This window comes from Luteipulveratus halotolerans (assembly GCF_001247745.1).
Taxonomy (GTDB): Bacteria; Actinomycetota; Actinomycetes; order Actinomycetales; family Dermatophilaceae; genus Luteipulveratus; species Luteipulveratus halotolerans.
Genome location: NZ_LAIR01000002.1, coordinates 1869314 through 2322672, shown reverse-complemented (window position 1 = coordinate 2322672; position 453359 = coordinate 1869314). Strand labels below are relative to the sequence as shown.

The 453359-nt window shown below is 70.3% G+C and carries 440 protein-coding genes, 6 tRNA genes, 3 rRNA genes, 1 other RNA gene, 8 pseudogenes, 1 riboswitch and 1 other annotated feature (2 of these 460 running past the window's edge); of the genes and pseudogenes, 289 read left to right on the top strand and 169 right to left on the bottom strand.

What is annotated here, in order from left to right:
• Positions 1 to 1689, bottom strand: the 5' portion of a protein-coding gene (locus tag VV01_RS11730) for an AMP-binding protein (RefSeq protein WP_050670042.1). The gene continues 912 nt to the left of window position 1, outside the view; the window shows 1689 of its 2601 coding nt (coding positions 1-1689); it begins with the start codon at positions 1687 to 1689; its stop codon lies beyond the left edge, outside the window.
• Between the two features lie 67 nt (positions 1690 to 1756).
• On the opposite strand from VV01_RS11730, the gene VV01_RS11725 reads away from it, so the two are divergent.
• Positions 1757 to 2320 (top strand): 4'-phosphopantetheinyl transferase family protein, encoded by a 564-nt coding sequence (locus VV01_RS11725; protein ID WP_050670041.1) that lies wholly within the window; start codon positions 1757 to 1759, stop codon positions 2318 to 2320.
• Between the two features lie 83 nt (positions 2321 to 2403).
• Here the strand turns inward: VV01_RS11725 and VV01_RS11720 are convergent, their stop codons facing one another.
• From VV01_RS11720 to VV01_RS11695, 6 genes are read right to left on the bottom strand one after another with little or no spacing between them, the layout of a single operon-like run.
• Positions 2404 to 3063, bottom strand: a complete 660-nt coding sequence (locus tag VV01_RS11720; protein ID WP_050670040.1) for a GntR family transcriptional regulator — start codon at positions 3061 to 3063, stop codon at positions 2404 to 2406.
• On the bottom strand, positions 3060 to 3806 hold the full coding sequence (locus VV01_RS11715; RefSeq protein ID WP_050670039.1) for a maleate cis-trans isomerase family protein: 747 nt from the start codon (positions 3804 to 3806) through the stop codon (positions 3060 to 3062). Before VV01_RS11715 ends, VV01_RS11720 begins: the two co-directional genes overlap by 4 nt.
• Before the next feature lie 14 nt (positions 3807 to 3820).
• Positions 3821 to 5038, bottom strand: a complete 1218-nt coding sequence (locus VV01_RS11710; RefSeq protein ID WP_050670038.1) for a M20 family metallopeptidase — start codon at positions 5036 to 5038, stop codon at positions 3821 to 3823.
• On the bottom strand, positions 5035 to 6240 hold the full coding sequence (locus VV01_RS11705) for an aminotransferase-like domain-containing protein (protein WP_050670037.1): 1206 nt from the start codon (positions 6238 to 6240) through the stop codon (positions 5035 to 5037). The genes VV01_RS11710 and VV01_RS11705 overlap by 4 nt, the downstream gene beginning before the upstream one ends.
• Before the next feature lie 54 nt (positions 6241 to 6294).
• Positions 6295 to 7566, bottom strand: coding sequence for a M24 family metallopeptidase (locus VV01_RS11700; protein ID WP_082220943.1), 1272 nt, complete (start codon positions 7564 to 7566; stop codon positions 6295 to 6297).
• Entirely contained in the window at positions 7563 to 8387 is an 825-nt protein-coding gene (locus VV01_RS11695; RefSeq protein ID WP_197275029.1) for a maleate cis-trans isomerase family protein, read from the bottom strand. Before VV01_RS11695 ends, VV01_RS11700 begins: the two co-directional genes overlap by 4 nt.
• Positions 8388 to 8436: 49 nt before the next feature.
• Here VV01_RS11695 and VV01_RS11690 point away from each other — a divergent pair, with 49 nt between their 5' ends.
• The 3 genes from VV01_RS11690 (at position 8437) to VV01_RS11680 (ending at position 11457) form a co-directional block, all read left to right on the top strand.
• Complete coding sequence (locus VV01_RS11690) at positions 8437 to 9420, top strand: D-2-hydroxyacid dehydrogenase (protein WP_050670036.1); 984 nt, start codon at positions 8437 to 8439, stop codon at positions 9418 to 9420.
• The gene (locus tag VV01_RS11685) at positions 9417 to 10826 is read left to right on the top strand and encodes an amidase (protein ID WP_157508815.1); all 1410 of its coding nucleotides are present in this window, start codon (positions 9417 to 9419) and stop codon (positions 10824 to 10826) included. Before VV01_RS11690 ends, VV01_RS11685 begins: the two co-directional genes overlap by 4 nt.
• A gap of 130 nt (positions 10827 to 10956) precedes the next feature.
• Entirely contained in the window at positions 10957 to 11457 is a 501-nt protein-coding gene (locus VV01_RS11680) for a DUF3830 family protein (protein ID WP_050670035.1), read from the top strand.
• A gap of 256 nt (positions 11458 to 11713) precedes the next feature.
• Here the strand turns inward: VV01_RS11680 and VV01_RS11675 are convergent, their stop codons facing one another.
• The 5 genes from VV01_RS11675 to VV01_RS11655 all read right to left on the bottom strand — a co-directional run bounded on the left by VV01_RS11675 (position 11714) and on the right by VV01_RS11655 (position 15229).
• A complete protein-coding gene (locus tag VV01_RS11675; protein ID WP_050670034.1) occupies positions 11714 to 13276 on the bottom strand; it encodes an HNH endonuclease signature motif containing protein in 1563 nt (520 codons plus the stop codon).
• Positions 13277 to 13432: 156 nt separating this feature from the next.
• A complete protein-coding gene (locus VV01_RS11670; RefSeq protein WP_050670033.1) occupies positions 13433 to 13951 on the bottom strand; it encodes a GNAT family N-acetyltransferase in 519 nt (172 codons plus the stop codon).
• Positions 13948 to 14217 (bottom strand): type II toxin-antitoxin system TacA family antitoxin, encoded by a 270-nt coding sequence (locus VV01_RS11665; protein ID WP_050671887.1) that lies wholly within the window; start codon positions 14215 to 14217, stop codon positions 13948 to 13950. Before VV01_RS11665 ends, VV01_RS11670 begins: the two co-directional genes overlap by 4 nt.
• A 48-nt stretch (positions 14218 to 14265) precedes the next feature.
• Positions 14266 to 14547, bottom strand: coding sequence for a DUF4873 domain-containing protein (locus tag VV01_RS11660; RefSeq protein WP_050670032.1), 282 nt, complete (start codon positions 14545 to 14547; stop codon positions 14266 to 14268).
• Positions 14537 to 15229 carry a TetR family transcriptional regulator gene (locus VV01_RS11655; RefSeq protein ID WP_197275028.1) on the bottom strand — a complete coding sequence of 231 codons (693 nt, stop codon included), beginning with the start codon at positions 15227 to 15229 and terminating at the stop codon, positions 14537 to 14539. Before VV01_RS11655 ends, VV01_RS11660 begins: the two co-directional genes overlap by 11 nt.
• A gap of 72 nt (positions 15230 to 15301) precedes the next feature.
• Between VV01_RS11655 and VV01_RS11650 the strand changes: the two genes are divergently transcribed.
• The 3 genes from VV01_RS11650 to VV01_RS11640 are packed head-to-tail and all read left to right on the top strand — an operon-like array spanning position 15302 to position 17753.
• Entirely contained in the window at positions 15302 to 16204 is a 903-nt protein-coding gene (locus VV01_RS11650) for an AurF N-oxygenase family protein (protein ID WP_050670030.1), read from the top strand.
• A 50-nt stretch (positions 16205 to 16254) separates the two neighbouring features.
• Positions 16255 to 17202, top strand: coding sequence for an RDD family protein (locus VV01_RS11645; protein ID WP_050670029.1), 948 nt, complete (start codon positions 16255 to 16257; stop codon positions 17200 to 17202).
• Positions 17199 to 17753, top strand: coding sequence for an LOG family protein (locus VV01_RS11640; protein ID WP_050670028.1), 555 nt, complete (start codon positions 17199 to 17201; stop codon positions 17751 to 17753). The genes VV01_RS11645 and VV01_RS11640 overlap by 4 nt, the downstream gene beginning before the upstream one ends.
• Here VV01_RS11640 and VV01_RS11635 read toward each other — a convergent pair.
• The gene (locus VV01_RS11635; protein ID WP_050670027.1) at positions 17725 to 18219 is read right to left on the bottom strand and encodes a VOC family protein; all 495 of its coding nucleotides are present in this window, start codon (positions 18217 to 18219) and stop codon (positions 17725 to 17727) included. The two genes, VV01_RS11640 and VV01_RS11635, sit on opposite strands and share 29 nt — an antisense overlap.
• Positions 18220 to 18246: 27 nt before the next feature.
• Between VV01_RS11635 and VV01_RS11630 the strand changes: the two genes are divergently transcribed.
• The 3 genes from VV01_RS11630 to VV01_RS11620 all read left to right on the top strand — a co-directional run bounded on the left by VV01_RS11630 (position 18247) and on the right by VV01_RS11620 (position 21427).
• Positions 18247 to 19152 (top strand): AraC family transcriptional regulator, encoded by a 906-nt coding sequence (locus tag VV01_RS11630; protein ID WP_050670026.1) that lies wholly within the window; start codon positions 18247 to 18249, stop codon positions 19150 to 19152.
• 34 nt (positions 19153 to 19186) lie between these two features.
• Positions 19187 to 20077 (top strand): polyphosphate kinase 2, encoded by an 891-nt coding sequence (gene ppk2 / locus VV01_RS11625; protein WP_050670025.1) that lies wholly within the window; start codon positions 19187 to 19189, stop codon positions 20075 to 20077.
• Positions 20078 to 20140: 63 nt separating this feature from the next.
• Positions 20141 to 21427 (top strand): MFS transporter, encoded by a 1287-nt coding sequence (locus VV01_RS11620; protein WP_050671886.1) that lies wholly within the window; start codon positions 20141 to 20143, stop codon positions 21425 to 21427.
• Positions 21428 to 21617: 190 nt separating this feature from the next.
• On the opposite strand, the gene fahA is transcribed toward VV01_RS11620, so the two are convergent.
• Together fahA and VV01_RS11610 are read right to left on the bottom strand one after the other, a co-directional pair.
• Positions 21618 to 22844, bottom strand: coding sequence for a fumarylacetoacetase (fahA, locus tag VV01_RS11615; protein ID WP_157508814.1), 1227 nt, complete (start codon positions 22842 to 22844; stop codon positions 21618 to 21620).
• Complete coding sequence (locus tag VV01_RS11610) at positions 22835 to 23683, bottom strand: hypothetical protein (RefSeq protein WP_050670023.1); 849 nt, start codon at positions 23681 to 23683, stop codon at positions 22835 to 22837. The genes fahA and VV01_RS11610 overlap by 10 nt, the downstream gene beginning before the upstream one ends.
• Before the next feature lie 91 nt (positions 23684 to 23774).
• On the opposite strand from VV01_RS11610, the gene VV01_RS11605 reads away from it, so the two are divergent.
• Together VV01_RS11605 and VV01_RS11600 are read left to right on the top strand one after the other, a co-directional pair.
• Positions 23775 to 25049, top strand: a complete 1275-nt coding sequence (locus tag VV01_RS11605) for a homogentisate 1,2-dioxygenase (protein ID WP_050670022.1) — start codon at positions 23775 to 23777, stop codon at positions 25047 to 25049.
• 82 nt (positions 25050 to 25131) lie between these two features.
• Entirely contained in the window at positions 25132 to 26958 is a 1827-nt protein-coding gene (locus tag VV01_RS11600; RefSeq protein ID WP_050670021.1) for a bifunctional metallophosphatase/5'-nucleotidase, read from the top strand.
• Here the strand turns inward: VV01_RS11600 and VV01_RS11595 are convergent.
• The 3 genes from VV01_RS11595 to VV01_RS11585 all read right to left on the bottom strand — a co-directional run bounded on the left by VV01_RS11595 (position 26948) and on the right by VV01_RS11585 (position 29290).
• The gene (locus VV01_RS11595; RefSeq protein ID WP_050670020.1) at positions 26948 to 28210 is read right to left on the bottom strand and encodes an RNA polymerase sigma factor; all 1263 of its coding nucleotides are present in this window, start codon (positions 28208 to 28210) and stop codon (positions 26948 to 26950) included. The genes VV01_RS11600 and VV01_RS11595 overlap by 11 nt on opposite strands.
• Entirely contained in the window at positions 28207 to 28578 is a 372-nt protein-coding gene (locus VV01_RS11590) for a YciI family protein (RefSeq protein WP_050670019.1), read from the bottom strand. The genes VV01_RS11595 and VV01_RS11590 overlap by 4 nt, the downstream gene beginning before the upstream one ends.
• Before the next feature lie 103 nt (positions 28579 to 28681).
• On the bottom strand, positions 28682 to 29290 hold the full coding sequence (locus VV01_RS11585) for an isochorismatase family protein (RefSeq protein ID WP_050670018.1): 609 nt from the start codon (positions 29288 to 29290) through the stop codon (positions 28682 to 28684).
• Between the two features lie 68 nt (positions 29291 to 29358).
• On the opposite strand from VV01_RS11585, the gene VV01_RS11580 reads away from it, so the two are divergent.
• From VV01_RS11580 to VV01_RS11560, 5 genes are all read left to right on the top strand, one after another.
• Positions 29359 to 30486, top strand: coding sequence for a sensor histidine kinase (locus tag VV01_RS11580; RefSeq protein ID WP_157508813.1), 1128 nt, complete (start codon positions 29359 to 29361; stop codon positions 30484 to 30486).
• A complete protein-coding gene (locus VV01_RS11575) occupies positions 30471 to 31190 on the top strand; it encodes a response regulator transcription factor (RefSeq protein ID WP_050670016.1) in 720 nt (239 codons plus the stop codon). The genes VV01_RS11580 and VV01_RS11575 overlap by 16 nt, the downstream gene beginning before the upstream one ends.
• Before the next feature lie 129 nt (positions 31191 to 31319).
• On the top strand, positions 31320 to 32252 hold the full coding sequence (locus tag VV01_RS11570) for an ABC transporter ATP-binding protein (protein WP_050670015.1): 933 nt from the start codon (positions 31320 to 31322) through the stop codon (positions 32250 to 32252).
• A complete protein-coding gene (locus VV01_RS11565) occupies positions 32249 to 33085 on the top strand; it encodes a hypothetical protein (protein ID WP_050670014.1) in 837 nt (278 codons plus the stop codon). Before VV01_RS11570 ends, VV01_RS11565 begins: the two co-directional genes overlap by 4 nt.
• 242 nt (positions 33086 to 33327) lie before the next feature.
• A complete protein-coding gene (locus VV01_RS11560) occupies positions 33328 to 35472 on the top strand; it encodes a HelD family protein (protein WP_231635219.1) in 2145 nt (714 codons plus the stop codon).
• A gap of 131 nt (positions 35473 to 35603) precedes the next feature.
• On the opposite strand, the gene VV01_RS11555 is transcribed toward VV01_RS11560, so the two are convergent.
• The gene (locus VV01_RS11555; RefSeq protein ID WP_071606360.1) at positions 35604 to 36932 is read right to left on the bottom strand and encodes a nicotinate phosphoribosyltransferase; all 1329 of its coding nucleotides are present in this window, start codon (positions 36930 to 36932) and stop codon (positions 35604 to 35606) included.
• A 23-nt stretch (positions 36933 to 36955) separates the two neighbouring features.
• On the opposite strand from VV01_RS11555, the gene clpS reads away from it, so the two are divergent.
• From clpS to VV01_RS11525, 6 genes are all read left to right on the top strand, one after another.
• The gene (gene clpS, locus VV01_RS11550; protein WP_050670012.1) at positions 36956 to 37270 is read left to right on the top strand and encodes an ATP-dependent Clp protease adapter ClpS; all 315 of its coding nucleotides are present in this window, start codon (positions 36956 to 36958) and stop codon (positions 37268 to 37270) included.
• Positions 37271 to 37276: 6 nt separating this feature from the next.
• Positions 37277 to 37891 (top strand): DUF2017 domain-containing protein, encoded by a 615-nt coding sequence (locus VV01_RS11545; protein WP_050670011.1) that lies wholly within the window; start codon positions 37277 to 37279, stop codon positions 37889 to 37891.
• Between the two features lie 84 nt (positions 37892 to 37975).
• The gene (locus tag VV01_RS11540; RefSeq protein WP_331456474.1) at positions 37976 to 39193 is read left to right on the top strand and encodes an MFS transporter; all 1218 of its coding nucleotides are present in this window, start codon (positions 37976 to 37978) and stop codon (positions 39191 to 39193) included.
• Entirely contained in the window at positions 39190 to 40710 is a 1521-nt protein-coding gene (gltX, locus tag VV01_RS11535) for a glutamate--tRNA ligase (protein ID WP_071606359.1), read from the top strand. Before VV01_RS11540 ends, gltX begins: the two co-directional genes overlap by 4 nt.
• 190 nt (positions 40711 to 40900) lie before the next feature.
• Positions 40901 to 40972 (top strand) — tRNA-Gln (locus VV01_RS11530).
• Between the two features lie 108 nt (positions 40973 to 41080).
• A tRNA-Glu gene (locus tag VV01_RS11525) sits at positions 41081 to 41153 on the top strand.
• 122 nt (positions 41154 to 41275) lie between these two features.
• On the opposite strand, the gene VV01_RS11520 is transcribed toward VV01_RS11525, so the two are convergent.
• Positions 41276 to 41530 (bottom strand): hypothetical protein, encoded by a 255-nt coding sequence (locus VV01_RS11520; RefSeq protein ID WP_050670009.1) that lies wholly within the window; start codon positions 41528 to 41530, stop codon positions 41276 to 41278.
• Positions 41531 to 41586: 56 nt separating this feature from the next.
• On the opposite strand from VV01_RS11520, the gene VV01_RS11515 reads away from it, so the two are divergent.
• Positions 41587 to 42225: a hypothetical protein gene (locus VV01_RS11515; protein WP_050670008.1), complete on the top strand. Its 639-nt coding sequence runs from the start codon at positions 41587 to 41589 to the stop codon at positions 42223 to 42225.
• 12 nt (positions 42226 to 42237) lie between these two features.
• Here VV01_RS11515 and VV01_RS11510 read toward each other — a convergent pair whose 3' ends face one another.
• On the bottom strand, positions 42238 to 42849 hold the full coding sequence (locus tag VV01_RS11510; protein ID WP_050670007.1) for a MerR family transcriptional regulator: 612 nt from the start codon (positions 42847 to 42849) through the stop codon (positions 42238 to 42240).
• Positions 42850 to 42921: 72 nt separating this feature from the next.
• On the opposite strand from VV01_RS11510, the gene VV01_RS11505 reads away from it, so the two are divergent.
• Positions 42922 to 43443 carry a DUF4188 domain-containing protein gene (locus VV01_RS11505; protein ID WP_050670006.1) on the top strand — a complete coding sequence of 174 codons (522 nt, stop codon included), beginning with the start codon at positions 42922 to 42924 and terminating at the stop codon, positions 43441 to 43443.
• A 16-nt stretch (positions 43444 to 43459) separates the two neighbouring features.
• On the opposite strand, the gene VV01_RS11500 is transcribed toward VV01_RS11505, so the two are convergent.
• Positions 43460 to 44206, bottom strand: coding sequence for an IclR family transcriptional regulator (locus tag VV01_RS11500; protein ID WP_050670005.1), 747 nt, complete (start codon positions 44204 to 44206; stop codon positions 43460 to 43462).
• Positions 44207 to 44369: 163 nt separating this feature from the next.
• Between VV01_RS11500 and leuC the strand changes: the two genes are divergently transcribed.
• From leuC to VV01_RS11485, 3 genes are all read left to right on the top strand, one after another.
• Positions 44370 to 45767 (top strand): 3-isopropylmalate dehydratase large subunit, encoded by a 1398-nt coding sequence (leuC, locus tag VV01_RS11495; protein ID WP_050670004.1) that lies wholly within the window; start codon positions 44370 to 44372, stop codon positions 45765 to 45767.
• 13 nt (positions 45768 to 45780) lie between these two features.
• Entirely contained in the window at positions 45781 to 46377 is a 597-nt protein-coding gene (gene leuD, locus VV01_RS11490; RefSeq protein WP_050670003.1) for a 3-isopropylmalate dehydratase small subunit, read from the top strand.
• 343 nt (positions 46378 to 46720) lie between these two features.
• Positions 46721 to 47473 carry an HU family DNA-binding protein gene (locus tag VV01_RS11485; RefSeq protein WP_050670002.1) on the top strand — a complete coding sequence of 251 codons (753 nt, stop codon included), beginning with the start codon at positions 46721 to 46723 and terminating at the stop codon, positions 47471 to 47473.
• Positions 47474 to 47549: 76 nt separating this feature from the next.
• Here the strand turns inward: VV01_RS11485 and VV01_RS11480 are convergent, their stop codons facing one another.
• Both VV01_RS11480 and cofC read right to left on the bottom strand, forming a co-directional pair.
• On the bottom strand, positions 47550 to 47762 hold the full coding sequence (locus VV01_RS11480) for a cold-shock protein (protein ID WP_050670001.1): 213 nt from the start codon (positions 47760 to 47762) through the stop codon (positions 47550 to 47552).
• A 1-nt stretch (position 47763) separates the two neighbouring features.
• Complete coding sequence (gene cofC, locus VV01_RS11475; protein WP_157508812.1) at positions 47764 to 48408, bottom strand: 2-phospho-L-lactate guanylyltransferase; 645 nt, start codon at positions 48406 to 48408, stop codon at positions 47764 to 47766.
• A 108-nt stretch (positions 48409 to 48516) separates the two neighbouring features.
• Between cofC and VV01_RS11470 the strand changes: the two genes are divergently transcribed.
• The 3 genes from VV01_RS11470 (at position 48517) to VV01_RS11460 (ending at position 50760) form a co-directional block, all read left to right on the top strand.
• On the top strand, positions 48517 to 49272 hold the full coding sequence (locus VV01_RS11470; RefSeq protein WP_231635218.1) for a lysophospholipid acyltransferase family protein: 756 nt from the start codon (positions 48517 to 48519) through the stop codon (positions 49270 to 49272).
• The gene (locus VV01_RS11465; RefSeq protein ID WP_050669998.1) at positions 49269 to 50270 is read left to right on the top strand and encodes an NAD(P)H-dependent glycerol-3-phosphate dehydrogenase; all 1002 of its coding nucleotides are present in this window, start codon (positions 49269 to 49271) and stop codon (positions 50268 to 50270) included. Before VV01_RS11470 ends, VV01_RS11465 begins: the two co-directional genes overlap by 4 nt.
• A gap of 70 nt (positions 50271 to 50340) precedes the next feature.
• Complete coding sequence (locus VV01_RS11460) at positions 50341 to 50760, top strand: HNH endonuclease signature motif containing protein (RefSeq protein WP_050669997.1); 420 nt, start codon at positions 50341 to 50343, stop codon at positions 50758 to 50760.
• A gap of 364 nt (positions 50761 to 51124) precedes the next feature.
• On the opposite strand, the gene VV01_RS11455 is transcribed toward VV01_RS11460, so the two are convergent.
• Positions 51125 to 52198 (bottom strand): trans-sulfuration enzyme family protein, encoded by a 1074-nt coding sequence (locus tag VV01_RS11455; protein WP_050669996.1) that lies wholly within the window; start codon positions 52196 to 52198, stop codon positions 51125 to 51127.
• A 72-nt stretch (positions 52199 to 52270) separates the two neighbouring features.
• Here VV01_RS11455 and VV01_RS11450 point away from each other — a divergent pair, with 72 nt between their 5' ends.
• Positions 52271 to 53392, top strand: a complete 1122-nt coding sequence (locus tag VV01_RS11450; RefSeq protein WP_050669995.1) for a D-alanine--D-alanine ligase family protein — start codon at positions 52271 to 52273, stop codon at positions 53390 to 53392.
• Position 53393: 1 nt separating this feature from the next.
• Here VV01_RS11450 and VV01_RS11445 read toward each other — a convergent pair whose 3' ends face one another.
• Positions 53394 to 53852 carry a DUF3515 family protein gene (locus tag VV01_RS11445; protein WP_231635217.1) on the bottom strand — a complete coding sequence of 153 codons (459 nt, stop codon included), beginning with the start codon at positions 53850 to 53852 and terminating at the stop codon, positions 53394 to 53396.
• Complete coding sequence (locus tag VV01_RS11440) at positions 53831 to 54064, bottom strand: Lrp/AsnC family transcriptional regulator (protein WP_050669994.1); 234 nt, start codon at positions 54062 to 54064, stop codon at positions 53831 to 53833. The genes VV01_RS11445 and VV01_RS11440 overlap by 22 nt, the downstream gene beginning before the upstream one ends.
• Positions 54065 to 54173: 109 nt before the next feature.
• Here VV01_RS11440 and VV01_RS11435 point away from each other — a divergent pair, with 109 nt between their 5' ends.
• The 4 genes from VV01_RS11435 (at position 54174) to VV01_RS11420 (ending at position 58136) form a co-directional block, all read left to right on the top strand.
• Positions 54174 to 55178 carry a thiamine-phosphate kinase gene (locus tag VV01_RS11435; protein WP_050669993.1) on the top strand — a complete coding sequence of 335 codons (1005 nt, stop codon included), beginning with the start codon at positions 54174 to 54176 and terminating at the stop codon, positions 55176 to 55178.
• Positions 55179 to 55226: 48 nt separating this feature from the next.
• The gene (locus VV01_RS11430; protein ID WP_050669992.1) at positions 55227 to 56927 is read left to right on the top strand and encodes a sodium:solute symporter family protein; all 1701 of its coding nucleotides are present in this window, start codon (positions 55227 to 55229) and stop codon (positions 56925 to 56927) included.
• An 18-nt stretch (positions 56928 to 56945) separates the two neighbouring features.
• On the top strand, positions 56946 to 57302 hold the full coding sequence (locus VV01_RS22825) for a hypothetical protein (RefSeq protein ID WP_071606358.1): 357 nt from the start codon (positions 56946 to 56948) through the stop codon (positions 57300 to 57302).
• A 141-nt stretch (positions 57303 to 57443) separates the two neighbouring features.
• Complete coding sequence (locus tag VV01_RS11420) at positions 57444 to 58136, top strand: snapalysin family zinc-dependent metalloprotease (protein ID WP_050669991.1); 693 nt, start codon at positions 57444 to 57446, stop codon at positions 58134 to 58136.
• A gap of 73 nt (positions 58137 to 58209) precedes the next feature.
• Here VV01_RS11420 and VV01_RS11415 read toward each other — a convergent pair whose 3' ends face one another.
• Together VV01_RS11415 and rpmB are read right to left on the bottom strand one after the other, a co-directional pair.
• Positions 58210 to 59013, bottom strand: a complete 804-nt coding sequence (locus VV01_RS11415) for a class I SAM-dependent methyltransferase (RefSeq protein ID WP_231635216.1) — start codon at positions 59011 to 59013, stop codon at positions 58210 to 58212.
• A 96-nt stretch (positions 59014 to 59109) separates the two neighbouring features.
• Positions 59110 to 59304: a 50S ribosomal protein L28 gene (gene rpmB, locus VV01_RS11410; protein ID WP_050669989.1), complete on the bottom strand. Its 195-nt coding sequence runs from the start codon at positions 59302 to 59304 to the stop codon at positions 59110 to 59112.
• Between the two features lie 232 nt (positions 59305 to 59536).
• On the opposite strand from rpmB, the gene VV01_RS11405 reads away from it, so the two are divergent.
• From VV01_RS11405 to coaD, 5 genes are read left to right on the top strand one after another with little or no spacing between them, the layout of a single operon-like run.
• Entirely contained in the window at positions 59537 to 61036 is a 1500-nt protein-coding gene (locus VV01_RS11405) for a DAK2 domain-containing protein (RefSeq protein WP_050669988.1), read from the top strand.
• Positions 61033 to 63240: an ATP-dependent DNA helicase RecG gene (locus VV01_RS11400; RefSeq protein WP_050669987.1), complete on the top strand. Its 2208-nt coding sequence runs from the start codon at positions 61033 to 61035 to the stop codon at positions 63238 to 63240. Before VV01_RS11405 ends, VV01_RS11400 begins: the two co-directional genes overlap by 4 nt.
• Positions 63240 to 63812 carry a 16S rRNA (guanine(966)-N(2))-methyltransferase RsmD gene (rsmD, locus tag VV01_RS11395; RefSeq protein WP_050669986.1) on the top strand — a complete coding sequence of 191 codons (573 nt, stop codon included), beginning with the start codon at positions 63240 to 63242 and terminating at the stop codon, positions 63810 to 63812. The genes VV01_RS11400 and rsmD overlap by 1 nt, the downstream gene beginning before the upstream one ends.
• A gap of 23 nt (positions 63813 to 63835) precedes the next feature.
• Entirely contained in the window at positions 63836 to 64663 is an 828-nt protein-coding gene (locus VV01_RS11390) for a PhzF family phenazine biosynthesis protein (RefSeq protein WP_050669985.1), read from the top strand.
• Between the two features lie 36 nt (positions 64664 to 64699).
• Entirely contained in the window at positions 64700 to 65191 is a 492-nt protein-coding gene (coaD, locus tag VV01_RS11385; RefSeq protein WP_071606357.1) for a pantetheine-phosphate adenylyltransferase, read from the top strand.
• Between the two features lie 6 nt (positions 65192 to 65197).
• Here the strand turns inward: coaD and VV01_RS11380 are convergent, their stop codons facing one another.
• Entirely contained in the window at positions 65198 to 66121 is a 924-nt protein-coding gene (locus VV01_RS11380) for a diacylglycerol kinase (protein WP_050669984.1), read from the bottom strand.
• 141 nt (positions 66122 to 66262) lie between these two features.
• On the opposite strand from VV01_RS11380, the gene VV01_RS11375 reads away from it, so the two are divergent.
• Genes VV01_RS11375 through VV01_RS11355 form a run of 5 tightly spaced genes read left to right on the top strand, consistent with a single transcriptional unit; the run spans position 66263 to position 70674 of the window.
• Positions 66263 to 66844: a YceD family protein gene (locus VV01_RS11375; RefSeq protein WP_050669983.1), complete on the top strand. Its 582-nt coding sequence runs from the start codon at positions 66263 to 66265 to the stop codon at positions 66842 to 66844.
• Position 66845: 1 nt separating this feature from the next.
• On the top strand, positions 66846 to 67040 hold the full coding sequence (gene rpmF / locus VV01_RS11370) for a 50S ribosomal protein L32 (RefSeq protein WP_050669982.1): 195 nt from the start codon (positions 66846 to 66848) through the stop codon (positions 67038 to 67040).
• 16 nt (positions 67041 to 67056) lie between these two features.
• Positions 67057 to 67836 (top strand): ribonuclease III, encoded by a 780-nt coding sequence (rnc, locus tag VV01_RS11365; RefSeq protein WP_050669981.1) that lies wholly within the window; start codon positions 67057 to 67059, stop codon positions 67834 to 67836.
• Positions 67829 to 68716, top strand: coding sequence for a bifunctional DNA-formamidopyrimidine glycosylase/DNA-(apurinic or apyrimidinic site) lyase (gene mutM, locus VV01_RS11360; protein ID WP_050669980.1), 888 nt, complete (start codon positions 67829 to 67831; stop codon positions 68714 to 68716). The genes rnc and mutM overlap by 8 nt, the downstream gene beginning before the upstream one ends.
• 41 nt (positions 68717 to 68757) lie before the next feature.
• Positions 68758 to 70674 (top strand): M3 family metallopeptidase, encoded by a 1917-nt coding sequence (locus VV01_RS11355; RefSeq protein ID WP_050669979.1) that lies wholly within the window; start codon positions 68758 to 68760, stop codon positions 70672 to 70674.
• A 3-nt stretch (positions 70675 to 70677) separates the two neighbouring features.
• Here the strand turns inward: VV01_RS11355 and VV01_RS11350 are convergent, their stop codons facing one another.
• Together VV01_RS11350 and VV01_RS11345 are read right to left on the bottom strand one after the other, a co-directional pair.
• Entirely contained in the window at positions 70678 to 72276 is a 1599-nt protein-coding gene (locus tag VV01_RS11350; RefSeq protein ID WP_197275026.1) for a multicopper oxidase family protein, read from the bottom strand.
• Entirely contained in the window at positions 72192 to 72683 is a 492-nt protein-coding gene (locus VV01_RS11345) for a hypothetical protein (RefSeq protein WP_050669978.1), read from the bottom strand. The genes VV01_RS11350 and VV01_RS11345 overlap by 85 nt, the downstream gene beginning before the upstream one ends.
• Positions 72684 to 72765: 82 nt before the next feature.
• On the opposite strand from VV01_RS11345, the gene map (VV01_RS11340) reads away from it, so the two are divergent.
• Entirely contained in the window at positions 72766 to 73533 is a 768-nt protein-coding gene (gene map / locus VV01_RS11340) for a type I methionyl aminopeptidase (protein WP_050669977.1), read from the top strand.
• A gap of 340 nt (positions 73534 to 73873) precedes the next feature.
• Here map (VV01_RS11340) and VV01_RS11335 read toward each other — a convergent pair whose 3' ends face one another.
• Genes VV01_RS11335 through VV01_RS11320 form a run of 3 tightly spaced genes read right to left on the bottom strand, consistent with a single transcriptional unit; the run spans position 73874 to position 76080 of the window.
• Positions 73874 to 74599 carry a hypothetical protein gene (locus VV01_RS11335; RefSeq protein ID WP_157508811.1) on the bottom strand — a complete coding sequence of 242 codons (726 nt, stop codon included), beginning with the start codon at positions 74597 to 74599 and terminating at the stop codon, positions 73874 to 73876.
• A gap of 56 nt (positions 74600 to 74655) precedes the next feature.
• Positions 74656 to 75531, bottom strand: coding sequence for an amidohydrolase family protein (locus tag VV01_RS11325; protein WP_231635215.1), 876 nt, complete (start codon positions 75529 to 75531; stop codon positions 74656 to 74658).
• 30 nt (positions 75532 to 75561) lie between these two features.
• Positions 75562 to 76080, bottom strand: a complete 519-nt coding sequence (locus VV01_RS11320; RefSeq protein WP_050669973.1) for a MarR family winged helix-turn-helix transcriptional regulator — start codon at positions 76078 to 76080, stop codon at positions 75562 to 75564.
• Between the two features lie 67 nt (positions 76081 to 76147).
• Here VV01_RS11320 and VV01_RS11315 point away from each other — a divergent pair, with 67 nt between their 5' ends.
• From VV01_RS11315 to ftsY, 4 genes are all read left to right on the top strand, one after another.
• Positions 76148 to 77431 carry an MFS transporter gene (locus tag VV01_RS11315; protein WP_050669972.1) on the top strand — a complete coding sequence of 428 codons (1284 nt, stop codon included), beginning with the start codon at positions 76148 to 76150 and terminating at the stop codon, positions 77429 to 77431.
• A gap of 63 nt (positions 77432 to 77494) precedes the next feature.
• Positions 77495 to 81130 carry a chromosome segregation protein SMC gene (smc, locus tag VV01_RS11310; RefSeq protein ID WP_050669971.1) on the top strand — a complete coding sequence of 1212 codons (3636 nt, stop codon included), beginning with the start codon at positions 77495 to 77497 and terminating at the stop codon, positions 81128 to 81130.
• A gap of 122 nt (positions 81131 to 81252) precedes the next feature.
• Positions 81253 to 81501: a hypothetical protein gene (locus VV01_RS11305; protein ID WP_050669970.1), complete on the top strand. Its 249-nt coding sequence runs from the start codon at positions 81253 to 81255 to the stop codon at positions 81499 to 81501.
• Positions 81502 to 81596: 95 nt separating this feature from the next.
• Positions 81597 to 82868, top strand: a complete 1272-nt coding sequence (gene ftsY / locus VV01_RS11300) for a signal recognition particle-docking protein FtsY (RefSeq protein WP_050671880.1) — start codon at positions 81597 to 81599, stop codon at positions 82866 to 82868.
• 30 nt (positions 82869 to 82898) lie between these two features.
• Here ftsY and VV01_RS11295 read toward each other — a convergent pair whose 3' ends face one another.
• Complete coding sequence (locus tag VV01_RS11295) at positions 82899 to 83489, bottom strand: hypothetical protein (protein WP_157508810.1); 591 nt, start codon at positions 83487 to 83489, stop codon at positions 82899 to 82901.
• Positions 83490 to 83628: 139 nt separating this feature from the next.
• Here VV01_RS11295 and VV01_RS11290 point away from each other — a divergent pair, with 139 nt between their 5' ends.
• On the top strand, positions 83629 to 84417 hold the full coding sequence (locus tag VV01_RS11290; protein ID WP_157508809.1) for a hypothetical protein: 789 nt from the start codon (positions 83629 to 83631) through the stop codon (positions 84415 to 84417).
• Here VV01_RS11290 and VV01_RS11285 read toward each other — a convergent pair.
• On the bottom strand, positions 84412 to 85332 hold the full coding sequence (locus tag VV01_RS11285; protein WP_231635214.1) for an oxygenase MpaB family protein: 921 nt from the start codon (positions 85330 to 85332) through the stop codon (positions 84412 to 84414). The genes VV01_RS11290 and VV01_RS11285 overlap by 6 nt on opposite strands.
• Before the next feature lie 149 nt (positions 85333 to 85481).
• Here VV01_RS11285 and VV01_RS11280 point away from each other — a divergent pair, with 149 nt between their 5' ends.
• The 5 genes from VV01_RS11280 (at position 85482) to VV01_RS11260 (ending at position 92121) form a co-directional block, all read left to right on the top strand.
• On the top strand, positions 85482 to 86861 hold the full coding sequence (locus VV01_RS11280; protein WP_050669967.1) for an ammonium transporter: 1380 nt from the start codon (positions 85482 to 85484) through the stop codon (positions 86859 to 86861).
• Positions 86858 to 87196 carry a P-II family nitrogen regulator gene (locus tag VV01_RS11275; RefSeq protein WP_050669966.1) on the top strand — a complete coding sequence of 113 codons (339 nt, stop codon included), beginning with the start codon at positions 86858 to 86860 and terminating at the stop codon, positions 87194 to 87196. Before VV01_RS11280 ends, VV01_RS11275 begins: the two co-directional genes overlap by 4 nt.
• Positions 87197 to 87272: 76 nt before the next feature.
• Positions 87273 to 89645, top strand: a complete 2373-nt coding sequence (locus VV01_RS11270; protein ID WP_050669965.1) for a [protein-PII] uridylyltransferase — start codon at positions 87273 to 87275, stop codon at positions 89643 to 89645.
• Between the two features lie 61 nt (positions 89646 to 89706).
• Positions 89707 to 91311: a signal recognition particle protein gene (gene ffh / locus VV01_RS11265; RefSeq protein WP_050669964.1), complete on the top strand. Its 1605-nt coding sequence runs from the start codon at positions 89707 to 89709 to the stop codon at positions 91309 to 91311.
• A 156-nt stretch (positions 91312 to 91467) separates the two neighbouring features.
• The gene (locus VV01_RS11260; RefSeq protein ID WP_050669963.1) at positions 91468 to 92121 is read left to right on the top strand and encodes a DUF5937 family protein; all 654 of its coding nucleotides are present in this window, start codon (positions 91468 to 91470) and stop codon (positions 92119 to 92121) included.
• Here VV01_RS11260 and VV01_RS22330 read toward each other — a convergent pair.
• The 3 genes and pseudogenes from VV01_RS22330 to VV01_RS23325 form a co-directional block, all read right to left on the bottom strand.
• Positions 92107 to 92379: pseudogene (locus tag VV01_RS22330) on the bottom strand (IS5/IS1182 family transposase); the annotation flags it as partial. The gene VV01_RS11260 and the pseudogene VV01_RS22330 sit on opposite strands and share 15 nt — an antisense overlap.
• 10 nt (positions 92380 to 92389) lie before the next feature.
• Positions 92390 to 93633 (bottom strand): IS3 family transposase gene (locus VV01_RS11255; RefSeq protein WP_157508689.1). Its coding sequence is split into 2 segments (ribosomal slippage): positions 92390 to 93345 and positions 93345 to 93633, totalling 1245 coding nucleotides; the frame shifts between segments, so codons are not numbered across the junction.
• Positions 93218 to 93346, bottom strand: a sequence feature (AL1L pseudoknot). It overlaps the preceding gene by 129 nt.
• A gap of 48 nt (positions 93634 to 93681) precedes the next feature.
• Positions 93682 to 94336 (bottom strand): annotated as a pseudogene (locus VV01_RS23325) (IS5 family transposase); the annotation flags it as partial.
• 79 nt (positions 94337 to 94415) lie between these two features.
• Here VV01_RS23325 and VV01_RS23865 point away from each other — a divergent pair.
• From VV01_RS23865 to VV01_RS11220, 5 genes are all read left to right on the top strand, one after another.
• Complete coding sequence (locus VV01_RS23865; protein ID WP_050669962.1) at positions 94416 to 94640, top strand: ArsR/SmtB family transcription factor; 225 nt, start codon at positions 94416 to 94418, stop codon at positions 94638 to 94640.
• Positions 94641 to 94783: 143 nt separating this feature from the next.
• Positions 94784 to 95944, top strand: a complete 1161-nt coding sequence (locus VV01_RS11235; RefSeq protein ID WP_050669961.1) for an NlpC/P60 family protein — start codon at positions 94784 to 94786, stop codon at positions 95942 to 95944.
• A 66-nt stretch (positions 95945 to 96010) separates the two neighbouring features.
• Positions 96011 to 97096, top strand: coding sequence for an amidohydrolase family protein (locus tag VV01_RS11230; RefSeq protein ID WP_050669960.1), 1086 nt, complete (start codon positions 96011 to 96013; stop codon positions 97094 to 97096).
• Positions 97086 to 98141 (top strand): GNAT family N-acetyltransferase, encoded by a 1056-nt coding sequence (locus VV01_RS22320; RefSeq protein ID WP_071606356.1) that lies wholly within the window; start codon positions 97086 to 97088, stop codon positions 98139 to 98141. Before VV01_RS11230 ends, VV01_RS22320 begins: the two co-directional genes overlap by 11 nt.
• Before the next feature lie 108 nt (positions 98142 to 98249).
• Complete coding sequence (locus VV01_RS11220; RefSeq protein ID WP_050669959.1) at positions 98250 to 98774, top strand: RICIN domain-containing protein; 525 nt, start codon at positions 98250 to 98252, stop codon at positions 98772 to 98774.
• Positions 98775 to 98843: 69 nt separating this feature from the next.
• On the opposite strand, the gene VV01_RS11215 is transcribed toward VV01_RS11220, so the two are convergent.
• On the bottom strand, positions 98844 to 99725 hold the full coding sequence (locus VV01_RS11215; RefSeq protein ID WP_157508807.1) for a hypothetical protein: 882 nt from the start codon (positions 99723 to 99725) through the stop codon (positions 98844 to 98846).
• A 158-nt stretch (positions 99726 to 99883) separates the two neighbouring features.
• Between VV01_RS11215 and VV01_RS11210 the strand changes: the two genes are divergently transcribed.
• Entirely contained in the window at positions 99884 to 100606 is a 723-nt protein-coding gene (locus VV01_RS11210; protein WP_197275025.1) for an alpha/beta fold hydrolase, read from the top strand.
• Positions 100607 to 100646: 40 nt separating this feature from the next.
• Here VV01_RS11210 and aceB (VV01_RS11205) read toward each other — a convergent pair whose 3' ends face one another.
• Positions 100647 to 102326, bottom strand: coding sequence for a malate synthase A (aceB, locus tag VV01_RS11205; protein WP_050669956.1), 1680 nt, complete (start codon positions 102324 to 102326; stop codon positions 100647 to 100649).
• Positions 102327 to 102465: 139 nt separating this feature from the next.
• Entirely contained in the window at positions 102466 to 103788 is a 1323-nt protein-coding gene (gene aceA / locus VV01_RS11200; protein WP_082220938.1) for an isocitrate lyase, read from the bottom strand.
• A gap of 213 nt (positions 103789 to 104001) precedes the next feature.
• On the opposite strand from aceA, the gene VV01_RS11195 reads away from it, so the two are divergent.
• The gene (locus VV01_RS11195) at positions 104002 to 105522 is read left to right on the top strand and encodes a helix-turn-helix domain-containing protein (protein WP_157508806.1); all 1521 of its coding nucleotides are present in this window, start codon (positions 104002 to 104004) and stop codon (positions 105520 to 105522) included.
• A gap of 23 nt (positions 105523 to 105545) precedes the next feature.
• Here the strand turns inward: VV01_RS11195 and VV01_RS23315 are convergent, their stop codons facing one another.
• From VV01_RS23315 to VV01_RS11180, 4 genes are all read right to left on the bottom strand, one after another.
• Positions 105546 to 105914, bottom strand: a complete 369-nt coding sequence (locus VV01_RS23315) for a hypothetical protein (protein WP_157508805.1) — start codon at positions 105912 to 105914, stop codon at positions 105546 to 105548.
• 442 nt (positions 105915 to 106356) lie between these two features.
• Complete coding sequence (locus VV01_RS11190) at positions 106357 to 107403, bottom strand: IS481 family transposase (protein WP_050669954.1); 1047 nt, start codon at positions 107401 to 107403, stop codon at positions 106357 to 106359.
• Between the two features lie 105 nt (positions 107404 to 107508).
• Positions 107509 to 108435: a DUF262 domain-containing protein gene (locus VV01_RS22315; protein WP_071606355.1), complete on the bottom strand. Its 927-nt coding sequence runs from the start codon at positions 108433 to 108435 to the stop codon at positions 107509 to 107511.
• A gap of 211 nt (positions 108436 to 108646) precedes the next feature.
• Positions 108647 to 109129 carry a DUF4395 domain-containing protein gene (locus VV01_RS11180; RefSeq protein ID WP_050669952.1) on the bottom strand — a complete coding sequence of 161 codons (483 nt, stop codon included), beginning with the start codon at positions 109127 to 109129 and terminating at the stop codon, positions 108647 to 108649.
• Positions 109130 to 109439: 310 nt separating this feature from the next.
• Between VV01_RS11180 and rpsP the strand changes: the two are divergent.
• From rpsP to VV01_RS11105, 16 genes and pseudogenes are all read left to right on the top strand, one after another.
• Positions 109440 to 109892 (top strand): annotated as a pseudogene (rpsP, locus tag VV01_RS11175) (30S ribosomal protein S16); the annotation flags it as partial.
• A gap of 111 nt (positions 109893 to 110003) precedes the next feature.
• Positions 110004 to 110147 (top strand): annotated as a pseudogene (locus tag VV01_RS25020) (sunset domain-containing protein); the annotation flags it as partial.
• A gap of 3 nt (positions 110148 to 110150) precedes the next feature.
• Positions 110151 to 110393: an RNA-binding protein gene (locus VV01_RS11170; protein ID WP_050669951.1), complete on the top strand. Its 243-nt coding sequence runs from the start codon at positions 110151 to 110153 to the stop codon at positions 110391 to 110393.
• 128 nt (positions 110394 to 110521) lie between these two features.
• Positions 110522 to 111034, top strand: coding sequence for a ribosome maturation factor RimM (rimM, locus tag VV01_RS11165; RefSeq protein ID WP_050669950.1), 513 nt, complete (start codon positions 110522 to 110524; stop codon positions 111032 to 111034).
• Positions 111034 to 112206: a tRNA (guanosine(37)-N1)-methyltransferase TrmD gene (trmD, locus tag VV01_RS11160; RefSeq protein ID WP_050669949.1), complete on the top strand. Its 1173-nt coding sequence runs from the start codon at positions 111034 to 111036 to the stop codon at positions 112204 to 112206. Before rimM ends, trmD begins: the two co-directional genes overlap by 1 nt.
• A gap of 182 nt (positions 112207 to 112388) precedes the next feature.
• The gene (gene rplS, locus VV01_RS11155; RefSeq protein ID WP_050669948.1) at positions 112389 to 112751 is read left to right on the top strand and encodes a 50S ribosomal protein L19; all 363 of its coding nucleotides are present in this window, start codon (positions 112389 to 112391) and stop codon (positions 112749 to 112751) included.
• A 44-nt stretch (positions 112752 to 112795) separates the two neighbouring features.
• Positions 112796 to 113506 (top strand): signal peptidase I, encoded by a 711-nt coding sequence (gene lepB, locus VV01_RS11150; protein ID WP_082220936.1) that lies wholly within the window; start codon positions 112796 to 112798, stop codon positions 113504 to 113506.
• A gap of 202 nt (positions 113507 to 113708) precedes the next feature.
• Positions 113709 to 114737 carry a signal peptidase I gene (lepB, locus tag VV01_RS24770; protein ID WP_331456437.1) on the top strand — a complete coding sequence of 343 codons (1029 nt, stop codon included), beginning with the start codon at positions 113709 to 113711 and terminating at the stop codon, positions 114735 to 114737.
• A complete protein-coding gene (gene lepB, locus VV01_RS11140; RefSeq protein ID WP_050669947.1) occupies positions 114734 to 115612 on the top strand; it encodes a signal peptidase I in 879 nt (292 codons plus the stop codon). Before lepB (VV01_RS24770) ends, lepB (VV01_RS11140) begins: the two co-directional genes overlap by 4 nt.
• Positions 115609 to 116343, top strand: a complete 735-nt coding sequence (locus tag VV01_RS11135) for a ribonuclease HII (RefSeq protein WP_071606354.1) — start codon at positions 115609 to 115611, stop codon at positions 116341 to 116343. Before lepB (VV01_RS11140) ends, VV01_RS11135 begins: the two co-directional genes overlap by 4 nt.
• Positions 116340 to 116663 (top strand): DUF2469 domain-containing protein, encoded by a 324-nt coding sequence (locus VV01_RS11130; RefSeq protein WP_050669946.1) that lies wholly within the window; start codon positions 116340 to 116342, stop codon positions 116661 to 116663. The genes VV01_RS11135 and VV01_RS11130 overlap by 4 nt, the downstream gene beginning before the upstream one ends.
• A gap of 112 nt (positions 116664 to 116775) precedes the next feature.
• On the top strand, positions 116776 to 117162 hold the full coding sequence (locus VV01_RS11125) for a YraN family protein (RefSeq protein ID WP_050669945.1): 387 nt from the start codon (positions 116776 to 116778) through the stop codon (positions 117160 to 117162).
• A complete protein-coding gene (locus tag VV01_RS11120) occupies positions 117159 to 118694 on the top strand; it encodes a YifB family Mg chelatase-like AAA ATPase (RefSeq protein WP_050669944.1) in 1536 nt (511 codons plus the stop codon). The genes VV01_RS11125 and VV01_RS11120 overlap by 4 nt, the downstream gene beginning before the upstream one ends.
• Positions 118691 to 119818 carry a DNA-processing protein DprA gene (gene dprA / locus VV01_RS11115; protein WP_050669943.1) on the top strand — a complete coding sequence of 376 codons (1128 nt, stop codon included), beginning with the start codon at positions 118691 to 118693 and terminating at the stop codon, positions 119816 to 119818. The genes VV01_RS11120 and dprA overlap by 4 nt, the downstream gene beginning before the upstream one ends.
• Before the next feature lie 45 nt (positions 119819 to 119863).
• On the top strand, positions 119864 to 120763 hold the full coding sequence (locus VV01_RS11110) for a tyrosine recombinase XerC (RefSeq protein ID WP_050669942.1): 900 nt from the start codon (positions 119864 to 119866) through the stop codon (positions 120761 to 120763).
• 21 nt (positions 120764 to 120784) lie between these two features.
• A complete protein-coding gene (locus VV01_RS11105; protein ID WP_050669941.1) occupies positions 120785 to 122911 on the top strand; it encodes a DUF3152 domain-containing protein in 2127 nt (708 codons plus the stop codon).
• A 1-nt stretch (position 122912) separates the two neighbouring features.
• Here the strand turns inward: VV01_RS11105 and VV01_RS11100 are convergent, their stop codons facing one another.
• Positions 122913 to 123407 (bottom strand): M23 family metallopeptidase, encoded by a 495-nt coding sequence (locus VV01_RS11100; protein WP_050669940.1) that lies wholly within the window; start codon positions 123405 to 123407, stop codon positions 122913 to 122915.
• 157 nt (positions 123408 to 123564) lie between these two features.
• Between VV01_RS11100 and VV01_RS11095 the strand changes: the two genes are divergently transcribed.
• Positions 123565 to 124407: a DUF3152 domain-containing protein gene (locus tag VV01_RS11095; RefSeq protein ID WP_082220934.1), complete on the top strand. Its 843-nt coding sequence runs from the start codon at positions 123565 to 123567 to the stop codon at positions 124405 to 124407.
• 1 nt (position 124408) lies between these two features.
• Here VV01_RS11095 and VV01_RS11090 read toward each other — a convergent pair whose 3' ends face one another.
• Positions 124409 to 125581, bottom strand: a complete 1173-nt coding sequence (locus VV01_RS11090) for a pyridoxal phosphate-dependent aminotransferase (protein WP_071606353.1) — start codon at positions 125579 to 125581, stop codon at positions 124409 to 124411.
• A 270-nt stretch (positions 125582 to 125851) separates the two neighbouring features.
• Here VV01_RS11090 and rpsB point away from each other — a divergent pair, with 270 nt between their 5' ends.
• Positions 125852 to 126778 (top strand): 30S ribosomal protein S2, encoded by a 927-nt coding sequence (rpsB, locus tag VV01_RS11085; protein ID WP_050669938.1) that lies wholly within the window; start codon positions 125852 to 125854, stop codon positions 126776 to 126778.
• Between the two features lie 48 nt (positions 126779 to 126826).
• The gene (tsf, locus tag VV01_RS11080; RefSeq protein ID WP_050669937.1) at positions 126827 to 127654 is read left to right on the top strand and encodes a translation elongation factor Ts; all 828 of its coding nucleotides are present in this window, start codon (positions 126827 to 126829) and stop codon (positions 127652 to 127654) included.
• A gap of 78 nt (positions 127655 to 127732) precedes the next feature.
• Here the strand turns inward: tsf and VV01_RS11075 are convergent, their stop codons facing one another.
• Positions 127733 to 128761 (bottom strand): alpha/beta hydrolase, encoded by a 1029-nt coding sequence (locus VV01_RS11075; protein WP_050669936.1) that lies wholly within the window; start codon positions 128759 to 128761, stop codon positions 127733 to 127735.
• An 18-nt stretch (positions 128762 to 128779) separates the two neighbouring features.
• Entirely contained in the window at positions 128780 to 130066 is a 1287-nt protein-coding gene (locus VV01_RS11070) for a low temperature requirement protein A (RefSeq protein WP_050669935.1), read from the bottom strand.
• A gap of 132 nt (positions 130067 to 130198) precedes the next feature.
• Between VV01_RS11070 and pyrH the strand changes: the two genes are divergently transcribed.
• From pyrH to VV01_RS11040, 6 genes are all read left to right on the top strand, one after another.
• Positions 130199 to 130930, top strand: coding sequence for a UMP kinase (pyrH, locus tag VV01_RS11065; RefSeq protein WP_050671875.1), 732 nt, complete (start codon positions 130199 to 130201; stop codon positions 130928 to 130930).
• 63 nt (positions 130931 to 130993) lie between these two features.
• A complete protein-coding gene (gene frr, locus VV01_RS11060; RefSeq protein ID WP_050669934.1) occupies positions 130994 to 131560 on the top strand; it encodes a ribosome recycling factor in 567 nt (188 codons plus the stop codon).
• A 21-nt stretch (positions 131561 to 131581) separates the two neighbouring features.
• Complete coding sequence (locus VV01_RS11055) at positions 131582 to 132478, top strand: phosphatidate cytidylyltransferase (RefSeq protein WP_071606352.1); 897 nt, start codon at positions 131582 to 131584, stop codon at positions 132476 to 132478.
• A 17-nt stretch (positions 132479 to 132495) separates the two neighbouring features.
• Positions 132496 to 133659 carry a 23S rRNA (adenine(2503)-C(2))-methyltransferase RlmN gene (rlmN, locus tag VV01_RS11050; protein WP_050669933.1) on the top strand — a complete coding sequence of 388 codons (1164 nt, stop codon included), beginning with the start codon at positions 132496 to 132498 and terminating at the stop codon, positions 133657 to 133659.
• A 42-nt stretch (positions 133660 to 133701) separates the two neighbouring features.
• Complete coding sequence (locus tag VV01_RS11045) at positions 133702 to 134343, top strand: LysE family translocator (RefSeq protein ID WP_050669932.1); 642 nt, start codon at positions 133702 to 133704, stop codon at positions 134341 to 134343.
• Between the two features lie 10 nt (positions 134344 to 134353).
• Entirely contained in the window at positions 134354 to 136732 is a 2379-nt protein-coding gene (locus VV01_RS11040) for an ATP-binding cassette domain-containing protein (RefSeq protein WP_050669931.1), read from the top strand.
• Here the strand turns inward: VV01_RS11040 and VV01_RS11035 are convergent.
• Positions 136715 to 137830, bottom strand: coding sequence for an LOG family protein (locus tag VV01_RS11035; RefSeq protein WP_050669930.1), 1116 nt, complete (start codon positions 137828 to 137830; stop codon positions 136715 to 136717). The two genes, VV01_RS11040 and VV01_RS11035, sit on opposite strands and share 18 nt — an antisense overlap.
• 162 nt (positions 137831 to 137992) lie before the next feature.
• On the opposite strand from VV01_RS11035, the gene VV01_RS11030 reads away from it, so the two are divergent.
• Positions 137993 to 138460: a hypothetical protein gene (locus VV01_RS11030; protein WP_050669929.1), complete on the top strand. Its 468-nt coding sequence runs from the start codon at positions 137993 to 137995 to the stop codon at positions 138458 to 138460.
• A gap of 29 nt (positions 138461 to 138489) precedes the next feature.
• Positions 138490 to 139686, top strand: a complete 1197-nt coding sequence (locus tag VV01_RS11025; RefSeq protein ID WP_050669928.1) for an AAA family ATPase — start codon at positions 138490 to 138492, stop codon at positions 139684 to 139686.
• A 6-nt stretch (positions 139687 to 139692) separates the two neighbouring features.
• Here the strand turns inward: VV01_RS11025 and VV01_RS11020 are convergent, their stop codons facing one another.
• From VV01_RS11020 to VV01_RS11005, 4 genes are read right to left on the bottom strand one after another with little or no spacing between them, the layout of a single operon-like run.
• On the bottom strand, positions 139693 to 141636 hold the full coding sequence (locus tag VV01_RS11020) for an amino acid permease (protein WP_050669927.1): 1944 nt from the start codon (positions 141634 to 141636) through the stop codon (positions 139693 to 139695).
• Positions 141637 to 141661: 25 nt separating this feature from the next.
• On the bottom strand, positions 141662 to 143017 hold the full coding sequence (locus VV01_RS11015) for a hypothetical protein (RefSeq protein WP_050669926.1): 1356 nt from the start codon (positions 143015 to 143017) through the stop codon (positions 141662 to 141664).
• Positions 143018 to 143056: 39 nt separating this feature from the next.
• Positions 143057 to 144124 (bottom strand): winged helix DNA-binding domain-containing protein, encoded by a 1068-nt coding sequence (locus tag VV01_RS11010; RefSeq protein ID WP_050669925.1) that lies wholly within the window; start codon positions 144122 to 144124, stop codon positions 143057 to 143059.
• A gap of 45 nt (positions 144125 to 144169) precedes the next feature.
• A complete protein-coding gene (locus tag VV01_RS11005; RefSeq protein ID WP_050669924.1) occupies positions 144170 to 145426 on the bottom strand; it encodes a saccharopine dehydrogenase family protein in 1257 nt (418 codons plus the stop codon).
• A gap of 63 nt (positions 145427 to 145489) precedes the next feature.
• Here VV01_RS11005 and VV01_RS11000 point away from each other — a divergent pair, with 63 nt between their 5' ends.
• Positions 145490 to 146713 (top strand): NAD(P)/FAD-dependent oxidoreductase, encoded by a 1224-nt coding sequence (locus VV01_RS11000; RefSeq protein ID WP_050669923.1) that lies wholly within the window; start codon positions 145490 to 145492, stop codon positions 146711 to 146713.
• 34 nt (positions 146714 to 146747) lie between these two features.
• Here VV01_RS11000 and VV01_RS10995 read toward each other — a convergent pair whose 3' ends face one another.
• Both VV01_RS10995 and VV01_RS10990 read right to left on the bottom strand, forming a co-directional pair.
• Positions 146748 to 147245 (bottom strand): GNAT family N-acetyltransferase, encoded by a 498-nt coding sequence (locus tag VV01_RS10995; protein ID WP_050671873.1) that lies wholly within the window; start codon positions 147243 to 147245, stop codon positions 146748 to 146750.
• Between the two features lie 76 nt (positions 147246 to 147321).
• The gene (locus VV01_RS10990) at positions 147322 to 149094 is read right to left on the bottom strand and encodes an HNH endonuclease signature motif containing protein (RefSeq protein WP_050669922.1); all 1773 of its coding nucleotides are present in this window, start codon (positions 149092 to 149094) and stop codon (positions 147322 to 147324) included.
• Positions 149095 to 149208: 114 nt separating this feature from the next.
• Here VV01_RS10990 and VV01_RS10985 point away from each other — a divergent pair, with 114 nt between their 5' ends.
• Entirely contained in the window at positions 149209 to 149982 is a 774-nt protein-coding gene (locus VV01_RS10985) for a class I SAM-dependent methyltransferase (protein ID WP_050669921.1), read from the top strand.
• Positions 149983 to 150146: 164 nt separating this feature from the next.
• Here VV01_RS10985 and VV01_RS10980 read toward each other — a convergent pair whose 3' ends face one another.
• Both VV01_RS10980 and VV01_RS10975 read right to left on the bottom strand, forming a co-directional pair.
• Positions 150147 to 151592, bottom strand: coding sequence for an aspartate aminotransferase family protein (locus VV01_RS10980; protein ID WP_050669920.1), 1446 nt, complete (start codon positions 151590 to 151592; stop codon positions 150147 to 150149).
• The gene (locus VV01_RS10975) at positions 151589 to 152065 is read right to left on the bottom strand and encodes an Lrp/AsnC family transcriptional regulator (protein ID WP_050669919.1); all 477 of its coding nucleotides are present in this window, start codon (positions 152063 to 152065) and stop codon (positions 151589 to 151591) included. Before VV01_RS10975 ends, VV01_RS10980 begins: the two co-directional genes overlap by 4 nt.
• A 144-nt stretch (positions 152066 to 152209) precedes the next feature.
• Between VV01_RS10975 and VV01_RS10970 the strand changes: the two genes are divergently transcribed.
• The 3 genes from VV01_RS10970 to VV01_RS10960 all read left to right on the top strand — a co-directional run bounded on the left by VV01_RS10970 (position 152210) and on the right by VV01_RS10960 (position 156610).
• Entirely contained in the window at positions 152210 to 153583 is a 1374-nt protein-coding gene (locus VV01_RS10970; RefSeq protein ID WP_050669918.1) for an L-serine ammonia-lyase, read from the top strand.
• A gap of 42 nt (positions 153584 to 153625) precedes the next feature.
• On the top strand, positions 153626 to 155071 hold the full coding sequence (locus VV01_RS10965; protein WP_050669917.1) for a gamma-aminobutyraldehyde dehydrogenase: 1446 nt from the start codon (positions 153626 to 153628) through the stop codon (positions 155069 to 155071).
• Between the two features lie 264 nt (positions 155072 to 155335).
• The gene (locus VV01_RS10960; protein ID WP_197275024.1) at positions 155336 to 156610 is read left to right on the top strand and encodes a M81 family metallopeptidase; all 1275 of its coding nucleotides are present in this window, start codon (positions 155336 to 155338) and stop codon (positions 156608 to 156610) included.
• Here the strand turns inward: VV01_RS10960 and VV01_RS10955 are convergent.
• The 3 genes from VV01_RS10955 to VV01_RS10945 all read right to left on the bottom strand — a co-directional run bounded on the left by VV01_RS10955 (position 156597) and on the right by VV01_RS10945 (position 158477).
• Entirely contained in the window at positions 156597 to 157298 is a 702-nt protein-coding gene (locus tag VV01_RS10955; protein WP_050669915.1) for a copper homeostasis protein CutC, read from the bottom strand. The genes VV01_RS10960 and VV01_RS10955 overlap by 14 nt on opposite strands.
• Positions 157299 to 157314: 16 nt before the next feature.
• Positions 157315 to 157935 (bottom strand): peptidoglycan-binding domain-containing protein, encoded by a 621-nt coding sequence (locus tag VV01_RS10950; RefSeq protein ID WP_050669914.1) that lies wholly within the window; start codon positions 157933 to 157935, stop codon positions 157315 to 157317.
• A gap of 62 nt (positions 157936 to 157997) precedes the next feature.
• Positions 157998 to 158477, bottom strand: a complete 480-nt coding sequence (locus tag VV01_RS10945) for a hypothetical protein (protein WP_050669913.1) — start codon at positions 158475 to 158477, stop codon at positions 157998 to 158000.
• A gap of 144 nt (positions 158478 to 158621) precedes the next feature.
• Between VV01_RS10945 and VV01_RS10940 the strand changes: the two genes are divergently transcribed.
• From VV01_RS10940 to ispG, 9 genes are all read left to right on the top strand, one after another.
• A complete protein-coding gene (locus VV01_RS10940; protein WP_050669912.1) occupies positions 158622 to 161375 on the top strand; it encodes an AfsR/SARP family transcriptional regulator in 2754 nt (917 codons plus the stop codon).
• A 23-nt stretch (positions 161376 to 161398) separates the two neighbouring features.
• Positions 161399 to 162859, top strand: coding sequence for an NAD-dependent succinate-semialdehyde dehydrogenase (locus tag VV01_RS10935; protein ID WP_050669911.1), 1461 nt, complete (start codon positions 161399 to 161401; stop codon positions 162857 to 162859).
• A gap of 88 nt (positions 162860 to 162947) precedes the next feature.
• Positions 162948 to 163238, top strand: a complete 291-nt coding sequence (locus VV01_RS10930) for a hypothetical protein (RefSeq protein ID WP_050669910.1) — start codon at positions 162948 to 162950, stop codon at positions 163236 to 163238.
• Positions 163235 to 164593, top strand: coding sequence for a hypothetical protein (locus VV01_RS10925; RefSeq protein ID WP_050669909.1), 1359 nt, complete (start codon positions 163235 to 163237; stop codon positions 164591 to 164593). The genes VV01_RS10930 and VV01_RS10925 overlap by 4 nt, the downstream gene beginning before the upstream one ends.
• Complete coding sequence (locus tag VV01_RS10920) at positions 164590 to 165384, top strand: hypothetical protein (protein WP_050669908.1); 795 nt, start codon at positions 164590 to 164592, stop codon at positions 165382 to 165384. The genes VV01_RS10925 and VV01_RS10920 overlap by 4 nt, the downstream gene beginning before the upstream one ends.
• A gap of 24 nt (positions 165385 to 165408) precedes the next feature.
• Positions 165409 to 166593, top strand: a complete 1185-nt coding sequence (gene dxr / locus VV01_RS10915) for a 1-deoxy-D-xylulose-5-phosphate reductoisomerase (protein WP_050669907.1) — start codon at positions 165409 to 165411, stop codon at positions 166591 to 166593.
• Positions 166594 to 166647: 54 nt separating this feature from the next.
• Positions 166648 to 167982: a M50 family metallopeptidase gene (locus VV01_RS10910; protein ID WP_050669906.1), complete on the top strand. Its 1335-nt coding sequence runs from the start codon at positions 166648 to 166650 to the stop codon at positions 167980 to 167982.
• Positions 167982 to 168914 (top strand): S66 peptidase family protein, encoded by a 933-nt coding sequence (locus VV01_RS10905; RefSeq protein ID WP_050669905.1) that lies wholly within the window; start codon positions 167982 to 167984, stop codon positions 168912 to 168914. Before VV01_RS10910 ends, VV01_RS10905 begins: the two co-directional genes overlap by 1 nt.
• Before the next feature lie 47 nt (positions 168915 to 168961).
• The gene (ispG, locus tag VV01_RS10900) at positions 168962 to 170122 is read left to right on the top strand and encodes a flavodoxin-dependent (E)-4-hydroxy-3-methylbut-2-enyl-diphosphate synthase (protein WP_050669904.1); all 1161 of its coding nucleotides are present in this window, start codon (positions 168962 to 168964) and stop codon (positions 170120 to 170122) included.
• Here the strand turns inward: ispG and VV01_RS23860 are convergent.
• On the bottom strand, positions 170119 to 170694 hold the full coding sequence (locus tag VV01_RS23860) for a DUF402 domain-containing protein (RefSeq protein ID WP_050669903.1): 576 nt from the start codon (positions 170692 to 170694) through the stop codon (positions 170119 to 170121). The two genes, ispG and VV01_RS23860, sit on opposite strands and share 4 nt — an antisense overlap.
• Positions 170695 to 170780: 86 nt before the next feature.
• On the opposite strand from VV01_RS23860, the gene VV01_RS10890 reads away from it, so the two are divergent.
• Together VV01_RS10890 and VV01_RS10885 are read left to right on the top strand one after the other, a co-directional pair.
• Positions 170781 to 171623 (top strand): GNAT family N-acetyltransferase, encoded by an 843-nt coding sequence (locus tag VV01_RS10890; protein WP_231635213.1) that lies wholly within the window; start codon positions 170781 to 170783, stop codon positions 171621 to 171623.
• Entirely contained in the window at positions 171620 to 172024 is a 405-nt protein-coding gene (locus VV01_RS10885) for a DoxX family protein (protein ID WP_231635212.1), read from the top strand. Before VV01_RS10890 ends, VV01_RS10885 begins: the two co-directional genes overlap by 4 nt.
• Before the next feature lie 34 nt (positions 172025 to 172058).
• Here the strand turns inward: VV01_RS10885 and VV01_RS10880 are convergent, their stop codons facing one another.
• The 4 genes from VV01_RS10880 to VV01_RS10865 all read right to left on the bottom strand — a co-directional run bounded on the left by VV01_RS10880 (position 172059) and on the right by VV01_RS10865 (position 175470).
• Positions 172059 to 172718, bottom strand: coding sequence for an MSMEG_1061 family FMN-dependent PPOX-type flavoprotein (locus tag VV01_RS10880; RefSeq protein ID WP_050669902.1), 660 nt, complete (start codon positions 172716 to 172718; stop codon positions 172059 to 172061).
• Positions 172715 to 173647, bottom strand: a complete 933-nt coding sequence (gene folP / locus VV01_RS10875) for a dihydropteroate synthase (RefSeq protein WP_231635211.1) — start codon at positions 173645 to 173647, stop codon at positions 172715 to 172717. The genes VV01_RS10880 and folP overlap by 4 nt, the downstream gene beginning before the upstream one ends.
• A gap of 28 nt (positions 173648 to 173675) precedes the next feature.
• Positions 173676 to 174443: a maleylpyruvate isomerase family mycothiol-dependent enzyme gene (locus tag VV01_RS10870; RefSeq protein WP_050669900.1), complete on the bottom strand. Its 768-nt coding sequence runs from the start codon at positions 174441 to 174443 to the stop codon at positions 173676 to 173678.
• A gap of 70 nt (positions 174444 to 174513) precedes the next feature.
• A complete protein-coding gene (locus tag VV01_RS10865) occupies positions 174514 to 175470 on the bottom strand; it encodes an SDR family NAD(P)-dependent oxidoreductase (protein WP_050669899.1) in 957 nt (318 codons plus the stop codon).
• Between the two features lie 117 nt (positions 175471 to 175587).
• Between VV01_RS10865 and VV01_RS10860 the strand changes: the two genes are divergently transcribed.
• Together VV01_RS10860 and VV01_RS10855 are read left to right on the top strand one after the other, a co-directional pair.
• A complete protein-coding gene (locus VV01_RS10860) occupies positions 175588 to 177354 on the top strand; it encodes a proline--tRNA ligase (RefSeq protein WP_050669898.1) in 1767 nt (588 codons plus the stop codon).
• Positions 177351 to 178076 (top strand): HAD family hydrolase, encoded by a 726-nt coding sequence (locus tag VV01_RS10855; protein ID WP_050669897.1) that lies wholly within the window; start codon positions 177351 to 177353, stop codon positions 178074 to 178076. The genes VV01_RS10860 and VV01_RS10855 overlap by 4 nt, the downstream gene beginning before the upstream one ends.
• Position 178077: 1 nt before the next feature.
• On the opposite strand, the gene VV01_RS10850 is transcribed toward VV01_RS10855, so the two are convergent.
• Positions 178078 to 178596 (bottom strand): CGNR zinc finger domain-containing protein, encoded by a 519-nt coding sequence (locus VV01_RS10850; RefSeq protein WP_050669896.1) that lies wholly within the window; start codon positions 178594 to 178596, stop codon positions 178078 to 178080.
• Positions 178597 to 178652: 56 nt separating this feature from the next.
• On the opposite strand from VV01_RS10850, the gene VV01_RS10845 reads away from it, so the two are divergent.
• The 3 genes from VV01_RS10845 to VV01_RS10835 all read left to right on the top strand — a co-directional run bounded on the left by VV01_RS10845 (position 178653) and on the right by VV01_RS10835 (position 180892).
• Positions 178653 to 179435 (top strand): TSUP family transporter, encoded by a 783-nt coding sequence (locus VV01_RS10845; protein ID WP_050669895.1) that lies wholly within the window; start codon positions 178653 to 178655, stop codon positions 179433 to 179435.
• A gap of 49 nt (positions 179436 to 179484) precedes the next feature.
• The gene (locus tag VV01_RS10840) at positions 179485 to 180051 is read left to right on the top strand and encodes a GNAT family N-acetyltransferase (protein WP_050669894.1); all 567 of its coding nucleotides are present in this window, start codon (positions 179485 to 179487) and stop codon (positions 180049 to 180051) included.
• A gap of 115 nt (positions 180052 to 180166) precedes the next feature.
• Complete coding sequence (locus VV01_RS10835; protein WP_050669893.1) at positions 180167 to 180892, top strand: SDR family NAD(P)-dependent oxidoreductase; 726 nt, start codon at positions 180167 to 180169, stop codon at positions 180890 to 180892.
• 4 nt (positions 180893 to 180896) lie between these two features.
• On the opposite strand, the gene VV01_RS10830 is transcribed toward VV01_RS10835, so the two are convergent.
• From VV01_RS10830 to VV01_RS10815, 4 genes are read right to left on the bottom strand one after another with little or no spacing between them, the layout of a single operon-like run.
• Positions 180897 to 181382 carry an NUDIX domain-containing protein gene (locus VV01_RS10830; protein ID WP_050669892.1) on the bottom strand — a complete coding sequence of 162 codons (486 nt, stop codon included), beginning with the start codon at positions 181380 to 181382 and terminating at the stop codon, positions 180897 to 180899.
• The gene (locus VV01_RS10825; RefSeq protein ID WP_050669891.1) at positions 181379 to 182545 is read right to left on the bottom strand and encodes a CapA family protein; all 1167 of its coding nucleotides are present in this window, start codon (positions 182543 to 182545) and stop codon (positions 181379 to 181381) included. Before VV01_RS10825 ends, VV01_RS10830 begins: the two co-directional genes overlap by 4 nt.
• Before the next feature lie 3 nt (positions 182546 to 182548).
• Positions 182549 to 183736: a CapA family protein gene (locus VV01_RS10820; RefSeq protein ID WP_050669890.1), complete on the bottom strand. Its 1188-nt coding sequence runs from the start codon at positions 183734 to 183736 to the stop codon at positions 182549 to 182551.
• A gap of 9 nt (positions 183737 to 183745) precedes the next feature.
• Entirely contained in the window at positions 183746 to 185737 is a 1992-nt protein-coding gene (locus tag VV01_RS10815; RefSeq protein ID WP_050671870.1) for a thioredoxin domain-containing protein, read from the bottom strand.
• A gap of 107 nt (positions 185738 to 185844) precedes the next feature.
• Between VV01_RS10815 and VV01_RS10810 the strand changes: the two genes are divergently transcribed.
• Entirely contained in the window at positions 185845 to 186498 is a 654-nt protein-coding gene (locus VV01_RS10810; protein ID WP_050669889.1) for a DJ-1/PfpI family protein, read from the top strand.
• A gap of 6 nt (positions 186499 to 186504) precedes the next feature.
• Here VV01_RS10810 and VV01_RS10805 read toward each other — a convergent pair whose 3' ends face one another.
• Positions 186505 to 187227, bottom strand: a complete 723-nt coding sequence (locus VV01_RS10805; RefSeq protein WP_050669888.1) for a transporter substrate-binding domain-containing protein — start codon at positions 187225 to 187227, stop codon at positions 186505 to 186507.
• A 24-nt stretch (positions 187228 to 187251) separates the two neighbouring features.
• On the opposite strand from VV01_RS10805, the gene VV01_RS10800 reads away from it, so the two are divergent.
• The 3 genes from VV01_RS10800 to VV01_RS10790 are packed head-to-tail and all read left to right on the top strand — an operon-like array spanning position 187252 to position 188495.
• Positions 187252 to 187719, top strand: coding sequence for an HIT family protein (locus VV01_RS10800; protein WP_050669887.1), 468 nt, complete (start codon positions 187252 to 187254; stop codon positions 187717 to 187719).
• Between the two features lie 39 nt (positions 187720 to 187758).
• A complete protein-coding gene (locus tag VV01_RS10795) occupies positions 187759 to 188184 on the top strand; it encodes a hypothetical protein (protein ID WP_157508803.1) in 426 nt (141 codons plus the stop codon).
• Between the two features lie 38 nt (positions 188185 to 188222).
• Positions 188223 to 188495 (top strand): acylphosphatase, encoded by a 273-nt coding sequence (locus VV01_RS10790; RefSeq protein WP_050669885.1) that lies wholly within the window; start codon positions 188223 to 188225, stop codon positions 188493 to 188495.
• Positions 188496 to 188501: 6 nt separating this feature from the next.
• On the opposite strand, the gene VV01_RS10785 is transcribed toward VV01_RS10790, so the two are convergent.
• Both VV01_RS10785 and VV01_RS10780 read right to left on the bottom strand, forming a co-directional pair.
• Positions 188502 to 189437, bottom strand: coding sequence for an aminoglycoside phosphotransferase family protein (locus tag VV01_RS10785; RefSeq protein ID WP_231635210.1), 936 nt, complete (start codon positions 189435 to 189437; stop codon positions 188502 to 188504).
• Complete coding sequence (locus tag VV01_RS10780; protein WP_050669884.1) at positions 189434 to 190351, bottom strand: DUF4439 domain-containing protein; 918 nt, start codon at positions 190349 to 190351, stop codon at positions 189434 to 189436. Before VV01_RS10780 ends, VV01_RS10785 begins: the two co-directional genes overlap by 4 nt.
• Positions 190352 to 190481: 130 nt before the next feature.
• Between VV01_RS10780 and VV01_RS10775 the strand changes: the two genes are divergently transcribed.
• From VV01_RS10775 to egtD, 14 genes are all read left to right on the top strand, one after another.
• Positions 190482 to 192155, top strand: a complete 1674-nt coding sequence (locus VV01_RS10775) for a nitrite/sulfite reductase (RefSeq protein ID WP_050671868.1) — start codon at positions 190482 to 190484, stop codon at positions 192153 to 192155.
• Positions 192152 to 192844, top strand: coding sequence for a phosphoadenylyl-sulfate reductase (locus tag VV01_RS10770; RefSeq protein ID WP_050669883.1), 693 nt, complete (start codon positions 192152 to 192154; stop codon positions 192842 to 192844). Before VV01_RS10775 ends, VV01_RS10770 begins: the two co-directional genes overlap by 4 nt.
• A complete protein-coding gene (gene cysC, locus VV01_RS10765) occupies positions 192841 to 193416 on the top strand; it encodes an adenylyl-sulfate kinase (RefSeq protein WP_050669882.1) in 576 nt (191 codons plus the stop codon). Before VV01_RS10770 ends, cysC begins: the two co-directional genes overlap by 4 nt.
• Positions 193413 to 194339 (top strand): sulfate adenylyltransferase subunit CysD, encoded by a 927-nt coding sequence (gene cysD, locus VV01_RS10760; RefSeq protein WP_050669881.1) that lies wholly within the window; start codon positions 193413 to 193415, stop codon positions 194337 to 194339. Before cysC ends, cysD begins: the two co-directional genes overlap by 4 nt.
• 1 nt (position 194340) lies before the next feature.
• Positions 194341 to 195663: a sulfate adenylyltransferase subunit 1 gene (locus VV01_RS10755; RefSeq protein WP_050669880.1), complete on the top strand. Its 1323-nt coding sequence runs from the start codon at positions 194341 to 194343 to the stop codon at positions 195661 to 195663.
• A 109-nt stretch (positions 195664 to 195772) separates the two neighbouring features.
• The gene (rimP, locus tag VV01_RS10750; protein ID WP_050669879.1) at positions 195773 to 196327 is read left to right on the top strand and encodes a ribosome maturation factor RimP; all 555 of its coding nucleotides are present in this window, start codon (positions 195773 to 195775) and stop codon (positions 196325 to 196327) included.
• A complete protein-coding gene (gene nusA / locus VV01_RS10745) occupies positions 196327 to 197364 on the top strand; it encodes a transcription termination factor NusA (RefSeq protein WP_050669878.1) in 1038 nt (345 codons plus the stop codon). Before rimP ends, nusA begins: the two co-directional genes overlap by 1 nt.
• A complete protein-coding gene (locus VV01_RS22310) occupies positions 197339 to 197683 on the top strand; it encodes a YlxR family protein (RefSeq protein ID WP_331456434.1) in 345 nt (114 codons plus the stop codon). The genes nusA and VV01_RS22310 overlap by 26 nt, the downstream gene beginning before the upstream one ends.
• A gap of 175 nt (positions 197684 to 197858) precedes the next feature.
• Entirely contained in the window at positions 197859 to 200789 is a 2931-nt protein-coding gene (infB, locus tag VV01_RS10735) for a translation initiation factor IF-2 (protein WP_050669876.1), read from the top strand.
• A gap of 120 nt (positions 200790 to 200909) precedes the next feature.
• On the top strand, positions 200910 to 201992 hold the full coding sequence (locus VV01_RS10730) for an aminotransferase class V-fold PLP-dependent enzyme (RefSeq protein WP_050669875.1): 1083 nt from the start codon (positions 200910 to 200912) through the stop codon (positions 201990 to 201992).
• A gap of 142 nt (positions 201993 to 202134) precedes the next feature.
• On the top strand, positions 202135 to 203391 hold the full coding sequence (egtA, locus tag VV01_RS24360; protein ID WP_050669874.1) for an ergothioneine biosynthesis glutamate--cysteine ligase EgtA: 1257 nt from the start codon (positions 202135 to 202137) through the stop codon (positions 203389 to 203391).
• Complete coding sequence (egtB, locus tag VV01_RS10720; protein ID WP_050669873.1) at positions 203384 to 204649, top strand: ergothioneine biosynthesis protein EgtB; 1266 nt, start codon at positions 203384 to 203386, stop codon at positions 204647 to 204649. Before egtA ends, egtB begins: the two co-directional genes overlap by 8 nt.
• 1 nt (position 204650) lies before the next feature.
• The gene (gene egtC / locus VV01_RS10715) at positions 204651 to 205343 is read left to right on the top strand and encodes an ergothioneine biosynthesis protein EgtC (RefSeq protein ID WP_050669872.1); all 693 of its coding nucleotides are present in this window, start codon (positions 204651 to 204653) and stop codon (positions 205341 to 205343) included.
• On the top strand, positions 205344 to 206318 hold the full coding sequence (egtD, locus tag VV01_RS10710) for an L-histidine N(alpha)-methyltransferase (protein WP_050669871.1): 975 nt from the start codon (positions 205344 to 205346) through the stop codon (positions 206316 to 206318).
• A 4-nt stretch (positions 206319 to 206322) separates the two neighbouring features.
• On the opposite strand, the gene VV01_RS10705 is transcribed toward egtD, so the two are convergent.
• Both VV01_RS10705 and VV01_RS10700 read right to left on the bottom strand, forming a co-directional pair.
• A complete protein-coding gene (locus VV01_RS10705; RefSeq protein ID WP_050669870.1) occupies positions 206323 to 206808 on the bottom strand; it encodes a DUF1203 domain-containing protein in 486 nt (161 codons plus the stop codon).
• A 55-nt stretch (positions 206809 to 206863) separates the two neighbouring features.
• Positions 206864 to 208255, bottom strand: coding sequence for a DHA2 family efflux MFS transporter permease subunit (locus tag VV01_RS10700; protein ID WP_071606349.1), 1392 nt, complete (start codon positions 208253 to 208255; stop codon positions 206864 to 206866).
• A 55-nt stretch (positions 208256 to 208310) separates the two neighbouring features.
• Between VV01_RS10700 and VV01_RS10695 the strand changes: the two genes are divergently transcribed.
• From VV01_RS10695 to VV01_RS10660, 8 genes are all read left to right on the top strand, one after another.
• Positions 208311 to 208940, top strand: a complete 630-nt coding sequence (locus tag VV01_RS10695; protein WP_050669869.1) for a TetR/AcrR family transcriptional regulator — start codon at positions 208311 to 208313, stop codon at positions 208938 to 208940.
• 21 nt (positions 208941 to 208961) lie between these two features.
• Positions 208962 to 210008 (top strand): TRM11 family SAM-dependent methyltransferase, encoded by a 1047-nt coding sequence (locus VV01_RS10690; RefSeq protein ID WP_050669868.1) that lies wholly within the window; start codon positions 208962 to 208964, stop codon positions 210006 to 210008.
• A 57-nt stretch (positions 210009 to 210065) separates the two neighbouring features.
• Positions 210066 to 210515 (top strand): 30S ribosome-binding factor RbfA, encoded by a 450-nt coding sequence (gene rbfA, locus VV01_RS10685; RefSeq protein WP_050669867.1) that lies wholly within the window; start codon positions 210066 to 210068, stop codon positions 210513 to 210515.
• Positions 210512 to 211417 (top strand): tRNA pseudouridine(55) synthase TruB, encoded by a 906-nt coding sequence (truB, locus tag VV01_RS10680; RefSeq protein ID WP_050669866.1) that lies wholly within the window; start codon positions 210512 to 210514, stop codon positions 211415 to 211417. The genes rbfA and truB overlap by 4 nt, the downstream gene beginning before the upstream one ends.
• A gap of 56 nt (positions 211418 to 211473) precedes the next feature.
• Positions 211474 to 212424, top strand: coding sequence for a bifunctional riboflavin kinase/FAD synthetase (locus tag VV01_RS10675; protein WP_050669865.1), 951 nt, complete (start codon positions 211474 to 211476; stop codon positions 212422 to 212424).
• 81 nt (positions 212425 to 212505) lie between these two features.
• Positions 212506 to 214347 (top strand): AMP-dependent synthetase/ligase, encoded by a 1842-nt coding sequence (locus tag VV01_RS10670; protein WP_050669864.1) that lies wholly within the window; start codon positions 212506 to 212508, stop codon positions 214345 to 214347.
• Positions 214348 to 214411: 64 nt separating this feature from the next.
• Positions 214412 to 215029, top strand: coding sequence for a LysE family translocator (locus VV01_RS10665; RefSeq protein ID WP_050669863.1), 618 nt, complete (start codon positions 214412 to 214414; stop codon positions 215027 to 215029).
• 46 nt (positions 215030 to 215075) lie between these two features.
• The gene (locus VV01_RS10660; protein WP_050669862.1) at positions 215076 to 217031 is read left to right on the top strand and encodes a TIGR03960 family B12-binding radical SAM protein; all 1956 of its coding nucleotides are present in this window, start codon (positions 215076 to 215078) and stop codon (positions 217029 to 217031) included.
• Here VV01_RS10660 and VV01_RS10655 read toward each other — a convergent pair whose 3' ends face one another.
• Positions 217032 to 218342 (bottom strand): MFS transporter, encoded by a 1311-nt coding sequence (locus VV01_RS10655; protein WP_231635209.1) that lies wholly within the window; start codon positions 218340 to 218342, stop codon positions 217032 to 217034. It lies immediately after the preceding gene.
• Between the two features lie 72 nt (positions 218343 to 218414).
• On the opposite strand from VV01_RS10655, the gene VV01_RS10650 reads away from it, so the two are divergent.
• From VV01_RS10650 to VV01_RS10605, 10 genes are all read left to right on the top strand, one after another.
• Positions 218415 to 219419, top strand: coding sequence for a GlxA family transcriptional regulator (locus tag VV01_RS10650; protein WP_050669860.1), 1005 nt, complete (start codon positions 218415 to 218417; stop codon positions 219417 to 219419).
• 35 nt (positions 219420 to 219454) lie between these two features.
• Complete coding sequence (locus VV01_RS10645; RefSeq protein ID WP_050669859.1) at positions 219455 to 220177, top strand: TIGR03936 family radical SAM-associated protein; 723 nt, start codon at positions 219455 to 219457, stop codon at positions 220175 to 220177.
• A 326-nt stretch (positions 220178 to 220503) separates the two neighbouring features.
• On the top strand, positions 220504 to 222945 hold the full coding sequence (locus VV01_RS10640) for an Rne/Rng family ribonuclease (protein WP_050669858.1): 2442 nt from the start codon (positions 220504 to 220506) through the stop codon (positions 222943 to 222945).
• A gap of 172 nt (positions 222946 to 223117) precedes the next feature.
• Positions 223118 to 223426, top strand: a complete 309-nt coding sequence (gene rplU / locus VV01_RS10635; RefSeq protein ID WP_050669857.1) for a 50S ribosomal protein L21 — start codon at positions 223118 to 223120, stop codon at positions 223424 to 223426.
• Between the two features lie 22 nt (positions 223427 to 223448).
• Positions 223449 to 223730 carry a 50S ribosomal protein L27 gene (gene rpmA, locus VV01_RS10630; protein ID WP_050669856.1) on the top strand — a complete coding sequence of 94 codons (282 nt, stop codon included), beginning with the start codon at positions 223449 to 223451 and terminating at the stop codon, positions 223728 to 223730.
• A 142-nt stretch (positions 223731 to 223872) separates the two neighbouring features.
• Entirely contained in the window at positions 223873 to 225399 is a 1527-nt protein-coding gene (gene obgE / locus VV01_RS10625; RefSeq protein ID WP_050669855.1) for a GTPase ObgE, read from the top strand.
• Between the two features lie 21 nt (positions 225400 to 225420).
• Positions 225421 to 226611, top strand: coding sequence for a glutamate 5-kinase (proB, locus tag VV01_RS10620; RefSeq protein WP_050669854.1), 1191 nt, complete (start codon positions 225421 to 225423; stop codon positions 226609 to 226611).
• Complete coding sequence (locus tag VV01_RS10615; protein ID WP_050669853.1) at positions 226608 to 227402, top strand: DedA family protein; 795 nt, start codon at positions 226608 to 226610, stop codon at positions 227400 to 227402. The genes proB and VV01_RS10615 overlap by 4 nt, the downstream gene beginning before the upstream one ends.
• A 54-nt stretch (positions 227403 to 227456) precedes the next feature.
• The gene (locus tag VV01_RS10610; protein ID WP_050669852.1) at positions 227457 to 228725 is read left to right on the top strand and encodes a glutamate-5-semialdehyde dehydrogenase; all 1269 of its coding nucleotides are present in this window, start codon (positions 227457 to 227459) and stop codon (positions 228723 to 228725) included.
• Positions 228726 to 228742: 17 nt separating this feature from the next.
• On the top strand, positions 228743 to 229435 hold the full coding sequence (locus tag VV01_RS10605) for a class I SAM-dependent methyltransferase (protein WP_050669851.1): 693 nt from the start codon (positions 228743 to 228745) through the stop codon (positions 229433 to 229435).
• Here VV01_RS10605 and VV01_RS10600 read toward each other — a convergent pair.
• Positions 229416 to 230420, bottom strand: a complete 1005-nt coding sequence (locus VV01_RS10600) for a glycosyltransferase family 2 protein (RefSeq protein WP_050669850.1) — start codon at positions 230418 to 230420, stop codon at positions 229416 to 229418. The two genes, VV01_RS10605 and VV01_RS10600, sit on opposite strands and share 20 nt — an antisense overlap.
• A gap of 63 nt (positions 230421 to 230483) precedes the next feature.
• On the opposite strand from VV01_RS10600, the gene VV01_RS10595 reads away from it, so the two are divergent.
• The 6 genes from VV01_RS10595 to VV01_RS10570 all read left to right on the top strand — a co-directional run bounded on the left by VV01_RS10595 (position 230484) and on the right by VV01_RS10570 (position 232969).
• Positions 230484 to 230678 (top strand): hypothetical protein, encoded by a 195-nt coding sequence (locus VV01_RS10595; RefSeq protein ID WP_050669849.1) that lies wholly within the window; start codon positions 230484 to 230486, stop codon positions 230676 to 230678.
• Positions 230675 to 231283, top strand: coding sequence for a nicotinate-nucleotide adenylyltransferase (gene nadD, locus VV01_RS10590; protein ID WP_269431147.1), 609 nt, complete (start codon positions 230675 to 230677; stop codon positions 231281 to 231283). The genes VV01_RS10595 and nadD overlap by 4 nt, the downstream gene beginning before the upstream one ends.
• Positions 231284 to 231643, top strand: a complete 360-nt coding sequence (gene rsfS, locus VV01_RS10585) for a ribosome silencing factor (RefSeq protein ID WP_050669847.1) — start codon at positions 231284 to 231286, stop codon at positions 231641 to 231643.
• On the top strand, positions 231640 to 232308 hold the full coding sequence (locus VV01_RS10580) for a histidine phosphatase family protein (RefSeq protein WP_082220927.1): 669 nt from the start codon (positions 231640 to 231642) through the stop codon (positions 232306 to 232308). Before rsfS ends, VV01_RS10580 begins: the two co-directional genes overlap by 4 nt.
• Positions 232305 to 232799: a DUF4442 domain-containing protein gene (locus tag VV01_RS10575; protein ID WP_050669846.1), complete on the top strand. Its 495-nt coding sequence runs from the start codon at positions 232305 to 232307 to the stop codon at positions 232797 to 232799. The genes VV01_RS10580 and VV01_RS10575 overlap by 4 nt, the downstream gene beginning before the upstream one ends.
• A 97-nt stretch (positions 232800 to 232896) precedes the next feature.
• Positions 232897 to 232969, top strand: a tRNA-Ala gene (locus VV01_RS10570).
• Positions 232970 to 233096: 127 nt separating this feature from the next.
• Here VV01_RS10570 and VV01_RS24920 read toward each other — a convergent pair.
• Positions 233097 to 233855: pseudogene (locus VV01_RS24920) on the bottom strand (zinc-binding dehydrogenase); the annotation flags it as partial.
• A gap of 183 nt (positions 233856 to 234038) precedes the next feature.
• A complete protein-coding gene (locus VV01_RS10560) occupies positions 234039 to 234404 on the bottom strand; it encodes a MerR family transcriptional regulator (protein WP_050669845.1) in 366 nt (121 codons plus the stop codon).
• A gap of 90 nt (positions 234405 to 234494) precedes the next feature.
• On the opposite strand from VV01_RS10560, the gene VV01_RS10555 reads away from it, so the two are divergent.
• Entirely contained in the window at positions 234495 to 235454 is a 960-nt protein-coding gene (locus VV01_RS10555) for a DUF3500 domain-containing protein (RefSeq protein WP_050669844.1), read from the top strand.
• 84 nt (positions 235455 to 235538) lie between these two features.
• Here the strand turns inward: VV01_RS10555 and VV01_RS24350 are convergent.
• From VV01_RS24350 to VV01_RS10460, 20 genes and pseudogenes are all read right to left on the bottom strand, one after another.
• Positions 235539 to 235970: pseudogene (locus VV01_RS24350) on the bottom strand (DUF6328 family protein); the annotation flags it as partial.
• Positions 235967 to 236185: a hypothetical protein gene (locus VV01_RS10545; protein WP_050669842.1), complete on the bottom strand. Its 219-nt coding sequence runs from the start codon at positions 236183 to 236185 to the stop codon at positions 235967 to 235969. The gene VV01_RS10545 and the pseudogene VV01_RS24350, both read right to left, overlap by 4 nt.
• Before the next feature lie 38 nt (positions 236186 to 236223).
• A complete protein-coding gene (locus VV01_RS10540; RefSeq protein WP_050671865.1) occupies positions 236224 to 236619 on the bottom strand; it encodes a rhodanese-like domain-containing protein in 396 nt (131 codons plus the stop codon).
• Positions 236616 to 237095, bottom strand: a complete 480-nt coding sequence (locus VV01_RS10535) for a cysteine dioxygenase (protein WP_050669841.1) — start codon at positions 237093 to 237095, stop codon at positions 236616 to 236618. The genes VV01_RS10540 and VV01_RS10535 overlap by 4 nt, the downstream gene beginning before the upstream one ends.
• 10 nt (positions 237096 to 237105) lie before the next feature.
• Positions 237106 to 238074 carry a GNAT family N-acetyltransferase gene (locus VV01_RS22810; RefSeq protein WP_197275022.1) on the bottom strand — a complete coding sequence of 323 codons (969 nt, stop codon included), beginning with the start codon at positions 238072 to 238074 and terminating at the stop codon, positions 237106 to 237108.
• A gap of 1 nt (position 238075) precedes the next feature.
• Complete coding sequence (locus VV01_RS10525) at positions 238076 to 239050, bottom strand: ABC transporter substrate-binding protein (protein WP_050669840.1); 975 nt, start codon at positions 239048 to 239050, stop codon at positions 238076 to 238078.
• Positions 239051 to 239149: 99 nt separating this feature from the next.
• A complete protein-coding gene (locus tag VV01_RS24915) occupies positions 239150 to 239236 on the bottom strand; it encodes a putative leader peptide (RefSeq protein WP_407942937.1) in 87 nt (28 codons plus the stop codon).
• A 27-nt stretch (positions 239237 to 239263) separates the two neighbouring features.
• A riboswitch (SAM riboswitch) is annotated at positions 239264 to 239378 on the bottom strand.
• Between the two features lie 91 nt (positions 239379 to 239469).
• The gene (locus VV01_RS10520) at positions 239470 to 240963 is read right to left on the bottom strand and encodes a glycoside hydrolase family 3 protein (RefSeq protein ID WP_197275021.1); all 1494 of its coding nucleotides are present in this window, start codon (positions 240961 to 240963) and stop codon (positions 239470 to 239472) included.
• A complete protein-coding gene (locus VV01_RS10515) occupies positions 240960 to 241787 on the bottom strand; it encodes a carbohydrate ABC transporter permease (RefSeq protein ID WP_050669839.1) in 828 nt (275 codons plus the stop codon). Before VV01_RS10515 ends, VV01_RS10520 begins: the two co-directional genes overlap by 4 nt.
• Complete coding sequence (locus VV01_RS10510; RefSeq protein WP_050669838.1) at positions 241784 to 242680, bottom strand: carbohydrate ABC transporter permease; 897 nt, start codon at positions 242678 to 242680, stop codon at positions 241784 to 241786. The genes VV01_RS10515 and VV01_RS10510 overlap by 4 nt, the downstream gene beginning before the upstream one ends.
• 4 nt (positions 242681 to 242684) lie before the next feature.
• Positions 242685 to 244010, bottom strand: a complete 1326-nt coding sequence (locus tag VV01_RS10505; RefSeq protein ID WP_050669837.1) for a sugar ABC transporter substrate-binding protein — start codon at positions 244008 to 244010, stop codon at positions 242685 to 242687.
• A 203-nt stretch (positions 244011 to 244213) separates the two neighbouring features.
• A complete protein-coding gene (locus tag VV01_RS10500) occupies positions 244214 to 245470 on the bottom strand; it encodes an acyl-CoA dehydrogenase family protein (RefSeq protein ID WP_050669836.1) in 1257 nt (418 codons plus the stop codon).
• 16 nt (positions 245471 to 245486) lie between these two features.
• Positions 245487 to 246818, bottom strand: coding sequence for an acyl-CoA dehydrogenase family protein (locus VV01_RS10495; RefSeq protein ID WP_050669835.1), 1332 nt, complete (start codon positions 246816 to 246818; stop codon positions 245487 to 245489).
• Positions 246819 to 246928: 110 nt separating this feature from the next.
• Positions 246929 to 247375 carry a type II toxin-antitoxin system PemK/MazF family toxin gene (locus VV01_RS10490; protein ID WP_050669834.1) on the bottom strand — a complete coding sequence of 149 codons (447 nt, stop codon included), beginning with the start codon at positions 247373 to 247375 and terminating at the stop codon, positions 246929 to 246931.
• A 28-nt stretch (positions 247376 to 247403) separates the two neighbouring features.
• Positions 247404 to 248159, bottom strand: coding sequence for an IclR family transcriptional regulator (locus VV01_RS10485; protein WP_050669833.1), 756 nt, complete (start codon positions 248157 to 248159; stop codon positions 247404 to 247406).
• A complete protein-coding gene (locus tag VV01_RS10480) occupies positions 248156 to 249502 on the bottom strand; it encodes a (Fe-S)-binding protein (protein WP_050669832.1) in 1347 nt (448 codons plus the stop codon). Before VV01_RS10480 ends, VV01_RS10485 begins: the two co-directional genes overlap by 4 nt.
• The gene (locus VV01_RS10475; protein WP_050669831.1) at positions 249502 to 250692 is read right to left on the bottom strand and encodes an FAD-binding oxidoreductase; all 1191 of its coding nucleotides are present in this window, start codon (positions 250690 to 250692) and stop codon (positions 249502 to 249504) included. The genes VV01_RS10480 and VV01_RS10475 overlap by 1 nt, the downstream gene beginning before the upstream one ends.
• Positions 250692 to 252161 carry an FAD-linked oxidase C-terminal domain-containing protein gene (locus VV01_RS10470; RefSeq protein WP_050669830.1) on the bottom strand — a complete coding sequence of 490 codons (1470 nt, stop codon included), beginning with the start codon at positions 252159 to 252161 and terminating at the stop codon, positions 250692 to 250694. The genes VV01_RS10475 and VV01_RS10470 overlap by 1 nt, the downstream gene beginning before the upstream one ends.
• A 4-nt stretch (positions 252162 to 252165) precedes the next feature.
• Positions 252166 to 253761, bottom strand: coding sequence for a malate synthase A (gene aceB, locus VV01_RS10465; protein ID WP_050669829.1), 1596 nt, complete (start codon positions 253759 to 253761; stop codon positions 252166 to 252168).
• 161 nt (positions 253762 to 253922) lie between these two features.
• Positions 253923 to 256139: a SulP family inorganic anion transporter gene (locus tag VV01_RS10460; protein ID WP_157508801.1), complete on the bottom strand. Its 2217-nt coding sequence runs from the start codon at positions 256137 to 256139 to the stop codon at positions 253923 to 253925.
• 218 nt (positions 256140 to 256357) lie between these two features.
• Here VV01_RS10460 and VV01_RS10455 point away from each other — a divergent pair, with 218 nt between their 5' ends.
• A complete protein-coding gene (locus tag VV01_RS10455; RefSeq protein WP_231635206.1) occupies positions 256358 to 257590 on the top strand; it encodes an MFS transporter in 1233 nt (410 codons plus the stop codon).
• A gap of 58 nt (positions 257591 to 257648) precedes the next feature.
• Here the strand turns inward: VV01_RS10455 and VV01_RS10450 are convergent, their stop codons facing one another.
• Positions 257649 to 258254 carry a hypothetical protein gene (locus tag VV01_RS10450; protein WP_157508800.1) on the bottom strand — a complete coding sequence of 202 codons (606 nt, stop codon included), beginning with the start codon at positions 258252 to 258254 and terminating at the stop codon, positions 257649 to 257651.
• 159 nt (positions 258255 to 258413) lie between these two features.
• Positions 258414 to 259040, bottom strand: a complete 627-nt coding sequence (locus VV01_RS10445) for a hypothetical protein (RefSeq protein WP_050669827.1) — start codon at positions 259038 to 259040, stop codon at positions 258414 to 258416.
• 195 nt (positions 259041 to 259235) lie between these two features.
• Here VV01_RS10445 and lepA point away from each other — a divergent pair, with 195 nt between their 5' ends.
• Positions 259236 to 261083, top strand: a complete 1848-nt coding sequence (lepA, locus tag VV01_RS10440; RefSeq protein ID WP_050669826.1) for a translation elongation factor 4 — start codon at positions 259236 to 259238, stop codon at positions 261081 to 261083.
• Between the two features lie 75 nt (positions 261084 to 261158).
• The gene (trmB, locus tag VV01_RS10435) at positions 261159 to 261866 is read left to right on the top strand and encodes a tRNA (guanosine(46)-N7)-methyltransferase TrmB (RefSeq protein WP_082221220.1); all 708 of its coding nucleotides are present in this window, start codon (positions 261159 to 261161) and stop codon (positions 261864 to 261866) included.
• A gap of 16 nt (positions 261867 to 261882) precedes the next feature.
• Here trmB and VV01_RS10430 read toward each other — a convergent pair whose 3' ends face one another.
• Positions 261883 to 263064, bottom strand: a complete 1182-nt coding sequence (locus VV01_RS10430; RefSeq protein ID WP_050669825.1) for a GNAT family N-acetyltransferase — start codon at positions 263062 to 263064, stop codon at positions 261883 to 261885.
• A gap of 43 nt (positions 263065 to 263107) precedes the next feature.
• Here VV01_RS10430 and VV01_RS10425 point away from each other — a divergent pair, with 43 nt between their 5' ends.
• Together VV01_RS10425 and VV01_RS10420 are read left to right on the top strand one after the other, a co-directional pair.
• On the top strand, positions 263108 to 263578 hold the full coding sequence (locus tag VV01_RS10425) for a hotdog fold domain-containing protein (protein WP_157508799.1): 471 nt from the start codon (positions 263108 to 263110) through the stop codon (positions 263576 to 263578).
• Between the two features lie 222 nt (positions 263579 to 263800).
• Positions 263801 to 264379, top strand: a complete 579-nt coding sequence (locus tag VV01_RS10420) for a TMEM165/GDT1 family protein (RefSeq protein WP_050669824.1) — start codon at positions 263801 to 263803, stop codon at positions 264377 to 264379.
• Between the two features lie 31 nt (positions 264380 to 264410).
• Here the strand turns inward: VV01_RS10420 and VV01_RS10415 are convergent, their stop codons facing one another.
• The gene (locus VV01_RS10415; RefSeq protein ID WP_050669823.1) at positions 264411 to 265301 is read right to left on the bottom strand and encodes a LysR family transcriptional regulator; all 891 of its coding nucleotides are present in this window, start codon (positions 265299 to 265301) and stop codon (positions 264411 to 264413) included.
• Between the two features lie 72 nt (positions 265302 to 265373).
• On the opposite strand from VV01_RS10415, the gene VV01_RS10410 reads away from it, so the two are divergent.
• On the top strand, positions 265374 to 266393 hold the full coding sequence (locus VV01_RS10410) for a YeiH family protein (RefSeq protein WP_197275020.1): 1020 nt from the start codon (positions 265374 to 265376) through the stop codon (positions 266391 to 266393).
• Here the strand turns inward: VV01_RS10410 and VV01_RS10405 are convergent, their stop codons facing one another.
• Positions 266394 to 267029 carry a DUF4232 domain-containing protein gene (locus VV01_RS10405; protein WP_197275019.1) on the bottom strand — a complete coding sequence of 212 codons (636 nt, stop codon included), beginning with the start codon at positions 267027 to 267029 and terminating at the stop codon, positions 266394 to 266396. It abuts the gene before it with no gap.
• Between the two features lie 39 nt (positions 267030 to 267068).
• On the opposite strand from VV01_RS10405, the gene hemW reads away from it, so the two are divergent.
• The gene (gene hemW / locus VV01_RS10400) at positions 267069 to 268304 is read left to right on the top strand and encodes a radical SAM family heme chaperone HemW (RefSeq protein WP_050669821.1); all 1236 of its coding nucleotides are present in this window, start codon (positions 267069 to 267071) and stop codon (positions 268302 to 268304) included.
• Here the strand turns inward: hemW and VV01_RS10395 are convergent, their stop codons facing one another.
• Positions 268305 to 268706, bottom strand: a complete 402-nt coding sequence (locus VV01_RS10395) for a DUF4870 domain-containing protein (RefSeq protein WP_050669820.1) — start codon at positions 268704 to 268706, stop codon at positions 268305 to 268307.
• Positions 268707 to 268897: 191 nt separating this feature from the next.
• On the opposite strand from VV01_RS10395, the gene VV01_RS10390 reads away from it, so the two are divergent.
• Both VV01_RS10390 and VV01_RS10385 read left to right on the top strand, forming a co-directional pair.
• Positions 268898 to 269926, top strand: a complete 1029-nt coding sequence (locus VV01_RS10390) for an NlpC/P60 family protein (RefSeq protein WP_050669819.1) — start codon at positions 268898 to 268900, stop codon at positions 269924 to 269926.
• A gap of 228 nt (positions 269927 to 270154) precedes the next feature.
• Positions 270155 to 270418: a hypothetical protein gene (locus VV01_RS10385; RefSeq protein ID WP_157508797.1), complete on the top strand. Its 264-nt coding sequence runs from the start codon at positions 270155 to 270157 to the stop codon at positions 270416 to 270418.
• Positions 270419 to 270421: 3 nt separating this feature from the next.
• On the opposite strand, the gene VV01_RS10380 is transcribed toward VV01_RS10385, so the two are convergent.
• Complete coding sequence (locus tag VV01_RS10380; RefSeq protein ID WP_050669817.1) at positions 270422 to 271303, bottom strand: DUF3097 domain-containing protein; 882 nt, start codon at positions 271301 to 271303, stop codon at positions 270422 to 270424.
• Positions 271304 to 271420: 117 nt separating this feature from the next.
• Between VV01_RS10380 and hrcA the strand changes: the two genes are divergently transcribed.
• Genes hrcA through VV01_RS10365 form a run of 3 tightly spaced genes read left to right on the top strand, consistent with a single transcriptional unit; the run spans position 271421 to position 274326 of the window.
• Positions 271421 to 272446 (top strand): heat-inducible transcriptional repressor HrcA, encoded by a 1026-nt coding sequence (gene hrcA / locus VV01_RS10375; protein WP_050669816.1) that lies wholly within the window; start codon positions 271421 to 271423, stop codon positions 272444 to 272446.
• On the top strand, positions 272443 to 273570 hold the full coding sequence (gene dnaJ, locus VV01_RS10370; RefSeq protein ID WP_050669815.1) for a molecular chaperone DnaJ: 1128 nt from the start codon (positions 272443 to 272445) through the stop codon (positions 273568 to 273570). The genes hrcA and dnaJ overlap by 4 nt, the downstream gene beginning before the upstream one ends.
• 15 nt (positions 273571 to 273585) lie before the next feature.
• On the top strand, positions 273586 to 274326 hold the full coding sequence (locus VV01_RS10365) for a 16S rRNA (uracil(1498)-N(3))-methyltransferase (protein ID WP_050669814.1): 741 nt from the start codon (positions 273586 to 273588) through the stop codon (positions 274324 to 274326).
• On the opposite strand, the gene VV01_RS10360 is transcribed toward VV01_RS10365, so the two are convergent.
• Complete coding sequence (locus VV01_RS10360; protein ID WP_050669813.1) at positions 274309 to 275097, bottom strand: ArsR/SmtB family transcription factor; 789 nt, start codon at positions 275095 to 275097, stop codon at positions 274309 to 274311. The genes VV01_RS10365 and VV01_RS10360 overlap by 18 nt on opposite strands.
• Before the next feature lie 164 nt (positions 275098 to 275261).
• On the opposite strand from VV01_RS10360, the gene VV01_RS10355 reads away from it, so the two are divergent.
• From VV01_RS10355 to VV01_RS10335, 5 genes are read left to right on the top strand one after another with little or no spacing between them, the layout of a single operon-like run.
• Positions 275262 to 276344 (top strand): PhoH family protein, encoded by a 1083-nt coding sequence (locus VV01_RS10355; RefSeq protein ID WP_050669812.1) that lies wholly within the window; start codon positions 275262 to 275264, stop codon positions 276342 to 276344.
• Complete coding sequence (ybeY, locus tag VV01_RS10350) at positions 276341 to 276835, top strand: rRNA maturation RNase YbeY (RefSeq protein WP_050669811.1); 495 nt, start codon at positions 276341 to 276343, stop codon at positions 276833 to 276835. Before VV01_RS10355 ends, ybeY begins: the two co-directional genes overlap by 4 nt.
• A gap of 4 nt (positions 276836 to 276839) precedes the next feature.
• Positions 276840 to 278159 (top strand): hemolysin family protein, encoded by a 1320-nt coding sequence (locus VV01_RS10345; RefSeq protein WP_050669810.1) that lies wholly within the window; start codon positions 276840 to 276842, stop codon positions 278157 to 278159.
• Positions 278156 to 279103 carry a GTPase Era gene (gene era / locus VV01_RS10340; protein WP_050669809.1) on the top strand — a complete coding sequence of 316 codons (948 nt, stop codon included), beginning with the start codon at positions 278156 to 278158 and terminating at the stop codon, positions 279101 to 279103. Before VV01_RS10345 ends, era begins: the two co-directional genes overlap by 4 nt.
• Positions 279104 to 279835, top strand: coding sequence for a class I SAM-dependent methyltransferase (locus VV01_RS10335; RefSeq protein ID WP_050669808.1), 732 nt, complete (start codon positions 279104 to 279106; stop codon positions 279833 to 279835).
• A gap of 11 nt (positions 279836 to 279846) precedes the next feature.
• Here the strand turns inward: VV01_RS10335 and VV01_RS10330 are convergent, their stop codons facing one another.
• From VV01_RS10330 to VV01_RS10315, 4 genes are read right to left on the bottom strand one after another with little or no spacing between them, the layout of a single operon-like run.
• Entirely contained in the window at positions 279847 to 280479 is a 633-nt protein-coding gene (locus VV01_RS10330) for a DUF1345 domain-containing protein (protein ID WP_050669807.1), read from the bottom strand.
• On the bottom strand, positions 280476 to 281276 hold the full coding sequence (locus VV01_RS10325) for a family 1 encapsulin nanocompartment shell protein (RefSeq protein ID WP_050669806.1): 801 nt from the start codon (positions 281274 to 281276) through the stop codon (positions 280476 to 280478). Before VV01_RS10325 ends, VV01_RS10330 begins: the two co-directional genes overlap by 4 nt.
• A complete protein-coding gene (locus VV01_RS10320) occupies positions 281273 to 282304 on the bottom strand; it encodes a Dyp-type peroxidase (protein WP_050669805.1) in 1032 nt (343 codons plus the stop codon). Before VV01_RS10320 ends, VV01_RS10325 begins: the two co-directional genes overlap by 4 nt.
• Positions 282305 to 282330: 26 nt before the next feature.
• Positions 282331 to 283488, bottom strand: coding sequence for a M4 family metallopeptidase (locus VV01_RS10315; protein ID WP_050671858.1), 1158 nt, complete (start codon positions 283486 to 283488; stop codon positions 282331 to 282333).
• Between the two features lie 241 nt (positions 283489 to 283729).
• Between VV01_RS10315 and VV01_RS10310 the strand changes: the two genes are divergently transcribed.
• From VV01_RS10310 to meaB, 5 genes are all read left to right on the top strand, one after another.
• Positions 283730 to 284152, top strand: a complete 423-nt coding sequence (locus VV01_RS10310; protein ID WP_050669804.1) for a hypothetical protein — start codon at positions 283730 to 283732, stop codon at positions 284150 to 284152.
• 271 nt (positions 284153 to 284423) lie between these two features.
• Positions 284424 to 286190 (top strand): 2-isopropylmalate synthase, encoded by a 1767-nt coding sequence (leuA, locus tag VV01_RS10305; RefSeq protein WP_050669803.1) that lies wholly within the window; start codon positions 284424 to 284426, stop codon positions 286188 to 286190.
• Between the two features lie 78 nt (positions 286191 to 286268).
• Complete coding sequence (locus VV01_RS10300; protein ID WP_050669802.1) at positions 286269 to 288038, top strand: methylmalonyl-CoA mutase family protein; 1770 nt, start codon at positions 286269 to 286271, stop codon at positions 288036 to 288038.
• The gene (gene scpA / locus VV01_RS10295) at positions 288035 to 290224 is read left to right on the top strand and encodes a methylmalonyl-CoA mutase (protein ID WP_050669801.1); all 2190 of its coding nucleotides are present in this window, start codon (positions 288035 to 288037) and stop codon (positions 290222 to 290224) included. The genes VV01_RS10300 and scpA overlap by 4 nt, the downstream gene beginning before the upstream one ends.
• The gene (meaB, locus tag VV01_RS10290) at positions 290221 to 291213 is read left to right on the top strand and encodes a methylmalonyl Co-A mutase-associated GTPase MeaB (protein ID WP_050669800.1); all 993 of its coding nucleotides are present in this window, start codon (positions 290221 to 290223) and stop codon (positions 291211 to 291213) included. Before scpA ends, meaB begins: the two co-directional genes overlap by 4 nt.
• A 3-nt stretch (positions 291214 to 291216) precedes the next feature.
• On the opposite strand, the gene VV01_RS10285 is transcribed toward meaB, so the two are convergent.
• The 3 genes from VV01_RS10285 to VV01_RS10275 all read right to left on the bottom strand — a co-directional run bounded on the left by VV01_RS10285 (position 291217) and on the right by VV01_RS10275 (position 294341).
• Positions 291217 to 292026, bottom strand: coding sequence for a maleylpyruvate isomerase family mycothiol-dependent enzyme (locus tag VV01_RS10285; protein ID WP_050669799.1), 810 nt, complete (start codon positions 292024 to 292026; stop codon positions 291217 to 291219).
• A 71-nt stretch (positions 292027 to 292097) separates the two neighbouring features.
• Entirely contained in the window at positions 292098 to 292745 is a 648-nt protein-coding gene (locus tag VV01_RS10280) for an alpha-ketoglutarate-dependent dioxygenase AlkB (protein ID WP_050669798.1), read from the bottom strand.
• 27 nt (positions 292746 to 292772) lie between these two features.
• On the bottom strand, positions 292773 to 294341 hold the full coding sequence (locus VV01_RS10275; protein ID WP_050669797.1) for a phytoene desaturase family protein: 1569 nt from the start codon (positions 294339 to 294341) through the stop codon (positions 292773 to 292775).
• A gap of 69 nt (positions 294342 to 294410) precedes the next feature.
• Between VV01_RS10275 and recO the strand changes: the two genes are divergently transcribed.
• Positions 294411 to 295172 (top strand): DNA repair protein RecO, encoded by a 762-nt coding sequence (gene recO, locus VV01_RS10270; RefSeq protein ID WP_050671857.1) that lies wholly within the window; start codon positions 294411 to 294413, stop codon positions 295170 to 295172.
• 35 nt (positions 295173 to 295207) lie between these two features.
• Entirely contained in the window at positions 295208 to 295981 is a 774-nt protein-coding gene (locus VV01_RS10265; protein ID WP_082221219.1) for an isoprenyl transferase, read from the top strand.
• A gap of 22 nt (positions 295982 to 296003) precedes the next feature.
• Here the strand turns inward: VV01_RS10265 and VV01_RS10260 are convergent, their stop codons facing one another.
• Together VV01_RS10260 and VV01_RS10255 are read right to left on the bottom strand one after the other, a co-directional pair.
• Positions 296004 to 296480 (bottom strand): nucleoside deaminase, encoded by a 477-nt coding sequence (locus VV01_RS10260; RefSeq protein ID WP_050669795.1) that lies wholly within the window; start codon positions 296478 to 296480, stop codon positions 296004 to 296006.
• 36 nt (positions 296481 to 296516) lie between these two features.
• Entirely contained in the window at positions 296517 to 297089 is a 573-nt protein-coding gene (locus VV01_RS10255; protein ID WP_050671856.1) for a GNAT family N-acetyltransferase, read from the bottom strand.
• 105 nt (positions 297090 to 297194) lie between these two features.
• Between VV01_RS10255 and VV01_RS10250 the strand changes: the two genes are divergently transcribed.
• The 3 genes from VV01_RS10250 to VV01_RS10240 all read left to right on the top strand — a co-directional run bounded on the left by VV01_RS10250 (position 297195) and on the right by VV01_RS10240 (position 298724).
• Positions 297195 to 297773 carry a dihydrofolate reductase family protein gene (locus VV01_RS10250; protein ID WP_050669794.1) on the top strand — a complete coding sequence of 193 codons (579 nt, stop codon included), beginning with the start codon at positions 297195 to 297197 and terminating at the stop codon, positions 297771 to 297773.
• A gap of 61 nt (positions 297774 to 297834) precedes the next feature.
• Positions 297835 to 298227 (top strand): tautomerase family protein, encoded by a 393-nt coding sequence (locus tag VV01_RS10245; RefSeq protein ID WP_050669793.1) that lies wholly within the window; start codon positions 297835 to 297837, stop codon positions 298225 to 298227.
• Between the two features lie 2 nt (positions 298228 to 298229).
• Complete coding sequence (locus tag VV01_RS10240; RefSeq protein WP_050669792.1) at positions 298230 to 298724, top strand: nucleoside/nucleotide kinase family protein; 495 nt, start codon at positions 298230 to 298232, stop codon at positions 298722 to 298724.
• A gap of 109 nt (positions 298725 to 298833) precedes the next feature.
• Here the strand turns inward: VV01_RS10240 and VV01_RS10235 are convergent, their stop codons facing one another.
• From VV01_RS10235 to VV01_RS10215, 5 genes are read right to left on the bottom strand one after another with little or no spacing between them, the layout of a single operon-like run.
• On the bottom strand, positions 298834 to 299247 hold the full coding sequence (locus VV01_RS10235; protein WP_050669791.1) for a Fur family transcriptional regulator: 414 nt from the start codon (positions 299245 to 299247) through the stop codon (positions 298834 to 298836).
• Complete coding sequence (locus VV01_RS10230) at positions 299244 to 300236, bottom strand: metal ABC transporter permease (protein WP_050669790.1); 993 nt, start codon at positions 300234 to 300236, stop codon at positions 299244 to 299246. The genes VV01_RS10235 and VV01_RS10230 overlap by 4 nt, the downstream gene beginning before the upstream one ends.
• Complete coding sequence (locus tag VV01_RS10225) at positions 300229 to 301059, bottom strand: metal ABC transporter ATP-binding protein (protein WP_050669789.1); 831 nt, start codon at positions 301057 to 301059, stop codon at positions 300229 to 300231. Before VV01_RS10225 ends, VV01_RS10230 begins: the two co-directional genes overlap by 8 nt.
• Positions 301056 to 302030: a metal ABC transporter substrate-binding protein gene (locus VV01_RS10220; protein ID WP_050669788.1), complete on the bottom strand. Its 975-nt coding sequence runs from the start codon at positions 302028 to 302030 to the stop codon at positions 301056 to 301058. The genes VV01_RS10225 and VV01_RS10220 overlap by 4 nt, the downstream gene beginning before the upstream one ends.
• Before the next feature lie 42 nt (positions 302031 to 302072).
• On the bottom strand, positions 302073 to 302405 hold the full coding sequence (locus VV01_RS10215) for a DUF6703 family protein (RefSeq protein WP_157508796.1): 333 nt from the start codon (positions 302403 to 302405) through the stop codon (positions 302073 to 302075).
• A gap of 157 nt (positions 302406 to 302562) precedes the next feature.
• Here VV01_RS10215 and VV01_RS10210 point away from each other — a divergent pair, with 157 nt between their 5' ends.
• The 7 genes from VV01_RS10210 (at position 302563) to VV01_RS23855 (ending at position 309810) form a co-directional block, all read left to right on the top strand.
• Entirely contained in the window at positions 302563 to 303732 is a 1170-nt protein-coding gene (locus VV01_RS10210) for a S1 family peptidase (protein WP_050669786.1), read from the top strand.
• Between the two features lie 173 nt (positions 303733 to 303905).
• The gene (locus tag VV01_RS10205; protein ID WP_050671855.1) at positions 303906 to 304859 is read left to right on the top strand and encodes an ABC transporter ATP-binding protein; all 954 of its coding nucleotides are present in this window, start codon (positions 303906 to 303908) and stop codon (positions 304857 to 304859) included.
• A 3-nt stretch (positions 304860 to 304862) separates the two neighbouring features.
• Entirely contained in the window at positions 304863 to 305660 is a 798-nt protein-coding gene (locus VV01_RS10200; protein ID WP_050669785.1) for an ABC transporter permease, read from the top strand.
• A 364-nt stretch (positions 305661 to 306024) separates the two neighbouring features.
• Positions 306025 to 306915 carry a sensor histidine kinase gene (locus tag VV01_RS10195; protein WP_050669784.1) on the top strand — a complete coding sequence of 297 codons (891 nt, stop codon included), beginning with the start codon at positions 306025 to 306027 and terminating at the stop codon, positions 306913 to 306915.
• Positions 306912 to 307520 (top strand): response regulator transcription factor, encoded by a 609-nt coding sequence (locus VV01_RS10190; RefSeq protein ID WP_050669783.1) that lies wholly within the window; start codon positions 306912 to 306914, stop codon positions 307518 to 307520. Before VV01_RS10195 ends, VV01_RS10190 begins: the two co-directional genes overlap by 4 nt.
• Positions 307521 to 307542: 22 nt before the next feature.
• Positions 307543 to 308751, top strand: coding sequence for a tRNA dihydrouridine synthase DusB (dusB, locus tag VV01_RS10185; RefSeq protein WP_050669782.1), 1209 nt, complete (start codon positions 307543 to 307545; stop codon positions 308749 to 308751).
• Positions 308752 to 309291: 540 nt separating this feature from the next.
• A complete protein-coding gene (locus tag VV01_RS23855; protein ID WP_050669781.1) occupies positions 309292 to 309810 on the top strand; it encodes a DUF559 domain-containing protein in 519 nt (172 codons plus the stop codon).
• A gap of 216 nt (positions 309811 to 310026) precedes the next feature.
• Here VV01_RS23855 and VV01_RS10175 read toward each other — a convergent pair whose 3' ends face one another.
• Positions 310027 to 310872: a sulfurtransferase gene (locus VV01_RS10175; protein ID WP_050669780.1), complete on the bottom strand. Its 846-nt coding sequence runs from the start codon at positions 310870 to 310872 to the stop codon at positions 310027 to 310029.
• 92 nt (positions 310873 to 310964) lie between these two features.
• On the opposite strand from VV01_RS10175, the gene VV01_RS10170 reads away from it, so the two are divergent.
• From VV01_RS10170 to VV01_RS10135, 8 genes are all read left to right on the top strand, one after another.
• Complete coding sequence (locus VV01_RS10170; RefSeq protein ID WP_050669779.1) at positions 310965 to 311240, top strand: DUF2277 domain-containing protein; 276 nt, start codon at positions 310965 to 310967, stop codon at positions 311238 to 311240.
• A 2-nt stretch (positions 311241 to 311242) separates the two neighbouring features.
• Positions 311243 to 311665, top strand: a complete 423-nt coding sequence (locus tag VV01_RS10165; protein ID WP_050669778.1) for a DUF3806 domain-containing protein — start codon at positions 311243 to 311245, stop codon at positions 311663 to 311665.
• Positions 311662 to 312150 carry a hypothetical protein gene (locus VV01_RS10160; protein ID WP_231635204.1) on the top strand — a complete coding sequence of 163 codons (489 nt, stop codon included), beginning with the start codon at positions 311662 to 311664 and terminating at the stop codon, positions 312148 to 312150. Before VV01_RS10165 ends, VV01_RS10160 begins: the two co-directional genes overlap by 4 nt.
• On the top strand, positions 312147 to 313388 hold the full coding sequence (locus tag VV01_RS10155; RefSeq protein ID WP_050669777.1) for a deoxyguanosinetriphosphate triphosphohydrolase: 1242 nt from the start codon (positions 312147 to 312149) through the stop codon (positions 313386 to 313388). The genes VV01_RS10160 and VV01_RS10155 overlap by 4 nt, the downstream gene beginning before the upstream one ends.
• Before the next feature lie 10 nt (positions 313389 to 313398).
• Positions 313399 to 314418, top strand: a complete 1020-nt coding sequence (locus VV01_RS10150) for an NAD(P)H-dependent flavin oxidoreductase (protein ID WP_231635203.1) — start codon at positions 313399 to 313401, stop codon at positions 314416 to 314418.
• A 106-nt stretch (positions 314419 to 314524) separates the two neighbouring features.
• Positions 314525 to 316429, top strand: a complete 1905-nt coding sequence (gene dnaG / locus VV01_RS10145) for a DNA primase (protein ID WP_050669776.1) — start codon at positions 314525 to 314527, stop codon at positions 316427 to 316429.
• A complete protein-coding gene (locus VV01_RS10140) occupies positions 316426 to 316950 on the top strand; it encodes a hypothetical protein (RefSeq protein ID WP_050669775.1) in 525 nt (174 codons plus the stop codon). Before dnaG ends, VV01_RS10140 begins: the two co-directional genes overlap by 4 nt.
• 89 nt (positions 316951 to 317039) lie before the next feature.
• A tRNA-Asn gene (locus tag VV01_RS10135) sits at positions 317040 to 317112 on the top strand.
• A gap of 56 nt (positions 317113 to 317168) precedes the next feature.
• On the opposite strand, the gene VV01_RS10130 is transcribed toward VV01_RS10135, so the two are convergent.
• Positions 317169 to 318317 carry a Fic family protein gene (locus tag VV01_RS10130; protein ID WP_050669774.1) on the bottom strand — a complete coding sequence of 383 codons (1149 nt, stop codon included), beginning with the start codon at positions 318315 to 318317 and terminating at the stop codon, positions 317169 to 317171.
• A 171-nt stretch (positions 318318 to 318488) separates the two neighbouring features.
• Here VV01_RS10130 and VV01_RS10125 point away from each other — a divergent pair, with 171 nt between their 5' ends.
• On the top strand, positions 318489 to 319154 hold the full coding sequence (locus VV01_RS10125) for an SH3 domain-containing protein (RefSeq protein ID WP_050669773.1): 666 nt from the start codon (positions 318489 to 318491) through the stop codon (positions 319152 to 319154).
• The gene (locus tag VV01_RS10120) at positions 319103 to 319411 is read left to right on the top strand and encodes a M15 family metallopeptidase (protein ID WP_050669772.1); all 309 of its coding nucleotides are present in this window, start codon (positions 319103 to 319105) and stop codon (positions 319409 to 319411) included. The genes VV01_RS10125 and VV01_RS10120 overlap by 52 nt, the downstream gene beginning before the upstream one ends.
• A 109-nt stretch (positions 319412 to 319520) precedes the next feature.
• On the opposite strand, the gene VV01_RS10115 is transcribed toward VV01_RS10120, so the two are convergent.
• The 4 genes from VV01_RS10115 to VV01_RS10100 form a co-directional block, all read right to left on the bottom strand.
• The gene (locus tag VV01_RS10115) at positions 319521 to 320420 is read right to left on the bottom strand and encodes an amino acid ABC transporter permease (RefSeq protein ID WP_050669771.1); all 900 of its coding nucleotides are present in this window, start codon (positions 320418 to 320420) and stop codon (positions 319521 to 319523) included.
• On the bottom strand, positions 320417 to 321082 hold the full coding sequence (locus VV01_RS10110; RefSeq protein ID WP_050669770.1) for an amino acid ABC transporter permease: 666 nt from the start codon (positions 321080 to 321082) through the stop codon (positions 320417 to 320419). The genes VV01_RS10115 and VV01_RS10110 overlap by 4 nt, the downstream gene beginning before the upstream one ends.
• Before the next feature lie 77 nt (positions 321083 to 321159).
• Positions 321160 to 321981: a glutamate ABC transporter substrate-binding protein gene (locus VV01_RS10105; RefSeq protein ID WP_050669769.1), complete on the bottom strand. Its 822-nt coding sequence runs from the start codon at positions 321979 to 321981 to the stop codon at positions 321160 to 321162.
• A gap of 25 nt (positions 321982 to 322006) precedes the next feature.
• Positions 322007 to 322810 (bottom strand): amino acid ABC transporter ATP-binding protein, encoded by an 804-nt coding sequence (locus VV01_RS10100; protein ID WP_050669768.1) that lies wholly within the window; start codon positions 322808 to 322810, stop codon positions 322007 to 322009.
• Positions 322811 to 322939: 129 nt separating this feature from the next.
• Between VV01_RS10100 and VV01_RS10095 the strand changes: the two genes are divergently transcribed.
• Positions 322940 to 323013 (top strand) — tRNA-Ile (locus VV01_RS10095).
• Positions 323014 to 323549: 536 nt separating this feature from the next.
• On the opposite strand, the gene VV01_RS10090 is transcribed toward VV01_RS10095, so the two are convergent.
• The 5 genes from VV01_RS10090 to VV01_RS10070 are packed head-to-tail and all read right to left on the bottom strand — an operon-like array spanning position 323550 to position 327887.
• Positions 323550 to 324347, bottom strand: coding sequence for an amino acid ABC transporter ATP-binding protein (locus VV01_RS10090; RefSeq protein ID WP_050669767.1), 798 nt, complete (start codon positions 324345 to 324347; stop codon positions 323550 to 323552).
• Positions 324344 to 325288 (bottom strand): amino acid ABC transporter permease, encoded by a 945-nt coding sequence (locus tag VV01_RS10085; protein ID WP_050669766.1) that lies wholly within the window; start codon positions 325286 to 325288, stop codon positions 324344 to 324346. Before VV01_RS10085 ends, VV01_RS10090 begins: the two co-directional genes overlap by 4 nt.
• 13 nt (positions 325289 to 325301) lie before the next feature.
• Positions 325302 to 325943: a transporter substrate-binding domain-containing protein gene (locus VV01_RS22300; RefSeq protein ID WP_197275173.1), complete on the bottom strand. Its 642-nt coding sequence runs from the start codon at positions 325941 to 325943 to the stop codon at positions 325302 to 325304.
• 12 nt (positions 325944 to 325955) lie between these two features.
• Complete coding sequence (locus VV01_RS23850) at positions 325956 to 326255, bottom strand: hypothetical protein (RefSeq protein WP_050669764.1); 300 nt, start codon at positions 326253 to 326255, stop codon at positions 325956 to 325958.
• Between the two features lie 30 nt (positions 326256 to 326285).
• On the bottom strand, positions 326286 to 327887 hold the full coding sequence (locus tag VV01_RS10070; protein ID WP_050669763.1) for an amidohydrolase: 1602 nt from the start codon (positions 327885 to 327887) through the stop codon (positions 326286 to 326288).
• A gap of 230 nt (positions 327888 to 328117) precedes the next feature.
• On the opposite strand from VV01_RS10070, the gene VV01_RS10065 reads away from it, so the two are divergent.
• Positions 328118 to 328633: a DUF3145 domain-containing protein gene (locus VV01_RS10065; protein WP_082220922.1), complete on the top strand. Its 516-nt coding sequence runs from the start codon at positions 328118 to 328120 to the stop codon at positions 328631 to 328633.
• A gap of 80 nt (positions 328634 to 328713) precedes the next feature.
• Here VV01_RS10065 and VV01_RS10060 read toward each other — a convergent pair whose 3' ends face one another.
• The 6 genes from VV01_RS10060 to VV01_RS10035 all read right to left on the bottom strand — a co-directional run bounded on the left by VV01_RS10060 (position 328714) and on the right by VV01_RS10035 (position 335460).
• The gene (locus VV01_RS10060) at positions 328714 to 330165 is read right to left on the bottom strand and encodes an acyl-CoA carboxylase subunit beta (protein WP_050669762.1); all 1452 of its coding nucleotides are present in this window, start codon (positions 330163 to 330165) and stop codon (positions 328714 to 328716) included.
• The gene (gene fabF, locus VV01_RS10055) at positions 330165 to 331409 is read right to left on the bottom strand and encodes a beta-ketoacyl-ACP synthase II (RefSeq protein ID WP_050669761.1); all 1245 of its coding nucleotides are present in this window, start codon (positions 331407 to 331409) and stop codon (positions 330165 to 330167) included. The genes VV01_RS10060 and fabF overlap by 1 nt, the downstream gene beginning before the upstream one ends.
• Positions 331410 to 331508: 99 nt before the next feature.
• Positions 331509 to 331757, bottom strand: coding sequence for an acyl carrier protein (locus VV01_RS10050; RefSeq protein WP_050669760.1), 249 nt, complete (start codon positions 331755 to 331757; stop codon positions 331509 to 331511).
• Between the two features lie 109 nt (positions 331758 to 331866).
• Positions 331867 to 332946 (bottom strand): beta-ketoacyl-ACP synthase III, encoded by a 1080-nt coding sequence (locus tag VV01_RS10045; RefSeq protein WP_050669759.1) that lies wholly within the window; start codon positions 332944 to 332946, stop codon positions 331867 to 331869.
• Between the two features lie 3 nt (positions 332947 to 332949).
• Complete coding sequence (locus VV01_RS10040; RefSeq protein WP_050669758.1) at positions 332950 to 334125, bottom strand: acyltransferase domain-containing protein; 1176 nt, start codon at positions 334123 to 334125, stop codon at positions 332950 to 332952.
• 78 nt (positions 334126 to 334203) lie between these two features.
• Positions 334204 to 335460, bottom strand: a complete 1257-nt coding sequence (locus tag VV01_RS10035; protein ID WP_071606347.1) for a PucR family transcriptional regulator — start codon at positions 335458 to 335460, stop codon at positions 334204 to 334206.
• A 157-nt stretch (positions 335461 to 335617) separates the two neighbouring features.
• Between VV01_RS10035 and VV01_RS10030 the strand changes: the two genes are divergently transcribed.
• A complete protein-coding gene (locus VV01_RS10030) occupies positions 335618 to 336727 on the top strand; it encodes a glycerophosphodiester phosphodiesterase (protein ID WP_050669757.1) in 1110 nt (369 codons plus the stop codon).
• Between the two features lie 62 nt (positions 336728 to 336789).
• Here VV01_RS10030 and VV01_RS10025 read toward each other — a convergent pair whose 3' ends face one another.
• Together VV01_RS10025 and aceE are read right to left on the bottom strand one after the other, a co-directional pair.
• Positions 336790 to 337506 carry a class I SAM-dependent methyltransferase gene (locus VV01_RS10025; protein WP_050669756.1) on the bottom strand — a complete coding sequence of 239 codons (717 nt, stop codon included), beginning with the start codon at positions 337504 to 337506 and terminating at the stop codon, positions 336790 to 336792.
• 88 nt (positions 337507 to 337594) lie between these two features.
• Positions 337595 to 340357 (bottom strand): pyruvate dehydrogenase (acetyl-transferring), homodimeric type, encoded by a 2763-nt coding sequence (gene aceE / locus VV01_RS10020; protein ID WP_050669755.1) that lies wholly within the window; start codon positions 340355 to 340357, stop codon positions 337595 to 337597.
• Between the two features lie 214 nt (positions 340358 to 340571).
• Between aceE and VV01_RS10015 the strand changes: the two genes are divergently transcribed.
• From VV01_RS10015 to VV01_RS09980, 8 genes are all read left to right on the top strand, one after another.
• Positions 340572 to 340991: a DUF3052 domain-containing protein gene (locus tag VV01_RS10015; RefSeq protein ID WP_050671851.1), complete on the top strand. Its 420-nt coding sequence runs from the start codon at positions 340572 to 340574 to the stop codon at positions 340989 to 340991.
• Entirely contained in the window at positions 340988 to 341458 is a 471-nt protein-coding gene (locus VV01_RS10010) for a peroxiredoxin (protein WP_050669754.1), read from the top strand. Before VV01_RS10015 ends, VV01_RS10010 begins: the two co-directional genes overlap by 4 nt.
• Before the next feature lie 35 nt (positions 341459 to 341493).
• Positions 341494 to 341566 (top strand) — tRNA-Val (locus tag VV01_RS10005).
• Between the two features lie 47 nt (positions 341567 to 341613).
• Positions 341614 to 342480: a Nif3-like dinuclear metal center hexameric protein gene (locus VV01_RS10000; protein ID WP_071606346.1), complete on the top strand. Its 867-nt coding sequence runs from the start codon at positions 341614 to 341616 to the stop codon at positions 342478 to 342480.
• Positions 342481 to 342506: 26 nt separating this feature from the next.
• A complete protein-coding gene (locus VV01_RS09995; protein ID WP_231635202.1) occupies positions 342507 to 343217 on the top strand; it encodes a zinc ribbon domain-containing protein in 711 nt (236 codons plus the stop codon).
• The gene (locus tag VV01_RS09990; protein WP_071606345.1) at positions 343214 to 344386 is read left to right on the top strand and encodes a bifunctional RNase H/acid phosphatase; all 1173 of its coding nucleotides are present in this window, start codon (positions 343214 to 343216) and stop codon (positions 344384 to 344386) included. Before VV01_RS09995 ends, VV01_RS09990 begins: the two co-directional genes overlap by 4 nt.
• A 61-nt stretch (positions 344387 to 344447) precedes the next feature.
• Positions 344448 to 344858, top strand: coding sequence for a rhodanese-like domain-containing protein (locus VV01_RS09985; protein WP_050671848.1), 411 nt, complete (start codon positions 344448 to 344450; stop codon positions 344856 to 344858).
• Positions 344855 to 346042, top strand: a complete 1188-nt coding sequence (locus VV01_RS09980; RefSeq protein ID WP_050669752.1) for an O-succinylhomoserine sulfhydrylase — start codon at positions 344855 to 344857, stop codon at positions 346040 to 346042. Before VV01_RS09985 ends, VV01_RS09980 begins: the two co-directional genes overlap by 4 nt.
• A 1-nt stretch (position 346043) precedes the next feature.
• Here VV01_RS09980 and VV01_RS09975 read toward each other — a convergent pair whose 3' ends face one another.
• From VV01_RS09975 to VV01_RS09960, 4 genes are all read right to left on the bottom strand, one after another.
• Complete coding sequence (locus tag VV01_RS09975) at positions 346044 to 347138, bottom strand: SLC13 family permease (protein WP_082220921.1); 1095 nt, start codon at positions 347136 to 347138, stop codon at positions 346044 to 346046.
• 4 nt (positions 347139 to 347142) lie between these two features.
• Positions 347143 to 347889: a YaaA family protein gene (locus VV01_RS09970; RefSeq protein WP_050669751.1), complete on the bottom strand. Its 747-nt coding sequence runs from the start codon at positions 347887 to 347889 to the stop codon at positions 347143 to 347145.
• Between the two features lie 63 nt (positions 347890 to 347952).
• Positions 347953 to 349188 carry an alpha/beta-hydrolase family protein gene (locus tag VV01_RS09965; protein WP_050669750.1) on the bottom strand — a complete coding sequence of 412 codons (1236 nt, stop codon included), beginning with the start codon at positions 349186 to 349188 and terminating at the stop codon, positions 347953 to 347955.
• The gene (locus tag VV01_RS09960; protein ID WP_050669749.1) at positions 349185 to 349859 is read right to left on the bottom strand and encodes a phospholipase A2; all 675 of its coding nucleotides are present in this window, start codon (positions 349857 to 349859) and stop codon (positions 349185 to 349187) included. The genes VV01_RS09965 and VV01_RS09960 overlap by 4 nt, the downstream gene beginning before the upstream one ends.
• Positions 349860 to 350024: 165 nt before the next feature.
• On the opposite strand from VV01_RS09960, the gene VV01_RS09955 reads away from it, so the two are divergent.
• From VV01_RS09955 to VV01_RS09945, 3 genes are read left to right on the top strand one after another with little or no spacing between them, the layout of a single operon-like run.
• Entirely contained in the window at positions 350025 to 351284 is a 1260-nt protein-coding gene (locus tag VV01_RS09955) for a sensor histidine kinase (RefSeq protein ID WP_157508793.1), read from the top strand.
• Positions 351285 to 351288: 4 nt separating this feature from the next.
• Complete coding sequence (locus tag VV01_RS09950; RefSeq protein WP_050669748.1) at positions 351289 to 351954, top strand: response regulator; 666 nt, start codon at positions 351289 to 351291, stop codon at positions 351952 to 351954.
• 58 nt (positions 351955 to 352012) lie between these two features.
• Complete coding sequence (locus VV01_RS09945; protein ID WP_050669747.1) at positions 352013 to 353449, top strand: RNB domain-containing ribonuclease; 1437 nt, start codon at positions 352013 to 352015, stop codon at positions 353447 to 353449.
• Between the two features lie 3 nt (positions 353450 to 353452).
• Here VV01_RS09945 and VV01_RS09940 read toward each other — a convergent pair whose 3' ends face one another.
• Together VV01_RS09940 and VV01_RS09935 are read right to left on the bottom strand one after the other, a co-directional pair.
• Positions 353453 to 354271, bottom strand: a complete 819-nt coding sequence (locus VV01_RS09940) for an alpha/beta fold hydrolase (RefSeq protein ID WP_050669746.1) — start codon at positions 354269 to 354271, stop codon at positions 353453 to 353455.
• Positions 354272 to 354505: 234 nt separating this feature from the next.
• Positions 354506 to 355578: pseudogene (locus VV01_RS09935) on the bottom strand (PLP-dependent cysteine synthase family protein).
• A 40-nt stretch (positions 355579 to 355618) separates the two neighbouring features.
• Here VV01_RS09935 and rnpB point away from each other — a divergent pair.
• Positions 355619 to 355999, top strand: an RNA gene (gene rnpB, locus VV01_RS21225) — RNase P RNA component class A.
• Here rnpB and VV01_RS09930 read toward each other — a convergent pair.
• Positions 355993 to 356556: a TetR/AcrR family transcriptional regulator gene (locus VV01_RS09930; protein ID WP_050669745.1), complete on the bottom strand. Its 564-nt coding sequence runs from the start codon at positions 356554 to 356556 to the stop codon at positions 355993 to 355995. The two genes, rnpB and VV01_RS09930, sit on opposite strands and share 7 nt — an antisense overlap.
• 135 nt (positions 356557 to 356691) lie before the next feature.
• On the opposite strand from VV01_RS09930, the gene VV01_RS09925 reads away from it, so the two are divergent.
• The 4 genes from VV01_RS09925 to VV01_RS09910 all read left to right on the top strand — a co-directional run bounded on the left by VV01_RS09925 (position 356692) and on the right by VV01_RS09910 (position 360088).
• Positions 356692 to 357897 (top strand): thiolase family protein, encoded by a 1206-nt coding sequence (locus VV01_RS09925; protein WP_050669744.1) that lies wholly within the window; start codon positions 356692 to 356694, stop codon positions 357895 to 357897.
• 73 nt (positions 357898 to 357970) lie between these two features.
• On the top strand, positions 357971 to 358360 hold the full coding sequence (locus VV01_RS24610; protein WP_082221218.1) for a helix-turn-helix domain-containing protein: 390 nt from the start codon (positions 357971 to 357973) through the stop codon (positions 358358 to 358360).
• Between the two features lie 83 nt (positions 358361 to 358443).
• Positions 358444 to 359307: a PI-PLC domain-containing protein gene (locus tag VV01_RS09915; RefSeq protein WP_050669743.1), complete on the top strand. Its 864-nt coding sequence runs from the start codon at positions 358444 to 358446 to the stop codon at positions 359305 to 359307.
• Between the two features lie 19 nt (positions 359308 to 359326).
• Entirely contained in the window at positions 359327 to 360088 is a 762-nt protein-coding gene (locus VV01_RS09910) for a PI-PLC domain-containing protein (protein WP_050669742.1), read from the top strand.
• Here VV01_RS09910 and VV01_RS09905 read toward each other — a convergent pair.
• On the bottom strand, positions 360052 to 361515 hold the full coding sequence (locus VV01_RS09905) for a GuaB1 family IMP dehydrogenase-related protein (protein WP_197275172.1): 1464 nt from the start codon (positions 361513 to 361515) through the stop codon (positions 360052 to 360054). The genes VV01_RS09910 and VV01_RS09905 overlap by 37 nt on opposite strands.
• Before the next feature lie 58 nt (positions 361516 to 361573).
• On the opposite strand from VV01_RS09905, the gene VV01_RS09900 reads away from it, so the two are divergent.
• On the top strand, positions 361574 to 362227 hold the full coding sequence (locus VV01_RS09900) for an MBL fold metallo-hydrolase (protein ID WP_050669741.1): 654 nt from the start codon (positions 361574 to 361576) through the stop codon (positions 362225 to 362227).
• Positions 362228 to 362230: 3 nt separating this feature from the next.
• Here VV01_RS09900 and VV01_RS09895 read toward each other — a convergent pair whose 3' ends face one another.
• Complete coding sequence (locus VV01_RS09895) at positions 362231 to 362719, bottom strand: SNARE-associated domain-containing protein (RefSeq protein ID WP_050669740.1); 489 nt, start codon at positions 362717 to 362719, stop codon at positions 362231 to 362233.
• A 94-nt stretch (positions 362720 to 362813) separates the two neighbouring features.
• Here VV01_RS09895 and VV01_RS23305 point away from each other — a divergent pair, with 94 nt between their 5' ends.
• Both VV01_RS23305 and VV01_RS09890 read left to right on the top strand, forming a co-directional pair.
• Positions 362814 to 362990 carry a hypothetical protein gene (locus VV01_RS23305; protein WP_157508792.1) on the top strand — a complete coding sequence of 59 codons (177 nt, stop codon included), beginning with the start codon at positions 362814 to 362816 and terminating at the stop codon, positions 362988 to 362990.
• A 42-nt stretch (positions 362991 to 363032) separates the two neighbouring features.
• Positions 363033 to 364181 (top strand): lipid II:glycine glycyltransferase FemX, encoded by a 1149-nt coding sequence (locus VV01_RS09890; protein WP_050669739.1) that lies wholly within the window; start codon positions 363033 to 363035, stop codon positions 364179 to 364181.
• Between the two features lie 18 nt (positions 364182 to 364199).
• On the opposite strand, the gene ppgK is transcribed toward VV01_RS09890, so the two are convergent.
• Together ppgK and map (VV01_RS09880) are read right to left on the bottom strand one after the other, a co-directional pair.
• Positions 364200 to 364967, bottom strand: coding sequence for a polyphosphate--glucose phosphotransferase (ppgK, locus tag VV01_RS09885; protein ID WP_050669738.1), 768 nt, complete (start codon positions 364965 to 364967; stop codon positions 364200 to 364202).
• A gap of 28 nt (positions 364968 to 364995) precedes the next feature.
• Positions 364996 to 365859, bottom strand: a complete 864-nt coding sequence (gene map / locus VV01_RS09880; RefSeq protein WP_050669737.1) for a type I methionyl aminopeptidase — start codon at positions 365857 to 365859, stop codon at positions 364996 to 364998.
• A 79-nt stretch (positions 365860 to 365938) separates the two neighbouring features.
• Between map (VV01_RS09880) and VV01_RS09875 the strand changes: the two genes are divergently transcribed.
• The 5 genes from VV01_RS09875 to VV01_RS09855 all read left to right on the top strand — a co-directional run bounded on the left by VV01_RS09875 (position 365939) and on the right by VV01_RS09855 (position 374288).
• On the top strand, positions 365939 to 366121 hold the full coding sequence (locus VV01_RS09875) for a hypothetical protein (protein ID WP_050669736.1): 183 nt from the start codon (positions 365939 to 365941) through the stop codon (positions 366119 to 366121).
• A gap of 82 nt (positions 366122 to 366203) precedes the next feature.
• On the top strand, positions 366204 to 367394 hold the full coding sequence (locus tag VV01_RS09870) for an MFS transporter (RefSeq protein WP_050669735.1): 1191 nt from the start codon (positions 366204 to 366206) through the stop codon (positions 367392 to 367394).
• A 112-nt stretch (positions 367395 to 367506) separates the two neighbouring features.
• A complete protein-coding gene (locus tag VV01_RS09865) occupies positions 367507 to 369891 on the top strand; it encodes an immune inhibitor A domain-containing protein (RefSeq protein WP_050669734.1) in 2385 nt (794 codons plus the stop codon).
• Between the two features lie 93 nt (positions 369892 to 369984).
• The gene (locus VV01_RS09860) at positions 369985 to 371319 is read left to right on the top strand and encodes a glutamine synthetase family protein (RefSeq protein ID WP_050669733.1); all 1335 of its coding nucleotides are present in this window, start codon (positions 369985 to 369987) and stop codon (positions 371317 to 371319) included.
• The gene (locus VV01_RS09855; protein WP_071606344.1) at positions 371316 to 374288 is read left to right on the top strand and encodes a bifunctional [glutamine synthetase] adenylyltransferase/[glutamine synthetase]-adenylyl-L-tyrosine phosphorylase; all 2973 of its coding nucleotides are present in this window, start codon (positions 371316 to 371318) and stop codon (positions 374286 to 374288) included. Before VV01_RS09860 ends, VV01_RS09855 begins: the two co-directional genes overlap by 4 nt.
• A gap of 1 nt (position 374289) precedes the next feature.
• On the opposite strand, the gene VV01_RS09850 is transcribed toward VV01_RS09855, so the two are convergent.
• Entirely contained in the window at positions 374290 to 375072 is a 783-nt protein-coding gene (locus tag VV01_RS09850) for an ABC transporter permease (RefSeq protein ID WP_082220918.1), read from the bottom strand.
• Between the two features lie 63 nt (positions 375073 to 375135).
• On the opposite strand from VV01_RS09850, the gene hisD reads away from it, so the two are divergent.
• From hisD to VV01_RS09815, 7 genes are read left to right on the top strand one after another with little or no spacing between them, the layout of a single operon-like run.
• Entirely contained in the window at positions 375136 to 376476 is a 1341-nt protein-coding gene (hisD, locus tag VV01_RS09845; protein WP_050669731.1) for a histidinol dehydrogenase, read from the top strand.
• Entirely contained in the window at positions 376473 to 377594 is a 1122-nt protein-coding gene (locus tag VV01_RS09840) for a histidinol-phosphate transaminase (RefSeq protein ID WP_050669730.1), read from the top strand. The genes hisD and VV01_RS09840 overlap by 4 nt, the downstream gene beginning before the upstream one ends.
• Positions 377595 to 378194: an imidazoleglycerol-phosphate dehydratase HisB gene (hisB, locus tag VV01_RS09835; RefSeq protein WP_050669729.1), complete on the top strand. Its 600-nt coding sequence runs from the start codon at positions 377595 to 377597 to the stop codon at positions 378192 to 378194.
• Between the two features lies 1 nt (position 378195).
• Positions 378196 to 378822 carry a hypothetical protein gene (locus VV01_RS09830; protein ID WP_050669728.1) on the top strand — a complete coding sequence of 209 codons (627 nt, stop codon included), beginning with the start codon at positions 378196 to 378198 and terminating at the stop codon, positions 378820 to 378822.
• On the top strand, positions 378819 to 379445 hold the full coding sequence (gene hisH, locus VV01_RS09825) for an imidazole glycerol phosphate synthase subunit HisH (RefSeq protein WP_050669727.1): 627 nt from the start codon (positions 378819 to 378821) through the stop codon (positions 379443 to 379445). Before VV01_RS09830 ends, hisH begins: the two co-directional genes overlap by 4 nt.
• A 27-nt stretch (positions 379446 to 379472) precedes the next feature.
• Positions 379473 to 380207 carry a bifunctional 1-(5-phosphoribosyl)-5-((5-phosphoribosylamino)methylideneamino)imidazole-4-carboxamide isomerase/phosphoribosylanthranilate isomerase PriA gene (priA, locus tag VV01_RS09820; protein ID WP_050669726.1) on the top strand — a complete coding sequence of 245 codons (735 nt, stop codon included), beginning with the start codon at positions 379473 to 379475 and terminating at the stop codon, positions 380205 to 380207.
• Positions 380204 to 380944 carry an SseB family protein gene (locus VV01_RS09815; RefSeq protein ID WP_050669725.1) on the top strand — a complete coding sequence of 247 codons (741 nt, stop codon included), beginning with the start codon at positions 380204 to 380206 and terminating at the stop codon, positions 380942 to 380944. The genes priA and VV01_RS09815 overlap by 4 nt, the downstream gene beginning before the upstream one ends.
• A 32-nt stretch (positions 380945 to 380976) precedes the next feature.
• Here VV01_RS09815 and VV01_RS09810 read toward each other — a convergent pair whose 3' ends face one another.
• Positions 380977 to 381168 carry an SHOCT domain-containing protein gene (locus tag VV01_RS09810; RefSeq protein WP_050669724.1) on the bottom strand — a complete coding sequence of 64 codons (192 nt, stop codon included), beginning with the start codon at positions 381166 to 381168 and terminating at the stop codon, positions 380977 to 380979.
• 141 nt (positions 381169 to 381309) lie between these two features.
• A complete protein-coding gene (locus VV01_RS09805) occupies positions 381310 to 381885 on the bottom strand; it encodes a helix-turn-helix domain-containing protein (protein WP_050669723.1) in 576 nt (191 codons plus the stop codon).
• 67 nt (positions 381886 to 381952) lie between these two features.
• Between VV01_RS09805 and VV01_RS09800 the strand changes: the two genes are divergently transcribed.
• Positions 381953 to 382885 carry an NAD(P)/FAD-dependent oxidoreductase gene (locus VV01_RS09800; protein WP_050669722.1) on the top strand — a complete coding sequence of 311 codons (933 nt, stop codon included), beginning with the start codon at positions 381953 to 381955 and terminating at the stop codon, positions 382883 to 382885.
• Between the two features lie 58 nt (positions 382886 to 382943).
• On the opposite strand, the gene lpdA is transcribed toward VV01_RS09800, so the two are convergent.
• The gene (gene lpdA / locus VV01_RS09795; RefSeq protein WP_050669721.1) at positions 382944 to 384344 is read right to left on the bottom strand and encodes a dihydrolipoyl dehydrogenase; all 1401 of its coding nucleotides are present in this window, start codon (positions 384342 to 384344) and stop codon (positions 382944 to 382946) included.
• A 93-nt stretch (positions 384345 to 384437) separates the two neighbouring features.
• Between lpdA and VV01_RS09790 the strand changes: the two genes are divergently transcribed.
• Entirely contained in the window at positions 384438 to 384938 is a 501-nt protein-coding gene (locus VV01_RS09790) for a pyridoxamine 5'-phosphate oxidase family protein (RefSeq protein ID WP_050669720.1), read from the top strand.
• Here the strand turns inward: VV01_RS09790 and VV01_RS09785 are convergent.
• The 7 genes from VV01_RS09785 to VV01_RS09760 form a co-directional block, all read right to left on the bottom strand.
• A complete protein-coding gene (locus VV01_RS09785; RefSeq protein WP_050669719.1) occupies positions 384935 to 385270 on the bottom strand; it encodes a DUF952 domain-containing protein in 336 nt (111 codons plus the stop codon). The genes VV01_RS09790 and VV01_RS09785 overlap by 4 nt on opposite strands.
• Before the next feature lie 50 nt (positions 385271 to 385320).
• Complete coding sequence (locus VV01_RS09780; protein WP_050669718.1) at positions 385321 to 385965, bottom strand: SDR family oxidoreductase; 645 nt, start codon at positions 385963 to 385965, stop codon at positions 385321 to 385323.
• A gap of 4 nt (positions 385966 to 385969) precedes the next feature.
• Positions 385970 to 386110: a hypothetical protein gene (locus tag VV01_RS23300; RefSeq protein WP_157508791.1), complete on the bottom strand. Its 141-nt coding sequence runs from the start codon at positions 386108 to 386110 to the stop codon at positions 385970 to 385972.
• A gap of 139 nt (positions 386111 to 386249) precedes the next feature.
• Positions 386250 to 386582 carry a hypothetical protein gene (locus tag VV01_RS09775; RefSeq protein ID WP_157508790.1) on the bottom strand — a complete coding sequence of 111 codons (333 nt, stop codon included), beginning with the start codon at positions 386580 to 386582 and terminating at the stop codon, positions 386250 to 386252.
• Positions 386583 to 386616: 34 nt separating this feature from the next.
• Positions 386617 to 387108: a hypothetical protein gene (locus tag VV01_RS09770; protein WP_157508789.1), complete on the bottom strand. Its 492-nt coding sequence runs from the start codon at positions 387106 to 387108 to the stop codon at positions 386617 to 386619.
• 188 nt (positions 387109 to 387296) lie between these two features.
• On the bottom strand, positions 387297 to 388820 hold the full coding sequence (locus tag VV01_RS09765; RefSeq protein WP_082221216.1) for a catalase: 1524 nt from the start codon (positions 388818 to 388820) through the stop codon (positions 387297 to 387299).
• Between the two features lie 30 nt (positions 388821 to 388850).
• Complete coding sequence (locus VV01_RS09760; RefSeq protein ID WP_050669715.1) at positions 388851 to 389276, bottom strand: Fur family transcriptional regulator; 426 nt, start codon at positions 389274 to 389276, stop codon at positions 388851 to 388853.
• Positions 389277 to 389393: 117 nt separating this feature from the next.
• On the opposite strand from VV01_RS09760, the gene VV01_RS09755 reads away from it, so the two are divergent.
• From VV01_RS09755 to VV01_RS09725, 7 genes are all read left to right on the top strand, one after another.
• On the top strand, positions 389394 to 390590 hold the full coding sequence (locus tag VV01_RS09755) for an MFS transporter (protein WP_050669714.1): 1197 nt from the start codon (positions 389394 to 389396) through the stop codon (positions 390588 to 390590).
• A gap of 481 nt (positions 390591 to 391071) precedes the next feature.
• Positions 391072 to 392244 (top strand): MFS transporter, encoded by a 1173-nt coding sequence (locus VV01_RS09750; protein ID WP_050671841.1) that lies wholly within the window; start codon positions 391072 to 391074, stop codon positions 392242 to 392244.
• Positions 392241 to 393245 carry an IS481 family transposase gene (locus tag VV01_RS09745; RefSeq protein WP_050669713.1) on the top strand — a complete coding sequence of 335 codons (1005 nt, stop codon included), beginning with the start codon at positions 392241 to 392243 and terminating at the stop codon, positions 393243 to 393245. The genes VV01_RS09750 and VV01_RS09745 overlap by 4 nt, the downstream gene beginning before the upstream one ends.
• Before the next feature lie 274 nt (positions 393246 to 393519).
• On the top strand, positions 393520 to 394122 hold the full coding sequence (gene infC / locus VV01_RS09740) for a translation initiation factor IF-3 (RefSeq protein WP_071606341.1): 603 nt from the start codon (positions 393520 to 393522) through the stop codon (positions 394120 to 394122).
• A gap of 135 nt (positions 394123 to 394257) precedes the next feature.
• Entirely contained in the window at positions 394258 to 394452 is a 195-nt protein-coding gene (rpmI, locus tag VV01_RS09735) for a 50S ribosomal protein L35 (RefSeq protein ID WP_050669711.1), read from the top strand.
• 76 nt (positions 394453 to 394528) lie between these two features.
• A complete protein-coding gene (gene rplT / locus VV01_RS09730) occupies positions 394529 to 394921 on the top strand; it encodes a 50S ribosomal protein L20 (protein WP_050669710.1) in 393 nt (130 codons plus the stop codon).
• Positions 394922 to 394954: 33 nt separating this feature from the next.
• Positions 394955 to 395752 carry a TrmH family RNA methyltransferase gene (locus VV01_RS09725; RefSeq protein WP_050669709.1) on the top strand — a complete coding sequence of 266 codons (798 nt, stop codon included), beginning with the start codon at positions 394955 to 394957 and terminating at the stop codon, positions 395750 to 395752.
• Here VV01_RS09725 and VV01_RS09720 read toward each other — a convergent pair.
• The gene (locus tag VV01_RS09720; protein ID WP_071606340.1) at positions 395733 to 397742 is read right to left on the bottom strand and encodes a molybdopterin-containing oxidoreductase family protein; all 2010 of its coding nucleotides are present in this window, start codon (positions 397740 to 397742) and stop codon (positions 395733 to 395735) included. The two genes, VV01_RS09725 and VV01_RS09720, sit on opposite strands and share 20 nt — an antisense overlap.
• Before the next feature lie 96 nt (positions 397743 to 397838).
• Between VV01_RS09720 and VV01_RS09715 the strand changes: the two genes are divergently transcribed.
• The 33 genes and pseudogenes from VV01_RS09715 (at position 397839) to VV01_RS09560 (ending at position 434047) form a co-directional block, all read left to right on the top strand.
• Entirely contained in the window at positions 397839 to 398963 is a 1125-nt protein-coding gene (locus tag VV01_RS09715; RefSeq protein ID WP_071606339.1) for a sensor histidine kinase, read from the top strand.
• Between the two features lie 95 nt (positions 398964 to 399058).
• Positions 399059 to 400153, top strand: a complete 1095-nt coding sequence (gene pheS, locus VV01_RS09710; protein ID WP_050669707.1) for a phenylalanine--tRNA ligase subunit alpha — start codon at positions 399059 to 399061, stop codon at positions 400151 to 400153.
• A complete protein-coding gene (gene pheT, locus VV01_RS09705) occupies positions 400153 to 402672 on the top strand; it encodes a phenylalanine--tRNA ligase subunit beta (protein WP_050669706.1) in 2520 nt (839 codons plus the stop codon). The genes pheS and pheT overlap by 1 nt, the downstream gene beginning before the upstream one ends.
• 46 nt (positions 402673 to 402718) lie before the next feature.
• Complete coding sequence (gene argC, locus VV01_RS09700) at positions 402719 to 403762, top strand: N-acetyl-gamma-glutamyl-phosphate reductase (RefSeq protein ID WP_050671839.1); 1044 nt, start codon at positions 402719 to 402721, stop codon at positions 403760 to 403762.
• On the top strand, positions 403759 to 404910 hold the full coding sequence (gene argJ / locus VV01_RS09695) for a bifunctional glutamate N-acetyltransferase/amino-acid acetyltransferase ArgJ (protein WP_050669705.1): 1152 nt from the start codon (positions 403759 to 403761) through the stop codon (positions 404908 to 404910). Before argC ends, argJ begins: the two co-directional genes overlap by 4 nt.
• A complete protein-coding gene (argB, locus tag VV01_RS09690) occupies positions 404907 to 405815 on the top strand; it encodes an acetylglutamate kinase (RefSeq protein ID WP_050669704.1) in 909 nt (302 codons plus the stop codon). Before argJ ends, argB begins: the two co-directional genes overlap by 4 nt.
• Entirely contained in the window at positions 405812 to 406996 is a 1185-nt protein-coding gene (locus tag VV01_RS09685) for an acetylornithine transaminase (protein WP_050669703.1), read from the top strand. Before argB ends, VV01_RS09685 begins: the two co-directional genes overlap by 4 nt.
• Positions 406993 to 407931 carry an ornithine carbamoyltransferase gene (argF, locus tag VV01_RS09680; RefSeq protein WP_050669702.1) on the top strand — a complete coding sequence of 313 codons (939 nt, stop codon included), beginning with the start codon at positions 406993 to 406995 and terminating at the stop codon, positions 407929 to 407931. Before VV01_RS09685 ends, argF begins: the two co-directional genes overlap by 4 nt.
• Complete coding sequence (locus VV01_RS09675; protein WP_050669701.1) at positions 407928 to 408431, top strand: arginine repressor; 504 nt, start codon at positions 407928 to 407930, stop codon at positions 408429 to 408431. The genes argF and VV01_RS09675 overlap by 4 nt, the downstream gene beginning before the upstream one ends.
• Entirely contained in the window at positions 408428 to 409921 is a 1494-nt protein-coding gene (gene argH, locus VV01_RS09670; protein ID WP_082220916.1) for an argininosuccinate lyase, read from the top strand. The genes VV01_RS09675 and argH overlap by 4 nt, the downstream gene beginning before the upstream one ends.
• A gap of 6 nt (positions 409922 to 409927) precedes the next feature.
• On the top strand, positions 409928 to 410554 hold the full coding sequence (locus VV01_RS09665; RefSeq protein WP_050669700.1) for a DNA-3-methyladenine glycosylase: 627 nt from the start codon (positions 409928 to 409930) through the stop codon (positions 410552 to 410554).
• Positions 410555 to 410617: 63 nt separating this feature from the next.
• Complete coding sequence (tyrS, locus tag VV01_RS09660) at positions 410618 to 411880, top strand: tyrosine--tRNA ligase (protein WP_050669699.1); 1263 nt, start codon at positions 410618 to 410620, stop codon at positions 411878 to 411880.
• Positions 411881 to 412315: 435 nt separating this feature from the next.
• Positions 412316 to 413836 (top strand): 16S ribosomal RNA (locus tag VV01_RS09655).
• A 335-nt stretch (positions 413837 to 414171) separates the two neighbouring features.
• A 23S ribosomal RNA gene (locus tag VV01_RS09650) occupies positions 414172 to 417280 on the top strand.
• Between the two features lie 156 nt (positions 417281 to 417436).
• Positions 417437 to 417554, top strand: a 5S ribosomal RNA gene (gene rrf, locus VV01_RS09645).
• Together the 16S, 23S and 5S rRNA genes form the textbook arrangement of a ribosomal RNA operon.
• A 248-nt stretch (positions 417555 to 417802) precedes the next feature.
• Entirely contained in the window at positions 417803 to 418333 is a 531-nt protein-coding gene (locus VV01_RS23845; protein ID WP_197275016.1) for a hypothetical protein, read from the top strand.
• Positions 418330 to 419058: a tetratricopeptide repeat protein gene (locus VV01_RS09635; RefSeq protein WP_050669697.1), complete on the top strand. Its 729-nt coding sequence runs from the start codon at positions 418330 to 418332 to the stop codon at positions 419056 to 419058. Before VV01_RS23845 ends, VV01_RS09635 begins: the two co-directional genes overlap by 4 nt.
• Positions 419059 to 419125: 67 nt before the next feature.
• Positions 419126 to 419503, top strand: coding sequence for a single-stranded DNA-binding protein (locus VV01_RS09630; RefSeq protein ID WP_050669696.1), 378 nt, complete (start codon positions 419126 to 419128; stop codon positions 419501 to 419503).
• 42 nt (positions 419504 to 419545) lie between these two features.
• Entirely contained in the window at positions 419546 to 420586 is a 1041-nt protein-coding gene (locus VV01_RS09625; protein ID WP_231635201.1) for an HAD-IIA family hydrolase, read from the top strand.
• 53 nt (positions 420587 to 420639) lie between these two features.
• Complete coding sequence (locus VV01_RS23295) at positions 420640 to 421593, top strand: hypothetical protein (protein WP_050669694.1); 954 nt, start codon at positions 420640 to 420642, stop codon at positions 421591 to 421593.
• Position 421594: 1 nt separating this feature from the next.
• A complete protein-coding gene (locus tag VV01_RS09615) occupies positions 421595 to 422038 on the top strand; it encodes a hypothetical protein (protein WP_050669693.1) in 444 nt (147 codons plus the stop codon).
• Positions 422039 to 422131: 93 nt separating this feature from the next.
• Positions 422132 to 422206, top strand: a pseudogene (locus VV01_RS24605) (S4 domain-containing protein); the annotation flags it as partial.
• A gap of 42 nt (positions 422207 to 422248) precedes the next feature.
• Positions 422249 to 422878 carry a TlyA family RNA methyltransferase gene (locus tag VV01_RS09610; RefSeq protein ID WP_269431146.1) on the top strand — a complete coding sequence of 210 codons (630 nt, stop codon included), beginning with the start codon at positions 422249 to 422251 and terminating at the stop codon, positions 422876 to 422878.
• Positions 422875 to 423774, top strand: coding sequence for an NAD kinase (locus VV01_RS09605; protein ID WP_050669692.1), 900 nt, complete (start codon positions 422875 to 422877; stop codon positions 423772 to 423774). The genes VV01_RS09610 and VV01_RS09605 overlap by 4 nt, the downstream gene beginning before the upstream one ends.
• Positions 423775 to 423812: 38 nt before the next feature.
• On the top strand, positions 423813 to 425540 hold the full coding sequence (recN, locus tag VV01_RS09600; RefSeq protein ID WP_050671837.1) for a DNA repair protein RecN: 1728 nt from the start codon (positions 423813 to 423815) through the stop codon (positions 425538 to 425540).
• 62 nt (positions 425541 to 425602) lie between these two features.
• Complete coding sequence (gene steA / locus VV01_RS09595) at positions 425603 to 426784, top strand: putative cytokinetic ring protein SteA (RefSeq protein ID WP_050669691.1); 1182 nt, start codon at positions 425603 to 425605, stop codon at positions 426782 to 426784.
• On the top strand, positions 426781 to 427728 hold the full coding sequence (locus VV01_RS09590; RefSeq protein ID WP_050669690.1) for a copper transporter: 948 nt from the start codon (positions 426781 to 426783) through the stop codon (positions 427726 to 427728). Before steA ends, VV01_RS09590 begins: the two co-directional genes overlap by 4 nt.
• Positions 427725 to 428507 carry a hypothetical protein gene (locus VV01_RS09585; protein WP_050669689.1) on the top strand — a complete coding sequence of 261 codons (783 nt, stop codon included), beginning with the start codon at positions 427725 to 427727 and terminating at the stop codon, positions 428505 to 428507. Before VV01_RS09590 ends, VV01_RS09585 begins: the two co-directional genes overlap by 4 nt.
• A gap of 13 nt (positions 428508 to 428520) precedes the next feature.
• Positions 428521 to 430161 carry a murein biosynthesis integral membrane protein MurJ gene (gene murJ, locus VV01_RS09580; protein WP_050669688.1) on the top strand — a complete coding sequence of 547 codons (1641 nt, stop codon included), beginning with the start codon at positions 428521 to 428523 and terminating at the stop codon, positions 430159 to 430161.
• Complete coding sequence (locus VV01_RS09575) at positions 430158 to 431246, top strand: glycosyltransferase family 4 protein (protein ID WP_050669687.1); 1089 nt, start codon at positions 430158 to 430160, stop codon at positions 431244 to 431246. Before murJ ends, VV01_RS09575 begins: the two co-directional genes overlap by 4 nt.
• Positions 431247 to 431288: 42 nt before the next feature.
• Positions 431289 to 432980, top strand: coding sequence for a CTP synthase (locus tag VV01_RS09570; protein ID WP_050669686.1), 1692 nt, complete (start codon positions 431289 to 431291; stop codon positions 432978 to 432980).
• Positions 432977 to 433621, top strand: coding sequence for an NUDIX domain-containing protein (locus VV01_RS09565; protein ID WP_050669685.1), 645 nt, complete (start codon positions 432977 to 432979; stop codon positions 433619 to 433621). The genes VV01_RS09570 and VV01_RS09565 overlap by 4 nt, the downstream gene beginning before the upstream one ends.
• A 63-nt stretch (positions 433622 to 433684) precedes the next feature.
• Positions 433685 to 434047, top strand: a complete 363-nt coding sequence (locus tag VV01_RS09560; protein ID WP_050669684.1) for a phosphotransferase-like protein — start codon at positions 433685 to 433687, stop codon at positions 434045 to 434047.
• A 70-nt stretch (positions 434048 to 434117) separates the two neighbouring features.
• Here VV01_RS09560 and argG read toward each other — a convergent pair whose 3' ends face one another.
• Complete coding sequence (gene argG, locus VV01_RS09555; protein ID WP_050669683.1) at positions 434118 to 435536, bottom strand: argininosuccinate synthase; 1419 nt, start codon at positions 435534 to 435536, stop codon at positions 434118 to 434120.
• Between the two features lie 81 nt (positions 435537 to 435617).
• On the opposite strand from argG, the gene VV01_RS09550 reads away from it, so the two are divergent.
• Both VV01_RS09550 and VV01_RS09545 read left to right on the top strand, forming a co-directional pair.
• Positions 435618 to 436160 (top strand): PadR family transcriptional regulator, encoded by a 543-nt coding sequence (locus VV01_RS09550; protein ID WP_071606336.1) that lies wholly within the window; start codon positions 435618 to 435620, stop codon positions 436158 to 436160.
• A gap of 67 nt (positions 436161 to 436227) precedes the next feature.
• On the top strand, positions 436228 to 437448 hold the full coding sequence (locus tag VV01_RS09545; RefSeq protein WP_197275015.1) for a DUF2306 domain-containing protein: 1221 nt from the start codon (positions 436228 to 436230) through the stop codon (positions 437446 to 437448).
• Positions 437449 to 437510: 62 nt separating this feature from the next.
• Here the strand turns inward: VV01_RS09545 and VV01_RS09540 are convergent, their stop codons facing one another.
• Entirely contained in the window at positions 437511 to 438593 is a 1083-nt protein-coding gene (locus tag VV01_RS09540; RefSeq protein WP_050669682.1) for a ScyD/ScyE family protein, read from the bottom strand.
• A 326-nt stretch (positions 438594 to 438919) separates the two neighbouring features.
• On the opposite strand from VV01_RS09540, the gene VV01_RS09535 reads away from it, so the two are divergent.
• The 3 genes from VV01_RS09535 (at position 438920) to VV01_RS09520 (ending at position 442069) form a co-directional block, all read left to right on the top strand.
• A complete protein-coding gene (locus VV01_RS09535) occupies positions 438920 to 439300 on the top strand; it encodes a YchJ family protein (protein ID WP_050669681.1) in 381 nt (126 codons plus the stop codon).
• 313 nt (positions 439301 to 439613) lie between these two features.
• On the top strand, positions 439614 to 441431 hold the full coding sequence (gene aspS, locus VV01_RS09525; RefSeq protein ID WP_050669679.1) for an aspartate--tRNA ligase: 1818 nt from the start codon (positions 439614 to 439616) through the stop codon (positions 441429 to 441431).
• 20 nt (positions 441432 to 441451) lie between these two features.
• Positions 441452 to 442069, top strand: a complete 618-nt coding sequence (locus VV01_RS09520; protein WP_231635199.1) for an HAD family hydrolase — start codon at positions 441452 to 441454, stop codon at positions 442067 to 442069.
• Here VV01_RS09520 and VV01_RS09515 read toward each other — a convergent pair.
• Positions 442066 to 442812, bottom strand: coding sequence for a GNAT family N-acetyltransferase (locus VV01_RS09515; protein ID WP_050669677.1), 747 nt, complete (start codon positions 442810 to 442812; stop codon positions 442066 to 442068). The two genes, VV01_RS09520 and VV01_RS09515, sit on opposite strands and share 4 nt — an antisense overlap.
• A 77-nt stretch (positions 442813 to 442889) precedes the next feature.
• Between VV01_RS09515 and VV01_RS09510 the strand changes: the two genes are divergently transcribed.
• The 9 genes from VV01_RS09510 to alaS form a co-directional block, all read left to right on the top strand.
• Complete coding sequence (locus tag VV01_RS09510) at positions 442890 to 443255, top strand: DUF2185 domain-containing protein (protein ID WP_050671834.1); 366 nt, start codon at positions 442890 to 442892, stop codon at positions 443253 to 443255.
• Between the two features lie 88 nt (positions 443256 to 443343).
• Positions 443344 to 444720 (top strand): replication-associated recombination protein A, encoded by a 1377-nt coding sequence (locus VV01_RS09505; RefSeq protein WP_050669676.1) that lies wholly within the window; start codon positions 443344 to 443346, stop codon positions 444718 to 444720.
• Between the two features lie 147 nt (positions 444721 to 444867).
• Positions 444868 to 446595 (top strand): ABC transporter substrate-binding protein, encoded by a 1728-nt coding sequence (locus VV01_RS09500; RefSeq protein ID WP_050669675.1) that lies wholly within the window; start codon positions 444868 to 444870, stop codon positions 446593 to 446595.
• 463 nt (positions 446596 to 447058) lie between these two features.
• Entirely contained in the window at positions 447059 to 448066 is a 1008-nt protein-coding gene (locus VV01_RS09495) for an ABC transporter permease (protein WP_082220912.1), read from the top strand.
• Positions 448067 to 448176: 110 nt separating this feature from the next.
• On the top strand, positions 448177 to 449943 hold the full coding sequence (locus VV01_RS09490) for an ABC transporter substrate-binding protein (RefSeq protein WP_050669674.1): 1767 nt from the start codon (positions 448177 to 448179) through the stop codon (positions 449941 to 449943).
• A gap of 92 nt (positions 449944 to 450035) precedes the next feature.
• Entirely contained in the window at positions 450036 to 451013 is a 978-nt protein-coding gene (locus VV01_RS09485) for an ABC transporter permease (RefSeq protein ID WP_050669673.1), read from the top strand.
• Positions 451010 to 452074 (top strand): ABC transporter ATP-binding protein, encoded by a 1065-nt coding sequence (locus VV01_RS09480; RefSeq protein WP_050669672.1) that lies wholly within the window; start codon positions 451010 to 451012, stop codon positions 452072 to 452074. The genes VV01_RS09485 and VV01_RS09480 overlap by 4 nt, the downstream gene beginning before the upstream one ends.
• A gap of 7 nt (positions 452075 to 452081) precedes the next feature.
• Positions 452082 to 452993, top strand: coding sequence for an ABC transporter ATP-binding protein (locus VV01_RS09475; protein ID WP_082220911.1), 912 nt, complete (start codon positions 452082 to 452084; stop codon positions 452991 to 452993).
• Positions 452994 to 453241: 248 nt separating this feature from the next.
• Positions 453242 to 453359, top strand: partial view of an alanine--tRNA ligase gene (alaS, locus tag VV01_RS09470; RefSeq protein WP_050669671.1) — the 5' portion only. The gene runs 2603 nt beyond the window's last position; the window shows 118 of its 2721 coding nt (coding positions 1-118); it begins with the start codon at positions 453242 to 453244; its stop codon lies off the right edge, out of view.

The window sequence follows — 453359 nt, the reverse complement described above, 5'->3', positions numbered from 1 at the left end:
CGTCTCGACCGTACGCCGGGTGGCCGGCGTCGTCGCGCCCGCGCGGCTGAGCGAGCCCAGGGGACGGTGGTGCCAGTCGTCGGGCAGCGGGCCGAGGAGGGTCTCCAACCGCGTCGCCGCCTGGACGTGGCTGAGCGAGTCGCCGCCCTGCTCGGCGAAGGAGTGCTCGAGGCTGACGTCCTCGCGGCCGAGCACGTCGCCGACGATCTTCGCGACCGCCGTGCTCGTGCTGGCGCCGTCGACGCGACGCCGGCGCTCGTCGCACCGCTCGAAGCTGAGGCCGCGCGCCAGGGCGTCGCAGCCCTGCCGGTCGAGCTTGCCGTTGTCGAGGCGGGCCAGCGGCACCTCGGCGACGTTGACGGCGGCGGGGCCGAGGCCGGTGAGGTCGGCGACGAGCGCACGCACCCGCGCGGCGCGGCCGACATCGGGGAGGGCCGCCGGCTCGACCGCGACTCGCAGCCCGTCGTCGTCGGCGGTCACGCAGACCTCGAGTCCCGTTGCTGCGACAGCGTTCTCGACGGCAGCGACGTCGATGCGCAGTCCCATGACCTTGGCGAACCCGGACCGTCGTCCGACGATGCGCAGTCGGCCGTCACCGTCGATGGTGGCGAGGTCGCCGGTCGCGTGCTCGGTGCACGACGGTCCGAGCGCGAGGTCGTCGGCATGCTCGGCGTAGCCCAGCATCACGCTGTCGCCGGACACGATCAGCTCGCCGGACGCGCCGTCGGACTCAGGCACGCTGCGATCGAGCCGCACCTGCAGCCCGGGCACCGGGTAGCCGACCGAGTCGGGGCTGCTCACGGCCTCCGCGGCCGGGAGCACGCTGATGCGGGCCGTGACCTCGGTCTGGCCGTACATCACGGCGAGCCCGAAAGCGCGTCGACGCCCGATCTCGGCGACCTGCTCGACGCGCTCGGGTGCGAGTCGGCCCCCGGCCTGTGTGATCAGTCGCAGCGACGTCGGGGCGTGCTGGAGACCGTGGCTGCGGTCGAGGAGGTCAAGGGTGTGGGGGACGGCGGCGAGCGTCGTGACGCCGTGCTCGGCGAGGTCGCCCCAGAAGCCCGGATCGGTCACGGACCCGTCGCGCAGGACCACGCCGCCGCCAGCGCGCAGGTGAGCGTGCAGGACGGACAAGCCGTAGCAGTAGTGCAGCGGCAGCGAGGTGACCCCCCGGTCGTCGGCCCGCAGACCCAGGGCCGTCGCGATCGCCTCGGCGTTGGCGTCGATCGCGGCGTGCGACAACCGCACCAGCTTGGCCGAGCCGGTCGTACCGGAGGTGCTCAGCAGCACCGCGAGGTCGGGGTGCAGCAGGTGGCGAGGAGGTTCGTCGGCCACGTCGAACGGTGCAGCAGGGTCACCCGTCGTCACCACATCCGGCGCGTAGCGCTCCAGGATGCGGGTCGTGCGATGTGGGTCGCAGGTCGTCACGAGGGCCACGTGGCCGGCGTACAGCACCGCGAGGTAGGAGATCACCGAGGTGAGGTCGGGGCGCAACGGCACGTGCGCGAGGAGACGGCCGGCCTGCGCGGAGGGCAGGCGCTCGGCGAGCGCGACGACCTCGGCGTGCAGCTCGGCGTGGCTCAGGCTCCGGTCGCCCTGGACGAGCGCCACGGTGTCGGGGGAGGGCTGAGCCGCGAGCGGCCAGACCGGACGCGCTCGCTCGCGTTGGGGGGCGACGCTGGACAGCACGGCGGTAAGGGTAACTTAACCTAACCTGGTCGGGTCCCCTGTTTCCGGCGCTGAGACGGAGTCGTAGATGACGGTCGACGTGCTGTGGGCGCCGCTGACCCTGGCGGACGACCGGCTGACCGCCGTGCTCGACAGCGACGAGCGTGATCGGATCGCACGACTGCGCGCACCCGCCGACCGTGCTCGTACTCTCCTGGGCGCCGTCGTGCTCCGCCTCGCGGTCGCCGCGCACACCGGAGCCGACCCGTCCGCACTGCGGGTCGAGCGCACCTGTACGACGTGTGGTCGCCCTCACGGACGCCCGTGGGTGGCCGGCAGCGGGGTGGAGGTGTCGGTGTCCCACTCGGGCGTGCTCGTGGCCGTCGCGGTCTCGTCGCACGCGCGCGTCGGCGTGGACGTGCAGCGCGCCGCCGATCTCGATGCCGGCCAGGACGTGGAGTCGTGGGTGCGCGACGAAGCGGTCCTCAAGGCGTGCTGGGGTCTGCGCCCGCAACCGCGGACGACCGTGGCGCCGCTGCGTCCACCGCAGCACGGCTACGCTGCGGCGCTCGCGGCGGTGAGTGCCACGGCACCGTCGATCACCGAGCGGGACGCCACGCCGTTGATCGGGGCGCACCTGGACACCCTCTGATCGGCGAGCGCGCCCAGCCCACCGGCAGACGTTGGTGGTGCGCACAGGTATGGGTGTGCGGCTCGCCGGCTTGTGCCGGTGGGTCAGTCGGCGCGCAGACGGGCGAGGGCGTCGCGCATGTGTGCCACGAGCAGCTTGTCGGTGAGGCGCGGCTTGCGGTCGACGAACGACTGCGCGATCGCCCGGTGCTCCTCGACCCGCGCCTCGTGACTGGCGTACGTCGCCTTGAGCGCGTTGAGGCACATGCGCGTCTCGGTCATGAGCGTGGCGTTCATCGCGGCCAGGCGCGGGCTCTCGGACAGCTCGACGAGGCGTTCGTGGAACTCCCGGTCGATGTCCGCCACGGCCTCGTCGTCGGAGCCGGCCGCCTCCATGCGGGCGATGACCTCGAGCAGCTCGGTGCCGGCTTCGACCGGTCCGCGCTGATGCACCTGCTCGGCGGCGGCGCGCTCGACAGCCTGGCGGGCGACGTACATGTCGCGCACGCGCTCGGCGGTCATCTCGATCACGAACAGGCCGCGGTTGCGGTACGACAGCAGCAGGCCCTCCTGCGTGAGCCGTTGCAGCCCCTCGCGCAGCGGACCACGGCTGACGCCGAGCTGGCGGGCGAGGTCGGCCTCGCCGAGCTGGGCCCCGGGCGGGATGTCACCGGTGGCGATGGCCTCGCGGACGCGGTCGGCGACCATGCTCGCGGTCGACTCCTGCAGCACGGGTTCGAGCGTGCTGCGCAGCTGAGTTGTCATGTTCTTGCTCCCTCTTCGGCGAACAGCCGACCCAGTCCCGCGACCGGTCGCACCGCGCCGACCAGGTCAAGACCTTTCCACACCGTCACCTGGTTGGCCGTGAGCACCGGTGTGCCCGTGGCAGATTCGAGCTCGTCGATCCAGTCGAGTGTGTGCATCGCGGTGTCGGGTACGAGCACGGCGTCCGGTGACGCACTGACGTCGGCTCCGCGGACGAGGCGTACGACGTCGTCGCGGCCCAGGGTGCCGACCTCGGCGGCGGTGATGATGTCGTTGCTGTCCAACGCGAGCACCTCGATGCCGGCGGCGGCCAGGAAGTCGACGAACGCGCGGGCCACGTCCTCGGGGTAGGACGCCACGACGCTCACCCGTCGAGCGCCGATCGCCCGGCACGCGTCGGCGAACGCCAGCGACGTCGACGACGTCGGCAGACCGGTGACCGCTGCGAGCTCGCGCACCTGGCGGTGTGCGCCCTCCCACCCGAACACGAACGACCCCGACGTGCAGGCCCACATGACGGCGTCCGGGGCGTGGGCGTCGACGAGCGTACGAGCGCCCTCGGCCAGCCGCGCGTCGGAGCCCAGGTCGAGCAGGGCGTCGACGCGGTGTGCGTCCTCCCCGACGGAGGTGTGCACGAGCGGCAGGTCCCACGGCGGGTCGACCGAACCGGCCAGCCGCGTCTCGAGCGCGGGGAAGTCGTCCTCGGCGCTGTGGCCGGGGTAGAGCAGTCCGATACGTGGCATGGCGTCTCCGGGACTCAGGTCAGCAGCCGCAGTGCGGCCAGGGCGTAGGTGCGCGCGGCGGTGACGAGCTCGTCGACGCCGACGGACTCATCGGGACGGTGGGCCTGCTCGTTGACCGAGCCCGGGCCGAGCACGATCGTCGGCACGCCCCAGTCGCGCGAGACGAACCCGCCGTCGCACGCGGCCGTCCAGCCACCGAGCGGCAGGCCCGGCCCGCCGACGCGGCCGAGGGCGTCGTCGACGGCCGCGACGAACGAATCTCCTTGCGGCGTCTCGAAACCCGGCATGTCCATCGGCATCGTGACCTCGACCGTGAGGCCGTCATCAGCGAGGCCGAGGGACTCCACGCGAGCCCGGATGTCGGCGAGCACCTCAGCGGGCGACTCGGACGGGAGCAGACGGCGATCGGCGTACACCGTGGCGTCGGCGGGGACGATCGACGCGCCGTGGCCACCGTCGATGCGGCCGACGTTCCATGTGGCCGGGCCGACGAGCCGGTGCGCGTCGGCCTTGAGCTCGTCATGCCACCGACGCAACGACTCGACGACCCGCGCGGCGCCGTAGATCGCGTTGCGGCCGTCGTCGGGTCGACCGGCGTGAGCGGCGACGCCGCGTACGGCGATCTCGACGTAGGCGTCACCCCGTGCGGCGATGATCGTCTGCAGGTCGGTGGGTTCGGCGGTGATGCAGCCGAGATAGGCACGCGGCTGTGGCTGCCCGACCAGGTGCCGTACGCCGATGCCGGTCGCCTCCTCGTCCACCGTGGCGGCCAGCTCGACCGGACCGGTGAGGCGTACGCCGGCGGCGCGGGTCGCGCGCTGCACGGCGCTCATCGCGACGGCCGACGCGGCGAGCCCGCCCTTCATGTCAGTGGTGCCGCGCCCGTGGATCCGTCCGTCGCGCAGCAGCCCGCCGAACGGTTCGACGGTCCATCCGTCGCCGAGCGGGACCACGTCGGTGTGCCCGAGCAGCATCAGCGCCGGCCCACCGTCGTGGTCGCGGGTGAGGGCGTGCAGGTTGTCACGGCCCTCGACGACGGTGCTGGTCGACACGTCGAGGTCGAGCTCGGCGCAGATCTCGGCGAGCACCGCGACGGTCGCGGCCTCCTCGCCGGGCGGGTTCTGACCCGGTGCCCGCACGAGGCGCTGTGTGCAGGACACCAGGGCGGCCTCGTCGATCAGGTCGAGAGCAGCGCTCTCAAGAGCCGAAAGCTGTTCAGTACCAACGCTCATGCGCTCACCTTGTCGACAGCCCGACGCAGGCGGCCGATACCTTCGCGGATGCGGTCCGGAGTGGTCGCGGCGAAGCAGACGCGCAGTGCGTTGGGGAAGTGCTTGCTCGGCGAGAACGCGTTGCCGGGGATGAACGCCACGCCCTCGGCGAGCGCCACCTCGAACAACGCCTCGGTGTCGACCTCGGAGCCGAACGTGACCCACAGGAAGAATCCGCCCTCGGGGTCGGTCCAGCGCGCCCCGCCGTCGAAGTGCTCGGTGAGCGCGTCCTGCATGGCGACCTTGCGCTCGCGGTAGACGGCCTGCTGGGTGGTGACGTGCTCGCGCAGGTGGCCGTCGGCGAGGAAGCCGCCCACGAGGCGCTGCATGGGCAGGTTGGTGCAGGTGTCCATGGCCTGCTTGGCGCTGATGAGCAGCTGCTGCAGCTCGGGTGCGGCGTCGACCCAGCCGACGCGCAGACCGGGCGCGATGATCTTGGAGAACGTGCGCACCGACAGCACGAGCGGGTTGCCGTCGGCGAGCTCGTGCAGGGACGGCATCGCGTCGCCGGCGAACCGCAGCATGCCGTAGGGGTCGTCGTCGATCACCAGACTGCCCCAGCGGTCGGCGAGGTCCAGGAGCCGTCGCCGTCGGTCGAGCGACATCGAGGCGCCGGACGGGTTCTGGAACGTCGGGATCGTGTAGATCACCTTGGGCTTGCGCCCGTCGCCCACCATCTCCTCCATGCGGTCGACCTGCAGGCCCTCGTGGTCGACGGGCACTTCCAGCAGCTCAGCCTGGTACGACAGCGCGGTCGCGGATCCGTTGGTGTACGTGGGGGATTCGACGACGACGAGGTCACCGGGGTCGGTGAAGATCTTGAACGTCAGGTCCAGTCCCTGCATCCCGCCCGAGGTGATGGTGAGGCGTTCGGGAGAGGTGGCGTCCGTCGTACCGTCGAGCTCGGCGAGCAGTGCGTCACGCAGGGCGGGGTCGCCCTCGGTCGCGGCGTAGTCGTACGCGCTCGCCTCGCCCGGCCCGAACACTCGGCGGCCGATCTCGGCGAGTGCCTCGGTCGGGACGGCTTCGGGTGCGGGACTGCCCATCGCGAACCGCACGATGTCGTGCGTCTGCTGGGCGAGCAACGAGGTGCTGGAGTCGATCATCGATCCGACGAGATCGGTGGCGCGGGTGGCCAAGGGCAAGGTGTGTGTCTGCTGCATCGTGCTCACCTCCGGTGGTGGGTCTGAACTACGTTGGTGTCAAAGGTCATTCGGTCACGTCCTCACCGCGAGCCCGCGGGGCACGTGGGTGAGCTGTTCGGCGCCGGCCGGTGTGACGAGCACCGACTCCGACGTCTCGTAACCCCACCCGTCCATCCACATCCCGAGGATCACGTGGAAGGCCATGCCGGCCTCGATCTCGGTCTCCTCCTCGGAGCGCAGGCTGATGGTGCGCTCGCCCCAGTCGGGCGGATAGCCGATGCCGATGGAGTAGCCGATGCGCGACTCCTTGTGCAGCCCGTAGCGGCCGACCGTCTCGGCGAACGCCCGGTGCACGTCGCGGCCGAGAGCGCCCGGCTTCATGGCCTCCAGCGCCGCCGCCATGCCCTCGCTGACGGCGTCCGAGCACGACTGCAGCCGACGAGGTGGCTCGCCGAGAACGACCGTGCGCGCAAGCGGTGCGTGGTAGCGGTGGTGGACGCCGGCGATCTCGATCGTGGTCGCCTCACCCTTGATGAGCGGCAGGTCCGACCAGGTGAGGTGCGGCGTACCGGCCGTCTCACCGGTGGGCAGCATCGGCACGATCGCGGGGTAGTCGCCGCCGAGCTTGTGCGCGCCGAGCGCCTGCGCGTGCTGGATCTCGGCGACCACGTCGCACTGGCGACGGCCGGTCTCGATCGCCTCGATCGCGATCTCCATGACGCGCTGGGCGATCTCGCCGGCGAGTCGCAGCTTGTCCTGCTCCAGCGGCGACTTGATGACGCGTACCCAGTTGACCAGCTCGTAGCTGTCGACGACGGACGCCTGGCGCAGCAGCGCGTGCATCGCGAAGAACGCTCTCGCGGTGAAGTAGTGCGAGTCGGTCTCGGCGCCGACGTACGAGCCGGGCTCGTCGGTGAGGACACCGATCTCCAGCGCCTGTGCGGTGATCCAGTCGAACGGGTGGGCGTCGGTGCGGTGGACGAGGTCCTCGGGATAGCCGTGGATCTGGTCCTTGGGCAGGTACGCCGTGTAGTGCGCGCCCTGGGCGTCCATGGCGCGCGCGAACAGGTGCGGCTCGCCCTCCACCGGCACCACGAGGCACTGCGGCATGTAGAACGACCAGGCGTTGTAGCCGGTGAGGTAGTAGATGTTGGCGGGGTCGACGACCAGGAGTGAGGACAGCGCGCGCTCGGCCATGCGTGTCTGCACGGCACCGAGGCGGGCTCGGTACTCCTCGTCGGGGAACGGCCGTGACCGCAGCTGCCCGTCGACGGCGGTGGTGTAGGGCTTGATCCCGTCGGGCGTCGGGTCGGCGGGGTCGAGCTCGAACTCGTACGTGCTCATGCGGCCTCCCCGGTGATGACGCGGTCCAGGAGGGACTGGCCGGGGCCGATCGCGTCGAGGCCGGCCATGTGCAGGGCCGCCCAGACGGTGACCTGGTTGGCGGTGATGACGGGGATGCCGAGCTCGCGCTCGAGGGGTGCGATGACGTCGTACGTCGGCAGGTTGGTGCACGAGATGAAGACGCCGTCGCACTCTCCGGCAGCGACGGCCTCGCGGGCGAGGTCGAGCGTGAGGGCGTACGGCACACGCCAGATGCGTCCGGCGAGGCCGAGCTTGGCCGAGCCGCTGACCTGTACGCCGACCTCGTCGAGGTAGCGCTCCAGAGCGGCGGTGATGTCGTCGTCGTACGGCGTGGCCACGGCGAGGCGTTCGATGCCGAGCTGCTGCAGGGCCATGACGAGGGCGCCTGAGGTGGACACCGCGGCGGGCGCTCCACCGGCGAACATCGCTGCGACCAGGGCGCGCTCGCCCTCGGCCCCGTGGATGAAGCTGCCGGAGGTGCAGGCATAGGCGATGACCTCGGGCTGCGTGGCGATCAGCTCGGTCGTGCACTCGGCGACGACGTCGGAGTCGCCGACGCGGGCGGCCATGTCGACCGAGACGGGCAGGGGGGAGTAGGGCGTACGGGTGACCAGGAGTGTGGCGCGGTCTGGTACCCAGCGCCACAGCTCGCGGTCGAGGGCGAAGTCGTACGGCGCGATCACGCCGATGCCGACGTCGCCGATCGGCGCGTCGTCGGGGACGCCCAGCGCGGTGGCCGTGGCGTCGGCGATGGCCTCGGGGTCGAGGCCCGGATGTGGCTCCATCTGCACATGGTGCATGCGCTGTAGATTGTTGACAATCACTCTGGCGGATTTCTACGTTGGCGTGGTGAGCCTCACCCTCCCTGCAGTCGCCGTCCTGTGCCCGACGGCCGATGACCGCCCCGCCCACCTGGAGCCCTTGCAGGGCCGGGTCGACCTCCGTTTCACCGATGCCGCAGGGCTCGGCGCGGCCCTCGACGGCGCGCGCGGTCTGTTCCTGTGGGACTTCTTCTCCCAGGCCGTCGAGGACGTCTGGGACCGTGCCGGCGACCTGGAGTGGATCCACGTCGCAGCGGCCGGGGTCGACAAGCTGCTCTTCCCGCGGCTGCGTGAGTCCGACGTCGTCGTCACCAACGCCCGCGGCGTGTTCGACCGGCCGATCGCCGAGTTCGTCCTCGCGTCCGTGCTCGCCCACGCCAAGCTGCTGTACGAGAGCGAGGCGCTGCGTCGGACGCGCACGTGGGACGAGCGTGCACCCCTGCGCATCGAGGGCGCACGGGCGCTGGTCATCGGCACGGGCGGCATCGGCCGGGCCACCGGGCGCCTCCTGTCCGCGGTCGGGATGAAGGTCAGCGGCGCCGGGCGTCGCGCGCGCACCGACGACCCCGATCTCGGTGAGGTGTACGAGAGCGCAGGGCTCGCGTCGTACGTCGGCGACTTCGACTACGTCGTCAACGCCGCGCCGCTCACGCCCGCGACGCGGGGTCTGATCGACGCGACCGTGCTCAAGGCGATGAAGCCGTCGGCGTACCTCGTCAACGTCGGCCGTGGTCAGTCCGTGGTCGAGGACGACCTCATCTCCGCGCTCCGCGACGGCACGATCGCGGGCGCCGCGCTCGACGTGTTCGAGACCGAGCCGCTGCCGGAGTCCTCGCCGCTGTGGACCATGCCGCAGGTCGCGGTGTCGGCGCACATGTCGGGCAACGTGGTCGGCTGGACCGACGACCTGGCTCACCAGTTCGTCGACCAGGCGCAGCGGTGGCTCGACGGTCGGCCGCTCGACAACGTCGTCGACAAGCAGCTCGGGTTCGTGTCCGGCGCGTCATCATGAGCGACCCGCTCAGCCTGCTGCCGGCGTCGGAGCTGGTCGCCGGATTCGCCTCTGGTGCTTACGATCCCGTCGATGCGTTCGACGCGTCGGTCGCCGCTGTGAAGGCGCTCGACGGCGAAGTCAACGCGATGGTGATGGTCGACGAGGCGGCCGGCGCGGCGTCGGCCCGCGAGTCGGCCGCACGATGGAAGGTGGGTTCGCCCCTCAGCCCGGTCGACGGCGTACCGGTGACGATCAAGGACATCATCCTGACGCGTGGCTGGCCGACGCTGCGCGGATCACGACTCGTCGACGAGGCAGGGCCGTGGCCGGACGACTCGCCGGCGACCGCACGGCTGCGCGAGTCGGGCGCGGTGATCTTCGGCAAGAACACCACGCCCGAGTTCGGCTGGAAGGGCGTGACCGACTCGCTGCGCCACGGCGTGACGCGCAACCCCTGGGACCCGTCGCGCACCACCGGCGGCTCCAGCGGCGGTGCGGCCGCGACGACCGCGCTCGGCATGGGCACCTGGTCCGTCGGTACCGACGGCGGCGGATCCGTCCGGATACCAGGCTCGTTCAGCGGCATCGTCGGACTCAAGCCGACCTACGGGCAGGTGCCGGTGTGGCCCGCCAGTGCGTACGGCACGCTCTCGCACATCGGACCCATGGCACGGACCGTCCGCGACTGCGCGCTGCTGCTCGACGTGCTCGCCCAGCCCGACCCGCGCGACTGGTCGTGCCTGCCGGCGCCGATCACCTCGTACGCCGACGGGCTCGACGGGGGAGTGCGCGGCTTACGGGTGGCGTTCTCGCCGGACCTCGGTTACGGCCGTAACGACCCGGAGGTCGAGGCAGCGGTCCGCAGCGCTGTTGACGTGCTCGCCTCGTCGGGCGCGGTCGTCGACGAGGTCGCGCTCGAGCTCGACGACCCGGCGGACGCGTTCCACACGTTGTGGTTCGCGGGTGCGGCGAAGGTGCTGCGAGCGTACGGCGACGACGCGCTCGAACGCGTGGATCCCGTTCTGGCACAGGCTGTTTCGAGCTTCGGTCTGTCCGCGACTGCAGCTGACTTCCTCGACGCGACGGCGGTGCGGATGGCGCTGGGGGAGCGGATGGGAGAGCTGCACCGCTCGTACGACGTGCTCATCACCCCGACGATGCCGATCACCGCGTTCGCGGCCGGCCAGGCTGCCCCGGACGGCTGGCCGTCGCAGCTGTGGCCGTCATGGACGCCTTATACCTATCCGTTCAACATGACCCAGCAGCCAGCGCTGACGCTGCCGTGCGGCTTCTCCGAGGACGGACTGCCGATCGGGTTGCAGGTCGTCGGACCGCGATTCGCCGATGCCCTTGTGCTGCGAGTCGGGCAGGCGTACGAGCAGGCGACCGACTGGCACACCCGACGTCCACCCCTGCTGGGCTGACGCCGGTCGAGTAGCCACAGTGCCCGCTGGTCGAGTAGCCGGAGCGCCCGCTGGTCGAGTAGCCGGAGCGCTAGCGGAGGCGTATCGAGACCAAGGGACACGATCCGAAACTCGTGGAAGGACAACGACATTGGCCCGGTTCATCACCATCACCCTTGACCTGCGCAAGGTGTCGTGCACGGCTCGACTGCTCGACGACGCCGCGCCGCGGACGTGCAACGCCGTGTGGGACGCGCTGCCGCTGACGGCGCCCGCGTTCCACGGCAAGTACGCCCGCAACGAGGTGTACGGGCTGCTCACCGACCTCGACGCGCCGGAGCCCGGACCGGAGAACACCACGATCACGCCGATCCCGCGTGACGTGTGCTGGTTCAGCTTCAGCGGCGACCAGCTCGGCAACCCGGCGTACGGCTACAAGGCGGAGAAGGAGAACCGCGCGGCGTCCCGGATCGTCGACCTCGCGATCTTCTACGGCCGCAACAACCTGCTCATCAACGGCGACCAGGGCTGGGTGCCGGGCAACGTGTTCGCAGAGATCACCGACGGGTACGACGACATGGTGACCGCGTGCCAGGACGTGTGGATGGGCGGCGCCAGGGGAGAGACGCTGACCTTCGACCGGGTCGACTGAGCGCTCGCCGAGCAGGCTCCCCGCGCACACCCTTTGAGCGCCCGGGGCGGGCTCCGCGTACACCTTCTGAGCGCGCCGGGCGGGCTCTCCGCGCACACCGTTTGAGCGCACGGACACGCGGCGCGGGCGGATGGCGACGTCATCCTGGAGGATGCCCCGGGCCGGCCGCCGTCGCTCACGACGCCGAGACGGTGGCGGCCCTGCCGAGGGCACGCCGCTGAGCCCGCCGGCCAAGGCGAGCTGCGGGGCGGAGGCGTCAGGGCGGGCCGGAGTCGTTGGTCGTCAGGGAGCCGCTGGTCGTCGCGGAGCCGGCGCGCCGATCGCCCATGACGGTGCGGGTCTTCGGGCTCGCACCCCTGGTCGACGCTCTGTCCGGGGCGCCATCGTGCCCACCCCCGGCGGCGCGATCGTGCCCACTGCTGGCCGCGTGATCGCTCTCGGCGTCGGCGGCGCGAGAGCCGACAACCCCCGGTTCGAGCAGCGCGCGGGTGCCGGAGCCGGGTGCCAGGTCCCAGACGACTCCGGTCTGCGTGACAGTCGCCGTCAGGTCATGGCGGTGGACCGTGGTGTGGTGGCGACCGCACAGCAGTGCTGCGTTGCTCAGGTCGGTGCGTCCGCCGTGGACCCAGTGTCGTACGTGATGGGCGTCGCACCACTGCGCGGGGATCGTGCACCCCGGAAAGGTGCACCCGCCATCGCGGCGCCACAGTGCCCTGCGCTGTCCGGGTGTGAACAGCCGCGACTCGACACCGACGTCGAGGACCTCGCCGCGCGAGCCGAGCACCATCGGGATGATGCCGGCGTCGCAGGCGTGCCGGCGTACTTCAGTGGGGGACAGCACCTCACCAGTGGCGGTCACGCCGGCACCCGCTCGTGACGGCGGTGCCTGGCAGCCAGTGGTCGCACCTTCGGGTGCTGTGCGCATCTGGGCGAGCAGCTCGGCCAGGGTCATCGTGACGATCACCTGCGCCTTGGATGTCTTGGGTGCTGCTCCGGGCGAGGAGACGCCTCGGCGCACGATCTCGACCAGCGCGTCCGCACGCCGTCGGGTCGCGGTGCGCGGGTCGGGTGTGCCGTCCGGGCTGGTCATGGGGGCTGACAGTCCGGCGACTGCGGCGTCGACGACAGCAGCGCCGTCGGGATCGAGCAGCACGCGGTACTCGCACAACCCGGCCGGGCCGGGCCGCCGGGTGAACGACCGGCCACGGGCGCGGGCGTCGTGCTCAGCCTCGAGGTCACGCTCGGGCTTGACCAACCGGCCCGCGACCCGGACGGCGGTCGCCAGCTCGCGCGGCGTCAGGCCCGTGCCGTCCTCGACGGAGTCGGTCGCCGCGGCAACGAGCTGGTCGACCGCGGACTCCACCGACTCGGCCGCGGCGACCGGCGACACCTCACGCTCGAACCGCGCCACCTGATCGGCCTTGCCCAAGCCCAGGTCACCCGAGACGAACGCCTGCCACACAGCCCGCCCCGAGGGCCGGTCCGCGCACGCCCCGACCCGCAGCACCCGCGCGACGTGCGCCGGGTCGGTCACCGCTGCTCCACCCGCGCGCTGCTGGCAGCGCCGCACCCAGTCGGTCGCGCCGTAACCGCCTGCGGTGTGCAACCCCCGCGTCAGCCCCTCACGGACCGCGGCGACCTCGACACGCTCCAGCACCGCCCGCAAGCGCGCGACGGAGGTGAGCAGGTCCGCCACTCCGTCGTCGGACAGCGACCACAAGCACGCGTCGACCCCGGACAGGACGCTGGAGGCGATGCGCAACGTCGTGCTCGCACCGCGCGCCACGCCCGGGGCCGCAGCCGTCGCCTGGATCGCCATGAGTCGAACATAAATTCGACCACCGACAGCGGGCTTCGACCTCACCGGTGACGGATTGGCCACGGCCTCAGAGCACGAGCTGAGGTCCGTTCTGCAGCTGGGCGAGGGTGAACGTGAGTCGCCGCGTCGCAGCAGGCGACGCCGGCGTCCTTGCCTCTACGGCGTACGTGATCGAGGAGCGAGGGCCGCGCGCGCGGTGGCGACCTTCATGTACATCCGCGTCGACTGCTCGACATGCCTGAAGTCGAACCGCTCGTAGAACGCTGCAGCTGTGTCGTCGATCGGATCGACCACGATGAGGCGGCCGCCGGCCCGGTCTGCCGCAGCGACGACGCGTTCGAGCGCATCGACGAGGAGCTGGGCACCGAGCCCTTGCCCGTGCAGGGACGTGTCGAGCGCCAGCCGGGCGAGGAGATAGCCAGGGACGTGGCTGTAGCCGCCGCCGAGTCCACGGCTGACGTCGCCACGAGAGACTTGCGTCGGCGCCAAGGAGAAGTAGGCGACGACGGCCGACGAACCGGCGGTGACCCACACGAACGTTCGGGCCGCGCCGGCCTGCTGCGCTCGCCAGGCGTCGACCTGCAACCAGCGATCGAGCGGGTCGACACCGCAGGCGAAGGTGTCGCTGACGTGTGACTCAGAGAGCGGGACGGACTGCCACGAGGGTGCAGTCACGCGCGGGTGAAGCGGCGCTTCGCCTGCGCGGCGTCTCGCAGTCGGGGCGCAGCATCGGGGACGTCGAGCGACTCCACCATGGCGTCGAACTGGAGAGCAGGCATCAAGGTGTGATCGGCGCGTGCGAGAACAGCCTCGGCACGATCAAGGCTTGCGCCGCGTACGAAGTCCGACAGCTTTTCGTCGAGGAGCTCGGCGGCCATGCTGATGCGCTCACGCGAGCCCGGATCGATGCGCAGCTCAAGGCGATCGCTCTTGGTGGACATGGCAGCTCCCTTCGCCGCCATCAGTGTACGTCAGTTGTCCGTACACGACTAGAACGGCGGCCGGCCGACGCCTGTGACCCGGAAGCGACCCCACGGGTCGACGTCACTCAACCGGCCTGCCGCCGAGCCGTGGGGCGTCGACAGCGTGACCGTCGTACCGCTCGAAAAACGTTCGGAGACAACGGAGTCCGACGCCAGCCGGCCGTACCAGTGGAACCGGCCGTCGATGGGCTGGAAGGCGCCGCGCAGGCGTACGCCGACCTCGGCCGTCGCGTCGGGTGAGCTGACCATCGCGACGCCGTCGTACGCCTCGCCGGGCTCATGCGTCATCGCGGACCTCCTGCAGGGGTACGACGGTCGGCGGGGTCGAGATGTGATCGAGGTCGGCGAGGCTGCCGCCGGACTCCTCGATGATGCCGGCGAACGCGTGCCAGATGAGCTGGGACAGGTAGCGGCCGACGGCGGTGCGCGACATCGAACGACGCTCGAGCCACCACTCGCCGGTGGACAGGCCGAGGCCGACGAGGCCGTGGGCCCAGGGCTCGGCGCCGGCCGCGTCGAGGTCGAGCCGTCGGAACGTGTCGCCCATCAGGACCGCGAGGGCTGCGGCGATGGAGTCCTTCTCGGTCGCGAGGATGTCGCCCTCGCCGCGGTGATGGATGAGCAGCTGGAAGACCTGCGGGTGCTCCTCGATGACGCGCAGGTAGGCATCGACGGCATCGGCCACCCGGTCGCGCATCGCACCCGGCCGGGTGAGGGCCGGGAGCATCTGGTCGGTGACGCGAGCGCTCGCCCAGGACGCGACGGCGGCGTGCAGCTCGTTCTTGTCGGCGAAGTAGCGGTAGAGCACCGGCTTGCTGGCCTTGGCCTCCTGGGCCATCTCGGCGATGCTCGCGTCGGGCCCGAGGCGGTCGATGGTGCGGACGGCGGCCTCGATGAGCTCGGTGCGGCGTTGCTCGCGGTGCTCGTCCCATCGGGTGGTGCGGCGATCGCTCTTGACTCGTGCTGACACGTCGGCCACAGTACCTCATTATCCGTTACCGTGGGTAACGCATAAGTCTGAGAGAGGGTCGAGGAGCCACCCATGAGCACGTCCACACCCGACCGCACCGAAGCCGTCGCCCAGCGGCTGCTCGCCTCGAGCGCGCGGCACTCCTACGACCCCGAGGTAGACCTCGACTGGGACGCGCCGTTCGTCGACGGTGCGTGGTTCATGCAGCCCGAGCGGATGTCGCTCTACGGCACACCCACCTGGGAACGCCTCTCCGAGCAGCAGCGCATCGAGCTGTCACGTCATGAGGTCGCGAGCATCATGTCGGTCGGGCTGTGGTTCGAGATCGTGCTGATGGAGGTCATGCTGCGCGGTGTCTACGACGCCGACCCGACCGACCGGCGTACCCACTACATGCTCACCGAGATCGCCGACGAGTGCCGGCACTCCACGATGTTCGGGCGCGCGATCGAGCGGCTCGACGTCCCGGCGTACGGGCCGCAGCCGCGCGTGCACACCTCCGGACGGGTGATGAAGCTGCTCGGCTCCGGTGTGAGTGCGTACGCCGGCACGCTCGTCGTCGAGGACATCCTCGACCGCTGGCAGCGCGAGCTCATCAAGGACGAGCGGGTGCAGCCGATGGCGCGCATGGTCTGCCGCATCCACGTGCTCGAGGAGGCGCGCCACATCACGTTCGCCAAGCAGGAGATCGAGCGTGAGCGACCTCGCCTCTCGCGCCTCGCGCTGGCGTACCACCAGGCGATGCTCGCGCAGTCGGTGTTCGCCGTGTCGCGCTCCCTGGTCAACCCGCGCGTGTACGCCGCCGTCGGCCTCGACCCTCGCACGGCCCGGCACGAGGCGCTCGGCAACCCGCACTACCAGCGCACGCTCGCGTGGATGGCGGAGAAGGTCGTGCCTTTCGTGGAGAGCCAGGGCCTGATCCCGCCGCGGCACCGCCGTACCTGGGAGCGCTCCTACCTCCTGCCGACCGGCTGACCTGGGCCGCGCTGGACGGCGGGCCCAGCACCCGGTGAGAGGATGCGCCCATGGCGCAACGTCCCTCCGGCTGGTACGACGACCCGGACGATCCCACTCAGCTCCGCTACTTCGACGGGATCCTGTGGACCGACCGCCGCACGCCCAAGGCGATGCCTGGTCTCGAACGGTCGACCATCGGTTCGCCGCAGCGCCCCGACGAGCACGACGACGCCGCTGAGCGGACCGGGCCCCCGTCGTACGACGACCGGTCGGCCAACCCCTGGCAGGCACCTCCGGCGAGCGGTGGGTCGAGCCCGGCGGGCGGTTCGTCTCCCGCGGGTGGACCGCCCGCCGGCGCGTACCCACCTCCGCAGCAGCCGCCGTACCCGCCCCACCCGCAGGGACAGCAGCCGTGGCAGGGGCAGCCGTACGGTGCGCCCGCGCCCAAACCCGTTCCGCTGACGGCGGACGGCCAGCGCATCAGCGGCTGGTGGCGCCGGTTCGGTGCCTACGTCATCGACGGCATCCTCGTGCTCTGCGTGAGCACAGCGCTGGCGTGGCCCTGGTCGCAGAGCTGGTTCGAGACGTACGCGAGCTATGCCGAGGACGTCATGGACGCCCAGCAGCGTGGCGTCACCGCGCCCTCCGCCCCCGAGGCGCTGAGCGAGATCCCGTGGCAGTGGGCGCTGATCTCGCTGCTGGTCTACGCGATCTACGAGATCACGCTCACCGCGTGGCACGGACGCACGCTCGGCAAGGTCGTCACGGGCATCTCGGTCCGTCAGCTCGAGCACCCCGGGCCGCCGTCGGTCAGTGACGCCGCGGTGCGCTTCCTCGTCAAGGGCATCACGGCCGTCGTCTTCCCGGTCCCGGCGATCAGCGGGCTCGGCACGCTCTTCACCTTCGTCGACGGTCTCTGGCCGCTCGGTGACAAGCAGCGCCAGGCGCTGCACGACAAGCTGCCCGCCACCGTCGTCGTGGTCGGCAAGGTTCATCGCCAGGAACCGCTGCAGTGAGGCGCGTCGCGCTCTTCACCGGTTCGTCACCCGGAGCCGACGCGCGGTGGTCACAGGCGGCGGTCGAGCTGACCCGGTCCTTCGCCCGACGGGGCGTCGGCATCGTCTACGGCGGCGCGTCCGTCGGTCTCATGGGCGCGGTTGCCGATGCTGCCCTCGAGGAGGGCGCCGAGGTGATCGGTGTCATCCCGCGCTCGGTGTTCTCCGCCGAGGTACCGCACCACGGGCTCACCGGGCTGCACGAGGTCGAGTCGATGCACGAGCGCAAGGCGCTCATGGCGTCGTACGCCGACGCGTTCGTCGCCCTCCCCGGTGGCATCGGCACGCTCGAGGAGATCTTCGAGGTCTGGACCTGGCAGCAGATCGGGCTGCACGACAAGCCGGTCGCGTTCTACGACGTGCACGGCTACTGGCAGCCGCTGCTCGCGGCGCTCGACCACATGGTCGAGGCCGGGTTCGTCCGGGCGTCGGCGCGTGACGGGCTCGTCGTGGCCGACAACCCGGACGGTCTGTGGGCGGCGCTCAGCCCTGCTGCTCCATCCACTCCTTGACCCGACGCTCGGCCTCCTCGTCCGAGACGTCCTCCACCCGGGTCATGATCGACCAGCGGACACCGAACGGGTCTCGTACTGAAGCGAATCGGTCGCCGGTCACGAACGTCGACGCCGGCTCTCGTACGGTCGCGCCCGCCTCCTGCGCCGCGGCGAGGGTCGCGTCGCAGTCGGGCACGTAGATCGCCAGCGAGAACGTCGTGGCGTCCGCGTCGGTCGGGGCCGCGAGGCCGTACGCCTCGACCGGGTCGCCCAGCTGGAAGCGACCCTGCTCCAGCTCGAGCTCGGCGTGGGCGATCGTGCCGTCCGGTCCGTCGGTCTTGGAGACCAGACGCGCCCCGAACACGGAGGTGTAGAAGTCGATCGCCTGCGCCGCGCCGTTCACGGAGAGGAACGGTGTCAGCGTCGTGTATCCAGTGGGGCGGTAGGCGGTCGCGGCCTGGTCGGTGCTGGTGCTCGTCGTCATGTCAGCGATCCTGCCTAGGCTGAACCGGTGACGTCTTGGACGAACGCGACAGCCGCCGAGCCGCGTCAGGTCGGCCCCCGTGGGCGTGCCGACGGGCTCGGCGAGATCGTCCACCCGCAGCGCACCGACCAGGTGATGGAGCGTGGCCTGCTCGAGGTCACCTCACCGGCGCTTGAGGCGTACGCCGACCGGTTCTGGTCGGTGCGCTGGCGCCGCCACGGTGCGCCGTTGGAGCTCAGCGAGGTCATCACCAACCCGATCTGCCACCTGACGTTCGAGGACGGTCGGCGTGAGGACGGCGGCCCGCTCGTGCGGCACGGCGTCGACATGCCTGCGGCCGTGCTGACCACCGTCTGGACCGACCGGTTCGTCGTCCGGCTCGAGGGAGAGGCGCGGGTCTTCGGCGTACGGTTCCGGCCGGGTGCGCTCGCCGCGATCGCCGGGCGCGAGCTCGCAACCGACCAGAGCCTCGCGGTCTCCGATGTGCTGTCCGGGGCAGCCGACGTGCTGCGTGACGTGCTCGCCGAGCCTCGTGACGAGGTGCGTCGCGAGATCGTGCAGGCCTGGTTGGAGCCGCAGCTGCCCGAGCCGTCGGCGGACTACCTCACCGCGGCCGGGCTCGTCGACGCCGTCCGTCTCGACGACTCGATCGTGCGGGTCGAGCAGATCGGGGCGGCTCGTGACGTGTCGGTGCGCACGGTCCAACGGCTGTTCCGGCGCTACATCGGTGCGACCCCGAAGTGGGTGCTCACGCGATGCCGGTTGCAGGACGCCGCAGCCGTGCTCGACTCCACGCCTGATGCAGACCTGGCCGAGGTGGCAGCCCGGCTCGGGTGGTACGACCAGTCCCACTTCGTCCGCGACTTCCGCCGCTTCCTCGGCGTGACTCCCGGCCAGTACGCCCGTGATGCGCGGCAGGGCTCCCACCCGTAACCGTCCGTTCATCGGACCCGCCTAGGTTCCGGCCATGCTCGAGAACGTCCGCGCGTACATCGACCGCCTGCACACCGAGGGTCACACCATCGGTGAGGACCACGACGACGACCCGGTGCTGCTCGGGCCCGACGGCAGCGCCGTCGACACCTGGCGGGAGAACTACCCGTACGACGAGCGCATCTCGCGTGAGGACTACGACGAGCAGAAATACCTCCTGCAGGTCGAGCTGCTGAAGTTCCAGCGGTGGAACACCGAGACGGGCGGCAAGCACGTGCTGCTGTTCGAGGGCCGCGACGCCGCCGGCAAGGGCGGCACGATCAAGCGGTTCATGGAGCACCTCAACCCGCGCTACGCCCGTACGGTCGCGCTCACCAAGCCGAGCGACCGCGAGCTGGGCCAGTGGTACTTCCAGCGCTACGTCCAGCACCTGCCGACGTCGGGCGAGATGGTGCTGTTCGACCGGTCCTGGTACAACCGCGCCGGCGTCGAGCGGGTCATGGGCTTCGCCGACGACGACCAGTACGAACGCTTCATGAAGCAGGTGCCGTTGTTCGAGCAGATGCTCGTCGACAGCGGCATCACGCTGACCAAGTTCTGGTTCTCGGTGACGCAGTCCGAGCAGCGCACCCGGTTCATCATCCGGCAGGTCGACCCGGTGCGGCAGTGGAAGCTCTCGCCCATGGACCTGGAGTCGCTCGACAAGTGGGGCTCCTACACCGACGCCAAGGAGGCGATGTTCCTGCGTACCGACACCGACATCGCGCCCTGGACGACCATCAAGAGCAACGACAAGAAGCGTGCGCGGCTGAACGCGATGCGCTTCTTCCTCGACCAGTTCGAGTACGACGGCAAGGACGCCTCCGTGGTCACCGCGCCCGACCCGCTGATCGTCAAGCGCGGGGTCGACGCCGTCGGCGACTGACCGGCCCGCGCCGGAGGCAAAATTGGTGGCTCGCTGTCAGAGGTGGCAGGCACAGTGGGGGCCGTGTCCACGACCGAACGCCCCGCGCTGACCGACTTCTGGCACGACCTGCCGCGTGAGGGCAAGTGGCTGCTCTCGACGATCATCTTCGACTTCATCGGCACGGGCCTGGTCCTGCCGTTCAGCGTGGTCTACCTGCACGAGGTGCGCGACATCCCGCTGTCGACGGTCGGTGTCCTGCTCGGCATCCCCGCCGTCGTGGGCCTGCTGCTGGTCGGTCCTGCCGGTGCGCTGATGGACCGGTTCGGTGCGCGACGCCTGCTCGTCGCAGCACTCAGCGTGCAGATCCTCGCCGAGGTGCTGCTCTCGCAGGCTCGCGGTCCGGTCTCGGCGGCCCTCGCGCTGACCCTGCTCGGCGTGGCCGGCTCGGCGATCTGGCCGGGCATCAGCACGATGGTCGCCGCGATCATGCCCTCGCACATCCGGCAGCGCTACTTCGGCGTGAGCTTCACCATGCTCAACCTGGGCATCGGCATCGGCGGCATCGCGGGCGGCCTGTTCGTCGACGTCGACCGGCCCGGCACGTTCGTCGCGATCTACCTGCTCAACGCGCTCAGCTTCGTCGCGCCGCTCCTGGTGCTCCTCGGTCCGCTGCGCCACATCACCGGCACGCCGCAGCACACCGACGACGACGCCGACACCACGTCGTACGCCGTCGTCCTGCGTGACCGTCAGCTGCGGCCGGTCCTGGTGCTGGCGTTCGTCGCCGGCTTCGTCGGTTATGCCCAGCTCAACTCCGGGATGCCTGCCTACGCGCGCGCCGAGGGCGGCATCTCGACGCAGGCGCTCGGCTGGGCCTATGCGCTCAACACGGTCGTCATCGTCGTGCTCCAGCTGCTGGTGCTGCAGCGCATCGAGGGCCGGCGCCGCACCCGAGTGCTCGTCGTGATGGCGGTGGTGTGGGCGCTCGCCTGGGCCAGCCTGGGCGGTGCGGGCCTGGTCGGCAGCGCACTCATGGCCGCCGTGCTGGTGGCGACGTGTGCGGCGGTGTTCGGGCTGGGCGAGACGTTCTACCAGCCGACCGTGCCGGCCATGGTCAACGACCTGGCACCCGCTCGTTCCACGGGTCGCTACAACGCAGCCCTCACCGGCACGTTCCAGCTGTCGGGCCTCGTCGGGCCGGCCGTGTCGGGCGTGCTGATCGGCCACGGTCTCGGCGCGGTCTACATCGGTGTGCTGGTCGCAGGCTGTGGCGTCGTCGCGGCGCTCGCGCTCCACGTCGAACGACGGATCTCGCCGGCTGCCAACGGAGTTCGGCCGGCCGTCGAGGAGGTCGTCCTCAGCGCCTAGGACGTTCGCTGGTTGAGCCGTGCGAGCGCGTTTGCTGGTTGAGCCGGGCGAGCGCCCAGCGCGAGCCCGTGTCGAAACCGGGTGACCGCGAGGGCTGAGTCTCCCTGCGCGGCACCGGGTTTCGACACGGGCCTCGGCTAGCGCCTCGGCCCGGCTCAACCAGCGGTCTGGCCGGCTCAGCCAGCGGCGCTCAGTGCGCCGGGCGGATCGTGCCGGTGACCTCACCGAGACCGATGCGTACGCCCTCCGGCCCGGGGGCCGTCGCCGTGATCGTCACCGTGTCGCCGTCCTCGAGGAAGGCGCGAGTCTGACCGTCCTGCAACGTGATCGGCTCCTGGCCCGACCACGTCAGCTCGAGCAGCGAGCCGCGCTCGGCCTTCGCGTCACCCGAGACCGTGCCCGACGCGAACAGGTCGCCGGGGCGCAGGCTCGCGCCGTTGACGGTCATGTGCGCGAGCATCTGCGTGGGGGACCAGTACATCCCGCGGTAGGGCGGGCGTGAGACGACCGTGCCGTTGATCGAGACCTCCATCTCGATGTCGAGCCCGTAGAGCGCGTCACCACGCAGGTAGTCCAGAGGCCGGGGGTCCTGAGCCGGGAGGTCGACCCGCGCCGCGCTCAGCGCCTCCATCGGGGTCACCCAGGCGGCCAACGACGACGCGAACGACTTGCCGAGGAACGGTCCGAGCGGGACGTACTCCCAGGCCTGGATGTCGCGCGCCGACCAGTCGTTGAACAGCGCGACACCGAAGAGGTGCTCGTCGGCCGCGTCGACACCGACGCGTGACCCGATCTCGCTAGTGCCGCCCACCACGAACCCGAGCTCGGCCTCGATGTCGAGTCGGATCGACGGTCCGAAGACGGGTTCGGAGTCAGCAGGTGTCTTGCGCTGACCGGTGGGGCGTACGACATCGGTGCCGCTCACGACGACCGTGCCGGACCGCCCGTGGTAGCCGATCGGCAGGTGCTTCCAGTTGGGCGTCAGTGCGTCGCCGTCGGGCCGGAAGATCGAGCCGACGTTGGTCGCGTGCTGCTCACTGGCGTAGAAGTCGACGTAGTCGGCGACCTCGATCGGCAGGTGCAGGGTCACCTCGCCGAGGGCGTACAGGTGAGGCTCCACGCAGTCGCGTCGCGCGTCGTTGGAGAGCATCTCGACGATCCACGCGCGACCCGATGCCCACGCCGAACGGCCTTGTGCGAGAAAGGCGTTCAGGCTCGGCGTCTGCCAGACCGATGCGGACTCCATGCCGGCCGCCTCAGCGCACGCGCCGAGGTCGAGCACCCGGTCGCCGATGCGTACGCCGACGCGGGCCTCGCCGTCGGCGGGCGCGAACACGCCGTACGGCAGGTGGGCGATGCCGTACGGGTGGTCGGCGGCGATGTCGAGCCAGGTGGCGGTGGCTGTCGTCACAGGGATGTCTCCTCGATGAGTCGGAGGTCGGCCAGTGCGCGGATCGGGTCGAGCACCTCGCAGCAGCCGTAGGAGTGGAAGTGGTCACGCACGGTTCGCGCGGTGTCGTCGTCGAACGCGCGGATGTCGTCAATCACCGTCCGCGAATCGCGTTGGGACAGAACGGCGCTCACGTCAGCTGCAGTCGCACCGTCGAGTGCGCGCGCGGTGGCGAGCAGCACGTTGAGGAAGCCGTGCTGCTCTTCTGCACCGGACGAGGTGATCGCCGTGTGGGCGATCGGGTGGTGCAGGCCTCCCGTGAGCTTGAACGCCACGTCGTGCTGGACCGTGGCCACGATGAAGGCTGCGACCTGCGCGGGCGTGGGCACGGCGTTCTGGTCGGTGGACCCGGTGCGCAGCTTGGCGAGCACGTGCTGGCCGTCAGCCTCACCGGCGAGGTCGCTCAGCGCCTCCAGCCCGGCCGGGTCAGCGCTCACCTCGACCGCGACGGGCACGGCCGGTTCGAGGGCGTCGCGCCACTCGGGCGAGTGGCCGAGCTCGATGCCGGCGAGCGAGTGGCCCTGGGCGTCGGCGAGCAGCCGCGCCGCGGTGAGGACCGGCGCGAGCGCGGCGCCGAGCCGTACGACGACCGACACGGTGAGCGGTGAGGTGCCGGCGACCGCCTCGGTCACCAGCGTCGGCGGGAGCAGCAGCGGCCCCACCAGATCGGTGGAGGAGGTGTGGCGTCGCTGGTCGCGACGGGCGACGGTCTCCTCGAGGGTCGCGCTGCCGGGAGGGAAGACCGCGGCATCGTCGATCAGGCCGGTGAACAGCGCGCGCGGGGGCAGCGTCGGCGGCGTTGACATGGCCGTCACGCTACTGCATCCTCACACCGCCAACGAGACGAAGACGTCCGGTAATCGGACGCCTCGAGCGAGCTCATGCGGAGGCATCACGATGGCGTTCTACCGGTCCCAGGGCAGCATCCCGCCCAAGCGGCACACCCAGCACCGCACGCCCGACGGCGGTCTCTACTACGAAGAGCTCATGGGTGAGGAAGGCTTCTCGTCCGACTCCTCTTTGCTCTACCACCGCGGCATCCCGTCGGCCATCGCCGACGCCCACGTCTGGGAGCTCGGCGACTCTTTGGCGACGACGCCCAACCACCCGCTCGTGCCGCGCCACCTCAAGCTCCACGACCTGTTCGGCGACGACGACCGAGGTGTCGACGTCGTCACCGGCCGACGGCTCGTGCTCGGCAACGGCGACGTGCGGATCTCCTACGTCGTGGCCGACGCACCGAGCCCGTGGTACCGCAACGGCATCGGTGACGAGTGTGTCTACATCGAACGCGGAAATGCCCACGTACAAACGGTGTTCGGCTCGTTCGACCTGCGCCAGGGCGACTACCTGATCATCCCGAGGGCGACCACGCATCGATGGCTCCCGGTCGTCCAGGGCGACGAAGGCTACGTCGAGCCGCTGCGGGCGTACGCCATCGAGGGCAACTCGCACATCGCACCGCCCAAGCGCTACCTGAGCCGCTACGGACAGCTGCTGGAGCACGCGCCGTACTGCGAGCGCGACCTGCGCGGGCCGGACGGGCCCCTGCTCGCCGAGGACATCGGGGCCACAGCGGACGAGCCGACCGAGGTCTACATCAAGCACCGGGGGAGCGGCCCGCAGGCGAGCGGCGGCATCGTCGGCACGATCTACACCTACCCGCACCACCCGCTCGACGTGGTCGGCTGGGACGGCTGCCTGTACCCGTACGCGTTCAACGTCGAGGACTACATGCCGATCACCGGCAAGGTGCACCAGCCGCCGCCCGTGCACCAGGTGTTCGAGGGCTACAACTTCGTGATCTGCAACTTCGTGCCGCGCAAGGTCGACTACCACGAGCTGTCGATCCCGGTGCCGTACTACCACTCCAACGTCGACAGCGACGAGATCATGTTCTACGTCGAGGGCGACTACGAGGCGCGCAAGGGCTCGGGCATCGACAAGGGCTCGGTCTCGGTGCACCCGGGCGGTCACGCGCACGGCCCGCAGCCGGGGGCGTACGAGAAGTCGGTCGGCGTGCACTACTTCGACGAGCTGGCCGTCATGGTCGACACGTTCCGACCGCTCGAGCTCGGTGAAGGGGGCCGCGCGGTCGACGACGGGAAGTACGCCTGGACCTGGGTCGGTGGCAAGCCGGCTGATGACCGGGAGCCGCCGACCATCGGGTGAACGCCCGACGACATCGTCCCGCCGGGCTGCCCGCAGGAGTAGCGTCACCGCGGTCCCACCGGACGCTCACCCGAGGAGAACGATGTCGTACCCCAGCAGCACCGTGTCCCGTCGCAACCTGCTCTCCATGGCCGTCGTCGGCGGCGCCGGCCTGGCCTTCGCGCAGGGCGCACCCGCCAAGGCCGCCGGCCGCGGCAACGACCTCACGCTCACGGTGCTCGGCACCACCGACCTGCACGGCAACGTCCTCAACTGGGACTACTTCAAGAACGTCGAGTACGACGACGCGGCGCACAACGACATCGGTGCGGCCAAGGCCGCCAGCCTGATCAAGGCCATGCGTGACGAGCGTGGCGCCGACAGCTGCCTGACCCTCGACGCGGGCGACACCATCCAGGGCACACCGCCGGCGTACTACTACGCCAAGATCGACCCGATCACCCAGGGCTCGACGCACCCGATGGCGGCTGCGATGAACGAGATCGGTTACACCGCAGCGGCTCTCGGCAACCACGAGTTCAACTACGGCCTGCCGCTGCTGCGTGAGTTCGAGCGTCAGCTGGACCACCCGCTGCTCGGTGCCAACGCCCTCGACGCCACCACGGGCGAGCCGGCGTTCACGCCGTACATCCTCAAGCGCGTCAAGGTCGAGGGCCACAAGCCTGTCACGGTCGGCATCCTCGGGCTCGTCACGCCCGGCGTCGCGATCTGGGACAAGGCCAACGTCGAGGGCAGGCTCACGTTCGACGGCATCGTCGAGCAGGCCAAGGTTCAGGTACCCCGTATGAAGGCCGCAGGCGCCGACGTCGTCATCGTGTCCTGCCACTCCGGCGCTGACACGTCCTCGTCGTACGGCGACGCACTCCCGTACCCCGAGAACGCGAGCACCCTTCTGGCGCAACAGGTTCCGGGTATCGACGCGATCCTCGTCGGCCACGCTCACAAGGAGATCCCGCAGCGGTTCGTCGTCAACGAGCAGACCGGCCGACAGGTGCTGCTGAGCGAGCCGTACTACTGGGGCATGCGGGTCACCGTCATGGACCTGCACCTCACGCAGGTGCGCGGCCAGTGGCAGGTGGCGAGCTCGTCGGCGACGCTGCTCAACGCCAGCACGGCGCCGGAGGACCCCGCGGTCGCCGCGCTCATCCGCCCGGCTCACCAGAAAGTCCTCGCCTACGTCAACGGTGTCATCGGCACGAGCACGGTCGCGATGTCGGCGGCGACATCGAGGTACGAGGACACGCCCGCGATCGACTTCGTCAACCACGTGCAGGCCGATGCGGTGAAGACCGCGCTGGCGGGGACGGCCGACGCAGACATCCCTGTGCTGTCGATCGCCGCACCGTTCAACAAGGCCGCCGCGATCCCCGCGGGTGAGGTGACCGTGCGTGACGTCGCCGGCCTCTACATCTACGACAACACGTTGATGGCCATCCGGTTCACGGGCGCCCAGGTCAAGGCCTACCTCGAGAAGTCGGTCGAGTACTTCAAGCAGGTCTCCGGCACCGGCCCGTTCACGCCCGACCAGCTGACCAACGCGGTCACGCCGACGGCGCCGAACGGCACGCCCGACTACAACTACGACGTCATGGGCGGCCTCGACGCGGCGCTGACCTACGACATCGACGTCGCGGTCGCGCCCGGCAGCCGGATCACCAACCTCGCGTACGACGGCTCGCCCGTGGGTGACGCCGATCCGTTCGTGATCGCCATCAACAACTACCGCCAGTCCGGCGGCGGCGGGTTCCCCGGCGTCACGTCGGCCGAGGTCGTCTACAACCGGCAGGTCGAGATCCGGCAGCTGCTGATCGACTGGGTCACGGCGGAGAAGGTCATCGACCCGGCGACGTTCGCGACGCAGGACTGGCGCCTGGTCTCCGGCTCCACCCCGATCCAGATCACCGACTGACGCGTCGGTGCTCCAGACGTGACTGGAGCAGCCGGCGTTCGGCGGCGTTGTCGGTGAGGTCGAGGGCGCGCTCGAGCTGGTGCACAGACTCGGCATCACGGCCGAGTCGGTGCAGCAGCTCGGCCCGGATGCTCGGCAGCAGGTGGTACGACGCGAGCCGACCGTCCGCATCGAGGGCGTCGACCAGCTCGAGCGCACGAGCAGGACCCTCGAGCTCGGCCACCGCGACGGCACGGTGCAGTGCCACGACAGGGCTCGGGTCGATCGCCGCCAGCTGGTCGTAGAGCGCGACCACCTGCCACCACGCGGTGTCGTCCGCGTGAGAGGCATCGGAGTGCACGGCCTGGATCGCCGCCTGCAGCTGGAACGGTCCGGGCCGACCGCGGCGCAGGCACTGGCGTACGAGGTCGTGACCCTCGGCGATCAGCGAGGTGTCCCACTGGCTGCGGTCCTGGTCGGGCAGGGGCACGAGTACGCCGTCCGCGTCGGCCCGTGCGCGGCGGCGCGACTCGGCGAGCAGCATCAGTGCGAGGAGGCCGCGGGGCTCGGGCTCGTCGGGCATCAGCTCGACGAGCACCCGCCCGAGACGGATCGCCTCCGCTGACAGGTCGGCGCGGGTCAGGTCGGCACCGGACGTCGCGGCGTAGCCCTCGTTGAAGATCAGGTAGATCACGGCGAGTACACCGTCGAGGCGCTCCGGCAGATCGGCGTCCCGCGGGAGGCGATAGGGGATGCGAGCGGTGCGAATCTTGTTCTTGGCCCTCACGACCCGCTGCGCGAGGGTGGCCTCGGGGACGACGAACGCCCTCGCGATCTCGGGTGTCGTGGGGCCGCCGAGCAGCCTCAGGGTGAGCGCGACCTGCGCGTCCTGGCGCAGCGCCGGGTGACAGCAGGTGAACAGCAGGCGCAGACGTTCGTCGCGCACGGCACCCACCTCCGCGGGTTCGTCAGCGGCGTGCAGGACGGACGCCTGCACGTGGCGCTCGTGCCGGGTCGACTCGCGGCGGTGCCGGTCGATCGCCTTGCGACGAGCGGTGGTGATGATCCAGCCGGCGGGGCTGGGCGGTGCGCCGTCCTGGGGCCACCGGCGTACGGCCTCGGCGAACGCCTCCTGCACGGCCTCCTCGGCGAGGTCGATGTCGCCGAGAGCTCCGACGAGCACGGACACCGCCCGGCCGTACTCCGCGCGGAACGCCGCCTCCACCTCGGCGACCGGGTCGCGGTCACCGAGGCGGGAGGCGTCGTCGCTCACCGCGGCGCCGTGTCGTCGTCCGCGGCCTTGACCGGCCGGACCTCGACCGGCAGCCCGATGATCTGCTGCATGCGCCGCGCCCAGTCGAGGGCGGCGTCCAGGTCGTCGACGTCGATGACCGTGAACCCGCCGAAGTGCTCCTTGCCCTCGACATAGGGGCCGTCGGTGATCGTCTGCGGGCCACCCGGATGCGCTGAGCGGATGACGGTGGACGCCGACGGGTCGTGCAGCCCGGCGGCGAACACCCAGGCGCCCTGCTGCTCCATCTCCTGGTTGAGCCTGCCCAGCTGCTCCATGACCGGGCCGAGGACCTCGGGCGGCGGCACGGGGCCGACGGGCTGGTGCATGGCGATCAGGTACTGCGACATGGTGAGACCTCCTGTGCGAGAGCCGGCCGGGTGCCTGCCCTTCACCGCCTACACGAACCGCGGACGCCGCGATCGACACCTGCGCGGCAGGAACTTTCTCGGATCAGCCTCCGACGACCGGCTCGCCCACCAGCTCGACGTCGGCGGCGCGCATCTGCTCCAGAGCCTTGTCCGTGGTCTCGGGCGCGACGCCGGCGGTCAGGTCGAGCAGCACGCGGGTGCCGAAGCCCTCACGGGCCGCGTCGAGTGCGGTCGCCCGGACGCAGTGGTCGGTCGCGATCCCGACGACGTCGACGCGCTCGACGCCGTGACCGCGCAGCCAGTCCGCGAGCGACTGACCGCTCTCGCTCGTACCCTCGAACCCGCTGTACGCCGCCGCGAACCGGCCCTTGCGGAACACCTCATCGACCTGCTCGAACGCCGGCTGCACGTCGGGGTGGAAGTCCGACCCCGGCGTCCCGATCTGGCAGTGCACCGGCCAGGTGTCGACGAAGTCGGGGTTGCTCGACCAGTGCTCGCCCGGGTCCTCGTGCCAGTCGGCGGTGGCGACGACGTGCTCGTAGGAGTCGCCCTCGGTCTCGACGTACGTCGCGATGGCGCCGGCGACGGCTGCGCCCCCGGAGACGGCGAGGGAGCCGCCTTCGCAGAAGTCGTTCTGGACGTCGACCAGGACGAGCGCTCGGGCGGGCGTGGACACGGCATCGGTGCTCATGGTGTCGAGCCTAGATCTCAACACCTGTATGACTCAGCGGGTCGGCCGCTCTCCCTACAGTGACCGGCATGAGAGAACGATCGTGGTGGGAGTCGGTGCCGGCGGCCGTGCTGGCGACCCTCTTCATCACGGTCGGGGTGCTCGGCTCGGCCGACCACATCCCCGCAGGTGAGGGCGGACGTGAGATCGACAGTGTCGCGATCACGCTCGGCCTGACCGCCGCGTGGGCGCTGCTGCTGCGCTGGGTGCAGCCCTACCTGATGGTCGCCGTCAGCTGTCTCGCCGTCGCGACCTACGCCTACCTGGGCTACCCGGGCGGGCCGGCGTACCTGCCCGGGCCGCTCGCCGTGCTGACGTTCGGCTTGGTGCGGCCCCGGCGCGAGCTGTACGCCGTCGCGGCCGCCTACCTGCTGCTGATGTCGGGCGCGACCGTACTCGCGGGCGACTGGGACGACTACTCCGCCTTCATCGGGTTCCTCGGCTGGACGGGTGCAGCCGTGCTCGTGGCCGAGCTGTTGCGCGTACGCCGCGAGCGCGCCGCCGCTCACCGCGAGACGCAGCGCCGCCAGCAGCAGCAGACGCTCGTCGAGCAGCAGCTCGGCCTCGCGCGCGACCTGCACGACAGCGTCGCCCACGCCCTGACGGCCATCAACGTGCAGGCGTCGATCGCCGAGCGGATGGCACGACGTGACCCGGACGCCGCGGTCACAGCGGCCGCAGCGATCCGTGAGACCAGCCGCAGTTCCCTGCTCGACCTCACCGAGATCGTGAAGTCTCTGCGCGCCACGGACGACACCCCCACGACCCCTGACCGCGGGCTCGGCGACATCGACGCCCTCGTCGAGCAGGCGCGTGGGGGAGGCCTGCGGGTCGAGGTCGATCGGCTCGGTGCACGTACGCCGGTCGGTCCCGAGGCCGGCACCGCGGCGTACCGGCTGGTGCAGGAGGCGCTGACCAATGCGACCCGCTACGCGCCCGGCTCGCGCGTGCGCGTCGGCATCGACCAGCGCGAGGGCCTGGTCGTGAGCGTCCGCGACGACGGCGGCGACCCGCAGCGCGCCGACGAGAAGGTGCAGGGCTCCGGCCACGGGCTGCTCGGCATGCGCGAGCGGGTCGTCGCGTCCGGTGGCACACTGCATCACGGACCTGCGCAACCCCAAGGATTCGAGGTCGTCGGACGATGGACCAGCCCGTGACCGAAGCCGGCGCGCCGGAGCGCAGCGGCCCGATCCGCGTGGTCGTGGCCGACGACCAGGCTTTGGTACGAAGGGGATTCGCGACCCTCATCGCGATCGAGGACGACATCGAGGTCGTCGGTGAGGCCACCGACGGTGCCCAAGCGGTGGAGGCCGCGCGGTCGCTGCTCCCGGACGTGATCCTCATGGACATCCGGATGCCGGGGCTCGACGGTCTGGAAGCCACCCGGCAGATCACGACCGACCCCGCCCTGGAGTCGGTGCGGGTGCTGGTGCTGACGACCTTCGACCTCGACGAGTACGTCTTCGAGGCGTTGCGACTCGGGGCGAGCGGGTTCCTGGTCAAGCACACCGACCCCGACGAGCTGGTGCGTGCCGTGCGCGTGGTGGCCGGAGGAGAAGCGCTCCTGTCGCCCGGTGTCACGAAGCGCCTGATCCACCAGTTCGCCTCTGGCCCCACGGTTTCGGGTGCCGGCGCTGCGCCGCCGTCCGAGATCGCCAAGCACCTCACCGACCGCGAGCGTGAGGTCGTCGCGCTCGTCGCTCAGGGGCTGTCCAACGAGGAGATCGCCGAGCAGTGGTTCGTCAGCCAGGCGACCGTGCGCACGCACGTGAGCAGGGCGATGACCAAGATGTACGCCCGCGACCGGGCCCAGCTGGTCGTGCTCGCCTACCAGCACGGCCTGGCGACTCCACCCGCCTGACCCGGCCACGCGTCGTACGCCGCCCGTCCGTCCGCGGCCCGGCGCAGTCCCGGGCTCAACACCTGACGTACGGCCAAGGTCGACACCAGGCCGACGTGCGCGACCACCGGCCGGCGCGACAGTCGTGGCATGAGCAACTCACGACACACCGATGCGGTGGCGGTGACGGGCCTGACCAAGCGTTACGGCCGTCGTACCGTCGTCGACGACATCTCACTGCGGATCCCACGCGGGTCCGTCACCGGTCTGATCGGCCCGAACGGCGCCGGTAAGACCACGATCATGTCCATGCTCCTCGGGCTGGTGCGGCCGAGCGCCGGCCACGGCGAGGTCCTCGGCCACGACCTGCACCACCCCAAGGCCTACCTGGGCCAGGTCGGTGCGCTGATCGAGGGGCCGGCGTTCCACTCCTCGATGAGTGGCCGCGCCAACCTGCGCAACCTGTGCCGTCTCGGCCGTCACGACGCGGCCCAGGTCGACGAGCTGCTCGACCTCGTCGGGCTCGGCGAGCGCGGGGAGGACCTGTACGGCGCGTACTCGCTCGGGATGAAGCAGCGGCTCGGCATCGCCGCCGCGCTGCTCGGTGATCCCGAGCTGGTCATCCTCGACGAGCCGACCAACGGCGTCGACCCGCAGGGCATGCGCGACATCCGCAACCTCGTCCGCCGGATCGCCGAGGGCGGGCGCACGGTGCTCGTCTCCTCGCACCTGCTGGCCGAGCTCGAGCACGTGTGCGATCACCTGGTCGTCATCGACAAGGGTGGCCTGCGATACGAGGGACCGATGGAGGAGCTGCCGACCGGTCGGCCCGAGGTGCTGCGCGTCTCGGCGAACGGTTCGAGCGAGCGCCTGCACGCCCTGCTCGTGGCGGAGGGCTACACCGCGACCAGCGCGGGAGGGGCATCCGTCGTCGAGATCGGCGAGGTCGACCCGACCCGCCTCGCGGCCCGCATCAACGAGACCGCTCACGCAGCCGGCATCACCGTGACCGAGCTGCACCACCAGCGTCAGACGCTCGAGGACCGTGTCCTGGAGCTCGTCGGAACAGGGAGCCAGTCATGAGCACCACCCAGATCACCTCGACCACGGCTGAGGTCACACCTCGTGCCGGACACCTGCGCGGGGGAGCCTTCCTCGCCGAGTGGAGCCGGTTCGGGCAGCGCCGGGTGTGGCTGCCGGCCCTGGTCACCACCGTCCTGTATGCCGCCGGCGTCACCTTCGCGCTGATCGCCACGGCCCAGGACCGCGGGCCGTTCAGCATCCAGTCGCTCTCGCAGGCCGGAGGCGGGACCGCCGCACCCGCTCGGGCGGCGTCGTTCTCATCGGTGCTGCTGCTCGCGCTGTTCGTCGGCATGGCGGCCAACGCGTTCGCCAAGGGCACCTGGCGCGCCGCGCTGCTGCACCACCCGGGCCGGTTCTCGCTCGCGGTCGGCACGTTCGCCGCTCGCGTCGCCGGGCTGGCGGTCATCGTGGCCGTGCTGTTCGGGGTCGGCTGGCTGACCGCCACGCTGGTCGCGTCCGGTCAGGGCGTCGACACCTCGGCCTGGATGTCGGGCGAGTCGTGGCGGATCGCCGGCGAGGACTTCCTGCGGGTGCTCGGCTTCGGCATCGGCTGGGCGCTGCTCGGCACTGCCATCGGCATGGCCACCCGTTCGGTGCCGGTGGGCCTCGCGGCGGCCGTCCTGTGGGCCGGTCCCATCGAGAACCTGCTGGGCGACTCGTTCGAGTTCGGGCAGCGCTGGTTCCCGGGGCTGCTGCTGCGCTACGTCGTGGCGCCCGACTCGCTGACCATCAAGCTCAGCGACGTCGAGCTGTACGGCACGCTCGCGGCGTACGGCGCGGTCCTGCTGGGCGTGATCGCCTTCCTGGTGGGTCGCCGCGACGTCTCGAGCTGACCGCCCGCCCATCCCCAACTGGCCGACAGTGCAAGCCTTGTCGTTCTGATCGCTCTCAGAACGACAAGGCTTGCACTGTCGGCGCGTCAAAATCGGTGTGGGGGAGCGGGAACAACCGGGCGGCGGACGGCGTTCGAGGTCGGCGGAAGCGTTTTCCGTACGTTGTACGACATGGACCCAGGGGTGGCATGAGCGCAGCAGGGCGACCGGACGGCATCACACGTGAGATCGAACGAGAGCAGGTGCAACTGGACGACCTGTTCGCACGCAGGGACGAGCTGATCGAGCAGGTCGGGGCCGAGCGTCGGGCCGCGGCCGAGGGAGACGGCGACGGCACGTACGCCGAGGCCAGGGTCTCCGCCCTCGCGCGGCGACAGCACGAGCTCGACAAGGCCGACCGCGGCCTGTGCTTCGGCCGCATGGACCGTGCCGACGGAGCGTCCTGGTACGTCGGCCGCATCGGTCTCCCCAGCCGTCACGACGACGCCGACCCGCTGCTGATCGACTGGCGTGCTCCGGCGGCCCGGGCGTTCTACACCGCGACGGCGGCGCGGCCAGACGGGCTGCGCCGGCGACGGCACATCCGCACCGACGAGCGGCGCGTGATCGGCGTGGACGACGAGCTGCTCGACGCCGAGAACGCCGACGCCGCAACGGATCTCGTCGGCGAGGCCGCGCTGATGGAGGCGCTCGACGCGCGGCGTACGGGCTCGATGAACGACATCGTCTCCACGCTCCAGGCCGAGCAGGACGACATCATCCGGGCGCCGCACCAGGGCTGCCTCGTGGTGCAGGGCGGGCCGGGCACGGGCAAGACGGCGGTCGCGCTGCACCGGGCGGCGTACCTGCTCTTCACCCACCAGCACCTCGTCGAGCGGGGCGTGCTCGTGGTCGGCCCGTCGCGGGCGTTCCTGGACTACATCGAGCAGGTGCTGCCCTCGCTCGGAGAGACGCAGGTGGTGGCGACGACCGTCGACCGACTCCTGCCCGGTACGACGGCCGCACGCCACGACTCCGACGCCGTCGCCGAGATCAAGGGCCGCGGCCTGTGGGCGGACGTCCTGCAGCGGGTGATCGACGAGCGGCAGCCGGTCGCGCGCCCGGTCACGGTCGTCCACGAGGGCGAGCCCATCACGCTCGACACCGAGGAGGTCGCCGAGATCCTGGCCCAGGCGCGCGCCGGACGGGTGTCGCACCACGAGGCGCGGGGCAGGTTCCGGACGCGCACTCTCGACGCGCTCGCCGAGGCCGTCGCCCGGCACGCCCAGGAGCTCATCGCCTCGATGGAGGAGGGGTTCGAGGACATCCTCGCGCGCATCGACGCGAGCATGCGTGCCCAGGCGCAGAACCTCGGCACGCAGTCGAGCTCACGCGGCGTCGAGGTCGACGGGGTCGCGACCGCCGAGGACGTCGCCGTGATCCGCTCCGGTCTGCGCGAGTCGGCGACCGTCTCTGCGGCGCTCGACGACGTCTGGCCGGCACTGGACCCGCAGACCGTCCTGACCGACCTGCTGCGCGACGTCGACGAGCTGGCTCGCCTCGCGCCGGAGCTGACGGCCGACGAGCGAGCGCTCGTCGTGCGCGAGCGTGGCGCCGATTGGAGCACGGCTGACGTCGCTCTCCTGGACGAGCTGGCCGAGCTGGTCGGCGCACCGACCGAGACGACGCGTGTCCCGGTCGACGGCCAGAGCCTGGCGGCGCGGGCGGGCGCCGACCGCACCTGGGCGTACGGCCACGTCATCGTCGACGAGGCCCAGGAGCTCACCGCGATGCAGTGGCGGATGCTGCTGCGCCGTTGCCCGACGCGGTCGTTCACGGTCGTCGGCGACATCAACCAGGCCGACTCGCCCGGCTCGGCACGCTCGTGGGAGTCGGCGCTCGAGCCGTCGTTCGGCACGCGGTGGAGGCGCACCGAGCTCACCGTCTGCTACCGCACACCGCACGAGGTCATGGCCTGCACGGCGGGTGTGCTCGAAGCCGCCGGCAGCACGGTCCTGCCGCCGCGAGCAGTGCGCTCCAGCGGTCGCCCGCCCGGTCACGTCATCACCGACGACCGACGCATCGTCGACGAGATCGCCTCTGCTGCAACGACTCTCGCCGACCGGTACGCCGGTGGTCGGGTCGCGGTGATCGCCGTCGCCGGCCGCGCCGAGCAGCTGCGATCTCACACGGCTCTGGTGCGACCGGACGTCGTCGTGATCACGCCCGAGGAGTCCAAGGGCCTGGAGTTCGACGCGGTTGTCGTCGTCGATCCGCACGCGATCGTCGAGCAGCGGCGTGGCTGGAACGGGCTCTACGTCGCCCTGACGCGGTGCACCCAGGAGCTCACCGTCGTCGCCCTCGCCGACGGACCGGCCGGCCTCGACCTCGGCACACCCGCTGGTTGAGCCGGACGGAGCGCTAGCGGAGTCCGTGTCGAGACCGAGGTGCCGTGGATGCTGAGTCTCCCTGTGCGGCAGGGGGTTTCGACACGGGCTCGCCCTTGGGGCTCGCCCGGCTCAACCAGCGAGTTTCGGGCTCAGGGCTGGTCGTCGACGTAGGCCGTCGGGATCGCGGGCTCACCGCGCGAGAGCTGGACCGCCCTGCGGGGCAGCTCGGTCCGTGAGGCGAGGTGGCGCTCGCGCGCCTGCTCGAGCGTGGTCGCACCGATGACCTCGCCGCCGCGCACGAGCGGTGTGAGCAGCTCGCGGTCGTTGGCGTCCGACTCAGGGCGCTCGCCGATGCCGATCACCTCGGCCTCGGCGCGCCCGGAGGCGTCGAGGCGGCGTACGGCGTACTTGCGACCGCCGATGGAGGTCTTGTCCTTGCTCGCCTTGGCGACGCCGACCATCTGGCCGGAGTCGTCGGCGCGCGCCACGAGCTTGTAGACCATGCCGGCGGTCGGCGCGCCCGAACCGGTCACCAGCTGGGTGCCCACGCCGTAGGAGTCGACCGGCCCGGCCTGCAGGGCGGCGATGGCGTACTCGTCGAGGTCACTGGTGACGACGATGCGGGTCTGGGTGGCGCCGAGTGCGTCGAGCTGCTCGCGGACCTCGCCGGCCTGGACGAGCAGGTCGCCGGAGTCCAGGCGCACACCGCCGAGCCCGGTGCCGGCCACCTCGACGGCGATCTCGACCGCGGCGCGCACGTCGTAGGTGTCGACGAGCAGCGTCGTGCCGGGGCCGAGGCAGTCGACCTGAGCCTGGAACGCCTCACGCTCGTCGTCGTGCAGCAGCGTGAACGCGTGCGCCGACGTGCCTGCGGTCGGCACACCGAAGCGCCGCCCGGCCTCGAGGTTGGAGGTGGTGGCGAACCCGGCGATGTACGCCGCGCGCGCCGCGGCGACGGCAGCCATCTCGTGCGTACGCCGCGAGCCCATCTCGATGCACGGCCGGTCTCCGGCGGCGGCCGTCATGCGAGAGGCCGCACTCGCGATGGCGCTGTCGTGGTTGAACATCGACAGCGCCAGGGTCTCCAGGATCACGCCCTCGGCGAAGGAGGACTCGACCACGAGAATCGGTGAGCCGGGGAAGTAGGCCTCACCCTCGGCGTACCCCCAGATGTCGCCGGAGAACCGGTACGACGCGAGCCACTCCAGCGTGGCGTCGTCGACGACCTTGCGCGAGCGCAGGTCCTCGATCTCGGCGTCGCCGAACCGGAAGTCCTCCAGGGCCTCCAGGAACCGGCCGGTGCCCGCGACCACGCCGTAGCGGCGGCCGTCGGGCAGGCGGCGGGCGAACAGCTCGAACACGCTGGCGCGGTGGGCGGCGCCGGACCGCAGGGCGGCCTGGAGCATCGTCAGCTCGTAGTGGTCGGTCAGCAGAGCGCTCGACGACGGGCCGAACGGCGTTGAGGTTTCTGGGCTCACGGGCCTCACCCTATGGTTGAGGCGTGTCCGTAGCCCCACCCGAGCAGTCGACGCCCGCCGCCGACACCGAGATCCGGCCCGGCACCGACCTGTCGGAGGCCCTCGACCGGCCGTGGGTGACCATCGTCTGGAACGACCCGGTCAACCTCATGTCCTACGTCTCGTGGGTGTTCCAGTCCTACTTCGGCTACTCCGAGGCCAAGGCCCAGCAGCTCATGCTCGCGGTGCACCAGGAAGGTCGCGCCGTGGTCTCGCGCGGCACCCGCGAGAAGATGGAGACCGACACCGAGGCAATGCATGGCTACAGCCTCTGGGCCACCTTTCAGAAGGACGAATAGGTCAGCATGGCAACGGCTTTCAAGCGCAAGGGCTCTCGCATCGTCGCGCGGATGGACGCGCAGGAGCGTGAGGTCGTCGTCAACCTGCTGATGCAGACCCGTGAGCTGCTCGGAGGCGACGACCACGCGTCCACCGGTGACCCGGTGCAGGACCTGTTCGCCTCGCTCGACCGCGACCCCGTCGACCCCGACGAGGTCGCCTCGCGCGACCCGGCCCTGCAGCGGCTGCTGCCTCCGGCGAGCCGGGACGACGACCAGCTCGCCGCCGACTTCCGGGGGATGACGGAGGACGGCCTGCGTCGCACCAAGACGGCGACCCTTGCGACGGCGATCTCGGCGCTCGGCGGAGACCCGTCGGGCGCGCTCGGCGTCGACCTGGAGCACGGCGGCGAGCGGGTCGAGCTCGACCTCGGTCAGGCGCAGGCGCTGATGCGGGCCCTCACCGACGTCCGCCTCGTGCTGGCCGAGCGTCTCGACCTGCGCACCGACGAGGACAGTGAGCGGCTGCACGCGCTGGTCGAGGAGGCGCAGGACCTCGACGACCCGCGCACGCTCCTCGCGGCGTACTACGACTTCCTCACCTGGCTGCAGGAGTCGGTCACGCTCGCCGTGATGGGCTGAGTGCTGGTGACGTCCGCCGGGCTCGCTGCCTAGGCTGGTCGCATGCGTCCTGAGTCTTGACCCACTGACCGCTCCGTCCGCTCCCTGACGCTGCGCGCGTCCGCGTTCCGGGCTGCCCGCGAGGCCATCCCGCTGTTCGCGCTGTACGCCGTGCTCATGCGTGACCACGGCCTGTCCGGCGGCCAGGTCGCCACCTTGCTGATCGCCTGGTCGGTCGCCGGGTTCGTCTTCGAGGTCCCTTCCGGTGCCTGGGCCGACATGATCGACCGTCGCAGGCTGCTGCTGGTGAGCGGGCTGCTCTACACCGGCTGCTTCACGACGTGGGTGCTGTGGCCGTCGTACGCCGGCTTCCTTCTCGGGTTCGTGCTGTGGGCCCTGTCGGACGCCCTGATGTCGGGCACCTTCGAGGCCCTGCTGTACGACGAGCTGGCCGCCTGCGACCGGACGGGCGCCTGGGGTCGGCTGCGCTCGGTGTCCGAGACCGCGGCCGTCCTGACCATGGCGGCAGCCTCACTCGCAGCGACGCCGTTGTTCGCCTGGGGCGGCTACGGACTCGTCGCCTGGGTGAGCGTGGGTGCCGCGGCCATGAGCACCGCGTTCGCCCTGGCTCTGCCGAAGGCGCGGATGGTCGAGCGCGAGTCGGAGCCAGGACCGGTGGTCCGTCGTTACCTCGGCACGCTCGCGGAGGGCGTGCGTGAGGCGGCCGGCGCGCTCGTCCTGCGGCGGGCGATCGCGGCGTACGCGGCTGTCGTCCCGCTGATCGGTTTCGACGAGTTCCTCCCGCTCGTCCTGAGCGAGGGTGGCGCATCGACCGGCTCCCTGGGTGTGCTCACCGCGGCGTTCATCGCCGCGCAGGCGGTCGGCACCTACCTCGCCGACCGGGTCAGCCGCGCGGGGCGGCCGGCGTACGTCGTCGTGGTCGTCAGCGCGGGCGTGCTGACGGCGGCCGGTGCGGCGCTGCCGTTCCCCCTCGGGTTCGCGGCGATGTCCGGTGGCTACCTGCTGGCGACGTCGGCGATGGTCGCGGGCGAGATCCGCGTGCAGCACCTGATCACGGGGCGGGCTCGCGCGACGGTCACGTCGGCAGCCGGGCTGGCCAACGAGGTCGCGTCGATGACGACGTTCGGTCTGGTCGCTCTCGGGTCGCTGGGGTGGTCGATCGCGACGGTGGTCGCGGTGCTCGCCGTACCTTTCACCGTCGCGGCCGCGATGACCGGCGTACGGCTGCCGCGACGCGCGGTGCACGAGCGGTCTGGCGGAGCCGAGCGCGAGCAGCCCGCACTAGGATCGGGGCCATCATGAGCACCGAAGACTCCCGCCCCGTTCGCCTCCGCGTCGCCCCGTCACCCACTGGCGACCCCCACGTCGGCACCGCCTACATGGCGATGTTCGACCTGGCCTTCGTCCGACAGCAGGGTGGCCAGTTCATCCTGCGCATCGAGGACACCGACCGGACGCGCTTCGTCGAGGGCAGCGAGCAGCAGGTCTACGACACGCTCGCCTGGCTCGGCCTCGGCCACGACGAAGGCCCCGACGTGGGCGGCCCGTACGCCCCTTACCGCCAGTCCGAGCGGCTCGACACGTACAAGCCGTACGTCGACACCCTGCTCGAGGAGGGCAAGGCGTACTACTGCTGGTGCTCCTCCGAGCGGCTCAAGGAGATGCGCGACAAGCAGCAGGCGCTCAAGCAGCCGACGGGCTACGACCGCCTGTGCCACGGCAAGACCAAGGAGGAGCGCGCCGCGCTGCCCGGCTTCACCGACCAGCCGGTGGTTCGCATGCTCGTCCCCGACGACGTCGATCTCTTCTGGGACGACCTGATCATGGGCCGCACCAGCGCGCCGCGCCCCGACGACCAGGTCATCCTCAAGGCCGACGGCTTCCCGACCTACCACCTCGCCGTGGTCGTCGACGACCACGAGATGGCGATCACGCACGTCGTGCGCGGCCAGGAGTGGATGTCGAGCACGCCCAAGCACCGCCTGCTCTACACCTGGCTCGGGCTGCCCGAGCCGAAGTTCGCGCACATGCCGCTGCTGCGTGACGCCAAGAAGGCCAAGATCTCCAAGCGCAAGAACCCCTGGGCGCGTCTCACCTGGTTCAAGGAGGAGGGCTACCTCCCCGAGGCTCTGCTGAACTTCCTTGCGCTGCAGGGCTATCCGCCGGTGATCGAGCCCGATGGCACCGAGCGTGAGGTGTTCACGTTCGAGGAGTTCGTGCAGCGGTTCGAGTGGTCCAAGGTCAACAAGGCCGGCGCGATCTTCAACCTCGACAAGCTCAACTGGCTCAACGGTCACTACATCCGTGAGCTCGAGGTCGGCGACCTCGCGAGCCGTCTGCTGCCTTTCCTGTACGCCGACGGCGTGCTACCCGAGCAGCCGAGCCTGCCGCAGCTGGGCCGCCTCAAGAAGGTCACCGAGCTGATCCAGACCCGCATGAACCTTCTCACCGAGGCGACGCCGCTGGTCAAGCCGTTCTACGTCGGGGACAGCGACCTGGAGATCGCCGACGACGCACGGGCACAGCTCAAGGACAGCGCGGGCGAGGTGCTCGACGCGGCCATCGCGGCGCTGGAGCCCATCTCGGGCACGATCGGCAAGCCCGACGGCACAGGCGTCGAGTGGACGCACGACCGCATCGAGGCGGCTCTGCGCGAGGCGATCGTCGAGGGCCTGGGCATCAAGCCCAAGCTCGCGTTCGGCCCGCTGCGGACGGCCGTGTCGGGCCAGAAGGTCTCGCCGCCGCTGTTCGAGTCGATGGAGATCCTCGGCAAGGCCTCGGTCATCGCTCGTCTGGAGCGCCTGCGCGACTCGCTGTGACCCCAGGAACGCCCTGATCGCTCGTCGTACCAACGAGATTCACCGGTTGGTACGACGCGGTCGGGGCGTTCCTGGTGGCTGGTCGGCCGGCCGATTTGGGACCTCGGGGGAGGGCCGGTAAGGTTATCCCTCGGTTCACCCTAACGGGGTGCGGCGGTCGCGTCGCATCACCGGAGCGGTGATACCCCCTTGGGGTATGGTGTAATTGGCAGCACGACTGATTCTGGTTCAGTTAGTCTAGGTTCGAGTCCTGGTACCCCAGCGCTGATTGTCGCAGTGGCCACACTGCTGACGATTCGGAGAAAATCACCTCTCACGGTATGGTTTCCTCCGCTGCTGGTGAGGTTCTCCACGCCGGACAGCACGCTAGGGCCCCGTTGTGTAGCGGCCTAGCACGCCGCCCTCTCAAGGCGGTAGCGCGGGTTCGAATCCCGTCGGGGCTACGTAGTTCGAGACGGCCTCTGACCTTCGGGTCAGAGGCCGTCTTCGCGTTCCCGGAGAGTTGAGCGAACCTCACCGTGTGACGCATCGCGTGGTGCCGGCCTCGGTGTGAACCACCGCGAGCTCAGTCTCGACCGGGCGCCGTCAGTACTCCTCGTCGCGAACGCCAGGACATCACCGACCGGTCCGAGGCCGCCGACAGCAGCGACGCCACGCTCGCGAACGACCCGATCGAGAAGGCCGACGCGAACGAGCCCACCGAGCCGATCGACAGCATCGAGCCGACCGACCCGATGGACAGGATCGAACCCTTCGACCCGATCGACAGGATCGAGTCCTCCGACCGGATGGACAGCACGGACGACGACGGACGAGTCATGTCCTCATCATGACCGCCCCCGCCGGCGTACGGGCCCGCTCGGAGAGACTGCTCTCGTGACGACGCCTGTCTGGTACGCCGCGTACGGCTCCAACCTGTCCGCGCAGCGGTTCGCCCGCTACCTCGAGGGCGGTCGAGCCGCCGGCGCGCAGCGCACCCACCCCGGAGCCCGCGACGCCACTCCGCCAAGCGGCGTGCGGCCCGTCCGGCTGCCGGGCCAGGTCTTCTTCGCCGGTGAGTCGTCGAGCTGGGGCGGGGGAGTGGCCTACCTCGACGTCGCGGTGCAGGGCGAGGCGCTGGGGCGCGCGTACCGCATCACCGACGAGCAGCTCGCCGACGTGGTCGCGCAGGAGATGCATCGTGAGCCGGGCGAGATCATCGACCTGCCCGGGGTGCTCGCGGCACAGACCCTGGCGCTCGGCGACGGCGACTACGAGACCCTGCACGTCGTGGGCGAGCTCGACGGCGAGCCCGTCCTGACCTTCACCTGCCCCGACGGCGCTGCGCCGCAGCTCGGTCTGGCGGCGCCGTCTCGGCCCTACGTCGAGGTCATCGCCCGAGGACTGCTCGACGCGCACGACCTCCAGCCGCGTGAGGTGCTCGCCTACCTGGAGGGCCTGCCGGGCGTGCGGGGTGAGTGGACGTCCGCCGACCTGCGTACGACGGTGCTCGCCGCAGCGACCGCCCCTGCCTGACGTGCGAACGCGTCAGTCGGCCCAGATGCGCGCACTGCGGTCCTGCTGGGCGAGCCGACGCAAGGTCTGCAGGACGGGGTCGACCATCACGGTGCCGACGACGACGTAGGTCAGCGCCGCGGCCTCGTCGTCAGCCGGCACCGACGCGACGTCGACGTCGGCGACCTGCTCGACGGCGTCGGCGTACTGGCCGAGCCGCTCCCAGGTCACGTCGATGCCGGCGGCGCGCGCAGCGGCGACCTGGTCGGACAGTCGGCTCACGAGCGACTCGCCGGGCTGGATGTGCCAGCCACGCTCGTGCACCCAGGCCCAGGCCTCCTCGGCGAGCGCCGGATCGGCCGGAGGGCGGTCGTCACCCAGCGCGGCCTGGGCGACGCCGAGCAGGTCGTGCCGTGCGGCCGGCGGGTGGTCGAGCGCGGTCAGCACGGCCCGGGTCGAGGTCATGCTCAGGCCGCCGACGTCCATCAGCGCGCGGATGAGGCGGACACGGTCGACGTGGGAGTCGTCGTACGCCGCCTGCGTGCGGCTCAGCACCTCCCCGGGGTGCAGGACGCCCTCGCGCAGGTAGAACTTCAGCGTCGCGATCGGCACGTCGGTGCGCGCTGCGAGGTCGGATATGCGCATCGGATCTCCTCCTTGACGCCTGGAGAGTAGCGGTGTCCAATATAGATATCATCACTATCCAGGAGGCTCGGCATGGCTGACCGGCTGACCCACGCGCACGAGGGCGACCTGGCGGTCTTCCTGATCGGCATGACGATCAACCGACCGTGGCGCCCCGACCACTGGATGCCGACCTTCGCCGCGATGCCCGCCATGGTGCGTGAGCTGTACGAGAGCAAGAGCTCAGCCGAACGCGGCGAGCAGGACTGGCTGGGCTTCCTGGGAGCCCGCACGCTGATCGGGTCGCGTGGGCCGACGCTGGTGCAGTACTGGCGCAGCGCCGAGGACATCTACGCCTACGCCGGGGCCGAGGCTCGGGCGCACCGGCCGGCCTGGCTGGAGTTCTACCGCACAGCGCGCCGGCACGAGGGTTCCGTGGGCGTGTGGCACGAGACGTACTCGGTCCGCGCCGACGGCCACGAGTCGGTCTACTACGGCACCGGGCCGATCGGGCTGGGCGCAGTGACAGGGCTGGTGCCGGTACGCCGGCGCGGGGGCACCGCACGCGAACGCCTCGGCTCGCGGGTGCGAGCCGAGGCGTCCGGGACGAGCTGACGGATTCCGAGGCGACTCAGGCGGACTCGCCGCGCTGGGCCTGCTGGGCCGCCGCGCGGGCGAGCACCTCGGTGAGCTTGTTGGCGCCCGCGATCACGGTCGCCGCGTGGAGGCGTCCGGGCTGGCGCGACACGCGCTCGATCGGGCCCGAGATCGACACGGCGGCGATGACCTTGCCGGAGGGGCTGCGGACGGGCGCCGACACCGACGCGACGCCCTGCTCGCGCTCGCCGACGCTCTGCGCCCAGCCGCGACGGCGTACGGCCGACAGCATCGTCGCGGTGAACTTCGCGCCCTGCAGCCCCTTGTGGAGCCGCTCGGGCTCCTCCCAGGCGAGCAGGATCTGCGCCGCCGACCCGGCGTGCATCGACAACGTCGCGCCCACGGGGATCGAGTCGCGCAGTCCGACGGGCCGGTCGGCCGCGGCGACGCAGATGCGCTGGTCGCCCTGACGTCGGAACAGCTGGGCGCTTTCGTTGGTGTGGTCGCGCAGTGCGCCGAGCACCGGGCCGGCTGCCGCGAGCAGCCGGTCCTCGCCCGCAGCGGAGGCCAGCTCGACCAGGCGCGGTCCCAGGACGAAGCGTCCCTGGGTGTCGCGAGCCACCAGCCGGTGGTGCTCGAGAGCGACCGCGAGCCGGTGGGCCGTGGGGCGGGCCAGACCGGTCGAGGACACGAGTTGGGCAAGGGTCGACGGGCCGGCCTCCAGGGCAGAGAGCACGACCGCCGCCTTGTCGAGAACGCCGACGCCGCTAGACTTGTCCATGTCTTGATACTGCCGTCTCATGAAGCGAGACGCAAGTCCACGCCGAAAACCGGCGGCAGAAGATGGGTCACATCACATACGGGGAAGCCCCTTCGCGGGGCGGTCCGGTCGGATGCGATCCGCCGGCCGGGCGCAGATGCAGACGTACGAAGGAGCAGGAGCGATGGCACCAGCACGCACGCTGGCCGAGAAGGTCTGGGACGAGCACGTCGTACGCCGTGCCGAGGGCGAGCCTGATCTGCTCTACATCGACCTTCACCTGCTTCACGAGGTGACCAGCCCGCAGGCGTTCGACGGTCTGCGTCTCGCCGGTCGCCAGGTCCGACGCCCCGACCAGACGGTCGCGACCGAGGACCACAACGTCCCGACCACCCCTGGCCCGATCACCGACCCGGTCAGCAAGACCCAGGTCGAGACGCTGCGCAAGAACTGCGCCCACTTCGGCGTACGCCTGTTCCCGATGGGTGATGCCGAGCAGGGCATCGTGCACATCATCGGTCCGCAGCTCGGTCTCACCCAGCCCGGCACGACCATCGTCTGCGGTGACAGCCACACCTCCACGCACGGCGCGTTCGGGGCGCTGGCGCTCGGGATCGGCACCAGCGAGGTCGAGCACGTCCTCGCCACGCAGACGTTGCCTCTCAAGCCGTTCCGCACCATGGCGGTCAACGTCGACGGCGAACTCTCCGACGGCGTCACGGCCAAGGACATCATCCTCGCGGTGATCGCCGAGATCGGTACGGGCGGCGGCCAGGGTTACGTCCTGGAATATCGCGGCAGTGCGATCGAGCAGCTGTCGATGGACGCGCGCATGACGGTGTGCAACATGTCGATCGAGGCCGGCGCGCGCGCAGGCATGATCGCTCCCGACCAGACCACGTTCGACTACCTGCAGGGGCGTCCGCACGCCCCGACCGGAGCCGACTGGGACGCTGCCGTCGAGTCGTGGAAGGCGCTCGCCACCGACGAGGGCGCGACCTTCGACCACGAGGTGCACATCGACGCCGCGACCCTGTCGCCGTTCGTCACGTGGGGCACCAACCCGGGCCAGGGGCTGCCGCTGTCGGCGTCCGTGCCCGACCCCGAGTCCTTCGGAGACGAGTCCGACAAGGCGGCGGCCGAGCGCGCGCTCACCTACATGGACCTCAAGGCCGGAACTCCGTTGCGGGACATCGCGATCGACACGGTCTTCCTCGGGTCGTGCACCAACGGACGCATCGAGGACCTGCGAGCCGCGGCCGAGGTCATCAAGGGGCGCCAGGTCGCGGACAACGTGCGCATGCTCGTCGTCCCGGGCTCCGCACGCGTGCGCCTGCAGGCCGAGGACGAGGGTCTCGACAAGATCTTCTCCGAGGCGGGTGCCGAGTGGCGCCTCGCCGGCTGCTCGATGTGCCTCGGCATGAACCCCGACCAGCTGGCTCCCGGTGAGCGCAGCGCCTCGACGTCCAACCGCAACTTCGAGGGCCGCCAGGGCAAGGGCGGTCGTACGCACCTGGTGAGCCCGCTGGTCGCCGCGGCGACCGCTGTGCGCGGCACCCTGTCGAGCCCCGCCGACCTCTGAAAGGACCTGTGCCATGGACAAGTTCACGACTCACACCGGCGTCGGCGTACCCCTGCGACGGAGCAACGTCGACACCGACCAGATCATCCCTGCGGTCTACCTCAAGCGGGTCACCCGCACCGGCTTCGAGGACGGGCTGTTCTCCGCCTGGCGCGGTGACGAGGAGTTCGTCCTCAACAACGCCGACTACGCCCGTGGCTCGGTGCTCGTCGCAGGACCGGACTTCGGGACCGGGTCCTCGCGTGAGCACGCCGTCTGGGCGCTCATGGACTACGGCTTCCGCGTGGTCATCTCCTCGCGTTTCGCCGACATCTTCCGAGGCAACTCGGGCAAGGCGGGTCTGCTCACAGCGCAGATGCGACAGGACGACGTCGAGCTGCTCTGGAAGCTGCTCGAGAACCACCCTGGCCTGGAGGTGCGCGTCGACCTGGAGGACCGCACGGTCGTCGCAGGCGAGCTCACGATGCCGTTCGAGGTCGACGACTACACCCGCTGGCGTCTGCTCGAAGGTCTCGACGACATCAGCCTGACGCTCCGACACGACGACGCCATCAGCGATTTCGAGTCGCGTCGACCCGCGTGGAAGCCGTCGGTGCACGAACCTGCCTGAGTCGTACGACGGTCGGCTCGCGGCTGGTGTCGACGCCCGCCGCACCGAACGGCGCCAGCGCGTCGAATGCCCGGATCATGTTGCAGCGCAACATGATCCGGGCATTTTCAGTCTGCGGTGACGCGGGTCGAATTGCTCTCCGGGCGAGACTCGAGCGGCCGTCGAGAATGCGACGGCACACCATCGGCGGAGGCCCAAAGCCGTTACGACACAACGCATTCGACGCCGCATAAGGTGGACGCCCGCCCATTCGCGGCATACCGTCGTTCCAAGTCGGGCTCCCGCTCGGCCGCAAGAAGCTCCTCCGGCGGCAGCCGGAATCGATCCCTGAAGGGGTATCACCGTGAACAAGGCAGAGCTCATCTCGAGCCTTGAGGGTCGGCTGGGCAGCAAGAAGGCTGCCAGCGACGCTCTTGAGGCCGTTCTGGACGTCATCATCCGAGAGGTCGCGAAGGGCAACAAGGTCGGTATCACCGGCTTCGGCACCTTCGAGAAGATCGGTCGCGCTGCGCGTACGGGCCGTAACCCGCGCACCGGTGAGTCGGTCCGCATCCGTCGTACGTCCATCCCGAAGTTCAAGCCCGGCACGGCGTTCAAGAACGTTGTCGCCGACCCGCGTTCGCTGCCGAAGACCGGCAACGCCGGCGGACGTGCATCGACCGCCGACACCACTCCGGCCAAGAAGGCCGCCGCGAAGAAGACGACGGCCAAGAAGGCTGTGGCGAAGAAGACGACGGCCAAGAAGGCGACTCCGGCCAAGACTGCGGCGGCCAAGAAGACCACGGCCAAGAAGGCGGCCCCGGTCAAGGCTGCGGCCAAGAAGACGACCGCGAAGAAGGCGACTCCGGCGAAGACTGCGGCGGCCAAGAAGACCACGGCCAAGAAGGCGGCCCCGGTCAAGGCTGCGGCCAAGAAGACGACCGCGAAGAAAGCGACTCCGGTCAAGACCGCGGCCAAGAAGACGACGGCCAAGAAGGCGACTCCGGTCAAGACCGCGGCCAAGAAGACGACCGCGAAGAAGGCGCCTGCCACGAAGGCGACGGCCAAGAAGGCCACCACGAAGAAGACCGCGTCGAAGCGCACCGCGAAGCGCTGAGTCCGCGTCGCGCAAGAGCCGCCATCCTCCGTTCAGAGGGTGGCGGCTCTTCGACGTGTGTGGGTGGTGCGGCTGGTCAGCGGATGCGCTGGCCGGGGCCGACGCCGGTGATCCACAAGCGGGTGACGCCCTGAGCGCCGACCTCGACGCTGACGCGCTGACCGAGCCGAAGATGCCGAAGTCCGCTGGCGGCAAAGGCTGCTCGGGCGAAGTCGAGGACGCGGCCGTTGTCCATCAGCACCGACCCGGACCCCTCGTCCGGGTCGAACGTGTGCACCGTCGCCTGCATGTCAGGCGCTCTTGGTGCCGGCGGTGGCAAGAGCCTCGGACGACCACGGCCCCAGACCCATCTCGACGGCGAGCTCGAGCGACCTGATGTCGTCGACGTCGTGCCGGAGGGTGGGCAGGTCGAGCTCCAGGACCGTGCACCGGCGCGCGTGACGGGCGGCCGAGCCCCGACCGAAGCGCGGTGCGAGTGCCGCGGCGTCGTGGTGGGTGAGCAGGACCGTGCCGGAGCCGTCGTGGTCGGGGACGAGGGCGCTCTCGGTGGCCGCGCAGGCGCGCAGGCCGGCGTACAGCTCGTCGGCGCGCAGGGCCGGCAGGTCGCCGAGCAGGACGGCTGCAGGCAGGCCGGGGCGGCGACGGTCGGCCTCGCGCAGGCCGGCCTGGACGGCGCCGTTGAGGCCTCGTCCCGGGTCGGCCACGGTCGTGATGTCGTGGCGGGCCATCTCGGCGCTGACCTTGTCGTCCTCGGTGACGACGATGACGCGGTCGGCGCGGACCACCTCGCGGACGACGGTCAGGGTGTCCATGGCGAGGGCGAACGCGAGGTCGGGACGCGCGACACCGGGCGGCGGCTGAAGGCGCGACTTCGCCCGGAATCGACTCTTGACCGGCACGATCACGTGCCAGGCCGACATGACAGGGTGACTCACCCGCCCATCGTCTCACTGCGCTCCGGCGGCCGACCCGCGCGACACGGGTCGACACCGGATGCGCGGCCGGGCAGTATGACCCGAGCCACAGGTCGCGAGAGGAGAACCGTGCAACGCCCGCCCATGCGCGAGGAGATCACTCGCCTCTACCGCGGCATCATCGCCGGCGCCCACCCGGTGCTGCGGCGCGTGACCGTCCAGGACTGGAGCGGAGGCGAGCACCTCCCCGAGGGTGGTTTCGTGATCGCGTCCAACCACATCTCCAACGTCGACCACTTCCCCCTCGGTCACTTCCTGGTCGACCATGGTCGAGCACCGCACTTCTTGGCGAAGAGCTCGCTGTTCAAGCCGCCAGGTGTCAAGCAGATCATGCAGGGCACGGGCCAGATCCCGGTCTTCCGAGGTACGACCCGGGCCTCCGACTCCCTCGCGGCGGCCACGGCCGCCCTGCGAGACGGCGCGTGCGTGTGCGTCTACCCCGAGGGCACGATCACCCGCGAGCGCGACTTCTGGCCCATGACCGGCAAGTCGGGCGCGGCGCGGCTCGCCCTCGAGACGGGTTGCCCACTCGTGCCGATGGCGATCTGGGGCACTCACGAGATCCTCGAGCCCTACTCCGGCCGCTACGTCCCCTCGCTGCGTCCGCCCCGTACGGTGTCGGTGCGCGTGGGCGCTCCGCTCGACCTCGACGACCTGCGTGGTCAACCCCTCACCCAGGCCGTCCTGCGCGAAGCCACGGACCGGCTCATGTCGCGGATCACCGCGCTGCTGGAGGAGATTCGCGGCGAGAAGGCACCCGAGCACCGATTCGATCCGCGGACGGACGTCCCGGCCCGCGGCAAGAGCAAGAAGGGCAAGGCATGACGCGCGTCACCGTGTTCGGCAGTGGCAGCTGGGGCACGGCGTACGCCGCCGTGCTCGCGGACGCCGGTTGTGACGTGACGATGTGGTGCCGTCGCGCAGAGGTCGCAGAGGAGATCAGCTCCGAGCACACCAACCGCGGGTATCTCGCGGATCTTGTTCTGCCACAGACGGTTCGGGCCACTCACGACCCGCATGAGGCGGGCGAGGGGGCCGACATCTGCGTCCTCGCAGTGCCGTCGCAGACGCTCCGCGACAACCTCGGCAGCTGGGGCGACGTGCTGGGCGCCGAGTCGGTCGTGGTCTCGCTCATGAAGGGCATCGAGCTCGGCACCACCAAGCGCATGAGCGAGGTGATCCACGACGCGGCGTCGGTCGACCCGTCGCGCATCGTCGTGGTGTCCGGCCCCAACCTCGCGCCCGAGATCGCGGCCAAGCAGCCCGCGGCGGCGGTCGTGGCCTCCACGGGCAAGCTCGCGCGGGCCAAGGTCGCCGAGGCGAGCGCCACGCCGTACTTCCGGCCCTACACCAACGGCGACGTCGTCGGCACCGAGATCGGCGGTGCGGTCAAGAACGTCATCGCGCTGGCCGTCGGGATGGCCAAGGGCATGGGGATGGGCGACAACAGCATGGCCAGCCTGCTCACGCGAGGGCTCGCCGAGACGGCGCGGTTCGGCGTACGACTCGGGGCCGACCCGCAGACCTTCCTCGGCCTCGCCGGCGTCGGCGACATGGTCGCCACCTGTGCCTCACCGCTGTCGCGCAACTACTCCTTCGGGTTCAAGCTCGGCCAGGGCATGACCGTCGAGGAGGTCGTCGCCGACACCCGGCAGACGGCCGAGGGCGTCAAGTCGTGCGAGTCGATCCTGGCGCTGGCGCGTCAGGTCGGCGCCGACGTGCCGATCGTCGAGGCGGTCGAGGCCGTCGTGCACGAGGGCCGCAACCCGAAGGACCTCGTCGGCCTGCTGATGACGCGCGCGCTCAAGCACGAGCGCAGCTAGCGCCGTACGACGGTGGGACTCCGTCCGGGCTCGACGCCAGCGTCGCGCTCAGGGCCACCCGCTGACCGGCATGATCCCCGCTGCCGTGATCGCCCGCATGGTGCGCGACCTCGACGTCACCATCGTCCGAGCACTCATCGACACCGACACGGGCACCCTGCGCGAGACCAGCGCACGCGGCTACCGCCCATCGGCAGCCGTACGACGGTTCGTGACCACCCGCGACGGGCACTGCCGCTTCCCCGGCTGCTCCCACCCAGCCCGCTGGTGCGAGGCCGACCACGTCACCCCCTGGCCGGCCGGCCAGACCAGCGCCGACAACCTCCAGCTGCTGTGCAAGCACCACCACCGCACCAAGCACGAGGCCACCTGGCAGGTCACCATGACCCCCGACGGCATCTGCACCTGGACCAGCCCCCACGGCCGCACCTACGTCACCCGCCCCGAGACCGCCACCGCCACAACCCGACCTCGCCGGCGCGACCTGTGACCAGCACCCACACGCCGCCCACGGGCACGAGCGGACGACGCGCGGGGAATGCCGAGAACGGCACGTGCGTCGTCCGCTGAGGATGGCGTGCGGAGGACGTGACCAGTGAGGATGGCGTGCGGAGGACGTGACCAGTGACAGTGGGTGCGGAGGACACCGAGAAGGTGGCGGGCAGAGAGCACCCGTCCGAGGCGTACCGGACCGATGCCGGCCAGCGGCGACGACTGCTGACTGCCGACTGCCGCAGCCGGGCGAGTGATCGCCTGACCGCGAGCAGAGGTCCACGAGGTCCGGCCGGAGCCCCAGTCCGTCCTGCTCGTACGCCACGGCCAGGCGAGTCAGTCAGTGAGGTCGATCAGTGGGCTCAGCCGGCGCTCAGGGCGTCATCGAGGTCGCGCCACAGGTCCTCGACGTCCTCGACGCCGACGCTGAGGCGGACGAGCTCTTCGGGGACGGTCGACGGCTCCAGCGGGTGACGTCGTCGGCGTTCGATCAACGACTCGACCCCGCCGAGGCTCGTGGCCGGGGTCCAGACCCGCACCGCGTGCTCGACGCGCTCGGCGGCTTCCTTGCCGCCGGTGAGCTCGATGCTGACGACCGCGCCCATGTCGGGGTAGCGCACCCGGGCGACGGCCTGGTGCTCGCGCAGACGACCCGCGAGGTCGGCAGCGTTGGCGCAGGCGCGCTCGAGGCGCAGGTGCAGCGTGCGCATGCCGCGCAGTGCGAGCCAGGTCTCCATCGGGCCCGGGACCGCACCGCCCAACGTGCGGTGCTCGTACAGCCGGGCGTGCAGTGCGTCGTCACGGGTGACCGTGGCGCCGAGCAGCAGGTCGGAGTGGCCCGAGATGTACTTCGTGGCGGAGTGGACGACGACGTCCGCACCCAGGTCGAGCGGCTGCTGCAGCAGGGGAGTGGCGAACGTGTTGTCGCACACCGTGACGACGTCGCGCGAGCGCGCTCGCGCGAAAAGCGTTGGCAGATCAGCGATCTCGAGCATCGGGTTGGTCGGCGACTCGGTCCACAGCAGGTCGGCGCCGTCGAGGGCGGACAGCACGGCGTCGGTGTCGCTGATGTCGACGCGACGGACGGACAGGCGCTGCTCACGCTCGTACAGGTCGAGGATGCCGCCGGTGCCGTTGTAGGCGTGGAACGGTGCGACGACGGTGCCTCCGGTGGGGACGAGCGACACACAGGCAGCGACGGCGGCCATCCCCGAGGCGAACGCCAGTGCTCGACCACCCTCGAGCCCACCGAGCGTGTCCTCGAACGCCGTCCACGTGCGGTTGCCGTTGCGGCCGTAGCCGACCTCGCCGTCGGCGATGAAGGTGGAGGACAGCTCCAGCGGCGGACTGACCGATCCGCCGGGGACGCGATCGGGTCGCCCGCCCGTGACCAGACGGGTCGCAGCAGTGAGGGTGGTGGGGTCGAGCTCAGCCATGCGCACAGACTTGCACGAGCAACGGCCCCGGCTGCGCGTACGCCCGGAGCCTGGGCACTAGTCTCATCGGCGATGAGCACCTCACCCACCTCCGGTAAGAAGCGCGTCGCGATCGTCTTCGGCGGCAGGTCCTCCGAGCACATGGTCTCGTGCGCGACCGCCGCCGGCGTCCTGCAGGCGATCGACCGCGACCGTTTCGACGTCCTGCCGATCGGCATCGCGCGTGACGGGCGTTGGCTGCTCATGGCCGACGACCCCGCACCGCTGGCGCTGACGTCGGCGCAGCAGCCCGAGGTCACGGGCGACACGACCGTCGTGGTGCCGACCAGCCCCGACGGCCACGACGTGCTGGTCCTCGAGCCGGGTCAGCCGCCGCGCGAGCTGGGCACGGTCGACGTGGTGCTGCCACTGCTGCACGGCCCGTTCGGCGAGGACGGCACGCTGCAGGGCCTGCTCGAGCTCGCCGACATCCACTACGTCGGCTCGGGTGTCGCCGCGTCCGCGGTGATGATGGACAAGCACCTGATGAAGGTGGTGTTCGCGGCCGCCGGACTGCCGGTGGGGCGCTACATCGTCATCACCGACAAGGAGTGGCGTCGCGACAAGGCGGCTGCCCTCGACCCCGTGACCTCGCTCGGCTGGCCGGTGTTCGTCAAACCTGCGCGAGCCGGGTCGAGCCAGGGCGTCATCAAGGTCGAGAGCCACGACGAGCTGGAGGCTGCGGTCGAGGCCGCCCGCGAGCACGACCCGAAGGTCATCATCGAGGCAGCGATCAACGGTCGTGAGATCGAGTGCGGTGTCCTGGAGGGTCACGGCTCGGATCGCCCGCGTGCCAGCGAGATCGGCGAGATCGAGGTCATCGGCGGCCACGACTTCTACGACTTCGAGGCCAAGTACATCGACGAGGCCAACGTGCGGCTCAGCTGCCCGACGAGTCTGCCGCCGGCGATCGCCGACGAGGTCAAGCAGCTGTCGGTCAAGGCCTTCGAGGCGGCCGGCTGTGAGGGCCTCGCGCGCGTCGACTGGTTCTACGAGCCGAGCGGGCAGCTCGTCCTCAACGAGATCAACACCCTGCCGGGCTTCACACCGCACTCGATGTTCCCGCAGGTGTGGGCCGCCAGCGGCCTGTCCTACACCGAGCTCATCAGCGAGCTGATCGACCTGGCGCTCGAACGGCGTACGGGCCTGCGCTGAGTCACGAGCAGCGGTGGGGGCCTTGGGGGATGGCCTTGGCCGCCTGGGTGAACGCCCCGAGCACGAGCGGCTCGGGAGCGTAGTCCTTGGGGACGAGGACCTCGATCGCCGGGCTGCGGCCGTACGTCACGAACGACATGCCGTCGGACAGCTTGGTGCCGACCCAGTCGACGCCGCTGACGCCGAAGCACTGGTTGCTGGTCGGGCCGGGTGAGGTGACCCCGCACCGCGCGATGATCGCCGGGTCACCCCAGGCGCTGACGGTGGGGGAGTCGACGGAGGTCTCACGTCGTTGTTCGCCCGAGACGACGGACGGCCACGCACCGGATGCCTTGGCGCACAACGGGTTCGACGCGTGGTCGGCGACCGTCACATCGACGGACGAGCCGCAGCCGGCGACCGTGAGGCCGGCTGCGGCGAGCAGGGCGAGACGACCGGTCAGACGTGGACGATCGTGCACGTGAGGGTCCGCGTGATGCCCGCGACGTCCTGGATCTTGGCGATCACGAGCTTGCCGAGGTCGTCGACCGTCTTGGCCTCGATGCGGGCGATGACGTCGTACGGGCCGGTGACGTCCTCGGACAGGGTCACCCCGTCGATCGCGGCGACATCGGCAGCGACGGACTGTGCCTTGCCGACATCGGTCTGGATAAGGATGTAGGCCTGAACCACGGGTGCCTCCGAGATCGAACGACCCGGCGCACGCCGGGCGGGGACGTCTGCGTCCCATCACCAAGACGCTACCGTGCGGGTGCCGTCGAGACCGAGCCGAGGGAGCCAGGTGACCAGTAGTCGGACGCCGCAGCCGGGGCCACGCCTGAGTGACATCAGCGAGGAGCGCCTGCTGCGCGAGATCCTTCCGGTTCTGCCCTCCGGGCCCGCTGTCCTGCTCGGCCCGGGCGACGACACGGCGCTCGTACGAGCGCGTACGGGCGCGGTGCTCGCGACGACCGACGCCATGGTGCGCGGTCGTGACTGGCTCGACGAGTGGTCCACCGCCGAGGACGTCGGCCGCAAGCTCGTCGCCCAGAACGCCGCCGACATCGCGGCCATGGGCGGTCACACCACAGCACTGCTCGTCACGCTGGTGGCCGACCCGCAGACCCCTGTGGCCTGGGCGCGAGACATGGCACGCGGGCTGGGCGCGGCAGCGGCCGAGGCCGGTGTCGCGGTCGTCGGCGGTGACCTCTCGTCCGCCCCCGCAGGCACCCTGATGGTGTCGGTGACTGCACTCGGAGATGCCGACACCGCACCGGTGCTGAGGTCAGGGGCCCGCGTCGGCGACCAGGTCGCGGTGTCCGGGACGCTCGGCTGGTCAGCGGCGGGTCTGCTTCTCCTGCAACGGGATTCGGCAGAGTCCGGGCCAGATCAGGTGACGTGGCACCGTCGGCCGCGGCCGGCGTACGACCAGGGCCCGGCGGCGGCAGCCCACGGCGCGACCGCGATGCTCGACATCTCCGACGGGCTCGTCCGCGACGCCGGACGTATCGCGAGCGCCAGCGGTGTGGCCGTCGAGCTGCAGGGCTCGCTGCTGCGTGACGACGTCGACGCGCTCACGCCGGTCGTGGGTGACGACGCCCGCGCGTGTGTGCTCACCGGGGGCGAGGAGCACTCGTTGCTCGCCTGCTTCCCCGAGGGTGAGCTGCCGGCCGGATGGCGCCGAATCGGTGACGTACGAACAGGAGTCGGTGTGCGCGTCGACGGCGCGGCGGTCGCAGGTGGGGGTTGGGACCACTTCGAGCGACCGGCCGAGTCGGAAGAGCCACCGCCGCTTCATCAGGAGTAGCGTGCAGCCGACAGGTCACCGCTGACCGGAAGGCTGCGCCCAATGCCCATGGACACCAGTGCGTTACGGCTCGACGCCGGACCCATTGACTATCTCCTCGTCGCGATCTACTTCGCGTTCGTGCTCGGCATCGGGTACGTCGCTCGCCGTCAGGTCTCCACGAGCCTCGACTTCTTCCTGTCGGGTCGGTCGCTGCCTGCCTGGGTGACCGGTCTGGCGTTCATCGCGGCCAACCTCGGCGCCGTCGAGATCATGGGCATGTCCGCCAACGGTGCGCAGTTCGGCATGGCGACGATGCACTACTTCTGGATCGGTGCCGTCCCGGCGATGCTGTTCCTCGGTGTCGTGATGATGCCGTTCTACTACGGCTCCGGCGTACGCAGCGTGCCCGAGTTCATGCGGCGCCGGTTCGGCACCGGCGCCCACCTGGTCAACGCGATCAGCTTCGCGGTCGCCCAGGTGCTCATCGCCGGCGTCAACCTCTACCTGCTCGCGACGATCGTCAACGTCATGCTCGGCTGGCCCCTGTGGGTGTCGACCATCGCTGCAGCCGTGATCGTGCTGTCCTACACCGCCCTCGGTGGCCTGTCAGCGGCGATCTACAACGAGGTCCTGCAGTTCTTCGTGATCGTGGCCGCGCTCGCGCCGCTGACGATCATCGCGCTGCACAAGATCGGCGGCTGGGACGGCCTGGTCGACAAGGTGACGGCGAGCCCGGGTGGCGACGAGAACCTGCAGTCCTGGCCCGGCACCGGCCTGACCGGCATCGAGACGCCGTGGCTGTCGGTCGTCGGCATCGTCTTCGGCCTCGGCTTCGTGCTGAGCTTCGGCTACTGGACGACCAACTTCGTCGAGGTGCAGCGCGCCATGGCGTCCAAGTCGATCTCCTCGGCGCGGCGCTCGCCGATCATCGGCGCCTTCCCGAAGATGTTCATCCCGTTCATCGTCGTGGTGCCCGGCATCATCGCGGCGATCATCATCCCCGAGCTCGCCCAGTACAAGCAGCAGGGCGCCCCCGAGAGCAGCTCGGTGAAGTACAACGACGCGATCATCTACCTGATCCGCGACCTGCTGCCCAACGGCATGCTCGGCGTCGCGATCGCCGGACTGCTCGCATCCTTCATGGCCGGTATGGCGGCCAACATCTCGGCGTTCAACACGGTGTTCTCCTACGACATCTGGGAGCAGTACGTCGGCAAGGGTCGCGAGGACGGCTACTACCTCAAGGTCGGCCGCATCATGACGGTCGTCGCGACGGTCATCGCCATCGGCACCGCGGCGATCGCCTCCGGCTACAGCAACCTGATGGACTACCTGCAGACGCTGTTCGGGTTCTTCAACGCCCCGCTGTTCGCGACATTCATCCTCGGAATGTTCTGGAAGCGGATGTCGGCGACCGCCGGTTGGGCGGGCCTGGTGTCCGGTACGGCGGCCGCGGTCGTGGTCGCGCTGCTCAGCAAGGACTCGCTGGGTGAGCTCAGCACCGGTGCGCTCAACCTGTCCGGTCAGGGAGCGAGCTTCGCCGCGGCCGGTGCGGCGTTCGTGGTCGACATCCTGGTGAGCGTCGTCGTCACGATGTTCACCAGACCCCGCGAGGAGTCCGAGCTGCGTGGCCTGGTCTACAGCCTGACGCCCAAGGAGGACTTCGAGGACGAGGAGTCCAAGGGCCTGCCGTGGTACCAGTCGCCGGTCAAGCTCGCGGCGATCGGCCTGGTGCTGGTCATCGCCCTCAACGTCATCTTCCACTGACCCGGACGGAGACAGATCATGTCCAAGAAGACCGCGGGCGCGTTCGACATCCGCAACATCATCGCGATGCTGATCGGCATCTACGGCGTCGTCCTGGTCGGCATGGGGTTCTTCTCCGCCGACCAGCACGAGCTCGACAAGGCCGACGGCATGAACATCAACCTGTGGGCCGGGTTCGTCATGGTGGTCGTCGCCGCCCTGCTGTTCCTGTGGAGCCTGCTGCGGCCCGTCGTGATCCCGCCGGAGGCCGAGCAGGCCACTGACGGTCCTGACGGCCCTCGACCGGGGGACCGCGGCACGGACACCGCGGGCGAAAAGGACCGCGCGGACGGCACGTCGCCGGGCGGCGCCACGGCGGCCTCGGAGAACGACTGACCGACCTGGGCTGTTCACGCCCGGGCGTTTGCCAAGCTCATACTCGGTGCCGACAAGCCGTCGACGGCTTCCTTCCTACGTTGGTCGCACCCCGCAGGCCATCAGACCGGTGCGCTGCGGGTCCGACCCAGGAGGAAACGCATGAGGAAGACCGCAACCGCCGCTGTCGCCGTACTCACCGGAGCGCTCGCCGTGGGCGCGTCCGCCGGCTCCGGCGCAGCGACCGTGCAGTCCGCTCCCACCACCGTGGCGGCCGGCCACTCGGCCTACACGCCGGGATCGGGTGACAACGCCCAGAACGACCGGCTGCGTGCCCAGCTGCAGAAGGCGCTCGCGCAGCAGGGCCTGCAGGCGACGCAGGGCAAGGTGCGTGCCGCGACGACGGTCTACTACTCGGTCGCCGACGCGCCGACGTACGCCTCGGTGATCCGTCAGGGCGCCTCGATCTGGAACAGCAGCGTCAGCAACGTCAAGCTCGTCGAGAACAGCTCGGCGGCGACGCTGGACTACCGCGAGGGCAACGACTCGCGCGGGTCGTACGCCTACACCGACGGCCACGGCAGCGGCTACATCTTCTTCGACCACACCCAGATGGGTCAGTACGCCCAGGTGCGCGTCGCCGCCCACGAGACCGGCCACGCGCTCGGCCTGCCCGACCACTACGAGGGTCCGTGCAGCGAGCTGATGTCCGGCGGCGGCCCCGGCCCGTCCTGCACCAACGCTCAGCCCAACTCGACCGAGATCTCGCAGGTCAACTCGTTGTGGGCCAACGGTTTTGCCAAGGCTCCGCAGAAGTCGGTCGTCAACACCGCACCCAAGGTGCTCGTGCACTGACTCAGCCGACGCCTCGACGTACGACGGCCGCGCACCTTTCTCGGGGAGGTGCGCGGCCGTCGCACGACGCCGGTCAGACGCGGATGACCAGCTCGCCGTGCAGGATGCTGAACCAGCCGTCAGGGTGTGCGGCCCACTCGCGCCACCCGTCCGAGATGCGTTGCAGGCCCGCGTGGTCGGTGTGGCCGTCCTCGAGCAGCTGGCGTGCGAGAGCCGAGTCGAGGATGCGGTCGGCCCACATGCCGCCCCACCAGGCGCGGTCGTCCGGTGTGGCGAAGCACCACGTGCTCGACCCCGCCTCGAGGTCGTGCAGCCCGGCCGCGTGGGCCCACGAGAGCAGCCGGCGTCCGGCGTCGGGCTCACCGCCGTTGGCCCGGGCGGCGAGGAGATAGAGGCGCAGCCACTCATCGAGCGCCGGCACGCGCGGCCACCACGTGAACGCGGTGTAGTCGCTGTCACGAACGCCGATCACACCGCCCGGCCTGGTCACCCGCGCCATCTCGCGCAGGACCTGCACCGGGTCGGCGACGTGCTGCAGGACCTGGTGGGCGTGGCTGGCGTCGACCGCGTCGTCGGGCAGGTCGATGTCGTGGGCGTCGCCGGTGAGGACGGTGGCCGCGACACCTTGCCGGTCCAGCTCGGCACGGGAGAGCGCTGCGGCCTCGTCGTTCATCTCCAGTGCCGTGAGCGCCCCCGGAGCGATGACGCGGCCCAGGTCGGCGGTGATGGTGGCCGGGCCGGAGCCCACGTCGAGCAGGCTCGTGCCGGCACGTAGGTGGGGGAGCAGGTAGGCGCAGGAGTTGTCGGCCGTACGCCAGCGGTGCGAGCGCAGCACGCTGTCGGCGTGGCCGTGGGTGTAGGCCGTGGGCGGTGTCACGGGCATCCTTCCGTCGAGGTGGGTGCCGCCAGCCAACGACAAAGGCCGACCCTCCACCAGGAGGATCGGCCTACGTCTCGCCCAGTGGGCGGAAGGTCAGCGCTTGACCTTGCCCGCCTTGAGGCAGGAGGTGCACACGTTGAGACGCTTGGGCGTCGTGCCGGCGTCACCGACCAGCGCACGGACGCGCTGGATGTTGGGGTTCCAGCGGCGCTTGGTGCGGCGGTGCGAGTGCGAGATGTTGTGACCGAAGCTCGGTCCCTTGCCGCAGACGTCGCAGTTGGCAGCCACGGGTTTCTCCTGAGGTCGAACGAAAGGTGCTTACAGAAAAGATGTCTTGGTGCTCCCGCCGGGCGAAGGCTGCACACGTGATCAGCTCATGACCGCACGGGGGAACCGGTCAAGAGTAGCCGAGGCCCCCGCGCAGCACCAAAACGAGCACGAGCGGCATGCCGGTGGCGGGGAGTCGCGCACCGTGTCGCGCCAGCAGGCTAGCCTCACACACGCCTGCAAGGAGGTGGCGATGACCCTGGACGTGCTCGACCTGCCCGCACTGCGGCGCTGGGTGGTCATCGCACGCGCCGACCTCGCCCGCCATGCCGAGGCGATCAACAGGCTCAACGTCTTCCCGGTGCCCGACGGCGACACCGGCACCAACATGCTCCTCACCCTCGACGAGGCCGCCCGTGAGGTGTCGGCCCTGCGCCTGGACGGGCTGGGCGAGTCGGTGGCTGCTCTGTCGCGCGCTGCTCTGATGTCGGCGCGCGGCAACTCCGGGGTCATCCTCAGCCAGCTCGTGCGCGGTATCGGCGAGGTGGCGCTGGAGTGCGGACGCGAGCACCTCGAGGCGGTCGAGGTCGCCGCCGCCCTGCGGCGGGCCGGCGATCTCGCGCGGGCAGGCGTGACGCGTCCGGTCGAGGGCACCGTCCTGAGCGTCGCAGCGGCGGCCGGGCAGGCGGCCACGGGCGCGGTCACGCTGCACGACGTGGCCGAGGCGGCGCTCGAGGCGGGCCGCGCCGCGCTGCTGGCCACCCGCGACCAGCTCGACGTGCTGCGTGAGGCCGGAGTCGTCGACGCCGGCGGGGCGGGATACCTCGTCGTCCTCGAGGCACTGCACCGCGTCGTCGCGGACAGCCCCGACCCCGAGCACGAGACGCCCGAGTGGTTGAGCGTCGCCCCCCGAGCTGCGGTGACCGGACCGGACGCCGACTGCGACCCGGCGGTCGAGGGGCCGGCGTACGAGGTGATGTACCTCCTGGACGACAGCGACGACGCACGCGTCGAGCGGCTCAAGCAGCGCCTCGACCCGCTCGGCGACTCACTCGTGGTCGCCGGGGGACCGCAGGTCTGGTCGGTGCACGTCCACGTCGACGACGTCGCCGCAGCGCTCAACGCCGGGGCGGCAGCCGGCCGTCCGCACCGGTTCGCCGTCACGCGGTTCGACGCGCCGGTGGCCACGCCGACCCGGCCCGCGCCCGGCTTCGGGGTGCTCGTCCTCACCGACGGGCTGAGCGCCATCCCGGGAGTCCGCGACGCGGGTGCCGCTGTCATCGAGATGACCACGGTGCGTGACCGGCCCGGCGTCGTGGTCGACCTGCTGCGTGACAGCGCGGGCGAGCAGGGCACGCTCGTGCTGACCGACTCCGACGCGGCGGCCGAGGTCGTTCATCAGGCCGCCGAGATCGCCGGTGGCGTCGTCCAGGTCGTCGGGTCCCACCCGGTCCACGTGCTCGCCGGGCTGTCGGTGCTCGACACCTCGGCCGGTCTCGACGCTGCCGCCGCTGCGGCGCGCGAGGTCGCCGGCGACGTGACGACCCTGCTGCTGCCGCAGCTCGGACCCGAGGCGACCACGCAGGTCCTCGACACGGTGCGCGACGTCGGCGGCGAGGTCGTCACCCTGGTGACCGGCGCGGGTCACGACGTCCCGGCCGAGCTCAGCAACGGTCTCGCCGAGGCCGGCCCCGAGGTGTCGGTGCTGCACAGCTCAGCCGCGCGCTGGGCGCTCGCGGTGGGCGTCGAATGAGCGGCGTCCAGCGCTCGACCCGCCTGGTCAAGGTCCTCGGTGATGCGGCGAAGAAGCTCGACAAGGCGCGCGGGCTCGGCACGGTCGGTGACCTGCTCGACTTCCTGCCGCGCCGCTACATCGACGCCAACACCTCAGGGCGGCTGTCGGAGTTCACGGTGGGCGAGACGGCTGTCCTGGTGGCCACCGTCGTGTCGGCGCAGACCCGCACCATGCGCCAGAAGCGCGGCAAGATGCTCGAGGCCGTCATCCAGGACGCCGAAGGCACGACCGCCCGTCTCGTCTTCTTCCGCGCCTACGGCCACGAGAGCCGGCTCGTGCCGGGGGTGCGCGCCCTGTTCCGCGGCAAGCTCGACGCCTACCGCGGCGGCTGGCAGCTCTCCCACCCCGACTACACGCTGGTCGACTCCGACGAGGACACCGTCTACCGCGGCGGGCTCGTGCCTCTCTACCTGCACGTCGCCGGCGTCACCGACATGCAGATCACCCAGTCGATGCGGGTCGTGCTCGAGCAGCTCGGCAGCAGCGACGACCCGGTGCCCGCCGAGGTCCGCGCGCGACGCGGTCTGGTCGACCAGCGCACCGCGTACGAGCTGCTCCACCTGCCCCGCACCATGGGTGACGTCGGTCGGGGCAAACGCCGGCTGAGGTACGACGAGGCGCTGGTCGTGCAGACCGCGCTCGCCCAGAGCCGGCACCGCTACGACGCCGAGGAGGCGGTGCCGCGGACAGCGCGCGAGGGAGGGCTGCTCGCGGCGTTCGACGAGCGGCTGCCGTTCGAGCTCACCGCCGGGCAGCGGCAGGTGAGTGACGAGATCGCCGCCGACATGGCCAAGGACCGACCCATGCACCGCCTGCTGCAGGGTGAGGTCGGGTCCGGCAAGACGATCGTCGCGTTGCGCGCGATGCTCGCGGCCATCGACTCCGGGGCCCAGGCTGCGCTGCTGGCGCCCACCGAGGTGCTCGCCCAGCAGCACGCACGCTCGATCCGAGCGATGCTCGGTGACCTCGGTGAGGCCGGCATGCTCGGTGCGGCCGAGCACGCCACCGGTGTCGCACTGCTCACCGGCAGCATGACCAAGCGTGAGCGTGAGCAGGTGCTGCTCGACATCGCCACCGGCCCGGTCGGCATCGTGGTCGGCACGCACGCCCTGATCCAGGACACCGTGATGTTCGCCGACCTCGGGCTGGTCGTGGTCGACGAGCAGCACCGGTTCGGTGTCGAGCAGCGAGATGCGTTGCGCAGCAAGGCTGTTCGCCCTCCGCACGTCCTGGTGATGACGGCCACGCCGATCCCTCGTACGGTCGCGATGACCGTCTTCGGTGACATGGACACCTCGGCCCTCACCGAGCTGCCGCGCGGGCGTCAGCCGATCGCCTCGCACGTCGTCCCGGCGTCCCGGCCGGCCTGGCTCGAACGCGCCTGGGGCCGGCTCGCGGAGGAGGTCGGGCGAGGTCACCAGGGTTACGTCGTGTGCCCGCGCATCGGCGACCCCGACGACGCCTCGCTCGAGGTCACCTCCGAGGAGGACCCGCCCGACGCCGAGTCCTACGCCGACGGTGACGAGGGCGAGGAGACCCCTCGCGAGCTGCACGGCGTCCACCAGATGCTGCAGCGACTCCGCTCGGAGCCGGCACTGGCCGGCGTACGCCTGGAGATGTTGCACGGTCGGATGCCCCCTGACGAGAAGGACGCGGTGATGCGTGCGTTCTCCGCCGGTGAGGTCGACGTCCTCGTCTCGACGACCGTCATCGAGGTGGGCGTCGACGTCCCCAATGCGACAGCGATGGTGATCATGGACGCCGACCGGTTCGGCATCTCCCAGCTGCACCAGCTGCGCGGCCGAGTGGGCCGAGGCGACGCCGGAGGACTGTGCCTGCTGGTCACCGAGTCCGACAACCCCGAGACCCTGTCGCGGCTGGAGTCGGTCGCGGCGACCACCGACGGGTTCGCCCTCGCCGACCTCGACCTCGAGCTGCGCCGCGAGGGCGACGTGCTCGGTGCCAGCCAGAGCGGGCGGCGCTCCGGCCTGCGGCTGCTGCGGCTGGGCCACGCCAAGGACGTCGAGCTCATCGAGCAGGCCCGCGAGGACGCCGCCGACCTCGTCTCACACGATCCCGACCTGATCTCCCACCCTGCGCTCGGCGAGCTGGTCCGCAGCCGGCTCGACGACGAGCAGACCGCCTTCCTGGAGCGTGGCTGATGACCCGCATCATCGCCGGCGCGGCCGGCGGACGCACTCTCGCGACACCGCCGGGGCTCGGCACGCGCCCCACGAGCGACCGGGTGCGCGAGGCGTTGTTCTCCCGTCTCGAGCACCTCGAGGTCGTGCACGACGCGGTGGTGCTCGACCTCTACGCCGGATCGGGCGCGCTCGGGCTCGAGGCCGCCAGCAGGGGAGCGGCGCGCGTCACGCTCGTCGAGTCCGACCGCAAGGCCGCAGGCCTGATCCGTCGCAACATCGCCGACCTCGGGCTGCGGCAGTGCCAGGTGCGTGCCGAGCCGGTCGAGCGCGCCCTGGCCGCGCCGCCGGCCGAGCCGAGCGTCGAGCTGCTGATGGCCGATCCGCCCTACGACGTCGGCGAGGACGCGCTGGCCGGAGTGCTCGCGCTGGCCGTGCCGTGGCTCGTGGACGACGCGCTCATCGTCGTCGAGCGGTCGTCGCGGTCGCCCGAGCCGACCTGGCCGGGCGACGTCGAGCTGATCGGGCCGCGGCGCTACGGCGAGACCGTGATGTGGTTCGCCGAGTATGCACCTGAGGGCGAGATCGCCTGACACACAACAGGACTCGAGGTCAGATGCACCGTTTCAGCCAGGTCGACGTGTTCACGAAGACGCTCACGCGCGGCAACGCCCTCGCGGTCGTGCACGACGCCGACGGTCTTGACGACGACACCCTGGCGGCGTTCGCGCGCTGGACCAACCTGTCCGAGACCACCTTCCTGCTGGCGCCGACGCGTGAGGGTGCCGACTACCGCGTGCGCATCTTCACTCCGGGCGGCGAGCTGCCGTTCGCAGGTCACCCGACCCTCGGGTCGGCCCGCGCCTGGCTCGAGGCGGGCGGTCGGCCGGCCGACGCCGGCACGGTCGTGCAGGAGTGCGGTGCCGGGCTCGTACGCGTCCGCCGTGACGGTGACCGCCTCGCCTTCGCGGCCCCTCCACTCCTGCGCACAGGTCCGGTCGATGCAGCCGACCTCGATCCGGTCGTGGCCTCGCTCGGTCTCACCCGGGCCGACGTCGTCGACGCCCAGTGGGTCGACAACGGGCCGGGCTGGTTGGGGGTTCTGCTGCGCGATGCCGACCAGGTGCGTGCGCTCGTGCCCGACTTCACGGCGATGCGGCCCTACAAGGTCGGCGTGATCGGCCCGGGCGGCGATGCCGACTACGAGGTACGCGCGTTCGTCCCGTCGCTCGGTGTCCCCGAGGACCCGGTCACGGGCAGTCTCAACGCCGGTCTCGCGCAGTGGCTGATCGGCGCGGGCCGCGCGCCGTCGTCGTACGTCGCCGCGCAGGGCACCGTGATCCAGCGGGCGGGCCGGGTCCACGTCGACCAGGTGGGTGACGACATCTGGGTCGGAGGCTCGACGGTCGTCGCCGTCACGGGCACGGTCGCGCTCGGTGGCTAAGGTCGTGCGCAGCGACAGCACCACGAAGGAGACGCAGTGAGCGGCAACCCGCGCAGGGCCGTGTGCCCGGGCTCGTACGACCCGATGACGGTCGGTCACCTCGACGTGATCACCCGGGCGAGCGCGTTGTACGACGAGGTCGTGGTCGCGGTGCTGTTCAACCCCGCCAAGGAGGGCACGTTCACCCCCGACGAGCGGGTCGAGCTGATCGAGAAGTCGACCGCCCATCTGCCGGGCGTGCGCGCCGAGGGCTTCGGTGACCGGCTGATCGTCGACGTCTGCCGCGACCTCGACGCCGGCGTGCTGCTCAAGGGCATCCGCAGTGACGTCGACTACGACTACGAGCTGCCGATGGCTCTGATGAACCGCGAGATGACCGGGGTCGAGACGCTGATGCTGCCGGGCGACCCGGCCCTCGGCCACTACTCCAGCTCGCTCATCCGGGTGATCGCGGCCCGGGGCGCCGACGTGTCGAGCATGGTGCCCGAGCCGGTGCTGCGGCCGTTGCTGGCGAAGGTGCGCGGCTGACCTGCCTCAGGGCGTGATCAGCTGCATCGCCGCCGGCACGACCTCGATGGTCGCCGGCAGTGGTCCGGCGCAGTCGCCGTCGGCGTAGGCGTTCATGTCGGGCGTGATCAGCTCGACGCGCCTGCCCCGGTGGGTCGTGACGGCACGGTGCTCGACGTGCCGACCGCTGAAGATCTTCGGCAGGATCCGCGGCAGCTCGACGCGTGGGTGCGGCACGGTGTGCACGATCGTCACGTCGAGCAGGCCGTCGTGGGGGTCGGCGGTGGGGCACATCCGCATGTCGCCGCCGTACGACCGGGTGTTGCCGACCGCGACGAGGATCAGGTCGTCGTCGATCACCTGGTCGTCGACGACGACCCGGAACCGACGAGGCCTCAGACGGACGTACTCGACGCCGATCGCGAGGACGTAGCGCGCCCGCCCACGCGGCCACGACATCGTGTTGTTGCGGTCGGCGACGAGGGAGTCAAAACCCGCCATCGCGATGGTCGCGAACCACCGCTGCGCGCCGTCGTCGGTCGTGACCCGGCCGAGGTCGAACGGCCGGGCCTCGCCGTCGACCGCGACGTCGGCGGCTGCCGCGAGGTCCTTCAGCGGCAGGCCGATGACCCGCGCCAGGTCGTTGCCCGTGCCCGCCGGAGCGATCGCGAGGGGGACGCCGGTGGCGGCCACCGCCTGGACGCCGATCGCGTGCGTGCCGTCGCCGCCGACCGTGAGCACCGCATCAGGGCGGGCCTGGACCGCGGCCCGCAACCTCTGCTCGGCGTGCGCGGCGCTGCTGCCCTGGACGTGCTCGACCTCGACGCCACGCTCGCCCAGCCGGCGTAGCACGGGATCGATCGCGCTGCGACCCTTGCCGTGGCCGGCCGCGGGGTTGGTGAGGACGACGATGCGGCGACGGGCGGCCGTCGCAGGTGTGGCGGGTGTCACGTCCGACAGTGTGCCGGAGCGGGCCGCGCGAGACGGCGTTCGTCAGCATTTGGGTGTGGGCAGGGGCTCCGGTAGCCTTGTGCGTCGGTCTACGTCGTACGTGACGTGGCCGAGCCACCCCGATATGACGCGAGTAGCCCGATGACGCATGCCGACCCCCGCCGACCCCTGGTGATCGACACCCAGGAGCTCGGTCGGCGACCCGGTCAGATGCTCGAGCTGCAGCGCACCGTCGAGGCCCCAGCAGACCTGGGCACCGACGTGATCGCCGTCCCCGCCGGCCAGCCGATCGAGCTGGACCTGCGGTTGGAGTCGGTCATGGAAGGCGTCCTGATCTCCGGCTCGGCACGTGTCACCGCGACCGGCGCCTGCGTGCGGTGCCTGGACGACGTCCGCCTCAGTGCGGACGTGCCGGTTCAGGAGCTGTTCGCCTACGCCGACCGTGCCGCGCACCACCAGGAGGTGGCCGCGGACGACGAGGACGACGTACGGGAGCTGGACGGCGATCTCGCCGATCTGGAGCCCGTGCTGCGGGATGCGGTGGTGCCTGCACTGCCCTTCCAGCCGGTGTGCCGGGAAGACTGCCCCGGGCTGTGCTCCGAGTGTGGAGCGCACCTTGCGGACGACCCGGACCACCATCACGAGAACCTGGACCCCCGATGGGGCGCCTTGGCCGCACTGCGCGACCAGGTCGACTCCGACGACGAGAAGAAGAGGAACTGACGTGGCTGTCCCGAAGCGGAAGATGTCGCGCTCCAACACGCGCTCGCGCCGTGCGAACTGGAAGGCGTCCGCCGTCGCCACCTCGGCCTGCCCGCAGTGCTCCGCGCTGAAGCAGCCGCACATGGCCTGCCCGTCGTGCGGTTCGTACGCCGGCCGTCACTACAGCTCGGCCGAGCGCAGCGAGCACCAGGGCTGAGCCCGACGCTGCTGCCGTGAGTCCTACGAAAAGGTCGAAGCGGCACGACGAGACGCAGCGGCCCGTCGCTGACCTGGCTCGGATCCTCCACGAGGTCTCCGGGACGGTCATCGACGAGCCGCTGCTTCTGCGTGCCCTCACCCACCGTTCCTACGCGTACGAGAACGGCGGCGTCCCGCACAACGAGCGCCAGGAGTTCCTCGGCGACGCAGTGCTGGGCGTGGTCGTGACCGACACGCTCTACCGCACCCACCCGGACCTGCCGGAGGGCCAGCTGGCCAAGCTGCGCGCCTCGGTGGTCAACTCCCGCGCGCTCGCCGAGGTGGCGCGGGGTCTGGGCCTGGGCAGCTTCGTGCTGCTCGGCCGTGGCGAGACGATCACCGGCGGTCGCGACAAGGACTCGATCCTGGCCGACACCACCGAGTCGGTCATCGGCACGGTCTACCTCGCCGGCGGCATCGAGGCTGCGGCGCGGCTGGTCCACCACCTGATCGACCCGCTGCTCGCCAAGGCGGCCGGTCTGGGCGCGGGCCTGGACTGGAAGACCTCGCTGCAGGAGGCGACCGCGGCCGCCGACCTCGGCGTGCCGTCGTACGTCGTCTCCGACGTCGGCCCTGACCACGACAAGGAGTTCACGGCCGTCGTGATGGTCGGCGACCAGGAGCTCGGTCACGGCACCGGCCGCAACAAGAAGGGCGCCGAGCAGATGGCGGCCGAGGAGGCCTGGAAGCACCTGCGCGAGCGCGCCGACAGCGACGACCAGGCGCAGTCCGGCTCGACCGCCGACAATGCCTGAGCTGCCCGAGGTCGAGGTGGTCCGGCGTGGCCTCGCCGACCACGTCGTCGGCCGCGCGATCGTGCGCGCCGACGTGCGCGGCCATCGCGTCGCCCGGCGCCACCTCGCCGGGCCGGCCGACCTCGCGGCACGGCTGAGCGGTACGACGGTCGCGGCCGCGCGTCGACGCGGCAAGTACCTCTGGCTCGAGCTCGACGCTGATGAAGCCCTCGTTGCCCACTTGGGCATGAGCGGGCAGATGCTCGTCGAGCCGGCCGACGCGCCGCTGGAGAAGCACGCCCACGCGGTCCTCGACCTGCGCGAAGCCGACGGCAAGCAGAGCAGGCAGCTGCGGTTCGTCGACCAGCGCACGTTCGGCGGTCTGTTCCTCGACGAGCTCGTGCCCGATGCGTTCGACGCGCGTGAGCAGGTGCCGAGCACTGTGGCGCACATCGCCCCGGACCCGCTCGAGGCGGCGTACGACGAGGCGGCCGTGGTACGTCGGATGAAGGCACGCCACACCGAGGTCAAGCGGGCCCTGCTCGACCAGTCGCTGGTGTCGGGCATCGGCAACATCTACGCCGACGAGGCGCTGTGGCGGGCCCGGCTGCACGGTGAGCGCGTCACGAGCACGCTCACCAAGCCGGCGCTCGCGGGCCTGCTGGGTCATGCCCGCGACGTGATGCTGGCCGCGCTCGGTCAGGGCGGCACCTCCTTCGACGCGCTCTACGTCAACGTCAACGGTGCGAGCGGCTACTTCGAGCGCTCGCTCAACGCCTACGGCCGCGAGGGTGAGCCGTGCCGGCGCTGTGGCCGGCTGATGCGGCGCGAGGCATTCATGAACCGTTCGTCGTTCTCCTGCCCGCGCTGCCAACCCCGCCCACGCCGGCGTACGGGCTGAGCTCTCGCGACAGCGTCGGACGCCCGTCGTAGGGTGCGCGGGTGACCGATCTGCGACCGCTGGCCCTGCCCGACACCGACGACGCGCTCACCTGGCTCACCGACCGATGCGACGGTGAGCTCGACCGGGCCCGCGGGCTGGTCGACGAGCTGAAGGCCGCACCGCCGAGCGAGCCGTCGGCGGTGCTGCGCCACTGGAACGAGATCGGCATCGCGCTGGCCAACGCCTCGTCGGTCGCGTCGCTGATGTCGGAGGTCCACCCGCTGCCGGCGGTGCGTGAGGCGGCCGACTCGGCGATGCAGCGCATCGACGCGTTCTCGACCGACCTCGGGCTCGACCGCGACCTGTTCGAGGTGATCGACGGCGTCGACGTGAGTGGCCTGGACGCCGCGGCGCAGCGCGTCCACGAGCACGCGCTGCGCGACTTCCGCCGCTCGGGCGTCGACCGTGACGAGGGCGTGCGCGCGCGGCTCAAGCAGCTCGCCGAGGAGGAGCTGCTCACCGGCCAGGAGTTCGGTCGCAACATCCGCGAGGACGTCCGCTCGATCAGGGTGACGCCCGAGCAGCTCGCGGGTCTGCCCCAGGACTGGCTCGACGCGCACCCGGCCGGCGACGACGGCCTCGTCACGGTCACGACCGACTACCCCGACTCGGTGCCGGTGCGTACGTTCGCGCAGGCGCCTGACACGCGCAAGGCCATGGCCGAGGCCTCGCTCAACGTCGGCTGGCCCGCCAATGACGTTGTGCTGCAACGACTTTTCGCTCTCCGTGCGGAGCACGCGTCGCTGCTCGGCTACGACACGTGGGCCGACTACGACGCCGAGGTCAAGATGATCGGCACGGGTTCGGCGATCCGCGACTTCATCGACCGCATCACGCAGCTGTCGGCGTCGAGCGCTGCGCGTGACACCGAGGTCCTGCTGCGCCGCAAGCAGCAGGACCACCCTGACGCGACCACGGTCGAGATCCCGGACGTGCAGTACTACTCCGAGGTCGTCCGGCGCGAGCAGCACGCGGTCGACGGCCAGCAGGTCCGCACCTACTTCGACTTCAACCGCGTACGCCAGGGTCTGCTCGACGTCACCGGTCGCCTCTTCGGCCTGACCTGGCAGCCCGCCGACGACGCCACCGTGTGGGCGGACGACGTCGCGTCGTACGACGTGCTGCGCGACGGCGAGCGCATCGGCCGCATCTACCTCGACCTGCACCCGCGTGAGGGCAAGTTCAAGCACGCGGCGCAGTTCGACCTGGTGCGCGGTGTGCGCGGACGACAGGTCCCCGAGGGGGTGCTGGTCTGCAACTTCAACCGCGGGCTGATGGAGCACGACGAGGTCGTCACGCTCTTCCACGAGTTCGGTCACCTGGTGCACCACGTGCTCGGCGGTGACCAGGAGTGGATCGGGTTCTCGGGTGTCGCGACCGAGTGGGACTTCGTCGAGGCGCCGAGCCAGATGCTCGAGGAGTGGGCCTGGGACGCCGACGTGCTCGCGACGTTCGCGAAAAGCGCTGCGGGAGAGACAATTCCGGCCGACCTGGTCGAGCGCATGCGCGAGGCCGACGACTTCGGCAAGGGCTTCCAGTGCCGTACGCAGATGTTCTACTCGGCGATCAGCCTCGACTTCCACACGGCGAAGCACGACGACCTGACCGAGCGGCTGCGTGAGCTGCAGGGGGAGTACTCGATGTTCCCCTACCTGGCCGACACGCACATGCACACGGCGTTCGGGCACCTCGACGGATACGGCTCGGGCTACTACACCTACCAGTGGTCGCTGGTCATCGCGAAGGACATGTTCTCGGCGTTCGACACGGGGGACCTGTTCGCATCTGCCGTGGCGCAGCGCTATCGCGACCGGGTGCTCGTGCCGGGCGGGACCAAGGACGCCGCGGTGCTCGTCTCCAACTTCCTCGGCCGCGAGTACACCTTCGACGCGTACGCCGCGTGGCTGGCGAAGTAGTGCTCACACCACGGTGAAGTGCACCATCATCGCCATGTCCTCGTGCTCGAGGTTGTGGCAGTGCATGACGTACCTGCCGCGGTAGCCCTCGATCTGCACGAGCACCTCGACCGCTGAGCCGGGTTCGAGGTCGATCGTGTCCTTCCAGCCGCGCTCGGGCTCGTCGGCGTACTGCATCCGCACGAGGTGGGGGTGCACCGGATGGTGGACGTCGCTGCTGAGGCGCCATCGCTCGACGGTGCCGAGGCGTGGGCGAGCGACGTCCTTGCCGTCGGCGAAGGTCACCCCGTTGACCGACCACAGCCCGTGCGGGTGCCCGTTCGTCGGCTTGCCGAGCGCGAAGTGCAGGTCGCGCGTGGCGACCACGTCCGAGTCTCGCAACGGCTCGACGGTGGACAGCCGTGTGGGAATCCTGCTGTCGTCGTTGCCTTGTCGTACGACGTGCAGCTGCATCACCTGTGCGGTGCCGCCCGACCCCAGCCCGTTGCGCATCGTGACCTTGGTGCCGACCGGCACCTGCGACAGGTCGACGACGACATCAGCGCGTTCGGCGGGTGCGAGTGTGATGCTGTCGCGTTCGACGGGCCGGGGCAGGAGCCCTTGGTCGGTGCCGACCTGCACGAACCGCGCACCGTGGTCGAGGGTGAGTGAGAAGCGACGCGCGTTGGAGGCGTTGAGAACTCGGAACCGGTAGCGCGCCCGGTCGACCTCCATCACCGGCCACGGGCGACCGTTGACGAGGACCACATCACCGAGGACGCCGCCCATGTAGTCGTCGCGGACGCCGTGCACCTTCTGACTCGTCGACAGTGCGGGATAGGTGAGCTCGCCGTCGGGGCCGAACGAGCGGTCGCAGATCACCAGCGGCACGTCGCGCGCACCCGTGGGGAGCGGCAGCGCGTCGTCCTCGTCGTCGTGCACGACGAACATCCCGGCGAGCCCGGCATAGACGTTGGGGCCGGTGAAGTCCATCGTGTGGTCGTGGTACCAGAGCGTGCTGGCCCGCTGTCGGAGCGGAAAGGTGTAGGTGCGTTCACCGACCGTCGTCCGCGCCTGGACGCCGGGGTGCAGGTGTCGGCGCAGCCGGGTGTCGCGCGGTTGGATCAGGTCGGTCGGGTAGCCGTCATCGGTCGACGGGGTCACGCCACCGTGCAGGTGCATGACGGTCGGCACCGGCAGGTCGTTGCGCAGCCGGACCGTGGTGGCCGTGCCGCCGCGCGCGTGGATCGTCGGGCCGGGGAACGAGCCGTCGTACCCGAGGACGAGTGTGGTGCGACCCGGCAGGATCTCGACGTCGCTCGTGCGGGCCGTGAGCTCGTACGCCGTGCCGCCCGGCTGAGTCGGCCGCGCGATGGGCGGTGTCACGAACGGCACGGTGAAGGGCTTCGGAAAGGGCACACGACTCTGCAGAAGCGTCCCCGTGGAGCCGGTCTGCTCACCGCACGAGGTCAGGGCAGGGACGAGCGCGAGCGCACCTGCGCCGAGGATCAGCGAGCGGCGGCTGATGCCTGCGCCGGTCATGCCGGCGGCCAGGTCGAGTGATGTGCCGGCTGGGTCGCCCGAGGGGCACGCCACGAACGCCGTGCGCGACCGGGCGTACACGCCCACCCTGCGAACCACACCGAGCCCGCGACGAGCGCGACCCCGAGCGGGATGTGCACCGAGGTCAGCCGGGTCGAGCCGAGGGCCAGCTGAGCCGGCACGAGCACCCACAGCGCGGCTGCGACCGCGAGGGGCATGGCCCCGAGACGGCCGGGTACGAGTGCCAGCACCGCGGCGACCAGGACGAGCGTGGCCGTCAGGGTGAGGATGCCGCCGACCGCCTGGTGCGCTGCGAGCGAGCCGAAGTCGCCCTCGAGGAAGCGTCCGATGAGGATCGGCTGGGCGACCATCAGCGCTGCGTTGAGCACGCTCGTGGCGCGCAGCGCCCACACAGCGGCGGTCGTGGCGGCGCCGGGTGCTGGGGCCGGGGCGACCGGCGTACCGACCGGTGGCGACATGGCGTTCATGTGCAGAGAGTCTACATGTAGACACGCACAGTACGACGAGAGCGGGTCGTGAGGGCGTCGTGCGCGGCACTACGGTGGTGCGGTGATCGAGCTGAAGACGCCCCAGGAGATCGAGGCCATGCGGCCGGCCGGCCGATTCGTCGGTGAGGTGCTGACCGCCCTTAAGGAGAAGGCCGCCGTCGGCGTCAACCTGCTCGAGCTGGACGCTCTGGCCCATCAGATGATCCGCGACGCCGGCGCCTCGTCCTGCTACATCGACTACCACCCCAGCTTCGGCGCGAGCCCGTTCGGCAAGGTGCTGTGCACGTCGGTCAACGACGCGGTGCTGCACGGTCTGCCGCACGACTACACGCTTGTCGACGGTGACCTGCTCTCGGTCGACTTCGCCGCCGAGCTCGGCGGCTGGGTGTCCGACTCGGCCCTGTCGGTGGTGGTCGGTACGCCGCGCGAGGAGGACCTGAAGGTCATCGAGACCACCGAGCGTGCGCTCGAGGCGGGTATCGCCGCCGCGCAGGCCGGCAACAAGATCGGTGACATCTCGGCCGCGATCGGCGAGGTCGCCCACGCCGCGGGCTACTCGGTCAACACCCAGTTCGGTGGCCATGGCGTCGGTCGCACGATGCACGGCGACCCGCACGTGGCCAACCAGGGCCGTGCGGGTCGCGGGCTGCGGCTGCAGCCGGGGCTCGTCATCGCGATCGAGCCGTGGTTCATGCAGGGCACCGACGAGATCTACACCGACCGCGACGGCTGGACGCTGCGCAGCCGTGACGGCTCGCGCGGTGCGCACTCGGAGCACACGATCGCCGTGACCGCCGACGGCCCCATCGTGCTCACCTCTCGCGGCTGAGCCCCACTCCCGACCCGGCTGACCCGTCAGGCGGGGCAGCGGTGTGGCCGTTCGGATGGGTTGCGTGCTGCGCCCTATGCGCTGCCCCGTGACACGAACCGGTCCGTCAGGCGGGGCAGTGCACAGAGCTCACTCACCGGGTGTGCCGCCGGCACGAACCGCGGTCGCACGGTTCAATCGCGACATCGCCTCGGCGAAAGCTGGCGGTCCGCATACCCATACGTGTGCACCTCGCCAACTTCTGCCGACGGGCGGTGCACAGCGTTCACGGACGGGCTGCCCGCCCGCGCGAACCGCTGCCTCGTGACTCGGGAACGATCGCGCGGGTGAGGCGGGAGCCTCAGGCAGTCCACTTCCAGCTGGCGACGGTCGGGTTGATCAGCGCGTCGCGCGTGGCCTGGGTGGCGTTCTCGTTGAACGAGAACGTCACGACGTAGGACTTGTCGCCGCGCAGGATGTAGAGCTGGTCGACGAGGTATCGCTGGGTCTTGCCCTGGGCATCGGCGCGCTTGACGTTGGCCGTGATGTGCGAGGCCTCGGTGCCTGCCACCGTGGTGCGGGGAAGGACCTTGTAGCCGGTCGCGCCAGCGGCTTCGAGCTGGGTCTTGGCGGCGGTCTCGAGCAGGCTCAGCGACGCGCCGGAGGCGCCGGTCTGGTGCACGACATTGATGTTGTCGGCGAAGCCGTCCTTGTCGAGCGTGTTGAGCACCATCGTGTCGACGCTGGAGGCCCCCGGGACCTTGCCCTTGGCGTCGATGAAGCCCTTCTTGACGACGAACGTGTAGCCCGTGCCCTTGACGGTCATGCCGCCGGCGGGCACCGCGACGGAGGTCGACGGGGCTGCCGTGGTGGAGGGGGCGGCCGACGTGGTCGGCGCAGCGGTGGTCGAGGGCGCGGCAGGCGTCGACGTGGCCTCGCTGGTGGGCGCTGCCGACGAGGATGCAGCCGACGAGCTCGCGGCAGGAGCGTTGCTCACCGCCGGCGAGTCCTCCGAGCAGGCGGACAGACCGAGCACACCGACGCTCAGACCTGCGATGACAAGACCAGTACGGGCAGTACGACGCATGCAGTCACCTTAACGGCCGCTGTGAACGAAGCGGTCGCCACGGCCGCGGCATGAGATCAGGTCAGGCGCGTCAGTCGGGCGCCGTTGTGCCAGAGCACGTCGCGCATCCAGCCGTCACCGAGGCCGAGGCGGTGCAGCGCCTCGACCTGGTGGGCGTACGGGTAGGGGATGTTGGGGAAGTCGCTGCCGAGCACGACCTTCGGCTGCAGGTCGGCCAGGCGGTCGGCGTACCCCGGCGGGATCGGCATCCGCGCCTCGACGAAGTCGGTGGCGAGCATCGTGGTGTCGAGGTGGACGTTTGCGAACTGCGTTGCGAGGTCTGCGAACTCGTCGTACTCGGGCATGCCGGCGTGCGCGATGACGAGGGTGAGCCGTGGGAAGCGGCGGAGCAGGTCGCGGATCGGGGTGACGCCGGTGTGCCGGCCGGGCTCGGGCCCGGAGCCGCAGTGGATGACGACCGGGACCTGCGCCTCCTGAAGGGCCTCCCAGGCGCCGTCGAGCACCCGGTCGGCGGGGTCGAACCCGCCGACCTGGACGTGCACCTTGAACAGCCGGGCGCCGTCTGCGATGGCCTTCTCGACGTACGCCGGTGCCTCGGGCTCGGCGTACAGCGTCGCGCAGTGCACGGCGTCAGGGACGCGGCCGGCGAAGTCGGCGCACCAGTCGTTGAGCCAGGCGGCCATCCCGGGCTTGTGCGGGTAGGTCAGCGCCGGGATCGCTCGCAGGCCGAGCGCTCGGACGGTCTCCAGTCGGGTGGGCTCGTCGTCGCGGTAGGTGATGGGCCAGCCTCCACCACCGTCGACGGCGTCGAAGTAGGCCCACACCTTGTGCAGCATCCGATCGGGCAGGAAGTGCACGTGGATGTCGGCGAGGCCGGGGATGTCGAGGTCGCGCCAGAAGGACGGGACGTCAGCGTCTGTCCAAGGAGTCACGTGCTCGACTCTAGGCACGGCCGGCTCGGGTCAGTCGTCCAGTGCGAGGAAAGCCTTGCGCAGCAACGCGTTCAGCCGGGTGATCTCGGTGATCGTCAGCCCCTTGAACAGCTGCTGCTCCTGAGCCGACCAGTCGTGCACCACGCGGTCCCAGGCCTCCCAGCCGGCAGGCGTCGCCTCGATGAGCACGCTGCGGCGGTCGTCCGGGTCCTCGCGCCGGGTGACCAGGCCGCGTGCGACGAGCCGGTCGATGCGACTCGTCATGCCGGCGCGGGTCACGCCTGCGCGGTCGGCGAGCACGGCCGGCGTGGTCGGCGCCTGGTCCTTGCTGCCGAGCAGGTGATGCAACGTCTTGAACTCCTCATGCGACAAGGGGTCGTCGGCGAGGAGCTCACGCAGGCGCTGGTCGGACAGCCGTGTCATCGAGGACATGCGCACGAGCGCACCCTCGACCTCGCGGTCGAACCCGTCCGCGTCGGTGAACAGCCTCGCCCAACGGTCGAGGTGCTCGTCGCCGAAGTCGCGCTGCTCGTCCTTGCCGCTGGTCACCCACGCAGTCTCGCACCGCGCTGCGCTGGGTCCGAATCCGTCGGGTCATTCACTGACGGATAGTTAGATGGCGTACTACCATCGTTGTACGGCCATCCCACCTGCACGGCACGTCTGGCGTCACCACGACTTCCGCTGGCTGGCGGTCGGGCAGGGGCTGTCCTGGTTCGGTGACGGCTTCATGCCGGTCGCGCTCGCGGTCGGGCTGCTCGCGCACGGTGGCAGCGCGTCTGATCTGGGGGTGGTGCTCGCGATCGGGATGGGCGCTCGCCTCGTCTGCACGCTCATCGGTGGCGTGTGGGCAGATCGCCTCGCCCCGCAGCGGATCATGGTCGTCGCCGACCTCGTGCGGATGGCGGCCGCAGCAGGGCTCGCGACGCTGTTCGCGTCTGGGCAGTGGACGGTCTGGGCGGTGGCCGGCCTGGTCGCTCTCGCGATGGCAGCCGGCTCGTTCTTCACGCCGGCGTTCACGGCCTTGAAGCCCACGCTCGTGCCGCCTGACGAGCGCCAGGCCTCCAACGGCATGCTGACGATCCTGAAGACGGGTGCTCAGCTCGCCGGGCCCACCGTCGCGGGTGCGGTGGTGGCTCTGTGGGGTGCGCCGGTCGGGTTCGCGGTCAACGCGGCCTCGTTCATCGTGTCCGCGGTCTGTGTCGTCCGCGTTCGGGCACGGCCCGAGCGTGCCGTGCGCACCGGGTTCGCCAGCGAGCTGGCCGGTGGCCTGACCGCGATCCGCTCACGACCCTGGCTGCGTGCGGGCATCGTCGGCGCGAGCCTCTACCACCTCGGCAACGGCGTCGTCCTGGTCCTGATCCCGGTGCTCGCGATGCGCGAGCTCGGCGGTGCGCACGCCGTCGGCCTGGTCGAGTCCGCGGCCGGTCTCGGTGGCCTCCTCGGCGGCCTGTTCGCGATGCGGGTGCGCGTACGCCGACCGCTGCTGCTCGCGTGGCCGATGCTCACCGTCCTGCCGCTCGGACTGCTCACCTACGTGTGGCCGACCCTGCTGCTGCCGGTGCTCGCCGGCACCGTCGTCGGGTTCGTGGCGCTGATGTTCCTGGAGGTGCTGTGGGAGACGACGGTCCAGGCCCACGTGGCCGCGGACCAGCTGGCCCGGGTCGCGTCGTGGGACGTCCTGGCGAGCTTCGTGATGCTGCCTCTCGGCAACACCCTGGCCGGGCCGCTCGCGGACCGCTTCGGCGCGGGCCCCACGATGGCGGTCGCGTGCGGGTGGATGGTGCTCGCGGCGCTCAGCCCGTTGCTGACCCGCGGCACCTGGCAGGTGGCGCTCACCCCCGAGGTGAGCGAACGGCGTACGGACGACGTCGTGGCCGTGGGCACGCCGGGCGGCTGACCGGACGCAGCGGCCCGCGCCGGTACAGTGACCGGAATTGCGATCTGGGAGGATGCGCCGCTCGTGTACGTCAAGAGCCTCACCCTGAAGGGCTTCAAGTCCTTCGCCTCGGCGACCTCCATGCGCCTCGAACCAGGCATCACCTGCATCGTGGGCCCCAACGGCTCGGGCAAGTCCAACGTCGTCGACGCGCTCGCCTGGGTCATGGGCGAGCAGGGTGCCAAGAGCCTGCGCGGCGGCAAGATGGAGGACGTCATCTTCGCCGGTACGCCGGGGCGCGCGCCCCTGGGCCGCGCCGAGGTGACGATGACGATCGACAACACCGACGGTGCGCTGCCGATCGACTACACCGAGGTCACGATCAGCCGCACGATGTTCCGCAACGGCGGCTCCGAGTACGCCATCAACGGCACCTCGTGCCGGTTGCTCGACATCCAGGAGCTGCTGTCGGACTCCGGCATCGGCCGCGAGATGCACGTCATCGTCGGCCAGGGGCAGCTCGACGCCGTGCTGCGCGCGACCGCCGAGGAGCGGCGCGGGTTCATCGAGGAGGCCGCCGGCGTCCTCAAGCACCGCAAGCGCAAGGAACGTGCGCTGCGCAAGCTGGAGCAGATGGAGGGCAACCTCACCCGCGTCAACGACCTCACCTCCGAGATCCGCCGCCAGCTCGGACCGCTCGGCCGGCAGGCCGAGACCGCCCGTAAGGCCGCGGTCATCCAGGCCGACGTCCGCGACGCGCGGCTGCGCATCCTCGCCGACGACCTCGTCCAGCTGACGAGCACGCTCGAGCAGGAGATCGCCGACGAGACCGCACTCATCGAGCAGCGCACCCAGGTCGAGCGGCGTCTCGCCGACGTCCGCGCCGAGCTCGACCGCCTCGAGCGCGAGGCCGAGAGCGCAGCGCCACTGCTCAGCACCGTCCAGAACCACTGGTACGCCCTCAGCTCGCTCAAGGAGCGCCTCGAGGCGACCGCGTCCCTCGCCGGCGAGCGGGTGCGGCTGCTCGCCGAGGACGACGAGGACGAGCAGTCCCGTCCGGGCCGCGATCCCGAGCAGCTGCGTCGTCAGGCCGAAGACCTGCGCGCTCAGGAGAGCGCCACTCGCACCGAGATCGAGCAGGCCACCCTCGCCCTGCAGGAGGCGATCGAGCGGCGCGGCGACCTCGAACGTGCGCACGACGAGGAGCAGCAGCGGCTCGCGCGGCTCGCGCGTGCGGCCGCCGACCGCCGCGAGGGCCTGGCCAAGCTGCAGGGTCAGGTCGGTGCACGGCGCAGCCGGATCGAGGCGGCCGAGGCCGAGCTCGGACGTCTGCGCGAGAGCATCGGCGATGCCGCTGAGCGAGCTGCCGCGGCCGAGCGCGAGTTCGCGGCCCTCGAGGCCACGATCGCCCAGGACGAAGAAGGCGAGGAGGGCCTCGACGAGGCCTACGAGAAGGTCGCCGGCGAGCTCGAGACCGCCCGTGCCCAGCTCGAGGAGGCGCGCGACCTCGAGCGTGCCGCTGACCGTGACCGCGGCAGCTTCCAGGCCCGGGTGGACGCCCTCGAGATGAGTCTGCGCCGGCAGGACGGCGCCGCAGCCCTCCTCGGCGCCGACGCACCGCTGTCCGGGCTGCACGGCTCGTTGTCGACCCTCGTCCAGGTGGCCGACGGTCACGAGGCCGCGCTGGCCGCCGCACTCGGGTGGGCCGCCGACGCGGTCGTCGCCGACAGCGTCGACACGGCCGCACAGGCCCTGGTCGCTCTCCGTGACCAGGACGCCGGACGGGCTGTGCTGCTCACCGGCTCGACCGCACGCCCGAGCGACCGGGCGCAGTGGCCGAGCCTGACCGGCGGCGCCGTGTGGGCGTGCGACGTCGTCACCGCGCCCGAGCACCTGCGTCCGGCCCTCGACCAGGTGCTCGACCGCGTCGCGCTCGTCGCCGACCCCGCTGCCGCGCGAGCGCTGCTCGACGCCGAGCCGTCCGTCACCGCCGTCACCGCCGAGGGCGACGTCTTCGCGCCCGGCCACGTGCGCGGCGGGTCGTCCGCGGCGCCGAGCCTGATCGAGATCCAGTCCGCCTACGACGATGCGCGAGGTCAGGTCGCCGACGCCGTCCGCCGCGGCGAGCAGGCACAGTTCAAGGTCAGCGAGCTCAGCGGCACCGTCACCACCTTGGCCGACGAGGCCGAGGCCGCGCTCGAGCGGCTTCACCAGTCCGACGCCCGGATGTCGGCCGTCGCCGAGCAGCTCGGCCAGCTCGGCCAGGTCATACGCTCGGCCGCGGCGGAGCGAGAGCGGCACGAGCAGGCCGTGGCCAAGGCCGAGCAGGCGTTGCAGGCCGACCGCGGTGAGCTCGACCAGCTCGAGGCCCGTCTCGCGGCCGCCGAGGAGGAGCCGACCGAGGTCGAGCCCACCACCGACGACCGCGACCGTCTTGCCGTCGAGGCCGCGCAGGCGCGCTCGGCCGAGACCGACCTGCGGCTCACCCTGCGCACCCGCGAGGAGCGCGCGAGGGCGTTGTCCGGTCGGGCCGACGGTCTCGAGGCCGCCGTCCGCTCCGAGCTCGAGGCCCGCGAGAAGGCCCGCGCCCGTCGCGAGCGCCGCCAGCAGCAGGCCACCGTCGCCGCTGCGGTCGGTGAGGGCGCGGCCTACGCCGTGCAGGTCGTGGTGGGCCTCCTGGAGGTCGCCGCCGACCGGCGTACGACGGTCGAGCGCGAGCGCGCCGAGCGCGACAAGGCGCTCGCCCAGGTGCGTTCGCGTGTCAGCGGGCTCGGTGACGAGCTGCGCGAGCTCACCGACACCGTCCACCGCGACGAGGTCGCGCGCGCTCAGCAGCGGCTGCGCATCGAGGCTCTCGAGACCAAGGCGGTCGAGGAGCACGGCATCGACCCCAAGGCCCTGGTCGACGAGTTCGGCCCGCACCAGCTCGTCCCGCACGTCCCCGGCCCCGACGACGACCCGGACGACCTGCCCGAGCCCACGGCGTTCGTGCGCGACGCCCAGGAGAAGCGCCTGCGCAGCGCCGAGCGCAAGCTGAACCAGCTGGGCAAGGTCAACCCGCTCGCCCTGGAGGAGTTCGCGGCTCTGGAGGAGCGGCACAAGTTCCTGACCGAGCAGCTCGAGGACCTGCGCAGCTCCAAGGAGGACCTGCTCACGATCGTCGCCGAGGTCGATGAGCGGGTGCAGCAGGTGTTCGCCGAGGCGTTCGCCGACACCGCCGAGCAGTTCGAGGGCGTGTTCGGTCGGCTGTTCCCCGGCGGCGAGGGCAGGCTCGTGCTCACCGACCCGGGCGACATGCTCACGACCGGCATCGAGGTCGAGGCGCGCCCGCCGGGCAAGAAGATCAAGCGCCTGTCCCTGCTGTCCGGTGGCGAACGCTCTCTCGTGGCCGTCGCGCTGCTGGTCTCCATCTTCAAGGCCAGGCCGAGCCCGTTCTACATCATGGACGAGGTCGAGGCCGCCCTCGACGACGCCAACCTCGGGCGCCTCATCACGCTCTTCGAAGAGCTGCGCGACTCCAGCCAGCTCATCGTCATCACCCACCAGAAGCGCACGATGGAGGTCGCCGACGCGCTCTACGGCGTCTCGATGCGCGGTGACGGCATCACGACCGTCGTGTCGCAGCGGCTGCGTGACATCAAGGAGGACGGGACGCCGACGATGTCGGCCGGTCAGCCCGTCACCGACGCGGACGAGCAGCAGCCGGCGCCCGTCGGCTGAACCACGCTCGTACGACGGTCGGGTGGCTCGCGGATGAACCGCACCTGAACCCACCAGAGACTCACAGGCAGCGTGGCGAGCCGGTTTGGGGAACTCCCAGGTGAGTGAGCACACTATGACCCATGGTGTGGCTGATTCTCGCGATGTTCGTGTGCGTCCTGCTCGGTGCGGCGGTGGTCGGGATCGTCGCCGTGCCCGCACGTCGTGAGGGCAAGCAGCTGCTCACCGAGCGCGGCGAAGAAGTCGTCTCGGGCGTGGCCCGACGCACCGACAAGGTCGTCTCGTCCGCCAAGGACGCGACCGGCAGCGCCGCTCGCGCCGCGCGCAACCGGACGGCCTCGGTCGCCCAGCGCACCGAGACCGGCGACTAGAGACCCTTCCGACTGCCGTCGCAGACCGCCTCGCACCGCGCGGATCGGCGACCCGCCCTGCAGGGGACTGCTGCCCGGGCTGAGCCTTTGCCATGATGGGGCGCGTGGATGAGCTCTGGGTGATCTTGACCGTCGTCACGCTCGCAGCGATCGCGGGTCTGATCTTCGTGGTCGGCCTGCTGCGGGGGCGTGGTGGGCAGACCAAGCAGCTGCCGCAGGAGCGCGCACAGGCGCCACAAGCCCCAGAGCGGACGCCACCCAAGGCCAACACCTACAAGACCTCCGCCAAGATCGACACCGGCGGCGGGGTCGGCACGATCGACCGTCCGAGTACGCCGACCGCTCCGCCTCCCGCGCAGCCTCCGGTCGACGAGAGCGCTCCGCCCGCCCCGAGCGAGCCGGAGGTCGTCGAGGCGCCTCCGACCCCGGCGCTGGAGAAGCCCGAGTCCGCGCGGGGGCGCATGGTCCGGCTGCGTGAGCGCCTCTCACGCTCCAACACCGCGCTCGGCAAGGCCCTGCTGTCGCTGCTCGCCGGCGGCAAGCTCGACGACGAGGCCTGGGAGGACGTCGAGGACACCCTCCTGCAGGCCGATCTGGGCGTCGAGGCCACGACCGAGATCGTCGACTCGCTCAAGCAGCGCGTCCAGGTCGCGGGCGTCCCCGACGAGGACGAGGTGCGTGGCTGGCTGCACGAGGAGCTGCTCAAGCAGGTCAACCCGACGATGGACCGGCGGATCGCCGCCACCCGCATCGACGGCCGCCCGGCGGTCGTCCTCGTCGTGGGCGTCAACGGCACCGGCAAGACCACGACCGTCGGCAAGCTCGCCCGCGTGCTGGTCGCCGAGGACAAGGACGTCGTGCTCGGCGCCGCCGACACCTTCCGTGCGGCTGCCGCAGATCAGCTCGAGACCTGGGGCGACCGGGTGGGCGTCGCGACGGTGCGTTCGGACCGTGAAGGAGCCGACCCGGCCGCGGTCGCGTTCGACGCGGTCAAGGGCGGCGCCGAGACCGAGGCCGACGTCGTGCTGGTCGACACGGCCGGCCGTCTGCACAACAAGTCCAACCTCATGGACGAGCTGGGCAAGATCAAGCGTGTCATCGAGAAGCAGAGCCCCATCGACGAGGTGCTGCTGGTGCTGGACGCCACCACCGGTCAGAACGGCATGCGTCAGGCCGAGGTGTTCTCCCAGGCGGTCGACGTCACCGGCATCGTCCTCACCAAGCTCGACGGCACCGCCAAGGGCGGCATCGTGGTCGCGGTCCAGCGCGCGCTCGGCGTGCCGGTCAAGCTGGTCGGCCTGGGTGAGGGACCGGACGACCTCGCGCCGTTCGACCCGGCCGCGTTCGTCGACGCCGTTCTCGACTGATCCCTGCGTCCCACCTCGACCGGTCGCCGCTCAGCGTCGGCCGGTCGAGGTGACGAACCCGATCACGATCGCGGTCCACCACGCGAGCTGCGAGACGCCGACCGTGAGCGCGACCCGTCGGCGCACCCACGAGGGCGCCGAGAGATAGGGCGCAGTCGGGCGCAGCGCCCGCAGGTGCTCCGAGACGCGAGCGGCCTGGACGCCGTTGAGCATGATCAGCAGCACTGCGGTGAGCTTGAGCCAGCTGCGCGGGTGGTGCATGTCGGGGTGCAGCGCCGCACCCGTGAGCAGTAGCAGGACGATCCCGGCCCAGATCAGCGGCTGCGCCGTGTCGGCCAGGTCGGTCGAGTCGCGCCGGCGGCGTCGCCCGATCACCCACATCAGGCCGTACCAGTCGACCAGGGTGATCACGCCGAACGACAGCACCAGTGCGAGCACATGGCCGGCGCGGGCGATGTCGCCGAGCCAGGCCGGCGGCGGAGTCGTCGTCGAGCAGACGACCAGGCACAGGCCCCAGGCGGACGTCACCAGTAACGACGCGAGCCACGGGCGAGCGGCGAGGGGTCGGCGCTGCAGGCGGGGCGGGCCCAGTGGGGCAGGCCCGGGCATCACAGCGGCCACGCGTCGACCTCCCGGCCAGGGAGCCGGCGAGACCGGCTGCTCGGCACCAGGATGTGCGATCCGTCCGCACTGTGTGCGCTAGTTCGCAATATCAGAGAAAGTTCCAAGAGGCGGTCAACGGTGTGTCACTGTTTGGCTCATGGCGGGGAGGCACGCGGCCACGAGCCGCGCCGGGGGCTGGTTGGTGCCGTTGCTGACGGCGTTGGCGCTGGTGGCCGGTGGAGGCGCTGCCGTCGTGGCGTTCACCGGGCTGGACGACGGCGGTCGCAACGCGACGAGGCCCCCCAGCCGCACGACGCCGCCCGTGACGAGCGGCGCCGAGCACGCCGCCCACACCTCATCGCCGGTGAGCGCGGCCTCGTCGGAGCCTGCGCCGACCACCAGCGTGTCCGCCGCCGGTCGCCCGCCCGCGGTCGCCGCCTGCACGGCCGAGGTCAAGGCCGGCGAGGCCGTCGCAGCCGCCGCCCGTCCGGCGGCGGCGCACTGGCGGACGCACACCAGCAGCCAGGTGCTCGTCGACGCGGGCAAGATCTCCGAGGCTGAGGCCAAGAAGCGCTGGGCCGCCTCCAAGAAGCTCGGCCCGACCGACGTCTCGACGTTCACGAAGGCCGATGCGGCCTACCGGCCGACGGCCGGAGCGTGCGCACGCATGGGTGCCGTGTCCGGCGTCGACGCTGCCGCGGCGAAGGCCTGCGCGAGGCGCGCCTCAGCGCTGGCGCCGGTCGCAGCGGCCGGGCGCCCGATCGTCGCCTCGTGGTCGCACCACCTGGAGATGATGAAGTCCAAGCCGCACGACGAGGGCGGGGCCGACTTCGGCGCCTACATGACGATGTGGCGAAGCATGGTCAAGCAGGCCGGGTCGCAGCTGTCGGGTTACGGCAAGGCCGACAAGGCTCTCGACAAGGCCGCGACCTGCAGCTGGTCATGATGTCCGCAGGCTGCGCGCCCGTCGTACGACCGGGTCACTGAGCATCCACCGCACCGCACCCGCGCCGGCCAGCCCGCACACCTGCAAGGCCGTACGGGCGCCCGGTGGCAGCGGGATGCCGAGCATCCGTCGCGCTGCGGGCGAGAGGGTTGCGACGGCGCCGCTCACCAGCAGCCCGTAGCCCGGTCGGGCGGCCAGCGGCATCGGGGGCTCCAGCATCACGAACCGTGCGGTGTCGCGCGCCAGCGGCGAGCCGTCGAGCTCGTCGTCGTACGACGCGAGCACCTCACGCAGCTCCGCGACGGTCCGGGGAGGGTCGGGGACACCGAGCCGGGCTGCGACCGAACCGATCTGCGCGACGTACGTATCGGCGTCGGCGTCGGAAAGACGCCTGCGGCCGAAGTGCTGATGGGTGACCAGGAACGACTCGGCCTCAGCAGCGTGAACCCAGGCGAGCAGGTGCGGGTCGTCGGCGCGATAGGCGCGCCCGTCGGCGGTGGTGCCGTGCACGCGTCGGTGGATGCCGCGGATCCGGGCGAGCAGGCGCTCGGCGTCGGCGACGGTGCCGAACGTCGTGGTCGAGATGAACCCGCTCGTGCGCTGCAGCCGGCCCCACGGGTCGCCGCGGTAGCCGGAGTGGTCGGTGACTCCGGCGAGGGCGAGGGGGTGCAACGACTGCAGCAGCAGTGCCCTCAGGCCGCCCACGAACATCGCGGCGTCGATGTGGACCCGCCAGATCGGGTCATCCGGGGTGAACCAGCGCTCGCCCGGCGTGCCCCAGATCCGGTCCGCGCGCTCGAGCGCCTCGGCCCCGGCGACCCGACCTTGCAGCGCCATGGCGGCGCGATGGCGTACGACGTCGTGCAGGCCACGCAACGGAGCCAGCGGTCGGTCGAGCAGCAGCGGTGCAGACACGTGTCCAGTATCACTCCGCCCGGCCGGTCTCGCAGCATGAGACCTCCGTCGTGCACGACACGGAAGGTTTACGCGCCCGGCCGGCCCGCAACATCGACGTAACACGAGGGCACGCCTGACGAAACGGCCGTTGGGGAGGGTTCTGGCCCATGAGCTACGTTTCCCTCGCTGCGGCCGATGCGGCGCCGACGCTGGATGTGGGCAATACCGCCTGGGTCCTCACCAGCGCCGCGCTCGTGCTGCTGATGACGCCCGGTCTCGCCCTCTTCTACGGCGGTATGAACCGGTCCAAGTCGGTCCTCAACATGATGATGATGTCGTTCGGCGCGCTCGGCGTCGTCGGTGTGATCTACGTGCTGTGGGGCTTCTCGATGTCCTTCGGCCCGAACAGTGTGGGTGGCTTCTTCGCCAACCCGTTCGACCTGTTCGGCCTCAACGGGGCCATCAACAACTCCGCCGGTGACCCGATCCTGTGGTCGGTCGGCAACATCCCGACCTCGGTGTTCGCCGCCTTCCAGCTGACGTTCGCCGTCATCACGGTGGCGCTGATCAGCGGTGCGCTCTCGGACCGCGTGAAGTTCAGCACCTGGCTGGTGTTCTCCGGCATCTGGGTGACCCTGGTCTACTTCCCGCTCGCTCACATGGTCTGGGGCGGCGGCAAGCTGAGCCCGGCCGGCTGGTTCGGCGGGGGAGAGGGAGACTCGGCGTACGGCCCGATCGACTTCGCCGGTGGCACCGTCGTGCACATCAACGCCGGTATGGCGGGTCTCGTCCTCGCGCTGCTGGTCGGCAAGCGGATCGGTTTCGGCAAGGTCCCGATGCGCCCGCACAACGTGCCGCTCACGATGCTCGGTGCAGGTCTGCTGTGGTTCGGCTGGTTCGGGTTCAACGCCGGTTCGGAGCTCGGTGCCGACGGCACCGCCGGCCTGGTGTGGATCAACACGACCGCCGCGACGTGTGCCGCCATCCTCGGCTGGCTGGTCGTCGAGAAGCTGCGTGACGGCCACGCCACCTCGATCGGCGCCGCCTCCGGTGTCGTCGCCGGTCTGGTCGCGATCACACCGGCCTGTGCGGCGCTGTCGCCGATCGGTTCGCTCGTGCTGGGTCTGGTCGCCGGTGCCGTGTGCGCCTTCGCGGTCGGCCTGAAGTACAAGCTCGGGTACGACGACTCGCTCGACGTCGTCGGCGTGCACCTCGTCGCCGGTCTGTGGGGCACCGTCGGCATCGGCCTGCTGGCCACCGACACCGGCCTGTTCTACGGCCACGGCTGGCGTCAGCTCGGCATCCAGACCGCGGTCGCCCTGGCCGCCGTCGCCTTCACCGCCGTGATGACCACCGTGATCGCGCTCGTGCTGAAGGCTGTGATGGGCTGGCGTATCAGTGAGGACGACGAGGTCGCCGGCATCGACCAGGCCGAGCACGCGGAGTCGGGCTACGACTTCGGTGCCTTCGGTGGCGGCAGCCGGTTCGGTCACACGCCGGGTGGCAGCAGCCCGCTGGCACCCGCCCACGAGGAGGTCAAGGCATGAAGCTCGTCACCGCCATCATCAAGCCGTTCAAGCTCGATGAGGTCAAGGAGGCGCTGGAGGCCTACGGCATCGCCGGAATGACGGTGAGCGAGGCCAGTGGCTATGGCCGCCAGCGCGGTCACAGCGAGGTCTACCGCGGCGCCGAGTACACCGTCGACTTCGTCCCGAAGGTGCGCCTCGAGGTCATCGTCGAGGACATGGACGCCGCGTCCGTGGTCGACGTGATCGTCAAGGCGTCGCAGACCGGACGCATCGGCGACGGCAAGGTCTGGACGATCCCGGTCGACGACGTCGTCCGGGTCCGGACCGGCGAGCGCGGCGCCACCGCGCTCTGAGGTCCGCCACTGACGTGACCGGCGGAGCCGCCCCCACGGCTCCGCCGGTCATCTCCCACGTGAAAGAGGTTCGCCGATGAACGCCGCAGCTCAGCACACGACGACCCGGTTGGATCTGGCCGCGACGCGCGACTTCACCCGCTCGGGTGCGGGGCGCGAGCGCCGGACCCGGCTGACGGCGTACGGGCGCAGCTGGCTCGGTGACGTCTGGGACGAGGCCGTACGCCGGACCACGGCCGGGCGGGAGGACGGCGTCGCGCTCGCGGCGGTCGGCAGCCTGGCCCGAGGCGACGCCGGCCCCCTCAGTGACTACGACCTGGTCCTGCTGCACGACGGACGCAGTGTGCGCAGCGACGACGTCGTCGCGCTCGCAGACCGGATCTGGTACCCCGTCTGGGACTCGGGCGCGCGCCTGGACCACTCGGTGCGCACGCTGGGCGAGTGCCGACAGGTCGCGAGCGCTGACCTCAGCGCCGCGGTCGGTCTGCTGGACCTGGAGTGGATAGCGGGTGACCCCGTCGTGGTGTCGGGTGTGCGCCAGAGCATCGCCCACGACTGGCGCTCCAACGCGCGCAAGCGTCTGCCGGAGCTCATCGAAGGCATGCGGCAGCGTCACGAGCGCCACGGCGACCTCACCACGTCCATCGAGCCGGACCTGAAGGAGGCGCGCGGCGGCCTGCGCGACATGACGGTGCTGCGCGCGCTCACGGCCGCCTGGCTCGCGGACCGTCCGCACGGTCAGGTCGACGCGGCGTACGACCAGCTGCTCGACGTGCGCGACGCCCTGCACGTGGTCACCGGCCGTGGCCGCGACCGGCTCGGCCGCGAGGACCAGGACGCCGTCGCCGCGCTGCTCGGCCATCCCGACGCCGATGCGCTGCTGACCTCGGTGGTCTCGGCGTCGCGGCAGGTGTCGTTCGCTCTGGACAGCACGATGCGACGCTCGGCCCAGGCGCAACGTGCCCGGACCCTGCGGGCCGGTCCGCGTCGTCCGGTGCTCACGCCGCTCGGCTACGGCCTGTTCGAGCACGACGGCGAGGTGGTGCTGGGCCGTGGCCTCGTGCCGACCGGCGACCCCCTCCTGCTGCTGCGCGCTGCTGGTGCGGCGGCGCGACGGGGGCTCCCCCTGGCACCGACGACGGTCGCCAACCTCACCCGTGACATCGGTCCGCTGCCCGCGCCCTGGCCGGACGCCATCCGCGACGCCTTCCTCGACCTGCTCGCGAGCGGTCCTGGCCTGGTCCAGGTCTGGGAGGCGCTGGACATGTCGGGCGTCGTCGGCCGGTGGCTGCCCGAGTGGAAGGCCGTCCGCAGCCGCCCCCAGCGCAACGCCGTCCATCGCTACACCGTCGACCGGCACCTCATCGAGACCGTCGTCGAGGCGAGCCGGCGACGGCTGTCGGTCGACCGGCCCGACCTGCTGCTCGTGACGGCGCTGCTGCACGACATCGGCAAGATCGCCGGCGTCCACGACCACGCGGTCGAGGGCGCACCGGTCGCCGCGAGCATCGCGGCGCGGATGGGGTTCGACGCGGATGACGTCGCGTCCGTCGAGCTGCTCGTCCGCGAGCACCTCAGTCTCATCGACCTCGCCACCCGGCGCGACCCGCAGGACCCGCAGACCGTACGAGCGCTGGTCGGTGCGGTCGAGGAGCGCGCCGACCTGCTCGAGCAGCTGCGTACGCTCACCGAGGCCGACGCGATCGCTGCCGGGCCGACGGCCTGGACCACGTGGCGGGCACGACTCGTGCAGGAGCTCACCGAGCACGCGCGCGCAGCCCTGTCCGAGCGTCGTGTGGTCCCGGCCGAGCCGCAGGACGCAGGCGACCTGCTGACCCAGCCCGTCCTGGACCGCCTGATGATCGGCGAGGCGCACGTCGAGGTCACGGTCGTCGAGGGCGGCGCCCGCGTCGACGTCGCCGACCGAGACCGGCTCGGGCTGTTCGCCGACACCGCGGGCCTGCTCGCCGCGCACGGCGCCGTCGTCCGCTCCGCGCGGCTGCGCACCCACGAGGGCACTGCGGTCAACACCTGGCACGTCGAGATGCCGGACGGCGACCTGCCGGCGGCCGACGCACTCGCGCGAGGACTGCGCCGCCTCGCCACAGGTGACCGTTCACCGCTGCGACCGCTCGAGCAGCGGCGTCACGAGTCGCGCCGGCTCACGGGCGACACCCTGACCCGGGCAGCCGTCGTACCCGACGGATCACGCGACGCCACGGTCATCGAGGTGCGCTCGCCCGACCGGCCCGGTCTCCTGCGCGACATCGGCATGACGTTCGCGCGGTTCGGGCTCGGCGTCCGCAGCGCGCACGTCGCGACGTACGCAGGGCAGACGCTCGACACGTTCTACGTCACCGGTGCCGGCGGTCAGAGCGTGTCGCCGCCGACCGTCGCTCAGCTGATCGCCGCGCTCATCGACGCCTGCGACGGCCTGGGAACGGTCTGAACGATCTCGCCCGGCGGCAGGCGTGCAGCGCACTGTCGATGACCAACTACCCTAGGTCCTTGTGTTCACCAGCCTGTCCGACCGCCTGACCGCGACCTTCAAGAACCTGCGCGGCAAGGGACGCCTGACCGAGTCCGACGTCAACGCCACCGTGCGCGACATCCGCCTGGCGCTGCTCGATGCCGACGTCGCCCTGCCGGTCGTCAAGGAGTTCACCCGCGGCGTGCGTGAGCGCGCGCTCGGCGCCGAGGTGAGCCAGGCGCTCAACCCGGGCCAGCAGGTCGTCAAGATCGTCAACGACGAGCTCGTCGGCATCCTCGGCGGCGAGACCCGTCAGCTGCGGCTGGCCAAGCAGCCGCCGACCGTGATCATGCTGGCCGGTCTGCAGGGTTCGGGTAAGACCACGTTCGCCGGCAAGCTCGCCAAGCTGCTCAAGGACCAGGGCCACTACCCGTTGCTCGTCGCGGCCGACCTGCAGCGGCCCAACGCCGTCACCCAGCTCGAGGTCGTCGCCGAGCGCGCCGAGGTCGTCTGCTTCGCCCCCGAGCGGGGCAACGTCGGAGGCCACGACGCCGTCACCGAGTCCGGTGAGGGCACCCAGTCCTTCGGTGACCCGGTGTGGGTGGCTCGCGCCGGTGTCGGTCAGGCCAAGGTGCGCGGCTACGACGTGGTCATCGTCGACACCGCCGGTCGCCTCGCGGTCGACGAGAACCTCATGCAGCAGGCCCGCGACATCCGCGACGAGATCCAGCCCGACGAGGTGCTGTTCGTCATCGACGCGATGATCGGTCAGGCCGCCGTCGACACGGCCCTGGCGTTCCAGGACGGCGTCGACTTCACCGGTGTCGTGCTGTCCAAGCTCGACGGTGACGCCCGCGGTGGTGCGGCGCTCTCGGTCGCCTCGGTCACCGGCCGGCCGATCATGTACGCCTCGGTCGGTGAGCAGACCAAGGACATCGAGGTCTTCCACCCCGACCGGATGGCCTCGCGCATCCTCGACATGGGTGACGTGCTCACCCTCATCGAGCAGGCCGAGAAGGCCTTCGACCGTCGCCAGGCGGCCGAGATGCACCGCAAGTTCATGGCCGAGGAGGACTTCACCTTCCACGACTTCCTCGAGCAGATGGCTGCCATCAAGAAGATGGGCAACCTGAAGTCGCTGCTGCAGATGATGCCGGGCATGGGCCAGATGAAGGAGCAGCTGGCCAACTTCGACGAGCGCGAGTTCGACCGGGTCGAGGCGATGGTGCGTTCGATGACACCGTTCGAGCGCACGCACCCCAAGCAGATCAACGGCTCGCGCCGCGCCCGCATCGCCAAGGGTTCCGGCGTGTCGGTCTCGGAGGTCAACCAGCTGCTCGAGCGGTTCTCCGGCGCCCAGAAGATGATGCGCCAGATGCGCAAGGGCGGTGGGATGCCGGGGATGCCCGGTATGCCGGGTGCGGCCGGCCCGGGTGGCGGCAAGCGCGGCAAGCAGGCGCCGAAGAAGAAGGGCAAGAGCGGCAACCCCGCCAAGCGCGCGCAGCAGGAGAAGGCCGCAGCGCAGAAGGCCGAGGCAGCCCGTGAGGCAGCACTCGGCAACGCCTTCGGGGCGGCCGAGCCCGAGCAGGACATGAAGGACCTGAAGCTCCCCAAGGGCTTCGAGAAGTTCCTCGACAAGGACTGACCCCGCGCTCGGCCGGCGGAACCCGCCGACGTCGAGGCCCGTCCTGACCTGGGATCACCGAGGTCACGAGGGGGGCTCGACCATGCTGCGTTTCCACTTCACCGAGGCCGACCTCACGTCGGTCGTGCTCGCGCCGAGCGCGTCTCCGATGTGGGAGTGCTGCTGAGTCTGCACACGGCTCAGTCGTCGTACGCCGACCCGGTCTTCGGGTCCTGGCGGCGACGGCTGCGTACGACGGGCGGCTCGCCTCACCTACGGCTGCTCCTGGACGTCGCGCCGGCCTACGGCTACTCGCCGGACTTCGTGACACCCGAGGTCGCGGGCGGCACGATCGACGACGCGCTCGACCTGGTCGGCGCGACCCAGGTCGAACGGGCTCACCGCGAGCTCAGCGCCGTGGCGACCCGCAGTCCTGCTCGGATGCGGCTGGAGCCGTTGGCCGATCGTCCGCGCAGTGCACTCGCCCTGCTGCTGGACGCCGTGCGCGCCTACTGGGACGCGGCGCTCGAGCCGACCTGGTCGGCCGTCCAGTCGCGCATCGGCAGCGACCTCGAACGCCGTCGCCACGTCCTTGCGACCGACGGGGTCGGTGCACTGCTGGAGTCGGTGGGTCCGGGTGTGCGCTGGCGCGCCCCGGTGCTGGAGGTCGACGGCTTCAAGGACGTCGACGTCCATCTCGACGGGCGTGGCCTGGTGCTGCAGCCGTCCTACTTCTGCTGGCACGACCCGACCAAGCTGCGCGACCCCGAGGGGCGGCCGGTGCTCGTCTACCCGGTCGAGCACGACGCCTCGGTGCTAGGGCGTGTCTGATAATTGCTGGGTCCAGGCGATGGCGGCGTGGATGAGGACGGCGGCGCGGTAGATGATGGCGTGTTTGTCATAGCGGGTGGCCAGTGCGCGCCATTGCTTGACGTGGCAGAAGCGGCGCTCGATGACGTTGCGGTTCTTGTAGTCGGCGGCATCGAGCCCGACGGGTCTGCCACCGCGTGATCCGCGGCGCTTGCGGTGGCCCTTCTGGTCGTCGGGTTCGGGGATGACTGAACCGCCCCGGGGTTTCCGGACACTTCGTGTTGTGTCTCTACCCGGACGGGATGAGACGGTTTCGTGCAGCGTAGTGGGCTGATTCGACCTCGATGGGTGTCAGGTCGTCGATGGACTCGTGGGGTCGGTCGTGGTTGAACCAGTGGACCCACTGCAGGGTGTCGAGCTCGACGTGCTCGACATCGCGCCACGGCCCGTCGGGACGGATCAGCTCGGTCTTGTACGCGCCGATCTGGGACTCAGCCATCGCGTTGTCGTAGGCGTCGCCCACCGAACCCACTGATGGGTCCACGCCGGCGTCAATCAGCCTGGTAGTGAAGGCGAAAGAGGTGTACTGGCTGCCGGCGTCGGTGTGGTGCACCAGCCCGGTCAGGTCGTCCACGCCGTGCTGGCGGCGTGACCAGATCGCGTGCTCGAGGGTGTCCAGCACCAGCTGGGTGCTCATGCTGGTGGCCGCGCGCCAGCCGACGATCATCCGGGAGTAGACGTCGATGACGAACGCGACGTAGACGGTCCCGGACCAGGTCGCGACATAGGTGAAGTCAGCGACCCACAGCCGGTTCGGGGCCGAGGCGGTGAAGTCTCGCTGGACCAGATCCGCCGCTCGGGCATCGCGCGGGTCAGCGATGGTGGTCCGCACCTGCTTGCCCCGCAGTGCGCCCTGCCAGCCGTTCGCGGCCATCACTCGCTCCACGGTGCACCGGGCCACGTCATGGCCCTGCCTGCGCAGGTGCAACCACATCTTGCGCGCACCGAACCGGGTCACGAACCGCTGCTGACGCGCGGACCGGATCAGCTCGCCGACCTGCGCATCGCGCAGCGTCCGCGCTGAGGGCGCCCGATCGCGGGCCTCGTAGTACGTCGACGGGGCGATCTTGACGCCGTGCTCGCACAGCACTCGACAGATCGGCTCGACCCCGAACTCCTCACGATGAGTGTCGATGAACTCGGTCAGTACCTGGGTGGGCGGTCGAGCTCCGCCGCGAAGAAAGCCGACGCTGACTTCAAGATCTCGTTCGCCCGGCGCAGCTCGGCGTTCTCCTTCTTCAACGCCCGGATCTCCTCCAGCTCCTGGGTCGTGCGACCCGGTCGGGTCCCGCCATCGACCTGGGCCTGGCGAACCCACTTACGCAGGGTCTCGGGAGACCCGATGCCCAGTCGAGCCGCGATCGTGCGGATCGCTTCGAACTCGCTGGTGTACTCGCCGGCGGCGACTGACTCCGTCACCATCCGGACCGCACGCTCCCGCAGCTCACGCGGGTACTTCGAGGGACGTGCCATGACTTCATCCTCCAGTAATGAAGTCTCCGGACATCCCGGGGCGGTTCAGACGGCCTTGATCCCGCGGGCACGTAGGTGAGCGCGGATCGCGCGTGAGGAGTACGCCTTGTCGCCGCGGACCGCGTCTGGTGTGGTGCGTGGGCGCCCCACGTCGCGGCTGACGCGAAGGTGTCCCAGCAGTGGCAGGAACACGGGTGAGTCGCCGGCCTGTCCCGCAGTGATCAGCGTGACCAGCGGCAGCCCGTTGCCGTCGACGAGCTGGTGGATCTTCGTCGACAGCCCGCCCCGGGAGCGGCCGATGGCGTGGTCAGGCGGCTCTTGCAGCAGATTCGTGTAGTTCGACCCAGCCCCCTGTGGTACGGGTGGTGTTCGTCGCGTGCTGGTGCGCCCTGGCGATGGTGGAGTCCACCGACAGCGACCAGTCCACGATCCCCGCAGCGTCCGCGGCGGCGGTGAGCTTGGCCAGGACCTTGTCCCAGGTGCCGTCCGTGGCCATCCGGCGATGCCAGGTCCACACCGTCTGCCACGGACCGAACGACTCCGGAAGGTCGCGCCACGCGATCCCGCACCGGTACCGGTAGATGATGCCCTCGAGCATCGTGCGCGCGTCGGAGAACGGCCGACCCCTGCGGCCCGTAGGACGCGGCAACATCTCCTCGATCAACGACCACTGGGCATCCGAGAGCAACTGGAAACGAGACACGTCCGCAGAATCTCAGCCCAACACCGAACTATTTGTCAGACACGCCCTAGACCCGGAGCGCCAGGGGCGTGATGAGGCCGTGGGCCGACTGGTCGGGCAGGCCCGTCATGACGTGCTCCGCATCGCTCAGCAGCCGACGACCACCAGCGAGCTCGCCGAGCGGTGCGTGATGTCGGTGTCCAACGCGAGCCGGCACGCTGCGGCTCTGCGTGACGCGGGGCTGCTCGTCTCGCAGCGCGACGGCCAGTGTGTCCGCCACCAGACGACGCCGCTCGGACGGGCCCTGCTGCACGGGGCCGCCTGACGGCGTACGCACGCGGACGGCGTTGCGGCGCAACGGGTTCCACGGTTTCGGAACACCGCAAGAGATGGTTCGTCCAGGGCGACCGGACCACGCTCGTACTCGAGCCGGTCATCCGGACCGGACGAGCAACGGGGAGCACAGTCATGAAGCACACGATGCGTTACGTGGGTGCGGGTCTCGTCGGATCCGCAGTGATCGCAACGGGACTCGCGGTCACGCACAGTACGGCCAATGCCGCTGACACGCTGTGTGTGGCCCACGGACAGGTCACGCCGGCGGCGCAGCGCGCCATTGACGCCGCCTGCGCGGAGTACGAGAAGAAGGTGCCCTACTCGTGGGGCGGTGGGCACGGCGGTCAGCCCGGCGCCACCACAGGGAGCGTCTACGGCGACGAGCCGCACGAGACGGGCGGCTACTACGACGACACCCACGTGATCGGGTTCGACTGCTCCGGCCTGATGCGGTGGGCCTGGTACCGCTCGACCGGTGTCGACTACGGCCCTGACGGCACGTCGTCCCAGGGCAGCGCGATGGCTCGGCACGGCTTCACCACGCTGGCCAACCCCGGCGACTCCAGCACCTACCAGCCGGGCGACACGATCATCTGGCGCGGTCACACGGCGATGTACCTCGGCGACGGCATGATCGTGCAGGCCGAGAGCGACCCGGACGACCTGACGGTCAAGCCGCTGAGCTCACAGGGTCGTACGCCGCTCGCGGTCTACCGCTACGGCGGTGACGGCGGTACGCCCCCGCCGCCTCCCGAGAAGCCCGACCCCGGCCAGGGCACGCCGATCGCGGTGTGGGCCACCGACGTGTCGGTCCGCAAGGACGCCACCAGTGCGAGCACGCAGGTCGGGACGACGGGCCCCGGCACGTACGGCTTCACCTGCGCCCGGCGTGGCGAGCGGGTCAGCGAGGGCGGCTGGTCGAACGACCTGTGGTCGTACTCGCCGAAGCTGGGCGGGTTCGTCAACAACGTGTTCATGAAGGGCGAGGCGGACTACGGGCTCCCGACGTGCGGTGGCGACGAGCCGAAGCCGAAGCCGTCGCCCGCGGATCCGGGCAAGCCGCTGCAGATCTGGGCGACCGACGTCAACGTGCGGACGGATGCGACGTCGGCGTCGGGCAAGGTCCGCACGGTGCAGCCGATGACGGCGACGTTCACGTGCGCCAAGCGCGGGCAGGCGGTGAGCGACAGCGGGTACGCCAACGACCTGTGGTCGTACTCGCCGCAGCTGGGCGGCTATGTCAACAACGTGTTCATGAAGGGCGCGGCCGACTACGGCCTCAAGCCCTGCTGAGCCGTGACCGCCGACCCGCCGCGTGCCCGTGCCACGCGGCGGGTCGGCACGTCTAGGGTCGGGTTCATGACTGCGGTGCTCCATGTGACGGGACAGGTCCTCGTCGGTCCGGAGGAGGTGCGCGAGCAGGTCTGGGTCGTCGACGGTCGGGTGACCTACGACCCTCCGCCCGCCGGCGTCGAGGTCGAGACCGTGTCCGGATACGTCCTGCCCGGGCTCGTCGACGCGCACTGCCACGTCGGGCTGGAGTCGACCGGGGGAGTGCCGCCCGAGCGGGCCGAGGAGCACGCCGTCGCCGACCGCGAGGCCGGTGCGCTGCTGCTGCGCGACGCGGGGAGCCCGGTCGACACGCACTGGATCGACGACCGCGACGACCTGCCGCGCATCATCCGCGCCGGTCGTCACATCGCCCGCACCAAGCGCTACATCAAGAACTTCGCTCACGAGATCGAGCCCGAGGACCTCGTCGCGTACGTCCGTCAGGAGGCACGTCGCGGCGACGGCTGGGTCAAGCTCGTCGGCGACTGGATCGACCGCGAGACCGGTGACCTCGCACCGTGCTGGCCGGCCGAGGCGCTGCGGCCGGCCATCGACGCCGCGCACGCCGAGGGCGCTCGGGTGACGGCGCACTGCTTCGGTGAGCAGTCGCTGTACGACCTCGCCGAGGCCGGCATCGACTGCATCGAGCACGCGACCGGCCTGCAGACCGAGTCGGTCGAGCTGTTCGCGCAGCGGGGCATCGCGATCGTGCCGACGCTGGTCAACATCGCCAACTTCCCGAAGTTCGCCGAGGCCGGCCAGAAGAAGTTCCCCGAGTACGCCGGTCACATGCGGCGACTGCACGAGTCGCGCTACGACGTGGTGGGCGCAGCGCACGACGCGGGAGTTCAGGTGTTCTGCGGCACGGACGCCGGCGGTCAGCTGCCGCACGGCCTCGTCGCCGACGAGGTGGTCGAGCTCGGGAGGGCCGGGCTCACCCGTACGGAGGCGTTGTCGGCGGCCACCTGGGGCGCTCGTGCGTGGCTCGGGCGACCCGGCCTCGACGAAGGCGAGAGCGCCGATCTCGTTGTCTACCAGGACGATCCGCGCGAAGACCTGCGCGTCCTGAAGGACCCGGCGCACATCGTCCTGCGAGGCCGTATTGTCCAGTGATCCGCGACGGCTCGAGGCGACGGGGGCGCGCGTTCGGGTCAGCACCGTCGTCGAGTCCGACCTCGAGCCGTATCGCCGAGCGGTCGAGATGTCGCACGCGCGGCTGTCGCGCTGGAACCCCGTCGACCCCCACGACCTGGCCCGCCATCTGACCGCGCAGTCGGGTGTGCACCGCACGTTCGTCATCCACGCGCTCGCGCCGACCGGCGGGCACGACATCGTCGGCAAGGTCAACGTCACCAACATCGTGCGCGGCCGGTTCCAGAACGCCACCATCGGCTACGACGCCTACGACCCGTACGTCGGCCGCGGTCTCTTCGGCGAAGGGCTGCGCCTCGTCGTCAGCCTCGTGTTCGCACCCGAGCCGCGTGGTCTCGGCCTGCACCGCATCGACGCCAACGTGCAGCCGGGCAACGCCGAGTCGATGGGAGTCCTGCGGTCACTGGGCTTTCGGCGCGAAGGGCACGCGGTCGGACTGCTCTGGCTCGGTGGCAGCGACGGCACCACGGCCTGGCGTGACCACGAGGCCCACGCGATCACGGCCGACGAGTGGCCGGCGCTCGCCTATCAGCCGCACCGTCCGGCGCGCACCGTCATGGTCGTCAACGGCCTGCCCGGCTCGGGCAAGACCACCCTGGCGCGGGCGCTCAGCCAGGAGCTCGGGGTGCCGCTGCTGTCGAAGGACCTGATCAAGGAGGCCGTCGGCGGCCGGCTCGACGCGGCCGACCGCGAGCGCCTCGGCGGCACGGGTTCGCCGCTCGGCGCGGGTGCCCACGAGGCCCTGTGGTCGCTGCTCGAGGCGTCACCTGCCGGTGCCGTGGTCGAGTCGTGGTTCCCGGCCGACGCGGTCGAGCAGGTCCGACGCGGGCTGGAGCGTGCGGGCATGCGCGCCGAGTCAGTGCCTCAGATCTGGTGCGAGGCGCAGGGGGAGACCCAGGCGCGCCCGTACGACCTCGGTCCGGTGCTGCGCTGCGACACCAGTGCGCCGGTGTCGCAGCGCGAGGTGGTGTCGCTGGCTCTGCAGGTGCGGGGGCACATGCGCTGACCTTTGCGCTGTGGTCGAAAGGCCGTTCGTCGTCGGAGCGTGTGCCAGGTCCCCGCGTCCCAGTCGTGTCCTGATGAGAGAGCACGACCACCTACGGGGGAGAGCACCATGAACAAGAAGATCCTGCTGGGCGCTGCCGGCCTGGTCGCTGCGGCGGCTCCGGTCATCGCCGTACCAGCCATGCAGGCGGACGCCGCGCCGGCCGACGCCGTGCAGACGCTGCGCAACGGCATGAGCGCCGACTGCATCGACGACAGCGATGACGGCCTGCGGATGATGGGCTGCGAGTCCGACAACCCGCACCAGCAGTGGGAGGTGCGCGTGTGGGACGACGGCACGCGCCAGCTGCGCAACGTCGCGACCGGACGGTGCCTGGACCACAGCAATGCCTACGGGCTGCGCACGTGGACCTGCCACGACCAGGCGAGCGACATGTCGAGGTTCCAGAGCTGGTCCAAGGCCGTCACCCACGGCAACCCCGCCGACGCCGAGGCATCCGGTATCACGCTGAAGAACCAGCAGACCGGTGCCTACCTGGCGGAGGAGCCCGGCGGCTGGTTCGGGATCGGGGGAGGCGGACTGATCGGCGTCCAGGGCGACGGCGACGTCGAGCCGAACGAGGTCTGGAGCTGACCGCAGACCGATGAGGTACGCCGTGCGCGGAGTCCGCGTACGGCGTACCTCACGTCTGCGGGGCGCAGGTCAGGCGACGGTGAACGGCACCCGGCTGACCTGCTTGCCGTCGACGAGGAAGGTGCAGCTGTAGTCACCCTGCGCGATGCGACCGCCGAGCTGGCGCGCGTCGGCGCTGAGCTGGACGACGGCGATGCCGTTGGCCTGGCGTCCGGCTGCGGCCTTGCGGTCGCCGCTCGGGGTGTGCACGAGGATGTCGATCTGCTTGCCGGCCACGTCGGTGACGACCGAGCTGCAGCCGATGCTGCGCGGTGAGGTGAGCGTCGCTGCGGTGGTCGGGCAGTGGGCGATGGCCCCGGTGCGCACCATGGTCGACCCGTCACAGGCCATCGTCTGGCTCGCGAGGCCGCTCGGACCAGAGACCGGCGCCCACCCGGTCCAGGTCTTGGTGCCGGCCTTGAACTGACAGCCGTAGGTGCCGGCCGGCAGCCGCAGCCGGCCGACCCCGAAGCTCAGCAGCAACGACTGCGACGGGTCGACCCGGTCGGCGGTCGCGCCGTAGACCGGGGCACCGTTGCGCAGCAGCGACACGTCGACCTTGCCCGTCACACTGCTCGGCAGGTCGGCCGAGCAGTAGACCGTGCTCGAGGAGAACCCACGCTGCATCGCGTCGCACTCACGGCCTTGCGCATCGACCTGCTCGGCGCCGCACACGCGGACGACCTTGCTGGGGGTGCCCGGAGGCTGCTTGCTCGCCGGGCTGGACGCCGGTGCCGGGGTGCTCGCCTGTGCACTGCTGCTGCTCGTGGTGGCCGGGGGCAGCGACGTGACCGTGCCCGTCGCAGCGGCCGCCGGCGTACTGCTGTCGCTGCCGTCATCACCTGAGCACGCCGTCAGCGCGAGAAGGGCCAGGAGCAGCGTGACGAGCAGGGGCGTACGGGCAGAGCGCATGAACTTCCTCGGGGTCCAGGTGGCCGACCGGTGGCCCCGGTCGCGCGTGACACTCTCCCACGGCGCGTCGCCTCGCATGCCCGGTCTGCCCGGATGCGGGGCAGACCACAGGTCACGGTCAGCCAGTGCCCAGGTCCGACGTGTCACCATCGATGCCTGTGAGGCGGTTCATCTTCCCGGCACCCAAGCCCAGCGACATCCCTCCCGGCGTCGAGCTCATCGAGCACGCCGGGGGAGTCGCCTACATCGCGAGGGCGGCCGCACCGGATGCCACGACGGTGGTCTACCTGCACGGCAACGGCTCCGACCTCGCGACGATCCGGCCGCTCGCCGAGCTCGTCCCTGACCGCGGCCTGTCGTTCGTCGCGATCGAGTACCCGGGCTACGGCCTGCTCTCGCACCTGAGGACCACCGAGCACGCGATCTACGACCGTGTCGACGCGATGCTGCACCACCTGGCCGACGAGCACGGCGTACGCCGGCCGGTCCTGGTCGGCGAGTCGCTCGGCACCGCGGTGGCGGTCGAGATGGCCGCGCGGGGGCATGGCCGTCGGCTCGTGCTGATCTCGGCGTTCACCTCGATGCTGGCGATGTTCAGGCGTCACGTCCCGGGCTACCCCGGCGTGCTGCTGCGGGACCGGTTCGACAGCATCGCCAAGATCGGCGCCGTGCACCTGCCGACGCTGCTCGTCCACGGCGCGGACGACGCTCTCGTGCCGCCGCGCATGAGCATGCAGCTGGCCAACCTGCTGCCCGACGTACGCCGGGCGGTCGTGCCGGGCCGCGGTCACAGCAACCTGTGGGAGCCGCCGAGCCGCACCCTGACCCTGGTCACCGAGTTCGCCGAGGCCGCGGACACACAGACGGTGGTCACCGACTGAGGCGCGGACCTCGGTCGATGACCACCGTCGACAGGGTGTGTCAGGCAGCCGATCCGTTGCCGTGCGCGTCGGCCGGCACCTTCTCCGACTGACGCAGGTCGTCGGGCGTCAGTGCGCCCTTCATCCGCAGCGGACGGTCGGTGAGGTAACGGACGTAGCCGTAGTTGGTGAAGAACCCGGGCAGGTAGTCGTCCAGCGCCGACGCGGTGAGGATGTCGCGGGCGGCCTCGAAGCGCGCCACCGTCGACTCGTCCTGACCACGGGTCAGGCGCGTCATCTCCTCGTCGATCACGCGCTCGACCAGCTGACGGGTGACCTGCGGGCCCTCGGCGAGCTGCGAGCGGTGGTGCACCCACTGCCACAGCTGGGCACGCGAGATCTCGACCGTCGCGGCGTCCTCCATCAGGTGCTCGATCGCCACTGCACCCGTGCCGGCCACCCACGAGGCGAGGTAGCGCAGCGCCACCGTCACGTTGGTGCGCACACCCTGCAGGCTGATCTGCTGCTGGATGCCGTCCAGCGACACCAGGTCGCGTGCGGAGATGTCAGCGATGCGGCGCACGTCGCGCTGGCAGGTGCGGTCGCCGAGCACGGTGGCGTACGCCGTCAGGCAGGTCTCGACCACCGCAGGGTGCGCCACCCACGAGCCGTCGAAGCCCTCGGCGGCCTCGCGCTCCTTCTCGGCGCGCACCTGCGAGAGTGCACGGTGGCGGCTCTCCTCGTCCTGACGGGTCGGGTTGACCGCGGCAGGACCGCCGATCGCGTGCGCACCGCGCTTGTGGCAGGTCGCCACGAGCAGCTGGGTGTACGCCCGCATGAACGGCGTGGTCATCGTGACCTTGTCGCGGTCGGGCAGCACGAACTCGTCACCGCGCTGGGCGAAGGTGCGGATGTAGCTGAAGATGTAGTCCCAGCGGCCGGCGTTCAGGCCCGAGGCGTGGTCACGCAGCTCGTACAGGATCTCGTCCATCTCGAACGCCGCGGTGAGCGTCTCGATGAGGACCGTCGCGCGGATCGTGCCCTGCGGGATGCCGAGCAGGTCCTGCGCCATCACGAACACGTCGTTCCAGAGGCGGGCCTCCAGGTGCGACTCGATCTTGGGCAGGTAGAAGTACGGACCTGCGCCACCGTCGATGAGCGCCTGGGCGTTGTGGAAGAAGTAGAGACCGAAGTCGACCAGGCTCGCGGAGATCGGACGACCGTCGATGGCGATGTGCTTCTCGCACAGGTGCCAGGCGCGCGGACGCATGATGATCGTCGGCGGGTTGAGCTGGCCGTGCTCGGTCTGGCCGTCCTCGTCGGTGTAGTCCAGCCGGCCGCGCACGGCGTCGTGGAGGTTGACCTGACCCGAGATGACGTTGTCCCACGAGGGGGCTGTGGCGTCCTCGAGGTCGGCGAGCCACACCTGGGCGCCCGAGCGCTGGGCGTGCACGCCCATCTTGCGGGTGGCGGGGGAGACCAGCTCGCAGCGACGGTCGGTGAGGCCCGGACCGGGCGCGGCCACGGTCCAGCTCGGGTCGTTGCGGATGTTCTTGGTCTCGGGCAGGAAGTCGAGGTTCTCGCCCGCGCTGATGCGACGCGCGCGGTCGCGGCGCGCCTGCAGGAGCTCGGCGCGGCGTCCGGCGAACGCGCCGTCGAGCGCGGCGACGAAGGCCACCGCCTCAGGGGTCAGGATCTCGTCGAATCGCGGGTGCATGGTGCCGCGGATCGTGGTGGTCATGATGGTCCTCCTTCGCTGTGGTTCGTCGGTTCGTGCTGGTGGAGCCGGGTGCTGCTGATGAAACGAAAAACCTGGGCCCCCGCGGCCGGAGCCAGGTGACCGCGGGGACCCAGGTGGTTCTCGGTGGAGCGAGCTCAGATCAGAACTGAGCCGACTCCGTCGAGCCCTTGAGCGCCGTGGTGGAGCTGTTCGGGTCGATCGCGGTGGCAACGGCGTCGAAGTAGCCGGCGCCGACCTCACGCTGGTGCTTGGTCGCGGTGTAGCCGCGGTCCTCACTGGCGAACTCGCGCTCCTGCAGCTCGACGTACGCCTTCATCTGCTCACGGGCGTAGCCGTGGGCCAGGTCGAACATCGAGTAGTTGAGGGCGTGGAAGCCGGCCAGGGTGATGAACTGGAACTTGAAGCCCATCGCGCCGAGCTCATTCTGGAACTTGGCGATCGTGGCGTCGTCCAGGTGCTTCTTCCAGTTGAAGGACGGCGAGCAGTTGTACGCCAGCATCTGGTCGGGGAACTCGGACTTGACGGCCTCGGCGAACTGCTTGGCGAGCTCGAGGTCCGGCGTACCGGTCTCCATCCAGATGAGGTCGGCGTACGGCGCGTAGGCCTTCGCACGAGCGATGCAGGGCTCGATGCCGTTCTTGACCTTGTAGAAGCCCTCAGCGGTGCGCTCACCGGTGATGAACGGCTTGTCGCGGTCGTCGACGTCGGTCGTGATCAGCGTCGCGGCCTCGGCGTCGGTGCGGGCGATGATCAGCGACGGCACGTCCGAGACGTCGGCGGCCAGGCGCGCGGCGTTGAGCGTGCGCACGTGCTGCTGCGTCGGGATGAGCACCTTGCCACCGAGGTGACCGCACTTCTTCTCGGACGCGAGCTGGTCCTCCCAGTGCACACCCGAGGCGCCGGAGGCGATCATCGACTTCATGAGCTCGTAGGCGTTGAGCACGCCACCGAAGCCGGCCTCGGCGTCGGCCACGATCGGCACGACCCACTCGTCGACCGACTTCTTGCCCTCGGAGTACTCGATCTGGTCGGCGCGCAGCAGAGCGTTGTTGATGCGGCGGACGACGGCCGGCACGGAGTTGGCCGGGTAGATCGACTGGTCGGGGTAGGTCTGGCCCGAGAGGTTGGCGTCACCGGCGACCTGCCAGCCGGAGAGGTAGATGGCCTTGAGGCCGGCCTTGACCTGCTGGACGGCCTGGTTGCCGGTCAGCGCGCCGAGCGCGTTGACGTAGTCCTCGGTGTGGAGCTTGTTCCAGAGCTGCTCCGCGCCACGGCGGGCCAGGGTGAACTCCTCCTGGACGCTGCCGCGCAGCTTGACGACGTCGTCCGCGGAGTACGTGCGGTCGATGCCCTTCCAGCGCTCGTTGGTGTCCCAGTCCTTCTGGATCTCGGCGGCGGCAGTCGCGCGGGGGTCCAGGCCCTGCTCGCTCAGCTGCTCGGTCTCGTTCACGGTGGAGGTCATGGCTCCGCGTCAGTCCTTTCGCATCCGGCCGCTGGCCGGTTTGCCCTTCGGTTCACATCCGCTGAACGCCACGTCGGCGTCCTGCGATGACGTCCACTGTGGCCGACGGGTACGCGGAAGTAACGGGTCCTGCAATGTAAAAAAATGCGATTCTTTCGCTATTGTGGCGAAATGGCCACCCTTTCACGCCGAGACCGGGCAGACTCCCGTGTCATGAATCGCGCTTCTTCCGCAACCGCGCCCGTGGTGGGCCGGCTGACGCAGCCTCGGGCGGCCACCGTGCCCGATGAGAACCGCAAGCCCGCTCCCGACGCCCTGACCATCGGCCGCCGCCTGCGGCACGTGCGTCAGGAGGCCGGTCGCACTCTCGGCGAGGTCGCCGAGGTGGTCGGCATGTCGGCCTCAGCGCTGTCGTTGATCGAGAACGGCAAGCGTGAGCCGCGGCTGTCCGTGCTGACCGCGCTCGCAGATGCCCTCGGTACGCCGCTCGCCGACCTCCTGGCCACGGCGCCGCCGAGTCGCCGGGCCGCCCTGGAGATCCGGCTGGAGCGGGCGCAGCGGGCCGACTCCTACCAGCAGCTCGGGCTGCCGGCCGTCAAGATCGGTCCGCGTCTGCCGATGGAGGCGCTGGAGGCTCTCGTCGGGATGCACGAGGCGATGGCGTCGGCGCAGGCCGAGCGTGCGGCCACCCCGGAGCACGCCCGGATGGCCAACGCCGAGCTGCGCGAGCGGATGCGCGCGGCCGACAACTACTTCGGTGACATCGAGGAGGCGGCGGGCGAGCTGCTCGCCGCGATCAAGCACCCGGGCGGGCCGATCAGCCGCGCCGCCGTCGACCGGCTCGCCGGCCACCTCGGCTACAACCTCGTGCACACCTCCGACCTGCCCGGGTCGACGCGGACGGTCACCGACATGACCCACAAGCGCGTCTACCTGCCGCAGCCCGAGGCCGGGCAGCACGACTCGCGCTCGCTGGCGCTGCAGGCGATCGGTCACCTCGTCCTGGGCCATCAGGTGCCGGCCGACTACGCCGAGTTCCTGTCGCAGCGGGTCGAGATCAACTACTTCGCAGCCGCGCTGCTGATGCCCGAACGCGACGCGGTCGCCCACCTGCACGACGCCAAGCAGGCCAAGGACATCGCGATCGAGGACCTGCGCGACGCGTTCGCGGTGTCGTACGAGACAGCGGCCCACCGCTTCACCAACCTCGCGACACGGCACCTCGACATCCCGGTGCACTTCATGCGCATCTCGCGTGACGGTGTCATCTACAAGGCCTACGAGAACGACGGCGTGAGCTTCCCGCGCGACGCGCTCGGCGCCATCGAGGGGCAGCGCGTGTGCCGGCAGTGGACGGCGCGTCGGGTCTTCGAGCAGCCCGACCTCAGCCAGGCGTTCCAGGCCTACACCGACACCAGGTCGGGCACGTACTGGTGCACCGCCGTCGTCGACCGCACGGCCGACGGGCTGTTCGCGGTCAACGTGGGTGTGCCGTACCAGTCGGTGAAGTGGATGCGCGGGCGCGAGGCCACCCACCGCTCGCAGTCGCGCTGCCCCGACCCGAGCTGCTGCGCCCAGCCGCCCGCCGGCCTCGCGCAGCGCTGGGAGGGCCACGCCTGGCCGAGTGCCCGCGCCCACTCGCACCTGCTGGCCGCGATGCCGCCCGGTGTGTTCCCCGGCGTCGACGACACCGAGGTCTACGACTTCCTGGAGCGGCACGCACCGACCGGATGATCGCGGCTCAGGCACCCAATTGCTTACGTGAAGCGCTGGATAACGCCAGAGATTGACATTCCGTCAGAGGCCACGACGGTGTCGTCGCCGCTGCGCGTGTAGATTTCCTTGCCGACGTAGCTCACATTCTTCTGCGCGGGTACCCCGATCAGAATGAGGCCAAGGCCAAAGTAGTCGTGATACGAGATGCTCGATAACACGTCTTCCTTCAGAGGACTGCTCAGTTGCGAATCTTTGATCGCATTCTTCCAGCGGCTGAAGTATTTCTCTGGCGTCTCGCCAAGGTGGCTGGCCTCGCGCCGGACGCCGACAACCTTGCGACTGCCAACCGTGCGCGGATCTGTTTTGTCAAGCTTGGCGATCTGGTCGGCATCAGATGGCTTGTCTGTCACGCCGATGATGATGCTTCCGCCGCGGTCGGGTCCGTTATTTGCAATGCCGCATATGGTTCGGATGACCTTCGCGAAGACCTCGGAATTTACTTTCCGGTCTCCAGAAAGATTTAGTATTCCCTGTTTCAACTCATACTCGGGGAGTTCAATTTCCGACCGGCGAATGATTGAATCGATGTCAGTTATTGAATGATTGCTATAGACCTCGGAGAGGTTGCTGTCTGCGAGGTGATCTTGCAGAAGCCCCTTTACTGCATCGACGTTCTTCTGTCGCTCTCCGACTGTGGTCGAACCGCGCCCGGTGTCGATGCGGGTGTTGAGGTTCTTTAGCGCAGACTTGATCCCTGCGTAGTTGGCGATTCTCTTTCGTTGTCCGATCAGGACCTGATGGAAGGCGATGACAAGGGTTGCGAAGAGAGCGGGGAACGCGTTATTGGTGGGCTTAGCGAAGACGAGGTTCTTTAGCCTGGTCTGCTGGGGCCCGCTGGTTGTAACTGAGCATGAGGTTGGTGACGCCGGCTGGCAGTCGTGAGGCCGGCGGCTGATCGCCCGCGGCGGTGTGGGGGCGATGGTAGTTGTAGTGGACCTGCCACACCTGGAGCTGGTCGCGACGCTGCTGCTCGGACTCGTACGCGGCGGCGTAGAGGACCTCGTGGGTGTAGGTCTGCTGGTAGCGCTCGACCTTGCCGTTGTGCTTGGGCGTGAACGCCTTGATCCGCTGATGCTTGGCCGCGAAGGAGTGCACGGCCCGGGTGAACGCACTGGCGCGGTAGCAGGACCCGTTGTCAGTCACGATCCGGGTGAAGCGGGTGATGCCGTGCGCGGCGAAGAACACCCGGGCACGGAACAAGAACCCGATCGCGGTGACGGCCTTCTCGTCGTCGTGGGCTTCGGTGTAGGCCAGCCGGGAGAACCCGTCGAGGGCGGAGTGCAGGTAGGTGTACCCGGTGCGGGCGCCACGGGTCTTGGCCCGGTCGGCGGCCTTGGCCTGGGCCGACCCGCGACCGTGCACCCGCCACCCGCCGCCGTCGGGGATGCGCCCGACCTTCTTCACGTCCAGGTGGGTCATGTGCCCGGGGTACCGGGCAGTGATCTTTCCCGGCGCCCGCAACGGTTCCCCGTCAACGTCCAGGTGCCGCAGCCGGTTCAGTCCGTGCCGGACCAGGATCCGGCTGATCGTGCACACCGCGATCCTGACGCCCTGGGCGCTCAGCTCCAGATGGATCCGCCGCGCGGACCACTTGCGTTTGCGCAACGCGATGACCTGTTCCACCACCTGCGGCGGTGTGGCGGTCGGGGAACGGCGGGGCCGGCTGGTCCGGTCGTGCAACCCTTCGTCGCCGTGCTCACGCCACCGGGCGTACCACTTCGACAAGCACTGCCGCGAGACCGCGGCCTCCGCTGCGACGTGCGCGATCGGGCGGTGCTGGCACCGGCGCACCAGGCGACGACGTCCTTCGAACGACAGGGCGGCTTTACTGTGGGGCATAGGGCAGGTTCCTTCGGCTGACTCGACGTGATGAACGGCTTGACACCTTCATCCTGTCGCCGCAGGGACCTGCCCGCCCTTAGCTACCCGGCCGTGTCACCAACCTCATGCGCCGCAACAGCTGGTCGTGACCTTGCGGACTTCATCGATGCAGTACTTAACTTCATCCGACAGCTTTTCCTTTCCGTAGACGGTGAGGGCTGTGTCGATTCGGTCGTACTCCTGCTTGTCGCCCCCATAGATGCTGTCGAGCGCATCTTTCGACCGCTCGATGAGTTTCCCGCCGACAATGCAGGCCGCGATGTCCGCAAGGCACTGCTCGTCCATGCTGTCGCGAAGATCCGTCGACCTAAGGATTCCTTCCGTCACCCAGAAGATCTCGTCTGCGCGCACTTCGTATCCGTGCTTCGACTTCGGGAGGTCCACGCTGATGGACGGCATTTTCGAGAGGTCGAGGAAGTCCGTTGATGTGTCGCCTCGCATAGAGCAGGCGAGTTCCCTCACCATTTCTGCGAAGCTGCTCCTAACGCCCGCTTGGCGTCGCTCTTGGTCGCTCAGGCGATGACCGTACGTGTTAATGCGACCGAACACGTCATCGATATCACCTTCGGTTGATCCTCGCATGACTGATACGGCGACACTGTAGTCGAGGAGATTGCTAACTTCTGTGGATGAAACTCGCGGTCCCGAGTGTGCGGTGAATACCCCATTCTCGAGGCGCTCGTTCGCGGTCGGAAACTTCCCGATATCAAAGTAAGTTCCATCGAGGGTTGGAAAAGACGATTCGATAAAGGAAACGATGGTGTGGAGTCGCTGCAGGCCATCAATGATCTCATATCCACCCTCCTCGCGATCAGCAAGGAGGATCGCCGGAATGGGGTACTGCTTGAGGATCGAATCTATAAGGCGCTGCTTTTCCTCGAGCGTCCAGACCAGTTTTCTCTGATATCTACGGTTTACGAAAAGTTTCCCGCTGCTGAACCAGGTGTACAGCGACTGGACTGATTTGGGTTGAGAGTCGAGGTCGGCCATGAGTCACACCCTGGCAGAAGGAGCGCGTTGGACGCACGTGGAACGGCAAACGAGCTAGTGCCTCGGAGGACGCCGCACTTGAACTCACGGGTCGAAACTCAGTGTTTGATCGCCGTGGCGGCGGGTCGGACTTGACGTGGAAAGCCATGGGTGGACCTAGCAGACGCAACGTAGGAGAGCTGCTGGGGAAGCCGTCGCCGGCGCTCGCCGCTCAGGCCGGCTGACGCAGGCGGATGTCGTTGCACGCCGCGCACGTCTCTTCGGGGATCACGCCGAGCCGCATGAGGTGCCCGAACACGTAGCAGCCGGCGCAGAAGCCCAGCGCCGCCTCCAGCGTCGCGAACACCACGAGCACGCCGGTCAGGACGAGGGCGAGCGTCGTCCAGCCGAACGCCAGGCCACCGACTGCTGCGACGGTCGTGAGTGTGGCGCCGATGCCTTGAGCGAACCGCTTCGGAGGCCCGGGTGACGGCCGCGGCTCGCCGAGTCGAGGTGCCACGACCTTCATCGCAAGGGCGCCGAGCGGGCTCAGCCGCGGCCCGGTGAGCACGCGCGCGATGAACCCGTACGCCAGCGGCACCAGCAGCCAGAGCCAGCCGGTGGCCAGCACGACGGCCCCGGTGGCGGCGACGACGGCCGCCACCGTGCGCGCGGCCTTCTCGTTGACGGGGTTGGGGAATCCGAGCAGAGTCACGACCGGATCATATAACCGAACGTGATGACATCGATCACCTATCGCACGCCATCTCCTCGCCGAGTGCGCATGTCGTGCTGGTTGAGCAGGCCTCCAACCAGCACGACATGCGCACTCGGCCGGGCAGGTCGGCCGCCCTGAGCCGCCGATTCGCCCGGGATGGCGCGCTCTGGCACACTGGACGGCGTACCCGTGCGCCTCGAGCCCTCTACCTCGCGGACGCACGTCTACCCCCGAGCTGCGGCTCCCCGTGTGTTCCCCACCCGGTCTCGCCGTGCCTCATCTGACACAGAAACAGGAGACACCACACGTGTCCGTCAAGATTCGTCTGAAGCGCCTCGGCAAGATCCGCACCCCGCAGTACCGCGTCGTCGTCATGGACGCGCGTACCAAGCGTGACGGTCGCGCCATCGAGGAGATCGGCAAGTACCACCCCAAGGAGGAGCCGAGCCTCATCGAGATCGACTCCGAGCGCGCTCAGTACTGGCTCGGTGTCGGCGCGCAGCCGACCGAGCAGGTCGCCGCGCTGCTGAAGGTCACCGGTGACTGGCAGAAGTTCAAGGGCGAGGCCGGCGCCGAGGGCACCCTCAAGACCGCCGCCCCCAAGGCCGACAAGAAGGCTCTGTACGAGGCCGCGCTGGCCGCGTCGCAGAACGCCGGTGACGACCAGGGCAAGGGCTCGGCCACCACCGCGCGCAAGAAGGCCGAGAAGAAGGCCGACGCCCCCGCCGAGGAGAAGGCTGCTGAGGCCGACAAGCCGGCCGAGGCCGCTGCTGTTGCCGACACCGCTGCCGCTGACGGTGGCTTCGGTGCCGACTCCGCTGCTCCCACCGCTGACGGCTCGGCCCCCGAGGGCTTCACCGTCAAGGGCAACAAGGACTCGATGAAGTACCACGTCGCGGGTTCGCGCTGGTACGACGCGACCGAGGCCGAGGTCTGGTTCACGACCGCTGAGGCCGCTGCGGCCGCGGGCTTCGAGCCGGCCGGCGGCGAGGCCGCTCAGAAGGTCGAGGCCTGATCCGTGCTCGAGGAGGCCCTGGAGCATCTGGTCAAGGGCATCGTCGACCACGACGGCGACGTGCAGGTCCGTCACAAGGACAACCGTCGCGGTGAGCTGCTCGAGGTCCGGGTCCACCCCGACGACCTCGGCCGCGTGATCGGTCGCTCCGGTCGCACCGCATCGGCCCTGCGTACGGTCGTGTCCGCCCTCGCGGGTGGCAAGAACGTCCGTGTCGACATCGTCGACACCGACCGCCTGCGCTGAGCCCGTCCGCCCCTGCGGGCGGTCACCTGCAGCACACGAGAGGTACGCCGGGAGCCTGGCTCCCGGCGTACCTCTCGTGCATTTCTCCGGTCGCCGACGGCCGGTACGACACCTGAGAGGATGCGCCCATGGACGACGTGGTGGTGGCGCGGATCGGCAAACCGCACGGGCTCAAGGGCGAGGTGACCGTGCAGGTCCACACCGACTCGCCGGCTGAGCGCTTCGTCAAGGGTGCGGTGTTCGCCACCGACCCGGCCTCGACGGGGCCGCTGACGCTGCGAACAGCCAGGCTGCACAACGGTATTCAGCTGCTGGCCTTCGATGAGGCGCCGGACCGCACGGCCGCCGAGGCGCTGCGTGGCACTCGTCTGCTCGCGCAGCCCGACGCCGAGGACGATGACGACGACGCCTGGTACGAGGACGACCTCATCGGCCTGGCCGTCGTCGACACCCACGGTGGTGCGGTCGGTGAGGTGGTCGCTCTGCACCCGCGTCCGGTGCAGGACCTGCTCGAGATCAGCAAGACCGGTGGCGGCACCGCCTACGTCCCGTTCGTCGAGGAGATCGTCCCCGAGGTCGACGTCGACGCGGGCCGTGTGGTCATCGACCCGCCTCCGGGCCTGCTCAACCTGGACGACTGATGCGCCTCGACGTCGTCTCGATCTTCCCCGACTACCTCGCGCCGCTCGACCTGTCCCTCATCGGCAAGGCTCGGCGCGACGGCCTGCTCGACCTGCACGTGCACGACCTGCGCGACTTCACCCACGACCGGCATCGCACCGTCGACGACACACCGTACGGCGGTGGGGCCGGCATGGTCATGAAGCCCGAGCCGTGGGGTGAAGCGCTGGATCATGTTGCAGCACAAGCAGATTCGCGACCCACGCTGATCGTGCCCGGGCCCGGGGGCACCCCGTTCACGCAGGCCATGGCGCGAGAGCTCGCCGAGCGCGACTGGCTCGTCTTCGCCTGCGGGCGCTACGAAGGCATCGACGAGCGGGTGTACGACCACGCCCGGTCCGCGTACGACGTCCGGGTGGTGTCGCTCGGCGACTACGTCCTCAACGGCGGAGAGGTCGCCGTGCTGACCATCGTCGAGGCCGTCGCCCGGCTGCTGCCCGGGGTCATCGGCAACGCTGCGTCACTCGTCGAGGAGTCGCACGAGGACGGTCTGCTGGAGTACCCCGTCTACACCAAACCTGCGGTCTGGGACGGCCGCGCCGTGCCCGAGGTGCTGCTGTCCGGTGACCACGGTCGCATCGCCGCCTGGCGACATCAGCAGCGGCTCGAGCGGACGGCCGCCCGTCGTCCCGACCTGCTGCACGCCTCGGCCTCGGTGGCGGCCGGTGACCTGGACGCTGCCGCGCTCGCGCCCGCGACTCCCGGCGACGTCGGCGAGCTGCTGACCCTGACACACGCGTGCTGGCTGAAGGAGGGGATCGCCAACGACACGCTGCAGATCCCTGCCCAGCACGAGACGGTCGCGTCACTGACGGCCTCACTCGGTGACTGGCAGACCTACGTGCTGCGCGCCGGTGGTCGGCTGGTCGGCTCCGTGCGGGGACAGCTCGACGGCGACGTCTGGCACATCGGCCGCCTCATGGTGGCCCCCGATCTGCAGGGCCGGGGCCTCGGCCGCTGGCTGCTGGAGCACATCGAGGCCCTTGCGCCGACGGCCGCGACGTCGTACTCGCTGTTCACCGGCGCCGGCAGCGAGGCCAACCTGCGGATGTACAAGAAGGCCGGCTACCGCGCGCTCCCGACCAGCCCGCACCCGGGGACGGTCGCCCTCAGCAGGCGTCGGCGGGTGTGACGCCTCGATTTCGCCGCAGCGCCTGGCTCTGGCAGACTTGACCCTCGCGTCGCGTACCGGTTCGACCCCCGCCGCAGGGGGAGTGGCCCGTCCGGGTCATGAGGTCGACACACCACACGACGACGCACCACCCTCAACTCGAGACGGTGGCGGCCTGCGGCGCCCCAAGGAAGAAGCACGCGATGAAGAAGTTCGACGCGCTCGACGCGGCCAGCCTGCGCGAGGACATCCCGGCGTTCCGCGCCGGTGACACCCTCAACGTCCACGTCAAGGTCATCGAGGGCAGCCGCTCCCGTGTCCAGGTCTTCAAGGGCGTCGTGATCCGTCGTCACGGCTCCGGCATCGGTGAGACCTTCACGGTCCGCAAGGTGTCGTTCGGTGTCGGCGTGGAGCGTACGTTCCCGCTGCACACCCCGGTCATCGACAAGATCGAGGTCGTCACCCGCGGTGACGTCCGCCGCGCCAAGCTGTACTACCTGCGCGACCTGCGCGGTAAGGCCGCCAAGATCAAGGAGAAGCGCGAGACGCCGGCCGCCAAGGCCTGAGCCTCCCGCGTGCTCTCAGCATCGGCGGCTAGTCTCGCCGCACGATGACCGAGCACCTCGCGTCCCAGCACGCATCCGACGATGGCGTGGACTCCCCGGAGGCCACGCCATCGTCGCGTGTCCGGCGCCGTTGGCCGGTGCTCCTCCTCGCGTTCCTCGCGGTCGTCACGCTCACCCGCGGCCTGCTGGTCGAGACGTTCTCGGTGCCGTCGGCGTCGATGAGCCCGACCCTGCGTACCGGTGACCGGATCGTCGTCTGGAAGCCCGCAGCCGATGACATCCGCCGCGGCGATGTCGTGGTGTTCGACGGGACGGGCACGTTCGGCCCTCGTCGTGACGCCTCCGAGGCGAGCGGGCTCTCGTCGATGGTCCGTTCGGTCGGCAACGCGTTCGGGTTCCGCAGCGGACAGTCCGACTACGTCAAGCGGGTCATCGGCGTCGGCGGTGACCGAGTGCGCATGGACGACCAGGGCCAGGTGTTCGTCAACGGCACCCGCCTGGACGAGCCGTACGCCGACACGCAGGCCGCCGGGCCGGCGTTCGACATCGAGGTGCCGGCCGGACGGCTGTGGGTGATGGGTGACCACCGCGGTGACTCCGACGACTCCCGGTCCCACCTGGGCGACCCGGGCGGCGGAACCGTCGAGGCCGATGCGGTCGTCGGCAAGGTGGTGGGGCGATACTGGCCGCTGACCGATCTCGGGGGCCTGCCCTCGCGACCTGCACACGACCGGGCTGGGGCGACGCATGACTGACGGCAATCGGCCGGGCGGGGGCGCTGCCCGCCTGCGTCGTCTCCCGCCGCCCTCCGAGGCGCCACCTGCTCCTGCGCCGTCAGCCGAGCCCACGTCACCCGCCCCGTCCGCGACGCCGCCTGAGACTGCTCGGCGGACGTCGGTCGAGCTGCCATGCGCACGGCGGGCCGCCGACGAGGCGCCCCGCACTCCCGTCACGCCCGTGACGGCGTCCGGTGAGGACGACGTCACCGAGACGGTCGAGATCCGTCGTCACGAGCCCGTGCGCGACGACGTGACCCGCCCGATCCCGCGGTGGGACCCCGTCCACGACAACGCCACCGTCGAGATCTCGCGCGGAGACGCACTCGGCATCGACGTCACTCCGGCGACCGACGAGGCGCACCCGTTGCCCGCCGCGCGCCGCGCCCCCGTGGCTCCGGTGCCCGATCGGGACGCGGCGGCTGCGCCGGTCGCAGGCGGCACCGGCGGTGCGGCACCGCCCGCTGACGGGCCCGCAGTCGGCGTACCCAGCGGTGGACCGGACGACACCGACGACGACCCTGCGGAGGAGCCCGAGCCCGAGAAGCCCCGCCACGGGCGGGCCTTCCTGCTGGCCCGTGAGCTGCTGATCGTGGCGGCGATCGCCATGACGCTCTCGCTCGTCGTCAAGACGTTCTTGATGCAGCCGTTCTGGATCCCCTCGGGGTCGATGAACAGCACGCTGATCCGCGGCGACCGCGTGGTGGTCAGCAAGCTCACACCAGGGCCGTTCGACCTCAAGCGTGGCGACGTCGTGGTCTTCAAGGATCCCGACCACTGGCTCGAGGAGGACCCGCCCGAGCCGGGCCCGCTGCTGCGCGGTCTGGAGTTCGTCGGTCTCTACCCGGCCGGTGACAACCACCTCATCAAGCGGGTCATCGGCCTGCCCGGCGATCACGTCGTCTGCTGCGACAAGCAGAAGCGTCTGACCGTCAACGGCCAGGCGATCGACGAGCCCTACGTGTTCGAGGGTGATCCGCCGAGTGAGGCGCGGTTCGACATCCGGGTCCCCGAGGGACGGGTCTGGGTGATGGGCGACCACCGCTCGGACTCCAGCGACTCCCGGTTCCACGACGACGGCACGGGCGCGACGGGCTCGGTGCCGGTCAAGGACATCACCGGGCGCGCCGTGTCGATCGTCTGGCCACTTGGCAGGATGGAATGGCTCAGCGACTACCCGACCACGTTCGACAAGGTGCCCACTCCGTGACAGATGACGCCACCGGTCGCCCGACCGATCCCGAGCTCGCATCAGACGAGTCCGCGGCCGACGACCCCACTCCCGCCTCCCGGGCCGAGCGACGGGCCGCTGACGCCGGCGCTGAGCCCGGGTCGCCGTCCTCGGAGCGTTCCGCCGCCCCCGGCGGCGCGAGCAGCGACACCGACGGCACGGGTGCGACCTCGCAGGACGAGGACCGCCCGACCCTCATGCACCGGCTGCGCGAGTACGCCGTCGTCGCGGCGATCGCGGTGGCGCTGGCGTTCCTGGTCAAGACCTTCCTGGTCCAGCCGTTCTGGATCCCGTCGGAGTCGATGGAGGACACCCTCATCACCGGCGACCGGATCATCGTCAACAAGCTCCCCGGCAGCACCGGCGACCTCAAGCGCGGTGACGTCGTGGTCTTCGAGGACCCCGACCACTGGCTCGGTCCCGAGCCGGTCGAGAACGGCTTCAGCGGTGCGGTCAAGAAGGGGCTGCAGTTCGTCGGTCTCTATCCCGCGGGCGACCAGCACCTGGTCAAGCGCATCATCGGTCTGCCCGGCGACCGCGTCGTCTGCTGCGACCAGGGCGGCCGCCTCACGGTCAACGGCGTGCCCGTCACCGAGCCCTACGTCCGTGCCGGCCAGAAGCCGAGCAACGAACGTTTCGACATCACGGTCCCGGCTGGCAGGCTGTGGCTGATGGGCGACAACCGCGCCTTCTCCTTCGACTCCCGCGGCCACGACCAGGGCAGCGGCGGCCAGAAGGGCTCGGTGCCCGAGGCCAACGTCACCGGCAAGGCGGTCGCGGTCGTGTGGCCGCTGGGCCGCTTCGGTGGGGTGAAGTCCGAGCACGAGGTCTTCGCGAAGGTGCCTGCGCCGTGACGAGCCGCCGACCCAGCCTGCGTGTCGAACGATCCCTGCAGCGTGAGGGGCATCGGGTCCTCGCCGGGATGGACGAGGTCGGACGCGGTGCCCTCGCCGGCCCGGTCTCGGTGGGCGTGGTCGTCATCGACGAGGCGACCCGGACCGTCCCGCAGGGCGTCAAGGACTCCAAGCTGCTGAGCCAGCCGGCCCGTGAGCGGATGGTGCCCAAGGTGCAGCGGTGGGCCGTGGACCATGCGGTCGGCCACGCGTCGGCGGCCGAGATCGACGAGCTCGGCATCATGGCCTGCCTGCGACTGGCCGGCACACGCGCACTCACCCAGCTCACCGTCGTACCGGACCTGGTCATCCTCGACGGCAACCACGACTGGTTGACCGACCCGGCGCGTGAGGGGCTGCTCGGCCTCGTCGGTGACGCGCCGGCGACGCCGCCGGTGATGACGATGATCAAGGCCGACATGAAGTGCTCGTCGGTGGCCGCCGCCAGCGTGCTCGCCAAGGTCGAGCGCGACACGATGATCACGGCGTACGGCGAGAGGTACCCGGTGTACGGCTGGGCCGGCAACAAGGGTTACTCGGCACCCGACCACCTGGCGGCGCTGGACGAGCACGGCACGTGCGAGTATCACCGGCGCTCCTGGAAACGGTTCGTGCAGCCCGTCGGTCCGACCGTGCCGGACGGTGCACAAGACGCGACGATGATGGTCGAAGTGGTGGAGGAGCTCGCATGAGTGCCGAGGACCTGGAGAAGTACGAGACCGAGCAGGAGCTGCAGCTCTACCGCGAGTACCGCGATGTGGTCGGCCTGTTCACGCACGTCGTCGAGACCGAGCGGCGGTTCTACCTGTGCAACGAGGTCGACCTGCAGGTGCGCAGCGATGGCGGTGAGGTCTACTTCGACGTCCGGATGACCGACGCGTGGGTGTGGGACGTCTACCGCCCGGCGCGCTTCGTCAAGAAGGTCCGCGTGATCACGTTCAAGGACGTCAACATCGAGGACATCACCAAGTCCGACCTGGAGTTCCCCAAGGGCGAGACCTTCCCACGCTGACGGGCGGGTTCATCCACATCCCCGCCTCCGGCGCCGGTTCCTGCACAGACGCGCGACCGCCTGTGGCCGCGCCGGTACGGCCCGGGCCACCCTCCTCCCAGGAGGTGGTCCGATGGCGACCCAGACGGGTTCGGGCGCGGCACGACAAGCAGTGGGCCGGTACGGCGAGCAGGTGGCGGTGCGGTTCCTGCAGGACAAGGGCCTGAGGGTCCTCGAGCGCAACTGGCGCTGCGCCGCCGGTGAGATCGACATCGTCGCGTACGACGAGCGCGAACGTTGTGTGGTGATCGTCGAGGTCAAGACACGACGGTCCTCACAGTTCGGGGGTCCGCTCGCCGCAGTGACGTGGGCGAAGGCGTCGCGGCTGCGTCGGCTCGCGGCGGCCTGGCTGCATGAGCACGAGACGCACGCGGACGCCGTACGCGTCGACGTGATCGGCATCGAGCGGCCGCGCAGCGGACCGGCGCGGGTCACCCACGTCGAGGACGTGACGGCATGACCTTGGGACGAACGCGGGCGGTCGCGGTGACCGGGATCGAGGGCCGGGTCGTCGCCGTCGAGGCCGACGTCTCGAGCGGCCTGCCCACCTTCACCGTCAGCGGGTTGCCGGATGCCTCGTGCGCCCAGTCACCGGACAGAGTTCGTGCCGCACTCGGCAACTGCAACCTGCCGCTGCCCAAGCAGCGCATCACCGTCAACCTGTCGCCGGCCTCGTTGCCCAAGCAGGGGGCCGGGTTCGACCTCGCCATCGCCATCGCGACGCTGACCGCGGGCGGCACGGTCCCGCCCGACGTCGTGGCGGAGGTCGTCCACATCGGTGAGCTCGGGCTGGACGGCGCCGTGCGCCCTGTGCCCGGCGTTCTGCCCGCCGTGCTCGCAGCCGCGGACGCCGGTGTCCGCACCGTTGCGGTCGCAGCAGCCAACGCGGCCGAGGCGGCGCTGGTCGACGGTGTCGAGGTGATCGCCGTCCGGCGCCTGGACGAGCTGGTCCACCGCTACGTCACGATCGCGCGTGGCGGCGTGCTGTCCGAGGACGAACCGGTCACCCCGCTCCCGCCCGACGAGGGCACGCAGCCCGACCTCGCGGATGTCGCGGGTCAGCCGGAGGCGCGCTTCGCACTGGAGGTCGCGGCGGCCGGAGGTCACCACATGTCGATGCTCGGACCACCAGGCGCGGGCAAGACGATGATCGCCGAGAGGCTGCCTGGACTGCTGCCTGGGCTCAGGCGGTCCGAGGCGCTGGAGGTCACAGCGGTTCACTCGGTCCTCGGTGTGCTCAGCGACTCGGTGCTCGTGCAGCGCCCGCCGTTCGTCGCGCCGCACCACGGTGCGTCGATGGCGGCCATCATCGGTGGCGGCTCGGGTCGAGTGCGTCCCGGGGCGGTCTCTCGAGCCAGCAGCGGAGTGCTGTTCCTGGACGAGGCGCCGGAGTTTCGTCGTGACGTGCTCGACGCGTTGCGGCAGCCGCTCGAGGCCGGCCGTGTGAGCATCGCCCGCGCCGACCGCAACGTCAGCTATCCCGCGCGCTTCCAGCTCGTGCTCGCCGCCAACCCGTGCCCGTGCGGCAAGGCGTTCGGCAAAGGCGCCGACTGCACGTGCTCACCCTTGCGGCGGCGCACCTACCTCGCCCGCCTGTCCGGCCCGCTGATGGACCGGGTCGACCTGCACCTCACGGTTCACCCCGTCACCAAGGCGGCGCTGCGCGCCGGTCCAGGGGAGCCGTCCGCGTCGGTCGCGGCCCGGGTGGTCGAGGCACGACAACGTCAGGAGGACCGATGGCGCGGACGGCCGTGGCGGCTCAACAGCCAGGTGCCCGGTCCGGTACTGCGTTCGGGGGAGTGGAGGCTCCCTGCGCCCACGACCAGGCTGATCGACTCCGCTCTCGAGAGCGGTGCGCTCACGTTGCGGGGCTACGACCGGGTCCTGAGGTTGGCGTGGACGTTGAGTGATCTCGACGAGAGTGCCCGCCCCGGACCACAGCAGCTCATGCAGGCGCTGGGGCTGCGCGCGCCGGCGCTGGAGGCGGCATGAACGCCGACACCGCCGCACAGATCGCGGCTGACCCTGACAAGGTCGCCCGCCTCACCTGGGCTCGGCTCGTCGAGCCGGCTGATGACCAGGCTGCGCCCCTGCTCGCGGAGCACGGGCACGTCGAGGCGCTCACTCGCCTGCGCGCCGGAGCCGACCGGATCGGTCGGGCGGCCACGGGACGGCTGGACGAGTTCGACCTTCAGCGCGAGCTGCGTGCCACTCGGCTCGCCGGTGCGCGACTGGTCTTCCCCGGCGATGACGAGTGGCCGGCCGGGCTGGACGACCTCGCTCGGCCACCGCACTGTCTGTGGGTACGCGGACGGGCGCACCTGGCCGACGCGACCCGTCGCAGCGCCGCGGTCGTCGGCGCGCGCAACGCCTCCGCGTACGGCACCCGCGTCGCTGCCGACATCGCCTCCGGCCTGGTCGAACGACGCTTCACGGTGGTGTCGGGCGCGGCGTTCGGGATCGACGCCGCCGCGCACCGGGGAGCGCTCGCCGCCGAGGGCATCACGATCGCGGCGCTGGCCTGTGGGGTGGACAGGGCCTATCCGGCCATCCATGCCCGGCTGCTCGACCAGATCCTCCTGTGCGGAGCGGTCATCAGTGAGGTGCCGCCGGGCGCGGCGCCGATCCGCACCCGATTTCTCGCGCGCAACCGCCTCATCGCCGCCATGGCACTCGGGACAGTTGTGGTCGAGGCGGGTCTGCGGTCGGGGTCGCTCAACACCGCCAACCACGCCCTCGAGTGCGAGCGACCGGTCGGCGCCGTCCCCGGGCCCGTCACCTCGATGGCCAGCGCCGGCACGCACCAGCTGGTGCGTGACCACCGGGCCGAGCTCGTGACCGATGCCGCAGAGGTCGCAGAGCTCCTCGGCGTGATCGGCGAGGACCTCGCTCCGGTGCGGCGAGGCGAGCACCGTCCCGAGGACGACCTCGAAGGTCCGGCCCGCCGTCTGTGGGAGCACTTGCCCACCGTGCGACCTGGGACCGTCGACCGCCTCGCCCACACCTCCGGCCTCACGGCCCCTGAGGTGATGGCGGCGCTCGGTGAGCTCAACCTGCGGGGGATGGCTGAGCGCTGGTCAGGCGGTTGGCGCAAGGTCGCACCGGACACGCCGTGACGACGGGCGGAGCTGCGTCCCGGCACGCCGACTACGGTCTCGACCATGGACCCGACCACTCTGCGCGACTTCGAGCGCCACCTGCGCTCCGAGCGCGGTCGGTCCGACCACACCGTGCGTGCCTACCTCGGAGACGTGCGCGCGCTGGCCGACTTCCTGCAGGAGCGGGACGTGACGAGCTGGCGGCAGGTCGGGCTTCTCGACCTGCGTTCCTGGTTGGCCGAGATGGACGCCGCAGGTGCCGCACGTTCGACGATCGCGCGTCGCAGTGCGACGGTGCGGACGTTCTTCGCCTGGGCGACCCGCACCGGGCTCACCGACCAGGACCCGGCGCTGCGGCTGGTGGCCCCTCGGCGTTCGCGCACGCTGCCAGGAGTGCTCAAGCAGCAGGAGGCCGTCCAGCTGCTCGACGTCGCGGCGGTGGCCGCCGACGACGAGGACCCCGTGCGTACTCGCGACGTCGCGATGCTCGAGCTGCTCTACGCCTCCGGTATCCGGGTGAGCGAGCTGACCGGCCTCGACATCGACGACGCCGACCTGACCGAGCGACTGGTTCGGGTGATCGGTAAGGGCGACAAGGAGCGGACGGTGCCGTTCGGCGTTCCTGCCGCTGCGGCGCTCGAGCGCTGGCTCGCGCGACGTCCGGCGCTCGTGACCGAGGCGAGCGGGCCCGCGCTGTTCCTCGGCCGCCGCGGTCGCCGCGTCGACGCCCGCCAGGTGCGTGAGGTGGTGCACCGGCTGCTCGCTCATGTGGCCGACGCCCCCGACCTCGGCCCTCACGGGCTGCGACACAGCGCTGCGACACATCTGCTGGAGGGCGGTGCCGACCTGCGCCAGGTCCAGGAGATCCTCGGTCACGCGAGTTTGGCGACGACCCAGATCTACACGCACGTGTCGGCCGACCGGCTCAGAAGATCGTTCCGGCAGGCCCACCCGAGGGCGTGAGTTCCTCTAGGGTTGCGCGGTGTGAATGACGCCTGGAGCCCCGAGCAGGGTGCTGGGGCGTCTTCGGAGCCCGGAGTCCGCATCTTCCCGGCTCCCGGCGAGCAGACCGTCGCCCAGGGGCTCACCCCGGTCCTCCTCCGACCCGTGGCTCGGCCACACACGCCTCTCCTGGACACCGGGCTGCTGCTCGGTGGGCCGTGGCAACCACCGTCGGGGCTCGCCCGCCCTCTCGGCACGCGCCCGACCGTTCCGGTCACCGACCGCGCTCGCAGCGTCGCCGGTCCGCAGGCCGACGCGCTGCGGCGGGCGACGCGTGCCATCGACGCGATCCAGCACACCGCACAGCCGGTGGAGACCAGGCCGATCGAGCGGCCGACCTCCGGCGCGGTCGTCGAACCGTCGCCAGGCGGGTCCTCGTCCTACCGCTGGTTCGCCGCGGCAGAGCGGGACGATCCAGTCGCGCCGTACGCCGGCCCGGCGAGCGAGGTCCGGCCGGCACCACCGACCACGACCTCGTCGCACGCGACTGTCGGGACCGACAGCCCCGAGACCCCGTGGAGCGTCTATCGCGAACCAGCAAGCCGTGCCGCTGCGCCGGCCGTCGACGACGATCCTCCGACCAGCGTTCTGCGCACGTCTTCACCCGCCGGCTCGTCGGTACGTGCGCGAGTCCGGCCGCTGTCGGCGTCCTCGGACTCCGCGCCGTTGCCGCGTCGAGCGAGTGCGACCCGGTGGTCTCCTGACCTCGCGGCGCGACCGGACTCGGTGCCGGACGTGCGCGACCCCGAGCCCGTCGGCCCGGCCGGCGCCGACTCCCGGCTGTCGCCCAGCGTCGCCGAGCAGGACCAGCCGGAGGACGACCAGCCCGGCCCGAACGTGCCCCTGGTGGACGTACAGCCCGCGCGTGGCTCGTCTCCGGCGTCCGCGTTCGCGCGTCCGTCGAAGGTCACGGCGGCCGCGACGAGCATGCCGATGCCGATCCTCGGCAGCAACAGCATCAGGGCCCCGTGGGGATCTCTCCCGACGTTGACGCGACTTGTCGACGTGGACGAGGGCGAGGAGCAGACACGTCTGGTGCCGGTCGGCCACGCGGGCGCAGCTGACGACCGGTCACCCCGGCTCCGGCCCGCACCGCGAGCTGACGCCGTGACCGAGCAGCCGACCCCGACGACTCCTGTCCCCGCGGCGCCGGCCTGGGACGAGGAGGACTCGACCCAGATCTACACACCGCGTCGTACGACGTCGCCGTCGTCGCGACTCACTGCGCTCTCCTCGACCGAACCGGTGAGCTCCGGAGCGGTCTCGGCTCGCACCCGGGAGGCGGGTGAGGAGACGACGGGGGCGACTGCGTACGCCGGAGCCGCCGCCGGCACGCCGCTCCAGGCTCGTGACCCCTCTCATGGCGATGGCTTCGTCGACGACGACCGCCCCTACGACGCGCGCGACGACTTCACCCGTCCGGGTCTGGGCCGGGGTCTGCTCGCGGGGGCCCTCGTCCTGACCGTCGCCGGCGTGGGTGGCTACGTGGTCCACCAGGGTCTGCGCAACCCGCAGCAGACTGCGCCGAGGCAGATGCGCCCGAACGCGGCCTCGCCGTCGACCGCTGCAGCCGCGGGTCTGGCACCGGTCCTCGTGCCCGGCAGCGACACCCCGGCGTCGGGCCGGGTGGTGACCTACTCGCTCGAGATCGATCGTGCGGCTGGTGCTGAGCAGGCCGAGATCGCACGCAAGGTCGGCGAGGTCCTGCGTGACCGCAGAGGCTGGCAGGGCTTGGGTGAGGTGCAGTTCCGCCAGGTGACGCCTGCGCAGATCGCCTCCGGCGCCAAGGCGACCGTGCGCATCCTGATCGGGAGCCCGAGTGCACTGCAGCGGCAGTGCGGCCCGGCCCGCTCCAACGGTGAGTACTCCTGTGGACGCGACGGCCTGGCCGTGGTGAGCCTCGAACGCTGGCAGAGTGCCCCGGACTCCTACGGAGGCGATCTCGATGGCTTCAGGACCTACCTGGTCAACCACGAGATCGGCCACGTGCTGGGGCGTCCTCACGCGTCGTGCGCGGGCCCTGGACTGTACGCACCGGTGATGATGCTGCAGACCGAGGACATGGCCGGGTGCAAGGCATGGCCCTGGCCCGTCGAGGCCGACGGCTAGGTCAGGCCATCGGGAGCAGCACCGGACGACGAGCTCCCAGCAGCAGCAACGGATCTCGGTACGCCCTGGGTCCGGTCAGCAGTCCCCAGTGCAGACACGTACGCGGAGCACAGTGGCTTGCGTCGCTCGCCTCGAGCGTGCCGATCGTCGTCCCCGCCGCCACGGTCGAGCCGACCTGGACGCGTGACGACAGCGGCTCGTACGTCGTGCGCCAGCCGTTGGCGTGCTCGACCGAGACCGTGCCGCGGCCGGCGATGACGCCGGAGAACACGACAGTGCCCGCTCCCGCCGAGCGCACGGACTGGCCCGGCGTGCCGAGCAGGTCGGCGCCACGGTGGCCGGCCGACCAGGGCTGCGGCGGAGGTTCGAAGGGGCGTACGACGGCCGGTGTCGGCTCGAGCGGCCACACGTAGCCGTGCGCGGGTGCGGGGCGGTCAGGCGCGCCGAGCGCCGCCGCGGCGACGGTGAGCAGGGCGGACCAGCCAGTGACGTCCATGAACGGTGAGCCTGACCTGCGGTCGGCGACCGGGCCAGCGGCGCGGATCAGGCTGTGGAGGATGCGGCCGGATGAGCCGACCTGTGGACAGCGACACGAGCAGCGATGACGGGCAGCGTCCCACGCTTGCGCGCGCCGCGTTCCTAGACTCCGCGACATGACCAGCAGGCCGTCGCAGCCGCGCCCGTCGGGCCGCCCGGTCACCGGCGACCCCGGCGTCAAGGTGCGCCGTGCGATCGCGGCCGTCGCGGTCCTTCTGGCGGTCGGCAGCTCGGTGCTCGGGCTGCTGCATGACGACAGCGCCGCGGCGATCACGCCTCCGAAAGCGTCACTGACCCGCACGAGCGCGACGCCCCCGGCCGGCTCCACGTCCGCGTCGAGCACATCGCCCAGCGCCCGCCCCACGTCCGCGAGCAGCGCGAGCGCCGGCGCGTCGACCTCGTCGGTGCCGGACCGTGGTGACGGCACCCTCAAGCCGGTCCTCGTGCCGGGGGCGGACTCCACCGGTGCCGGACGCCAGGTCACCTACGCGCTCGAGGTCGAGGGCGGACTGTCCATCGACACCGGTGAGGTCGGCGCGACGGTCGGTCGGGTCCTGCGCGACCCGCGAGGGTGGCAGCGACAGGACAAGATCCGGTTCGTGCAGGTGACACCACAGCAGCGGGCGAGTGGCGTACGGCCCGATGTCGTCATCTCCCTCGTGAGCCCCGACAAGGTCGACCAGATGTGCGCGCCGCTCGACACCGGCGGTCTGTGGTCGTGCGCCAACAAGGACCACGCCGTGCTCAGCTACCGCCGCTGGGTCGAGGCCACCCCGTCGTACCAGGGCCGGGTCGAGCCGTACCGGACGTACCAGATCAACCACGAGGTCGGGCACGAGCTGGGCCACCCCCACGCGCAGTGCCCCGGCGCGGGCCAGGTCGCGCCGGTGATGCTGCAGCAGTCGATGGGCCTCGGCGGCTGCAAGGCCAACGCCTTCCCGACCGTCTCGAAGGGCTGAGTCAGCTCGCGAGGGTGCGCAGCCGGCGTACGGCCTCGTGCAGCACGTCGTCCTTCTTGCAGAACGCGAACCGCACCAGCGTCCGTGCTGCCTCGGCATCGTCGTGGAACACCGACACCGGGACGCCGACCACACCGGCGCGCTCAGGCAGCTGCCAGCAGAGGTCGACCGCGTCGCTCACGCCGTACTTGTCCATCAGCCCTGCGGCGTCGGCGATGACGAAGTACGTGCCCGCGGGCGTGCTGACATCGAGCCCCGCGTCACGCAGACCACGGACGAGCAGGTCGCGCTTGCCCTGCAGCGATGCCGCGAACCCGTCGAAGTAGTCGTCGTCGAGCCCGAGCCCGACGGCGATCGCCGGCTGAAACGGGCCGCTGCCGACGTAGGTCAGGAACTGCTTGACGGTGCGGCAGGCGCTCACCAGCTCGGCGGGGCCGGTCAGCCAGCCGACCTTCCAGCCCGTGGTCGCGAACGTCTTGCCACCGGAGCTGATCGTGATGGTGCGCTCGGCCATGCCGGGCAGCGTCGCGACGGGGACGTGCTGCGCGCCGTCGAAGGTCAGGTGCTCGTACACCTCATCGGTGACGACGTACGCGTCGTGCTGGCGGGCGAGCTCACAGATCAGCTCCAGCTCGGCGCGGGTGAACACCTTGCCGGTCGGGTTGTGCGGCGTGTTGAGCAGGACGAGCCGGGTGCGTGAGGAGAACGCCGCACGCAGCGACTCCTCGTCGACCGCGAAGTCGGGGAAGCGCAGCACGCTGGTACGCCGGGTGGCGCCGGCGAGGGCGATCGTCGCGGCGTAGGAGTCGTAGTAGGGCTCGAACGTGACGACCTCGTCGCCCGGCTCGCACAGGGCGAGGACCGCTGCGGCGATGGCCTCGGTCGCCCCGACCGTCACCAGCACCTCGGTGCCGGGGTCGGGGGACAGCCCGTAGAACCGCTGCTGGTGGGCGGCGACCGCCTCGCGCAGCACGGGCAGCCCGGTGGGCGGTGGGTACTGGTTGACGCCGTCGGCGATGGCCGAGCGGGCGGCCTCGAGCACCTCACGAGGACCGTCGGTGTCCGGGAAGCCCTGACCGAGGTTGATCGCGCCGGTGCGTGCGGCCAGCAGGGACATCTCACCGAAGATCGTGGCGCCGAAGCCCTGCATGCGGCTCACCAGGGGACTGCTCATGGCTGCGAGGCTAACCGGCTGCGATTTCCGCGTCAGGACGCCCATCCCGTACCCTGGAGGCACGACTCGTGTGTCCACATCTCCTGATGGGTTCAGGCGGGTCGAATTCGCGCGTTCTTCTCCGGCTGCCTTTGGCCGGGGCCACGCTCCCCGCAGTCCGCGACGACCAGCCAGTCGTCACGGGAGGGACGGGTCAGGACGCCAGGCTTCACGACCACCACCGGTGGGCGTGAGAACAACTGGAATCACAACGAAAGGCAGACCGCCACCATGGCCGTCGTCACCATGCGCCAGCTCCTCGAGAGCGGCGTCCACTTCGGACACCAGACCCGCCGCTGGAACCCGAAGATGAAGCGCTTCATCATGACCGAGCGCAACGGCATCTACATCATCGACCTCCAGCAGTCGCTGACCTACCTCGCCGACGCGTTCGAGTTCATCAAGCAGACCGTTGCCCACGGCGGCACGATCCTGTTCGTCGGCACCAAGAAGCAGGCGCAGGAGTCCATCGCCGAGCAGGCCACCCGCGTCGGCATGCCCTACGTCAACCACCGTTGGCTCGGCGGCATGCTCACCAACTTCAACACCGTCAGCAAGCGTCTCGCTCGCCTCAAGGAGCTCGAGGAGATCGACTACGACGACGTCGCCGGCTCGGGCCGCACCAAGAAGGAGCTCTTGGTGATGAAGCGCGAGAAGGACAAGCTCGAGCGCTCCCTCGGCGGTATCCGCGACATGGCCAAGGTCCCCTCGGCCGTCTGGGTCGTCGACACCAAGAAGGAGCACCTCGCCGTCACCGAGGCGCGCAAGCTCAACATCCCGGTCATCGCGATCCTGGACACCAACTGCGACCCCGACGAGGTCGACTACAAGATCCCGGGCAACGACGACGCGATCCGTTCCGTCACCCTGCTGACCCGCGTGGTCGCCGACGCCGTCGCCGAGGGCCTCATCGCCCGTTCGCAGGGCAAGTCGGGCGACGCGACCGAGGACGCCGCTGCTGAGCCGATGGCCGAGTGGGAGCGCGAGCTGCTCGCCTCCGACGCCGCCGCTGCCGACACCGCTGCTGCCACGGACACCGCGACCACCGAGGCCGCCGCTGCCGAGACCGCTGCGGTCGACACCGCCGCCCCGACCCAGGAGACCGCTGCTGTCGAGGAGGCGACCGTCAAGGCCGCCGACGAGACCGCGGGCGCCTGAGCCCGGTCCATCACCGCTGACTCTTCCACGAAGGAGCAACGCACACTCATGGCGAACTACACCGCCGCTGACATCAAGGCCCTGCGCGAGCAGACCGGTGCCGGCATGCTCGACGTCAAGAAGGCTCTCGACGAGGCTGACGGCGACAGCGCCAAGGCCACCGAGATCCTGCGCGTCAAGGGTCTGAAGGGCGTCACCAAGCGTGAGGGCCGCTCGGCCTCCAACGGCCTGGTGGCCGGCAAGGTCGAGGACGGCGTGGGCACGCTCGTCGAGGTCAACTGCGAGACCGACTTCGTCGCCAAGGGCGAGAAGTTCGTCGAGCTGGCCGGGCGCGTGCTCGACCAGGCCGTCGCGGTCAAGGCTGCCGACAACGAGGCGCTGCTGGCCAGCGACCTCGACGGCAAGACCGTGCAGACGGTGCTCGACGAGGCCAACGCCACCATCGGCGAGAAGATCGAGCTCAAGCGCGTCGCGCGTCTCGAGGGCGACACCGTCGTCTCGTACATGCACAAGACCAGCCCCGACCTGCCTGCGCAGATCGGTGTGCTCGTCGCCCTCAAGGGTGGCGACGAGTCGGTGGCCCGCGACATCGCGATGCACGTCGCGGCGTTCAGCCCCACCGTGCTGTCCCGTGACGAGATCGACGCCGAGACGGTCGAGAACGAGCGTCGCGTCGCCGAGGCCACGGCCAAGGAGGAGGGCAAGCCCGAGCAGGCTCTGCCCAAGATCATCGAGGGCCGCGTGAACTCCTACTTCAAGGACAACGTCCTGCTGGAGCAGCCGTTCGCGAAGGACACCAAGAAGACGATCGCCAAGGTCGCCGAGGAGGCCGGCGCCGAGGTGGTCGGCTTCGTCCGCTTCAAGGTCGGCGTCTGAGCGTCTGACGCTGTCGTACACCGAACGCCGGTCGTTCCCTTCGGGGAGCGGCCGGCGTTCGCCGTACGGTGGGCCGCGTCAGCCGATGGCGTTCATGATGCGGCCGATGTCCTTGCTGAACGACATCTTCCAGCAGCCCCAGTTGTGGCCACCGGTGCAGGTGTAGCCGCCGGCTGAGACGTCGTGGCCGTACATCTCCCAGTAGTGCGGGATCCCTTGTGCAGCAAGGGTTTTCGCGAGCGTATGGGTGGAGTTGCCGGCGAAGCGTTCGATGAGGTTGCTCTCGAGCGGGTCGCTGCCGAGCCCGTCGCCGGCGTACAGCGAGATGCTCGTGCCGCGCAGCTGGTCGGCGTGGCGGACGGGGTTGGCGGCCTTCCACGCACCGTCGAACGGCCACACGGGGCTGCCGAACGGTCCGTCGCCGAGACCCATGCCCTGCAGGGTGACGCTGCCGACGACGGCTGTGCGGATGGCCTGGTCCTCGGTGTCGGCGGCGGGGGAGTACGCCGAGACGTGGCCGTAGGTGTCGGGGTGCGCGAACGCGTAGTGCAGTGCGCCGTAGCCGCCCATCGACAGCCCGCCGATCGCGCGGTGCTCCTTCGAGGCCAGGGTCCGGAAGCTGTCGTCGACCCAGGGCACGAGGTCGCGTACGTGGAACTGCTCCCAGTCCTGCCGGTGGGCGCCGTCGTTGACCCAGTCGGTGTACCAGCCGGCCTTTCCGCCCTCCGGCGTCACGACGATGACGTCACGACCGGCCGTGATCTGCTCGGCGTCGCCGGACGTCGTCCACTGGTCGGCGCCGGCGTCCTGGCCGTGCAGCAGGTAGAGCGTCGGGTAGGACCGGCCCGAGCTTGCGTAGCCCTCCGGGAGCGTGATGCGCACGCGCAGGGAGTGGTCCAGGGTCGCGTACGTAGCGTCGACGGCTGGGTCGGTCATGGTCACCTCCCAGGTGCGCTGCAGCCCCTCGACCCTGGTCATGCCGGTGACGGTGATGCCGTGCCCGCTGGCCGGGGTCGCAAGCGTGTCAGCAGAGGCCATGGGCGCGGTCAGCGTGAGCGCGGCAGCGGCGACGCAGGCGGTCGCGGTGAGGATCCTGGCGGTGTGCACGGTGGTCTCCTTCAGCGGTCAGAGGTGGGCGAGCGACTGGGCCTGGTGGCGGTGGCCGTGCGCCTCGTAGCCCACCACGGTGACGAACGGCGCGAGCGTGAGGACGACGAGACACAGGCTGAGCGAGGCCCCGGCAGCGGCGAGCCACACCGCACCGGCGATTGCCAACGCCGTGAGCATGAGCAGCAGCACGTGGAAGCGCTCCGCGCTGCGCAGGAGGTAGGAGTACAGCGCGTACACCAGCAGGACGAATCCGCCGACCGGTAGAGCGATGGAGACCACAGCACCGAGCGTGCCGAGGTGGACGAAGTCGGCCTCGGGTACGGCGGCGTCGTGCTCGACGACGTAGCCCGCGACGTGCAGCCCGGCGCCGACAGCGGCGATCGCGGCGAACAGCAGCATGTGGCCGTAGCCCCTCCCGAACGAGCGCTCCCGATGCTGGTGGAGCACCTCGCCCGAGGGGAGCACGAAGTAGATCCACCACATGCCGAACGTCAGCCCGATGCCGGCGGCCGCCACGAACGCGACATCGGCGTCCCAGCCGTCGGCGGTGACGGCCCCGGTCGAGGCGACGGTGCCGATGACCCCTTCACCGAGCGTGATGATCGCGAGCAGGCCGTAGCGCTCGGCGATGTGGTGGGCGCGCCAGGGAGTGCCGCCCATGAGCCGTTCGGCGATGAACGGCCCGGACAGCTCGATCAGGAACAGCGGGACGGCCGCGGCGAAGAACGCCGCGAGCGACATGTCGGCGACGGCCGTGACGACCCAGCCGACCTGTGCGATCACCAGCGTGGCGGCGTAGGTCAGGCAGGCGCGCCGGTCGTCGGGGCACTGGCGCGCTGCCCGCAGCCACTGCAGGAGCATGGCGACGCGCATCACGATGTAACCGGCGACCATCACCACGTTGTCGACGTGGCCGCCGTGCTCGATCGAGGTGAACAGCCGGGGCAGGCCGAGGGCGAGGATCACCACGCCGACCATCTGGACCATGGTGGTGACGCGGTAGACCCGGTCGTCGGTGTCGTACGCGGACGCGAACCAGCTGAAGTTGATCCAGGCCCAGATGATGGCGAACATCGCGATGCCGAAGCCGATGAGCGCGACCGAGAGGTGGCCGGCGGCGATCGCGTGAGCCATCTGCTCGCCGGCCTTGCCGAACGACACCGCGAACGTCAGGTCGAACAGCAGCTCCAGAGGTGTCGAGGCGCGGCCGGACTCGTGCGGGTCGCGCCCGCGCATCGGCGTCAGACGGTGGGCGAGACTGGCGGGCGCCGTCGCATCGGCGGCGTCGGTGGGCGAGGACATGCTGGCCGTGTCCTTTCCGTCGGCGGGTGATACTCGTCATGGCGGGGCCGGCCCAGCGTAGGGCTGGACGAGGGCACCCCGCTGATGTGGAAGACTCTGTCGACCCACAACGCAGCACCGCTGGGAGGCGCCGTGACCCGTGAGACCGACCGGACGACGTACACGAGAGTTCTGCTGAAGCTCTCCGGAGAGGTTTTCGGTGGTGGCCGCATCGGCCTCGACCCCGACGTCGTCAAGGACATCGCCCAGCAGATCGCCGCGGCCGCGCGAGCAGGGGTGCAGGTGTCGGTGGTGATCGGCGGTGGCAACTTCTTCCGGGGTGCCGAGCTGCAGACCCGCGGCATGGACCGCGTGCGCGCCGACTACATGGGCATGCTCGGCATCGTCATGAACTGCCTGGCGCTGCAGGACTTCCTCGAGAAGGAAGGCGTCGACACCCGCGTGCAGACCGCCATCACGATGGGCCAGGTCGCCGAGCCGTACATCCCGCGCCGTGCCATCCGGCACATGGAGAAGGGCCGCGTCGTCATCTTCGGTGCCGGTATGGGCATGCCGTTCTTCTCGACCGACACGGTGGCGGTCCAGCGCGCGCTGGAGAGCCGCTGCGACGTCGTCCTCGTCGCCAAGAGCGGGGTCGACGGCGTCTACACGGCCGACCCCAAGAAGGACCCGACCGCCACCCTGATCCACGAGGTCACCTACCAGGAGGCGATGGAGCGCGAGCTGCGCGTCATCGACCAGACCGCCTTTGCACTCGGCGCCGAGAACAAGCTGCCGATGGTCGTCTTCGGGATGGAGGGTGAGGGCAACATCACCCGAGCCCTGCAAGGTGAGAGGATCGGCACACTGGTCACCCCGGCCTGACGCCGGTCATCAGATCATCGCGGGGCCGACCAGCCCCGCACAGCGACGAGGAGTCCCACCACCATGGACGGCAGTATCGACGACAGCCTGCTCGAGGCCGAGGACAAGATGGAGAAGGCCGTCGAGGTCGCCAAGGAAGACTTCGCAGGCATCCGCACCGGCCGCGCCAACGCAGGCATGTTCAACAAGCTGACCGTCGACTACTACGGCGCGCCGACCCCGCTGCAGCAGCTCGCGTCGTTCCAGACGCCGGAGGCCCGCACGATCCTGGTGCAGCCGTTCGACAAGGGTGCGATGGCGGCCATCGAGAAGGCGCTGCGTGAGTCCGACCTCGGGGTCAACCCCAGCAACGACGGCAACGTGATCCGCATCATCCTCCCGCAGCTGACGGAGGAGCGCCGCAAGGACTACATCAAGCTCGCCCGGACCAAGGGCGAGGACGCCAAGGTCTCGATCCGCAACATCCGCCGCAAGGCCAAGGAAGAGATCGACCGCTTCGTCAAGGACGGCGACGTGGGCGAGGACGAGGGCGCGCGCGGCGAGAAGGACCTGGAGTCCACCACCAAGAAGTACGTCGACCAGGTCGATGAGCTCCTCAAGGGCAAGGAAGCCGAGCTGCTCGAGGTCTGAGGACCTCAGCACGACACGGTGATGTCCGCCGCTGCACCCGGCCCGGCGTCGCGTCGCGAGGCTCGCGGCGCGACGCCCGCAGCGACCCCTGAAGGCGCTGCGAAGCCGCCGCCCAAGGCCGGACGCAACCTGCCGATGGCGATCGGCGTCGGCGTCCTCCTCGGTGGGCTGGTGCTCGTCTCGGTGCTGGTCCGCAAGGAGGCGTTCGTCGTCCTCGTCGCGGCCGCCTCGGTCGTCGCTGCCGTCGAGCTGCTCAACGGGTTGAGCAAGGCCAAGGTCCACCCGCCGACGATCCCCACGCTCCTGGCTGCGGCGGCGATCCCGGCAGTGGCGTACGCGTGGGGGCCGCGGGTGCTCGCGCCCGCCCTGGTGGTCGCGACCTTGACGATCATCACCTGGGTCGCGGTCGAGGCCGACAGCCCTGCGTCGCTGCGCGACGCGGCCGGGGGAGTGCTCGTCGTGCTCTACGTCCCGGCGCTCGCGGCGTTCGCCACGCTTCTGCTCAAGCCCGATGACGGCGTGGCGCGCATCGTGACCTTCATCGTCGTGACGATCAGCAGCGACATCGGCGGGTACGCCGTGGGCGTCGTCGCGGGCAAGCACCCGATGGCTCCGACCGTCAGCCCGAAGAAGTCGTGGGAGGGCTTCGCGGGGTCGTTCGTCTCGTGCGTGGTCGCGGGCTCGCTGTGCGTCGCCCTCGCCCTGGACGGTGCGTGGTGGGCCGGCGCGCTGCTCGGCGCGCTCGTGGTGGTCGCCGCGACCGTGGGCGACCTGTGCGAGTCGATGATCAAGCGTGACCTCGGCATCAAGGACATGAGCAACCTCATCCCCGGGCACGGCGGCCTGATGGACCGGCTGGACTCGCTGCTGCTGGCGGCGCCGGTCACCTGGGCCGTGCTGACCCTCTGGGTGAGCTGACCGAAGGCGATGACGCGATGACCACCGACCTGCCCGATCCCGTACGCCGACCCGAGCCGGGTCAGCTGACGTTCGCGGCCCCGAGGCGGGGCAAGCCGCCGAAGCACCTCGCCGACCTCGACGCCGCTGAGCGCAAGGCTGCCGTCGAGGAGCTCGGGCACAAGGGCTTCCGGGCCAAGCAGCTGTCCACGCACTACTTCGAGCGGCTCGTCGCCGACCCCGACGCGATGACCGACCTCCCGAAGGCCGCACGTGAGCAGCTGGTGTCGGGACTGCTGCCCGACCTGCTGACCCCCGTGCGCGAGCTGCGGGCCGACGGCGGCGCCACGATCAAGCAGGTGTGGCGGCTGTTCGACGGCGCACTCGTCGAGTCGGTGCTCATGCGCTACCCGGGCCGCGTGACGATGTGCATCTCCAGCCAGGCCGGCTGCGGCATGAACTGCCCGTTCTGCGCCACCGGCCAGGAGGGCCTGACCCGCAACCTGTCCACGGCAGAGATCGTCGAGCAGGTCGTCGCCGGCGCGCGGGCGCTGCGCCACGGTGACCTCGGCGACGGCGGTGACGACGAGGTCGAGTCGCCGCTGCGAGTGTCCAACGTGGTGTTCATGGGCATGGGCGAGGCGCTGGCCAACTACCGGCAGGCGATCAACGCGATCCGTCGCCTCACCGATCCGGCACCCGACGGCCTGGGCATGTCGGCGCGCGGCATCACGATGTCGACGGTCGGTCTGGTGCCGGCCATCGACAAGCTCGCGGCGGAGGGCATCCCGGTCACGCTGGCGCTGTCGCTGCACGCCCCTGACGACGAGCTGCGCAACGAGCTGGTGCCGATCAACACCCGCTGGACCGTCGACGAGGCGCTCGACGCGGCGTACCGCTACTACCGCACCACCGGGCGACGCGTCTCGATCGAGTACGCCCTCATCAAGGACATCAACGACCACGGCTGGCGGGCCGACCTGCTCGGCGACAAGCTCAACGCCCGCGGCAAGGGCTGGGTCCACGTCAACCCGATCCCGCTCAACCCGACGCCGGGCTCGAAGTGGACGGCGTCGCGTCGGGGCGTCGAGCAGAACTTCGTCGAGCGGCTGCGCGCGCACGGGATCCCGACGACCGTGCGCGACACCCGAGGGTCCGACATCGACGGCGCCTGTGGTCAGCTGGCGGCGTCCACCGCCTGAATCCCGGTCGCCCCGGCATCACGGTCGCGGCAGACTGAGCCCATGCCCAGCACCAGCCAGTGGCTCGCCTTCCTGCTCGCCTCGTTCCTGTTCGTGCAGGTCCCGGGCCCGAGCCTGCTGTTCACCATCGGTCGTGCGCTCACCGTCGGTCGCCGCGATGCCCTGCTGTCGGTCGTCGGCAACGCCCTGGGGCTGCTCGTCCAGGTGGCCGCGGTCGCGATCGGCCTCGGGGCGGTGGTCGCGGCCAGCGCGGCCGCGTACACCGTCGTCAAGCTCGCCGGCGCGGCGTACGTCGTGTGGCTGGGCATCCAGGCGATCCGGCACCGTGCCGACGCGCGCGAGGCGCTCGCCGAGCCTCACGGCGCGACGTCCGTACGCCGGTCGCACGCGGTGCGTACCGGTCTGGTCGTGGGCGCGACCAACCCCAAGACCATCGTCTTCTTCGTGGCGTTCCTGCCGCAGTTCGTCGATGCCGGGGCCGGGCACAGCGGGCTGCAGATCGCCGCGCTCGGCACCGTGTTCGCGCTGCTCGCCGTCTGCTCGGACAGCGTGTGGGCGCTGGCCGCCGGCACCGCACGCGACTGGTTCGCCCGCAGGCCGCAGCGGCTGGACGCCCTCGGCGCGACCGGTGGCGTCATGATGATCGGCCTCGGTGCGACCCTCGCCGTCAGTGAGCGTGGATAAGGTCGCTCGCATGACGAGCGCGAAGCCCGCCCCACAGCTGCACGACGCCGACAGCCACGACCTGATCCGCGTGCAGGGCGCGCGCGAGAACAACCTCAAGGACGTCAGCGTCGAGCTGCCCAAACGACGGCTGACGGTCTTCACGGGCGTGTCCGGGTCGGGCAAGAGCTCGCTGGTGTTCGGCACGATCGCCGCCGAGTCGCAGCGCATGATCAACGAGACCTACAGCGCGTTCCTGCAGGGGTTCATGCCGACCCTGGCCAGGCCTGAGGTCGACCACCTCGAGGGCCTGACGACCGCGATCATCGTCGACCAGGAGCGCATGGGCGCCAACCCGCGTTCGACGGTCGGCACCGCCACCGACGCCAACGCGATGCTGCGCATCCTGTTCAGCCGGCTCGGCGACCCGCACGTCGGCCCGCCGACCGCGTACTCCTTCAACATCCCGACCCGCAGGGCCAGCGGGATGATGTCGACCGACAAGGGCAGCCACGTCGAGAAGAAGGCCGTCAAGGACGCGGTCTACCTGGGCGGGATGTGCCCACGCTGCGAGGGCATGGGCCATGTCAGCGACATCGACCTCACTGCGCTGTACGACGACAGCAAGTCCCTGCGCGAGGGCGCCTTGACCGTGCCCGGCTACTCGATGGACGGGTGGTACGGCCGGTTGTTCGAGGGCATCGGCCTGCCGATGGACACGCCTGTCGCGAAGTTCACCCAGAAGCAGCTCGAGACGATGCTGTACTGCGAGCCGACCAAGATCAAGGTCGAGGGCGTCAACCTCACGTTCGAGGGCATCATCCCGAAGATCACCAAGTCGATGCTGTCCAAGGACCCCGAGGCGATGCAGCCGCACGTGCGCCGCTTCGTCGAGCGGGCCGTCACCTTCCAGCAGTGTCCGGAGTGCGAGGGCACGCGGCTGACGCCCGAGGCGCGGTCGTCGAAGATCGCCGGCAAGAGCATCGCCGACCTGTGCTCCATGCAGATCAACGACCTCGCCGCCTGGGTGCGCGAGCTGCAGGAGCCGTCCGTGGCTCCGCTGCTCAAGGGACTGCAGCACCTGCTCGACTCGTTCACCGAGATCGGTCTGGGATACCTCTCCCTCGACCGACCGGCCGGCACGCTCTCGGGCGGAGAAGCCCAGCGCACCAAGATGATTCGCCATCTCGGGTCGTCGCTCACCGACGTCACGTACGTGTTCGACGAGCCCACGATCGGTCTGCACCCGCACGACATCGACCAGATGAACGGACTGCTGCTGCGCCTGCGCGACAAGGGCAACACCGTGCTGGTCGTCGAGCACAAGCCCGAGTCGATCGCGATCGCCGACCACGTCGTCGACCTCGGCCCCAAGGCCGGCTCCGAGGGCGGGCAGATCGTGTTCGAGGGCAGCGTCAACGGACTCCGCAGCAGCGGCACCTTGACGGGTCGCCACCTCGACGACCGCGCCTCCCTCAAGGACGTCGTCCGTACGCCGACCGGCTCGCTGGAGGTGCGGGGCGCCTCGACCCACAACCTGCGCGACGTCGACGTCGACGTGCCGCTCGGCGTGCTCGTCGCCGTCACCGGCGTCGCGGGGTCGGGCAAGAGCTCACTCATCCACGGCTCGGTCGGTGGACGGGATGGTGTGGTGGTCGTCGACCAGAGCGCCATCAAGGGCTCCCGGCGCAGCAACCCCGCGACCTACACCGGGTTGCTCGAGCCGATCCGCAAGGCGTTCGCCAAGGCCAACGGCGTCAAGCCGGCCTTGTTCAGCTCCAACTCCGAGGGCGCCTGCCCGACGTGCAACGGTGCCGGGGTGATCTTCACCGAGCTCGGGGTGATGGCGACGGTCGAGTCGCCGTGCGAGGACTGCGAGGGTCGCCGGTTCCAGGCGGCCGTGCTCGACTACGAGCTCGGCGGCAAGAACATCGCCGACGTGCTCGCGATGTCGATGGAGGAGGCCGAGGCGTTCTTCGCGGACGGCGAGGCCCGCATCCCGGCGGCGCACAAGATCCTCGACCGGCTGGTCGACGTCGGCCTGGGCTATCTCACGCTGGGCCAGCCGCTCACGACGCTCTCCGGCGGCGAGCGGCAGCGCCTCAAGCTCGCCGCACAGATGGCCGAGAAGGGCGACGTCTACATCCTCGACGAGCCCACGACCGGCCTGCACCTGGCGGACGTCGAGAACCTCCTCGGTCTGCTCGACCGGCTGGTCGACAGCGGCAAGTCGGTCATCGTCATCGAGCACCACCAGGCGGTGATGGCGCACGCCGACTGGGTGATCGACCTCGGCCCCGGCGCAGGCCACGACGGTGGCTCGGTGGTGTTCGAGGGCACACCGGCCGACCTGGTCGCATCGCGCTCGACCCTCACCGGTGAGCACCTCGCGTCATACGTCGGAGCCTGACCCGCTCGCGGTGACCAGCTCGGCCGCCTCACCGGTCGAGTCGACCAGGTGGATCGCCCGGCCCAGGGCACGGTCGCGCCCGAGCGCTTCCAGCGCGGGCCAGACGGGCACGGTCTCACTCCAGTGCTGCTTGCCGACCAGCGCGAGCGGTGCGACCTGCGTGCCCTCGCGCGCGTAGTACAGCCGCGTCACCAGCTGGAAGATCTCCTGCACCGTCCCGGCGGCGCCCGGCAGCACGACCACGCCCGCATCGCAGCGCGCGAGCAGGATGTCCTCGCGCAGCGCGTTGGAGAAGAACTTCGCGACCGCGTCCGCGAACAGGTTGGGCGGCTCGTGCCCGTAGAACCAGGTCGGCACCCCGATGCTGCGGCAGCCGTCATGCGGGTCGACGTACGCCGCGCGCACGTCCGAGGCCGACCGCGCCCAGTCCTGCACGGACGGGCGGAACGACGGCACCGCGGCGAGCTGCGCGAGCGCAGCGTCCAGTGCGGTCGGGTCGGCGCAGGCGGCACCGAGGTTGGCGGCCTCCATGGCGCCCGGTCCGCCACCAGTGGCGACGAGCAGACCCGCCTCGGCGAGGTCGTGGCCGAGGCGGGCGGCGTCGGCGTACGCCGGGGTGCCGCGCTCGACGGCGTGGCCGCCCATCACTCCCACGACGTGGCGGCCCTCGAGCAGCTCGTCCAGGGAATCGGACATGGAGTGGTCGTGAATGGCGCGCAGCAGCGTCACGTAGGCGTCGCGCGAGCTGTCCGCGTCCTGCGACCAGACGTAGGCACGCGCGTCGGGCGTGGCGTCGTACCCATCGGTGAGCAGACCGTCGTACAGCTCGGTGGGGGCGTACAGCCGCGCGCGGTAGGGATCGACGGGCGCGGACGGGTCGGTCGGGAAGATCGTGGCGCCCTGGGCGCGCAGCTCGTGCTCGAGCCGGGGCGTGAGGACGCCGCCGAGCACGACCACGCCCGCGGTGCCGTGGGCGAGCAGCCGCTCGCCGACATCACCGGTGAGGTCGAGCCCTTGCAGTCGCAGACCCTGCAAGGAGCGGCCGCTGCGGAGCACGGCGTCAAGCTGGTCGAGGCTCTCGATCTCGGTCGTCGGCATGCGCCCATCCTGCCTCCTGCCGGGCCGTTGCATCACGGTCCGGTCACGTGCCGCACGCGGCACCCAACCCCGCAGGGCACTGCGACGTCTGCCCGGGTGCCGACGGTCTTGTCGGTACCACTCGGGGACGCGGCCGTGAGGCCGCAGAAGGAGCACCACCAGATGAAGCGCACCCTCCTGTCCATCGCAGCCGCCGGTCTGATCGGCGTCGGCATGGTATCCGGCGCAGATGCCGGATCTGCTTCCACCGCAACGGTTTCCGGCGGGCGTGCCGTGGTCCACGTGACCGACGCGACCACCTCGCGTGTCACCGCGAAGCCTCGGACGAGCGCGCCCAGTGCAGCGACGAAGGCGGCGATCACGCGCGCGGTCGAGCGGAGTCCACTGCTCGGTGAGGTTCCTCCGACGGGCGTCGTCGTCACCGCCATCCGGGTGTCGACGCGTGACGCGCGCTGGGCGTCCGCGCTCGTGGCTCCGAAGAGCTCGGACGTCGACCCGGCGCAGGTCGTCCTGCGCCACACCTCGAAGGGCTGGTCGGTGCGTGACCTCGGCACCGACCAGGTCGGCTGCCAGGTGCTGAAGGCGAAGGTGCGCACCGAGCTGGGGCTGTGGGGCCGCTGCGCGGTCTGAGCGTCGTACCGCGCCCGTAGGTTGGGCGCATGCTCAGGACGATCGCTGTCTCCGGCTACCGGTCGCTGCGTGACGTCGTCGTGCCGCTGCACGGCCTCGACGTCGTGACCGGTGCCAACGGCAGCGGCAAGTCCAGCCTCTACCGCGCGCTGCGCCTGCTGGCCGGGTGCAGCCGCGGTGAGGTCGTCGGGTCGCTCGCGCGTGAGGGCGGCCTCGGGTCGGCGCTGTGGGCGGGCCCGGCCACGCTGGGTGGCGCGCGCACCGGTGGGCACGAGGTGCAGGGCACCGTACGCAAGGGGCCGATCAGTCTGCGCCTCGGTTTCGCGTCCGACGACTTCGGCTATCTCGTCGACCTCGGGCTGCCGCAGCAGGCGCCCGGCTCCGAGTCGGCTTTCCTGCGTGACCCCGAGATCAAGCGCGAGGTCGTCTGGAGCGGTCCTGTCATGCGTCCGGGATCGGTGCTCGTCCGTCGGCGCTGGTCGGTGGTCGAGGCGCGCGACGGGCGTGGCTGGCGTGAGCTCACCCGGGGCGTCGCCCCGTGGGAGAGCATGGTCAGCGAGCTGTCCGACCCGTTCAGCACGCCCGAGCTCATCGCGGTGCGCCGGATGATGCGCGGCTGGCGGTTCTACGACGGGTTCCGCAGCGACGCAGCAGCTCCGGCCCGTCAGGTGGCGATCGGCACCCGTACGCCGGTGCTCGCCGACGACGGAGCCGACCTGGCCGCGGCGATCCAGACGATCCGTGAGAACGGCAGTCGCGAGCTCGACGCGGCGGTCGCCGACGCGTTCGACGGCGCCCGGCTCGAGGTCTCGGTGGCGGACGGCCGGTTCGACCTGCAGCTGCACCAGCCGGGCATGCTGCGACCGTTGTCGGTGGCCGAGCTGTCCGACGGCACGCTGCGCTACCTGCTGTGGGCGGCCGCGCTGCTCACCGTCTCGCCGCCGGGTCTGATGGTGCTCAACGAGCCCGAGACCTCGCTGCACCCCGACCTGCTGGCTCCGTTGGCGCGGCTGGTCCGGCAGGCGTCGGCGTACACCCAGGTGCTGGTCGTCACCCACGCCGCACCGCTCATCGACGCGCTGGAGGTCACCGATGACGACGACGCCGACACCGGTCTCGGTTCGCCGGCGCGGGGCGTGCGGCTCGTCAAGGATCTCGGCGAGACGTTCGTCGAAGGGCAGGGCATGCTCACGACCCCGCAGTGGGAGTGGGGGAGCAGGCGCTGAGACGCCTCAGCCGCCGACGTGCACCTGCGGGCGGCGTGACTCATCGGGCTCCGCGCGGCGCAGGATCTCGTGCGTGAGCGGCGGGATGTCACCCTCACCGGCCAGCAGGAAGCGCAACGCGTTCTGACCGGGCGCCCGCTCGCTCCACTCGAAGTAGACGTGCGGCACCTGGTCGTCCAGGTCACGCACGTGCAGCATCATCGCCGCGATCGCGTTGGGCACGCTCGACCCCGTGGCGCGCAGGATGCGGTGCTGCCCGACCCGGACGCTGGTGACGTCGACGCGGGTCGCGAACTCGCTGGCGTCGACGACCTCGACCTCGAGGAAGATGCGGTCGTCACCGTCGCTGAGATGGTTGTCGAGCATGACCTCGACCATCTTCTCGTCGTACTCCTCGTCGTCGCCGGCCTGCAGCTTGTTGGCGATGAACCGGATCGGCCGGGGGTCGGCGATCGCGGTGTCGAGCAGGTCCTGGGCCGCGTCGTCGATGACGACGCTCTGGACGCGCAGCTCGGTGCTGCGCTTGATGCGCGAGGTGACGCTGACGACGATGATCGCCGCGATGAACAGCAGCGCGAGCAGCAGGCCCGAGGGCTCCTTGAGGATCGTGTCGCCGAGTGTGTAGACGAAGATCAGACTGACGACGGCGAACAGCGCAGCAGGGCGACGGTGCCCGCGGCGCAGCTCGGTCAGGAACACCGCAACGGCAGCCGACGCCATCAGCGCGAGGACACCGGTCGCGTACGCGCCGGCCTGGTCGTCGACGCTGGCCTTGAAGAAGATCGTGACGGCAGCGGCGATGAGGCTGAGGATGACCACGAGCGGCCGTGTGGAGCGGGCCCAGTCGGGCGCCATGCCGTAGCGCGGCAGGTAGCGCGGGACGATGTTGAGCAGGCCCGCCATCGCTGAGGCCCCGGCGAACCACAGGATGCCGATGGTCGCGATGTCGTACGCCGTCCCGAACGTCTCCCCGAGCCGCTCGTGCGCGAGGTAGGCGAGGGCACGGCCGTTGGCCTTGCCGCCGTCCTCGAACTCCGCTTCGGGGATGAGCAGCGTCGTGACCAGCGACGAGCTGATCAGCATCACGCTCATGATGAGTGCTGCCGTGGTGAGCAGCTTCTTGGCGTTGCGGATGCGGCCCTCAGGACGCTCGACCGTGTCGGACGGGTCGCCCTTGACCAAGGGCATGACGACGACGCCGGTCTCGAAACCGGACAGGCCGAGCGCGAGTGCCGGGAACACCAGCAGTGCGGCGCCGATCACGCCGAGCGGCACGGTGTGCTCGAGCTCGAGTGCGTCGGTCCATCGTGAGAACAGGTCGGGGTGGGTGATCGCCTCGACCAGTCCGTCGGCGACGACGATGGCGCTCAGGCCGAGGTAGATCACGACGAGCACGACGGCGACCCCGATCGCCTCCTTGAACCCCTTCAGGAAGACGGCGGCGAGCAGGGCGATCAGGACGAGCGTGATGAGCACCTCCTGCCCGTGCAGCGGGTCGTGCAGCAGCGGGTTCTCGACCAGGTGCGCGCTCGCGTCGGCCGACGACAGGGTGATCGTGATGATGAAGCCGGTGGCGACGAACCCGAGCAGGGCGAGGACCAGCAGCTTGCTCGGCCAGTACGCCAGCAGCCGCTCCAGCATCGACAGGCTGCCGTCGCCGTGGGGGCTCTCGCGGGCGACCCGGCGATACATCGGCAGCGCGCCGAACAGCGTGATGAGCACCAGGACGAGCGTGGCGACCGGTGCGACGGCGCCGGCTGCGAGCGCGGCGATCCCCGGCTGATAGCCGAGCGTGGAGAAGTAGTCCACGCCGGTCAGGCACATGACGCGCCACCAGGGCTGGACGTGATCCTGCGTACGGGCCTCGTGCTCGTCCTCGTAGTAGCCGCCGGGATCCGCCTGCTGGGCGTCGAGGAACCATGCCTTGAAACGCCCGGAGTTGGTGGTCACGAGCGCACAGCGTAGAGGTACGGGCTCAGCGGACGTCGGGTGCCGCGCTCAGCGGTCCGAGCCCGGTGCCCCACCGCTGGTCGGCGGCCGCGAACATCTCGACGGCCGTCGGCGCCAGCCGTTGCCCGGGCCGCACCAGGTCAGGTACGTAGCGGACCAGACCGCCGGCGAGGTGGGGGCCGACCTCCAGGGTGCCGCCGTCGACGGGTTCGGAGGTCGTCTCGATCGGTCGGACGGCCCGGGTGATGACGTAGGCCGACCCGTAGCGCCGCTCGTCGGCGGCGGTGAGCACGACGTCTTCCAGGTCGGTCGCGCTCACCCCGATGTCGCCGCCACGCAGGACCAGGTCGTGCAGGCGGTTGAGGGGCAGGTCGGGCAGCCCTTTGGCGATGGCGTTGATGCCGCCGGTGAACCGCGGGTTGAGCTCGTGCGGCCGGAACCCGTCGACGGTCATGACACCGTCGATGCCGAACGCGCCGCGGTAGCCGTGACGTGCGCGCAGCGTCTCGCCGACCGCACGTGCGCCGTCGCGCATCGCGGCCCGGTCGCTCGGCGCGGGGTCCCAGCCCGTCGAGATGCCGGCGTACACGAACTTCGCCGAGCCGGGTCGACGCAGTACGACGAGCTCGACCGGACGCAGCACGGCGACCCCGTCCGAGAGCACGATGCCGTGGATGCTGCACGGGACGCCCTCGAGGAAGGGCATCAGCCGCGCGCGCTCGGCGCACCCGCGCAACGCGTCGTACGCCGTCGCGGCCGTGGCCTCGTCGCGGACCCAGAACACCCGGTCGGCGCCGCCGTTGATGCCGTCCGAGGCGTCGGCCGACCACACCGTGCCGTGGCCTTGATCGAGCTGAGACAAGGTGCGCAGCAACGCATCTCGGCTCACCGGGACGACGGCTTCCGGGCTGTGGGGCACGCCTGCGTCGTGCCACAGCTGCGCGGACAGCGTCTTGTCCTCCAGGGCGGTGTACGCCGGTGGCCGGCCACCGAGTGTGGTGCGCCCGGCGTACGAGTCGAGCGTCACAGGCAGCTGGCACACCACCAGGGCGTCACCGGCCGGGTCGAAGGCGGCCAGCGCGTCGCGCGCCTCGGCGGGCGGGTCGTCGACGAACTGCTGCCAGAGCGGGATCTCCTCAGCGATCGATGTGATCAGTGGGCCGGGGCAGATCACGCAGGTGACGTCGTCGCCCTCTGGCAGCGGTCCGGTGCCTGCTCCGAGGGCGAGCACCAGGATGTCGCCCGCTCCGTCCGCACGGAGTGCGTCGATGCGGGCGGTGGCGCCCGCGAGTGCTGAGCACACGATGACGACAGCCGTGCGCTGCACTGGACCAGAGGCGACCTGCTGGAGGTGAGCGGTGATGCGGGCGGCGTCTGCCATGGCGGCGAGGCTAGTGAATCGGCGGCGCCGGCTGCATGCTCATATCGATCGGTCGTGCGGCAGCCGGGCGCTCAGGCGTGGCAGCGCGCGCTCGACGGCGGAAGGCAGGCTGGTGAAGGGCGTGGCGGTGACGGCGTCGCCGGGGACGGCGGGTCGGCGCCAGGTCGCGACGATGCGGCCGCGGTGCATGACGGTCGGGTGGAAGAACCCGTTCTTGCCGGGGACGACGTGGTCGATGTCGCCGTCGTCGAGGGCGGGGGAGCGGTCGCCGTAGCCGAGCAGGATCTCGTCGAACGAGGGCAGCAGGAGCGGGCGCGCGGTGGCGCGGCGGTGCTCGGCGTACAGGTCGGGCAGGAGCGGGTCGTGGAAGTACTCGACCCCGGCGATCATCAATGATCCCAACGGTTCTCGGATGTCGTCGAGCAGGGGACGCACCTCGGAGACGAGCAGCTTGGTCCACCAGAGGAAGTCCTTCAGCGGTGCCGGGCCGTGGCTACGGAAGTAACGCTGTGCCCACTCGACGATGGCCTCGCCGCGCTCGAGGCGGCGAGGTGTCGTGATCCACTGCTCGCTCAGCACGAACGCCTGGCTGCGCTCGATCATCGGTCCGAGGCAGATGACCTGTCGCTGGGCGAGCATGCCGATGAGGTGCGGGCCGCGCTGGTCATGTGTCGCGACTCCGGCTGCCTGCCAGGCAGCCATCAGGTCGGCCCGCAGCGCAGGCCCGCGGCCGAGCAGATCGCGCGTGACCTGCTCGGCGGCGTCGTACACCTCGGCCGTGATGCCGAGCTCGACGTGACGGGCGCGAGCCTGACGCGTCTGTCGGTCGAGCGTGAGGTCGAGCATCCAGCCGAGGTCCTCGGCGGCGACCAGGTGCAGCGTGCCGCGCATGGGCCAGGAGCGGACGATCTCGCCGGCGTCGAGCGCGGCCGTGACCTCGCCGACCGACCGCGTGCCGGTGCGCAGCGCGACCGCGATACGCGCGGCCGGGAAGTCCTGCGCCTGCGTACACGTCATCCAGCGCACCACCTCCGCGGCGGTGCCGTGGGCGGGTACGAGTCGTTGAGAGACCAGCCGCATGCGGCCGACCTCGGCGAGTGTCGTCATGTCACCGAGGCTAGGGACCTCTGCGGACCGATGCTGTCCGCTGGCTCAGACGCGCTCGGCGGTGCAGGTGAAGCCCTGAGCCTTCAACCGGTCGACGAGCACGTCACCCAGGGCGGTCGCCGGGGTGAGCACGCCTCCGTTCATGCCGGCCGGGAGCGGGCAGCGGTCGCGCTCCAGCGCGAGGCACAGAGCACTCTCCCCGAGTATCACCGAGGTCGCCGCGTAGCCCGGATCCCCTTGTGCTGCAACGGTGCTGCGGTACTGCGACCCGTCTGTGGTGATCGTGCGGCACTCCATCTTGAAGAAGCCCTCGGCCTGCGCCTTCTCGCTCGGGCCCTCGCCCGGTGAGGGGAAGACACGGTCGGTCACGGGCCGCAGGAAGGGGGCACTGAGGGCGGCGAACCCGGCGCCGAGACCGCCGGCGATGGCGTACGCCGTGGCCCGGCCGCGGTTGCCGTCGCCCGCCCGCATGACCTCGCGGTAGCGGAAGCCCTTGCCGTAGGCGTGGCCGAGCAGAGCGTTGCTGCGGCGGACGATGCGGGTGTTGTACATCGCCATGACGAACGGAGCGGTCCACGACTTCACGTCGTCGCTGTAGCGGACGGCGGCGGAGTCCTTCCACTCACCCTTGGGCTCCGACTCGCGTGCGGGGCTGAGGGCGAACGTGTCGAGTGCGACCTTGCGCAGCGCCTTGTCGGCGCGGATCTCGTCGATCTGGCGACGGGCGGAGTCGATGGTGCCGCCGCTGAAACCACCCTTGAGCGTGGCGTAGACCGTGGTGTCGGTGAGCTCGCCGGCGCCGTCGGCCTGCGCCTTCTCGGCGACGAGCATGACGGCCAGGTCAGAGGGCACGGAGTCGTAGCCGCAGCTGTGCACGATGCGCGCTCCGCTGGCCTCGGCGAGGTCGCTCACCCGGTCGATCGAGCGGCGTACGAACAGCACCTCACCGGTGAGGTCGACGTAGTCGGTGCCGGCTCGGGCGCACGCCTCGACGAGCGGGAGGCCGTACGCGGCGTACGGGCCGACCGTCGTGATGACGACCTTGGCGCGCTCGGCGAGGGCCTTGAGCGAGGCCTCGTCGGTGGCGTCGGCGATGACGAGCGGCCAGTCGGCGGCGCGGGGGCCGAGCTCGGAACGGACCTTCTCGAGCTTGGCCGCGGTGCGTCCGGCGAGGCCGATGCGCGTGCCCTCGGGTGCGGCCTTGGCCAGGTGCATCGCCGTGAGGCGGCCGACGAAGCCCGTCGCGCCGTAGAGCACGACGTCGAGGTCACGGGCGGGCTGGGCGGGGCTGGCAGGACTCATGTACTCCACAGTAGGCGTGCGCATCCCTTGCGTGGGACCGGTGGCGGGGTGGAGGTTGGGCGCATGGCTGACAAGCGACGGATCGTGGTGGTGGGCGGCGGCCTCGCGGGCGCCAAGACCGTGGAGGCGTTGCGTGAGCGGGGGTTCGACGGACCGCTGCTCGTGGTGTCGGCGGAGGATCGGCTGCCGTACGAGCGGCCGCCACTGTCCAAGGACTACCTGCAGACCGGCGAGGGCCTCGACGACGCGACGGTGCACCCGGTCGAGTGGTACGACGAGCAGCACGTCGAGCTGCGGCGAGGTGAGCGGGCGACGGCCCTCGACGTCCAGGCGCGGACGGTGCGCACCGACGCCGGCGACGACCTGCCGTACGACACGCTCGTGCTCGCGACCGGAGCCACGCCGAGACGGCTCGACCTCCCGGGTGCCGATTTCGACGGCGTGCTCTCGCTGCGCACCGTCGAGGACAGCGACCGGTTGCGTGCCGCCTTCGCCGACGGCGCCCGGGTGGTGATCATCGGCGGCGGGTGGATCGGGCTCGAGACCGCGGCCGCCGCCCGTAAGGCCGGCGCCGACGTCACGGTGCTCGAGTCGTTGGAGCAGCCGCTGCTGCGGGTCCTCGGCCCGAAGATGGGCGCGATGTTCGCCGACCTGCACCGGTCGCAGGGTGTCGACCTGCGCACCGGCGTGACGGTCGAGGCGATCGAGGGGGAGGGCTCGGTGAGCGGCGTACGCCTCGGCTCGGGCGAGACACTGCCGACCGATGTGGTGGTCGTCGGCATCGGTGCCGCTCCGTCGGTCGAGCTCGCCTCCGACGCCGGCCTGAAGATCAACGACGGTGTCGTGGTCGACGCGTCGGGGCGCACGAGTGACGAGCACGTCTATGCGGTCGGCGATGTCGCACGATACCCAGATGCGTTGTCGGGCAAGGAGATTCGGGTCGAGCACTGGGCGAACGCGCTCAATCATCCCGCGTCTGTGGCGGCCGCGATCCTGGGCGAGGACGCGTCGTACGACGACCTGCCCTACTTCTTCTCCGATCAGTACGACCTCGGGATGGAGTACGTCGGCCTCGCCGACCCGTCCGACGAGGTCGTGGTGCGGGGTGACCTCGACGGCCGCGAGCTGATCGCGTTCTGGGTGCGTGACGGGCGCGTGCAGGCTGGCATGAACGTCAACGTGTGGGACGTCGTCGACGACGTGAAGGCGCTGATCCGTTCGAAGCAGCAGGTCGACCTGGATCGGCTCGAGGACCCGGACGTGCCCCTGACCGACCTGATCGACTGATCCTCACCAGGCGCTCCGGCGAGCGTGTCACTGGTCAGAGATCGAGGCGGTAGGTCTTCAGCGTGACGCTGGGGACGGGCTTCCAGTCACGCTCGGGTGTGCGGGCGAAACCGAGGCGTTCGTAGATGCGGTGCGCATCGCGCATGGTCGGCTGGGTCGACAGGACTATGGCGCGCAGGTGGTGCGCACGTGCGCGTGCGATGCACTGCCTCACCAGTGCACTTCCGACGCCGCGGCCCCGCGCGGCTGCGTCGACCGACAGCATGCGGAACTCGGCCTCGTCCGGGCCTGCAACCTCCGCGAGCGGACTCCCCGGAGGACCGAACGCCACCGAACCGAGGACGGTCCTGTCCTCGACGGCTGCCCACAGCTCTCCGTCGCGTGCTCTGCCGGCGGCGTCGGCGAGGTGCGTCGCGTAGTCGTCATCGACCGCGAGGTGGCCGCCGTCGACGTAGGCCCGCTTGGTGATGTCTCCGACCTGCGACAGCAGCGCGTGATCCTGCGGGTCGACCTGCACGAACGTGAAGCTCATGCGGCTCATCATCGCCGAGGCCGGACGTCGCCAACGTCGACCCGATGCGGTGCCGGTGACGCCGGCACCGCCCACGTCAGAACGGCGGCGGGCCGACATCGACATCATGTGTTGCTGAGCCGGTGGGTCTCGCAGTCTGCGTGCGAGCAACGCGCATCCTCACCGCCGCCATCTCAGGTGTGGTCGGTGGCGGGTCGGTGTGGTCCTCCAGGAGCGCCGCGAGCACACGCTCGGCCACGGAGTGCTCGTACGCCGCGAGGTCGTGCGGCTGATGGTGATCGGGCGGATGAGTCGTGACCCGCTGACCGCTCAGCGTGGTCCAGCGCACCGAACCGTCCGTGTGCAGCTGAGCACGCCACCACTGCCGAGTCTTCGCGATGTGGTGCCCGCGGTGCAGCGTGTGCAGGTTGTGCTCATGCGTCGCCCCGTCGGAGGGGTCATCGGCGAGAGCGGACCAGGGAACGGCGTGGTCGAGGTCGCACTCCTGCGCCGGGTGCTCGCACCCGGGCGCGCGGCAGTGCTGGTCACGCGCCTCGACCGTGCGGCGCAGCGCGGCCGACGGCCGGTACGACGACTCGGCGTCGATGACCGTGCCGCTCGCCGGGTCCGTGACGAGTCGCTGCCAGATGCTGCCGCGCGCGAACGCCATCGCCCGCACCTGCTGCGCGGTGAGGAAGCCTAGACCGAGGGCTTCTCCGACGCCGGCCGTGCGAGGGTCGTAGGGCGTCTCCGTCTGGGCACGGGCATGGGCATGGGCGCGAGCGCCGCCCTCGGCGGCGGAGGACGAGCGCGTCGGGTCAGGCAGCAGCGCCGCGAGGCTGACGACGACCTGCAGATGCGCGGCCGGTGCTTCGCCGAGCAGGGCGTCGCCGGCCACCTGGCCGCGGATGAGCAGGTCGGTGGCGATGTCGGACCGCAGCTGAGCGAGCGTCCGTGAGTCACCCGCGGCCCGCGCCCTCCGAGCCAGCGTCGTGATGCGCCGCTGCGCCGCGAAGGCGCGCTCCGACGACGCCGTGACGGTGGTCGACGCGATGCCGTGCGGATGCGTCACCGTGTCGACATCGCGGGCGTCGACAGCGTCGCGATGAGAACGCCGCGCGAACTCGCCCGCCGACTCGGCGAGGGCGAGCTGTCGGGCCAGGCGACGGCGTACGGTCGCTTGGGACAACGCAGGTGCCGCGAGCAACGCCTCCAGCTCGTCGGCGTCGACGGATGTCGGCCCCTCGTCATCTGGATGCCGGCCGACGGGCGTGAGCACGCGCCGCATCACGGTCGCTGCGGTCAGCGGGTCGAGGTGGCGAGTTTCTTTGAGCAGCAGGCGTGCTCGCCACAGCGAGACGGTGCCGCACGCCATCCGAGCACGCAGGTGTCCGACGCGCTCGGGTGCGGCCCCGGCCAGGGCGACGTCGTCGCGGCAGCGGGTGATCGTCGCACCGGTCAGCAGCTGCAGCTCGGTGGCCACAGCCGTACGTGCGAGTGCTCGCCGGGTCTGCCGGGTCGAGGCCGACTCGTGCTGCCCGAGGTCGATGCCGGGATCGTCCTCGGTGGCGCGGAGCAGGTCGCCGGTCGCCCCGCTGTGTGCGAACCCCACCCACGCCTCGACACCTTCAGCAGCACGGATCACCTCAGCCGCTGCCGAGCGTGCCGCGAGGAACGGGTCGCCCGGCTCGGGCGGGACCGTGGGCGCTGAGCTCGCATCCGGATCGGGACGGTCGGTCGACCCGCAGACGCCGGCGGCAGGCCCGGAGACGACAGCTCGCGCTCCTGCCCGCTCAGCCACGAGTGCCAGCCACTGCGCGAGGTGAGGAGGCAGCCCGGACACGGTGACGACAGCAGTGTCGCTCGGCATGACCCCTCCTCGCTTAGAACGTATGTTCGAATCATATCGCGCTCGACCCGCACTCGCAGGCGAACCGAAGAATGCTGTGGACACCCGTGACTCGTCCCTGCCACGGTCGATCTCATGAGCCCGACAGACAGCGCAGACCGCACCTACGACGAGCTGGTGGCCGAAGCCGCAGCGGTCGACGTGAGCGGCTGGGACTTCTCCTGGCTCGACGGCCGCGCGACCGAGGCCCGCCCGTCCTGGGGGTACCAGCGGCTGCTGCACCAGCGGTTCACCACGACCGAATCGGTGCTCGACCTGCAGACCGGCGGTGGCGAGGTCACGGCCGGAGCAGCACCCCTGCCGCGTACGACGGTCGCCACCGAGTCCTGGAGGCCCAACCTCGCCGTCGCGACCGACACGCTCGGACCCCTCGGCGGACGGGTGGTCGAGGCGCCCGACGAGGGGCCCCTGCCGTTTGAGGACGCGGCGTTCGAGCTGGTGATCGCGCGCCATCCCGTCGTGACGCCGTGGGCTGAGGTCGCGCGGGTCCTGCGTCCGGGCGGCGCGTTCGTGTCGCAGCAGGTCGGGCCCGACAGCGCGCGCGAGCTGAGCGAGTGGTTCGTCGGACCGTGGCCCGACGGGCCTCAGGCCCGCGACCCCGAGGTCGTCCGCGCAGCAGCCACCGCAGCGGGGCTCGACGTTGTCGACCTACGCCTGGAGCGCCTGCCGATGGAGTTCTTCGACGTCGGCGCCGTGGTCTACATCCTGCGCAAGTGCGTCTGGTGGGTGCCCGACTTCGACATCGCGAGGTACGACGACCGCCTCCGCGCCATGGACGCGCACATCCGCCAGCACGGCAGCTTCCTCGCGCACTCGAGCAGGTTCTTGATCGAGGCGCACAAGGGCTGAGTCTCCCTACGGCTCACCCGGTCTCGACACGGGCTCGCCCTGGGGGCTCGCCCGGCTCGACCGGCGGCGGGTCGGGCTGGATCGGTCATCTCGATGCACCTTGTACGACGACGGCCGGTTCCGTTGGGGGGCAACGGAACCGGCCGGCGTACGCGCGTGTGAGGTCAGAGGTGGTTGACCGCCTCGGTGAGGACGCCGCGCAGCTTCTGCTCGATCTCGTCGAACTCGGTCTGGCCGATGATCAGCGGCGGAGCGAGCTGCACGACGGGGTCGCCGCGGTCGTCGGCGCGGCAGTAGATGCCGGCGTCGAACAGCGCCTTCGACAGGAAGCCGCGCAGCATCCGCTCGGCCTCGTCGTCGTTGAACGTCTCGCGGGTCTCCTTGTCCTTGACGAGCTCGATGCCGTAGAAGTAGCCCTCGCCGCGGACGTCGCCGACGATCGGCAGGTCCTTGAGCTTTTCCAGGGTGGCCCGGAACGCGGGCGCGTTCTCCTTGACGTGGTCGTTGAGGCCCTCACGCTCGAAGATGTCGAGGTTGGCCATCGCGACCGCCGCCGACACCGGGTGACCGCCGAAGGTGTAGCCGTGCGGGAACGACGTGGTGCCCTTCTTGAACGGCTCGAACAGCCGGTCGCTCGCGATCATCGCGCCGATGGGGGAGTAGCCGGAGGTGAGCCCCTTGGCGCAGGTGATGATGTCGGGGACGTAGCCGAAGTCGTCGCACGCGAACATCGAGCCGATACGCCCGAACGCGCAGATGACCTCGTCGGACACCAGCAGCACGTCGTACTCGTCGCAGATCTCGCGGACGCGCTCGAAGTAGCCGGGCGGCGGCGGGAAGCAGCCGCCGGCGTTCTGGACCGGTTCGAGGAAGACGGCGGCGACCGTGTCGGGCCCCTCGAACTCGATGGCCTCGGCGATCCGGTCGGCGGCCCAGCGGCCGAACGCCTTCGGGTCGTCACGCAGCTCGGGCTGCGCGCGGTAGATGTTGGTGTTGGGCACCTTGAACGCACCCGGCACCAGTGGCTCGAACATCTCCTTCAGCGGCGGCAGACCGGTGATCGACAGCGCGCCCTGCGGGGTGCCGTGGTAGGCGATCGAGCGGCTGATGACCTTGTGCTTGCCCGGCTTGCCGGTCAGCTTGAAGTACTGCTTGGCGAGCTTCCAGGCGGACTCGACGGCCTCGCCGCCGCCGGTGGTGAAGAACACGCGGTTGAGGTCACCGGGGGCGTACGCCGCCAGCCGCTCGGCGAGGTCGATCGCCGAGGGGTGGGCGTAGGACCAGATCGGGAAGAACGCCAGCTCACGCGCCTGCTTGGCAGCGGCCTCGGCGAGCTCTTCGCGGCCGTGGCCGGCCTGGACGACGAACAGCCCGGCGAGCCCGTCGAGGTACTTGTTGCCCTCGGCGTCCCAGATGTAGGCGCCGTCGCCCTTGACGATGACGGGGACGTGCCCACCGCCGCCGCCGTCGGCGACCGGCTCGTACACCGACTGGCGCGTGAAGTGACCCCAGAGGTGGTCGCGCGCGGCGTCGTACCGCGGGGTGCCACGCGGCGTGGTGCCGACTCCGGCGGGCTGGTCGGCGGACGTGATCTGCGGAGTGGTCGTCATCTCGTTCCCCAGTCGTAGCGTTGCTTGTTGAGCCTGAGATAGGTGAAGGTCTCGGTGCCGACGACGCCGTCGACCGTGCGAATGCGCCGCTGCAGCAGCTCGAGCAGCTGGTCGTCGTCCTCGCAGACGACCTCGACGAGCAGGTCGTAGCGGCCGGCCGTGGTGACAACGTACGAGACCGCCTCGATCTCGCTGAGTGCATGGGCGATGTGCTCGCTGTCGCCCGTCGTCGACACCCCGATGAGCGCCTGCCGCTCGAACCCGACCTGCACGGGATCGGTGACGGCGACGATCTGCAGCAGCTCCGACTCCAGCAGCCGTTGCACGCGCTGGCGGACGGCTGCCTCGGAGAGCCCGACCTCGCGGGCGAGCATGGCGTAGGGAGCACGCCCGTCCTGCTGCAGCAGGCGGATGATCGCCTTGGAGGTGTCGTCCAGCACCACCCGGTTGGAGATGCGGGTTGGATCGGTCACGTGCCCATCGTGGCCCTCGATCCGTCACGAATCAAGTACTTCTCCACGGAATCCGTCGCGATCCGTGGCGAGGATCTATGCTGACGGAGGCGTGCGTACAACGACGTGCGTACGCCTTTGGGAGCCAACGAAAGGTGTCGCCGGATGGCACTGAGTGCCTTCGACCTGTACTCCGTCGGCATCGGGCCGTCGTCCTCGCACACGGTGGGCCCGATGCGCGCCGCCAAGATGTTCGTCGACGGGCTGAAGGCCGACGGCGAGCTCGCCCGGGTGACCCGGGTGCGGGCCGAGCTGTTCGGCTCACTCGGGGCCACCGGCCACGGGCACGGCTCCGACAAGGCCGTCATGCTCGGTCTGGAGGGCGAGGCGCCCGAGTCGGTCGACACCGACACGGCCGACGCCCGCGTGGCCCAGAGTCGCACCCGCCACGTGCTGCACCTCGGCGGCACCCACGAGGTCGCCTTCCACCCCGACGAGGACCTCGTCCTGCACCGGCGCAAGTCGCTGCCGGCGCACCCCAACGGCCTGACGTTCCACGCGTACGACGGCTCCGGTGCCCTGGTGCGCGAGCACAGCTATTACTCCGTGGGCGGCGGCTTCGTCGTCGACGAGGCAGCCACGGGCGCCGACCGGGTCGTGCAGGACGACACCGTGCTGCCCCTGCCGTTCTCGACCGGCACCGAGCTGCTCGCGATCTGCGAGCGCGAGCAGATGTCGATCAGCGAGGTCATGCTGACCAACGAGCGAGTCTGGCGCAACGACAACGAGATTCGCGCGGGCCTGCTGCACCTGTGGTCGGTCATGCACGAGTGCGTCCAGAACGGCTTCACCCGCGAGGGCACGCTCCCGGGCGGCCTCAAGGTGCCGTGCCGGGCGCCCGGCCTCTACCGCGACCTCACGAGCGGTCGGCTCAAGGACGACCCGCTCAGTGTCATGGACTGGGTCAACCTGTACGCCCTCGCCGTCAACGAGGAGAACGCCTCCGGTGGCCGCGTGGTGACCGCCCCGACCAACGGCGCTGCCGGCATCATCCCGGCGGTGCTGCACTACTACGTCGACTTCGTCGAGGGAGCGGACGACGACGGCATCGTGCGCTTCCTGCTGACGGCCGCAGCCATCGGCATCCTGTTCAAGGAGAACGCCTCGATCTCGGGCGCCGAGGTCGGCTGCCAGGGTGAGGTCGGCTCGGCGTGCGCGATGGCGTCCGGTGCGCTGTGCGAGGTGCTGGGCGGTTCGCCGACCCAGGTCGAGAACGCCGCCGAGATCGGCATCGAGCACAACCTCGGCCTCACCTGCGACCCTGTCGGCGGCCTCGTGCAGATCCCGTGCATCGAGCGCAACGCCATCGCCAGCGTCAAGGCGATCAACGCAGCACGCCTGTCCCTCAACGGCACCGGCGTGCACACCGTGAGCCTGGACAAGGCCATCAAGACCATGCGCGACACCGGCCGCGACATGTCCATCAAGTACAAGGAGACCGCGCGCGGCGGTCTCGCCGTCAATGTCATCGAATGCTGAACTTCGAGCGCTGACAGACCCCGATCGATCAAGGAGCCCGCAGTGAGCAGTCCCCGCCAGCTGAAGAACTTCGTCGGTGGTGCCTACGTCGCGCCCGAGACCGACGAGACGACCGACATCCTGCACCCCTCCACCGGCCAGGTGGTGGCCAAGGCGCCGGTGAGCACGCAGGCCGACGTCGACGCGGCGTACTCCAGCGCCGACAAGGCGTTCGCCGAGTGGGGGCAGACCACGCCGGGTGAGCGGCAGGAGGCGCTGCTGAAGTTCGCCAACGCGCTCGAGAAGCGTGCCGACGACCTGGTGCACCTGGAGGCCGAGAACACCGGCAAGCCGTTCGCGCTGACCGCCTCCGAGGAGGTGCCGGTGATGATCGACCAGCTGCGCTTCTTCGCAGGCGCCGCAAGGGTTCTCGAGGGCCGGGCGTCGGCCGAGTACATGAAGGGCCACACCTCGTGGATCCGTCGCGAGCCGATCGGTGTCATCGGTCAGGTCACGCCGTGGAACTACCCGATGATGATGGCGATGTGGAAGATCGCGCCCGCGCTCGCGGCGGGCAACGCGGTCGTCCTCAAGCCGTCGGACACCACGCCCGAGACGACGCTGCTGATGGCCGAGATCGCCTCGGAGTTCCTGCCGGCCGGCACGTTCAACGTCGTGACGGGCGACCGTACGACGGGTGCCCGCGTCGTCGAGCACAAGACGCCCGCGATGGTCGCCATCACCGGTTCGGTGCGGGCCGGCATGCAGGTGGCCGAGGCGGCCGCCAAGGACGTCAAGCGCGTGCACCTCGAGCTCGGCGGCAAGGCGCCGGTCATCGTGTTCGACGACGCCGACATCGAGGCCGCGGTCAACGGCATCGCCGAGGCCGGCTACTTCAACGCCGGGCAGGACTGCACTGCGGCCACCCGCGTGCTCGCGGCGCCGGGCATCCACGACGACTTCGTGGCCGCGCTCGCGGAATACGCGAAGGGCTCGGCCAAGGTCGGGATGCCCGACGACGAGGACGCGCTGCTCGGCCCGGTCAACAACGAGCGCCAGCTGTCGCACGTGACCGGCTTCATCGACCGGTTGCCTTCGCACGCAACGGTTTCCGCGGGTGGCAACCGCCTGAGCGGGCTCGGCGACGGCTACTTCATCGAGCCCACTGTCGTGTCCGGCCTCAAGCAGGATGACGAGGCGGTGCAGGACGAGATCTTCGGCCCTGTCATCACGGTGCAGAAGTTCGACGACGAGGCCGCTGCGATCGCGTGGGCCAACGGTGTCGAGTACGGCCTCGCGTCGTCGGTGTGGACCACGGACTTCGGTCGGGCGATGCGCGTGTCGAAGGCGCTCGACTTCGGCTGCGTCTGGATCAACACGCACATCCCGCTGGTCGCCGAGATGCCGCACGGCGGGTTCAAGCACAGCGGCTACGGCAAGGACCTGTCGATGTACGGCTTCGAGGACTACACGCGCGTCAAGCACGTGATGGCCAACATCGAGAGCTGACGTCGAGAGCTGACCCAGAGGCGAAGACTGTCTGTCCGGCACTGCATGCGGTGCCGGACAGACAGTCTTCGTCCGTCGGCGAAGGGATGTGCACGTGCGGGTCGTGATCGTCGGAATCGGTTCTGAGAGCTCAGGATTCGCCCCGCACCGTACGACGCTCACCGACTTCGACGTACGCCGTGGGGCCCGAGCCATGGAGCGCTACCCGTTCCTGCGCGACGGCGTGCTGCCGGGTCTTGAGGCGGTGCGGTTCGTGCCGGTGTGGTGGCCAGGGCGTTGCCGGGTGGGCGGGTCGAGCGGTCGGCGTACGACGCGTTGCTGGCCGACGTGCTGGCAGCCATCGACGAGGGCGGGCCCTGGGACGGCGTGCTGCTCGACATCCACGGCGCGATGCTGGTCGAGCGGCTCGACGACGCCGAGGCGCACCTGGCCGCGGCGGTCCGTGAAGCCGTCGGACCGGCCGCGCTCATCGCGGCGGCGATGGATCTGCACGGGTCGGTCTCGCGCGCGTTCGTCGAGTCGGTCGACCTGCCCACGTGCTACCGGACGGCGCCGCACGTCGACGAGGAGGAGACGCGCGCACGAGCTGCACGACTGCTTGCGCGGTGTCTGACCGACGGCACCCGTCCCGTACGAGCGTGGGCGCGCGTGCCCGTCGTCCTCCCCGGCGAGAAGACCTCGACCCGAGACGAGCCGGCGCGGTCGATCTACGCCTCGCTCGCCGATGGACGGCGACCGGTGGGCGTCCTCGAGACGGCGCTGTGGGTGGGTTACGCGTGGGCGGACGAGCCGCGTACGGCCGCGGCGGTGGTGTCGGTCGGCACGGATGAGGCTGCGGTGCAGGCCGAGGTCGACCGCGTGGCACGGGCCTGGTTCGACGCGCGTGGCGAGTTCGAGTTCTGCTGCGAGACGGGCGATCTCGCCTGGGCGGTCGACCGTGCGCTCACATCTGACCGGCGGCCGTTCTTCGTCTCGGACACTGGTGACAACCCGACCGCGGGCGGTTCTGGGGACGTGGCGACGACGCTGGCCTCGCTGCTGGCCGACCGATCGGTGACCGAGGGCCGGCATCAGGTCGTGTGGTCGGCGCTCGTCGACCCCGACGGTGTCGCAGCCGCTCACGCGGCAGGTGTCGGCGCATCGTTCGACGAGGTCGTGGGCGGCTGCTACGGCTGGCCGGCGCGAATTCGATTGCAAGGCAAGGTGTTGCGCTGCACCGAGGGTGAGATCGACTCCGCTGTCATCGCCGTCGGGTCGCTCTGCGTGGTGCTCACCAGCGGACGCATCCCCTTCCACGCGATGAGCGACTACGCGGCCGTCGGCGTCGACCCGAGCACGGTCGACGTGTTCGTCGACAAGATCGGCTACCTCGAGCCCGACCTCCACGAGCACGCCGAGGGCTGGGTGATGGCACTCACCGACGGGCCGGTCGACCAGCGCATCGAGCGGCTGCCGTTCGACCGCGTCCGAGACCCGCTGTACCCGTTGACCCCGGTGCCGCACGACTGGTCGCCCGAGGCGGTCGTCATCCGGTCGTGAGCTCGTCCAGCCGGCGGCGTACGCCGGCGACCTCGCTCTCGTGCACCGCCCCTGACCACGACCCGCCGTCGCGGACCGTCCTCCCGAGGTGCACAGCGCCGGCTCCGGCACCCACGAGTCTCGGCAGGTGCTCGACGCGCAACCCACCGCCGACCATGACGGTCGCGCCGAGGTCGGGTGCAGCGGACAGCAGTGCTTCGAGGCGCGGTAGGCCGGTGGCGACGCCGGCCGGATGACCGGACGTGAGCACGGTGTCACAGCCCGGGAGAGCCAGCACGGCGCGTACGGACTCCACGAGATCCGGAGCGGTGTCCAGGGCGCGGTGGAACGTGAACGGCATGCCCGCCACCGTGTCGATGACGGGCTGGAGGGTCGCGGTGTCCGGCTGTCCGTCCGGCGCCGCGGCGCCCAGGACGAGCTCGGTCACGCCGGCGTCGAGCAGTCGCTCGGCGTCCGCGATGAGCGCAGCGACGTCGGAGCTCGTCAGCAGATGGCTCTCGGTCACGCGGAGCATGGCGCGGACCGGGATATCGAGGGCGGACGCGACCGCTGCCGCGAGGGCCGGATCCGGTGTCATACCACCGAGATCCGCGCGGCCGACCAGCTCGACCCGGTCAGCGCCCCCGCGCGCAGCGGCCTGCGCGTCGGCGACATCGGTGACGATGACCTCCAGGAGTACGCGACCCATGCCGCCATTGTGGCGATCAGCAGGGGCCGGAGTCGTGCTCCCACTCGTAGGACATGGCACGAGTCATCGGGCCGACGATGCCGTCGACACCGGTGCCGTGGCAGGCGCCGTGGCTGCGCTGCTCGGCGAGGACGGCGTTGCGGGTGATGGTGCCGAACGACCCGTCGACCGTGACGCCTGCGGATGGGTTGCGCGTGAGCCAGATCTGGGCGGCGCGTACGGCGTCACCGCGCGAGCCGTACTGGACGGTCTGACGGACGAAGAGCCGGTAGAAGTCGGCACGCGTGAGCGTGCCGGCGACCGACAGACCCTCTGCCCGTTGGAAGGTCTTGACCGCGCCCTGGGTGGCGTAGCCGAAGCTGCCGTCCACGGCGAGCGAGGGCGTCCAGCGCTTCAGGAGCAGCTGGGTCATCGCGACCGGTCGGTACTGCCCCATCGCCGGGTCGTCCGTTCGGCCGAGCGACATCGTCGCCATCCGGAAGTCGTCGGGAACCGACTCAATGGTCACCCTGGTTCCGGTGGGGACGTGCGGGGCCGGGTCGGCGTGTGCCGCGGAGCCGGCGCCCCCGATGCCGAGGACGACGAGCGCGGCCGCCCCCGCGACCACTCCGCGTCGTGCGTACGTGGTGGTGCTCATGGTGCTTCCTCCCTGATAGGTGTCGGGCCGGCCCCCTGCGCCGGCCCGAAGCTGTGTCTCGCTCAGCAGTACGGCACGCCCGGGATGGGCTCCCAGTTGCCGCCGCCGCTGACGTGGACGGCGCTGACCCAGACACCTCGGTTGCCGGCGTCGTCGTCGGTCTTGAGCCACCAGTTGTTGTCGTAGGGCGTGCTGCCGAGGTGGTAGTTCGGCCCCTGCATCTGGCAGTAGAAGTAGTTCGACCCGGCGTTGAGGTAGTTGCCGGTCCACGGCACGTCCCAGTTCCAGTAGCTCGGAGCGGCCGTCCAGACGTTCTTCCAGACGACGTTGGTGTGGACGCCACCGGCGGTCGTTCTCGGAGCGGACGTGACCCGGGTGCCATTCGGAGCGACCGTGACGCGGGTGCCCTGAGCGGACACCGCGCCGCCGCCGTCGCCGGAGATCGCCTCGCGGTCGGCGTGGGCCGAACCGGCCGTGGCGACCGTCATCCCGGCCAGAGCGGCCGTGGCCATCAGTGCGAGTGCGGGCTTGCGAGTACGCATGCTTCCCCCTGATCTTCAGTGTGATGGTGCGGCCGGCGCCCCCTCGACGCCGGCCCGAGAACCACTTGACCAGGCCGCGCTCACCGATCGCTCACAGCGCGCTGACAGACTGGCCGGGTCCTGGTCGGCACTCGGGAGACGTCCATGACGGATGGCAGTGACCTGCTGAAGATTCGGATGCTCGGCGCGTTCGAGGTCGACCTCGGTGGCCGACGCCTGACGCTCGGGCGCCGCCTCGCGACACTGCTCGCCGTGATCGCCAGCGACGCAGGTCCGGTGTCACGGGCGCAGCTGGTCGACCGGGTCTGGGGAGAGTCGCCTCCCGCAGACGCCAAGCAGTTCGTGCAGTCGGCCATCCACCGGCTCCGGTCGGCGACCCACCCCGACGTGATCGTGACCGCGGGCGAGGGTTACGCCCTGGACGAGGGCCGGGTCGAGGTCGACGTACGACGGTTCGTGGCGCTCGTGCGCGGACGAGGCCGTGACCGCGCGCGCGAGCTGCGCGAGGCGCTCGACCTGTGGCGCGGAGAGCCGTTCGCGGGCACCGCGTCGCCGTGGCTGGCTGACGTCGAGGCGGCCAGGCTGCACGAGCTGCACCTCGCCGCCGCGCTCGAGCATGCTGACCTCGCCCTGGACTCCGGTCGCGTCGGTCCTGACCTGGTGTCACAGCTGAGCGGGCTCACGAGGAGCTATCCGCTGCACGAACCCGTCTGGGAGCGACTCCTGCAGGTGCTGCGTGCGGCGGGCCGCGTGCCGGAGGCGCTCGGACGCTACGACGAGGTGAGACGACGGCTGCGCGACGAGCTGGGGGTGGACCCTGGACCCGAGCTACGGTCGGCGTACGACCTGCTCCTCGCCGGTGACGGCGAGCCCGAGCGGTCGGTTCGGCGTACTCCTCGCCAGCTGCCTTCTCCTGCAGCGAGATTCACCGGTCGGGCGGCTGAGATGTCCGAGCTGACCGAGGTGCTGACTCGCACGTCCGGGCCGCGGATCGCGGTCGTCGCCGGCGTCGGCGGTGCAGGCAAGACGTCGCTCGTCCTGCAGTGGGCGCACTCCGTGCGTGAGCAGTTCCCCGACGGTCAGCTGTTCGTGGACCTCAGGGGCTACTCCGACGAGCGGCCGGTGAGCGCCGCCGACACGTTGAGCAGGCTGCTGCGCTCGCTCGGGGTGCCGCCCGGCCAGGTGCCGCTGTCGGTCGACGAACGCAGTGCGCTGCTGCGCGAGTGCACCACCGACCTCGACCTGCTCATCGTCCTGGACAACGCCTGTGACGCCGCGCAGATCCGTCATCTGCTGCCGGGGCCCGGAGCCATGACCGTGGTGACGAGCCGCAACCAGATGCGCGGCCTCATGGCTCGGCAGGGCGCTGACCGCATCTCGGTGGGCGGTATGCCCGAGGACGATGCGCTCGGTCTGCTGCACGCGGCGGTCGGCGAACGCGTGAGCGCCGAGCCGGCAGCAGCGCGTGACCTCGTGCAGGTGTGCGGTGCGCTGCCGCTCGCGCTGTCGGTCGCGGCCGAGCGTGCGACCCGGTTCCCGGACGTCCGCCTCACGGTCATGGCCCGTGAGATGTCCGACCGGCTCGGAGCACTCGATGCGATGTCCGAGCCGTCCGACGACTTCACCGACATCCGCACGGTGTTCGACTACTCCTACCGCAGCCTCCACGACGACGAGAAGCGCGTGTTCCGATTCATCGGACTGGCATTCGGGCCGACGACGACTCTGCACGCCGCCGCCATGGCCGACCTGTCCGAGCGCGAGTCCCGGCGGGTGCTCGACCGGCTCGTCGCGGCCAGCCTCCTCGACCAGCCGACTCCCGGCACCTACCTCGTGCACGACCTCCTCCGGGCTTATGCAAGAGAGCGGTGCGCCGAGGAGGAGACCCCGGAGGAGGTGGTCGCCGTCGTACGCCGGACCCTCGCCTGGGGGCAGCGCAGCTTTCAGGCCGCGGTCGACCTCGTCCGCCCCGCTCAGATCGCCCTCGACCTGCCGGTGAGCGCGCATCAGGGGTACGAGCCCGCGGACTTCGCCGACGCCGTCCGGTGGTTCGAGGAGTTCCGGCCGACGATCCTGCAGTGGCTCGAGGTCGGCGCGCGGCACGGTCTGTACGCCGACGTGTGGCGGCTGTGCGTGCAGACGAGCGTCCTGCTCGAGGTCACCGAACGGCGCGACGACGCGACCGAGGTGGCCCAGCGGGCACTCGCGGCCGTGCAGCACCTCGACGACGAGCGTGCCCTCTACGTCACCGAATACCTGGTGGCGCAGTCGTTGCAGCGCGTCGACGACCTCGTGGGCTCCTTGGAATGGCTCGACCGCGGTCACAAGCGCGCCCAGATGCACGGGGACCGCGACGCCGAGGCGATCATCGTGACCGTGCACGGCACGGTGCTGCGACGGATGGGTGAGCACGACGACGGCATGGCGCTGCAGGACCAGGCGACCGACCTGCTCGACCGGCGTACGACCGCCGACGGGCCGTTGCGCGCATCGCGCAGCGCGGTGCTGATCAACCGTGGCGGCGCCGCGTACGAGCAGTACCGGTTCGACGCCGCGATCCGTGACACCGAGCGCGCCCTCGAGGTCGCACGAGCCGAGCGTGATCCGTGGCGTGAGGCGCTCGCCCTCAACAACCTGTCCGTGATGAGTCTCGTGGTCGACGACGCGGCGGCTGCCGAGCAGTACGCGCGACAGGCAGTGGTCCTGTCGGAGCGGCTCGCGGCTCCGGGGATGGCGCTCGACGCCCGCGCGACGCAGGGACGCCTGCTGCGCGACGCGGGCGACCGCGACGGGGCGCGGCGCGTCTGGGAGCAGGCGTTGGAGCTGCTGCCCGGGCAGACCAACCCACGTCGGCTGGAGATCGTCGAGCTGCTGGAGGAGACCCGTACGAGCCCGTGACCCGCGGGTGAGACGCTGTGCCCATGGGTGAGACAACGACGTCGGTCCTGGACAAGGTCAACAAGCAGCTGTTCATCGCGGGGGAGTGGCGCGACGCCGAGGGCGGCGCCACCCTCGATGTCGACAACCCGGCCACCGGTGAGGCGCTCGCGCATGTCGCGGACGCGTCCGTCGCCGACGGCGACGCGGCTCTCGCGGCGGCCACCGCGGCGCAGGCCGACTGGGCGGCCACGCCGCCGCGCGACCGGGGAGAGCTGCTGCGCGCGGCGTACGAGCTGATCGTCGAGCGCACCGACGACCTCGCAACGCTGATGACGCTCGAGATGGGCAAGCCGCTCGCGGAGTCCCGCGGCGAGGTGGCCTACGGCAGCGAGTTCTTCCGCTGGTTCTCCGAGGAGGCCGTGCGCATCGCGGGCCGCTGGTCGACCGCACCCAACGGTGCGACCCGTCTGGTCACGATGAAGCAGCCGGTCGGCCCGACGCTGATGATCACGCCCTGGAACTTCCCGCTCGCGATGGGCACCCGCAAGATCGGGCCCGCGCTCGCCGCCGGCTGCACGATGGTCGTCAAGCCGGCTGCCGAGACGCCCCTGACGATGCTTCTGCTGGCTCAGGTCCTCGAGGAGGTCGGGCTGCCCAAGGGCGTCCTCAACGTCATCACGACCTCGCACTCCGGCCCGGTCATGGAGCCGCTGATCCGCGACCCGCGCACCCGCAAGCTGACGTTCACGGGGTCGACACCGGTGGGCCAGAAGCTCGTCGAGCAGTCGGCCCAGCAGCTGCTGCGGGTGTCGATGGAGCTGGGCGGCAACGCGCCGTTCATCGTGTTCGCCGACGCCGACCTCGACGCTGCCGTCGAGGGCGCGATGCTCGCCAAGATGCGCAACATCGGCGAGGCGTGCACCGCCGCCAACCGGTTCCTCGTGCACGTCGACGTCGCCGAGGAGTTCTCGCGGCGGATGGCCGACAAGATGGGCGCGCTCACCGTCGGCGACGGCATGGACGACACGACTCAGGTCGGGCCGCTGATCAACGCCAAGGCGGTCGACAAGGTGCGCTCGCTCATCGAGGACGCCAGGGGCCGTGGCGCTCGCGTCGTCACCGGCGGAGACACCGTCGGCGAGCGCGGATACTTCTACGCCCCCACGGTTCTCACCGACGTGCCGGGTGACGCCAAGATGGCGCGCGAGGAGATCTTCGGGCCGGTCGCCGGCATCCAGACGTTCACCGACGACGACGACGCGATCCGTCGCGCCAACGACACCGAGTTCGGGCTGGTCGCCTACTTCTTCACGCGCGACTTCTCACGAGCGATCCGTACGAGCGAGGCGCTCGAGTACGGCATGGTCGGCGTCAACCAGGGCATCGTGTCCAACCCGGCGGCGCCGTTCGGCGGCGTCAAGGCGTCCGGCTTCGGTCGTGAGGGCGGGTTCGAGGGCGTCGAGGAGTACCTCGAGACCAAGTACGTCGGCCTCGCCCTCTGAGCCCTGGGGGCCGAACAGGCCCTGTGGACAACGGAATCCGGGCTTCCCCGATCCGCCATAGCGTGCGCGTCGTGGGAAGGAGACCACGATGACGTACGACGTCCACACCGATCACCTGCGCGGCGCGTCCCGCTCGATGAGCACCTCGTCGAGCGGGATGACGACGCTGTCGAACGACCTCGCGCGGGCCTTGCGCGCCCTCGGGACCGCGACGGGCTCACCCGACATCGCGACGACCGCTGACGAGCTCGCTCGCGGCTGGGGGCGCACGACCGGAGGCATGCTGAGCGAGGCGCGTGGCCTCACCCGTGGCCTGTCCGCGTCGGCGACCCGGTACGACCACGCCGAGCGCGGTCTGCAGGCCGGAGGTGAGCGGTGACCAAGCCCGTGCCGGGCTCCCCGGACGACGTGTTCGCCCAGACCCGCGAGATCCGGCGCCAGGCCGGGCTGCTGCGTGCGCACGGTCGGTCGGTGTCGACGACGGTCGGCAACCAGGTCAGCGGGTGGTCGGGCACCGCGTCAGTCGCGTACGCCAGCAGGTCCGGTCAGCACAGCCGGGCCGCGACCTCGGGTGCGACCACGCTGGAGTCGGCGTGCTCCAGTGCCGAGCGCTTCGGTCGCGACCTGCGCCGCATCCAGGGCCTGGCCAACGGCCACCTCAAGACGCGCGACCGGCTCGTCCGCGAGCTCGAGCTGGCGCTGCGTGACCGCCGTCATCCTCAGCTGCTCGCGCCGGACGAACGCCGCAGTCTCGACGACGACATCGCCGACCTCCGTCGTCGAATTCGCAACGAGGACAACGCGATCGACCGACAGGTCAACGACTACAAGGGCATCAAGGCCAGGCTCTACGGCGAGATCGCCAAGATGCTTCCGCCTGAGACGCGTGAGGCCTGGTACAAGACGGCCGACTACCAGTCGGTGATCCACTACGTGAAGGCCGGCGGTGCGACGTACGCCAACATCAACTACTTCCGCTCGTTACCGCCGGTTGCTCGTTCGGCGACGATCCCCGATCTCGTCCGCAACGCTTACGTCGCCGCCGACAAGCTGCAAGCCGTCCGAGGCGGAATGCTCTATACGGCTCAGAAGGTCCCGGGCGCCCGGCGCGTGTTCGTGGGAGCGCTCGGCCGCACGGTGGTGAAGTACACCGGCCCGATCGGCGCAGTGCTGACGGTCTACGACGCCTCCCATGACCTCGCCGACGCGGGCGGCTACGACGGCGGCCGGGGTACGACGACCCGTGTGCTGGCCGGAGGCGCGATCGTGGGTGCTCCGCTGTTGTTCGTCGCTCCAGAGGTGGGTGCTGTGCTCGTGACTGCTTACGCCACCTGGACTCTGGGCAACCTGGTCTACGACAACCGCAACAACATCGACCGTGCAGCGCACAAGTGGACCGGTAGGGCCGCGACCGGCGTACCCACACTCAGCGACAGCGCGCTGAAGTCGCTGTCGCCGAAGGTCGGCTGCGATGCGCCACCTGCGCCGAAGCCGAGCCCAGGACCTGCAGAGCCCAAGCCGGCTCCTGCGCAGCCCAGGCCGGCCACGACCAACGGCACCTACAACGGCCGCGTCCACCTGCCCGGCCCGCCGCAGCCGTACCCCGGGCTGGAGCGGCTGTACGACGCCAACGACAGACTCACCGCCGCCCTCGGGGCGCAGCAACCCTCGGACGCACCGCCCGTCGCGGTGCCCACCCACCCGCTCGTCCGCACCCAGGAGGTCGCGTCGTGACGACACTCGCCGTGGATCACGCCGTCGCATCGCCCGCGGGCGAGACGGCCGTGCCGTCGCCGCTCGCGCTCGCACAGCTCACCGACGAAGAGCTCGTGCTCATGGGCGCCGAGCACCCCGTCGTGGTCCTGCCGCACTACGAACAGCTGTCACCGGCCGCGCAGGAGGTCGCCGTACGCACCGCGCACCGCTCGTTGCTGGCGCACGGCGTCGAGCTCGGGCCCGACGGTCGGAGCCTGATGATGCCGCAGGAGATCTCGGACCTGCTCGACGTGCGAGCGGGCGCGGAGTGGGTCCTGGTCGTCCGCCGGGTCGAGACGGTCGAGCGCGACGGCGAGCCTGTCGGTGTCGCGACCGAGCTCTACGCCCATGCGGTCGCCGAGTTCGTGCTCCTGGAGCAGGTCAGCGGCGACGGCGTCCACGAGTTCGTCGCGCTCGACCGGCGGTCACTGCCCACCGTCCTCGCCGAGCGGCTCAGGGCCGATGGCACCCGGGACGGTGCCGGGGCTCCGATCCGACTCGATCTCGAGGCCATCGCGCACGGGCACGGCGACGTCGACCTCACCCAGATCGGACCGCTCGTCCTGCAGGTCGACGCGACGGTCTGGCGGCGTGGCCCGCAGAACGCCCCCGTGCTGCTCGGCCTGATGCTCGGCTCACAAGGCTCCTGGGCGACCCGCGCCGAGTTCGGGGCGCAGGGTCCCGTCGAGCTGCAGCCCATCGCGGCCGACGCCGCAGCCGACCTGGTCGTCGAGCTCTTCGACCAGGTCACGGCCGCGCGGACGCGGTGACCGGCGGCCCGCCACAATGTCCGGGTGACGACGCCACGCTCCATTGCTCTGCTCGGCTCGACCGGGTCCATCGGCACCCAGGCCATCCAGATCGCCCGCGCCCACCCCGACCGGTTCCGCATCACGTCGCTGGCCGCCGGTGGCAGCGACCTGCGGCTGGTCGCGCAGCAGGCGGCCGAGCTCGGGGTCGAGGCGGTCGCGGTCGCACGAGGTGACGAGGCCCAGCTGCGTGAGCACCTCGCCGACGCGGCTCGCGCAGCCGGGCGCGCGGCGTACCGGCCGGAGGTCCTCGTCGGCGACGACGCCGCCACGCAGGTCGCCGGTGGGGGAGCCGATGTCGTGCTCAACGGCATCACCGGCTCGATCGGTCTGCGCCCGACCATCGCTGCGCTGCAGGCGGGCTCGACGCTGGCGCTCGCCAACAAGGAGTCGCTCATCGTCGGCGGTCCTGTCGTCAAGGCGCTGGCGCGGCCCGACCAGATCGTCCCGGTCGACAGCGAGCACAGCGCCATCGCCCAGAGCCTGCTCGCCGGCAGGAAGGACGAGGTACGCCGGCTGGTGCTGACCGCGTCCGGCGGCCCGTTCCGAGGCCGCGACCACGACGACCTCAAGAAGGTCACCCCCGCGGAGGCGCTCGCCCACCCCAACTTCGCGATGGGCACGGTGATCACCACCAACTCCGCGACCCTCGTCAACAAGGGCCTGGAGGTCATCGAGGCGCACCTGTTGTTCGACGTGCCGTTCGAGCAGATCGACGTCGTGGTCCATCCACAGCAGTACATCCACTCGATGGTCGAGTTCGTCGACGGTGCCGTCGTCGCCCAGATCGGACTGCCCACCATGCTCGTCCCGATCGCCCTCGGCATGGGATGGCCCGACCGGGTGCCCGACGCCGAGACCCCGATCGACTGGACGAAGGCCTCGGACTGGCGCTTCGAACCTCTCGACGACGACGCGTTCCCCGCCGTACGCCTCGCGCGGCAGGTGGGCGCCGCAGGCTCGACCTACCCGGCGGTCTACAACGCCGCCAACGAGGAGTGCGTCGCGGCGTTCCACGACGGGACCATCGCCTTCGTCGACATCCTCCCCACCGTCGCGGCCGTGGTGGCGGCGCACGACGCCGAGTCCGGCGACCTGACCGTCGAGCAGGTGCTCGCGGCCGAGAGCTGGGCCCGAGGGCGTACGCATGAGGTCCTCGCGCAGCGATGAACCCACGCGCAGGGTTCGATCCGGTGCGGCCCTCGTGAGAACCTGGAAGATGTGATGTTCCTTCTCGGGGTCCTGATTGTCGCGATCGGTGTGGCGCTGTCCATCGCGCTGCACGAGATCGGCCACCTGGTGCCCGCCAAGAAGTTCGGCGTCAAGGTGACCCAGTACATGGTCGGCTTCGGTCCGACGATCTGGTCGCGTCGGCGCGGTGACACCGAGTACGGCGTCAAGGCCATCCCGCTCGGCGGATACATCCGCATGATCGGCATGCTGCCGCCGCGCCGTGAGGACCCCGAAGGCAGACTGCGTGCGACGTCGACCGGCCGCATGAGCCAGATGGCCGACGCCGCGCGCGAGGACTCCTTCGACGAGATCAAGCCCGGCGACGAGGACCGCGTCTTCTACAAGCTGCCGGTGCACCAGAAGGTCGTCATCATGCTCGGCGGCCCGTTCATGAACCTCGTGATCGCCGCCGTTCTGCTCGTCGTGATCGCCTGCGGCGTCGGGCTCCCCAAGCAGGTCAGCGCGAGCATCGCGAGCGTCAACGAGTGCCTGCCCGTGCAGGTCAGCCAGAGCCAGAAGGCCACCTGCACCGATGCCGACCGCTCACCGGCGTGGAAGGCCGGCATCAAGCCCGGCGACGTGGTCGTGTCGGTGGCCGGCACCCCGGTGTCGACGACGCAGGAGACGACACGCGAGATCCGCAAGTACGCCGACCGGGCCATCCCGGTCGTCGTCCGGCGCGCTGGGGTCGAGCAGACGCTGACCGTGACGCCCGCGCGGCGCGAGATGCCCAAGGTCGACGCCGACGGCGCCGAGGTGCTCACCATGAGCGGTGAGACGGTCACCGAGCAGGTCGGGGTGATCGGCACCTCGATCGGCGGCACCTACCGCACCGAGCGCGCCTCGTTGACCGAGGCGCCGGGCATCATCGGTGAGGGCCTGGCCAAGACGGCGTCGGTGTTCCTGCGCATCCCGCAGAAGATGGTCGGCGTCGCCAACGCCGCCTTCGGTGACGGCAAGCGCGACACCAACGGGCCGATCTCCGTGGTCGGCGTCGGCCGCGTCGCGGGTGAGGCCGCCGACACCAAGGACGTCGGGTTCGGCGACAAGATCGTCTTCCTGCTCGGCCTGCTCGCCTCCCTCAACCTGGCACTGTTCGTCTTCAACCTGATCCCGTTGCTGCCGCTCGACGGCGGTCACGTCGCGGGCGCGCTCTGGGAGGGCGTCAAGCGCATGATCGCCCGTGCTCGCGGCATCGAGGGGCCGGTTTACGCCGACGTCACCAAGGCGCTCCCGGTCGCCTACACCGTCTCGATCGTGCTGATCGTGATGTCCGTGCTGCTGATCTACGCCGACATCGTCAACCCGATCAAGCTCGGCAACTGATGGTGGCGGTCGCTCGGGCGACGCCGTCGTACGTCGTCCCTCCGCCCGTTCCCGACGGCGGTCGTGTGGCGGTCGCCGCGTTCAGCGGACCGCTGCTGGCCGAGCGGCTCGACCAGGGTCTGAGAGTCCTGCGTGGCTGGGGCCTCGAGCCCGTCCTCCTGGAGTCGGCGACCGCGGTCGACCCGACCTTCGACTACCTCGGGGGCACCGACGAGCTGCGCGCCCGGGTGCTGCAGGAGGCGCTCACCGACCCGTCGTACGACGCCGTCCTGCTCGGCCGTGGTGGCTACGGCGCGCAACGGGCACTCGACCTGATCGACTGGGACGCGGTGCTCGCCGCGCGTCCCACGCCGCGTCACGTGGTCGGGTTCTCGGACGTGACCGCGCTGCAGGAGGCGCTGCTGCACCACCTCGGCTGGGCCTCGCTCTACGGCCCGATGGTCGCGACCTGGTACTTCGAGCAGGAGCGTGCTCAGGAGAGCCTGCGCCGGCTGCTCATGACCCCCGATGCCGTCGCCGTGATCGAGCTGCCCGACACCGTCCCCGCCGTCGACGGCGTCGCCGAGGGTGTGCTGCTGGGCGGCTGCGCGACGCTGCTCGCGAGCTCGATCGGCACGGCCACCTCGGTGCCCGCCCGCGACGGCATCCTGTTCCTGGAGGACGTCGACGAGGAGATCTTCCGCCTGGACCGCATCTTCACCCAGCTGCGGCGCTCGGGCTACCTCGACGGGGTCAAGGCCGTGCTGACCGGCACATTCCACGGCTGCGGCGACGCCGACCTCGTACGCCGGCTGATCGTCGACCGCTTCGCAGACCTGGGAGTCCCGGTGCTCACCGGCGCCGACATCGGCCACGGCGTACCCCTGCAGACCCTGCCGATCGGACGTCGGGCTCGCCTCGACACCGGGGCGCGGCGCATCGACCTGCTCTGACCCGACGGGTGCTCGGCCGCCCACGGCCATGAGTGATACTTGAGGCCATGAGCGTGTCCCTCGGAATGCCGTCCGCACCTGCCCCGGTCCTCGCCCCGCGGCGCAAGACCCGCAAGATCAAGGTCGGCAAGGTCGAGGTCGGCGGTGACGCTCCCATCTCGGTGCAGTCGATGACCACCACGCCGACGACCGACATCAACGCCACCCTTCAGCAGATCGCCGAGCTCACGGCCTCGGGCTGCGACATCGTGCGCGTCGCGTGCCCGAGCCAGGACGACGCCGACGCCCTGCCCGCGATCGCCCAGAAGTCGCAGATCCCGGTCATCGCCGACATCCACTTCCAGCCCAAGTACGTCTACGCCGCGATCGAGGCGGGCTGTGCTGCGGTGCGCGTCAACCCCGGCAACATCCGCAAGTTCGACGACCAGGTCGCTCAGATCGCCAAGGAGGCCAAGGACGCCGGGGTCTCCATCCGCATCGGCGTCAACGCCGGCTCCCTCGACAAGCGGCTCCTGGAGAAGTACGGCAAGCCCACGCCGGAGGCGCTGGTCGAGTCGGCCGTCTGGGAGGCGTCGCTGTTCGAGGAGCACGACTTCCACGACTTCAAGATCTCGGTCAAGCACAACGACCCGGTCGTGATGGTGCGCGCGTACGAGCTGCTCGCCGAGCGCGGCGACTGGCCCCTGCACCTCGGTGTCACCGAGGCGGGCCCGGCGTTCCAGGGCACCATCAAGTCGGCGACGGCGTTCGGTGCGTTGCTGAGCAAGGGCATCGGCGACACCATCCGTGTCTCGCTGTCGGCGCCTCCGGTCGAAGAGGTCAAGGTCGGCAACCAGATCCTGCAGAGCCTCAACCTCAAGCCGCGCAAGCTCGAGATCGTCTCGTGCCCCTCGTGCGGTCGCGCCCAGGTCGACGTCTACAAGCTCGCCGACGAGGTGACCGCCGGGCTGGAAGGCATGGAGGTCCCGCTGCGCGTCGCCGTCATGGGCTGCGTCGTCAACGGCCCGGGCGAGGCCCGCGAGGCCGACCTCGGCGTCGCCTCCGGCAACGGCAAGGGCCAGATCTTCGTCAAGGGTGAGGTCATCAAGACCGTGCCCGAGGTTCAGATCGTCGAGACCCTCATCGAGGAGGCCATGCGCATCGCCGACGAGATGGGTGAGCCGGTCGACGGCGAGCCCGCGGGGGCTCCGACCGTCACGGTCTCCTAGGCGCGGTTGCGCTCCAGGCAGGTGCGCAACCACCCGAACCCGGTGCCGTCGAAGGGCGCCGTCTGCTCTCGTACGCCGGCCAGCACGGTCGCGCAGTCGCGCTCGGCCTGCTCGACGAGCGCGCGCGGATAGCCCAGCTCGACCTGGTGCTCGGCGAACTCGTCCTCGTCGTCGACGAACACCTCGCCGTTGACCCGGCGGATGACGTCGAGGTCGAGGTCGACCGCGGTGACCTGCAGGCCGGTCGGCGTACGACGCCAGGTCGCCGCCGTGGCGATGTCGACGTAGACGAGCACTCGGTCGGGAGTGTCCTCGGCGCGGTCCCAGAACGTCGCGGCGTAGCCCTGACCGGTCGGGAACAGCACCACCTGGGCACGTTCGGCGGCGAAGTGGGCGCCGGGTCGGTCGAACGCGGTGCCGGCCGGCACAGCGAGCCAGGCCCCGAACCGGTCCGAGCCGAGGTAGGTCGCCTCGAACTGCCAGTGCTCGGTGTCACGCCACTTGCGGAAGTCGACGTGCACGGCGGTGCCCGCAGCGGTGTCGGAGGGCGGGCTGGCGAAGGTCTCGGGCACGGCCCCACCGTAGACCGCGGGTGCGACGGAACAATCGATCGGCGCGTTGGCGTACCGGGAGGGCCTTGAGAGGGCAGGCTGGGAGGGTGTTACGGACCTTCGGCGCGACGCGCACGCTCGGGACGGCCGACTTCGACCGGGTGATGCAGCTGTGCGCCGACGACCCGATGACCAACGTCTTCGTGGCCGCGCGCGTCCAGGAGGGCGGCCTGGGCTTCGGCACCACGCTGCTCGGCGTCGAGGAAGCGCACCGGCTGAAGTCGATGTGCTGGGTGTCGGCCAACGTCGTCCCTGTGGCGTGCGACGACGACGCCCTCGACCTGTTCGCCGCACGCCTCAAACGGCAGCGCCGGCGGGTGTCGTCGGTGTTCGGTGACGCCGAGCAGGTGCTGGGCCTGTGGGACAGGCTGCAGCGCCACTGGGGTGAGCCCCGCTCGCTGCGACCCGACCAGCCGATGATGGCCGTGCGCACGTCGCCTGCCGCCGACGGCCTCGCGCTCGACCCGCGCGTACGCCGGGCGCGCCTGGACGAGGTCGACCTGGTCCTGCCCGCATCGGCGGCGATGTTCACCGAGGAGATCGGCTACCCGCCCTACGTCGGGTCCGACCGCGACTACCGCGGCCTCGTCGGGTCGCTGATCCGGGCGGGTCACACGTTCGTGATCGTCGAGGACGGCCGGGTGCTGTTCAAGGCCGACATCGGGTCGCTCGCCGGGGGAGTCGCGCAGATCCAGGGCGTGTGGGTCGCGCCGGACGCGCGCGGGCAAGGCATCGCGGCACCGGCGATGGGGGCCGTGGTGCAGCAGGTCATGGACCAGGTCGCCCCGGTCGTGACGCTCTACGTCAACGGCTACAACGAGCCGGCGCTGCGTGCTTACCGCAGGGCCGGGTTCGTCCAGGTCGGGCGGTTTGCGACAGTGATCCTGTGATCCCTTCGCCCTCGACGCTCCCGCTCGGAGCGCGCGCCGTCGCCGGCGCCTTCCTCGTGTCCGGCCCCATCCACCTCGTGCGGCCGCAGGTGTTCGAGCCGCTGATCCCTGCGGCGTTGCGCTCGCGCGACCGCGAGCTGGTCTACGCTTCGGGCGTGGCCGAGCTCGTCTGTGCCGCCGGTCTGGTCGTGCCGGCCGTACGCCGACCGGCGGGCATCGCGTCCGCGGTGCTGCTGGCTGCAGTGCTGCCGGGCAACGTGCAGATGGCGCTCGATGCGCACCGGCGTGTGCAGCGCAAGGGTTCGACCCCGATTCGGGAGGTCATGCGTGTCGGCACGATCGCGCGAGTTCCGTTGCAGCTGCCCATGATTCGTGCCGTGCTGCGCGCCGGAAGGCCCTGACCGCGCCGCCTCCTGACGACCGCCGCGGCTGACCTCAGCGGGTGGTGTTGTCGGGGTAGAGCCCGTCGGCGTACGAAGCGCCGTAGTAGCGGTCGAGGTCCTCGAGTGACTGGTCGCGACGGACGAGCTCTTTGGCGATCACCGCATGCCGGGGCATCGCGTCGGGCTGCCACGTCTCGGGCTTCCAGGTCTGCGAGCGCAGGAACGCCTTGGCGCAGTGGTAGAAGACCTGCTCGACGCTGACCAGCATCACGAGCACGGGTCGGTGTCCCTTGACGACCATGTCGTCGAAGAACGGCCCGTCGGTGACCAGGCGTGCGGTGCCGTTGATGCGCAAAGTGTCTCCACGTCCCGGGATGAGCAGGTTCAGCCCGACGTGCGGGTTGACGAGGATGTTCTTGTAGCCGTCGGCGCGCTTGTTGCCGGCCCGCTCGGGGACCGCGACCGTACGCCGGTCGAGCGCCCTGACGAACCCCGCCGGGTCTCCCTTGGGTGACACGTCGCAGCCGCCGTGGGCGTCGGACGTGCCGACGAAGCACAGGGGCGATGCGGCGAGCCACTGGATGTCCAGGTCGTGCAGCTCGGTGCGCGCCTTGTCGCGGACGGCGGGCGACGGCGTCCCGAGCAGATCGACCAGCGCCGCCTCGTCGGTGATCTGCGGCAGGTCGGCGTACGACGGGGTGGTCGCGGTCATGCGAGCTCCTCGCGGTCGGGCGCAGGCTCGCCTCTGAGCGCCAGCGCCGGTGGTCGGTCACCGCGGATGGAGGCGACCATGTCGACGACCCTGCGTGTGGCACGGACGTCGTGGGCCCGGAAGACGGTCGCGCCGAGCCAGGCGGCGACCGCGGTGGCCGCGAGAGTGCCCTCGAGCCGGTCGTCCGCAGGCAGGTCGAGCGTCTCGCCGACGAAGTCCTTGCGGGACAGGGCCTGCAGGACGGGGAACCCGAGCGCGCTGATGTCAGCCGTGTGGCGCAGCGTGATCAGCGAGTTGCGCGTCGTCTTGCCGAAGTCGAGGGTGGGGTCGACCAGCACGCGCTCGGCGGGAATGCCTGCGGCACAGGCCTTCTCGGCGCCCGCGCGGAGCGTGCGTACGACGTCGCGGACCACGGCGAGCTCGTCGTCGCCCTCGTCGTCGGCGTAGCGCACGTCGACCGGGTCGGTGCGCGGTGGCAGCCCGCCGGTGTGGGAGCAGACGACGCCCGCGCCGATGTCTGCAGCGACGCCGACCAGCTCGGGGTCGTGGCCGGCCCAGGTGTCGTTGACGATGTCGAGGCCGACGTCGCCTGCGGCGCGAGCGACCTGTGAGCGCCAGGTGTCCAGGCTCAGCACGAGGGCTGGGTAGGCCGACCGGGCGTGCTCGAGGAACGGCACGACCCGGCGGATCTCCTCGGTGGCGTCGACACGCTCACCCTCCTGGCCGGCGCGGACGCCGCCGACGTCGACGATGTCGGCACCGTGGGCGACGGCGTCGTCGAGCGCTCGGCGCGCCGAGTCGAGGTCGGCGTGGCGGTTGCCCGACCAGAAGGAGTCGCGCGTGCGGTTGACGATCGCCATGACGGCCGGCCGCGAGGCGTCGAAACGGTGGCCCCGCAGCACGAGCGCGGGGGTCCGCGGCGGCTGCACCGGACGGAGCGTGGGGTGGTCGACCACGTCAGCCCCAGGTGACCTGCATCCGGTCACGCCAGAAGCTCACGACGTCCAGGCCGGTGCAGGTCATCTCGGCGCCGCGGTTCCAGAGCCCGAGGTAGAGCTGGGCGGCGCTGCCCTCGACGACCGCGTCGGCGTCTGCGGTGTCACGGCCGCGCGAGACGCTGAACGGCTCGGTGCTCACGACGGCGCGCCACACGTCGCCGGTGTCGGTCGCCCGGATGTCGACCTCGACGCGTCGGCTGTTGTGCAGGTCGTGCTTGGGCCGCGTCGCGAAGCCGCAGAGCAGCTCGTCCACGCCGTCCGCGGCGAGCGCGGGGTCGATGTCGCTCTCGGCGGCCGTCGGGACACGACCCAGCTGGGCGGACAGGCCGTCGACCGCATGGATCGTCGTCTCGTGGCACTGTCGGCGCGCCCAGGCCTCACGCGGGCGTGGTGCGTCGGGCAGGAAGAACCAGACGTCGAGGTCGGCAGGCGCCCGTCGCAACGAGGCGAGCAGGACGTCCGAGCCGTGGCCGAGCCAGGCGAGGGGATCGCTGGTGGAGAGCCCCTGCTCCTCCAGCGCCTCGGTGTCCTGCGGTGGGCGCTGACGCACGATCGCCGTGGCCCAGCGGTGCACCATGCCGAGGTGGGCGATCAGACGGTTGACGTCCCAGCTGCGACAGGTCGGCACCCGCGCGTCGAGCCCGGCGGTCTCGGCGTAGGCGTGCAGACGGGCCGTCGCGAGGGCAGTGCCCTCGAGGTGCTGCTCCATCGGCACGGTCGTCGGCATGGGCCCAACCTAGTCGGGGCGATCGGTTGTCCGACACCCGCACCGCCGGGCGCGGGCGTCGGAGCGAGGGTCAGGCGGCGAACGCGTCGAGCCCGGTCTGCTCGGCGGACCAGGCCCACAGCCGGGCCGCCTGGTCGGGGTCGGCGGCGTGCTCGCGGACACCGGGGCCGTCGGCATCGGACGGGACGACGCGGGCGACCTCGACGTCCTCGAGGTAGACGCCGCCCATGCCGTCCAGCTGTGGCGAGGTCGCGGCCCAGACCTGGGTGGCAGCGCCCTGCTCCGGGGTCTTGAACCCGGCGTTGGCCGGGCGGCCCTCCTCGTCGACCCAGCCGAGGGCGACCTGTTCTTCGCGGGGGACGTGCCGCTGCAGGGGAGTCATGATGCCTCCGGGGTGCAGCGAGAACGCTCGTACGTCGTGCTCGGCGCCCAGCCGGTCCAGGTGCAGGGCGAACAGCGCGTTGGCGGTCTTGGCCTGGCCGTACGCGGCCCACTTGTCGTAGCCGCGCTCGAAGTGCGGGTCCTCCCAGCGGATACCCGACCGCCGATGGCCCGCGGAGGAGACCGACACGACCCGAGCACCACCGCGCAGCGCCGGCCACAGCCGCTGGGTGAGCGCGTAGTGGCCGAGGTGGTTGGTGCCCAGCTGTGCCTCCCAGCCCGGGCCGACACGCGTCTCGGGGCAGGCCATGATGCCCGCGCTGTTGAGGAGCAGATCGACGTGACGACCGCTCGCCAGGACGTCATCGGCGTACCGGGTGATGCTGTCCTGGTCGCCGAGGTCGAGCTCGCCGATCGCGACCCCGTCAAGGCCGGCCAGCGCCTCCTGCGCGGCGCCCACCCGGCGCGCGGGCACGAGGACCTCGGCACCCGCACCGACGAGGGCGCGCGTGGTCTCCAGGCCGAGGCCGGAGTAGCCGCCCGTGACGACCGCGAGCCGACCCGTGAGGTCGATGCCGTCGAGCACCTCACGGGCCGTGGAGTCGCGGGTGAAGCCGGAGCCGATGGGCTGCTGGGGAGTCGTCATACGGCCGACGCTAGGTCTTGGAGCGCACTCGCAGTCAACGTGCGCGGACAACGAAGGTGAAGTGACCGGCGTACGGCGGATATCCTCGCCGGGCCGAACCGATCGAGGAGACCAACTGTGGCACTGCGTATGTCGACCCTGTTCCTGCGAACCCTGCGCGAGGACCCGGCCGATGCGGAGCTGCCGGGCCACAGGCTGCTCGTGCGCGCCGGCTACGTCCGCCGCGTCGCCCCCGGCATCTACACCTGGCTGCCGCTCGGCATGAAGGTGCTGGGCAAGGTCGAGGAGATCATCCGCGAGGAGATGGCCCGGATCGGCAGCCAGGAGGTGAAGTTCCCGGCCCTGCTGCCGCGCGAGCCCTACGACGCGACAGGCCGCTGGAGCGAGTACGGCGACCTGCTGTTCCGGCTGAAGGACCGCAAGGACGCCGACATGCTGCTCGGGCCCACCCACGAGGAGATGTTCTGCCTCGCGGTCAAGGACATGTACTCGTCCTACAAGGACCTGCCGCTCGCGCTGTTCCAGATGCAGAACAAGTACCGCGACGAGGCGCGTCCGCGGGCCGGCATCCTGCGCGGCCGCGAGTTCATCATGAAGGACTCCTACTCCTTCGACATCGACAAGGCCGGCCTCGACAAGGCGTACGACGCCCACCGCGAGGCCTACATCCGTATCTTCAACCGGCTCGGGTTCGAGTACGTCATCGTGCAGGCCGACTCCGGCGCGATGGGCGGCTCGGCGTCCGAGGAGTTCCTGGCCGTCAACCCCAACGGCGAGGACACCTTCGTCCGTGACGAGCACGGCTATGCGGCCAACGTCGAGGCGGTCGTCGTGCCGCAGGCGCCCGAGGTCGACGCGTCGTCGACGCCGGCGGCGCAGGTCCACGACACCCCGGACACGCCCACGATCGACACGCTCGTCGAGTCTCTCAACGCGAATCACCCTCGTACTGATGGGCGTTCGTGGACCGGAGCCGACTCGCTCAAGAACGTCCTGGTCATGCTGGTCCACCCCGACGGCACCCGTGAGCCGCTCGCGATCGGTCTGCCCGGCGACCGTGAGGTCGACGCCAAGCGCCTCGAGGTGCAGGTCGCGCCGGCCGAGGTCGAGGCGTTCGAGGAGAAGGACTTCGCCGACTACCCGATGCTCGCGAAGGGCTACATCGGTCCCGGCGTCCTCGGCTCGGAGAAGTCCTCGAAGATCCGCTACCTGCTCGACCCGTCGATCGCCGTGGGTTCGGCCTGGGTGACCGGAGCCGATGAGCCCGGCAAGCACGTGATCGACCTGGTGCACGGCCGCGACTTCACCGCCGACGGCACGGTCCAGGCGGGCGAGATCCGTGAGGGTGACGTCGCGCCCGACGGCAAGGGCACGCTCACGCTGGCCCGGGGCATCGAGATGGGCCACATCTTCCAGCTCGGCACCAAGTACGCCGAGGCGCTCGGTCTGAAGGTGCTCGACGAGAACGGCAAGCTCGTCACCGTGACGATGGGCTCGTACGGCGTGGGCGTCACGCGTGCGGTCGGCGTCGTCGCCGAGGACAACCACGACCAGTACGGCCTGATCTGGCCGCGCGAGCTGGCTCCGGCCGACGTGCACGTCGTGGTGGCGAGCAAGGACGAGGAGGTCTTCGTCAAGGCCGACGAGATCGTGCGCGGCATCGAGGCACAGGGCGTCGAGGTGCTCTACGACGACCGGCGCAAGGTGTCTCCTGGCGTGAAGTTCAAGGACGCCGAGCTGATCGGTGTGCCGACGATCCTCGTGATCGGCAAGGGCCTGGCGGACGGCAAGGTCGAGATCAAGGACCGCCGCTCCGGGGAACGGCGCGAGGTCGAGGTCGGGAGCGCGGTCGCCGAGGTCGTCGCCGAGGTGCAGCAGTCTTGAGCAGCGCCGTCGAGGCGGTCATCTTCGACTGGGGCGGCACGCTGACCCCGTGGCACCCGGTCGACCTGCGTGAGCAGTGGCAGGTCTACGCGCGCGAGGTGCACGACGACCCCGCCCTCGCCGAGCCCCTCGGTGAGGCGATCCTCGCGGCCGAGGACGCGTCGTGGCAGCACGTGCGCAAGGCGCAGGCGTCGGCCCGGCTGGACGAGATCCTGAGCGCTGCCGGCGCCGACGTGACGCACGAGCGCCACGCGAAGGCGCTGGCGGCGTACCGGGCGTTCTGGGCCGAGCACACCATCACCGACCCGCAGGTGAAGCCCCTGTGGGAAGGCTTGCGTGCCAACGGGATTCGCGTCGGCGTGCTGTCCAACACGATCTGGTCGGGCGACTACCACCGCGGCATCTTCGAGCGCGACGGGGTCGGCGACCTGATCGACGGACAGGTCTACTCCAGCGAGATCGCCTGGACCAAGCCGCACGTCGGGGCTTTCGAGGCCGCCGCCGCGGCCGTCGGCGTCGATCCGCGGGCCTGCGTCTACGTCGGTGACCGCGAGTTCGAGGACGTCCACGGCAGCCAGCAGGCCGGGATGCGGGCGATCCTCGTGCCGCACTCCGACATCCCGGCGGGCCAGCGCATCGAGGGGTTCACCGCGACGCCCGACGGCGTGGCGCACGAGCTGCTCGACGTGCTGTCCATCGTCGAGAGCTGGCGGGCAGCCTGACCTACGCGCTGCGCGCCCGATGCCTGCGCACGGCCTCACGGCTCGCGCACCGGGTCGAGCAGTAGCGCTGTCGCCCGCCCCGCGACACGTCGGCGTAGACGCGTTCGCAGTCGGCAGCGGCACAGCGGCCGAGGCGGCTCATGCCACGACCGGTGAGGTGCATCGCCGTGCCGACCGTGACCAGGGCCGCGAGCACCCCTGAGAGCGACCGGTCGAGCTCGCGGTAGTGGATGTGCCAGGCCTCGCCCGAGTGGTTGGTCATGCGGGGGTGCTCGGCGTGCTCGGCGAGCAGGGCGTTGAGGCGGTCTGCGCGACCCTGGTCGTCGTCCGCGTCGACCACGGTCAGCCAGGCGTCGAGCAGCGCACGTGTCGCCGCGAGGTCGGCCCGGCGTACCGGCATGTCGATGACCACGCCCGCGTCCGCGCACCGGTCGCGGAGCGCGTCGAGGGTCTCGGGCGGGTCGTTGACGAGGTCGGCCGCCAGCACGACCGGCTCCTCGCCGTAAGGGTTGATATGCACAAGGCCATTACAGCACGGTAGGCTCGCACGCGCCGCGCCATCTCGAGAGGACTCTCTTGAACGACCCGTCCGTCCTGACCCTCGTCCTGCTCGTCGCCGCGGCGTTCACCGCAGGGTGGATCGATGCCGTCGTCGGCGGCGGTGGTCTCGTGCAGCTGCCCGCGCTGATGGTCGCGTTCCCGCATGCGGCTCCGGTGCATCTGCTCGCCACCAACAAGCTCGGCTCGATCGCGGGCACCACGACCAGCTCGATCACCTACCTGCGCCGTGTCAGACCCGACGTACGCACGGCAATCCCGTTGGCACTGCTGGCTTTTGCCGGTTCGCTCGTCGGCGCCGTCATCGCCTCGCACATCCCCCGGTCGGCGTTCAACCCCATCATCCTCGTGGTGCTGATCGCCGTCGGTGCCTACACCCTGATCAAGCCGTCGATGGGGGAGCACACCGCCTTGCGGTTCGAGGGGCACCACCACTACGTCGTCGCGGGCATCGCGGGGTTCGGCATCGGCATGTACGACGGTGCGCTCGGTCCCGGGACCGGTTCGTTCCTGGTCTTCGCGCTCGTCGGGTTGATGGGCTACGCCTTCCTCGAGGCGAGCGCCAAGGCCAAGATCGCCAACTTCGCCACCAACCTCGCCGCGCTGGCGATCTTCATCCCACAAGGTGCGGTCGCCTGGTCGATCGGCATCGCGATGGGGCTGGCCAACATCGCGGGCGCGTACACCGGAGCCCGGCTGGCCGTCGCCAAGGGTTCGGGGTTCATCCGCGTGGTCTTCGTCTGCGTGGTGGGTGCGTTCGTCGTCAAGATCGGCTGGGACGTCGTCCAGCAGATCTTCTGATCGGTCGGCGCTAGCGTGGGGGAGTCCTGCAGCCCTGGGAGGTCGACCCATGTCCGAGCTCACCGTCCGCCCCCTGGATGAGTCGACGTGGCCGGCGTTCGCGACGCTGGTCGAGGCCAACAACGGCGTCTTCGGCGGCTGCTGGTGCGCGGGCATGCACCCGGAAGGGCTCTCACGCACCGACCCCGAGGTCAACAAGCAGCGCAAGCTCGCACGGGTCCGGGCCGGTACGACGCACGCCGCGCTGGTCTTCGACGGTGCCGAGTGCGTCGGCTGGGTGCAGTTCGGCTCGCCCGACGAGCTGCCGCGCACCAAGGGGCGAGTTGCCGCTGAGAAGGGTCGTGACGACCGACCCGACTGGCGCATCGGCTGCTGCTTCGTCGGCAAGGGCCACCGTCGCCAGGGCGTCGCCACGGCCGGTCTCACCGGTGCGCTCGACCTCATCGCCGGCCTCGGTGGAGGCACGGTCGAGGGCTATCCCGAGCCCGCTGCCGACGTGCCGGCCGGCTTCCTCTACCACGGCGCGCTCTCGACGTACGAGCGACTCGGGTTCGAGCGCGACCGCATGATCGGCAAGCGCCGCTGGGTGGTGACCACCCGCGTACGAGCGCGATGACGACCCGAACTCGCGAGAAAGCGACGTGTCGTTCTTCTGCCAGCACCGCGCAGGGCGACTCCCGAAACTGTTGGCACCCCAGCGAACTGGGGTACATCGAGCTTCAGGAGCTGACATGTCGTCCATCGCCCTCGTGACCGGTGCCAACCGCGGCCTCGGACGCGCCACCGCCATCGCTCTTGCCCAAGCGGGGCACCACGTCGTGATCGCCGGTCGCAACGTCTCGGCCACCGAGTGCCTCGCCCAGGAGCTGCGCGCTGAGGGGCTCGCCGCGGAGTCGTTGCAGCTGGACGTCACCGACCGTGACAGCGTCACGCGAGCGGCTCGGACTCTCGCCGAGCGCCACGGGCGGGTCGACGTCCTGGTCAACAACGCAGGCATCCTGCCGGAGGCGACCGTCACGACGCCGCCGGCGTTCGTCGACGCCGATGCGCTCATCGCGACGTTGCGGACCAACGTCGTCGGAGTCGCACTGGTGCTCGAGGCGTTCGCGCCGTTGCTCCGTCGCAGCGCGTCGGGCCGCGTCGTCAACGTGTCGTCGCGGATGGGGTCGGTCGCCGACCAGCTCGACGAGACCTCGCCCTTCCACGGCATGGTGCTGCCGGCGTACCAGGCGTCCAAGGCGGCCGTGAACAGCCTGACGGCCGGGCTGAGCAAGCACCTGGCGAGCGACGGTGTGCGGGTGGTGTCGGTCTGCCCCGGCTTCGTGCAGACCGAGCTGACGCCGATGAACCACGACCAGGCGCCACTCACGGCTGAGCAGGCGGCCAAGACCGTGCTCGGCGCACTGGAGGCGCCGACCGGGTCGTTCGTGGACGCCGACGGTGTCGTGCCGTGGTGAACGGCTACTCGACGTAGGGCGTCCGGTCGCCGTCGACCCACACCCGCGCCCGCTGCAGGGCCAGGTGCTGGGTTGCGGCGACCTTGTCCCAGGGGATCTCGTCCCAGCCGAACCACGCCGCCTCGCGCGACTCCTCGCTCAGCCGCAGCTCGCCGGGAGCGAGTCGCCCGATGAAGGTCACCGCGACGACCTGGCGGACGTTGCCGTCGGGGTAGGCAGCGATTCTCGTCGGGTTGGAGAAGATCCCGAGCAGGTGGTGCTCCGCCAGGCGCAAGCCGGTCTCCTCGAGCACCTCGCGGTGCAGGGCATCGGTCACCGACTCGGTGTCGTCGACGCCACCGCCGAACAGCCCCCACCGATCGCTGTCGGAGCGGTGCTCGAGCAGGACGCGCTCTCCGCGGTCGTCGAGCAGCACGATCGGCGCGCCCATCGCACGAGGGACGTTGGGAGCGGGGGCGTTCGGGTCGTTGACGTGGAAGCTCGCAGTCACCCCGCCACCTTCGCATCACACCCGTCGCGGGTCATGGCCGACACCGTGCGGCGATAGGACTCGGGATGTGAGGTGGGGGTGGCGAGCACGACGCGGTGGCCGTCGGCGCGGTCGACCCACGTGGGCCGGAAGGTGAGCGACTGCGTGATGTGGCCGGCGGCGTCACGGTCGAACCGGACCGTCGTCACGACGCCGTCCTGTGCCCCGGCCGGTGAGCCGACGGCGGTGCCTTGTGTCGACAGGAAGTTGCCGACGGAGTAGAGCACGTAGCGCCCGTTGATCTTGGCGCACGGCTGGACCAGGTGCGGATGGGCGCCGATGATCAGGTCGACGGCTCCGGACCTCAGCAGTGCGTCGCCGATGGTCTTCTGGTCCTTCGTGACGGCCGGGTCGAACTGCGAACCCCAGTGCAGCGAGACGACGACGAGGTCGGCGCCCGCCGCCTTGGCGCGTCGTGCGGAGGCGATGATGCCGTTCGCCTTCTGAGCGGCGTACAGGTTGTCCTTCATCCACGGCGCGCCCGGGGGCGTGGTGCTGGTGTCCTGCTCGATGGAGTTCATCAGCGTGTAGCTGAGCGACAGGTGTGCGATCTTCATCGGACTGTCGTAGACGACCGGCTGACCAGACCCGGACGCTGTCGCCGTGGGTCCTGCCGCTTGGATGTCGTTGTCGGACAACACCTTTCGCGTCTCGCGCACGCCGCGCATCCCGGCGTCCCAGGTGTGGTTGTTGGCGGTGCTGCACCCGTCGAAGCCGACGTCGTGCAGGGTGCGCGCGAGCTCGTGGGGCGAGTTGAACGTGTTCTTGCGGGTGAGCCTGGTGTTGTCCGCCGACAGCGCCGTCTCGAGCTGGCAGATGCCGACCGTGGACCGTTGGATCACCGGCTCGACCGCGGCGAACATGCGGTCGTAGTCGTACGAGCCGCCGCGTGCCGCATCGCGGTTGACCGACGCATGGGGGAGCACGTCGCCGATCGCCGAGATCGTGACCGACGCCGGCGGGCGGGGTGCCGTGCGGGCCGGGGCCGTCGCAGGAGGCGCAGTGGTGTGGCCGGAGGGCGGAGCCCCTGTCGTACGCGCGGTGCTCGCGCCGCCGTCACCGGCGCCGGTCGAGCACGACGTGAGGAGGACGACGCCGGCTGCTGCTGCGAAGGCGCGTCGCACCGGTCAGCCGCCGTCGCTCGGCGTGGCCTTGCAGGTGCCGAGCTTGCCCAGCGTGGTCTCGGTGCGCTTGAACGACTTGGGGTTGGTGGACTGGCTCGACAGGCGGATCACGTGCTTGCCGGGGATGTCGACCATCGTCGGCTGGTACGACGCCTTCTGCGTCCACTTGCCGTCGGCGCCCTGGGTGAACGTCAGGCGCGCGATCACGCCGTCGGCGTTCTTGTCGCTGAGCGTGCCGGCCTGGCCGGTGCCCTGGTTGGACAGGAAGTTGCCGAGACCGTAGAAGACGGTCTTGCCGTTGATCGTCGCGCACGGCTGGATCAGGTGGGCGTGTGCGCCGAAGATGCCGTCGACGTAGGGCGACTGCAGCAGCTGGCGGGCGATCGACTGCTGGTCCTTGGTCGGAGCCGGTTCGTACTCCGTGCCCCAGTGCATGCTGACGACGACGATGTCGGCGCCGTCGTCCTTGGCCTTCTTGGCGTCGGCGAGGATGCCCTGCGCCCCGATGGCCGGCCACAGGTAGCGCTTGAGGTAGGGCGCACCCGGCGGCAGGTGGGTGTTGGGGCCGGACTGGTTGAGGATGGTGTAGGTGTAGCTGAGGTTGGCGACCTTGGCGCCGCTCTTGGTCTCGTAGATCGCGGGCATGCCCGGGTCGGACGCCGACGTCGTCGGGCCGGCGACCTTGAGCCCGGCGGCGGTGAGCTGCTGACGGGTGGTGTCGATGCCTTGGGCACCACGGTCCCAGGTGTGGTTGGACGCCGTCTCGCAGCCGTCGAAGCCGGCGCCCTTGAGGTCGCGGGCGATCTCGCGCGGCACGTTGTAGACCAGCGAACCGGGCTTGCTCAGGTCGTCGTTGGTGGAGGAGATCGGCGTCTCCTGGTGGCAGATCGACACGTCGGCCGCGCTGAGCACGGGCCGGACGTCGTCGAACATCGGCGCGAAGTCGTACTGGCCCTTGCCGGAGCGCTGGGCGTTGGCGGCGGCGTTCTTGGCGAGCGGGACGTGCACGAGGATGTCGCCCGAACCCGTGACGGTGACGGTCTTCGGGGCCGGGTCGCTGGTCGTGCCGGCCGCGCTCGGAGCAGGCTTACCGGTCTGCGCGCCACCGTCGTCGTCACCGCCTCCGAGCGACGAGCAGGCCACCAACGACAGGCTGACGGCGACCGCCAGCAGAGCTCCCCCACAACGCATACGCGCACCCTAGACGGTGGCACGGCGCCGAAGGGCGGTCTCCACCTCGGTCACGTCGGTGCGCGGCAGGTCGCAGACGAATCCGTGACAGACGTACGCGGTCGGTGCGTCGCCGAGCAACGGTCTGCCCTCGAGCAGCGGTACGCCGGGCCGGTCGGGCTCGCCGACCACCCGCACCAGGCCGGGCGACGGGCTGAGCCAGGCGGCTCGGACGAGCGCCGTAGCGCGCTCGGCGTCGTCGGTGGCGACGGCAACCTGCAACGGGCCGGAGGCGAGCGCCTCGGCGGCCGCGAGCGTCCATCCGGCGAACCGCGGGTCGCGGGTGGCGACGGACGCGCCCGCGCGGACCGCCTGCTCGGCCGCCGTACGCCAACGGGCATCGCCGGTGAGCGCGGCGGCCGTGAGGAGCGCGTGGGCAAGGGCGCTCTGGCCCGACGGCTCGGCGTTGTCGGCCGGGTCGCGGGGTCGACGCAGCAGCGGCTGGGCGTCGGCGGCGGTGTCGTGGAATCCGCCGTCGTCGGCCGCGAACTGCTCGAGCGCCGTGTCGAGGAGCGCAGTCGCGGCCTCGATCCAGCGGACGTCGCCGTCGGCCTGGTGGAGCACGAGCAGCCCCTCGGCGAGGTTGCCGTAGTCGTCGGCCACGCCGGCGCTCACGCCGATGCGGCCGGCGAGCGAGGTACGCCGCAGGCGTCCGTCGACGAGGTGGTGGTCGAGCACGTACGCCGCGCAGCGCTGCGCGGCGGCGACGAGATCGGGTCGCTCGAGGAGCATGCCGACCTCGACCAGGCCGGAGATCGCCAGACCGTTCCAGGAGGTGACCACCTTGTCGTCGCGGGCCGGCTGGGGGCGCGTGTCGCGCGCCTCGAGCAGGTGGCGGCGCGCGTCGGACCACCAGTCCCGGTCGTCCGGGTCGGCGTGCAGCTGAAGCGTCGAGGTGCCGTGCTCGAACGTGCCGTCAGCGGTCACGGTGAGCAGGCGTGCCGCGCGTACGCCGTCCTCCTCGCCCAGCACGTCGACCAGCTGGTCGGGCGTCCATGCATACGTGAGGCCCTCGACGCCGTCGGTGTCGGCGTCGAGGGCGGAGGCCAGGGCACCCTCGTCGATGCCGAGCCGGCGTACGACGAAATCCGCTGTCTCGCAGGCGATTCGGGCTGACAGGGGATCGCCGCTCGCGCGCCAGTGATGGGAGTAGAGGCGCATCAGCTGGGCGTTGTCGTAGAGCATCTTCTCGAAGTGCGGCACGACCCAGGCGGCGTCCACGCTGTAGCGCGCGAAGCCTCCGTCGAGCTGGTCGTACATCCCGCCGCGGGCCATCGCCTCGCACGTCTCGGTGGCCATACGCAGCGACCTCTCATCGCCTGTACGAGCGTGGTGACGCAGCAGGAACTCGAGCGTCATCGTGGGCGGGAACTTGGGCGCTTTGCCGAATCCGCCGTGCTGCCAGTCGAATCCGCGTGCGAGCGCATCCGACGCGTCCTGCAGCCGGGTGTCCGTGAGGTCGCCGGGTGTGGTCGGCAGGGCGATGTCGCGCAGTCGCTCGGAGATGTGTGAGCCGCTCGCGACCACCTCGTCCCGGCGTGTCCGCCAGGCCTCGGTCGCGGCCGATATCAGCTGCAACAGCTGGGGTTTCGGGAGGTAGGTGCCTGCGAAGAACGGATCGCCCGACGGCGTGAGCAGGCACGTCATCGGCCAACCACCCTGACCTGTCATCGCCACGGTCGCCTGCATGTAGACCGCGTCGATGTCGGGGCGCTCTTCGCGGTCGACCTTGACGCACACGAAGGCCTCGTTGAGCGCGGTGGCGACCTCGTGGTCCTCGAACGACTCGTGGGCCATCACATGGCACCAGTGGCAGGCGGCGTAGCCGACCGACAGCAGGACGGGGACGTCACGCTCACGGGCCTCGGCGAAGGCGGCCTCGTCCCACTCGCGCCAGTGCACGGGGTTGTCGGCGTGCTGGCGCAGGTAGGGGCTGAGGGAGACGGCGAGCCGGTTGGTCATGGTCACCAGGCTAGGTGGCGTCCGTTCTGCTGGGGTGCCTGTCGTTGCGCCACGCGACGTCGGCCGTCGATCGTGGGAGGACCACACCGCCAGGACGGAGCGTTCCCATGACCGACGTCGTCATCCCGCTGTACGACGGGTTCACCGCGCTCGACGTCGTCGGGCCGTACCAGGTGCTCGCGTTCACGCCCGGCGTCAGGGTGCGATTCGTGGGCGAGCAGGTCGGGCCGGTGGTCGACGACGTCAGGTCGCTGACGCTGCACACCTCGGCCAGGCTGAGTGACGTGACCGACCCGGACGCGGTCGTCGTGCCCGGTGGTCCGGGTACGGAGCAGGCACTGAACGGCCCGATCCCGTTGTGGCTCAAGGATGTTCACGAGCAGACGACCTGGACGACGTCCGTCTGCTCAGGCGCGCTGCTGCTCGCAGCGGCCGGTCTCCTCGACGGACAGGACGCCACCTCGCACTACAGCGTGCTCGACGTGCTCCCGATGTTCGGCGCCCGACCGACGCAGCGACGTGTGGTCGAGCTGCCGGACCAGCACGTCATCACGGCGGCCGGGGTGTCCAGCGGCATCGACATGGCGCTGCGCCTCAGCGAGCTGCTCACCGACCGCACCAGTGCGCAGGCCGTCCAGCTGTGGGTGGAGTACGACCCGCAGCCGCCGTTCGACAGCGGGTCGCCCGCCAAGGCGAGTGCGGACGTGCGAGAGCGGGCCGCGGCGTACCAGCAGGAGGCGCGCACCCGGCGTACGGGCTGAGCGTGATCAGGCCGGGGGAGCGACCTGCGTGTCGGCCTGGCCGGCCCGGTCGAGCGACTCGCGGACGAAGCCACTCGCCTTGAGCTCCTCGACGGTCTCGGCGATGAAGGCCACCGTCTCGGGCGAGCGGTCCTTGGTGGTCGCGACCGCCTGCTGGATCTGCATGAACGCCTCGGCGATCAGTCGCACGCCCTCGTGCGACTCGACGTACGCCGTCACGGGCTGGCGGATGCCGGCGCCGGCCTCCAGACCCTGCTCGGCGAACACGTCAGTGCCCTCGGCGCCGCGCACCGGCTCGGCGTGCTCGAGCGTGCGGGTGAGGTAGAGGTCGTACGCCGAGCCCTCCTTGACGCCGATGCGTACGCCGGCGCGGTCGACGTCGGCGACCGTGCGCAGCTCGGAGTCGGTCGGCACGACGTAGACGCCCTCGATCACGACGTACGCCGCGGTGAACGCCACCTGCTCGGCGCGCTTTGGCTCGATCGCCATGAAGCCCAGGTCGGCCGCGCCGGACGTCAGCGCCTCGAACGACTTGCGTGCGGCGTCGAAGCAGTTGAGCTCGACCGGCACCCCGAGCCGGCGGCCCACCTCGCGTGCGAGGTCGACGGTGATCCCGCTCGGCTGCTCGGGCGTGCCCTGCGCGAGCACCGGGTTGCCGAGGTTGATCGACGCGCGGAGCGTGCCGGTCGGAGCGAGGTCACGGACGATGGCTTCGGGTGCATCGGTCATGCGCGCCACCCTAGGGTCAGCGGCGTGTGGAACCACGAGCCGTCCGAGTACGACTGCCCGTTCTGCCGGCTGCTGCGCGGTGAGCACGGCGCGAACAACGCCGAGAGCGACATCGTCGCCCGTGGCGAGCGGGCGTTCGCGCGCGTCGCGCCGAAGTGGTGGCCAGCCAATCCCGGTGCCGTGCTGGTGATCCCGGTCAAGCACGTCGAGAACCTGTACGACATCGAGCCCGCCGACGGGCACGCCGTCTGGGACCTCACTCGCCGGGTCGCGACCGCGATGCGTTCGGCGTACGGCTGCGACGGCACCTCGACCCGGCAGCACAACGAACCGGCCGGCAACCAGGACGTCTGGCACCTGCACGTCCATGTCTTCCCGCGCTGGACCGACGACCGGCTGTACCAGCGGCACGACGAGGCGGGCTGGTACGACGTCGGCGAGCGCGGGGCGTACGCCGACCGGTTGCGCGTCGCGCTCGATGCCTGTGGATGACGAGCGACGCGTCCGACCGTGAGCAGCCATGCTCGCGGCATGACGAAACCTTTGCGCGACACCGTAATCCGCACGCACGACGACCTGCTCACCACCTGGCGTGAGCTGATGGGGGAGGAGGGGTTCGCGTACAGGAGCCTGTGGTTGATCTTCCTCGACGAGCACGGCAGGCCGGCGCCGGTGATCGTGCCGGTCGACGGTGTGCCGCCCGAGCCCGACGACGAGGAGCTCGCCGGGATCGTCGGCTTCGTCGACCGGCTCCGCCGCGAGCTCGACGTCTGGTCCGTGCCGATGCTGCTGGCGCGACCCGGCACGTCCGCGATGACGGACGCGGACCGTCGCTGGGCCGTCGCGCTCACCCGCGCGTTCGCCGACCTGCAGCCGCAGTGGCCTCTGCACCTGGCGACCGAGGGTCGGGTCCAGGTGTTCTCGCCTGACGAGCTGCTCGCGGTCGAGGCCGCCTGACGTGGCGCTGCCGTGAGTCGTTGCGGCACGATGCGACCGTGACGACAGTTGCGGTGGACGTCCGGGTGACCGGCGTCGTACAGGGCGTGTTCTTCCGTGCGCGCTGCCGCGAGCGTGCCGTCGAGCTCCGGGTGAAGGGCTGGGCTCGCAACCACGCCGACGGCTCGGTGCGCGGTCACTTCGAGGGCGAGCCCGACGCCGTACGCGCACTGGTCGCGTGGTGCCACGAGGGCTCCCCGCGGGCGGTGGTCGACGCTGTCGAGGTGAGCGTGGGTGAGGTCGGCGGAGCCGCCGAGTTCGTCACCGGCTGAGCGGCGTCAGTCCTGCATCGCCTTGCAGATCGCGATCTGCGCTGACATCCAGTCGGCGTCGGGGTCTGGCTCCGAGGCCTCGTCGAGTGCGTTGATCGCGCACCGCACGAACGTCCAGTCCCGTGCCAGGGCGACGTCGAGATCGCCTGCAGCACAAGCGATCTCGAGCCGCCGACGCAGGTGGTTGCGGGTCGATGACGCTGACATGGCCTCGTCGGCGCGGTTCCACATCAGCGGCGCGACCGCGTACTCCGGGACGCCGGCCACGGGCTTCGGGTCGATCGCGAGCCACGGCTCGCGGCCACCGGCCAGGACGTTGGCGTCGTGCAGGTCGGCGTGCACGAGCCGGTCGTCGACGCCGTCCACCACGGCGAGCTGTCGCAGGAGAGCCACGGCCCGGTCGGCGATCCGACGAGGCAGCGCGTGCGGGTGATCGGCGAGCTTCGTGGACCACCGCGAGCACTCGTCCGACAACCGCACGAGCTGGGGGAGCGCGGGTCGGTCCAGGCGGCGCAGCAACGAGCCGATCACACGGCAGGACTCGTCGACGCCCACCGCCGAGAGGTCACGCGAGGCGTCGAGGGGCTCGAGCAGGAGCGCCCACCTCGACGGGTCGGCCGCGACCAGGCGGACGGCGCCCTCGCCGTCCCAGGCGCGCAGGGCGAGGTGCTCGTACGCCGCCTCGGGATGCGGCCAGGTCACCTTGAGCACCACGGGTGCGTCGTCGTGGAGGCACGGCACGACCACCGCGCACACGCCGTGCATCACCGGCCCGGTGGGCGTGAGGCCCCACTCCTCAGCGCACTCGTGCACGAGACGCGGCAGATCGCGTAGCCAGTCGCTGCCCTCGACGCCGCCCTCAGGCTGGTGCCCCTCGACGACTGCGGCGAACGACGGCGGCACCCACGGGCCGAACCCGTGCAGGTCGGGCAGTCCGGTCACTGCTGCAGGCCCGGGAACGGCCCGGGAGTGACGCCCCACTGCCAGGCCCGCGCTGTCGAGCGTGACCACAACGCGACCAGGCCGGTGAGCTCACCGGGCCGGCCGCGTGCGACGGACACCTGCCCGGCGGCAGCGGTCACGACGTCCGAGAGCAGCCGGGTGACCAGTTGTGCGCGGGCGGCCGGGGTGTCGGTGCGACCCGGCAGACGGTAGGTCAGGGGAGGGGCGGGTGCGGTGGTGCCTGCGGCCGCCTCGAGCCGCGAACGTTCGGCGGTCACGTCACGCAGCAGCGCGCGTACGGGCTTGCGCTGCTTCTCGGGCGTGAGCGCGCTGATGGTCTCCAGGCCATAGACGGCGGGCCGGACGGCGGCGAGCAGGGCCGAGGAGACCGCAGGGGCGAGGGGCTTCTCGCCGGGCCAGGTTGGTGTGCTTCCGGCGAGCAGGGCCCCGGCGCCGCGGGTGGCCATGATCGAGGCGAGCATCGGCAGGTGGGCGGCCGAGGCCTGTGCGAGGCCGGCCGGACCGGCGCCGGCTCCGAACCGCAGCTCTGCCGCAGCGAGGTCGCCGCTCGCGGTGGGGGCTGCGCTGCCGGCATTGGCGGGCATCACGGGCGGTGTGAGGCCGAGGCCGGCGATGACGTCGGTGAGGCGCGAGAGCTGCGCCTTGTGCACCGGCGCCAGGCGCGCCCCCACTCCGCCGGAGGTCAGTGCGGTCTGCTCCAGGCCACGCACGTCGACGAAGGTCGCGAGCAGGACCTTCTGGTCCGGCGTGGGTTCCTGGGTGCGCAGACCCGGGATGCCGGGTGCGTCGCTCTCGAGCCGCACGCTGCACGCGCCGAGGGTCATGGCGGCGCCGACCCCGAGAGCGGCGGAGAGCAGTGCGCGGCGGGCTACGAGTGGGTTCGCGTCGTGCACCCGGCGATCATGTCACGCACCTCACGGGTCCGACGCCTGAGACACCGGCCTCCATCATTTGACGTTATCCGCTCAGAAATGGACAGTTATCCGGCTAGGACCTGACCGAGAGGGAGCATCTGTGACGACCGTGGCACCTCGTAAGACCGCACCCGGACGCTCGCGCGACCGGGTCGAGGGCCAGTGGGCGCTCGGACAGCGTGAGCCCCTCAACCACAACGAGACCTTCAAGCAGGAGGACGACGCCCTCAACGTGCGTCAGCGCATCGAGGAGGTCTACGCCAAGGAGGGCTTCTCCTCGATCCCCGGCGACGACCTGCGCGGTCGGATGCGCTGGTGGGGGCTCTACACCCAGCGCCGTCCCGGGATCGCGGGCGGTCGCACCGCGAGCCTGGAGCCCGAAGAGCTCGAGGACGAGTACTTCATGATGCGCGTGCGTGTCGACGGCGGCGCGCTGACGACTGAGCAGCTGCGCGTGGTCGCCGAGATCTCGCGCGACTTCGGCCGCGGCACCGCAGACATCACGGACCGCCAGAACATCCAGTACCACTGGATCGGCATCGAGTCGGTGCCCGAGATCTGGCGTCGGCTGGAGGCCGTGGGCCTGGAGACGACCGAGGCGTGCGGCGACTGCCCGCGCGTGGTGCTGGGCTCGCCCGTCGCCGGCGTGAGCAAGGACGAGGTCCTCGACGCGACGCCCGCCATCGAGGAGATCAAGCGCTCCTACATCGGCGACCCCTCGCTGTCGAACCTGCCGCGCAAGTTCAAGACCACCATCTCCTGGCTGGCCGACACCGCACCCGAGCTGGACGACGTCTCCTTCGTCGGGGTCGAGCACCCCGAGCACGGCCCGGGCTTCGACCTGCTCGTGGGTGGCGGTCTCTCGACCAACCCGCACCTGGCTGTGCGGCTCGGCACGTTCGTGCCGCTGGAGGAGATCCCCGAGGTCTGGTTCGGCGTCGCGTCGATCTTCCGCGACTACGGCTACCGCCGTCTGCGCAACCGGGCGCGCCTGAAGTTCCTCGTCAAGGACTGGGGCGCCGAGAAGTTCCGCGACGTGCTCGAGAACGAGTACCTCAAGCGGCCGCTGCTCGACGGACCGGCCGCCGTGCCCCCGGAGCGCCCGGTCGATCACGTCGGGGTGTTCGAGCAGCAGGACGGTCGGCGCTTCGTCGGGTTCGCCCCGGTCGCCGGTCGTGTCAGCGGCGACGTCCTCGCCGCCGTGGCCGACGCCGCCGAGGCCGCAGGCTCCGCGCGAGTCCGGCTCACGCCGTACCAGAAGCTCGTCGTCCTCGACGTCGAGCCCGACCGTGTCGACACCCTCATCGAGACGCTCGAGCCGCTCGGCCTGGTCGCGAAGTCCTCGACCTGGCGTCGATCGGTGATGGCCTGCACGGGCCTGGAGTACTGCAAGCTCGCCATCGTCGAGACCAAGAAGCTCGCGCACGACCTCGTCGCCGACCTCGAGACGCGCCTGGCCGACCTCGAGCTCGACCACCCGATCTCGGTGCACATCAACGGCTGCCCCAACTCCTGCGCCCGCATCCAGGTCGCCGACATCGGGCTCAAGGGCCAGATCGTCACCGATGACGACGGCAACCAGGTCGAAGGATTCCAGGTGCACCTCGGCGGCGGCGTGGGCGCCGACGCCGGCTTCGGCCGCAAGCTGCGCGCCCACAAGGTCACGGCCGCCGAGCTCGGCGACTACGTGATCCGCGTGGCCCGCAACTACCAGGACGGTCACACCGAGGGCGAGCGGTTCGCGCAGTGGGCGATGCGCGCCGACGAGGAGGCGCTGCGATGAGCGTGGCCGTCACCGACCTGCGCGACCTCGCCGAGCGGGGTGCCGCCGAGCTGGAGACAGCCTCAGCCGAGGACGTCCTGCGCTGGGCGAACGAGCACCTCGGGCGCATCGCCGTCGCGGCGTCCATGCAGGACACCGTGCTGGTGCACCTCGCCTCGCGCGTCGTCCCCGGCATCGACGTGCTCTTCCTCGACACCGGCTACCACTTCCCCGAGACGCTGCAGACGCGCGATCGGGTGGCGGCGACGTACGACGTCACGCTGCGCAACCTCACCGCCCGGCAGACCGTTGCCGAGCAGGACGAGACCTACGGGGCGCGACTGCACGACCGCGACCCCGACCTGTGCTGCACCCTGCGCAAGACCCACCCGCTCGACGAGGCCATCGACGAGTACGACGGGTGGGCCACCGGTCTGCGTCGCGCCGAGTCGGTCACGCGGGCGAGCACACCGGTGGTGACGTTCGACGAGCGTCGCGAGAAGATCAAGCTCGCACCGCTCGCCACCTGGACCGACGCGCAGGTCGACGCCTACGTCGCCGAGCACGACGTGATCATGAATCCCCTTCTGGCACAGGGGTATCCGTCGATCGGCTGCGCTCCGTGCACGCGCAAGGTGCTGGCCGGTGAGGACGCTCGCGCAGGTCGCTGGTCGGGCAACGACAAGACCGAGTGCGGGATCCACCTGTGAGCGCGCAGGCGCCGACCGGCGCGACCGTCTGGCTGACCGGGCTCTCCGGTGCTGGCAAGACGACCGTGGCTGACGCGCTGGCCGAGCGGCTGCGTGCCGAGGGCCGTGCGGTCGAGGTCCTCGACGGCGACGAGCTGCGGACCAACCTGTCGGCCGGTCTCGGCTTCTCGCGCGAGGACCGCAGCACGCACGTACGCCGTGTCGGCTTCGTCGCCGAGCTGCTAGCGCGGCACGGCGTCGTCGCGCTGGTGCCCGTGATCGCGCCGTACGCCGACGCACGCGCCGACGTCCGCCGGCACCACGACGAGCACGGGACGCCCTACGTCGAGGTCCACGTGGCGACCCCGCTCGCCGAGTGCGCACGCCGTGACGTCAAGGGCCTCTACGCCAAGGCGCAGGCCGGCGAGCTCACCGGCATGACCGGCGTCGACGACCCGTACGAGGAGCCGGAGGCGCCCGACCTGCGGCTCGACACGACCGGCGTACCCCTGAGCGAAGCCGTGGACCAGGTCCACCGGCTGCTGACCGCATCCACGACCGACACCGCACTGACCACCGAGGAGGCGTCGTGACCGCGACGACCGAGGCACCTGACGTCACCGGACTCAGCCCCACGCTGGCTGACCTGGAGGCCGAGGCGATCGAGATCATCCGTGAGGTGGTCGCCGAGTTCGACCGCCCCGCACTGCTGTTCAGCGGTGGCAAGGACTCGGCGGTGCTGCTCCACCTGGCGCGCAAGGCCGTGTGGCCGGCGCCGCTGCCGATCACGCTCCTGCACGTGGACACCGGGCACAACCTGCCGGAGGTCCTGCGCTTCCGTGACGAGGTCGTCGCTGACGGCAACCTGCGGATCGAGGTCGCCCACGTCGAGGAGTGGATCGCCGACGGCCGCCTCAAGGAGCGCCCCGACGGCACCCGCAACCCGCTGCAGACCGTGCCCCTGCTCGACACCATCGAGGCGCAGAAGTTCGACGCGCTGCTGGGTGGCGCTCGTCGCGACGAGGACCGTGCGCGGGCCAAGGAGCGCATCTTCTCGGTGCGTGACGCGTTCGGCGGCTGGGACCCGCGCCGGCAGCGCCCCGAGCTGTGGAACATCTACAACGGTCGGCACGCACCCGGTGAGCACACCCGCGTCTTCCCGATCTCCAACTGGACCGAGCTCGACATCTGGGCCTACATCGAGGCCGAGGACGTCCCGCTTCCCGACATCTACTACGCGCACGAGCGTGACGTGTTCCTGCGCGACGGCATGCTGCTGACGCCCGGACCGTGGGGCGGCCCCCGCGAGGGCGAGACGCTCGAGCGCAAGACCGTGCGCTACCGCACCGTGGGTGACGGCTCATGCACCGGCGCGGTCGAGAGCGACGCCACCGACGTACGCGCCGTGATCGCCGAGATCACGGTCAGCCGACTGACCGAGCGTGGTGCCACGCGAGCCGACGACCGGCTCTCCGAGGCGGCCATGGAAGACCGTAAGCGAGAGGGCTACTTCTGAGATGACCGTGCTCACCGAGAGGCCGGCTCCTGTGCCGGAGGACGACGCCCCCGCCGCGAGCGGCCAGCTGCGGCTGGTGGTCGCAGGTTCTGTCGACGACGGCAAGTCCACGCTGGTCGGGCGGCTGCTGCACGACACCAAGTCGATCCTGGCCGACCAGTACGACCAGCTCGAGCACGTCAGCCGCAGCCGTGGCGCCGACGGCTTCGACCTGGCGCTGCTCACCGACGGTCTGCGGGCGGAGCGCGAGCAGGGCATCACGATCGACGTGGCGTACCGCTACTTCGCGACGCCCCGCCGCTCGTTCGTGCTGGCTGACACGCCCGGTCACGTCCAGTACACCCGCAACACCGTCACCGGTGCCTCGACGGCCGATGCCGCCGTCATCCTCGTCGACGTCCGCAACGGCGTCTCGGTGCAGACGCGTCGCCACGCTGCCGTCATGGCCCTGCTGCGGGTGCCGCACGTGGTCTTCGCGGTCAACAAGATGGACGCCGTCGACTGGGACCAGCAGCGGTTCGCGGAGGTCGAGGCCGACGTACGCCGGGTCGCCCAGCGCGTCGGCATCGAGCACACCGCGGTCCTGCCGGTGTCGGCGCTCACGGGTGAGGGCGTCGCGGCGCCGGCGCCCGAGTGGGTCGAGGGCCCCGGGCTGCTGAGCCTGCTCGAGCAGCTGCCTGCGCGTCGCTCGCTCACCGACGAGGCGCTGCGGTTCGCGGTGCAGCTCGTCGTCCGTCCGCGCACCGAGTCCCACCCCGACTACCGCGGGCTGGCCGGCCGGGTCGGCTCCGGCACGGTCCGCGTCGGTGACGAGGTCATCGCGCAGCCGAGCGGTCAGCGCTCGACCGTCGTCGGCATCGACGGTCCGCGCGGAGAGCAGCCCGAGGCCACGGCGGGCCAGTCGGTCACGCTGCGACTGGCCGACGAGCTCGACGTGGCCCGTGGTGAGGTGCTGTCCGGCGTCGACGACCCGACTCCGGTGTCGCGGTCCTTGCAGGGCGTGCTCTGCTGGCTCAGCGAGGACGCGGCCCAGGCGCGTCAGCGGGTGCTCGTCAAGGCCGGCACCCGGGTCACACGCGGCATGCTCGGTGACCTCGAACAGCTGTGGCACGTCGACGACCAGCAGTGGCAGGACGGAGACGGCCACCTGGAGCTCAACGACATCGGCCGGGTCACCCTCCAGCTCGCCGAGCCGGTCGCCGTCGACGGCTACCTCGAGCACCGCCGCACGGGCGCCTTCCTCGTCATCGACCCCGACACGGGTGTGACGCTCGCCGCAGGAATGGCCGGTGGACACCTGGGAGAGGCGCACACCGCGTCCTGAGGGGCCGCAGCGGCGTCCTCCGTGGTCGGGATCGCTCCCGGATCTCCGTTAGAGTTCCGGGAGCGAGACTGCAGACGCGCTCGCGCACGACTCGAGAACAGGGCTGACCATGGGCACGACGGCACGGGCCGAGGCGATCGGACAGGTCGTGGCCGAGGTCGCTACCCCCCTGGGCCTGGTGGTCGAGGACGTCGCGGTGACCCCGGCCGGCTTGCGTCGGCTCGTGCGGGTCCTGCTCGACACCGACGCCACGTCCCTCGCCACCGGCGACGACACGACCAGCGAGATCCCGTCGCTGAGCCTGGACGCCGTCGCCGAGGCCACCCGCGCGATCAGCGACGCCCTGGACGCCTCCGATGCGATGGGTGAGCAGCCCTACGTCCTGGAGGTCAGCTCCCCGGGGACCGATCGCCCGCTCACACTGCCGCGACACTTCCGCCGCAACGTCGGTCGCCTCGTGACGATCACCCGGCACGAGGGCGAGCCGCAGGCCGGTCGTGTCACCGGCGCCACCGAGGCCGCCGTGACGCTCGAGACCGCCGCAGGACAGACCGTGACCGTCCCGTACGCCGAGTGCGCCAGCGCTCGCGTCGAGGTGGAGTTCAACCGTGGCAGCGCGACCGACGACGCAGCGCGTGACCACGACGACGAGGAGGACAGCTGATGGACATCGACATGGCAGCGCTGCGCGCGCTGGAGCGCGAGCGCGAGATCCCGATGGACGTCATCGTCCCGGCGATCGAGCAGGCACTCCTCACCGCCTACCACCGTGAGGACGGCAGCTTCCGCAACGCGCGCGTCGAGCTCGACCGCAAGTCGGGTCACGTCGTCGTGTGGGCCCGTGAGGACGGCGAGGTCGACGACGACGGCGTGCGGGCCGAGCCCGGTCCGGAGTTCGACGACACCCCGACCGGATTCGGCCGGGTCGCCGCCTCGACCGCACGTCAGGTGATCGTCCAGCGCATGCGTGACCTCGAGGACGAGGCGATCCTGGGTGACTTCCGCGGCCGTGAGGGTGACATCGTCGCCGGTGTCATCCAGCAGTCCAACGACCCGCGCATCGTCAAGGTCGACTTCGGCACGATCGAGGGCATCCTGCCGACCGCCGAGCAGGTGCCGGGTGAGCGCTACAACCATGGGGAGCGCCTGCGCTGCTACGTCGTGAGCGTCAAGCGCGGTCCCAAGGGTCCGCAGATCGGTCTGTCGCGCACGCACCCCAACCTGGTCCGCAAGCTGTTCGCGCTGGAGGTCCCCGAGATCGCCGACGGCACCGTTCAGATCGCGGCGCTCGCCCGCGAGGCCGGTCACCGCACCAAGATCGCGGTGCACTCCAAGGTTCCCGGCCTCAACGCCAAAGGTGCCTGCATCGGCCCGATGGGCAGTCGCGTCCGTGCGGTGATGACCGAGCTGCACGGCGAGAAGATCGACATCGTCGACTACTCCGAGGACCCGGCCGAGTTCGTCGCGGCGGCCCTGTCGCCCTCGCGGGTCCAGTCGGTCGAGGTGACCGATCCCAAGGCCCGCGCGGCCCGGGTGATCGTGCCCGACTTCCAGCTGAGCCTGGCGATCGGCAAGGAGGGGCAGAACGCCCGTCTCGCCGCCAAGCTCACCGGATGGCGCATCGACATCCGGCCCGACACGCAGGCCGACGCGGAGGCCGTTGCGGCACCCGCGGATGAGGCCGGCGAGCATTCGGGCTAGAATGGACGGGACCGGTCACCTGCGTACCGATCGGCAGCCCCCTTCACATGCCGGAAGGCGTACGTGTGTGGGCTGCCGCCGGAGGGACGACCGATCAGCACTGCTGCGAGTGGTTGCCCTCGCGGACGCGGGCCCCGCCGCTGATCTGATCAGCGTGGTTCCCGACCCGCAGGAGCGCCGTCCGGGCCGAGGGGCTTGGTTGCATCCCAGAGCAGACTGCTTCGAGCAGGCTGTTCGCCGCCGAGCTCTCGGACGAGCGCTGCGCCTGCGCGCCGCCCTCGACCTGAGTGCGGTGCAGGAGCATCTCGCAGCACAGTGATGTACGAAGGACACGCCTTGGTGACCGACATCGAGGCAGACCGTAGGAAAGCGGGTTTGACGCTGATGAGCACCCGATGAGTACTCAGCAATGAGCACCCACCGCTGACGGTCTGTGCTGCCCGGCAACTGCCGGAGCACGCCCGGACCGTCACGAAATCCAGTCGAGGAGAAACGTGGCAAAGGTCCGGGTCCATGAGCTCGCCAAAGAGCTCGGGGTCGAGAGCAAGGAACTGCTTGCGTACCTGAAGGAGCAGGGCGAGTTCGTCAAGACGGCGAGCTCCACCATCGAGGCTCCGGTGGTCCGCAAGATCAAGGAGAACCCGCCCGTCGGCAAGGCCGGCAGCGCGGACAAGCCTGCAGCCAAGAAGGCTGCGCCCAAGCCCGGTGCGAAGCCCGCGCCGGCACCCAAGCCCGGTGCGACCGCACCGGCCGCCAAGCCTGGGCCGGCAGTACCGGCCGCCGAGCCGGCCAAGCCCGTCGCGGCAGAGCCGGCCGCTCCGGCACCTGCTGCGCCGGCCAAGCCCGCTGCAGAGCCGGCCCGTCCGGCACCGGCCAAGCCCGCCCCGGCGGCGCCGAGTGCGCCCGCCGCGTCGGCTGCTCCGGCTGCGCCGAAGCCGGGTGCGACCAAGCCGGGACCGCGTCCTGAGCCTGCACGTCCGGCAGCTCCGGCGGAGCCCGCACGGCCCGCGCCGTCCGACCGTGGCGGCAACGCCCCGCGTCCCAAGACCCCGGGTCCGCGCCCCGGTACGCCGGGTCCGCGTCCGGGCAACAACCCGTTCGCATCCAGCCAGGGCATGGGTCGCCGTGAAGGCGGCGGCTCGCCGCGTCCGGGCAACAACCCGTTCGCGTCCAGCCAGGGCATGCCGCGCCCGTCCGGCCGTGGTGGCCAGGGCGGACCGCAGGCCGGCGGCCAGGGCGGCCCCCGTCCGGCTGCACCGCGTCCGTCCGGTCGTCCGCAGGGCGCCGGTCAGGGTGGACCCCGTCCCGGCGGCGGTCCCCGCCCCAACCCGGGCATGATGCCCGACCGTGCGGCGGTGCCGCGTCCGGGTGAGCGCCCGGCGCGTCCCGGCGGCGGTCGTGGTGGCCCCGGTGGTGGCGGCGGCGGCGGTTTCCGCGGCGGCTTCGGTGGCCGTCCCGGCGGCGGCGGTCGTGGTCCCGGAGGCCGCGGTGGCACGCAGGGTGCGTTCGGACGCGGCGGCGGAAAGGTCCGCGGTCGCAAGTCCAAGCGCGCCAAGCGCCAGGAGTTCGAGCAGATGCAGGCGCCGACGATCGGTGGCGTCACCGTTCCGCGCGGCAACGGCTCGACCGTCGTCCGTGTGCGTCGCGGCGCGTCACTGACCGACTTCGCCGACAAGATCGACGCCAACCCCGCCAGCCTGGTGCAGGTGCTCATCCACCTCGGTGAGATGGCCACCGCCACCCAGTCGCTGGACGAGGAGACGTTCCAGCTGCTCGGTGCCGAGCTCGGCTACGTCGTCGAGGTCGTCTCGCCCGAGGACGAGGAGAAGGAGCTGTTCAGCGCCTTCAACATCGACCTCGAGGCCGAGCTCGAGGAGGAGGGCGAGGAGGACCTCGCCGCTCGTCCGCCGGTCGTCACCGTCGTGGGTCACGTCGACCACGGAAAGACGCGACTGCTCGATGCGATCCGCAACGCCGACGTCGCCGAGGGCGAGGCCGGTGGCATCACCCAGCACATCGGTGCCTACCAGGTGCACACCGACCACGAGGGTGTCGACCGTCCGATCACGTTCATCGACACCCCGGGTCACGAGGCGTTCACCGCCATGCGTGCCCGTGGTGCCAAGGTCACCGACATCGCGATCCTCGTGGTGGCGGCTGACGACGGCGTGATGCCGCAGACGATCGAGGCGCTCAACCACATGCAGGCGGCCGACGTGCCGATCGTGGTGGCCGTCAACAAGATCGACGTCGAGGGTGCCAACCCGCAGAAGATCCGTCAGCAGCTGACCGAGTACAACCTCATCGCCGAGGAGTACGGCGGCGACACGATGTTCGTGGACGTGTCGGCCAAGCAGGGCCAGAACATCGACGCTCTGCTCGAGGCCGTGCTGCTGACCGCGGACGCGGCGCTCGACCTGCGCGCCAACCCCGACAAGGACGCGCGTGGTGTCGCGATCGAGGCCAACCTCGACCGTGGTCGTGGTGCGGTCGCCACCGTCCTGGTGCAGTCCGGCACGCTGCGCGTCGGAGACGGCATCGTCGCCGGTGTGGCGCACGGTCGTGTCCGGGCGATGCTCGACGAGCACGGCAACAACGTCCACGAGGCCGGTCCGTCGCGTCCGGTCCAGGTGATGGGTCTCGCGGCAGTGCCGCGGGCCGGCGACACGTTCATCGTGGCTCCGGACGACCGCACCGCCCGCCAGATCGCCGAGAAGCGTGAGGCTGCCGACCGGCAGGCGTCGCTGGCGAAGGCGCGCAAGCGGATCAGCCTGGAGGACCTCAACGACGCTCTGGCGGCGGGCAAGGTCGAGACGCTCAACTTGATCCTCAAGGGCGACGTCTCCGGTTCTGTCGAGGCGCTCGAGGACGCGTTGATGCAGATCGACGTGGGCGACGAGGTCGACCTGCGCATCATCGACCGTGGCGTCGGTGCGATCACGATGAACAACATCAACCTCGCCGTCGCCTCCGACGCGGTGATCATCGGCTTCAACGTCCGCGCTGAGGGCCAGAACGCCGAGTACGCCGACAAGGAAGGCGTGGAGATCCGCTACTACGGCGTGATCTACCAGGCGATCGAGGAGATCGAGTCGGCCCTGAAGGGCATGCTCAAGCCGGAGTACGAAGAGGTCGAGCTCGGCACGGCGGAGATCCGCGAGATCTTCCGCTCGTCCAAGTTCGGCAACATCGCCGGTTCGATCGTGCGCTCGGGTGAGATCAAGCGTGGCTCGAAGGCTCGGATCACCCGCGACGGTGTCGTCGTGGCCGAGAACGTCGAGATCGCCGGTCTGCGCCGCTTCAAGGATGACGTCACCGAGGTCCGTGAGGGCTTCGAGTGCGGTATCAACCTCGGGTCCTACAACGACCTGCAGGACGGCGACCTCATCGCGACGTACGAGATGCGTGAGAAGCCCCGCGACTGACGTAGCGGAGTGCGAGGAAGGCGCGGCGCAATGAACCGCGACTGACCGACCGCAGTACGAAGGCCGTCCCGGTGTACGCCGGGGCGGCCTTCGTCGTACCCGCGACCTAGGCTGGCGCCCGTGACCGACGTCGACACCACCACGTCCATCGACCTGCTGACAGCGGCTCACGGCTCGCCCTCGCCGGAGACGGTCGATGCAGTGGTCGCTCATCTGCGGCTCGAGCAGCGGATCGGGTCCAATGCGGCGCTTGCCGACGTCACGGATGTGCTGGAGCAGGCGTACGCCGACCTGGGTGAGCTGTTCGGTGTCGACGGCGCGGGCGTCGTGATGGTCGACAGCGGCACTCACGGGCTTCGCACCCTGCTCGCCTCCTGGCCGTTCCCGGCGGGGGCGACGGCCGCGGTGACGCCGTCGGAGTTCGGTCCCAACCTCGACGTGTTCACCTTCGCCGGGCTGACACCAGTAGGGCTCCAGGTCGACGAGCACGGCGTCCTCGACCTGGACGCGTTCGCGCGTCGGCTGCGCACGAACCCACCGGACCTGGTGCACCTCACGCACCTGGCCTCCCACCGCGGTCTGGTCCAACCGGTGCACGAGGCCGTGACCATGTGCCGGGCCGCCGGCGTACCTCTGTGGGTCGATGCGGCGCAGTCGTTCGGTCATCTGGACACCGCGTTCGGTGCGGACGCCGTGTGCGCGCCCGCGCGCAAGTGGATGCACGGGCCGCGCGGTGCGGGCGTCGTGGCACTGCACGAGACGGCGTGGTCGCGGCTGCGACCCTTCCGTCCGAGGCATGCGACGGGTGACGGGCCGATCGACGCCCTGCGGTTCGGTGAGACCTCCACCGCGGTGCGGATCGGCTTCGCGCGTGCCGTGCGTGCGCACCTGGAGCACGGTCCCGAGCAGGTCCGCGCCCGTCTGGCTGCGGCCGGAGACGCGTTGCGGGAGGTGGTCAGGGGGATGCCCGGCTGGGACCTCGTCGATCATCCCGCGGCGAGCGGGGCGCTCGTCGGCCTGCGCCCGAACCACGGCCAGGACGTCGAGGCCGAGCACGCCCGACTGGCGTCCGAGTACGGCATCACCACCACGGCCTGCCTGCCGTGGCGGGCTGCGGAGGTCGACGAGCCGTTGCTGCGCCTGGCGCCGTCGGCTCCGCTGACGCCTGCCCAGACGGACTGTCTGAGGTCGGCGTTAGGCTGAGAACAGGTCGGCTCGGGCCGGCCGTAGTCCTTCCATCCACCCACTTCTCGACGTAGTTCTGCACGACGAGGACGGCCGACCTGGCCGCCCCGCACCGACCCGCGGTCGTCGCTGACGACCGGTCCGGACCAGGAGGGGCGGTATGACCGCGCCACAGCTCAGCTCGACCGTCCACGACCTGCTCGACACCCGCGACCCGGTCGAAGCAGCCCGTGCCCATCTGGCGGAGGATGCACTGCGAGACGGGCCGCTCGGCGCTGTCGGCATCGAGCTGGAGATGCATCTGGTCGACCTCCGGCGCCCCGAGCGGCGCCCGCGCTGGAGCGAGGTCGAGCAGCTCGTCGCCCAGCTGCCCGCCATGCCGTGCCGCAGCCGGGTGAGTGTCGAGCCCGGCGGCCAGCTCGAGCTCTCGACCGAGCCGGCGTCCGACGTGACGGCAGCGATCCGTGCGCTCGCCGCGGACAAGGACGTCCTGCAGCGGGCGCTGCGCGCCGCCGGTTTCGGAGGCGCCGCGATCGGTGCGGACCCGGGCCGTCGCCCACAACGCATCAACCCCGCGCCGCGCTACGTCGCGATGGCAGCGCACTTCGAGGCGATGGGCTGCGGTCGGCCCGCCCGCTCGATGATGTCCTCGACGGCGGCGCTGCAGATCAACCTCGAGGCAGGGCCCGAGCAGCACTGGCAGCGACGACTGGAGCTGGCGCACCTGCTCGGGCCGGTGCTGATCGCCCTGTCGTCCACCTCGCCCTACCTCGGTGGCAGCACGACGCAGTGGCACTCGATGCGTCAGTCGGTCTGGCAGGCGATGGACCCGGCCCGCACGGAGCCGTACTCAACCGACGACCCGGCCGGTGCCTGGGCGTCCTACGTCCTGGACGCACCGGTGATGGCCGTGCGCGAGGGCGGCGACGTCACGACGGTCACCGAGCGGACGACCTTCGCGCAGTGGCTCCGTGGGGAGGGCCCGATCCGGCGTACGCCGACCGGTGCCGATCTCGAGCTGCACCGGAGCACGGTGTTCCCGCCGGTCCGCCCGCGCGGGTTCATCGAGCTGCGGTGTCTCGACGCGATGCCCGACGCCTGGTGGCCGGCGGTCACAGCCGCGGTGGTCACGCTCATGGATCACCCGACGGCTGCAGACCTCGCCTTCGAGGCGTGCGAGCCCGTACGAGACCAGTGGCAGGTGGCCGCGCGCAGAGGCCCGGCGGACCCGGTCGTGGCTCGCGCGCTGACGCGCTGCCTGGAGGTGGCTGCCCTGCATGCGCCGGTGCCCTGGCGCGGCGCGGTGGCCGACCTGTCCGGGCTGTTCGACGACGGCCGCAGTCCGAGTGGGCTGCTGCGCCGGCGGATCGAGGCAGTCGGGCCGGTTCGAGTCCTGGAGGAGGAGTCCCGTGCGTGAGTCCGTGGCCTGCGGTATCGAGGCCGCTCGCGCCCGCACCCACCTGCTGACGGCGTTCGACGAGGACGTGCTCACGACCCAGCACGACCGGCTGATGAGCCCGCTCGTCTGGGACCTCGCACACATCGGTCAGCAGGAGGACCTCTGGCTGCTGCGCGGTGGCGACGCCGCGTGCCTCGGGCTGCTGTCGGCCAAGGTCGAGAGCCTGTACGACGCGTTCGAGCACCCGCGCGCCGAGCGGGTCTCGCTCCCGCTGCTCACGCCTCGTGAGTCCCGCTCGTTCATCGCCGACGTGCGTGGTCGCGTCCTCGACCGGCTCGAGCGCGCCGAGGAGTCGCAGCTGTTCCCGTACGTCATGGTCGAGCAGCACGAGCAGCAGCACGTCGAGACCATGCTCGCGACGCACCAGCTGCGCGCAGGTGAGCCTCTGCTCGGGGTCGGCGCCGAGCTGCCGCCGGGTCGCGTGCTCCCCGACGACGAGGCAGTGATGGTTCCCGGCGGCCCGTTCGTCATGGGCGTCGACGGGTCCGCCGAGCCGTGGTCGCTCGACAACGAGCGGCCCGCCCACGAGGTCGACGTGCCAGCGTTCCGGATCGCTCGCGTGCCGGTCACCAATGCGCAGTGGCAGCAGTTCATCGACGCCGGGGGCTACGACCAGTCGCACTGGTGGTCCGAGCGTGGCTGGGCCCACCGCATCGAGGCGGGCCTGGAGCGTCCGCAGTTCTGGGCCGCCGACGGGTCGCGGCGGCGGTTCGGGGTCGTCGAGCAGGTGCCGGCCGACGAGCCGGTGCAGCACGTCTCCTACTGGGAGGCCGACGCCTACGCCCGCTGGGCCGGGGCGCGGCTGCCGACCGAGCAGGAGTGGGAGAAGGCCTGCGCCTGGGATCCTGCGCTCGGTCGGCGTCGACGCTGGCCGTGGGGAGACGACCCGTGGACGCCGGGCCGGGCCAACCTCGGAGGTGACGGGCTGCGGCCCGCCCCGGTCGGCGCCTACCCGAGCGGGGCGTCGGCGTACGGCGTCGAGCAGATGATCGGTGACGTCTGGGAGTGGACGTCCTCCGGGTTCGACCCGTGGCCGCAGTTCCGTCCGATGCTGTACGCCGACTACAGCGCGCCGTTCTTCGGCGGTGACTTCCGGGTGCTCCGCGGAGGGTCGTGGGCTGTGGGAGGCGCGGCGATCCGGCCTTCGTTCCGCAACTGGGACCTGCCGATCCGCAGGCAGATCTTCGCCGGGCTCCGGCTCGCCTGGGACGCCTGAGATGTGTCGGCACCAGGCCTGGCTGGGCCAGGAGCGGTCGGTCGCCTCGCTCGTGCTCGAGCCCGAGCACGGCCTGCTGCGTCAGTCCTACCAACCGCGCCGCCAGCTGCGCGGACGGATGAACGCCGACGGCTGGGGTGTCGGGCTGCACCTGCCGGAAAGCCCGGAGCCGGTGCGCTGGCGGTCCTCCAGTCCGTTGTGGTCCGACGCGTCCTTCGCCTCGGTGGCGCCTGTGCTGTCGGCGCGCTGCGTGCTCGCCGCCGTGCGGTCGGCGACGGTCGGTATGCCGATGGACGAGACGGCCGCCGCGCCGTTCACCGACGGACACTGGCTGCTGTCGCACAACGGGCGCGTCGACCGGTCCGTCCTCCCGAGCACGCACGACGCCGAATCCGTCTGTGACGCAGCGGTTCTCGCGGCTCACGTCTTCGCGATGGGGCCGCTTCGGGTCGCGGACACCGTGCGCGCCGTAGCCCGTCGCGACCCGGACGCCACCCTCAACGTGCTGCTCACCGACGGGTCGCAGATCCTCGGTGTGACCTGGGGAGACCCTGCCACCTACCTCGTCGACGACACTGGTGTGGTCGTCGCGAGCGAGCCGTACGACGACGACCCGCGCTGGGTCGACGTGCCCGACCGACATCTGATCGAGGTGACCCCGACCGGGGTGACCGTCACCGCTCTGGAGGACTGAATGCCCACGCTCGACGTCTCCGTCCACCTCGACCCGACGTCGCTGGCCGCGCAGATGGCCGACGACGTCCGCGACGGTCTCACCCGCACCCCCAAGGTGCTGCCGCCGAAGTACTTCTACGACGCCCGTGGCAGTGAGCTGTTCGACCAGATCACCCGGCTCCCGGAGTACTACCCGACGCGCACCGAGCGGGAGATCCTCACCGCGCACGTGGCCGACATCGCTGCTGCGACGGGCGCCACCACGTTGATGGAGCTCGGCAGCGGCACGTCCGAGAAGACCCGGCTGCTGCTGCGGGCTCTGCGTGACGCCGGCACCCTCGAGCGGTTCGTGCCCTTCGACGTCGACCCGGCCGTCCTCGCCGACGCGAGCGCGTCGGTGAGCGCCGAGTTCGACGGGCTGACGGTGGAGCCCGTCGTCGGAGACTTCGAGAAGCATCTCGACCAGCTGCCCCGCGAGGGCCGCCGGCTGCTGGCGTTCCTGGGCTCGACCATCGGCAACCTCGACGTCGAGCAGCGTGCGACCTTCCTCGACGGCGTTCGCGCGAGCCTCGGCCAGGGCGACGCGTTCCTGCTCGGCACCGATCTGGTCAAGGACCCTGCGCGGCTGGTCGCGGCGTACGACGACTCCGCGGGCGTGACGGCGCAGTTCAACGCCAACGTCCTGCACGTCCTCAACCGCAGCCTGGGCGCCGACTTCGACCCGTCGGCGTTCGCGCACCGCGCCGTCTGGGACGCCGATCAGGAGTGGATCGAGATGCGCCTGGAGTCGTTGCGCGACCAGGGTGTGCGCGTCGCCGACCTCGATCTGGAGGTGACGTTCGCGCGAGGCGAGCAGATGCGTACCGAGATCTCGGCGAAGTTCCGCCGCGAGGGCATCACGCGTGAGCTGGCGTCTGCCGGCCTGGAGCTCGTGCACTGGTGGACCGACCCGCGGGGCGACTTCGCGCTCTCGCTCAGTGTGCCGATGTCGTGACCGCTCAGGCCAGCGGTTCCTCGCCGGATCGGGTCACCCGGTAGGTGAAGCACTGCGCGGTCACCGACCGCACGTGCACCTCGTGCCGTCGTGGATCGGTGAGCAGGTCGGCCAGCACCGGCTCCAGGTCGTCACCCGGCTCGGTGACGACGATGCCGTCGTAGTCCATCGTGCCGTCGTGCCGATAGCTGCGCAGCACTCGCGCGCCGTGACGGTGGTCGGCCGGGAGACCTTCGTCGGCGTACCCGTCGCAGGGCCGCAGATGGATGAAGACCGGCCCCCGCTCGGCCCACGGCGAGCGACCGGCGAGTGGGGCGTAGGAGATGAGAGCGATCTCCTCGCCCGTGCGGCTCTGCCTCAGGCAGCACCTCAGCGGAAACGTCTCGTCCGAGTCGTACGCCTGCAGCGGGTTGCCGCGCTCGTCCGTCCGATCGCGCCAGATCTGCTTCAGCCGAATCGGGTCGATCGCATGAGCCTGTGTGGTCGTCATGCGTCCACAGTGGCTCACGCGATCGGTCCGGTCCGGCGCGATTGCGACGTCTCGCTCAGCTGTGCGTCGACCGGCCGGGCAGACCACGGGCCAGCACCGCGGCCGCGAGCGCAGCGACAGCGAGCACCGCGAACAGGGGAGTGAACGGGTCCTCCGGCAGCTGGGTGAGCAGCAGCCCGAGCACGGTCACCCCGAACGACGCGGCGAGCTGCACGGTGATGAACAGGCCGGTCGTGCCCTGTGCGGCCTGCTCCTGCGGCAGCGACCTGAACACGCTCGAGAACGTCGGCGAGGCGACGGTGCCGAACGCCAGGCCGGTCAGCGCCAGCAGCACCATCAGGGCGAGCAGCGGGAGCGTGTCGTGCAGCACTGCGGTCGCGGCGAGCAGGGGCACCATCGTGAGGGCGCCGGCGCTCACGAGCGGACGTGGGCCGATGCGGTCACTGATGCGGGCGGCGTTCGACATCGACACGAGCAGACCCGCGCCGAGGGAGGTGACGAGCGCGCCCTGCGCGAGCCCGTCGAGACCGTAGTGCCGCTCCGCGACGACGGGCAGCCCCGTGAGCAGCGAGTACATCGTGAAGCCGACGATCCCCATGATCAGCAGCGCGCGAGCGAACTCGGGCACGGCGAGCAGCCGGACGTCGAGCACAGGTGCATCCGTGCGCAGCGCGTGGCGGACGTAGGCCGTCATCAGGGCGGCACCGGCGAGCACGAGCACGAGCGGGAGAGCGCCGCGCGCACCCTCACCCCACCGGTTGACCGCGAGGAGCACGAGGACGAACCCCGGTGACAGCAGGGCCATTCCGCGGACGTCGGCACGCAGACCGGCGCGGGCCGGAGCAGTACGAGGCAGTGTGCGCAACGCACTCACCAGGACGGCGGCGCCGAGAGGCAGGTTGAGCAGGAAGATGCCGCGCCACAGGCCGTTGCCCGCGAGCAGGCCGCCGACGAGCGGGCCGAGCACGGGTGCGATGTTGATGATGAGTGACATCAGCCCCATGACTCGCCCGACCCGGTCGCGCGGCGCCGCCCCCGCGACGACGGCGAGCGAGACGGGTTCGAGGAGTCCGCCGCCGAAGCCCTGGATGACGCGGAAGGCGATGAGGCTCTCGACCGACCAGGCGAGGCCGCTCAGCACCGACCCGAGGACGAAGATCCCGAGTCCGGTCAGGAAGACCTGTCGGCCCCCGAACCGGTCGGTCGCCCACCCCACGAGGGGGAGTGCGAGGCCGGCTGCGATCAGGTAGCCGGTCGTGACCCAGACGATGCCCGAGACGCCGGCGCCGAAGCTGCCCTGCAGGTCGTGCAGCGCGGTCGTGACGGCCGTGCCGTCGAGTACGGCGATGAACGCGGCGACCGCCATGGTCGCGACGAGGACGCGCGTCGTGGAGTCCAGTCGCTGCGGTGCAGCGTCGTGCGTGAGTTCACGTTCGTTGACTGTCATGCATCAAAATTAAACTGAACGGTTTGGTTGAGGCAAGTGCTTTAGGATGCAAGACATGAGCACTGCTCCGACCGCATCGCGACCCACCACCGACCGCCGGCAGCGGATCCTCGACGCCGCCGGCCCCGTCTTCGGCGAGCACGGGTACGAGCGCGCCAGCGTCGATGCGATCGCCAAGGCGGCGCAGGTGTCCAAGCCCACGATCTACAGCCACTTCGGCGGCAAGGACCAGCTGTTCCGGGTGTGGGTCGGCGAGGTCGCTCGGCAGACGACCGAGGATGCGGTCCGAGCGGTGCACGGCATCGAGGTGACGCCCAAGAAGTGGCGCGCGAGTCTCGTCTCCGCCACCACCGATCTGGTCATCAGCTGGCACACCGAGTGCGCCGCCTCCCTGGCGCGCATCTCCAACGCCGAGGTCGGACGCGACCCCGAGATCTTCACGGTGCTGCGCGAGTCCGCGCACGAGCCGGTGATCGAGGCACTCGCCGGTCGGCTCGCGATGCTCGGCAACGCCGGGTTCCTCGAGGTGCCCGACCCGGTCCTCGCAGCCAAGCAGCTGATCGCGCTCGCGCGCACCGAGCTCGACGACATCAGCGAGTTCGGCACCAAGCCCGCCCCTGTCACGGTCGTCCGACGTGTCGTCAAGGTCGGCGTCGAGACGTTCCTGCGCGCGTACGCCGCCTGACCGGGCTGCGAGGATCCTCCGATGACCGCCTTCCTCCTGCTCGTCGCGCCGTCCGCCAACCGCGTGTACGCCGACGCCGCTCCCGCACTCATGGCAGCCGAAGCCCGTTCTCTTGCAACGGCTTTCATCGACGGTGAGGTGACGGTCGAGGCCACCCGGATCGCCGGCGTCGACTACCTCAGAGTGAGTGCGGACGAGATCGGTCCGGTCGGCGTACGAGCCCTGTCCAACCTGTCGGCGGTGCATGCGCTGTTCGAGGCCGAGGGAGAGCTGCTCCGCCCGGTGGCTGCCGATCGCGTCGACGCCTACCCGAGCGATCTGCTCACGATCCAGAAGTACCCGGGCAAGACCAACGAGCAGCTCACGCGTCTGCTGCTCAACGTCACGGCCGCCGCGACGAGCCGGCCCCAGCGACTGCTCGACGGCACGCTCGACGTGCTCGACCCGATGTGCGGGCGCGGTACGACGCTCAACCTGGCCCTGACCTACGGCCTCGACGTCACCGGTGTCGACCTCGACAAGCGTGACCTCGAGGCGTACGAGACGTTCCTCAAGACCTGGCTGCGCCAGACGCGCCTCAAGCACACCGTGCGCACCAGTGCCATCCGCACGGCGGGCCAGCACCGCGGGCGACGTCTGGACGTCGAGGTCGCGCCCTCCAAGGAGGACTTCAAGGCCGGTCGCACCCAGCGACTCACCTATCTCGGCACCGACACCACACGGCTCGAAGGACTCGTCCGCAGCGGGGCGTTCGACGTGGTCGTCACCGACACCCCGTACGGCGTCCAGCACGGCTCCCACGGTGACCGCATCGCCCGAAACCCGTTGGAGCTGCTCGACTCCGCGCTTCCGGGATGGGTGCGTGCGCTGCGCACCGGGGGAGCGGTGGGGCTGTCGTACAACCGCCACGTCGCGCCCCCGCACGAGCTCGCCGACCTGCTCGAGCAGCACGGACTCACCGTCGTCGGAGACCCCGCTGACGACACCTTCCGGCACCGCGTCGACGCCTCGATCGACCGCGACGTGATCGTGGCCCGCAAGGGCAGCGGTCGCGACGTCGTCGGGTGATGGCTGATCGCCTAGGGTTGGCAGGCGCTGGAGCCACATCGAACGCCAGGAGGAACCATGGCTGACCCCGCACGCGCCCGCAAGGTCGCAGATCGCATCAAGTCGCTGGTCGCCGAGTACCTCGAGTTCCGGCTCAAGGACGAGCGCGTCGGCTTCGTGACCGTCACCGACGTGCGCGTCACCGGTGACCTGCAGCAGGCCTCGGTGTTCTACACGGTGTTCGGCGAGGACGCCGAGCGTGAGAGCACGGCCGAGGCGCTCGAGGACAACAAGGGCCGGATCCGCTCAGCGGTGGGCAAGGGACTCGGCATCCGGCTCACGCCGACTCTGGAGTTCATCCCGGACGCGATCCCCGAGGGGGCCGCCAGCATCGAGAAGGCCCTGCGCGACGCGCGGGAGCGTGACGCCGAGCTGGCGCAGAACGCCTCCGCAGCCACCTACGCCGGTGACGCCGACCCCTACCGCAAGCCCGCCGACGACGACGAGGGTGGCAGCGCCTCCGAATGAGCTCGATCGCGGACGGTCTGCTGATCGTCGACAAGCCGCAGGGCTGGACGAGCCACGACGTCGTGGCACGGTCGCGACGCCTCGCGGGCACACGGCGGGTCGGCCATGCCGGCACGCTCGACCCGATGGCCACCGGCGTGCTCGTGCTGGGGGTCAACAAGGCCACCAAGCTCCTGACCTTCGTCGTGGGCGCCGACAAGACCTACACGGCGACCATCCGGCTCGGCCAGAGCACCCTCACCGATGACGCCGAGGGAGAGGTGACGGCGTCGTACGACGTCGGCGGCGTGTCCGAGGAGGCCGTGGCCGAGCAGGTCGCGGCCCTCACCGGGGCGATCCAGCAGGTCCCGAGCGCGGTGAGCGCCATCAAGGTCAAGGGCGTGCGTTCCTACACCCGGGCCCGGGCGGGCGAGGAAGTCGACCTCCCCGCTCGTCCGGTCACCGTGCACCGGTTCGACGTGCTGGCCCGCCGCGAGACCGCGACACCCGACGGCGACGTCGTCGACCTCGACGTCGAGGTCGAGGTCAGCTCGGGCACCTACGTCCGCGCGCTCGCCCGTGACCTCGGGTCCGCGCTGGGCGCAGGCGGGCACCTGACAGCACTGCGGCGTACGCGGGTGGGCGGCTTCACCCTGGACGCCGCCCGGACCATCGACGACCTCGCAGCCTCGGTCGACGCAGGCGAGGCGCTGCCGCTGATCCCGATGGCCGAGGCCGCGCGCTCGCAGCTCGCCGTGCGCGAGGTGTCCGCCGAGGAGGCGATCGACCTCCGGCACGGCAAACGGCTGCCCTCGTCACCCGGCCGCCGCGACCCGGTGGCGGCACTCGCCGGGGACGACCTGGTGGCCGTCCTCGACGAGTCCGAGCGCCTCGTCCGCTCCCACGTGGTCTTCCCGGCGTGAGCGCCGCCGACCCGGTCGCCGCAGCGGGCGTCGTACGTGCCAGTAGAGTTGCCGCCGTGCTTCGCCTGACCGACCTGTCCGAGGTCCCCGCCGATCTCGGTCCGACCGTCGTCACGCTGGGCAACTTCGACGGCGTCCACCGCGGTCACGCCTCGGTCCTCGCCACGGTCGTCGAGCAGGCCCGTTCGCGTGGCGCGCGCTCGGTGGCGGTGACGTTCGAGCCCCACCCGCTCGCAGTGCTGCACCCCGACCGCGCCCCCGCCATGATCACGAGCACGGCCGACCGGCTCGACCTGCTCGAGCGCACCGGCCTCGACGCCGTGCTGCTGATGCCGTTCACCCGCGAGCTCGCGGCCCAGACGCCCGAGGAGTTCGTCAAGGACGTGTTCGTCGACCGGCTCCGGGCCGTCGCCGTGATCGTCGGCAAGGACACCCGCTTCGGCGTCAAGAACTCCGGCGACATCTCGACGCTGCGCGAGCTGGGCGACCGCTACGACTTCGACGTCCTCACCCTCGAGGACGTCGGCACCGACCACCGCTGGTCCTCCACCGAGGTACGCCAGCTGCTCACCGAGGGCGACGTCGCGACCGCGGCCGACGTCCTGGGCCGCCACCATCACGTGTCCGGCACGGTCGTCCGAGGCCTGCAGCGTGGTCGCGAGCTGGGCTTCCCGACGGCCAACCTCTCGCGCGACGCTCAGGGCCTGGTCCCGGGCGACGGCGTCTACGCCGGGTGGCTGATCCGCCACGGCCTCGACGCGGGCGACCCCGATCACCGGCTGCCGGCCGCCATCTCGATCGGCACCAACCCGACGTTCGACAACGTCGCCCGCACGGTCGAGGCCCACGTCCTCGACCGGACCGACCTCGACCTCTACGGCGAGCCGGTCAGTGTCGAGCTCGTACGCCGACTGCGGGGCAACGACAAGTTCGACTCCATCGATGCACTCGTGGAGCAGATCGGTCGTGACGTCGACACCGCAAGAGAGCTCTTGGCCGACAGCTGAGCTGTGTACGGCGACGGGCTGTCGTTCGCCGCCGCACCTGACATGCTGTGCGCCACCGAACAACCTGCAGGAGAGTCCCCCATGGTGATGTCGCTCAAAGATGAGCAGTTCGACCAGTCCGTGGTCGACGGGCGCGCCCGTTCCGTTGCCCACTTGTTCGTCGACCGGGTCGCCAAGAGCCCGGACGACAAGGCGTTCGGACATCCGGTGGGTGAGGAGTGGCACTGGCTGACCTGGTCGCAGGTCGACGAGCGTGCCCGCCGTATCGCCGCCGGCCTCGTCGCGCTCGGGATCGAGCCCGAGGACCGCGTGGCGATCGCCTCGAGCACGCGTCTGGAGTGGGCTCTGGCCGACCTCGGCGTCATGCTCGCCGCCGGTGCCACGACGACGATCTACCCGACGACGACGGTCGAGGACGTCCTGCACATCGTCGGCGACTCCGGCAGCAAGGTCGTCTTCGCCGAGGACGACGGCCAGGTCGCCAAGCTCCGCGAGGGCCGGGAGGCCGGTGACGGCATCCTGAAGGTCGTCACCTTCGACGGCTCCGGCGACGGCGACTGGGTCATCACCCTGTCCGACCTCGAGGCACTCGGCGCCACCTATCTCGCCGAGCACGCCGACGTGCTCGAGCAGCGCATCGACGGTATCCAGAGCGATCACCTGAGCACGCTGATCTACACCTCGGGCACGACCGGACGACCCAAGGGCGTCCGCCTCGCGCACGACGCCTGGACGTACGAGGCCGCCGCGGTGGACTCGGCCCACCTGCTCAACCCTGACGACCTGCAGTTCCTGTGGCTGCCCCTCGCGCACGTGTTCGGCAAGGTGCTGCTGACGCTGCCTCTGCAGGTCGGCTTCCCGACCGCGATCGACGGCCGCGTCGACAAGATCATCGACAACCTGCCGGTCGTGCGGCCGACCTGGATGGGCGCTGCGCCGCGCATCTTCGAGAAGGTCTACGGCCGCATCACCACGATGATGGCCGACGAGGGCGGCGTGAAGGCCAAGATGTTCGACTGGGCCAGCGGCGTCGCGACCGAGGCCTCGCAGGTCCGTGACGACGGCAAGAAGCCGGGCGGGCTGCTCGGGGTCAAGCACTCGGTGGCCGACAAGCTGGTGCTCGCCAAGATCCGTGACCGTTTCGGTGGACGGGTGCGCTTCTTCATCTCCGGCTCGGCCGCTCTCAACCCCGACGTGGCGCGCTGGTTCGACGCGATGGGTCTGCCGATCATGGAGGGCTACGGCCTCACCGAGACCAGCGCGGCGTCGTTCGTCAACCGCCCCTACCCGGGCGCCAACAAGATCGGCACGGTCGGCTGGCCGCTGCCCGGCACCGAGGTCAAGATCGCCGACGACGGCGAGATCCTGATCAAGGGCCCGGGTGTCATGCAGGGCTACCGCGGCCTGGACGACGCGACGGCCGAGGCCCTGCAGGACGGGTGGTTCCACACCGGCGACATCGGTGAGCAGCTGCCGAGCGGTCACCTCAAGATCACCGACCGCAAGAAGGACCTGTTCAAGACCTCCAACGGCAAGTACGTCGCGCCGTCGGTCATCGAGTCGCTGTTCAAGGGCATCTGCCCCTACGCCTCGCAGCTGGTCATCGAGGGCGACGGGCGCAAGTTCGTCTCTGCACTGGTGACGCTCGATGAGGAGAGCATCCTGGACTGGGCCAAGCAGCACGGCATGGCGGACGCCGACTACCGCACGGTCGTCACCTCCGACGCCTGCCGTGAGATGGTCCAGGGCTACATCGACGAGCTCAACGGCAAGCTCAACCGCTGGGAGCAGATCAAGCGCTTCATCATCCTCCCGCGCGACCTCACGGTCGAGGAGGGCGAGATGACCCCGAGCCTGAAGATCAAGCGCAAGGTCGTCACCGGCAAGTACAAGCCCGAGCTGGACACCCTCTACACCGACTGAGCGCTCGCGATCACCTCGTGAGATCGCTGCTGACGCGGCGAGGGCGCGACCTACCCTGGCGCACATGAGCCAGTACCTCGCCTTCGTCGCGTTCGCAGCGATGCTCGCGATCGCTCCTGGTCCGGACTCCTTCCTCACCCTGCGCAGCACCGTCGCGGGTGGCCGTCGTCGAGGGATGCTGACGGCGTCGGGCATCTTCGTCGCCAACATCGTGCAGGGCACGCTCGTCGCGTGTGGTCTGGGCGCGGTCCTGGCCCGGTCCGAGGCGGTGTTCGCGGTCATCCGCTGGGCTGGTGTCGCCTACCTGCTCTACCTCGGGGTGACCACGTTGCGTGCAGCACTGCGCCGTGACGCCGCGGCGTGGGACGCAGGCGCCGGCACGTCGCGTCGGGGCTGGGTCCCGGTGTGGCAGGGCTTCCTGTGCAACATCACCAACCCCAAGGTGCTGGCGTTCAACCTCGCGCTGCTGCCGCAGTTCGTGGGCCCGGGCGCCGGCGTACCCGTGCTTCTCGGTTATGCCCTGACCCTTGCGGTGCTCGGCGCCGTGGTGCTGCTGGCGATCGTGTGGGCGGCCGACGCGGCCTCCTCACTCCTGCGCCGGCGGCGGGTCCGTCGGGGTGTCGAGGGCGCGACCGGCGCGGTCATGCTCGGTTTTGCGGGCGCACTGGCCGCAGAGGCCTAGCGCCACGAATCGGCGCGAGGGGCCGGTCTCACCTACCCTGGCTCTCATGTCCGGAGAGTCCCTGTTCCACCAGATCGAGCCGCTGCTGGAGTCGGTGAGCAAGCCGATCCAGTACGTCGGCGGCGAGCTCAACAGCCAGGTCAAGGACTGGAACTGCGGTGGCCACGGCCCCGGCGGTGACGAGCTGACGACCCGCTGGGCGCTGATGTACCCCGACGCCTACGAGGTCGGTCTGCCCAACCAGGGCGTCATGATCCTGTACGAAGTCCTCAACGAGCGCGAGGACGCCCTCGCCGAGCGCACCTACACCGTGTGGCCCGACATGGAGCAGGCGATGCGCGACGCCGGGGTGCCGCAGCTGACGGTCGACGGCCACCGAGCCGTCCGCGACTTCGACGTCCTCGGCATCTCGTTCTCGACCGAGCTCGGTTACACGAACATGCTGACCGCGCTCGACCTGGGCGGCATCCCGTTGCACGCCCGCGAGCGTGGCGACGACGACCCCATCGTGCTCGCGGGCGGCCACGCCGCGTTCAACCCCGAGCCGATCGCCGACTTCATCGACGCCGCCGTCGTCGGCGACGGTGAGCAGGCCGTGCTCGCGATCACCGACCTCATCAAGGCGTGGAAGTCCGAGGGCCGCCCGGGCGGCCGACGCGAGCTGCTGCTGCGCCTCGCACGCACCGGCGGTGTCTACGTCCCGTCGCTGTACGACGTCGACTACCTCCCCGACGGCCGCATCAAGCGCGTCGCACCGGCTGCGGACGCCACCGGCGTACCGTGGCGCGTCTCCAAGCACACGGTCATGGACCTCGACGAGTGGCCCTACCCGAAGCAGCCGCTGGTGCCGCTGGCCGAGTCGGTGCACGAGCGGATGTCGGTCGAGATCTTCCGCGGCTGCACGCGCGGCTGCCGGTTCTGCCAGGCCGGCATGATCACCCGGCCGGTGCGCGAGCGGTCGATCACCGGCATCGGCGAGATGGTCGAGAAGGGCTTGGCCGCAACGGGCTTCGAGGAGGTCGGCCTGCTCTCGCTGTCGTCGGCCGACCACACCGAGATCGCCGAGGTCACCAAAGGTCTGGCCGACCGCTACGAAGGCACCCAGACCGGGTTGTCGTTGCCGTCCACCCGTGTCGACGCGTTCAACATCGACCTGGCCAACGAGCTCACCCGCAACGGTCGGCGCTCCGGTCTGACGTTCGCACCCGAGGGCGGCTCCGAGCGCATCCGCAAGGTCATCAACAAGATGGTCAGCGAGGACGACCTCATCAACACCGTTGCTGCGGCGTACGGCGCCGGCTGGCGGCAGGTGAAGCTCTACTTCATGTGCGGTCTGCCCACCGAGACCGATGAGGACGTGCTGCAGATCGCCGACCTCGCCAAGCGGGTCATCGACACCGGCCGCAAGGTCAGCGGGCGTCGCGACATCCGGTGCACCGTCTCGATCGGTGGGTTCGTGCCCAAGCCGCACACCCCGTTCCAGTGGTGTGCCCAGCTCGGCGCCGAGGAGACCGACGCCCGGCTGCAGAAGCTCAAGGAGGCGTTGCGCGCGGACAAGCGCTACGGCTCGGCGATCGGTCTGCGCTATCACGACGGCGAGCCCGGCATCGTCGAGGGCCTGCTCTCGCGCGGTGACCGCCGCGTCGGACAGGTCATCGAGGCGGTGTGGCGCGACGGCGGCCGGTTCGACGGCTGGAGCGAGCACTTCGACTACGAGCGCTGGATGCGGTGCGCGGACCAGGCCTTGGCCGACCTGCCGGTCGACGTCGCCTGGTACACCACGCGCGAGCGCGCCGAGGCCGAGGTGCTCCCGTGGGACCACCTCGACTCCGGTCTCGACAAGGACTGGCTGTGGGAGGACTGGCAGGACGCGCTCGACGAGACCGAGGTCGAGGACTGCCGGTGGACGCCGTGCTTCGACTGCGGCGTCTGCCCGCAGATGAACACCGAGATCCAGGTCGGCCCGACCGGCAAGAAGCTCCTGCCGCTGACCGTGGTCTGATCAGACCTTCGCCGGTACGGTCGCGGCGGCGTTCTCGTCCGGCGTCGCCGGGCGCTGCCTGCCGCCGACCATCAGCAGGCAGAGTCCGGCCGCGAGCAGGCACAGCGCCCCCGAGACGTACCACGCGAGGTCGTAGTCGCCGAGACGGTCGCGCACGGCCCCGGCGAGCACAGCGGCGATCGCGGCGCCGACCTGGTGCGAGGCGAACACCCACCCGAACACGATGGGTGCGCGCTCGCCGAAGTACTGGCGGCACAGGGCAAGGGTCGGCGGCACTGTCGCCACCCAGTCGAGGCCGTAGAACAGGATGAACACGAACATGCTCGGGTGCACGGTCACCGCGAACAGCGTGGGCAGCAAGAACAGCGACAGCCCGCGCAGGCCGTAGTAGATCGCGAGCAGTGCGCCCGAGCTCATCCGGTCGGTGAGCCAGCCCGAGAAGATCGTGCCGACGACGTCGAAGACCCCGATCAGGGCGAGCAGGGACGCCGCCGTCGGCTCGCTCATGCCGTGGTCGTGCGCGGCCGGGATGAAGTGCGTCCCCACCAGCCCGTTGGTGCTCGCACCGCAGATCGCGAAGGTCCCGGCGAGCAGCCAGAAGATCGGCTGCCTCGCCGCGTCGCGCAGGGTGCGCACGGCCAGCCCGGCAATGCCGGTGGCCGGCGCGGGAGGCCCGGCGACCGGCGTACCGGCGGGGGAGCCGTACGGCGTGGCGCCGACGGAGCCGGGGTAGTCACGCATGCGCCACAGCACCAGCGGTACGACGAGCAGCGCGACTCCCGCTGTCACCGCGGCCGACCAGCGCCACCCGTGGGCGTCGGCGATGTGCGCGAGAACGGGCAGGAAGATCAGCTGTCCGGTCGCGCCGGCGGCGGTGAGCACACCCGACACCAGACCGCGGCGCGCGACGAACCAGCGGCTGGTGACGGTCGCGACCATGGCCATCGACATGGAGCCGGTGCCGAGCCCGACGAGCAGTCCCCAGCACACGATCAGCTGCCAGGACTGTGTCATCCAGACGGGCAGCAGCGAACCGACACTCACCAGGACCAGAGCGATCGCCACCACGCGGCGGATGCCGAACCGCTCCATCAGCGCAGCCGAGAACGGTGCGGTCAGACCGAACAGCACCAGGTTGAGCGAGACGGCCGAGCCGATGATGCCGTGCGACCAGCCGAACTCCTCGTGCAGCGGCTCCATCAGCACGCCCGGTGTCGAACGGAATCCGGCGGCGCCGATGATCGTCAGGAAGGTCACGCCCGCCATCCACCAGGCGGGGTGGATACGTCGTGAGGTGGTCGTCGCGGTCACGCGCCCCAGGATCGCCCGCTTCGGTCGAGTCGCGGAAGTGGCTTGATTGCCACATTGTGAAAGAATCTGGCCATGACCTCCACCGTGCGCCCCGCTCGGGACCGATCCCACCGAGTCGTGGTGCTTGCTCTGCACAGTGCCGTGGCGTTCGAGCTCGGCCTCCCGCACCGGTTCCTCGCCGCGAGCACGCTGCGACCCGACGACCCCCGCGAGCCGGCGCCGTACGACGTGGCGGTCTGCACCGTCGACGACGGGCCGGTCATGACCTCGGCGGGCTACCAGGTCCTTCCGAGCCATCCGCGTTCTGTGCTCGCCGAGGCCGAGACGGTGGTCGTCGTCGGGGTGGTGGACCACCCGGTGATGCGCACCGGCGAGCTCGACCCGCTCACGCGCGACGCCCTCGCACTCGTCCCGCGCAGCGCACGGTGGGTCTCGATCTGCACGGGCGCGTTCGTGCTTGCGGCGCACGGCCTGCTCGACGGCGTCCCTGCCACCACGCACTGGATGCACGCCGACACCTTCCGGCGGCGCTTCCCTGACATCGAGCTCGACGCCGACGTGCTGTTCATCGACAACGGCGACGTGCTGACCTCGGCCGGCAACGCCGCCGGCATCGACCTGCTGCTGCACGTGCTGCGCCGCGATCTCGGTGCCGACGTGGCCGCCCGGGTCGCGCGCGGAGCGGTGGTCGCACCCTGGCGCGACGGGGGCCAGAGCCAGTTCATCGACCGGCCCGTCCCGGAGCCCGGCGAGGGCGGCACGGCAGCCACTCGCGACTGGGCCATGGCGCACCTCGACGCAGACCTGTCGCTGGCGGCGCTCGCGCGGCACGCGGGCATGAGCGTCCGGACGTTCACACGTCGGTTCCGCGAGGAGACCGGTGAGACCGCAGGGGAGTGGGTCACCCGGCGCCGGGTCGAGCACGCCCGCCACCTCCTGGAGACCACGTCCTGGCCGGTCGACCGGGTCGCCGCCGAGAGCGGGTTCGGTACGCCGGCCGCCTTCCGTACGCAGTTCCGCGCCGGCGTCGGGCTCGCGCCGTCGGCGTACCGGCGCTCCTACGCCGCATCGGCCTGACGCGGACCACGCCCGCCCACGTACGCTCTGCGGTCATGGCCAAACGCGTTCCGGAGGGTCCGGCACCCGATCCCGCTGTCCAGAAGCTGCGCGTCCAGTACGCCAAGCGCGGTCGCATGCGGTTCTCCTCGACCCGTGACTTCCAGCGTGCCCTGGAGCGTGCGCTGCGCCGGGCCCAGGTGCCGATGGCGTTCTCCGCTGGGTTCCATCCCCACCCCAAGATCAGCTACGCCAACGCCGCACCGACCGGGACGGCGAGCGAGGCGGAGTACTTCGAGATCCAGCTGCGCGAACGCCGCGACCCGGAGCAGGTGGCGCGCGCCCTCGACGAGGCACTGCCCGACGGCCTGGATGTCATCACCGCCGTCGAGGCCACACCCGGTGCGCTTGCCGACCGCCTCGAGGCGAGTGACTGGCAGCTCGACTTCGCCGAGGTCACGGCAGCGGATCTGAGCGCAGCGGTCGAGAGGCTCCTGGCGCGCGACACCGTCGAGGTGACCCGGATGATGAAGCGTGGTCCGCGGACGTTCGACATGCGCGCCGCGCTGCTGGCCAGCGACGTCGCCGAGCACTCCGGTGGTGCGCGGTGGACGCTCACGCTGCGTCACACGACCCCGACCGTGCGGCCCGACGACGTGCTCAGCGGGCTGCGCGACGTGAGCGCGATCGACGTCGGACGGTCGCCGCTGATCACCCGCCTGCGTCAGGGTGTCCTCGGCGAGGACGGCGCCGTGTCGGACCCGCTCGAAACCGCTTGACATCGGTTCGTGTGCGATACTGACCCACGGTCGTGCAGCGTTCCACAGCGCCTGTACGCCCCGATCACGCCCCGACCGCGAGCGCGTGCCTCATCGCAGGCAGCCCGCACCGCGCGGGTGGCTGACGCCGCGATGCGAAGCCGCCGACCTGGGCTGGTCGGCGCCGCGGATCCGGTGACGCGCTCGACGCGAGCCACCACGGCGTAGCAGACGACTTCCGTCCCGTCGCGACGTGCGACCGGGCGGTGCAGCACCGCACACGCGGGCGTGTCGGACCCCACGGTCCGCGCTGTGGGCCGCACCGCGTGCTGACGGGAGGAGGGGTTTTGACCCTCGACTTTTCGGATCAGTCCGACACCTCGGACGAACAGCAGGACGACACCGCTGCAGAGGCGGTTGAGCAGGAGACCGACGAGGCCACCGAGACGGCCGACACCTCGGCCCCTGCGGCCGGTGGTGGCGCATCAGCGTTCGGTCTGCTCTTCCAGGCCCCCGAGCCGGTGCGCGTGCCGCGTCGCACCGAGGTCGTGCTCGACAAGGACACGACCGACCAGGACGACCAGGACGACGACACCGAGCGCAGCAGCGACGGCCCCGACGACAACGACGCGGACGACCAGGGCACCCAGGGCTCACGCCGGCGCCGCCGCGGCGGTCGCGGTCGCCGCGGTGGTGCGCGTGATGACCAGCAGGACTCCGAGTCCTCGAGCGGCACCGACGGTGACGCCACCCCCGGTCGAGGCAAGGGCAAGAACACCGCTCAGGACACGCAGGACGCCGAGACGACCGAGGACGGCGAGCAGGAGGCCGACGTCTCGGACAAGGACTCCGCCTCCGGCGACGAGGACACCTCGGGGGGCTCTCGCCGACGTACGCGTCGTCGTCGCCGCAGCGGTTCCGCCGGCTCCGAGAGCGACGACCCGCCCGGCACCGTGACCAAGGTCCGCGAGCCCCGCAAGGGTCGCGACGAGGTGACCTCCATCAAGGGCTCCACCCGCCTGGAGGCCAAGAAGCAGCGACGTCGTGAGGGTCGCGAGGCCGGCCGTCGTCGTACGGTCATCACCGAGGCGGAGTTCCTCGCCCGGCGCGAGAGCGTCGAGCGCACGATGGTCGTCCGCGAGGCGCAGGGCCGCACCCAGATCGGTGTGCTCGAGGACGGCGTGCTCGTCGAGCACTACGTCTCGCGCGAGACCCAGCAGGCGTCGATGGCCGGCAACGTCTACCTCGGCCGGGTCCAGAACGTCCTGCCCAGCATGGAGGCCGCGTTCGTCGACATCGGTCGCGGCCGCAACGCCGTCCTGTACGCCGGCGAGGTCAACTGGGACGCCGCCGGTCTGGAGGGCCAGCCCAAGCGCATCGAGAACGCGCTGAAGTCCGGTGAGAGCGTCCTGGTCCAGGTCACCAAGGACCCGATCGGTCACAAGGGAGCGCGGCTCACCTCGCAGATCTCTCTGCCCGGCCGCTACCTGGTGTACGTCCCCGGCAACTCGATGACCGGCATCTCGCGCAAGCTGCCCGACACCGAGCGCGCCCGCCTGAAGAAGATCCTCAAGGAGGTCGTGCCCGAGGACGCCGGCGTCATCGTCCGCACGGCTGCTGAGGGTGCGAGCGAGGCCGAGCTCAAGGCCGATGTCGAGCGCCTCACCAAGATCTGGGAGAAGATCCAGAAGAAGTCGCAGTCGGCGTCCGCGCCGTCACTGCTACACGGTGAGCCCGACCTGACGGTGCGGGTCATCCGTGATGTGTTCAACGAGGACTTCGCCAAGCTGATCGTCTCGGGCGACCACGCCTGGGAGCAGGTGTCGGACTACGTCGGCTCGGTCGCTCCCGACCTCGCCGACCGGCTCGAGAAGTGGACCGGTGAGAAGGACGTCTTCGCCGTCAACCGCGTTGACGAGCAGCTCGCCAAGGCCATGGATCGCAAGGTCTGGCTGCCGTCCGGCGGTTCGCTGATCATCGACCGCACCGAGGCCATGACGGTCATCGACGTCAACACCGGCAAGTTCGTGGGTTCGGGCGGCAACCTCGAGGAGACCGTCACCAAGAACAACATCGAGGCGGCCGAGGAGATCGTTCGTCAGATGCGCCTGCGCGACATCGGCGGGATCATCGTCGTCGACTTCATCGACATGGTGCTGGAGTCCAACCGCGACCTGGTCGTCCGGCGCCTGCTGGAGTGCCTGGGCCGCGACCGCACCAAGCACCAGGTCGCCGAGGTCACCTCGCTCGGTCTGGTCCAGATGACCCGCAAGCGGGTCGGCACCGGCCTGATCGAGGTGTTCTCCGAGCAGTGCGAGCACTGCGGAGGCCGCGGCATCATCGTCCACGACCACCCGGTCGACAAGGGCGGCAACGGTGCAGGCGGCTCCGGCGGCGGCAACTCCGGCAACGGGGGAAGCAAGAAGTCGCGCGGCAAGAACAAGGACCAGCAGGCCAAGCAGCCCCAGCAGTCCGAGTCGGAGGAGGCGACCGAGAAGGTCGACTCCAACGGTCGTACGGCCGCTCAGATCGCGGCTGCCGCGCACGCAGCGGCGCTGTCCGCCGGCGGCGACAAGGACGAGGCGGACACGGCCGTCGAGGCCAGCGTCGCGGAGCCGCCCGCGGTCACACCGTCGGTGAGCGCTCCTGGGCCGGTGTCCGAGGCACCCGCCCGGCGCCCGCGCCGCAAGCGCGCCCGGGTCGTCGCTCCCGCCGGGCCTCCCGGTGCAGCAACCACGACGGTCGAGACGGCCTCCGGCACCGACGGCGAGAGCCCCGCGGCCGACTGAGTTTGGTCATGTCGGGGCGCACCGGGTAGTCTTGATCCTCGGTGCGTCCCGTCGGCCGCCGCCTGTGTTTCCCAGCTTCACCTCACAGGTTCGAGCGCCTGCGCTCAGCGCAGGGACACCACCCCACGTTCTTCGTGAACTGACCCCTGAACGACTAGAGAGTGAGACAGACGTGTACGCGATCGTTCGCGCGGGCGGCCGCCAGGAGAAGGTCTCCGTCGGCGACGTCCTCATCATTGACAAGGTCAACGGTGAGGCCGGCGACAGCATCGACCTCACGCCGCTCCTTCTCGTTGACGGCGACACCATCACCAGCGACGCCGACAAGCTCGCCAAGGTGACGGTCAAGGCCGAGGTCGTGAAGCCTGAGAAGGGCCCCAAGATCACGATCATCAAGTACAAGAACAAGACCGGTTACCGCAAGCGCCAGGGTCACCGCCAGCCGCTGACCCGCGTCAAGGTCACCGCGATCGAGTCCTGAGAGACCTGAGGGAGAATCTGAGATGGCACACAAGAAGGGTGCGTCCTCGACCCGCAACGGTCGTGACTCCAACGCACAGCGACTCGGCGTGAAGCGCTTCGGCGGTCAGCTCGTCAACGCCGGTGAGATCATCGTCCGCCAGCGCGGTACGCACTTCCACCCGGGCCAGAACGTCGGCCGTGGCGGCGACGACACGCTGTTCGCGCTGTCCGCCGGTTCGGTCGAGTTCGGCACCAAGGGCGGCCGCAAGGTCGTCAACATCGTCGTGAACGAGACGGCTGAGCCCGTCGAGGCGATTGCCTGACCACAGCACCACCTTCCGCGCGAGGGGTCGGCCGATGGCCGGCCCCTCGCGTGCTGTGTTCCCACCGAGACCTCGGGCCGACGCCCGGCGTGCGAGGCTGTCCACGAGGACGGCGCGCGCATCCCTGACCAGAGGAGATCCCATGGCCACCCAGTTCGTGGACCGCGTCACGCTGCAGGTCGTGGCCGGCAACGGCGGTCACGGTGTCGCCTCGGTGCACCGCGAGAAGTTCAAGCCGCTCGGAGGACCTGACGGCGGCAACGGCGGGCGCGGCGGTGACGTCGTCCTCGAGGTCGACCTGCAGTCGACGACGCTGCTGGACTACCACCGCAGCCCCTACCGCAAGGCGACCAACGGCAAGCCGGGTGCGGGCGACGAGCGCAACGGTGCCGACGGCCAGGACCTGGTGCTGCCGGTGCCGGAGGGAACCGTCGTCAAGGACGCCAACGGCGAGATCGTCGCCGACCTGGTCGGTGGTGGCACGCGCTTCGTGGTCGCGCACGGTGGCCGGGGTGGTCTCGGCAACAAGGCACTGGCGTCGCCACGGCGTAAGGCGCCGGGCTTCGCACTGCTGGGCGAGCCGGGCGAGGAGCACAGCATCGTCCTGGAGCTGAAGACGCTCGCGGACGTCGCCCTGATCGGCTTCCCGTCAGCAGGCAAGTCCAGCCTGGTGTCGGTCATGTCGGCGGCCAAGCCCAAGATCGCCGACTACCCGTTCACGACGCTGGTGCCCAACCTCGGCGTCGTCACCGCGGGCGCCGAGCGCTACACCATCGCCGACGTCCCAGGGCTGATCCCCGGCGCGAGCCAGGGCAAGGGCCTCGGCCTGGAGTTCCTGCGGCACGTCGAGCGGTGCTCGGTGCTCGTGCACGTCATCGACTGCGCGACCCTGGAGCCCGGCCGCGACCCGATGAGCGACCTCGACACGATCGAGCGCGAGCTGGCCGAGTACGTCCCGGACGCCTCGCTCGGCGGCAAGCCCCTGTCCGAGCGCACCCGCATCGTCGTCCTCAACAAGGCCGACGTGCCCGACGCTCGCGAGCTCGCCGAGATGGTGCGCCCCGACCTGGAGGCCCGCGGGCTGGAGGTGCACGTCGTCTCGGCGGTCGCGCACCAGGGCCTGAAGGAGCTGTCCTTCGCGCTCGCCAAGCATGTGGCGACCGCGCGTTCGGAGGTGGAGGTCGCTGAGCCGACCCGCATCGTCCTGCGTCCCAAGGCCGTCGACGACAGCGGCTTCGAGATCCGCAAGGAACGCACCGCGGACGGCGAGATCTTCCGGATCGTCGGCGACCGGCCGACGCGATGGGTCCGTCAGACCGACTTCGCCAACGACGAGGCGGTCGGCTACCTCGCCGACCGGCTCAACCGCCTCGGTGTCGAGGAGGAGCTGTTCAAGGCCGGTGCCGTGCCGGGGTCCACCGTGCTCATCGGGCCGGTCGACAACGCGGTGGTCTTCGACTGGGAGCCGACGATGGCCGCCGGTGCCGAGCTGCTCGGCGCACGAGGCACCGACCTGCGCCTGGACGAGCACCACCGTCCGACGAGGGCCGAGAAGCGCGACGACTTCCACTCGCGCAAGGACGCCCAGCGCGAGGCGCGCGAGTCGTTGCAGGCCGAGCGCGAGGCCGGTATCTGGACCGAACGCCCGCCGGTCGAGTCCGACGACTGAGCGACAACTAGGCTCCTACCGATGAGCGCCGAGCAGACCACGACGCGCGCGGTGATCGCAGCCGCGCGCCGCGTCGTCGTCAAGGTCGGGTCGAGCTCGCTCACCGACGGTGCCGGTGCCCTGGACCCGGACCGGCTGGGTCGTCTGGTCGATGTGCTGTCGGCTCGACGCGCCCAGGGCAGCGAGATCGTGCTGGTCTCCTCGGGTGCGATCGCAGCGGGCATCCGTCCGCTCGGCCTGGCCCGTCGGCCCCGTGACCTCGCCACGCAGCAGGCTGCGGCCAGTGTCGGGCAGGGTGCTCTGCTGGCTGCCTACACCACCTCGTTCGGGCGGCACGGGCACACCGTCGGACAGGTGCTCCTGACGGCGGACGACGTCACCCGGCGTACGCACTACACCAACGCGCGCCGCACGCTGGAACGTCTGCTGACCCTGGGCGTTGTGCCGGTCGTGAACGAGAACGACACGGTGGCGACCCACGAGATCCGCTTCGGTGACAACGACCGGCTCGCGGCGCTGGTCGCCCACCTGGTCGACGCCGACGCGCTGGTCCTGCTCTCCGACGTCGACGCGTTGTACGACGGCCCGCCCAGTCGCGCCGGCACGAGCCGCATCCCACAGGTGCGTTCGCTCGACGACCTCGACACCGTCGAGATCGCCGGATCGGGGTCGTCGGTCGGCACCGGCGGGATGCAGACCAAGGTGGAGGCGGCGTCGATCGCGACATCGGCCGGCGTACCCACGGTCCTGACCTCCGCTGACCACGCGCGCGAGGCGCTCGTAGGAGACGACATCGGCACGTTGTTCCACCCGACCCACGGCCGCGGCCGGGCTCGTCGGCTCTGGCTCGCCCACGCGACGACGCCTCGCGGTCGGCTGGTCCTGGACGCCGGCGCCGTCGCGGCCGTCAGCCGTCGGGGCAAGTCGTTGCTGCCGGCCGGCGTCGTCGCCGTCACAGGTCGCTTCGCGGCCGGTGACCCGGTCGACCTGGTCGACGACCAGGGCGAGGTCGTCGCCCGCGGACTGGTCAACTACGACGCCACCGAGCTGCCCGGCATGCTCGGGCGGACCACGCACGATCTCGCCCGCGAGCTCGGCGCCGAGTACGAACGCGAGGTCGTCCACCGCGACGACCTCGTCGTGCTGCGCAGCAGCGCCGCACGGTCGCGACACACACGAGATTCCGGACGCGCGGGGGGAGAGCTCACGTGAGCTCAGGCGACAGTCACACACACGACACCGAGGAGTCGGCACCTGCCGGTCTCGACGGCGCCACCTCGGCGAGCGAGGTCGCCGGCGAGGAGTCGGTCGCCGAGGGCCGGGAGTGGTGGGAGGACCCGCGGCTGCCGTGGAAGGGCAAGCCGAGCCGCACCGACCTGTGGTGCTGGGGCGCCATCTCGCTGATCGGCATCTACGGTCTGGTCACGCTCCCGCTGCGACCGATCATCCTGGGGCTCAACCCCTACGCGTTGGCGGCCGTCAACGGCTCGTCCATCGCCATGGTCGACATCGGAGCCGGTCTGCGTCTGGGCGGCGAGCCCCACTGGTGGTTCGGTCTGCTGCTCGCGACGTTGTCGGTGATGAAGTTCGACTGGATCTTCTGGTGGGCCGGACGGCTGTGGGGCCACGGCATGATCGAGGTCATCGCCGGACGATCGCGCTGGGCGGCGCGTACGGCCCACCACGCCGAGCGGCTCGCGCGCCGGTTCGGGTCGGTCGCGCTCTTCCTGGTGTGGTTCATCCCGTTCGTGCCGAGCGCGATCATCTACGCCTTCGTGGGCAACGCACGGATGAGCCTGAAGAAGTTCCTGCTGATCGACTTCCTGGGCGCACTCGGCAACCGGACGATCTACTTCTACCTCGGCTACCGCATCGGAGAGCCGGCCAAGGACGTCGTCGACCTCATCGGCAAGTACAGCTGGTACATCTCCATCGCCCTCATCGTCGGCATCTTCGCGAGCAGCGCACTGCGCGGCCGACGCAGCACACCCGCGCGCCGCTGACCGCACTGCGAAAGCCCGTCGGTCCGAGGGCGTACGCCGACGTAGGCTGACCTGATGCAGAACTCTCAGGCCCGGGTCGACAACGCTGCCAAGGTCGCTCGCGTGGCGAGCCGAAGGCTGGCGCTGCTCCCGCGCGCCGACAAGGACGCCGCACTGCGCGCTCTCGCCGACGCCATCGAGGCCGGTGCCGATGACGTCGTGCGCGCCAACGAGCGCGACCTCACGCGTGGCGACGCGGCCGGTATGCCGGCCAACCTGCAGGATCGCCTGCGCCTCACGCCCGAGCGCGTCAGCGGCGTCGCCGACGCCCTGCGCGAGCTCGCCGCCCTTCCCGACCCGATCGGGGACGTCGTACGCGGCTCCACCCTCGCCAACGGTCTGCAGGTGCGGCAGATCCGCGTGCCGATGGGCGTGGTGGGCATGATCTACGAGGCGCGCCCCAACGTCACCGTCGATGCTGCCGGCCTGGGCCTGAAGTCCGGCAACGCGATGATCCTTCGGGGCGGCTCGGCCGCGGCCGCCACCAATGCCGCGCTCGTCGAGATCATGCGCACGACCCTCGCCCGGATCGGCCTGCCCGCCGACACCGTCCAGCTGCTCGACGGAGGACGCGAGGACGTCGGCGCGCTGATCACGGCTCGTGGTCTGGTCGACCTGGTCATCCCGCGCGGGGGCGCCGACCTGATCCGCACCGTCGTGACGCAGGCGACGGTGCCGGTGATCGAGACCGGTGTCGGCAACTGTCACGTCTACGTCGACGCCGAGGCCGATCTCGACATGGCCCTCGCGATCGCGGTCAACTCCAAGACGCACCGCCCGAGCGTGTGCAATGCGGCCGAGTCGCTCCTGGTCCATCAGTCGGTGGCCGCGGACTTCCTGCCCAAGGTCCTTGCCGAGCTCGGCGGCGCCGGCGTACTCCTGCACACCGACGAGCAGGCGAGTCTGGCCGCCCAGGCGGCCGGGGTGTCGTGCGAGCCGGTGACCGACGCCGACTGGGCTGCCGAGCACCTGGCGATGGAGCTGAGCGTCGGCGTGGTGCCGAGCCTGGACGCGGCACTGGACCACATCGCGCAGTACGGCACGCAGCACACCGAGGCGATCGTGACCCAGGACCGCAAGGCAGCACGGCGGTTCACCTCCGAGGTCGACGCCGCGGTCGTGATGGTCAACGCCTCGACGCGTTTCACCGACGGCGGTGAGTTCGGGTTCGGTGCCGAGATCGGTATCTCCACCCAGAAGCTGCACGCGCGCGGGCCGATGGCCTTGCAGGAGCTCACGAGCACCAAGTGGGTTGTCGAGGGTGACGGTCAGGTGCGCGTCTGACCCTTAGGGTGTCGGCCATGGAAGGCACCGAGGTACGCAAGCTCGCCCAGCTCGAGGACAAGCACTGGTGGTACGCCGAGCGGCGTCACCTGCTCGCCAAGGCCATCTCGGGCATGACGCCCGGGCGCGCGCTCGACATCGGGGCGGCCGGTGGCGGCAACACCCGCGTGCTGGTCGAGCACGGCTGGTCGGCGAGTCCGCTGGAGTACGGCGCGGACGGCGCCGAGGTCGCCGCCGAGCGTGGCCTGCCCGTGATGCGCGCCGATGCCATGCGCCTGCCGCTGCAGGACGAGGCGCTCGACCTGGTCGTCGCGTTCGACGTGCTCGAGCACCTCGAGGGCGACGACGCGTGTGCCCAGGAGGTACGCCGGGTGCTGCGCCCCGGAGGGACCTTCCTGGTGGCGGTGCCGGCCGATCCGCGCCTGTGGTCCGCCCACGACGAGGCGGTCGGCCACGTCCGCCGCTACACCCGCGAGACCCTGCTCAGCCTGCTGCAGCGCAACGGCTTCGAGATCGACAGCATCGAGTCGTGGATGGTGCTGCTGCGTCCCGCCGTGGCCCTCAAGCGGCGTTCGAGCAGCGGCAGCGACCTGGACGACCCGCCGGCGGTGGTCAACGCTGCACTGAAGGGCGTCGTGACGTTGGAGCGCTACCTGCCCGTCAAGAAGCTGCCGGGTGTGAGCCTTGTGGTCAGGGCGCGCCGGCCGTAGTCGGGCTGTCCTGCGATCGACCGCCTCGGACCTGCAGGTCCGGGGCGGTCTGCGTTGCCATGAGTGAGTCGTAGGCGACGTAGTAGGTCGGGCGGGCCTGTTGGGTGGTGTAGATGCGGCCGACGTACTCGCCGAGGATGCCCAGGCACAGCAGCTGGAGGGCGGCGAACCCGGCGACGATGACGACGGTCGAGGTCCAGCCCGACAAGGGGTCGCCGCTGATCTTGACCCCGATGGCGTAGATCAGCATCGCGAACGCGACGACGAAACCGCCGATGCCGAACCAGGTGGCCAGCCGCAGCGGTGCGTGACTGAACCCGGTGATGGAGTCGAGGGTGAGCTTGAGCATCTTGGACAGTGGGTACTTGGAGTCGCCGGCCGCGCGGTGGTCGCGCTTGTAGCCGACCTCGGCCTCGGGGAAGCCGAGGGTCGGGATGACCAGACGCAGCACACGGTGATGCTCGGGCAGCGCGTTGACGGCGTCGACGGTGGCGCGCGACATGAGGCGGAAGTCGCCGGCGTCCATGCGCAGGTCGTCACCGCCGATGACCTGCATGAGCTTGTAGAACCCGCGGGCCGTGGTGCGCTTGAACGCCGAGTCGGTGGACCGGTCGGTGCGGACGCCGTAGACGACGTCGGCGTGCTGCTCGCGACCGGTGGCGAGCATCGCGGCGAGGGTCTCGGGCGGGTCCTGCAGGTCGGCGTCGATGGTGGCGACCCACTGGCCGCGGGCGGCCGCCAGCCCGGCGGAGATGGCGGCCTGGTGCCCGGAGTTGGCGCGCAGGCGGACGACGCGCAGCTGGGGCCACAGGCGCAGGAACTTCTGCAGCAGGACCGGGGTCTGGTCGGCCGAGCCGTCGTCCACCGCGACGACCTCGTAGGCGATGTCGAGGTCGTCCAGGACGGGGCGGAGGCGGTCGACGAAGAGGGGCAGGACCTCTTCCTCGTTGTACATGGGTACGACGACAGACAGCTCCGGAGTCATAGTGCGATCAGGGTAGACGACCGAACCGCAAGGACTCTGGCGACACCAAGTAGGCTGCGCCCCATGTCTTCGTCCTTGATCTCCTTCGCAGCCGAAGGGGGCGAGCACGGCGGTCGTGAGCTGCCGATGCCCCCGATCGGCTACGGCCTCGTCGCCATCTCCTTCTTCCTGGTCCTGCTCGCCGTCCTGTGGTCCTTCCGCAACACGGCGGCCAAGCTGGGCGACCACGACCAGCAGCGTCACCAGGGTCACCACTGACCGTCCGGCTCGGGGTCATGGGTGGCACCTTCGACCCCATCCACCACGGCCACCTGGTCGCGGCGAGCGAGGTGCAGTCTTTGCTCGACCTCGACGAGGTGGTCTTCGTGCCGACCGGGCAGCCGTGGCAGAAGGCCGACAAGGACGTCAGCCCTGCTGAGCACCGTTATCTGATGACGGTGATCGCGACGGCGTCCAACCCTCGGTTCACGGTCAGCCGGGTTGACATCGACCGCCCTGGGCCGACCTACACCCTCGACACGCTCAAGGACCTGCGCGCGCAGCGCCCGGACGCCGAGCTGTTCTTCATCACCGGCGCCGACGCACTCGCACAGATCCTGTCCTGGAAGGGCGTGGACGAGATGTGGGACCTCGCGCAGTTCATCGGGGTGACGCGCCCGGGGCATGTGCTGTCCGACGACGGACTGCCCAAGGAGCACGTGACTCTCAAGGAGGTTCCTGCGATGTCGATCAGCTCCACTGACTGCCGCGACCGGGTCGCCGACGGCGAGCCGGTCTGGTACCTCGTGCCCGACGGTGTCGTCCAGTACATCGGTAAGTACAACCTCTACCGGCCCGGTGCCGGAGAGCTTCAGGAGGACTGAGTGGCTGCGACCGCACGCGCCATCGACCTGGCCCGCGCTGCAGCGGCCGCTGCCCAGGACAAGCTCGCCACCGATGTGATGGCGATCGACGTCAGCGACCAGCTCGCGCTCACCGACGTGTTCGTCATCGCCTCGGCGGAGAGCGAGCGTCAGGTGTCGGCCGTCGTCGATGCCGTCGAAGAACGCCTGCACGAGCTGCAGGCCAAGCCCATCCGCCGCGAGGGGCAGCGTGAAGGACGCTGGGTGCTGCTCGACTTCGGTGACATCGTCGTGCACGTCCAGCACGAGGAGGACCGCGAGTTCTACGCACTCGAGCGGCTGTGGCGCGACTGCCCGCCGATCGACCTCGACGAGGCATGAGCAGCCCGCAGCCACCTGCCCACGGCCCGTCCGAGCGGCTCATGCGCGCCGGCACGCGTCGACGCCGCATCGTGGTGTGGCGGCACGGTCAGACCACCCACAACGCAGCCGGCATCTGGCAGGGACAGCTCGACACCGACCTGTCCGACCTGGGCCGCGAGCAGGCCCGCGCCGCGGCGCAGGCGCTCACTGCGCTGGAGCCCGCACGGATCATCGCCTCCGACCTCAAGCGGGCGGCCACGACCGCCCAGGCGCTGGGCGAGGCCAGCGGTCTCACGCCGTCGTACGACGAACGCCTGCGTGAGATCCACGTGGGGGAGTGGCAGGGCCTCACCGCCGGCGACGTGGCCGAGCGCTACCCCGAGCTGCAGGATGCGCTGGCACGCGGCGAGGACCTCGCTCGTGGCGTGACCGGTGAGACGCTCGCGCAGGTCGTCGAGCGCGCGGGTGCCCTCGCGGACGAGGTGGCCGAGTCGATGGCCGACGGCGAGACCGTCGTCCTCGCGACGCACGGCGTCACCGGGCGTGCGCTGGCGTCGTACCTCGTCGGCATCGACCAGAGCGTGGCGTGGATGGCCCTTGCAGGGCTCCACAACTGTCACTGGGTCGAGATCGTGGAGCACCGCTTCGGCTGGCGCATCGAGCGATGGAACGTCGGCGCATGAGTACGCAGTCGAGGTTCGGCTCGCGCAAGCACCTCAGCCCCGGTGTGCTGGCCCGGGTCATGAACTACTGGCCGCCGCTGCTCGGCACCGGGATCCGGGTGCAGGAGATCGCCGACGACTGGACCTACGCGCGGGTCAAGCTGCCGCTGACCCGCCTCAACCGCAACCAGCACGGCACGGCGTTCGGCGGGTCGATCGGCGCGATGTCCGATGCGTTCTACGCACTGCTGCTGATGCACCAGCTCGGCAAGGACTACAAGGTCTGGGACCAGGCCGCGCAGATCGACTACGTCAACCCGGGCATCGGCACGATCTACGCACAGTTCGAGATGCCGCCGAGCGTCGTGGAGCAGATCCGGGCGACCTGCGACCGGGGCGAGAAGGTGCTGCACTGGTTCGAGACCGACCTGACGTTGCGTGACGGCACCGTCGTCGCGCGCGTACGACGGCAGGTCTACGCCCGCAAGAAACGCGAGGCGATGGCCGCCTGATCGGCCCTCATCGCAGCGCCCGGACCTCGATTTGGTCGTGGCCGACCGGACTGGCTACAGTATGCCGGTCGCCGCGAAACGCGGAGATACACGACCTGGGGCTGTGGCGCAGCTGGTAGCGCACTTCCATGGCATGGAAGGGGTCAGGGGTTCGAGTCCCCTCAGCTCCACCCAGGAGAAGAACGGCCCTGGTCCGCACTGCGGACCAGGGCCGTTCTCGTGTCTGCGGCTAACGGTGGTGAGGCCGGATGCGAGGTGGCCGAGTGCGGTCGGACCGGCGCTGAGCGGGTGCACGACCGGTGTGCCCGGCACGCACACACCCTGTGCGATCAGCGACCGGAGCTCGGCGAGCAGCTCCTCGCGCAGCGTCGGAGACCTTTCCATCAGCGCCCCGATGTGCAGGCCGGCGACGTGAACGGGGTGGGCGAAGACCAGGTCGTGCGTCGAGATCGTCGTCTCACCCGATGCGGCCCCGTGGACGACGACGCGCCCGGTGAGCGGGCGCGCGGCTCGGAGGCTGGACGGCAGGGTCGTTCGGCCGACCCCGTCCAGGATCAGGTCGGCTCCGTTGCCCCCGGTCAGGCGCAGGATCTCCTCGGCGAGGTCGGGCCGGCGACTGTCGAGGACGTCCTGGACGTCGAGAGCGCGGACCGCATCGTGCTTGCCCGGGGAGGCCGTGGCGATCACGCGTGCTCCGTAGTGTCGCGCCAGACGGACGGCCGACTGACCGACGCTGCCGGCCGCGGCGTGCACGACCACGACATCTCCTGCCGTGACCGCGCCCAGGGAGCGCAGCGCTGCGAGGGCGGTCGCCCAGCTGAGCACGAGCCCGACCGCCTCGACGTCGCTCCAGCCCGAGGGGACCTGCAGGGCGCTCGCCGCGGGCAGCGCGACGTACTCGGCGTACGCCCCCGTCCCGGTGCCGAGCACGTGCGTGCCGAGCGGCAGCATCGGGGAGCCGTCCTGGGGGCCGTGGGCGACGATCTCGCCGACCGCCTCGAAGCCGGCGACGTAGGGCGGCTGCGGCCCGCCTCCGTACTCGCCGCGGCTGCGCATGACGTCGGCGAAGTTGAGGCCGGCCGCACCGACGCGCACGAGGTACTCCCCGCGACGTGCAACGGGTCGTGGATGGTCGGGGTCGAGGGTGAGGGCGCGCGGGCCGTCGAAGGACTGCTGCACGAGGGCCCGCATGGTGTCGCCTGAGGGGTGATCCGTGGTCATGCCCGGACCTTACGAACCTCACACGGGTGGCAGGGTCAAGCCCGAGCGGACCCGTGACGTACGAACTCGTCGAGCGCCTCGTTGGTCGACGAGGCGTTCGATACGGCGCTCGATGCGGTCGCGGAAGCGGATGACCTCGGCGAGGAAGTCGTCGTGGTACGCCGGACCGTCCGTCGCGTCCCGGGTGAGGGCCGCCGCGACCAGACGCACCGGCAGGCCGGCGTCGAGCAGGAACCGGATCGTCTCGACGCGTTCGAGGGTCGAGGTGCAGTAGTCGCGGAACCCGTTGGCGAGCCGACCGGGCTCGATCAGACCGACGGCCTCGTAGTGCCTCAGCGACCGTGCGCTGGTTCGCGTCGCCCTGGCTGCCTCGCCGATCTGCATGGCCTCGTCAACGACTGAGCCGGTCGAGTTCTTCCGCGGCTCGCGGCTGCCGGCGTGGCTAAGGTCGAGGTGGGTCCCACAGGAGGCGAGATGTCCGATCGCGATGTCGTGGAGTCGATGTCCGAGCTCGTCGCGGCGCTGATGACGTCGCTGTCGTCGCAGCAGCGTGCGCAGGTCGCAGGTGCCCTGGACGACCCGCGGCTGCGTGAGTGGACGTACCTGCCCGGCGACCGTCCCGGTCTCCCGCTCGCCGATCTCGACGCGGAGCAGCATGCGCTCGCACTGCGCCTGGTCGCGTCCACGGAGTCAGCCGCGGCCGCAGGCCGAGCAGTCGGCGCCATCGAGACCGAGCGCGTACGCCGTACGCTCGCGGCCGGCGTCGAGCCGCCCGCCGGGTCCGACCGCTACTGGCTGCGCGTGCTCGGCACGCCGGGCGAGCAACCGTGGGGTTGGCGCATCAACGGGCACCACCTGGCGGTGCATGTCGTCGTGGCGGCGGGGGAGTGCTCGGTGACGCCGCAGTTCGTCGGCGCCGAGCCCGCGGTCCTGCCGGACGACAGCCCTTGGCCCGGGCGACGTCTGCTCGGAGCCGAGGAGGACCTCGCTCGCGATCTGCTCGACGCACTCGAGCCCGACCGCCGCGCCCAGGCGGTCGCGGGTGACCGTGCTCCTGCCGACATCCTCACCGGCGCCGACCCTGTCGCTGATCCGTCGGTGCTGCCCGCCGGCCTGGCCCGCGGTGACATGGAGCCCTCCCAGCAGGCCCGTCTCGACGACCTCGTGCGGCGCTACCTCGCCAGAGCGCCCGATTCGCGCGCCCGAGCCGCGTGGACCGCCGCCGAGGGGGCCGGTCTGGACCGCATCCGGTTCGGGTGGGCAGGCTCCGTCGAGCCGGGAGTGGGCCGGTACTACTGCATTCACGGCCCGACGCTGCTCATCGAGTACGACAACACCCAGGACGACGCCAACCACGCGCACTCGGTCTGGCGCGACGTGACCCACGACTGGGGCGGCGACCTGCTGCGCAGGCACCGCGCCGAGCAGCACTGAGCGTCCGTCGGTGCTCAGTCCGGCTCGTCGGGACCGTAGTCCGCATGGGTGCGCGCGCGAGCGGATCTGCAGCGGCAGGGCCCACCACACGCCCGCGAACCCCACCAGCGTCAGGCCGCCGGCGATCCATCCCGCGGGCGAGCCGAGCACGACCTGGAAGATGAACGTCGCCACCGCAACCATGGCCAGCGCGAGGACGGCCAACCCGGTCTGGGCGAGCACCGCGGAGGCGGTGACGAGGTCGTCACGGACCCGCCGGCGAAACATCACGCGATGCATGCTGACCGGCGCCACGATCAGGGCGGTCGCCAGCAGGGTGAGCACCAGACAGACGAGGTACAGCGTGCGCTCGGCGTGACTCAGCACCGAGAACCGCTGCTGGAACGGCACGGTCAGTAGGAAACCGGTCAGGATCTGCACGCCGGTCTGGACGACGCGCAGCTCCTGCAGCAGCTCCGACCAGTGGCGGTCGAGTCGCTCGGCCGGTGACTCCTCGCGTCCGTCGCCCGGGCTCACGAAGACGCGCCCAGGGCGTACTGCACGGCGGCGGGGTCAGCGCTGGTGAATCGCTCGACCTCAGGCCCGTCGCAGCGGCACAGGGCGATGATCGCGCGGTCGGCGTCCTGCTGCACGACCCGACACGTGCCGCCGAAGTCGACCCACCGGTGTACGCGGTCGAGGTCGGCGACGACAGGACGACTGCTGCTCGTCGCGGTGTCGTCCGGGGGCATCGGTCGCACCTTCCGTCAGGGTGTTGCAGACCTGCCCATCATGCATCGCCTCGGGTCGGGAGCCCAGCCTCACGCCATGCCCGGAAGCCGCCGATCACGTCGGTGGCGTCCGGCAGACCGACCCGCTGCAACGACTCGGCCGCGAGCGATGACGCGTAACCCTCCTGACAGAGCACGATCACCCGAGACCCGTTGTCCGCCTGAGGGATTCGAGCATCGCTCGCTGGGTCGAGGCGCCACTCGAGCACGTTGCGCTCGATGTGGAGCACGGGGACGTCGACCTCGCCCTCCGCCGCACGCTGGGCGACCGGTCGGATGTCGACCAGCAGCGCACCCTCGCCCAGGGCGTCGTACGCCGTCTGCGGGCTCACGCGGTCGAGACCGGCCCGCGAGTCGTCGAGCACAGCGTCGATGCCGGTACGCCGCTCGCTCACCACTGCTCGCCCTCGTCGACGTCGGCGACCGCAAGACGTCCGTCGGTCAGCGTGTACCGCGTCATGGACGCCAGGTTGGGGGAGTACGCGTGCACGGACAGGGCCGGCCGTGCGCCGACGTTGCGCACGTCGTGGATGTGGGTGCCGGAGAACATCCGCAGGTCACCCGCGCCGAGGCGTCGCCGCTGCTCGCCCGCAGCCCAGGAGTGCTCGTCGAGGCTGCCGCGCACCACCCGGAACGCGCCGATCGCGCCGCCGTGGTCGTGCCAGCCCGTGCTGGTGCCGGGTGGCCAGGCGATCACCCACACCTGCAGCTGCGGGGTGCTCGTGACCTGGTGCCAGGTGCGCTCGGTGGCGTCGAGGTCGACCAGCTCGGCCAGCGCGGGGTCCTCCGCGAACAGCCGCAGCGTCAGCAGCAGGTGCGAGCGGGTGACCTGACCCGTGCTGGGCCTGGTGGTCTCAGAGGTCGTGGTCATGTCGGTCCTCCTAGGCGGGCTGGGCGACGTCGGACGTCGCCGGGTGGGCATGCAGGGTCTTGGTGAAGACGTGGCGACCCACCGACTCCGGTGTGTCCTCGAGGTCGAACCCGGGGCGGTAGCCGGCAGCCAGGTAGAGCGCTCGTGCCTCGGGCTGACGCGGGCCGGTCGAGAGGAAGACCCGGTCGTACCCGAGGTCCGCAGCCGCGATCTCGAGCTCGTCGATGACCCGGCGCCCGAAGCCCTGTCGCCGCACGCTGCTCGCCGTCCACACGCGCTTGATCTCGGCCGTGTGGTCGTCGAAGCGGCGGATCGCGCCGCCGGCGACGGTACGACCGCCGCGCAGCAGCACCACGAACGTGCCTCGCGGCTCGACGAAGTCGGTGGCCGGCACCTCGGTGAGGGTGGTGTTGGCCGTCTCGCGTGCGTAGCGGGTGGAGTACTCGACGCGCAGGTCGGTGAGCAGGTCTGCCAGCTCGGGCGCGTCGTACGGCACGCGACGGGCGATGACCGGCGCAGGTGCCTGGGAGGAGGCGATGCTCTCCTGCGCGTGCCCCAGTACGGCGGCGAGGAGTGCGTCGACATCGCGCTGGACCGTGGTCGCGGCCGTGCTCGACAGCACGAAGCCGCCGTCCTTGTACAGCAGCACCTGGTGGCGTTCCAGGGGAGTCGCGCGGATCACCTGCGCGGCAGGCTCCGGGAGCCGTTCGATGAGCGCGGTCGCGGTCTCCTCGATGTCGCCGGCGTGCGTGCCGACCACCAGTACCGCGTGCGCACCCGATGCGAGCACCGCGCGCCGGACGTGCTCGCCGACCGCGTCGCTCGCGACGACGACCGCGTCGGCGGCCGTCGGTTGAGGTGTGCGCGAGGCGACGTCGACCCGGTGGCCGAGCGACTGCAGCCGACGCTGCACGTACGTCGCGACGGCGCCGATCTCGGGCGCGTGCGCCGTGTCGTCCAGGACGAGGAAGGTGGGCATGTCAGCTCGCCTCCTTGGGCAGGCCCGGAGGGTTGATCTGCGAGGTGGGGACGGCCTCGTTGCTGAGGTCCCAACGGCTCAGGACCTTGGCGTACGAGCCGTCGGCGATCGCCGAGTTCAGCGCAGCGGCAAGGGGTTGGGCGAGTCCGGAGTTCTTCTTGCTGAGCGCGGCGATGAGGCCCTGCACCGTCGCGCCGCCACCCGAGAACCGGCCGATGATCTCGGTCTTGCCGCCGGTCGCGACGTGATAGGCGGCGGTGGGGTTGGGTCCGAGGTAGGCGTCGATGCGACCCGAGCTCAGGGCGAGGTAGTAGTCGCTCGCGCTCTGGTAGTAGACGATCTTGGCGGGCTTGAGGCCGGCTGCGATGTTGGCCTTGTTCCAGTCGAGCAGGATCTTCTCCTGGTTGGTGCCGCTGCTCACCGCGATCGTCTTGCCCTGGATGTCCTTGCCGCTCTTGACCTTCCAGCTGCCGCCCTGAGTCGCCTCGAAGGCGAGGTCGTCCTTGCGGTAGGTGGCGAAGTCGTACTTCTCCTTGCGCTCTTCGGTCACCGTCACGTTGGAGACGACGACGTCGTACGCCCCGGAGTCGGCGCCGAGGAACAGGTTCTCCCAGGAGGTCGTACGCAGGTCGAGACGGACGCCCAGCTTGGCCGCGAGGAGGTGGGCGATGTCGACCTCGACGCCGATGGGGGTCTTGTTGTCATCGGCGGTGAACGCCAGCGGCGGGGTGCCGCTCGCACCGGCGCTGTCGGCGATGGTGATGGTCCCCTTGTCGCGGATACGTGCGGGCAGCAAGGAGGCGGCCCGTGCGTCCTTGCTCACCGCGACGCGATGCTGGTCAGGAGAGGTGTTGATCTTCGCCGTGCTGGCGTCGTCGCGAGGGGCGGCGCTGGAGGGGTCGCTGCACGAGGTCGCGAGCAGTGCGACGGCGATCAGGGGCAGCCACGCAGGCGTCGTTCGAGTGATGGAGGGCATGCGAATGTCCTTGAGGTCAAAGCGGTTTCGGGTCTTCGGGGCGGAGAAACCCCGCGAGGTACGGCGGCCGATCAGCTCAGGAGGTGTCGGCGGTCCGGGTCAACACTGCGAGGACGCGACGCGCAGCAGGTCGACGTGACGCCGGCGGTGAAGCCGGGACGGTCGGACGAGCCGGCTGGTCCCCATCGTGGTGCTCCTGGTCGAAGGACCCGAGGTCCGCGCTTGCGAGCAGCCGGTCGGCTGCTGCCTGGTCGTCACCCGGAGCACCCCGCCGCGAAAGGAGGGTTGCTGTCCAGCAAGCCGGGGCTGTGCGCTGGAGCTCAAGACCTGGTGCTGACGCTAGGGCTCGTCAGGCCCGGCGAGCAACAACGAGGAAGCATCGTCTCATAACGCAAGATGAGATTAAGTAGTACACCTTGTTATGTGAGCAGATCGGCGACAGCCCGGGCGGTGGGCCACGAGTCGCCGAAGGTCCGGACGACACGGTCGGCGCGCAGCACCTCGTCGTCGGCGAGTCCGGTGCAGACCACGACCGCACCAGGAGATGCGGCGAGGAGCTGTCGCAGCGCGCGCTGCTCGACCTCGTCGAGCGTGGGCGTGCCGGTGATGATGACGTCCGCCCGGCCGGCCTGCAGCTGCGTCGACGGATCGACGGCGCCGTCGGCTCGGCCCTCGACCGCGCGACCGGGAGCGAAGCCGGCGACGACGCGGCTGCCGGGCAGCCGCTGCGCCAACGCCTGGGCGATGAGAGCGGCGTTGCCGCCGCTCGCGATGTTGCGGCGCCGCCGGATGTCGACGATCTCGACCGTGCCGGAGAGAGCGCCGGCGACGTCTCCGGTGGTGTGCAGGCTCCGGCGGGCGGCCTCGTCGTCGACGTCCTGGTCGGGCTGGGGGACCTCACCGTGCCGTCGGTCGGCGCACCAGCGCTCGAGAGCGTCGACCCGACCGGCGGCCTCGCGCAACCGCGCCACGTCGAGCACACCGTCGTGGACAGCTCGGACGACGGCGTCGAGTGCCGCACCGAACGTCGCCTCGTCGTCGCCCTCGGGCGTGTTGAGCACGGGGTTGCCGAGCGCGACCAGGTCGACGCCTGCGGCGACCGCTCGTACGCACGCCTCGGCGAGCCCGATCGACTGGACGACGGCGCGCATGTCCATGGCGTCGGAGACGATCGCACCGTCGAAGCCGAGGTCGTCGCGCAGCAGCGAGAGCACGGGCGCGCTGACCGTGGCGGGCGCGTCGTCGAGTGCGCCGAAGACGATGTGCGCCGTCATCACCGCGCGCGCGCCCGCCTCGACCGCCGCTGCGAACGGCGGCAGGTCGCGGCTGCGCAGGGTGTCGAGGTCCACGTCGATGCGGGGGAGCCCGACGTGCGAGTCGACGCTGGTGTCGCCGTGCCCGGGGAAGTGCTTGGCGCACGCGGCGACACCGGTCGACTGCAGACCCCGGACGAACGCCGCGACGTGCTCGCCGACCGCCGACGGGTCGGTGCCGAAGGACCGTACGCCGATCACCGGGTTGTCCGGGTTGCTCGTGACGTCGGCGACCGGGGCCAGGTCGAGGTCGACACCCACCTCGCGCAGGTCGACCGCGACGGACGCGGCGACGCGCTCGGTGAGGCCAGGGTCACCGACGCGTCCGAGCGCAGCGGCGCCGACGTGGCGGGAGCCGCCTGCGGCGCCGAGCCGGCTGACGATGCCGCCCTCCTCGTCGATCGAGACCACGACGCGACCCAGCCCGTGGGCGTCGTCGGTGAGTGCCCGCAGCTGGTCGGTGGACGCGACGTTGTGCCCGAACACGCAGATGCCGCCGAGGCCGTCGTGGACCGCCCGTGACAGCCAGGACGGCAGGCGGGTGCCCGCGAAGCCGGGCATCAGCACCCGGTGGGCGAGGCGGCGTACGTCGTCGGTCACTTGACCGCACCCGAGACCAGGCCGGTGCCCAGGCGACGCTGGGCCAGCACGAACACGATGACGACCGGGATGGTCACCATGGTCGAGGCGGCCATCAGCCCGCCCCAGTCGTTGACGTTCTGGCCGAAGAAGTGCTGCAGGCCGATGCCGACAGTCATGCGCTCCTCGTTGTTGAGGAACGTGCGCGCGAAGGTGAACTCCTCCCACGCCATCACGAACGAGAACGCGCTCGTGGCGACCAGACCGGGCCACACCAGGGGGAGCAGCACGAGCCGGAACATCTGCCACCACCCGCAGCCGTCGAGGTAGGCCGCCTCTTCCAGCTCGCGCGGCACGGCCGCCACGAAGCCACGCAGGTTCCAGATCGCGAACGGCAGCGAGAACGCGACGTAGACCAGCACCAGACCGGCGAGGGAGTTGAGCATCCGCAGGTCCTTCATCTGCAGGAACAGCGGGATCACCAGCGCCTCCGCCGGCAGCATCTGCACGATCAGGATCGTGATGAGCACCGTCGTCCGCATCCGGAACTGGAAGCGTGCCATCGCGACCGCGCCCAGCAGCGCGAGACCGCACGAGATGAGCACGGTCGCGACCGTGACGATGGCCGAGTTGACCATGTAGGTGCCGAAGTTGCCGTCGGTGAACGCCTTGGTGAAGTGCTCGAACGTCCAGTGCGTCGGCACCAGAGCATCGGTGCCGGACGCGGCACGGGAGTTGAACGCCGTGCTGAGCATGAAGTAGATCGGGAACAGCGTGAACGCCAGCAGCGCGATCACGGCGACGGCCTTCCCGAACCGCGCGAGCGGCGATGAGCGTCGGGTCACTGCAGCTCGTCCTCCTTGAACAGCGCCCGCACGTAGATCATCGTGATCACCAGCAGGACGAGTGTGAGCAGCACGGCGACGGCCGAGCCGAGGCCGTACTTGTTCTGGTTGATCGACGAGACGTAGGACCAGACGCCGAGGTTGAACACCTCCGGGTTGCTGCCGTCACCGCCGGGCATCAGGTAGATCTGGGCGAAGACCTTGAAGTTCCAGATGGTCGACAGGATCGTCACGACCGCGAACACCGGCCGCATCAGCGGCATCGTCACCGACCAGAACCGGCGCCACGCGCTCGCGCCGTCGAGCTTGGCCGCCTCGTGCAGCTCTTCGGGCACCGTCGACAGGCCCGCGAAGATCGTGATCGCGATGAACGGGTAGCCGTGATGGATCACGTTGAGCGCTGCGATGGCGTAGAACGACAGCCGCTCGGTGAACCAGTTGAACCCCTCGGGGTCCAGCAGTCCGACCGACTGCAGGGTGCGGCGTACGACGCCTGAGTCGGGGTCGAACACCCACACCCACACGTACGTGCCGGTGACCGCCGGCAGGGCCCAGGCCACGAGCGATGATCCGATGACCAGCGCACGCAGCCTGGGCCCGAGCTGCTGCAGCAGCAGCGCGACGAGCGTGCCGAGCACCACCGTGCCGACCACCGTCACCGCGGCGAAGACCACGGTGTTGGGCAGCACGGTCTTCCACAGGTACGACCCGGAGACGGCCTCCCGGTAGTTGTCCAGCCCGATGAACTCGGGCTTGCCGGAGATGACCTCCTTCAGGCCGTACCTCTGGAAGGACAGGACCGTGACACGGATGATCGGGTAGAGCAGCAGGCCAGCGATGACCAGCAGCGGCCCGGCCAGGAGCAGCCAGGGCCGCCAGCGTGATGTGGGCAATGCGTCAGCTTCCGGCGTTGAGGGTCTTCGTGATGGCGTCCGAGGCCTTCGTGGTGGCGTCGTCCACGGAGGTGCCCGTGAGGATCGACTGCAGCATCTGCGTCAGCGTCTTCTCACCCTCGACCGCACCCCACTGGGGCGCACCCGGGACGTTCTTGCCGGCCGACATCATGGCCTTGGCGAACGGAGCGACCAGCGGGTCGGAGCTGTTCGCGTAGGTCTTCATGCCGGAGGTCGTGCTCGGGAAGAAGCCGGTCTGGTCGGCCCACTGCTTGGACAGCTCGCCCGTGGTCAGCATCTGGATGAGCTTCCAGGCGAGGTCCTGGTTCTTGCTGGTCTTGAGCATCGCCAGGTTGGAGCCGCCGAGGAACGTCGGCGCCATCCCGCCGTCCTTGCCGGGCACCGCGAACGCCGCGATCTTGCCCTTGAGGCTGGGGTCCTTCTCGACCGCTGCCTTGGGGGTCCAGTTGCCCTGGATGACCATGGCCGCCTTGCCCTTGGTGAAGGAGTCCAGCAGGTCGGTCTCCTTCCAGGTCGCCGCACCCTTGGTCGACGCGCCGTCCTTGTTGGCCAGGTCGGTGTAGAAGGTCAGGCCCGCACGCGCCTGGGGCGTGTCGAGCGCGCCCTTCCACTGGTCGCCGTTCTGCGTGGCGAAGTCGCCACCGGCACCCCAGACGAACGGCGCCGCGGCGTACGCGCTGCCGCCGGCGACGGGGAAGGCCGCCATGTCGGGCTGCTTGCTCTTGAGCGTCTTGACCGTCTGCTGGAGCTCGTTCCAGGTGGTCGGCGGCTTCAGGCCGAGCTTGTCGAAGACGTCCTTGCGGTAGACGATGCCGCGGGTGCCGGCGTACCAGCCGACGCCCCACTGCTTGCCCTCGTAGGTCGCCGAGTCCTTCAGCGCGGGCAGCAGGTCCTTGTTGAGGCCCGCGGCGTTGATCTTGTCGGTGAGGTCGACGAGGCCGCCGGCTGCGGCGAACTCGGGGTTCCAGGTCGTCCCGATCTCGGAGACGTCGGGGCCACCGCCACCGGCGAAGGTGCGGACCAGCTTGTCGTGGGCGTCGGCCCACTCGACCTCCTGGATGTTGAGGGTCGCACCGGTCTGCTTCTTGAAGGTCGCCTTGGCGGTGTTGTAGAAGGCCGTGGAGTCGGGGTTGGTGCCCTTCATGACCCACCAGGTGATGGTCTTGCCGCCGCCTGCGCCACCACCGCCCGCGCCCGTCGAGTCGCCGCCACCACCGGACGAGCCGCCGGATCCGTCATCGCCACAGCCCGCGAGCAGCAGTCCCAGTGCCGCGACGGCGGCCACCCCTGTCGTACGAGACCAACGCATCCGACTCTCCTTTGTGCCGTGCCGATGGGGGACGAACCCCGAAAGTTTCCATGCACGTGCGGGGTCTGGAGTGAAAATAGTTTCCACGGCAGGGGTCGTCAACGAACTTCGCCGAAGTCGCGACGGATCGTGACCTCAACGGGTCCGGACGCACGAGGGCCCGGTACGCGGGTGTGTACCGGGCCCTCGATGTGGCAGAACGATCAGCGCAGCTGGCTGCTCGACAGATCGAGCAGGCGACGCGCCACGACCAGCAGCTGGATCTGCTGCGTGCCCTCGAAGATGTCGAGGATCTTGGAGTCGCGGGCCCACTTCTCGAGCAGCTCGGTCTCGGCGTACCCGGTCGCACCGGCGAGCTCGACGCACGCGAGCGCGACGTTGACGCAGGTGCGGCCGGCCTTGGCCTTGGCCATGGAGGCCTGCATCGAGTTCGGCTTGCCGTTGTCGGCCATCCACGCAGCACGCAGCGTCAGGAGGTAGGCGGACTCGTAGTCGGCCTCCATCTGCACCAGACGCGCCGCAGCGTGCGACTGGCTGTGCAGGGGAGCGTCGACGTCGGGCTCGACGCCCGCCTTCTTGAGCAGCGCGGTGGTGGTGTCGAGGCAGGCGCGGGTGAGGCCGACCGCCATCGACGCGACGAGCGGCCGGGTGTTGTCGAACGTCTGCATCGCGCCACCGAAGCCACCCTCGGTGCGGATCTCCGGGTCGCCCAGCAGGTCGTTGGCCGGCACGCGGCAGTTGTCCAGGTGGAACGCTGCCGTGTCGGAGGCCCGGACGCCGAGCTTGTGCTCGAGCCGGACGAGCTTCAGGCCCGGGTTGGACCGCTCGACCACGAACGACTTGATCGCCTTCTTGCCGAGCGACTTGTCGAGGGTGGCCCAGACGACCACGAGCTCGGCGCGCTCGCCCGAGGTGACGAAGATCTTCTCGCCGTTGAGGACGTACTCGTCGCCGTCCTTCTCCGCGGTGGTGCGGATGGCACCGGAGTCGGAGCCGGTGTCGGGCTCGGTGATGGCCATCGCGGCCCACCGGTTGCCGTAGCGCTCCTTCTGCTCGTCGTTGGCGACGGCAGCGATGGCGGCGTTGCCCAGACCCTGGCGCGGGATGCTCAGCGTGAGGCCGACATCGCCGCGGCACGTCTGCATGATCGACAGGACGGAGGAGAGGTTAGCGCCGTTCTTGTTGCCGCCGTTGCCCTTCTCCTTGCGGCCCGAGCCCACGCCCGCCGGCTTGGTGTCGGGGCTGTCGCTCGCACGAGTCGAACCGCTCGCACCCGCGCCCTGGCTGGCGCCGGAGTCGCTCAGCCCGTCGATGACGGCCGAGGTCAGGTCGAGCTCACGCGGGTACTCGTGCTCGGCGAGGTCGTACTTGCGGCTGATCGGCCGGAACACCTCATCGGCGAGCGAGGAGGCCTGCTTGACGAGCGGGACCAGCTTCTTCGGAACTTCGAGATCAATCATGAGTCAGTCCTCTCACTCACACAAGGAGGGCGCCCTCGAGGACACCCGTTGCTCGGAGGTCGCGGTACCACCGCTCGTTGTCGAACTCCTTGACGAAGCCGTGGCCGCCGAGCAGCTGCACGGCGTGCGAGCCGATCTGCGAGCCGTACGCCGCAGCCAGGTGACGCGCGTGGGCGATCTGGGCGGAGGCGTCCTTGCCGGCGTCGAGCAGCGAGGCCGCGCGCCACACGACCAGGCGCAGGCCCTCGAGCTCGATGGCGATGTCGGAGACGGTGAACGCGACGGCCTGGCGGTAGCCGATGGGCTCGCCGAACGCCTTGCGCTCCTTGACGTAGTCGGTCACCTGGTCGAGCACGGCCTGCGCGGTGCCGACGGCGGCTGCGGCCCAGGCCAGGCGCGCACGGCGTACGGCGTCCCGGTGGTCGTCAGCGGTGCCGAGCAGGTTGGCCTTCGGGACCTTCACGCCGGTGAAGGTGAGGCGGCCCGTGCGCGCAGCGCGGACACCCATGCCCGGGTCCTCCTCGAGGGTCAGGCCCTCGGTGCCCGGCTCGACGATGACCAGGCGGCTCTCGCCGTCGACCTTGGCGGAGATCACGAACAGCTCGGCCGTGTCGGCGTTGGGCACCAGGGCCTTCACGCCGTCGATGACGAGCGAGTCGCCCTCGGTGCGTGCGGTGGTCTGCAGCGCGAACGGGTCGAACAGCGGCTGCGGCTCCATCAGCGCGAGCGCGGCGACGGGCGGGTTCTTCTCGTCCGAGAACGCCGGCAGGTAGGTCGCCTGCTGGCTCGCGTCGCCGTACGACGCCAGTGCCGTCGCCACGGCGCCGGTGGCCATCAGCGAGACGGCCAGACCCATGTCGCCACGGGAGAGCTCCTCGATCACGAGGGCGGCGGTGACGGCGGAGCGCTCCTCGGCGACGCCACCGAGCTCGGCCGGGACGCCGATCAGGGTCAGGCCGAGCTCGCCCGCCTGAGCGCGCAGCTCCTTCGGGGTGGTGCGCTCGGCGTCGGCCGTGGAGCCCGCGGGGCGCAGCAGCTCGTCGGCGAGCTCGCGCGCGACCTGCTGGATCATCGCCTGGTCCTCGGAGGGCGTCAGGTCGAACTCACGGCGCGGCTTGGTGGGTGCGGGGCGGGTCGGGTCACCCTTGCCCGACTGCTTGGCGAACGCGCGACCGGCGACGGTCTGGGCCTTGAAGCCCTGCTTGGCGCCGTTGTAGAGGACGCGCTCGACGGCGCGACGGACGCCGGGGTTCTTCATGGACTCCAGGCCGCCGGCCCGGGTGATCAGGCGCAGCCCGAGAGCCTGGCCCCGATCGGCCAGCGTCGGCTTGCTCTGCAGATCGCTCATCTCGACCTTTCGTGTGGCCCGGCGGCAGGAGTGCCGCCGGGGCGGTGGTGCATCGGACGAGATGTTACTCGGAAGTTGGTACTTTGGGTATCGGGTACACCGAGTACTAGTTAAATTTTTGGAGTCGCCGCGTGCCGTGCAGCAGCGGCAACCGTCTCGAACCGGTCCCGCGGGATCGTGGCGCCCTCCCGGCGTACGGCGCTCGGGTCCAGGCGCAGCACCCGGTTGACGCGCACCTCGCTCGGACGGTGATCGCCGTCCCAGTCACCGGACCCGACGTCGACCCACACACGTCCGGCCGCCCGCTCCTGCTCGGCATCGCGGTCGTGGTCCTTGCTGGTCAGCTGCAGCCCGAGGAGCCACTGACCGTCGTGCCCGATGATCAGCACGGGCCGGTCCTTGCCCTGGCTGTGGTCCTCCTCGAACGGCACCCATGCCCACACGACCTCGCCCGGGTCGGGAAGACCATCGGCGCACGGTGCGTAGGTCATCGGGGGTACGCCGTCGTAGTCGCCGGGGTAGGGCGGGTGTGCCTCGGGCAGCGCGGTGTCGCTCATGGCGGCCATCGTGCCGGAGAGGATCGCGTCAGGAGCGCAGAGCGCCCGCAAGTGCTTCGGCGGTCTCGCGGACGGCATCGGCGACGACGAGGGCCTTCGGGAGCGTGAAGCGCTCGGTCGGCCCGGAGACCGACAGGGCAGCGTGCAGCCCGGGCACCGCCACGACACCGGCGACGCAGCGCACGCCGAGCTCCTGCTCCTCCTCGTCGATCGCGAATCCCTGCCGGCGCACCGTGTCGAGCTCGGCCGCGATCGCGTCGAGCGTGGTGAGGGTCTTGGGCGTCGACCGGGCGAGGCGGGTGGCACGCAGCAGGGCCTCGGCGTCGGCGACGGGCATCGCCGCGAGGACCGCCTTGCCGACCGACGTGCTGTGCAGGGGGACGCGCCGACCCACCTCGGCGAAGATCCGCAACGAGTGCGGGGACGGGCTCTGGGCGATGTAGACCATCTCGTGGCCCTGCAGCACGGCCAGGTTGGCGGTCTCGCCGCACAGGCTGGTGAGGCGGCCGGCGTACACGCGGCCGACCGCTGCGATCGAGCGCTCGCCGGCGTCAGCGAGCCCGAGTGTGGCCGGACCGACGGCATAGCGGCGCTCGGCGTCCTGGCGTACGTAACCGCGGTCGACGAGCGTCGCGAGCAAGCGGTGGACCGTGCCGAGCGGCAGGCCGGTCACGCGCACGATGTCGGTGACGCCCTGGGCGCCGCCGTCGCTGAGCACCTCGAGCACGTCGAGGGCCCGGTCGACCGACTGGACACCCGGACGCCGCGCGGCCGTCCCGGTCATGTCCGCTCCGCGACGAAGGTGCGCGCATCGACACCGCGCAGGGCCGCGTCGAGCACCTCGGCGGTGTGCGCGACCGCGATCGGGCGGCCGAGGTCACGAGCCGAGGCGGCGATCTGCATCAGGCACCCCGGGTTGGCCGTCACGAGCAGCTCGGCACCGGTGTCGAGGACGTTGCGGGCCTTCTGCTCACCGAGCTGCGAGGCGGCCTCGGGCTGCAGGATGTTGTAGACGCCCGCTGAGCCGCAGCAGACGGCGGCATCGCGAATCTCCTTCAGGCGCAACGCTGGTACGCCGCGCAGCAGCTCGCGAGGCTGGTCGCGGACACCTTGGGCATGACCGAGGTGGCACGCGTCGTGATAGGCGACCGTGATCTCGAACGGGTGCCGCTCGGCGCGCGGTCCGAGCTCGGCCAGCACCTCGGACAGGTCGCGCACCTTGGCGCGGAACGTCGCCAGACGCTGCTCATCGACACCGCCGGCGGCGTCGCCCGCGAACAGGTGCTCGTACTCCTTCATCGCACTGCCGCAGCCCGCGGAGTTGACCACGAGGTAGTCGACGTCCAGCGGCTCGAACGTGTCGATGGTGGCCCGTGCGAAACCCTGGGCCTCCTGCTCACGACCGCTGTGGCTGCTCAGCGCGCCACAGCACCCTTGGGCGCGGGGGACGACGACCTCGCACCCCTCGGCCGCCAGCACGCGAGCGGTGGCGGCGTTGACCTGCGGGAAGAACTCGCTCTGAACGCATCCGGTGAGCAGGGCCACGCGTGCGCGGCGCTCGCCGTGCGGCGGGATGAGCTCGGGCAGCGGCTCGCGAGGGCCGAGCGTCGGGGCGACCTTCTGCATGGCGGCCAGCTGCGGGGAGATGCGCTCGACCAGACCGGAGCGCCGCAGCCGCCCGTCGAGACCGGTGCGCTGCGCGAGACGCAGCCCGAGCCGGGCGGCCCGCAGCCGCCGTGGATAGGGGAAGAGCGCGAAGATCGCCGCTCGCAGCGCCTTCTCGGCCCGTGGCCGCTCGTGGTTGCGCTCGACCTGGGCGCGGGTCTGCTCCAGCAGCCGGTCGTACTGCACGCCGGACGGGCACGCGGTCACGCACGCCATGCAGCCCAGGCAGGCGTCGAAGTGGCCGGCCATCTCGTCGGTGAGCGACTCACCCTCGAGCGCGGTCTTCATCAGGTGGATGCGACCGCGGGGGCTGTCCATCTCCTCGCCCCACAGGACGTAGGTCGGGCACGTCGTGAGGCAGAACCCGCAGTGCACGCAGTCGTCGATGAGGTCCTGGCTCGGTGGGTTGTGGTCGTCGAAGGAGCGCGTCGTGGGCGTGCCGAGGTCGACGGGACGGCTCATCAGATGCCTCCTACGAATCGGCCCGGGGCCAGGCGGTTGTCAGGATCGAACTCGTGCTTGACCCTGCGCATCAGGTCGAGCCCCTGGACAGGACCCCACATGTCGACGACGTCTCGTACGTCGGTCGGTGCGTCGAGCACGACCGCGGCGCCGCCGGACCGGCCCGTGAGGGTACGCAGCGTCCCGACCGCGGCCGAGGCACGGGCGGCCTCGCCGGTGCTCGCGTAGAGCACGCCGACGCCGACCGAGCCACGCACGTGAAAGCCGAGATCGACTGCGGCCTGGGCGATCTCGGGCGCTGAGGAGATCTGCGTGGTGAGCTTGAGGAGGGTGCGCGCACCGTCGGCGTGACCGGGCAGAGCCAGCGGCACGTCGTACGTCGTGGTCGTGCCGAGCAGGTCTCGCACGCGCTCGGACCGCTGCGCGACCCCTCGCTCGGTGCCTTCGAGGAGCACCGACAGGCGGGTCGGCGCACCGGGGACGGCGTCGACCTCGACCGCCGCCGGGACGACCTGGGAGTGCACCACTGATGCGATGAGATCGCTTGCGGCTGAAGGGGACTCGGCCTCGACGGTCAGCCAGGTCGACGCCTCGGGCACCGGGTGCAGTCGGAACGTCGCCTCGGTGACGACGCCGAGGGTGCCGAACGACCCGACCATCAGCTTGCTGAGGTCGTAGCCCGCGACGTTCTTGACGACCTTGCCGCCCGCCTTGGCGACCACGCCGTCGGCGCGTACGACGGTCACGCCGATCACGAGGTCGCGCACCGTGCCGAGGGCCACCCGACGAGGACCGCTGACGTTGGTGGCGATGAGCCCACCGATGGTCGTCCGAGGCACGACGTCGTCGACGCCCAGCCGTTGGCCGGCTGGGGCGAGGGCTTCCTGCAGGTCGGCGAGCGGTGTGCCGGCCTGGGCGGACACGATGAGGTCGCCGGCTTCGTGCTCGAGCACACGATTCATCCGAGAGAGGTCGACCAGGAGGTCGAGCGAGGACGGCGGAACGCCCCACGTCGACTTGGACCCGTTGCCGCGGACGACCACCGAATGTCCTTGCGCCGCAGCGTCTTTCATCACCCGTGACACGTCGTCCGTGCTCGCCGGCTCGGCGACCAGGCGCGGGACGACGCCTGCGACGGCATCGGTGTCGGTGCCCGGACGGACGAGGGGTCGCAGAACGCTCGCGGGCATCAGAACACCTCTCCGAGACCTGCTGCCTGCACGGGGTGCGGCCCGGTGTGCTTGCCGGGTCGCTCGCCGCACAGGCGTGGGGTGGGGTAGATCTTGCCCGGGTTGGCGATGCCGTCGGGGTCGAACGCGCATCGCACCAGCTGCATCGTGTCGAGGTCGTCGTCGCTGAACATCTTGGGCATGTGCTTGGCCTTGTCGGCCCCGACGCCGTGCTCACCGGTGATCGAGCCGCCGTGCGCGAGGCACAGGTCGAGGATGGCCCCGGACAGCTCTTCGGCGCGCTCGCCCTGGCCCGGCGCGGACTCGTCGAAGAGCACGAGCGGGTGCAGGTTGCCGTCGCCGGCGTGGAACACGTTGGCGACGCGCAGCCCGCGCTCGTCGGCCAGGCGCGTCATCTCGCGCAGCACCTCGGGCAGGGCGGTCCGCGGAATCACGCCGTCCTGGACGATGTAGTCCGGACTGATGCGACCCACGGCGGCGAAGGCCGACTTGCGGCCCCGCCAGATCGCGGCGCGCTCGTCGTCGTCAGCGGCGACGCGCTGCTCGAACGCCCCCGCCTCGCGGCACATCCGCTCGACGGCGGCGAACTCGTGCTCGACCTCCTCGGCCGGTCCGTCGAGCTCGACGACGAGGACGGCTCCGGCTTCGTCTGGGTAGTTGCACGCCACGGCGGCCTCGGCGGCCTCGATGGCCAGGGCGTCCATCATCTCGATGGCCGCAGGCACGATGCCGGCACCGATCACGGCCGAGACGGCCGAGCCGGCGTCGTCGGTCGTGCGGAAACCGGCGAGCAGGGTCTGGACGGACTCGGGGGAGCGGACGAGGCGTACGGTCACCGACGTCGCGACGCCGAGGGTGCCCTCGGAGCCGACCACGGCGCCGAGCAGGTCATAACCGGGCGCGTCGGGCGCGCGCGTGCCGAGCGTCACCGAATCCCCTTGGGGCGTCACGAGATCCACCGACAGCACATGGTTGCTGGTGAAGCCGTACTTGAGGCAGTGAGCGCCGCCGGAGTTCTCGGCGACGTTGCCGCCGACCGAGCAGATCTGCTGGCTCGACGGGTCGGGCGCGAAGTAGTAGCCGTGCGGGCGGGCGGCCTGCGAGACCTGCAGGTTGATCACGCCGGGGTCGACGACCGCACGCTGGTCGTGCGGTGCGACCTCGTGGATCTGGCGCAGCTGCGAGGTGACGATCAGGACGCCGTCGGCGTGGGGGAGAGCGCCGCCGGACAGCCCGGTGCCGGAGCCCCGGGCGACGAACGGGACGCCCTCGGCAGCGCAGGCCGCGACGGTCGTACGGACGTCGTCCGCCGACCTCGCCAAGACGACGAGGGCGGGCACGACGCGGTAGTGCAGGAGGCCGTCGCACTCGTAGGTGCGCAGCCGGGTCCGGTCGGTGACCAGGGCAGCCTCGGGCAGCTGCGAGCGCAGCCGCTGCAGCACCCTGGTCACCGAACCGGAGTCGACCATCAGGTCACGGCATCCGCGCGTAGGCCGGCAGCGTGAGGAAGTCGGCGTACTCGTCGGCGACGGCGACCTCCAGGAAGGTGGCCTTGGCGTCGTCGTAGTCGGCCGCGTCACCGGGCAGCTCGGCGACGACCTCGTCGACCAGCTGGAGCACGAGCTCCTTGGTGATGAGCTCGTCGGTGTCAGCGGTCTTGACCTGGTTGTTGATCTGCTGCCAGATCTGCGAGCGCGAGATCTCGGCGGTGGCGGCGTCCTCCATGAGGTTGTGGATGCCGACCGCGCCGCGGCCCTGGAGCCACACGCGCAGGTACTGCAGAGCGACGTCGATGTTGCTGCGCAGGCCGGTGCGGGTGACCTCGCCGGGTGTGGACTTCACGTCGAGCAGCTGGGCCGCCTCGACCGACACGTCCTCACGCTTCTTGTCGATCTGGTTGGGGTTGTCGCCCAGGACCTTGGTGAAGACCTCCTTGCAGGTCTCGACCATGGCCGGGTGCGCGACCCAGGAGCCGTCGAAGCCGTCGCCGGCCTCGCGCGTCTTGTCAGCCGTGAGCTTCTCGTACGCCGCGGTGTTGACCGCCTCGTCCTTGCTCGGGATGAACGCCGCCATGCCGCCGATCGCCGAGGCGCCGCGCTTGTGGCAGGTGCGCACCAGCAGCTCGGTGTAGGCACGCATGAACGGCACGGTCATCGTGACGGTGTTGCGGTCCGGGACGATGTAGTCGGCGCCGCGGGTGCGGTAGGTCTTGATGACCGAGAACAGGTAGTCCCAGCGGCCGGCGTTGAGCCCGGCCGAGTGGTCGCGCAGCTCGTAGAGGATCTCCTCCATCTCGAACGCCGCGGGCAGCGTCTCGATGAGGCAGGTCGCGCGGATGGTGCCCTGCGGGATGCCGACGAAGTCCTGACCGATGACGAACGCGTCGTTCCAGATGCGCGCCTCGAGGTGGGACTCCATCTTGGGGAGGTAGAAGTAGGGGCCGCGGCCCTTGTCGATCTGCTTCTGGCCGCACGCGACGAGGTAGAGCGCGAAGTCGACGAGGCCGCCGGAGGTCTGCTCGCCGTCGACCAGGATGTGCTTCTCGGGCAGGTGCCAGCCGCGGGGGCGGACGATGATCGTCGGCAGCTCCTCGTCCGGCTTGAGCTTGTACTCCTTGCCCTCAGGGCTGGTGAAGTCGATCTTGCGGTCGAGGGCGTCGCTGAGGTTGAGCGGGCCGAGGACGACGTTGCCCCACATCGGGGTGTTGGCGTCCTCCTGGTCGGCCAGCCACGCCTTGGCGCCGGAGTTCAGGGCGTTGATGACCATCTTGCGGTCGGTCGGGCCGGTCATCTCGACGCGGCGGTCCTCCAGGCCCGGGCCGAGCGGCGCGACCTTCCAGGAGTCGTCCTCGCGGATGTGTTTGGTCTCCTCGAGGAAGCCCAGGTCCGCGCCGTCCGCGATCTCCTGAACCCGCTTCTTGCGCGCCTCGAGGCGCTCCAGGCGTCGGCCGTTCAGCTCGCGGTGCAGCTTCGCGACGAGCTCGAGCGCCTTCTCGGAGAGGATCTCCTCGTAGCGGTCGTCGATCGGGCCGGTGACCTCGACGCCCTCGGGCAGAGTCAGGGTGGTCATTGAGGGTTCTCTTTCCACGATACGGAACATCTGGCTCACTCAGCGGAAAGGCTAACAGGGCCACGTCAGGTCGCAAGGCCGCATGCCGAGGCGTGGTCAGCGCGCTGTGGCCGCCGGTGAGGCTGCCGCTCGCCCGCAGGCTCGCGAACGGCAGCCTCACGTCACGCGTCGGCGCCGTCGGCCGCGCGGGTGGGCGCGAGCTCGATCAGCTCGGTCGAGGTGACGTGCAGGACGCGAGCGGTCGCGATGTCGAAGAACAGGCCGGCGACGGTGAGTCGGCCCGCGGCCGCGGCCGGACCTACCACCGGGTGTCGTCCGAGACGGCTCACCTGGACGGCGACATTGACCAGCGCGAGCTGATCGGTCTCGTCGAACCCGTGCGCGGCGGCCTGGCGACCGACCGGGTGTCCTGCGCGGAAGGCGCTGAGGCTCTGACGGCCGTGTGCCAGCCAGGCGTTGACCGAGGGGTCGTCGACGCCGTGGGCCAGTCCGTTCATCGCGCCGCACGCGGAGTGGCCGCAGACGATGACGGACGTGACACCGAGGGACTCGACGGCGAACGCCAGTGCGGCATCGACGGACTCCTCGCCCGCACCCTGCCGCTCCGGGACGAGGTTGCCGACGTTGCGGACGGTGAACAGGTCGCCCGGCCCGCTGCTGGTGATGAGGTTGGGGACCACGCGCGAGTCGGCACAGGTGAGGAACAACGCGTCCGGGGCCTGGCCCTCGGCGAGCGGTTCGAGCACGACCTGAGCGCGGCGGGCGCCGCGCCGGTGGAAGGTGTCGATGCCGTCGAGCACCGGGCGCAGCGCGCGCGGCACCCGCTTCGGTCCGACCGGCTCGGAGGCGCCGACCGGTCGCGGTCGCCAGACTGCCGGGGTGGCGAGGGACAGGTCGCGACGAGGCGGCTCCTGTGCGACGGTCGCGATCCGCTCCGCTCGGTGCTCCTCGATGCGTACGGCGCCGCCGCCGGCGCGGTGCTGGCGTGCCCAGTCGGCGATCGCCTGCGACGCGGGGTGGTCGAGGTAGTCGACGTCGAGGTCGACCACGACGTCCGCGCCCGCCGGCACGGTGCCCAGGGCCGCGGTCAGGCGAGGGAGTGCCAGGAAGGAGCACGAGCCCTCGACCGCGACCTGCCATCGACCGGCGCCCAGCTGCTCGACCTCGACGTGGGCGCGGACGACCCGGACGAGCAGGATCGCGACCGACAGCGCGAGTCCGACCGCGACACCTTCGAGCAGGTTGAGGAAGACGACGCCGAGAAGTGTGGTGACGTAGACCAGCAGGTCACCTGTCCGACCTGCGAGGCGGATGTCGCGTGGCTTGACCAGCTGTGCGCCGACGACGATCAGCAGACCGGCGAGTGCCGCGAACGGCACCTGCTCGATCAGTGCGACGCCGACCACCGAGAAGAGCACCACCCAGACGCCGTGCAGGACGGCAGAGCTACGGCTGGAGGCACCAGCAGCGACGTTGGCGGAGCTGCGCACGATGACGCCGGTGACGGGGAGCCCACCGAGGGCGCCCGAGGCGATGTTGGCCGCGCCCTGACCGAACAGCTCGCGGTCGAAGTCGGTGCGAGGACCGGTGTGCAGCTTGTCGATCGCGACGGCCGAGAGCAGCGACTCGACGCTCGCGACGAGAGCGACCGTGAGGACGCCCACGGCGAATGCTCCCCAGCCGCCGTCGGGCAGCTCGGGCAGGCTGACCGCATCGAGTATCGACCCGTCCAGCCGGACCGTACGCACGGAGGCGCCGAGCAGGACGACCGCCAGCGTGACGCCGACGACCGCGACCAGCGGACCTGGCGCACGCCGGGCGGCGGCAGGCATCCGCGGCCACGCGATGAGCACGGCGATGACCGCCAGGCCCGTCAGCATCTCGGCGAGGGCAGCCCCGGTCACGCTCGCCGGCAGCGTCGTGATGTTGGCCCACGCCCCGCTGCTGGCGGTCGCGCCGAGGAGCACGTGCACCTGCTGAAGCATGATCGTCACGCCGATCCCGGCGAGCATCGCGTGCACGACGACCGGTGAGATCGCCAACGCTGCCCTCGCCACCCGGGACGCCGACAGCAGGAGCTGGACGACGCCGGCGAGCAGGGTCACAGCGCAGGTCGTGCGCCACCCGAGGTCGTTGATCAGCGAAGCGACGATCACGGTGAGGCCGGCGGCCGGACCGCTGACCTGCAGCGGCGACCCGCCGAGCGCACCGGCGACGATCCCACCTGCGGCCGCAGCCACCAGGCCTGCCATCACCGGAGCGCCGGAGGCCACGGCGATTCCCATCGAGAGCGGTACGGCGACGAGGAACACGACGAGCGAGGCCGGTAGATCGGCGCGCAGCGATGCCTTCGACGGCGGTCTGATGAGAGTGGGCATGGTGAACTCCGAGCACTGGGGGGAATGAAGGCAGACACCGGTGTCCTGACGCGTCCAACGACTGTGCTTGCACCCCGAGTTCGCTTCGTACGCAAAGGTTTCGGCTGAAGTGGGTTAAGACATAGACGGGCGATACTCGAACCTGGTGACTGATGTCACAGGCCCGCGGGACCGCGCGGATTTGTGCTGGCCTCGCGGGGAGGCGGACAGTTGACCTGGTGACCGATCAGGCTGCCCTGCGAGAGACGTCCGACGACGTCGTGCGTCCGCCCCACCACCTGCGCCTCGCGCTCCTCGCGCTGGCCCTCGGCGGCTTCGGCATCGGTACGACCGAGTTCGTCACGATGGGACTGCTCCCGCAGATCGCGGCCGGCGTCGACATCGACATCCCCACGGCGGGCCACGTGGTCTCGTCGTACGCCCTCGGCGTCGTCGTGGGCGCGCCCACGATCGCGGCGCTCACCGCGCGCCTGCCGCGCAAGCAGGTCCTCGTCTGGCTGATGGTCGTGTTCGCCCTCGGTAACCTCGCCTCGGCTCTCGCGCCGTCGTACGGGGTGCTCATGGTGGGCCGCTTCGTGTCAGGGCTGCCGCACGGTGCGTACTTCGGCCTCGGCTCGGTGGTGGCGGCCTCACTCGTGCCCGCCCACCGGCGTACCTGGGCCGTCGCGATGATGCTCGCCGGCCTGACGGTCGCCAACATCCTGGGCGTCCCGGTCGGCACGCTCCTCGGGCAGCATCTCGGCTGGGGCTGGCCGTACGCCCTCGTCGCCGTGATCGCCGCGGTGACCGTCCTTGCGCTGCTGGCGTGGGTCCCCGCGCAGCCCGCCGAGGACGGTGCGAGCGTCGGAGCCGAGCTGCGCAGCCTGCGCAAGGTGCAGGTGTGGTTCGCGCTCGCGATCGGGACGGTCGGCTTCGGCGGGATGTTCGCGACCTTCTCCTACATCACCCCGACCATGACCGACCTCGCCGGCTTCTCCGAGCGCGCAGTGCCCCTGCTGCTCGTGGTCTACGGCGTGGGCATGACAACCGGAGCCTTCCTCGCCGGCCGGGTCGCCCAGCGCGGGATCATGCGCGGCATCGTGCTCTCGCTCGCCGCGATCGCGGTGCTGCTGCTGGCCTTCGGGTTCGCGGCCCAGCACCGGGTGACGGCGGCGCCGGCGGTGTTCCTGCTGGGGCTGGTCCCGACGGTGCTCGTACCGATGCTGCAGACCCGCCTCATGGACGTCGCCCACGAGGGCCAGTCGCTCGCGGCCGCCCTGAACCACTCCACGCTCAACATCGCCAACGCGCTCGGGGCCTGGCTCGGTGGTGCGGTGCTCGCCGCGGGTTACGGCTACGCGTGGCCGAGCAGGCTGGGCGCCGGGCTCGCGGTGCTCGGCGTGCTCGTCGCCGGTGCCTCGGCGTGGCTCGGCCGTCGGCAGGCGCACGCCGTACGAGCGGTACCCGCCTGACGCAACGACAAGGCCCCCACGACCGGTCGTCGTGGGGGCCTGTGCAGGGCAGCCTGGATCAGGCGGCCGCCTTGAACGTGATGCTCGCGGTGTTGCCCGTTCCGGAGACCATCTTGGAGACGATCGGCGTGAGCAGCGCGCAGTTGGAGAACTGCGGGATGTCGAAGGTGCTCTTGAGCGTGAACGGGTCGAACAGACCCGTCAGCTTGCCGCTGAGCTTCATCGTGACCGGGGTCGACGTCTTGCAGTTGCTGCCGACGACGTTGAGCGGCAGGCCCAGCGGGTCGATCTTCACGATGTGGATGTTGAGCTTCTGGGTCACCGTGAGGTCGTTGGAGTACGCCAGCGTGCCGGTGGCGGGGCTGACGGGCTCGATCCGGATCGTGGCCTGGGCCAGCGGGAGGCCGGCGATCTTGACCGGCGCGGTGGCGTCCTTGGTCTTGAGGTAGGCCGTGATCTTGCGGGTCTCCAGGTCGAAGTCGGCCGACTGGGTGCCCGTCGTCGTGACGGTCTGGTTCATCGACTTGATGTAGGTGCTGACGGACGCGGTGTGGTTGAGCTTCCACACATCGGCGTGCGCGCCGGGCGCCATCGCCAGCAGCGTGGCACCGGAGGTGGTCACGGCAGCCGCAGCGAGCATCGTGCGCCAGGTCATTCGGGTCATCTCCTACTGATTGGTAACCAAATCGTCCGCCACCGTACGTGACTGGCCTCACAGGCGCCACGGATGTCGGGCGGGCAATCGTTCACAACGGATCATTCAGCGCTGTTGTCCGGACATGACGAACCGGGCCGACCCACGGTCGACCCGGCTCCGGGAGGGTCACTCGTTGGTGAACGTCGCGGTCACGGTGTTGCCGGAGCCCGAGGTGAGCTCCGTGATGACCGGGTCGAGCAGGAAGCCGCAGCCCTTGAAGCTCGGGATCGTGTAGTCGTCGGACGACAGCACCAGGGGAGTCGCGAAGGTGCCGGTGAGCTTCATCGAGGCGGGCACCGACGTCTTGCAGGTGCTCGGCGCCAGGTTGAGCCACGGCAGGCCGGCGGGCGTGAGCTTGGTGATGCGCACGTTGAACGACTGGCTGATGTCGAGCGAGCCGTTGCTGAGCGTGCCCTTGGCCGGGGCTGTCGGCTCGATCTTCAGGGTCGCCGTGGCGACGCCGGGGATGGACCACACGCCGGGGATGATCGGCAGGTCGACGGGCATCGTCGCCGAGCCGAGGGACAGGTCGGCCGACACGTTGTCGGTCGTCGCACCGAGGTCGATCGTGGCGGTCTGGGTGCCGGTGAACGTCACCGTCTTGCCCGGCTTCTTGACGAGCGTCTGCACCGACGCCTTCTGGTGGAGCGTGAGGAACGGGTCGGCGTGCGCTCCGGGGGACAGTGCGACCGTGGTCGCGAGAGCGCTGACGGTGGCGCCGAGCCCGAGGGCGGCGCGCGTGCGAAGCTGCATGGTGAGGCCCTTTCGAGTGGTGGGAATCGCAACGTACTGTGAGGTAGGCCACATCAATTTACGTTTCCGTAAGATTGTGCCGCGGTGGAGCGTTCACAGGGCGCGTCCACTGGCGGCGTACGGCGACCGGTGCAGTCCGTGGGAGACTGGGCCGATCCCAGTCACGTCGTCCTTCCGAGGTTTCTCTTGTCACCGATGGCCCCCGCCCCGCTGCCGCCCGCAGCGACGCCACCGGAGCTGATCCGCAACTTCTGCATCATCGCCCACATCGATCACGGCAAGTCCACGCTCGCAGACCGCATGCTGCAGATCACAGGTGTCGTCGAGGAGCGTGCGATGCGCGCTCAGTACCTCGACCGCATGGACATCGAGCGCGAGCGCGGCATCACCATCAAGTCGCAGGCCGTCCGGATGCCGTGGGCCGACGACAGTCAGACCTACTGCCTCAACATGATCGACACCCCCGGGCACGTCGACTTCACCTACGAGGTGTCGCGCTCGCTGGCGGCGTGCGAGGGCGCGATCCTGCTGGTCGACGCGGCTCAGGGCATCGAGGCGCAGACCCTCGCCAACCTCTACCTGGCGATGGAGAACGACCTCACGATCATCCCGGTCCTCAACAAGATCGACCTGCCGGCGGCGCAGCCCGACAAGTACGCCGCCGAGCTCGCCGGCCTGATCGGGTGCGATCCGAGTGACGTCCTGAAGGTGTCGGGCAAGACCGGTGAGGGAGTCCAGGAGCTCCTCGACCAGATCGTCCTGCAGCTGCCCGCGCCGGTGGGCGACCCCGACAAGCCCGCGCGGGCCATGATCTTCGACTCCGTCTACGACACCTACCGCGGTGTGGTGACCTACGTCCGTGTCGTCGACGGCCAGCTCAACCCGCGCGAGAAGATCGCGATGATGTCGACCAAGGCGACGCACGAGCTGCTCGAGATCGGCGTCATCTCACCCGAGCCGAAGCCGGCCAAGGGCCTGGGTGTCGGCGAGGTCGGCTACCTGATCACCGGCGTCAAGGACGTCCGCCAGTCCCGGGTCGGTGACACGGTCACCAACGCCGCCAAGCCGGCGGACGACCCGCTCGGCGGCTACCGCGACCCCAAGCCGATGGTGTTCTCGGGTCTGTACCCGATCGACGGCTCGGACTACCCGATCCTGCGTGACGCGCTCGACAAGCTGAAGCTCAACGACGCGGCGCTGGTGTACGAGCCCGAGACGTCTGCTGCGCTGGGGTTCGGCTTCCGGGTGGGCTTCCTCGGCATGCTGCACCTGGAGATCGTGCGTGAGCGGCTGGAGCGCGAGTTCGACCTCGACCTGATCTCGACGCTGCCCAACGTCGTCTACGAGGTCGAGCTCGACGACGGCACCCTGCGTACGGTCACCAACCCGAGTGAGTTCCCCGAGGGCAAGATCGCGGCGATCACCGAGCCGGTCGTACGAGCCACGTTGCTCGCGCCCAGTGAGTTCGTCGGCGCCATCATGGAGCTGTGCCAGTCCCGACGCGGCTTGCTGCGCGGGATGGACTACCTGTCCGAGGACCGCGTCGAGCTGCGCTACACGCTGCCGCTCGCCGAGATCGTCTTCGACTTCTTCGATGCGCTGAAGTCCAGGACCCGCGGCTACGCCTCTCTCGACTACGAGCCCGACGGCGAGCAGACGGCCGACCTGGTCAAGGTCGACATCCTGCTGCAGGGCGACAAGGTCGACGCGTTCAGCTCGATCGTCCACAAGGACAAGGCGTACGCGTACGGCACGCTGATGGCGACCAAGCTCAAGGACCTCATCCCGCGCCAGCAGTTCGAGGTGCCGATCCAGGCGGCGATCGGTGCGCGGGTGATCGCCCGTGAGAACATCCGCGCGATCCGCAAGGACGTGCTCGCCAAGTGCTACGGCGGTGACATCTCCCGTAAGCGCAAGCTGCTCGAGAAGCAGAAGGAAGGCAAGAAGCGGATGAAGATGGTCGGTTCCGTCGAGGTGCCGCAGGAGGCGTTCATCGCCGCCCTGTCCCAGGACGGTGGCGGCTCCGAGAAGGCCAAGAAGTAAGTGTCGCAACGCGATCCGGCCGTTCCCGAGGAGCACCTGGCACGCACTCGCTCGTTCACGCGACGCGGAGGGCGGATGCCCGAGCGTCATCACCGTGCCATCGCCGAGCACGGTGCCGACTACGTCATCGACGTCGACCGGGTGGGCGAGGGGACGACGGTCACAGCGCAGGCCCGTCTCGACCCGGCGTCCGTCTTCGGTCGTGAGGCACCGCTCGTGGTCGAGATCGGCTCAGGCGCGGGCGACGCCGTCGTGCACGCGGCGCAGCAGACACCCGAGCGCGACTTCATCGCGCTCGAGGTGTGGCGACCCGGCATCGCGCAGACCATTGCCAAGGCGCGCCACGCCGGCGTACGCAACATCCGGCTGATCGAGGTCGACGCCGCGCAGGCGATGCCGATGCTCTTCGACACCTCGTCGCTCTCGGAGGTCTGGACCTTCTTCCCCGACCCGTGGCCCAAGAGCAAGCACCACAAGCGCCGGCTCGTGCAGCCGTCGTTCGCTGACACGATCGCGAGTCTGCTGGTGCCCCAAGGGATCTGGCGCCTGGCCACCGACTGGGCCGACTACGCCTGGCAGATGCGCGACGTCGTCGAGGGCTGCTCCGGCCTGACCAACCCGTACGCCGGCCGGCTCGCTGCCGAGGGCGACGAGGAGCACGACCCGCGCGGAGCCCACGGCGGGTTCGCACCGCGTTTCGAAGGTCGCGTCGAGACCCGCTTCGAGGGCAAGGGCCTCAAGGTCGAGCGCGTGGTGCGTGATCTCGAGGTCCACCGAGCCTGACCGCCCGGACGTCCGCTCAGAAGTAGTCGCGGATGTGCACGCGGCGCCCGCCGAACGCCGCGTCCCAGCGGTCGTCGTCATCGGTGGACCCGGTGAGCAGGCCGGCACGTCGCAGGTCGGAGGACGAGTGCGTGCCGGCGTACCGAAGCGCCAAACCCCTTGCGGTGTAAGCGAGCTCGGCGCTGGCGACCTGGTCGACCGACGCGTGGCCGTCCGCTACGCGCAGGTGATACGCACCGTCCTGCCCCGCAACGGGCAGGCCGCTCACCGAGAAGGTCACGTCGAGGTCGAGCCAGGTCGGGTAGGTGCGGTCGGTGAGAGCCTGCGCGACGTCGAGCACGGCGAGACCGTAGGGGTTGGCCCGCTTGACCCGCCACGGATGGCTGGGCACGACGAGCTCGGTGAGGTCGGGTGACGAGGTACAGATGACCGTGGCCGGCGCAACCGTTGCGCAGGTGCCGAGCGCGTGCAGCAGCCGGCGAAGACCCTGCTCGGTGACCGCGACCAGGTCGTCGACCTCCAGGACGCCGTCGGCGTGGTAACCACCGGTGCGTGACCACATCGCGTAACCCGTCGGGGTGCCCTCGTCGTCGAGCGCGAGGGTGACGCCGGCGTACTCGTCCATCACCTCCTCGTCCGTGGCGGGAAAGCTCGCGCCGTCACGGGTCAGCGGCCCGTTGTGCGCCGCCGCCCAGCGCGCGTAGAGATCGCGCACGGCCCGCATGTCGCGAGCCTCGGCACGGCGTATAGAACCGCCGCAGGTGCGTACGGCCGTGAGGTCGGCTGTCGGGAGAGTCACCTCGTCGTAGCTGCCGATCAGCTCGTACCCGAACCGCCTGTAGATGCCGGGCGCAGTCGGGAACAGCGTGCTGATCGCCGCGCCGTCGTGGGCCGCCGTGGTCAGGGCGCGTTCGAAAAGCGTTGACAGCAAACCGTTTCCGCGATGCTCCAGCGCGACCTTGACGCTCGCGATGCCACTGGTGCGCACCCGGGAGCCCCAGAACCACGACTCGTACGGCCGGTCGACCACGGCGGCGACGACGCGTCCGTGATGGGTGGTCACCCAGGTGCGTCGTCCGGCAGCGTCAGGCGGTCGCGGCGTGCCGTCGGCCCTGGGGTACCCGAAGCTCTCGCTGCTGAGTCGGGCGAGGGCTTCGGCCTCGTCGGCCACGGCGAGTCGCGTCTCGTACGGGTTCACGATGATGACCCTACGGACCGTACTGGCGGGTAACATCGCGTGCGTGACTTCGACCTATGACGCGTACCGCAAGCTCGTCGACAAGCCGCTGGGCAAGCAGGCCTTCGGTCTGGCCTTCATGCTCAAGGCGCCGTACTTCGCCACCGTGCGCCCGCAGATCATCGAGATGGCGCCCAACCGTGGCGTCGTCCAGATCCGCAAGCGTCGGGCGGTCCAGAACCACATCGGCACCGTGCACGCGATCGCCGTCGCCAACGGTATGGAGGCTGCGATGGGCCTGCTGTGCGAGGCGACCACCCCGAAGGGTATGCGCTGGCTGCCCAAGGGCATCCAGCTCGACTACGTCGCCAAGACGCCGGGCGACGTGCGCTGCATCGCCGAGACCGACGCCGCCGACTGGGCCAAGGAGCCGCCGTTCCAGGTCGACGTGCGCTGCACCGCGGTGATGGCCGACGGCACCGAGGTCGTCCGCGGCATCATCCCGGTGTGGGTGAGCGCCAAGCCGTCGCGCTGAGGAGCCGGCTGGCGTCCGGTCGGCCGCGTCCCGTAAAGTCTGCCGCTGAAAGGGAGTAGTCCCCAACAGTCGTGTCGACACACTGACCTCCGGGTCCGGCACGGCAGGCCGCACAGCGGCGGACGAGACTTTCGACCGGTTCAACGACCCCTACGACGGGCGTTCCTGGTCGAGAGGTCGTCTCCTGCGGCTCCCTCGGCCCAGGTGCGCCGAGGAGTGAGCATGTACGCCTTCCTGCTGAGCACAGCAGTGATCTTCGTCGCCGAGCTCGGCGACAAGAGCCAGCTCATGGCCATGACCTTCGCAGCGCGCTACAACGTGCGCCAGGTCCTCATCGGCATCACGGTCGCCACAGCGGTCGTCCACCTGGCCTCGGTCGGGATCGGGCGGTTCGTGGGTGACCGCTTCACCGACAACCAGTGGGTCATCACTCTGGTCGCGGGCATCGCCTTCCTGATCTTCGCGCTGTGGACCCTGCGCGGTGACGAGCTCACCGAGGAGGAGGCCGACAAGGCTCGCCGCAGCACCGGCGCGGCGATCCTCGCCGTCGGCACGGCCTTCTTCCTCGCCGAGCTCGGCGACAAGACCATGCTCGCGACCATCACGCTCGCGACGCGTGAGGGCTGGTTCGGCACCTGGATCGGCAGCACCGTCGGCATGGTCGCCGCCGACGCGCTCGCCATCGGTGTCGGAGCGCTGCTCGGCAAGCACCTGCCCGAGAAGGCGATCAAGTACGGCGCCGCCGCGCTGTTCGCGATCTTCGGTCTGCTGCTGATCATCGACGGGCTGGGCGCCCGCTGATCGAGGGTTGAGACGGGCTCGCGTCCCAGCCTCAGCGACCGGCGATTCGCACGAGGTCCGCGGCCGGGCTGGACAGCTGTCTCGGCCCGGTCCAGACCGCGCGCAGCGGTCGCCGCAGGTCGATCGACGTGGCGACCTCGACGACGACGAGCGACCCCGCCGCCACCGCGTCGGCGACCGCCAGCCGACTGAGCACGGCGGGCCCGCTGCCGGCGGCGGCGCTGACGCGCACGGCGGCGTTGCTCGGCAGCTCGAGGGCGGGCCGTGCCATCAGCTCGGGCGCCAGCGCCTCCTCGAGCGCGACGCGCGTCCCGGACCCCGGTTCGCGAGTGACGAGGGGCGTGCCGGCGAGCTCGGCGGGCAGCACGCGCGTACGGCGACCGGCCCACGGGTGGGCGGGATCGACGACCAGGACCAGCTCGTCACCGGTGACCACCACGCTGTGGGTGCCGCGAGGCGCTGCCGGCGCCTCGACGAACCCGAGGTCAGCACGACCCTCGCGCACGTCGGCCACGACGCCCGCGCTGTTGTGGACGTGCGCCGCGACCGTCACCTCGGGACGGGCGGCGCGCAGCGCACTGAGCCAACGGGGGAGCAGGTGCTCGGCGACGGTCTGGCTGGCCGCGACCGTGAGCGACCCGCCGTCGGCCGCGCGCAGAGTACGAGCACCTTCGGCGAGCGTGGTCGCGGCCTGCAGCAGGGGCCTGGCCCACTCGACCACCAGCAGGCCCTGGGTGGTCATGGTCGAGCCGCGCGTCGAGCGGACGAGCAGCGGCAGGCCGAGCTGACGTTCGAGCCGTGCGATCGAGCGTGAGGCGTTGGGCTGGGCGACGCCGGCCGCACGTGCCCCGGCGCTGAGGCTGCCCTGGTCGGCGACCGCGACCAGCAGCTCGAGGGCGACGAGGTCCGGCCAGCTCGACATGTGCGCAGGATATGCCCCGCATGGCAGCGCGGGGACTACTGGTGCGGCCACATCGCGGAGAGCCTGGACGGCATGACCAGCACCGTGAGCCCCGCGCCAGTGACCCATCGGGCGTACGGCGAGATCCTGCCCGGGCTCGCCGTGTGCGTGGCCGGGGCCGCGGTGTCGATCGCGGTGCACGCCCTGCTGCCGGTGGTCAGCCCGCTGTTCGTCGCGATCGTCCTCGGTGCCCTGCTCGCGCACGTGACGGGCGTCCCGGCCCGGGTGGCACCGGGGGTCGCCCTCAGCTCGCGGACGCTGCTGCGGGCCGGCGTGGTGCTGCTCGGGATCCAGCTGTCGCTCTCGGACGTGCTGGGTCTCGGGCCGATGACGCTCGTCGCCGTCGTGGCGGTGGTGGTGGTCGGCATCGCGGTCGGCGTCGGTGTGGGTACCCGACTCGGGCTGAGCCACACCCAGGCGGTTCTGCTCGCCTGCGGGTTCTCGATCTGCGGCGCGGCGGCCGTGGCCGCGACCGACGGTGTGGTCGACGCCGAGGACGAGGAGGTCGCAACGGCGGTCTCGCTGGTGGTGGTCTTCGGCACCGCGATGATCGTGCTCGTACCGCTCGGAGCGCACGCCCTCGGGCTCGACGACCGTGCTGCCGGGCTGTGGGCCGGGCTGTCGATCCATGAGGTCGCGCAGGTGGTGGCTGCAGGCGGAGCGATCGGAGGCAGCGCGCTCGCCGTTGCGGTCGTCGCCAAGCTCGCCCGCGTCCTGATGCTCGCGCCCGTCATGGCGCTGATCGGCGTGTGGCAGCGACGTCGACCGGGTACGCAGACCGACGGTCGGCGTACGCCGCTCGTGCCGCTGTTCGTGCTCGGCTTCCTCGCGCTCGCCGTCGTGCGCACGGTCCTCGAGCCCTCGCAGGCCGTGCTCGACGGCGCCGCTCAGGTGCAGACGGCGCTGCTCGCGACGGCGATGTTCGCGCTCGGCTGCGGCGTGTCGGCCGGAGCACTGCGCCGTGCCGGGTGGCGCGTCATCGCGGTCGCCTCGGTCACGACAGCGGCCGTGCTCGGCGTGGCGCTCGCCGGCGTCGTCGTCGTCGGCCGCTGATCAGGGCTGCGTGGCGTCGCGCCAGCCGCTCACGGCGTACGGACTGCCGCGCACGATGTCGATGGCCAGGCCGTCGGTGTCTCTGCCTGGCGAGACCGGCGCGGGCGCACTGCCCTCGGTCACCACCACTCGGAAGGACGTGACCTGGGGGATTCCTGCGGCGGCGCTCTCGCCTCGCCAGGCCAGGATCACTCTCGACGACTGCCCCGGCGCGAGGCGATGGCGCTCGGGGCGTGCAAGGTCGTCGTCCATCATCGGGACGGTGCGGGCGCGCTTGCCGGTGATGACGTCGCCGTCCTCGCCGAACATCACGAAGCGCGCGTGACCCTTCAGCACGCAGGGGAGCCGGCCGACGTTGGTCGCGACGACCGCGAGCTCCCGGTAGCCCATCGCCGCATCGGCGCCGCCCACGACCAGCCGCAGCTGAGAGGGCTGGCACGGCCCGCCGGCGACCGGCGTCCTCGCATCGGTCGGCATCCAGGTGGGCGCGGGCGCAGGCTTGGCGGGCGCGGCCGCGGGCGGTGGCGGGGTCGACGAGGTCGTCGACCCCGCCACCTTCGACCCACAGCCGGTCAGCGCGAGCACGACGACGGACACTCCCACGACTGCGCGCCGTGGCCCCCTGAGACGAGTCACGTGGGACACCCTGCCCTACGCGCGGTGGCGAGGCGGACAATGGAGCCCGTGCCCAGTGCCCTGCCCGACGGAGAACCCGCCCCCGCCGACGGATCCCTGCCGTCGACCGCGCTCGCCGGTCTTGGCCGCGGGCCGTTCGGGATCTACGTGCACGTGCCGTTCTGCACGGTGCGCTGCGGCTACTGCGACTTCAACACCTACACGCTCACCGAGCTCGGCATGCCGGGGGCGAGCGTGTCGTCGTACGCCGACGCCGCGCTGGGCGAGCTGACGCTCGCCGGTCGGGTGCTCGGTGAGCGGGCGCCCCAGGTCGACACGGTGTTCGTCGGAGGCGGCACGCCGACGCTCCTCGCGGCACACGACCTGGTCAAGCTGCTGGCGGGCATCCGCGACACGTTCGGTCTGGCGCCGGACGCCGAGGTGACCACCGAGGCCAACCCGGACTCCGTCACGCCCGAGTCGTTGCAGGTCCTCGCCGACGGAGGTTTCACCCGGGTCAGCGTCGGCATGCAGTCGGCCGTCCCGCACGTGCTGAAAACCCTTGAGCGCACTCACGATCCGTCCAATGTGCGGCTCGCGGTCGAGGCCGCACGGGCTGCGGGGCTGCAGGTGAGCGTCGACCTGATCTACGGCACGCCGGGGGAGTCCCTCGACGACTGGCGCACCAGTCTCGAGTCCGCGATCGCCTTGGAGCCCGACCACATCAGCGCCTACGCGCTCGTCGTCGAGGACGGCACCAAGCTCGCCGCTCAGGTGCGACGCGGCCAGGTCACGATGCCCGATGACGACGACGAGGCGGACAAGTACGAGCTCGCCGACGAGCTGCTGTCCGCGGCCGGATTCGGGTGGTACGAGGTCAGCAACTGGGCTCGTACGCCGGCTGCTCGGTGCCGTCACAACGAGTGCTACTGGGCCGACGGCGACTGGTGGGGCGTCGGCCCGGGCGCACACAGCCATGTGAGCGGCGTCCGGTGGTGGAACGTCAAGCACCCCAACGCTTTTGCCGGTCGGATCGCGTCGGGTGAGTCGCCGGCGGCGGCCCGCGAGGTGCTGACCGACGAGCAGCGCCACGACGAGCGGGTGCTGCTGGGCGTCCGCCTCGTCGAGGGGCTGCCTCTCGACGTGCTGCACGACGACGGGCGCCGCGCGGTCGCGGGCCTCGTCGCCGACGGCCTCCTCGACGGGCGCAGCGCCGTCCGCGACGCGAGAGCAGTGCTCACGCTGCGCGGACGGCTGCTGGCCGACACCGTCGTACGCCGGCTGCTCGGCTACTGATCAGGCGAGCACCCTGAGCTGCCAGGGGTACTCGTACGACTCGCCCCGTGACGCACGGACCGCGCCCTTGATGTGGCACCAGGCGGCGACGCAGAAGATCACGATCAGCAGTGGGATGCCGATGACCGCGCCGATGACGGTGAAGATCAGGATCCAGCTGATCAGGTAGAGGACCCAGAACGACAGGTTGAAGTTGAACGCGCCCGCAGCGGCGTGGCGGGCGGCCGGGCTCTTGTCCTTGTAGACGAACCACACGATCAGCGGGCCGACCATGCTCAGCCAGCCGGCGCTGAGGACCGCCGCGACCGGGGCGGACAGGTGCGCCAGCATGGCTCCGGTGCGGTCGTCGTTCGACATGACGGGCTGCTGGCCGCCGTACGGCTGGGGTGTGGGACAGCTCATGAGTGCCTCCTGAGTTCGGACCTCTGTCCAGTGAACAGCGTCCGAGGTCGCAGCAGTCCCGAGTCCGGGGTCGATGCGAGCAGGTCCAGGGTGGCCTCAGAGCCGACCCTGACGGCGTGCCGTCGCCCAGGACGTCCGGGCGGTCTGCCTAGACTCCGCGGCAGGGGTTCTGTCCGCCGACGAGGAGATCCATGTCGCTCGCCGACCAGCACGTCCCGCGCCGCAGCGTGCTCCTGGGGGCCGGCGTAGTCGGCGTCACGGCGGTGACCGGCGGTGTGCTCTGGGCGACCTGGCCCGACGGGCCGAACGGGCCACCGCCTTCCACCTACCGGCCGATCACGGCCGACGAGCTGAGGGTCGAGCGTGACGACCGGGCCGGCCTGACCCGCTTTCGTGACGGCGACGGCCACCTGGTCGCCACCTGCACCGACCAGGCGCGCACGGTGACCGTGCGCGGCCCCCGCCGCACGCTCGCCGAGGCGGAGACGACCGCCGCCACCGTGCTGTCTGACTCGCGCGTCCACCTGCTGCCCGCCCCTTGGGCGGCCGACCACGCCGTCGCCGCGACCTGGCGGCCGTGGCTGGTGCAGACGCACAACCACCCACCGCTCGACGTGATCGACGTCTGCTTCCAGTACGTCGTGGGTGCGCCCGAACGCGTCGACTCACGCGGTGTGCGCTACGCCGGCGACGCGTCGTACGGACCCCTCGGCGAGGACAGCGAGTCGCGGCTGGAGGCGTCGGACTTCTACGACTACCTCGGGCGTGACTGGACGTTCGCCGACGGCGAGACCAAGAAGTACGAGCGCCGCCGGCTCGGTGCGGCCGACTGCTCGGGCTACCTGCGGCTCGTCCTCGGCTACCGGCTCGGCCTGCCGCTGCTGAGCGGCAACAAGGAAGGGCCGGGCCTGCCTCGACGCGCCTACGCGATGGCCGAGCACGGTCCGGGCCGACAGCTGTTCCGGCTCAAGGGCGAGCGCCCCGGTGACCACGAGCGTGACCTGCTGCTGCCGGGTGACCTGGTGTTCTTCGTCACGGACGGCGAGGACGGCATCGACCACGTGGGCCTCTTCCTGGGGCTCGACAGCGACGGCAGGCACCGGTTCATCTCCAGCCGCAAGAAGGTCGACGGGCCCACGATGGGTGATGTCGGCGGCCTGTCGGTCCTCGACGGCAAGGGTCTGTACGCCCGCGGCTGGCGGTCGGCCCGACGGCTCTAGCGCGTGGCGGGAGTCACTGCCGAATTATCGGTCTGCCCTTGACCATTCCGTTAACGTCGCAAGCGGGACCAGACCGGCGACGACACGTAGGGCGGGCTGTGGCACCTCGGCGCGTACGCGCGGACGACCAACGAGTCCCGCTGCGACGACGCAGGTCGGCCGGGGCGTGGCCTGGAGCTGCTGCGTGGGCCGGCGAGTGACGACGACGTGGTCGCCTGCCGTCGTGTCGTGCTCGACACGACGGCACCGGCTGATGCGCGAGCGGTGCAGGTGTTCGTGCGGCAGGAGCCACCCCGTGACGGCCAGACGGCCCGCCGCTTCGCGGTCGACAACATCAGGCTCGTGCAGTGGGCGCCTCAGGGAGCCGGTGGCCGGGGGTACGACGTCGTACGCGCCGGTGCGGACGCGACCGCGCGGTTCGTCCGCGACGTGCCCGCGGTGCCCGGAGAGCAGGACGGCCCGGTGCTGCGCCGCGTCGAGGCCGACGGCTGAGTCTCAGCCGACCGGCTCGGTCACGAAGTCGATGAGCTCCTCGACCCGGCCCAGGAGTGCGGGCTCGAGGTCGGCGTAGGTCCGGACGGTGCCGAGGATCTGCTTCCAGCCCCGTGCGACGTCCGCCTGCGAGGCGTGCGGCCAGCCCAGCTCGGCGAGGATGCCGTGCTTCCACGACTGACCGCGCGGGATCGTCGGCCACTGCTGCCAGCCGAGGCGCTCCGGCCGGACGGACTGCCACACGTCGATGTAGGGGTGGCCGAGGATCAGCACGTGATCGGGTGAGGCGGCCTTGCGGGCCTCCTCGACGATGCGGGTCTCCTTGGCGCCCGGCACGAGATGGTCGACCAGCACACCCATCCGTCGGTCGCGCGACGGCGCGAAGTCGCGGATCACGCCCGCGAGGTCGTCGACGCCGTCGAGCATCTCGACCACCACACCCTCTACTCGCAGGTCGGCACCCCAGACCTTCTCGACGAGCTCGGCGTCGTGCCGGCCCTCGACGAAGATCCGCGACCCCGATGCGACACGTGCGGGGGCGTCCTTGACGGCGACCGAGCCCGACGCCGTACGCGACGCTGCGGCTCGGGCGTCGGACAGCGCCTGCTTCGTGGACGCCGAGGTGGGTGCGGTGAGCTCGACCGGCTTGCCGTCGACCAGGAACCCCGGGCCCAGCGGAAACGCCTTGACCCTGCCGCGGCGATCCTCGAGGTGGACGACCTGCATGCCGCCGGCCTTCTCGACGCCGACGACTGCGCCACACCACCCGGTCTGGACCTCCTCGACGACCAGGTCGCGGACTGCTTCCATGGGCGTGGACCGGCCGCGCCGCGGGGCCTTCCAGTCGGTGCTGAGGACGTCGCTGCCGTATCGGTCGAAGCTCACCCGGTGAGGTTAGGTGGACCACGCGGCCGGCATGCGCCCGACACGCGCCGCGCGTACCAGCACGTAGACTTGGCACTCGGGCCACAGGAGTGCCAAGCACGAGACCAGGAGGTGAGCATGTCCGAGGAACGCCGGTTGCAGATCCTGCGAGCGATCGTCCAGGACTACGTCTCCACCTCCGAGCCGGTCGGCTCGAAGGCGCTGCTCGAGCGTCACCAGCTGGGTGTGAGCGCGGCGACGGTCCGCAACGACATGGCGGTCCTGGAGGACGAAGGCCTGATCTCCGCACCGCACACGTCGGCCGGACGCGTGCCGACCGATGCCGGCTACCGGCTCTTCGTCGACCGCCTCAGCCAGGTCAAGCCGCTCAGCCGCGGCGAGAAGGCCGCGATCCGTGAGTTCCTGGAGCACTCGGTCGACCTCGACGACGTCGTCGACCGCACCGCCAAGCTGCTCGCCTCCATCACCCAGCAGGTCGCGGTGATGCAGTACCCCTCGCTGTCGCGGTCGTCGGTGCGTCACATCGAGCTCGTGCCGCTCACCAGCCACCGGCTGATGGTCGTCCTGATCGTCTCGAGCGGTCGGGTCGAGCAGCGCGTCCTCGAGGTCTCCGAGGACCTGCTGACCTCGGAGGGTGAGACCCTCGTCGCCGACCTGCGTACGCGCCTCAACGCCGAGTCGTCGGGCCGCCTGCTCTCCGAGGCCGCACACGGCCTGGACGGCCTCGCCGAGGAGTTCGCCGAGGACGACCGCGCCACGGTGCGCGCCGTCGTCCAGGTGCTCACCGACGCGATGGCCGAGCAGCGCGAAGAACGCCTCGTGCTCGCCGGCACCGCCAACCTCGCGCGCACCGGCGGTGATGTCGTCCATCTCGCCCCGGTGCTCGACGCACTGGAACAACACGTCGTCCTGCTGCGTTTGCTCTCCACAGTGAACGTTGACGCGGCGGACGCCGTCGCGGTGCGCATCGGCGCGGAGAACCCCTACGAAGGCCTGCACAGCACGTCCATGGTGACCACGAGCTACGGCACCGGTGCGGTGGCCGGGCTCGGGGTGCTCGGCCCGACGCGCATGGACTACCCCTCGACCATGGCGGCCGTCCGCGCCGTCGCACGTTACGTCTCGGAGATCCTCGATCAGTGAACGACTACTACGCCACCCTCGGTGTCGCCCGCGATGCGAGCCAGGAGGAGATCAAGCGCGCCTACCGCAAGCTGGCGCGCAAGCTCCACCCTGACGTCAACCCCGGCGACGAGGCCGCCGAGGAGTTCAAGAAGATCTCGCAGGCGTACGACGTCCTCGGCGACGCCGAGAAGCGTCAGGCCTTCGACGTGGGCGCCGACCCCTACGGCCAGGCCGGTGCGGCGGGCTACGGGCAGGGCTTCTCGTTCAGCGACATCATGGACGCCTTCTTCGGCGGTCAGGCCGGTGGCGCGGCCCGCGGCCCGCGCTCGCGTCAGCAGCGCGGCCAGGACGCCCTCCTGCCTCTCGAGATCGACCTGAGCACCGCGGTCTTCGGCGGCAACGCCGACCTGGTCTTCGACACCGCGGTGCTGTGCCCGACCTGCTCCGGCAACGGCGCGCGTCCCGGCACCGGCACCCGCACCTGCGACGTCTGCCAGGGCAGCGGTCAGGTGCAGCAGATCCAGAAGTCCTTCCTCGGCCAGGTCATGACGACGCGCCCGTGCTCCAACTGCCGCGGGTTCGGCGAGGTCATCACCGACCCGTGCTTCGAGTGCTCGGGCGAGGGCCGCGTGCGCGACCGTCGCACGATGACGATCAAGGTGCCGGCCGGTGTCGACAGCGGCACCCGCATCCAGCTCACCGGTGAGGGCGAGGTCGGCCCGGCCGGTGGTCCGGCGGGCGACCTCTACGTCGAGGTGCGCGTCAAGAAGCACCCGATGTTCCAGCGTCAGGGCGATGACCTGCACTGCTCGGTCGAGCTGCCGATGACGGCAGCCGCGCTCGGCACGACGCTCCAGCTCGACACCCTCGACGGGCCGCGCGACGTCGACATCAAGCCCGGCACCCAGGCGGGCGACGTCATCACGCTCAAGGGACTCGGCGTCACCCACCTGCGCTCGACCGTGCGCGGCGACCTGATGGTGCACGCCAACGTGCGCACACCCACCAAGCTCGACGCCCAGCAGCAGGACCTCCTGCGCCAGCTGGCCAAGGAGCGCGGCGAGGAACGGGCCGAGGCGAAGTTCCAGCCGGTCAACCACGGGCTGCTCGGTCGGCTGCGTGACGCGTTCGCGGGCAAGTAGCCCCTCAGGTCTGCGATGACGGCGCCCCTGTTCTACGTCGACGCCGGCGCGCTCGACCAGCGCGCTGCGGGTGCTCAGGTGGTCCTCGACGGCCCCGAGGGCCGGCACGCCGCGACCGTACGCCGCATCGGCGTCGGCGAGCAGGTGCTGCTGGCCGACGGGTCGGGGGCGTTGGCCGAGGCGGTCGTCACGGCCACCGCCAAGGACGAGCTGACGCTCACGCTCGAGACGGTCCACGCCGTGGAGCCACTGCAGCCACGCCTGGTCCTCGTGCAGGCACTCGCCAAGGGCGACCGCGACGACCAGGCGATCGAGGCGGCCACCGAGCTCGGCGTCGACGAGGTCGTGCCCTGGCAGGCCGGGCGCAGCATCGTGCAGTGGAAGGGTGAGCGTGGCGCCAAGGCGCACCGCAAGTGGGAGAGCGTGGTGCGCGCGGCGGCCAAGCAGTCACGGCGGCCGGTGGTGCCGGTCGTCGCTCCGCTGGTCTCGCGTGACGCCCTCGTGTCCCGTGCCGGTGCCAGCGCGCTCACGCTCGTGCTGCACGAGGAGGCAGTCGACCCGATCGGCTCGCTCGACCTGCCCACCGACGGTGAGGTCCTGGTCGTCGTCGGCCCGGAGGGCGGCATCACACCGGACGAGCTCGAGGCACTGACAGCCGCCGGGGGAGTGGCCGTACGCCTGGGCCCGACCGTGCTGCGTTCGTCGAGTGCCGGCCCAGCAGCACTCGCGGTGCTGGCATCACGGCTGCGCTGGTGACCCGTCGAGCAGTCGACCGAGTGCCGCCTCGCCCGCCTCGGTGACCGACAGCTCGCGCGGGCGCGGTCCACTGGTCACCCAGCCTTGATCGCGCAGGCTGTGCAGGAGCGCCGCGCCGAGCGCACCTGCCAGGTGATAGCGCTGCTCGGTCACGTCGGTGCAGAACCTCAGCATCGGTCGTGATCTCTCGCGATCATGCTGCAGCGCAACAAGATTCACGCCCCAACGCGCGAGCTCCTCGGCGGCGTGGGGCCCGACCTCGAACGGCGCGACGACGGACGGTGCCGAGAGGTCGTCGCTGTGCGACCGGCGTACGCCGTCGCCGCCGTCGGTGCGTACGAGGACCTGGCGATCGATGAGATGGGTCGTGACGCGTACGCCGAGGCGGCCGGCGAGGTGGTCGTAGCAGGTGCGACCGTCGCGCAGCCGTTTGGCCCGGCTGCCCTCACGCAGCGACGCGACCGGCGGCACGGGTGCGAGATGGGCGAGCGCCTCCAGCACGGTGGCGACCTCGGGGCCTGCGAGCGCGTAGAAACGGTGCCTCCCGCTGCGCTCGACCGTCACCAGCCCGGCGTCGAGCAGCCGGGCCATGTGCGAGCTCACGGTCTGCTGGGTGACGCCCGCCTCCGCGGCGAGGCGGCTGGCGGGGAGCGCGCGGCCGTCGAGGAGGGTCGTCAGGATCCGGGCGCGCGAACGGTCGGCGAACAGCGCTGCGACGGCAGCGAGGTCGGGTTCTCCTCCTGGCTGGGGGCTGCGGGTCGGCTGGCTCATGGGTCCAGCATGCGCCGGGCACGCCTCGACCGTCGTCGAAGTGAGCGGACGGGGAGCACGCACCGATGCGACGCCGACCGACACCTGTCGCTGGGCGCACCGGAGGGAACGGGCGAGGCAACTCGTTCGACCGTGGCAGCGAAAACCGTAGACTGAGCGGCGAGATGACAGACGACAACCGCACCCCTTCCGCCCAGCACGACGACGCCGCCGCCGTCGTCCCCACCGCGGAGGCGCCCCGCACGGTCGTCATCCCGCCAGACATCCAGATGGTCACGTTGCTCGGCCCGCGCGATGAGCTGCTGCGCACGATGGAGCGCGCGTTCCCGCGGCTGCAGATCCACGTCCGCGGCAACGAGTTCCACCTCGAGGGCCCCGACGCCGACATCGCCGTCGTCGAGGACCTGCTCACCGAGCTCCTCACGATCATCGACGCCGGTCAGCCGCTCAACCGCGACGCCGTCGAGCGCTCCATCGGCATGCTGCAGAACAAGACCCGTGAGCGGCCCGCCGACGTGCTGACCATGAACATCGTCAGCAGCCGGGGCCGCACGATCCGGCCCAAGACGCTCGGCCAGAAGCAGTACGTCGACGCCATCGACAAGAACACCATCGTGTTCGGGATCGGCCCGGCCGGCACCGGCAAGACCTACCTGGCCATGGCCAAGGCGGTCGCCGCACTGCAGGCCAAGGAGGTCAACCGCATCATCCTGACCAGGCCGGCGGTCGAGGCGGGCGAGCGGCTGGGCTTCCTGCCGGGCACCCTCAACGACAAGATCGACCCCTATCTGCGGCCGCTCTACGACGCGCTGCACGACATGGTCGACCCCGACTCGATCCCGCGGCTGATGGCCTCGGGCACCGTCGAGGTGGCGCCGCTGGCGTACATGCGCGGGCGGACCCTCAACGACGCGTTCATCATCCTCGACGAGGCCCAGAACACCTCCGCCGAGCAGATGAAGATGTTCCTCACCCGTCTCGGCTTCGGCTCCAAGATGGTCGTGACGGGCGACGTCACCCAGGTCGACCTGCCCGGCGGCACCCAGTCGGGACTGCGCGTGGTGCAGGACATCCTCGGCGACGTCGACGACGTCCACTTCGCTCAGCTCAACGCCCAGGACGTCGTACGCCACCGGCTGGTCAGCCACATCGTCGAGGCCTACGGCAAGTGGGACGCCCGCAGCGGCCAGGCTCACCGCGGACCGCAGAGCTCGCGCCCCCGGCGTACCGGCGGTGACTCCGCATGAGCATCGACGTCCTCAACGAGACCGACGTCGAGGTCGACCTCGACGAGCTGCACGCCTGCGCGCGCTACACCCTCGACCGGATGCGGGTGCACCCCCAGGCGGACCTGTGCGTGCGCGTCATCGACGAGGCAGCGATGGAGGTGCTCCACGTGCAGTGGATGGACCTGCCCGGACCGACCGACGTCATGAGCTTCCCGATGGACGAGCTGCGGCCCGGACGCGACGACGTCGAGCCCGAGGAGGGCGTGCTCGGCGACATCGTGCTGTGCCCGACGGTCGCGGCCCGACAGGCAGCCGAGGCCGGGCACACCGCCCAGGAAGAGCTGCTGCTGCTCACCGTGCACGGCATCCTGCACCTGCTCGGGTTCGACCACGCCGAGCCCGACGAGCGCCGTGAGATGTTCGACCTGCAGCGCACGCTGCTGCTGACGTTCCTCGCCGGGCAGGGGCGCGCGCAAGCACGCATCGCCCCGCCCAGCGGCGCCGAGTGACGCGATGACCGGTCTGTGGATCGCCGCGCTCCTGAGCGTGGTCGTGGGGTTCGTGCTCGCGCTCATCGAGTCGGCGCTGTCCCGGCTCGGCCCGCACAGCGCGGACGACCTCGTCGACGAGGGGCGGCGCGGCGCGAGCACCCTGCAGGTCCTGCTGCACGACCGCGGCGCCGTCCTCATGGTGCTGACCTTCCTGCGCGTGCTCTCCGAGGCCACCGCAGCCGTCCTCGCGACCCTCGCCGTCGACCGTGTCGTCGACGGGTTCTGGGCGACGCTGCTGATCGCCATCGCGGTCATGGCGGTCATCTCGTTCGTGCTCGTCGGCGTCTCGCCGCGCACGCTCGGCCGCCAGCACGCCTCGACCGTCGCGCTCGCGAGCGCTCCGCTGGTGCGATGGCTGCGGACGGTGCTCGCTCCCGTCGTACGGCTCGTCGTCCTCCTCGGCAACGCCGTCACGCCCGGACGCGGCTACCGCGACGGGCCGTTCGAGTCCGAGGCCGAGCTGCGTGAGTTCGTCGACATGGCCCAGGAGTCGGAGCTCATCGAGGCCGACGAGCGCAAGATGATCCACTCGGTGTTCGAGCTGGGTGACACGGTGGCGCGCGAGGTCATGGTGCCGCGCACGGACATGATCACGATCGACCGGTCCAAGACGTTGCGCCAGGCGATGGTGCTGTTCAGCCGGTCCGGGTTCTCCCGGCTGCCGGTGGTCGACGGCAGCCCCGACGAGGTCGACGGGCTGCTGTTCTTCAAGGACGTGTCACGCCGGGTCTTCACCGACCCCGACTCCGACGGGCTGCCGGTGCACGAGGCGATGCGCCCGATCGCCTACGTCCCCGACAGCAAGCCGGCCGACGACCTCCTGCGCCAGATGCAGGTCGAGCGACGGCACTTCGCGATCGTCATCGACGAGTACGGCGGCACCGCCGGACTGGTCACGATGGAGGACATCGTCGAGGAGATCGTCGGTGAGATCGACGACGAGTACGACCGCGCCACGCCCGGCGTCGAGGAGATGGACGACGGCCGCACCCGGGTGCCGGCACGCATGCACGTCGACGCGCTCGCCGAGCTGTTCGACGTCACCCTCGAGGACGACGACGTCGACACCGTCGGCGGTCTGCTCACCAAGCTCGTCGGCCGCGTCCCGATCCCGGGCGCGACCGGGAGCATCGCGGGCCTGCGCCTCACGGCGGAGCGCATGGCGGGTCGGCGACACCAGCTCGCGACGGTGGTCGTCGAGCGCGTGCCGGCGCAGGACGTGGACAATGAGCCCACCCCGGTGGGGGACCAGCCGGACGTGGGCGAGGAGAAGGTGCTGTGAGCAAGGACGAGCAGGAGTCGTACCCCGAGGTCGACGCTGACTTCAAGGCAGGGTTCGCCTGCCTGGTCGGCCGCCCCAACGCGGGCAAGTCGACCCTGACCAACGCGTTGGTGGGGCAGAAGGTCGCCATCACCTCGAGCAAGCCCCAGACCACCCGGCACACGATCCGCGGCATCACCAGCACCGAGCACGGCCAGCTGATCCTGGTCGACACCCCTGGTCTGCACAAGCCGCGCACCCTCCTCGGTGAGCGGCTCAACGACCTGGTCCGCGAGACGTTGCTCGAGGTCGACGTCATCGGCTTCTGCCTGCCTGCCGACCAGCGCATCGGTCCCGGTGACCAGTTCATCGCCGCCGAGCTGGCCGAGCTGCGCCGCGGACGCCGTCGCCCGGTCGTCGCGATCGCGACCAAGTCCGACGCGGTCGACCGGGACCGCCTCGCCGAGCACCTCGTCGCCATCGACGGGCTCGGCGAGTGGGACGACATCGTGCCGTGCTCGGCGACGCGTGGTGACCAGGTCGACACGGTCGCCGAGGTGCTCATGAGTCACCTGCCGACGTCGCCGCCGCTCTACCCCGAGGGCCAGCTCACCGACGAGCCCGAGGCGGTGATGATCGCTGAGCTCGTCCGCGAGGCCGCCCTCGAGGGGGTGCGCGACGAGCTGCCGCACAGCATCGCGGTCGTCGTCGAGGAGATGGTGCCCCGCGAGGACCGCCCGGCGGACAACCCGCTGCTCGACGTGCGGGTCAACGTGTTCGTCGAGCGCTCCAGCCAGAAGGCCATCATCATCGGCCGGGGCGGTTCGCGACTGCGCGAGGTCGGCACGACGGCCCGCAAGGGCATCGAGGCGCTGCTCGGGCAGCGGGTCTACCTCGACCTGCACGTCAAGATCGCCAAGGACTGGCAGCGCGACCCCAACCAGCTGAGCCGGCTGGGGTTCTAGATGAAGGACTACGAGGCCTGGTCGGAGTTCAGCGACATCCTGCGGCTGCCGCTGCAGGACAACGACTTCGTCCACGAGATCCCTTGGGACGCAGCAGCTTTCGACCCCGCGTTGCCGCTGATCGACATCGGTCCCGGCAGCGGCGTCACCACCGTGGCGCTCGCGGACCGCTACCCGGACGCAGAGGTGATCGCGGTCGAGCCTGACGGGATCATGCGGTCACTGCTGATGACGCGGCTGGCCGAGCGGGCGTCAGCGCGCGAGCGTACGACGGTGCTGCCGGAGTCGATCACCGACTGCTGGCTACCCGCGCAGTGCGGTGGGGCACTGCTGTTCAACGTCATCTACTTCCTCGGCGAGCGTGAGCGCGAGCTGTTCTGGTCACGGATGGCGCAGGTCCTGCCCGAAGGCGCGTCCGTGCTGATGAGCCGCTCGTACGGCGCAGGTGGCGGACAGGTCGAGCGCAAGCTGTCCAGCACGGCCACGGTCGGGCGGCACGAGTACCAGCGGTGGTTCGAGGCCGAGCAGCTCGGTGACGGGCGGGTGCGCACGAGCAACACCTACGTCGTGCTCCGCGAGGGCGAGGTCGTACGCGAAGAACGCACCCAGAACGTCATCGCCGGCCTGACCGAGGACCACGTGGTCGATGAGATCCCGGTCGGTCAGTTCGGCATCGAGGAGATCGACGAGCGCTTCCTGGCGATCCGGCGCCAGCCCGACATCCGCCGCTGAGACGACGTCCGTCAGCCGGTGACGATGCCGGCGACCAGATTGATGGTGGCCGCGAGCACCACGGTGCCGAAGACGTACGACAGCAGGCTGTGTCGCAGCACGACCGAGCGGATCCGGGTGGTCGAGACGTCGGTGTCGGAGACCTGGTAGGTCATGCCGAGGTTGTAGCTGAAGTACATGAAGTCGCGGTACGACGGCGGCTCGTCGTTGTTGAAGTCGATGCCACCGGGTGGGTCGGCGTAGAACAGATGCGCGTAGCGCGCGGTGTACATCAGGTGCAGCATGGCCCAGACCATGAAGACGCCGAGCAGCCTGAGCGCTGCCGCGGCGTCACGTGATGCGGAGTCGCCGAGGACGAGCAGGACCACGATGCCCACCAGGCTGCTCAGCGCAGCGCCGACGACCACGAGCTCCTCGAGCACGGGCCGGAAGTCCTCGCGTCGTGCGTTGGCCCGCGTCCGGGCGGCGCTCATCGGCCACAGGTAGCGGATGCCGGTCGTCACGAAAACCGTTGCCATCACGGCGATCCCGGCGAGGACGCCGAGCGGGGCACGCGTCGTCAGGGCGACCGCGACCCCGGCCACCAGGCCCACCCCGTCGGCGCCGCCCAACCTCAGCGGCGCCGACGGCGGTGATGCGGTCATGGTCCGGTGATGGCGACGCCGGCCTCGGGCGTGTTGACCAGGAAGGTGAACGACTCCTGCAGGTAGAGCTCGATCATGTCGGCGTCGTGCGACTGGTAGCCGATCGAGAGGTCCTGCCCGAGGTGCAACTCGTAGTCGCCACCACGCTGGGACACGAGCAGGGCGCCGTCGAGTGCGGGTGCCCAGATGATGTCGCCGTCGACGATGCGCGCCAGGTGGTCACGGATCGGGTAGCCGTGGTCGGTGGTCTCGGCGACGGCGGTGTAGAGCTCGGCGGACAGCAGGAGGCTGTAGGCGCCGCCGACACCGGCCAGGCGCAGTGTCGTGATCGCCTGCGCGACCGCTGCGGGGTAGTCGACGACCGAGCCGGGCAGGGCCACCGCGGCGTTGGAGCTGGCGGGCGCGATGCCCTCGATGCCCGTGGTCGACTCACCGTGCAGGACGACGCGGTCCTCGGCGGAGGCCATCTGGATCGCGGCGTCCGTCACCGGACCCCAGTCGGAGTCGCGCGAACCGCGCTCGACGTCGTCGACGGCCTGACGCGAGACGGTGAACGGCACGCGCAGCTCGATCACCGGACGCACCTCGCGCCGGCGGGCGAGCACGCCCTCGACCGGTGCGTCGAACGAGCTGACGTGTCCGGTGCCGAGTGCGCTGAAGTCCTGACCGGCAGGGTCGGGCATGTCGACGACGCGGCGGCCGGCGATGCGGCCGGTGAAGGACCGCCGTGCCTCGTCCTCGATCTCGTCCCAGGCCGCGGCAGAGATCGGGGCGAGCTCTCGGTGCAGGTTGTTCATGACAGGGCCTCCTGGGTGGCGCGGGGGTGCAGGCTTCCGATGCCGAGCGAGCCGTCGTCCGGTGCTGCTGCCGGCGACTCAGCGGATGCTGTGACCGCGGCGACGGGAGCGCTCGGCGGGTCTTCGAGGAACGCGACGGTGGGCACGAAGAACAGGCTGCCGGTGATCGCGGTCGAGAAGTCGAGGATGCGGTCGTAGGTGCCCGGTGGCCGGCCGATGAACATGTTGCGCAGCATCAGCTCGATCACCGCCGGATCGGCCGCGTAGCCGATGAAGTACGTACCGAACTCGGCGTCGCCGACGGACCCGAACGGCATGTTGTGCCGCACGATGTCGAGGTCGTTGCCGTCGTCGTCCTCGACGGTGTTGAGAGCGACGTGAGAGTTGACGGGCTTGACGTCGTCGGCGAGCTCGATGTCGTCGAGCTTGGTGCGACCGATGACACGCTCCTGCTCCTCGACCGAGATGGCGTCCCAGGCAGCCAGGTCGTGCAGGTACTTCTGGACCAGGACGTAGCTGCCGCCGGCGTACGCCGGGTCCTCGTCGCCGATCGTCACCGCGTCGACGGCGTCGTCACCCTCGGGGTTCTCGGTGCCGTCGACGAAACCGAGCAGGTCGCGGCGCTCGAAGTAGGCGAACCCGTGGACCTCGTCAACGACGTCGGCGTGCCCGGACAGGCGGCTCATGATCTGGCGGGCGAGCTCGAAGCACAGGTCGGCGCGACCCGCGCGCAGGTGGATCAGCAGGTCGCCGGGCGTCGACACGGCGCGATGCCTGTGGCCGGCGATCTCCTCGAACGGATGCAGACCTGCGGGCCGTGGCAGGTCGTACGTGCGGTCCCACAGCTCGGCGCCGATGCCGACGACCGTGCTGAGACCGTCGACCGGAGAACGGAATCCGACGGCGCGCGTGAGTCCGGGGATGTCGGCCAGCACCTCCCGAACGGCGGCCTCGGAGCCCTCGCGAACGGTGAGCACCAGGAACACCGCGGCCTGGGCCTGTGGTCTGAGCACCTGCTGGGTGACCAATGCACTGCCTCCTCGGTTGGACGGGCCTAGCCTCGCACGCGGGCGCGCTCGGGTGCGGGCCCGGGGGACACGCCGACAGCGCGCCACGCCGCCGTCACGGCGTCGAGCTCGGCGCTGGCCTCACCGAACCGGCTGCGGGCAGCCGTCAGGGTCGCGCCCGCGAAGGTGGCGAAGTCGGCGTCCTTGGGCAGGCCCCCACGGGTCAGGACGTCGAACCACACCTGGCCCGCCGCCTCCCAGGCGCGACCGCCGATCGCGGTCGCGGCGAGGTAGAACGCGTGGTTGGGGATGCCGGAGTTGATGTGCACCCCGCCGTTGTCGTGCTGCTCGTCGTGGGGCATCTCCTGGTAGTCGGCCATCGTCGCCGGCTGCGGGTCCTTGCCGAGGTGCGCGTCGTCGTACGCCGTGCCCGGGGCCTTCATCGAGCGCAGCGCGCTGCCGGAGACCTTGTCGGTGAACAGGGCGTCCCCGATCAGCCAGTCGGCCTCCTGCGCGGTCTGGTCGAGCACGCGCTGCTTGACCAACGACCCGAAGACGTCGGACACCGACTCGTTGAGCGCACCGGACTGGCCGACGTAGGTGAGCCCTGCGGTGAACTGCGTGAAGCCGTGCGTGAGCTCGTGCCCGATCACGTCGACGCTGTCGGTGAAGGAGTTGAAGTAGACCCCGTCGCCGTCGCCGAACACCATCTGCTCGCCGTCCCAGAACGCGTTGTCGAACTCGCGGTCGTAGTGCACGGACGCGACGAGCGGCAGGCCGGCGCCGTCGAGGGAGTCGCGCCCGAAGACGTCGGCGTAGAGCGCGAAGGTGTGACCGAGCCCGTCGTACGCCTCGTTGGCCGACTCGTCGACGACGGCGCTCTGCCCCTCGCCGCGGACGAGCCTGCCGGGCAGCGCGGTGCCGTGCCCGGCGTCGTGGACCGACCGCTTCGGTGCTGCCGCTGCGCCGGTTGCGGTCGTGGCAGGAGTACGACGGCGCGCGCGCTCGCGCAGCGCGTCCGGCAGCAAGCCGGTGCCGCCGAGACCGCCGGCCTCGCGCCCGGACCGGGCTGAGCGCACCTCACGACGGACGTGGATGTCGGACCCCAGCGCCAGCGCTCGCTCGGCGGCCCGGGCGGCACGCGGGTCGCCCACGGCGGCGATGCGGGCCAGGATGTGGGGCGGGACGATCAGGCAGCGGCTCATGGCCACACTCTGCCCGTCGCCACCGACGGCCCACGGCTGCCGCACGCGAGATTCTTTTGCGCCGACGCTCGGACGGCAGGGTTTGCTGCGGGATCTGTACGTGGCCGGCCAGCCGGCGTACACATGATGAGGGGCGCAGCGCTCACGTGCCCCACTGCCGACCTGGTGCCGCATCCCCAGGTCCACGGGGCCGGACTCATGCCGGCCGACTTCGTCTCCGCTGCGACACCAAGGATCTGTCATGCGTCGACTCGTGCTCGCATCCGCGTGCGCGCTCGGCATCGCCGTGACCGGAGCAGCTCCGGCCATGGCGGGGAGCCCGCACTTCATCAAGTCCGCCACCAGCGCGTCCGCGTCCGGTGACACGTTGACCGTCTCCGGCAAGGAGGCCGGTCTCGGCGATGAGGACCAGGTGCACATCGTCCTCAACGCCACCGCCCTGTGCATCAACAACGGGGGACATCACCCCAAGGCCGTCAACAAGGCCGACGTGACCGGTGCCGGGGACTTCCCGGTGCAGAACGCCAAGGCCGACTTCACGCTGTCGGCGACCGCCTCGTTCCAGCCCGACTGCAGTTCACCGATGACGGTGGCCTTCACCGGAATCACCGTGACCGACACGACCAACGGCATCAGCCTGAGCGTTCCCGGCACCTTGCCCTGATCGCACCCGACGGACCCGTGCCCGGCCCCCTGCGGGACGAGCACGGGTCTTGCGATGCGGACCAGATGATCGAGGTGTGGACGGCCGGGGAGTTGCGCTTTAGTCTGGCCGGGTGCTGACGGCGTACGGGCTTCTCCTCCTTCGCTGCCGCGGCGAGGTCTGACGCATCGGCCTCCCTCGCCGCGGAGTTGCTGCCTGCCGGCCGACCTGAGCAGCTGACGCTCATCCCGCGTCGCGCTCGTCACCCGCACACGACCCAGAGGCGAGAAGCATGATTCACCCCCAGCAGCCCACGTCCATGCCGATCGGCAAGTACGTCCCGTTCCACGAGCAGATCCAGGTCGACCTGCCCGACCGCACCTGGCCGGACCAGATCATCACCAAGGCCCCGCGCTGGTGCGCGGTCGACCTGCGCGACGGCAACCAGGCCCTCATCGACCCGATGAACTCCGAGCGCAAGCTGCGCATGTTCAAGCTCCTGTGCCGGATGGGCTACAAGGAGATCGAGGTCGGTTTTCCCTCGGCCAGCCAGACCGACTTCGACTTCGTGCGCGAGCTCATCGAGGGCGGGCACATCCCGGACGACGTCACGATCCAGGTGCTCACCCAGTGCCGTGACGCCCTGATCGAGCGCACCTACGACGCGATCCGAGGCTCCAAGCAGGCGATCGTGCACTTCTACAACTCCACGTCGGTGCTGCAGCGCCGGGTGGTGTTCGGGATGGACCAGGACGGCATCGTCGACATCGCGCTGCAGGCCGCGCGGCTGTGCAAGAAGCTCGAGGAGACCATCCCCGAGACCGACGTCTACTACGAGTACTCGCCGGAGTCGTACACCGGCACCGAGCTGGAGTTCGCGGTCCGCATCTGCAACGAGGTCATCGACGTCATCGACCCGACGCCGGACCACCCGATGATCGTCAACCTCCCGGCCACGGTCGAGATGGCCACCCCCAACGTCTACGCCGACTCGATCGAGTGGATGTCCAAGAATCTCCAGCGCCGCGAGTCGGTGGTGCTGTCCCTGCACCCCCACAACGACCGCGGCACCGGCGTGGCGGCGGCCGAGCTCGGCTACCAGGCCGGCGCCGACCGCATCGAGGGCTGCCTGTTCGGCAACGGTGAGCGCACCGGCAACGTCTGCCTGGTCACGCTGGGCGTCAACCTGTTCGGCCAGGGCATCGACCCGCAGATCGACTTCAGCGACATCGGCGAGGTGCGTCGCACGGTCGAGCACTGCAACCAGCTGCCCGTGCACGAGCGTCACCCGTACGGCGGTGACTTGGTCTTCACGGCCTTCTCCGGGTCCCACCAGGACGCGATCAAGAAGGGCTTCGACGACATGGCCCGTCAGTCGAAGGAGACCGGCAAGGACATCGACGAGCTCGTCTGGGGCGTCCCGTACCTGCCGATCGACCCGCACGACCTGGGCCGCTCGTACGAGGCGGTCGTCCGCGTCAACAGCCAGTCGGGCAAGGGCGGCGTCGCCTACCTGCTCAAGACCGAGCACCAGCTGGACCTGCCGCGCCGCCTGCAGGTCGAGTTCAGCGGTGTCGTGCAGCGGCGTACGGACACCCAGGGTGGCGAGGTCACGCCCGACCAGCTGTGGCAGGCGTTCGTCGACGAATATCTCCCCGGCACCGGTGACGGTGACACCGCGTGGGGTCGGTTCGCTCCGGTCACCCACTCGATCCAGAGCTCGGCCGACGGCCAGGACGTGATCATCGCGACCATGACCGACCGTGAGCAGGGCGGGGCCGAGGTCACGATCGAGGGCAAGGGCAACGGCCCCCTCGCGGCCTTCATCGACGCGCTGTCGACGCTCGACATCGACGTACGCGTCCTCGACTACGCCGAGCACGCGCTGTCCGGTGGTGAGGACGCCCGGGCCGCGGCCTACGTCGAGTGCGCCATCGGTGACCGGGTCCTGTGGGGCGTCGGTCGCCACAGCTCCATCGTCAAGGCCTCCCTCACCGCGATCCTGTCGGCCGTCAACCGCGCTCACCGTGACGACGACGCGGAGTCGCCGGCGACGTGAGCCGACCCGCGTCCCGGCGGGCCAGGCGTCGATGGACAGCCGGTCGGTGCCCGCGGTGCCGCCTCTAGGCTGGCCGTCATGATCGAGCTCGACGACAGCCCGCCGGGAGGTGGCCGCGACGCCTGGGAGCAGGCGGTCGCCGCTGTCCTCACGAAGATGAGGCGCGACGACACCCGCGCGGCGGCCCTCGACACGCGCACTCTCGACGGTGTCGAGGTGCCCGCCCTGGCGGCACCGCGAGATGACGACGGGGCCGCCGTCGGGGCCTTCCCCTATCGCCGTGGCGTCGCGACCGCGGACGAGGGGTGGGACGCGCGAGCGCTGGTGTCCGCGACCGCCCCCGACCCGGCGAGGGTGGCGCTCGACGAGCTCGAGAACGGCAGCACCTCGCTGTGGATCCGCGCTCAGGACGCAGCGTCGCTGGCCGTCGTCCTCGACGAGGTCCACCTCGACCTCGCACCCGTCGTCCTCGACGCCGTGGGCTGCCCGGCTGCTGACCTCGCGGCAGCGCTGGTCGAGCGGGCCCCGCAGTCCGGGCGTTCGCTGCACCCGCGCACCAACCTGGGTGCCGACGCCTTCGGTGCCGCGCTGCGTTCAGGTGCGCCCGCCGACCTCGACTCTCTCGCTCAGGTGGCGCGGGTGGCGGCGCAGGCCGGGGTGCGTGGCGTGACGGTCGATGCCACCGCCGCGTACGACGCGGGCAGCGGTGACGTCACGGAGATCGCCTTCGCGCTCGCGGCCGGTGTCGAGTCGTTGCGGGCACTCGACGAGGCCGGCATCGATGTGCGAGATGCGTTGGCGCTCATGGAGTTCCGGCTGTCGGTGTCGGACGACCAGTTCGTGTCGATCGCCAAGCTGCGGGCAGCTCGACAGCTCTGGGCGGCGGTCGCCCGCGAGTGCGGCGTCACCGACGACGCGGCGGTGATGCACCAGCACGCCGTGACGGCTCGTCCGATGCTGACGCGGTACGACCCGTGGACCAACCTGCTGCGTACGACGATCGCGGCGTTCGCTGCCGGTGTCGGCGGGGCCGAGTCGGTGACCGTGCTGCCGTTCGACCAGGCGCTCGGTGAGCCTGCGACGCTCGGCCGCCGGATGGCCCGCAACATCTCACGGCTGCTGGTCGAGGAGTCCCACCTCGGCGTCGTCGCCGACCCGGCTGGCGGCTCGTACGCCGTCGAGCAGCTCACCGACAACCTCGCCGAGGCCGCGTGGTCGGCGTTCCGAGAGGTCGAGCGAGCGGGTGGTCTGCGAAAGGCTTTGGAATCCGGGCTGATTCGCGATCGGATCGATCGTGAGCGTGACACTCGCGACGAGCAGGTCCGCACACGCCGAACGCCGCTGACGGGCGTCAGCGAGTTCCCGCTGGCCGACGAGTCGGTGCTCGACCGCGACCCTGCTCCGCTCGACCCGCAGGTGCACTCCTGGGCGCACGAGTTCGAGGCGTTGCGCGATGACCCGGCGCCGGTCCCGGTCGTGCTCGCCGCGATGGGCACGGTGGCCGAGCACACTGGGCGGGCCGGTTTCGCCACCAACGCTCTGACGGCCGGGGGAGTCCCCGTCCGCTCGACGGGCGCGACCGCGGAGCCCGGCGACGTCGTAGCCGCAGTGCACGAGTCACGTTCTCCCGTGGCGGTTCTCGCCGCATCGGACCAGCAGTACGACGAGCACGGTGCGGCTTACGTCGAGGCGCTTCGCGCCGCCGGTGTGCGGTGGGTCGTGCTCGCCGGACGACCCACCGACGAGCTGGGTGCACTCGTCGATGACCATGTCGCCGTCGGTGACGACATCGTGGCGAAGACGCGACGCATCCGAGCCGAGCTCGACCGCGCAGGAGGCGAGTCATGAGCATTCCCAAGTCTTTTGCTGATCTCGAGTGGACTCCGTCCACGGGCGCTGGGGCCGGCGGCGACACCACGGGTACGACCGAGGGTGGCTGGGAGTCTCCCGAAGGCATCACGGTGCGGCCGTCGTACGACGCCCGCGACCTCGACGGTCTCGACGCGCTCACCACCTACCCGGGGCAGCCCCCGTTCCTGCGTGGCCCGTACCCGGCGATGTACACCACGCAGCCGTGGACGGTCCGGCAGTACGCCGGCTTCTCCACCGCCGAGGAGTCCAACGCGTTCTACCGGCGCAACCTCGCGGCGGGTCAGAAGGGGCTGTCAGTCGCGTTCGACCTGGCGACCCACCGCGGCTACGACTCCGACCACCCGCGCGTGGCCGGCGACGTCGGCATGGCCGGTGTGGCGATCGACTCGATCCTCGACATGCGTCAGCTGTTCGACGGCATCCCGCTGGACCGCATGAGCGTCTCGATGACCATGAACGGCGCGGTGCTGCCGGTGCTCGCGCTCTACGTCGTGGCCGCCGAGGAGCAGGGGGTGAAGCCGGAGCAGCTCACGGGGACCATCCAGAACGACATCCTCAAGGAGTTCATGGTCCGCAACACCTACATCTACCCGCCGACGCCGTCGATGCGGATCATCTCCGACATCTTCGAGTTCACCGCTGCGCAGATGCCGCGCTTCAACTCGATCTCGATCTCCGGCTACCACATCCAGGAGGCCGGGGCGACGGCCGACCTCGAGCTGGCCTACACCCTCGCCGACGGCATGGAATACCTGCGGGCCGGCAAGGAGGCCGGGCTCGACATCGACGCGTTCGCACCCCGGTTGTCCTTCTTCTGGGCGATCGGCATGAACTTCTTCATGGAGGTCGCCAAGCTGCGCGCCGGACGAGCCCTGTGGGCCCGGGTGACCCGCGAGCTCGGTGCGACCAACCCCAAGTCGCGGTCGCTGCGGACGCACTCGCAGACCTCCGGCTGGTCGCTCACGGCGCAGGACCCGTTCAACAACGTCGCCCGCACGTGCATCGAGGCGATGGCGGCCACGCAGGGTCACACCCAGTCGCTGCACACCAACGCCCTCGACGAGGCCATCGCCCTGCCGACCGACTTCTCGGCCCGCATCGCCCGCAACACCCAGCTGGTGCTGCAGCACGAGAGCGACACGACGCAGATGATCGACCCGTGGGGTGGCTCCTACTACGTCGAGCGCCTGACGCACGAGCTCGCCGACCGCGCCTGGGCGCACATCCAGGAGGTCGAGCAGGCGGGGGGCATGGCCAAGGCGATCGAGGCCGGCATCCCCAAGATGCGCATCGAGGAGGCCGCCGCCCGCACGCAGGCGCGCATCGACTCCGGCGCGCAGGTCGTCGTCGGCGTCAACAAGTACCGCGTCGCCGAGGCCGACGAGATCGAGGTGCTCAAGGTCGACAACGCCTCGGTGCGCTCGCAGCAGATCGCCAAGCTCGAGCGGCTGCGACGTGAGCGCGACTCGGCGCAGGTGCAGTCCGCGCTCGACGCCCTGACGCGCGCCGCCGGCGAGTCCGCCCGCACACCAGGCGATCTCAGCGACAACCTGCTCGCCCGCGCCGTCGACGCGGCCCGCGCACATGCCACGGTCGGCGAGATCTCCGACGCCCTTGAGAAGGTCTACGGCCGCCACACGGCGACGATCCGTACGATCTCGGGTGTGTACCGCGACGAGGCCCGTGAGTCCGGCGGCGACGACACCATGCAGCAGGTGCTCGACGCCACGGACGCGTTCGCCGAGGCCGAGGGACGTCGGCCGCGCATCCTGGTCGCGAAGATGGGCCAGGACGGTCACGACCGCGGGCAGAAGGTGATCGTCACCGCGTTCGCCGACCTCGGCTTCGACGTCGACGTGGGCCCGCTGTTCGCGACGCCCGAGGAGGTCGCCCAGCAGGCGGTGGACAACGACGTGCACGTCGTCGGCGTCAACTCACTCGCGGCCGGTCACCTGACGCTCGTGCCCGCGCTGCGTGACGCGCTCGCCGCCGCCGGTCGTCCGGACATCATGGTCGTCGTGGGCGGCGTCATCCCACCCGCCGACGTGCCGGTGCTCAAGGAGATGGGCGCTGCCGCGGTGTTCCCGCCCGGCACGGTCATCGCCGAGTCGGCGCTGACACTGCTGCGCGACCTGTCCGCGGCCCACGGGCACGACGAGTGAGCCCGGCGCGGCCGATCGACGTCGAGGCGCTGGTCGACGGCGTACGCGCACGGGACCGGTCTCGGCTGTCACGCGCGATCACGCTGCTGGAGTCGACGCGCCCCGATCACCGCGCGGCTGCCCGTGACCTGCTCGCCGAGCTCGCCGCCGGGCCGACGGGCGGCACGGTCCGGCTCGGGATCTCGGGTACGCCGGGCGTGGGCAAGTCGACGTTCATCGAGGCGTTGGGCTCGCTGCTGGTCTCACGTGGTCTGCGCGTCGGTGTGCTCGCGGTCGACCCGTCCAGCACCCGCACGGGCGGGTCGGTGCTCGGCGACAAGACGCGCATGCCCGGGCTCGCCGCGCACGCCGATGCGTACGTCCGGCCGTCGCCGACGGCGGGCACGCTCGGGGGAGTGGCCCGCGCCACCGCTCAGACCATCCCGCTGCTGGAGGCCGCGGGCTACGACGTCGTGCTCGTCGAGACGGTCGGTGTGGGGCAGTCCGAGACCGCCGTCGCCGAGATGGTCGACACGTTCCTGCTGCTCGGTCTGGCCCGTTCGGGTGACCAGCTGCAGGGCATCAAGAAGGGCGTGCTCGAGATCGCCGACGTCATCGCGGTCAACAAGGCCGACGGTGAGTTCGTCGACCAGGCGACGGCGGCGGCCAAAGAGCTCGCCGGTGCGATCCGGCTGGTCTATCCGCGTGGAAGTCGTTGGGTACCACCGGTGCTCACGGTCTCGGGCCTGACCGGTGAGGGTATCGGCGGGGTCTGGGACAAGGTCATTGCGCAACGTGAGTCGTACGGCGAGGACGGCCTCGCAGCCAAGCGTGCTTGTCAGCAGTGGGAGCTCGCAGGTCTGCTGGTGCGCGACGAGCTCGCGCAGCGCTGGCGTACATCAGCCGGAGTACGCCGGGTCACGCCCGACCTGCGCTCGCAGGTGCTGTCCGGCGGCCTGTCCGCCGTCGCTGCCGCTGACCGGATGCTGGCGGCGTACGACGAGGACTGAGCCTCAGCTGATGCCGCGCTCGACGACCGCGTGCACAGCCGCGAGGGCGGCGGCGTTGCCGTCGGTCTCGACCTGCTCGGAAGTGGGGCGGCCCCACAGCCACAGGTCGAGATCGGTCGCCTTGGCGCTGATGGTGACGCCGGCCGGCCCGGTGGAGTCGGCCGCGCACTGGAAGCGGTAGTCGGTCACGGGCTCGCCGCCCCACGGCGGGGTGCCGGTGAACCGCCCGATCGCCACGACCCACTCCTGCCCGGTGTCGGTGGCCCGGAAGCGAGCGGTGTGCTCACCGACCGCGAACGTGCCCCACTCGGGGTGGCCGCCGTGCATGATGCGCAGCACCTCGTCGACGCCGTCAGCGGCGAGCTCGGTGTCGATCGGCGCGCGGTCGGTGCCCGCGGTCAGCTCGGCGTCGATGCGGTGGATGAGGGCCTCGTGGGCCTGGCGACGACGGATGTAGGCGACGTTGTGCAGAGCAGGGTCTGAGACCCACATCCAGCGAGGCTCGCTCGGGTCGGCGGCTGCCGCCGACTCGCACAGGTGCGGGCTCCAGCGGTCGAAGAAGCGCAGCAGGCCGGCGTGGTCGGTGGGCTTCTCGGGGTCGGGCAGGGCCTCGATCGCCTCAACCGTGCGCAGGTCCTCACTGAGGATCGAGCCCCAGAACCACTGCACCTCGCCGAGGTGCCACAGCAGGTCGTCGGTCTGCCAACCGGGGCAGCTCGGGACCTCCGCATCACGCGGCGCGAGACGGATCGCGTCGCTGAACCGGACGGACTCCCGAGCCAGGTGCTCCAGGTAGGGCAGCTCTTCAGTCATGGTCAGGCACCGTATCTGCCAGCCGAGCTCGGCACGAACCGGCGCGGCGACCGATCACCCACCGAGACCGCTCAGCGGACACCGCGAGGGCGCAGCTGGATGCTGATGCGCGGGCCGACGGGCTTGTTGGTCTTGGGGATCGCGTGCTCCCAGGTGCGTTGGCACGAACCGCCCATGACGACCAGGTCGCCGTGGCCGAGGACGAACCGCACGGACTCGCCGCCACCCTGCGGGCGCAGTGCGAGCGTGCGAGGTGAGCCGATCGAGATGATGGCCACCATCGTGTCGTGTGTGCTGCCCCGGCCCTCGCGGTCGCCGTGCCAGGCCACCGAGTCGCGCCCGTCGCGGTAGAGGCACATGCCGGCCGTGCGAAACGGCTCGCCGAGCTCGTTGGCGTAGTACGACGACAGCGCGTCGCGGGCCTGCTCGACGACAGGGTCGGGCCAGCGCTCGTGCTCGCCGTAGAACCGCAGCAGCCGGGGAGTGGCGACCTCGCGGTCGTACATCCACCGGCGCTCGCCGCGCCACTCGACACCGGCTGACCCCCCGAGGGTCAGCCGGGTGAACAGCTCGTCGGAGCCGGTGAGCCACCCGGGCCGCAGGTCGACCCAGGCGCCGCGGGTGAGCGGCGTACGGCGAACAGCACCAGCAAGCGGGCGCAGTCCCACGTCGTCGACCTGGTCGAGGAGTGAGCCCTGCAGGGCCGCCGGCTGGTGCATGCCGACGAGACTAGAACATGTGTTCGATCATGTCGAGGCCTCCAGCACGGCCCGCGCGGCGTGGTAGCCACCGAGCCCACTGACGCCGCCACCGCGCCGGCTGCCGGCGCCGCACAGCAGGACCCGGTCGTACGCCGTCGCCACGCCCCAGCGCTGCGCGGGAGTCGCGAGCGGCTCGTCGTCCTCGACGAACGGCCACGACAGCGGCCCGTGGAAGATGCTGCCGCCGGGCATCGCCAGGGTGCGCTCGAGGTCGAGCGTGGTCTTCGTCTCGACGCACGGCGAGCCGTCGGGACGACGCAGGACGACGTCGTCGACGGGTTCGGCGAGCACCGACGACAGCGAGTCGAGCACCGCGCGCTGCAGCTCGGCGCGCTGCTCGTCATGGCGGCCGGCGTCGATGAGGCGGTGCGGCGTCTGCAGCGAGAAGACCGTGAGCGTGTGCGCTCCGGACTCGCGCAGCGACGGCGACAGGATGGACGGGTCGGTGAGCGAGTGACAGTAGATCTCGGCCGGCATCGGCGACGGCACGTCTCCGGAAACCGCTGTGTTGTAAGCAGATTCGAGCTGCGAGTAGAGCTCGTTGATGTGGAAGGTACCGCCGAACGCCGCCGCCGGGTCGACACCGGACTCGCGCAGCCGAGGGAGTCGCGACAGGAGCAGGTTGACCTTGACCTGAGCGCCCTCCGCGGCCGGTGCAGTGGCCGGCGTACCCGTCAGGTCGGCGAGCACGCTCGGTGCGGCACCGCACAGCACGTATGCGCCGCGCACCTCGTGCGTGCCGTCACCGTCCTCGTACGACACGACCCCGTCCGCGTCGATCGAGGTGACCGCGGTGCCCGTACGCAGCTCGGCGCCGGCGGTGCGCGCCGCGCGCTCGAGGGCGCCGGACACCTCGCCCATGCCTCCTACGGGCACGTCCCACGCCCCGGTGCCGCCGCCGATCACGTGGTAGAGGAAGCAGATGTTCTGCTGGAGGTCCTCCTGGTGGGCGCGCGCGAACGTGCTGATCAGGCCGTCGGTGAGCGCGACCCCACGCACGAGGTCGTCGGTCAGGGACGACTCGATCACCTCACCCAGTGGCTGCTCGACGAGCTCGTGCCACAGCGCGTCGTCGCCGAGGCGGGCGCGCATCTGTGCACGTGTGAGCAGCGGCTCGGTCACGGTCGGCCAGATCGCCTCGGCGAGACGCCCGGTCCGCTCGGAGAACCGGGCGAACCCGGCCGCGTCCCGACCTGCGCCCACCGCCCGGAAGGACGCCTCGGTCGCGGCCAGGTCGCCGTTGTCGACGAGGAGGCCGACGTCGGAGCCGGGGCGCGGCGTGTACGACGCGTAGCGGCGGCGGCGCAGCGTCACGTCGAGCCCGAGGTCGTCCACGATCTGCTGGGGGAGCAGGCTCACCAGGTAGGAGTAGCGCGACAGACGCGCACCCATGCCCTCGAACGCCTCTGCCGAGACGGCTGCCCCACCGAGGTGGTCCTGCCGCTCCAGCAGCAGCACCGACCGCCCGGCCCGCGCCAGGTAGGCGGCCGCCGTCAGACCGTTGTGCCCGCCGCCCACGATGACGACGTCGTACGCGCGTGTGCCCGTTGCCATGGCGCCGAGAGTAGGCCGCGGCGCGTGTCAGGGGCGGCGGTGTCGGTGCGGTGGCGCAGAATGGTCGGGATGTCCCTCTACCGAGACGCCGCGATCGTGCTGCGCACCCACAAGCTGGGTGAGGCCGACCGCATCGTCACGCTCCTCGGCCGCAACAAGGGCAAGGTGCGTGCGGTCGCCAAGGGCGTGCGGCGCACGAAGTCGCGCTTCGGCGCACGCCTGGAGCCGGGCATGGTCGTCGATGTCCAGTGCTACGAGGGTCGCAACCTCGACACGGTCACGCAGGCCGAGTCGCTGGCACCGTACGGCGAGCACATCTCGCGCGACTACTCCGCCTGGACCGCCGCGACCGCGATGCTCGAGACGGCCGAGCGGCTCACCGAGGAGCGCGAGCCGATCCAGGCCCAGTTCACCCTGCTCGCCGGCGGGCTGAGCGCGCTCGCCGGCCAGCAGCACGACCCCGGCCTGGTGCTCGACTCCTACCTCGTGCGCGCGGTCGCGGTCGCCGGCTGGGCGCCGACGTTCGACGCGTGCGCCGGCTGCGGGTCGCCCGGGCCGCACCGCGGTTTCAACCTGGCCAGTGGCGGCGCGGTCTGCCCGCTGTGCCGGCCACCGGGCTCGGCGGCGCCACGGCCCGAGACGTTCGTGCTGCTCGCAGCACTGCTCGTCGGCGACTGGTCGGTCGCGGACGAGAGCGACGACCGGGCACGGCAGGAGGCCAGCGGTCTGGTCGCGGCCTACGTCCAGTGGCACCTGGAGCGCGGTGTGCGATCCTTGCGCCTCGTGGACCGCACCCAGCAGACCCCCGTCGCGCCCGGAGCCGGCCGGTGAGAGCACGTCGTACGCCGCCCGCACGCACGGAGGTCGTGTCGCCTCCGCCGCACCCGAGCGGCGCACAGCCGCCCGCGATCCCGGCCGACCTGGTGCCGCAGCACATCGCGATGGTCATGGACGGCAACGGCCGCTGGGCCAACCAGCGCGGACTGCCCCGCACCAAGGGTCACGAGGCCGGCGAGGCCCAGCTGATCGACGTGATCGCAGGGGCGATCGACCTCGGCGTACCCAACCTGTCGGCCTACATGTTCTCCACCGAGAACTGGAAGCGCTCACCCGATGAGGTCCGCTTCCTGATGGGCTTCAACCGCGACGTCATCCGCCGCCGGGTCGACCTGCTGCACTCCTGGAACGTCCGCTGCCGTTGGTCCGGCCAGCGGCCCCGGCTGTGGCGCTCGGTGCTGAGCGAGCTCCAGCGCGCCGAGGAGATGACCCGTGACAACACCGGTCTGACGCTGCAGATGTGCGTCAACTACGGCGGGCGCGCCGAGATCGCCCAGGCGACGCGACGCATCGCCGAGCAGGTGCAGGCCGGCAGGCTGCGGGCCGACAAGATCGACGAGCGCACCATCGCGCGCAACCTCACCTGGCCCGACATGCCCGACGTCGACCTGTTCGTCCGTTCGTCGGGGGAGCAGCGCACCAGCAACTTCCTGCTGTGGCAGTCGGCCTACGCGGAGATGGTCTTCCTCGACACGCTGTGGCCCGACTTCGACCGCCGTCACCTGTGGCAGGCCGTCGAGATCTACGCCGAGCGCGACCGGCGTTACGGCGGAGCCGTCGACCGGTCCGCACCCACCGGCTGACGCCCGCGCCAGCCGGAGCCCGTCAGCCCTGCTGGTGCGCCCGTACGTGCAGGGCGTGCACCTCGTCGTCCAGACCTGGCACCGGTCCCTCGACCGGGATGCCCGGTGCGATCTCGGCGATGGGCAGCGGTCGTACGGGCCCTGCCGGAGCGCCGAGCTCGCGACGCCAGGCGACCAGCTGTGCGGTCGAGCTCGCGAAGACGATGCGTCCGAGCCCCGCCCACGCGTGCGCAGCCGCGCACATCGGGCAGTGCTCGCCGGAGGTGTAGACCGTCGCCGCCGCTCGTGCGGGCGGCGACAGGTGGGCGGCCGCCCAGCGAGCGATCTCGAGCTCGGGGTGACGCGTGCCGTCACCGTCGCCCTCGCGGTTGTGGTCCTCCAGCAGCACGCTGCCGTCCTCGCCCACGAGGACGGACCCGAACGGCCCGTTGCCCTGCTCCAGGGCTTCGGCGGCGAGCTCGAGGCAACGGCGCAGGTGGCGCAGATCGGTGTCGTTCACGGGCGGTCCTCTCCTCGCGGGCAGGCACGGGCCACGCTAGCCATGCCGGCGGTGATCCGCCGTGATCTCGTACTCGACGTCGGGCGGTCCGTCCGTGGGGTCGTCCAGCGACCGGAACGTGCGGACGTAGCGTAGGCCGACGTCCTCGAGAAGGCGCCGCGAGCGGTCGTTGTCCGAGCGCGTCTGCGCGATCACCCGGGTCTGGCCGACGGTCTCCAACGCGTGGGCGAGCAGTGCTGTCACGGCCTCGCGGGCATAACCGTGACCCCACGCGGACCGGGCGAGCCGGTAGCCGAGGTCAGCGACACGGGGGTCGTCGGGCTGGTCCGGTCCGTGCGCGGGCGGGAGCATCAGCAGGCCGACGGGCTCACCCGTCGTCTCCGAGGGCTCAGGGTGGGTGAAGGCCATCCAGAACCCGAGCCCGTCGACCTGCCGCGCAAGAGCGATACGACGCTCGTGCGACCTGCGTACGGCGGCGCCGTCGACCGCGGGACCACCGACGTACTGCATCACCTCGGGGTCGGTGTCGAGCGCGAGCTCGAGGTCGACATGGCTCTCGTCGAGCGGTTGCATGATCAGGCGGGCGGTGCGAAGGACGGGCTGCGGCATCTGCCCGAGCATGGCATCGACGCGCGGGTGTCGCACCTGAGTTGCGTCGTTCGTGGTGATGGTGAGAGGCCGCCGTCGGGGCAGCCCTCGACGAGAGGATCAGCCATGTCTGCGACCTACACCTGGGACGTGTTCTCCAGCCTTGACGGCTTCGGCTCGGTCAGTGGCGGTGACTGGGGCGGCTACTGGGGCAAGCAGGGCCCGGAGCTGCTCGACCACCGGCTCGGTCTGTACGACCAGCCCCAGCGAATGGTGCTCGGTGCCAACACTTTTCGCGCCTTCGTGTCGATGCTGAGCGCGAGCAAGGAGGGCGACGACGTACGCGACCCGTGGGTCACGCGGATGACCCACCTGCCCATGACGGTCGTGTCCTCGACGTTGGACGAGCCCCTCGACTGGAAGGACGCGACCGTCGTGCGTGGTGACGCCGTCGACGTGGTGCGCCGCCTCAAGGGGGAGTCGGACGTGCCGTTGCGTTCGCACGGCAGCCTGTCACTGAACCGGGCGCTCATGAAGGCCGGCCTGGTGGATCGGGTGCAGGTCACGCTGTACCCGGTGGTCACCGGCGAGAACGGCGACGAGCCGATCTTCGGCGGCGCGGCCGACTTCGACCTGGAGCTGCTGGAGCAGCGGACCCTCGACGGCCGTACGCAGGAGCTCACCTACCGCCCGACCCTCCACTGACCCGTGAGACTCGCTGTCCGAACGGGTGCGGCCCCGCGGTTGGAACGGCCATAGTGACGCCATGCCGAGCTCTCTGATCGAAGTCCGACGCGAGTACACCCCGGAGCAGGAGGTGGCGCTCATCGATGCAGTGCACGCGAGCCTCGTCGCCGCGTTCAAGATCCCCGAGGACGACAGGTTCATCCGGCTTGCGTCGTACGCCCCCCACCGGATGGTCAACGGTCTGCAACCCGGGGCGGCCGACTCCTACACGAGGGTCACGATCGACTGCTTCGCGGGCCGCTCGATCGAGGCGAAGCGCAACCTCTACCGCGAGCTCGCGGACCGTCTCGCAGTGCTGGGAATCGAGCGCGACCAGCTGTCGATCCTTCTACGCGAGAGCGAGCCGGAGAACTGGGGTTCAGGTGGCGTCCCTGCGAGCGATGTCGACCTCGGCTTCGAGATCCGCGTGTAGCCGTGGGCGCGCGCAACGTCCTGGTCGAGGGTGTCTCGTGCAGCGGCAAGACGAGCGTCGCGACCGAGCTCGAACGCCGCGGACATCACGTGGTCCACGGCGACCGGGTGCTGGCGTACAGGGGCGATCCCGAGTCGGGTGAGCCCGTCGAGGTCGGCGACCACGAGAACCATCTCTGGGACGTCGACCGGGTGCGCGCGCTGGCCGCGGACGACAGCGCACCGGTGACGTTCTTCTGCGGAGGGTCGCGCAACCACGCGGCGTTCATCGACCTGTTCGACGAGGTGTTCGTGCTCGACATCGACGCCGCGACGCTGGAGCGACGGCTCGACGAGAGGCCCCACGACGAGTTCGGCTCGGCGGCCGAGGAGCGTGCTCTGGTACGACGGCTGCACCGCACCCAGGAGGACGTGCCGGACGGCGTACGCATCGATGCGACCCGTCCGCTCACCCAGGTCGTCGACGACCTCCTGCGCCGCCTCCGAACATGCCTCTGAACGCCCACCCACAAGGCGAATTGTGACTTCAGGGGTCGGTATACCGCCCCCCTGAAGTCACAATTCGCCCTGTGAGTGGGGCTTGTGGGTGACGGAGGGCTGGCGCCGGTCAGCGGGACTGGCAGTCGCGGCAGGTGCCGAAGATCTCCAGGGTGTGCGTCACGTCGGTGAAGCCGTGCTCGGCGCTGATCTTGTCGGTCCAGCGCTCGACGGCCGGGCCCTCGACCTCGACGGTCGCTCCGCACGAGCGGCACACCAGATGGTGGTGGTGCCCGGTGCTGCACTGGCGGTAGACCGCCTCGCCGTCGTCGGTGCGCAGCACGTCGACCTCGCCGTCGGCGGCCATCGACTGCAGTGTGCGGTAGACCGTGGCGAGCCCGACCGAGTCGCCCTGCGAGCGCAGCTGGGCGTGTAGGTCCTGGGCGGAGGTGAAGTCGTCCAGCTCGGACAGCAGCCCGGTGACGGCCGCACGCTGGCGCGTCGGGCGGCGGGTGGGGCTGTCGTCGGTGCGGGTGGGTGTCATCGGTCCTCCTTCGGGCCGGCGGAGACGATGTGGTGCTCGTCCCAGTGGTCGGCGTGGGCGGCGTGGCGCTCGCCGTCGTGCAGGTAGTCGACGTGGTCGCCGTGCTGGATCGCAGGGTGACCGCAGCCGGCGCCGTGCTCGTGGGAGTGCTCGTCGAGGTGCTCCTGTCGGCGGGCCCGCCGGCGGGCGAGCAGACCGCTGAGCACCGATGCGACCACGAAGAACGCGATCGCGAGGATGACGATGGTGCCGCCCGACGGGGTGTCGGCGTAGTACGACGTCACGACGCCTCCCACGCTCGCGACCACGCCCAGGACGACCGCGAGGCGCAGGGCCGCCCGGAAGCTGCCGGTGAGCAGCTGTGAGGCGGCGTTGGGCACGATCATCAGAGCGCTGATCAGCAGCAGTCCCACCACGCGCATCGACACCACCACGGTGACCGCGGTGAGGACGGCGAGGGTGATGTTGAGTGCGGTGACCCGCATGCCGGTGGCGCGGGCGTACTCCTCGTCGTTGGCGACCGCGAACAGCCGCGGGCGCAGCACCCAGGTGACCGCCACGATGACGGCGGCCAGCACGGCGAACGTCCAGACGTCGCTCGTGCTGGTGGTCGTGATGGCCCCGAACAGGTAGGAGTCGAGGTTGGTCGGTGTGTCGCCGTCGGCCTTGCTGATGAGGACGACGCCGATCGCGATACCGCCGTAGAACATGACCGCGAGCGCGACGTCGCCGGATGTACGACCGCGGGCGCGGACCACCTCGATCAGCACGGCCGCGGCGACGGCGAAGACCAGGGCGGTCGCGACGGGCTGGTTGCCGGTGAACAGGCCGACCGCGACGCCCGCGAGCGAGACGTGACCCATGCCGTCGCCGATGAGTGACAGCCGCCGTTGCACCAGGAAGATGCCGACCATCGGTGCGGCCAGCCCGACGAGGAACGCGGCGATCAGCGCGCGCTGCATGAAGTCGTACGAGAGCAGCTCAGGCATCGGAGGCCCCCAGGTGGTCGACCGGCCCGAGGGCGCCGGTCGGTGTGCCGCGTCGGGTGGGCAGCTCGTCGTCGTGGTGATGGCCACCGTGGGCGTGAGCGATCTCGTCGGCGGCGCGCCGTTCGGCGTACGACGTCGGGTCACCGTCGAAGCGCAGCCGGCCGCCGGAGATGACGACGATGCGGGTGACCAGGTCACGCAGGGCGGCGAGCTCATGGGTGACGATCAGCATCGTCGTGCCACGCTCGACCAGCCGGTGCAGCACGTCGGCGAGGACGATCTGGCTGGCCTCGTCGACGCCGGCGGTCGGCTCGTCCATGATCAGCACTCGCGGCTGGGCGGCGAGCGCACGCGCGATGAGCACGCGGCGCTGCTGGCCCCCGGACAGCGTCGAGACGTCCTCGCGGGCCCGGTCGGACAGCCCGACCAGCTCCAGCGACTCGCGGACGAGCTGGTCATCCAGGGCGCTGCGGCGGGCGAACCACGACTGATGGGGCAGGCGCCCGATCGCGACGATCTCCTCGACCGTCGCGCGCACCGACGCCGACAGCGTGTGCCGCTGCGGGACGTAGCCGAGGCGGTAGCGGTCCTTCAGGTGAGCGAGGTCCTCGCCGAGCACGCGCACCGTGCCCTCGAGGTGCCCGTTGAGGCCGAGCAGCCCGCGCACGAGGGTCGACTTGCCCGAGCCGTTGGGCCCGAGCACGGCGATGACCTCACTCGGTTCGACGCGCAGGTCGAGGTCCTTCACGACCGCGCGGTCGGCGTACCCGAACGACGCACCCTGCAGCTGCAGGATCGCGCTGTCGGGCGCAGCGGACGTCATGAGCAGGACTGTCCCTTCTTCAACGTCGCGAGGTTGGCGCGCATGACCTGGAAGTAGTCCTTGCCCGCCGAGGAGTCGGTGATGCCCTCGACCGGGTCGAGCACCGCGGTGGTGGCGCCGGTCGAGCCGGCGACCGCCTTCGCGAACTCCGGCGAGCCGAGGGTCTCGGTGTAGATCGTACGGATGCCGTGCTTCTTGGTGTACGACGCGACCTGCGCCAGGTGGGCGGCGTCGGGCTCGGACTCGGGGGACAGGCCCGCGATCGGCACCTGGTGCAGGCCGGTGCGGGCGGCGAGGTAGCCGAATGCCGCATGGCCCGTGACCAGGTTCTTCTGGGTGCACGAGCGCAGGCCGCTGGTCAGCTCGGTGGCCAGCGTGCCGAGGCGGGCGTTGAAGGACTTCAGCCCGGCGGCGTAGTCGGCCTTGTGCGCCGGGTCGGCCTTGCTCAGCTGCTCGGCGACGGCCGTGGCAACACCCTGGTAGCGCACCGGGTCGAGCCAGAAGTGCGGATCGGTCGCACCGGCCTCGTCGTGCTCGTGTCCCTCGCCCTCGCCCTCGGACGCGTGGTCGTGGCCGTCGCCCTCGTGGTGCTCCTCGCCGACGCCCGTGGGGATCTTCAGGTCGAGGTGCGCGACACCCGACACGTCGTACGCCGTGCCCTTGGCCTGGTTCGTGGCCGTCTGGTCGACGGCACCCGAGATGCCCTTCTCGTAGACGAACAGGTCGGCCTTGCTCACCTTGGCGACGTCCTTGGGGGACAGCTCGAGGTCATGGGGCTCGGTGCCGGGCTTGGTGAGGTTGATGACGTCGACGTGCTCACCGCCGATCTGCTCGACCGCGAGCTGCAGCGGGTAGAACGAGGTGACCACGTCCAGGCCGGACGACGCGGACGCCTTGTCGTCGCCGCACGCCGTCAGCGTGAGCGGTGCGAGCAGAGCGACGGCGGCCGTGGCGGCGAGGCGGGAGTTCATGACAACCATTCTCATCTCTAGTGAGAACCGTTGTCAAAACGATCAGCGCGGGATGGCGGTGACGAGCGTCAGGACGGCGGTGAGCAGCAGCAGGGCCAGGCGCATCATCCGCTCGAGGCTGTTCAGCCGCGGCCACGTCAGGTAGAGCAGCCAGGCGACGAACACGGTCAGCAGGCCGAAGCAGAGCGCCCCCACCCAGCCGCGGACGAACGCACCCACGACCGCGAGTGCCAGGAAGATCACGAACGGTGTCGCGCGTGGCAGCCGGGCCATCCGCTGCAGCAGGGGGTGGCTCGCGTGCTCGACCTTGCTGCGCAGTGCGCTGGTGCGCACGGACGGGCGGGACGAGGAGGGCTGGGCTGACGGCGAAGGCACCCGGTGAGGGTAGTCAGCGCCGCAGGTCTTACCAACTCTTGACCGCGCGGTGGCCAACCTGCGCCGGTTGGCAGGAACCGTCCTGGCCCAACGGCCCCTAGTTTTCCGAGCACCGGGCCACCACCCCGCGGCCCCCTTTCAGTGCAGGAGATCAGGCATGAGTCCTCACCCCTCAAGGATCGTCACCGCCGTTGCCTCTGCAGGACTTCTCGTCACCGCGTTCGCGGCGTCCCCCGGCGCCGACGCAGCGGGCGACCCCGGCGCGCGCACGGTCCAGAGCGGCGCCGACGTCCACGAGATGACCGCCCGCTTCATCGCCCAGGACAAGGGCATCAGCCTCGAGCAGGCCCGGGCGCGCGTCGCCGCCGAGCCGCGGCAGACCGCCCAGGGTGCGCGCCTGGAGGCCGGTCTCGGAGCCCACCGCACAGGCGGCTCCTACCTCGATGACCAGGGCCGCCTCGTGGTCACCGTCGTCGACGGCGCTGCGGCCCAGGCCGTACGCGCCGACGGCGCCACCGCTCGTACGGTCGCCCGGTCCAGCGCCCAGCTCGCCACGACCGAGCAGCGCGTCCGCAGCGCACTCGGCACCGGCTTCACCGCGATCGGCACCGATGTGGTCGCCAACACCGTGACCGTGACGGTCGCGCAGGGCGAGGTCGCTCGTACGCGCGCCGCGCTGCGCGGCGTCGACGGCGTCACGGTCGTCGGCACGAAGGCGTCCTACGGCACGCAGGCCAACGTCTACGGCGGTCAGCAGATCGCGTTCAACGGCTACGTCTGCTCGCTGGGCTTCAACGCCAAGCGGGGTACGACGCCGGTCTTCATCACGGCCGGTCACTGCGGCGAGGGCTACCCGACGTTCACCCGCAACGGCGTGACGCTCGGCAAGACCCAGGCCTACTCCTTCCCGGGCAATGACTACGCCTACTCCTCGCTGACGTCGAGCTGGACCGGCATGGGCTCGGTCGACATGTACAACGGCTACGCGCGTGCGGTGAAGGGCTCGAGCAACGCCGCCGTCGGCAGCGCGGTCTGCAAGTCGGGCCGCACCACCGGCTGGACCTGCGGTTACGTCAAGGCCAAGAGCCAGACCGTTAACTACGGCAACAACGACATCGTCTCCGGTCTGACGCTGGCCAACGCCTGCACCGAGGGCGGTGACTCCGGCGGCTCGTGGCTCGCCGGCAACTACGCCCAGGGCGTGACCAGCGGCGGCGCGATGATCAACGGCCGCTGCCTGGAGACCCAGGGCCAGGAGAACCAGACCTACTTCCAGCCGGTCGGCGAGATCCTGTCGGCGTACGGACTCACGCTCACCACGAGCTGACCCACGGCGGGCCTGCCCGCCCCACCAGCCGCGTCACGGCGTACGCAACCCCCTGACATCACCCCCGAGATCACCGCCCGGAACTGGCCTTCCACCGGCGATGACAGATGTCATGCGTACGCCGTGACGCGCATGTGAGGCCCGCGGCCGTCCTCGACGGCACCGTGGAGGGCATGACGACACAGCTGCACGTGGCAGACGGCCACGTACGTCAGGGGACCGGGCCGGCCGCGCCCGCGGTGCTCCTGCAGGGGGTTCACAAGTCCTTCGGCGACGTCCACGCCGTACGCGGCGTCGACCTGCGCGTCGAGCCGGGCGAGGTCGTGGCGTTCCTCGGCCCGAACGGCGCGGGCAAGACCACGACCATCGACATGGTCCTCGGGCTGAGCCGGCCCGACGCCGGCGACGTCGAGGTCTACGGCATGGCGCCGCGCGCTGCGATCGAGCGCGGGCTGGTCTCGGCGGTCATGCAGACCGGCGGCCTGCTGAAGGACCTCACGGTCGCCGAGACCGTCGAGCTCACGGGTTCGTTGTTCTCGCACAGTCGCACTGTGGGGGAGGTGCTGGACCGCGCCGGCATCGCCGAGATCGCCAAGCACAAGGTCGGCGCCTGCTCGGGCGGCCAGCAGCAGCGGCTGCGTTTCGCGATGGCCCTGATGTCCGACCCTGCGCTGATCATCCTCGACGAGCCCACGACCGGCATGGACGTCACCGGTCGGCGCGACTTCTGGGCGGCCATCCGCGCCGACGCCGAGCGGGGCCGCACCGTACTGTTCGCCACCCACTATCTCGAGGAGGCCGACCAGTACGCCGACCGCATCGTCCTCGTCCGCGACGGACAGGTGGTCGCCGACGGGACCGCCGCGCAGATCAAGGCGAGCGCCGCGGGTCGTACGGTCCGCGCGACCCCGACCCTGCCCGGTGCCGACACCGAGGCGCTGCGCCGGCTGCCCGGGGTCGAGAGCATCGACCTGCGCGGCGACACCGTCCGCGTACGGACCAGCGACTCCGACGCCGTCGCGCGGCACCTGCTGACGCAGACGCCGGCCACCGACCTCGAGATCACCGCTCAAGGCCTGGAGGAGGCGTTCATCGCGCTCACCGGCCACGACGCCGAAGGAGCCTGACCCATGACCACCGTCACCGACAGCCGTATCGACGCCTCTTCCCGTACGGTCCCGCCGCGCGGCGGCCTCAACGCCACGCTGCTCACGATCGAGCTGCGCCGGGTCCTGCGCAACCGACGCACGATGCTGTTCACGCTGCTCGTGCCCGTGGCGTTCTTCTTCGCCTTCGGCAACGCCGACTACGGCAACGACCAGGTCGGCTCGGGCAACTACGCGGCGTACTCGGTCATCTCGTTCGCGCTGTACGGCGCCATGGTCGCCACCACCTCGGCCGCAGCCTCGGTCTCGGTCGAGCGCGCGCAGGGCTGGTCGCGACAGCTGCGGCTGACACCCCTGTCCGGCCTCGCGTACATCACCGTGAAGGTCTGCACCGCGATGATCCTCGGCGTCCTGCCGGTCGTGCTGGTCTACCTCGTCGGCCAGACCGGCACGGCGCTGATACCGACGGGCGCCTGGATCACCTCGGCCGTGCTCGTGTGGCTCGGTGCGCTGATGTTCGCGGCGTTCGGGCTGTTCATGGGCTACCTGCTCCCGACGGAGAACGCCATGCAGGTGATCGGCCCGCTGATGGCCTTCCTGGCGTTCGGCGGCGGCATCTTCTACCCGTACCCCGCGATGAGCGACACCATGCAGCACGTCGCACAGCTGACGCCGATGTGGGGCGTGAGCATGATGGCCCACCTGCCGCTCACCTCCGAGGGCGTCCCCGCCTGGCAGTGGGTGCTCAACATCGCGGTGTGGCTGACGGTCTTCGTCGGCGGTGCGGTCTGGCGCTTCCGCCGCGACACCCGCCGCGTCTGAGCAGTGCAAGAGTGGCCCTCATGATCCTGCGTGACCGTCGTCCGGCGTGGCTGTCCACCGCGTCGGACGACGACTCGTTGTCCGACGGGCGGGGCGTCTCCGGGTTGCTCATCACGGCCCTCTTCGCGGGCGTGTGGCTGGTGTTCCTCGCCAACCCGCTCGCGACGGCCTGGAAGATGCCCAACCACGTACGCGGCGGTGCCGGTGTCGTGCTGACCGTCACGTTCGGCGCGCTCTACCTCCTGCACTTCAACGCCGCGCGCGGCGTGGGCAGACGCGACGGCCGCGGACCCGAGCCGGTCGCCGGGACGCAGCACCTGGGCTGGTACGCCCCTCTCGCCTCACGGCGCTCGCGTGCACGGGCGTGGTCGGCCAGGACGGCTGCGCGACCTGGGTGTTCGTCGCGGTCGCGGGCTGCTGGACCTTCCGGCTGCGCGTGGCGATGGCGATCGGCGTCGGTCTCATCGTGGCGTACGAGCTGCTCGCCTGGCTCTACGCCGGCTGGGAACGCGACGCATCGCTCGGCGGCTCGATCCTGCTCGCGCTGCTCGCCGTGTCGGGCGCGCTGGTGGCCGGACGCCGCCAGCGGGCCCTGGTGGAGGTGCGTCAGGAGAACGCGCGGCTCGCCGTGCAGGAAGAACGCAACCGCATGGCGCGCGACCTGCACGACATCCTCGGGCACTCGCTCACGGTGATCACCGTCAAGGCCGAGCTCGCCGGGCGGCTGCTCGACGCCGACGCCACCTCGTCTCGGGCGCGTGCCGAGGTGGCCGACCTCGAGCGGCTGTCCCGTGATGCCCTGTCCGACGTCCGTCGAGCCGTCGAGGGATACCGCGAGATCTCGTTGGCCGGTGAGCTCGCGCGAGCGCGAGAAGCGTTGGCAGCAGCGGGGATCCAGGCCGACGTGCCGCGGGCGACCGACGAGGTCGAGACCGACCTGCGCGAGCTGTTCGCCTGGACCGTACGAGAAGGTGTCACCAACGTCCTGAGGCACAGCGACGCGAGGCACTGCTCGATCGTGCTGACACCCACGGGAGTGACCATCAGCGATGACGGGCGCGGCCACACCGAGACCGAGAGCTCGTCGCGCGAGGCGGACTCCGGCAACGGGCTGCGCGGTCTGCGTGAGCGGGCCACCGCTGCCGGTGCGGTGCTGATCACCCGTGCGGTCGACCCGCACGGATTCGCAGTCACGGTGACCGCGCGTGACGCCGCAGGGGCGTCACCGACGACGAAGGAGACCACACGCGCATGACCATCCGGGTGCTGCTCGCCGACGACCAGGCGCTCGTACGCGGTGCGCTCGCCGCCCTGCTCGACCTCGAGAACGACCTGTCGGTCGTCGGTGAGGTCGGCCGCGGCGACGAGGTCGAGGCGCTCGCGGTCGAGACGACCCCGGACGTCGTCCTGATGGACGTCGAGATGCCCGGCCTGGACGGCATCGCGGCGACGGCCGTCCTCAAGGCCAGGCTTCCCGCGGTGCGCGTCCTCATCGTCACGACGTTCGGCCGTCCCGGCTACCTGCGCCGCGGTCTGCAGGCGGGCGCCGACGGGTTCGTCGTCAAGGACACCCCCGCTCGCGAGCTGGCCGACGCCGTACGCCGCGTGCACCAGGGGCTGCGAGTCGTCGACCCGGCGCTCGCGACCGACAGCCTCGTCGCGGGCGAGTCGCCGTTGACCGCGCGCGAGACCGACGTGCTGCGCGCCGCGCGCGACGGAGGCACGGTCGCCGACATCGCGGGCGGGCTGTTCCTGTCGGAGGGCACGGTGCGCAACCACCTGTCGTCCGCGATCGGCACGACCGGTGCCCGGACGCGCGCAGAGGCGGCCCGGATCGCCGTCGACAACGGGTGGCTGTGAGGCCTGAGACAATGGGCGCGCCATGACCGACGTTCTTCCCGCTCCGACGCCCGTGCTGCCCCCGCTGCGCATCGGCCGCCACACCATCGACTCGCCGGTGGTGCTCGCTCCGATGGCCGGCATCACCAACCGCGCGTTCCGCCGACTGTGCCGCCAGTACGGCGACCGTGGTCTCGCCGCCGGCGGCGCCTCCGGTGCCACCTCGTTGTACGTCAGCGAGATGATCACCTCGCGTGCGCTGGTCGAGCGCACCCCGATCTCGATGCAGCTGATCGAGCACGACCCCGACGAGAACCCGCGCTCGATCCAGCTCTACGGCGTCGACCCGACGACGGTCGGTCTGGCCGTCCGCATGCTCGTCACCGAGGACCGCGCCGACCACATCGACCTCAACTTCGGCTGCCCGGTGCCCAAGGTCACCCGCAAGGGCGGGGGAGCGGCGCTGCCCTGGAAGTCCGACCTGTTCCGCGGCATCGTCGCCGCTGCGGTCCGTGAGGCGACGCCGTACGACGTGCCCGTGACCGTCAAGATGCGCAAGGGCATCGACCCCGACCACCTGACCTTCCTGGAGGCCGGGCGGATCGCCGAGGGGGAGGGTGCCGCTGCGGTCGCGCTGCACGGGCGTACGGCCGCTCAGGCCTACTCCGGCAACGCCGACTGGAGCGCGATCGCCGAGCTCAAGCAGGCCGTCACCTCGATCCCGGTGCTCGGCAACGGTGACATCTGGTCGGCCGAGGACGCCGTGCGCATGGTGCGCGAGACCGGCTGCGACGGTGTCGTCGTCGGGCGTGGTTGCCTGGGGCGGCCGTGGCTGTTCACCGACCTCGCCGCGGCGTTCGCGGGTTCGTCCGAGCGCGTACGCCCGACGCTCGGTGAGGTGTGCGACACCCTGCGCCTGCACACGGTCTACCTCGCGGAGTTCTACCAGTCCGAGCAGAAGGCCTGCCGCGACATCCGCAAGCACATCGCCTGGTACCTCAAGGGCTTCCCGGCCGGCTCGCACGTGCGCTCCAGCCTGGCGACCGTCGAGTCCATGGCGTCGCTCGACGACCTGATCGCCACGCTCGACCACTCCCAGCCCTGGCCCGGCGAGGCCGCCGAAGGACAGCGCGGGCGCGCCGGGTCCGAGCGGCACGTCGTGCTGCCCGAGGGCTGGCTCGACTCCCAGCAGCTCGACGGCGCTGCGGCCGAGGCGGTCGCCCAGGCCGAGCTGTCGGTCTCGGGCGGCTGACCGGCGCTGTGCGTCGCTGACCCGCCCGTCTGAGGCCCGAGTCAGAGGCAGAGGCCGACGAGTGCGCATCAACGGCTCAGCGCGGCCTCGTCCAAAGGCCGTTCGTGCGCAGTGGCGCTCGCCGTCCGGGTGCCCTGTGGATGGGCAGCCCCCGTCGTGGCTCGGCTGCGGCAGGCTCGCGCCATGTCACCTGCGCGAAGGTCATTGCCCGATGAGGTGAAGGGGCGCGCATCCGGGTTGCCCGAAGCGCGCGATGCCGGTGTGACCGGACGCCTTCGTGGGTCATACCTCGCAAGACCGCACTGCGGCGTCCGCGCCGACGGATCATGCACGACCGTCCATGAACGAGCGCAGGCGCTCGCGGCAGTGCTCCCTGGTCACTGTGCGTTCGGATCGGCCACCGCCGCAACGATTCTCGGACTTCCGCTCCCGTCCAGCCTGGAGGCTGACGGAGCCGATCTGCACGTCTACTCGCCCACGGGGACGGCTGCCGTGCGTCGAGCCGGGGTACGCGGCCATCGAGGTCTCGAACGCCGCAGGGTGATCACGCACCAGGGCCTTCGGTTGGTGGCGCCCGTCGACACCTGGATCGACCTTGCTGCCCTACTGCCACGCGACGAGCTCGTGGTGGTCGGAGACGCGATCGTGGCCCACAACGAGGAACTCCTTCCCGAGCTCCGACGACGACTCCAGGAGGCGAAGGGTCGACGTGGCGTGGGGCGGGCGGCGCAAGCCCTGGAGCTGATCCGCCCGAGCTGCTGGTCGCCGATGGAGTCGCGTGCGCGGCTGATCTTCGCCGACGGTGGTCTGCCCGAGCCCGAGCTCAACGCCGAGGTGCACGATGCGGCGCACACCTGGATCGCGACCGTCGACTTCGTGTGGCGGGAACAGCGTGTCATCGTCGAGTACGACGGCGCGGTGCACGACGACATGGTCCAGCGCCGGTTGGACGTGGTGCGCCGGCGCCAGCTGCGCGCGGAGGGCTGGACCGTCATCGAGATCGGGCGTGACGACGTTCTGCGCTGGCCCGGATCAGCTGGTGGCGCTGATCCGGTCTGAGCTGGAGGGACGAGCTGCGTGATGACGCGGCAGCAGCCGGCGGCCGGGAGAAGGGATCCGGTGAGTGCGCGTCAACGGCTCACGCCGGGTCGTGGGGAAGGCCGGTGTTGCGCACTCGGTCGGCACGGTCGGCCGGTGCTGCGCACTCGGCGGCCCGCAACGCCGGTCAGATCGGATCTGCACGGCAAGCATGCGGACCGGGTCGGGCGAACGAGCTCAGGCGGGGCCGGCGACGGGGCGGTCGGGGTCGGTGATCCAGTGCGACCACGACCCGACGTAGACCGCGGTCTGCGAGCCCACGCCGGCGACCTCGAGGGCGAGCGCGGTGTGCATGGCCTGGACGCCCGATCCGCAGTAGACCCCGACCTCGGCATGCGGCTCGACACCGTGCGCGGTGAACCGCATCGCCAGGTCGTCGGGCGGCAGGAACCGGCCGTCCTCCTGCAGGTTGGCCAGCGCCGGTGCGCTCACCGCTCCGGGGATGTGTCCGGCCACCGGGTCGACGGTCTCGTTCTCGCCGCGGAAGCGGTCGGCCGGACGCGCGTCGAGCAGGATCGCGCGCTCGGCGTACTCGGCGGCACCGTCGGCGTCCAGGACGTCGAGCCCGGGCGGCGTCGCGACGAAGTTGCCACGTGACGGTGACACGGCCGCGTCGCTCACGGGCAGCCCGAGCGACTCCCACCGCGGGAACCCACCGTCGAGCACCTGGACGCACTCATGACCGCAGTACGTCAGCAGCCACCAGCAGCGGCTCGCGGGCAGCGAACGCCACCGGTCGTAGACCACGACGTGGCTCTCGTTGCTGACACCGGCCGCACGCATCGCGTCCTCGAACGTCGCGACGTCGGGCAGCGGATGGCGCCCACCCGCGCCCGGCTCACCGGACAGCGCCGTCTCGAAGTCGACCCACGCCGCCCCGGGAAGGTGCGCGGCGTCGTACGCCGGCCGCTGCGACTCGGCACCGAGCTGCCAGCTGACGTCGAGCAGCACGACGGGCTCGCCGTCCTCGAGGCGGGCCTGCAGTCTCTCGGCCGAGACGAGGGGGCTGGGAGTCGTCGCCATGCCGCGAGCCTAGGCCGCTGCGCCGCGACGCGGGAGGGCTGACCGGCCACGACCTGCTCACAGGTGTCGGGCAGGTGTGTCAGGCTCAGGTCATGTGCCGCAACATTCGTCCGCTGAACAACTTCGCGCCACCTGCGACCGACGACGAGGTGCACGACGCCGCGCTGCAGTACGTCCGCAAGATCAGCGGCGCGACCAAGCCCTCGCAGGCCAACCAGGAGGCGTTCGACCGCGCGGTCGCGGCTGTGACCGCGGCCAGCCGTGAGCTGATCGACGCGCTGGTGACGAGTGCGCCGCCCAAGGACCGGGCGGTCGAGGCAGCCAAGGCCAAGGCCCGGGCGGCCGAGCGCTACCGCACCGCCGGTTGAGCGTGACCGAGCAGGACATCCGCATCGCTCCGGTCGGGGACCACGAGCGGTCGGTGCTGCATGAGTGGCTCGACGACGCCCACCAGTGGGGCATCGACCTGGACGACCTCGCGTCGCTGGAGCGTGCCTACGAAGGCTACTTCGACAAGGTCCTCGCGACCGATCCCGACGACCGTGAGGACCCGACGGCGGTCTGCACGATGATCGGCCTCGCTCTGGGCGAGCACCTGGTGCGGCACAGCGCCTTGGAGTGGCGGGTCGTGACCGACCCCGAGGGCACCGATCTGGCCCTGTCGACACCGGCCGAGGACGCGATCCTCTACCCGGCCGACCCGGTCATGGACGCGTGGTCCGGTCAGCAGCGAGGGTGGCTGCAGGCCTGGGCGACCGAGCTGATCCGCGGCGTCAACGAGGTCCACCGGTGACGGTCTCCGCCCTCGCGGCGGACGCGCCCGTGACCACCGGTCAGCGGGTGCGCGAGATCGCCAACTGGGCCAACGGGTCGACGCTGCTCGGACTCGGCGTTGCCACCCTCGGCCACTGCGACATCCGTCGGGGGCCACGCGGGCTGTGGCTGGCCGACCACTACCGGTTCGGGTTCCCGGTGGCCGGGGCGTTCACCGTCGGCAACGTGCTCGTGACGGCGCACGACTGGCCCACACGCGTCGAGACCTATCCCGGCCTGCTCGCGCACGAGGAGCGGCACAGCTGGCAGTACGCCGTGTGCGGCGGCCTGCCGTTCATCCCGCTCTACGTCGCAGCGATGGGGTGGTCGGTCCTGCGGACGGGCAGCCGCGCCGCCCGCAACGTGTTCGAGCGTGACGCCGGTCTGGCTGCCGGGGGCTACGTCGACGCGCCACCACGGCCGGTCGGCGCCGCCGTACGATCACTCCTGGCCGGCCGCCGATGAACGACCCGTACGACGACCGCTCCCGGGAGCGGTGGGTCGGCGAAGACCCTGCGACCAAGCGAGCAGACCGCGACGACTTCGCGCGCGACCGGGCCCGGCTGCTGCACTCGGCCGCGCTGCGGCGCCTGTCGCAGAAGACGCAGATGCATCAGCCGACCGGCGACGACTTCGTCCGCAACCGGCTCACGCACTCACTCGAGGTCGCTCAGATCGGCCGCGAGTTCGGTGCCGCGCTCGGCTGCAACGCCGACGTGGTCGACACCGCGTGTCTCGCACACGACCTGGGACACCCGCCGTTCGGCCACAACGGCGAGACCGCGCTCGATGCCTTGACCGCCGAGATCGGTGGGTTCGAGGGCAACGCCCAGACGTTGCGGCTGCTGACCCGCCTCGAGGCCAAGCGCGCGCATGCCGACGGGCGTTCGGCCGGTCTCAACCTCACCCGCGCCAGCCTCGACGCGTCGATCAAGTATCCCTGGCGCCGTGGCGAAAGTCCCTCTCCCACAAGCAAGTTCGGCGTCTATGACGACGACGTCGACGTGTTCGAGTGGGTTCGCCTCGCGGCGCCTGCCGACCAGCCCGCGCGGTTGTGCGTCGAGGCGCAGGTCATGGACTGGTCCGACGACGTCGCCTACTCCGTGCACGACGTCGAGGACGCCGTCGCGGCGGGGATGGTCGACCTGAGGGCGTTGCGCTCGGCCCAGGCCGCGGCCGAGGTGGCCGAGGTGGCGCAGCGCCTCTACGACCCCGCGGCCGACGTCGACGACCTCACCGCGGCGCTGGCCCGAGCGCTCGAGGCGGGGCGGATGCCCTACGACCACGACAACACCCGTACGAGCCTGGCCGCGCTCAAGGACACGACCTCTCGCCTGATCGGGCACTTCGTGCACACGGTCGAGCGAGCGACCCGCGAGCGGCACGGCGCCGGTGCGCTGACCCGGCACGGCGCTGACGTGGTCGTCCCCGACGACGTGCGGCTGGAGTGCGTGATGCTCAAGGCGGTGGCGGCGAGGTTCGTGCTGCTGACCGACGACCGGCAACAGCTCCTGGCCGAGCAGCGTGACCTCGTCGGCCACCTGTTCGCGTCGTACCAGGATCAGCCCGAGCGGCTCGATCCGTTGTACGCCAAGGACTTCGAGGCCGCTGCGGGCGACGACGCCCGGCTGCGCGTGGTCGTCGACCAGATCGCCTCGCTCACCGACGGCCGTGCCATCGAGCTGGCCCGGGCGTGGTCCTAGGCTCGGGTGCGTGGACCTGACGCAGCTGCAGCACCCTGTCATCGCGGCGCCCATGGCGGGCGGCCCGTCGACGCCTGAGCTCGTCGCAGCGGTGGGGGAGGCGGGCGGCCTCGGGCACCTCGCCGCCGGCTACAAGACCGTCGACGACGTGCGCGACCAGATCGAGCGCACCCGCGCGTTGTCCGACCGCCCGTTCGGCGTCAACGTGTTCGTGCCGTCGGTGATGGAGCGTTCGCGTGACGAGGCCGACGTCGCCGCGTACAGGCGCAGCCTCCAGCCGCTGGCCGCCACTCTCGAGGTCGAGCTGCCGCAGCCGCGCTGGGACGACACCGACTCCTACGACGCCAAGATCGACCTGCTCGAAGAGCTGGTGGTCGACACGGTGAGCTTCACGTTCGGGTGCCCCGGCGCGGAGGTCGTACGCCGTCTGCGGGCGGTCGGCTCCCAGGTCGTCGTCACCGTGACCGATGCCGACGAGGCGCTGGCAGCCGTCCGCGAGGGAGCCGACGCCCTGTGCGTCCAGGGCAGCCAGGCGGGCGGACACCGCGGCACGCATCGGGTCGACTCCATCCCCAACGACCTGTCCTACGTCGACCTCCTGCGTGAGGTCCGCACGGTCACGACGGTGCCGCTCATCGCTGCCGGCGGGATCGCCAGCGCGGACGACGTCCGTCGTGCGATAGGGCTCGGGGCCGCCGCGGTCCAGGTGGGCACGGCGTTCCTGCTGTGCCCTGAGGCAGGCACCAGCGCGGCTCACCGGGCGGGTCTGGTCGAGCCGGCGCTCGACCGCACCGTCGTCACGCGAGCGTTCTCGGGCCGGCCCGCGAGGGGCCTGCGCAACGCGTTGGTCGACGCCCACGACGCGCACGCACCGTCGGTCTTCCCAGCGGTCGACCAGGTCACCAAGCCCCTCCGCGCCGCGGCCGCTGCGCTCGAGGACTTCCACCAGGTGAGCCTGTGGGCCGGCACGCGCTGGCAGCACGTCGAGGAGCAGCCGGCAGCAGACGTCGTACGAGCGCTCGCGCCGTAGGTCCACAGGTCGTGGTGCTCGACTCCCCAGGTCCACAGGCGGGTGCGGGCGGCGCCCGAGCGGCGGGGACGACGACCTAGACTCGACCGCACCGAAAGGAGGCACCGTGCCCGGTCGCATCAAGGCGGACGACATCGCCCTGGTCAAGGAGCGTGCCTCCCTCGAGGACGTCGTGCGTGAGCACGTGACGCTGCGCCCGGCCGGTGCCGGTTCGCTCAAGGGCCTGTGCCCGTTCCACGACGAGAAGACCCCGTCGTTCAACATCCGCCCGGCCGTCGGGGCTTTCCACTGCTTCGGCTGCGGGGAGGGCGGCGACGTCATCGAGTTCGTGATGAAGGTCGAGCACCTGTCCTTCTCCGAGGCCGTCGAGCGGCTGGCCGGCAAGGCGGGCATCGAGCTGCACTACGAGGACGGTCCGCGCCCCAAGGAGGAGTCGATCGGGCGGCGTTCGCGGCTCGTCGAGGCGCACCGCGTCGCGGCCGAGTTCTTCGCCGCGGCGCTGGTCGACTCGGGCGAGGGTGCGGTGGCCAGACGCTTTCTGCACGACCGCGGCTTCGACCGTCAGGCCGCCGAGCACTTCGGCGTGGGTTATGCCCCCAAGGGTTTCGACCACCTGGCCAATCACCTTCGTAGCAAAGGGTTCTCGGCCGACGAGATCGTCATCGGCGGCCTGGCCGGGCGAGGCCAGCGTGGCCTGCTCGACCGGTTCCGTGGCCGTCTCATCTGGCCGATCCGCGACATCACCGGTGACACGATCGGGTTCGGGGCGCGGCGGCTCTACGACGACGACCGCATCGAGGCCAAGTACCTCAACACCTCCGAGACGCCGATCTACAAGAAGACCCACGTGCTCTACGGCCTCGACCTGGCCAAGAAGTCCATTGCCAAGGAGCGCCGGGCGGTCATCGTCGAGGGCTACACCGACGTCATGGCCTGCCACCTCGCCGGCATCGACCAGGCGGTCGCGACCTGCGGCACGTCGTTCGGCGTCGACCACATCAAGACGCTGCGGCGCATCATGCGCGACGAGGCCGACCAGGACTCCGCCCGTGTCGTGTTCACCTTCGACGGTGACGCCGCCGGCCAGGCCGCCGCGATGAAGGCGTTCAAGGAGGACCAGCGCTGGGCTTCGCAGTCGTTCGTCGCGGTCGCGCCTGGCGGCCAGGACCCGTGCGATCTGCGCAAGTCGGCCGGTGATGCGGCCGTCGCGCACCTCATCGAGGACGCGGTCCCGATGTTCGAGTTCGCGGTCCGTACGACGATCGCGCGGTTCGACCTCGACCACGCCGAGTCCCGGGTGCGGGCGATGCGCGCGGTCGCGCCGATCATCGCCGAGATCCGCGACAAGGCGTTGCGTCCGATGTACACCCGCGATGTCGCGGGCTGGCTCGGCGTCGACGTCGAGCAGCTGTCCGCCGAGGTCACTCGCGCGGCACGTGCGCCCAAGCCGGACCCGGCCGCACGTCGTACCGCACCTGAGTCGACCCCGGCGGCGGCCGAGGAGGTCGCGCCCGCGTACGGCCATCCCGACCTGCGCGACCCGATCGTCGCGCTCGAGCGGCAGCTGCTGCAGTCCCTGCTGCAGTTCCCGTCCGCGTTCGCGTCGGAGGACCTCAAGACCATTGAGCCCGAAGGCTTCTCGGCGCCTGCGCATCGTGCGGTCTACGACGGCATGATCACTGCTGGCGGGCTGTCACCCGAGCGGTCGGTCGCCGGTTGGGTCGATGCCGTGGCCGAGGCCGTGCCGAGCGTGGTCGCCCCGCTGGTGCGGGAGCTGTCGGTCGCACCCCTGCCGACCCGGCTCAACGAGTCGTCCGGCCGTCCCGACGACCGCTACCTCGGCTCGCTCGTGGCACGGGTGCAAGAGGTGGGGCTCAACCGGCAGATCAGCGACGCGATGAGCACGCTGCGTCGCCTCGACGGCTCCGACGCCGATCGGGCGCGCGCCGTCTCGCACGAGCTGCAGGCGTTGCAGGTCCGTCTTGCCGAGCTACGGGCGGCGATGACGTGAGGCTCCCCGGCGTCCGGCGTACTCCTCGGCTGTCCGACGAGGCGACCGCTGCTCTCGACCTCGCGCGCGGCGAGCGTGTGATCGCGTTCGCGGTCGACGACAACACCGGCGCGAGCGTGGTCGCGACGACCTGGCACCTGGCTGCTGTGTCGTCGGCGCACACGCTGCTGCTCAGGCGTCCGTGGCACGAGGTCGGCGCCGGGCAGTGGAGCGCCGACACCTGGACCCTGTCGGTCACCTGGACCGACCGCACGCAGGCCACGCAGTGGACGTTCGCGCAGCAGGACCTGCGTCTGATGCAGGCGTTCCGGGAGCGGGTCGAGGCCACCGTCGTCGTCACGGAGCCGCTCGGACTGACCGGTGCGCGGCGTTCCGGACGGGTCGTCCTCCGCAAGGATCTCGCGACGCAAGAGCTGTTCGTGCAGACCGTCCTGGGGCGCGGCACGCCTGCGGACGACCCCGACGTGCAGGCCGCGGCACAGCGCGTCGGCGCCCGGCTGAAGGAGCAGGTCGGCCTGTGACGGCGCGCTCGTGCGGGGGTCCGGGCTCGGTTTCATGAGTGGGCCGACCCTTTGCTACAGTTGCCGTCGCGCCTCAGCGAGACGCACCTTCCCCTGTAGCTCAACTGGCAGAGCATTCGGCTGTTAACCGGAGGGTTGTTGGTTCGAGTCCAACCGGGGGAGCCCCACAGAAAGCCCTTGACGCGAGTGATCGCGCCAAGGGCTTTCTCATGTCCTCATCACACCTGAAGGATCCCGAGCACGTCGTCGGCCTGATAGAGGTTGGCGCGTCGCAGGCGACCGCCGGCCGGCGTCAGGATGCCCACCTCCACGAGGGCGTTGGTCGTGGTGTGAGCAGCCATCTTGGTGATGCCCAGCTCCTGTTGCAGGTGCGACGCGGTGACGACCGGTTGCTGGATGAGCACATCGAGCGCGCGGTGCACCGAGGAGTCGCTGCGGAACCGCGACACCGACTCGGCCCACGAGCTCTGGACGTGCTCCACCCGCTCGGTGAAGTCCTGGGCGATCTCCACGGACCGGTTGACCAGGTCGAGCATGGTCTCGACGTAGGCCGAGACCCCCTGCGCGGCGCCGACGCTGTCGTCGTACCTGTACGACGTCAGCGCGTCGACGTAGGTCCGCAGGTCCGAGGTGAGCGCGAGGGACAGCGGCAGCACGCCGCCCGTGACCGTGCCCGCCCGGTGCAGGACGCCGTGGAACAGCGCCCGCCCGACTCGACCGTTGCCGTCGACATAGGGGTGAATCGTCTCGAACTGAGCGTGTGCCAGGACCGCAGTGAGTAGCGGAGAGTCGCCACCGCGGTTGACGTAACCCAGCAGGTCGTCCATCAAGGCGGCCACCGTGCTGTGAGGCGGGGGCACGAACTGGGCGTTCAGGGCCGAGCTGCCACCGATGAACACCTGCTCCGTGCGGTATCCGCCGGCGGCGATCGCGGGGAGTAACGTCCGGTGGATCCGGTGGATGTCGGCGTGCTGCCACACGCCGTCGAGCCCTTCGATGGCTGCGGTCATGGCGTCGATGTTGCGGGCCACGCGTCGGCCGGTGGGAGTGGCCCGGTCGTGGTCGAGACGAGCGAGCATGATGTTGCGGGGCGTCTCGCGCTCACCTTCGACCCAGGACGAGGCGATGCTCTCGGACCGGATCAGGGTCGCGTACAGCAGCGGCAGTGGCCGTGCACGCAACCGCTCACCGAGGACGGCCACAGTGCTCGCAGTGTCGGCCGCGTACTCGAGGACAGCACGGCTGAGAACATCCCGCGCGGAGATCATCGGATCCGGGTGATAGCGCAGGTACGCCCCGCCGCGACGCTCCCTGCTGGTCACGCCCGAGTAGTCGGGGTCGACGTGGACGCGCTCCCATCGAGCCATGGCGTCCTCCGATCAAGAGTAAAGGCTATGCCGTTAGCCTATACCAAGAGACCTGCGCGCAGAGCTGCCCGACAGGCCTTGACGTGCTTGACCGCATCGGGGACGTCCGCAGGTCTGCGGCTGGCTCGCGCGTCCCTACGCTCGACTGCACCTGTTGGAGGGAGCCGGCCGATGCGATCACGCCAGGTCGGACGAGCCGTCGTCCTGCTCGTCATCCTCACCCTGGCCGCGCCGTCCGCGCGCGCCTCGAGCATCGAGCCCGTCAACCGGTGGGTGAGCGCGACGGCCGCGAACGTCCGCACGGGGCCGAGCACGTCGTACGGCGTCGTCGGCACCGTCGCCCGCGGCACCCAGGTGACGGGGGAGGTGAGCGGCTCGTGGCTGCGCATCACGAGCTACAGCTATCGCGGGCGCTACATCGCCCTGAGCACGCTGGCGAGCATGCCCGTGCAGGTGACCTGGTACGTCGCGGCGCGCGACTACCAGGTCGTCGTGCGCGCATCGCCGAGCACCTCCGCCGGCGTCGTACGACGGCTGTCGGGCGGAGCTGCGGTCAGCGGTCGCAGTGCCGGTGCGTGGTTCGTGCTCGCCGGGGGCGGCTACGTCAGTACGGCGGTGCTCGCGCCGACCTCCGACCTCACGGCGGTCAACGGTCGGATGCCGCAGGAGTCGCTGTGCCCACTCCCGCTCGCGCGCAACTCGCCGTGGGTAGGGGAGCCGGGGTACGACCCGAGCCGGGTGCGCTTTCTGCCCTGCCCTGCCCGGCCGCGGCGAGCCTGCAGGCGATGGACGCGGCGTTCGTCCGCGACACCGGCACCCATCTGGTGCAGGACCTGACCTACCGCGACTACGCCGAGCAGGTCTACTGGTACGACGTGCTCGGGTATCCGCGTGCGGCTGCGCCCGGGACCTCCAACCACGGCTTCGGCACGGCGATCGACGTCTGGGAGAGCTCGTCCTCGCCGTTTCGGTTCGAGCAGGCGGGTGATGCGTGGCTGACTGGGCACGGCGCGGCGTACGGCTGGGACCGGCCCGCGTTCATGGATGCCGGCGGCTCGAACCCTGAGTACTGGCACTACAACTACACGGGCTGAGTACGACGTAGGCCGCCGTCCTGCGGTGTGATGCGACACGAGAATGGGATGGGACTGGTCAGCGTGCTGACCAGTCCCATCCCATGTGGCGCGCGGGCTGCGGCTCCGCTCAGCCGGCCACAGTGTTGGCGTTCATATCGGGGCCGCCGACCGGCCCGCCGGGGCCGACTCCGGTGTCCGGTCCCGTGACCGCGGAACGGCCACGTCGTGCAATGCGCCGCTCGATCCACTGAGCGATCTTGGTCAGGGTGTAGTTGATGATGATGTAGATCACCGCGATGACCAGGATGACCGGCACGAGGTTGCTGTAGTTGCTTGCCGCGTCATTGCTGGAGTAGAGCAGCTCGGCGTAGAGCACGTTGTAGCCGAGCGCGGTGTCCTTCAGCACGACGACCAGCTGGCTGACCAGGCTCGGCAGCATCGCGGTGACGGCCTGAGGCAGCATGATCGAACGAAGCGTCTGGGCCTCGGTGAGACCGACCGACAGCCCAGCCTCACCCTGACCCTTCGGGAGCTGGTCGACGCCAGAACGAATGACCTCGCAGATCACCGATCCGTTGTAGAGAGCGAGCCCGGTCACGACGGCTGCGAGCGGCGCCTGCTCGGAGGGCACCACGTTGTACTTCACGTACATACCGAACGAGAAGATCATCATGAGCAGCACAGGCACAGCTCTGAAGAACTCGACGATGACCGAGGCGATCCAGCGAATCGGCTTGACCGTTGACAGGCGACCCAGCGCGAGCAGTCCACCAAGGACGCAAGCGAGGACGATGCTGATTGCGGCCGCCTTCAGCGTTCCCATGAGGCCAGGGACCAGGTAGGAGTTCCAGATCTCTCCGTGGACGAAAGGTGTCCACTTCGAGGACTCGAACTGGCCCTGCTGCTGGAACTTCCAGACCACGAGGCCGATGATGGCCGCGAGCAGGAGGAGCCCAACGGCACCGAGCACGCGGTGCCTCATCCGGGCCTTCGGGCCCGGTGCGTCGAACAGGACGCCGGCACTCATCGCTTCACCGCCAGTCGCTTCGACGCGCGGCCGGTGAGCAGGCCGATCGGAACGGTGAGCAGCACGAAGAAGAGCGCCGCGAGCAGGAACATGTTGGTGAGCTGGTCGGAGGCATCCTCGTTGACCTTGTTCATCAGGTAGGCGGTCTCGGCGACGCCGATGGTGACGACCACGGTGGTGTTCTTGGCGAGCGCGATGAGCGTGTTTCCGAGCGGAGTGATGGCACCCCGGAACGCCTGCGGGAGCACGACCTCGCGCAGGGTCTGCCCGAACGTGAGACCGATGGAGCGCGCTGCCTCAGCCTGTCCGAGCGGGATGGTGTTGACCCCGGACCGGAGTGCCTCGCACACGAACGCCGCGTGATAGATCGACAGTCCGACGACAGCGAACCGGAATGCGTTGACGGGCAGCTGGGACGACAGCTCGACCCCGAGGGTCTGCCACAGTCCGAGGAGCGAGAAGAAGACGATCAAGGTGAGTGGTGTGTTGCGGAAGATGTTGACGTACGACGTGCCCAAGAACCGCAGGACCGGGACGGGCGAGACCCGCATGATCGCCACGACGGTGCCGATCAGCAGGGAGAAGACGGCGGAAAGCGCCGTCAGCTTGATCGTCATCCAGAACGCGCCCCAGACGTCGAACTGGTCGAACAAGGAAGACATGAGCCTCCTTCAGGTCAGATGAGACGAACGGACCCGGGCCGGCGTCGTTGTCAGTCGCCGGCCCGGGTCGTGATCCGTCAGGAGCAGGTGTCCTGCTTCGGCGGGTTCTTGGCGGCGTCGAGCTTGTAGTCGGCGCCGAGGTTGTCGGTGACGGCCTTCTTCCACGAGCCGTCGGCGACCATCTTGGCGAGTGCGGAGTTGATCTTCTCGCAGGTCGCCTTGTCGCCCTTCTTGATGCCGATGCCGTAGATCTCGTCGCCACCGACGCCGGGCACGACCTCGAGCTTGCCCTTGTAGGTGTCCTGGTTGGCGTAGCCGGACAGGATCGTGTCGTCCGTCGTCTCGGCGTCGATCCGGCCCGCGACAAGAGCCTCGGTGCACTTGGAGTAGGTGTCGAACTCCTGCAGGTTGACGCCGGGGACCTTGGCCTTGAGCTTGGTGGCCGAGGTGGAGCCCGACACCGAGCAGAGCTTCTTGCCCTGAAGGCCCTGCAGGTTGGTGATCCCACTGCCCTTCTTGACCAGAAGAGCCTGCTGCGCGATGAAGTACGGGCCCGCGAACGAGACCTCCTTCTTGCGCGCGTCGGTGATCGAGTACGACGCGACGACCATCTTGACCTGGCCGGACTTGATCAGCTGCTCACGCTGCTTGGACGGCGCAGCCTTCCAGTTGATCTTGTCCTCGCTGTAGCCGAGCTCCTTGGCGACGTACTTGGCGACGTCGACGTCGAGACCGGAGTACTTGTCACCCTGCTTCAGGCCGATGCCGGGCTGGTCGAACTTGATGCCGATGTCGATCTTGCCGCCGGAGCCGCTGCCGCTGTCGTCGCCGCCACAAGCGCTGAGCCCGAGGGCCGCGACAGCGACGATCGCGACGCCGCCCATCTTCCGAATCTGCATGTCTTTCCTCCTGGTTGGGTCGAGCTCAGTGCGTGAGGATCTTGCCGAGGAAGTCCTTGGCGCGATCCGTCTTGGGGTGGTTGAAGAACTCCTGCGGCGTGCCCTGCTCGAGGATCGCGCCGTCCGCCATGAACACGACTCGGTCGGCCGCCTTGTTGGCGAAGCCCATCTCGTGCGTGACGACGACCATGGTCATGCCCTCCTTGGCGAGGGAGGTCATGACGTCCAGGACCTCGGTGATCATCTCCGGGTCGAGGGCCGAGGTCGGCTCGTCGAAGAGCATCACCTTGGGGTCCATGGCGAGGGATCGCGCGATCGCGACGCGCTGCTGCTGACCACCGGACAGCTGAGCGGGGTACTTCGAGGCCTGGTGGTCGACGCCGACGCGGGCCAGCAGCTCCATGGCGCGCTTCTCGGCCTCGGCCTTGGACTGCTTGCGGACCTTGATCGGGCCGAGCGTGACGTTCTCGAGGATCGTCTTGTGCGCGAACAGGTTGAACGACTGGAACACCATGCCGACGTCGGCGCGCAGCTTGGCGAGCTCGGCCCCCTCCTCAGGGAGCGGCTTGCCGTCGATCGAGATCGAGCCCGACTCGTACGTCTCGAGGCGGTTGATGGTGCGGCACAGCGTGGACTTGCCGGAGCCGGACGGGCCGATCACGATCACGACCTCGCCGCGGTGCACGGTGAGGTCGATGTCCTTCAGGACGTGCAGGTCGCCGAAGTGCTTGTTGACGCCGGACAGCACCACGAGGGGTTCGCCGGGCGCAACCTGGGCGCGGGAACCGGCATCCTCGTCCGCGGGCACGGCAGCAGAGGGGTCAGTCATGGGAAGGACCCTATAGTCCGGCATGCGGACTGCGTGTACGGGTTGGCGCGCTGTGACCGTACTGATGCACAAATCTACGCGCCGGATACCCTCGCACGGTGCACCGGCCCCTGGGCCGTGGTGCGCCGAGGGGCGGTAGCTCAGCCGGTCAGAGCAGCGGACTCATAATCCGTCGGTCGTGGGTTCAAGCCCCACCCGCCCTACTTCAGTGCACGAAGCGCCTCGTCGACCTCGTGATGGCTGTCCGAACGCTGCCGCAACGCTCGCTGCGACGACACCTGACGTCCGTGCTGGCCGACTCACATACCCATGTCTGTCCCCGGGCGTACGCTGCCGCCATCAGGTCGTGGACCAGACGGCAAGGGGACATGATGGACCGCACGATCGTCGCCGTTCCGGTGGCCGTGCACACCGCAGCCGTGCGGATCAGGTCCTGCCCACCCGGGCGGGAGTGAGATCCGGGAGATGATCACGATGGCGCACTCGCCCCATCGCCGCTGGTCCGGGTGCCAGCTGTGCAAGCCGCACAAGTTCCGTGACCTCGGGCGTGCGGACCGTGACCCCTGGGCGGTACGCCGCCGGCTGGGTCGCAAGCGCCGGTATCGCCGTGGGTTCGTGCCTGACGAGTGATCGGGTACGGCGACAGCGCCCCACCTCTCTCGAGGTGGCGCGCACCCGCTCCTGGTCCTGTCGCGAATCCGTCCAACTCATCCAGGTCGTGGGTTCAAGCCCACCCGCCCTACTTCACGCTCGACAGGAACGCCTGGGTGCGGGCGTGCTGGGGCGAGGCGATCGTCGTACGCGCATCGCCGTGCTCGACCACCACGCCCTCGTCGAAGAACGACAGCGTGTCACCGACCTCGCGCGCGAAGCTGATCTCGTGCGTGACCACGACCATCGTCATGCCGTCGCGGGCGAGCGCTTTCATCACCTCGAGCACCTCGTCGACGAGCTCGGGGTCCAGGGCCGAGGTCGGTTCGTCGAACAGCATCAGCGCCGGCTCCATCGCCAGCGCTCGGGCGATCGCGACGCGCTGCTGCTGACCGCCGGACAGCTGATGCGGACGCTTGTGCGCGTGCTCGGACAGCCCCACGCGGGCGAGCTGGTCGGCGGCCATCGCGCGAGCAGCCTTGGCATCCATGCCTTTGACGCGGATCGGGGCGCAGGCGACGTTGTCGAGCGCGTCCATGTGCGCGAACAGGTTGAACCGCTGGAACACCATCCCGATGCCCGCCCGGAACTGCGCAAAACGCTTGGGGTGCCACGCTTTTGCGCGACCGCCGGACAGGTCCCAGCCGACTTCCTCGCCGAGCACACGCAGGCTGCCGCCGTGCACGGGCTCGAGCCCGTTGATGCACCGCAGGAACGTCGACTTGCCCGAGCCCGACGGCCCGATGATGCAGCTGACCTCACCAGCGTGCACGTCGAGGTCGACGCCGTGAAGGACCTCCACGTCTCCATACGACATGTGCACCTCACGTGCGTGCACGACGGGGCCCTCAACGCTCGGATCCGTAGACGTGGCAACGCTGCTCATGCCCCGGCTCCTTCGCTCGCGGGCCGCCCGACCGTCGTACGGCCACGCACCCTTCCGGTGAGCCCGCCGCCGCGCACCAGGCGTACGGCGTCACGCCCGTAGCGCTTCTCCAGGCGCGTCTGCAGCCAGGTCGCGATCGCCGTCATGAGCATGTACCAGGCGCTGGCCACGATCAGCAGCTCCATGATCAGGTTGTTGGTCTTGTAGATCTGGCTGGCGTTGGTCATCAGGTCGTTGCCTGCGACGACGTAGACCAACGACGTCGTCTTGAGCATGGAGATGAACTCGTTGCCGGTCGGCGGGATGATGATGCGCAGCGCCTGGGGGAGCACGATGTGGCGCATCCGTCGGCCGGGCGTCATCCCGAGCGCGTACGCCGCCTCGGTCTGGCCCTCGTCGACGGCCTGGATGCCGGCGCGCACCGTCTCGGCGAAGTACGCCGCGAGGTTGAGGCCGAGTCCGAGCATCGCCGCGGTGAACCCGGTCATGACCTTGTTGGTGTCCCAGAAGACGCCGATCTCGGTGAAGGGGATCTTCAGGATCAGGTGCGGGAACAGGAACGCCAGGTTGTACCAGAAGATCAGCTGGACCAGCAGGGGAGTGCCCCGGAAGAACCAGATGTAGAACCACGAGATCGACCGCAGCACCGCGTTGTGCGACAGCCGCATGATCGCGAGCAGCACTCCGAGCGCGAGGCCGAGCACCGTGGCCAGGATCGAGATCTGGATGGTCACCCAGACGCCCGAGAGGGTCTTGCCGTCGAACAGGTAGTCCCAGACCTTGCCCCACTCCAGGTGGGGGTTGCGGATGATCAGCCAGGCCAGCCAGCCGACCACCAGCAGTGCGATCGCGCCCGCCGTGATCCGACCCCAGTGGATCGTGCGGGCGACCGGCGTCGGCGTACCGTGCTCGTCGACGAAAGGCTCTGTGCGAGTAGTCATCTCATCCCTTCCGTCACGTGCCGCCGTTGACGACCGCGGACTTCACGGCGAGCTTGTCGAGGTCCCATGCCGCGAGGATCTTGCGGTAGTCGCCACTCGCGATCAGCGACTGCAGCGCCGTGCGGACGGCGTCGATCAGCTGTTTCTCCTGCGGGTTCATCGCGATGCCCCACGGGCTTTCGGTGCAGGCGATCGGCACAGCCTCCGAATCGGTCTTGGGGTCGCCGGCGCGATAGGCGGCGACGACGTAGTCGGTGATGTTGGCCTGCGCGCGTCCGGAGGTCATGGCCAGCAGTGCGTCCTGATCGCCCGGGAACTTCAGGATGGTGACCTTGGGCTTGCCGGCCGTCTTGCACTGCTTGTCGTAGGTGGTGGCGAGCTCCAGCGACGAGCCGTTGTCGACGACCGAGACGGTCTTGCCGCAGACGTCCGCCGGCGTCCGGATCCCGGCCGGGTTGCCCTTCTTGACCAGGTACGCCGCGCCGGCGCTCACGTAGTCGACGAACGTGACCTTCTGCTGGCGCTCGGCGTTGTCGGTCATCGAGGTCATCACGACGTCGAAGCGGCTGGTGATGAGGCCGGGGATCTGGGCGTTGAAGTCCTCGTTGCGGACCTCGATGTGTACGCCGAGCCGCCGGGCGATGGCACGCGCCAGCGACGGGTCGAGTCAGACGATGGTCTTGCCGTCGGCCGCGAACATCTCCATCGGCGGGTAGCCCTCGGACGTCGACATCCGCAGCCCTTGTGCGCGGATCCGTGACGGCACGGCCGCGGTGAGTGCCGGGTCGGGCTGGATCGCGTTGATGACGGAGGCAGCCTTGTCGGACGCCGGCGCCTGGTCCGGGCCCTTCTGACCGGTCTCGCTGGCGTGCAGCTCGCTCAGCGGCCGGGCACCGCACGAGGCGCACCCCAGGAGCGCCGTGAGGGCGAGCGCCAGCCCGATCGGACGTGCACGACGACGGGCCATGGGCGTTCCCTCCTGCGGGCGGTGGTCAGGTCAGGTGAGCGGTGCTTCCCAGCGGCACGTGCCGCCGACGTAGGTGGCCAGGACACGGGTGTCACGCAGCTCGGTCGGCGTGACCTCGAACGGGTCACGGTCGACACAGATCAGGTCGGCCAGCCGCCCGGGCAGCAGACGCCCCTTGCGCTGGTCCTGGCCTGCGGCGTACGCAGCACCGACGGTGTAGGCGTCGAGCGCCTGCTGCAGGCTCAACCGCTGCTCGGGCTGCCAGCCGCCGTCCGGCGAGCCGTCGGGGCGCTGGCGGGTGATCGCGGCGTACAGACCGTGGAAGGGGTTGGGCTCCTCGACGGGCGCGTCCGACCCGAACGCCACGGGCGCTCCCGCACGCAGGAGCCCAGCCCACGCGTAGGAGGCCAGCTCGTGCCCCGCAAGCAGGCGGTCGGCGAGGTCGATGTCACTGGTGCAGTGCGTCGGCTGGAGAGACGCGACGACGCCCAGCCGTGCCATCCGATCGACGTCAGCGGGGCGCAGGTGCTGGGCGTGCTCGACGCGCAGCCGCAGTGCAGTCCCGTCGGGCATCGACGGGAGCGGGCCTTCGGCGAGCACGCGCTCGTACGCGTCGAGGACGTCGACGGCGGCTGCGTCGCCGATCGCGTGGGTCGCGACCGCGATGCCGGCACTCGTCGCCAGGCGGGTCAGGCGCAGCAGCTCGTCGGGCGGGGTGACGCTGATGCCGCGGTCGGCCGGGCTGTCCGCGTACGCCTCGCTGAGGTACGCCGTGTGCGAGCCGAGCGCGCCGTCGCCGAAGAGCTTGACCGGGCCGGTCGCGAACCAGTCGTCGCCGTCACCCGTACGGCGGCCTTCGTGAACGGCCTGCTCGAGGGCCTGCACCGGGATCGCCTTGTGCACGCGCATCATCAGGTCACCTGCAGCCTTCAGACGCAGGTACGCCGCCCGGCAGTCCTCGCCGTCGATGTCGTGGACGCTCGTGAGACCGACCGAGAGGAGCTCCTGCTGGGCGGCGCGCAGCAGTGGGTCGAGGTCGTCGGTGCTCGGGTCGTTCATGATCTCGCGGAAGGGCTGGTTGGCCGACTCACGCGTGACGCCGGTGGGCTCGCCGCGCTCGTCACGCACGATCTGCCCGCCTGCAGGGTCCGGGGTGTCGCGGGTGTAGCCGACCGCCGCGAGAGCGGCGCTGCTGGCCCAGATGGAGTGCCCGTCGATGCTGGGCAGAGCGATCTTGCGGCCGGGCGCCACCCGGTCGAGGGCATGGCGGTCGGGGCGGGCCGGGCCCTGCCAGCGGTTGCTGTCCCACCGGCCGCCGAAGACCCAGGCGTCCTGAGGCAGGTCGGCGACATGCGTACGCAGCAGGTCGAGCGCCTCGTCGAGCGACCGAGCGCCGCGCAGGTCGACCGACACGAGGTCGCGGGCGAGGTTGGCGGTGTGGATGTGGGCGTCGTACATCCCCGGCATGACCACGGTCCCGGGCAGGTCGACGGTGGACGCGGCATCGGCGGCGAGGCTCTGCGCATCGCCGGCCGCCACGACGACCTCCCCGTCCAGGAGCAGCCCGGTGACCACCGGTCGGGCTGGATCGCCGGTGAGGATGCGCCGATGGCGCAGCAGGACTCGGGACACCGTGGCTCCTTGGGGCGCAGGAGTCCCTCACGCTAGCCGCCGCGCGGGCCTCGAGCCGGGTACCGACACGGGGTCGGATGTGACCGATGGGGCGAAAGTGCGGAGTGGGGGATGGTGCTGACGGGGCGGTTGAGGCAGAATGGCCGCCGAGAACCGCAGATCGTCGACAGTTCTGGACTCCGTCGCGAGGTCGTTGGGGAAGACGTCCCTCGCAGCCTGAGGAGGACCGGATGTCTGTCTCGATGCCGCGTGCCAGCACGCGAGGCGTGGTGTTCATTCACTCCACGTCGACCGCGCTGTGCCCTCACATCACCTGGGCTCTGGAGTCCCTGCTCGAGGCCCCCGTACGCATCGAGTGGACCAAGCAGCCGATCGCGCCCGGCATGGTCCGCGGCGAGCTGTCGTGGGCCGGTGAGCCCGGACTGGGTGCTCGGATCGCCACGGCGCTGCGCGGATGGGAGCACCTGCGCTACGAAGTGACCGAGGAGCCGAGCCCTGGCTGCGACGGGTCACGGTGGTCGCACACCCCCGACCTCGGCATCCACCACACCTGGACCTCCGCGGCGGGCGACGCCGTCGTCAACGAGGACCGGCTGCGCTCCGCGCTCGCGGTGAGCAAGGGCGACCCCGAGGCGTTCCGCACCGAGATGGCCGAGCTGCTCGGCACGGCGTGGGACCAGGAGCTCGACCCGTTCCGGTACGCCGGCGAGGGCGCCACCGTGCGCTGGCTGCACCGCGTGTCCTGACGCGCCGCCACCCACCTGCGACGAAGCCGCCGTCTCCTCGGACGAGGAGGCGGCGGCTTCGTGCTGCCCGGCAGGATCGGTCAGAGCGGGATGTTGCCGTGGTCGCCCCGGCCGTCGGGCGCGTCGGCGATCGCGCGTGCGATGGCGGTGCGGGTGACCGTCGGCTCGACGACCTCGTCGATCACGCCGATCTCGACGGCGCGGGGGAGGCCGCCGGCCAGGCGTGCGTGCTCATCGGCCAGCTCGTTCTCGACCTGGGTGCGATCGGCGTCGTCGACCTCGGCGAGCCTGCGACGGTGCAGGATGCGCACCGCCGCGACGTGGCCCATGACCGCGATCTCGGCCGTCGGCCACGCGAACACCTTGGTCGCGCCGAGCGAGCGGGAGTTCATCGCGATGTAGGCGCCGCCGTAGGTCTTGCGCGTGATCAGCGTGACGCGGGGCACGGTCGCCTCGGCGAACGCGTGCAGCAGCTTGGCGCCGCGGCGTACGACGCCGTCCCACTCCTGGCCCACACCCGGGAGGTATCCGGGCACGTCGACGAGCACGATCAGGGGCACTCCGAACGCATCGCACATCCGCACGAACCGGGCGGCCTTCTCGGCCGACGGCGAGTCGAGACACCCGCCCAGGCGCATCGGGTTGTTGGCGATGACGCCGACGGTCCTGCCCCCGAACCGGCCCAGCGTCGTGACGATGTTGGGCGCCCAGCGCGGGTGCAGCTCGACGGATCCCTCGAGGTCGTCCAGGACGTTCTCGACGAGCGGATGCACGTCGTACGCACGCTTCGGCGACTCGGGGAACGTCTCGGCGAGGTCGCGGTCGCTGACCGCCCCGACGTCGAGCGAACCCTGGTCGGACAGGAGCGACGCCAGCTGACGACCGCGCTCGTACGCCTCGTCGGTGGTCTCGGTGACGACGTGGACGACGCCGGAGCGGCGCCCGTGCGGTTCGGGGCCGCCCAGGCGCAGGGCGTCGACGTTCTCGCCGGTGACCGAGCGGACGACGTCGGGCCCGGTCACGAAGATGCGTCCGTCAGGCCCGAGCACGACGATGTCCGTGAGGGCCGGACCGTACGCCGCACCGCCGGCCGCGGGACCGATCACCACCGAGATCTGCGGGATCTTGCCCGAGGCCCGCGTCATGATCGCGAACACCTCACCGACCGCGTGCAGCGACACGACGCCCTCGGCGAGTCGAGCGCCGCCGGAGTGCCACAGGCCGACGACCGGGACGCGGTCGGCGAGGGCACGTTCGTAGGCGCGGAGGATGACCTGGCAGCCGTTGACGCCCATCGCGCCGCCCTGGATCATCGCGTCCGAGACGAAGACGACCACGGGGGTGCCGTCGACCGTGCCGGTTGCGGCGAGCATGCCGCTCGCGTCCTGCTGGGTGATGAGCTCGACCGACCCCTCGTCGAGGAACGCCGCGAGTCGCGTGAGCGGGTTGCGCGGGTCGTGGTCGCGGTCGACCTTGGGGCGGGTGGCGACCGACGCGCTCGTGGCGGCCTCGCTGGGCTGACGGGCAGCCATCAGACGCTCTTGACGACGAGCGCGATGTTGTGGCCGCCGAACCCGAAGGAGTTGTTGAGGGCGGCGATGTCGCCGCCGGGCAGCTTGCGGTGCTCACCCGTGACGACGTCGAGCGTGATCTCAGGGTCCTGCTCGAGGAGGTTGGTGGTGGCCGGGATCAGCCGCTCGTGCACCGACTGGATCGTGATCACCGTCTCGAGCGCGCCGGCCGCGCCGAGCAGGTGCCCGGTCATCGACTTCGTGGCGGTCACGGGGATGTTGTCGACCGCGTCGCCGAACGCCCGGCGGATCGCGTTGGCCTCGGCGATGTCGCCGACCGGGGTCGACGTCGCGTGGGCGTTGATGTGCTGAATGTCCTGAGGGCTCAGGCCTGCTCGCGTCACGGCCTCACTCATGGCTCGGGCAGCGCCTTCGCCCTCGGGCTCGCCCGCGGTGATGTGGTAGGCGTCGGAGGACATGCCAATGCTGGCGAGCTCGGCGTAGATCTTCGCACCGCGAGCGACGGCGTGCTCGTACGACTCGAGCACGATGATCGCGGCACCCTCACCCATGACGAAGCCGTCGCGGTCGGCGGCGTACGGACGCGATGCGGTCGCCGGGTCGTCGTTGCGGGTGGACAACGCCTGCATGGCAGCGAAGCCCGCGACGGTCAGGGGCAGGATGGCCGCCTCCGTACCGCCCGCGACCATCACGTCCGCGCGGCCCTGACGGATCATCTCCGCGGCGTAGCCCATGGCCTCGGCCCCCGAGGAGCAGGCCGAGACGGTGGTGTGGGCGCCTGCGCGAGCCTTGAGCTCCAGCGACACGTTGCCGGACGCCGTGTTGGGCATGAGCATCGGGACGGTCAGCGGGTAGACGCGACGCGGCCCCTTCTCCTTGAGGACGTCGTACTGGGCGAGCAGCGTGTGCACGCCACCGATGCCCGTGCCGATCGCGACACCGAGTCGCTCCGGCTCGACCTCCGGGGTGCCCGCATCGGCCCACGCCTCCCGGGAGGCGATCATGGCGTACTGCGCGGACGGGTCCATGCGACGGGTCTCGACCCGCTTGAGGACGTCGGCCGGGTCCTGCTTGATCGTCGCGGCGAACGTGACCGGCAGCTCGTGCTCGGCAACCCAGTCGGCCTCGATGGTCCGTGCGCCGGGCGTGCCGGCGAGCAGTGCGTCCCAGGTCTCGGAGGCGGTACCGCCGAGCGGCGTGGTGGCGCCGATTCCGGTGACGACGATGCGCTGGTCAGCGCTCATGGTGTGGGGCTCCTACGTTCTGGGGTGCGGGGTCTGGCGGGCCGGGCGCGGCGGGGTCGTACGACGTTGGACGACACCCGCCGCACCACGATGGGGAGGTCAGCCCTGGGCGCCCTTGATGTAGCTGACGGCGTCGCCGACGGTCGACAGGTTCTTGACGTCGTCGTCGGGGATGCGGACGTCGAACTTCTCCTCGGCGTTGACGACGATGGTCATCATCGACAGCGAGTCGATGTCGAGGTCCTCGGTGAACGACTTCTCGGGCTGCACCTCGGCGGGCTCCAGCCCGGTCTCCTCGTTGATGATCTCGGCGAGGCCGGCCAGGATCTCCTGCTCGGTCTGGGCCATCGGTGTCTCCTCTTTCGGTTGGGCATTCGGTCTCGGCCGCAGCCGGTGCTGCGACCGCCCGTGCTGGGCGTGGGCTGACCCGGATTACCCGCCGGGCCGTCGGGAGACGTCAGGGCAGGACCACGACCTGCGCCGCGAACACCAGGCCGGCACCGAAGCCGACCTGGAGCGCCAGGCCACCGCGCGGCACCTCGCCCTCGCGCAGCATGCGCTCGGTGGCGAGCGGGATGGACGCGGCCGAGGTGTTGCCGGTCTCGGCGATGTCGCGGGCGACCGGGATGTCGTCGGGGAGCTTCAGCTGTTTGAGCATCGCGTCGATGATGCGCATGTTGGCCTGGTGCGGGATGAACGCGTCGAGATCGGCCGCGGTGATGCCGGCCTTGTCGAGCGCCTGCTGGCACACCGGCGCCATCGACCACACGGCCCAGCGGAACACCGTCTGACCGGCCATCTTCAGGGTCGACGCCTCACGTGCACCGGCGACCTCGAGGTCGGACCAGTCCTGCGGCTGCCCGGTGGTCTCCTCCTGGTCCCATCGGCGCAGGATCTCATCCCATCCGACGCGCTGGCTGATGGTCTCCCAGTTGGTGCCGTCGGATCCCCACACGGTCGGTCCGATGCCGGGGGTGTCGCTCGGTCCGACGACGGCCGCTCCGGCGCCGTCGGCGAGGATGAACGACGTGCCACGGTCGTGCTTGTCGGTGATCGACGAGAGCTTCTCGACACCGATCACGAGGACGTACTCGGCGCTGCCTCCGCGCACCATGTCGCTGGCGAGCGAGATGCCGTAGCAGTACCCGGCGCACGCGGCCGAGACGTCGAACGCCGGGACACCGTCGGCGCCGAGGCGGGTGGCGAGCAGCGGTGCGGCAGCAGGCGTCTGGAACGGGTGCGTCACCGTCGCGACGACGATCGCACTCAGCTGGGCGGCGGAGATGCCGGCCATCTCGAGCGCAGGTCGTGCAGCGGCCTCGGCCATGTCGACGACCGACTCGTGCTCGGCCGCCCAGCGTCGGGTCACCACACCGGACCGCTGCCGGATCCACTCGTCGGAGGAGTCGATCCAGGTGCAGACCTCCTCGTTGGTGATGACGCGCTCCGGGCGATAGCCACCCACGCCGTGGATGCGCGAGTGGCGCGCACCATCGCTCGAGGCGAGCTGGCCAGTTCCTTTGGGCTGCAACGTCATTCGTCAGACTCCTTGAGGGTGGAGGCGGAGGAGAGGCTGCCCGGGAGCGACCGGGTCGCCGTCCTCGACGAGCCACTCGATGACGCGTCCGCCGTGGCCGGCGAGGACGTCGTACTGGTCGCGCAGGGTGGCGACCTGAGCGACGACCGAGCCCGGTTCGACGACGTCACCCTCACCGGAGCGGTCGAACGAGACGACACCCTTGGCCGGCGAGATCACCAGACGCCAGGACGGGTCCATCGCCGTACGCGGCGCGCCGTGCTCACGAACCATGCGGTGTGCGGCCTCGAGGTCGTCCGGGGTCTTGACGGCGAGCGTCTCGACACCGGGCAGACCGCGCTTGGCGAGACCGGTGAGCGTGCCTGCGGGCGGGATCTCGATGAGGCCGGTGACGCCCATGGACACGAAGGTCTCCATGCACAGGTCCCAGCGCACCGGGTTGCGTACCTGCGAGACCAGCCGACGGAGCACGTCACGGCTGTCGTGCACGACCTGACCGTCGGCGTTGCTCACGAGCGGGACCCGCGGGTCGTGGGTGCTGATCGAACGGGCATAGCCCGCGAGCGTGTCGACCGCCGGCGCCATGTGCTCGGTGTGGAACGCGCCCGCGACCTTCAGCGGGATGACTCGCGCCTTGGCCGGAGGGGCCGAGCGCAGTGCGTCGAGCTGCTCGAGGGTGCCGGCGGCCACGACCTGGCCCGCACCGTTGATGTTGGCCGGGGTCAGACCGTGCTGGGTGAGCGCAGCCGTCACCTCGTCGGGATCGCCGCCGAGGACTGCGCTCATGCCGGTCGGGCGCACGGCGCTCGCCTCGGCCATCGTGCGTCCACGCTCTCGGACGAAGACCATCGCCTGCTCGGCGGTCATCACGCCGGCCGCGGCGGCGGCGGTGATCTCACCGACGGAGTGACCGGCGCCCGCCCCGACGCGGCGGAAGCCGTCGGCCGGGTGCTCGAACAGCGCCAGCAGCGACAGCAGCCCGGACGCGACGATCAGGGGTTGGGCGATCGCGGTGTCCTTGATCGTGTCCTCGTCGGAGGTGGTGCCGTGCGTGACCAGGTCGATCCCGGCGACGGCGGACAGCCAGCCGAGCCGGTCGTGGAAGCCGGGCAGCTCGAGCCAGGGTTGGAGGAAGCCGGGGGACTGGGAGCCCTGTCCAGGGCAGACGATCACGAGCACCCGTCCACTCTTTCCTCCGTACGCCGTGTGCGACGTGAACGAGTCCCACGACGCTGGGTCCGCGGAGTTGGAGGTTTCCTACAAGACGGTGGCTGCACCTCGGTGGGTGAACGACCGATCATGACGGGCGGTCATCGGGGCCGGGGGCGCGGCGCCAGCGGCGCGGCGCCAGCGGCGCGGCTCGTCCAGCAGCGCCAGCGTCATCGCGATGCGCACGGTGAAGGCGTCGTGCGGTGTCGTCAGGTCATAGCCGGTGAGCTCCAGGATGCGACGCAGGCGGTAGCGGACGGTGTTGGGGTGGACGAACAGCAGTCGCGCGGTCTGCTCCAGGCCGCCCGCCTCCAGGAAGGTCGTCGCCGTCTCGAGCAGTGCTGCGCCCGATCCGGCGAGGGGCCGCTGGACCCGGTCCACCAGAGCGCTCTGCGCGCGGGTGTCACCGTTGATCGCACGCTCGCCGAGCAGCTCGTCGGCGAGGCACGGCCGGGGAGCCTCCGGCCAGGCACGCGCCGCGGCGAGGCCCGAGAGGGCTGCCCGGGCCGACCGCCCGGCCGCGAACACGTGGGGCACGACCGGGCCGACCACGATCGGTCCGCTGCCCCATCTGGACTGCATCTGCGACACGAGCCCGAGCGGGTCGTCGACCCCGCCGAGGACGGCCATCAGCCGATGGCCCTGCACGGCGGCAAGGCCTTGGACCTCACGTCGATCCGCCTCAGTCCGTAGGGCATCGACCACACCGGACTCGCTGCCCTCGGGTGCCTCGCCGGCGACGACGACGATGTTGCTCACCGAACCCCAGCCGAGCGCTGCGACACGTGACTGCATGGCGTCGTCGGCCTCGCCGCGCAGGATGGCGTCGACCACCAGTGACTCCAGCCGCGCGTCCCACGCGCCGCGGGCCTCGGCCGCCTGCGCGTAGACCTGCGCCGCCGCGAACGCGATCTCGCGCGAGTAGTGCATGACCGCCGCCTGCAGCACCATCTCGTCGCCGGGCGCGGCGACCACCTCGACGTTGGCCTCGACGACGTCGATGACGGTGCGCACGAGGTCCAAGGTCTGCCGCAGGCTGATCGACCGGGTCAGCTCAGCCGGGGCCGACCCGAACACATCGATCGTGCCCGCCGGAGTGCTCGACGGGTCGCGGACCCAGCCGATGAACGCGCCGATGCCGGCCTGCGCGACCAGCCCCACCCAGCTGCGGTCCTCGGCCGACAGTGCGCGGTACCAGTCGTGCGTGGCCTCCATCCGCTGTGCGGCCTGGGTCGACAGCGCGCCGGCGTGCCGTTCCAGGCGCCTGCGGGTGGCCGCGGACGTGCGCAGCTGCATCGTCGACATCCGACCAGCCTAAGCCGGGCTTTGTAGAGAACGCACAGGTTCGTACCGTCCCGCGGGCGCGGCGTACGCGCTCCGGCACCAGCCGGTCATCTGCCCGTCGCCGATCCGCACGCTCTGCGTCACCCATCGGGCGCCGATCCGCGGTGTGATGCACGGTATGGATCGTCGAACCTTCACCGGCATCGCCGCTGCTACGGTCGCGAGCGTGGTCGCCGCGCCGAGTGCAGCCCAGGCAGCAACCTCCTCCGCCCGGTCCGCGGGCCGACCCGGCCGACGGCCGGGCTCGCCTCTCGTGGTCGGCCACCGCGGAGCCTCGGGCTACCGCCCCGAGCACACGCTCGCCTCCTACACGCTGGCCGCTCACCTGGGCGCCGACTTCATCGAGCCGGACCTGGTCATCACCAAGGACGGCGTGCTCGTCTGCCGGCACGAGCCCGAGATCAGCGGCACGACCGATGTCGCCCAGCACCCCGAGTTCGCCTCGCGTCGCACGACCAAGTCGCTCGATGGCGTCGCGACGACGGGCTGGTTCGTCGAGGACTTCACCCTCGCCGAGCTGCGCACGCTGCGCGCCGTGGAGCGCCTGCCCGAGCTGCGCCAGCACAACACCGTCTACAACGGCCTCTGGCAGATCCCGACCTTCGAGGAGGTGCTGCAGCTGCGCAAGGAGCTCAGCCGCGACCTCGGCCGCGAGATCGGCGTCTACCCCGAGACCAAGCACCCGACGTACTTCCGGGCGATGGGTCTGCCCCTCGAGGAGCGGCTCGTGCCGCTCGTACGCAAGCACGGCCTCGACCGGGCCAAGGCGCCGATCTTCATCCAGTCCTTCGAGCTGAAGAACCTGCAGGACCTGCGCCACCGGCTCGGGGTCAAGGCGCCCCTCGTCTTCCTGACCTCTGCCAAGGGCGGTCCGTTCGGCGACGGACGCACGTACGCCGAGCTGCTCACGCGCTCCGGTATGGCGACCTACGCCCAGGACATCGACGGGCTCGGACCCGATCAGTCGCAGGTGATCTCGCGCAAGGCCGACGGCAGCACCGGCACCGTCACCACCCTCGTCGCCGACGCGCACGCCAACGGCCTGTCGGTCTGCCCCTACACCGTGCGTGCCGAGAACGCGAACCTCCCGACCGACTACCGCACCGGCACCAACCCCGCCGACTTCGGTCGGGTGCTCGCCTACTTCGCGGCGCTGTACGCCACGGGTATCGACGGCATCTTCAGCGACATGCCCGACCTCGCAGTCCTCGCACGCGACCTCGACTGACCCGCTTCGGCACAGACGGCCCGCACCCCGTTACGGGGGAGCGGGCCGTCTGCGTGGAGCACTCAGGAGGCCACGAAGACCGTGCCCGCGCCGGTGAAGGTGCGCTCGCCGTCGTACGGCTCGATCGTGCGGGCGGCGTCGGGCGCGAACGAGGCGATGTACGCCGTCGCCGCGGCATGGTCGGCCACCGCCCGCGCCGTGTGGTGGTGGGCCACGACGTGCTCGAAGTGCGCTCGCAGGGCGGCCTCGCCGTTCTCGGAGGAGAACTGCGTGCGCGCCGGACCGATGCCGGCCAGGGCCCGCAGATCGGCGGTGTGGCGCTCACTGTTGGTCGCTGCGATGAACCTGCCGCCCGGACGCAGCACCCGGCGTACCTCAGCGATCGTCCGCTCCAGGTCAGGCACGTGGTAGAGCATCCACATCGCGCAGACGACGTCGAACGACGCGTCCGCGTAGGGCAGATCGGTGGCGTCGACGACCTCGGCCGAGACGCCTCGCTCACGGCTGAGGTCGACCATCCGCTCCGACTGGTCGGTGGCGGTGACCGTTGCGTCGGGCAGGGCAGCGGCCACTCGAACCGCGAACTCGCCTGTGCCGCAACCGATCTCGAGCACATCCGCCGGTGCGACCTCGACCACGCGAGCCAGTGCAAGGTCGTGGGGCGCGGTCCCGTCGACGGTGCCTCGCCAGATCGAGCGCCGCGCCTCGAGCGGCTCCTCCGAGGAGTACTGCCGACGGACGGTGGCGCGGTCGTGGCCGATCGTGCGGCTGTGCGTCATCCCGGCACGCTATCCCGCGACAGCAGTGCCGGTACGACGAACGGGTCGCCTCCTCATCAGGAGACGACCCGTTCGGCGGGGCGATCGGTCAGGACTCGCCGCCGGCGTTGCCGGACGTGCCGGCTGTGACGTCGAGCAGGCGGTACTTCTCGGCCGCCTGGCGCGGGGCGTCGGCCGTCATCTCACCGGCGTCGGCCAGCATCTGCAGGGCGCGCACCGCCATCGAGGGTCCGTCGATGTGGAAGACACGGCGTGCGGCGGCGCGGGTGTCGGAGAACCCGAAGCCGTCGGCGCCGAGCGAGGCGAACTCCTGCGGCACCCACTGAGCGATCTGGTCCTGGACCGCGCGCATCGAGTCGGACACGGCGACCACGGGACCGGGAGCGTCCTGGAGCCGCTGCGTGACGTAGGGGGTGCGGCGCTCCTCGTCGGGGTGCAGGAAGTTGTGCTCGTCGCACGACATCGCCTCGCGGCGCAGCTCGTTCCAGGACGTCACCGACCAGACGTCGGCGACGACGCCGAAGTCGTCCTTGAGCAGCTGCTGTGCCTCGAGGGCCCACGGCACGCCCACGCCCGACGCGAGCAGCTGGACTCGACGGGCGTCGGCACCGACGCCGTCGAAGCTGCCCTCGCTGACACGGTGCATGCCGCGCAGGATGCCCTCGACGTCGACGCCCTCGGGCTCGGCCGGCTGGACCATCGGCTCGTTGTAGACCGTCAGGTAGTAGATGACGTCCTCGGGGTCGTCGCCGAACATGCGGCGCAGACCGTCCTGCATGATGTGCGCGATCTCGTAGGCGTAAGCCGGATCGTAAGCAACCACAGCGGGATTCGAGGACGCGAGCAGCAGGCCGTGACCGTCGGCGTGCTGCAGGCCCTCGCCCGTCAGGGTCGTCCGGCCGGCGGTCGCGCCGATGAGGAAGCCACGCGTCATCTGGTCGGCGGCGGCCCAGATGCCGTCACCCGTGCGCTGGAACCCGAACATCGAGTAGAAGACGTAGACCGGGACCATCGGTACGCCGTGCGTGGCGTAGGACGTGCCGACCGCCGTGAACGCCGCGATCGAGCCGGCCTCGTTGATGCCGAGGTGCAGGATCTGACCGTGCTCGGACTCCTTGTAGGCGAGCATCAGCTCGGCGTCGACCGAGGTGTAGTGCTGGCCGTGCGGGTTGTAGATCTTGGCGGTCGGGAAGAACGCGTCGATCCCGAACGTGCGCGCCTCGTCCGGGATGATCGGCACGACGTGCTTGCCGAACTCCTTGTCGCGCATGAGCTCCTTGAGCACCCGCACGAAGGCCATCGTCGAGGCGACCTCCTGCTTGCCCGAGCCCTTCTTGGCCACGCCGTACGCGGAGTCGGCGGGCAGCTTGAGCGAGGGCGCCGTCGTACGCCGGCTGGGCAGTCCTCCGCCGAGCGTCCTGCGCCTCTCCTGGAGGTACTGGATCGCCGGGTCGTCCTGGCCGGGGTGGTAGTACGGCGGCAGGTAGGGGTTCTCCTCCAGCTGCGCGTCGGTGACCGGGATGTCCATCGAGTCGCGGAAGTTCTTCAGGTCGTCCAGCGCGAGCTTCTTCATCTGGTGCGTGGCGTTGCGACCGGCGAAGTGGGTGCCGAGGCTGTAGCCCTTGATGGTCTTGGCGAGGATGACCGTCGGCTGGCCGTGGTGGTTCATGGCGGCCTGGTAGGCGGCGAAGACCTTGCGGTAGTCGTGGCCGCCGCGCTTGAGCTTCCACCAGATGTCGGCGTCGCTCCAGTCCTTGACCATCGCGGCGGTGCGCGGGTCGCGGCCGAAGAAGTGCTCTCGCACGTACGCACCGTCGTTGGCCCGGAACGTCTGGTAGTCGCCGTCGGCCGTGTCGTTCATGAGGTGGACGAGTGCGCCGTCGCGGTCCTGGGCCAGCAGCGGGTCCCAGCCGCGGCCCCAGACGACCTTGATGACGTTCCAGCCCGCGCCGCGGAAGAACGACTCGAGCTCCTGGATGATCTTGCCGTTGCCACGGACCGGGCCGTCCAGCCGCTGCAGGTTGCAGTTGATGACGAAGTTGAGGTTGTCCAGCTCTTCGTTGGCGGCGAGCTGCAGCAGGCCGCGCGACTCGGGCTCGTCCATCTCGCCGTCGCCGAGGAACGCCCAGACCTGCTGCTGGCTGGTGTCCTTGAGGCCGCGGTGGTGCAGGTAGCGGTTGAGCTGGGCCTGGTGGATCGCGTTCATCGGCCCGATGCCCATCGAGACCGTCGGGAACTCCCAGAAGTCGGGCATGTTGCGCGGGTGCGGGTACGACGGCAGGCCGGCCCGCTTGCCGTCGATCAGGTGTGAGTGCTCCTGGCGGAACCCGTCGAGCTGGTCGGCCGAGAGCCGTCCCTCGAGGAACGCACGCGAGTAGATGCCGGGCGAGGCGTGCCCCTGGATGAAGACCTGGTCGCCGCCGCCGGGGTGGTCCTTGCCGCGGAAGAAGTGGTTGAAGCCGACCTCGTAGAGGGTGGCGGCCGAGGCGTAGGTCGAGATGTGGCCGCCGACGCCGATGTCGGGACGCTGGGCGCGGTGGACCATGATCGCGGCGTTCCAGCGGATCCAGGCGCGGTAGCGGCGCTCGACGTCCTCGTCGCCCGGGAACCACGGCTCGGCCTCGGGCGCGATGGTGTTGATGTAGTCGGTCGCGGTGAGGGAGGGGACGCCGATCTGACGCTGCCGGGCGCGCTCGAGCAGCTTGAGCATCACGTAGCGTGCGCGCGCCTGACCGCCCTCGTCGATGGCTCCGTCGAGGGAGTCCAGCCACTCCTGGGTCTCCTCCGGATCGATGTCCGGCAGCTGGCTGGGGATTCCGTTCAGGATCGGTCCTGCGTCCTTGCGTGACACGGTCGCTGTCCTCTCTGCATGTCCTGGCTCTGCGCCCAAGTCTGCTCCCCGTCGGGCGTGCTCGCGACGCCGGGAGGGTTACCCGTGAGTACTGTCATCGAGCACCGTGGAGGGTGCCTCTGCGGCGCCACGAGGCCGCGTCACGGTTGCAAACCGTCGCGCTTCCTAGTGGACTACGCACCAACCACAGCCCTTTGGAAGGTAGGTAGTGCTGGTGAACCAGACCGCAGGCCCGACGGTGGCCGCGAAGCTGGGCTTCGCGGACGGCCTCGTCGTCCAGGAGCTCGGATGGGACGACGACGTCGACGAGACGCTCCGTGACCAGGTCGAGGAGGTCGTCGGGTCGAGCCTTGAGGACGAGGAGTACGACGGTGTCGTCGACGCCGTGCTGCTCTGGTTCCGAGAGGGAGACGGCGATCTGATCGACGACTGCGTCGACGCGCTGACCAACCTGGGCGACAAGGGTTTCGTCGTCCTGCTGGTCCCGAAGGCCGGGCATCCCGAGCACGTCGACGCGAGCGACATCCAGGAAGCCGCACAGACTGCCGGCCTGAAGGCCAGCTCGTCCTCCAAGGCCGGCGCCGACTGGATCGCCACCAAGCTCGTCCAGGGTGGCACTGCCAAGCAGCGATGACCGAGATCGGTTCTGCCGCACCGGATCTCACCCTTCCCGACCAGTACGGCCGGCCGACCTCGCTCGCCGAGCTGCGACACGGGCGTGCCGTCCTCGTGGTGTTCTTCCCGTTCGCGTTCTCGCGCATCTGCACCGGCGAGCTCGCGGCGATCCAGCGCGACCTCGAACGCTTCGACAACGACCGGGTGACGACGGTCGGGGTCTCGTGCGACCCCGTCTACTCCCTGAAGGCGTGGGCGCAGGCCGAGGGCCTGGAGATGCCGCTCCTGTCCGACTTCTGGGCGCACGGTGAGGTCGCACGCTCGTACGGCGTCCTCGACGAGCGCGCGGGCATGCCCGTGAGAGGGACGTTCCTGATCGACGAGCACGGCGTCGTGCGCTGGACCCTGGTCAACCCGCCGGGCGAGGCACGCGACTTCACCGGGTTCCACCGGGCGCTGGACGCGCTCCCTGCCGGAGCCGACTAGTCTGTGCGTCGCCGCGCACGATCCGTGCGCGGATGGGGCCTGTAGCTCAGCTGGTAGAGCACCGCGTTTACACCGCGGGTGTCGTCGGTTCGAACCCGGCCGGGCCCACTTCTGCATCATCACGCCGTGACCTCGAACGGCCGGAGGAGCTGACCGTGACCGACTCCGAAGCCCCCAGCCTCGCCGATCTGATCGCCGTCCTGGACGGTCTCTACCCGCCCGGCACGGCCCAGTCGTGGGACCAGGTCGGGCTGGTGTCGGGTGACCCCGATCAGCCCGTGCAGCGCATCCACCTGGCCGTCGACCCGACGCTGGCGGTCATCGAGGAGGCGCGCGACGCCGGTGCCGACCTGCTCATCACGCACCATCCGTTGCTGCTGCGCGGGGTGCACTCGGTCGCGACGACGTCCGCCAAGGGCGCGAGCGTCACCGCGCTCGTGGTCGCCGACCTCGCGCTCTACGTCGCCCACACCAACGCCGACGTCGCGCGCCCGGGCGTCAACGACGCTCTGGCGCAGGCGGCGGGCCTGGAGGAGACCGTCCCGCTCGCCGAGCGCGACGGTCAGTCGCTCGGCCTCGTGGGCGACCTGCCGGAGCCGATGTCGCTCGAGGCGTTCGCGCGGATGCTGGCCGAGGCCCTGCCCCCCGCACCCGTCGGCGTACGGGTCAGCGGTCGGGCGGACGGCGACGTGCGGCGCGTCGCCGTGCTCGGTGGCGCCGGTGACGACGCGTTCGACGACGTACGCGCCAGCGGGGCCGACGTCTACGTCACCGCCGACCTGCGTCACCACCCGGCGCTGGAGGCGCGCGAGGAGGCTCGTGGCGGCCCTCCGTACCTCATCGATGCCGGCCACTGGGCCACCGAGTCGCTGTGGCTGCAGGGTGCGGCCGACCGGATCCGTGCCGCGCTCGGTGCGCGGGCAGATAGCGTTGACCTTCACGTGTCCACGCTGCGCACCGATCCCTGGGACTTCCTGGTCCCGTCCGGCGACCCGGCACAACGACTTGGAGGCCCCCGCTGAAAGCCGACCTGAACCGCCAGTGGCGGTTGCTCGACCTGCAAAAGCTCGACACCCGGCTGTCGCAGCTCGACCACAAGCTGCGCACCCTGCCGGTGCTGCAGGAGCTGAGCGCCGCGCAGACCCGGTCCACCCGTGCCGACGAGGACCTGGTCCTCGCCCGCACTGCGGTCGACGACGTCGAGCGCGAGATCACCAAGGCCGACCAGGACGTCCAGCTGGTGCGCGACCGCGCCGCGCGCAACAGCTCGCGGCTGGAGGCCGGCCAGGGCAGCGCCAAGGAGCTGCAGGCGATGCAGCACGAGCAGCAGACGCTCGCCCGTCGTCAGGCCGAGCTCGAGGACGTCGAGCTCGCGGTGATGGAGCGGGCCGAGACCCTGCGCGCGGACCTCGTCGAGAAGGAGCGTCGGCGCACCGAGCTCGACGAGCAGCTCTCGCGCCTGGAGGACGAGCACGACCGCGCGTCGCGCGAGATCGACAAGGAGCGTGAGCAGGTCGAGGCGCAGCGCGCCCAGATCGCACCGGGCATCGGTGACGACCTGCTCGCGCTCTACGACAAGATCCGCGAGCAGCAGGGCGGGCTCGCGGCGGCCCCGCTGGTGCAGCGCCGTTGTGGCGGGTGCCAGCTGGAGCTCAACGCCGGTGACCTCGCGCGCATCCGCTCCGCGGCGGAGGACGAGGTCGTGCGCTGTGAGGAGTGCCGTCGGATCCTGGTCCGTACGGCCGAGTCCGGCCTGTGACGGGCGAGTCCCGTCGCCTGATCGTCGAGGCCGACGGCGGCTCACGCGGCAACCCCGGCGTCGCCGGCTACGGCGCGCTGGTGCGTGACCGGCGTACGGACGAGGTCCTCGCCGAGCGTGCCGCACCGCTGGGCAAGGAGAGCAACAACGTCGCCGAGTACTCCGGGCTGGTCGCCGGGCTGCTCGCCGCCGAGGCCATCGACGCCGGTGCGCAGGTCGAGGTCCGGATGGACTCCAAGCTGGTCATCGAGCAGATGGCCGGTCGCTGGAAGATCAAGCACCCCGACATGAAGCGCCTCGCGCTCCAGGCCCAGGACGTCGTACGCCGCCTGGTCGAGTCCGGGGGAGACGTCACCTGGACCTGGATCCCGCGCGAGGCCAACAAGGCGGCCGACAAGCTGTCCAACGACGGCATGGACGGGCGCACCATCGAACGCGACCCGTGGCGTGAGACCTCCGGCGACGGCGGTGCTGAGGTCGCGCAGGAGCAGATGCTCTCGACCGACGAGGAGCCGGCCGCACCACCCGACACCGGCAACCCCACGCGCATCCTGCTCGTGCGGCACGGCGTCACCGACTTCACGGTCGAGGGTCGCCTCGACGGTCGCGGGGGTGCCGACCCGTCGCTCAACGCCCGCGGTCGTGACCAGGCGCAGCGCGTGGCGCAGGCACTCGCCGCTCGGCTCGCCGACACCGGGGCGGTGACGGTGGTGACCTCCTCGCTGGCTCGCGCACAGCAGACCGGCGCCCCGATCGCCGAGGCCCTCGGCATGCGCGCGGTGGTCGACCGAGACTGGGACGAGCAGTCGTTCGGTGCGTGGGACGGGCGCACGTTCGCCGATCTCGCCGCCGATCACCGTGACGAGCTCGGTCGCCTGCGCGTCGATGAGTCCTTCGCGGTCGAGGGCGGGGAGAGCCACACCGAGATGGCCGCTCGGGTCGAGCAGGCCATGCAACGGGCGGTGCGGGCAGCGGGGCCGGGCGGCACCGTCGTCGTCGTGACCCACCGGATGCCCGTGATGGCGGTCCTGGCATCGGTGCTCGGGCTGACCCGTGAGCGCGCCTGGCAGCTCGCCGCCGCACCTGCGTCGGTCACCGGCATCGAGCTGTGGCGTGACGGCAACGTGCAGATCGCGTTCGTCAACGACACCCACCACCTGCGCGACTGAGCTCGTCCGAGGACCGGGACTCACGTCCCGGTCCGTGGACGGCTGTGCCACGCTGACGCGTATGACTTACGCGGGTGACGTGTCTCCTGAAGAGGCGTTCGAGGCGTTGCGGACCGATCCGTCCGCGCGCCTCGTCGATGTCCGTACGCAGGCGGAGTGGGCCTACGTCGGCGTGCCCGACCTGACGTCCGCCGACCAGCAGGTCGTGTGCGTCGAGTGGCAGCGCTTCCCTGACGGCTCTCGCAACGAGACGTTCGTCGACGAGGTGCGCGCCGCCGGCATCGGCGACGGGCCGACGTACTTCCTGTGCCGTTCGGGCGTGCGCTCGGTGGCCGCGGCCGAGGCGGTCACCGCTGCGGGGTTCACCCAGGCGTACAACGTCCTCGACGGCTTCGAGGGCGGGCTCGACGACGACGGTCACCGCAGCGTGGCCGGCTGGAAGGTGGCAGGGCTGCCGTGGCGGCAGGGATGAGCGGCGCCGACGGGCTGCGGCCCGACACGCTCGCCGTCCGCGGTGGTCTCGCCCGCAGCGGATTCGAGGAGACCTCCGAGGCGCTCTACCTGACCTCGGGCTTCGTCTACGACAGCGCTGAGGACGCCGAGGCGGCGTTCACCGGTGAGGTCGACCGGTTCGTCTACAGCCGCTACGGCAACCCGACGGTCGCGGTCCTGGAGGAGCGGCTGCGGCTGCTCGAGGGGGCCGAGGCGTGCTACGCCACCGCGTCCGGGATGTCCGCGGTCTTCACCGCGCTCGCGGCTCTGCTCGGAAAGGGCGACCGGGTCGTCGCGTCGCGGGGGCTGTTCGGCTCCTGCTTCGTGATCCTCGACGAGATCCTGCCGCGCTGGGGCGTCGAGACCGTGTTCGTCGACGGTGCCGACCTCGAGCAGTGGCGTGCCGCGCTCGCCGAGCCGACCACGGCTGTGTTCTTCGAGACGCCGAGCAACCCGATGCAGGAGCTCGTCGACATGGACGCCGTGTGCGAGCTCGCCCATGCCGCCGGCGCCCAGGTCGTCGTCGACAACGTGTTCGGGACACCGGTGTTCTCTCGGCCGCTGGAGCACGGCGCCGACATCGTGGTCTACAGCGCGACCAAGCACATCGACGGTCAGGGACGCGTGCTCGGCGGCGCGATCCTCGGCCCCAAGGACTACATCGAAGGTCCGGTCCAGAACCTCATCCGGCACACCGGGCCGTCGATGTCGGCGTTCAACGCCTGGGTCCTGGTCAAGGGCCTGGAGACGATGCGGCTGCGGGTCGAGCACCAGGCGAGCTCGGCGTTGCGGCTGGCGCAGGCGCTCGCCGACCACCCGCGGGTGGCGAAGGTCTGGTACCCGTTCCTGGAGTCCCACCCGCAGTACGAGCTCGCCCGCAAGCAGATGTCAGGCGGCGGCACGGTCGTGACGTTCGAGCTGGCGGGCGGCAAGCAGGAGGCGTTCACCGTCATGAACGCCCTCGGTGTCATCGACATCTCCAACAACCTGGGCGACGCGAAGTCGATGATCACCCACCCGGCGACGACGACGCATCGCCGGATGGGCGAGGAGGCGCGCCGCGCGGTCGGCATCACCGACGGCGTCCTGCGTGTCTCGGTCGGGCTCGAGGACGCCGAGGACCTCGCGCTCGATCTGCTCGCCGCTCTCGACCAGCTGGGCTGACTCAGAGGACGGTGAGCGCGGTGGTCGCGGCGGCCACCACGACCACCGCGCACACCGCGCTCCGTGCGGCCAGCGGCGCCAGGGCGATCGTGAGGCCCGAGCGCCGGCACCGCTCACGCCACAGCAGGGTCGCGAGCGATCCCCATACGGTGATCAGCGGGCCGAGGTTGGTGCCGATCAGCAGAGCCACCAGCCGCTGCGGGTCCTGGTCGGTGAGGCGTTCGAGGGCGAGGTAGGCGGGCAGGTTGTTGGTCACGTTGGCCGTCGCAGCACCGACGGCGCTCACCTGCCACAGCGCACCCGCATCGGTGCCGCTGCCGACGAGCCCCGCGAGGTGCCGGTGCAGTCCGTGCTGGGCGGCGACCTCGACCAGCACCAGCAGGGCCGTGACCGCGAGGACCATTCCCCAGGGCACGGCCACCTCCCGCACCCGGTGCCGCTGACGGACGGCAAGGCCGGTCAGCAGGACGGCCGCGGCGATCGTGGCCGGCACCGCTGGCGTCGGGAGCAGGACGAACGCCGGTCCCAGAGCCACGCACACACAGGCGGCGGCGATCAGCAAGGGTCGGTCGTGGGGATCCGCAGGCGGCTCGATTGCGTACGAACCGCGCAGGTCCCGCCAGTGCAGGACAGCGATGACCGCGAGCGTTGCGAGAACGGCTGCCAGCGCGGGCTTCCGGGTGAGCGCCACGTAGTCGGACAGGTCGAGGCCGAGCTCTGAGAAGCGGTGCAGCGCAAGCAGATTGGTGAGGTTGGAGACCGGCAGCAGCAACGAAGCCGTGTTGGCGAGCCACAGGGTGGTGAGCGCGAACGGCAGGGGTCGTACGCCGACCTGGCGGGCCACGGCGATCACGACGGGGGTGAGCAGCACCGCGGTCGTGTCGAGGCTCAGCACCACCGTGCACACGGTCGACAGTGCGGCGATGAGCAGCCACAGCTGCCACGTGCGATGGTGACCAGCGCGCGCCGCCCAGTGGCCGGCGACGTCGAAAACGCCTGCGATGTCGGCGATCTCAGCGACGACGGTGATCATCACCAGGAAGACCATGACCGGCAGCACGTGCTCGGCCAGATCGGTGAGGTCGGCGAGGCTCACGGGTTCATGGCGCGATCACGTCGAGCACCCAGGGGCGGCCCTCGCGCTCAGGGGGAGTCAGCTGTGTCGAGAACGCCTGTGCCGCAACCTTTTCCAGCGCCTGCGGTGTGCGAGCGTCGACGCCGGCGACGCACAGGTGGCGGGTGAGCAGGCCACGCGTGTGCTTGGCCATGTGGGTCGCACCCGGCACACGGACCTGCACCCACCTGCGGGCGACGTCGCCACGGGGTGTCCACGCGGCGACGTACGTGCTCGAACGGCAGTCGACGACGACACCTCGCCCGGCTGCTGCGGTCAGCACCGGGTCGAGCTCGTCGCGCCACGTGGCGGCGACCGGACCGACACCGTCGAGGTTGACGCTCATCGACAGCCTGTACGGCGCGACCTTGTCCTTGGGCCTCAGCGCGCCGTAGAGCGCAGAGACGACGACCACCCAACGACGCGCGCGGCGCAGTGCCGCCGTGTCGAGCGACCCGAGGTCGAGCGCGTCGTAGAGGACCCCGGTGTAGAGGTCCTGCGCCGGGAGGGCGGGCGCGGTTTCGAGGCGGGTGTTGCGCGCGATGTCGTCGGCCAGGTTGGGGCTGACCCCGAGGGCGGCCGCCGCGTCGTCGCGGTGACTGACCTCGGCCAGCGCCTTGGCGACCATCACCCGAGTGCTCGTCAGCTCGGGGAAGGACAGGCCCTCCAGGTCGAGCGGCTTGCCCCGGCGACGCTCGTGCTTGGTCTCGGACGGCGGCAGCAGGATGAGCACCCGCTGAGGGTACGGCGGCCGGGTGGGGTCCACCGAACCCGCCCGGCCCCCGGCGGCGCCCGGTCAGCAGATCGGCAGCGCGTCGGCCTGCTCGGGGCCGTAACGGTGTCCTGCACCGGTGGGCACCGCGAGAGATCCGAGGTAGTCGACACCGGTCTGCACGAGGCTCACGACCGGCAGCCACGGGCGGCCGTCGTCAGGGGAGCGGAACAGCGTGCTCGGCGCCGCGTGCACGACGGGGTCGTCGTCGTTGGCGACGGACGCCTCACGGGGCAGCCCCGCGCGCTCGCCGCCCGGCGTACCGACCCAGAGCACCGAGCAGACCCGGCGTGCTGCGTCCTGGCCTCCCGGTCCGGTGAAGATGTCCTGACCCGCGGTGGCCCCGAGGCTCTCGCCGTAGACGTGCAGCTGCGGGCGCCGGTCGGCCGGGACGGTGTCGACACGTCGGGCGACCGCGTCGAACAAGGCCCTGGCACCTCGCGCGGCGCCGTCCTGGTCGGTGAGGTAGGCCCACCAGCTCGGCGTGTCGGCGTACTGCATGCCGACCATGGCGACGTCTCGGCCGAACCGGTTCTCCAGTCCCGTGACGGCGTTGGGGTCGACCCAGCCGGACCCGGTCGGGATCATGATGACGACACGGTCGCGCTGCAGCCCACCGCCGCGGACGAGCTGGTCGGCCGCGCGCTCGGCCCGCGCCCGCACGCCCTCCCCGTCGACCATGTCGGCGTACGACCGGACGGCACCGACCGGAGAGGCTGCCGACGACAACAGCTGGCCGTCGGCGTCACCGGTCGACGCACCGTGCACCGGAGACGCCGGCATCAGCACCGAGGCCGCGAGCCCGACGGCGACGAGCGGCTTGCCGAGCAGGCGACGGCGCCGCCACACCCCGCGTACGCCGCGGAGCAGCAGGACGAGTGCGCTCGCGGTGGCGACGGTGCCCGCCCAGTCGGCCGCGTCGAGCGGCGCCATACCGATGTCGGTGCGCATCGTGTCCTGCGTGCGATCGGCCCACAGCACCGTGCCGATGAGGCCGGCGCCGCACGCGAGCAGAACCGCGTGATGGGCACGCCCCGACAGCCGCCTCGTGCGGTGGAGGCGCCGGACCAGTCCGACGGCCAGCAGCACGAAGAGCGCGGTCACCACGCCTTGCACGATCGGGGAGTGAGGCAGGTACGACGGGAACAGCGACAGCGCGATCGCGACCACTGCTGCGACGGCGCTCGAGGCGCGGGGGAGTCGGGGGTCGGCGGTGCGGCGCTCGGCCATGGCGCCGGACGTCGTCAGGGCGGCGCTCATGACTGCACCGCCGTGACGTTCGCGGGAGCACCGGACCACTCCCGGCGGACCCTGCGAGCGGTCGTACGCAGTCCGATCCCGGCCAGTCCGAAGCCCGCGCCGAGAGTGATCACGGCGGCGCCTCCCGCTGCGATCGACAACGCGCTCTCATGGCCGGGTGTCGACCCGTGCTGGCGCCAGGAGTTGATGCGCACCGAGGTGACCGCAGCCTGGGCGAGTCCGTCGCAGACGCCCCGCGACACGGCGTTGGACCGCTCCTCGCACGTCGCGCGCATCGACCGCTCGAACTGGTCGTCGATCGAGCGACGCGCACTGGCCGGGAGCGTGCGGTCGGTCTTGTGCGCATGGCGCAGCAGGTCGTAGCCCAGGTCGTGCTGCTTGCACGCGTCGTCGAACGCGCGGGGCAATGGCACCGGCCCTGAGCAGCTGCCCATGGGCTTGAGGAGCATGCCGTCCTCGATCTGCGGCCGATACCCCTCGACGCGCTCGAACGACGCCGGGATCGCCTGCAGCGCATGGGAACCGGGCTGGTCGACCAGGGCAGTGACGGCCTTCTCCGACCCGGCGTCGACCGGTCCGGGAGCAGGCTCGTCGAGACTGCTGAGCGCGGCCCAGGCGGCACCGCTGAGCAGCAGCATCGTGGTGAGTCGTCGTGCGGTGGTCGTCGTCATGGCGGCGAACGTAGGAACGTCCGGTCCACACCGGCGTCGCCACGAGGAGCCATCTGTGCGTACGCGTCCGGCGCAGCAGTCGCCTGCGACGTAGTACTCGGGAGTGACACCGGTCGGCTCCGGCGTACGACGCGTGGCGCGCCTCCCGTCCGTAGCCTGAACGGCATGCCCAGACTTCCGCGTCCACGTCCGGTGGCGGCCACTCGCGCCGTCGCGCGCGGCTCGTGGTCCGCCACCAAGGGGATGGGTCGCGGTCTACGTCTGCTGACCCGCCTCAGCCAGCTGCACCCCGACCTTCCCGCAGCACTGCTCGCGGCGATCATGCTCTCCATCGCCTGGCCGACGACGGGCGAGTCGCACGACGTCCCGGCCTCGTTGTGGCCCGTGCTCGGTGTCATGCAGGTGCTGCCGATCGTGATGCTGCGCAGGTGGCCGTTCTACGCATGGGCGGCGAGCGCGGCCGGTGCCGTGGTCTGGTGGGTGCTGTTCGACCCGCTGCCCGTCGCCCCGATGCCGTGGCCGGTGACGCACTTCTTGATCCTGCTGCTGACGATCCTGGTCGCAGCGATGCTCGCCGCCCCGGTCGAGGTGGGCCTGGTGACGCTCGGCAGCGTCGTGCTGTTCCTGGTCGCGATGCCGGACGAGCTCAAGCCATGGGCCATCGGCGCGGTGCTGACGGTCGCGTTCGGGCTGCTGATCCGGTGGCTGGTGCTGTCCCGTCGCCAGCTGGCCGAGCAGTCCGAGGCCACCGAGGTCGAGCGTGCGCGGCGCGCCGTGGTCGAGGAGCGCAGCCGCATCGCCCGCGAGCTGCACGACGGCGTCGCGCACCACATGTCGATGGTCGTGGTGCAGGCGCAGAGTGCGCCGTACCGGCTCGACGACGTCTCACCGCAGGCGCGCGAGGAGTTCGCCGGCATCGAGTCGGCCGCGCGGCAGGCCCTCAACGAGGTACGCGGTGTGCTGGGTGTGCTGCGCCAGGAGAACAACGCGGGTGAGACCGCTCCGCAGCCGGGGATCGCCCAGATGCCGGCGTTGCTCGAGGGGACGCGCGCTGCCGGGGTCGACGTGTCGTGGCGGCTCGACATCCGTCCGGAGGAGTGCCCGACGGGTACGGCGCTCGTCCTGCACCGCATCCTGCAGGAGTCGCTCGCCAACGCGAGCCGGCACGCACCGGGTGCGCCGGTCGAGGTCACGCTGGCGCGCAGCGGATCTCACGCCGAGCTCGCCGTCCGCAACGGTCCGCCGACCCGTGCCGAGGACGTCATCACCGCCGATCGCGGTGGGGGCAACGGCATCTCGGGCATGCGAGCCCGGGCGGAGGCCGTCGGTGGCACGTTCTACGCGGCACCGTCCCAGGACGGCGGGTTCGTCGTGCACGCGAGTGTGCCCCTGGAGGGCCGACCGCAGCTCACGGGCCTAGGTTGAGTCCATGACGATCACGGTGGTCATCGTGGACGACCAGGCAATGGTGCGACAGGGGATCGGTGCGCTGCTCGGGTCTCAGCCCGACATCAGCGTCATCGGCGAGGCGCCCGACGGAGCGCAGGCGGTGCGGGAGGTCGCGCGGCTGACGCCCGACGTCGTCCTGATGGACGTGCGCATGCCCGAGGTCAACGGCCTCGAGGCGACGGCGACGATCATGTCCTCGCCGAGCCCGACGCGCCCGAAGGTCCTGATGCTGACGACGTTCGACATCGACGAGTACGTCTACGAGGCGCTGCGCATCGGGGCGAGTGGATTCATGCTCAAGGACGCCCCGGCCGACGAGCTCGCGCGCGCCGTGCGGGTGGTGTCCCAGGGCGACTCGCTGCTCGCACCGAGCATCACCAAGCGCCTCATCGCCGAGGCCACCCAACGGCGCAGCGCCGTGCCCAAGCACTCACGACTGCTCGACGGGCTCACCACGCGCGAGCGTGAGGTGCTCGAGCTGGTCGCGGCCGGCCTGTCCAACGCCGAGATCGCGGCCCGGCTCTTCGTGGCTGAGCAGACGGTCAAGACCCACGTGTCGCGGGTGCTCGCCAAGCTGAGCCTGCGCGACCGGGCGCAGGCCGTGGTCTTCGCGTACGAGCACGGCGTCGTCGTACCCGGCTCATGAGCACACGCGGTTCCGCGCTTGCCCACCGCGGCGGGCCGAGGTGCATAAGGTGAGGCCCATGCCGAAGCGACAGATCGTTGCCCCTCAGGCCGACCCCGACGCCGGTGCCGACGCCGGCCCGCTGGAGCAGGCGTTCCAGGCGGTCCGCACCGAGCTCGAGCTGCCGACGTCCTACCCGGATGACGCCGCAGCCGAGGCTCAGCAGGCCGCCGAGTCGGCGCAGCTGCCTGAGCGCGACGAGACCGCGGTCCCGTTCTTCACGGTCGACCCGCCGGAGTCCAAGGACCTCGACCAGGCCATCCACCTGGAGCGGGCCGGCGACGGGTTCCGCCTGCGCTACGCCATCGCCGACGTCCCCTCGTTCGTCCGGCCGGGCGGTGCTCTGGACGCCGAGACCCGCAAGCGCGGCCAGACGCTCTACCTGCCCGACGTGCGCATCCCGCTGCACCCGGAGGTGCTCAGCGAGGGCGCTGCGAGCCTGCTCCCGGGCGAGGTCCGACCGGCGTTCGTCTGGGACATCACGCTCGACGCCCGCGGTGAGACCCAGTCGGCCGAGGTCTACCGCGCGCAGGTGCGCAGCCAGGACCGGTTCGACTACGACCAGGTCCAGCAGGCGATCGACGGAGGCACCGCCGACGAGCGCGTCGCGCTGCTGAAGGAGGTCGGCGAGCGGCGCATCGCGCTCGAGCGCGAGCGCGGCGGCGCGAGCCTGCCGATGCCCGAGCAGGAGATCTCCCGCGAGGGCGACACCTACACGCTGTCCTTCCGTCCGGTCCTTGCGAGCGAGGACTGGAACGCTCAGATCTCGTTGCTGACCGGCATGGTCGCGGCCGAGATGATGCTGCACGCGCAGATCGGCATCCTGCGCACCATGCCGGCGGCCGACCAGGAGGCTCTGCAGCGGTTCCACCGTCAGGCCGCCGCGCTCGGTGTGCCGTGGCCGGCCGAGCAGCCCTACGGCGAGTTCCTGCGCACGCTCGACCGCTCCGACCCCAAGCACCTGGCGCTGATCCACGCGGCGACGTCGTTGTTCAGGGGCGCCGGCTACACACCGTTCGACGGTGATGTGCCCGACCAGCCCGAGCAGGCGGCGGTCGCGGCGCCGTACGCCCACGTGACCGCGCCGCTGCGGCGTCTGGTCGACCGGTTCGGTCTCACGATCTGTGAGGCACTCAGCCGGGGCGAGCAGGTGCCCGACTGGGTGCGGCAGGCGCTGCCGACGTTGCCCGACATCATGAGGTCGACCGACGAGCTGGCAGGCAAGGTCGAGCGTGCGTGTGCCGACGCAGCGGAGGCTGCCGTGCTGGCCAGCCACATCGGTGAGTCGCTGGCAGCGTCCGCGGTCGAGAAGCGCGACAAGGGCGTGCTCGTCCAGCTCAAGGACTTCGCGGTCGTCGGCTCCTGCGACGGCGCGGCCGAGCTCGGCGCTGACGTCCAGGTCAAGGTCGTCAGCGCCGACATCTCGACGCGCAAGGTCGTGCTCGAGATCGTCTGAGGCTCAGGCCTGCTCGCGCTCCGCGATCCACGCGCGGAGCAGCTCGGTGAACCTCTCGGGCTGCTCCAGTGAGGGCAGGTGCGCGACGTCCGGCCAGTCGTGCCGGGTGACGTCGCGCAGTCCCGACTCGACGTGCTCGGCGGCATCGATCGACGTGTCCATGTCGTGCCCGCCGACGACGAGCAGCGTCGGGGCCGTGATCGCTTCCAGCCGTTCGAGCGCGGGCGGGTCGACCTCGTCGGCGTCGATGTCACCGAGCTGCTGACCCAGCTCGAACGTGCGGCGCTGCATCGTGCGTACGGCATCGGCGACGCCCGGGGTGACGTCGTCCGCGGTCCGTCCGGTGCCGATCACCCAGGCGTCGACGTTGGCCTCGACGGCGCGGTCGAGGTCGCCGGCGTCGAGTGCGCGCTCCTCCTCGGCGAAGAACGCCGACAGTGTGTCGGTGAGTGATGCGAGCAGGCTGCCGCCCGGGGGAGCGAGCACGAGCGAGGCGACCAGGTCGCCGTGCAGCAGCGCCGTCTCGACCGCCACGCCGGCGCCGTACGACGAGCCGACCAGGTGGACGCCCTCGAGTTCGAGCTCCTTGAGCGTGGCGGCGACGTCCTGGTCGTGCCGGAACGGCCGGGTCGGCGCGGTGGCGCTCTCTCCGAAGCCGCGCAGGTCGAGGCGGGTCAGGTCGTACTCGCCACGCAGGGCGTCGATCTGCGGGTCCCACACGCGGCGGTCAGCGATGCCGGCGTGGATGAAGACCACGCGAGGTGAGCTGGGGTCACGAGCGGGCTCGTGGTCGTACGCGATGCCGGTGGCAGTCAGGGGCACTCGGTCTCCTTGAGTTCGGTCGGTGCTGGACGAAGTCCACCAGGGCCCGCCCTCGGCGGCAACATGATTGCCGGTTCTGCCCGGACGCGCGGGCACCGGCCGTTGCGGTCGAGGGGAGGGTTGGACGACGACCGTGCACTGGTTCGCCACACGAACCAGTGCACAGTCACCGGCCGGACTGGGTATCCAGCAGGCGTCGGTCTCGATCTGGAAGCGCGTGCCGTTGATTCCGAGTCAGCCCGTCCAGACGCCGTCATCCCAGGCGCGGCTGAGCACGGCGTCGTACGCCGACAGCTCGAGTCCGCGCTCGGCGAGCCAGCTGTCGTCGTCGTAGGTCTGCTTGTACCGTTCGGCGTGGTCGCACAGCAGCGCCACGATGCTGCCCGCCTCGCCGGCTGCCCGCATCTCGCACGCGAGCTTGAGGGCGCCGTAGAGGTTGGTGCCGGTCGAGGCGCCCGCCCGCAGGCCGGTGCGCTCGCGCAGGAACCGCATCGCAGCGATCGACGCCGCATCAGGGACGCCGAGCATCCTGTCGACGACGAGCGGGTTGAAGCTCGGCTCGACACGCGGCCGGCCGATGCCCTCGATCCGGGATCCGGTGCCCGAATCTCCCTCTCCCGCATAGCTGTTGAGGAACGCCGACCCCTCAGGATCGACCACGGCGAGGCGGGACGACAAGCCGCGGTAACGCGTATAGCGGCCGATCGTCGCCGACGTGCCTCCGGTGCCGGCACCGACGACGATCCAGTTCGGGACGGGGTGTCGTTCGAGCGCCATCTGCTCGAACACCGACTCGGTGATGTTGTTGTTGCCGCGCCAGTCGGTCGCACGCTCGGCATAGGTGAACTGGTCCATGTAGTGGCCGTCGCAGTCTGCGGCGAGCGAGCGGGCGACGTCGTACACCGAGGCCGGGTCGTCGACGAGGTGACAGATGCCGCCCTCGCGCTCGATGAGCGCGACCTTGTCGGGGCTCGTGGAGCGCGCCATGACCGCGACGAACCGCAGCCCGATCATGCGGGCGAAGAACGCCTCGGAGATCGCGGTCGAACCCGAGGAGGCCTCGATCACCGTGGTGCGTGGGCCGATCCAGCCGTTGCAGATCGCGTAGAGGAACAGCGACCGGGCGAGGCGGTGCTTGAGGCTGCCGGTCGGGTGGGTGGACTCGTCCTTGAGGTAGAGGTCGACGTCCCACCGTCGGGCAGCGGGACCTGGATCAGGTGGGTGTCGGCGCTGCGGTTGGCGTCGGCGAGCAGCCGGCGTACGGCATGGTCGATCCAGGCTCGGTCCGGGCAGCTGCTCGAGGCGATATCGCGTACTGGCTCCACGGCACTAGCATGTCCTAGTGGATGAGTCGGCCAGACGGCCGCGTCGTCAGGTTCGCCTGACGCCGAGGAACGTCCGGGCTCCACAGGGCAAGGTGATGGTTAACGGCCATCCGGGGCGACCCGCGGGACAGTGCCACAGAGAACAGACCGCCGACCGGTGCGAGCCGGTCGGTAAGGGTGAAACGGTGGTGTAAGAGACCACCAGCGCTCCAGGTGACTGGAGCGGCTCGGTAAACCCCACCTGGAGCAAGGTCGGACAGCATGCGTCCGAGGGCGGCCCGCCCGAGCATGCGGGTAGACCGCTGGAGGCGGCTGGCAACAGTCGTCGTAGATGGATGGTCGTCGCCGCCGCGCTGGCAACGGTGCGGCGGAACAGAACCCGGCGTATCGGCCGACTCATCCCACTTTCTTGGCCGAGGTGATCAGCTCCTCGACGAGGTCGACGGCCACCGTCGCCGAGCGGCGGCCGTCGGCGTACAGGCCCTCGTGGATCAGCCAGATGCGGTCGGCGAGGGTCTTCGGGTCGGCCACGCCGAGCTCGCCGACGAGGTGGTCGATGCGGCGACGCCACCGTCGTACGCAGGTACGGGCGCGGCGGGCGGCCGTGTCGTCCGCCGGTGGCGTCTCGCGCAGGTAGTTGCGGATCGCGCAGCCGCGGAACGAACGGTGCGACGCGTCGGCTGCGATCTGGCGCGTCAGCGTGATCAGGGCCTGCGCCGGGTCGTCGACGCCGTCGAGCGCCGCGCTGGCGGCCTCGTCGCGCGCGATTGCGAACTCGTCGAGGTAGGCGGTCACCAGGTCGCTCTTGCTGGGGAAGTGACGGTAGAGCGCGTTCTTGCCGCACCCCGCCTCGTCGATGATGCGGGCCATCCCGACGGCCTGCACACCCTCGCGGTAGAACAGCCGGGTCGACGTCCGCAGGATGCGGTCGCGTGTCGTCGGATCTGCCTGGCGTGGCATAGGACTCACCTCTCATCGGCTCTCGTCCTACTCTAACGGACCACTCGGTCCGAAACGTTGCACGGCACAGGCTCGCGATGCATCATGAGGTGTAACGGACCGAGCGGTCCGTATCGATCCAGGAGGAGCACCGCCATGCGCGACGCAGTCATCGTCGATGCCGTTCGGACACCATTGGGCAAGGGCAAGCCAGGGGGTGCGTACAGCGAGGTGCACCCGGTCGAGCTGCACGCGCACGTGCTGCGATCGCTCGCGGAGCGCACCGGTCTCGACCCGGCCGAGATCGACGACGTGATCGGTGGCACGGTCGCGCAGGTGGGGGAGCAGAGCACCAACACCACCCGGATGGCCGTGCTCGCCGCGGGCTTCCCCGAGTCGGTACCCGCGACCACGGTCGACCGGCAGTGCGGGTCGAGCCAGCAGGCGCTCAGCTTTGCCGCGCAGGGAGTGATCGCAGGGGCGTACGACATCGCGATCGCCTCCGGCGTCGAGTCGATGAGCCGGGTCCCGATCGGCAGCGCTGCCCTCGTCGACGGGGTGCCCCGCGACTTCGCCGGTCCGTCGGTGGCGGCGCGCTACCCGGGTGGACTGATTCCTCAGGGGGTGAGTGCCGAGCTCATCGCGCGCCAGTGGGGACTCACCCGCGAGCAGCTCGACGAGTTCGCGCTCACCAGTCATCAGCGCGCGGCGCAGGCGTGGAAGAACAGGTGGTTCGACGCAGAGGTGGCCCCGCTCAAGGTCACCGCCTCCGACGGGACGGTGCGCCAGCTCGACACGGACGAGACGATCCGTCCGACCACGTCGATGGAGGGGCTCGCAGGGCTGCGTACACCGTTCGCCGACCAGCACTGGACCGACCGGTTCGGTGACATCGACTGGAAGGTGACGGCCGGCAGCTCGAGCCCTGTCAACGACGGCTCGGCGGCTGTGCTCGTCACCAGCAGCGAGGTGGCGGCTGCTCACGGCTGGACGCCCCGCGCGCGCATCCACACCGCGACGGTCGCGGCCGACGACCCGATCATGATGCTGACCGGCATCATCCCGGCGACGGCCAAGGTGCTGAAGCGCGCGGGCCTGACCATCGCCGACATCGACGCCTTCGAGGTCAACGAGGCCTTCTCGCCCGTCGTGCTCGCCTGGGAGGCCGAGACCGGCGCCGACCACGCCAAGGTCAACGTGCACGGCGGCGCGATCGCGATCGGCCACCCGCTCGGGGCCAGCGGAGCCCGCCTCGCGACCACGCTGCTCGGCGTCCTCGAGCGCACGGGCGGCCGCTACGGACTGCAGACCATGTGCGAGGCCGGCGGCACCGCGAACGCCGCGATCATCGAGCGGCTCTGATCGGGTCGGCGTGTTCGCTGACCGCGGACGCGATGACCGCGCACGCGCCCGCTCATCGGCCTACCCTCGAACCATGAGCCCGCGACGTCACCTCGCTCCGGTCCGCACGCTGCGCCCGGCGCAGGAGGGCGCCCAGCGTCGTACGCCGCCGGCCCCGCTGCTGCGCGAGGTCTACGGCGGGCTGCTGCGCAAGGCCCGTCACGACCAGGGCCGCACCCTCGCGGACGTCGCCGACGAGGCGGGCGTGTCGATGCCCTATCTGTCCGAGGTCGAGCGGGGGCTCAAGGAGCCGTCGTCCGAGGTGCTCGAGGCGTTGTGCGGCGCGCTCGGCGCCGGGGTCGCCGACCTCGTGGGCGCCGCCCACCGTGAGCTCACGTCCGCGGTCGAGCCGGTCACGCCGCTGCGCAGCACGGCCGTGACCCCCGCCGGCACCGGGCATGAGGCCGTGCTGCTCGCGGCCTGAGCCACTCGTCGTACGACCGTCCTTCGCCGATTCGTCGCCCGCCGGACGCCCACGCGCGGCCCGGCCACCGACACAGTGGGCGCATGTCAGCGATCTCTCGCCGCAACGTCCTCGTGGCCGGCGCCCTCGGCCTGGCCGCGCCGCTCGCCCTGTCCGCCCGAGCCGATGCAGGGACGACGACCCGTCGCCCGTCCGGGCCGCAGCCGTTGCGCCGGGCGCACGCGCACAACGACTACGAGCACACCCGCCCGTTGCTCGACGCGCTCTCGCACGGGTTCACCTCGGTCGAGGCCGACGTGTGGCTCGTCGACGGCGAGCTCTACCTCGGCCATGACGGCCCGGACCTCACGCGCACGCTGCGCAGCCACTACCTCGACCCGTTGCAGCGCATCGTGCGTCAGCAGGGTCACTCGGTCTTCCCGGGCTGGAAGGACGCGCTGCGCCTCCTGGTCGACGTGAAGTCCGACGGTCCGGCGGCGTACCCGGTGCTGCAGGCCCAGCTCGCGGCGTACCCCGAGCTGATGACGTCCTGGCTGCACGGCCGACGTCGGCAGCGACCGGTCACCGCCGTGCTGTCCGGCAACCTCGCCAACATCACCGCCTCCGACGACGAGCGACGCTGGTTCGGCTTCGACGGTCGCATCGACAGGCTGCCCGAGGGTGCGACCGCCGAGCAGCTGCCGCTCGTGAGCGACAACTGGTTCAACCACTTCACCTGGGTGGGCATCGGGCCGATGCCGCAGACGCAGCGGGACAAGCTCCACGAGCAGGTGGCGACACTGCACGCGGACGGCTACGAGGTGCGTTACTGGGCGACGCCCGACCTGCCTGGGCCGGCTCGCGAGGCGATCTGGACCGAGCTGCTCGCCGCCGACGTCGACGTGCTCAACACCGACGACCTGGCCGCGCTGCAGGCGTTCCTGCTGGAGCACGACACGGCTCGATGAGGTCTGACAGGCTGCCGGCATGAGTCGCCGGCAGCCGTGGACCGCCTCGTGGTCACACAACGACGAGGACCGCGACCGGCCCCTGCTCGACGCGCTCGAGCACGGCTGCGCGTGGATCGAGCCCGATGTGTGGGTCGTCGACGACCGGGTGCTCATCGGGCACGACCGACCTGATGAGTCGCAGTCGTTCGAGGCGGTCTACCTCGACCCGTTGCGGCAGCGGCGCGACGAGCTGCCCGACCTCTACCTCGTGCTCGACGTGAAGTCCGAGCCCGAGGCGTCACTGCCGGTGATCCAGTCGCTGCTCGCGGCGTACGACGACGTGCTCACCCACGCGAGCGGGGGCACCGTCGTACGCCGTCCGGTCACGGTCGTGCTGTCGGGCACACTCGCCAATCGCGTTGCGATGCAAGCGGACTCGGTGCTGCTGACGTACGACGGCCGGCTCGGCAACGTGCCCGAGCGCGCCGTCGCGGACTGGATGCCGCTGGTGAGCGCCTCATGGCGTGACCACTTCTGGTGGAGAGGGTTCGGGCCGATCCTGCGACGCGACCGCGCCCGTCTGGCCGAGCTCGTGTCCGAGACGCACGAGGCGGGACTACGGCTGAGGTTCTGGAGCCTGCCCGAGTGGACCCCGTGGCACCGCACGCGCCTGTGGCGCACACTGCTCGACGCCGGGGTGGACGTCATCACGACCGACCATCCCGCCGCGCTCGCGCAGGTGCTGCGCGAGCGCGACGCGGGTCACCAGGACGTCTCGCGCGGGCGACCCTCGTCGTAGCCGCTGGCGCTCTGCACGCCCACCGTGGCGCGCTCGCGGAACTCGGGGATCGAGCGGGCACCGGCGTAGGTGAAGCTGGAGCGCACGCCGGCGATGATCATGTCGATGAGGTCCTCGACGCCGGGTCGCTGGGGGTCGAGGTACATCTTGGAGGAGGAGATGCCCTCCTCGAACAGCGCCGAGCGCGCGCGGTCGTAGGCGCTGCGGCCCGCCGTGCGGTTGCGGACAGCGCGCGCCGACGCCATGCCGAACGACTCCTTGTAGAGCCGGCCGTCGTGGTCGCGGTTGAGGTCGCCCGGGCTCTCCCAGGTGCCGGCGAACCACGAGCCGATCATGACGCTTCCGGCGCCGGCAGCGAGGGCGAGCGCGACGTCGCGGGGGTACTTCACGCCACCATCAGCCCAGATCTCGGCGCCGAGATCCTGTGCGGCAGAAGCACATTCGAGCACTGCGGAGAACTGCGGCCGACCCACGCCGGTCATCATGCGGGTCGTGCACATCGCGCCCGGGCCGACGCCGACCTTGATGATGTCGGCGCCGGCCTCGGCGAGCTCGCGCGCACCGTCGGCGGTGACGACGTTGCCGGCGACGACGGGGATGCGTGCACCGCCGGCGCTCGCGTGGGCGTCACGGGCCTGGGTGACGAGCTTGAGGGCGTCGAACATCTTGTCCTGGTGGCCGTGTGCGGTGTCGACGACGAGCACGTCGGCGCCCGACGACAGCATCGTCTCGGCCTTGGCCTGCACGTCGCCGTTGATGCCGATCGCGACGCCGAGACGCAGACGGCCGTCGGCGTCGACCGCGGGGGAGTAGATCGCCGAGCGCAGGATCCCGGTGCGCGTGATGACGCCGGCGAGGCGTCCACCGTCGACCACCGGCGCGAGGTCGAGATGCTGGTGGGTCATCCGGTCGAACGTCTCGCCGAGGTCGGCTCCCGCGTCGACGGTCAGCAGGTCGGTGGACATGACGTCGCCCACGGTCGCGAAGCGGTCGACCTCGAGGCAGTGCTTCTCGGTGACGATGCCGAGCGGCTGCTCCTGGTCGTCGACGACGACGGCCTGACGGTGGGCGCGCTTGCCGATGAGAGCGAGCACCTGCGACACGGGCGCGTCGGGCGACACCGTCACCGGGGTCTCGAAGACCGTGTGCCGCTGCTTGAGGTAGGAGATCGTCTCCTGGACCGCGTGCACCGGGATGTCCTGCGGCAGGACGGCGAGCCCTCCGCGTCGGGCGACCGTCTCGGCCATACGACGGCCGGAGATCGCGGTCATGTTGGCGACCACGAGCGGGATCGTCGTACCCGCACCGTCGGGCGTCGTGAGGTCGACGTCGAGGCGGCTGGTCACCGCCGAGCGCGAGGGCACCATGAACACGTCGCTGTAGGTGAGGTCGTACGCCGGCTGCTGGACTCCCAAGAACTTCACCATCACATCGTAGGAGAGCCGGACCTGTGCCGACGTCGCGTCCGGTCGTAACGTGGCCAGCATGATCGTCACGCATCTCGGCCACTCCTGCCTGCTCGTCGAGTCAGGCGGCGCGCGGATCCTCATCGACCCCGGCACGTTCTCGGACACGACGGGTGTCGAGGGGGTCGACGCCGTCTGCGTCACCCACCAGCACGCCGATCACATCGACGTCGAGGGGTTCGCCGCACTGGCCGAGCGCAACCCCGACGCGTCGGTGTACGCCGAGCCCGTCACGGCGCAGCAGCTGCGCGAGCGCGGCCACGACGCCCGCGACACCGTGGCGGGTGAGCCGGTCGAGGTCGGGCGCGCGGTCGTGACGCCCGTCGGGGCGCAGCACGCCGTCATCCACGAGTACCTCGAGCGCATCGACAACCTGGGTCTGGTCGTGCGCGCCCCGGGGGAGCCCACGCTGTTCCACCCCGGCGACGCGCTCGACGCCGAGCCGGGCGAGGTCGACCATCTCGCCGTGCCGGTCAACGCACCCTGGTGCGCGGTCAAGGAGACGATCGCGTTCGTCCGTCGGATCGCGCCGACGCAGGGAGTCATCCCGATCCATGACGCGCTGCTGAAGCCACCGGCACGCGCGATGTACCTCAAGCACATCGGTGACTTCGGGCTCGACGGCGGCGTGCAGGTCACCGACCTGGCGAAAGCGGGCCCACAGCAGCTCTGAGGGTCAGCCTGCCGGCTCGCTCGGGGCCCGGCGGCGGCGTACGACGTAGGCCGCGATCGCGGCGGCGACCACGGTCGCCACCGCGATCCGGACCCCGAGCGGCGCGTCCCACAGGCGCAGCACCGCACCCAGCGCTAGGGTTCCGACGGTCGCCGTCAGCACCGACCATGCGATGCATCCCGGGATCATGGCGAGCAGGTAGCGCGGCCAGGGCAGACGCATGACGCCTGCGGTCAGCTGGGTGGCGAACGTCAGGCCCGCCATCAGGAACGACACCGGCACGATGGCCAGGCCGACGCGGTTGAACCCGGCCTGAGCGCGCTGCATGCCAGGGCGCTGCGTGACGGCCGTGACACGCGCGCCGAGGCGACCCGAGGTCGCGGCGCGGCCCACGGCGTAGATCGTGTTGGCGCGCACGAAGATCCAGCAGAACAGCAGTGCGACGAGCAGCCCGAACGGCTGGTCGTCGATCCACTCCAGCAGGTCTCGCACGTGCGCTCCTCTCGGGCGAGGGTGGTCCCCGGGGAGGATCGCACACGCCTGAGACGTGCTTGCATAACAGGTAAGGCTCACCTATGGTTCCCGCGTGCCGATGGTGACCGCGAAGAAGAAGTGCTGCAAGGACAAGCCGCGCTGCAAGAAGTGTCCCGTCGTGCTCAACCGCCTCGCCAAGGCCGGGTACGCCGAACGCCTCAGCCGTCGTGAGTACCGCCTCGCGGGCAAGGTGCCGGGCAAGGTCAAGGCCGCCGCGCGCGCCCGCTGACCGGTGCCACGTGCAGCGACCGGGGCTGGATAGCCTTGAGCCATGAGCCTTTCCGTCTCCTCGTGCCATGACCGCAACGACTGGGACGACCTCGTCAACGCCGCCGGCGGCCACCCCCTTCAGCTGTGGGGCTGGGGCGAGCTGAAGTCACGCTACGAGTGGTCCGCCGACCGCCTCGTCGTCCGCGACGGCGACCAGGTCGTGGGCTCGGCGCAGGTGCTCCTGCGCCGCCTCCCGGCACCGTTCCGCTCGCTCGCCTACATCCCGCGCGGGCCGCAGGCGCAGCCCGAGCACCGGGGCGCTGTCCTGACGGCGCTCGCCGACCACGTCAAGCGCACGCACAAGCCGGTGGGGCTCACCATCGAGCCCGACTGGGAGGAGCCGTTCTCACCGCTGCCCAAGGGCGAGGTCGACGCGGCGATCGCTGCCGGTCGCGCTGCACCCCAGCCGCAGTGGCTGCGTGATGTCGAGGCCGCCGGCTTCACCCGCAGCGACAACACCGGGCTCATCCCGACGACGCTGATCGTCGACGTCACCCACGACGAGGACACGATCCTCAAGGAGCTCAGCTCCTCGACCCGCCAGAACGTCCGCAAGTCCTTCCGCGCCGACAACGTCCGCTTCGGCGAGGTCACCGACGAGGCGGACCTGCGCACGATCCTGGAGATCAACAAGGAGACCGGCCGTCGCGCCGACTTCGCCGTCCACGACGACGACTACCACCTCGGCATCCGCGACCTCATGGGTCCGCAGTCGCAGCTGCTCGCCGCCTGGGAGGGGGACGAGCCGGTCGCCTTCGTCTGGCTCGTCGTGTCCGGCACGACCGCGTTCGAGCTGTACGGCGGGGTCAGCCCACGCGGTATGAAGCTGCGCCTCAACTACGGCCTGAAGTTCCACGCGATGAAGCACGTCAAGGCCCAGGGCGTGCAGCGCTACGACTTCAACGGACTGCTCAACGACGGCATCTCCGACTTCAAGCGCCAGTTCGCCAAGCACGAGGACCTGCTCGTCGGCACCTGGGACAAGCCGTTGTCGCCGCTCTACCCGGCGTTCGCCAAGGCGCTCCCCGTGGTGCGCTCAGGTCTCAAGCGCGGGGTGCCCGCGGTCAAGAAGGCCCTGCGCGACCCCCGCGGTGCGGCGGGTGAGGTCCGCGCCAAGGTGAGCGACCGGCGTACGACCACCGCCGGCTGAGCACGGACCTCGCCCGAGTCAGCCCTGGACGTCGTCGTGCGCCCGGCGCGCGGCGCCGATGATGCCTGCGGCGTTCTTGAGCTGAGCCGGCACGATCTTGGTGCGTAGGTCGAGCAGCGGCAGGAACTCCTCGGCGTCCTTGGAGACGCCGCCGCCGACCACGATCAGGTCCGGCCACAGCAGCGACTCCAGGTGGCTGTAGTAGCGCTGCAGCCGCTCGGCCCACTCGGCGTAGGACAGGCCTTCCTTGTCCTTGATGCTGGAGGCGGCTCGGGTCTCGGCGTCGTGACCGTCGAGCTCGAGGTGGCCGAGCTCGGAGTTGGGCACGAGCCTGCCGTTGTTGAGGATGGCCGAGCCGATGCCGGTGCCCAGCGTCGTGAGGACGACGAGGCCTTTCGCGCCGGCGGCAGCGCCGTAGTAGAGCTCGCCGAGGCCGGCCGCGTCGGCGTCGTTGAGCAGCGTGATGTCGCGGCCGAGGCGCTTCTCGAGCAGCTTCTCGGCCTTGCTGTCGATCCAGGACTTGTCGATGTTGGCAGCAGTACGCACGACGCCGTGCTGGACCACGGCCGGCACGGTCACACCGATCGGCTCGTCACCGATCTGGTCCTCGAAGTGGTCGACGATCTCGGCGATCACGTCGGCAACCGCCTCGGGCGTCGACTTCTCAGGGGTGTCGATGCGCTTGCGCTTGGCGGCGAACTCACCCTTCTTGAGGTCGACGGGCGCGCCCTTGATGCCGGACCCGCCGACATCGATCCCGAGCGGGTGCTGCTTGGACTTCGACATCGATGGAGCTCCTTCGCAGGGGGATCGGTCAGACGGCCGTGAGGATCTCAGGTCCGGTCGGCGTGATGAGGATGGTGTTCTCGAACTGAGCCGAGCGGCTGCCGTCGGCCGTCACCACCGTCCAGCCGTCGTCCCACATCTGCCAGTCGGAGCCGCCCAGGTTGAGCATCGGCTCGACGGTGAACGTCATCCCGGGCTCGATGATGTCGTCGTACGACGGGGCCGCGTCGTAGTGGGGGATGACCAGACCCGAGTGGAACGTCGTCCCGATGCCGTGCCCGGTGTAGTCGCGGACGACGCCGTAGCCGAAGCGCTTGGCGTACTTCTCGATGACGCGGCCGATGATGTTGACCTGACGCCCGGGCATGGCCGCCTTGATGCCGCGCATCATCGCCTCGTGGGTGCGCTCGGACAGCAGCCGGGACTCCTCGTCGACCTCGCCGACCAGGAACGTCGCGCAGTTGTCGCCGTGCACGCCGTCCTTGAACACCGTGATGTCGACCTTGACCAGGTCACCGTCCTGCAGCGGCCGGTCGTCGGGGATGCCGTGGCAGATGACCTCGTTGACGCTGGTGCACAGCGACTTCGGGAACCCGCGGTAGCCGAGCGTCGAGGGGTAGGCGCCGTGGTCGAGCGCGAACTCGTGACCGATGCGGTCGAGCTCGTCGGTGGTCACCCCTGGGGCAGCGGCGGCGCCGGCGGCCTGCAGCGCCTGGGCGGCGATGCGACCGGCGACCCGCATCTTCTCGATGGTCTCGGCGTCCTTGACCTCGGGACCGTCGTAGGGCCGGGGAGCCGGCCGGTCGACGTACTCCGGGCGGGTGATCGAGGACGGGACCAGACGGCGGGGACCCACCGTGCCGGGCTGGATGCTGACACTCGTCGTCGGCATAGGGTGGAGTGTAAGCGGGCCGGTCGGCCAGTCCTTGGCCCCGGCCCGGTCCTGACCCGCGACGCACGGAGGTGGCCCGATGGCCTTCTGGTACAACGTCTCGACCGGCCAGGTCGAGGAGGACGGCTCGACCGACCCCAAGGGTGATCTGATGGGCCCTTACGGCACGCACGAGGAGGCGCAGAATGCGCTCGCCACGGCCCGTGAGAAGACCGAGAAGTGGGACGCCGAGGACCGCGCCTACGAAGAGGGCGAGGACTGAGGCTCCGCCCACCGCCGGCGTCGGCCCCCGCCCAACCAGGGCGGGGGCCGACGCGCGTCCGGGCGGGCGTACCGTCGAGCCAGTGACCGACGAGCCCACCTTCGACCTGCGCTCGCTCGCGATCCCCGCGTACGGCCCGTCCTTCCTGTTCGGTGTCGGTGACGGAGCGATCCTCCCGGTCATCGTCCTCACCGCCCGCGACCTCGGCGCGAGCGTCGCGGTCGCCGCGCTGGTCGTCATGCTCATCGATCTCGGCTCGTTGATCTTCAACGTGCCCGCCTCGATCCTGACCGCGCGCTACGGCGAACGGCACGTGATCACCGGAGCGGCCGTCGTCGGCGTCCTCGCCGCCCTGCTGTGCGCTGTGGCGCCAGGACTGATCGCCTTCGGCGTGGGCGTCCTGGTCATGGGCTTCAGCGCGTCGGTGTTCATGCTCGCGCGTCAGAGCCACCTGACCGAGGCGGTGCCGCCGCAGTACCGCGCGCGTGCCCTGTCGACGCTGGGCGGTGTCATGCGGGTCGGGGTCTTCGTCGGGCCGTTCGTCGGGGCCGCTGCCATCCACGTGTTCGGGCTGTCGTCGGCGTACGTCGTGTGCGCCGCAGCGCTCGCCCTCGCAGGCCTGCTGTCCACGCGCATGCCCGACCTGCCCGCGCATCCGCACCTCGCGCAGGCACGCAGCGAGGTAACCGTACGAGCGGTGCTGCGCGAGCACCGCCGGGTGTTCCTGACCGTCGGCATCGGCATCCTGCTCGTCGCGCTCGTCCGGGCTGCACGCCAGACCGTGATCCCGTTGTGGGCCGACCATCTCGGGCTCTCGCCGCAGGCCACGTCGGTGGTCTACGGGATCGCCGGCGGCATCGACATGCTGGTGTTCTACCCCGCGGGCAAGGTGATGGACCTCAAGGGCCGCCGCTGGGTGACGGTCCCGTCGATGCTGGTCATGGGCACCGCGCTGCTGCTCATGCCGCTGACCGGCGGTGCGCTCTCACTCACGGCGGTGTCGTGCCTCCTCGGGTTCGGCAACGGCATCGGCTCGGGCATGGTGATGACACTCGGCGCCGACTTCTCGCCGGACGTGGGGCGCGCACAGTTCCTGGGCATCTGGCGCGAGCTGTCCGACGTCGGCGGCACGGCCGGTCCGCTGCTGCTCTCGGCGCTGACCGCGACGGTCTCGCTCGGGGTCGGTGTGCTGGCGTGCGGGCTGATCGGCTTCGTCGCGGCCACTGTGCTCTACCGGGCCGTTCCTTCACGCCGGAACGCAAAGGTTCCGTAAAGGTTTCACTGCGAATCTCGCACTCTTCACCTCCAGTACGCGCACACTTGCGCGTGGCCGCACCGTCGCCCTTCATCCGCGGGCGCGAGCGGCTCTCACTCCAGGAGGAAAAGTGAAGCGACGTCTGCTCGCTGCCGCTACCGGCAGCACCGCAGCCGCGATGATTCTCGCGCTCAACCCAGCCGGCAACCCGGCTCACGCCGCTCCCGCCGTCGACCCCGACGGTGGCCGGAGCGCATCATCGGTGATCCGTTCGGACAACAAGCCCGACCCGCTCGCCGAGAAGGCCGCCGCCACCCGTCAGCAGGCGGTCGAGAAGCTGCTCAAGGGCGAGGCCAAGACCAAGGTCATCAACGGCACCCGCGTCATCGAGCTCGACAACGGGCAGCCGACCGCCGGCCAGAAGACCGCGATGGGCAAGAACGCCAAGGCCAAGGCTGCCAAGGGCAAGGGCAAGTACGTCCAGTACGACGCCGAGCAGACGTCCAACATCTTCACAGTGCTCGCGGAGTTCGGCACGCAGACGAAGCCGGAGACCGCCGGGACGGCCGGGCCGCTGCACAACGAGCTGCCCGAGCCCGACCGCACGTACGACGGCACCGCGACCGACAACAACTCGACGTACTGGACCGCGGACTTCAACCGCGACCACTACCAGAAGATGATGTTCGGCACCGAGGGTGAGTCGTTCCACAACTTCTACCTGGCGCAGTCGCTGGGCCGCCACAAGACCCAGGGTGACGTCAGCGACTGGGTCAAGCTGCCCTACAACGAGGCCCGCTACGGCTCCAACGCCGGTGTCGACGAGGACCCCTCGCTCGAGGCCGAGCGCTCATGGTCGTTCATCGGTGACTCGCTGACCGCCTGGTACAACGGCCAGAAGGCTGCCGGCAAGACCGACGCCCAGATCAAGGACTACCTCAAGCAGTTCGACGTCTGGGACCGCAACGACTACGACGGCGACGGCGACTTCAACGAGCCCGACGGCTACATCGACCACTTCCAGGCCATCCACGCCGGTGAGGGCGAGGAGGCCGGTGGCGGCGCACAGGGTGAGGACGCCATCTGGTCCCACCGCTGGGCCGTCCAGACCGGTGCGGGCTCCCAGGGCCCCGACGGCAACAAGGTCGGCGGTGTCCAGATCGGCAACACCGGCATCTGGGTGCGCGACTACACCACCGAGCCCGAGAACGGTGGCCTCGGGGTGTTCGCCCACGAGTACGGCCACGACCTGGGGCTGCCCGACCTCTACGACACCGCCGGTGGCGACAACTCCACCGCGTTCTGGTCGCTCATGAGCAGCGGCTCCTGGCTCAACCACGGTGGCGATGCGATCGGCACCACGCCCGGCTACATGGGCGCCTGGGAGAAGGCACAGCTCGGCTGGGCCGACGTCAAGACCGTCCCGTACGGCAACTCCGGCAAGGTCGCACTCGGCCCGGCCGACCAGGACAACGCCACGAAGCCGCAGGCCGTCGCGGTCACGCTGCCGGACAAGACGGTCTCCACGCCGTACAACAAGCCGAAGTCGGGCACGTACGAGTGGTGGTCGGGTCGCGGTGACGACCTCAACAACACCCTGGGTCGCGACCTCGACCTCACCGGCAAGACCTCGGCCAGTGTGAGCGCGGCGGTCTGGCACCAGATCGAGGCCGGCTACGACTACCTCTACGGCCAGGTCTCGACCGACAACGGCGCCACCTGGACCAACGTCGGCACCGCGCTCGACGGTGACAGCAACGGCTGGACCACGACGTCGTACGACCTGTCGGCCTACGCCGGTCAGAAGGTCACGTTCCGCTTCCTCTACCAGACCGACGGCGGTTACAACGAGGCCGGCGCGTTCCTGGACGACATCGCGACGACGGTCGACGGCCAGACCGTCACCGACGACGTCGAGTCGACCACCTCGGAGTGGACCGCCAAGGGCTTCACCCGTATGAACGGCACCGACACCAAGACGGTCTCGCACTACTACCTGGCCGAGTACCGCCGCTACAACGGCTACGACACCACGCTGAAGAACGGTCCGTACAACTTCGGGTTCAAGGACCGCCCCGACTTCGTGGAGCACTTCCCCTACCAGGACGGTCTGCTGGTGACCTACGTCGACGGTGAGTACGCCGACAACAACACCAAGACCCACCCCGGTCACGGTCAGGTGCTGCCCGTCGACGCCCACGCCAAGCCGATGACCTGGCCGGACGGCGTGATCGCCCGCCAGCGCATCCAGTCCTACGACTCGACGTTCGGCGTCGACAAGACCGACGCGTTCACCCTGCACAAGCAGGGCCTGGCCGCCAAGGTCCCGTCGCGCCCGGCCGTCACCACGTTCGACGACACCAACCCCAACGCCTACTGGTACGTCTCCAACCCGATGGCATCCACCAAGGTCGCGGGCAGCGGCACCAAGATCCAGGTGCTGGGCAAGCAGGGTGACGGATTGTCCCTCAAGCTGTCGTTCCCGACGGGCGGCATGCTCAACAAGGGCCAGTGATCGCTCACTGAGCACGACGCGTACGACGGCGGCCCCGGTCCACATGGACCGGGGCCGCTGCACGTCAGGCCCTGAGTGAGGCAGGATCGACCCATGGATCGTCAGCAGGAGTTCGTGCTGCGCACCATCGAGGAGCGCGACATCCGGTTCGTCCGGGTGTGGTTCACCGATGTGCTCGGCACCTTGAAGTCCGTCTCCATCGCGCCCGCCGAGCTCGAGGGTGCCTTCTCCGAGGGCATCGGGTTCGACGGCAGCGTCATCGAGGGCCTCGCCCGCGTCTACGAGGCCGACATGCTGCTGCGGCCCGACGCGACGACGTTCCAGCTGCTGCCGTGGCGCGGTGAGAACCCCGGCACCGCCCGCATGTTCGGTGACATCCGCCTGCCCGACGGCAACGCCAGTGCCGCCGACCCGCGTACGGTCCTGCGGCGCGCGATGGCCCGGGCCGCCGAGCAGGGGTTCACGTTCTACACCCACCCCGAGATCGAGTTCTACCTCTTCCGCCCCGACGTCGCGCCGGGCATGCCGCCGGTGCCGGTCGATCAGGCCGGGTTCTTCGACCACGTCCCGCACGGCACCGCTCACGACTTCCGTCGTGCGGCGATCACCACCCTCGAGAACATGGGCATCTCGGTCGAGTTCAGCCATCACGAGGGCGGGCCCGGTCAGAACGAGATCGACCTGCGCTACGCCGACGCGCTCGCGACCGCGGACAACATCATGACGTTCCGGGCGGTCGTCAAGGAGGTCGCGCTCGAGCGCGGGGTGTTCGCCTCGTTCATGCCCAAACCCCTTGCGGGACAGCCGGGTTCGGCGATGCACACGCACGTCTCGCTGTTCGACGGTGACAGCAACGCGTTCTACGAGGCGGGTGCGCCCTACCAGCTGTCCGTCACCGGCCGGAAGTTCATCGCGGGCCTGCTGCGGCACGCCAACGAGATCAGCGCCGTCACCAACCAGTGGGTCAACTCCTACAAGCGCATCTGGGGCGGGGGAGAGGCTCCGGCTCACGTGTGCTGGGGTCACAACAACCGCAGCGCGATGGTGCGGGTGCCGATGCACAAGCCGGGCAAGGGGCAGAGCACCCGCATCGAGGTGCGCTCACTCGACTCCGCGTGCAACCCCTACCTGTCCTACGCCCTGATCCTGGCCGCCGGTCTGAAGGGCATCGAGGAGGACTACGAGCTGCCGCCGGAGGCCGAGGACGACGTGTGGTCGCTCACCGAGCGCGAGCGCCGCGCGATGGGCATCGACCCGCTGCCGGCGTCTCTCGACGAGGCGATCCGGATCATGGAGGACTCCGAGCTGGTCGCCGAGACGCTGGGCGAGCACGTCTTCGACTTCTTCCTGCGCAACAAGCGCGCCGAGTGGTCCGGTTATCGCGAGCAGGTCACGGCGTTCGAGCTCGAGCAGTACCTGCGGCTGTGAGCCCCGAACGACCCAGCACCCGGTCCGCGATGCTCGTGCGGGCCGGTTTCACCGACCATGCCCGAGCAGCCCAGCTGCTCGACGAGCTCGGCCCCGGAGACCGTGACGCGCTCGTCTCGGCTCTCGCCCGCACCGCCGACCCGGACCAGGCGTTGCTGGGCCTGCTGCGGCTGCGCGAGGCGATGGACGAGGCGGCGCGCGCCGAGCTCGACGAGGTGATCGACAGCGACCGCACGTGTCGCTATCGGCTGCTGGCCGTGCTCGGGGCGTCGACCGCGCTGACCGACCATCTCGTCCGTCACCCGGGTCAGTGGCACGACGTCGTCGAGGCGCAGCGCCGCCACGCCGACGAGCTCGCGACCCTCCTCATCGGTGAGGTCGAGCAACGAGGCGAGCGGTCGGCGTACGACGCACTGCGCATCGCCTACCGACGTCAGCTGGTGCAGATCGCAGCGCTCGACCTGACCCAGGACCCGTTCGATGAGATGCCCGCCACCGGCGAGGCGCTCGCCGACCTCGCCGGCGCCGCGATGGAGGCGGCCCTGCAGATCGCGCGTGACGAGCACGACGACCCCGATCGGTGCCGCCTGTCGGTGATCGGGATGGGCAAGACCGGTGGTCTGGAGCTCAACTACATCTCCGACGTCGATGTGGCGTTCGTCGCCGAACCCGCTGACGGCGTCGACGAGGACGAGGCGCTCGCGGTCGCGACGGCGCTGGCCACCTCGGCGATGCGGGCCTGCTCCGCGTCGACCGCCGAGGGCAACCTGTGGCAGGTCGACGCCGCGCTGCGTCCCGAGGGCAAGAACGGCCCGCTCGTGCGCACGGTCGAGAGCCACCGTGCCTACTACGAGCGGTGGGCCAAGACCTGGGAGTTCCAGGCCCTGCTCAAGGCGCGCCCGATCGCCGGTGACGCCGGGGTCGGCCAGGCCTACCTCGATGCGATGAGTCCGATGGTGTGGCAGGCCAGTACCCGTGACAACTTCGTCGAGGACGTCCAGGCGATGCGACGGCGCGTCGAGGACAACGTGCCTCCGGCCGAGCAGCCCCGCCAGCTCAAGCTCGGGCCGGGAGGGCTGCGCGACATCGAGTTCAGCGTGCAGCTGCTCCAGCTGGTGCACGGTCGCACCGACGAGCGGATCCGTCAGCGCAGCACGCTCGCCGCGCTCGACGCGCTGTCCCGTCGCGGTTACGTCGGTCGGTCCGACGCGCACGAGCTCGACGTCGCCTACCGTTTCCTGCGCGTCCTGGAGCATCGCATCCAGCTGTCGCGGATGCGGCGTACCCACCTGATGCCCACGGCCGAGGCCGACCTGCGTCGGCTGGCGCGGGGCATCGGTGTCTTCTCCGACCCCACCGAGTCGATCACGACGATGTGGCGTGAGAAGGCCCGCGAGGTGCGCCGTCTGCACGAGCGGCTGTTCTACCGTCCGCTGCTGTCCGCCGTGGCGCGGTTGAGCGACGACGACGCGCAGCTCACACCCGACGAGGCGCGAGAGCGCCTGTCCGCACTGGGTTTTCGCGATCCGTCCGGCGCGATCCGACACATCCAGGCGCTCAGCTCGGGTGTCAGCCGGCGCACCGTCATGCAGCGCACGCTCCTGCCGGTGATGCTGCAGTGGTTCGCCGACGAGGCCGACCCCGACGCGGGCCTGCTGGCGTTCCGGCGCATCAGCGACGAGCTGGGCTCGAGCCCGTGGTTCCTCAAGCAGCTGCGTGAGGGCTCCTCCGCGCAGCACCTGGCCAAGGTGCTCGCGAGCAGCCGGTACGCCGCCGGCATGCTCGAGCGGTCGCCGTCGGCAGTCGCGATGCTGGGCGATCCCGACGCGCTGAACCCCCGTCCTCGCGCCGCGATCATCCGCACGATGACGGCCGCCGGGCGTCGGCACAGCGACCCCGACCAGGCGATCCTCGCCGTACGCGGTGTACGCCGTACCGAGCTGCTGCGGGTCGCGATCGCCGACCTCGTGGGCTCTCTCGACCTCGACCAGGTCGAGGTCGCGCTGACCGACGTGATGGCCGCGACGATGCAGGCCGCGCTCGACGTGGCCTCCACCCGGGTCGAGCGCGAGCGCGGTCCGCTGGTCACGCGGCTGGCCGTCATCGGGATGGGTCGCTTCGGCGGACGTGAGCTGGGCTACAGCAGCGACGCCGACGTGATGTTCGTGCACGACCCCGACGAGGGGGCCGACGAGCAGCAGGCTCAGGAGCAGGCGCTCGCGGTGGTGTCCGAGCTGCGCCGGCTGGTGCAGCTGAGCGGCCCCGACCCGGCGCTCACCGTCGACGCCGACCTGCGTCCGGAGGGCAAGGGCGGCCCCCTCGTACGCAGCCTCGCGTCCTACCGCACCTACTACGAGCGGTGGTCCGAGGGCTGGGAGGCCCAGGCGCTGCTGCGTGCCACGCCGGTCGCGGGGGATGAGCAGCTGTCCCGTGACTTCGTCGAGCTGATCGATCCGCTGCGCTACCCGGCCGCCGGACTCAGCGAGCGCGCCGTACGCCAGATCCGCACGCTGAAGGCGCGGATGGAGGCCGAGCGCATCCCACGTGGTGGAGATCGCAAGACGCATTTCAAGCTCGGGCACGGCGGGCTCGCCGACGTCGAGTGGACGGTCCAGCTGCTGCAGCTGCAGCATGCCGCCGCCGTGCCGGGGCTGCAGCACCCGGGCACGATGACACCGCTGCGCCGGGCAGCCGAGGCGGGTCTGCTGACCGAGGAACAGGCGGCCGAGCTGCGTGACGCGTGGGTGCTCGCGACGCGGCTGCGCAACGCGTCGGTGCTGTGGCGCGGGCGCCCGGTCGACGCGCTGCCCAGCGATCTGCGTGACGGAGACGGCATCGGCCGCATCCTCGGCATGCCTGCGGGCTCAGGACCACAGCTGCACGACGACTACCGACGGTTCGCGCGGCGCGCACGCGCCGTGGTCGACGAGTGCTTCTACGGCATGCCCCGCGACAACAACGGCGACTGACTCACGCGGGCCGGGTGGTCCGGCGTACGACCAGCTCGATCATGACGGCCACCGTCACGGCCTGCACGAGCAGCAGAGCCGCGAGGACGACCAGCTGCACCGCGGCGGCCTGCCACGCCGAGCCGCCGCCCAGCATGACGCCGACGAACGCTCCGGGCAGCGTCACCAGCCCGACGGTGCGGGTCTGGTCGAGACCGGGTACGAGCGCCAGGGCGGCGTCGTCACGCACGACCGTCACGGCAGCCTCACGGTGGGGCAGCCCGATCGAGAGGGCTGCCTCGAACTCACCCCACCGCTCCTCCCACGCCTGCAACAGCCGTTTGCCCGACAGCGTTGTCGCGGTCATCGCGTTGCCGATGAGGATGCCGAGGACGGGCACGACCGATACCGGCTTCAGCGGGACGACGCCGCTGAGCAGCAGCAGCGCGATCACGGGCAGGAGTCCGCACAGCAGCGGGACGAGCGCCCATCCGGTCCAGGTCGACCACACGCGCCGCCCTGCGGTGAGCGCGGCGACCACGGTCATCAGCACGCAGAACGCGATCGTCCACGGCCAGCTGGAGAGCACCGCGGCGATCACCAGTCCGACGACCGCGAGCTGGACGAGCGCTCGGGCTCCAGCCGTGAGCTGTCGGCGTGGGTCGCCGAGGCGCGCCACGTGGACGACCACGGCAGCGGCCGCCGTGCACGCGAGAGTCACGACCAGCACGCGGACGACGCCCGACGGGTCATCGGCGTTGACGAGGGCTGTCTGCAGCGGGCGGCTCACCACGAGCGCGAGCATCCCACCGACTCGGGCGCTGAGATGGCCCGACGGTCTGCGACACGCTGTTCGTAGACTTGTCCGGTGATCACTCGTACCTCTCTGCGCGGCTCAGCCCTGGCGTCCCTGGACGCCCGTGCGCTGCGCGACACGTTGCCCCGGGCGGCCTTCGACGTCGAGACGGCCCTCGACGTCGTACGACCGATCTGCGAGCAGGTACGCCATCACGGTGCCGATGCGCTGCGCGACCTGTCCGAGAAGTTCGACGGCGTCCGGCCCGACGCGCTGCGGGTGCCTGCCGAGGTGCTGTCGGCGGCGCTCGACCAGCTCGACCCCGACATCCGCGCAGCGCTCACCGAGGCGATCCGTCGCGCGCGCCTGGTGCACGACGACCAGCGGCGCACCGCCACGACGACCCAGGTCGCCCCGGGCGGCACGGTCACCGAGCGCTGGGTGCCCGTCGACCGCGTGGGCCTCTACGTGCCCGGCGGTGTCGCCGTGCTCGCGAGCAGTGTCGTCATGAACGTCGTCCCGGCCCAGGCGGCGGGCGTCGAGTCGCTCGCGGTCGCGAGCCCACCCCAGCGCTCCAACACCGGTGCGTTCGTCGGCTACCCGGACCCGACCATCCTCGCGGCGTGCGCGCTGCTCGGTGTCGACGAGGTCTACGCCGTCGGTGGTGCCCAGGCGATCGCGATGTTCGCCTACGGGGCGCGCGAGGCTGACGGCACCACGGTCTGCGAGCCGGTCAGCCTGGTGACCGGGCCGGGCAACATCTACGTCGTCGCGGCGAAGCGGCTGCTCAAGGGTCTGATCGGCATCGACTCCGAGGCCGGTCCGACCGAGATCGCGATCCTCGCCGACGACAGCGCCGACGCCGAGCACGTCGCCGCCGACCTCATCAGCCAGGCCGAGCACGACAAGCTCGCGGCGGCCGTCCTGGTCACCGACAGCGATGACCTCGCCGAGCGGGTCGAGCAGGCGCTGGAGCGCCGTGTCGCGTCCACCAAGCACGCCGAGCGCATCCGCGTCTCCCTCGGCGGCGAGCAGTCCGGCATCGTGCTGGTCGACGACGTCGAGGCCGGCCTGCGGGTCGTCGACGCCTACGCCGCCGAGCACCTCGAGATCCAGACCCGTGATGCGTCGGCCGTCGCAGCCCGCGTGCGCAACGCGGGCGCGATCTTCGTCGGCGCCTACGCGCCGGTCAGCCTGGGTGACTACGCCGCCGGTTCCAACCACGTGCTGCCCACCGGCGGCTGCGCGTGCCACAGCTCGGGGCTGTCGGTGCAGTCGTTCCTGCGCGGCATCCACGTCGTCGACTACACCCAGGATGCCCTGCGCGAGGTGGCCTCGGTGGTCACGACGCTGGCCCAGGCCGAGGACCTCCCCGCCCACGGCGAGGCGGTCACGGCGCGGTTCGAGCGATGACGGGCAGCAGCCTGCGCGAGCTGCTGCGGGACGACCTGCGCGACCAGACCGCGTACGGCGCACCGCAGCTCGACGTGCCCGTGGCCCTCAACACCAACGAGTCCTCCTACCCGGTGCCGGCGGCGGTGGTCGAGACGATCGCCCGACGGGTCGGCGCGGTCGCGTCCTCGCTCAACCGCTACCCGGACCGTGAGTTCACCGAGCTGCGCACCGCGCTCGCCGCCTACCTGACCCGCACGACCGGCACGGCGCTCGTGGCAGACCAGCTGTGGGCCGGCAACGGCAGCAACGAGGTGCTCTCGCACCTGGTGCAGGCGTTCGGCGGTCAGGGACGTACGGCGCTGGGGTTCACCCCGTCCTACTCCATGCACCCGATCATCGCCCGGTCGGTGGGCACGACGTGGGTCGACGGGTTGCGCGGCGCTCCCAGCGGGGTGTTCGACCTCGACCTCGACCGCGCGGTCGAGCAGGCGCGTGAGACCGACCCGCACCTGGTGTTCCTGTGCTCGCCCAACAACCCCACCGGCACGTCACTGTCCCTCGACGTCGTCGAGGCGGTGTACGACGCGGCGCCGCGTGCCGTGGTCGTCGTCGACGAGGCCTACACCGAGTTCGCGCGCCCGGGTACGCCCAGCGCCACCACGCTGCTCGACGGCCGCGAACGGCTGGTCGTGACCCGCACGATGAGCAAGGCGTTCGCGTTCGCAGGGGTTCGGCTGGGCTATCTGGCCGCCGCGGCCGAGCTGACCGAGCTGCTCCGGCTGGTGCGTCTGCCCTACCACCTGTCCAGCGTGACGCAGGCCGTGGCGCTCGCCGCGCTCGAGCACGCCGACGAGATGCTCGCCATGGTCGAGGCGATCAAGACCGAGCGAGACCGGCTCGTCGCGGGCGTCACCGACCTCGGCCTCACGCCTGTGCCGAGCGACGCCAACTTCGTGCTGGTGGGCGGGTTCGCCGATGCGCACACGACCTGGCAGGCTCTGCTGGAGCAGGGCGTCCTGGTGCGCGACGTCGGCATCGCCCACCACCTGCGCATCACGGCAGGGACGCCCGCCGAGACCGAGGCCGTGCTCGCCGCCCTGGCGACGCTCGACCGCAGCCACCGACAGGAGCGCTAGATGAGTCGCACCGCGCAGATCACCCGCGCGACCAAGGAGAGCTCGGTCGACCTGTGGCTCGACCTCGACGGCTCGGGCACGGCCGAGATCAGCACCGGTGTGCGGTTCTACGACCACATGCTCGAGAGCCTGGCCAAGCACAGCCTGATCGACCTGCGCATCGAGGCGACCGGTGACCTCGACGTCGACGCCCACCACACCGTCGAGGACACCGCGATCGTCCTCGGGCAGGCGGTGCGCCAGGCACTCGGCGACAAGTCGGGCATCGCCCGCTTCGGCGACGCGACGGTGCCGCTCGACGAGGCGCTCGTCCACGCGGTCGTCGACGTGGCCGGTCGCCCCTACTGCGTGCACACCGGCGAGCCCGACGGCCAGGTCTACGCGATCATCGGCGGCACCTACACCGGATCGCTCACCCAGCACGTCTTCGAGTCCTTCGCCCATCACGCGGCGATCGCGCTGCACGTCCGAGTGCTGTCCGGACGCGATCCGCACCACATCGTCGAGGCACAGTTCAAGGCGGTCGCGAGAGCGTTGCGGACGGCGGTCGCGCACGACCCACGGGTCAAGGGCATCCCGAGTGCCAAGGGGGCGCTCTGAGATGACCGGCGCTGCGTCGACCCTCCCGGGTCTCCTGCTGCTGCAGGGCGACTCGCGCAAGGTCAGCAGCTGGGTCTCCCGCGGCACCGTCCCGGCGTACGTCGTGCCCGTCGGCGGCTGGACCGCCGTCGTCGCGGCCGGTGAGTCCGCGGCCAAGGCGCCTTACGACGACGGCCTCACCATGCTCGCCAACCGGCCGGTGCCGCACGGGTTCAGGGCTGCTGTGGGCTTCTTCGCGCTGCGTCGGCGCGCGATCGTGGTCGCGCACCGCCGCGGCTGGCGCACCATCCCGCGCTGGCTGGTGTGGGAGCCCGGTCACGGGGCCGTCAAGGTGCAGGACCTGTCCGCGCTGCGGGTCCGTGACCTCATCGAGGTGGTCGGGTTGGCCCACGAGGAGTCCTCGACGCTGCGCTCGCTGCTGCGCACCCGCGAGGGCGAGCCGATGGACCTCCTGCGTGACCTCATCGACGCGCTCGGCCTTCCTGCCGGCCGGATGCTCGGCGGGTCAGGTGTGCCCACCGAGGCCGACGCCGTGCTGGTGACCCCGACCGAGCGCGACGTCGCACGCTTCGAACGTGTCGTCGGAGAGGACAGAGCCATCCGCGAGGAGCAGGAGGACCTGCAGTGAGCCCCAAGGTGGTCGTCCTCGACTACGGCAGCGGCAACGTGCGGTCGGTCGTGCGCATGCTCGAGCGCGTGGGTGCCGAGGTCACGTTGAGCGCCGACCCCGACCTCGTACGCCGGGCGGACGGTCTCTACGTGCCTGGCGTCGGCAACTTCCACGCCTGCGTCCAGGGCCTGGTCGCGGTGGGAGGCGACGCGCTCGTACGCGAACGCATCGCTGTGTGCGCGCCGGTCCTCGGCGTCTGCGTCGGTATGCAGGCGTTGTTCGAGGACTCCACCGAGACCAGTGCCGTCGGCTCCCACCCGGGCCTCGGCCACTGGTCGGGCGTCGTCCGTCGGCTCGCCGGCCCTGTCGTGCCCCACATGGGATGGTCGACCGTTCAGCCACCGCCTGACACGGTGCTGCTCGAGGGGCTGCAGGACGAGCGCTTCTACTTCGTGCACTCCTTCGCCGCCGACACCGCGCCGACGCGAGGCGATGCGACGCTGCTCACGACGTGGGCCGAGCACGGCGGCCGGTTCGTCGCCGCGGTCGAGGACGGGCCGGTCAGCGCGACGCAGTTCCACCCCGAGAAGTCCGGTGACGCCGGTGCGCAGATGCTGACCACCTGGCTCAAGACTCTCTGAATCCTGTTGCAACGAAAGGAAGTTTGAGTGACTACTTCGCGCCTGGAGCTGCTTCCGGCAGTCGACGTGGCCGGCGGGCAGGCGGTCCAGCTGGTGCAGGGCGTCGCCGGCACCGGCGGTGAGTTCGGCGACCCGTGGGAGGCCGCGAAGGCCTGGCAGGATCAGGGCGCGGAGTGGATCCACCTGGTCGACCTCGACGCGGCGTTCGGGCGCGGCACCAATCGCGACCTGCTCGCCGACATCGTCGGCCGCCTCGACATCAAGGTCGAGATGTCCGGCGGCATTCGCGACGAGGAGTCGCTCAAGGCGGCTCTGGCCACGGGCTGCCGTCGGGTCAACGTCGGCACAGCGGCCCTCGAGGACCCCGAGTGGACGCGGCAGGCGATCGCGACGTACGGCGACCAGGTCGCTGTCGGTCTCGACGTCCGTGGCACCACGCTCGCCGCGCGCGGCTGGACGCGTGAGGGCGGCGACCTGTGGGAGACGCTCGAGCGTCTCGACGCCGAGGGCTGTAGCCGCTACGTCGTCACTGACGTGGCCAAGGACGGCATGCTCCAGGGCCCGAACGTCGACCTGCTGCGCGATGTGTGTGCACGCACGGACCGGCCCGTGGTGGCCTCCGGCGGGATCTCGACGCTCGACGACCTCACGGCGCTGCGTGCTCTGGTGAGTGACGGAGTCGAGGGCGCGATCATCGGCTCGGCGCTCTACAAGGGTGCGTTCACGCTGCCTGAGGCGCTCGATGCCGCGGGGCGCCCGTGACCGGGACGCCGTCGTCCGACTCGGCGGGTCAGGAGTGGCACGGTCGCAACCTCGCGAGCACCGGGTTCGACGACGACACCGGCGGCTCCGACGCGCAGCTGATCCAGGCGCTGCGTGGTGAGGACGAGGTCGCGCTGATGCGGGCCATCGCGCAGGCGCGCCTGCTCGTACCCGTCGTCGCTGCGCCGGGTGAGGTCGACACCTCCGGCGAGCTCGCGGTCGAGAAGTCCACCGACATGGCGGTGGTGACGCTGACCGCTCCCGACGGCCAGCGAGCCCTGCCGGTGTTCACCGGCGTGGACGCGCTGGCGACCTGGGATCCGGCCGCGCGCCCCTCACCGGTCACCAGCGCGCGGGCGGCGCAGGCCGCGGTGTCCGAGCGCTGCGATGTCATGGTGGTCGACCTCGGGTCGCAGCAGCAGACCGCTCTGCGTCCGAGCATGGTGTGGGCGCTGGCGCAGCAGCGTGACTGGGTGCCCTCGCACGCCGATCCCTTTGTGCAGCAAGCAGTTTCGCGCGCGGTGTCCGACGAGGCCGACATCGTCGGAGCCGTGTGCGCCGACGGACGCGACGCCGGAGCCGGCGTCCTGCGCGTCGTGCTGACGGTCCGGCCGGGCCTCGATGCCGCGCAGCTGCAGGACGTCGCGACGCGCGTGGGCGAGCGGATCGCCACCGACGGTGAGGTGCGTGCCCGCATCGACGGGCTCGCCTTCGCGGTCCAGCAGGCGCAGCACTGAGTCAGGCCTCCCGGCGGACGGGAGGCCTGAGCTCACTTGCGGTGGGCGCGCAGGGTGTCGAGACGTTGACGCATCTCGTCGGCCGAGATCTCACCGCGTGCGTAGAGGTCGCGCACGGTGCCGGCGGCGTCGGGGCGGCCGCCTCGCCACCGTCGCGGTCCGAAGATCACGAACAGCACGAGCGCGGTGAAGAAGAGCAGCGGGATGATCGGAAGAACGGCCACGGCGGGCCGTCGGACGTGTGGACGGTGTAGTCGGAGGCGATCTGGGTCATTGCTGAGTTCATGCGCTCCAGGCTCGTCGTCGCGGCCGCTCAGCGCGTCGGCTCGGCGTTGAGATCGGCCTGCGCATCCTGCGTACGCCGGTCACTGCGCCCGCGCGCGCAGGTGCACCTTGGCGCCCTGGCTGCTGAACATGCTCAGTGCCTCGACGCGGGCCTTTCCGGCGCGTCCGAACCAGTGCGGGACGCGGGTGTCGAACTCCGCAGCCTCGCCGGCGGTGAGCACGAGGTCCTGGTCGCCGAGCACGACGCGCAGCCGGCCCTCCAGGACGTAGAGCCAGTCGTAGCCCTCGTGACTGCGTGGGCTCGGCTGCTCGGGCGTCTTGCGCTCGTGGAAGATCAGCTTGAACACCTGCATCTGGCCGGGCTGCAACGACAGGGGCACCATCGTCATCGAGCCGTGGCGCTGTGCCCGCGGCTGCACCCGCGGGTCGGCGGCCGGGGGAGTGCCGACCAGCTCGTCGAGGGAGAGCCGGTGCGCGCGAGCGAGTGCGAGAAGCAGCTCGAGGCTGGCCTTGCGCTGACCTGACTCCAGCCGCGACAGGGTGCTCACCGAGACGCCGGTCGCCTCGGACAGCTCTGCGAGCGTGACCTCGCGCTCCTGACGCACCGAGCGCAGGCGCGGCCCGATCTGCTCCATCACCTGGTCGAAGTCGTCCATGCGCCTACTTTGCCACTTCGGCAATGTTCTTTGCCGGACGTCCGGTCCGAAGCGCAGGGTGAGGAGCATGAGCACCTCACAGACGTACGACGTCCTGGTCATCGGCGGCGGCGCTGCCGGTCTGAGCGCGGCGCTGGTCCTCGGTCGGTCCCGACGGTCCGTGGTCGTGATCGACGCGGGCGAGCCGCGCAACGCACCGGCCGCGCACATGCACTCGTTCATCTCTCGCGACGGAACACCTCCGGGTGAGCTGATCGCCATCGCGCGGGCGGAGCTCGATCCGTACGACGTCGACCTCGTCGACGCGCGCGTCGCCGAGATCGACCGCACAGCAACGGGATTCGCTGCTCGCACCGACGCAGGCGACGTGTACGCAGCGCGCCGCGTCGTGCTCGCCACGGGAGCGCGCGACGTGCTTCCCGACATCCCCGGTCTCGCGTCGAGATGGGGCAAGGACGTCGTCCACTGCCCCTACTGCCACGGCTGGGAGGTCCGCGACCAGCGCATCGGCGTGGTGGCCACCGGCCAGGCCGCGGCACACCAGGCGTTGCTGTTCAGCCAGCTGTCCGACCGCGTCACGGTGCTGGCCAACGGGGTCGACCTCGAGGCGGCACCGCTCGCGGATCTGAGCGCGCGCGGTGTGCGGGTGCTCGACGGCGCGGTCGCAGAGGTGACGGTCGCAGACGACCGGATCACCGGCGTACGGCTGGCCGACGGCACGCAGCACGCCTTCGACGCTCTGGTCGTCGCCACCCTGCTGGACGTGCGCAACCCCGTGGTCGACCAGGTCGGTGTCGAGCTCACCGACTTGCCGGGTATCGGGCAGCAGGTGCAGGCCGATGAGATGGGCCGGACGTCCGTCGACGGTGTGTGGGCGGTGGGCAACGCCGCCAACCCGATGCTGCAGGTCATCAACGCCGCCGCGTCGGGCAACATGACCGGAGCCGTCCTGAACATGGACCTGATCCAGGAGGACCTGCGCCGCGCACGCGTGGACTGAGGACGACGCAGCAGCCCCGGTCCGCACGTGCGGACCGGGGCTGCTGTGAGCGCTGGTGTCAGAGGTTGATCATGTGACCGGCGATGCCCTCGACGGCTTCCTTCATGGCCTCGCTCAGGGTCGGGTGCGCGAAGACGTTGCGCGCGACCTCGTCGGCGGTGAGGTCCCACTGCTGGGCCAGGGTGAGAGCGGGCAGCAGCTCGGTGACCTCGGGGCCGATCATGTGCGCGCCGAGGATCTCGTTGTGCTTGGCATCGGCGACGACCTTGACGAAGCCGACACCCTCGGCCATACCGCGCGCCTTGCCGTTGGCCGAGAACGGGAAGGAGGCGACCTTGACGTCGTACCCCTTGTCCTTGGCCTGCTCCTCGCTGTAGCCGAACGAGGCGATCTGCGGCTGGCAGAAGGTCGCCCGCGGGATCATGTCGAAGTTGATCTCGACCGTCTCGGCGCCTGCGATGGTCTCGGCCGCGACGACGCCCATGGCCTCGGCGGTGTGGGCGAGCATGAGCTTGCCGGTGCAGTCACCGATGGCGTAGACGCCGTCGACGTTGGTGCGGCCGCGCTCGTCGACCGCGATGGCCTTGCGCTCGGTCAGCTGGACGCCGGTGGCCTCGAGGCCGTAGCCCTCGACGCGCGGAGCGAACCCGAAGGCCGCGAGGAAGCGGTCGGCCTCGAGCACCTGCTCCTCGCCGCCGGCGGCCGGGGCGACCGTGACCTTGACGCCGGAGCCGGTGTCCTCGACGCCCTTGACGGCGGTGGACAGCAGGACCTTGACTCCGAGCTTCTTGTACTGGCGCGAGAGCTCCTTGGACACGTCGGCGTCCTCGGTGGGGACCATCCGGTCGAGGAACTCCACGATGGTGACGTCGACGCCGAAAGCCTTGAGCACGTAGGCGAACTCGACGCCGATGGCACCGCTGCCGCCGATGATGATCGATGCCGGCGGGTTGGGGTCGAGGATCTGCTCCTCGTAGGTCACGACGTTGTCGGAGAGGGTGACTCCGGGCACGAGGCGCGTGGTGGCGCCGGTGGCGATGATGATGTTGTCACCGGTGACGGTGCGGGTCTCGCCGCCGTCTGCCTCGACCTGCAGGGTCTTGGCGTCGGTGAACGTCGCCCAGCCGTCGATCTCGGTGATCTTGTTCTTCTTCATCAGGTAGTGCACGCCCTTGGCGCTGGCATCGGCCACGCCACGGCTGCGCTGGTGGGTCGAGCCGAAGTCCATGGTCGCGTCGCCACTGATCCCGAACTTCTTCTTCTCGTTCGTGATGATGTGCGCGATCTCTGCGTTGCGCAGCAGCGCCTTGGACGGGATGCACCCGACGTTGAGGCAGACACCGCCCCAGTACTTCTTCTCGACGACGGCGACGGACTTGCCGAGCTGTGCCGCGCGGATCGCCGCGACATACCCGCCAGGACCGGCTCCCAGGACTACGACATCAAAGTGATCAGCCACGGCCCGAGCCTAACGCCGCCACCGTCGGCGTACGACGGGAGGCGGGTCAGTCGGCCGGGTCGCGATGTCGGTGCGAACACCTACGGTCGTCGCATGCACGAGACCAGCGAGGACTTGGCAGATCTGCAGCGACTGATGGATGCGTCGTACGGGCGCAGCACCAGTCATCTGCGCGAGATCGTCAGCGACGACCACCGGCTGGACGCCGTGGGTCTGGTGCAGGCGCTCCAGGGCATGAAGGTGCTCAGCCTCGCGACGGTGACCGCCGGTGGTGAGCCGCGGGTGAGCGCCGTCGACGGTCATTTCCTGCGGGGGCGGTGGACCTTCGGCACCGACGGTCGGGCCGCCAAGGCGCGCCACGTCCAGGCGCGGCCGGCAGTGAGCGCCGCCCACGTCGACGGTGAGCGGCTGGGCGTGTTCTGCCACGGCCGTGCGGTGCGACTGGGCCCGGAGGACGCCGAGTGGGATGCCACGATCGACCACTGGAGTGCGCACTACGGCTCCGATCCGACCGGCTGGGGCGATGACGTGCGGATGTACCGCATCGAGCCGACCTGGCTCGTCGGCTACGCCGGCGCGGGCGGGAGCACCTAACCCGCGTGCGGGGGCTCGACCTCGTGCACCGCGAGCACGGCGTCGGTGTTCAACGGGCCGTAGATGTGGGGGAAGACCTCACCACCGGCCTCGGCGACCGGCTCCCGGATGAGCTGTGAGGTCAGGCGATCAGGGTCGATCTCCAGCAGCAGCAACGGGTCCGCGACGTCGGCGTAGAAGCGCCGGCGCACCTGCGGCCACTGGTGCTCGGTCGACGCGTGGATGAAGCCTTCGTCGGCGAGGCTGCGTCCGCGCGTCGAGGTCTCGTACGACCCCGTCTCCTGAGCAGCGCGCCAGTCATCGGGCTCGGCGAGGTGGTAGATACGCGACATGGCCCCGAACCTACGACGCAGGTCGCGGGTGCGGGGCCATCTCGGCGGGCTCAGGCGAAGGCGGAGCCGATCGGGGTGGAGCCGTGGTTGTACTCGTACGTCCGTCCGTAGGTCGCACGGTCGTCGATCACCGCGGCGATCGTGGCTGCGACGTCGGCGCGCGACACCTCGGACTTCTCCTGGTCGGCGCCGACGCTGATCTCGCCGGTGGCCGGCCCGTCGGTGAGGCGGCTCGGCCGCAGGATCGTCCAGTCGAGGTCGGTCTGCGCGAGGTGAGCGTCAGCAGCGGACTTCGCCTCGGCGTACGCGAAGAACGAGCTGTCCTGCGGAGTGCCGTGATCGGCGCCCGCGCCGAAGTACGACACCATCACGTAGCGCCTCGCTGTCCCCGAGGCCGCAGCGTCCATGGTGCGGATCGCCGCGTCCCGGTCGACGGCACGGGTGCGGTCGGGGTTGCCGCCGCCGGCACCCGCAGACCAGACGACCGCGTCGTATCCGTCGAGCAGCTGCGCGGTGGCGTCGGCGTCGAGGGACTCGACATCGGCGACCACCGGAGTCGCGCCTGCGGCCTCGACATCGGCGCTGTGCTCGGGGTTGCGGATCACGGCGTCGACCGTGTGCCCGGCGCGGACCAGGAGGGGTTCGGCCAGGAGCGCGATCTTGCCGTGTCCACCGATCAGAGCGATGCGTGCCATGCCGTCACCGTACCGGCGCGGTCATCGGCTTCAGTGCGTTGGTTCGAGAGGGTTTGGGGGCGGCGTCGGCGCCGAGCACGAAGCGGCTGCGGCGACGCAGGAGGTGGTCGGTCGTGGCGGTCACGACGGCGGAGCTCCGAGGCATGAGGTTCTCCCTTCGGCGGCCAGCAGCGGACCCAGCGGGTCCGAGCGGCGCAGGTGGCTAGGGGGTCGCTCATGTCAACGGAGGGTCCCTCCGATTCATTCCGCGAAACGGACACTTTCTCCGTTTTCTGGGAGCCCGGTCAGGTGCGCTCGAGCGTGCCCTCGATCACGAACGCGGTCATGCCCTGAACGCTGCGGGTGTCGTGTGACTCATCGGGCTCCCACAGGGCGGCCTGGCCTGCCGTGATCGTGACCGGGGCTGCGTCCGCGCCGGAGACCTCGGCCGTGCCGCTCACCACGACGAACAGCTGGTGGCCGACCGCCGGGTGGCGGGCGATGACTCCGCCCCGCTCCAGGCTCAGGGCTGCGACGTGAGCATCCGTCACCGCACCGATGCCGGCGACGCGAGAACCGTTGCTGCCGAACGTGTTCACATCATGTGACGGCAGTGCTTCCAGGGCAATGATCTCCATCGTGGGAGTCTCGCACCCATGGGCCGGGCCGAGATCAGGATGCTGTGCGACCGAACCATCGCCGCCGCGTCCTGGGCTGCTCGACCAGCATGCCCGTGCCTTTCAGCCAGGCGGAGTTCTCGAGTCCGCTCAGCAGGCTGATGAGCTCGCGATGACGGTCTCGCGGGCCGACCGACGTCAGCCGTGACTCCTCCGGCAGCGGCGTGGAGCGGGCGTTCATGACGCCGTTGAGCCAGACCTGCTCGTGCGGTTGCGGTACGCCGGCCTCGATGACGGCGTACGCCTTCAGCTGGCCGAAGGCAGTGGCCTCCACCGTGCGGCAGCCGAGGGCTTCGGCGAGTGCCTTGTGATCGATGGAGCGCCTGGTGCCGCTCAGGATCAGCACGCAGCCGCTGCCTTCGAACGCGATCAGGTCGCCGAGCACGATCGAGTCGGCAGGCTTCATCCGCCCTGTGACGCGCAGGCCCGCGCGGTCGAGGTCGCTCAGGCGTTGGTCGAACAGGACGGTGGCCGTGTAGTCGCGCATGGCGGACACCCTTCCAGTCGGCGAGCGCGTGCGGGCCGGTCATCCACAGGGGTGAGGGGTACGCCGACCGGTGCGGTCGGCGTACCCCTCACCTGGGCCCTGCGAGCGGTCAGCCGCCGTGACCGGCGTCGGATGCCTGGGACGCCGACTCCACGATCGGGTCCTTCACCTTCTTGGCGTCGTCGGCCTCACCGCCGGGGTTGGCGCCGCCGTTGCCGGCGCACGGCCTCCTCGATCTTCTTGCCGGTCTCGGCGTCGACGTTCTTCCAGTACTCAAAGGCACGCTCGAGCACGGGGGACTTCACGCCGCCCAGCAGGTGACCGGCAACGGTCTGCACGAACGCCTCACGCTGGGCGTCGTCCCAGACCTCGCGTACGAGGGTGCCCGCCTGGCCGAAGTCGTCGTCGTCCTGGCGCAGCGTGTAGGCCTGGCGGACCATGGCGCCGTCGGTCTCCCAGCCGTCCTCGACCTCGCCCACGTTGTCGGCGTAGCCGCGGCCCTCGGAGTTGGGTGCGTAGACCGGCTGGTCACCCGTGTGGTCGTACGCCATCGGCCCGTCGAACGTGTAGGTGTTCTGGTTCTCGACGATCGACCGGTTGACCGGCACCTGCAGGTAGTTCGGCCCGATGCGGTAGCGGTGGGTGTCGCTGTAGGCGAACGCCCGCCCGAGCAGCATCTTGTCGGGGGAGAACCCGATGCCCGGCACGAGCGCGCTCGGCTCGAACGCCGCCTGCTCGATCTGGGCGAAGAAGTTGTCGGGGTTCTTGTTGAGCGTCATCGTGCCGACCTTGATCAGCGGGTAGTCGCTGTGCGGCCAGACCTTGGTCAGGTCGAACGGGTTGAAGCGGTAGGTCTTGGCGTCCTCGTACGGCATGACCTGGACCGACAGGGTCCAGCTCGGGAAGTCGCCTGCCTCGATCGCGTCGTGCAGATCGCGCCGGTGGTGGTCGGCGTCCTCGCCCGCGATGCGCGTCGCCTCGTCGCCGGTCAGCCCCTCGACGCCCAGGTTGCTGTGGAAGTGGTACTTGACCCAGTGCTTCTCGCCGGCCTCGTTGATCCACAGGTAGGTGTGCGAGCCGTAACCGTTCATGTGCCGGAACGTCTTGGGGATGCCTCGGTCGCCCATCAGGTAGGTCACCTGGTGCGCCGACTCGGGGTTGAGGCTCCAGAAGTCCCACTGCATGTGGTTGTCGCGCAGACCCGACCCGCCGCGGCGCTTCTGGCTGCGGATGAAGTGCGGGAACTTCATCGTGTCGCGCACGAAGAACACCGGGGTGTTGTTGCCGACCAGGTCGTAGTTGCCCTCGGTCGTGTAGAACTTCAGCGCGAAGCCGCGAGGGTCGCGCCAGGTGTCAGGAGATCCCTGCTCACCGGCGACGGTCGAGAACCGCGCGAGCATGTCGGTCTTGATGCCCTTCTGGAACAGCGCGGCCTTGGTGTAGGCGCTGACGTCCTCGGTGACCTCGAGGACGCCGAACGCGCCGGAGCCCTTGGCGTGCACGTTGCGCTCGGGCACGCGCTCGCGGTTGAAGTGCGCCATCTGCGACAGGAAGTGCACGTCGTGCAGGAGGATCGGGCCGTCAGGGCCGATCGTGAGGGAGTTGCGGTCGCTCGGGGCCGGCGAGCCGGTCTCGGTCGTTGATCCGAGCTGCGCCTCCTTCGAGGGCGCCGTCTCGATCGACTCGGAGTGGGACGTGGTGCTGTCAGCCATCATCTCTCCTTCAAAGTGGTGACCCGGCGACTACCGGGCCGCGTGCTGGCACCGAGGGCACTGCCCCCAGTAGATGACCTCCGCCTCGTCGATCGTGAAGCCGTGCTGTGAGGAGGCGTCGAGGCACGGTGCCGAGCCCACGGCGCAGTCGACGTCGTCGACCTCTCCGCAGGTGCGGCACACGACATGGTGGTGGTTGTCACCGACGCGCGTCTCGAACCGGGTGGGGTGTCCCGCCGGCTCGATGCGTCGTACGAGGCCCGCGTCGGTGAGGGCGCGCAGGACGTCGTAGATCGCCTGGGTCGAGACCGACCCGAGCCGCTGTCGTACGGCGGTCGCGATCGTGTCGACGTCGGAGTGCGGCCGCTGCTGCAGCTCGGTGAGGACGGCGACGCGGGGAGCGGTGATCCGGAGCGCGCTACTGCGCAGTCTCTGGGTCACGTCGATGTCAGCCACAGGCACAGCCCATCACTCAATCTGGAATCGGTCAAGAAAAGTCTGACGGCGGGGTGTCGGCGGCGTCACGCCTTAAACGTTTGATGTAGAACATTTCGATATGGAACAATCGGGAACATGTCCATCGCTCCCTACCGCCGCGTCCTCGGCATCGACCAGACCCGCCACATCCTGCTGATCGCGTTCCTGCTGCGGATCCCGATCATGGGTGCCGGTGTGCTGCTGACGCTGCACGTGGTCAACACGCTCGGGCGTGAGTGGAAGGACGCGGGTCTGGTGTCGGCGGCAGCGACGCTCGCCATCGCGGTGAGCGGTCCCTGGCGTGGCCGGCTGCTCGACCGGATCGGTCTGCGACGGGTCGTGCTCCCGTCGTTGCTCGTGTCCGGTGCGTGCTGGGCGATCGCTCCGTTCGTCGGCTACTGGCCCTTGCTCGGACTGGCCACGGTGGCAGGGCTGTTCGTCGTGCCGACGTTCTCGATCATCCGGCAGGCCCTGATCGTGGCCGTGCCCGAGGAGGACCGCCGCACGGTGCTGTCTCTCGACGGTGTCGTGGTCGAGCTGTCGTTCATCGTCGGACCGATGCTGGGTGTCTGGCTGTGCACCCTGCTGCCCACGTCGTGGGTCCTGTTCGGCATCGAGATGATCTCCGTGCTCGTCGCGGGCGTGCTGTGGTGGATGAACCCGCCGCTGCGCTCGCCGGCGACCGACCTGGCCGACGCCCAGGCCGATCGGCTGCCGCGCAGGGCCTGGTTCGGGATGGGCTTCCTCGGCGTGTGCGCCGCGGCGTTCGCCAGCATGGTGGTGCTCGCGGGCAGCGAGGTCGCGGTCGTGGCCGCGATGGAGCACTGGGACGCGATGTCCCAGCTGGGCGTCGTCCTGCTGCTGTGGGGCCTCGGCTCGATCATCGGCGGGCTCGTCTACGGCGCGATGCCGCACGCACTCCCGCCCTTCCGGCTCCTGGGCGCGCTCTCGCTGGTCACGCTGCCGATGGCCGTGGCAACCGATGGCGTGACGCTCGGTCTGCTGTCGTTCGTCGCCGGACTGTTCTGCGCCCCGACCGTCACGGCCACCGTCGATGCGGTGTCGCGCATCGTGCCGACTGCTGCGCGCGGAGAGGCGATGGGCTGGCACGGCTCCTTCATGACGGCCGGCTCGGCCGCAGGTGCGCCGTTCGTCGGGGCGTTCATCGACGGGCACGGCGCCGGGGGAGGATTCGTGAGCGTCTCGGTCGTGGGTCTCGTCGTCGCGGTCGGGGGCCTGTGGACGGTGCAGGTCCGCCGCCGGCTGCGGCGCCGGCTCACGCTCGCTGCCTAGCTGTTGCGGGGCACGAGGTTGTTGACGGTGAAGCGTTGAATCCCGCCTGCCTCCGAGTGACGAGGTCACGCAGTCTGTCGCGGTGGCTTGACTCCGACGTTCGTTGCTCCGTGCCCTGAGGTGGCCAGCAAGCTCTCTAGGAGGCCTGGGAACCGTTCTTCGAGTTCGTCGGCCCGGAGATGTACGTAGCAACGGGTGCCTTCCTCGCGAGTCCGCGTGACCCCCGAGGACCGGAGCACCTTCAGGTGATGGCTGAGCGTGGAGTTCGCGACGGGCGCATCCAATTCGCCCCACTGTCGCTCGACTCCGTCGGACAGGAGTCGCACCAGACCCAGCCGCAGGGGGTCGGACAGGGCGGCAAGGACGGTGGTCAGCGCCACCTCGTCCAGATCAGGGTGATGTGCATCTTTCGCCACGCGTCCAGTATCGCACCCGACCCATCTTATTCGATGTTCGCCGAACATCGAATAAGATGGGTCGCATGACACAACACCGACTCCCCGGCTGGCTGATCGGCCTCTTCGTCGCCACCCTCGCGTTGGGCACCGACGAGTTCGTGATCGCCGGCCTCCTGCCCGAACTGGCCGCCGACCTGCAGATCACCACGGGCACAGCTGGCCAACTGATCACCGTGTTCGCCCTCACGTTCGCGCTCGGTGCGCCGGTGATGGCAGTCGTCTTGGACCCGTATCCACGACGGCGGGTCATCCTGAGCGCCTTGGCGGTATTCATGCTCGCCAACCTCGCCGCCGCCATCGCGCCCACATTCAGTAGCTTGATCGCGCTCAGGGCAGTGGCCGGTCTTGCCGCTGCGGTGGTGTCGTCCACCGCGTTCGCCGTCGCGGCGCAGGGCGCTCCGTCCGATCGGCAAGGTCGCTATCTCTCAGTCGTCACCGCTGGGCTGACCGTGGCACTGTTCACCGGAGTGCCGGTCGGGGCATGGATTGGCGCGCTGTTCGGGTGGCGGTCGACATTCGTGCTGATCACGGTCGTAGCGCTCGCCGCCATGATCGTCCTCGCAGCGGGGCTGCCCCAGCTCGAGGGAGCCCCGGCAGCGGGTCTGGTCGAGCGACTCAGCCCTCTACGCAACGTGCGCGTGCTGCGGCTCGTCCTTGCCGTGACCCTCTGCGGGGCGGGCGGTCTGATGTTCTACAGCTACCTCTCCGCCCTCCTGGAACGCAGCCAGGGCAACATGCAGGCACTGCCCTGGGTGCTTCTACTGGTGGGCATGATCGGCGTCCCCTCAGCATTCCTGGGTGGCCGGCTTGCAGACCAGTACGGCGGGCGACGCAGCCGCCTCATCGTCGTCGGCGGACACGCCCTGGCCCTCGTTCTCGTCGGCAGTCTGATCGCACTGAGCGCCCCCTTCCCGCTGCTGCTGCTCGGCATGGCTACCTGGTCTATCTTCGCCTGGGCACTCAACCCGCCCCTACAGGCCAGCACCATCGAAGCCGCGCCCGAAGCGCCCATGACCGCCATCTCGCTCAACATCTCCGGCCTCTACCTCGGCACCGCGTCCGCAGCCGGTCTCGGCGGAATCATCGTCGACGGACCCGGGGCACTCTGGATTCCGTTCGCCGCGGCCTTCGCGCTGACGCTCGCATGGATCAGCGCCTCATTCCGAACATCGCAACCAGCCGAGGTCACAGCATGACCCACCACAACGCACCCCTGTCCGTCGAGGGACGCCGACGGCTGGTCGAACGCTGCAAGACCCGCCCCATCGCCCACGTCGCATCAGAGATGGGAATCTCACGCGCCCGCGCATCGAAGTGGGTCAACCGATGGCGACGTCACGGCGACGCCGGACTGCGCGACCGCTCATCGAGCCCCCGCCGGAGCCCGAACGCCACACCAGCCTGGGTCATCGAGCAGATCGAGACCTGGCGACGCGAGCACAAATGGTCAGCACAACGCATCACCGATGAGCTCACCGACCTCGGGTTCAGGATCAACCGCCGCACCGTCACCCGCCACCTGACCAGGCTCGGCCTTGGTAGACGGAGGTTCATCGACCCCGGCGGTGACAACAACCGCAAGCCCGGGAAGATCACCGCCCGCTGGCCCGGACACATGGTCCACCTGGACGTGAAGAAGGTCGGCCGGATCCCCGATGGAGGCGGCTGGCGCATCCACGGCCGCGACAGCGACCAGGCCAAGACCGTCGATCGCGCCAAGTCCGCTGGCGCGAAGCGTGGCTACACCTACCTGCACTCAGCCGTCGACGGATTCTCCCGACTCTCCTACACCGAGCCCCTGCTCGACGAGAAGGGAACCACTGCTGCAGCGTTCCTCGCCCGAGCCAAGGTTTGGTTCGCCGCCCAAGGCATCACACACATCCACCGGGTCGTCACCGACAACGGGGCCTGCTACCGCTCCGGTGACTTCGCCCGGATCGTCGGCCAACGCACGCGACATCAGAAGACCAAGCCGTACACCCCGCGCCACAACGGCAAGGTCGAGCGCTACCAGCGAATCCTGGCCGAGGAACTGCTCTACGCCCGTGAGTTCAACAGCGAGGACGCGCGTTCTTCCGCGATCGCTGTCTGGAACATCCACTACAACTACCACCGCCCGCACAGCGGAGCCGGTGGACGACCGCCAGCATCTCGACTTCGCGGCGGCGTCACCCACGTCCAGCCCTCATACACCTAGCACGTCACGATTTCGGGGAATGGCCGGGTGTCCGGTACGGTTGTCCATACCGACTGGTGTGCAAGATGCGCCAGTGTGCAAGAGAAGCCCAGCTTCCACCCGCGTCGACAGGCATGTCGCCGGGTCACGGTGAGGACAGACTCGTTCGCGAGTCAGGCATGCGTCGTACGACGTGTGCAGTCCTCGACCTTCGCGAAGGCTCCTCGTGCGCTCCGGTGACGAGGAGCCTTTTCTTGTCCCCGGACCTACGTGACAGGACAACGAAGGAGCAGACATCAGCGCTGAGCCCCGTATCAACGACCGCATCCGGGTTCCCGAGGTGCGGCTGGTCGGACCCAACGGTGAGCAGGTCGGGATCGTGCGCGTCGAGGACGCGCTCCGGCTCGCCGCCGAGGCAGACCTGGACCTCGTCGAGGTGGCACCGATGGCCAAGCCGCCGGTCGCCAAGCTCATGGACTACGGCAAGTTCAAGTACGAGGCCGCCATGAAGGCGCGCGAGTCGCGCAAGAACCAGGTCAACACGATCATCAAGGAGATCAAGCTCCGTCCGAAGATCGACCCGCACGACTACGGCACCAAGAAGGGCCACGTCGAGCGGTTCCTCAAGGCCGGCGACAAGGTCAAGGTCACGATCATGTTCCGCGGCCGCGAGCAGTCCCGCCCCGAGCTGGGCTTCCGACTGTTGCAGCGGCTCGCCGAGGACGTCGTCGAGCTCGGCTTCGTCGAGAGCGCGCCCAAGCAGGACGGGCGCAACATGATCATGGTGCTCGGTCCGACCAAGAAGAAGGCCGAGGCGCGTGCCGAGGGCCGTCGCCGCCGCGAGGCGGAGGAGGCCGAGGCCACCAGCGCCACGACCGAGGCGGTCACCGCGGAGTGACCCTCCCGGGGCGCACTGCGTGCCCCGGACACACGGCTCCGGCCGTGTCCACAGACTCGTCACGAGTGCGCTCGTGACTGACCACCCGAGATCGGCGTGCGCCAGCGGCGCCGACCAGACGAAGGAGATCGGCACATGCCGAAGATGAAGTCGCACAGCGGTGCGAAGAAGCGTTTCCGGGTCACGGGCTCCGGCAAGATCATGCGCCAGCGTGCTCGCCACGTGCACAAGTTCCAGGAGCGCACCTCGAACCAGGCTCGCCGCCTCGCCAACGACGTCGTCGTCGCCCCCGCCGACGAGAAGAAGATCAAGAAGCTTCTCGGCAAGTAAGCCCGTCGTCCCGCGGATGAGCCGACCAGGCCCACGGGACACCACTCGACCACCCCAGTACTGAAGGAGTTCTCACGTGGCACGCGTGAAGCGGGCAGTCAACGCCCACAAGAAGCGTCGTACCGTTCTCGAGCAGGCCAGCGGCTACCGCGGCCAGCGCTCGCGCCTCTACCGCAAGGCCAAGGAGCAGGTGACCCACTCGATGGGTTACAGCTACCGTGACCGCCGCGCTCGCAAGGGTGACTTCCGTCGCCTGTGGATCCAGCGCATCAACGCCGGTTGCCGCGCCAACGGCATGACCTACAACCGCTTCATCCAGGGCCTCAAGGCCGCTGAGGTCGAGGTCGACCGTCGCATGCTGGCCGAGCTGGCCGTCAACGACGCCCCGGCGTTCGCCAAGCTCGTCGAGCTGGCCAAGGCCAACGTCCCGGCCCAGGAGACCAAGGCCGAGCCGACCCCGGCCGCCTGATCCCTGCGTACCCCCACGAACGCCGGCCCACCCGTGCTGACCAACCCCCGCGCCGAGCGGGTCAAGGCAGTACGCGCGTTGGGCCGGCGTTCGTCGCGTGAACGGGCCGGCCGCTTCGTCGCCGAGGGCCCGCAGGCCGTCCGTGAGGTCCTCGCGTTCCGACCCGAGACGGTGGCCGACCTGTACGTCGACCCGCAGGTGAGCGAGCGCCGTGCCGACATCCTCACGCTGGCCGAGGAGCACGACGTACGCGTGCACGAGTGCTCGCCGGAGGTCATCGCCGCGATGGTCGACACCGGTCAGCCGCAGGGCCTGGTCGCGGTCTGCCGCCCCGTCGACGTGCCGTTGAAGGACGCCCTGGGCGCCTCCCCGCAGCTGGTCGTCGTTCTCACCAACGTGCGCGACCCGGGCAACGCGGGCACCGTGATCCGTGCGGCCGACGTCGCCGGCGCCGACGCGGTGCTGGTGAGTGATGCGAGTGTCGACGTCTACAACCCCAAGGTCGTCCGCTCGACGGTCGGGTCGCTGTGGCACCTTCCGATCGTGCGAGGCGTGTCGGTGCTCGAGCTCTTCGACGCGTGCCGGGGGAGCGGGCTGCGCCTGCTGGCCGCCGATGGTGTGGGCACCCAGCTGCTGCCGGACACCGACGTCCGTACGCCGCACGCCTGGGTGATGGGCAACGAGGCCTGGGGTCTGGAGCCCGCGGTGCGCGACGCGTGCGACGAGGTCGTGCGCGTACCGATCTACGGCCACGCCGAGTCGCTCAACCTGGCGATGGCGGCGACCCTGTGCCTCTACACCTCGGCGCAGGTCATGCGTCGAGACGCGTGACCTCGACCCACGCCTCGTAGCTCGCCTGGCCGGCGGGGAACGCCGCAGCCGCCGCGTCCGGTACGACACGCGCGCCGCTGGTGAGGTCGTTGATGCCGGCCCAGCCGTCGCGCATCCACACCACACCCACCGCTGCACGCTCGGTGACGTGCGCCACGGCCTCCATCGACCCACGGTCGTTGTGCAGCCGTACCCGGTCTCCGTCCGCGACACCGCGCGGAGCGGCGTCCGACTCGCTGATCCACAGGCTGGGGTGCGCCTCGCGACGCGAGAGCGTCGGGAGAGCCTGGCCGTGGTCGTAGAACGCGTGGAAGTGCCCGATGGTCCGTCCCTGGACGAAGCGCAGCGGGTGCGGGTCGTCCGCGGGCGCGTCGTAGGGCGGCAGGTCGTCGACACCGAGCTCGGCCGCTCGCGCCGACCGCAGCTCGACCTTGCCCGAAGGCGTGTCGAACGTCAGGTCCGGGTGCGCGACCGGTGACGTGCGCAGCGCGACCTTGCCACCGTCGGCCCGGAGCTGATCGACGGTCACGTGGCCGGTGGCGGGATGGTCCAGCACGTGATCGAGCGCCTCGTCGGGTGAGCTCCACGGCAGGTAGTCCTCGACGCCGAGCCGGTTCGCGATGCCGTCGAGCACCTCACGCACGGGCCGGGTGTCGCCGCGTCGTCCGATCACCTGGTCCATGAGGTACAGGTGCGTGCCGGTCGCCTTGAACCCGGTCTCCTCCAGCCACGACGTGCCGGGCAGGACGACGTCGGCGTACGAGCGGATGGTCTCGTTCTCGAACATGTCGAACGCGACGACCATCGGCATCCGCTCCAGCGCCGCCGCGATGCGGGTGGAGTCGGCGAACGAGCTGAGCACGTTGGTGCCGAGGAGCAGCAGCACGTCGACGTCTCCGCGCTCGAGCGAGGCATGGATGCTGCTCATCTCGCTGATCATCCGGTCCGGCGGTGCCTGGGTCCCGTCGGTCAGCTGCCCCAGACCCATCCCGTGGACCCGTCCGGCATGGCGCGGGCCGAGACCTGCGCCCGGGCGGCCGAGCTGGTCCGTGATGGCGGGAAGGCAGGAGATGGCACGTGCGGCGTGCCAGCCGTTGCCGGACTTGTGCATGGAGCTGCCGCCGATGAGGACCGACGCGGCGCCCGCGCCGGCATACGTGCGCGCGATCTCGATCACGGTCTCAGCGCTCAGGCCGGTGCGCTCCGCGGCCCAGGCGAGGGAGCAGGGCTCGACGTGAGCAGCGAGCTCGTCGAAGCCGAGGGTGTGTGCACGGACGAACTCCTCGTCGTACAGGCCCTCGGTGATGATCACGTGGAGCATCGCCAGCGCGAGCGCCGTGTCGGTGCCCGGACGGATCAGCAGCTGGTCGTCGGCCTGGGCGAAGGCTTCGGTGCGTCGTACGTCGATCGCGACCACCCGGGCTCCGCGACGTCGGGCCGCCACGAGCGCCGGCGCCGTCAACGGCTGGCTGGCGATGTTGGCGCCCCACAGCACGATGACGTCGGAGTGGTCGCGGACGTCCTCGATCGTGTGCGTCTCGGTGATGCCCGTGAGCCACAGACCGAACCCGCCGAGACCCCAGCACACGATCGACGGGTCCCAGTGGTGCAGCCCGAGCATGTTGGCGAAGCGCAGGGAGTACTGGCCGCCCAGACCGTTGGAGCTGTTGCCGTGCCCACGGCTCACGACGGTGCGGCCCGGGCCTGCGGTGCGGATCGCCGACGCCACGCGATCGAGCGCGTCGTCCCAGGTCGTGTCGTACCACGCGTCAGGCGTACGCCGGTCGCGGACGCGTGGACGCAGCACGCGCGCGGGGTTGTCCGGGACCTCGATGGTCGAGCGGCCCCGGATGCACAGGAAGCCCTGGCTGTCAGGGTTCGACCGGTCGCCGCGGATCGCGAGCACGCGGTCGTCCTCGACGTCGACCTCCATCCCGCAGTACGTCGGGTGGCAGTTCATCGGGCACATCGTGCGGTGTGTGGTGACCACGTCAGCAGCCTACGTTCGTCGTCGGTGCTGGGGTGAGCGCTGGACCCTGTGGGTGGGCACCTCGCACCCATAGCACACCTCGTTATCCTGCACCGCATGCAGCACGACCCAGAGTGGGGCGGGAGCGACGACACGGCGCATCCCCTCCCTGGGCGTGCGCCGGTGGAGTCGGTCTCGTGGCCACGGGTCATCGATCACCTGCCCGACGGCCTCGCGGTCGCCGACGGCGAGGGACGTCTGATCGCCGCCAGCCGACGATCCGAGGACCTCACCGGTCTGCCACTGCGTTCGATGGTCGGTGAACCCGTGCGGTCCGCCCTGCCGTTGAGCAGCCCAGCAGGCGGCTCGTGGTGGGACCAGCAGGACCCGTGGCACGGACTGCACACGCGTACGGGCACGCCTGAGCAGTCGCTGCCCCTGCCCAACGGCCGGATGGTGCTCGCCGCGGCTCGGTTCAACCGTCGCCCCGACCGATCCGTCGAGACGGTCGTCGTGACCATGCGCAGCACCCGTGCTCGTGAGCGCGCCGAGCGCGACAGCTCGGCGTTGATCAGCACGGTCGCTCACGAGCTGCGCTCGCCGTTGACCTCGGTCCGCGGTTTCTCGCGCACCCTGCGGCAGCGCTGGAGCCAGCTCGCCGACGAGCAGAAGCAGTGGATGCTGCACGCCATCGAGACCGACACGCAGCGTCTGTCCCGTCTGGTCGGCGAGCTGCTCGACATCAGCCGCATCGACTCGGGTCGACTTCAGCTGCGCATCCAGCCCATCGACCTGTCCTCGCTGGTCGACCAGCAGATCGGACGGCTCGTCTCGGCCGGGCACGACCCGGCCCGCTTCGAGGTCGTCCGCGCGCCCGAGCCCCCCGAGCTGTGGGGCGACGAGGACCGCATCGTGCAGGTCGTCAGCAACCTGCTCGAGAACTCCGTCCGCCATGGTGCGGGCGCGGTCACGGTGAGCATCGCCCAGGACTCCGAGCACGTCATCCTGCTCGTCGCCGATGAGGGGCCCGGCATCCCGCCGGAGAACCGCGACGCGGTGTTCACCCGGTTCTGGCAGGGCAGCACCCACGGGGGGAGCGGACTGGGTCTGCACGTCGTACGCGGCCTCGTGCAGGCCCACGGTGGCCATGTCGAGGTGCTCGACGTGCCCGGTGGCGCGACCTTCCGAGTCCTGCTGCCCGCGGGCCTGCCGCAGGCACTGCGGTCGTCGCCGGATGGCTGACAACGGCATGTCGCGGCGTCGATAGACTCATCGCCGCTGCGTCCGTGGGGAGTCCCGGGCGCGCTCGCCCTCACCCGACGCCCGAAGTGAGACTCATGTCTGGCCCCAACACGCAGTACGACCCGGTCGAGGTCAGTGCTCTCGACCCCGACAACGTCGACCGCGCCGTGCAGGACGCTCTCGACGCGATTGGCGGGGCCGCGACGCTGGACGAGCTCAAGGCCGTCCGCACCGCCCACCAGGGCGACCGCAGCCCGCTGGCTCTGGCCAACCGTGAGATCGGTGCCCTGCCTCCGACCGCCAAGGCCGAGGCCGGCAAGCGGGTCGGGCAGGCCCGCGGTCGAGTCGGTGCCGCGATGAAGGCTCGTCAGGCCGAGCTCGAGGCCGAGCGCGATGAGCGCATCCTCGTCGACGAGGCCGTCGACGTCACGATGGTGCCGGCGCGCCGCCCGCTCGGACGCCGCCACCCGGTCGAGCTGATGGCTCAGCGCATGGCCGACGTGATGGTCGGTATGGGCTGGGAGATCGCCGAGGGGCCCGAGATCGAGGCCGAGTGGTTCAACTTCGACGCGCTCAACTTCGACGCCGACCACCCGGCACGCCAGATGCAGGACACGTTCTACGTCGAACCACCGGCCGACCGGCTCGTGTTGCGCACGCACACCTCGCCGGTGCAGGCGCGGGCGCTGCTCGAGCGCGGCGCGCCGCTCTACGTCGCCGTACCCGGCAAGGTGTTCCGCACTGACGAGCTCGACGCGACGCACTCGCCGGTCTTCCACCAGCTCGAGGGGCTCGCGGTCGACGAAGGGCTCACGATGGCCCACCTGCGCGGCACGCTCGACCGGCTGGCGGCCGAGCTGTTCGGCGAGGGCATCACGACGCGGCTGCGTCCCAACTTCTTCCCGTTCACCGAGCCCAGCGCCGAGATGGACCTGCGCTGCTTCGTCTGCCGGGGCGAGGACCCCGACTGCCGCACGTGCGGTGGCACCGGATGGATCGAGTGGGGTGGCTGCGGCATGGTCAACCGCAACGTGCTGCTGGCCTGCGGGGTCGACCCCGACCGCTACACCGGCTTCGCGTTCGGCATGGGGGTCGAGCGGGCGCTGATGTTCCGCTCGGGTGTGGCTGACATGCGAGAGATGTTCGAGGGTGACGTGCGCTTCAACGCACAGTTCGGGCTGGAGGTCTGATGCTGGTTCCGATCGAGTGGCTGCGCGACTACGTCGCCATCCCGGCTGACGCCACGGGCGCCGACGTCGCGGCGAGTCTGGTCAAGGTCGGCCTCGAGGAGGAAGGCCTGGTCGGTGGCGAGATCACCGGTCCGCTGGTGGTCGGCCGGGTCCTCACCCAGGAGCCCGAGCAGCAGAAGAACGGCAAGACCATCAACTGGTGCACCGTCGATGTCGGTGACGCCAACGGCACCGGCGAGCCCCAGGGCATCGTGTGCGGAGCCCACAACTTCGGCGTCGGCGATCTGGTCGTCGTCGTCCTTCCCGGGGCCGAGCTGCCGGGAGGGTTCGCCATCTCGGCGCGCAAGACCTACGGGCACGTGAGCGCCGGCATGATCTGCGCCGCTGATGAGCTCGGACTGCCTGACGACGGGTCCGACGGCATCATCCGCCTCGCCGAGCGGCTCGGGCGCGAGGACCTGACGCCCGGCGAGGACGCCATCCCTCTGCTGGGTCTCGACCGCGAGACGGTCGAGGTCAATGTCACCCCCGACCGTGGCTACTGCTTCAGCATGCGCGGCATCGCACGCGAGTACGGCCACGCGACGGGTGTGAGGTTCACCGACCCGGCGCTCGCCCTGGCCGACGCTGCACCGGCCGACGGTGGCGGCCACGAGGTCCGACTCGAGGACGACTCGCCCCTGCGCGGGACTGCAGGGTGCGACCGCTACGTCGCTCGCATCGTCCGCGGCGTCGATCCCGCGGCCACGACACCCGCGTGGCTCGCGACCCGGATCAGCGAGGCGGGCATGCGGCCGGTCTCGCTCGCTGTCGACGTCACCAACTACGTGATGCTGGCTCTGGGCCAGCCGCTGCACGCGTTCGACCTGTCCACGATCACCGGTCCGGTCGTCGTACGCCGCGCCCGCCCGGGCGAGCGCCTCACGACGCTCGACGACGTCGACCGCGAGCTCTACCCCGAGGACCTGCTCATCACCGACTCCGGTGAGCGTGTCCTCGGGCTCGCTGGTGTGATGGGAGGCGAGACGTCCGAGGTGTCCGCGACCACCACCGATGTGCTCATCGAGGCGGCTCACTTCGACCCGATCTCGATCGCCCGAACGGCTCGCAGGCACCGTCTCTCGACCGAGGCGTCCAAGCGGTTCGAGCGTGGTGTCGACCCGGCAGTCGCAGCGGCCGCAGCCCAGCTGGCCGTCGATCTGCTGGTCGAGCACGGTGGCGGGACGGTCGACTCCGGCGTCACCGACGTCGACCGGACGACGGCGCCCGGGCCCATCACGATGGCCATCGACCTGCCGACGCGCCTGGTCGGAGTCGACTACACCGCAGACGATGTCGTCGCGGTGCTGCGCGAGATCGGTTGTGCGGTCGAGCAGTCGGGCGCGGCGCTGACCGTCACGCCGCCGACCTGGCGGCCCGACCTGCGTGGCGGACCCGACCTGGTCGAGGAGGTCGCGCGGCTCAAGGGGTATGACCAGATCCCGTCCGTCGTGCCCGCGCCGCCCGGCGGTCGTGGCCTCACGCACAGCCAGAGCGTGCGTCGGATGATCGCCAATCTCCTTGCGGCGCAGGGACTTTCGGAGGTCCTCACCTACCCGTTCGTCGGCGAGGGCATCTTCGACCAGCTCGGCTACCCGGCCGACGACCCGCGTCGCGAGACCGTGCGCCTGGTCAACCCCTTGTCCGACGAGCAGCCGCTGATGCGCACGTCGGTGCTGTCGACGCTGCTCGACACGGTGCGGCGCAACGTCGCTCGTGGCGCCAAGGACGTCGCTGTCTTCGAGCTCGGCCTGGTGGTCGACGGACCGCAGGGCTGCGCGCCCACACATGACGTGGGCCAGTACCCCGGCCGCGATGGCGTGCAGGCTGTTCGTGATGCGGTGCCCGAGCAGCCGCGCCGGCTCGGGCTCGCGCTCACGGGTGAGATCGACCGAGCTGGTTGGTGGGGCGCAGGGCGTGCTGCCGACTGGTCCGACGTCGTGGCGCTGGCCCATGCGATCGGTGATGCGCTCGCCGTTCCGCTGACGGCAGTCGCCGATGACGAGCCACCGTTCCACCCGGGTCGTGCAGCGCGCCTGGTGCTCGCTGACGGTCGGTCCGCGGGAGTCGTCGGTGAGCTGCACCCGAAGGTCGTGCAGGCGCTCGGCCTGCCGCCGCGTACGGTCGCGGGCGAGCTCGACGTCGAGCTCCTGTCCGCGGCGAGCGAGCAGCTGGTGCAGGCGCGTCCGATCGCGACGTTCCCCGTGGCTCACAGCGATGTGGCCCTCGTCGTCGACCGCACCGTGCGGGCGGGTGATGTCGAGGCCGCCCTTCGATCGGGAGCCGGTGAGCTGCTCGAGACCGTGACGTTGTTCGACGTCTTCGAGAGCGATCAGCTCGGTGAGGGCAAGAAGTCCCTCGCGTACCGACTGGTGTTCCGGTCGCCCGAGCGCACGCTGCGTACCGAAGAGGTCAACGACCTGCGCGATGCGGCAGTCGCGGCGGCAGGCGACGCCACGGGCGCGGCACAGCGCACCTGAGGAAACATCCATGCATGAGCATTCATAGGAATGTATGATCATGCGCATGGTGAAGGTAGGCGTCGCGGGCGCCAGCGGATACGCAGGTGGAGAGATCCTGCGTCTGCTGCTGGCGCACCCTCAGGTCGAGATCGGCACGCTCACGGCAGGCAGCAATGCGGGTACCCGACTCGGTGAGATCGCTCCCCACCTGCACGCCCTCGCGGACCGCGAGCTGGCCGAGACCACCGCGGCGGCGTTCGAGGGCCACGACGTGGTCTTCCTGGCCCTGCCGCACGGGGCCTCGGACGCGCTCGCTCGCGACCTGTCCGAGTCGGTCCTCGTCATCGACTGCGGCGCTGACCACCGGCTCACCGACGGCGAGGCCTGGACCGCGTTCTACGGCACACCCCACGCGGGGTCGTGGCCGTACGGCATGCCTGAGCTGCTGTCCCACGGGGGAGCCAAGCAGCGCACGCAGCTGGTCGAGGCCCGCCGGGTCGCCGTGCCCGGCTGCTACCCGACGGCGGTGAGCCTCGGGCTCGCGCCCGCGCTCGAAGCGGGCCTGGTCGAGGTGGACGACGTCGTCGTCGTGGCGGCCAGCGGCACCTCCGGCGCGGGCAAGTCGCTCAAGCCGCACCTGCTCGGCGCCGAGGTCATGGGGTCGATGAGTCCGTACGGCGTCGGTGGCGGTCATCGGCACACGCCGGAGATCGAGCAGAACCTCTCACTCGCAGCGGGCGAGCCGGTGTCGGTGTCGTTCACGCCCACCCTCGCGCCGATGCCACGCGGGATCCTCGCCACGTGCACCGCTCGCGTCCGGAGCGGGGCCGACGTCGCTCAGGTGCGCACCGCGTACGAGAAGGCCTATGGCACAGAGCAGTTCGTCACCCTCCTGCCCGAGGGGCAGTGGCCGGCGACCAGCTCGGTCATCGGGTCCAACCACGTGCAGCTGCAGGTCGCGTACGACGAGCACGCCGGCCGAGTGGTCGTCGTCGCGGCCGTGGACAACCTCACCAAGGGCACCGCGGGTGCCGCAGTGCAGTCCATGAACATCGCACTCGGGCTCGACGAGAGCGCGGGCCTGACCGGGGCAGGAGTCGCACCGTGAGTGTCACTGCAGCACAAGGCTTTCGGGCAGCAGGGGTCGCCGCCGGCATCAAGCAGTCCGGGGCGCGCGATCTCGCGCTGGTGGTCAACGACGGTCCCGACCATCACGCCGCCGCGGTCTTCACGAGCAACCGGGTCGAGGCGGCACCGGTGACCTGGAGCCGTCAGGCCGCCACCGACGGGCGCATCGACGCCGTCGTCCTCAACTCCGGTGGGGCCAACGCGTGCACCGGCGCACAGGGCTTCCAGGACACCCATGCGACAGCCGAGGCCGTCGCCACTGTCCTCGACCTGTCGGCCGGCGACGTCGCGGTGTGCTCCACCGGCCTCATCGGAGAGCTGCTCCCGATGGAGGCGCTCCTCTCGGGCGTGACCAGCGCCGCTGACGCGCTCGGACCCGAGGGCGGCTCCGACGCGGCCGAGGCGATCATGACCACCGACACGGTCAGCAAGCAGTCCGTCGTACGCCGGGACGGCTGGACCGTGGGCGGCATGGCCAAGGGCGCCGGCATGCTGGCGCCCGCTCTCGCGACCATGCTCGTCGTGGTGACCACGGACGCAGTGGTCGACCCCGGTGAGCTCGACGGCGTCCTGCGTGCGGCGACGGCCGTGACCTTCGACCGCATCGACTCCGACGGCTGCCAGTCGACCAACGACACGGTCCTGCTGCTCGCATCGGGCGCGTCCGGCGTACGGGCCGACCGCGACGGGCTGACGACGGCGGTGACTCAGGTCTGCGCCGAGCTCGCCCGAGCGCTCATCGCCGACGCCGAGGGTGCCAAGCACGACATCGCGATCGAGGTGCGCACGGCCGCCGACGAGGGTGATGCGCTCGAGGTGGCTCGCTCCATCGCGCGCAACAACCTGTTCAAGTGCGCGGTGTTCGGCAACGACCCCAACTGGGGCCGGGTCCTGTCCGCCGTCGGGACGACCTCCGCGGTCTTCGAGCCGTCGCAGCTGGACGTCGCGATCAACGGCGTCGAGGTGTGCCGAGCCGGGGGAGTCGGCGAGGACCGCTCACGGGTCGACCTGACCGGTCGCGAGGTGCGGGTGACCGTCGACCTCCATGCAGGTGATGCCGCGGTGACGGTCTGGACCAACGACCTGACGCACGACTACGTGCACGAGAACTCGGCGTACAGCTCATGAGCCTGCGCACCCTCGACTCCCTCGCGGCGGCAGCAGGCAAGGCAGCCACCCTCGTCGAGGCACTGCCGTGGCTCGAGCGGTTCAAGGACGCGCTCGTCGTCGTCAAGTACGGCGGCAACGCCATGACCGACGACGCGCTCAAGGCGGCGTTCGCCGCCGACGTGGCCTTCCTGAGGTACGCCGGTCTGCGGGTCGTCGTCGTCCACGGCGGCGGCCCGCAGATCCAGGCGATGCTCGACCGTCTCGGCGTCGAGAGCGAGTTCAAGGGCGGCCTGCGGGTCACGACGCCCGAGGCGATGGACGTCGTACGCATGGTCCTCACGGGCCAGGTGTCGCGTGAGCTCGTCGGACTCATCAACCAGCACGGACCCCTCGCGGTCGGCCTGTCGGGTGAGGACGGCGCACTGTTCGGTGCCCGACGGCGCGCCGGCGAGGTCGACGGAGAGCCGGTCGATCTCGGGCTCGTCGGCGACGTCGAGACCGTCAACCCGTCCGCCGTCCGTGACCTGCTCGACGCCGGCCGCATCCCGGTCGTCTCGTCGGTGGCGCCCGACCTCGACCAGGACGGGCAGGTCCTCAACGTCAACGCCGACACCGCTGCGGCCGCGCTCGCGGTGGCGCTCGAGGCGCACAAGCTCGTCGTCCTCACCGACGTCGAGGGCATCTACGAACGCTGGCCGGACCGCGACAGCCTGCTCTCGACGCTCACGGTCGACCGGGCCGAGGCTCTGCTGCAGACGGTCGACTCCGGCATGGTCCCCAAGCTCGAGGCGTGCATCCGCGCGGTGAGCGGGGGCGTGCCGCAGGCGCACGTCATCGACGGGCGTGCCTCGCACTCCCTGCTGCTCGAGATCTTCACCGACGAGGGCATCGGCACGATGGTCCTGCCAGAGGAGGCGTCATGAGCGAGCTGCTCGACCGCTACCAGCGCAGCCTGATCGGCGTGTTCGGCACGCCGCCGCTCGTGCTCTCGCACGGTGAGGGCTGCTACGTCTGGGACACCGACGGCAACCGCTACCTCGACCTGGTCGGCGGCATTGCGGTCAACGCCCTCGGCCATGGCCACCCGGCTCTGGTCTCTGCGCTGTCCAAGCAGGCGGCCGAGGCCATCCACATCTCCAACCTGTTCACCTCGGTCCCGCAGATCGAGCTCGCCGAGCGGCTGCTGCAGATCGCCGACGCGCCACAGGGCTCGGGCGTCTTCCTCGCCAACTCGGGTGCTGAGGCGATCGAGGCGGCCGTCAAGCTGTCGCGACGCACGGGGCGCCAGGAGATCATCGCGGCCGACGGTGCGTTCCACGGTCGTACGACGGGCGCGCTCGCGCTGACCTCCAAGGCTGCCTACCGCGAGCCGTTCGAGCCGCTCATGCCCGGCGTGAGCCACGTGCCGTACGGCGACGTCGACGCCCTGCGTGCGGCTGTCACCACCGAGACGGCGGCTGTGGTGCTCGAACCCGTGCAGGGTGAGGCCGGCGTGGTCGACCCGGGGCCTGCGTACCTCACGGCTGCCCGCGAGATCACGTCCGCGACGGGCACGCTGCTGATCATCGACGAGATCCAGACCGGCATCGGTCGTACGGGCGAGTGGTTCGCGTTCCAGGCGAGCGGCATCCGGCCCGACGCGGTGACCGTTGCCAAGGGCCTCGGCGGGGGCGTACCCATCGGTGGGCTGATCACGTTCGGGCCCGAGGTCTCCGGCCTGCTCACCGCGGGTCAGCACGGCACGACGTTCGGTGGCAACCCGCTCGCGACGGCCGGTGCTCTCGCAGTGCTCGACACGATCGTGCAGGAGGGCCTGCTCGCTCATGCGACGGAGGCCGGCCACCACCTCGCCGACGCGATCGCCGCACTGGAGCACCCCGTGCTCGAGCCCGTACGCGGACGCGGCCTGCTGCGGGCGATCCCGCTGCGTCGCCCGGTCGCGTCGGCGCTGGCAGCGGCGGCTCGTGAGGCGGGCTTCATCGTCAATCCTGTTGCACCGCAAGCCATTCGGCTCGCACCGCCGTTGGTCGTCACCACCGATCAGCTCGACGACTTCGTGTCGGCGCTGCCCGATCTCCTCGACTCCGTGAAGGACCCGTCATGACCCGTCACTTCCTGCGCGACGACGACCTGAGCCCGGCCGAGCAGACCGCCGTGCTCGACCGTGCTGCCCGGCTCAAGGTCGACCGTCACGCCGAGCAGCCGCTCGCCGGCCCTCAAGGGGTCGCGATCATCTTCGACAAGCCGACGCTGCGCACCCAGCTGTCCTTCTCGGTGGGCATCGCCGAGCTCGGTGGCTTTCCGATGGTGGTCGACGGCAACCTCGCTCAGATCGGCACTCGCGAGTCGATCCCCGACACAGCGCGCGTCATCGGCCGTCAGGTCAGCGCGATCGTCTGGCGTACCTATGCTCAGTCGCGTCTCGAGGAGATGGCGCAGTACGCCGGTGTGCCGGTCGTCAACGCGCTGACCGACGACTTCCACCCGTGCCAGATCCTGGCCGACCTGCTCACGATCCGCGAGCACAAGGGCACCCTCGCCGGCTTGACGATGACCTACGTCGGTGACGCGGCCAACAACATGGCCCACTCCTACCTGCTCGGCGGAGCGACCGCCGGCATGCACGTCCGAGTCGCGGGCCCCGCATCGCATCACCCTCAGCAGCAGATCTCCGACAAGGCCCGCGAGATCGCTTCAGCCACAGGCGGATCCGTGCTCGTCACTGACGACCCCGTGGCGGCGGTCAGCGGCGCCGACGTCGTCATCACCGACACCTGGATGTCGATGGGGCAGGAGTCCGAGCAGGACACACGCAAGGGCGCCGACAGCCCGTTCGCCACGTACGCCCTCGACGAGGACCTGCTCTCGCACGCCGCCCCCGACGCGATCGCGATGCACTGCCTCCCGGCGTACCGCGGTTACGAGATCTCGGCCGGTGTGATCGACGGTCCTCAGTCGGTCGTGTGGGACGAGGCCGAGAACCGGTTGCACGCGCAGAAGGCTCTGCTGGCGTTCCTGCTGGAGGAGGCGCGGCGATGATCGCGCGCACCCGCACGGCCCGGCACCAGCGCATCATCGAGATCATCCAGACCGACGCGATCCGCTCTCAGACCGATCTGGCCGAGAGGCTCGCGCTGGACGGCGTCGAGGTCACCCAGGCGACGCTGTCGCGCGACCTGGTCGAGCTCGGTGCCACGAAGGTGCGTCAGGGTCGACAGCTGGTCTACGCCGTCCCGGGCGAAGGCGGCGACCGCACCCCACGGGCCGGCGGCAGCGACGCGGAGTCGCACGACGTACGCCTGCGCCGCATCCTCGGTGAGCTGCTGGTCAACGCCGAGTCCAACGGCGCTGCCGTCGTGCTGCGTACACCGCCCGGTGCGGCCAACTTCCTCGCCTCCGCCATCGATCACGCGGACCTCGCGCCGGTGATGGGCACCATCGCCGGTGACGACACGATCCTGCTGATGACACGTGCCGGCCACTCCGGCGCCGACCTCGCTGACCTGCTGCTCGACCTCGCCGGCACCGGCGACGCATGACCACCGACCACCCTTCCGCACGCCAGGAGACCGCAGTGACCCACGACCCGAGCACCGCACACGCCGGCACCACCGAGGGCGCGCTGTGGGGTGCCCGCTTCTCCGACGGGCCCGCCGACGCGCTTGCCGCCCTGTCGAAGTCCACCGACTTCGACTGGCGCCTGGCGCCGTACGACATCGCGGGCTCGCGTGCACACGCCCGCGTGCTGCACCGTGCGGGTCTGCTCCAGGACACCGTGCTGGAGCAGATGCTCGACGGGCTCGACCGGCTCGAGGCCGACGTCGCCTCGGGAGCGTTCGTCCCGGCCCCCAGTGACGAGGACGTGCACAGCGCCCTTGAGCGCGGTCTGATCGAGCGGGTCGGTCCCGAGGTCGGTGGCCGGCTGCGCGCGGGCCGGTCGCGCAACGACCAGGTCGCCACCCTGTTCCGGATGTACCTGCGCGACCACGCGCGGTCGTCCGCGCAGCGGGTGCTGGAGGTCGTCGAGGCGCTCACAGACCAGGCCGAGACCCACATGGGCGTCGCCATGCCTGGTCGTACCCACCTTCAGCACGCGCAGCCGGTGCTGCTCTCGCACCACCTCCTCGCGCACGCCTGGGCGCTGCTGCGTGACGTCGAGCGTTGGCAGGACTGGGACGTCCGCGCCGATGAGTCTCCTTACGGCTCAGGCGCGCTCGCGGGTTCGTCGCTCGGCCTGGACCCTGAGGCGGTGGCAGCCGACCTGGGCTTCAGCCGATCGGCACACAACTCGATCGACGGTACGGCGGCGCGTGACTTCGTGGCCGAGTTCAGCTTCGTCGCGGCCATGGCCGCTGTCGACGTCTCGCGCATCGCCGAGGAGGTCATCCTCTGGGCGACCAAGGAGTTCTCCTTCGTCACGCTGCACGACGCGTTCTCGACGGGGTCAAGCATCATGCCCCAGAAGAAGAACCCGGACGTCGCCGAGCTGGCGCGCGGCAAGGCCGGGCGGCTCGTGGGCGACCTGGCCGGCGTGATGACGACCTTGAAGGCGTTGCCCCTCGCCTACAACCGCGACCTGCAGGAGGACAAGGAGCCCGTCTTCGACGCGGTTGACACCCTCGAGCTCCTGCTGCCTGCGTTCGCGGGCATGGTCGGCACTCTCACGTTCCACCCCGAGCGACTGGAATCCCTTGCCCCCCAAGGATTCTCGCTCGCCACGGACGTCGCGGAGTGGCTGGTGCGTCAAGGTGTGGCGTTCCGTGTGGCCCACGAGGTCGCCGGCGCCTGTGTGCAGGCCTGCGAGCAGCGTGACATCGAGCTGTGGGATCTGAGCGACGACGACCTCACCGCCATCAGCGAGCACCTCACGCCCGACGTCCGCACTGTGCTGAGTGTGCCCGGGTCGCTCGCCTCACGGTCGGGCAAGGGCGGCACCGCCCCCGACCGGGTGCGCGAGCAGCTCGCCGAGGTCCGCCGTCACGCGGCTGATCTGCGGGCGTGGTCGGACGAGCGCATCGTCCGACGCTGACTGCTCGTGGTCAGGGGCGAGCAGCTGCAGGCGGCGTTCTTCGACCGCCCGGTCCTCGATGTCGCTCCCGACCTGCTGGGCTGCCTCGTCACCTGCGCGGGAGTGACGATCCGGCTCACCGAGGTCGAGGCGTACGACGGTGCGAACGACCCGGGCTCGCACGCGTTCAGAGGACGCACGCCGCGCAACGCGAGCATGTTCGGACCACCGGGCACGCTCTACGTCTATTTCACGTACGGCATGCACCACTGTGCAAATGTCGGGTGCGGCCCGGAGGGCACGGCCCGCGCGGTGCTGATGCGCGCCGGCGAGGTCGTCGACGGCCTGGAGGTCGCCCGATCACGCCGGCCGCGCAGCACCGACCGAGACCTGGCGCGCGGGCCGGCGCGACTGGCTCAGGCACTCGACCTGACCCGTGAGCAGGACGGCGTCCGCGTCGTCGATCCCGGCGCCGAGGTGATGCTCCGCCATGGCACGTCGCCGAAGGCTGCAGATGTACGACGCGGTCCGCGGGTCGGCCTCAGCGGGCCTGGTGGTGACGGAGCGGCGTACCCCTGGCGGTTCTGGGTCGACGGCGAGGCGAGCGTCTCGTCGTACCGCCCGGCGAAACCGCGTCGTCGGCCGGCGGGCTGATACGGCAGGCTGGGACCACGAGCCCCGCGGCGTGCGAGGGCCAGGCGAAAGGAACGATCGACCGTGAGCGACCTCATCGACGAGCTGCAGTGGCGCGGCCTGGTGGCGCAGACCACCGACCTGGACGCCCTGCGTACCGCGCTCGACGACGGGCCCATCACGGTGTATTGCGGGTTCGACCCGACAGCCCCGTCGCTGCACTTCGGCAACCTGGTCCAGCTGATCCTCCTGCGGCACCTGCAGCGCGCAGGTCACCGGGTGATCTGTCTGGTCGGTGGCTCGACCGGGCTCATCGGTGATCCCCGCCCGAGCTCCGAGCGAGTGCTGAAGACCAAGGAGCAGACCGCCGAGTGGGTCGACAAGATCCAGCAGCAGGTCCGACCCTTCCTCGACCTCACGGGCGACAACCCGGCGACCGTGGTCAACAACTTGGACTGGACCGAGGGCATCACCGCACTGGACTTCCTGCGTGACATCGGCAAGCACTTCCGCGTCAACGGGATGATCAAGAAGGACGCCGTGGCGGCGCGCCTCAACAGCGAGCAGGGCATCAGCTACACCGAGTTCAGCTACCAGATCCTGCAGGGCCTGGACTACCTGCACCTGTTCCGCGAGTACGGCTGCACGCTGCAGACCGGGGCTGTCGACCAGTGGGGCAACATCCTCGCCGGCGCCGACCTGATCCGCAGCGCTGAGGGAGCACACGTCCACGTGCTCACGACGCCGCTGCTCACCGACGCCAACGGCACCAAGTACGGCAAGTCCGAGGGCAATGCAGTCTGGCTCGACCGTGACATGACCAGCCCGTACGCGTTCTACCAGTACTGGCTCAACATCGAGGACTCCGAGGTCGTCAAGATGCTGAAGGTCATGACCGACCTCGGCCCGGACCAGGTCGGCGAGCTGGAGAAGCAGGTCGAGGAGGAGCCGTTCAGGCGTGCGGCCCAGCGGGCTCTCGCGACCGCCGTGACCACGCTGGTGCACGGCGAGGTGGCCACCCGCGCTGTCGAGCAGGCGTCAGCGGCGTTGTTCGGTAAGGGCGACGTCGCCGGCCTGGACGAGCAGACCCTGCTCGACGCGACCGCTGAGCTCCCGGGCAGTGATGTCGCCCCCGGGACGACTCTGGTCGAGGCACTCGTGGTGACCGGGGTGGCGGAGAGCCGCAGCGCCGCCCGTCGACTCATCGGTGACGGCGGCGTCTCGGTCAACAACGTCAAGGTGACCGACCTCGAGGCGACGCTCGCGGACGCCGACTTCATCCATGGCCGCGTGGCGATCGTCAAGCGCGGTCGCAAGCACCTCGTGGCCGCGCGACGCGGGTCCTGAGGGTGCCGGCGGACGTGGCGCAGACCCGATTTGGCGTCTGCGCCACGTTCGTCTAATGTTTCCTCTGTCGCCGCGAGGAGGCACGGACAACCGGGAGACCGGGAGGCCGGTCCAGCGGATGACCACCTCATTTCATCTGAACGGGTTGGACGCGAGTCCATCGCCCAGGTAGAGTGGATCCCCGCCGCTGACGCAGACGCTCAGCAACACCTCGGAGCTCACACAGACCGAGTTGGTGAGACAGCGAAGCGGTGGTAAGTTAGAGAAGTTGCCCCAGAGCGGAGCGGCGAGAGCCGCGAAGCAAAGGTGTGCGGCTGTTTCTTGAGAACTCAACAGCGTGTCGAATGATTGATGCCAAATGTTTGTTTGGTTGATATTGATCAAGTTCAAGTCGTTTGATTTGAATCTCTTTCAATTTCGGCCAGGTTTTGATTTTCTACGGAGAGTTTGATCCTGGCTCAGGACGAACGCTGGCGGCGTGCTTAACACATGCAAGTCGAACGATGAAGCCCGAGCTTGCTTGGGTGGATTAGTGGCGAACGGGTGAGTAACACGTGAGTAACCTGCCTTTCACTCTGGGATAAGCCTGGGAAACTGGGTCTAATACTGGATATGACTGACTGTCGCATGGCGGTTGGTGGAAAGTTTTTCGGTGGAAGATGGACTCGCGGACTATCAGCTTGTTGGTGGGGTAGTGGCCTACCAAGGCTTTGACGGTTAGCCGGCCTGAGAGGGCGACCGGCCACACTGGGACTGAGACACGGCCCAGACTCCTACGGGAGGCAGCAGTGGGGAATATTGCACAATGGGCGAAAGCCTGATGCAGCGACGCCGCGTGCGGGATGACGGCCTTCGGGTTGTAAACCGCTTTCGCCAGGGACGAAGCGCAAGTGACGGTACCTGGAGAAGAAGCACCGGCTAACTACGTGCCAGCAGCCGCGGTAATACGTAGGGTGCGAGCGTTGTCCGGAATTATTGGGCGTAAAGAGCTTGTAGGCGGTTTGTCGCGTCTGCTGTGAAAGACCGGGGCTTAACTCCGGTTCTGCAGTGGGTACGGGCAGACTAGAGTGTGGTAGGGGAGACTGGAATTCCTGGTGTAGCGGTGAAATGCGCAGATATCAGGAGGAACACCGATGGCGAAGGCAGGTCTCTGGGCCACTACTGACGCTGAGAAGCGAAAGCATGGGGAGCGAACAGGATTAGATACCCTGGTAGTCCATGCCGTAAACGTTGGGAACTAGGTGTGGGCCTCATTCCACGAGGTCCGTGCCGTAGCTAACGCATTAAGTTCCCCGCCTGGGGAGTACGGCCGCAAGGCTAAAACTCAAAGGAATTGACGGGGGCCCGCACAAGCGGCGGAGCATGCGGATTAATTCGATGCAACGCGAAGAACCTTACCAAGGCTTGACATACACCGGAATCATGCAGAGATGTGTGAGTCTTCGGACTGGTGTACAGGTGGTGCATGGTTGTCGTCAGCTCGTGTCGTGAGATGTTGGGTTAAGTCCCGCAACGAGCGCAACCCTCGTTCCATGTTGCCAGCACGTAATGGTGGGGACTCATGGGAGACTGCCGGGGTCAACTCGGAGGAAGGTGGGGATGACGTCAAATCATCATGCCCCTTATGTCTTGGGCTTCACGCATGCTACAATGGCCGGTACAGAGGGTTGCGAGACCGTGAGGTGGAGCGAATCCCTTAAAACTGGTCTCAGTTCGGATTGGGGTCTGCAACTCGACCCCATGAAGTCGGAGTCGCTAGTAATCGCAGATCAGCAACGCTGCGGTGAATACGTTCCCGGGCCTTGTACACACCGCCCGTCAAGTCACGAAAGTCGGTAACACCCGAAGCCCACGGCCTAACCCTTGTGGAGGGAGTGGTCGAAGGTGGGACTGGCGATTGGGACTAAGTCGTAACAAGGTAGCCGTACCGGAAGGTGCGGCTGGATCACCTCCTTTCTAAGGAGCTGCTAAGCCCTTTCATCACCGAGTGTGTGGTGGGGGTGTGCTCATGGGTGGATCATCAATCATAGTGCCGTGTCTGATTGGGTGCTGATGCAAGTACAGCTTCCTGGTTTGTCCAGGGGTGAGGAAAGTGTTGGTGTCTGGTGGGGTGTGGTGTCGACACGTTGTTGGGTCCTGAGGGGACAGCCGGCTGCGGGTTCTTCGGAGCTTGTGGTGGTTGTTGCTTCTGTTGGGTGACGGGCCTGTCCGGCTTACATGCGGTTGTGTGTTGGTTGGTGGGTTTTCCGTGTGTTGTTTGAGAATTGCATAGTGGACGCGAGCATCTTTGTGGCCAAGTTTTTAAGGGCGTACGGTGGATGCCTTGGCACCAGGAACCGATGAAGGGCGTAGGAATCTGCGATAAGCCTCGGGGAGTCGATAACCAGACTGTGATCCGAGGGTACCCGAATGGGGAAACCCGGCAAGAGTCATTTCTTGTCACCCGCACCTGAATATATAGGGTGTGTGGAGGGAACGTGGGGAAGTGAAACATCTCAGTACCCACAGGAAGAGAAAACAACAGTGATTCCGTGAGTAGTGGCGAGCGAAAGCGGATGAGGCTAAACCTGTTTCGTGTGATACCTGTCAGGGGTTGCGGAATGGGGGTTGTGGGACCTTTTGGTCAGTGCTGACACGCTGACGGGGAGTAAGAAATCATGGGTGTAGGTGAAGCAGCTTGAATGCTGTGGCGTAGAGGGTGGAACCCCCGTAACCGAAACATTCATGACTCCTGAAGGGGATCCCAAGTAGCACGGGGCTCGAGGAATCCCGTGTGAATCTGGCAGGACCACCTGCTAAGCCTAAATATTCCCTGGTGACCGATAGCGGACTAGTACCGTGAGGGAAAGGTGAAAAGTACCCCGGGAGGGGAGTGAAATAGTACCTGAAACCGTGCGCCTACAATCCGTCAGAGCCCCCCTGGTTGGGGTGATGGCGTGCCTTTTGAAGAATGAGCCTGCGAGTTAGTGCTCAGTGGCGAGGTTAACCCGTGTGGGGAAGCCGTAGCGAAAGCGAGTCCGAATAGGGCGTTTGAGTCGCTGGGTCTAGACCCGAAGCGGAGTGATCTACCCATGGCCAGGTTGAAGCGCCGGTAAGACGGCGTGGAGGACCGAACCCACTTAGGTTGAAAACTGAGGGGATGAGCTGTGGGTAGGGGTGAAAGGCCAATCAAACTCCGTGATAGCTGGTTCTCCCCGAAATGCATTTAGGTGCAGCGTCACGTGTTTCTTACCGGAGGTAGAGCTACTGGATGGCTAATGGGCCTCACCAGGTTACTGACGTCAGCCAAACTCCGAATGCCGGTAAGTGAGAGCGTGGCAGTGAGACTGCGGGGGATAAGCTTCGTAGTCGAGAGGGAAACAGCCCAGATCACCAGCTAAGGTCCCTAAGCGTGTGCTAAGTGGAAAAGGATGTGGAGTTGCTGTGACAACCAGGAGGTTGGCTTAGAAGCAGCCACCCTTTAAAGAGTGCGTAATAGCTCACTGGTCAAGTGATTCCGCGCCGACAATGTAGCGGGGCTCAAGCACACCACCGAAGCTGTGGCAATGACACACTTCCCTAGGTTTTCCTCAGGGGTGTTGTTGGGTAGGGGAGCGTCGTGTGGCGAGTGAAGCGGCGGAGTGATCCAGTCGTGGATGCCACACGAGTGAGAATGCAGGCATGAGTAGCGAATCGAGAGTGAGAAACTCTCGCGCCGAATAACCAAGGGTTCCAGGGTCAAGCTAATCTGCCCTGGGTAAGTCGGGACCTAAGGCGAGGCCGACAGGCGTAGTCGATGGACATCCGGTTGATATTCCGGAACCGGCGAAGAACCGCCCATATCGAATCAAGGGATGCTAACCACCCGAACCCACGACGTTCCACACCTTCGGGTGTGGTGTTGCTGGGGGAGCGTGGGACCCGATCTTGTAGTAGGTAAGCAATGGAGTGACGCAGGAAGGTAGCCTCCGCGTGGCGATGGTTGTCCACGTCCAAGAGTGTAGGCCGGTCAGTAGGCAAATCCGCTGACCATATGGCTGAGACTTGATAGTGACCACGTAATGTGGGAAGCAGGGTGATCCTATGCTGCCGAGAAAAACTTCTAGCGAGGTTCGAGCCGCCCGTACCCCAAACCGACTCAGGTGGTTAGGTAGAGAATACCAAGGCGATCGAGTGAATCGTGGTTAAGGAATTCGGCAAAATGCCCCCGTAACTTCGGGAGAAGGGGGGCCCAATCCCTGAAGAGACTTGCTCTCTAGGGGTGAGGGCCGCAGAGACCAGGGAGAAGCGACTGTTTACTAAAAACACAGGTCCGTGCGAAGAAGCAATTCGATGTATACGGACTGACGCCTGCCCGGTGCTGGAACGTTAAGGGGACCGGTTAGTCACTTGTGGCGAAGCTGAGAACTTAAGCGCCAGTAAACGGCGGTGGTAACTATAACCATCCTAAGGTAGCGAAATTCCTTGTCGGGTAAGTTCCGACCTGCACGAATGGCGTAACGACTTCTCCACTGTCTCAACCACGAACTCGGCGAAATTGCACTACGAGTAAAGATGCTCGTTACGCGCAGCAGGACGGAAAGACCCCGGGACCTTTACTACAGCTTGGTATTGGTGTTCGGTGCGGCTTGTGTAGGATAGGTGGGAGACTGTGAAGCATTAGCGCCAGCTAGTGTGGAGTCATCGTTGAAATACCACTCTGGTCGTTCTGGGCTCCTAACTTCGGACCATGATCTGGTTCAGGGACAGTGCCTGGTGGGTAGTTTAACTGGGGCGGTTGCCTCCCAAAAGGTAACGGAGGCGCCCAAAGGTTCCCTCAGCCTGGTCGGCAATCAGGTTTCGAGTGTAAGTGCACAAGGGAGCTTGACTGTGAGACAGACATGTCGAGCAGGGACGAAAGTCGGGACTAGTGACCCGATGGTGGCTTGTGGAAGCGCCGTCGCTCAACGGATAAAAGGTACCCCGGGGATAACAGGCTGATCTTGCCCAAGAGCTCATATCGACGGCATGGTTTGGCACCTCGATGTCGGCTCGTCGCATCCTGGGGCTGGAGTAGGTCCCAAGGGTTGGGCTGTTCGCCCATTAAAGCGGTACGCGAGCTGGGTTTAGAACGTCGTGAGACAGTTCGGTCCCTATCCGCTGTGCGCGTAGGAAGCTTGAGAAGACCTGTCCCTAGTACGAGAGGACCGGGATGGACGAACCTCTGGTGTGTCAGTTGTTCTGCCAAGAGCACCGCTGATTAGCTACGTTCGGAAGTGATAACCGCTGAAAGCATCTAAGCGGGAAGCACGCTTCAAGATGAGGCTTCCATCAGGATTTCCTGGAGAGGCTCCCAGCTAGACGACTGGGTTGATAGGCCGGACGTGGAAGCACAGTAATGTGTGGAGCTGACCGGTACTAATAAGCCGATAACTTGATACCACAAAGAAGCTACGCGTCCACTATGCAACTCTGGAACAACACACCACCCAGAGACCACAACCCCACCACCCACCAGTGGGCAAGGGGAAGATGGTCTTGATGGTTTGACAGGTGAATACAGGCAACGTAACCCGTAGCCGAAGAGTTCCACAGGGTTACGGCGGTTATAGCGAAGTGGGAAACGCCCGGTCACATTCCGAACCCGGAAGCTAAGCCCTTCAGCGCCGATGGTACTGCACTGGGAACGGTGTGGGAGAGTAGGACACCGCCGGACAAACATTAGTCAAGGGAGGCCAGCACATCGTGCTGGCCTTTCTTGCGTTGTTGTGCGTCGGCGCGCGTACATCCATGATGAGTGCACCCGCCGATCCCGATGTGTCACCGCCCTGCCGCGGTGGCTGCCCGAGAGAAGAGAGCTGATCGTGGCTGAGGACGAGTCCCGAGACGAGCAGAACCGCGACGCCGGCCGCCCGGAGCGGCGTCCCCGGTCGGACCGGTGGTCTCGCCCTGAGCGTGGTGGCGGTGGTGCACGTCGCGATGACGGAGCGGGAGCTCGCGATGATCGGCGTGGCGGCTCGTTCGGGAGCGAACGTCGTACTGGCGGCATGTCGGGCGGCCGCGGCCAGGATCGCCGACGCGACGACGCCGATCGCGACCGTGGGGGTCGGTCTCGTGGCGGTTTCGGTGACGATCGTCGACGTGGGGAGCGTCCAGATCGCGGCGGTGAGCGTCGTGGGCGTGACGGACGAGGGGGAGGCGCTTCCCAGGGCCGCGGGCGTTCGGACTTCCGTGGCGACGACCGTCGGGGTGATGGCCGTGGCGTGCGCCGTGACGACCGGGGCAGAGGTGACGGCGGCCGAGCGGGAGCCGGGCGGAGTGACCGGGGCCGGGACGACAGTCGCGCCGGCCGCCGCGATGAGCCTCGTGCGTACAGGGGAGGGCAGGGACGCGATGCTGATATCCGTGGCCCGCGCGCCTGGAACCGGTCGCGGGCCGGTGCTCAGCCTGAGCCCGGTACGCGTCGACGCGAGCCGGAGATCCCTGAGGGTGTGACTGGCAAAGAGCTCGACCGTGCGGTGTGGCAGCAGCTGCGGACGTTGAGCAAGGAGAACGCTGAGGGCGTCGCTCAGCATCTCGCGACCGCGGCGATGCTCCTCGATGACGAGCCGGACCGTGCCCTGGACCACGCCCAGCATGCGGTGCGTCGTGCCGGGCGCGTGCCTGCAGCGCGGGAAGCGCTCGGGCTGGTCCTCTACCGCATGGGTGAGTTCGCCGAGGCGCTGCGGGAGTTCCGCACGGCCCGCCGGCTGTCGGGTTCCGACCACCTCCTCCCGTACATGGTCGACTGTGAGCGTGGACTCGGGCGGCCGGAGCGGGCGCTCGAGCTCGCTACGTCCGATGAGGCGAAGGGTCTTGCTGAGGCGGACAACATCGAGCTCGCCATCGTCGTCTCAGGCGTGCGTCGCGACCTCGGTCAGGCTGACGCCGCGGTGATGGGCCTGCGGATCCCCGCGCTCACGAAGGCGTCGACGCAGCCGTGGGCGGCCCGTCTCTTCTACGCCTACGCGGACGCGCTGCTGGCGACGGGCGACGAGGACGGTGCGCACGACTGGTTCAGCAAGGCGCTCGGAGCGGACACCATCGGCGAGACCGACGCATCGGATCGGCTTGCAGCGCTTGAAGGCCTGACGGTCGAAGATCTGCTCGAGGGCGAGGAGACCGCGGACGAGCCGACGTCCACATCCCGTGAGTCTGACAGTCGCCCTCCACAGGACTGATCGACGACCTCGCCAGGTCGCACGCTGAACCCCGACGCTGATGCCTCGAACCGACGAGAGGCATCTGATGGCCAAGAAGAGTGACGACACCGGCAACGTCCCGCCGGTCAACGAGGTACGCCTGGTGGGACGGGTGAGTGGCGAGCCCGCACGTCGTACTCTGCCGAGCCAGGACGAGCTGGTGACGTTCAGGCTGGTGGTGGCACGACCGCCGGCACCCCGGCGCTCCGGTGACGGTCGCTCGCCCACCGTCGACACGATCGACGTGGCGTGCTGGTCGGCGCGGACCCGTCGAAAGGCTGCCGCTCTGACGACCGGAGAAGTGATCGAGGTGTCCGGGGCACTTCGCCGTCGCTTCTGGCGTGCTGGCGTCGGCGCGGTCAGCCGGTGCGAGGTCGAGGCCGGACGCATCGATCGTGTGCGTGCATCAGATGTGTCTTCCTGACCCCGTGAGCGACCGGTACCGGTCGCCGCGACAATGGCACCTGTGTCTGCCTCCACTCTGCTGAGCCGTTTCGAGGGCCTGGTCTGCGATCTTGACGGTGTCGTGTACGCCGGTCCCACAGCCATTCCGCATGCCACTGCGGCCCTGGAGCAGGCGAAAGGGCAGGGCGTGCAGGTCGTGTACGCCACCAACAACGCCTCCCGGACGCCGCAGGACGTCGCTCAGCACCTGCAGGAGCTGGGGCTGTCGGTCGACGCCGGCGACGTCGTGACGAGTGCCACCGCCGGTGCCCAGCTGCTCGCCGACTCCCTGGACGGCGGTGCCCGCGTCCTGGCTGTGGGCGGCGACGGAGTGACTGAGGCTCTGCGTGCCGTCGGGCTCCGCCCGGTACGAGCCAGTGGAAGTGGTGACGTCGAGCGACCGGTCGCCGTGCTGCAGGGGTACGGCGCGGCAGTGACGGCGCAGGACCTCGCCGACGCCGCGTACGCCGTGCAGGACGGAGCGCGGTGGGTGGCCACCAACACCGACCGCACCTTGCCCACTCAGCGGGGTCGCGCGCCGGGCAACGGCACGCTCGTGGACGCCGTGCGTGCAGCGGTGGATCGAGACCCACAGGTGGTCGGTAAGCCAGGACCTGCGATGTACGAGCGCGCGGTCGCTGTGCTCAGGACGGTGCCGTCCAAGGTGCTCGGAATCGGCGACCGACTCGAGACTGACATCGCCGGAGCGCATGCCGCCGGGCTGCCTGCCCTCCTCGTCCTCACCGGCGTCCACGGCATGGTCGACCTCGTCCGGGCCGCTCCCGAGCAGCGCCCGGAGTACGTCGTGGCCGACCTGCGTGAGCTGCACAGCCCCTACGCCGCGTCGACCTCGGACGGCTCGTTGGCAGCACGGTGTGAGGGCAGCGCGGTTCGGTTGGTGGCCGATCGAGGCGCCGGGGCCGGCTGGTCACTTGAGCTCTCGGGCCACCCCAGCTCGGTCGTGACGCTGCGCGCGGCGCTGACGGTGCTCTGGCGCGCCATCGATGATGGTGAGATCGCGCGGGATGACGCAGTGACGCTCTGGCGCAGTAGCGTGGCCTGACACGCAGCGCCGCAGCGATGCGTCCTCGCACCGATGCCGACAGAGGAGATCCCATGAGTCTCGACAACGTCCGATCAGCACTGCAGCTGCTGTCCGGTGCCGGAGAGCTGACGCGGGCCAAGGCGATGGAGGCCGCGAGCACACTGCTGGCTGTGCCGCAGCAGATCCCAGGCGCGCGTGAGACGAGTGAGCGAGCCGGCCAGCTCGCCGGTCAGGTCACCTCGCTTGCAGACGAGCTCATCGCGGCTGCCGCGGCCAACCAGGAGAACATCCGGTCGTTGGTGCGTCACGAGATCGACGGCCGCCTGCAGAAGGTCGGACTCGTGTCGAGCCACGAGCTGGACGCTGCCCGCGCCGAGATCGACCGGCTGAAGGAGCAGATCGCTGGTCTGCGTCGAGACGTCGTCGGGGGTGCTGACGTCGGCACGGCCGAGCCTGAGCGCCGCCGTCCGTCACGCAAGGCGATCGCCGACCGCTCGTCCGGGGCAGACGTGTCCGCCCCGGCGCGCCCAGCACCACCCGCCAAGAAGGCGGTCAAGAAAGCTGCGGCGAAGAAGGCTCCATCGAAGAAGGCTCCGGCGAAGAAGTCACCGACGAAGGCTGCAAGCGCGGTAAGGGCGACGACTCCAGCGCCCGGCGACGCGGCTGCGACCACGAAGAAGGCCCCCGCCACGAAGGCAGCAGCACCCACCAAGAAGGCTCCCGCCACGAAGGCACCCGCGAAGGCTCCGGCGGCAAGCGCAGCTCCGGTGAAGAAGGCCACCCCGCCGAGGAAGGCGCCCGCAGCGAAGAAGACGGCCCCGGTGGACAAGGCCGCGGCAAAGGACGCCGCGTCCGCTGCGGCGACGAAGGGCACGCAGACGCCCGCGAAGAAGGTTCCGGCGGTGGATGCCATCCGGGATCCTGCGACCAACGGCACGGTCCCGTCGGCGAAGAAGGCGGCGCAACCGGTCAAGGCCGTGCCGCCGACCGCGGCCGGCACCCCCGAGGACGGGACGACACGCTGACATGAGCGAACAGGACTCCGGACGACCGTGGCCGACGGGTCAGCAGGACCCGTTGACCGATGCGGGCTCCGACGCCACTGAGGTACCTCACGGCGAGGACGAGACGGGTACGGACGAAGCGTCCGACCACGGTGCCCAGGCCACCGGGGAAGAGCTCCGCGCCGCGCTGCACCCGGACGATCGTGGGCGCCCTGACATCGACGTCGAGGGAACGGAAGTGCGCGCCGAACCCGACGTCGACCGTACGGAGCCGACCACGGTCGACCTGTCGGCGCAGCCGGTGCGCACAGGCAGGCCGGAGCACGGTCCGACCGGCGACACGGCCGTCGACGAAGCCCTCGAGCGGCTCGATGCGGCGGACGGCGGCCGAATGCAGGACCAGATCGACGAGCTGACCTCGGCTCACAAGGCCCTGCAGGGTCGCCTGTCAGACCTGCACGACTGATGGCCGACGATGGCTGACGGGGCAACGGCCCCGAAGCGTGAGCGTGCGGACGTCGCCCTGGTCTCGCGGGGGCTGGCCTGATCGCGGACGCAGGCGCAGGAGCTGATCCAGGCCGGCGCGGTGACGCTCGACGGTCACCCGCTGCGCAAGGCATCGGAGAAGGTCTCAGCCGACCAGCAGCTCATCATCGAGGTCGCTCCGGCCCCGTGGGTGGGGCGCGCGGCGTACAAGCTGCTCGGTGCTCTCGAGACGTTCGCAGGTCTGGCCGAGGCGATACCGGGTGCCCGGTGCATCGACGTGGGCGCGTCCACCGGTGGGTTCACGCAGGTCCTGCTGTCCCGGGACGCGTCGACCGTCCTCGCCCTGGACGTGGGCCACGACCAGCTCGTCGACGAGATCGCCCACGATCCACGCGTCACCGACCTCCCGGGGACCAATGTGCGCGACATCGATGTCGATGCGCTGGGCGGTCCTGCCGATGTCGTCGTGGCTGATCTGAGCTTCATCTCGCTTCCGCTGGTGATCGCAAGGCTCGCCGACCTCACCTCGACCGACGGGCATCTCATGGTCCTGGTCAAGCCACAGTTCGAGGTGGGCCGAGATGCACTGGCACGTACCGGAGTCGTCCAGTCGGCACAGCTGCGTGCGCGATCGGTGTCCGGAGTCGTCGACGCGGCACGGCGGCAAGGCCTGGTCCCGCACGGACTCGCGCCGAGTCCGGTCGCCGGTGGTACAGGCAACCGGGAGTACCTCCTGTGGCTCCGGCACAGCACGGCAGGCATGATGGCCGCAATGGACCTCAATGCTGCGCTGGAGCAGATCGCGCGAGGCGAGTCATGACCCGCCGCATCCTGCTGGTCGGGCACCCGCGCCGTCCCGAGGCGATCGAGGTCGCGGTCGCGCTCGTGCGCGGCCTCGCCGATCACGGCATCGATGTCGTCGGCGGGCACGAGGAGCTCGCGGCGTTCGGGCTCCTCGACCAACCCAACGTCGCGCTCGCCAGCGCTGAGAACCCTGCGGTCGGTACCGAGCTCGTCGTCGTCCTCGGCGGAGACGGCACGATCCTGCGCGGCGCCGAGACCGTCCGCGACACCGGCGTCCCGCTGCTGGGCATCAACCTGGGGCACGTCGGCTTCCTCGCCGAAGCAGAGCCCGAGGACGTGCACGCGACGGTCGCCGGAATCGCCGATCGCGCCTGGACCGTCGAGGAACGCCAGACCATCGAGGTCACGGCACGGGTCGACGGCACGATCGTCTGCGAGGGCTGGGCGCTCAACGAGGCGACGGTCGAGAAGGCTGCACGAGAGCGCATGCTCGAGCTCGTCGTCGAGATCGACGGCCGACCGCTCTCGACGTGGGGATGTGACGGCGTCGTGATGTCGACGCCGACCGGCTCCACTGCGTACGCCTTCTCCGCCGGCGGGCCGGTGATGTGGCCCGGCGTCGAGGCGTTGCTGCTCGTCCCGATCTCGGCGCATGCGTTGTTCGCCCGACCGATGGTGCTCGGTCCGCAGGCTCAGCTGGCCATCGAGCTGGTGCCGTCGTCCGCGGGTCGCGGAGTGCTGTGGTTCGACGGTCGACGATCGTTCGACCTGCCTGCGGGGGCGCGCATCGAGGCGCACCGCAGCGACCGCTCCGTGCACCTCGCCCGCCTCACCGACGCGCCGTTCACCGACCGTCTCGTCGCCAAGTTCGACCTCCCGGTCGACGGCTGGCGGGGCCGCGGGCGGCGCTGACGCACGCAACGTCACCGATCGTCACTACAGTGGCCGCCGTGCTACGCGAGATCAGGATCAGGGGGCTCGGCGTCATCGACGACGCGGTCCTGCAGCTCGCCGACGGCCTCAACGTCGTCACGGGCGAGACCGGTGCCGGCAAGACGATGGTGGTGTCCGGCCTCGGGCTGCTGCTCGGCGAACGCGCTGACGCAGGGCGGGTGCGCACGGGCGCCGACCAGGCCCTGGTCGAGGGCGTCGTCGAGGTGGCGGCAGACCATCCGGCGGTCGTGCGCGCCGTCGAGGCCGGGGCCGACGTCGACGACGCGCTGATCATGTCGCGGACGGTGTCGGCTTCTGGCCGTTCGCGCGCCCACGTGGGAGGACGATCGGCGCCCGTGGGCCTGCTCGGTGAGCTCGGCCACCACCTGGTCGCCGTGCACGGTCAGGCGGACCAGTGGCGCCTCCAGCAGCCCGAGCAGCACCGGCTGGTGCTGGACAGCTTCGCGGGGGAGCCGGTGGCGGTCGCCGCGAAGCAGTACCGCGAGCTGTACGACGCGCTCGAGAGCGCACGCGCTGAGCTCGCCGATCTCACGACAGCTCAGCGAGAGCGGCTGCTTCGGCTGGACTCGCTCACCGCCTCATTGGAGGAGATCGAGAAGGTCGACCCGCAGCCCGGTGAGGACACCGCGCTGGCGGCGGAGGCCGAGCGGCTGGCCAACGCGGACGCGCTGCGCGGTGGAGGTCGGACGGCTCACGTCGCCCTGATGGGCGATGAGGAAGACACCGACGACGCCGGCCCGTCCGTCGTCGATCTGGTGTCCCACGCCCGTGCTGGCCTCACGACCTTGACCGACCACGACCCGGCACTGGCCGAGCTCGACAGTCGCCTCCGTGAGCTCGGTGTGCTCGCGGCCGACCTCGGAGCCGACCTCGCGTCGTACACCGCCGACGTCGACGTCGAGCCCGGCAGGCTCGATGAGGTCAACGACCGGCGAGCAGCCATCACGGCGCTGCTGCGCAAGTACGGCGAGTCGGTCGATGAGGTCCTGGCCTGGAGCAAGGACGCGGCCAAGGAGGCAGCAGACCTCGCCGGCACCGATGACCGCATCAACATGCTGCAGGAGACCGTGGGCGATCTCGAGCCGCGGCTCGGGGCTGCCGCGGCGGCCCTGAGCGCCGCGCGCCAGGACGCAGCGCGCACCCTCGGCACGCGAGTCGGCGAAGAGCTCGCTCACCTGGCGATGGGATCGGCCCGCGTCGAGGTCGCGGTTCGGCAGCACGAGCACGACGACGGTCTGCTCCTCCCGGACGGCCGGCAGGTGCGTACGGCTGCTCACGGCGTCGACGACGTCGAGATCATGCTCGCCGCCAACAAGGGCGCACCGCCGCGAACGGTCGCCAAGGCCGCGAGCGGCGGCGAGCTCTCGCGCGTCATGCTCGCCCTGGAGGTGGTGACCGCCTCGGGCGACCTGCCGACCTTCGTGTTCGACGAGGTCGATGCCGGGGTGGGTGGTGCGGCCGCACTCGACGTCGGCGCCCGGCTCAAGGCCCTCGCCGAGCACGCCCAGGTCATCGTGGTGACCCACCTCGCCCAGGTCGCGGCGTACGCCGACCAGCACCTGGTCGTGCACAAGCAGGACGACGGGCAGGTGACCTCCAGCGGGGTGACCGTCGTCCGTGGCGCCGAGCGCGAGGCCGAGCTCGCCCGCATGCTCGGCGGTGTCAGCGACAGCAAGGCCGCTCGACGGCACGCACGCGAGCTGCTCAAGTCGACCCAGGGATGAGCGCGTCGTCCGAGCCCGAGACAGCACAGGAGAGACGAGCCGGCCGTGGCACGATGGGGCGGATGAGGTTTTCCCTGCGTCGGCACGTGACCCCGGAGCCCGCCGGTGTCGGCGGGACCGTGCGGGTCGACGCACGCACCAAGAACCTCACCAAGCGCCTACGGCCCGGTGACATCGCCGTCATCAACCACCGTGACATCGACCAGGTGAGCGCCGAGGCACTCGTCGCCTGCCGGCCGGCCGCAGTGGTCAACGCCGCCGAGTCCATCAGCGGTCGCTACCCCAACCTCGGGCCGGCCATCCTGGTCGACGCCGGCATCCCGCTCATCGACCGCGCCGGTGAGGGCGTCATGGCCGCAGTGTCGGACGGCGAGCTGGCGCAGGTGTCCGACGGCGACCTGGTCGTCGGAGACACCGTGGTCGCGCGAGGCACGTTGATGACGACCGCGTCCGTCCAGGAAGCCCTCGAGGACGCGCGAGCCGGGCTGTCGACCCAGATGGAGGCGTTCGCCGCCAACACCATGGAGTACCTCCGTGAGGAGCGCGACCTCCTGCTGGACGGCGTCGGACTGCCGGACATCCGCACCGACATGGACGGCCGACCCGTCCTGGTCGTCGTCCGCGGCTACCACTACAAGGAGGACATCCAGATCCTCCGCCCCTTCATCCGCGACTACAAGCCGGTGCTCATCGGCGTCGACGGAGGCGCTGACGCGCTGGTCGAGGCCGGGATGAAGCCGCACATGATCGTCGGGGACATGGACTCCGTCAGCGACGCGACGCTGACCAGCGGAGCCGAGGTCGTCGTGCACGCCTACCGCGACGGCAAGGCTCCTGGCCTGGTCCGTGTCGAGGAGCTCGGCGTTCGGGACCCCGTGGTGTTCCCGGCCACCGGCACCAGCGAGGACATCGCGATGCTGCTCGCCGACGACAAGGGCGCTGACCTGATCGTCGCCGTCGGTACGCACGCGACGCTCGTGGAGTTCCTGGACAAGGGACGGGCAGGTATGGCGAGCACCTTCCTGACCCGCCTGCGGGTGGGGAGCAAGCTCGTCGACGCCAAGGGAGTGAGCCGGCTCTACCGCACGACGGTGCCCACCTGGATGCTCGTGGTCCTGGTGCTGTCCGGTTTTCTCGCGCTGTTCGTCGCCCTGGCCAGCACCCCGGCCGGTGACACCATCTTCCAGCTGATCGGCTCCCGGTGGGACGGCTTCTGGTCCTGGCTCACAGGAGTGTTCGAATGATCGACTTCCGCTACCACATCGTCTCGATCGTGGCGGTCTTCCTCGCGCTGGCGGTGGGCATCGTCATCGGCGCCACCAGCCTGCGGGACGGCCTGGCCGGCAGTCTCAACCAGCAGGTCGAGAGCCAACGTCGCCAGCTCAACGACGCACGTGATCAGCGCAAGGCCGCCGAGAAGGTCGTCGGTCGGCAGGACGCGTACGCCGAGTCGGTCGCACCGAAGGTGCTGCCGGGCCAGCTCTCCGGACGCACCGTCGCCGTCGTGGTGCTGCCCGGCACCGACGACGGTCTGGTCGACTCCAGCCGCGACAGCCTTCGTACGGCCGGTGCCAGTGTGACCACGACGCTGCGCCTGGACGAGAGCTGGGTCAGCGGCAGCGGTAGCGACCGTGACCGGGTGGTGCGTGACGCCGCCACCGCGCTCGGGCTGGACACGGCGTCCATCCCCAAGAACAGGCTCGCGGGCAAAGTCATCGTCGAGTCGGTCGCGCACTCCGGCTCGGGTGGGCGCCCTGACGAAGCAGCCACGGGCGTCCTGGGGCAGCTCAAGGACAACGACCTGGGCGAGTCCGAACCTGCCGGTCCCACGCAAGCGGCATCGGTGGTCGTGCTCTGGCCGGGCATGTCCGCCGGAGGCGACAACGCCTCGACGGTCAAGGCGTGGAGTGACGTGATCACGGCCATCGGGCTGTCAGGGCGCCCGGTGGTGGGTGTTGCGTCCGGGCCGGTCAAGGACGACCTGACCTCACCGGACGGGCTCGTCAACGCCCTCCGTCACAGCCCTGAGGTCACTGGCGCGATGAGCACGGTCGACGACGGCGACATGTCGGTCGGACAGGCGGCGCTCGTCCTGGCGCTGCGCGAGGAGTTCAAGGGTCAGGCCGGGCAGTTCGGCCTCGCGGACACCGCGACGACGATCACACCCAACCTGTCGGAGGGCGAGTGAACCGGCTGCTCTGCGCGGCGCTCGCCGGTGTCGCCGTGCGTGCCGCGCTGCCGTTGCTGCGGCGACGACCGCCCGGCGGCGCTCAGCGCTGGGAGCGCACCAACCACGCCGGTCGTCCCGTGACCCTGCTCGAGGGTCCGGCTCTGGTCGCTGGATGCGTGACCGTCGCACTCACCGCACCGCCGGTGGCCGGAGCCGCCGCTGCAGCGGGAGCACTCGGTGTCCTGGACGATCTCGTCGGCAGCACCGACAGCAAGGGACTGAAGGGCCATCTTGCTGCCCTTCGCCGCGGTGAGGTGACCACCGGTGCCGTCAAGGTGCTCGGCCTGGGAGCCACCGGCCTGGCCACGGCCTGGGCGCTCGACCGCGATCACGTCGGGCTCGGTACGCCGGCCGGTGCAGTGCTCATCGCCGGCGGCGCCAACCTGCTCAACCTGTTCGACCTGCGTCCGGGCCGGGCGCTGAAGGTCGCTCTGATCGTCGGCGTCCCCATCACGTTCGCGGGGTCGAGCGTGGCTGCCGCCGGCATGGGCGCCGCGGTCGCCGCACTGCCAGAGGACCTGCGCGGTGAGGCGATGATGGGCGACACCGGCGCCAACGCTCTGGGTGCACTCCTCGGCAGTGCCCTCGCCATCACCCTCGGCACGCGGAGTCGGTGGGCGGCCGCGGGCGCAGTGGTCGTCCTGACCCTCGCATCGGAGCGCGTGAGCTTCTCGCGGGTGATCGCCAGCACGCCGGGCCTGCGCGAGCTCGACGCCTGGGGGCGTCCGCGGCCATGACGGTGGGCCCGAGGTGAGTGGTCGCACCGCCCGCGGTGGGCTCCTCGCAGCCGCAGGCATGATCGCGGTGATCACCCTTCTGGCCCGGGTCGTCGGATTCGGGCGCTGGATCGCGTTCTCCGGCTCGGTCGGAGGCACCTGCGTCGGCGAGGTCTACGCCACCGCCAACCTGCTGCCCAATGTCCTGTTCGAGGTCGCCGCCGGGGGAGCGTTGGCCGCAGTGGCCGTACCCCTGGTCGCGGGCGCGTTGGCGCGTGGACGCGACGACGAGGCCGACGACGTCGCCTCTGCGCTGATCACCTGGGCACTGACCGTTCTCGTCCCGCTCGCGCTGCTCCTCGCGGTCCTCGCGCGCCCGCTGTCGACCTGGCTGCTGGGCGGGCGCTCCGAGCTCGGCTGCGCGCAGGCGGGCCGCGTCGACCTCGCCGTGACGATGGTCCTGACGTTCGCCCCGCAGATCCCGCTGTACGGCGTCGGCATCGTCCTGGCCGGCGTCCTCCAGGCGCATCGTCGTTTCCTGGCCGCGGCTCTCGCGCCGCTGCCGTCGAGCGCGGTCGTGATCCTCGCGTACCTGCTGTACGGCCATCTGGCGACGGGGAGCGACGGTCGACCGGAGTCCCTCGGCGCCGATGCCGTGGCAGCGCTCGCAGGCGGTACGACGCTCGGTGTCGCAGCGCTCAGCCTGCCGCTGCTGGTGCCTGTGCGTCGGCTCGGCGTACGCCTGCGGCCCACCTGGACCTTCCCGCCCGGGGCGGGTCGCCGCGCGGTGCATCTCGCCGGCGCGGGTGTGCTCGCCCTGATCGCGCAGCAGGTCGCCGTGGTCGCAACGGCGACCGTGAGCAACCACCGCGGAGGCACAGGCACGCTCAACGTCTACAGCTACGTCCAGGCGGTCTACCTCCTCCCGTACGCCGTGCTCGCCGTGCCGGTCGCCACGGCCGCCTTCCCGAGCATGGTGGGCGACCGTGAAGCGGCCGACGATCCCGGAGCGAGCGTCGTGGCACGCTCCTTGCGCACGGTGGTCGTGGTCGGTGTGCTCGGCAGCGCGGTGCTCGTCAGCGTCGCTCGACCCGTCGGCCGGTTCTTCGAGCTGATCGACGCCAGTCGTCACAGTGCGGCCGGCTCGTCCATCTCGTCCATGGAACCCGCGCTGGTCGCCTACGCCGGAGGCTTGGTCGGCTTCGCCGTGATCGCTCTTCTGCAGCGTGCGCTCTACGTGCGCGGCAACCCGTGGCACGGTGCGTGCGCAGTCGCCGTCGGCTGGCTGGTGGCAGCGGTCGTGCCCCTAGTCCTGGTCTCTGACGGCTCCGGATCGCGTTCTGCGCTCAGCGTTCTCGGCTGGTCGAGCACGGCCGGCATGACACTGGCGGCGCTGCTGCTCGTGGGCCTCGTGACTCGCGCCTGGGGACGCCACGCGACCGCGCCGGCCCTGCGCACTGCGGGTGCATCCGTCGTCGCCGGCATCGTGGGCGGGGCGGTCGGCACCACCGTCGCTCACCACCTCGACGCCGCGTCGGTGGTGGGAGCGATCGCGTCCGGGGTGGTGGTCGCTGCAGCGGCGGCTGCGGTCTATGCGACGGTTCTCCTTGTGGCTGACTCCTCGAGCGCACGGATGGTGCGCGACCGCCTTCGGCCCGCGCGAGTGACACGGTGAGCGGGTCCCGACGAATTCTGCTCGTGGTCGGCCTCGTCGCCGGTGGAGCGGGACGGCACGTCCACGAGCTGGCCGTCGGTCTGCTCTCGCGCGGGCACCGTGTCACCGTGGCGTGCCCGCCCGAGGTGGAGCGGCGCTACGACTTCGCTGGTGCCGGCGCAGCCGTGGTCGAGGTGGGGATCGCAGACCGACCGCACCCTGTCGCCGACGCCCGCACCATGCGCATCCTCCGGGCTGCCGTGCACGAGCACGACCTGGTCCACGCGCACGGCCTGCGTGCGGGTGCGATGGCTGCGCTGACGACTCGAGTGGTGCCGGTGCTCGTGACGCTGCACAACGCCGCACCGCCCGGTCCCAGCAGAGTCGTGTTCCAGGCTCTCGAACGCGTCGTCGCCGCACGTGCACGCGCCGTGCTCGGGGTGTCGCCGGACCTCGTGCTGCGGATGCGCCAGCTGGGTGCTGACGACGTGCGGCCTGCAGTGGTCGCTGCGCCGGCGCTGCCGCCTGCTCGACGCAGCGAGGAGGCCGTACGCAGGGAGCTCGGCGCCCCCGGTTGCCTCGCGCTGGTCGTGGGGCGTCTCGCGCCGCAGAAGGGACTCGACCTCCTGCTGGACGCCCTGCCGTTCGTCGACCCCGACACTGCGCTGACGGTGGCGGTCGCGGGGGAGGGTCCGCTGCACGACCATCTCGCCGACCGCATCGCCGCCGAGTCGTTGCCCGTGCGGCTGCTGGGACACCGCAGCGATGTGCCTGATCTGCTGCGGGCGAGCGACCTGGTGGTCTCCAGTGCGCATTGGGAGGGGCAGCCCGTGTGGTTGCAGGAGGCACTGCTCGCCGGATGTCCGGTCGTGGCGACCGACGTCGGCGGCACGCGCGCGGTCGTCGAGACCGCAGGTGTCCTCGTCGCCGAAGGCGATCCCGCAGCGCTGGGGGCCGCGATCGGACAGGTGGCCGGTGATCCGGCGTACCGCGCGGATCTGGCCCGACTGTCGGCCGCCCGCGGCGCGCAGCTGCCCGACCGCGATACGGCGGTCGAGGACGCGCTGGCGGTCTACGAGGACGTCGTCGGCGACACTCCGGCCTAGCGGTGGACCGACCCCGGTTTCGGTGACGTAGACTGGCAGCCCGTGGTGGAGACGACGAAGCACATCTTTGTGACCGGAGGCGTTGCCTCTTCTCTCGGCAAGGGCCTGACGGCCTCGAGCCTCGGACAGCTGCTCCGCGCGCGTGGGCTGCGCGTGACGATGCAGAAGCTGGACCCCTATCTCAATGTCGATCCCGGGACGATGAACCCGTTCCAGCACGGTGAGGTGTTCGTCACCGAGGACGGCGCCGAGACCGACCTGGACATCGGTCACTACGAACGGTTCCTCGGGGTCAACCTCTCGGGCAGCGCCAACGTGACGACCGGCCAGGTCTACAACCAGGTGATCGCCAAGGAGCGGCGTGGTGAGTACCTCGGCGACACGGTCCAGGTGATCCCGCACATCACCAACGAGATCAAGGAACGCATGCGGGCCGAGGCCACCTCGGCGACTCCGCCCGACATCATCATCACCGAGATCGGTGGCACCGTCGGTGACATCGAGAGCCTGCCGTTCCTCGAGGCCGCTCGCCAGGTCCGCCAGGACGTCGGCCGCGACCACGTGTTCTTCCTGCACGTCTCGCTCGTGCCCTACCTCGCCCCGAGCGGCGAGCTGAAGACCAAGCCGACGCAGCACTCCGTGGCCGCTCTGCGCCAGGTCGGTATCCAGCCCGACGGTCTCGTGCTGCGTGCCGATCGTGAGATCCCCGAGAGCATCAAGCGCAAGATCTCGCTGATGTGCGACGTCGAGCAGGAGGGCTGCGCCGCTGCTGTCGACGCCCCGAGCATCTACGACATCCCGAAGGTCCTGCACAGCGAGGGCTTCGACGCCTACGTCGTACGCCGTCTCGGCCTGCCGTTCCGTGACGTCGACTGGACCGAGTGGGACGACCTCCTGCGTCGCGTGCACCACCCGGAGCACCAGGTCGAGATCGCGCTGGTCGGCAAGTACATCGACCTGCCCGACGCCTACCTGTCGGTCACCGAGGCGATGCGGGCGGGCGGCTTCCACCACGACGCCAAGGTCAAGATCCGCTGGGTGCCGAGCGACGACTGCCAGACCGACGCGGGTGCCTCGAAAGCACTCGGCGGCGTGGACGCGATCCTCGTCCCGGGCGGCTTCGGCGTCCGGGGCATCGAGGGCAAGCTCGGTGCTCTGCGGTGGGCGCGCGAGCACAAGGTGCCGACGCTGGGCATCTGTCTTGGGCTGCAGTGCATGGTCATCGAGTACGCCCGCAACGTCGCCGGCATCGACGGCGCGTCCTCCTCGGAGTTCGACCCCGACACCAAGCACGCGGTCATCGCGACCATGGAGGAGCAGAAGGCGTTCGTCGAGGGCGCTGGAGACCTCGGAGGCACGATGCGCCTGGGCGCGTATCCCGCTGCGCTGCAGCAGGACTCGGTGATCGCCGCCGCGTACGGCTCGACAGAGGTGTCCGAGCGGCACCGGCACCGCTACGAGGTCAACAACGGCTACCGCAAGCAGCTGGAGAAGGCCGGGCTCGTGTTCTCGGGCACCTCGCCGGACGGTCTGCTGGTGGAGTTCGTGGAGCTCCCGGCCGACGTCCACCCGTACTACGTGTCGACCCAGGCTCATCCCGAGTTCTTGTCGCGTCCCCACCGTGCGCACCCGCTGTTCGCCGGCCTCGTGGGCGCGGCGATCGATGCGCAGAAGGCGTCGCGCCTGGTCGAGGTCGAGCGACCGAAGGACTCCGAAACCGCTGCGGCACAGTGACTTCCGGCGACGAAGGCCCTCTGGCGGACGAGCTGGTCGACCGTCTTGTGCTGCAGCGCGAGACGGTGCACGCAGGGATGGTGTGGGACGTCGTACGCGAGCAGGTCGACCTGGGTGACGCCGGTGTCGTCACGCGTGAGTTCGTCGCGCACACCGGTGCCGTCGGCTGCGTCGCGCTCGACGACCAAGGTCGAGTGCTGCTGCTGCAGCAGTACCGCCATCCGACGCGGATCCTCGACTGGGAGCTGCCCGCCGGCCTGCTCGACGTCGCCGGCGAGCCTCCGTGGGAGGCCGCCTCGCGCGAGCTGTACGAAGAGGCTGACCTGCGCGCCGACACCTGGCACGTCCTGGCCGACTGGCAGAACTCTCCGGGCGGGTCGAGCGAGAACTGGCGCTGCTTCCTCGCGCGCGGGCTGAGTGCTGTCGCAGACGAGGAGCGGTTCGTGCGCGAGCACGAGGAGGCCGACATCGTCGTACGGTGGGTGCCGCTGCAGGGAGCCGTGGACGCGGTGCTCGCCGGTCGCCTGCACAACGCCTGTACGGTCGCGGGCGTCCTCGCCGCACACGCCGCGTCCCAGCAGGGCTGGGCCACGCTGCGACCGTACGACGCACCATGGCCGGAGCACCCGGCGTACCGGTGAAAGGTGTTGGGGGAGAAGGTGATCCGCGCGGGCGCATCGTCCTGCTGAACGGCCCGTCGAGTGGTGGCGGGCAACGACGTGATCGCCGATCAGGTGCTGAGTGAGCCGTGGTGGATCCGAGACCTCGTCGAGGTGTGGGCCGGGCTCGACGTCCTGCTCGTGCACGTGACCTGCTCAGCACCTGAGCTGCGTCGGCGCGAGGCCGCACGCGGCGACCGTGTGATCGGTGCGGCCGAGCAGCAGCTCGGCGTCGTCTTCGCCCACGGCGACTGCGATCTCGAGGTCGACAGCACACGTCGTACGCCGGTGGACCTCGCTCAGGACATCGCAGGCGCTGATCGCGAATCCACCTGCGAGACGGGCGTTCTCGCGCCTGCGAGCGTCGCTCTCATGACGGATGCCCTTGCTCTGAGCGCGCGAGCCTGAGAGTCGGGTACGACGAAGGCGGCCGGCCCCGATCGGGAGCCGGCCGCCTTCGTCGGAGTGTGGTCGCCGGTCAGTCGACACCGAAGTCGATCGCGGCGCGGTCGAGGGCGTCGTCCTCGTCCGTACTGACCTCCGGGTTGGACGAGATCGCCTGTGCGCCACCGGGTTCGAGGCGGCCGACCAGCTCGGTGTCACGCTCGGCGAGGCCGCCCTGCGCGGCGTACAGCTCGAGCTTGGAGCGGGTGTCGGCGATGTCGAGGTTGCGCATCGTGAGCTGGCCGATGCGATCGGTCGGGCCGAACGCCGCGTCCTCGGTGCGCTCCATCGACAGCTTGTCGGGGTGGTAGGAGAAGCCCTCGCCGGTGGTGTTGACGACGGTGTAGTCCTCGCCGCGACGCAGCCGGATGGTGACCTCCCCGGTGACGGCCGAGGCGACCCAGCGCAGCAGACCCTCGCGGATCATCAGCGACTGCGGGTCGAACCAGCGACCTTCGTACAGCAGCCGGCCGAGGCGGCGCCCGTCCTGGTGGTACGACGCGATGGTGTCCTCGTTGTGCACCGCGTTGACGAGCCGCTCGTACGCGATGAACAGCAGGGCCATGCCGGGGGCCTCGTAGATGCCGCGCGACTTGGCCTCGATGATGCGGTTCTCGATCTGGTCGGACATGCCGAGCCCGTGTCGGCCGCCGATCGCGTTGGCCTCGTTGAACAGCGCCACGATGTCGTCGAACGAGGCGCCGTTGATGGAGACCGGGCGACCGCGCTCGAAGCGCACGGTGACGTCCTCGGTCTCGATGGCCACCTCGGGGTCCCAGAAGCGCACGCCCATGATCGGCTCGACCGTCTCGAGCGAGGTGTCGAGGTGCTCCAGCGTCTTGGCCTCATGGGTGGCGCCGAGGATGTTGGCGTCGGTGGAGTACGCCTTCTCGGTGCTGTCGCGGTAGGGCAGGTCGTGCGCGACCAGCCACTCCGACATCTCCTTGCGGCCACCGAGCTCGGTGACGAAGTCGGCGTCGAGCCACGGCTTGTAGATGCGCAGCGCCGGGTTGGCGAGCAGGCCGTAGCGGTAGAACCGCTCGATGTCGTTGCCCTTGAACGTCGACCCGTCACCCCAGATCGAGACACCGTCCTCCTGCATCGCGCGGACGAGCAGGGTGCCGGTGACGGCGCGGCCCAGGGGAGTGGTGTTGAAGTAGACGCGGCTGCCGCTGCGGATGTGGAAGGCGCCGCACGCGATCGCGGCCAGGCCCTCCTCGACGAGCTGGGTCTTGCAGTCGACCAGACGGGCGAGCTCGGCGCCGTACTGACCGGCGCGGCCGGGGACCGAGTCGATGTCGGGCTCGTCGTACTGGCCGAGGTCGGCGGTGTACGTACACGGCACCGCCCCCTTGTCGCGCATCCACGCGACGGCCACCGAGGTGTCGAGACCGCCGGAGAAGGCGATGCCGACTCGTTCACCAACAGGAAGAGAAGTCAGGACCTTGGACACGCCCGCCAGCGTAGAGCCCGGCGTGCGGTGCTCGTGTCGGCGCCCACCGGTTGGAGTGCGCCCGTCAGTAGGGTGCTCTCCATGACTGCCCGCCTGACGACCGCGTCCTATCTCGTGCTCGGGCTGGTCGACCTGCTGGGCGAGGCGTCGCCGTACGCGCTGAAGCAGGCCGCGGCCGACTACGTCGCGCCGTTCTGGTCGCTGCCGCACACCCAGATCTACGTCCAGGCCGACAAGCTGGTCGAGGCGGGTCTGCTCGCCCAGGAGCAGGAGAGCGGTGGCCGACGTCGCCGCCTGCTCACGATCACCGATGACGGCAAGAAGGCGTTGAGCGAGTGGCTCGCCGATCCCGCGGTCATCCCTGTCGAGGCGCGTGACCTGGGTCTGCTGAAGCTGTTCTTCGGCAGCGACGTCCGTGACATCGGGCCGGCGCAGATCTCCCACCACACCGAGCGGCTCCAGGGCTACGAGCAGATGAAGGCCGAGAGCGCGGGGATGCCCCGCGGCCCAGCGGCCACGCTGGCGTTCGGCATCAGGTACGAGCAGGCGCTGGTGGCGTTCTGGAGCACGTTGCTCGACCGCCGGTCCGGTACGAACGCGGCCGACGGGCAGGACGTCTCCTAGCCAGTGTGACGCCGGTTATGGTTCACTCTGAATGTTGAACCATTCACTCCGAACGCTGGGAGAGCCTGTGTCGCTCGTCGCCGGCCCGCGCAAAGGCCGCTCGAAGCTGTTCTGGGTGGCCGTGTGGGCACTGGTGATCGGGTCGGTCGTCTACGCGCCGATCGCCATGACCGCGATCTGGCCGTACGCGTCGCCGGGAGCTCCGAGCCTCGGACCTGATGTCCTCGAACGTGCGACCGACTACTCCTACGTGCACGACGCACTGATCGACCGTCAGCCGGTCTACGACAAGAACATCCCGGCCCTGCTCGTGCACACCATCGGTGGCGGGCTGCTGATGCTCCTCGGCCCGGCTCAGCTGCTCAGCGTCGTACGCCGGCGCCGACGTCTGCACCGCACCGTCGGCGTGGTCTATGCGGTGACCGTCTACGTGAGCATGATCGGTGCGCTGATCTACCTCATGACGACGCCGATGGCCGAGGTGTTCAGCGGCCCGGTCTTCTCGATCGCGCTGACCACCATCCTGATCGGCACCGTCATGAGCGTCACGTTCGGACTGGTCGCCCTCGCCCAGGGCCAGATTCAGATGCACTTCCGGTGGATGGCGCTCAACTACGCGTTCCTCATGACCGCACCCGTGCTGCGGCTCGAGTGGGGTGTCCTGAAGCAGTTCCACCCGGAGGCGACGCTGGCCGAGGTCAACATGATGTCGGTGATGAACCAGGGCGGACTGGTCGTGTTCGCCGCCGCGGTGGCCTCGCGCATGCTCGACTCGCGGCGTCCGGCGCCGGGCATCAAGGGCACCTGGTTGCCCTGGCCTGCGTTCATCGGCAGCGCGTTCTTCTGCCTGGTCGCCCTGATCCCGATCGGTGTGGTGTTCCACAGCTGGGGCGCGTCCGGCGACCGGCTGTTCGCCTACTTCGCCGTTCCGTACCTCGCCGCGGCCGCAGTGATGATCTGGTGCATCGTGCGGAGCACCCGCGCCGGCAGGACGCTCGCGTCCGAGGAGTGGCGCTGGCAGCTCTTCCTCCTGTGTGGCGTACCCGGACTCGCCCTCGCACTCGCGTTCGCGTTCCAGAACTGGCTCGGGCAGGACTCGGCGACCGCCCTCACAGCAGCCGTTGCGGTGAGCTGGGGCGTGAGCGCCTTCGGCGCGTTCATGATGATCGGCCTGCGTCTCTACCTCGGCACCCGCGCAGCCGAGAAGGTCTCGATCTCCAGGCGACAGGCGTTGTCCACCGAGACTGCTGATCCCGAGCGCGAGTCCGAGCTCGTCGACGCGCGCTGACGACAGACTCCGGCGCGGCGGCTCGGCCCCGTACGGTCCGCCGCGCCGGGATCCACCTCGGATCAGCGCAGCACGATCGCGACGACCGAGCCTGCGCCGGCGCAGACGGCGCACGTCGTGACGTACGCCGTGCCGCCTCGCACCGCCACGCCGTACGGCGCGACGAGCTCACCAGCCACGGTGGAGTGCGCAGATCCGCGACCGACCTTGAGCAGTGAGCCCTTCGGGAGCTGCCCCTCGGGCACGGACAGCAGACCGTCGTCGGCGAGCTGGACGGCGTACAGCGAATCGCCCGACCAGGTGAGGTCGGTGACGTTGGTGAGGCCGGTGGCGTACGCCGTCGGGGCCTGACCCGGCACGACCCGCCAGATCGTGGATTTCCCTGGTGTGAAAGGGAATCCGTTGAGCTGGCTGACGTAGTACGCACCATCCGGCCCGACGGCGACGCCGGTCGGCACGGCCTGCATCGGGATCTGGGTGCCGGGCGGGAGGCCGAGGAACGGCGGGGCCTCGGTCATGGTGTCGGGAAAGACCGCCAGGGTGGAACCGGTGCCGCGCTTGCCGAGGCGTACGAGATCGTTGCCGCCGGCGTCAGTGACCGCGTACGCGTTGCCGACCTTGACCAGCCCGGAGGTGTTGGAGTCCTCGCCGCCGTCGGGGTTGTGCCGTGCCTCGTAGCCGACCACGTCAGCCAGGACCTCGAGGTGGGGCTTCGGAGCGAGCCTTCCGGTGAGCAGGGTGCCGAGCCGGGCGCCGCCGGGGCCGAACGCCGCGCGCGTCTGCGGCGAGCCGCCGAGGCCGACCGCGACCGTAATCGCGCGGTTGCCGGTCATCGACACGTCCGACGGACCGGATGCCTGGCTGCCGTCGGCGGCCGCGAGGGACGGAAGCCCGGTCAGGACGCGGTGCTGGCGCCCGTGCTTCACGGCGGTGACGGCGCCGCTCGCGCCGAGGCAGACGGTGCCTCCCTCAGGTCCCTCCTGGCAGGGCCCGGCTCCGCCGCGGCCGGACTCGGCGACGTACAACGTGCCGTCGGGCGCGAACGACAGATGGCGGGGGTTGTCGAGCCCGGACGCGACCGTGCGCGGCGCGGTCGTGGGATGCGCAGAGACAGCGGGCGTCGAGAGCGGGCCCAGCGTGAGCACGAGCCCGGCGACTGCTGCGCTGGCAAGGACAGGTCTGGTCGGTCGACGAAGTGATCGGTTCTGCATGCGAAAGCCCCTAGCGAACGAGCTGGCCGGCGCCGGTGGAGCGTGCGTGCGGACCTGGGCGCGTCGGGCGCAGCGGAATGGGTCGGCCACGCGCGATCGGTCGCTGCACCCCTCCAGTCCGGCTCGACGTCACCCGTCCCGCGGACCGGCAACCAGTGTCCTGTCGCGTGCAGCGCGCCGCCACGGCGTTTGCGCATCGTCCCTCGCCTCGAAGGAACTCGGGTCCGTCGGGAGTTCGGGTGGTCGGCCAGGATGGAGCCATGAGCACGCACGCGAGCGACGACGAGCCCTGCCCCTGCGACAGCGGTCGGGCGTACGACGACTGCTGCGGTCCGCTCCTCACGACCGAGCGTCTGGCGGTGACCGCGGAGGAGCTGATGCGTTCGCGGTACACCGCCTACGTGTTCGGCAACCGCGAGCACCTCTGGCGCACCTGGCATCCACGCACGAGGCCCGCCCAGGTGACGCTGGACCCCGAGACACGGTGGACCGGGCTGCGCGTCGACGAGGTCGTCGGTGGTGGCGCGGACGACGACGAGGGCGTGGTCGAGTTCACCGCGCTGCACGTCGGGGGACAGCTGCACGAGCGCAGCACGTTCGCGCGCCGCGGCGGACGGTGGTTCTACCTCGACGCCGAGTGACGCTGCTGACGCGCGTGCCCGTCCGTGATCGCGGCCGGTGGGGCGACGCCTGCGATCTCGGTCGCGAGCACGCGCGGACGCACCGTACGATGGTCACCGTCCTCGGCGGCGGCGTGACGACCCGCCCGGTGCGTCTCGGCGTACCAGCCTGGGGACCGCGCGTACGGCGTCACCGACGAGAGGCCGAGGACTCCTCGGCGAAGGTGTGGTGGCACCGCGATCTGGCCCCCGCCCACACCTGACCGGGCTGCCGTTCTCGGCAGGTAGCCCATCGGCCACCTCCGAGGCCTGACCTTGAGAGGACATCACGCACATGATGCGCACGCACGACGCCGGCAGCCTGCGTTCCGGCGACGCCGGGACCACCGTGACCCTGGCGGGCTGGGTCGCCCGCCGCCGCGACCACGGGGGAGTGGCCTTCCTGGACCTGCGCGACGCCAGCGGCATCGTCCAGGTCGTCGCCCGCGACGAGGTGCTCACCGGCGCGGCTCACGGCCTGCGCAACGAGTACTGCGTGCAGGTGACCGGCACGGTCACCCCGCGCGACGCCAAGGACGTCAACGCCGACGTGCCCACGGGTGAGATCGACGTGGTCGCCGACACCATCGAGGTGCTCTCGGCGTCCGAGCCGCTGCCCTTCCAGATCGACGAGCGCGTGACCGTCGGCGAGGAGGCGCGCCTCAAGCACCGCTACCTCGACCTGCGCCGTCCGGCCCCGGGTGAGGCGATCCGGCTGCGCTCCAAGGTCAACGCCGCTGCTCGCACGGTGCTCGCCGAGCGCGACTTCGTCGAGATCGAGACGCCGACGCTGACCCGCTCGACGCCCGAGGGCGCTCGCGACTTCCTGGTGCCCGCGCGCCTTGCCCCGGGCAGCTGGTACGCCCTGCCGCAGAGCCCGCAGCTGTTCAAGCAGCTGCTCATGGTCGCCGGCATGGAGCGCTACTACCAGATCGCGCGCTGCTACCGCGACGAGGACTTCCGCGCCGACCGGCAGCCGGAGTTCACTCAGCTCGACATCGAGATGAGCTTCGTCGAGCAGGCCGACGTCATCGAGCTCGGTGAGGCGATCGCCAAGGCCCTGTGGGCCCTCATCGGCGTCGACCTGCCCACGCCGTTCCCGCAGATGACCTACGCCGACGCGATGGCGCGCTACGGCTCCGACAAGCCCGACCTGCGCTTCGGCCAGGAGCTCGTCGACTGCACCGAGCTGTTCAAGGACACGACCTTCCGCGTGTTCCAGGCGCCGTACGTCGGTGCCGTGGTCATGCCGGGCGGCGCGTCGCAGCCCCGTAAGAAGCTCGACGCCTGGCAGGAGTGGGCCAAGCAGCGCGGCGCCAAGGGCCTCGCGTACGTCCTGGTCAACGAAGGCACGGCCGACGGCTCCGTTGAGCTTTCAGGCCCGGTCGCCAAGAACCTCACCGACGCCGAGAAGGCAGCACTGCCGGGGCATGTCGGCGCCAAGCCCGGCGACTGCATCTTCTTCGGAGCCGGCGACGCGAAGTCGTCGCGAGCGCTGCTCGGTGCTGCACGCCTGGAGATCGGCAAGCGCTGCGAGCTGATCGACGAGTCGGCGTGGTCGTTCCTGTGGGTGCTCGACGCCCCGCTGTTCGAGCCGGCCGCCGACGCGGTCGCCTCGGGTGACGTCGCGGTCGGCTCCGGATCGTGGACGGCCGTCCATCACGCGTTCACCATGCCGAAGGCCGAGTACCTCGACACCTTCGACACCGACCCGGGCTCGGCGCTGGCGTACGCGTACGACATGGTCTGCAACGGCAACGAGATCGGCGGTGGCTCGATCCGTATCCACCGCAAGGACATCCAGGAGCGGGTGTTCAAGGTCATGGGGCTCTCCGAGGAGGAGGCGCAGGAGAAGTTCGGTTTCCTGCTCGACGCGTTCGCCTTCGGTGCGCCGCCGCACGGTGGCATCGCGTTCGGCTGGGACCGCATCTGCGCGCTGCTGTCGGGCACGGACTCCATCCGTGAGGTCATCGCGTTCCCGAAGTCCGGTGGCGGCTACGACCCGCTGACCGCTGCACCCGCGCCGATCACGGCCGCGCAGCGCAAGGAAGCGGGCGTCGACGCCAAGCCCGAGCCCAAGGTCGACGCAGCCGCAGAGGCTGAGAAGGCCTGAGGTTGACCACGATTCGAGCCGTGCTGTGGGACGCCGACGGTGTCCTGCAGCACGGCCATCCGGCGCCCGGCCACGGCGGCGCACCCGTCGCGGGTCCGACGTGGCCGGAGCGGCTGGGTGCCATCGGCGGGCCTGACTTCGCCGAGGCGTTGTTCGCGGCCGAGAAGCCCGCTCTGCGCGGTGAGGAGCCGTTCCGTACGGCGGTGGCGCGGTTGCTCGTCGAACGCGGGCTCTCCGTGTCGCCCGATGACGTCCTCGCGCTGTGGGACGACGTGCACGTCGACCCGGCTGCGTTCGAGCTCGTGGATCGTGTTCGGGCACAAGGGATCTCGTGCGTACTCGCCACCAACCAGCAGGACTACCGCGTGCGGCTGATGCGTAACGACCTGGGCTACGACGCACACTTCGACCGCACGTACTACTCGAGCGAGGTGGGCGCGATGAAGCCCGACGCCGAGTACTTCCGACGAGTGCTGTCCGACCTTCGGCTTCCTTCTGGCGCAACGCTTTTCATCGATGACAGCGCTGCCAACGTCGCGTCGGCGAAGGCCTGCGGCATCCAGGCCGAGCGACACGACCCGGCATCAGGAGCGCCGGGCCTGCGCTCGGCGCTCGCCCGCCACGGCATCGAGGTCTAGGCCAGGCGACGGCTCGCCCAGGCGTGCGCGGTGCGGTAGCCGAGGTGCTCGTACAACGCTCTGGCGCGGTCATTGTGCGAGTACATCCCGAGGGTGCTCACACCGTCCATCTGCACGGCCCGGCGGGTGAGCGCCGCGGTCATCGCGAGCCCGAGCCGTCGTCCGCGATGGTCCGGGTGCACGACGATGCCGGTGAGGTGCTGAGCGCCACCGCTCGTGCGGTGCACCGCCGCAGCGGCGATCAGCACGCCGGCCTCGCGCGCACCGACCCAGTGCTCGGTGATGCCCGTGCCGGGCAACGACTCGGCTGTCGGGCTGCCGATCTCGTTGAGCCGCACGATGTCTCGCGCATCGCGGGCGTCGTCCAGCTCGATCAGCACACGCTCCTCGGGGACGGTCGCGGGCTCGGCCGTCGTCCACATCCAGTCCCAGTCACCGCCGGCGCTCACCTCGAGGTGGCGCCGCAGCAGCTCCTCGTGTGCCTGCTCGACCGAGATGCCCCTGACCGCCTCCGGCAACCCGGTCTCGGCGTACCACCGCAGCAGCGCCTCGACGTCCGCGTCCGGTCCGATGACCGTCAGGTTGGGCGGTCGCTGCATCATCGGCAGGCGCACGAACGCCACGGCCGAGCCGACGCGCAGCGGTGTGTACTCCGGGAGGAGGCGAACGTCGTACCGCACGAACGCGTCGTCGTCGGTGAGAGCGAGCAGCTCGTCCTTGTCGGAGATGGAGACCGGTTGCACGTCCGATATCTCAGCACGACCGCTCACAGGCCGGCAGAGTGGTCACGAGTCAGGACGTCGAGGTCAAGGAGCTGAGCATGACGGCGTACCCGGAGTTCATCCCGAAGGCGGGCGCGTGCCTGGTGTCGAGGAACGTGATGTCCGAAGTCGGGACGGTGCGCTGGATGGTGCGTGAGGAGTCGCAGGCATCGGCCGACAACGGCTGGCGGATCTTCAGCCACGTCGACACCTCGGAGTACCTCTCCGATCCCGAGCACCTCCAGGTCGTCGACTTCAACGAGGTGTGCGCGATCGAGCCCGCGCTGATCGGCATCTGGGACCTGCCCGTGGGCTCGGACCTCCAGGTGGTCCGTGACGAGCGAGGGATCCACATCGTGGAGACGACCACCGGCCGGGAGGTTCCGCGCGAGCAGCTCTTCATCCCGCCGAGGGCTCGGGCCTGAGCGCGGATCGCCCTACGCCGGTGCTGGCGCTGCCCTACAGGCGAGTGCTGATCGAGCAGCGTCGGCACCACGGGTTAGCGTGGCGCCCGTGGTTGCAGACGACTTGTTCGCCGCATCGTCGGGCGAGGTGCAGGGCGAGGCCGGTACGCCGCCCCTCGCCGTGCGCATGCGCCCGCGAACGCTCGATGAGGTGCGCGGCCAGGCCGAGGCGCTGCGACCGGGCAGCCCGTTGCGGCGCCTCGTCGAAGGCGCTCGTGGTGCGGCGGGACCGCTCTCGGCGATCCTGTGGGGCCCGCCCGGCACCGGAAAGACCACGCTCGCGCACCTCGTGGCAGGGGCGAGCGACCGGACGTTCGTCGAGCTGTCCGCCATCAACGCCGGGGTCAAGGACGTGCGGTCCGTCATGGATCAGGCCGCGCGCAACCGCGATCTCTACGGCCGGCAGACGGTGCTGTTCCTCGACGAGATCCACCGCTTCAGCAAGGCCCAGCAGGACGCGCTGCTGCCGGGAGTCGAGAACCGCCTCGTCGTCCTCGTCGCCGCGACCACCGAGAACCCGTCGTTCAGCGTGATCGCCCCGCTGCTGTCCCGTTCGATGCTGGTGCGGCTCACCTCGCTCGACGACGACGACATCGCCCGCCTGATCGACGACGCCGTGCGCGAGGAGCGTGGGTTGGCAGGGGGTTTCGAGCTCGCCGACGACGCGCGCGACCACCTCGTCCGCATGGCCGGCGGCGACGCGCGGATGGCACTGACCTCGTTGGAGGCAGCCGCCGGCGTCGCCGAGGACGCGGCGCCGCCCGGGTCGGACGGGCCGTGGCCGATGACGCTCGCCCACGTCGAGCAGGCCGTTGCGACGGCCGCCGTGCGTTACGACCGCGGCGGCGACCAGCACTACGACGTCGCGAGCGCGCTCATCAAGTCGATGCGGGGCAGCGACGTCGACGCCGCACTGCACTACCTGGCCCGCATGCTCGAGGCGGGCGAGGACCCCCGCTTCATCGCCCGACGCATCGTGATCGCCGCGAGCGAGGACATCGGTATGGCCGATCCGACGGCGCTGCAGACGGCCGTCGCCGCCATGCATGCCGTCGCCCAGATCGGGATGCCGGAGGCGCGCATCATCCTGGGCCAGGCCGTGGTCCACAACGCCGTGGCACCCAAGTCCAACGCGAGCTATGCCGCGGTCAACGCCGCGATCGCCGACGTCCGCGAGGGTCGGGGAGGGGCCGTACCGGCGCATCTGCGCGGATCGAGCTACGGCGGTGCCGCGCGGCTGGGCCACGGCAAGGGCTACCGCTACAGCCACGACGAGCCCGGCGGTGTCGGGCCGCAGCAGTTCCTCCCGGACGGGCTCCAGGGCGAGGCCGACTACTACCACCCGACCGATCGCGGATGGGAGAGCACGATCGGTCCGCGGTGGCAGCAGCTGCGGCGCACCATCCACGACCAGGACCAGAACTGACGAACTCCTGACCCAGGGCTGGTCCGGACCATACGATTGGCACCGTTGCGGCGCACCGGGTGCTGTGACGAGCCCCCGGACAACGGCGTCGCGCTGTGGGCTCCCGCTGTGCGTTCGCACGCTGATCCTCCCAAGGAGCTCCTACCCATGCGCTCGACCAAGGCCTGGGCCCTTGCTGTCGCCACGACCCTCACTCTGACCGCGTGCGGAGGCCAGAAGGTCGGGTCGCCGCCGACGGAGGAGATCCAGCAGGCATCGGCGCAGCTCGACCCGCACGCTGTCGGCCCGGCAAGCCTGCCCGAAGGCGCCCGCAAGGGCGGGACGGTGTCGTTCGCGTTCGCCAACGTCCCGGAGACGTTCGACCCGACGCGCGCGTACTACCGCGACGCCAGCTCCATCCTCAGCCAGCTGGTCGTCCGCAGCCTGACCACCTGGAAGGTCGAGAACGGCCGGTCGGTCCTCGTGCCAGATCTCGCGACCGACCTCGGCCAGCAGTCCAAGGACGGCCTCACCTGGACGTTCACCCTCAAGCCCGGGCTGAAGTACGCCGACGGCACGCCGATCAAGGCAGCGGACGTCGTCTACGCGACCAAGCGGTCGTTCGCCACCGACGAGCTGCCCGACGGGCCGTCGTACAACATCGAGTACTTCAAGGGCGGCGAGACCTACAAGGGTCCGTTCCGCGACAAGGGTGCGTTCGCGGGTGCCGAGGCGCGCGGTGACCGGACGGTCGTCTTCCACCTGAGCAAGAAGTGGCAGACGTTCCCGTACTACGCCTCGTTCACGCAGATGTCGCCGATCCCCGAGCGTGAGGAGAGTGGCTCGCAGTACGGCCGAAACCCGCTCGCGTCCGGTCCGTACATGTTCGACACCTACTCCAAGGGACGACTGCGGCTGCAGCGCAACCCGCACTGGGACGCCGCCTCCGACCCCGCGCGTCGCCAGCTGCCCGACGCCTTCGACATCCGGTTCGGCGCTGACGTGAGCCAGACCCAGGAGAGCATCGTCGACAGCGACGGGGGAGCGGCGACCACGGTCAACACCGACCCGATCGACGCCGACCTCGTGAGCCGTGTCAAGGCCGACGCCGCCGATCGGCTGGTCACCGGCCCCGACCCGTGCGTCACCTACTTCACGCTCGACACGCGCAGCATCCCGCTCGCCGTGCGCAAGGCGATCGCGCGCGCCTATCCGTACGACGCCGTGCGCCGAGCCGGGGGAGACACGTCGTTGTCCGCGTCGCCGGCGACTTCGTACATCGCGCCTCAGGTGCCCGGGTTCGCCAAGTACGACCCGCCCAACCACCTCACCGGCGAGGGCAACGGTGACGCTGCCGCAGCGCGCCAGATGCTCACGGCGGCCGGCAAGGTCGGTTTCAGGATCTCCTACTACTACGTCAACGACGACAGCCGTGAGGCGCAGGTCAACGCCGTGCTCAAGCAGCGGCTGGAGCGGGCCGGGTTCGAGGTCGACGACAAGGGCGTCTCCAAGGACGTCATCCGCAAGAAGCGGTCAGAGACCGACAAGGGCCCCGTCAACACGCAGATGGGGCCATCGGGCTGGTGCTACGACTGGCCGGCAGGCGACTCGGTCTACCCGCCCTTGTTCAGTACGACGGTGCGCACCAGCGGCCAGAGCGTCGGATTCCTCGCCGACAGCGGCCTCGACGCCCAGATGAAGCGCATCTCGGCCCTGCCGGTTGCCGACCAGGGTTCCGAGTGGAGCAGCTTCGACGAGCACCTCGCGCGGGACGTCATCCCCGCGCTGCCGGTGAGCTACGGCAAGGCGACCTACCTGTTCGGGTCCAAGGTGCACAACGTCGTCAACGACCCCAACCGCGGCTGGCCGGACATGGCCCAGATCTGGGTCGGCTGACCGGCGCACGGAAGGTCACGGCAGGGCCTCGGAGGTCACGGCCAGGTCTCTGCCACATCGCTCGTGACGCACGCACGGGCAACGGGGGTCGCACGCTCGTTCACCGCGGAACACCGGTGGGCGTGGGTGCGGCCCCCGTGTGTTTGCAAGATCGCCGCTACTGCGCGAATAACGTTGTGCTGCAACGCTATTCGCGGCTCGGTGCGCAGCGCTCGTCGGCCCGAATCATTGAGGTGGGCTATCCATGCGCACGAAATCGGGCTCGACGTAGAGCTCGGCACAGCAGTTCCGCCGCCTAGGTAACGATTGGGTGTCCGTGCCGCGTACGGGGGTGGACACCCCGAGCCCCTGTGGCACATTTCTGCGGGTGGCGCCGACCGGCGTCAGACGGTCCGGGTGCACACCACGCCCACTCGACAGCAGCGACGACACCCCGTCGTCGCCGTCACGTCACGGAGGATGAATGAGTCTGGGAGCAGGCACCGAGGCGACGATGATCGCCGCGTCCGAGGAGGATGCCGCCAACGGCCCCGCTCCTCGCGAGGGACGCTCCCCGATGCAGATCGCTCTCGAGCGGCTGCGCAAGGACAAGATCGCGATGATCTCCCTCGGGGTCATCATCATCTTCATCATCATCGCGATCTTCGCGCCGCTGCTCGTCAAGATCGTGGGCGTCGACGACCAGCCCGACAACGCTGCGCTCGACTTCAACGGCCTTCCGCTCTTCCAGACCAGCGGTGACCACCCGTTCGGTGTCGAGTCCGGGACGGGCTACGACCTGTTCTACAAGTGGGCGTACGGCGCGCGTCCGTCGCTGATCATCGGCATCGTCGCGGCCGCCCTGACCGTGTTCTTCGGCGCGATCATGGGTCTCATCTCCGGCTTCCTCGGCGGCTGGGTCGACCGGGTCATCAACTGGTTCGTGGACTTCATCCTGTCGCTGCCGTTCATCCTGATGGCGATCGGACTCGTGCCGATCCTCATCAACCGGTTCGGCAACCCGGACAGCCTCGGTTTCGTGCCGCCCGAGCGGCAGGCCAACATCCGCTTCGCGGCCATCATCTTCGTGCTCGTGTTCTTCTCCTGGCCGACGGTCGCTCGACTCGTCCGCGGTGAGGTGCTCTCGCTGCGTGAGCGCGAGTTCGTCCAGGCGGCACGTTCTCTCGGGATGCCGACCGGACGGGTGATCCGCAAGGAGCTGCTGCCCAACCTGCTCGGACCGATCCTGGTCAACCTGTCGGTCCTCATCCCCGGCTTCATCTCAGCCGAGGCCGGCCTGTCCTATCTCGGCGTCGGCCTCCAGCCGCCCATCAACTCCTGGGGCCAGACGATCTCGGCCGGCGCCCAGCAGTTCGACACCTATCCGCTGTGGATGTGGATCCCGGCGATCAGCGTCTCACTGCTCGTCCTCGCGCTGAGCCTGTTCGGCGACGCCGTGTCCGACGCCTTCAACCCCCAGACCCGCCGCTGACCACTCAGCGTCGACACCTGACTGCACGACCCACCACACAACACCGACCAGGCGCGGGGCCGTACCCGAGCCGTCCCGGTCACCACCCGGGAGACACGAAGGAGATCACTATGCGCTGGACCAAGGTCCTCGCGTTCACCGCGGCGGGTGCTTTCGCCCTCACGGCCTGCGGAGGTAACGACAACGACTCGACTGGCAACGGCTCGCCTGGCAATCAGCCGACGAACGAGTTCGCCAAGGTACCGGCCAGCGCCGCGCTTCAGCCCGACGCCAAGGGTCCGGCAGCCGTGCCCGCCGGAGCGAAGAAGGGTGGCACGCTCACCCTCAACGCCCAGTCGGTGCCGGAGAACACCGACCCGTCGACGCAGTACTTCCAGGACACGGCGATGATCCTGCGTCTGACCACCCGCACCCTGACGCAGTACAAGGTGCAGCCGGACGGCAAGTCGGTCCTCGTGCCCGACCTCGCCACCAACCTCGGTGAGCAGTCCAAGGACGGCCTCACCTGGAAGTTCACCCTCAAGAAGGGTCTGAAGTACGAGGACGGCACGCCGATCAAGGCGTCCGACATCGAGTACTCCGTGCTGCGCTCGTTCGCCACGGAGGAGATGCCGGGTGGGCCGACCTACCAGATGGAGTACCTGAAGGGTGGCGACACCTACAAGGGCCCGTGGAAGCAGCCCAACGTCAAGTTCCCGGGCATCGAGTCCGATGACGCCAACGGTGTCATCACCTTCCACCTGGCCAAGAAGGTCCAGGACTTCCCGTACTTCGCCTCGTTCACCATGTTCGGTGGCATTCCGAAGGCCAAGGACACCAAGACCAACTACCAGCTCAAGTGGGTCTCGACCGGTCCGTACAAGATCCAGAAGTACGTCAAGGGCTCCTCGTTGACCCTGGTCAAGAACACCAACTGGGACGCGGCGTCCGACCCCGCCCGCAGCCAGCTGCCCGACACCGTCCAGTTCAACTTCGGCAAGGACGCTGCGGCGACCGCCAAGGCGATCATGGCGAGCAACGGCCCCGATGCCACGTCGCTGACCTACGACGGTGTCGACGCCTCGGTCCTCAAGGACGCCACCGGCGCCAAGAAGAACCAGGTCGCCAGCGGCCCGAGCCCGTGCGTGAGCTGGACGAGCGCCTCGCTCGACACCCAGAAGATCCCGCTCGAGGTGCGTCGCGCGATCCAGGTCGCATGGCCGACGCGCGCGCTGATGCAGGCGACCGGTCTGTCGCAGTTCGACGCGGCTCCCGGCGGCTCGATCAGCGCCCCGCAGGTGCCCGGGTTCCAGGACCTGAAGGCCGAGGGTCAGCCGGTCACCGCTGTCGGTGACCCGGCCAAGGCCAAGCAGATGCTGCAGAAGGCCGGCAAGCTCGGCTTCACCCTGTCGTACTACTACACCAACGACAAGGAGTCGACCAAGAAGGCCCAGGCCATCCGCCAGCCCGCGCTGGAGAAGGCCGGCTTCACGGTCAAGGCGATCGGCGTCCCCGGCTCGCAGCTGCGCGCCAAGATCAAGGACCCGGAGGCCCCGACCAACATGGGCAACGGTGTCGGCACGGGCTGGTGCTACGACTGGCCGGCCGGAGCCTCGATCTACCCGGCGATCTTCAGCTCCAAGCTGGCCCCGAACACCGGTGTCGGCAATGTGAAGGACCCGGCCCTCGACAAGGAGATGGCCGACATCGCGGCTCTCCCGATCGAGCAGCAGGGCCCGAAGTGGAGCGCTCTCGACAAGAAGATCCGCGAGGAGATCGTCCCTGCGGTCGTCATGTACGCGGGCAAGGGCTCGGCGATCTTCGGCACCAAGGTGCACAACGTGAAGATCGACCCGAACGCGGGTGTCCCGGACCTGGCCAACATCTGGGTCGGCTGACGCCACACCTCGTGTGACCTTCGGCCGGGACGGCTCGCCGTCCCGGCCGGAGGCCTGGGTCCCATCTTCTCTTCCGTTCAGGAGTCCGGCACGTGCTCGTCTACATCCTCAGACGACTGATCCTCGGCATCAGCGTCCTCGCGGCCGCCATCACGACGACCTTCATCATCTTCTTCCTGGGGCCGAACGACCCTGCGGGAGCGCTCTGCGGTGACAAGTGCACCCCGGAGCGACTCGAGTCGATCACCAAGAGCCTCGGTCTCGACAAGCCCGTCACCGAGCAGTTCACCCAGTACGCCAAGGGTTTGGTCGTCGGCACGGAGACCGAGGTGCGCAAGTGCGACGCCCCGTGCTTCGGCTGGTCCTACTTCCAGAACCGCCCGGTGCGCGACATTGTCTTCGAGGCGCTCCCGGTGACCGCGTCCCTGGTCGCGGGAGGGGCAATCGCCTACACGACGATCGCGCTCATCTTCGGCGTGCTGGCGGCGAGACAACGCGCGACCTGGGTCGACCGGGTGATCGTCGGCGGCAGCCAGCTGCTCGGCTCGATCCCCTACTTCGTGATCTGCCTGCTGTTCTTCCTGTACGTGATGGTCTTCTGGGAGCTGGTTCCGCGGTCGAGCTGGACGCCCCTGACGGACAACCCGTGGAAGTGGTTCACCGGCCTGCTCGGCGTCTGGATCTTCTTCGGGGTCGTGCAGTCGACCGGATACATCCGGTACGTCCGTGCGAGCATGATCGACACTCAGGGTCAGGACTACGTCCGGACGGCCCGGTCCAAGGGACTCACGGAGCGCACGATCGCGACCAAGCACAGTCTGCGCGCTGCGATTGCACCAGTGGTCACGCTGGTCGGGCTCAACGTTGCTGGTGAGATGAGCGGAACAGTGATCACCGAGTCGATCTTCGGCCTGCCGGGAATGGGACGCTCGGCGATCCTTGCCTTCCAGAACGGCGACCTCCCTGTGATCTCAGGAGTCGTGCTGGTCGGCTGTACGTTCGTCGTCGTGATCAACCTGATCGTCGATCTTCTGTACGGAGTGGTGGACCCCCGCGTGAAGCTGTCATGAGCACCCCAGCAGCACTCGAGCAGGACAGGCCGGCCGCTGCGGGCGAGACCGTCCTGAAGGTCGAGGACCTCCAGGTGCAGTTCCCGACCGCGGACGGGCTCGTCAACGCCGTCAACGGTCTGAGCTATCACGTCGAGCTCGGCAAGACGTTGGCCATCGTCGGTGAGTCCGGCTCGGGCAAGTCGGTGTCGAGCATGGCCGTGATGGGTCTGCACGACCCCAAGCGCACCCGGATGAGCGGTTCGATCGAGGTCGACGGCACCGAGCTGATCGGGGCCTCGCAGGCCACGATCCGCAAGATGCGCAGCCGTACGGTCTCGATGATCTTCCAGGACCCGCAGAGCTCCTTCCACCCGTTCAAGAAGATCGGATGGCAGATCGCCGAGGCCTACCTGGTGCACCACAAGGTGTCCAAGAAGGTCGCGATGGAGCGCGCGGTCGACATGCTCGACCGTGTGGGCATCCCCAACCCGAAGCGCCGCGCCAACCAGTACCCGCACGAGTTCTCCGGTGGTATGCGGCAGCGCGCGATGATCGCCCTGGGGCTGGTCAACAACCCCAAGCTGCTCATCGCCGACGAGCCGACCACGGCTCTGGACGTGACGGTGCAGGCCCAGATCCTGGAGCTGCTCGCCGACCTGCAGGAGGACTTCGGCTCGGCGATCGTGCTGATCACGCACGACCTTGCCGTGGTGTCCGAGGTCGCCGACGACGTCATGGTGATGTACGGCGGTCGGGCGGTCGAGTACGGCACGGCGCACGACGTGCTCGTCAACCCGCGCCACCCCTACACCTGGGGCCTGCTGGGCTCGATCCCGAAGCTGTCGGCGCAGGGGAGCGACCTGCGCCCGATCCGCGGGCTGCCGCCGTCGTTGATCAACCTGCCCACCGGATGCTCGTTCCACCCTCGCTGCGACTTCCAGGAGCGGGTGGGGGAGCCTTGCATCAAGACCCTTCCCGGGCTGGAGCCCCGCGAGCCGGGCTCGGCGCGTCTGTCGCGCTGCCACCTGCCCGAACCCGCGGAGATCTTCGAGTCCGAGATCGCGCAGACCCTGGAGTGATGAACCGATGAGTGAGCAGCCCAGCTGGACCGATCACGAGCCGGTCATCCACCCCGCGAAGGCGGGCCGCCCCGAGCCGTTGCTGGAGGTCACCGACCTCAAGAAGCACTACCCGGTGCGCGAGTACGAAGGTCTCTTCCCGACCAAGTCCGTAATCAAGGCCGTCGACGGCGTCTCGTTCGAGGTCGCTGCCGGCGAGACGCTCGGCCTGGTCGGCGAGTCCGGTTGTGGCAAGACGACGACCGGCCGCATGATCACCCGGCTGATCGACCCGACAGCGGGCTCGATCAAGTTCGAGGGTCAGGAGATCTCCAAGCTCAAGGAGAAGCAGCTGCGGCCGATGCGGCGCAACCTGCAGCTGATCTTCCAGGACCCGTACCAGTCGCTCAACCCGCGCCAGACGGTCAACACGATCGTCGGTACGCCCCTGGAGATCCACAACCTGGTGCCGAAGGACAAGCGCAAGGCGCGGGTCCAGGAGCTCCTCGAGCTGGTCGGGCTCAACCCTGAGCACGTCAACCGCTACCCGAACGAGTTCTCGGGTGGTCAGCGCCAGCGCATCGGTATCGCCCGAGCACTGGCGGTCGAGCCGCGGCTGATCGTGGCCGACGAGCCGGTGTCGGCTCTGGACGTCTCGATCCAGGCACAGGTGATGAACCTGCTCGAGAAGCTGCGCAAGGAGCTCAACCTGGCGTTCGTGTTCGTTGCTCACGACCTCGGCGTCGTGCGCCACTTCTGCGACCGGGTCGCCGTGATGTACGGCGGCAAGATCATGGAGTACGGCGACCGCAACGACATCTACGACAACCCGCAGCACCCGTACACCCAGACGCTGCTCGCCGCGGCCCCGGACATCAACGCCGTCCGTGACCCCGCGCGCAAGCACCACGCGGCTGCGGCCGGGCAGGAAGCGGTCTGACCCTCGCCCTCGGGCAAACTGATGTCGATGCGCACGATCCCCACCGGTAGGGTCGTGCGCATCGGCATGTCAGGCGAAGCGTGAAGCGCAAGGAGCTGTCAGTGAGTGTTCTGCTGGGTGATGTCACCCGGGTGATCAGGCGAGCTACCCAGGGCCGCGCGGCCCTGCCCTCGACCCCCTGACCTCCTGGCCGGCGACTGCCGGCTGCGCAGGCCCGTCCTGCGCCGAACGACGAAGGAACACCCGACATGGAAACCGCTGAGATCCGCCGCCGCTGGTTGCGCTACTTCGAGAGCAAGGGCCACAGCGTGGTCCCGAGCGCACCGCTGATCTACGACGACCCCAACCTGCTGTTCGTCAACGCCG

Bases quoted from the DNA above. Each gene is read 5' to 3' on its own strand.
- VV01_RS11725 (WP_050670041.1), top strand. From the start codon at position 1,757: ATGACGGTCGACGTGCTGTGGGCGCCGCTGACCCTGGCGGACGACCGG.
- VV01_RS11720 (WP_050670040.1), bottom strand. From the start codon at position 3,063: ATGACAACTCAGCTGCGCAGCACGCTCGAACCCGTGCTGCAGGAGTCG.
- VV01_RS11715 (WP_050670039.1), bottom strand. From the start codon at position 3,806: ATGCCACGTATCGGACTGCTCTACCCCGGCCACAGCGCCGAGGACGAC.
- VV01_RS11710 (WP_050670038.1), bottom strand. From the start codon at position 5,038: ATGAGCGTTGGTACTGAACAGCTTTCGGCTCTTGAGAGCGCTGCTCTC.
- VV01_RS11705 (WP_050670037.1), bottom strand. From the start codon at position 6,240: ATGCAGCAGACACACACCTTGCCCTTGGCCACCCGCGCCACCGATCTC.
- VV01_RS11700 (WP_082220943.1), bottom strand. From the start codon at position 7,566: ATGAGCACGTACGAGTTCGAGCTCGACCCCGCCGACCCGACGCCCGAC.
- VV01_RS11695 (WP_197275029.1), bottom strand. From the start codon at position 8,387: ATGCACCATGTGCAGATGGAGCCACATCCGGGCCTCGACCCCGAGGCC.
- VV01_RS11685 (WP_157508815.1), top strand. From the start codon at position 9,417: ATGAGCGACCCGCTCAGCCTGCTGCCGGCGTCGGAGCTGGTCGCCGGA.
- VV01_RS11675 (WP_050670034.1), bottom strand. From the start codon at position 13,276: ATGGCGATCCAGGCGACGGCTGCGGCCCCGGGCGTGGCGCGCGGTGCG.
- VV01_RS11665 (WP_050671887.1), bottom strand. From the start codon at position 14,217: ATGTCCACCAAGAGCGATCGCCTTGAGCTGCGCATCGATCCGGGCTCG.
- VV01_RS11660 (WP_050670032.1), bottom strand. From the start codon at position 14,547: ATGACGCATGAGCCCGGCGAGGCGTACGACGGCGTCGCGATGGTCAGC.
- VV01_RS11650 (WP_050670030.1), top strand. From the start codon at position 15,302: ATGAGCACGTCCACACCCGACCGCACCGAAGCCGTCGCCCAGCGGCTG.
- VV01_RS11645 (WP_050670029.1), top strand. From the start codon at position 16,255: ATGGCGCAACGTCCCTCCGGCTGGTACGACGACCCGGACGATCCCACT.
- VV01_RS11635 (WP_050670027.1), bottom strand. From the start codon at position 18,219: ATGACGACGAGCACCAGCACCGACCAGGCCGCGACCGCCTACCGCCCC.
- ppk2 (WP_050670025.1), top strand. From the start codon at position 19,187: ATGCTCGAGAACGTCCGCGCGTACATCGACCGCCTGCACACCGAGGGT.
- VV01_RS11610 (WP_050670023.1), bottom strand. From the start codon at position 23,683: ATGTCAACGCCGCCGACGCTGCCCCCGCGCGCGCTGTTCACCGGCCTG.
- VV01_RS11605 (WP_050670022.1), top strand. From the start codon at position 23,775: ATGGCGTTCTACCGGTCCCAGGGCAGCATCCCGCCCAAGCGGCACACC.
- VV01_RS11600 (WP_050670021.1), top strand. From the start codon at position 25,132: ATGTCGTACCCCAGCAGCACCGTGTCCCGTCGCAACCTGCTCTCCATG.
- VV01_RS11590 (WP_050670019.1), bottom strand. From the start codon at position 28,578: ATGTCGCAGTACCTGATCGCCATGCACCAGCCCGTCGGCCCCGTGCCG.
- VV01_RS11585 (WP_050670018.1), bottom strand. From the start codon at position 29,290: ATGAGCACCGATGCCGTGTCCACGCCCGCCCGAGCGCTCGTCCTGGTC.
- VV01_RS11580 (WP_157508813.1), top strand. From the start codon at position 29,359: ATGAGAGAACGATCGTGGTGGGAGTCGGTGCCGGCGGCCGTGCTGGCG.
- VV01_RS11575 (WP_050670016.1), top strand. From the start codon at position 30,471: ATGGACCAGCCCGTGACCGAAGCCGGCGCGCCGGAGCGCAGCGGCCCG.
- VV01_RS11570 (WP_050670015.1), top strand. From the start codon at position 31,320: ATGAGCAACTCACGACACACCGATGCGGTGGCGGTGACGGGCCTGACC.
- VV01_RS11565 (WP_050670014.1), top strand. From the start codon at position 32,249: ATGAGCACCACCCAGATCACCTCGACCACGGCTGAGGTCACACCTCGT.
- VV01_RS11545 (WP_050670011.1), top strand. From the start codon at position 37,277: ATGGCAACGGCTTTCAAGCGCAAGGGCTCTCGCATCGTCGCGCGGATG.
- gltX (WP_071606359.1), top strand. From the start codon at position 39,190: ATGAGCACCGAAGACTCCCGCCCCGTTCGCCTCCGCGTCGCCCCGTCA.
- VV01_RS11520 (WP_050670009.1), bottom strand. From the start codon at position 41,530: ATGACTCGTCCGTCGTCGTCCGTGCTGTCCATCCGGTCGGAGGACTCG.
- VV01_RS11510 (WP_050670007.1), bottom strand. From the start codon at position 42,849: ATGCGCATATCCGACCTCGCAGCGCGCACCGACGTGCCGATCGCGACG.
- VV01_RS11505 (WP_050670006.1), top strand. From the start codon at position 42,922: ATGGCTGACCGGCTGACCCACGCGCACGAGGGCGACCTGGCGGTCTTC.
- VV01_RS11500 (WP_050670005.1), bottom strand. From the start codon at position 44,206: ATGGACAAGTCTAGCGGCGTCGGCGTTCTCGACAAGGCGGCGGTCGTG.
- leuC (WP_050670004.1), top strand. From the start codon at position 44,370: ATGGCACCAGCACGCACGCTGGCCGAGAAGGTCTGGGACGAGCACGTC.
- leuD (WP_050670003.1), top strand. From the start codon at position 45,781: ATGGACAAGTTCACGACTCACACCGGCGTCGGCGTACCCCTGCGACGG.
- VV01_RS11480 (WP_050670001.1), bottom strand. From the start codon at position 47,762: ATGCAGGCGACGGTGCACACGTTCGACCCGGACGAGGGGTCCGGGTCG.
- VV01_RS11465 (WP_050669998.1), top strand. From the start codon at position 49,269: ATGACGCGCGTCACCGTGTTCGGCAGTGGCAGCTGGGGCACGGCGTAC.
- VV01_RS11460 (WP_050669997.1), top strand. From the start codon at position 50,341: ATGATCCCCGCTGCCGTGATCGCCCGCATGGTGCGCGACCTCGACGTC.
- VV01_RS11455 (WP_050669996.1), bottom strand. From the start codon at position 52,198: ATGGCTGAGCTCGACCCCACCACCCTCACTGCTGCGACCCGTCTGGTC.
- VV01_RS11450 (WP_050669995.1), top strand. From the start codon at position 52,271: ATGAGCACCTCACCCACCTCCGGTAAGAAGCGCGTCGCGATCGTCTTC.
- VV01_RS11430 (WP_050669992.1), top strand. From the start codon at position 55,227: ATGGACACCAGTGCGTTACGGCTCGACGCCGGACCCATTGACTATCTC.
- VV01_RS22825 (WP_071606358.1), top strand. From the start codon at position 56,946: ATGTCCAAGAAGACCGCGGGCGCGTTCGACATCCGCAACATCATCGCG.
- VV01_RS11420 (WP_050669991.1), top strand. From the start codon at position 57,444: ATGAGGAAGACCGCAACCGCCGCTGTCGCCGTACTCACCGGAGCGCTC.
- VV01_RS11405 (WP_050669988.1), top strand. From the start codon at position 59,537: ATGACCCTGGACGTGCTCGACCTGCCCGCACTGCGGCGCTGGGTGGTC.
- VV01_RS11400 (WP_050669987.1), top strand. From the start codon at position 61,033: ATGAGCGGCGTCCAGCGCTCGACCCGCCTGGTCAAGGTCCTCGGTGAT.
- rsmD (WP_050669986.1), top strand. From the start codon at position 63,240: ATGACCCGCATCATCGCCGGCGCGGCCGGCGGACGCACTCTCGCGACA.
- VV01_RS11390 (WP_050669985.1), top strand. From the start codon at position 63,836: ATGCACCGTTTCAGCCAGGTCGACGTGTTCACGAAGACGCTCACGCGC.
- VV01_RS11375 (WP_050669983.1), top strand. From the start codon at position 66,263: ATGACGCATGCCGACCCCCGCCGACCCCTGGTGATCGACACCCAGGAG.
- mutM (WP_050669980.1), top strand. From the start codon at position 67,829: ATGCCTGAGCTGCCCGAGGTCGAGGTGGTCCGGCGTGGCCTCGCCGAC.
- VV01_RS11345 (WP_050669978.1), bottom strand. From the start codon at position 72,683: ATGAACGCCATGTCGCCACCGGTCGGTACGCCGGTCGCCCCGGCCCCA.
- VV01_RS11335 (WP_157508811.1), bottom strand. From the start codon at position 74,599: ATGCGTCGTACTGCCCGTACTGGTCTTGTCATCGCAGGTCTGAGCGTC.
- VV01_RS11315 (WP_050669972.1), top strand. From the start codon at position 76,148: ATGGCGTACTACCATCGTTGTACGGCCATCCCACCTGCACGGCACGTC.
- VV01_RS11305 (WP_050669970.1), top strand. From the start codon at position 81,253: ATGGTGTGGCTGATTCTCGCGATGTTCGTGTGCGTCCTGCTCGGTGCG.
- ftsY (WP_050671880.1), top strand. From the start codon at position 81,597: ATGGGGCGCGTGGATGAGCTCTGGGTGATCTTGACCGTCGTCACGCTC.
- VV01_RS11290 (WP_157508809.1), top strand. From the start codon at position 83,629: ATGGCGGGGAGGCACGCGGCCACGAGCCGCGCCGGGGGCTGGTTGGTG.
- VV01_RS11280 (WP_050669967.1), top strand. From the start codon at position 85,482: ATGAGCTACGTTTCCCTCGCTGCGGCCGATGCGGCGCCGACGCTGGAT.
- VV01_RS11275 (WP_050669966.1), top strand. From the start codon at position 86,858: ATGAAGCTCGTCACCGCCATCATCAAGCCGTTCAAGCTCGATGAGGTC.
- VV01_RS11270 (WP_050669965.1), top strand. From the start codon at position 87,273: ATGAACGCCGCAGCTCAGCACACGACGACCCGGTTGGATCTGGCCGCG.
- VV01_RS11235 (WP_050669961.1), top strand. From the start codon at position 94,784: ATGAAGCACACGATGCGTTACGTGGGTGCGGGTCTCGTCGGATCCGCA.
- VV01_RS11230 (WP_050669960.1), top strand. From the start codon at position 96,011: ATGACTGCGGTGCTCCATGTGACGGGACAGGTCCTCGTCGGTCCGGAG.
- VV01_RS11220 (WP_050669959.1), top strand. From the start codon at position 98,250: ATGAACAAGAAGATCCTGCTGGGCGCTGCCGGCCTGGTCGCTGCGGCG.
- VV01_RS11215 (WP_157508807.1), bottom strand. From the start codon at position 99,725: ATGCGCTCTGCCCGTACGCCCCTGCTCGTCACGCTGCTCCTGGCCCTT.
- aceB (WP_050669956.1), bottom strand. From the start codon at position 102,326: ATGACCACCACGATCCGCGGCACCATGCACCCGCGATTCGACGAGATC.
- aceA (WP_082220938.1), bottom strand. From the start codon at position 103,788: ATGACCTCCACCGTGAACGAGACCGAGCAGCTGAGCGAGCAGGGCCTG.
- VV01_RS11195 (WP_157508806.1), top strand. From the start codon at position 104,002: ATGAATCGCGCTTCTTCCGCAACCGCGCCCGTGGTGGGCCGGCTGACG.
- VV01_RS11190 (WP_050669954.1), bottom strand. From the start codon at position 107,403: ATGCCCCACAGTAAAGCCGCCCTGTCGTTCGAAGGACGTCGTCGCCTG.
- VV01_RS22315 (WP_071606355.1), bottom strand. From the start codon at position 108,435: ATGGCCGACCTCGACTCTCAACCCAAATCAGTCCAGTCGCTGTACACC.
- rimM (WP_050669950.1), top strand. From the start codon at position 110,522: ATGGACGACGTGGTGGTGGCGCGGATCGGCAAACCGCACGGGCTCAAG.
- trmD (WP_050669949.1), top strand. From the start codon at position 111,034: ATGCGCCTCGACGTCGTCTCGATCTTCCCCGACTACCTCGCGCCGCTC.
- rplS (WP_050669948.1), top strand. From the start codon at position 112,389: ATGAAGAAGTTCGACGCGCTCGACGCGGCCAGCCTGCGCGAGGACATC.
- lepB (WP_082220936.1), top strand. From the start codon at position 112,796: ATGACCGAGCACCTCGCGTCCCAGCACGCATCCGACGATGGCGTGGAC.
- VV01_RS11130 (WP_050669946.1), top strand. From the start codon at position 116,340: ATGAGTGCCGAGGACCTGGAGAAGTACGAGACCGAGCAGGAGCTGCAG.
- VV01_RS11125 (WP_050669945.1), top strand. From the start codon at position 116,776: ATGGCGACCCAGACGGGTTCGGGCGCGGCACGACAAGCAGTGGGCCGG.
- VV01_RS11120 (WP_050669944.1), top strand. From the start codon at position 117,159: ATGACCTTGGGACGAACGCGGGCGGTCGCGGTGACCGGGATCGAGGGC.
- dprA (WP_050669943.1), top strand. From the start codon at position 118,691: ATGAACGCCGACACCGCCGCACAGATCGCGGCTGACCCTGACAAGGTC.
- VV01_RS11110 (WP_050669942.1), top strand. From the start codon at position 119,864: ATGGACCCGACCACTCTGCGCGACTTCGAGCGCCACCTGCGCTCCGAG.
- VV01_RS11100 (WP_050669940.1), bottom strand. From the start codon at position 123,407: ATGGACGTCACTGGCTGGTCCGCCCTGCTCACCGTCGCCGCGGCGGCG.
- VV01_RS11095 (WP_082220934.1), top strand. From the start codon at position 123,565: ATGACCAGCAGGCCGTCGCAGCCGCGCCCGTCGGGCCGCCCGGTCACC.
- VV01_RS11090 (WP_071606353.1), bottom strand. From the start codon at position 125,581: ATGAGCAGTCCCCTGGTGAGCCGCATGCAGGGCTTCGGCGCCACGATC.
- rpsB (WP_050669938.1), top strand. From the start codon at position 125,852: ATGGCCGTCGTCACCATGCGCCAGCTCCTCGAGAGCGGCGTCCACTTC.
- tsf (WP_050669937.1), top strand. From the start codon at position 126,827: ATGGCGAACTACACCGCCGCTGACATCAAGGCCCTGCGCGAGCAGACC.
- VV01_RS11070 (WP_050669935.1), bottom strand. From the start codon at position 130,066: ATGTCCTCGCCCACCGACGCCGCCGATGCGACGGCGCCCGCCAGTCTC.
- frr (WP_050669934.1), top strand. From the start codon at position 130,994: ATGGACGGCAGTATCGACGACAGCCTGCTCGAGGCCGAGGACAAGATG.
- VV01_RS11055 (WP_071606352.1), top strand. From the start codon at position 131,582: ATGTCCGCCGCTGCACCCGGCCCGGCGTCGCGTCGCGAGGCTCGCGGC.
- rlmN (WP_050669933.1), top strand. From the start codon at position 132,496: ATGACCACCGACCTGCCCGATCCCGTACGCCGACCCGAGCCGGGTCAG.
- VV01_RS11045 (WP_050669932.1), top strand. From the start codon at position 133,702: ATGCCCAGCACCAGCCAGTGGCTCGCCTTCCTGCTCGCCTCGTTCCTG.
- VV01_RS11040 (WP_050669931.1), top strand. From the start codon at position 134,354: ATGACGAGCGCGAAGCCCGCCCCACAGCTGCACGACGCCGACAGCCAC.
- VV01_RS11035 (WP_050669930.1), bottom strand. From the start codon at position 137,830: ATGCCGACGACCGAGATCGAGAGCCTCGACCAGCTTGACGCCGTGCTC.
- VV01_RS11030 (WP_050669929.1), top strand. From the start codon at position 137,993: ATGAAGCGCACCCTCCTGTCCATCGCAGCCGCCGGTCTGATCGGCGTC.
- VV01_RS11025 (WP_050669928.1), top strand. From the start codon at position 138,490: ATGCTCAGGACGATCGCTGTCTCCGGCTACCGGTCGCTGCGTGACGTC.
- VV01_RS11015 (WP_050669926.1), bottom strand. From the start codon at position 143,017: ATGGCAGACGCCGCCCGCATCACCGCTCACCTCCAGCAGGTCGCCTCT.
- VV01_RS11010 (WP_050669925.1), bottom strand. From the start codon at position 144,124: ATGACGACACTCGCCGAGGTCGGCCGCATGCGGCTGGTCTCTCAACGA.
- VV01_RS11005 (WP_050669924.1), bottom strand. From the start codon at position 145,426: ATGAGTCCTGCCAGCCCCGCCCAGCCCGCCCGTGACCTCGACGTCGTG.
- VV01_RS11000 (WP_050669923.1), top strand. From the start codon at position 145,490: ATGGCTGACAAGCGACGGATCGTGGTGGTGGGCGGCGGCCTCGCGGGC.
- VV01_RS10995 (WP_050671873.1), bottom strand. From the start codon at position 147,245: ATGAGCTTCACGTTCGTGCAGGTCGACCCGCAGGATCACGCGCTGCTG.
- VV01_RS10990 (WP_050669922.1), bottom strand. From the start codon at position 149,094: ATGCCGAGCGACACTGCTGTCGTCACCGTGTCCGGGCTGCCTCCTCAC.
- VV01_RS10985 (WP_050669921.1), top strand. From the start codon at position 149,209: ATGAGCCCGACAGACAGCGCAGACCGCACCTACGACGAGCTGGTGGCC.
- VV01_RS10980 (WP_050669920.1), bottom strand. From the start codon at position 151,592: ATGACGACCACTCCGCAGATCACGTCCGCCGACCAGCCCGCCGGAGTC.
- VV01_RS10970 (WP_050669918.1), top strand. From the start codon at position 152,210: ATGGCACTGAGTGCCTTCGACCTGTACTCCGTCGGCATCGGGCCGTCG.
- VV01_RS10955 (WP_050669915.1), bottom strand. From the start codon at position 157,298: ATGGGTCGCGTACTCCTGGAGGTCATCGTCACCGATGTCGCCGACGCG.
- VV01_RS10950 (WP_050669914.1), bottom strand. From the start codon at position 157,935: ATGAGCACCACCACGTACGCACGACGCGGAGTGGTCGCGGGGGCGGCC.
- VV01_RS10945 (WP_050669913.1), bottom strand. From the start codon at position 158,477: ATGCGTACTCGCAAGCCCGCACTCGCACTGATGGCCACGGCCGCTCTG.
- VV01_RS10940 (WP_050669912.1), top strand. From the start codon at position 158,622: ATGACGGATGGCAGTGACCTGCTGAAGATTCGGATGCTCGGCGCGTTC.
- VV01_RS10935 (WP_050669911.1), top strand. From the start codon at position 161,399: ATGGGTGAGACAACGACGTCGGTCCTGGACAAGGTCAACAAGCAGCTG.
- VV01_RS10930 (WP_050669910.1), top strand. From the start codon at position 162,948: ATGACGTACGACGTCCACACCGATCACCTGCGCGGCGCGTCCCGCTCG.
- VV01_RS10910 (WP_050669906.1), top strand. From the start codon at position 166,648: ATGTTCCTTCTCGGGGTCCTGATTGTCGCGATCGGTGTGGCGCTGTCC.
- VV01_RS10905 (WP_050669905.1), top strand. From the start codon at position 167,982: ATGGTGGCGGTCGCTCGGGCGACGCCGTCGTACGTCGTCCCTCCGCCC.
- ispG (WP_050669904.1), top strand. From the start codon at position 168,962: ATGAGCGTGTCCCTCGGAATGCCGTCCGCACCTGCCCCGGTCCTCGCC.
- VV01_RS10880 (WP_050669902.1), bottom strand. From the start codon at position 172,718: ATGACCGCGACCACCCCGTCGTACGCCGACCTGCCGCAGATCACCGAC.
- VV01_RS10870 (WP_050669900.1), bottom strand. From the start codon at position 174,443: ATGCCGACGACCGTGCCGATGGAGCAGCACCTCGAGGGCACTGCCCTC.
- VV01_RS10865 (WP_050669899.1), bottom strand. From the start codon at position 175,470: ATGACGACTCCCCAGCAGCCCATCGGCTCCGGCTTCACCCGCGACTCC.
- VV01_RS10840 (WP_050669894.1), top strand. From the start codon at position 179,485: ATGTCCGAGCTCACCGTCCGCCCCCTGGATGAGTCGACGTGGCCGGCG.
- VV01_RS10835 (WP_050669893.1), top strand. From the start codon at position 180,167: ATGTCGTCCATCGCCCTCGTGACCGGTGCCAACCGCGGCCTCGGACGC.
- VV01_RS10820 (WP_050669890.1), bottom strand. From the start codon at position 183,736: ATGCGTTGTGGGGGAGCTCTGCTGGCGGTCGCCGTCAGCCTGTCGTTG.
- VV01_RS10815 (WP_050671870.1), bottom strand. From the start codon at position 185,737: ATGACCAACCGGCTCGCCGTCTCCCTCAGCCCCTACCTGCGCCAGCAC.
- VV01_RS10810 (WP_050669889.1), top strand. From the start codon at position 185,845: ATGACCGACGTCGTCATCCCGCTGTACGACGGGTTCACCGCGCTCGAC.
- VV01_RS10805 (WP_050669888.1), bottom strand. From the start codon at position 187,227: ATGACCGATGCACCCGAAGCCATCGTCCGTGACCTCGCTCCGACCGGC.
- VV01_RS10795 (WP_157508803.1), top strand. From the start codon at position 187,759: ATGACGAAACCTTTGCGCGACACCGTAATCCGCACGCACGACGACCTG.
- VV01_RS10770 (WP_050669883.1), top strand. From the start codon at position 192,152: ATGAGCGTGGCCGTCACCGACCTGCGCGACCTCGCCGAGCGGGGTGCC.
- VV01_RS10755 (WP_050669880.1), top strand. From the start codon at position 194,341: ATGACCGTGCTCACCGAGAGGCCGGCTCCTGTGCCGGAGGACGACGCC.
- rimP (WP_050669879.1), top strand. From the start codon at position 195,773: ATGGGCACGACGGCACGGGCCGAGGCGATCGGACAGGTCGTGGCCGAG.
- nusA (WP_050669878.1), top strand. From the start codon at position 196,327: ATGGACATCGACATGGCAGCGCTGCGCGCGCTGGAGCGCGAGCGCGAG.
- VV01_RS22310 (WP_331456434.1), top strand. From the start codon at position 197,339: ATGAGGCCGGCGAGCATTCGGGCTAGAATGGACGGGACCGGTCACCTG.
- egtA (WP_050669874.1), top strand. From the start codon at position 202,135: ATGACCGCGCCACAGCTCAGCTCGACCGTCCACGACCTGCTCGACACC.
- egtC (WP_050669872.1), top strand. From the start codon at position 204,651: ATGTGTCGGCACCAGGCCTGGCTGGGCCAGGAGCGGTCGGTCGCCTCG.
- egtD (WP_050669871.1), top strand. From the start codon at position 205,344: ATGCCCACGCTCGACGTCTCCGTCCACCTCGACCCGACGTCGCTGGCC.
- VV01_RS10705 (WP_050669870.1), bottom strand. From the start codon at position 206,808: ATGACGACCACACAGGCTCATGCGATCGACCCGATTCGGCTGAAGCAG.
- VV01_RS10700 (WP_071606349.1), bottom strand. From the start codon at position 208,255: ATGACAGTCAACGAACGTGAACTCACGCACGACGCTGCACCGCAGCGA.
- VV01_RS10695 (WP_050669869.1), top strand. From the start codon at position 208,311: ATGAGCACTGCTCCGACCGCATCGCGACCCACCACCGACCGCCGGCAG.
- VV01_RS10690 (WP_050669868.1), top strand. From the start codon at position 208,962: ATGACCGCCTTCCTCCTGCTCGTCGCGCCGTCCGCCAACCGCGTGTAC.
- rbfA (WP_050669867.1), top strand. From the start codon at position 210,066: ATGGCTGACCCCGCACGCGCCCGCAAGGTCGCAGATCGCATCAAGTCG.
- truB (WP_050669866.1), top strand. From the start codon at position 210,512: ATGAGCTCGATCGCGGACGGTCTGCTGATCGTCGACAAGCCGCAGGGC.
- VV01_RS10670 (WP_050669864.1), top strand. From the start codon at position 212,506: ATGGTGATGTCGCTCAAAGATGAGCAGTTCGACCAGTCCGTGGTCGAC.
- VV01_RS10665 (WP_050669863.1), top strand. From the start codon at position 214,412: ATGAGCCAGTACCTCGCCTTCGTCGCGTTCGCAGCGATGCTCGCGATC.
- VV01_RS10660 (WP_050669862.1), top strand. From the start codon at position 215,076: ATGTCCGGAGAGTCCCTGTTCCACCAGATCGAGCCGCTGCTGGAGTCG.
- VV01_RS10650 (WP_050669860.1), top strand. From the start codon at position 218,415: ATGACCTCCACCGTGCGCCCCGCTCGGGACCGATCCCACCGAGTCGTG.
- VV01_RS10645 (WP_050669859.1), top strand. From the start codon at position 219,455: ATGGCCAAACGCGTTCCGGAGGGTCCGGCACCCGATCCCGCTGTCCAG.
- rpmA (WP_050669856.1), top strand. From the start codon at position 223,449: ATGGCACACAAGAAGGGTGCGTCCTCGACCCGCAACGGTCGTGACTCC.
- obgE (WP_050669855.1), top strand. From the start codon at position 223,873: ATGGCCACCCAGTTCGTGGACCGCGTCACGCTGCAGGTCGTGGCCGGC.
- proB (WP_050669854.1), top strand. From the start codon at position 225,421: ATGAGCGCCGAGCAGACCACGACGCGCGCGGTGATCGCAGCCGCGCGC.
- VV01_RS10610 (WP_050669852.1), top strand. From the start codon at position 227,457: ATGCAGAACTCTCAGGCCCGGGTCGACAACGCTGCCAAGGTCGCTCGC.
- VV01_RS10605 (WP_050669851.1), top strand. From the start codon at position 228,743: ATGGAAGGCACCGAGGTACGCAAGCTCGCCCAGCTCGAGGACAAGCAC.
- VV01_RS10600 (WP_050669850.1), bottom strand. From the start codon at position 230,420: ATGACTCCGGAGCTGTCTGTCGTCGTACCCATGTACAACGAGGAAGAG.
- VV01_RS10595 (WP_050669849.1), top strand. From the start codon at position 230,484: ATGTCTTCGTCCTTGATCTCCTTCGCAGCCGAAGGGGGCGAGCACGGC.
- VV01_RS10580 (WP_082220927.1), top strand. From the start codon at position 231,640: ATGAGCAGCCCGCAGCCACCTGCCCACGGCCCGTCCGAGCGGCTCATG.
- VV01_RS10575 (WP_050669846.1), top strand. From the start codon at position 232,305: ATGAGTACGCAGTCGAGGTTCGGCTCGCGCAAGCACCTCAGCCCCGGT.
- VV01_RS10560 (WP_050669845.1), bottom strand. From the start codon at position 234,404: ATGCAGATCGGCGAGGCAGCCAGGGCGACGCGAACCAGCGCACGGTCG.
- VV01_RS10555 (WP_050669844.1), top strand. From the start codon at position 234,495: ATGTCCGATCGCGATGTCGTGGAGTCGATGTCCGAGCTCGTCGCGGCG.
- VV01_RS10545 (WP_050669842.1), bottom strand. From the start codon at position 236,185: ATGCCCCCGGACGACACCGCGACGAGCAGCAGTCGTCCTGTCGTCGCC.
- VV01_RS10535 (WP_050669841.1), bottom strand. From the start codon at position 237,095: ATGACCACGACCTCTGAGACCACCAGGCCCAGCACGGGTCAGGTCACC.
- VV01_RS22810 (WP_197275022.1), bottom strand. From the start codon at position 238,074: ATGCCCACCTTCCTCGTCCTGGACGACACGGCGCACGCGCCCGAGATC.
- VV01_RS10525 (WP_050669840.1), bottom strand. From the start codon at position 239,050: ATGCCCTCCATCACTCGAACGACGCCTGCGTGGCTGCCCCTGATCGCC.
- VV01_RS24915 (WP_407942937.1), bottom strand. From the start codon at position 239,236: ATGGGGACCAGCCGGCTCGTCCGACCGTCCCGGCTTCACCGCCGGCGT.
- VV01_RS10505 (WP_050669837.1), bottom strand. From the start codon at position 244,010: ATGCGTTGGTCTCGTACGACAGGGGTGGCCGCCGTCGCGGCACTGGGA.
- VV01_RS10500 (WP_050669836.1), bottom strand. From the start codon at position 245,470: ATGATTGATCTCGAAGTTCCGAAGAAGCTGGTCCCGCTCGTCAAGCAG.
- VV01_RS10495 (WP_050669835.1), bottom strand. From the start codon at position 246,818: ATGAGCGATCTGCAGAGCAAGCCGACGCTGGCCGATCGGGGCCAGGCT.
- VV01_RS10490 (WP_050669834.1), bottom strand. From the start codon at position 247,375: ATGAGCGACACCGCGCTGCCCGAGGCACACCCGCCCTACCCCGGCGAC.
- VV01_RS10485 (WP_050669833.1), bottom strand. From the start codon at position 248,159: ATGACCGGGACGGCCGCGCGGCGTCCGGGTGTCCAGTCGGTCGACCGG.
- VV01_RS10480 (WP_050669832.1), bottom strand. From the start codon at position 249,502: ATGAGCCGTCCCGTCGACCTCGGCACGCCCACGACGCGCTCCTTCGAC.
- VV01_RS10475 (WP_050669831.1), bottom strand. From the start codon at position 250,692: ATGCCCGCGAGCGTTCTGCGACCCCTCGTCCGTCCGGGCACCGACACC.
- VV01_RS10470 (WP_050669830.1), bottom strand. From the start codon at position 252,161: ATGGTCGACTCCGGTTCGGTGACCAGGGTGCTGCAGCGGCTGCGCTCG.
- aceB (WP_050669829.1), bottom strand. From the start codon at position 253,761: ATGACCACCCTGACTCTGCCCGAGGGCGTCGAGGTCACCGGCCCGATC.
- VV01_RS10460 (WP_157508801.1), bottom strand. From the start codon at position 256,139: ATGCCCACTCTCATCAGACCGCCGTCGAAGGCATCGCTGCGCGCCGAT.
- VV01_RS10450 (WP_157508800.1), bottom strand. From the start codon at position 258,254: ATGACCCGAATGACCTGGCGCACGATGCTCGCTGCGGCTGCCGTGACC.
- VV01_RS10445 (WP_050669827.1), bottom strand. From the start codon at position 259,040: ATGCAGCTTCGCACGCGCGCCGCCCTCGGGCTCGGCGCCACCGTCAGC.
- lepA (WP_050669826.1), top strand. From the start codon at position 259,236: ATGGCCCCCGCCCCGCTGCCGCCCGCAGCGACGCCACCGGAGCTGATC.
- trmB (WP_082221220.1), top strand. From the start codon at position 261,159: ATGCCCGAGCGTCATCACCGTGCCATCGCCGAGCACGGTGCCGACTAC.
- VV01_RS10420 (WP_050669824.1), top strand. From the start codon at position 263,801: ATGTACGCCTTCCTGCTGAGCACAGCAGTGATCTTCGTCGCCGAGCTC.
- VV01_RS10415 (WP_050669823.1), bottom strand. From the start codon at position 265,301: ATGTCGAGCTGGCCGGACCTCGTCGCCCTCGAGCTGCTGGTCGCGGTC.
- VV01_RS10410 (WP_197275020.1), top strand. From the start codon at position 265,374: ATGACCAGCACCGTGAGCCCCGCGCCAGTGACCCATCGGGCGTACGGC.
- hemW (WP_050669821.1), top strand. From the start codon at position 267,069: ATGGAGCCCGTGCCCAGTGCCCTGCCCGACGGAGAACCCGCCCCCGCC.
- VV01_RS10395 (WP_050669820.1), bottom strand. From the start codon at position 268,706: ATGAGCTGTCCCACACCCCAGCCGTACGGCGGCCAGCAGCCCGTCATG.
- VV01_RS10390 (WP_050669819.1), top strand. From the start codon at position 268,898: ATGTCGCTCGCCGACCAGCACGTCCCGCGCCGCAGCGTGCTCCTGGGG.
- hrcA (WP_050669816.1), top strand. From the start codon at position 271,421: ATGTCCGAGGAACGCCGGTTGCAGATCCTGCGAGCGATCGTCCAGGAC.
- VV01_RS10365 (WP_050669814.1), top strand. From the start codon at position 273,586: ATGACGGCGCCCCTGTTCTACGTCGACGCCGGCGCGCTCGACCAGCGC.
- VV01_RS10360 (WP_050669813.1), bottom strand. From the start codon at position 275,097: ATGAGCCAGCCGACCCGCAGCCCCCAGCCAGGAGGAGAACCCGACCTC.
- VV01_RS10355 (WP_050669812.1), top strand. From the start codon at position 275,262: ATGACAGACGACAACCGCACCCCTTCCGCCCAGCACGACGACGCCGCC.
- ybeY (WP_050669811.1), top strand. From the start codon at position 276,341: ATGAGCATCGACGTCCTCAACGAGACCGACGTCGAGGTCGACCTCGAC.
- VV01_RS10345 (WP_050669810.1), top strand. From the start codon at position 276,840: ATGACCGGTCTGTGGATCGCCGCGCTCCTGAGCGTGGTCGTGGGGTTC.
- VV01_RS10335 (WP_050669808.1), top strand. From the start codon at position 279,104: ATGAAGGACTACGAGGCCTGGTCGGAGTTCAGCGACATCCTGCGGCTG.
- VV01_RS10330 (WP_050669807.1), bottom strand. From the start codon at position 280,479: ATGACCGCATCACCGCCGTCGGCGCCGCTGAGGTTGGGCGGCGCCGAC.
- VV01_RS10325 (WP_050669806.1), bottom strand. From the start codon at position 281,276: ATGAACAACCTGCACCGAGAGCTCGCCCCGATCTCTGCCGCGGCCTGG.
- VV01_RS10315 (WP_050671858.1), bottom strand. From the start codon at position 283,488: ATGAGCCGCTGCCTGATCGTCCCGCCCCACATCCTGGCCCGCATCGCC.
- VV01_RS10310 (WP_050669804.1), top strand. From the start codon at position 283,730: ATGCGTCGACTCGTGCTCGCATCCGCGTGCGCGCTCGGCATCGCCGTG.
- leuA (WP_050669803.1), top strand. From the start codon at position 284,424: ATGATTCACCCCCAGCAGCCCACGTCCATGCCGATCGGCAAGTACGTC.
- VV01_RS10300 (WP_050669802.1), top strand. From the start codon at position 286,269: ATGATCGAGCTCGACGACAGCCCGCCGGGAGGTGGCCGCGACGCCTGG.
- scpA (WP_050669801.1), top strand. From the start codon at position 288,035: ATGAGCATTCCCAAGTCTTTTGCTGATCTCGAGTGGACTCCGTCCACG.
- VV01_RS10285 (WP_050669799.1), bottom strand. From the start codon at position 292,026: ATGACTGAAGAGCTGCCCTACCTGGAGCACCTGGCTCGGGAGTCCGTC.
- VV01_RS10280 (WP_050669798.1), bottom strand. From the start codon at position 292,745: ATGCACCAGCCGGCGGCCCTGCAGGGCTCACTCCTCGACCAGGTCGAC.
- VV01_RS10275 (WP_050669797.1), bottom strand. From the start codon at position 294,341: ATGGCAACGGGCACACGCGCGTACGACGTCGTCATCGTGGGCGGCGGG.
- recO (WP_050671857.1), top strand. From the start codon at position 294,411: ATGTCCCTCTACCGAGACGCCGCGATCGTGCTGCGCACCCACAAGCTG.
- VV01_RS10255 (WP_050671856.1), bottom strand. From the start codon at position 297,089: ATGCCGCAGCCCGTCCTTCGCACCGCCCGCCTGATCATGCAACCGCTC.
- VV01_RS10250 (WP_050669794.1), top strand. From the start codon at position 297,195: ATGTCTGCGACCTACACCTGGGACGTGTTCTCCAGCCTTGACGGCTTC.
- VV01_RS10245 (WP_050669793.1), top strand. From the start codon at position 297,835: ATGCCGAGCTCTCTGATCGAAGTCCGACGCGAGTACACCCCGGAGCAG.
- VV01_RS10235 (WP_050669791.1), bottom strand. From the start codon at position 299,247: ATGACACCCACCCGCACCGACGACAGCCCCACCCGCCGCCCGACGCGC.
- VV01_RS10230 (WP_050669790.1), bottom strand. From the start codon at position 300,236: ATGCCTGAGCTGCTCTCGTACGACTTCATGCAGCGCGCGCTGATCGCC.
- VV01_RS10225 (WP_050669789.1), bottom strand. From the start codon at position 301,059: ATGACGTCCGCTGCGCCCGACAGCGCGATCCTGCAGCTGCAGGGTGCG.
- VV01_RS10220 (WP_050669788.1), bottom strand. From the start codon at position 302,030: ATGAACTCCCGCCTCGCCGCCACGGCCGCCGTCGCTCTGCTCGCACCG.
- VV01_RS10210 (WP_050669786.1), top strand. From the start codon at position 302,563: ATGAGTCCTCACCCCTCAAGGATCGTCACCGCCGTTGCCTCTGCAGGA.
- VV01_RS10205 (WP_050671855.1), top strand. From the start codon at position 303,906: ATGACGACACAGCTGCACGTGGCAGACGGCCACGTACGTCAGGGGACC.
- VV01_RS10200 (WP_050669785.1), top strand. From the start codon at position 304,863: ATGACCACCGTCACCGACAGCCGTATCGACGCCTCTTCCCGTACGGTC.
- VV01_RS10190 (WP_050669783.1), top strand. From the start codon at position 306,912: ATGACCATCCGGGTGCTGCTCGCCGACGACCAGGCGCTCGTACGCGGT.
- dusB (WP_050669782.1), top strand. From the start codon at position 307,543: ATGACCGACGTTCTTCCCGCTCCGACGCCCGTGCTGCCCCCGCTGCGC.
- VV01_RS10175 (WP_050669780.1), bottom strand. From the start codon at position 310,872: ATGGCGACGACTCCCAGCCCCCTCGTCTCGGCCGAGAGACTGCAGGCC.
- VV01_RS10170 (WP_050669779.1), top strand. From the start codon at position 310,965: ATGTGCCGCAACATTCGTCCGCTGAACAACTTCGCGCCACCTGCGACC.
- VV01_RS10155 (WP_050669777.1), top strand. From the start codon at position 312,147: ATGAACGACCCGTACGACGACCGCTCCCGGGAGCGGTGGGTCGGCGAA.
- VV01_RS10130 (WP_050669774.1), bottom strand. From the start codon at position 318,317: ATGGCTCGATGGGAGCGCGTCCACGTCGACCCCGACTACTCGGGCGTG.
- VV01_RS10125 (WP_050669773.1), top strand. From the start codon at position 318,489: ATGCGATCACGCCAGGTCGGACGAGCCGTCGTCCTGCTCGTCATCCTC.
- VV01_RS10120 (WP_050669772.1), top strand. From the start codon at position 319,103: ATGGACGCGGCGTTCGTCCGCGACACCGGCACCCATCTGGTGCAGGAC.
- VV01_RS10115 (WP_050669771.1), bottom strand. From the start codon at position 320,420: ATGAGTGCCGGCGTCCTGTTCGACGCACCGGGCCCGAAGGCCCGGATG.
- VV01_RS10110 (WP_050669770.1), bottom strand. From the start codon at position 321,082: ATGTCTTCCTTGTTCGACCAGTTCGACGTCTGGGGCGCGTTCTGGATG.
- VV01_RS10105 (WP_050669769.1), bottom strand. From the start codon at position 321,981: ATGCAGATTCGGAAGATGGGCGGCGTCGCGATCGTCGCTGTCGCGGCC.
- VV01_RS10100 (WP_050669768.1), bottom strand. From the start codon at position 322,810: ATGACTGACCCCTCTGCTGCCGTGCCCGCGGACGAGGATGCCGGTTCC.
- VV01_RS10090 (WP_050669767.1), bottom strand. From the start codon at position 324,347: ATGAGCAGCGTTGCCACGTCTACGGATCCGAGCGTTGAGGGCCCCGTC.
- VV01_RS10085 (WP_050669766.1), bottom strand. From the start codon at position 325,288: ATGACTACTCGCACAGAGCCTTTCGTCGACGAGCACGGTACGCCGACG.
- VV01_RS23850 (WP_050669764.1), bottom strand. From the start codon at position 326,255: ATGGCCCGTCGTCGTGCACGTCCGATCGGGCTGGCGCTCGCCCTCACG.
- VV01_RS10065 (WP_082220922.1), top strand. From the start codon at position 328,118: ATGTCTGTCTCGATGCCGCGTGCCAGCACGCGAGGCGTGGTGTTCATT.
- VV01_RS10060 (WP_050669762.1), bottom strand. From the start codon at position 330,165: ATGGCTGCCCGTCAGCCCAGCGAGGCCGCCACGAGCGCGTCGGTCGCC.
- fabF (WP_050669761.1), bottom strand. From the start codon at position 331,409: ATGAGCGCTGACCAGCGCATCGTCGTCACCGGAATCGGCGCCACCACG.
- VV01_RS10050 (WP_050669760.1), bottom strand. From the start codon at position 331,757: ATGGCCCAGACCGAGCAGGAGATCCTGGCCGGCCTCGCCGAGATCATC.
- VV01_RS10045 (WP_050669759.1), bottom strand. From the start codon at position 332,946: ATGACGTTGCAGCCCAAAGGAACTGGCCAGCTCGCCTCGAGCGATGGT.
- VV01_RS10035 (WP_071606347.1), bottom strand. From the start codon at position 335,460: ATGTCGACGATGCAGCTGCGCACGTCCGCGGCCACCCGCAGGCGCCTG.
- VV01_RS10030 (WP_050669757.1), top strand. From the start codon at position 335,618: ATGGATCGTCGAACCTTCACCGGCATCGCCGCTGCTACGGTCGCGAGC.
- VV01_RS10025 (WP_050669756.1), bottom strand. From the start codon at position 337,506: ATGACGCACAGCCGCACGATCGGCCACGACCGCGCCACCGTCCGTCGG.
- VV01_RS10010 (WP_050669754.1), top strand. From the start codon at position 340,988: ATGACCGAGATCGGTTCTGCCGCACCGGATCTCACCCTTCCCGACCAG.
- VV01_RS09985 (WP_050671848.1), top strand. From the start codon at position 344,448: ATGACTTACGCGGGTGACGTGTCTCCTGAAGAGGCGTTCGAGGCGTTG.
- VV01_RS09980 (WP_050669752.1), top strand. From the start codon at position 344,855: ATGAGCGGCGCCGACGGGCTGCGGCCCGACACGCTCGCCGTCCGCGGT.
- VV01_RS09965 (WP_050669750.1), bottom strand. From the start codon at position 349,188: ATGAGCGCCGCCCTGACGACGTCCGGCGCCATGGCCGAGCGCCGCACC.
- VV01_RS09960 (WP_050669749.1), bottom strand. From the start codon at position 349,859: ATGACGACGACCACCGCACGACGACTCACCACGATGCTGCTGCTCAGC.
- VV01_RS09955 (WP_157508793.1), top strand. From the start codon at position 350,025: ATGCCCAGACTTCCGCGTCCACGTCCGGTGGCGGCCACTCGCGCCGTC.
- VV01_RS09950 (WP_050669748.1), top strand. From the start codon at position 351,289: ATGACGATCACGGTGGTCATCGTGGACGACCAGGCAATGGTGCGACAG.
- VV01_RS09945 (WP_050669747.1), top strand. From the start codon at position 352,013: ATGCCGAAGCGACAGATCGTTGCCCCTCAGGCCGACCCCGACGCCGGT.
- VV01_RS09930 (WP_050669745.1), bottom strand. From the start codon at position 356,556: ATGCCACGCCAGGCAGATCCGACGACACGCGACCGCATCCTGCGGACG.
- VV01_RS09925 (WP_050669744.1), top strand. From the start codon at position 356,692: ATGCGCGACGCAGTCATCGTCGATGCCGTTCGGACACCATTGGGCAAG.
- VV01_RS24610 (WP_082221218.1), top strand. From the start codon at position 357,971: ATGAGCCCGCGACGTCACCTCGCTCCGGTCCGCACGCTGCGCCCGGCG.
- VV01_RS09915 (WP_050669743.1), top strand. From the start codon at position 358,444: ATGTCAGCGATCTCTCGCCGCAACGTCCTCGTGGCCGGCGCCCTCGGC.
- VV01_RS09910 (WP_050669742.1), top strand. From the start codon at position 359,327: ATGAGTCGCCGGCAGCCGTGGACCGCCTCGTGGTCACACAACGACGAG.
- VV01_RS09905 (WP_197275172.1), bottom strand. From the start codon at position 361,515: ATGGTGAAGTTCTTGGGAGTCCAGCAGCCGGCGTACGACCTCACCTAC.
- VV01_RS09900 (WP_050669741.1), top strand. From the start codon at position 361,574: ATGATCGTCACGCATCTCGGCCACTCCTGCCTGCTCGTCGAGTCAGGC.
- VV01_RS09890 (WP_050669739.1), top strand. From the start codon at position 363,033: ATGAGCCTTTCCGTCTCCTCGTGCCATGACCGCAACGACTGGGACGAC.
- ppgK (WP_050669738.1), bottom strand. From the start codon at position 364,967: ATGTCGAAGTCCAAGCAGCACCCGCTCGGGATCGATGTCGGCGGGTCC.
- map (WP_050669737.1), bottom strand. From the start codon at position 365,859: ATGCCGACGACGAGTGTCAGCATCCAGCCCGGCACGGTGGGTCCCCGC.
- VV01_RS09875 (WP_050669736.1), top strand. From the start codon at position 365,939: ATGGCCTTCTGGTACAACGTCTCGACCGGCCAGGTCGAGGAGGACGGC.
- VV01_RS09860 (WP_050669733.1), top strand. From the start codon at position 369,985: ATGGATCGTCAGCAGGAGTTCGTGCTGCGCACCATCGAGGAGCGCGAC.
- VV01_RS09850 (WP_082220918.1), bottom strand. From the start codon at position 375,072: ATGCTCGCGCTCGTGGTGAGCCGCCCGCTGCAGACAGCCCTCGTCAAC.
- VV01_RS09840 (WP_050669730.1), top strand. From the start codon at position 376,473: ATGACGGGCAGCAGCCTGCGCGAGCTGCTGCGGGACGACCTGCGCGAC.
- hisB (WP_050669729.1), top strand. From the start codon at position 377,595: ATGAGTCGCACCGCGCAGATCACCCGCGCGACCAAGGAGAGCTCGGTC.
- VV01_RS09830 (WP_050669728.1), top strand. From the start codon at position 378,196: ATGACCGGCGCTGCGTCGACCCTCCCGGGTCTCCTGCTGCTGCAGGGC.
- VV01_RS09805 (WP_050669723.1), bottom strand. From the start codon at position 381,885: ATGGACGACTTCGACCAGGTGATGGAGCAGATCGGGCCGCGCCTGCGC.
- VV01_RS09800 (WP_050669722.1), top strand. From the start codon at position 381,953: ATGAGCACCTCACAGACGTACGACGTCCTGGTCATCGGCGGCGGCGCT.
- VV01_RS09790 (WP_050669720.1), top strand. From the start codon at position 384,438: ATGCACGAGACCAGCGAGGACTTGGCAGATCTGCAGCGACTGATGGAT.
- VV01_RS09785 (WP_050669719.1), bottom strand. From the start codon at position 385,270: ATGTCGCGTATCTACCACCTCGCCGAGCCCGATGACTGGCGCGCTGCT.
- VV01_RS09780 (WP_050669718.1), bottom strand. From the start codon at position 385,965: ATGGCACGCATCGCTCTGATCGGTGGACACGGCAAGATCGCGCTCCTG.
- VV01_RS23300 (WP_157508791.1), bottom strand. From the start codon at position 386,110: ATGCCTCGGAGCTCCGCCGTCGTGACCGCCACGACCGACCACCTCCTG.
- VV01_RS09775 (WP_157508790.1), bottom strand. From the start codon at position 386,582: ATGGAGATCATTGCCCTGGAAGCACTGCCGTCACATGATGTGAACACG.
- VV01_RS09770 (WP_157508789.1), bottom strand. From the start codon at position 387,108: ATGCGCGACTACACGGCCACCGTCCTGTTCGACCAACGCCTGAGCGAC.
- VV01_RS09765 (WP_082221216.1), bottom strand. From the start codon at position 388,820: ATGGCTGACAGCACCACGTCCCACTCCGAGTCGATCGAGACGGCGCCC.
- VV01_RS09755 (WP_050669714.1), top strand. From the start codon at position 389,394: ATGTCCATCGCTCCCTACCGCCGCGTCCTCGGCATCGACCAGACCCGC.
- VV01_RS09750 (WP_050671841.1), top strand. From the start codon at position 391,072: ATGACACAACACCGACTCCCCGGCTGGCTGATCGGCCTCTTCGTCGCC.
- VV01_RS09745 (WP_050669713.1), top strand. From the start codon at position 392,241: ATGACCCACCACAACGCACCCCTGTCCGTCGAGGGACGCCGACGGCTG.
- rpmI (WP_050669711.1), top strand. From the start codon at position 394,258: ATGCCGAAGATGAAGTCGCACAGCGGTGCGAAGAAGCGTTTCCGGGTC.
- VV01_RS09715 (WP_071606339.1), top strand. From the start codon at position 397,839: ATGCAGCACGACCCAGAGTGGGGCGGGAGCGACGACACGGCGCATCCC.
- pheS (WP_050669707.1), top strand. From the start codon at position 399,059: ATGTCTGGCCCCAACACGCAGTACGACCCGGTCGAGGTCAGTGCTCTC.
- pheT (WP_050669706.1), top strand. From the start codon at position 400,153: ATGCTGGTTCCGATCGAGTGGCTGCGCGACTACGTCGCCATCCCGGCT.
- argC (WP_050671839.1), top strand. From the start codon at position 402,719: ATGGTGAAGGTAGGCGTCGCGGGCGCCAGCGGATACGCAGGTGGAGAG.
- argB (WP_050669704.1), top strand. From the start codon at position 404,907: ATGAGCCTGCGCACCCTCGACTCCCTCGCGGCGGCAGCAGGCAAGGCA.
- VV01_RS09685 (WP_050669703.1), top strand. From the start codon at position 405,812: ATGAGCGAGCTGCTCGACCGCTACCAGCGCAGCCTGATCGGCGTGTTC.
- argF (WP_050669702.1), top strand. From the start codon at position 406,993: ATGACCCGTCACTTCCTGCGCGACGACGACCTGAGCCCGGCCGAGCAG.
- VV01_RS09675 (WP_050669701.1), top strand. From the start codon at position 407,928: ATGATCGCGCGCACCCGCACGGCCCGGCACCAGCGCATCATCGAGATC.
- argH (WP_082220916.1), top strand. From the start codon at position 408,428: ATGACCACCGACCACCCTTCCGCACGCCAGGAGACCGCAGTGACCCAC.
- VV01_RS09630 (WP_050669696.1), top strand. From the start codon at position 419,126: ATGGCCAAGAAGAGTGACGACACCGGCAACGTCCCGCCGGTCAACGAG.
- VV01_RS23295 (WP_050669694.1), top strand. From the start codon at position 420,640: ATGAGTCTCGACAACGTCCGATCAGCACTGCAGCTGCTGTCCGGTGCC.
- VV01_RS09615 (WP_050669693.1), top strand. From the start codon at position 421,595: ATGAGCGAACAGGACTCCGGACGACCGTGGCCGACGGGTCAGCAGGAC.
- VV01_RS09605 (WP_050669692.1), top strand. From the start codon at position 422,875: ATGACCCGCCGCATCCTGCTGGTCGGGCACCCGCGCCGTCCCGAGGCG.
- steA (WP_050669691.1), top strand. From the start codon at position 425,603: ATGAGGTTTTCCCTGCGTCGGCACGTGACCCCGGAGCCCGCCGGTGTC.
- VV01_RS09590 (WP_050669690.1), top strand. From the start codon at position 426,781: ATGATCGACTTCCGCTACCACATCGTCTCGATCGTGGCGGTCTTCCTC.
- VV01_RS09550 (WP_071606336.1), top strand. From the start codon at position 435,618: ATGACTGCCCGCCTGACGACCGCGTCCTATCTCGTGCTCGGGCTGGTC.
- VV01_RS09535 (WP_050669681.1), top strand. From the start codon at position 438,920: ATGAGCACGCACGCGAGCGACGACGAGCCCTGCCCCTGCGACAGCGGT.
- aspS (WP_050669679.1), top strand. From the start codon at position 439,614: ATGATGCGCACGCACGACGCCGGCAGCCTGCGTTCCGGCGACGCCGGG.
- VV01_RS09510 (WP_050671834.1), top strand. From the start codon at position 442,890: ATGACGGCGTACCCGGAGTTCATCCCGAAGGCGGGCGCGTGCCTGGTG.
- VV01_RS09500 (WP_050669675.1), top strand. From the start codon at position 444,868: ATGCGCTCGACCAAGGCCTGGGCCCTTGCTGTCGCCACGACCCTCACT.
- VV01_RS09495 (WP_082220912.1), top strand. From the start codon at position 447,059: ATGAGTCTGGGAGCAGGCACCGAGGCGACGATGATCGCCGCGTCCGAG.
- VV01_RS09490 (WP_050669674.1), top strand. From the start codon at position 448,177: ATGCGCTGGACCAAGGTCCTCGCGTTCACCGCGGCGGGTGCTTTCGCC.
- VV01_RS09480 (WP_050669672.1), top strand. From the start codon at position 451,010: ATGAGCACCCCAGCAGCACTCGAGCAGGACAGGCCGGCCGCTGCGGGC.
- VV01_RS09475 (WP_082220911.1), top strand. From the start codon at position 452,082: ATGAGTGAGCAGCCCAGCTGGACCGATCACGAGCCGGTCATCCACCCC.